Annotated in this window: 419 protein-coding genes, 1 other RNA gene, 3 pseudogenes and 1 riboswitch (2 of these 424 cut by a window edge); of the genes and pseudogenes, 210 read left to right on the top strand and 213 right to left on the bottom strand. The window is 66.6% G+C overall.

The genetic code is table 11. The features are described from left to right. The 6 genes in view from L3V85_RS06305 to L3V85_RS06330 are tightly spaced (at most 53 nt apart) and all read right to left on the bottom strand, a layout consistent with a single transcriptional unit that may run on beyond the window. A protein-coding gene (locus L3V85_RS06305; protein ID WP_237678530.1) for a glutathione S-transferase crosses the window boundary here: on the bottom strand, positions 1–282 show its start. 360 nt of this gene lie to the left of the window's left edge; 282 of the gene's 642 nt are visible here — the first part of the coding sequence; the start codon lies at positions 280–282; its stop codon lies off the left edge, out of view. A gap of 50 nt (positions 283–332) precedes the next feature. Then, on the bottom strand, positions 333–1,169 hold the full coding sequence (locus L3V85_RS06310; protein ID WP_237678531.1) for a PhzF family phenazine biosynthesis protein: 837 nt from the start codon (positions 1,167–1,169) through the stop codon (positions 333–335). A gap of 10 nt (positions 1,170–1,179) precedes the next feature. After that, on the bottom strand, positions 1,180–1,818 hold the full coding sequence (locus tag L3V85_RS06315) for a LysE family translocator (RefSeq protein ID WP_237678532.1): 639 nt from the start codon (positions 1,816–1,818) through the stop codon (positions 1,180–1,182). Between the two features lie 34 nt (positions 1,819–1,852). Continuing rightward, positions 1,853–3,055 (bottom strand): PLP-dependent aminotransferase family protein, encoded by a 1,203-nt coding sequence (locus L3V85_RS06320; protein WP_237678533.1) that lies wholly within the window; start codon positions 3,053–3,055, stop codon positions 1,853–1,855. A gap of 53 nt (positions 3,056–3,108) precedes the next feature. Then, positions 3,109–4,092 carry a DMT family transporter gene (locus tag L3V85_RS06325; RefSeq protein ID WP_237678534.1) on the bottom strand — a complete coding sequence of 328 codons (984 nt, stop codon included), beginning with the start codon at positions 4,090–4,092 and terminating at the stop codon, positions 3,109–3,111. Beyond that, entirely contained in the window at positions 4,089–4,688 is a 600-nt protein-coding gene (locus L3V85_RS06330; RefSeq protein ID WP_237678535.1) for a LysE family translocator, read from the bottom strand. Before L3V85_RS06330 ends, L3V85_RS06325 begins: the two co-directional genes overlap by 4 nt. A gap of 122 nt (positions 4,689–4,810) precedes the next feature. Here L3V85_RS06330 and L3V85_RS06335 point away from each other — a divergent pair, with 122 nt between their 5' ends. From L3V85_RS06335 to L3V85_RS06345, 3 genes are all read left to right on the top strand, one after another. Next, complete coding sequence (locus L3V85_RS06335; RefSeq protein ID WP_237678536.1) at positions 4,811–6,256, top strand: PLP-dependent aminotransferase family protein; 1,446 nt, start codon at positions 4,811–4,813, stop codon at positions 6,254–6,256. Positions 6,257–6,347: 91 nt separating this feature from the next. Further along, positions 6,348–7,100 carry a PhaM family polyhydroxyalkanoate granule multifunctional regulatory protein gene (locus L3V85_RS06340; protein WP_237678537.1) on the top strand — a complete coding sequence of 251 codons (753 nt, stop codon included), beginning with the start codon at positions 6,348–6,350 and terminating at the stop codon, positions 7,098–7,100. 45 nt (positions 7,101–7,145) lie between these two features. Further along, positions 7,146–8,426 carry an FIST signal transduction protein gene (locus tag L3V85_RS06345; RefSeq protein ID WP_237678538.1) on the top strand — a complete coding sequence of 427 codons (1,281 nt, stop codon included), beginning with the start codon at positions 7,146–7,148 and terminating at the stop codon, positions 8,424–8,426. An 18-nt stretch (positions 8,427–8,444) separates the two neighbouring features. Here L3V85_RS06345 and L3V85_RS06350 read toward each other — a convergent pair whose 3' ends face one another. Continuing rightward, on the bottom strand, positions 8,445–9,746 hold the full coding sequence (locus tag L3V85_RS06350; RefSeq protein WP_237678539.1) for a D-amino acid dehydrogenase: 1,302 nt from the start codon (positions 9,744–9,746) through the stop codon (positions 8,445–8,447). A gap of 93 nt (positions 9,747–9,839) precedes the next feature. Further along, positions 9,840–9,947, bottom strand: a riboswitch (glycine riboswitch). Positions 9,948–10,222: 275 nt separating this feature from the next. On the opposite strand from L3V85_RS06350, the gene rfbB reads away from it, so the two are divergent. The 16 genes from rfbB (at position 10,223) to L3V85_RS06430 (ending at position 25,652) form a co-directional block, all read left to right on the top strand. Further along, complete coding sequence (gene rfbB, locus L3V85_RS06355; RefSeq protein ID WP_237678540.1) at positions 10,223–11,293, top strand: dTDP-glucose 4,6-dehydratase; 1,071 nt, start codon at positions 10,223–10,225, stop codon at positions 11,291–11,293. Then, entirely contained in the window at positions 11,290–12,180 is an 891-nt protein-coding gene (gene rfbD / locus L3V85_RS06360) for a dTDP-4-dehydrorhamnose reductase (protein WP_237678541.1), read from the top strand. The genes rfbB and rfbD overlap by 4 nt, the downstream gene beginning before the upstream one ends. A 20-nt stretch (positions 12,181–12,200) precedes the next feature. Beyond that, on the top strand, positions 12,201–13,088 hold the full coding sequence (rfbA, locus tag L3V85_RS06365) for a glucose-1-phosphate thymidylyltransferase RfbA (protein ID WP_237678542.1): 888 nt from the start codon (positions 12,201–12,203) through the stop codon (positions 13,086–13,088). Beyond that, positions 13,085–13,633, top strand: a complete 549-nt coding sequence (rfbC, locus tag L3V85_RS06370; RefSeq protein ID WP_237678543.1) for a dTDP-4-dehydrorhamnose 3,5-epimerase — start codon at positions 13,085–13,087, stop codon at positions 13,631–13,633. The genes rfbA and rfbC overlap by 4 nt, the downstream gene beginning before the upstream one ends. Before the next feature lie 158 nt (positions 13,634–13,791). Further along, complete coding sequence (locus L3V85_RS06375; protein WP_237678544.1) at positions 13,792–15,441, top strand: glycosyltransferase family 61 protein; 1,650 nt, start codon at positions 13,792–13,794, stop codon at positions 15,439–15,441. 17 nt (positions 15,442–15,458) lie between these two features. Continuing rightward, positions 15,459–15,896: a sugar 3,4-ketoisomerase gene (locus tag L3V85_RS06380; RefSeq protein WP_237678545.1), complete on the top strand. Its 438-nt coding sequence runs from the start codon at positions 15,459–15,461 to the stop codon at positions 15,894–15,896. 4 nt (positions 15,897–15,900) lie between these two features. Beyond that, entirely contained in the window at positions 15,901–17,001 is a 1,101-nt protein-coding gene (locus tag L3V85_RS06385; RefSeq protein ID WP_237678546.1) for a DegT/DnrJ/EryC1/StrS family aminotransferase, read from the top strand. 14 nt (positions 17,002–17,015) lie between these two features. Further along, positions 17,016–17,960, top strand: coding sequence for a glycosyltransferase family 2 protein (locus tag L3V85_RS06390; protein ID WP_237678547.1), 945 nt, complete (start codon positions 17,016–17,018; stop codon positions 17,958–17,960). Positions 17,961–18,206: 246 nt separating this feature from the next. Further along, complete coding sequence (locus L3V85_RS06395; protein ID WP_237678548.1) at positions 18,207–19,979, top strand: glycosyltransferase family 61 protein; 1,773 nt, start codon at positions 18,207–18,209, stop codon at positions 19,977–19,979. A 22-nt stretch (positions 19,980–20,001) separates the two neighbouring features. Beyond that, entirely contained in the window at positions 20,002–21,108 is a 1,107-nt protein-coding gene (locus tag L3V85_RS06400; RefSeq protein ID WP_237678549.1) for a DegT/DnrJ/EryC1/StrS family aminotransferase, read from the top strand. A gap of 28 nt (positions 21,109–21,136) precedes the next feature. Beyond that, positions 21,137–21,835: a WbqC family protein gene (locus tag L3V85_RS06405; RefSeq protein WP_237678550.1), complete on the top strand. Its 699-nt coding sequence runs from the start codon at positions 21,137–21,139 to the stop codon at positions 21,833–21,835. A 2-nt stretch (positions 21,836–21,837) separates the two neighbouring features. After that, on the top strand, positions 21,838–22,800 hold the full coding sequence (locus L3V85_RS06410) for a hypothetical protein (RefSeq protein ID WP_237678551.1): 963 nt from the start codon (positions 21,838–21,840) through the stop codon (positions 22,798–22,800). A gap of 3 nt (positions 22,801–22,803) precedes the next feature. Beyond that, entirely contained in the window at positions 22,804–23,766 is a 963-nt protein-coding gene (locus L3V85_RS06415; RefSeq protein ID WP_237678552.1) for a hypothetical protein, read from the top strand. Continuing rightward, the gene (locus L3V85_RS06420; protein WP_237678553.1) at positions 23,763–24,233 is read left to right on the top strand and encodes a GNAT family N-acetyltransferase; all 471 of its coding nucleotides are present in this window, start codon (positions 23,763–23,765) and stop codon (positions 24,231–24,233) included. Before L3V85_RS06415 ends, L3V85_RS06420 begins: the two co-directional genes overlap by 4 nt. After that, a complete protein-coding gene (locus L3V85_RS06425; RefSeq protein ID WP_237678554.1) occupies positions 24,223–24,975 on the top strand; it encodes a class I SAM-dependent methyltransferase in 753 nt (250 codons plus the stop codon). The genes L3V85_RS06420 and L3V85_RS06425 overlap by 11 nt, the downstream gene beginning before the upstream one ends. Then, entirely contained in the window at positions 24,972–25,652 is a 681-nt protein-coding gene (locus L3V85_RS06430) for a glycosyltransferase family 2 protein (protein WP_237678555.1), read from the top strand. Before L3V85_RS06425 ends, L3V85_RS06430 begins: the two co-directional genes overlap by 4 nt. 52 nt (positions 25,653–25,704) lie before the next feature. Here the strand turns inward: L3V85_RS06430 and L3V85_RS06435 are convergent. After that, a protein-coding gene (locus L3V85_RS06435; protein WP_414080174.1) for an IS3 family transposase occupies positions 25,705–26,840 on the bottom strand; the annotation gives its coding sequence in 2 pieces (ribosomal slippage) (positions 25,705–26,585 and positions 26,585–26,840; 1,137 coding nt in all). A 96-nt stretch (positions 26,841–26,936) separates the two neighbouring features. On the opposite strand from L3V85_RS06435, the gene L3V85_RS06440 reads away from it, so the two are divergent. Genes L3V85_RS06440 through L3V85_RS06450 form a run of 3 tightly spaced genes read left to right on the top strand, consistent with a single transcriptional unit; the run spans position 26,937 to position 29,288 of the window. Then, entirely contained in the window at positions 26,937–27,152 is a 216-nt protein-coding gene (locus tag L3V85_RS06440; RefSeq protein ID WP_237678556.1) for a hypothetical protein, read from the top strand. Positions 27,153–27,165: 13 nt separating this feature from the next. Then, on the top strand, positions 27,166–27,576 hold the full coding sequence (locus L3V85_RS06445; protein ID WP_237678557.1) for a GtrA family protein: 411 nt from the start codon (positions 27,166–27,168) through the stop codon (positions 27,574–27,576). Further along, positions 27,573–29,288: a hypothetical protein gene (locus tag L3V85_RS06450; protein WP_237678558.1), complete on the top strand. Its 1,716-nt coding sequence runs from the start codon at positions 27,573–27,575 to the stop codon at positions 29,286–29,288. Before L3V85_RS06445 ends, L3V85_RS06450 begins: the two co-directional genes overlap by 4 nt. A 31-nt stretch (positions 29,289–29,319) precedes the next feature. Here L3V85_RS06450 and L3V85_RS06455 read toward each other — a convergent pair whose 3' ends face one another. Beyond that, positions 29,320–31,011 carry a glycosyltransferase family 61 protein gene (locus tag L3V85_RS06455; RefSeq protein ID WP_237678559.1) on the bottom strand — a complete coding sequence of 564 codons (1,692 nt, stop codon included), beginning with the start codon at positions 31,009–31,011 and terminating at the stop codon, positions 29,320–29,322. A 73-nt stretch (positions 31,012–31,084) separates the two neighbouring features. On the opposite strand from L3V85_RS06455, the gene L3V85_RS06460 reads away from it, so the two are divergent. The 9 genes from L3V85_RS06460 to L3V85_RS06505 all read left to right on the top strand — a co-directional run bounded on the left by L3V85_RS06460 (position 31,085) and on the right by L3V85_RS06505 (position 39,091). Further along, positions 31,085–31,570, top strand: a complete 486-nt coding sequence (locus L3V85_RS06460; protein ID WP_272934773.1) for an acyltransferase — start codon at positions 31,085–31,087, stop codon at positions 31,568–31,570. A gap of 245 nt (positions 31,571–31,815) precedes the next feature. After that, complete coding sequence (gene rfbF, locus L3V85_RS06470) at positions 31,816–32,589, top strand: glucose-1-phosphate cytidylyltransferase (protein WP_237678560.1); 774 nt, start codon at positions 31,816–31,818, stop codon at positions 32,587–32,589. Beyond that, a complete protein-coding gene (rfbG, locus tag L3V85_RS06475) occupies positions 32,571–33,668 on the top strand; it encodes a CDP-glucose 4,6-dehydratase (protein WP_237678561.1) in 1,098 nt (365 codons plus the stop codon). The genes rfbF and rfbG overlap by 19 nt, the downstream gene beginning before the upstream one ends. Continuing rightward, positions 33,661–34,992 carry a lipopolysaccharide biosynthesis protein RfbH gene (gene rfbH / locus L3V85_RS06480; protein WP_237678562.1) on the top strand — a complete coding sequence of 444 codons (1,332 nt, stop codon included), beginning with the start codon at positions 33,661–33,663 and terminating at the stop codon, positions 34,990–34,992. Before rfbG ends, rfbH begins: the two co-directional genes overlap by 8 nt. After that, on the top strand, positions 34,985–36,028 hold the full coding sequence (locus L3V85_RS06485; RefSeq protein ID WP_237678563.1) for an NAD-dependent epimerase/dehydratase family protein: 1,044 nt from the start codon (positions 34,985–34,987) through the stop codon (positions 36,026–36,028). Before rfbH ends, L3V85_RS06485 begins: the two co-directional genes overlap by 8 nt. Positions 36,029–36,053: 25 nt before the next feature. Continuing rightward, positions 36,054–36,866, top strand: coding sequence for a transketolase (locus tag L3V85_RS06490; RefSeq protein ID WP_237678564.1), 813 nt, complete (start codon positions 36,054–36,056; stop codon positions 36,864–36,866). Continuing rightward, a complete protein-coding gene (locus tag L3V85_RS06495; protein WP_237678565.1) occupies positions 36,863–37,780 on the top strand; it encodes a transketolase family protein in 918 nt (305 codons plus the stop codon). Before L3V85_RS06490 ends, L3V85_RS06495 begins: the two co-directional genes overlap by 4 nt. Before the next feature lie 4 nt (positions 37,781–37,784). After that, a complete protein-coding gene (locus tag L3V85_RS06500; protein ID WP_237678566.1) occupies positions 37,785–38,147 on the top strand; it encodes a GtrA family protein in 363 nt (120 codons plus the stop codon). After that, on the top strand, positions 38,144–39,091 hold the full coding sequence (locus L3V85_RS06505; RefSeq protein ID WP_237678567.1) for a glycosyltransferase family 2 protein: 948 nt from the start codon (positions 38,144–38,146) through the stop codon (positions 39,089–39,091). The genes L3V85_RS06500 and L3V85_RS06505 overlap by 4 nt, the downstream gene beginning before the upstream one ends. A gap of 3 nt (positions 39,092–39,094) precedes the next feature. On the opposite strand, the gene L3V85_RS06510 is transcribed toward L3V85_RS06505, so the two are convergent. Together L3V85_RS06510 and L3V85_RS06515 are read right to left on the bottom strand one after the other, a co-directional pair. After that, on the bottom strand, positions 39,095–39,796 hold the full coding sequence (locus L3V85_RS06510; RefSeq protein ID WP_237678568.1) for an ABC transporter ATP-binding protein: 702 nt from the start codon (positions 39,794–39,796) through the stop codon (positions 39,095–39,097). Positions 39,797–39,799: 3 nt separating this feature from the next. After that, positions 39,800–40,603, bottom strand: a complete 804-nt coding sequence (locus tag L3V85_RS06515) for an ABC transporter permease (RefSeq protein WP_237678569.1) — start codon at positions 40,601–40,603, stop codon at positions 39,800–39,802. 461 nt (positions 40,604–41,064) lie between these two features. On the opposite strand from L3V85_RS06515, the gene L3V85_RS06520 reads away from it, so the two are divergent. Together L3V85_RS06520 and L3V85_RS06525 are read left to right on the top strand one after the other, a co-directional pair. Beyond that, entirely contained in the window at positions 41,065–42,816 is a 1,752-nt protein-coding gene (locus L3V85_RS06520; RefSeq protein WP_237678570.1) for a glycosyltransferase family 2 protein, read from the top strand. Continuing rightward, entirely contained in the window at positions 42,816–43,799 is a 984-nt protein-coding gene (locus L3V85_RS06525; protein ID WP_237678571.1) for a glycosyltransferase family 2 protein, read from the top strand. Before L3V85_RS06520 ends, L3V85_RS06525 begins: the two co-directional genes overlap by 1 nt. Here the strand turns inward: L3V85_RS06525 and L3V85_RS06530 are convergent, their stop codons facing one another. Further along, a complete protein-coding gene (locus L3V85_RS06530) occupies positions 43,800–44,561 on the bottom strand; it encodes a glycosyltransferase family 2 protein (protein WP_237678572.1) in 762 nt (253 codons plus the stop codon). 45 nt (positions 44,562–44,606) lie between these two features. Between L3V85_RS06530 and L3V85_RS06535 the strand changes: the two genes are divergently transcribed. The 4 genes from L3V85_RS06535 (at position 44,607) to L3V85_RS06550 (ending at position 48,506) form a co-directional block, all read left to right on the top strand. Then, entirely contained in the window at positions 44,607–45,704 is a 1,098-nt protein-coding gene (locus L3V85_RS06535) for a glycosyltransferase family 4 protein (RefSeq protein WP_237678573.1), read from the top strand. A gap of 107 nt (positions 45,705–45,811) precedes the next feature. Beyond that, positions 45,812–46,705 carry an acetylglutamate kinase gene (argB, locus tag L3V85_RS06540; RefSeq protein WP_081268359.1) on the top strand — a complete coding sequence of 298 codons (894 nt, stop codon included), beginning with the start codon at positions 45,812–45,814 and terminating at the stop codon, positions 46,703–46,705. Between the two features lie 77 nt (positions 46,706–46,782). Further along, entirely contained in the window at positions 46,783–47,433 is a 651-nt protein-coding gene (slmA, locus tag L3V85_RS06545; RefSeq protein ID WP_237678574.1) for a nucleoid occlusion factor SlmA, read from the top strand. 242 nt (positions 47,434–47,675) lie between these two features. After that, positions 47,676–48,506: a DMT family transporter gene (locus tag L3V85_RS06550; RefSeq protein ID WP_237678575.1), complete on the top strand. Its 831-nt coding sequence runs from the start codon at positions 47,676–47,678 to the stop codon at positions 48,504–48,506. 17 nt (positions 48,507–48,523) lie between these two features. Here the strand turns inward: L3V85_RS06550 and L3V85_RS06555 are convergent, their stop codons facing one another. From L3V85_RS06555 to L3V85_RS06570, 4 genes are read right to left on the bottom strand one after another with little or no spacing between them, the layout of a single operon-like run. Beyond that, positions 48,524–49,579: a malate/lactate/ureidoglycolate dehydrogenase gene (locus L3V85_RS06555; RefSeq protein ID WP_237678576.1), complete on the bottom strand. Its 1,056-nt coding sequence runs from the start codon at positions 49,577–49,579 to the stop codon at positions 48,524–48,526. Between the two features lie 3 nt (positions 49,580–49,582). Further along, the gene (locus L3V85_RS06560; protein ID WP_237678577.1) at positions 49,583–50,515 is read right to left on the bottom strand and encodes an SMP-30/gluconolactonase/LRE family protein; all 933 of its coding nucleotides are present in this window, start codon (positions 50,513–50,515) and stop codon (positions 49,583–49,585) included. Between the two features lie 26 nt (positions 50,516–50,541). Beyond that, positions 50,542–52,080, bottom strand: a complete 1,539-nt coding sequence (locus L3V85_RS06565; RefSeq protein ID WP_237678578.1) for a UxaA family hydrolase — start codon at positions 52,078–52,080, stop codon at positions 50,542–50,544. A 34-nt stretch (positions 52,081–52,114) separates the two neighbouring features. Beyond that, the gene (locus L3V85_RS06570) at positions 52,115–52,822 is read right to left on the bottom strand and encodes a FadR/GntR family transcriptional regulator (protein WP_237678579.1); all 708 of its coding nucleotides are present in this window, start codon (positions 52,820–52,822) and stop codon (positions 52,115–52,117) included. 110 nt (positions 52,823–52,932) lie between these two features. On the opposite strand from L3V85_RS06570, the gene L3V85_RS06575 reads away from it, so the two are divergent. From L3V85_RS06575 to L3V85_RS06590, 4 genes are read left to right on the top strand one after another with little or no spacing between them, the layout of a single operon-like run. Then, positions 52,933–53,667 (top strand): SDR family oxidoreductase, encoded by a 735-nt coding sequence (locus tag L3V85_RS06575; RefSeq protein ID WP_237678580.1) that lies wholly within the window; start codon positions 52,933–52,935, stop codon positions 53,665–53,667. Then, a complete protein-coding gene (locus tag L3V85_RS06580; RefSeq protein ID WP_237678581.1) occupies positions 53,664–54,410 on the top strand; it encodes an SDR family NAD(P)-dependent oxidoreductase in 747 nt (248 codons plus the stop codon). Before L3V85_RS06575 ends, L3V85_RS06580 begins: the two co-directional genes overlap by 4 nt. A gap of 26 nt (positions 54,411–54,436) precedes the next feature. Next, on the top strand, positions 54,437–55,285 hold the full coding sequence (locus L3V85_RS06585) for a fumarylacetoacetate hydrolase family protein (protein WP_237678582.1): 849 nt from the start codon (positions 54,437–54,439) through the stop codon (positions 55,283–55,285). A gap of 27 nt (positions 55,286–55,312) precedes the next feature. Then, entirely contained in the window at positions 55,313–56,164 is an 852-nt protein-coding gene (locus L3V85_RS06590; protein WP_237678583.1) for an AraC family transcriptional regulator, read from the top strand. A 9-nt stretch (positions 56,165–56,173) separates the two neighbouring features. Here L3V85_RS06590 and L3V85_RS06595 read toward each other — a convergent pair whose 3' ends face one another. Further along, a complete protein-coding gene (locus L3V85_RS06595; protein ID WP_237678584.1) occupies positions 56,174–57,061 on the bottom strand; it encodes a LysR family transcriptional regulator in 888 nt (295 codons plus the stop codon). A 116-nt stretch (positions 57,062–57,177) separates the two neighbouring features. Here L3V85_RS06595 and L3V85_RS06600 point away from each other — a divergent pair, with 116 nt between their 5' ends. The 13 genes from L3V85_RS06600 (at position 57,178) to L3V85_RS06660 (ending at position 70,534) form a co-directional block, all read left to right on the top strand. Further along, the gene (locus L3V85_RS06600) at positions 57,178–57,936 is read left to right on the top strand and encodes an SDR family oxidoreductase (protein WP_237678585.1); all 759 of its coding nucleotides are present in this window, start codon (positions 57,178–57,180) and stop codon (positions 57,934–57,936) included. A 140-nt stretch (positions 57,937–58,076) separates the two neighbouring features. After that, positions 58,077–58,775, top strand: a complete 699-nt coding sequence (locus L3V85_RS06605) for a TetR/AcrR family transcriptional regulator (RefSeq protein ID WP_237678586.1) — start codon at positions 58,077–58,079, stop codon at positions 58,773–58,775. A 70-nt stretch (positions 58,776–58,845) separates the two neighbouring features. Beyond that, positions 58,846–60,642: an acyl-CoA dehydrogenase C-terminal domain-containing protein gene (locus tag L3V85_RS06610; RefSeq protein WP_237678587.1), complete on the top strand. Its 1,797-nt coding sequence runs from the start codon at positions 58,846–58,848 to the stop codon at positions 60,640–60,642. Positions 60,643–60,689: 47 nt separating this feature from the next. Next, on the top strand, positions 60,690–61,124 hold the full coding sequence (locus L3V85_RS06615; RefSeq protein ID WP_237678588.1) for a DUF2147 domain-containing protein: 435 nt from the start codon (positions 60,690–60,692) through the stop codon (positions 61,122–61,124). Between the two features lie 39 nt (positions 61,125–61,163). Further along, positions 61,164–63,563, top strand: a complete 2,400-nt coding sequence (locus L3V85_RS06620) for a 3-hydroxyacyl-CoA dehydrogenase/enoyl-CoA hydratase family protein (RefSeq protein WP_237678589.1) — start codon at positions 61,164–61,166, stop codon at positions 63,561–63,563. Between the two features lie 62 nt (positions 63,564–63,625). After that, positions 63,626–64,042, top strand: coding sequence for an endonuclease domain-containing protein (locus L3V85_RS06625; protein ID WP_237678590.1), 417 nt, complete (start codon positions 63,626–63,628; stop codon positions 64,040–64,042). Further along, positions 64,039–65,235 (top strand): acetyl-CoA C-acyltransferase, encoded by a 1,197-nt coding sequence (locus L3V85_RS06630; RefSeq protein ID WP_237678591.1) that lies wholly within the window; start codon positions 64,039–64,041, stop codon positions 65,233–65,235. The genes L3V85_RS06625 and L3V85_RS06630 overlap by 4 nt, the downstream gene beginning before the upstream one ends. A gap of 55 nt (positions 65,236–65,290) precedes the next feature. Then, positions 65,291–66,196 (top strand): alpha/beta fold hydrolase, encoded by a 906-nt coding sequence (locus L3V85_RS06635; RefSeq protein ID WP_237678592.1) that lies wholly within the window; start codon positions 65,291–65,293, stop codon positions 66,194–66,196. 29 nt (positions 66,197–66,225) lie between these two features. Then, on the top strand, positions 66,226–67,062 hold the full coding sequence (locus L3V85_RS06640) for an acyl-CoA thioesterase (protein WP_237678593.1): 837 nt from the start codon (positions 66,226–66,228) through the stop codon (positions 67,060–67,062). Between the two features lie 2 nt (positions 67,063–67,064). After that, positions 67,065–67,814 (top strand): SDR family oxidoreductase, encoded by a 750-nt coding sequence (locus L3V85_RS06645; RefSeq protein ID WP_237678594.1) that lies wholly within the window; start codon positions 67,065–67,067, stop codon positions 67,812–67,814. Positions 67,815–67,840: 26 nt separating this feature from the next. Then, entirely contained in the window at positions 67,841–68,437 is a 597-nt protein-coding gene (locus L3V85_RS06650) for a 2-hydroxychromene-2-carboxylate isomerase (protein WP_237678595.1), read from the top strand. Positions 68,438–68,473: 36 nt separating this feature from the next. Further along, positions 68,474–69,238, top strand: coding sequence for an enoyl-CoA hydratase (locus L3V85_RS06655; RefSeq protein WP_237678596.1), 765 nt, complete (start codon positions 68,474–68,476; stop codon positions 69,236–69,238). A gap of 189 nt (positions 69,239–69,427) precedes the next feature. Next, positions 69,428–70,534 carry an ABC transporter substrate-binding protein gene (locus L3V85_RS06660; protein WP_237680506.1) on the top strand — a complete coding sequence of 369 codons (1,107 nt, stop codon included), beginning with the start codon at positions 69,428–69,430 and terminating at the stop codon, positions 70,532–70,534. Positions 70,535–70,544: 10 nt separating this feature from the next. Here the strand turns inward: L3V85_RS06660 and L3V85_RS06665 are convergent, their stop codons facing one another. Beyond that, positions 70,545–70,970, bottom strand: coding sequence for an acyl-CoA thioesterase (locus L3V85_RS06665; RefSeq protein WP_081268377.1), 426 nt, complete (start codon positions 70,968–70,970; stop codon positions 70,545–70,547). Between the two features lie 41 nt (positions 70,971–71,011). Here L3V85_RS06665 and L3V85_RS06670 point away from each other — a divergent pair, with 41 nt between their 5' ends. Next, entirely contained in the window at positions 71,012–72,844 is a 1,833-nt protein-coding gene (locus tag L3V85_RS06670) for an ABCB family ABC transporter ATP-binding protein/permease (RefSeq protein WP_237680507.1), read from the top strand. A 42-nt stretch (positions 72,845–72,886) separates the two neighbouring features. Continuing rightward, positions 72,887–73,825 carry a 2-hydroxyacid dehydrogenase gene (locus L3V85_RS06675; protein ID WP_237678597.1) on the top strand — a complete coding sequence of 313 codons (939 nt, stop codon included), beginning with the start codon at positions 72,887–72,889 and terminating at the stop codon, positions 73,823–73,825. A 110-nt stretch (positions 73,826–73,935) separates the two neighbouring features. Here L3V85_RS06675 and L3V85_RS06680 read toward each other — a convergent pair whose 3' ends face one another. Then, the gene (locus L3V85_RS06680) at positions 73,936–75,378 is read right to left on the bottom strand and encodes an amidase (protein ID WP_237678598.1); all 1,443 of its coding nucleotides are present in this window, start codon (positions 75,376–75,378) and stop codon (positions 73,936–73,938) included. Positions 75,379–75,439: 61 nt separating this feature from the next. Here L3V85_RS06680 and L3V85_RS06685 point away from each other — a divergent pair, with 61 nt between their 5' ends. The 6 genes from L3V85_RS06685 to L3V85_RS06710 all read left to right on the top strand — a co-directional run bounded on the left by L3V85_RS06685 (position 75,440) and on the right by L3V85_RS06710 (position 81,428). Continuing rightward, a complete protein-coding gene (locus L3V85_RS06685; RefSeq protein ID WP_237678599.1) occupies positions 75,440–76,426 on the top strand; it encodes a LysR substrate-binding domain-containing protein in 987 nt (328 codons plus the stop codon). Between the two features lie 175 nt (positions 76,427–76,601). Beyond that, positions 76,602–78,074: an aspartate ammonia-lyase gene (locus L3V85_RS06690; RefSeq protein WP_237678600.1), complete on the top strand. Its 1,473-nt coding sequence runs from the start codon at positions 76,602–76,604 to the stop codon at positions 78,072–78,074. A gap of 153 nt (positions 78,075–78,227) precedes the next feature. After that, the gene (locus L3V85_RS06695) at positions 78,228–79,124 is read left to right on the top strand and encodes a transporter substrate-binding domain-containing protein (RefSeq protein WP_237678601.1); all 897 of its coding nucleotides are present in this window, start codon (positions 78,228–78,230) and stop codon (positions 79,122–79,124) included. A gap of 98 nt (positions 79,125–79,222) precedes the next feature. Next, positions 79,223–79,981, top strand: coding sequence for an amino acid ABC transporter permease (locus L3V85_RS06700; protein ID WP_414080190.1), 759 nt, complete (start codon positions 79,223–79,225; stop codon positions 79,979–79,981). Position 79,982: 1 nt separating this feature from the next. Then, the gene (locus L3V85_RS06705; RefSeq protein ID WP_237678602.1) at positions 79,983–80,651 is read left to right on the top strand and encodes an amino acid ABC transporter permease; all 669 of its coding nucleotides are present in this window, start codon (positions 79,983–79,985) and stop codon (positions 80,649–80,651) included. Positions 80,652–80,690: 39 nt separating this feature from the next. Continuing rightward, positions 80,691–81,428, top strand: a complete 738-nt coding sequence (locus L3V85_RS06710; RefSeq protein ID WP_237680509.1) for an amino acid ABC transporter ATP-binding protein — start codon at positions 80,691–80,693, stop codon at positions 81,426–81,428. A gap of 53 nt (positions 81,429–81,481) precedes the next feature. On the opposite strand, the gene L3V85_RS06715 is transcribed toward L3V85_RS06710, so the two are convergent. From L3V85_RS06715 to L3V85_RS06730, 4 genes are all read right to left on the bottom strand, one after another. After that, entirely contained in the window at positions 81,482–82,537 is a 1,056-nt protein-coding gene (locus L3V85_RS06715; RefSeq protein ID WP_237678603.1) for an alpha/beta hydrolase family protein, read from the bottom strand. Positions 82,538–82,642: 105 nt separating this feature from the next. Then, positions 82,643–83,620: a nucleoside hydrolase gene (locus L3V85_RS06720; protein WP_237678604.1), complete on the bottom strand. Its 978-nt coding sequence runs from the start codon at positions 83,618–83,620 to the stop codon at positions 82,643–82,645. 69 nt (positions 83,621–83,689) lie between these two features. Then, the gene (locus L3V85_RS06725) at positions 83,690–84,517 is read right to left on the bottom strand and encodes a dienelactone hydrolase family protein (protein WP_237678605.1); all 828 of its coding nucleotides are present in this window, start codon (positions 84,515–84,517) and stop codon (positions 83,690–83,692) included. A 19-nt stretch (positions 84,518–84,536) separates the two neighbouring features. Beyond that, positions 84,537–84,998, bottom strand: a complete 462-nt coding sequence (locus tag L3V85_RS06730) for a tautomerase family protein (protein WP_237678606.1) — start codon at positions 84,996–84,998, stop codon at positions 84,537–84,539. 80 nt (positions 84,999–85,078) lie between these two features. On the opposite strand from L3V85_RS06730, the gene L3V85_RS06735 reads away from it, so the two are divergent. Beyond that, positions 85,079–86,044 carry a GlxA family transcriptional regulator gene (locus tag L3V85_RS06735; RefSeq protein WP_237678607.1) on the top strand — a complete coding sequence of 322 codons (966 nt, stop codon included), beginning with the start codon at positions 85,079–85,081 and terminating at the stop codon, positions 86,042–86,044. Between the two features lie 30 nt (positions 86,045–86,074). Here the strand turns inward: L3V85_RS06735 and L3V85_RS06740 are convergent, their stop codons facing one another. From L3V85_RS06740 to L3V85_RS06820, 18 genes are all read right to left on the bottom strand, one after another. Then, a complete protein-coding gene (locus tag L3V85_RS06740; RefSeq protein ID WP_237678608.1) occupies positions 86,075–87,112 on the bottom strand; it encodes a DctP family TRAP transporter solute-binding subunit in 1,038 nt (345 codons plus the stop codon). A 94-nt stretch (positions 87,113–87,206) separates the two neighbouring features. Beyond that, a complete protein-coding gene (locus L3V85_RS06745; protein ID WP_237678609.1) occupies positions 87,207–88,505 on the bottom strand; it encodes a TRAP transporter large permease in 1,299 nt (432 codons plus the stop codon). Beyond that, positions 88,502–89,101 (bottom strand): TRAP transporter small permease, encoded by a 600-nt coding sequence (locus L3V85_RS06750; protein ID WP_237678610.1) that lies wholly within the window; start codon positions 89,099–89,101, stop codon positions 88,502–88,504. The genes L3V85_RS06745 and L3V85_RS06750 overlap by 4 nt, the downstream gene beginning before the upstream one ends. 352 nt (positions 89,102–89,453) lie before the next feature. Further along, entirely contained in the window at positions 89,454–89,708 is a 255-nt protein-coding gene (locus L3V85_RS06755; RefSeq protein WP_237678611.1) for a hypothetical protein, read from the bottom strand. A 16-nt stretch (positions 89,709–89,724) separates the two neighbouring features. Next, positions 89,725–91,752: a hypothetical protein gene (locus L3V85_RS06760; RefSeq protein ID WP_237678612.1), complete on the bottom strand. Its 2,028-nt coding sequence runs from the start codon at positions 91,750–91,752 to the stop codon at positions 89,725–89,727. Positions 91,753–92,118: 366 nt separating this feature from the next. After that, the gene (locus L3V85_RS37525; protein ID WP_295174051.1) at positions 92,119–92,244 is read right to left on the bottom strand and encodes a YHYH domain-containing protein; all 126 of its coding nucleotides are present in this window, start codon (positions 92,242–92,244) and stop codon (positions 92,119–92,121) included. Positions 92,245–93,323: 1,079 nt separating this feature from the next. Next, positions 93,324–94,295, bottom strand: coding sequence for an NAD(P)H-dependent flavin oxidoreductase (locus tag L3V85_RS06765; RefSeq protein ID WP_237678613.1), 972 nt, complete (start codon positions 94,293–94,295; stop codon positions 93,324–93,326). A gap of 14 nt (positions 94,296–94,309) precedes the next feature. Next, positions 94,310–95,242 carry an electron transfer flavoprotein subunit alpha/FixB family protein gene (locus L3V85_RS06770; RefSeq protein ID WP_237678614.1) on the bottom strand — a complete coding sequence of 311 codons (933 nt, stop codon included), beginning with the start codon at positions 95,240–95,242 and terminating at the stop codon, positions 94,310–94,312. A 147-nt stretch (positions 95,243–95,389) separates the two neighbouring features. Next, entirely contained in the window at positions 95,390–96,139 is a 750-nt protein-coding gene (locus L3V85_RS06775) for an electron transfer flavoprotein subunit beta/FixA family protein (RefSeq protein ID WP_237678615.1), read from the bottom strand. Positions 96,140–96,177: 38 nt separating this feature from the next. Beyond that, positions 96,178–97,179, bottom strand: coding sequence for a Bug family tripartite tricarboxylate transporter substrate binding protein (locus tag L3V85_RS06780; protein ID WP_237678616.1), 1,002 nt, complete (start codon positions 97,177–97,179; stop codon positions 96,178–96,180). A gap of 35 nt (positions 97,180–97,214) precedes the next feature. Next, positions 97,215–99,167 (bottom strand): acyl-CoA synthetase, encoded by a 1,953-nt coding sequence (locus L3V85_RS06785; protein ID WP_237678617.1) that lies wholly within the window; start codon positions 99,165–99,167, stop codon positions 97,215–97,217. 55 nt (positions 99,168–99,222) lie between these two features. After that, positions 99,223–100,215 carry a Bug family tripartite tricarboxylate transporter substrate binding protein gene (locus L3V85_RS06790; protein ID WP_237678618.1) on the bottom strand — a complete coding sequence of 331 codons (993 nt, stop codon included), beginning with the start codon at positions 100,213–100,215 and terminating at the stop codon, positions 99,223–99,225. Positions 100,216–100,255: 40 nt separating this feature from the next. Continuing rightward, positions 100,256–101,464 carry a CaiB/BaiF CoA transferase family protein gene (locus L3V85_RS06795; protein WP_237678619.1) on the bottom strand — a complete coding sequence of 403 codons (1,209 nt, stop codon included), beginning with the start codon at positions 101,462–101,464 and terminating at the stop codon, positions 100,256–100,258. A 61-nt stretch (positions 101,465–101,525) separates the two neighbouring features. Further along, complete coding sequence (locus L3V85_RS06800; RefSeq protein WP_237678620.1) at positions 101,526–102,353, bottom strand: oxepin-CoA hydrolase, alternative type; 828 nt, start codon at positions 102,351–102,353, stop codon at positions 101,526–101,528. After that, entirely contained in the window at positions 102,350–103,492 is a 1,143-nt protein-coding gene (locus L3V85_RS06805) for an acyl-CoA dehydrogenase family protein (RefSeq protein WP_237678621.1), read from the bottom strand. The genes L3V85_RS06800 and L3V85_RS06805 overlap by 4 nt, the downstream gene beginning before the upstream one ends. A 12-nt stretch (positions 103,493–103,504) precedes the next feature. After that, on the bottom strand, positions 103,505–104,713 hold the full coding sequence (locus tag L3V85_RS06810; protein ID WP_237678622.1) for an acyl-CoA dehydrogenase family protein: 1,209 nt from the start codon (positions 104,711–104,713) through the stop codon (positions 103,505–103,507). 10 nt (positions 104,714–104,723) lie between these two features. Next, the gene (locus tag L3V85_RS06815) at positions 104,724–105,914 is read right to left on the bottom strand and encodes an acetyl-CoA C-acyltransferase (protein WP_237678623.1); all 1,191 of its coding nucleotides are present in this window, start codon (positions 105,912–105,914) and stop codon (positions 104,724–104,726) included. Positions 105,915–105,945: 31 nt separating this feature from the next. Next, on the bottom strand, positions 105,946–108,081 hold the full coding sequence (locus L3V85_RS06820) for a 3-hydroxyacyl-CoA dehydrogenase NAD-binding domain-containing protein (protein ID WP_237678624.1): 2,136 nt from the start codon (positions 108,079–108,081) through the stop codon (positions 105,946–105,948). Positions 108,082–108,220: 139 nt separating this feature from the next. Between L3V85_RS06820 and L3V85_RS06825 the strand changes: the two genes are divergently transcribed. Further along, on the top strand, positions 108,221–109,114 hold the full coding sequence (locus L3V85_RS06825) for a LysR family transcriptional regulator (RefSeq protein WP_237678625.1): 894 nt from the start codon (positions 108,221–108,223) through the stop codon (positions 109,112–109,114). 28 nt (positions 109,115–109,142) lie between these two features. Here L3V85_RS06825 and L3V85_RS06830 read toward each other — a convergent pair whose 3' ends face one another. The 4 genes from L3V85_RS06830 to L3V85_RS06845 all read right to left on the bottom strand — a co-directional run bounded on the left by L3V85_RS06830 (position 109,143) and on the right by L3V85_RS06845 (position 113,344). After that, positions 109,143–110,492, bottom strand: a complete 1,350-nt coding sequence (locus tag L3V85_RS06830; RefSeq protein WP_237678626.1) for a hypothetical protein — start codon at positions 110,490–110,492, stop codon at positions 109,143–109,145. A gap of 280 nt (positions 110,493–110,772) precedes the next feature. Further along, positions 110,773–112,260 (bottom strand): sensor domain-containing diguanylate cyclase, encoded by a 1,488-nt coding sequence (locus L3V85_RS06835; protein ID WP_237678627.1) that lies wholly within the window; start codon positions 112,258–112,260, stop codon positions 110,773–110,775. Positions 112,261–112,349: 89 nt separating this feature from the next. After that, positions 112,350–112,952, bottom strand: coding sequence for a YbhB/YbcL family Raf kinase inhibitor-like protein (locus tag L3V85_RS06840; RefSeq protein ID WP_237678628.1), 603 nt, complete (start codon positions 112,950–112,952; stop codon positions 112,350–112,352). A 32-nt stretch (positions 112,953–112,984) separates the two neighbouring features. Beyond that, on the bottom strand, positions 112,985–113,344 hold the full coding sequence (locus L3V85_RS06845) for a Rieske (2Fe-2S) protein (protein WP_237678629.1): 360 nt from the start codon (positions 113,342–113,344) through the stop codon (positions 112,985–112,987). Positions 113,345–113,473: 129 nt separating this feature from the next. Here L3V85_RS06845 and L3V85_RS06850 point away from each other — a divergent pair, with 129 nt between their 5' ends. The 9 genes from L3V85_RS06850 to htpX all read left to right on the top strand — a co-directional run bounded on the left by L3V85_RS06850 (position 113,474) and on the right by htpX (position 121,505). Further along, positions 113,474–114,727 (top strand): putative DNA modification/repair radical SAM protein, encoded by a 1,254-nt coding sequence (locus tag L3V85_RS06850; RefSeq protein ID WP_237678630.1) that lies wholly within the window; start codon positions 113,474–113,476, stop codon positions 114,725–114,727. Between the two features lie 5 nt (positions 114,728–114,732). Then, positions 114,733–116,256, top strand: a complete 1,524-nt coding sequence (locus L3V85_RS06855; RefSeq protein ID WP_237678631.1) for a UdgX family uracil-DNA binding protein — start codon at positions 114,733–114,735, stop codon at positions 116,254–116,256. Between the two features lie 108 nt (positions 116,257–116,364). Then, a complete protein-coding gene (locus tag L3V85_RS06860) occupies positions 116,365–117,096 on the top strand; it encodes a peptidoglycan-binding protein (RefSeq protein WP_237678632.1) in 732 nt (243 codons plus the stop codon). A 97-nt stretch (positions 117,097–117,193) separates the two neighbouring features. Further along, positions 117,194–117,403: a YgaP family membrane protein gene (locus L3V85_RS06865; protein WP_237678633.1), complete on the top strand. Its 210-nt coding sequence runs from the start codon at positions 117,194–117,196 to the stop codon at positions 117,401–117,403. 3 nt (positions 117,404–117,406) lie between these two features. Continuing rightward, on the top strand, positions 117,407–117,949 hold the full coding sequence (locus L3V85_RS06870; RefSeq protein WP_237678634.1) for an RNA polymerase sigma factor: 543 nt from the start codon (positions 117,407–117,409) through the stop codon (positions 117,947–117,949). Further along, on the top strand, positions 117,946–118,977 hold the full coding sequence (gene pyrC / locus L3V85_RS06875) for a dihydroorotase (RefSeq protein ID WP_237678635.1): 1,032 nt from the start codon (positions 117,946–117,948) through the stop codon (positions 118,975–118,977). Before L3V85_RS06870 ends, pyrC begins: the two co-directional genes overlap by 4 nt. After that, the gene (locus L3V85_RS06880; RefSeq protein WP_237678636.1) at positions 118,974–119,774 is read left to right on the top strand and encodes an NYN domain-containing protein; all 801 of its coding nucleotides are present in this window, start codon (positions 118,974–118,976) and stop codon (positions 119,772–119,774) included. The genes pyrC and L3V85_RS06880 overlap by 4 nt, the downstream gene beginning before the upstream one ends. Next, on the top strand, positions 119,771–120,526 hold the full coding sequence (locus L3V85_RS06885; protein WP_237678637.1) for a DUF3025 domain-containing protein: 756 nt from the start codon (positions 119,771–119,773) through the stop codon (positions 120,524–120,526). Before L3V85_RS06880 ends, L3V85_RS06885 begins: the two co-directional genes overlap by 4 nt. 103 nt (positions 120,527–120,629) lie before the next feature. Continuing rightward, complete coding sequence (htpX, locus tag L3V85_RS06890) at positions 120,630–121,505, top strand: protease HtpX (protein WP_081271393.1); 876 nt, start codon at positions 120,630–120,632, stop codon at positions 121,503–121,505. A 62-nt stretch (positions 121,506–121,567) separates the two neighbouring features. Here htpX and L3V85_RS06895 read toward each other — a convergent pair whose 3' ends face one another. From L3V85_RS06895 to msrB, 6 genes are all read right to left on the bottom strand, one after another. Continuing rightward, positions 121,568–122,557: a ProQ/FinO family protein gene (locus L3V85_RS06895; protein WP_237678638.1), complete on the bottom strand. Its 990-nt coding sequence runs from the start codon at positions 122,555–122,557 to the stop codon at positions 121,568–121,570. A 51-nt stretch (positions 122,558–122,608) separates the two neighbouring features. Continuing rightward, entirely contained in the window at positions 122,609–123,238 is a 630-nt protein-coding gene (locus tag L3V85_RS06900) for a flavin reductase family protein (RefSeq protein WP_237678639.1), read from the bottom strand. Positions 123,239–123,246: 8 nt separating this feature from the next. Next, positions 123,247–123,816, bottom strand: coding sequence for a VUT family protein (locus tag L3V85_RS06905; protein WP_414080191.1), 570 nt, complete (start codon positions 123,814–123,816; stop codon positions 123,247–123,249). Continuing rightward, positions 123,816–125,462 (bottom strand): NAD(P)/FAD-dependent oxidoreductase, encoded by a 1,647-nt coding sequence (locus tag L3V85_RS06910; RefSeq protein ID WP_237678640.1) that lies wholly within the window; start codon positions 125,460–125,462, stop codon positions 123,816–123,818. Before L3V85_RS06910 ends, L3V85_RS06905 begins: the two co-directional genes overlap by 1 nt. A 75-nt stretch (positions 125,463–125,537) precedes the next feature. Then, entirely contained in the window at positions 125,538–126,458 is a 921-nt protein-coding gene (gene cysK / locus L3V85_RS06915) for a cysteine synthase A (protein ID WP_237678641.1), read from the bottom strand. A gap of 71 nt (positions 126,459–126,529) precedes the next feature. Continuing rightward, the gene (msrB, locus tag L3V85_RS06920) at positions 126,530–126,973 is read right to left on the bottom strand and encodes a peptide-methionine (R)-S-oxide reductase MsrB (RefSeq protein ID WP_237680511.1); all 444 of its coding nucleotides are present in this window, start codon (positions 126,971–126,973) and stop codon (positions 126,530–126,532) included. A 292-nt stretch (positions 126,974–127,265) separates the two neighbouring features. On the opposite strand from msrB, the gene L3V85_RS06925 reads away from it, so the two are divergent. Further along, positions 127,266–128,306 carry a molybdopterin-binding oxidoreductase gene (locus L3V85_RS06925; protein WP_237678642.1) on the top strand — a complete coding sequence of 347 codons (1,041 nt, stop codon included), beginning with the start codon at positions 127,266–127,268 and terminating at the stop codon, positions 128,304–128,306. Between the two features lie 18 nt (positions 128,307–128,324). Here the strand turns inward: L3V85_RS06925 and L3V85_RS06930 are convergent, their stop codons facing one another. After that, positions 128,325–129,221: a DMT family transporter gene (locus L3V85_RS06930; protein WP_237678643.1), complete on the bottom strand. Its 897-nt coding sequence runs from the start codon at positions 129,219–129,221 to the stop codon at positions 128,325–128,327. A 127-nt stretch (positions 129,222–129,348) separates the two neighbouring features. Here L3V85_RS06930 and L3V85_RS06935 point away from each other — a divergent pair, with 127 nt between their 5' ends. The 13 genes from L3V85_RS06935 to L3V85_RS06995 all read left to right on the top strand — a co-directional run bounded on the left by L3V85_RS06935 (position 129,349) and on the right by L3V85_RS06995 (position 141,377). Continuing rightward, positions 129,349–130,146, top strand: a complete 798-nt coding sequence (locus L3V85_RS06935) for an AraC family transcriptional regulator (RefSeq protein WP_237678644.1) — start codon at positions 129,349–129,351, stop codon at positions 130,144–130,146. Between the two features lie 137 nt (positions 130,147–130,283). Further along, entirely contained in the window at positions 130,284–130,808 is a 525-nt protein-coding gene (locus L3V85_RS06940; protein WP_414080192.1) for an RNA polymerase sigma factor, read from the top strand. Further along, on the top strand, positions 130,805–131,239 hold the full coding sequence (locus L3V85_RS06945) for a hypothetical protein (protein ID WP_237678645.1): 435 nt from the start codon (positions 130,805–130,807) through the stop codon (positions 131,237–131,239). Before L3V85_RS06940 ends, L3V85_RS06945 begins: the two co-directional genes overlap by 4 nt. After that, positions 131,236–131,730, top strand: a complete 495-nt coding sequence (locus tag L3V85_RS06950; RefSeq protein WP_237678646.1) for a periplasmic heavy metal sensor — start codon at positions 131,236–131,238, stop codon at positions 131,728–131,730. The genes L3V85_RS06945 and L3V85_RS06950 overlap by 4 nt, the downstream gene beginning before the upstream one ends. A gap of 97 nt (positions 131,731–131,827) precedes the next feature. Beyond that, positions 131,828–133,207 (top strand): DUF1800 domain-containing protein, encoded by a 1,380-nt coding sequence (locus tag L3V85_RS06955; protein ID WP_237678647.1) that lies wholly within the window; start codon positions 131,828–131,830, stop codon positions 133,205–133,207. A 4-nt stretch (positions 133,208–133,211) separates the two neighbouring features. Further along, a complete protein-coding gene (locus L3V85_RS06960) occupies positions 133,212–134,393 on the top strand; it encodes a DUF1501 domain-containing protein (RefSeq protein WP_414080193.1) in 1,182 nt (393 codons plus the stop codon). Positions 134,394–134,411: 18 nt separating this feature from the next. Further along, an RNA gene (gene rnpB, locus L3V85_RS06965) (RNase P RNA component class A) lies at positions 134,412–134,740 on the top strand. A 175-nt stretch (positions 134,741–134,915) separates the two neighbouring features. Further along, on the top strand, positions 134,916–135,383 hold the full coding sequence (locus L3V85_RS06970; RefSeq protein WP_237680514.1) for a MarR family winged helix-turn-helix transcriptional regulator: 468 nt from the start codon (positions 134,916–134,918) through the stop codon (positions 135,381–135,383). Next, a complete protein-coding gene (locus L3V85_RS06975; RefSeq protein ID WP_237678648.1) occupies positions 135,384–137,516 on the top strand; it encodes an FUSC family protein in 2,133 nt (710 codons plus the stop codon). Beyond that, positions 137,513–137,719, top strand: a complete 207-nt coding sequence (locus L3V85_RS06980) for a DUF1656 domain-containing protein (protein ID WP_237678649.1) — start codon at positions 137,513–137,515, stop codon at positions 137,717–137,719. The genes L3V85_RS06975 and L3V85_RS06980 overlap by 4 nt, the downstream gene beginning before the upstream one ends. Before the next feature lie 18 nt (positions 137,720–137,737). Continuing rightward, positions 137,738–138,676, top strand: a complete 939-nt coding sequence (locus L3V85_RS06985; RefSeq protein WP_237678650.1) for an efflux RND transporter periplasmic adaptor subunit — start codon at positions 137,738–137,740, stop codon at positions 138,674–138,676. Then, positions 138,673–140,151 carry an efflux transporter outer membrane subunit gene (locus L3V85_RS06990; RefSeq protein WP_237678651.1) on the top strand — a complete coding sequence of 493 codons (1,479 nt, stop codon included), beginning with the start codon at positions 138,673–138,675 and terminating at the stop codon, positions 140,149–140,151. Before L3V85_RS06985 ends, L3V85_RS06990 begins: the two co-directional genes overlap by 4 nt. Further along, positions 140,148–141,377, top strand: a complete 1,230-nt coding sequence (locus tag L3V85_RS06995) for a multidrug effflux MFS transporter (protein ID WP_237678652.1) — start codon at positions 140,148–140,150, stop codon at positions 141,375–141,377. The genes L3V85_RS06990 and L3V85_RS06995 overlap by 4 nt, the downstream gene beginning before the upstream one ends. Here L3V85_RS06995 and L3V85_RS07000 read toward each other — a convergent pair. The 6 genes from L3V85_RS07000 to L3V85_RS07025 all read right to left on the bottom strand — a co-directional run bounded on the left by L3V85_RS07000 (position 141,367) and on the right by L3V85_RS07025 (position 147,305). After that, on the bottom strand, positions 141,367–141,912 hold the full coding sequence (locus L3V85_RS07000; protein WP_237678653.1) for a hypothetical protein: 546 nt from the start codon (positions 141,910–141,912) through the stop codon (positions 141,367–141,369). The two genes, L3V85_RS06995 and L3V85_RS07000, sit on opposite strands and share 11 nt — an antisense overlap. A gap of 140 nt (positions 141,913–142,052) precedes the next feature. Continuing rightward, positions 142,053–142,778 carry an RNA pseudouridine synthase gene (locus L3V85_RS07005; RefSeq protein ID WP_237678654.1) on the bottom strand — a complete coding sequence of 242 codons (726 nt, stop codon included), beginning with the start codon at positions 142,776–142,778 and terminating at the stop codon, positions 142,053–142,055. Further along, entirely contained in the window at positions 142,775–144,451 is a 1,677-nt protein-coding gene (locus L3V85_RS07010) for an MBL fold metallo-hydrolase (protein ID WP_237678655.1), read from the bottom strand. The genes L3V85_RS07005 and L3V85_RS07010 overlap by 4 nt, the downstream gene beginning before the upstream one ends. Positions 144,452–144,621: 170 nt before the next feature. Further along, positions 144,622–145,452, bottom strand: a complete 831-nt coding sequence (locus L3V85_RS07015; protein WP_237678656.1) for a TorF family putative porin — start codon at positions 145,450–145,452, stop codon at positions 144,622–144,624. Positions 145,453–145,501: 49 nt separating this feature from the next. Continuing rightward, a complete protein-coding gene (locus tag L3V85_RS07020; RefSeq protein ID WP_237678657.1) occupies positions 145,502–146,455 on the bottom strand; it encodes a DMT family transporter in 954 nt (317 codons plus the stop codon). 67 nt (positions 146,456–146,522) lie between these two features. After that, the gene (locus L3V85_RS07025) at positions 146,523–147,305 is read right to left on the bottom strand and encodes a GntR family transcriptional regulator (RefSeq protein ID WP_237678658.1); all 783 of its coding nucleotides are present in this window, start codon (positions 147,303–147,305) and stop codon (positions 146,523–146,525) included. 175 nt (positions 147,306–147,480) lie between these two features. On the opposite strand from L3V85_RS07025, the gene L3V85_RS07030 reads away from it, so the two are divergent. The 7 genes from L3V85_RS07030 (at position 147,481) to L3V85_RS07060 (ending at position 153,012) form a co-directional block, all read left to right on the top strand. Continuing rightward, positions 147,481–147,696: a DUF3311 domain-containing protein gene (locus L3V85_RS07030; protein ID WP_237678659.1), complete on the top strand. Its 216-nt coding sequence runs from the start codon at positions 147,481–147,483 to the stop codon at positions 147,694–147,696. Next, positions 147,693–149,168: a sodium:solute symporter family protein gene (locus L3V85_RS07035; protein ID WP_237678660.1), complete on the top strand. Its 1,476-nt coding sequence runs from the start codon at positions 147,693–147,695 to the stop codon at positions 149,166–149,168. The genes L3V85_RS07030 and L3V85_RS07035 overlap by 4 nt, the downstream gene beginning before the upstream one ends. Positions 149,169–149,191: 23 nt before the next feature. Next, the gene (locus tag L3V85_RS07040) at positions 149,192–150,406 is read left to right on the top strand and encodes an amidohydrolase family protein (protein ID WP_237678661.1); all 1,215 of its coding nucleotides are present in this window, start codon (positions 149,192–149,194) and stop codon (positions 150,404–150,406) included. Beyond that, positions 150,403–151,677: a cyanate transporter gene (locus tag L3V85_RS07045; protein ID WP_237678662.1), complete on the top strand. Its 1,275-nt coding sequence runs from the start codon at positions 150,403–150,405 to the stop codon at positions 151,675–151,677. Before L3V85_RS07040 ends, L3V85_RS07045 begins: the two co-directional genes overlap by 4 nt. Before the next feature lie 8 nt (positions 151,678–151,685). Continuing rightward, positions 151,686–152,180 carry a nucleoside deaminase gene (locus L3V85_RS07050; protein WP_237678663.1) on the top strand — a complete coding sequence of 165 codons (495 nt, stop codon included), beginning with the start codon at positions 151,686–151,688 and terminating at the stop codon, positions 152,178–152,180. An 82-nt stretch (positions 152,181–152,262) separates the two neighbouring features. Continuing rightward, positions 152,263–152,631: a hypothetical protein gene (locus L3V85_RS07055; protein WP_237678664.1), complete on the top strand. Its 369-nt coding sequence runs from the start codon at positions 152,263–152,265 to the stop codon at positions 152,629–152,631. A gap of 39 nt (positions 152,632–152,670) precedes the next feature. Beyond that, on the top strand, positions 152,671–153,012 hold the full coding sequence (locus tag L3V85_RS07060) for a hypothetical protein (RefSeq protein ID WP_237678665.1): 342 nt from the start codon (positions 152,671–152,673) through the stop codon (positions 153,010–153,012). A 22-nt stretch (positions 153,013–153,034) separates the two neighbouring features. On the opposite strand, the gene dkgB is transcribed toward L3V85_RS07060, so the two are convergent. The 4 genes from dkgB to L3V85_RS07080 form a co-directional block, all read right to left on the bottom strand. Next, positions 153,035–153,859, bottom strand: a complete 825-nt coding sequence (gene dkgB, locus L3V85_RS07065) for a 2,5-didehydrogluconate reductase DkgB (protein ID WP_237678666.1) — start codon at positions 153,857–153,859, stop codon at positions 153,035–153,037. Positions 153,860–153,916: 57 nt separating this feature from the next. After that, positions 153,917–155,119, bottom strand: coding sequence for an MFS transporter (locus L3V85_RS07070; RefSeq protein WP_237678667.1), 1,203 nt, complete (start codon positions 155,117–155,119; stop codon positions 153,917–153,919). 124 nt (positions 155,120–155,243) lie between these two features. Further along, a complete protein-coding gene (locus L3V85_RS07075; RefSeq protein ID WP_237678668.1) occupies positions 155,244–156,320 on the bottom strand; it encodes a hypothetical protein in 1,077 nt (358 codons plus the stop codon). After that, positions 156,317–156,865, bottom strand: a complete 549-nt coding sequence (locus L3V85_RS07080) for a hypothetical protein (protein ID WP_237678669.1) — start codon at positions 156,863–156,865, stop codon at positions 156,317–156,319. Before L3V85_RS07080 ends, L3V85_RS07075 begins: the two co-directional genes overlap by 4 nt. 423 nt (positions 156,866–157,288) lie before the next feature. Here L3V85_RS07080 and L3V85_RS07085 point away from each other — a divergent pair, with 423 nt between their 5' ends. Beyond that, positions 157,289–157,600: a hypothetical protein gene (locus tag L3V85_RS07085; protein ID WP_237678670.1), complete on the top strand. Its 312-nt coding sequence runs from the start codon at positions 157,289–157,291 to the stop codon at positions 157,598–157,600. Positions 157,601–157,656: 56 nt separating this feature from the next. On the opposite strand, the gene L3V85_RS07090 is transcribed toward L3V85_RS07085, so the two are convergent. The 3 genes from L3V85_RS07090 to L3V85_RS07100 form a co-directional block, all read right to left on the bottom strand. Next, positions 157,657–157,962 (bottom strand): hypothetical protein, encoded by a 306-nt coding sequence (locus L3V85_RS07090; RefSeq protein WP_237678671.1) that lies wholly within the window; start codon positions 157,960–157,962, stop codon positions 157,657–157,659. Then, entirely contained in the window at positions 157,959–158,507 is a 549-nt protein-coding gene (locus L3V85_RS07095) for a hypothetical protein (RefSeq protein WP_237678672.1), read from the bottom strand. The genes L3V85_RS07090 and L3V85_RS07095 overlap by 4 nt, the downstream gene beginning before the upstream one ends. A 113-nt stretch (positions 158,508–158,620) precedes the next feature. After that, positions 158,621–159,592, bottom strand: coding sequence for a LysR substrate-binding domain-containing protein (locus L3V85_RS07100; RefSeq protein ID WP_237678673.1), 972 nt, complete (start codon positions 159,590–159,592; stop codon positions 158,621–158,623). A gap of 130 nt (positions 159,593–159,722) precedes the next feature. On the opposite strand from L3V85_RS07100, the gene L3V85_RS07105 reads away from it, so the two are divergent. After that, positions 159,723–161,162 (top strand): MFS transporter, encoded by a 1,440-nt coding sequence (locus tag L3V85_RS07105; protein WP_237678674.1) that lies wholly within the window; start codon positions 159,723–159,725, stop codon positions 161,160–161,162. Between the two features lie 39 nt (positions 161,163–161,201). Here the strand turns inward: L3V85_RS07105 and L3V85_RS07110 are convergent, their stop codons facing one another. The 6 genes from L3V85_RS07110 to L3V85_RS07135 are packed head-to-tail and all read right to left on the bottom strand — an operon-like array spanning position 161,202 to position 164,382. Next, entirely contained in the window at positions 161,202–161,552 is a 351-nt protein-coding gene (locus L3V85_RS07110; protein ID WP_237678675.1) for a hypothetical protein, read from the bottom strand. Beyond that, entirely contained in the window at positions 161,549–162,034 is a 486-nt protein-coding gene (locus L3V85_RS07115) for a hypothetical protein (protein WP_237678676.1), read from the bottom strand. Before L3V85_RS07115 ends, L3V85_RS07110 begins: the two co-directional genes overlap by 4 nt. An 18-nt stretch (positions 162,035–162,052) precedes the next feature. After that, on the bottom strand, positions 162,053–162,502 hold the full coding sequence (locus L3V85_RS07120) for a hypothetical protein (RefSeq protein ID WP_237678677.1): 450 nt from the start codon (positions 162,500–162,502) through the stop codon (positions 162,053–162,055). A gap of 7 nt (positions 162,503–162,509) precedes the next feature. Then, positions 162,510–162,971, bottom strand: coding sequence for a hypothetical protein (locus tag L3V85_RS07125; RefSeq protein WP_237678678.1), 462 nt, complete (start codon positions 162,969–162,971; stop codon positions 162,510–162,512). Beyond that, positions 162,968–163,456: a hypothetical protein gene (locus tag L3V85_RS07130; RefSeq protein WP_237678679.1), complete on the bottom strand. Its 489-nt coding sequence runs from the start codon at positions 163,454–163,456 to the stop codon at positions 162,968–162,970. Before L3V85_RS07130 ends, L3V85_RS07125 begins: the two co-directional genes overlap by 4 nt. Then, positions 163,453–164,382: a hypothetical protein gene (locus tag L3V85_RS07135; RefSeq protein WP_237678680.1), complete on the bottom strand. Its 930-nt coding sequence runs from the start codon at positions 164,380–164,382 to the stop codon at positions 163,453–163,455. Before L3V85_RS07135 ends, L3V85_RS07130 begins: the two co-directional genes overlap by 4 nt. 303 nt (positions 164,383–164,685) lie before the next feature. On the opposite strand from L3V85_RS07135, the gene L3V85_RS07140 reads away from it, so the two are divergent. The 3 genes from L3V85_RS07140 (at position 164,686) to L3V85_RS07150 (ending at position 166,614) form a co-directional block, all read left to right on the top strand. After that, on the top strand, positions 164,686–165,255 hold the full coding sequence (locus L3V85_RS07140) for a DUF3455 domain-containing protein (protein WP_237678681.1): 570 nt from the start codon (positions 164,686–164,688) through the stop codon (positions 165,253–165,255). Positions 165,256–165,352: 97 nt separating this feature from the next. Next, on the top strand, positions 165,353–165,877 hold the full coding sequence (locus L3V85_RS07145; RefSeq protein ID WP_237680515.1) for a sigma-70 family RNA polymerase sigma factor: 525 nt from the start codon (positions 165,353–165,355) through the stop codon (positions 165,875–165,877). Then, entirely contained in the window at positions 165,874–166,614 is a 741-nt protein-coding gene (locus tag L3V85_RS07150; RefSeq protein WP_237678682.1) for an anti-sigma factor, read from the top strand. Before L3V85_RS07145 ends, L3V85_RS07150 begins: the two co-directional genes overlap by 4 nt. Positions 166,615–166,643: 29 nt before the next feature. Here the strand turns inward: L3V85_RS07150 and L3V85_RS07155 are convergent, their stop codons facing one another. Continuing rightward, entirely contained in the window at positions 166,644–167,555 is a 912-nt protein-coding gene (locus L3V85_RS07155) for a LysR family transcriptional regulator (protein WP_237678683.1), read from the bottom strand. 172 nt (positions 167,556–167,727) lie between these two features. Here L3V85_RS07155 and L3V85_RS07160 point away from each other — a divergent pair, with 172 nt between their 5' ends. From L3V85_RS07160 to L3V85_RS07220, 13 genes are all read left to right on the top strand, one after another. Next, entirely contained in the window at positions 167,728–168,381 is a 654-nt protein-coding gene (locus L3V85_RS07160; RefSeq protein WP_237678684.1) for a hydrolase, read from the top strand. Between the two features lie 17 nt (positions 168,382–168,398). Beyond that, entirely contained in the window at positions 168,399–168,692 is a 294-nt protein-coding gene (locus tag L3V85_RS07165; RefSeq protein ID WP_237678685.1) for a DUF1427 family protein, read from the top strand. 95 nt (positions 168,693–168,787) lie between these two features. Next, positions 168,788–170,683, top strand: coding sequence for an amidohydrolase (locus tag L3V85_RS07170; protein ID WP_237680516.1), 1,896 nt, complete (start codon positions 168,788–168,790; stop codon positions 170,681–170,683). Positions 170,684–170,691: 8 nt separating this feature from the next. After that, complete coding sequence (locus L3V85_RS07175) at positions 170,692–171,090, top strand: DoxX family protein (RefSeq protein WP_237678686.1); 399 nt, start codon at positions 170,692–170,694, stop codon at positions 171,088–171,090. Next, positions 171,083–172,660 (top strand): MFS transporter, encoded by a 1,578-nt coding sequence (locus L3V85_RS07180; RefSeq protein ID WP_237678687.1) that lies wholly within the window; start codon positions 171,083–171,085, stop codon positions 172,658–172,660. Before L3V85_RS07175 ends, L3V85_RS07180 begins: the two co-directional genes overlap by 8 nt. Before the next feature lie 46 nt (positions 172,661–172,706). Further along, on the top strand, positions 172,707–173,528 hold the full coding sequence (locus L3V85_RS07185) for an alpha/beta fold hydrolase (RefSeq protein WP_237678688.1): 822 nt from the start codon (positions 172,707–172,709) through the stop codon (positions 173,526–173,528). Between the two features lie 14 nt (positions 173,529–173,542). Then, positions 173,543–173,857, top strand: a complete 315-nt coding sequence (locus L3V85_RS07190; RefSeq protein WP_237678689.1) for a GNAT family N-acetyltransferase — start codon at positions 173,543–173,545, stop codon at positions 173,855–173,857. An 80-nt stretch (positions 173,858–173,937) separates the two neighbouring features. Further along, positions 173,938–174,822, top strand: a complete 885-nt coding sequence (gene dapF, locus L3V85_RS07195) for a diaminopimelate epimerase (protein ID WP_237678690.1) — start codon at positions 173,938–173,940, stop codon at positions 174,820–174,822. Beyond that, positions 174,819–175,523, top strand: a complete 705-nt coding sequence (locus tag L3V85_RS07200) for a DUF484 family protein (protein WP_237678691.1) — start codon at positions 174,819–174,821, stop codon at positions 175,521–175,523. Before dapF ends, L3V85_RS07200 begins: the two co-directional genes overlap by 4 nt. Beyond that, positions 175,520–176,155: a YdcF family protein gene (locus tag L3V85_RS07205; protein WP_237678692.1), complete on the top strand. Its 636-nt coding sequence runs from the start codon at positions 175,520–175,522 to the stop codon at positions 176,153–176,155. The genes L3V85_RS07200 and L3V85_RS07205 overlap by 4 nt, the downstream gene beginning before the upstream one ends. Next, entirely contained in the window at positions 176,130–177,146 is a 1,017-nt protein-coding gene (locus tag L3V85_RS07210; protein WP_414080194.1) for a tyrosine recombinase XerC, read from the top strand. Before L3V85_RS07205 ends, L3V85_RS07210 begins: the two co-directional genes overlap by 26 nt. A gap of 19 nt (positions 177,147–177,165) precedes the next feature. Continuing rightward, positions 177,166–178,380 carry a class I SAM-dependent rRNA methyltransferase gene (locus tag L3V85_RS07215; protein WP_237678694.1) on the top strand — a complete coding sequence of 405 codons (1,215 nt, stop codon included), beginning with the start codon at positions 177,166–177,168 and terminating at the stop codon, positions 178,378–178,380. A 98-nt stretch (positions 178,381–178,478) separates the two neighbouring features. Next, positions 178,479–179,534: a CobW family GTP-binding protein gene (locus tag L3V85_RS07220; RefSeq protein WP_081271346.1), complete on the top strand. Its 1,056-nt coding sequence runs from the start codon at positions 178,479–178,481 to the stop codon at positions 179,532–179,534. 134 nt (positions 179,535–179,668) lie between these two features. Here L3V85_RS07220 and L3V85_RS07225 read toward each other — a convergent pair whose 3' ends face one another. Continuing rightward, on the bottom strand, positions 179,669–180,631 hold the full coding sequence (locus L3V85_RS07225; RefSeq protein ID WP_272934808.1) for a DUF945 family protein: 963 nt from the start codon (positions 180,629–180,631) through the stop codon (positions 179,669–179,671). Positions 180,632–180,774: 143 nt separating this feature from the next. On the opposite strand from L3V85_RS07225, the pseudogene L3V85_RS07230 reads away from it, so the two are divergent. Beyond that, positions 180,775–182,501, top strand: a pseudogene (locus tag L3V85_RS07230) (IS1634 family transposase). Between the two features lie 29 nt (positions 182,502–182,530). On the opposite strand, the gene L3V85_RS07235 reads toward L3V85_RS07230, so the two are convergent. Then, positions 182,531–183,121 (bottom strand): DUF945 family protein, encoded by a 591-nt coding sequence (locus L3V85_RS07235; protein ID WP_237678696.1) that lies wholly within the window; start codon positions 183,119–183,121, stop codon positions 182,531–182,533. A 434-nt stretch (positions 183,122–183,555) separates the two neighbouring features. On the opposite strand from L3V85_RS07235, the gene dksA reads away from it, so the two are divergent. The 21 genes from dksA to L3V85_RS07340 all read left to right on the top strand — a co-directional run bounded on the left by dksA (position 183,556) and on the right by L3V85_RS07340 (position 207,872). Continuing rightward, the gene (gene dksA, locus L3V85_RS07240; RefSeq protein ID WP_414080225.1) at positions 183,556–184,473 is read left to right on the top strand and encodes an RNA polymerase-binding protein DksA; all 918 of its coding nucleotides are present in this window, start codon (positions 183,556–183,558) and stop codon (positions 184,471–184,473) included. Positions 184,474–184,518: 45 nt separating this feature from the next. Then, positions 184,519–186,183 (top strand): STAS domain-containing protein, encoded by a 1,665-nt coding sequence (locus L3V85_RS07245; RefSeq protein ID WP_237678697.1) that lies wholly within the window; start codon positions 184,519–184,521, stop codon positions 186,181–186,183. A 58-nt stretch (positions 186,184–186,241) separates the two neighbouring features. Further along, positions 186,242–186,787, top strand: a complete 546-nt coding sequence (hslV, locus tag L3V85_RS07250) for an ATP-dependent protease subunit HslV (protein ID WP_237678698.1) — start codon at positions 186,242–186,244, stop codon at positions 186,785–186,787. Between the two features lie 2 nt (positions 186,788–186,789). Further along, positions 186,790–188,118: an ATP-dependent protease ATPase subunit HslU gene (gene hslU, locus L3V85_RS07255; RefSeq protein ID WP_237678699.1), complete on the top strand. Its 1,329-nt coding sequence runs from the start codon at positions 186,790–186,792 to the stop codon at positions 188,116–188,118. A gap of 274 nt (positions 188,119–188,392) precedes the next feature. Next, a complete protein-coding gene (mraZ, locus tag L3V85_RS07260; RefSeq protein WP_237680518.1) occupies positions 188,393–188,821 on the top strand; it encodes a division/cell wall cluster transcriptional repressor MraZ in 429 nt (142 codons plus the stop codon). A gap of 8 nt (positions 188,822–188,829) precedes the next feature. Continuing rightward, positions 188,830–189,753 (top strand): 16S rRNA (cytosine(1402)-N(4))-methyltransferase RsmH, encoded by a 924-nt coding sequence (gene rsmH / locus L3V85_RS07265; RefSeq protein WP_237678700.1) that lies wholly within the window; start codon positions 188,830–188,832, stop codon positions 189,751–189,753. 2 nt (positions 189,754–189,755) lie between these two features. Next, positions 189,756–190,127 carry a cell division protein FtsL gene (gene ftsL, locus L3V85_RS07270; RefSeq protein WP_237678701.1) on the top strand — a complete coding sequence of 124 codons (372 nt, stop codon included), beginning with the start codon at positions 189,756–189,758 and terminating at the stop codon, positions 190,125–190,127. Continuing rightward, positions 190,124–191,878 (top strand): peptidoglycan D,D-transpeptidase FtsI family protein, encoded by a 1,755-nt coding sequence (locus tag L3V85_RS07275; protein WP_237678702.1) that lies wholly within the window; start codon positions 190,124–190,126, stop codon positions 191,876–191,878. The genes ftsL and L3V85_RS07275 overlap by 4 nt, the downstream gene beginning before the upstream one ends. A 2-nt stretch (positions 191,879–191,880) precedes the next feature. Beyond that, a complete protein-coding gene (locus tag L3V85_RS07280; RefSeq protein ID WP_237678703.1) occupies positions 191,881–193,437 on the top strand; it encodes a UDP-N-acetylmuramoyl-L-alanyl-D-glutamate--2,6-diaminopimelate ligase in 1,557 nt (518 codons plus the stop codon). Beyond that, on the top strand, positions 193,434–194,882 hold the full coding sequence (locus L3V85_RS07285) for a UDP-N-acetylmuramoyl-tripeptide--D-alanyl-D-alanine ligase (protein ID WP_237678704.1): 1,449 nt from the start codon (positions 193,434–193,436) through the stop codon (positions 194,880–194,882). Before L3V85_RS07280 ends, L3V85_RS07285 begins: the two co-directional genes overlap by 4 nt. Positions 194,883–194,897: 15 nt before the next feature. After that, positions 194,898–196,076, top strand: a complete 1,179-nt coding sequence (mraY, locus tag L3V85_RS07290; RefSeq protein WP_237678705.1) for a phospho-N-acetylmuramoyl-pentapeptide-transferase — start codon at positions 194,898–194,900, stop codon at positions 196,074–196,076. A 7-nt stretch (positions 196,077–196,083) separates the two neighbouring features. Then, positions 196,084–198,204 carry a UDP-N-acetylmuramoyl-L-alanine--D-glutamate ligase gene (gene murD, locus L3V85_RS07295; protein ID WP_237678706.1) on the top strand — a complete coding sequence of 707 codons (2,121 nt, stop codon included), beginning with the start codon at positions 196,084–196,086 and terminating at the stop codon, positions 198,202–198,204. Further along, on the top strand, positions 198,201–199,499 hold the full coding sequence (gene ftsW / locus L3V85_RS07300; RefSeq protein ID WP_237678707.1) for a putative lipid II flippase FtsW: 1,299 nt from the start codon (positions 198,201–198,203) through the stop codon (positions 199,497–199,499). Before murD ends, ftsW begins: the two co-directional genes overlap by 4 nt. Beyond that, positions 199,496–200,560 carry an undecaprenyldiphospho-muramoylpentapeptide beta-N-acetylglucosaminyltransferase gene (murG, locus tag L3V85_RS07305; RefSeq protein WP_237678708.1) on the top strand — a complete coding sequence of 355 codons (1,065 nt, stop codon included), beginning with the start codon at positions 199,496–199,498 and terminating at the stop codon, positions 200,558–200,560. The genes ftsW and murG overlap by 4 nt, the downstream gene beginning before the upstream one ends. Continuing rightward, the gene (murC, locus tag L3V85_RS07310; protein WP_237678709.1) at positions 200,557–202,026 is read left to right on the top strand and encodes a UDP-N-acetylmuramate--L-alanine ligase; all 1,470 of its coding nucleotides are present in this window, start codon (positions 200,557–200,559) and stop codon (positions 202,024–202,026) included. Before murG ends, murC begins: the two co-directional genes overlap by 4 nt. After that, positions 202,023–202,994 carry a D-alanine--D-alanine ligase gene (locus L3V85_RS07315; protein ID WP_237678710.1) on the top strand — a complete coding sequence of 324 codons (972 nt, stop codon included), beginning with the start codon at positions 202,023–202,025 and terminating at the stop codon, positions 202,992–202,994. Before murC ends, L3V85_RS07315 begins: the two co-directional genes overlap by 4 nt. Positions 202,995–202,996: 2 nt before the next feature. Next, positions 202,997–203,785, top strand: a complete 789-nt coding sequence (locus tag L3V85_RS07320) for a cell division protein FtsQ/DivIB (RefSeq protein ID WP_237678711.1) — start codon at positions 202,997–202,999, stop codon at positions 203,783–203,785. 28 nt (positions 203,786–203,813) lie between these two features. Beyond that, positions 203,814–205,043, top strand: a complete 1,230-nt coding sequence (ftsA, locus tag L3V85_RS07325; protein ID WP_093196937.1) for a cell division protein FtsA — start codon at positions 203,814–203,816, stop codon at positions 205,041–205,043. Between the two features lie 170 nt (positions 205,044–205,213). Further along, positions 205,214–206,428, top strand: coding sequence for a cell division protein FtsZ (gene ftsZ, locus L3V85_RS07330; protein WP_237678712.1), 1,215 nt, complete (start codon positions 205,214–205,216; stop codon positions 206,426–206,428). Positions 206,429–206,744: 316 nt separating this feature from the next. Next, on the top strand, positions 206,745–207,668 hold the full coding sequence (gene lpxC, locus L3V85_RS07335) for a UDP-3-O-acyl-N-acetylglucosamine deacetylase (protein ID WP_237678713.1): 924 nt from the start codon (positions 206,745–206,747) through the stop codon (positions 207,666–207,668). Between the two features lie 27 nt (positions 207,669–207,695). Further along, a complete protein-coding gene (locus L3V85_RS07340; RefSeq protein WP_237678714.1) occupies positions 207,696–207,872 on the top strand; it encodes a hypothetical protein in 177 nt (58 codons plus the stop codon). A 15-nt stretch (positions 207,873–207,887) separates the two neighbouring features. Here the strand turns inward: L3V85_RS07340 and L3V85_RS07345 are convergent, their stop codons facing one another. Then, entirely contained in the window at positions 207,888–208,844 is a 957-nt protein-coding gene (locus L3V85_RS07345; protein WP_237678715.1) for a LysR family transcriptional regulator, read from the bottom strand. A gap of 120 nt (positions 208,845–208,964) precedes the next feature. On the opposite strand from L3V85_RS07345, the gene glyA reads away from it, so the two are divergent. Further along, complete coding sequence (gene glyA, locus L3V85_RS07350) at positions 208,965–210,287, top strand: serine hydroxymethyltransferase (RefSeq protein WP_237678716.1); 1,323 nt, start codon at positions 208,965–208,967, stop codon at positions 210,285–210,287. A 1-nt stretch (position 210,288) separates the two neighbouring features. Here the strand turns inward: glyA and ruvC are convergent, their stop codons facing one another. Continuing rightward, a complete protein-coding gene (gene ruvC / locus L3V85_RS07355) occupies positions 210,289–210,837 on the bottom strand; it encodes a crossover junction endodeoxyribonuclease RuvC (RefSeq protein WP_237678717.1) in 549 nt (182 codons plus the stop codon). A gap of 144 nt (positions 210,838–210,981) precedes the next feature. Between ruvC and L3V85_RS07360 the strand changes: the two genes are divergently transcribed. Beyond that, positions 210,982–213,066 (top strand): tetratricopeptide repeat protein, encoded by a 2,085-nt coding sequence (locus L3V85_RS07360; RefSeq protein WP_237678718.1) that lies wholly within the window; start codon positions 210,982–210,984, stop codon positions 213,064–213,066. 16 nt (positions 213,067–213,082) lie between these two features. On the opposite strand, the gene L3V85_RS07365 is transcribed toward L3V85_RS07360, so the two are convergent. Beyond that, positions 213,083–214,072 (bottom strand): phosphatidate cytidylyltransferase, encoded by a 990-nt coding sequence (locus L3V85_RS07365; RefSeq protein ID WP_237678719.1) that lies wholly within the window; start codon positions 214,070–214,072, stop codon positions 213,083–213,085. A 15-nt stretch (positions 214,073–214,087) separates the two neighbouring features. Then, positions 214,088–214,951: a lysophospholipid acyltransferase family protein gene (locus L3V85_RS07370; protein ID WP_237678720.1), complete on the bottom strand. Its 864-nt coding sequence runs from the start codon at positions 214,949–214,951 to the stop codon at positions 214,088–214,090. 9 nt (positions 214,952–214,960) lie between these two features. On the opposite strand from L3V85_RS07370, the gene L3V85_RS07375 reads away from it, so the two are divergent. Beyond that, positions 214,961–215,377 carry a DUF2809 domain-containing protein gene (locus tag L3V85_RS07375; RefSeq protein ID WP_237680519.1) on the top strand — a complete coding sequence of 139 codons (417 nt, stop codon included), beginning with the start codon at positions 214,961–214,963 and terminating at the stop codon, positions 215,375–215,377. Here L3V85_RS07375 and mtgA read toward each other — a convergent pair. The 5 genes from mtgA to L3V85_RS07400 all read right to left on the bottom strand — a co-directional run bounded on the left by mtgA (position 215,343) and on the right by L3V85_RS07400 (position 220,608). Next, positions 215,343–216,086, bottom strand: a complete 744-nt coding sequence (gene mtgA, locus L3V85_RS07380) for a monofunctional biosynthetic peptidoglycan transglycosylase (RefSeq protein WP_237678721.1) — start codon at positions 216,084–216,086, stop codon at positions 215,343–215,345. The genes L3V85_RS07375 and mtgA overlap by 35 nt on opposite strands. Then, positions 216,083–216,955 (bottom strand): shikimate dehydrogenase, encoded by an 873-nt coding sequence (gene aroE / locus L3V85_RS07385; protein WP_237678722.1) that lies wholly within the window; start codon positions 216,953–216,955, stop codon positions 216,083–216,085. Before aroE ends, mtgA begins: the two co-directional genes overlap by 4 nt. Before the next feature lie 16 nt (positions 216,956–216,971). Further along, entirely contained in the window at positions 216,972–217,826 is an 855-nt protein-coding gene (locus tag L3V85_RS07390) for an energy transducer TonB (RefSeq protein ID WP_237678723.1), read from the bottom strand. A 44-nt stretch (positions 217,827–217,870) separates the two neighbouring features. Beyond that, positions 217,871–219,928 (bottom strand): ribonuclease catalytic domain-containing protein, encoded by a 2,058-nt coding sequence (locus tag L3V85_RS07395; RefSeq protein ID WP_237678724.1) that lies wholly within the window; start codon positions 219,926–219,928, stop codon positions 217,871–217,873. Positions 219,929–220,011: 83 nt separating this feature from the next. Beyond that, positions 220,012–220,608 carry a YqiA/YcfP family alpha/beta fold hydrolase gene (locus tag L3V85_RS07400; protein WP_237678725.1) on the bottom strand — a complete coding sequence of 199 codons (597 nt, stop codon included), beginning with the start codon at positions 220,606–220,608 and terminating at the stop codon, positions 220,012–220,014. Positions 220,609–221,015: 407 nt separating this feature from the next. Here L3V85_RS07400 and L3V85_RS07405 point away from each other — a divergent pair, with 407 nt between their 5' ends. The 6 genes from L3V85_RS07405 (at position 221,016) to L3V85_RS07430 (ending at position 228,276) form a co-directional block, all read left to right on the top strand. Continuing rightward, positions 221,016–221,774 carry a response regulator transcription factor gene (locus tag L3V85_RS07405; protein WP_237678726.1) on the top strand — a complete coding sequence of 253 codons (759 nt, stop codon included), beginning with the start codon at positions 221,016–221,018 and terminating at the stop codon, positions 221,772–221,774. 6 nt (positions 221,775–221,780) lie between these two features. Next, the gene (locus tag L3V85_RS07410; protein ID WP_237678727.1) at positions 221,781–223,622 is read left to right on the top strand and encodes a sensor histidine kinase; all 1,842 of its coding nucleotides are present in this window, start codon (positions 221,781–221,783) and stop codon (positions 223,620–223,622) included. A gap of 32 nt (positions 223,623–223,654) precedes the next feature. Beyond that, positions 223,655–224,809, top strand: a complete 1,155-nt coding sequence (gene rodA / locus L3V85_RS07415; RefSeq protein WP_237678728.1) for a rod shape-determining protein RodA — start codon at positions 223,655–223,657, stop codon at positions 224,807–224,809. Positions 224,810–224,865: 56 nt separating this feature from the next. Next, complete coding sequence (tldD, locus tag L3V85_RS07420; protein WP_237678729.1) at positions 224,866–226,326, top strand: metalloprotease TldD; 1,461 nt, start codon at positions 224,866–224,868, stop codon at positions 226,324–226,326. Positions 226,327–226,408: 82 nt separating this feature from the next. Then, positions 226,409–226,939: a hypothetical protein gene (locus L3V85_RS07425; protein WP_237678730.1), complete on the top strand. Its 531-nt coding sequence runs from the start codon at positions 226,409–226,411 to the stop codon at positions 226,937–226,939. A gap of 218 nt (positions 226,940–227,157) precedes the next feature. Continuing rightward, positions 227,158–228,276 carry a 3-deoxy-7-phosphoheptulonate synthase gene (locus L3V85_RS07430; protein WP_237678731.1) on the top strand — a complete coding sequence of 373 codons (1,119 nt, stop codon included), beginning with the start codon at positions 227,158–227,160 and terminating at the stop codon, positions 228,274–228,276. A 6-nt stretch (positions 228,277–228,282) separates the two neighbouring features. Here the strand turns inward: L3V85_RS07430 and L3V85_RS07435 are convergent, their stop codons facing one another. Then, the gene (locus L3V85_RS07435; protein WP_237678732.1) at positions 228,283–228,804 is read right to left on the bottom strand and encodes a cupin domain-containing protein; all 522 of its coding nucleotides are present in this window, start codon (positions 228,802–228,804) and stop codon (positions 228,283–228,285) included. A 4-nt stretch (positions 228,805–228,808) separates the two neighbouring features. Further along, positions 228,809–230,212, bottom strand: coding sequence for a UDP-N-acetylmuramate:L-alanyl-gamma-D-glutamyl-meso-diaminopimelate ligase (mpl, locus tag L3V85_RS07440; protein WP_237678733.1), 1,404 nt, complete (start codon positions 230,210–230,212; stop codon positions 228,809–228,811). 111 nt (positions 230,213–230,323) lie between these two features. Here mpl and L3V85_RS07445 point away from each other — a divergent pair, with 111 nt between their 5' ends. The 7 genes from L3V85_RS07445 to L3V85_RS07475 all read left to right on the top strand — a co-directional run bounded on the left by L3V85_RS07445 (position 230,324) and on the right by L3V85_RS07475 (position 236,711). Further along, positions 230,324–230,920 carry a hypothetical protein gene (locus L3V85_RS07445; protein WP_081270205.1) on the top strand — a complete coding sequence of 199 codons (597 nt, stop codon included), beginning with the start codon at positions 230,324–230,326 and terminating at the stop codon, positions 230,918–230,920. After that, positions 230,921–231,475, top strand: a complete 555-nt coding sequence (locus tag L3V85_RS07450) for a TlpA family protein disulfide reductase (RefSeq protein WP_237678734.1) — start codon at positions 230,921–230,923, stop codon at positions 231,473–231,475. Between the two features lie 100 nt (positions 231,476–231,575). After that, positions 231,576–232,043, top strand: a complete 468-nt coding sequence (gene accB, locus L3V85_RS07455) for an acetyl-CoA carboxylase biotin carboxyl carrier protein (RefSeq protein ID WP_237678735.1) — start codon at positions 231,576–231,578, stop codon at positions 232,041–232,043. A gap of 2 nt (positions 232,044–232,045) precedes the next feature. After that, positions 232,046–233,395, top strand: coding sequence for an acetyl-CoA carboxylase biotin carboxylase subunit (gene accC / locus L3V85_RS07460; RefSeq protein WP_108135768.1), 1,350 nt, complete (start codon positions 232,046–232,048; stop codon positions 233,393–233,395). A 15-nt stretch (positions 233,396–233,410) separates the two neighbouring features. Beyond that, the gene (gene prmA / locus L3V85_RS07465; protein WP_237678736.1) at positions 233,411–234,298 is read left to right on the top strand and encodes a 50S ribosomal protein L11 methyltransferase; all 888 of its coding nucleotides are present in this window, start codon (positions 233,411–233,413) and stop codon (positions 234,296–234,298) included. A gap of 55 nt (positions 234,299–234,353) precedes the next feature. Continuing rightward, on the top strand, positions 234,354–235,751 hold the full coding sequence (locus L3V85_RS07470) for a zinc-ribbon and DUF3426 domain-containing protein (protein ID WP_237678737.1): 1,398 nt from the start codon (positions 234,354–234,356) through the stop codon (positions 235,749–235,751). A gap of 57 nt (positions 235,752–235,808) precedes the next feature. Beyond that, a complete protein-coding gene (locus tag L3V85_RS07475) occupies positions 235,809–236,711 on the top strand; it encodes a carbohydrate kinase family protein (protein ID WP_237678738.1) in 903 nt (300 codons plus the stop codon). An 84-nt stretch (positions 236,712–236,795) separates the two neighbouring features. Here L3V85_RS07475 and L3V85_RS07480 read toward each other — a convergent pair whose 3' ends face one another. From L3V85_RS07480 to L3V85_RS07515, 8 genes are all read right to left on the bottom strand, one after another. Next, positions 236,796–237,341: a histone H1-like DNA-binding protein gene (locus tag L3V85_RS07480; protein ID WP_081270249.1), complete on the bottom strand. Its 546-nt coding sequence runs from the start codon at positions 237,339–237,341 to the stop codon at positions 236,796–236,798. A 196-nt stretch (positions 237,342–237,537) separates the two neighbouring features. After that, positions 237,538–238,719, bottom strand: coding sequence for a ribonucleotide-diphosphate reductase subunit beta (locus L3V85_RS07485; protein ID WP_237678739.1), 1,182 nt, complete (start codon positions 238,717–238,719; stop codon positions 237,538–237,540). Positions 238,720–238,922: 203 nt separating this feature from the next. Further along, the gene (locus L3V85_RS07490) at positions 238,923–241,838 is read right to left on the bottom strand and encodes a ribonucleoside-diphosphate reductase subunit alpha (protein ID WP_237678740.1); all 2,916 of its coding nucleotides are present in this window, start codon (positions 241,836–241,838) and stop codon (positions 238,923–238,925) included. A 350-nt stretch (positions 241,839–242,188) separates the two neighbouring features. Beyond that, positions 242,189–242,800, bottom strand: a complete 612-nt coding sequence (ampD, locus tag L3V85_RS07495; protein ID WP_237678741.1) for a 1,6-anhydro-N-acetylmuramyl-L-alanine amidase AmpD — start codon at positions 242,798–242,800, stop codon at positions 242,189–242,191. Then, the gene (locus tag L3V85_RS07500) at positions 242,787–244,337 is read right to left on the bottom strand and encodes a sigma-54-dependent transcriptional regulator (protein ID WP_237678742.1); all 1,551 of its coding nucleotides are present in this window, start codon (positions 244,335–244,337) and stop codon (positions 242,787–242,789) included. The genes ampD and L3V85_RS07500 overlap by 14 nt, the downstream gene beginning before the upstream one ends. Before the next feature lie 4 nt (positions 244,338–244,341). Further along, positions 244,342–246,039, bottom strand: coding sequence for a two-component system sensor histidine kinase NtrB (locus L3V85_RS07505; RefSeq protein WP_237678743.1), 1,698 nt, complete (start codon positions 246,037–246,039; stop codon positions 244,342–244,344). Between the two features lie 21 nt (positions 246,040–246,060). Beyond that, positions 246,061–246,324 (bottom strand): PP0621 family protein, encoded by a 264-nt coding sequence (locus L3V85_RS07510; RefSeq protein ID WP_237678744.1) that lies wholly within the window; start codon positions 246,322–246,324, stop codon positions 246,061–246,063. Continuing rightward, entirely contained in the window at positions 246,321–247,136 is an 816-nt protein-coding gene (locus L3V85_RS07515; RefSeq protein ID WP_237678745.1) for a cytochrome C assembly family protein, read from the bottom strand. The genes L3V85_RS07510 and L3V85_RS07515 overlap by 4 nt, the downstream gene beginning before the upstream one ends. Before the next feature lie 117 nt (positions 247,137–247,253). On the opposite strand from L3V85_RS07515, the gene ffh reads away from it, so the two are divergent. Continuing rightward, positions 247,254–248,642: a signal recognition particle protein gene (gene ffh, locus L3V85_RS07520; RefSeq protein WP_237678746.1), complete on the top strand. Its 1,389-nt coding sequence runs from the start codon at positions 247,254–247,256 to the stop codon at positions 248,640–248,642. Positions 248,643–248,723: 81 nt separating this feature from the next. On the opposite strand, the gene L3V85_RS07525 is transcribed toward ffh, so the two are convergent. The 22 genes from L3V85_RS07525 to L3V85_RS07630 form a co-directional block, all read right to left on the bottom strand. Then, a complete protein-coding gene (locus L3V85_RS07525) occupies positions 248,724–249,863 on the bottom strand; it encodes an AAA family ATPase (protein ID WP_237678747.1) in 1,140 nt (379 codons plus the stop codon). Further along, a complete protein-coding gene (locus L3V85_RS07530; protein WP_237678748.1) occupies positions 249,860–250,756 on the bottom strand; it encodes an RNA ligase family protein in 897 nt (298 codons plus the stop codon). The genes L3V85_RS07525 and L3V85_RS07530 overlap by 4 nt, the downstream gene beginning before the upstream one ends. A 279-nt stretch (positions 250,757–251,035) precedes the next feature. Beyond that, on the bottom strand, positions 251,036–253,432 hold the full coding sequence (locus L3V85_RS07535) for a glucose/quinate/shikimate family membrane-bound PQQ-dependent dehydrogenase (RefSeq protein ID WP_237678749.1): 2,397 nt from the start codon (positions 253,430–253,432) through the stop codon (positions 251,036–251,038). Positions 253,433–253,744: 312 nt separating this feature from the next. Next, positions 253,745–253,990, bottom strand: a complete 246-nt coding sequence (locus L3V85_RS07540; RefSeq protein WP_100441186.1) for a DUF2274 domain-containing protein — start codon at positions 253,988–253,990, stop codon at positions 253,745–253,747. Beyond that, on the bottom strand, positions 253,987–255,255 hold the full coding sequence (locus L3V85_RS07545; protein ID WP_100441185.1) for a TrbI/VirB10 family protein: 1,269 nt from the start codon (positions 255,253–255,255) through the stop codon (positions 253,987–253,989). The genes L3V85_RS07540 and L3V85_RS07545 overlap by 4 nt, the downstream gene beginning before the upstream one ends. 2 nt (positions 255,256–255,257) lie before the next feature. After that, on the bottom strand, positions 255,258–256,256 hold the full coding sequence (gene trbG / locus L3V85_RS07550) for a P-type conjugative transfer protein TrbG (RefSeq protein WP_100441184.1): 999 nt from the start codon (positions 256,254–256,256) through the stop codon (positions 255,258–255,260). Next, positions 256,253–256,957, bottom strand: coding sequence for a conjugal transfer protein TrbF (gene trbF, locus L3V85_RS07555; protein WP_094098095.1), 705 nt, complete (start codon positions 256,955–256,957; stop codon positions 256,253–256,255). Before trbF ends, trbG begins: the two co-directional genes overlap by 4 nt. Positions 256,958–256,969: 12 nt before the next feature. Next, positions 256,970–258,349 (bottom strand): P-type conjugative transfer protein TrbL, encoded by a 1,380-nt coding sequence (trbL, locus tag L3V85_RS07560; protein WP_124148771.1) that lies wholly within the window; start codon positions 258,347–258,349, stop codon positions 256,970–256,972. Further along, complete coding sequence (locus L3V85_RS07565) at positions 258,346–258,630, bottom strand: hypothetical protein (protein ID WP_124148772.1); 285 nt, start codon at positions 258,628–258,630, stop codon at positions 258,346–258,348. Before L3V85_RS07565 ends, trbL begins: the two co-directional genes overlap by 4 nt. A 12-nt stretch (positions 258,631–258,642) precedes the next feature. Beyond that, on the bottom strand, positions 258,643–259,398 hold the full coding sequence (gene trbJ / locus L3V85_RS07570) for a P-type conjugative transfer protein TrbJ (protein WP_100441180.1): 756 nt from the start codon (positions 259,396–259,398) through the stop codon (positions 258,643–258,645). After that, entirely contained in the window at positions 259,395–261,869 is a 2,475-nt protein-coding gene (trbE, locus tag L3V85_RS07575) for a conjugal transfer protein TrbE (protein WP_124148773.1), read from the bottom strand. Before trbE ends, trbJ begins: the two co-directional genes overlap by 4 nt. A 12-nt stretch (positions 261,870–261,881) precedes the next feature. Then, positions 261,882–262,154, bottom strand: a complete 273-nt coding sequence (locus L3V85_RS07580; RefSeq protein ID WP_100441178.1) for a VirB3 family type IV secretion system protein — start codon at positions 262,152–262,154, stop codon at positions 261,882–261,884. After that, positions 262,151–262,537, bottom strand: a complete 387-nt coding sequence (locus tag L3V85_RS07585; protein WP_100441363.1) for a TrbC/VirB2 family protein — start codon at positions 262,535–262,537, stop codon at positions 262,151–262,153. Before L3V85_RS07585 ends, L3V85_RS07580 begins: the two co-directional genes overlap by 4 nt. After that, the gene (gene trbB, locus L3V85_RS07590) at positions 262,537–263,601 is read right to left on the bottom strand and encodes a P-type conjugative transfer ATPase TrbB (RefSeq protein WP_100441177.1); all 1,065 of its coding nucleotides are present in this window, start codon (positions 263,599–263,601) and stop codon (positions 262,537–262,539) included. Before trbB ends, L3V85_RS07585 begins: the two co-directional genes overlap by 1 nt. Then, positions 263,598–264,074 (bottom strand): CopG family transcriptional regulator, encoded by a 477-nt coding sequence (locus L3V85_RS07595; RefSeq protein ID WP_100441176.1) that lies wholly within the window; start codon positions 264,072–264,074, stop codon positions 263,598–263,600. Before L3V85_RS07595 ends, trbB begins: the two co-directional genes overlap by 4 nt. Then, positions 264,071–266,104, bottom strand: coding sequence for a conjugal transfer protein TraG (locus tag L3V85_RS07600; protein WP_100441175.1), 2,034 nt, complete (start codon positions 266,102–266,104; stop codon positions 264,071–264,073). The genes L3V85_RS07595 and L3V85_RS07600 overlap by 4 nt, the downstream gene beginning before the upstream one ends. Positions 266,105–266,338: 234 nt before the next feature. Beyond that, a complete protein-coding gene (locus L3V85_RS07605; RefSeq protein WP_057055113.1) occupies positions 266,339–266,617 on the bottom strand; it encodes an EexN family lipoprotein in 279 nt (92 codons plus the stop codon). After that, a complete protein-coding gene (locus tag L3V85_RS07610; protein ID WP_024100072.1) occupies positions 266,614–267,558 on the bottom strand; it encodes a LysR family transcriptional regulator in 945 nt (314 codons plus the stop codon). The genes L3V85_RS07605 and L3V85_RS07610 overlap by 4 nt, the downstream gene beginning before the upstream one ends. Positions 267,559–268,239: 681 nt before the next feature. After that, the gene (locus tag L3V85_RS07615) at positions 268,240–269,979 is read right to left on the bottom strand and encodes an aldehyde dehydrogenase family protein (RefSeq protein ID WP_124148774.1); all 1,740 of its coding nucleotides are present in this window, start codon (positions 269,977–269,979) and stop codon (positions 268,240–268,242) included. Further along, positions 269,976–271,616 carry a long-chain fatty acid--CoA ligase gene (locus L3V85_RS07620; protein ID WP_057055114.1) on the bottom strand — a complete coding sequence of 547 codons (1,641 nt, stop codon included), beginning with the start codon at positions 271,614–271,616 and terminating at the stop codon, positions 269,976–269,978. The genes L3V85_RS07615 and L3V85_RS07620 overlap by 4 nt, the downstream gene beginning before the upstream one ends. Before the next feature lie 159 nt (positions 271,617–271,775). Further along, a complete protein-coding gene (locus L3V85_RS07625) occupies positions 271,776–273,452 on the bottom strand; it encodes a GMC family oxidoreductase (RefSeq protein ID WP_100441174.1) in 1,677 nt (558 codons plus the stop codon). Between the two features lie 67 nt (positions 273,453–273,519). Next, complete coding sequence (locus L3V85_RS07630) at positions 273,520–275,781, bottom strand: fatty acid desaturase (RefSeq protein WP_100441173.1); 2,262 nt, start codon at positions 275,779–275,781, stop codon at positions 273,520–273,522. Between the two features lie 221 nt (positions 275,782–276,002). Between L3V85_RS07630 and L3V85_RS07635 the strand changes: the two genes are divergently transcribed. Continuing rightward, entirely contained in the window at positions 276,003–277,025 is a 1,023-nt protein-coding gene (locus L3V85_RS07635) for an AraC family transcriptional regulator (RefSeq protein WP_100441172.1), read from the top strand. 286 nt (positions 277,026–277,311) lie between these two features. Here L3V85_RS07635 and tnpC read toward each other — a convergent pair whose 3' ends face one another. The 7 genes from tnpC to L3V85_RS07670 form a co-directional block, all read right to left on the bottom strand. Further along, positions 277,312–278,844 carry an IS66 family transposase gene (tnpC, locus tag L3V85_RS07640; protein ID WP_100441171.1) on the bottom strand — a complete coding sequence of 511 codons (1,533 nt, stop codon included), beginning with the start codon at positions 278,842–278,844 and terminating at the stop codon, positions 277,312–277,314. Positions 278,845–278,924: 80 nt separating this feature from the next. Continuing rightward, positions 278,925–279,257 carry an IS66 family insertion sequence element accessory protein TnpB gene (gene tnpB, locus L3V85_RS07645; protein WP_133458439.1) on the bottom strand — a complete coding sequence of 111 codons (333 nt, stop codon included), beginning with the start codon at positions 279,255–279,257 and terminating at the stop codon, positions 278,925–278,927. After that, positions 279,254–279,592 (bottom strand): IS66-like element accessory protein TnpA, encoded by a 339-nt coding sequence (gene tnpA, locus L3V85_RS07650; RefSeq protein WP_100441170.1) that lies wholly within the window; start codon positions 279,590–279,592, stop codon positions 279,254–279,256. Before tnpA ends, tnpB begins: the two co-directional genes overlap by 4 nt. A gap of 85 nt (positions 279,593–279,677) precedes the next feature. Next, complete coding sequence (locus tag L3V85_RS07655; protein ID WP_201267880.1) at positions 279,678–279,980, bottom strand: hypothetical protein; 303 nt, start codon at positions 279,978–279,980, stop codon at positions 279,678–279,680. After that, positions 279,967–280,386: a hypothetical protein gene (locus tag L3V85_RS07660; protein WP_201267881.1), complete on the bottom strand. Its 420-nt coding sequence runs from the start codon at positions 280,384–280,386 to the stop codon at positions 279,967–279,969. The genes L3V85_RS07655 and L3V85_RS07660 overlap by 14 nt, the downstream gene beginning before the upstream one ends. Before the next feature lie 48 nt (positions 280,387–280,434). Next, positions 280,435–281,043: a hypothetical protein gene (locus tag L3V85_RS07665; protein ID WP_124148775.1), complete on the bottom strand. Its 609-nt coding sequence runs from the start codon at positions 281,041–281,043 to the stop codon at positions 280,435–280,437. 37 nt (positions 281,044–281,080) lie between these two features. Further along, entirely contained in the window at positions 281,081–281,818 is a 738-nt protein-coding gene (locus L3V85_RS07670; RefSeq protein WP_237678750.1) for a CerR family C-terminal domain-containing protein, read from the bottom strand. A gap of 86 nt (positions 281,819–281,904) precedes the next feature. Here L3V85_RS07670 and L3V85_RS37530 point away from each other — a divergent pair. Then, positions 281,905–282,003: pseudogene (locus tag L3V85_RS37530) on the top strand (hypothetical protein); the annotation flags it as partial. Between the two features lie 1,560 nt (positions 282,004–283,563). On the opposite strand, the pseudogene L3V85_RS37535 reads toward L3V85_RS37530, so the two are convergent. Next, positions 283,564–284,628: pseudogene (locus L3V85_RS37535) on the bottom strand (MGDG synthase family glycosyltransferase); the annotation flags it as partial. Between the two features lie 179 nt (positions 284,629–284,807). Here L3V85_RS37535 and L3V85_RS07680 point away from each other — a divergent pair. After that, complete coding sequence (locus tag L3V85_RS07680) at positions 284,808–285,761, top strand: IS1595 family transposase (RefSeq protein WP_124148776.1); 954 nt, start codon at positions 284,808–284,810, stop codon at positions 285,759–285,761. Here L3V85_RS07680 and L3V85_RS07685 read toward each other — a convergent pair. From L3V85_RS07685 to L3V85_RS07755, 15 genes are all read right to left on the bottom strand, one after another. Beyond that, positions 285,758–286,561: a polyprenyl synthetase family protein gene (locus tag L3V85_RS07685; RefSeq protein WP_124148777.1), complete on the bottom strand. Its 804-nt coding sequence runs from the start codon at positions 286,559–286,561 to the stop codon at positions 285,758–285,760. The two genes, L3V85_RS07680 and L3V85_RS07685, sit on opposite strands and share 4 nt — an antisense overlap. Continuing rightward, positions 286,554–287,528 (bottom strand): patatin-like phospholipase family protein, encoded by a 975-nt coding sequence (locus L3V85_RS07690; RefSeq protein ID WP_124148778.1) that lies wholly within the window; start codon positions 287,526–287,528, stop codon positions 286,554–286,556. The genes L3V85_RS07685 and L3V85_RS07690 overlap by 8 nt, the downstream gene beginning before the upstream one ends. Continuing rightward, a complete protein-coding gene (locus tag L3V85_RS07695; RefSeq protein WP_124148779.1) occupies positions 287,525–289,273 on the bottom strand; it encodes an ABC1 kinase family protein in 1,749 nt (582 codons plus the stop codon). Before L3V85_RS07695 ends, L3V85_RS07690 begins: the two co-directional genes overlap by 4 nt. A 9-nt stretch (positions 289,274–289,282) precedes the next feature. Continuing rightward, positions 289,283–290,767: an efflux transporter outer membrane subunit gene (locus L3V85_RS07700; protein WP_124148780.1), complete on the bottom strand. Its 1,485-nt coding sequence runs from the start codon at positions 290,765–290,767 to the stop codon at positions 289,283–289,285. Continuing rightward, positions 290,760–294,083, bottom strand: coding sequence for an efflux RND transporter permease subunit (locus L3V85_RS07705; protein ID WP_124148781.1), 3,324 nt, complete (start codon positions 294,081–294,083; stop codon positions 290,760–290,762). The genes L3V85_RS07700 and L3V85_RS07705 overlap by 8 nt, the downstream gene beginning before the upstream one ends. Further along, a complete protein-coding gene (locus tag L3V85_RS07710) occupies positions 294,080–295,240 on the bottom strand; it encodes an efflux RND transporter periplasmic adaptor subunit (protein WP_100441161.1) in 1,161 nt (386 codons plus the stop codon). The genes L3V85_RS07705 and L3V85_RS07710 overlap by 4 nt, the downstream gene beginning before the upstream one ends. A 184-nt stretch (positions 295,241–295,424) precedes the next feature. Further along, entirely contained in the window at positions 295,425–297,419 is a 1,995-nt protein-coding gene (locus tag L3V85_RS07715; RefSeq protein ID WP_124148782.1) for a relaxase/mobilization nuclease domain-containing protein, read from the bottom strand. A 436-nt stretch (positions 297,420–297,855) separates the two neighbouring features. Next, positions 297,856–298,455 (bottom strand): S26 family signal peptidase, encoded by a 600-nt coding sequence (locus L3V85_RS07720; protein ID WP_124148784.1) that lies wholly within the window; start codon positions 298,453–298,455, stop codon positions 297,856–297,858. Beyond that, positions 298,452–298,997: a DUF2840 domain-containing protein gene (locus L3V85_RS07725; RefSeq protein ID WP_124148785.1), complete on the bottom strand. Its 546-nt coding sequence runs from the start codon at positions 298,995–298,997 to the stop codon at positions 298,452–298,454. Before L3V85_RS07725 ends, L3V85_RS07720 begins: the two co-directional genes overlap by 4 nt. Continuing rightward, positions 298,994–299,278, bottom strand: a complete 285-nt coding sequence (locus tag L3V85_RS07730) for a chromosome partitioning protein ParB (protein WP_124148786.1) — start codon at positions 299,276–299,278, stop codon at positions 298,994–298,996. Before L3V85_RS07730 ends, L3V85_RS07725 begins: the two co-directional genes overlap by 4 nt. Then, the gene (parA, locus tag L3V85_RS07735; protein ID WP_124148787.1) at positions 299,275–299,913 is read right to left on the bottom strand and encodes a ParA family partition ATPase; all 639 of its coding nucleotides are present in this window, start codon (positions 299,911–299,913) and stop codon (positions 299,275–299,277) included. Before parA ends, L3V85_RS07730 begins: the two co-directional genes overlap by 4 nt. 265 nt (positions 299,914–300,178) lie before the next feature. Further along, positions 300,179–301,024: a replication initiator protein A gene (locus L3V85_RS07740; RefSeq protein WP_124148812.1), complete on the bottom strand. Its 846-nt coding sequence runs from the start codon at positions 301,022–301,024 to the stop codon at positions 300,179–300,181. A gap of 26 nt (positions 301,025–301,050) precedes the next feature. Further along, the gene (locus L3V85_RS07745) at positions 301,051–301,335 is read right to left on the bottom strand and encodes a helix-turn-helix transcriptional regulator (protein ID WP_023115183.1); all 285 of its coding nucleotides are present in this window, start codon (positions 301,333–301,335) and stop codon (positions 301,051–301,053) included. A gap of 112 nt (positions 301,336–301,447) precedes the next feature. Next, a complete protein-coding gene (locus L3V85_RS07750) occupies positions 301,448–302,218 on the bottom strand; it encodes a DUF2285 domain-containing protein (protein WP_124148789.1) in 771 nt (256 codons plus the stop codon). Between the two features lie 344 nt (positions 302,219–302,562). Next, entirely contained in the window at positions 302,563–302,913 is a 351-nt protein-coding gene (locus L3V85_RS07755) for a DUF2958 domain-containing protein (RefSeq protein WP_201267883.1), read from the bottom strand. A 317-nt stretch (positions 302,914–303,230) separates the two neighbouring features. Here L3V85_RS07755 and L3V85_RS07760 point away from each other — a divergent pair, with 317 nt between their 5' ends. Further along, positions 303,231–303,527, top strand: a complete 297-nt coding sequence (locus L3V85_RS07760) for a helix-turn-helix domain-containing protein (RefSeq protein WP_124148792.1) — start codon at positions 303,231–303,233, stop codon at positions 303,525–303,527. Positions 303,528–303,597: 70 nt separating this feature from the next. Here the strand turns inward: L3V85_RS07760 and L3V85_RS07765 are convergent, their stop codons facing one another. The 4 genes from L3V85_RS07765 to L3V85_RS07780 form a co-directional block, all read right to left on the bottom strand. Then, entirely contained in the window at positions 303,598–303,912 is a 315-nt protein-coding gene (locus L3V85_RS07765; protein ID WP_124148793.1) for a DUF736 domain-containing protein, read from the bottom strand. 752 nt (positions 303,913–304,664) lie between these two features. Next, entirely contained in the window at positions 304,665–304,877 is a 213-nt protein-coding gene (locus L3V85_RS07770; RefSeq protein ID WP_124148794.1) for a hypothetical protein, read from the bottom strand. A 65-nt stretch (positions 304,878–304,942) separates the two neighbouring features. Then, positions 304,943–306,994: a ParB/RepB/Spo0J family partition protein gene (locus L3V85_RS07775; RefSeq protein WP_124148795.1), complete on the bottom strand. Its 2,052-nt coding sequence runs from the start codon at positions 306,992–306,994 to the stop codon at positions 304,943–304,945. Between the two features lie 80 nt (positions 306,995–307,074). Then, positions 307,075–307,905, bottom strand: a complete 831-nt coding sequence (locus tag L3V85_RS07780; protein WP_124148796.1) for a DUF932 domain-containing protein — start codon at positions 307,903–307,905, stop codon at positions 307,075–307,077. Between the two features lie 632 nt (positions 307,906–308,537). Between L3V85_RS07780 and L3V85_RS07785 the strand changes: the two genes are divergently transcribed. Beyond that, complete coding sequence (locus tag L3V85_RS07785; RefSeq protein WP_201267888.1) at positions 308,538–309,329, top strand: hypothetical protein; 792 nt, start codon at positions 308,538–308,540, stop codon at positions 309,327–309,329. Between the two features lie 37 nt (positions 309,330–309,366). Here the strand turns inward: L3V85_RS07785 and radC are convergent, their stop codons facing one another. Further along, positions 309,367–309,876: a RadC family protein gene (radC, locus tag L3V85_RS07790; protein ID WP_124148798.1), complete on the bottom strand. Its 510-nt coding sequence runs from the start codon at positions 309,874–309,876 to the stop codon at positions 309,367–309,369. A 472-nt stretch (positions 309,877–310,348) separates the two neighbouring features. On the opposite strand from radC, the gene L3V85_RS07795 reads away from it, so the two are divergent. Next, positions 310,349–312,487 carry an ATP-dependent nuclease gene (locus L3V85_RS07795; RefSeq protein WP_124148799.1) on the top strand — a complete coding sequence of 713 codons (2,139 nt, stop codon included), beginning with the start codon at positions 310,349–310,351 and terminating at the stop codon, positions 312,485–312,487. 2 nt (positions 312,488–312,489) lie between these two features. Continuing rightward, a complete protein-coding gene (locus L3V85_RS07800) occupies positions 312,490–314,289 on the top strand; it encodes a UvrD-helicase domain-containing protein (protein ID WP_124148800.1) in 1,800 nt (599 codons plus the stop codon). Between the two features lie 29 nt (positions 314,290–314,318). Here the strand turns inward: L3V85_RS07800 and L3V85_RS07805 are convergent, their stop codons facing one another. The 9 genes from L3V85_RS07805 to L3V85_RS07845 form a co-directional block, all read right to left on the bottom strand. After that, entirely contained in the window at positions 314,319–315,470 is a 1,152-nt protein-coding gene (locus tag L3V85_RS07805; protein WP_124148801.1) for a PDDEXK nuclease domain-containing protein, read from the bottom strand. Then, complete coding sequence (locus L3V85_RS07810) at positions 315,467–316,666, bottom strand: tyrosine-type recombinase/integrase (protein WP_124148802.1); 1,200 nt, start codon at positions 316,664–316,666, stop codon at positions 315,467–315,469. Before L3V85_RS07810 ends, L3V85_RS07805 begins: the two co-directional genes overlap by 4 nt. Before the next feature lie 232 nt (positions 316,667–316,898). Beyond that, complete coding sequence (gene mdoH, locus L3V85_RS07815; protein ID WP_237678752.1) at positions 316,899–318,905, bottom strand: glucans biosynthesis glucosyltransferase MdoH; 2,007 nt, start codon at positions 318,903–318,905, stop codon at positions 316,899–316,901. A gap of 5 nt (positions 318,906–318,910) precedes the next feature. Next, entirely contained in the window at positions 318,911–319,114 is a 204-nt protein-coding gene (locus L3V85_RS07820; protein ID WP_237678753.1) for a hypothetical protein, read from the bottom strand. Positions 319,115–319,307: 193 nt separating this feature from the next. Continuing rightward, positions 319,308–320,696, bottom strand: coding sequence for a sigma 54-interacting transcriptional regulator (locus L3V85_RS07825; RefSeq protein ID WP_237678754.1), 1,389 nt, complete (start codon positions 320,694–320,696; stop codon positions 319,308–319,310). Beyond that, positions 320,693–321,346, bottom strand: coding sequence for a hypothetical protein (locus L3V85_RS07830; RefSeq protein ID WP_237678755.1), 654 nt, complete (start codon positions 321,344–321,346; stop codon positions 320,693–320,695). The genes L3V85_RS07825 and L3V85_RS07830 overlap by 4 nt, the downstream gene beginning before the upstream one ends. A 56-nt stretch (positions 321,347–321,402) precedes the next feature. Then, on the bottom strand, positions 321,403–322,830 hold the full coding sequence (locus tag L3V85_RS07835) for a sensor histidine kinase (protein WP_237678756.1): 1,428 nt from the start codon (positions 322,828–322,830) through the stop codon (positions 321,403–321,405). Continuing rightward, the gene (gene miaB / locus L3V85_RS07840; protein WP_237678757.1) at positions 322,830–324,176 is read right to left on the bottom strand and encodes a tRNA (N6-isopentenyl adenosine(37)-C2)-methylthiotransferase MiaB; all 1,347 of its coding nucleotides are present in this window, start codon (positions 324,174–324,176) and stop codon (positions 322,830–322,832) included. Before miaB ends, L3V85_RS07835 begins: the two co-directional genes overlap by 1 nt. An 85-nt stretch (positions 324,177–324,261) precedes the next feature. Further along, the gene (locus L3V85_RS07845; protein ID WP_237678758.1) at positions 324,262–324,720 is read right to left on the bottom strand and encodes a hypothetical protein; all 459 of its coding nucleotides are present in this window, start codon (positions 324,718–324,720) and stop codon (positions 324,262–324,264) included. A 253-nt stretch (positions 324,721–324,973) separates the two neighbouring features. Here L3V85_RS07845 and L3V85_RS07850 point away from each other — a divergent pair, with 253 nt between their 5' ends. Next, positions 324,974–326,161, top strand: a complete 1,188-nt coding sequence (locus L3V85_RS07850) for an efflux RND transporter periplasmic adaptor subunit (protein ID WP_237680521.1) — start codon at positions 324,974–324,976, stop codon at positions 326,159–326,161. Beyond that, on the top strand, positions 326,158–329,310 hold the full coding sequence (locus tag L3V85_RS07855; RefSeq protein WP_237678759.1) for an efflux RND transporter permease subunit: 3,153 nt from the start codon (positions 326,158–326,160) through the stop codon (positions 329,308–329,310). Before L3V85_RS07850 ends, L3V85_RS07855 begins: the two co-directional genes overlap by 4 nt. Positions 329,311–329,326: 16 nt before the next feature. On the opposite strand, the gene L3V85_RS07860 is transcribed toward L3V85_RS07855, so the two are convergent. The 8 genes from L3V85_RS07860 to L3V85_RS07895 all read right to left on the bottom strand — a co-directional run bounded on the left by L3V85_RS07860 (position 329,327) and on the right by L3V85_RS07895 (position 335,190). Beyond that, positions 329,327–329,602, bottom strand: coding sequence for a hypothetical protein (locus L3V85_RS07860; RefSeq protein ID WP_237678760.1), 276 nt, complete (start codon positions 329,600–329,602; stop codon positions 329,327–329,329). Beyond that, on the bottom strand, positions 329,599–330,306 hold the full coding sequence (locus tag L3V85_RS07865) for an AzlC family ABC transporter permease (RefSeq protein ID WP_237678761.1): 708 nt from the start codon (positions 330,304–330,306) through the stop codon (positions 329,599–329,601). The genes L3V85_RS07860 and L3V85_RS07865 overlap by 4 nt, the downstream gene beginning before the upstream one ends. 8 nt (positions 330,307–330,314) lie before the next feature. Beyond that, positions 330,315–331,064 (bottom strand): 2OG-Fe(II) oxygenase, encoded by a 750-nt coding sequence (locus L3V85_RS07870; RefSeq protein WP_237678762.1) that lies wholly within the window; start codon positions 331,062–331,064, stop codon positions 330,315–330,317. 70 nt (positions 331,065–331,134) lie between these two features. Beyond that, positions 331,135–331,845: a Crp/Fnr family transcriptional regulator gene (locus tag L3V85_RS07875; protein WP_237678763.1), complete on the bottom strand. Its 711-nt coding sequence runs from the start codon at positions 331,843–331,845 to the stop codon at positions 331,135–331,137. Positions 331,846–331,911: 66 nt separating this feature from the next. After that, positions 331,912–332,556, bottom strand: a complete 645-nt coding sequence (locus L3V85_RS07880; protein WP_237678764.1) for a histidine phosphatase family protein — start codon at positions 332,554–332,556, stop codon at positions 331,912–331,914. 20 nt (positions 332,557–332,576) lie between these two features. Continuing rightward, positions 332,577–333,197, bottom strand: a complete 621-nt coding sequence (locus L3V85_RS07885; RefSeq protein ID WP_237678765.1) for a DUF4136 domain-containing protein — start codon at positions 333,195–333,197, stop codon at positions 332,577–332,579. Positions 333,198–333,244: 47 nt separating this feature from the next. Continuing rightward, positions 333,245–334,177, bottom strand: coding sequence for a tRNA 2-thiocytidine(32) synthetase TtcA (ttcA, locus tag L3V85_RS07890; RefSeq protein WP_237678766.1), 933 nt, complete (start codon positions 334,175–334,177; stop codon positions 333,245–333,247). 62 nt (positions 334,178–334,239) lie between these two features. After that, the gene (locus L3V85_RS07895; protein WP_237678767.1) at positions 334,240–335,190 is read right to left on the bottom strand and encodes a LysR family transcriptional regulator; all 951 of its coding nucleotides are present in this window, start codon (positions 335,188–335,190) and stop codon (positions 334,240–334,242) included. Between the two features lie 99 nt (positions 335,191–335,289). Here L3V85_RS07895 and L3V85_RS07900 point away from each other — a divergent pair, with 99 nt between their 5' ends. Continuing rightward, positions 335,290–336,513 (top strand): MFS transporter, encoded by a 1,224-nt coding sequence (locus L3V85_RS07900; protein ID WP_237678768.1) that lies wholly within the window; start codon positions 335,290–335,292, stop codon positions 336,511–336,513. 15 nt (positions 336,514–336,528) lie between these two features. Here L3V85_RS07900 and L3V85_RS07905 read toward each other — a convergent pair whose 3' ends face one another. After that, positions 336,529–336,927 carry a dihydroneopterin aldolase gene (locus tag L3V85_RS07905; protein ID WP_237678769.1) on the bottom strand — a complete coding sequence of 133 codons (399 nt, stop codon included), beginning with the start codon at positions 336,925–336,927 and terminating at the stop codon, positions 336,529–336,531. An 11-nt stretch (positions 336,928–336,938) separates the two neighbouring features. Continuing rightward, the gene (locus L3V85_RS07910) at positions 336,939–337,715 is read right to left on the bottom strand and encodes an SDR family oxidoreductase (protein ID WP_237678770.1); all 777 of its coding nucleotides are present in this window, start codon (positions 337,713–337,715) and stop codon (positions 336,939–336,941) included. Positions 337,716–337,738: 23 nt separating this feature from the next. Here L3V85_RS07910 and L3V85_RS07915 point away from each other — a divergent pair, with 23 nt between their 5' ends. The 8 genes from L3V85_RS07915 to L3V85_RS07950 all read left to right on the top strand — a co-directional run bounded on the left by L3V85_RS07915 (position 337,739) and on the right by L3V85_RS07950 (position 345,403). Next, a complete protein-coding gene (locus L3V85_RS07915) occupies positions 337,739–338,851 on the top strand; it encodes a class I SAM-dependent methyltransferase (protein WP_237678771.1) in 1,113 nt (370 codons plus the stop codon). 662 nt (positions 338,852–339,513) lie between these two features. Further along, positions 339,514–340,410 carry a TauD/TfdA dioxygenase family protein gene (locus L3V85_RS07920; protein WP_237678772.1) on the top strand — a complete coding sequence of 299 codons (897 nt, stop codon included), beginning with the start codon at positions 339,514–339,516 and terminating at the stop codon, positions 340,408–340,410. A gap of 25 nt (positions 340,411–340,435) precedes the next feature. Further along, positions 340,436–341,446 (top strand): ABC transporter substrate-binding protein, encoded by a 1,011-nt coding sequence (locus L3V85_RS07925; protein WP_237678773.1) that lies wholly within the window; start codon positions 340,436–340,438, stop codon positions 341,444–341,446. 59 nt (positions 341,447–341,505) lie between these two features. Then, entirely contained in the window at positions 341,506–342,369 is an 864-nt protein-coding gene (locus L3V85_RS07930; RefSeq protein WP_237678774.1) for an ABC transporter ATP-binding protein, read from the top strand. A 121-nt stretch (positions 342,370–342,490) separates the two neighbouring features. After that, the gene (locus L3V85_RS07935; RefSeq protein WP_237678775.1) at positions 342,491–343,360 is read left to right on the top strand and encodes an ABC transporter permease; all 870 of its coding nucleotides are present in this window, start codon (positions 342,491–342,493) and stop codon (positions 343,358–343,360) included. Positions 343,361–343,460: 100 nt separating this feature from the next. Next, on the top strand, positions 343,461–344,237 hold the full coding sequence (gene hisN, locus L3V85_RS07940; RefSeq protein ID WP_237678776.1) for a histidinol-phosphatase: 777 nt from the start codon (positions 343,461–343,463) through the stop codon (positions 344,235–344,237). A 10-nt stretch (positions 344,238–344,247) separates the two neighbouring features. After that, positions 344,248–344,442, top strand: a complete 195-nt coding sequence (locus tag L3V85_RS07945) for a DUF2905 domain-containing protein (RefSeq protein ID WP_056509065.1) — start codon at positions 344,248–344,250, stop codon at positions 344,440–344,442. Positions 344,443–344,476: 34 nt separating this feature from the next. Then, a complete protein-coding gene (locus L3V85_RS07950) occupies positions 344,477–345,403 on the top strand; it encodes an ROK family protein (protein ID WP_237678777.1) in 927 nt (308 codons plus the stop codon). Here L3V85_RS07950 and L3V85_RS07955 read toward each other — a convergent pair. Then, positions 345,376–346,890, bottom strand: coding sequence for a PLP-dependent aminotransferase family protein (locus L3V85_RS07955; protein WP_237678778.1), 1,515 nt, complete (start codon positions 346,888–346,890; stop codon positions 345,376–345,378). The two genes, L3V85_RS07950 and L3V85_RS07955, sit on opposite strands and share 28 nt — an antisense overlap. 182 nt (positions 346,891–347,072) lie before the next feature. On the opposite strand from L3V85_RS07955, the gene L3V85_RS07960 reads away from it, so the two are divergent. Continuing rightward, positions 347,073–347,411, top strand: a complete 339-nt coding sequence (locus L3V85_RS07960; protein ID WP_237678779.1) for a hypothetical protein — start codon at positions 347,073–347,075, stop codon at positions 347,409–347,411. A 25-nt stretch (positions 347,412–347,436) separates the two neighbouring features. On the opposite strand, the gene otsA is transcribed toward L3V85_RS07960, so the two are convergent. The 4 genes from otsA to L3V85_RS07980 form a co-directional block, all read right to left on the bottom strand. Beyond that, a complete protein-coding gene (gene otsA, locus L3V85_RS07965) occupies positions 347,437–348,822 on the bottom strand; it encodes an alpha,alpha-trehalose-phosphate synthase (UDP-forming) (RefSeq protein WP_237678780.1) in 1,386 nt (461 codons plus the stop codon). Beyond that, positions 348,819–350,687, bottom strand: coding sequence for a glycoside hydrolase family 15 protein (locus L3V85_RS07970; RefSeq protein WP_237678781.1), 1,869 nt, complete (start codon positions 350,685–350,687; stop codon positions 348,819–348,821). The genes otsA and L3V85_RS07970 overlap by 4 nt, the downstream gene beginning before the upstream one ends. Beyond that, positions 350,684–351,484: a trehalose-phosphatase gene (gene otsB / locus L3V85_RS07975; RefSeq protein WP_237678782.1), complete on the bottom strand. Its 801-nt coding sequence runs from the start codon at positions 351,482–351,484 to the stop codon at positions 350,684–350,686. The genes L3V85_RS07970 and otsB overlap by 4 nt, the downstream gene beginning before the upstream one ends. 76 nt (positions 351,485–351,560) lie before the next feature. After that, positions 351,561–352,820, bottom strand: coding sequence for a multifunctional CCA addition/repair protein (locus L3V85_RS07980; protein WP_237678783.1), 1,260 nt, complete (start codon positions 352,818–352,820; stop codon positions 351,561–351,563). Between the two features lie 164 nt (positions 352,821–352,984). On the opposite strand from L3V85_RS07980, the gene L3V85_RS07985 reads away from it, so the two are divergent. Beyond that, the gene (locus L3V85_RS07985; protein WP_237678784.1) at positions 352,985–353,710 is read left to right on the top strand and encodes an OmpW/AlkL family protein; all 726 of its coding nucleotides are present in this window, start codon (positions 352,985–352,987) and stop codon (positions 353,708–353,710) included. Positions 353,711–353,731: 21 nt separating this feature from the next. Here L3V85_RS07985 and L3V85_RS07990 read toward each other — a convergent pair whose 3' ends face one another. The 3 genes from L3V85_RS07990 to L3V85_RS08000 all read right to left on the bottom strand — a co-directional run bounded on the left by L3V85_RS07990 (position 353,732) and on the right by L3V85_RS08000 (position 357,130). After that, a complete protein-coding gene (locus tag L3V85_RS07990) occupies positions 353,732–354,415 on the bottom strand; it encodes a glutathione S-transferase family protein (protein WP_237678785.1) in 684 nt (227 codons plus the stop codon). A 104-nt stretch (positions 354,416–354,519) separates the two neighbouring features. Next, the gene (locus L3V85_RS07995) at positions 354,520–355,089 is read right to left on the bottom strand and encodes an MgtC/SapB family protein (protein ID WP_237678786.1); all 570 of its coding nucleotides are present in this window, start codon (positions 355,087–355,089) and stop codon (positions 354,520–354,522) included. 10 nt (positions 355,090–355,099) lie between these two features. Then, on the bottom strand, positions 355,100–357,130 hold the full coding sequence (locus L3V85_RS08000; protein ID WP_237678787.1) for a lytic transglycosylase domain-containing protein: 2,031 nt from the start codon (positions 357,128–357,130) through the stop codon (positions 355,100–355,102). 9 nt (positions 357,131–357,139) lie between these two features. Between L3V85_RS08000 and L3V85_RS08005 the strand changes: the two genes are divergently transcribed. Then, entirely contained in the window at positions 357,140–357,757 is a 618-nt protein-coding gene (locus tag L3V85_RS08005; RefSeq protein ID WP_237678788.1) for a 5-formyltetrahydrofolate cyclo-ligase, read from the top strand. A gap of 9 nt (positions 357,758–357,766) precedes the next feature. Here the strand turns inward: L3V85_RS08005 and L3V85_RS08010 are convergent, their stop codons facing one another. Continuing rightward, positions 357,767–358,750: a LysR substrate-binding domain-containing protein gene (locus L3V85_RS08010; protein ID WP_237678789.1), complete on the bottom strand. Its 984-nt coding sequence runs from the start codon at positions 358,748–358,750 to the stop codon at positions 357,767–357,769. Between the two features lie 174 nt (positions 358,751–358,924). On the opposite strand from L3V85_RS08010, the gene L3V85_RS08015 reads away from it, so the two are divergent. After that, positions 358,925–359,248, top strand: coding sequence for a DUF2917 domain-containing protein (locus L3V85_RS08015; RefSeq protein ID WP_237678790.1), 324 nt, complete (start codon positions 358,925–358,927; stop codon positions 359,246–359,248). 66 nt (positions 359,249–359,314) lie between these two features. On the opposite strand, the gene L3V85_RS08020 is transcribed toward L3V85_RS08015, so the two are convergent. Then, positions 359,315–359,719, bottom strand: a complete 405-nt coding sequence (locus tag L3V85_RS08020; RefSeq protein WP_237678791.1) for a BLUF domain-containing protein — start codon at positions 359,717–359,719, stop codon at positions 359,315–359,317. A gap of 92 nt (positions 359,720–359,811) precedes the next feature. On the opposite strand from L3V85_RS08020, the gene L3V85_RS08025 reads away from it, so the two are divergent. Further along, entirely contained in the window at positions 359,812–360,582 is a 771-nt protein-coding gene (locus L3V85_RS08025; RefSeq protein ID WP_237678792.1) for a Crp/Fnr family transcriptional regulator, read from the top strand. 15 nt (positions 360,583–360,597) lie between these two features. Here the strand turns inward: L3V85_RS08025 and L3V85_RS08030 are convergent, their stop codons facing one another. Further along, complete coding sequence (locus L3V85_RS08030) at positions 360,598–361,452, bottom strand: DUF6279 family lipoprotein (RefSeq protein ID WP_237678793.1); 855 nt, start codon at positions 361,450–361,452, stop codon at positions 360,598–360,600. Between the two features lie 31 nt (positions 361,453–361,483). Here L3V85_RS08030 and glmU point away from each other — a divergent pair, with 31 nt between their 5' ends. After that, a complete protein-coding gene (gene glmU, locus L3V85_RS08035; RefSeq protein ID WP_237678794.1) occupies positions 361,484–362,911 on the top strand; it encodes a bifunctional UDP-N-acetylglucosamine diphosphorylase/glucosamine-1-phosphate N-acetyltransferase GlmU in 1,428 nt (475 codons plus the stop codon). Positions 362,912–362,919: 8 nt separating this feature from the next. Here glmU and L3V85_RS08040 read toward each other — a convergent pair whose 3' ends face one another. After that, on the bottom strand, positions 362,920–363,411 hold the full coding sequence (locus L3V85_RS08040; RefSeq protein ID WP_237678795.1) for an Lrp/AsnC family transcriptional regulator: 492 nt from the start codon (positions 363,409–363,411) through the stop codon (positions 362,920–362,922). A gap of 138 nt (positions 363,412–363,549) precedes the next feature. On the opposite strand from L3V85_RS08040, the gene glmS reads away from it, so the two are divergent. From glmS to L3V85_RS08055, 3 genes are read left to right on the top strand one after another with little or no spacing between them, the layout of a single operon-like run. Then, complete coding sequence (gene glmS, locus L3V85_RS08045) at positions 363,550–365,430, top strand: glutamine--fructose-6-phosphate transaminase (isomerizing) (RefSeq protein WP_237678796.1); 1,881 nt, start codon at positions 363,550–363,552, stop codon at positions 365,428–365,430. Between the two features lie 16 nt (positions 365,431–365,446). Beyond that, the gene (locus L3V85_RS08050) at positions 365,447–365,863 is read left to right on the top strand and encodes a YbaN family protein (protein WP_237678797.1); all 417 of its coding nucleotides are present in this window, start codon (positions 365,447–365,449) and stop codon (positions 365,861–365,863) included. A 49-nt stretch (positions 365,864–365,912) separates the two neighbouring features. Continuing rightward, the gene (locus L3V85_RS08055) at positions 365,913–366,305 is read left to right on the top strand and encodes a carboxymuconolactone decarboxylase family protein (protein WP_237678798.1); all 393 of its coding nucleotides are present in this window, start codon (positions 365,913–365,915) and stop codon (positions 366,303–366,305) included. Positions 366,306–366,314: 9 nt separating this feature from the next. Here L3V85_RS08055 and putA read toward each other — a convergent pair whose 3' ends face one another. Next, entirely contained in the window at positions 366,315–370,049 is a 3,735-nt protein-coding gene (gene putA, locus L3V85_RS08060; protein WP_237678799.1) for a trifunctional transcriptional regulator/proline dehydrogenase/L-glutamate gamma-semialdehyde dehydrogenase, read from the bottom strand. 157 nt (positions 370,050–370,206) lie between these two features. Between putA and L3V85_RS08065 the strand changes: the two genes are divergently transcribed. The 3 genes from L3V85_RS08065 to L3V85_RS08075 are packed head-to-tail and all read left to right on the top strand — an operon-like array spanning position 370,207 to position 372,539. Continuing rightward, complete coding sequence (locus tag L3V85_RS08065; RefSeq protein ID WP_237678800.1) at positions 370,207–371,322, top strand: hypothetical protein; 1,116 nt, start codon at positions 370,207–370,209, stop codon at positions 371,320–371,322. Positions 371,323–371,382: 60 nt separating this feature from the next. Further along, positions 371,383–371,979 (top strand): helix-turn-helix domain-containing protein, encoded by a 597-nt coding sequence (locus tag L3V85_RS08070; RefSeq protein ID WP_237678801.1) that lies wholly within the window; start codon positions 371,383–371,385, stop codon positions 371,977–371,979. Next, positions 371,976–372,539, top strand: a complete 564-nt coding sequence (locus L3V85_RS08075; protein WP_237678802.1) for a GNAT family N-acetyltransferase — start codon at positions 371,976–371,978, stop codon at positions 372,537–372,539. The genes L3V85_RS08070 and L3V85_RS08075 overlap by 4 nt, the downstream gene beginning before the upstream one ends. Here L3V85_RS08075 and L3V85_RS08080 read toward each other — a convergent pair. From L3V85_RS08080 to L3V85_RS08095, 5 genes are all read right to left on the bottom strand, one after another. Beyond that, positions 372,536–373,669, bottom strand: a complete 1,134-nt coding sequence (locus L3V85_RS08080) for an NADH:flavin oxidoreductase/NADH oxidase (protein WP_237678803.1) — start codon at positions 373,667–373,669, stop codon at positions 372,536–372,538. The two genes, L3V85_RS08075 and L3V85_RS08080, sit on opposite strands and share 4 nt — an antisense overlap. A 951-nt stretch (positions 373,670–374,620) precedes the next feature. Continuing rightward, a complete protein-coding gene (locus L3V85_RS08085) occupies positions 374,621–375,673 on the bottom strand; it encodes a hypothetical protein (RefSeq protein ID WP_237678804.1) in 1,053 nt (350 codons plus the stop codon). Between the two features lie 568 nt (positions 375,674–376,241). Next, positions 376,242–376,547: a hypothetical protein gene (locus L3V85_RS08090; protein ID WP_237678805.1), complete on the bottom strand. Its 306-nt coding sequence runs from the start codon at positions 376,545–376,547 to the stop codon at positions 376,242–376,244. Between the two features lie 67 nt (positions 376,548–376,614). Next, the gene (gene yidD / locus L3V85_RS37540; protein ID WP_366492424.1) at positions 376,615–376,941 is read right to left on the bottom strand and encodes a membrane protein insertion efficiency factor YidD; all 327 of its coding nucleotides are present in this window, start codon (positions 376,939–376,941) and stop codon (positions 376,615–376,617) included. Between the two features lie 42 nt (positions 376,942–376,983). Continuing rightward, positions 376,984–377,298: a toxin-antitoxin system YwqK family antitoxin gene (locus tag L3V85_RS08095; protein WP_237678806.1), complete on the bottom strand. Its 315-nt coding sequence runs from the start codon at positions 377,296–377,298 to the stop codon at positions 376,984–376,986. A gap of 385 nt (positions 377,299–377,683) precedes the next feature. Between L3V85_RS08095 and L3V85_RS08100 the strand changes: the two genes are divergently transcribed. Genes L3V85_RS08100 through L3V85_RS08110 form a run of 3 tightly spaced genes read left to right on the top strand, consistent with a single transcriptional unit; the run spans position 377,684 to position 384,489 of the window. Continuing rightward, positions 377,684–382,444, top strand: coding sequence for a CapA family protein (locus tag L3V85_RS08100; RefSeq protein WP_237678807.1), 4,761 nt, complete (start codon positions 377,684–377,686; stop codon positions 382,442–382,444). Continuing rightward, entirely contained in the window at positions 382,441–383,382 is a 942-nt protein-coding gene (locus L3V85_RS08105) for an alpha/beta hydrolase family protein (RefSeq protein WP_237678808.1), read from the top strand. Before L3V85_RS08100 ends, L3V85_RS08105 begins: the two co-directional genes overlap by 4 nt. Positions 383,383–383,409: 27 nt before the next feature. Further along, positions 383,410–384,489, top strand: coding sequence for an aldose epimerase family protein (locus L3V85_RS08110; RefSeq protein WP_237678809.1), 1,080 nt, complete (start codon positions 383,410–383,412; stop codon positions 384,487–384,489). On the opposite strand, the gene L3V85_RS08115 is transcribed toward L3V85_RS08110, so the two are convergent. From L3V85_RS08115 to L3V85_RS08125, 3 genes are all read right to left on the bottom strand, one after another. Beyond that, entirely contained in the window at positions 384,424–385,161 is a 738-nt protein-coding gene (locus tag L3V85_RS08115; RefSeq protein WP_237678810.1) for a Crp/Fnr family transcriptional regulator, read from the bottom strand. The genes L3V85_RS08110 and L3V85_RS08115 overlap by 66 nt on opposite strands. Before the next feature lie 106 nt (positions 385,162–385,267). Further along, the gene (locus L3V85_RS08120; protein ID WP_237678811.1) at positions 385,268–386,230 is read right to left on the bottom strand and encodes a helix-turn-helix transcriptional regulator; all 963 of its coding nucleotides are present in this window, start codon (positions 386,228–386,230) and stop codon (positions 385,268–385,270) included. Positions 386,231–386,315: 85 nt separating this feature from the next. Then, complete coding sequence (locus L3V85_RS08125; protein WP_237678812.1) at positions 386,316–387,269, bottom strand: SMP-30/gluconolactonase/LRE family protein; 954 nt, start codon at positions 387,267–387,269, stop codon at positions 386,316–386,318. Between the two features lie 140 nt (positions 387,270–387,409). Here L3V85_RS08125 and L3V85_RS08130 point away from each other — a divergent pair, with 140 nt between their 5' ends. Then, positions 387,410–388,183, top strand: a complete 774-nt coding sequence (locus L3V85_RS08130) for an SDR family NAD(P)-dependent oxidoreductase (RefSeq protein WP_237678813.1) — start codon at positions 387,410–387,412, stop codon at positions 388,181–388,183. A 114-nt stretch (positions 388,184–388,297) separates the two neighbouring features. Here the strand turns inward: L3V85_RS08130 and L3V85_RS08135 are convergent, their stop codons facing one another. Next, positions 388,298–389,257 (bottom strand): LysR family transcriptional regulator, encoded by a 960-nt coding sequence (locus tag L3V85_RS08135; protein ID WP_237678814.1) that lies wholly within the window; start codon positions 389,255–389,257, stop codon positions 388,298–388,300. A gap of 144 nt (positions 389,258–389,401) precedes the next feature. Here L3V85_RS08135 and L3V85_RS08140 point away from each other — a divergent pair, with 144 nt between their 5' ends. The 10 genes from L3V85_RS08140 to L3V85_RS08185 all read left to right on the top strand — a co-directional run bounded on the left by L3V85_RS08140 (position 389,402) and on the right by L3V85_RS08185 (position 402,135). Then, positions 389,402–390,868, top strand: a complete 1,467-nt coding sequence (locus tag L3V85_RS08140; protein ID WP_237678815.1) for an aldehyde dehydrogenase family protein — start codon at positions 389,402–389,404, stop codon at positions 390,866–390,868. A 41-nt stretch (positions 390,869–390,909) separates the two neighbouring features. Beyond that, the gene (locus L3V85_RS08145) at positions 390,910–391,875 is read left to right on the top strand and encodes an ABC transporter substrate-binding protein (RefSeq protein WP_272934776.1); all 966 of its coding nucleotides are present in this window, start codon (positions 390,910–390,912) and stop codon (positions 391,873–391,875) included. A 12-nt stretch (positions 391,876–391,887) separates the two neighbouring features. After that, positions 391,888–392,958 carry a multiple monosaccharide ABC transporter substrate-binding protein gene (chvE, locus tag L3V85_RS08150; protein ID WP_237678816.1) on the top strand — a complete coding sequence of 357 codons (1,071 nt, stop codon included), beginning with the start codon at positions 391,888–391,890 and terminating at the stop codon, positions 392,956–392,958. A gap of 41 nt (positions 392,959–392,999) precedes the next feature. Beyond that, positions 393,000–394,526: a multiple monosaccharide ABC transporter ATP-binding protein gene (mmsA, locus tag L3V85_RS08155; RefSeq protein ID WP_237680523.1), complete on the top strand. Its 1,527-nt coding sequence runs from the start codon at positions 393,000–393,002 to the stop codon at positions 394,524–394,526. Beyond that, on the top strand, positions 394,513–395,727 hold the full coding sequence (gene mmsB, locus L3V85_RS08160; RefSeq protein WP_272934777.1) for a multiple monosaccharide ABC transporter permease: 1,215 nt from the start codon (positions 394,513–394,515) through the stop codon (positions 395,725–395,727). The genes mmsA and mmsB overlap by 14 nt, the downstream gene beginning before the upstream one ends. 7 nt (positions 395,728–395,734) lie before the next feature. Then, positions 395,735–397,255, top strand: coding sequence for a sugar ABC transporter ATP-binding protein (locus tag L3V85_RS08165; RefSeq protein WP_237678817.1), 1,521 nt, complete (start codon positions 395,735–395,737; stop codon positions 397,253–397,255). A 139-nt stretch (positions 397,256–397,394) separates the two neighbouring features. Continuing rightward, a complete protein-coding gene (locus L3V85_RS08170) occupies positions 397,395–398,429 on the top strand; it encodes an ABC transporter permease (RefSeq protein WP_237678818.1) in 1,035 nt (344 codons plus the stop codon). Continuing rightward, a complete protein-coding gene (gene yjfF, locus L3V85_RS08175) occupies positions 398,426–399,463 on the top strand; it encodes a galactofuranose ABC transporter, permease protein YjfF (protein WP_237678819.1) in 1,038 nt (345 codons plus the stop codon). The genes L3V85_RS08170 and yjfF overlap by 4 nt, the downstream gene beginning before the upstream one ends. 8 nt (positions 399,464–399,471) lie before the next feature. Beyond that, positions 399,472–401,208 carry an IlvD/Edd family dehydratase gene (locus L3V85_RS08180; protein ID WP_237678820.1) on the top strand — a complete coding sequence of 579 codons (1,737 nt, stop codon included), beginning with the start codon at positions 399,472–399,474 and terminating at the stop codon, positions 401,206–401,208. A 9-nt stretch (positions 401,209–401,217) separates the two neighbouring features. Further along, entirely contained in the window at positions 401,218–402,135 is a 918-nt protein-coding gene (locus tag L3V85_RS08185) for a dihydrodipicolinate synthase family protein (protein ID WP_237678821.1), read from the top strand. Positions 402,136–402,187: 52 nt separating this feature from the next. On the opposite strand, the gene L3V85_RS08190 is transcribed toward L3V85_RS08185, so the two are convergent. The 5 genes from L3V85_RS08190 to cphA (L3V85_RS08210) form a co-directional block, all read right to left on the bottom strand. Next, entirely contained in the window at positions 402,188–402,466 is a 279-nt protein-coding gene (locus L3V85_RS08190) for a hypothetical protein (RefSeq protein WP_237678822.1), read from the bottom strand. Between the two features lie 165 nt (positions 402,467–402,631). Then, positions 402,632–403,063: a hypothetical protein gene (locus tag L3V85_RS08195; RefSeq protein WP_237678823.1), complete on the bottom strand. Its 432-nt coding sequence runs from the start codon at positions 403,061–403,063 to the stop codon at positions 402,632–402,634. A gap of 66 nt (positions 403,064–403,129) precedes the next feature. Beyond that, complete coding sequence (locus L3V85_RS08200) at positions 403,130–403,534, bottom strand: hypothetical protein (RefSeq protein WP_237678824.1); 405 nt, start codon at positions 403,532–403,534, stop codon at positions 403,130–403,132. 158 nt (positions 403,535–403,692) lie between these two features. After that, positions 403,693–406,260, bottom strand: coding sequence for a cyanophycin synthetase (cphA, locus tag L3V85_RS08205; RefSeq protein ID WP_237678825.1), 2,568 nt, complete (start codon positions 406,258–406,260; stop codon positions 403,693–403,695). A 37-nt stretch (positions 406,261–406,297) separates the two neighbouring features. Continuing rightward, complete coding sequence (gene cphA / locus L3V85_RS08210) at positions 406,298–408,535, bottom strand: cyanophycin synthetase (protein ID WP_414080196.1); 2,238 nt, start codon at positions 408,533–408,535, stop codon at positions 406,298–406,300. Between the two features lie 139 nt (positions 408,536–408,674). Here cphA (L3V85_RS08210) and L3V85_RS08215 point away from each other — a divergent pair, with 139 nt between their 5' ends. Both L3V85_RS08215 and L3V85_RS08220 read left to right on the top strand, forming a co-directional pair. After that, complete coding sequence (locus L3V85_RS08215; RefSeq protein ID WP_237678827.1) at positions 408,675–410,966, top strand: ABC transporter ATP-binding protein; 2,292 nt, start codon at positions 408,675–408,677, stop codon at positions 410,964–410,966. Continuing rightward, on the top strand, positions 410,963–411,445 hold the full coding sequence (locus L3V85_RS08220; RefSeq protein WP_237678828.1) for a DUF1854 domain-containing protein: 483 nt from the start codon (positions 410,963–410,965) through the stop codon (positions 411,443–411,445). Before L3V85_RS08215 ends, L3V85_RS08220 begins: the two co-directional genes overlap by 4 nt. 80 nt (positions 411,446–411,525) lie before the next feature. Here the strand turns inward: L3V85_RS08220 and L3V85_RS08225 are convergent, their stop codons facing one another. The 4 genes from L3V85_RS08225 to L3V85_RS08240 all read right to left on the bottom strand — a co-directional run bounded on the left by L3V85_RS08225 (position 411,526) and on the right by L3V85_RS08240 (position 415,871). After that, a complete protein-coding gene (locus tag L3V85_RS08225) occupies positions 411,526–412,236 on the bottom strand; it encodes a hypothetical protein (RefSeq protein ID WP_237678829.1) in 711 nt (236 codons plus the stop codon). Further along, complete coding sequence (locus L3V85_RS08230) at positions 412,233–413,771, bottom strand: alkaline phosphatase (RefSeq protein WP_414080197.1); 1,539 nt, start codon at positions 413,769–413,771, stop codon at positions 412,233–412,235. The genes L3V85_RS08225 and L3V85_RS08230 overlap by 4 nt, the downstream gene beginning before the upstream one ends. A 32-nt stretch (positions 413,772–413,803) precedes the next feature. Beyond that, positions 413,804–415,267 carry an alkaline phosphatase gene (locus tag L3V85_RS08235; RefSeq protein WP_237678831.1) on the bottom strand — a complete coding sequence of 488 codons (1,464 nt, stop codon included), beginning with the start codon at positions 415,265–415,267 and terminating at the stop codon, positions 413,804–413,806. 193 nt (positions 415,268–415,460) lie between these two features. Next, positions 415,461–415,871, bottom strand: a complete 411-nt coding sequence (locus L3V85_RS08240) for a DUF2177 family protein (protein ID WP_237678832.1) — start codon at positions 415,869–415,871, stop codon at positions 415,461–415,463. 79 nt (positions 415,872–415,950) lie between these two features. Here L3V85_RS08240 and queC point away from each other — a divergent pair, with 79 nt between their 5' ends. Beyond that, entirely contained in the window at positions 415,951–416,655 is a 705-nt protein-coding gene (queC, locus tag L3V85_RS08245; RefSeq protein WP_237680525.1) for a 7-cyano-7-deazaguanine synthase QueC, read from the top strand. Here queC and L3V85_RS08250 read toward each other — a convergent pair. Further along, on the bottom strand, positions 416,637–418,439 hold the full coding sequence (locus L3V85_RS08250) for an ABC transporter ATP-binding protein/permease (protein ID WP_237678833.1): 1,803 nt from the start codon (positions 418,437–418,439) through the stop codon (positions 416,637–416,639). The two genes, queC and L3V85_RS08250, sit on opposite strands and share 19 nt — an antisense overlap. A 97-nt stretch (positions 418,440–418,536) precedes the next feature. After that, entirely contained in the window at positions 418,537–419,097 is a 561-nt protein-coding gene (locus L3V85_RS08255; RefSeq protein ID WP_237678834.1) for a phosphonate degradation HD-domain oxygenase, read from the bottom strand. A gap of 249 nt (positions 419,098–419,346) precedes the next feature. Between L3V85_RS08255 and L3V85_RS08260 the strand changes: the two genes are divergently transcribed. The 6 genes from L3V85_RS08260 (at position 419,347) to L3V85_RS37315 (ending at position 425,424) form a co-directional block, all read left to right on the top strand. Beyond that, positions 419,347–420,381 carry a putative 2-aminoethylphosphonate ABC transporter substrate-binding protein gene (locus L3V85_RS08260; RefSeq protein WP_237678835.1) on the top strand — a complete coding sequence of 345 codons (1,035 nt, stop codon included), beginning with the start codon at positions 419,347–419,349 and terminating at the stop codon, positions 420,379–420,381. Between the two features lie 25 nt (positions 420,382–420,406). Then, positions 420,407–421,486, top strand: coding sequence for an ABC transporter ATP-binding protein (locus L3V85_RS08265; RefSeq protein WP_237678836.1), 1,080 nt, complete (start codon positions 420,407–420,409; stop codon positions 421,484–421,486). 2 nt (positions 421,487–421,488) lie between these two features. Beyond that, positions 421,489–423,204 carry a putative 2-aminoethylphosphonate ABC transporter permease subunit gene (locus tag L3V85_RS08270; protein ID WP_237678837.1) on the top strand — a complete coding sequence of 572 codons (1,716 nt, stop codon included), beginning with the start codon at positions 421,489–421,491 and terminating at the stop codon, positions 423,202–423,204. After that, positions 423,204–424,343: a TIGR03364 family FAD-dependent oxidoreductase gene (locus L3V85_RS08275; protein ID WP_237678838.1), complete on the top strand. Its 1,140-nt coding sequence runs from the start codon at positions 423,204–423,206 to the stop codon at positions 424,341–424,343. Before L3V85_RS08270 ends, L3V85_RS08275 begins: the two co-directional genes overlap by 1 nt. 49 nt (positions 424,344–424,392) lie before the next feature. After that, entirely contained in the window at positions 424,393–425,217 is an 825-nt protein-coding gene (gene phnX / locus L3V85_RS08280; RefSeq protein WP_237678839.1) for a phosphonoacetaldehyde hydrolase, read from the top strand. A gap of 72 nt (positions 425,218–425,289) precedes the next feature. Further along, a complete protein-coding gene (locus tag L3V85_RS37315) occupies positions 425,290–425,424 on the top strand; it encodes a hypothetical protein (protein WP_272934778.1) in 135 nt (44 codons plus the stop codon). Between the two features lie 15 nt (positions 425,425–425,439). Here L3V85_RS37315 and L3V85_RS08285 read toward each other — a convergent pair whose 3' ends face one another. After that, positions 425,440–426,339, bottom strand: a complete 900-nt coding sequence (locus tag L3V85_RS08285) for a DapH/DapD/GlmU-related protein (RefSeq protein WP_272934779.1) — start codon at positions 426,337–426,339, stop codon at positions 425,440–425,442. Between the two features lie 122 nt (positions 426,340–426,461). On the opposite strand from L3V85_RS08285, the gene L3V85_RS08290 reads away from it, so the two are divergent. From L3V85_RS08290 to L3V85_RS08305, 4 genes are all read left to right on the top strand, one after another. Then, positions 426,462–427,733 (top strand): MFS transporter, encoded by a 1,272-nt coding sequence (locus tag L3V85_RS08290; RefSeq protein ID WP_237678840.1) that lies wholly within the window; start codon positions 426,462–426,464, stop codon positions 427,731–427,733. Positions 427,734–427,839: 106 nt separating this feature from the next. After that, positions 427,840–428,028 carry a DUF2970 domain-containing protein gene (locus tag L3V85_RS08295; RefSeq protein ID WP_237678841.1) on the top strand — a complete coding sequence of 63 codons (189 nt, stop codon included), beginning with the start codon at positions 427,840–427,842 and terminating at the stop codon, positions 428,026–428,028. After that, the gene (locus tag L3V85_RS08300) at positions 428,025–428,741 is read left to right on the top strand and encodes a c-type cytochrome (RefSeq protein ID WP_237678842.1); all 717 of its coding nucleotides are present in this window, start codon (positions 428,025–428,027) and stop codon (positions 428,739–428,741) included. Before L3V85_RS08295 ends, L3V85_RS08300 begins: the two co-directional genes overlap by 4 nt. Positions 428,742–428,755: 14 nt before the next feature. After that, a complete protein-coding gene (locus L3V85_RS08305; protein WP_237678843.1) occupies positions 428,756–430,042 on the top strand; it encodes a c-type cytochrome in 1,287 nt (428 codons plus the stop codon). 12 nt (positions 430,043–430,054) lie between these two features. Here the strand turns inward: L3V85_RS08305 and L3V85_RS08310 are convergent, their stop codons facing one another. The 16 genes from L3V85_RS08310 to gspG all read right to left on the bottom strand — a co-directional run bounded on the left by L3V85_RS08310 (position 430,055) and on the right by gspG (position 447,724). Beyond that, positions 430,055–432,064, bottom strand: coding sequence for a lipoxygenase family protein (locus L3V85_RS08310; protein WP_237678844.1), 2,010 nt, complete (start codon positions 432,062–432,064; stop codon positions 430,055–430,057). A 176-nt stretch (positions 432,065–432,240) separates the two neighbouring features. Beyond that, on the bottom strand, positions 432,241–433,665 hold the full coding sequence (locus L3V85_RS08315) for an 8-oxoguanine deaminase (RefSeq protein ID WP_237678845.1): 1,425 nt from the start codon (positions 433,663–433,665) through the stop codon (positions 432,241–432,243). 4 nt (positions 433,666–433,669) lie between these two features. After that, positions 433,670–435,085, bottom strand: a complete 1,416-nt coding sequence (locus tag L3V85_RS08320) for a nucleobase:cation symporter-2 family protein (RefSeq protein WP_237678846.1) — start codon at positions 435,083–435,085, stop codon at positions 433,670–433,672. 121 nt (positions 435,086–435,206) lie between these two features. After that, entirely contained in the window at positions 435,207–436,109 is a 903-nt protein-coding gene (locus L3V85_RS08325; protein WP_237678847.1) for a LysR substrate-binding domain-containing protein, read from the bottom strand. A 21-nt stretch (positions 436,110–436,130) separates the two neighbouring features. Further along, the gene (locus L3V85_RS08330; protein WP_237678848.1) at positions 436,131–437,030 is read right to left on the bottom strand and encodes a 5'-nucleotidase; all 900 of its coding nucleotides are present in this window, start codon (positions 437,028–437,030) and stop codon (positions 436,131–436,133) included. Between the two features lie 25 nt (positions 437,031–437,055). After that, the gene (gspF, locus tag L3V85_RS08335) at positions 437,056–438,294 is read right to left on the bottom strand and encodes a type II secretion system inner membrane protein GspF (RefSeq protein WP_237678849.1); all 1,239 of its coding nucleotides are present in this window, start codon (positions 438,292–438,294) and stop codon (positions 437,056–437,058) included. A 15-nt stretch (positions 438,295–438,309) separates the two neighbouring features. Continuing rightward, positions 438,310–439,701, bottom strand: a complete 1,392-nt coding sequence (locus L3V85_RS08340) for a GspE/PulE family protein (protein ID WP_237678850.1) — start codon at positions 439,699–439,701, stop codon at positions 438,310–438,312. Positions 439,702–439,759: 58 nt separating this feature from the next. After that, positions 439,760–442,051, bottom strand: a complete 2,292-nt coding sequence (gspD, locus tag L3V85_RS08345) for a type II secretion system secretin GspD (protein WP_237678851.1) — start codon at positions 442,049–442,051, stop codon at positions 439,760–439,762. 5 nt (positions 442,052–442,056) lie between these two features. Continuing rightward, positions 442,057–442,857 (bottom strand): type II secretion system protein N, encoded by an 801-nt coding sequence (gene gspN / locus L3V85_RS08350; RefSeq protein ID WP_237678852.1) that lies wholly within the window; start codon positions 442,855–442,857, stop codon positions 442,057–442,059. 10 nt (positions 442,858–442,867) lie between these two features. Then, positions 442,868–443,410, bottom strand: coding sequence for a type II secretion system protein GspM (gene gspM / locus L3V85_RS08355; RefSeq protein WP_237678853.1), 543 nt, complete (start codon positions 443,408–443,410; stop codon positions 442,868–442,870). Continuing rightward, positions 443,407–444,618 carry a type II secretion system protein GspL gene (gene gspL, locus L3V85_RS08360; protein WP_237678854.1) on the bottom strand — a complete coding sequence of 404 codons (1,212 nt, stop codon included), beginning with the start codon at positions 444,616–444,618 and terminating at the stop codon, positions 443,407–443,409. Before gspL ends, gspM begins: the two co-directional genes overlap by 4 nt. Positions 444,619–444,744: 126 nt before the next feature. Then, positions 444,745–445,716, bottom strand: a complete 972-nt coding sequence (gspK, locus tag L3V85_RS08365) for a type II secretion system minor pseudopilin GspK (RefSeq protein WP_237678855.1) — start codon at positions 445,714–445,716, stop codon at positions 444,745–444,747. Next, complete coding sequence (locus L3V85_RS08370; RefSeq protein WP_237678856.1) at positions 445,713–446,411, bottom strand: PulJ/GspJ family protein; 699 nt, start codon at positions 446,409–446,411, stop codon at positions 445,713–445,715. The genes gspK and L3V85_RS08370 overlap by 4 nt, the downstream gene beginning before the upstream one ends. Beyond that, a complete protein-coding gene (gene gspI / locus L3V85_RS08375) occupies positions 446,411–446,806 on the bottom strand; it encodes a type II secretion system minor pseudopilin GspI (protein WP_237678857.1) in 396 nt (131 codons plus the stop codon). The genes L3V85_RS08370 and gspI overlap by 1 nt, the downstream gene beginning before the upstream one ends. Continuing rightward, entirely contained in the window at positions 446,803–447,309 is a 507-nt protein-coding gene (locus tag L3V85_RS08380) for a prepilin-type N-terminal cleavage/methylation domain-containing protein (protein ID WP_237678858.1), read from the bottom strand. Before L3V85_RS08380 ends, gspI begins: the two co-directional genes overlap by 4 nt. After that, a complete protein-coding gene (gspG, locus tag L3V85_RS08385; RefSeq protein WP_130425381.1) occupies positions 447,284–447,724 on the bottom strand; it encodes a type II secretion system major pseudopilin GspG in 441 nt (146 codons plus the stop codon). Before gspG ends, L3V85_RS08380 begins: the two co-directional genes overlap by 26 nt. A gap of 49 nt (positions 447,725–447,773) precedes the next feature. Between gspG and L3V85_RS08390 the strand changes: the two genes are divergently transcribed. Then, on the top strand, positions 447,774–448,391 hold the full coding sequence (locus L3V85_RS08390) for a type II secretion system protein N (protein WP_237678859.1): 618 nt from the start codon (positions 447,774–447,776) through the stop codon (positions 448,389–448,391). A 67-nt stretch (positions 448,392–448,458) separates the two neighbouring features. Here L3V85_RS08390 and ilvA read toward each other — a convergent pair whose 3' ends face one another. Further along, a complete protein-coding gene (gene ilvA, locus L3V85_RS08395) occupies positions 448,459–450,063 on the bottom strand; it encodes a threonine ammonia-lyase, biosynthetic (protein ID WP_237680526.1) in 1,605 nt (534 codons plus the stop codon). A 50-nt stretch (positions 450,064–450,113) separates the two neighbouring features. Here ilvA and L3V85_RS08400 point away from each other — a divergent pair, with 50 nt between their 5' ends. Further along, positions 450,114–450,631, top strand: partial view of a hypothetical protein gene (locus tag L3V85_RS08400; protein ID WP_237678860.1) — the beginning only. The gene runs 613 nt beyond the window's last position; only the first 518 of its 1,131 coding nucleotides appear in the window; the start codon lies at positions 450,114–450,116; the stop codon falls past the right edge of the window.

Below are 450,631 nucleotides of genomic sequence, written 5' to 3' on the forward strand. Positions count from 1 at the left end.
GCGCGCTGGCAGTTCGCTCGGGTAGAACTTGCCGTGCGAATGCCTGGCGCAGAGGTAGCGCACGATCACGTTCGACTCCCACAGCGTCACGCGCTCGGCGCCTTCGCCGTCGTCGATGGCGGGCACCATGGCGTTCGGGTTGAGCGCCAGGTACTCGGGCGTCTGCACCACGCCGAACTTGCCGCCGGCCTCGGTGCGCTGGAAGTCGAGCCCGAGTTCCTGCGCGCACCACACCACCTTGCGGACATTGATCGAACTGATGCGGCCCCAGATGTTGAGCATGGTCGGGTTTTCTTTCTTCTCTTGAAGGTTCGGTTGATCGATTGAAGGCTTCAGGCCTGCATGAGGCGCGCGGTGCCCGACACGCGGATCGAGCTGCCCGGCGCGGGCGGAATCGCGGCCCGCAGGCGCGACAGCATGCCCATGTCCTCGCCCTGCACCACGTCGATGGCGCCGCCGTGCGGCCAGGCGATGTCGCGCAGGTAGCCGGCCAGCGCGGCCGTGGCGGCGCCGGTGGCGGGGTCTTCGTAGACGCCGCCGGAAGCAAAGGGGTTGCGCGTGTGCAGCAACCGGGGAGTTTCGGCGAAGACCAGCACGATGGTCGTGAGGCCGGCACCGGCCATCAGCGCGCGGCCGGCCTCCAGCTCGTAGTGCATGGCCGACAGCGCGGCGCGGCTCTTCAGCGCCAGCACCAGGTGGTCGGCGCCCGCATGGGCGATGGCCGGCGGGATGCGCGCATCGAGGTCTTGCGCCGTGTAGCCGAAGAGCGCCAACGCCTCGGACAGCAGCGCCTGCGATGCGGGCGCGCTGCGCGTGGGCGGAGACTGCAGCGCGGCGGAAAACAGGGCGCCGTCGCGCCGGCCTTCCACGGTGATCCGCGCCTGGTTGAGGGTGAGCGGGAACACGCCGTCGCCTTGCTGCATCGCCAGTGCGGCGCCCAGCGCGATGGTCGCGTGGCCGCAGAACGGCACTTCGGACTGCGGCGCGAAATAGCGCACGCGCCAGCTGCCGTCGTCGGCACGGGCGGCGAACGCGGTTTCGGAGAAACCGACTTCCGCGGCGGTGGCCTGCATCCGGTCCGCGGCGGGCAGCGTGTCCGCGATGACGACGCCGGCGGGGTTGCCGCCGGTCTCTCCATCCGAGAAGGCCGCGATCTTCAGAACGTTCATGGGCGCCTTTTCAGCGAGGGGAAGGACGATCGAGGAAGAGCAGGCGCACGGCCAGCCCCAGCATCACTGCGGCCAGCAGGCCGCTCTGGAAACGCGCCGCGCCGGGCCGGTTGTGCAGCCAGCGCCCGACCTGCCCGCTGCATGCGCCCAGCAGGGTGTTGAAGGCCAGCGCGGCCATCGACAGCACCACGCCCAGTTGCACCAGCTGCAGCGGCACGCTGCCGCGCGCGGGGTCGACGAACTGCGGCAGGAACACCATGAAGAACAGCAGCGCCTTCGGATTCACCAGGTTGTTCAGCAGCGCCATGCGCACGATGCGGCCGAAGCCTGCCGGCTGCGCCTTCGCGCCGATGCGAAGGCCGCCGCCGTCACGCAGGGCCTGCATCGCCAGCCACGCCAGGTACAGCGCGCCGGCATAGCGCAGCAAGTCGAACGAAGGCGGCCATGCAGCAACCAGCGCGGTGACGCCGGTGGCCGCGAACAGCGTGTGGACCAGGTCCGCCGCCGAGATGCCGAGCGCCGCCGCGAACCCACCGCGCGGTCCGTGCGCCACGCCGTGCGACAGCACGAACGCCATGTTCGGGCCCGGCGACAGGAACAGCGCCAGCACCGCCAGCAGGAACAGCGAGAGGGTCGCGAGGCCGATCATGGGCGCATCCTGTGCTGGCGGGCTGCCTCGGGCCTCAGATCTGCGCGGCGGCCAGCTTCGTGTCGCCGAGCAGCGCCAGCTCTTCGCGCAGCGTCTGGGCCAGCGCGGCGATGGCGGTGTCGATCTCTTCCACGCTGGCGGTCACGAACGACAGCCGCAGCGTGCGCGGATCGCCCTGGCCCGCGTAGAACGGCGCGCCGGGCACGAAGGCCACGTTGCGCTCCACGGCCTTGGGCAGCAGCGTGACGGTGTCGACGCCCTCGGGCAGGCGCGCCCACAGGAACATGCCGCCCTTGGGCGCATTGAACTTCACGTCCAGGCCCGCCATCTCGCGCTTGAGCGCGGCGATCATCGCGTCGCGCTGGCGCTTGTACAGCGCGCGGATGGTGGGCACGTGGCGGTCGAGGAACTTGTCCTTCATCACGGCCGAGACCATGCGCTGCGTGAAGATCGGCGTGTGCAGGTCGACGGCCTGCTTGGCCTGCAGCAGTTTCGGGTAGATCGACTTGGGCGCCACCAGGAAGCCCAGGCGCAGGCCGGGCGCCAGCACCTTCGAGAACGAGCCCAGGTAGATCACGCCCTCGGGGTTGCGCGCGGCTAGCGGCAGCGGCGGGGCTTCGTCGAACCAGAGTTCGCCGTAGGGGTTGTCCTCGACGATCGGCAGGTTGGCGGCAGCGGCGGCGGCCGACACGGCGGCGCGGCGCTCCTCGGTCATGGTGCGGCCCGTGGGGTTCTGGAAGTTGGGCAGCAGGTAGACGAAGCGCGCGTCCTTGGCCTTGGCCACGAGGTCGTCGACGACCACGCCTTCGTCGTCGCTCGCCACGCCCACGGGGTTCGGCTCCATCGGGCCGAAGGCCTGCAGCGCGCCGAGGTAGGTGGGCGTTTCGACCAGCACCTTGCTGCCCGGATCGATCAGCACCTTGGCCACAAGGTCGAGGCCCTGCTGCGAGCCGGTGGTGATGAGCACCTGCGAGGCGTCGACGTCCCACGGCAGCATGTCGGCCACGGCCTGGCGCAGCGGCGCGTAGCCTTCGCTGGCGGCGTACTGCAGCGCGGCCTGGCCGTCGTTGTGCAGTACTTCGGCGCAGGCGTCGGCGAACGCCTGGATCGGGAAGGTCTTGGGCGAGGGCAGGCCGCCGGCCAGGCTGATGATGCCGGGGCGTTCGGTGACCTTCAGGATTTCACGCAGCACCGAGGGGTTCATCTTTGCGGCGCGTGCGGCGAGTTTCCAGTTCATGGCTTTCTTCTTTCAGGCGGTGAGGTGAGATTCGAATGAGACGGTAAGGCGGATCAGCGTCCGCGCGGGCCGGCCTTGCCGGCGGCTGCAGCCGCCATTTTCGGCGCTGCGGCCTTTGTTGGGGGCGCGGGGCTTGCCGGCTGGGACAGCCGCTTGCCGACGACCACGGTGGCCACCACCGCGATCGCGAAGCCCAGCGTCACCACGTCCAGCGGTTCGCCCAGCAGCGGGATCGACGCGAGGATCGACAGGAATGGTTGCAGCAGTTGCGTCTGGCTCACACGCAGCGCGCCGCCCAGCGCCAGGCCGCGATACCAGGCGAAGAAACCGATCCACATCGAGAACATTCCGACATAGACGAAGCCGAGCCAGGCCGAAGTGGCGACGGGCTGCCGAGGCCACAGCGCCAGCGTAGCCGGCAGCGTGACGGGCAGCGCCATCACGCAGACCCAGCAGATCACGCGTTCGGCGCCCAGCGACGGCGTGACCTGCGCGCCGTAGATGTAGCCGAACGATGCCGCGATGACCGCGCCGACCAGCAGCAGGTCGGCCCATTCGAAGCCGAAGCCGTGCCCCGTCTGGCTCGCGCGCAGCACCGAGAAAGCGACCACCAGCAGGCTGCCCGCGACCGCGCAGAGCCAGAAGCCCAGCCGCGCGCGCTGGTGCAGCACCCAGGCCGCGACGGCGGCCGTGACCAGCGGCAGCAGCGCCGTCACCACCGCCGCATGGCTGGCCGTGACCACGCGCAGCGCGTAGGCCAGCAGCAGCGGAAAGCCGATCGCGTTGCCCAGCACCGCCACGCCCAGCGGCTTCCACTGGTGCGCGGCCGGTCGCGGCGAGCGCGTGACCAGCAGGAAGATGGCCGACAGCACGCCGGCCAGCGCCGCGCGCCCGAGGGTGACGAACCACGGCGACAGCTGCGGCGACTCCTGCGAGCCGATGGCAAGGCGCGTCATCGGCAGCGTGATGGCGAACATGGCCACGCCGACGACGCCCAGCCACATGCCCAGCGTTTCGTCCTTGATGCCCGGCTTCATACGCTCACCATCCACCACGCGGTGAGCACGAGCACCAGGCCCATCGCGCGGTTGAACCACAGCAGCCGCGCGCCCTTGGACAACCAGTCGCGCAGCAGGGCGCCGACCAGCGCATAGGCGAAGTTGCTGGCGAAGGCGAAGACCAGCATCACCGGCGCCACGATGGCGAAGCGGCCCAGCGCGTCGGGCTGCCCGGCGATCCAGCCGGCCACCAGCGTGAGCGCCAGCAGCCAGGCCTTGATGTTGACGAACTGCAGCATCACGCCCTGGCCGAAGCCGACCGAGAGGCTGGCGCTGTCGGCCTTGCCGAGCGTGGCGCTGCCGCTGAGCTTGTATGCCAGCCACAGCAGGTAGCCGATGCCCAAGGCCTTGATGGCCACCCGCAGCGGCGGCACCGCCACCACCAGCGCGCCGATGCCGGCGGCGCACAGCACCAGCAGCAAGGTCCAGCCGACCGGCACCGCGACCACGAAGCGCATCGCGCGCGGCAGGCCGCCGTTGGCCGCCAGGGCGGTCGAGAGCGTGGTGTTGGGCCCGGGCGAAAAACTCATCGCCGTGGCCAGCACCAGCAGCGCGGTGAATTCTTGCCAGTTCATGACACACACTCTAAACTTGTGACCATTACAGTTCCAGTACAGATGATCGAACAAACACCGAAACTGTATTGGTCATTCCTTCGGCACAGAGCCCACAAGGCTCTTCAGGGATACGGGAACGCATGCTGACAAGAACCTCCACGCAGTCGCTCACGGGACAGCTGGCCGACCGGCTGGCCGAACGCATCCGAACCCGGCTCTTGCCGCCCGGTGCGCGGCTGCCCTCGGTGCGCGAATGCGCGCGGCAGCAGGGGGTGAGCCCGTACACGGTCGTCGCCGCCTACGACCAGTTGCTGGCGCAGGGGCTGGTCGAGGCCCGCCGGCAGCGCGGTTTCTACGTGCGCGACGCCGCGCCGGTACAGGACGGCCGCCCGGCCAACGGCGCGGACGCCGCCGGCGTGATCGGCATGCCCGCCGCCATTGCCGTGCAGATGATGGCCTCGCGCGTGCCCGCCGATGCCAGTTCGCTGATCCGCAGCATGTTCCACCGCCCGAGCGACAAGCCGCAGCCGGGCATGGGCGTTTTCCCGCCCGACTGGATGTCTTCGACCTTCATGCCCACGGCCGTGCGGCGCATGACCAATACAGCCGCGCTGCAGGAGCTGTCGCTCCAGTACGGCGAGCCGGCCGGCGACATGAGCCTGCGGCGCAGCCTGTCGCAGAAGCTGGTGGGCATCAACGTGCCGGCTTCGCCCGACCAGATCGTGACCACCATCGGCGCCACGCACGCGCTGGACATCGTGAGCCGCACGCTGCTGCGCGCGGGCGACCCGGTGATGGTCGAGGAGCCCGGATGGGCGCTCGAATTCGCGCGGCTCGAGGCGCTGGGCATGCGCATCCTGCCGGTGCCGCGCCGCGCCGACGGGCCCGACCTGGAAGTGATGGCGCAGTACTGCAAGCTGCACAGCCCCAAGCTGTTCGTGAGCGTGAGCGTGCTGCACAACCCCACCGGCTACAGCCTCACGCCGGGCAGCGCGCACCGCGTGCTCAAGCTGGCGAACGAATACGACTTCCACATCGTCGAGGACGACACCTACAGCCACCTCGCGCCCGAACACGCCACCCGTCTCAGCGCGCTCGACGGGCTGCAGCGCACCATCTACGTGAGCGGCTTCGCCAAGATCCTGGCGCCCAACTGGCGCATCGGCTTCTTCGCCGCGCCGCCCGCGCTGAAAGAGCGGCTGCTGGAGACCAAGCTGCTGGCCACGCTGACCTCGCCCACGCTGTTCGAGCGGGCGCTGTCGTGGTGCATCGACCAGGGGCAGCTTCGCCGGCATTCGGAGCGGGTGCGCATCCGCCTGGACGGCGCGCGGGGCCGGGCGGTGAAGCTGGCGATGTCGCACGGCTGCACCTTCGCGTCGGAGCCGGCGGGGCTGTTCGGCTGGGTCGACACGGGCGTGGACACCGACGCGCTCACGCAGCGCATGCTCGACCAGGGCTACCTGCTGGCGCCGGGCTCGCTCTTTCATGCGCGCCGCCCGCCGAGCACCATGATGCGCATCAACTTCGCGACCTCGCAGGATGCGACGTTCTGGAAGGTTTTCAGCAAGGTCCGCGACGAACTCTGACGGCAGGTAAATCCGCGCGCCGGCCGGGCCGGACGGCAAGGGCTTGGAGTAAGCTGGGAACACAAGAAAACCCTCCCAGGAGACCCTCCGCATGAGCAACGCCAGCAAGCCCTTCGACTTCAGCCAGTTCGTCCCCGGATTCGACTTCCTGAAGAACCTCGCCGGCGGTTCGGGCGCTGGCGCCGTGCCCGGCATTCCGAGCCTCGCGAGCTGGGTCGCGCCCACGCTGAGCGTGGAAGAGGTCGACAAGCGCATCCAGGAGCTCAAGACGGTCCAGTACTGGCTCGAGCAGAACGGCCACGCGCTCAAGGCCACCATCCAGGCGCTCGAAGTGCAGAAGATGACGCTGTCGACGCTGCGCGGCATGAACGTTCGCATGGAAGACATCGCGAGCGCGTTCACCAAGCAGGCTGCGGCCATGGCCCCGGCGCCCGTGGCGGCAGCGCCCGCCGCCGCGCCCGAGCCGGAACCCGAAGAGGTCGAGGAAGAAGACGAGCTTCCCGAGGAAGAGGCAACCCCGGCGCCGAAGAAATCGCGCGCGCGGCCGGCCGCCGCCAAGTCGAAGGCCGCCGACGGCGCCGGCGTGGTCGACCCCATGCAGTGGTGGGGCTCGCTCACCGAGCAGTTCCAGCAGATCGCCAGCTCGGCGCTGCAGGACGCCGCGCAACTGAAAGTGCCGGCCATGGCCCAGCCGCTGGCCGACGCGGTCGGCAAGGCGATGGGCGGCAAGCCGGCGGCAACGGCGGCCCGCAAGCCTGTCGCCGCGGCAAAGAAAGCGGCGGCTCCGGCCGCCAGGAAGAAGACGTCGACCGCCGCGCGCAAGCGAACCTCCAGCCGGCGCTGACGTCATACCCATATATTTTTGGAAAAGAACGGGTTGGCACGCATCATGAAACTGTTTCCTTCCGGCCATGCCACCCATCCGCAATGGCGCATGGCGGCCGGCCTCGTGCTGGCCCAATTGCGCGCACAGATGGCATTGCCCGACTACGCGTCGTCGCCGACGCTCGGGCTGCTCTACATCACCGACCACTACGCCGCCGAGGCGCAGGACATCCTCGATCACCTGAGCGCCGAGTTGCCCGAGGTCACCGACTGGTCGGGCACCGTCGGCGTCGGCGTGGCGGCCAACAACGCCGAGTACTTCGACGAGCCCGGCATGACGCTGATGCTCTGCGCGCTGCCCAGCGACCAGTACCGTGTGTTTTCGGGCGTGGCGCCGCTGGGCAACTCCGAAATGAGCGGCTTCGAGGCCCATACCGCGCTGGTGCACGCCGACCCGGCCACGCCTGACCTGACCGAGCTGATCGCCGAGATGGCGGGCCGCACCGACACCGGCTACCTGTTCGGCGGACTCTCGTCGGGCCGGGGTGGCGCGCTGCAATTCGCGATCGGCGGCAACGGCAACATTCGCGGCCACGGGGCGGCGGGCGGGGTGTTTTCAGGCGGCCTGTCGGGCGTGGTGTTCGGCGACGGCGTGCGGCTGGTGTCGCGCGTCACGCAGGGCTGCCAGCCGCTGCGCTCGGGCGCGGTGCGTGAACGCGAGATCACCGAGGCCGAAGGCAACCTGCTGCTCAAGCTCGACGGCGAGCCCGCGCTCGACGTGCTGCTGGCCGACCTGCAGGTGTCGCTGGAGCGGCCGCAAGAGGCCATCGACGCCGTGCGCAACACGCTGGTCGGGCTGGCCGATGCGGGCAGCGACGGCATCCGCCGTACCGGCGACCTGGGCGCCGACGTGCTGGTGCGCCACATCATCGGGCTCGACCCGACGCGGCGCGGCATCGCCATTGCCGACACGGCCGAAGCCGGCATGCGGCTGACCTTCTGCCGCCGCAACGCGCAGGCCGCGCGGGCCGACCTGATGCGCATCTGCGCCGAAATCCGCGAAGAGCTGGAGCCCGAGGAGCAGACGCTGGCCACCGCGCGCGCCGTGGCGGCGGGCGAGGCCGAGGCGGCGCCGCATCCGGCGCGGCGCATTGCGGGGGCGGTGTACGTGAGCTGCTCCGGACGCGGAGGGCCTCATTTCGGCGCGCCGGGCGCGGAACTGCAGATCGTGCGGCACGCGCTGGGCGACGTGCCGCTGGTCGGATTTTTTGCCGCAGGGGAGATCGCGCGGCACCACCTATATGGCTATACGGGGGTGCTGACGGTGTTCACTGCCGACGACTGAACGCGGCCCGGCCGCCGATCAGGCCGGCTGCAGCACGCGCGGCTGCGGCGCCGGCATTCCCGTGAACGCGAAATCCACCTCCGGCGCCAGCCCGCTCACGATGCGCGCGATCGACTTGCCCGAGCCGCAGGCGTGCGTCCAGCCGAGCGTGCCGTGGCCGGTGTTCAGGAACAGGTTCGCGAGCTTCGTCTTGCCGATCAGCGGCACGTTGCTTGGGGTGGCGGGGCGCAGGCCGGTCCAGAACTGGGCCCGCGTAGTGTCGCCGGCGCCGGGGAACAGCTCTTCGACACGGCGCACGATGGCTTCGCAGCGCACGCGGTTCAGGTCGCGGTCGTAGCCGTTGAGCTCGGCGGTGCCCGCGATGCGCAGGCGGTCACCCGACTCCGAGGTGTAGCGCGAGAACACCAGTTTGAATTCGTCGTCGGTCAGCGAGACCTGATGCGCCTTGGAGGCGTCCTTGACGGGCAGCGTGACCGAGTAGCCCTTGGCCGGGTAGATCGGCAGGCGGATGCCCAGCGGCGCCGCCAGCAGCGGGCTCAGCGAGCCCATCGCCATCACGAAGGCATCGCCGCGGATGCGCTGGAAGCGGCCTTCGGCGTCGGTGACTTCGACGTGGTCGATGCCGCCGCCGGCCTCGCGCAGGGCGGTGACGGTGTGGCTCATTAGGAATTTCACGCCGGCTTCAGCCGCGAGGCGCGACAGCTCGCGCGCGAAGCGGTTGGCGTCGCCGGACTCGTCCTCGGCTGTGTAGGTCGCGCCCGCCAGCTTGGGGCGGATGTGGGCGAGGGCGGGTTCGATCTTCACAGCCTCGTCGGCCGAGATCACTTGGCGCTCGCAGCCGAGGGCGCGCATCTGCTCGGCGGGCGCGAGGGCGCCGTCGAACTCCTTCTGCGTCGTGTAGAAGTGGAGGATGCCCTGGGTGCGCTGGTCGTAGTCCAGACTGGTGTCGCGGCGCAATTGCTGCAACATCTCGCGGCTATATGTGCCAAGACGCACGATCTGCTCGATGTTGTGGCGTGTGCGCGCCGGCGTGCATTCGCGCAGGAACTGCAGGCCCCAGAGCCACTGGCGCATGTCGGCGCGGATGCGGAACAGCAGCGGAGCGTCTTCCTTGCCAAGCCACTGAAGCACCTTGAGTGGCGCGCTGGGGTTGGCCCAGGGTTCGGCATGGCTGACGGAAATTTGCCCGCCGTTGGCGAAGCTGGTTTCGGCGGCCGGCGTGGCCTGCCGGTCGATCACGGTCACTTCGTGGCCGAGTTGCTGGAGGTAGTAAGCCGAGGTCACGCCGAGCAGGCCGGCGCCAAGAACGATCACGCGCATTTCAAGTACCTTTGAGGTGCTGCGCTTGAATGGCGGGCGTGGATGTGTACTATTGAATTAATAGCAAGCAACCGGACGACCGCTGTCCAAGTTGCCGCTCCCCCTGTCCTCGGTACCTGAGAGATTCATCCGTTGCGCCATTGCAACGAATTTGCTCCTTCGGTGCGCCACATGACGTGGCGGCTCTCCAGACGGCGTTTCAGTTGATGCAGTACTGACCCCTTGCCGAAATTCCAAGATTTCGTCGGGCCGACCTGAGCGTTTATGGGAGTTTGCGCCTTCGGTAGGGCCACCGGGGTGGCTCGCTCTCCTGCAGTTGAGGAATTGTAGGCGGGGCCTGTGCGGGCGCCAAGCCTTTCACAACCGCGTCATCAAGCCACGCTGAGTGACGCGTCTTGAAACACATCGCCGATGGGATAATGCCCGGAAGACTGTCATAAGGCGGTCAATAGACAAGTCTTTTCGCGGGAGACCCCATGATTCTGGTAACCGGCGGCGCCGGTTTTATTGGCGCCAATTTTGTACTCGACTGGATCGTTCGGAACGACGAGCCGGTCGTCAATCTCGACAAGCTCACCTATGCCGGCAACCTGGAGACCCTTGCGTCCCTGAAGGGCAATCCGAAGCATATCTTCGTGCAAGGCGATATAGGTGACAGCGCACTGATCGACCGCCTGCTGGCCGAACACAAGCCGCGTGCGGTGGTGAACTTTGCAGCGGAGTCGCACGTCGACCGCTCGATTCATGGCCCTGAAGATTTCGTGCAGACCAACGTGCTCGGCACCTTTCGCCTGCTCGAATCGGTGCGGGGCTTCTGGAGCGCGCTGCCGGCCGACCAGAAAGCCGCCTTCCGTTTCCTGCACGTGTCGACAGACGAGGTCTACGGCTCGCTGTCAAAGACCGACCCGGCCTTCACCGAGGAAAACAAGTACGAGCCAAACAGCCCGTACTCGGCCAGCAAGGCTGCCAGCGATCATCTGGTGCGCGCTTGGCATCACACCTACGGCCTGCCGGTGCTGACGACCAATTGCTCGAACAACTACGGTCCGTTCCATTTTCCCGAGAAGCTGATCCCCCTGATGATCGTCAACGCGCTGGCCGGCAAGAGCCTGCCCGTATATGGCGACGGTATGCAGGTGCGTGACTGGCTTTATGTGAAGGACCACTGCAGCGCCATTCGCCGCGTGCTTGAGGCCGGCCGCTTGGGCGAGACCTACAACGTGGGCGGCTGGAACGAGAAGCCGAACATCGAGATCGTGAACACGGTTTGCGCGCTGCTGGACGAGTTGCGTCCCCGCGCCGACGGCAAGCCATACAAGGAGCAGATCACCTACGTCACCGACCGCCCGGGCCATGATCGCCGCTACGCGATCGACGCGCGCAAGCTGGAGCGGGAGCTGCGCTGGAAGCCGGCCGAGACTTTTGACACCGGCATCCGCAAGACCGTGGAGTGGTATTTGGCGAACGGCGACTGGGTGAGCAACGTGCAAAGCGGCGCGTATCGCGAGTGGGTGGAGAAGCAGTACGACGCGAAGGCTTCCGCATGAAGTTGCTGTTGCTTGGCAAAGACGGGCAGGTTGGTTGGGAACTGCAGCGCAGCTTGGCTTCGCTGGGTGAGCTGATCGCGCTCGGCTCTGCCAGCACCGACTTTCATGCCGATTTCAGCAGCCCTGAGCAGTTGGCGGACACCGTAATGAAAGTGCGGCCTGACGTCATCGTCAATGCCGCGGCTCACACTGCTGTCGACAAGGCCGAAAGCGAGCCTGACTTCGCTCGAAAGCTCAATGCCACGGCGCCCGGTGTGCTTGCGGATGCCGCGCAGCGCGTAGGTGCGCTGATCGTGCACTACTCCACCGACTATGTGTTCGATGGAAGCGGGAGCGCTCCCTGGAAGGAGTCCGATGCCACCGGCCCCCTTAGCGCCTACGGCCGTACCAAGCTCGAAGGCGAGCAACTGGTAGCCGGCAACTGCGCCAGGCACCTTATTTTTCGAACGAGCTGGGTGTATGCGGCGCGGGGCGGAAATTTCGCAAAGACCATGCTGCGGCTTGCCAAAGAGCGTGACCGACTCACCGTAATCAACGACCAGTTTGGTGCGCCGACGGGGGCCGAATTGCTTGCCGATATCACGGCGCATGCCATTCGGGCTACTTTGAAGGATGTCGCGAAGACCGGCATTTACCACGCGGTGGCGAGTGGGGAGACCTCTTGGCACGGCTATGCACGCTTCGTTCTTGAGCAGGCCCGGCAGGCCGGCGTAGAGCTCAAGGCGCCGCCGGAAGCCGTGGAGGCTGTTCCGACCAGCGCATTTCCAACACCTGCGACGCGGCCGCACAACTCGCGTCTCGACACCACGAAGCTGCAAGCCACTTTCGATCTGACCATGCCTCCTTGGCAAAACGGTGTGGCACGCATGCTGCGCGAAACGCTCTGACTCACTCGCAAAGAACAAATATGACGCAACGCAAAGGCATCATCCTCGCAGGCGGCTCGGGCACCCGGCTGCATCCCGCGACGCTCGCCATGAGCAAGCAACTGCTCCCGGTGTACGACAAGCCGATGATCTACTACCCGCTGAGCACGTTGATGCTCGGCGGCATGCGCGACATCCTGATCATCAGCACGCCACAGGACACCCCCCGCTTTCAGCAACTGCTGGGCGACGGTAGCCAGTGGGGCATCAATCTCCAGTACGCCGTTCAGCCGAGCCCCGACGGTCTGGCGCAGGCTTTCATCATCGGTGACAAGTTCGTCGGCAATGCCCCCAGCGCCCTCGTGCTTGGCGACAACATTTTCTATGGGCACGACTTCGCACAATTGCTCGGCGATGCCGACGAGCAGAAGGCCGGGGCAACCGTGTTTGCTTATCACGTCCATGACCCGGAGCGCTATGGCGTGGTGGCTTTCGATGCGCAGGGCAAGGCCAGCAGCATCGAGGAAAAACCGTTGAAGCCCAAAAGCAACTACGCCGTGACGGGGCTTTATTTCTACGACAACCAGGTCATCGATATTGCGAAAGCGGTGAAGCCGAGCGCCCGTGGTGAACTCGAAATTACCGCAGTCAATCAAGCCTACCTCGATCTTGGTCAATTGAATGTCCAGATCATGCAGCGCGGCTACGCCTGGCTAGACACCGGCACGCACGAGAGCTTGCTCGAGGCGGGGCAGTTCATTGCAACGCTGGAGCATCGGCAGGGGCTCAAGATCGCCTGTCCGGAAGAAATTGCGTGGCGCCACGGCTTCATCGATAGCGAGCAGCTTGCCAGGCTTGCCGCACCGCTTCAGAAAAACGGCTACGGCAAATACCTCAACCACCTGCTGGCCGAGGGAGTGCGTTCATGAAGGTCACGCGGACGGCCATTGCAGATGTGCTGCTGATCGAGCCCACTGTTTTTGGCGATGCCCGGGGTTTTTTCTTCGAAAGCTTCAACCAGAAGGCGTTCGATGAGGCGGTCGGCGCGCATGTCGAGTTTGTCCAGGACAATCATTCGCGCTCGACCAAAGGGGTGTTGCGCGGGTTGCACTATCAGCTGCAGCAGCCGCAAGGCAAGCTTGTGCGCGTGGTGCGCGGTGCGGTTTTCGATGTTGCCGTGGACATCCGCAAGTCATCGCCCACCTTCGGCCAATGGGTCGGAAGTGAACTGTCCGAAGAGAACCACACGCAATTGTGGGTTCCTCCGGGGCTGGCCCACGGATTCCTGGTGCTCAGCGACTCCGCCGACTTTCTCTACAAGACGACGGACTACTATGCGCCGAAGCATGAACGGTGCATTGCATGGAACGACGAGACGTTGTCGATTGCCTGGCCGGATATCGGTGTGGCACCCAAGCTGTCAGCAAAGGATGCTGCGGCACCGACCTTTGCCTTGGCCGAGCTGGGCGAATAGGTCGCCATCCGACAACGGTCCGAATTCCTGATGCTTGAGCGGGCATCAGTGCTTGCCCACTTTTGAGAATCTTCAAGAAATGACGAAACGCCTTGACTCTGCTGCACCCATCGGGCGCAAGTGCCTCTGCGGTTCGCTGTTTCTCAGGAGTCTCACCAGTGTCTGAAGGCGGCGAGGTCGTGAGTAGTTTGCCAATCAAGGAGAAGGCCAGGCGCCTCTACAGGGCTGCCAAGGGAGCATTCCGCAAGCGAGTGCCAAGAAAGGTGCCCTCCCTCGCGCTGCTTTTTGACGCGGGCTGGTATGCAAAGGGGCTTGGGAAAAAGGCAGTTCTCGAGAACCCGCTCGACCATTATCTGAAGGTCGGGTTCATGACAGGGGATCCCAACCCCATGTTCGATACGGCGTGGTACGTGGCGCGGCACCCTGAGTTGCGTTCAGGCCGGAAAAATCCGTTCGTTCATTATTTCGAAATAGGTGAGCGTGCCGGTGATCCGCCGAGCCCTCGATTCGATCCAAAGTGGTATTTGGAGAAATATCCGGATGTTGCCGCGACGAGGGCGAGCCCTCTGGCGCATTTCTTGAGATTTGGTGCTGCCGAAGGGCGGCTTCCCAAGCGGCCCGCGCACTTTGATTCTTGGGCGGCACTCTCTGGTTATTTGGCCGAATTGCCGCCAACGTTGGCGGCCGTGCCTTGCTCGATCGAGCTACCCGTGCGTGCCATGGGTTCCTTGGAAACCCTGCAGGAAGGTGGCAATGCCCGAGATATTTTCCGGGTGGCCGGTGGATTCTGCGAAGGGTTGAATGGTGCGCCGGATTACCCGCCGAGTGCATATGTTGCGCGGATAGAAAAATCGATGCTGCTTGCCGGCACACGCTACCTTGTTGCTCCTTCCGGATTTTTGCTGCATGACGAAAATGCGCATTTCCTTGCGCAGCCGGATGTCGCCGTCAAATACAAAAAGGCAACGCGCTCTGCAACTTCTGGCCAACTGAACTTGGAAGCAATGCTGCGCCAGGGCGCATGGGTCGAGTCCGGCTTGAATGTCATGCATGAGTATGAAAATAATTATTTTCATTTCATTGCAGAAACATTGCCACGGATGATTCTGGCGGAAGAAGCCGGAGTTCCGCCTACAGTGCCATTTCTCGTGACGGGCGACCTTCATCCCAATATCGAAAAGCTTTTCGACATTTCCAATACTGCGCGCAGACCCGTCATCGCCTTGGAGAAGGGGACACTGTATCGAGTGGAGGAGATGTACTATCCCTCCGATCTCACATCGGTCATTGATGCATACGAGGGTGGCCGCGCAGCTCGGCAAACCGGTCTTGATGTAGGTCGTATTCGCATGGCCATTGATCGTTGCAAACAGCGCTTCCCGGTTGGCGCAATCGCTGGGAAGCGAAGGATTTTTGCCAGTCGCAACGGAAGTTACCGAAATTTATTGAATCAAAAGCAGATTGAAAATCGCCTGCTGAAAATTGGTTTTGAAATCGTATGCGCCGATGAGTTGGATCTCGAGGAGCAAATTCGAATATTTCAGGATGCCGAGATGGTAGTGGGCTCGACGGGAGCGCAGATGAGCAATATGGTTTGGTGTCGACCGGGCACTCGCGTGCTTGTGCTGGCATCCGACCACCCAAGTCACCAACTCTACTTCTGGGAGCTTCTGGGGCGGGTGTCCGGTGCGGCGGTGACGATTTTGCAAGGGCCACGTGCAAACGCGCGAGACGATATTTACAGCTTACACGATGATTATTATGTCGACGAAGGTGCCGTGGTCGCGGCAATCTCGCGCATAAAATAATGAGCAAGGGAACGACGATGAAAGAGACTAGAAAATTCGGGACATCCCTGTCTGATGCGGTTGAATTGATCGACTTGGAGCGCTTGAGCGATCCAAGAGGAAATTTGACCTTCATCGAGGGCGGTCGGCACATTCCCTTTGATGTCCAGCGTGTGTACTATTTGTACGATGTTCCGGCGGGGGAAGCCCGCGGAGGGCATGCACATCACAATCTCCAGCAATTGATCATTGCAGTAGCCGGCAGTTTTGATGTCATTCTGGACAATGGCTTCGAGAGAAAAACCGTGACCTGCAATCGTCCCTTCCAGGGGATTTTAATGAAATCCCTGGTTTGGCGAGAATTGAATAATTTTTCTTCGGGTGCTGTCTGCCTGGTGCTGGCATCCATGAAATACGAAGAGTCCGATTACATCCGAAATTACGAAGATTTCATTTCTGTTGCGCGAAAAGGATAATCCCATGATTCCGTTTTTTGATATTCACGCCGGCCACGCCGAAATGGCCGATGACTTCACGCAGGCCTTTTCGAAGGTCATGAAGAGCGGCCATGTGATCATGGGTGGTGAACTCGTTGCCTTCGAAAATGAATTCGCTGCCTATTGCGGCGCGAAGCACTGCATTGGCGTGGGCAACGGTCTCGACGCGCTCGCGCTGACGTTGCGCGCGCGCGGCATCAAGGCCGGAGACGAGGTGCTTGTGCCCTCGCAGACCTTCATTGCAACCTGGCTGGGTGTCTCGATGGTTGGGGCAACGCCCGTTCCGGTCGAGATCGATCCGGCAACGTACCTTCTCGATCCCGCGCGCATCAAGGAGAAGTTGACCAGCCGTACCAAGGCGATCATTCCAGTGCACCTGTACGGGCTGCCCGCAGCGATGGACGCGATCAACGAGATCGCCCGCCCGCTCGGCATCTTCGTGTTCGAGGATGCGGCGCAAGCCCACGGTGCCACGCACAACGGCAAGCGGACTGGCGTCCTTGGCGATGCAGCCGCCTTCAGCTTTTACCCGACCAAAAATCTGGGTGCCATGGGCGACGCCGGTGCCGTGGTCACCAACGACGATGCGCTTGCTGGCGAACTGCGCATGTTGCGAAACTATGGCTCCAGCCAGAAGTATGTGCATGAAGTTGCCGGTGTGAATTCCCGGCTCGACGAATTGCAGGCTGCGCTCTTGCGCACGAAGCTTGGCCGGCTCGATGCCTGGAACGAGCAGCGCCGTGCGCTGGCGGCGCGCTATTCCGAGGGACTGCGCGGAGTGGGCGACATTCGCATTCCGCATGTGCCTAGCGACAGCACGCACGTCTATCACCTCTACGTGATCAGCACCGGCCGCCGTGCGGAACTGTCGGCGCACCTGACGGCGCAAGGCATCCAGACATTGGTCCACTATCCCATTCCGCCGCACGTGCAAGGGGCCTATGCCGAGCTCGGCTTGCCCGCGGACAGCCTTCCCCTGGCAACCGCGGCAGCCAACGAAACCTTGTCTCTGCCGATCTGGCCGCAAATGCAGCCTGAGCAGGTTGACGCGGTGGTGGCTCAGATCCGCAAGTTCTTTGCATAGGTCAAGCAACGTCAATGCCCTTGCCGCTGGTCAGTGTCGTCATCCCCATCTTCAACCAAGCCAAGTTTGTTGTTGAGACAGTGGGCAGCGCCGTTCGGCAGACCTATCGGAACCTGCAGGTCATCGTCGTGGACGATGGGTCTACCGACAACGGGCCGGAGCTGCTCGAGGCTGAGTTCGGCGAGCAGATCGTTCTGCTGAGACAGAAGAATGCGGGGCCTTCGGCCGCGATCAACACTGGTCTGGCCGCGGCTACCGGCTCGTTCATCGCGCTGCTGGGGGGGGATGATCTTTGCGTTGAGGACCGGATTGACGTGCAATTGGAAATCATGCGGACGACGCCGCATGACATTGTCTTTTCCAAGCCTTTCCTGATCGACGAAGGCGGGAAACCAATGGACGATGCGAGTTTTCCGGTGTTCTTCAACAGTTCGCCAATCCCGTCGATGTTGCGGGCGTTGGTTCTGCAAGGCAATTTTCTGTGCGCACCTACGGCGTTCATGCGCCGAGAAGCCGTGCAGAGCTTGGGGGTCTTCCGGCCCGGGCTGGTGCAACTGCAGGACTACGACTACTGGTTGAGAGCCGCGGCAGCGGGTATGAGCCTTGCCGAATTGGGTCCTCGCGTGGTCCGTTACCGTCGCCACTCTGGCAACCTGTCCTTGCAGGGGGGGAGCGTGGCTTCGGCCGCGGAGACGGTTCCGGTCATTAAGACCGTGCTCGAAACTGGTATGCCGGAAGAGCTTCGACGCGCCTTTCCCTATTTCTTTGAGCCCGTGGCAGACAGTTCAGTGCCACTGACCTCGTTCGACAAGGCCAGTCTGCTGTTGTCGCACCCCCGGGACGAACTGCGCATGGCGGGCCTCGAGTACGCCATTGCGCTGGCAGAGGATCCGTCGTTCATCGCAAAGGCAAGTCGACTGGGCCTGAATCTCAACCGATTAGCTCAGAAATCTTTGTGACAATCGTAAAATTTGCCCGATTCTCGTGAATGCGGATGCACTCTGCGAGAGCATGAATCCGTCTGATTGAAAGCTCCACGGCGTGCGTTCCCGGTGCTCAAGAGGAGCCATCGGTTCAGCGGGGAAATCCTGCTTCATTTGCAGAAATCAAATCTCTGCAGACCTTGAGTCGCTTTTCTGCATTCGCGCAGCGCCAGTATCGACGCCGCACCGGACCTCTCCCAACTCAGGAATAAATCCTTTCCGATGCTGTCCAGAATAATTCAAACCGTTGCGCGCAAGCTTAGAGGTGCAGAGGCTGTGCCTGGAAGAGCCGTTGCAGAGCCGGCTCCGATTGCGCCGGCCAACGAGGCGGTGGCTGTATCGCCCCCGATCGACATCTATGCCGAGCATGCCAAGTGGATGGCGCTTGCAGGCCAGCGTGATTTCGACGGTGCCATCGAGCTTTGCCTTTCGACCATCAAGGCTCCGGATACAAGCTTCGTGGCATCGCTGTTTCTGGGCTACGCTTATTTCCAGAGCGGAAGGCCCTCTGAAGCGCAACGGCATCTCATTCCGGCTGTGGCCTTGAATGCAGGTGACTTCTACGCAAATCTGCTGCTCGCGCACGTCGAGAAGGCCTTGGGTGCGCCTCGAGAGGCCCTCGCCAGGTACATGACCTGCTGCACCCTGGATGCGGCATCGGTCGTCGAACCCTTCGAGGCGGCCATGGATATTGCGCTGCCGATGCGTGAGGCGGAGGAGGGGGAGGCGCTCTCGACGCTTTTCGACAAGCTCCATGCCGCGGACAAGCTCCCGGATCCGTTGGTGTTGAAGTTCCTGTTCTTCTGGCGGCGAGATGCCGACCTCGTCGGCTTGCTGGTCCGGGCTGAAGAGGCGGGGAAGCCGAAAGCATCGTTCCGTCACGTCCGTACCGTGCAGGACTGGGCGTTGGCACATGGCGAGAACTATGTGAGCCTGGGCGAGCCGGTTTCTATTCGGCTGGTTACGCCAACGGAGACGTACCGCGACGCTCCCAAGGAGAAGCATGTGCTGGGCAGCGCTCCATACATTGCCGAAGTGCGTAATGCAAGCATCGTGGGTAACTCGAGCCTCATCTACGCCGGGGATGCGGACGTGTTGTCGGACGTGTTGGCGCATCCGCTTTACGGTGAACAAGTCAGTCTCGCCTACGACAAGACCGTGATTGCGCAACGGTCCGATGCCCTGTTGCTCGCGCAGCAGGGTGCCAGTGAAAGACTTGACGAAGGAATCATGCTCTCGGGACTTGCGAGCAATGCCTATGGCCACTGGTTTGCCGAATTTCTTCCGAAGCTGCGCTACTTTGAAAGAAACCCGCGGTTCGAACAGTTGCCGATCATTGTCGACGCAGGCATGCCGCAATCGCATTTCGACTTTCTGGCGGCACTTGTTGGAAACCCGTTGCATCGAATCGAAAGTGGCCAAGTGCTGGAAGTGGGGTGCCTCCATGTTGCGCCGACCACCACATTCTTTCCCGTGGAATTGTTCAGGGATCATGGTGTTCCGCCCGAACATCAGGCCTCGTGGAGCGCCGAGTCCATGCAATACATCAAGGACAGGATCGCCAAAGGTCGGAAGCTTCCTGGCCAGCGCTCGCGCCGCTTGTTTCTTTCGCGAAAAAACAGCAGCTGGCGGCTGCTGCGCAACGAGAGCGAACTCATCGAAGACCTGCAGTCGATGGGGTTCGAGACGGTCTTCATGGAAGAACTCGACTTCGAGCATCAAGTGCGGACCTTCGGCGAAGCGGAATTCGTCGTGGCGCCGAACGGTTCCGCGCTGAACAGCCTCATCTTCGCTGCGCCAGAGGTCAAGGCCTTGATCCTGGGGCAGCAGAACAGCTTCAATTGGGGCGGCTGGCTGGGGCCGATGCTCGATCTCGGGTTCAATCCCGAATTCCTTGAAGGCGAGGCTGTGGAGAGCACGGACTTCAAGCATTCCGACTACGTTGTTTCCGTCGCAAAAGTGCACGCTAAAGTGCACGAGATGCTGCATTCTTGACGCTCAGAAATCAAAAGACCCCATGAACAAGCCTCTCTACGTCACTCAGCCGTATCTGCCGCCGCTGGACGAATTCCTGCCTTACCTGCAGCAGATCTGGGACAACAAGATTCTGACGAATGGCGGTCCGTTTCATCAGGAACTGGAAAAGGCGCTTTGCGAGTACCTGGGTGTCGAACACATAGCGCTCTTCACCAACGGCACCATCGCATTGGTCACGGCGCTTCAGTCGCTGCGGATCACTGGCGAGGTGATCACCACGCCGTACTCGTTCGTTGCCACATCGCACTCTCTTCTTTGGAACGGCATCAAGCCCGTCTTTGCCGACGTTGACCCGCATACGCTGAATCTGGACCCTAAGCGGATCGAAGCGCTCATTACCCCGCAGACGACGGCGATCATGCCGGTTCATTGCTACGGGCATCCCTGCGACACCCGTGCGATCCAGGCGATTGCGGACAACTACAACCTGCGCGTGATCTACGACGCGGCGCATGCATTCGGCGTGCAAGACGAGAGCGGCAGCATTCTCAATCACGGAGACATGTCGGTATTGAGCTTTCACGCCACGAAGGTCTTCAATACGTTCGAGGGCGGTGCAATCATCTGCAAGGACGCGACCACCAAGACCCGCATCGATCAACTGAAGAATTTCGGTCACGTCGGAGAGGTGACGGTCGTTGCGCCGGGCATCAATGGGAAGATGAGCGAGTTCAATGCGGCGCTCGGACTGCTGCAGCTGAAGCACTTGCACAAGGCGCTGGACCTGAGGCGCGCCATTGACGCCGCGTATCGACGATTGCTGGAAGATGTGCCGGGCATCGTGTGCCTGGCGGACGCGGGTGAGACTGTGGCCAACTACGCCTATTTCCCGATTCTCGTGGGACCGGAGTTCCGCCTTTCTCGCGACGGGCTCTACGAGCATCTCAAGGCGAACGGCATCCATCCTCGCCGGTATTTCTACCCGCTCATTTCCGAGTTCCCGATGTACAGGGGGCTGCCGACGGCAAGCCGCGATCACCTGCCGAACGCCAGCCGCGCAGCGGAGCGCATTCTTTGCCTGCCGATCTATCCGGACCTCGAGATGTCGCAGGTCGAGCGAATCGTCAGTCTGATCGCGGCGGCATGAGCACGGTGTTGAACTGGATGGAGCGACGATGAAAGTCGGGATCATGCAGCCCTACTTTCTGCCGTACATCGGGTACTTCCAGCTGATCGCTGCGGTGGACCTCTTCGTGGTTTACGACAACATCAAGTACACGAAGAAGGGCTGGATCAACCGCAACCGGCTGCTGCAGAACGGCACGGACGCGGTGTTTTCGCTGCCACTGAAAAAAGATTCCGATGCGCTGGACGTCCGGGAGCGCGAGTTGGCCGCAGATTTCAACAGGCAGAAGCTGCTGAACCAGTTCATTGGCTCTTATCGCGCAGCGCCGTATTTCGAGCAGGGCATTGAACTGGCCCGCGATCTGGTGATGAGCGAGGAGACGAACCTGTTTCGTTATCTCCATGCGTCGATAGTGGCAACCTGCAAATACCTCGGTATTGAAACGCGCATCGAAATCTCGTCGCGAGTACCCGCCGACCACGAACTGAAGGGCGAAGATCGCGTGCTGTCGATCTGCGCAGCCTGCAACGCCGATACCTACATCAACACCATCGGCGGCCTCGAGCTCTATTCGCGCGAGCGCTTCGCGAGCCAAAACATTGTGTTGCAGTTCATTCGCTCGAAGCCGTTCGAATACAGGCAGTTCGGCGCGCCATTCGTGCCTTGGTTGTCGATGATCGACGTCATCATGTTCAACCCCGTCGACGAGATCAAGGACTCGTTGCTAACCAAATTCGAATTGATTTGAAGATGTTCACTTGGAAAAAATGGGGCAAGATTTTCAGCCCGGGCGAACAGCATGGTCGTGAATGGATGAATGAATTCGCGCAGGCACCCGCGACGCTTTTGTTCGATGATTTCGTGCGGGTGTACTTCTCGTGCCGTCCGAAGGCGGACGCAAAGGGGCAATACGTCAGCTACTCGGCGTTTCTCGATCTGGATCGCCGCGATCTGCGAAAGGTCGTGAATATCAGCCAGAACCCGATCCTCCCGCTGGGCCCATTGGGTGCGTTCGACGAGTTCGGTATCTATCCCGTGTCGGTCGCAAGGGATGGAGATGAGGTTCGTGCCTATTACGCAGGATGGACGCGCTGCGAGTCGGTGCCTTTCAACGTGGCCATCGGTTGCGCCGTCAGCCGCGACAACGGCGAAACATTCACCAAATTGGGCGCGGGACCCGTGATCGGCTACTCGCCCAACGAGCCTTTCGTGATGAGCGGGCCCAAGATCCGGCGCTTCAACGGCAAGTGGTACCTCTGGTACATCGCCGGACGCAAGTGGAAGATGGTCGATGGCCGGGCCGAGCCCGTCTACAAGATCCGCATGGCCACCTCGGACGACGGGACGACGTGGCGAAAGGAAGACCGCGACCTGATCGAAAGCCGCATCGAGGAGGATGAGGCACAGGCCAGTCCCGACGTGTTTCATGCCAACGGGAAGTACCACATGTTCTTCTGCTACCGCTATAGCGCGGGCTATCGCGGAAAGACCTTCGGCTATCGGATCGGCTACGCCTACAGCGAAGACCTGCTTCACTGGGTGCGCGACGACAGCAAAGCGGGAATCGATGTCTCGGACACAGGCTGGGATTCCGAGATGGTGAGCTATCCGCATGTCTTCGAGGTCGACGGGAACACCTACATGGCTTACCTGGGCAATGGTGTGGGGCGTGAGGGTTTCGGTCTGGCCCTGCTGGACGGAAGGCTGGAGTAAGACATGGCGAAGCAATGGAAAAGACTTGGAAAGATCTTCGACCCGACGGCGCATGCGCTTCCCAACGGCTGTGTGCAGTTCGCCCAATCGCCGCAGACGCTGGTCTTCGATGACTTCGTGCGCATCTATTTCTCTACGCGTGCCGTCGATCCCAAGAACGGCAAGTTCCTGAGCCATGTGGCTTTCGTCGACATGGCTGCCGACCTGCGCACGGTCATTCGCGTCTCCGAGAAGCCGGTGATTCCGCTCGGCGAACTCGGCTGCTTCGATGAGCACGGCATATTTCCGATCAACATCGTGCGCGACGGTGGCGATATCTTCGCCTTCACTTGCGGTTGGAACCGCCGGGTGTCGGTCTCGGTCGACACGGCCGTCGGATTGGCGCAAAGCAGCGACAACGGTCTGACTTTCTCCAAGCTTGGCCACGGACCGGTCATGGGCGCGTCTTTGCACGAGCCGTGCCTGGTGGGCGATGCGTTCGTCCTGCCGATCGATGGTGTGTTTCACATGTGGTACATCTTCGGTACCGGCTGGAAGCAGTATCAGGACGGCGCGGCCCCTGACCGCACCTACAAGATCGGCCACGCCACATCGACGGACCGCGTCAACTGGACGAAGGAAGAGGCGAATCAGATCATTTCGGATCGCCTGGGCGTTGACGAGAGCCAGGCGTTGCCGACAGTGGTCAAGGTAGGCAGCCGGTTCCACATGTTCTTCTGCTACCGCCAGTCTTTCGATTTTCGCCAGACCAAGGGGCGGGGCTATGCAATCGGCCACGCCTATTCGGACGATCTTCAGAGTTGGGTCCGGAATGACGATGAGCCTGGCCTCGAGGTACCGGAAGGCGAATGGGATTCCGACATGCAGTGTTATCCGCACGCCTTCACGTTCCGGGACAAGACCTACCTTCTTTACAATGGCAACGAGTTCGGGCGCTACGGCTTCGGGCTCGCAGTGCTCGAATGACATCGGGGCAATTCGAACTCTCGGTCAATCGTGCCTCGGCTGCCGAAATCGTCCGGCATCTGCTGGAGTGCAGCGACAGTTTCAAGCCGCCCCTGGCTGCCCGCGTCGACATCGAGGCGTACAGCGCCAAGATTGCCGAAAACGCGGTTCGTTTCGAGGCCTGGGGCCTCGATGGCCGTCTCGTCGGGCTTGTCGCCGTGTACGAAAATGCGGGGCCGGACCTGTTTGTGACCAATGTCAGCGTAGCACCGGTATGCCGTGGCGCGGGTTTGGCACAGCGATTGTTTCAGCTTTGTTTTGCCCGTTTGGACGCACGGGGGCTCAAGCGCTTCAGGCTCGAAGTCAACGGTAATAGCGAGGCGGCTGTCCGCCTGTACGCCAGGATGGGCTTCGAGTCCGAATCCCGGACAGGCGACCTGATACACATGCAACGACCCGCGGTGAGCGGAGGAACAGATGAACACTGAACGCAACTACGACGCAGAAATCGCTGATACGGCGGACCATCAATACGCCTATGGCTTCGACTTCGACGTGATGCATCCCTACATGCTGCGGTCCTTCGAGCCGTTCATGAACCGGGCGGGCAGCGTGCTGGAACTGGGAAGTTTCAAGGGCGATTTCACGCGGCGGCTGACGAGCTACTTCGACGACATCACCTGCGTGGAAGCGTCGGATGTCGCCCTGACGGAAGCGAAGCGCAAGCTGGGCGACAAGATCGAGTTCATCCATTCGCGCTTCGAAACGGCCAAGCTGCCGCGTCGGTACAACAACATCGTGCTGACCCATGTGCTGGAGCATCTCGACGACCCCGTCGGCCTGCTCAAGCGCATCAACGATGAATGGCTGGCGGATGGCGGACGCTTCTTCCTGGTCTGTCCGAATGCCAACGCGCCTTCGCGGCAGATCGCCGTGAAGATGGGACTCATCACGCACAACGCGGCGGTCACGCCGGCGGAAGATCAGCACGGCCACCGCTGCACCTATTCGCTCGATACGCTGGAGCGTGACGCCGTGGCCGCCGGCCTGCGCGTCGTTCATCGCAGCGGCATCTTCTTCAAGGCGCTCGCGAACTTCCAGTGGGACCGCCTGCTGGCGACCGACATCATCTCGAAGGAGTACCTCGAGGGCTGCTATCAACTCGGGCAGGTCTATCCCGATCTTTGCTCCAGCATCTTCCTGATGTGCGAACGGGGACCGAGCAAATGAAGGTTTCGTTCGTCGTCGCCGTCTATCAGAACGAAGGCGCGATCTCCAAGACCTACGAGAAGATCAAGGGCGTGTTCGCTGATCAGTTGGCGGCGCATGCCTACGAGGTCATCTTCGTGGACGACGGCTCGACCGATGGGTCTCTCGCGGAGATACGTCAGCTTTGCGCGGCTGATCCGAACGTGAAGGGACTGACCTTCACGCGCAACTTCGGACAGATGGCCGCCATGCTGGCTGGCTTCAAGGAGGCCTCGGGCGACGCTGTCATCAACATCTCGGCCGATCTTCAGGACCCCGTGACGCTGATCCCCCAGATGGTCGATCAGTGGCTGGCCGGCTCGGAAATCGTCATTTGCCACCGCATCGAGCGTGAAGACAGCTGGCTCGCCAAAACCTATTCCCGCATGGCCTATGGAATGCTCCGCATGGCCATTCCGCAGATGCCTGCCGGCGGCTTCGATTTTGTGCTGATGGATCGACGGGTGATGGACGAATTCAACGCCATTGACGTGCGGCACCGATTCTTCCAGGGCGACCTGCTGTGGACAGGGTACCGAACGAGCTTCATTCCTTATGAGCGGCAGAAGCGAACCATCGGGAAGTCGCAGTACAACTTTGCCAAGAAGCTCAAGAATTTTCTGGATGCGATGCTCGATGCATCGTATTTGCCGATTTGACCTGCCCCCTTCCGCCGTGCCATTCATAACGAGGAAGTCCGGGGTTTCAAGATTAATTGATCTCGATGGTGGTTGAGCTGGTTCGAGCAGCATCGCCAGCGCGCTGGCGATGCTGCTCGGCGAACTTTGCCGGTGGCATTCGCCCACAGCTGCTGTGCGGTCTGACCTCGTTGTAGTCTTGGCGCCAGGCGGTGATGGCCGACCTGGCCTGCATCAGCGTCTCGAACCACTGCTCGTTGAGGCACTCGTCCCTGAACTTTCCATTGAAGCTCTCGATGTAGCCGTTCTGCATGGGTCGCCCAGGCTCGATCAGGATGTGGCGGATGCCGTGGGTCTGCGCCCAACCCATGAACGCCCTGCTGGTGAACTCCGGGCCGTTGTCCGTGCGCACGGCCAGCGGGTAGCCCCTGAAGACCGCCGCCTGGTCCAGCAGCCGCGTCACGTACTGCCCCGAGATGCCCCAGTCCACCGAGATGCTCACGCACTCGTGGCTGAAGTCGTCGGCCACCGTCAGGCACTTGATGCGCCGCCCGGTGCTCAGGCTGTCGCTGACGAAGTCCATGCTCCAGACCTCATTGACCGTCCTGGCCAGCTGCAGCGGCACGCGCTCGCTGACGGGCCGCTTGGCCTTCCTGCGCTTGCGCACGGCCAGGTTGGCCGCGCTGTAGAGCCGGTAGACCTTCTTGTGGTTCACCCCGGGGAAGTGCGGGCGCAGCATGTCGTGGATGCGCCGATAGCCAAAGCGCCGGCGCACGTGCGCGATCTCCACGATCTTGCTGCTGAGCTCCTGGGTCATGGCATCGATCTCGGGTGGGTTGCGCCAGCTGTCGCGTGAGAGCCCCACAAGCCTGCATGCCCGCCGCTCGCTCAGACCGCATTGCTCGATCATGGTGGCGATGGCGGCACGCTTGGCCTGTGGGGCTAACGCTTTACCCCGAAGGCGGTGTTCAGCGCGTGGATGTCCAGGTGGGCTTCGGCCAACAGCTTCTTGAGCTTGTTGTTCTCCGCCTCCAGCTCACGCAGGCGCCTCGCATCGGGCACCTCCATGCCACCGTACTTGGCACGCCACTTGTAGAAGGTGGCGTCGCTGAAGCCGCCCTTGCGGCACAGCTCCTTGATGGGCAAGCCGGCCTCGGCCTGCTTGATGAAACCGATGATCTGCTCCTCGGTATATCTGCTCTTTCTCATGTCCGTCATTCTCCAAGTTGACGGACTTCACTGCCATTACGCTGGTACGGCTGGAAGGGGGCAGGTCAGATTCGCTTCATTTCGCTCGTCGGTCTCGTGACATCCGCACTCGGCGTGTTGTACAGCCTCAGCATCGTATTTGCATGGATGCGGGGCGACACGCCTTTCAATGGCTGGGCACCCATCATGATTGCCATCCTGCTGGTGGGCGGGTTGATCATGGTGATGCTTGGGGTGGTGGGCGAGTATGTCTGGCGCATCAACGAGGAAGTGCGCAAGCGGCCAAACTACGTGATCAGGGACAGGCTTTGAGCCCGGCCTTGCGGTGAGCCTTCCGGCCCTCACGAAGCAGTTTTCGAAGTTCACCGTCATCGGGGCGCTGAACTTTGTTTTCACGCTTGTTCTCTTTTACCTGGCCGTCGTCGTACTGCAGGTCAACCATCTGATTGCGTTGGTCATCGTCGCGCTTGTCGGGATGTGCCTTACATACACCCTCAATTATTTCTGGGTGTTCAAGCCAAGCGAACGAATCACGTTCGGTGCGCGTTTCGCGAAGTACATTGCCGCGGGGCTCGTCTCCGTGGGTTTGAATGTCGTGCTTCTGCATCTGCTGACTTCAAAAACCCGTATTCCGCCTTTCTACGGTCAGATGCTGTTGATTCCGGTGATCGTGGTTTTCAATTTTCTGTCGGCGAAGCTGTGGTCGTTGCGGACTGAACGAGAGGCGGGCCGGTGAGCCGCGACGCAGTGCGCGAGCCGACGCTGCGTGCAGTGGCCCTGACGGATCGCGGTGTCGCCGTGTTAGCGTTGTTAGCGCTGGCTGCGGTGCTGGCTTACTGCGGATGGGCGCTAGATCGAGGCTTCGAGATTACCGACGAGGCCTACTATTTGCTGCTGGCCATGCATCCCGATGCAACGCAGCTCTACATCAGTGCGCAGCAATGGGCTACGAGCCTGCTCTGGGACATCACAGGTAGCCTGACGACTTTCAGGGCTTCAGGGTTCGTGGTGCTGGTCGGGAGTTCGGTCGTGCTGGGGCTGGGGATTCTTCGGGTGGCTGCTGATCGCGGCTCGTGGCCCCAACGCCTGTCGGTCTTGAGCGTTTCCATCATTTGTGGCTTGCTGTACGCGATCACCATCAATGTCTCGCCCAGCTACAACCTGTTGGCATCTGCAGGCGCGTACGCGGCCTTTGGATGGATGCTGCTTGCATGCGGGCAGCCGTCAGGCGCATTGCGCTTCGCGTCGTTGATCGCCGCGGGAGCGGCTGTCGGTGTGGAGTTCGTATGCAAGCCGTCCGCGGGTGTGGCCACCTGGCTGCTCGTTGCCATCTGCGCTCTGGTGCTCGATGGCACTGCGCGCCCGCGCTGGTCGGCGGTGATCTTCCTTGGGGCAGGGGCTGTGGCTTGCGTGGCTGCTCTACTCCTGCTTCAGACGACCCCGGGCGCCGCGCTGGGGGCTTTCATGGGAGGAATGGATTTGTTTCGCATGGTCCAGGGCGAATCGATCCTGACACGTCTCTGGCGTTACGCCGTCGAGTTTTCCATCCACACTGCCACGGCGCTGAAGGTTCACGCATTCCTCATCGCGGCGGTGATCCTCCACGCCTTCTGGCGTCGTTGGGCGTCATTGGTTCTGGTTATTGCCGCGCTCGGACACGTGATTGTCAGCGCGGACTATTTCGCCTATGGCGCTGACCAATACATCAAGTACATGCAGCATGCCCTGATTCTGCTTGCGCTGTTGGTGCTGAGCGGCTGGGCATTGTTTTCAACGCGCGAGCGTTGGCTGGCGGCGGGCCTTGTTCTCCTGCCGTACAGCGTTGCGATGGGCACGGGCAATGCGCTCTTCAGTCAGGTCATCGTTTCGCTGGCTCCTTGGGGCGGTCTTGCTGCGCTGGCTGGCTATGCCAGGAAAAATACCTTCCAGGGAGGAGCCGTCTCTCGTGCCGTTCTTGCGGGTTTTGTGCTCATGACGAGCGTGCAGATCCTGGTTTACCAGTCGAAGCTGCCCTACAACATGAGTTCGAGCATGCGAGAGCAGGATTTGCCGGTTTCCGTCGGCGCACTGGGGCTTGTTCGCGTCGACGCGCCGACGAGGCAATTCGTCCAAGAGATGGACGCTGCCGTGGCAAGCTGCGGCATCACCCCTGAAACCCCGTTCCTGGGGCTCTACAACATCCCTGGTGCGGCATTGGCATTGAACGCTGTGCCGGTCATCACTCCCTGGCTCAACAATGTTGCGCAAGCGGAAGCGGTGCTGGCGCGTGCACCCTCTGTCGTCAGCGAGGCGGCTATCGCGGTCAAGATGAACGCAGACGGAAGCTTGCCCGCGTTCCCCTCGCAAATGACCGACTTCCCATCTGCTTTCCGCTATTGCGGTGAAGCGACTTATCCGTATGGCGAACAGCGGATCCGCATCTGGAAAGGGCGGATTCCGGCTTCTTGAGTCAATGGGGGAGGGTCATCACCGCATGACCTCAGTTCGCCCGGGGTTCGATGTCTGCCAAGGCAATGGCGAGCTTTGTCGCATCGATAGCGTAGCTGTCGAGAAACAGGCTGGGATCGGACACCGTATGTTCATCGCCCGGGTTGAATAGCGGATGTTCGCCTGTCAGGATCCGGTACTCGCAACCGGCAAACAGCGCCATGTTGGACTGTGAGCAAAAGAGTTGCGTATAGGGTGAAGACAGCGCCAGCACCTGCGTTCCGGGGCGACAGAAAATCAGGTTGGTGAATGCCGCTCCCATGGCCCCGACGATCGCGGATGCCTCGGAGAACAGGCGCACTTGCTGTTCGAACGACAGCAGTCCCGTGTCGATGATCTCGTAGCCGAACGAGGCCAATACCTCCTCCAGCTCAATGGTATTTGTAATGTTCCTTCCGCTTCTGCGTGCCAGAAAGATTTTCCGATGGCCTTTCTGTGCAGGGTCGATTTCAAATTTCCTGAAGACTGTGGCCTGCATGTGAGCCAGCGTACGAAAGCAAATGGCGGAGCATTTCCACATGGGTTCTCGCAAGTTGTCGGCGAGATTGGTGCATGTCGACGGTATATGGAGTTTCTTGACCTTCAGTAGCGTCGAGTTGTCCATGCGATATATGGGCCAGTCCGGAAGCATGGTCCGCAGTGAGTCGAACTCCTGAGGAAACATGCCGTCGTCGACGATCAGCGGAATTTTCCGAAGCGCCTCTTTTTTTTCCAGGATGTAGCATCTTCCCAGATATTCGACCAGCCAGTGGTAATAATTCGGACTGCAACGACCACTCAAGAGAATTGCAGACGGAAGGGAGACTTCCTTTTTATAGCGAAACCACAGGAGGATTTCGCTCTTTTGATTGAGGGAAACGATGTACTGCCAGATGCCTGCAACAAAGCCTCGATGCGGATTGGCTGCCGGTTCGTAGATAACCAGCCGATTGCTCGCCAATACTTGAAATCCGCCGACTACGGTCGCGTTGTCGATGGTGGCAATCCATTTCTGGGGTACGTCGACGGTCCTGAGAGGGCGCTCCTGTGCCGATCCGATGACTTCCGGCTCATGAAATGCCATTGGAAAGGACGCCTCTATTTCTTCGAGCGACTGACCGATTTTGTGCAGCTCGGAGAAATCGATGGTCGAGAATTTTCTCAGAAGAATATTCTCCCCTGAGTCTCGGGCGTTGAGTTGCCTGGAAATTGCCTTTGCCTTAATTTTTGCCACGCGTCCCTGTCGGGCTGCCTCAAAAATCATGTATTTGTAGTTTTCGAGCGCCGACTCTTCAATAGATTTTCCCCCGGTCCGAAGTTTGATTTCCAGTTTGAGAAAAAACAAAAGGTCATCGATGCTCGCGGCCAATTGGTTGAGATTTCTCTTTTCCCTCCGACCCTTCAGTGCGTAGTGCTCTGCCGCGGACAATCTCTCACTTTTAACGTCTTGATATGAACTAAGATAAAAGTTCTCATCCAAAAAGAGCCTGATCAGCCATCTGGTGGTGGTATTCCAGCGCCAGATTGAGAATTTTTCGAATGTGAGGTTTGGATGCCTTCCTTCGACTATTCCATATCTGAAATAATGATAATTGCAATCGAGTCCCGACGTCGCGACATCGCGGTATTTTTGTTTATAATATTTATCATCCACGACGCCGGTCAAAGAGAGGGCGCGCAGTATCAGAGTGCGAATTTTCTTCATGGCATGGCTCTGTGTGTTGCAGTCTGATTCGAATGATTTGGTTTCCGCGACGAAATAACGAGATTTTTACAAAATGACTTTAAATAATACGGCTTTCGTTCACCCTCTGGCTGATGTTCAGGCTACGGATATCGGTCCGGAAACCAAGATATGGCAATTCAATGTGGTGCTCGCTGGTGCGCGCATTGGAGGAAATTGCAATATATCCGCGCATTGTTTCATAGAGAGTGATGTGGTCGTTGGGAATAATGTGACCCTGAAGTCAGGGGTTTATTTGTGGGACGGAATTACCCTCGAGGACAATGTTTTTGTGGGACCTGGTGTCAGGTTCACCAACGACATGTATCCGAGGTCAAAGGTTTATCCGGCTGCCTTCCTGCGCACTACCGTTTGTCAAGGTGCATCGATCGGTGCAGGGGCTGTTTTGACACCCGGCCTGACCATTGGGCGAGGTGCCATGATAGCCGCAGGCGCCGTCGTCACCCGCGATGTAGAGCCGTTCTCGCTGGTGGTCGGGTCGCCTGCGCGCCACGTGAAGTTCTTGAACCCTGAAAATTGATGTTGTAGCCGAGTGTCCGTGGCAGAGCAAGGCACGCGTCTTGCGAATCGCTTTGCAGCAGGAAATCATTGAATTTAAGAGAAGATCGGAAGCAATTCCTGGATTGGTTGATGGCGCTTCCGATGAGGGAGTCGATTTTGGTCATTTCAAATAAACAGTCTCGACCGTTTTATGCGGCGTGATTTCGAGCAGCGAAGGTCGATTGATCACGGTGCGATTGAAGTTTAAATGCGCAAGGAGGGCGAATGAAAGCGGTTATTCTGGCAGGAGGCTTGGGAACGAGAATTTCCGAGGAGACCGGTGTGAAGCCGAAGCCAATGATCGAGGTCGGCGGAAAACCGATTCTTTGGCATATCATGAAAATCTATGCAGCCCACGGTGTGAATGATTTCGTGATTTGCTGTGGATACAAGGGTTATGTAATAAAAGAGTATTTTGCTAATTACTTCCTCCATATGTCCGATGTCACTTTCGACATGCTTGGGAATTCGATGGAAGTTCATCAGCGAAATGCGGAACCTTGGCGGGTAACGCTCATTGATACAGGCGAGAACACCATGACCGGGGGGCGCCTCAAGCGTGTCGCGCCGTATGTGCAGGATGAGGAGCACTTCTGCTTCACCTACGGCGACGGTGTGGCAGACGTCGACATCACCGCACTCATCGCGTTCCACAAGGCCCAGAAAGTCGCTGCCACGCTTACCGCTGCGCTGCCGCCAGGCCGGTTCGGCGCGCTTGATTTCGATGGACACAAAGTCCGCAGCTTCAAGGAGAAGCCCAAGGGCGATGGCGCCATGATCAACGGCGGATTTTTTGTCCTTTCTCCCGCCGTGCTTGACTACATCAAGGACGACACCACCGTATGGGAGCACGAACCTCTCGAGCGACTGGCGGCTCAGGGGCAGCTCGCAGCCTTCAAGCATGGCGGCTTCTGGCAGCCTATGGACACCTTGCGCGACAAGACGCATCTCGAGGAGCTTTGGGCGGGAGGCAAGGCACCATGGAAAGTCTGGAAATGACCGTGTCTTTTTGGCACGGCAAGCGGGTGTTTCTAACGGGGCACACCGGCTTCAAAGGTGGCTGGCTTGCGCTTTGGCTTGAAAAGCTCGGTGCGGTTGTCACCGGCTATGCGTTGGACCCGTCCACGCACCCCAGCCTGCATGCGTTGGCATCCGGCCGTTCGACCTCCAACTCCGTGATTGCCGATATTCGTGACCTTCCCCGGCTGCGGTCTGCCCTGAAGGAGTGCCGCCCGGATGTCGTTTTTCATCTGGCGGCCCAACCCCTTGTGCGGCACTCCTATGCGGACCCGGTGGAAACCTATTCCACCAACGTGATGGGCACCGTCAATCTGCTGGAGGCCACACGTGCCTGCGACAGTGTCAGGGCGGTCGTGGTCGTGACCAGTGACAAGTGCTACGAGAACCGCGAGTGGCCATGGGGCTACCGCGAGAACGAGCCGATGGGTGGATATGACCCCTACAGCAACAGCAAAGGGTGTGCCGAGCTCGTGGTGGCATCCTATCGCTCTTCCTTTTTCAACGAGGCGCACCACAGCGACCACGGTGTCGCTCTGGCAACTGCCCGAGCGGGTAACGTGATTGGCGGCGGCGACTGGTCTGCCGACCGATTGGTGCCGGATTTGTTGCGGGCTTTTGGCGAGGGACGCACGGCGGACATTCGGAACCCTCATGCGGTACGTCCATGGCAGCATGTACTGGAACCGTTGCATGGCTACATGATGTTGGCGGAGCGCTTGTTCACGGAGGGGCCTTCATGGGCGCAGCCTTGGAACTTTGGCCCAGCCGATACCGACGCGCGTCCCGTGTCCTGGATCGCCGACCAGTTGGTCGCGCTTTGGGGCGGCGGTGCGCATTGGCACACTGACGCCCAAGCTGGGCAGCCGCACGAGGCGAGTTGGCTCAAGCTCGATTGCTCCAAGGCACGTCAGACCTTGGGCTGGCTCCCTCGCTGGAACCTTCGCCAGAGTCTCGGCGAGATCGTCGACTGGCAGCGCGGTTGGCTCGACGGTCGTGACATGACCGAACTCACACTCGCACAAATCGAAAAATACGAAAGCACCCCGATCGATGACTGAAATCTCTTTCCAAAAAAATGAACTGCGCAAGAAGATCCTTGCGCTGGTGGCCGAATACGGCGAATTGGCCAGTGCTCCCGCTTCCTTTGTTCCGGGCGAGACCCTGATTCCGCCGTCGGGCAAGGTCGTCGGTACACCGGAAATGCAGTTGATGGTCGATGCCTCGCTCGACGCATGGCTGACGACCGGGCGTTTCAACACGCTGTTCGAAAGTCGGTTGGCCGCCTATCTGGGCGTCAAGCACCTTATGACCGTGAACTCCGGATCGTCGGCAAATCTGGTGGCGTTCTCCGCGCTGACTTCCCCCAAGCTGGGCGACCGGGCGATCCGGCCCGGCGATGAAGTGATCGGCGTGGCGGCGGGATTCCCCACCACAGTGAATCCGATCCTGCAGTGCGGCGCCGTGCCGGTGTTCGTGGATGTGCATATTCCCACCTACAACATCGATGCGGATCAATTGGAGGCGGCGATCGGTCCGCGGACCAAGGCGATCATGCTCGCGCATACCCTGGGCAATCCGTACAACCTGAAAGTCGTCAAGGCCGCCTGCGAAAAGCATGGGCTCTGGCTGGTGGAAGACTGCTGCGATGCACTCGGTGCCCGTTACGAAGGGCAGATGGTCGGTACCTTCGGCGACATCGGGACATTGAGCTTCTACCCCGCCCATCACATCACCATGGGCGAAGGCGGCGCGGTGTTCACCAATAACGATGAGCTGCGGCTGATTGCCGAATCCATCCGGGACTGGGGCCGCGATTGCTATTGCCCGCCTGGCAAAGACAACACCTGCGGCAAACGTTTTTGCTGGAAGCTCGGCGATCTGCCCGAAGGCTACGACCACAAGTACACGTACTCCCATCTGGGCTACAACCTCAAGATCACCGATATGCAGGCGGCATGCGCGCTGGCGCAACTCGACCGGCTCGATGGTTTCGTGGCGGCGCGCAAAAAGAATTTTGCTTACCTCAAGGACCGTCTGAGCAGCTGTGAAGAGTTCCTGGAATTGCCCGAGCCCACGCCCGGCTCCGAGCCGTCATGGTTCGGTTTCCCGATCACGCTGCGTGAAGCTGCCAACACCCGGCGCGTCGATCTGCTGACCTATCTCGACCAGCAGAAAGTCGGTACGCGGCTCTTGTTTGCAGGCAACCTGCTGCGTCAGCCTTACATGATCGGCCGCAACTACAGGGTGGTCGGCGAACTGAAGAACACGGATCGGATCATGAACGATACGTTCTGGATCGGCGTTTACCCCGGCCTGACCGAGGCCATGCTCGACCATTCCGTCGCCAGCATCGAGACCTATCTCGGCTTGCGTTTTGACTGACCTGGTCCGCCCTGTTCCGGTTGCGGAACTCGATGAAGTCTTGCAGCTGACCGCGCCACAGGTGTGGGCGGGGCTTCGCAATCAATCGGTGTTCCTGACCGGTGGCACCGGCTTCGTCGGGAAATGGCTGCTCGAATGCCTGCTGCATGCCGAGCATGTGCTGAAGCTGGGGCTGACACTGACCGTGCTGACCCGCGACCCCGACCGTTTCACCCAGGGCAGCCCGCGCCTGGCAAAGGCCGCGGCCGTGGAATTGCTGAAGGGTGACATTGCCGACTTCGCGCTTCCTCGCCGGCCGTTCTCCTCTGTCATTCATGCGGCGCTTCCTGTCGCGCCTTCGCAATCGACCGCTGGAGATCTCGAGAAACTGGCTGTAGCAGGGGCGCGCCGGGCCTGCGCGCTTGCCGCCGCGAGCGGGGCGCACAGGTTCTTGCACATCAGTTCGGGCGCGGTGTACGGCAGCACCACAGGAGCCCAGGCATTCGGCGAAGACCAACCGTGGAGCGAAGCGGACGACACCAACGCGTACACCCGCGCCAAGCGGGGGGCTGAAAGCGTTGTCTCCGAAGTGTGGCCCTTTGACGTCGTCATCGCGCGCTGCTTCGCTTTTCTCGGCCCCTATCTGCAGGGAACGAGCGGTGCCGCTCTAGCTCAGTTCGTGGAACAGGCCGTGCATGGCAAAGGCATCGTCGTGCAGGGAACGGGTGAGGCCGTCCGTTCCTACCAATACGCGAGCGACATGGCCCGCTGGCTCCTGAGCTGCCTGGTTCTGGGCGCATCGGGACGCGCTTACAACGTGGGTGGCGATGCTGCAGTGACAATCGCACAGCTGGCCGATGAGGTGACGCGTGTCGCCGGCACGGGCATCCCCGTGCATGTCGCCGGGCAGCCGGCGCGGGGACTTGCGGGGCCGCGCTACGTGCCTTCGCTACGGCGCGCCACGGAAGAGCTCGGCCTTGTCAATGCAGTCGGTCTTGAAGAGGGCATCCGCAGAACGCTGTCGTGGCACGCACCGCTTGAGTCCGCTCTCGATTGATGCCATTCATCTTTCTTCTTTCAGCATGAAATCTCAATTCGATCCTTCCTCCCTGCGCAAGACGGTGGTCGAGATGGCCTATGCAGGCAACGCCGTTCACCTGGGGTGTGCCTTCTCGATCATCGAGTTGCTCTCGTGCCTGTACGGGCGCCACATGCGCTACGACAAGCTCGTCCCCACCGATCCCATGCGTGACTACCTCGTTCTGAGCAAGGGGCATGGCGTGATGGCGCAATACGCATGCCTGTACGAACTCGGGTGGCTCGACCGCTCGGACATCGACAACTACTTCCATGACGGTTCCCGGCTCAAAGGACTGTCGGATGCGCATTTGCCTGGCTGCGAGGTCACGTCTGGTACCTTGGGCCATGGGCTCTCGGTTGGCGTAGGCTTGGCGTTGGCCGCTTCGCGCCGCAAGACGGGGCAAAAATGCTATGCCGTGATCGGTGACGGCGAAATCAACGAGGGGCCGATCTGGGAAGCGATGCTGTTCGCTGCGCACGCGAAGCTCGACAACCTCATGATCATCGTGGACGCAAACGGTTTTCAGGCCATGGGTACCACCGACGAGGTCATGCAGCTGGGGAATCTCAACGCCAAGTTCTCGGCCTTCGGTTTCGACGTGCTCGCGGTCGATGGCCATGACATGAGCGCGATCTCTTCGGCCATCGACGAATTGGAGGCTGGCCGAAATGGTCGGCCCAAGGCACTGGTCGCAAAGACGATCAAGGGCAAGGGGGTGTCCTACATGGAGAATGTCAACGCTTGGCACTATTCGCGCATGAACGCCGATCTTTACGCGCAGGCGTTGCGGGAACTCGACGGAGCCGTGGCATGAGAGCGGCGTTTTCCGCCGCCCTTGTCGAGGCCGCGACCCGTGACGAGCGTGTGGTGCTCCTGACGGGAGATCACGGTTACGCACTGTTCGACGAATTCCGCAAGCGCTGCCCCGGGCAATACATCAATGCGGGGATTGCCGAGCAGAACATGGTCGGCGTGGCCGCAGGGCTGGCGAAGGCCGGCTTCAGGCCTATCGTCTACGGGCTGAGCGCGTTTGTTCCTGTGCGGGTGGTCGAGCAGATCAAGATCGATGTCTGCTACGAGAAGCTGCCCGTCATCTTCACCGGCGATGGCGCCGGACTCGTCTACAGCACGCTGGGCACGAGCCATCAGAGCTTCGAGGATATTTCGTGCCTTCGCGCCGTACCGTATATCGACATCATGTCGCCTTGCGATGCGCACGAACTCACCGCTTGCATGTCGACCGCGTTGCAGCAAGAAAGCCCTGTGTACCTGCGCATGGGCAAGGCGGACCTGGGCGCCGTTCATGAGGCCTTGCCGGATCTGCGCCGAGGTGCGCTGATTCCGGTTCGCACCGGCCATCATCCAGTGAGCCTGATTGCCACGGGGTCGATGCTCAAAGCCGCCTGCACGCTCGGCGAAGAGCTCGACGTGTCCGTCTGGAGCGCGCCATGGATCAAGCCGCTCGACACCGCGCAATTGAGCGCACTGGCCTCGCGGAGCAGGGCCTTCGTGACGCTGGAGGAGCATTCGGTTGCAGGCGGCCTCGGCGCGGCCGTGCTGGAGAGCATTTCCGAGACTTGCCCATTGCCGCTGTTGCGCATCGGTGTGGGTGAGCGCTTTTCCGAGACTTGCGGATCCTATGCGCATGCCTTGCGCGAACATGGACTCGATCTGGCATCGGTTCGCGAACGCGTTGCACCATTTGTCGCGAAATGGAAGGCGTCTTGAGGTGTTGAGTTCGCAGCTGCTGCGCTTTCTGCTGGTCGGCGGGCTGAACACCGCGGTCGGCTATGCGCTGTTTGCAGGCTTCGTATGGGCTGGTTTGCCATACCCGGGGGCCATCGCGCTGGCCACGGTTCTCGGCGTCGCCTTCAACTTCCAGAGTACGGGGCGGCTGGTTTTTGGCGGTGCTCCCCTGTCCCAGCTTGGCCGTTTCGTAGCCGTGTACGGTGTCGTTTACCTGATCAATGTCGGGTCGGTGGCGCTTCTCTTGCGCCTTGGCTTCAACGTGTACCTGGCGAACGCGACCGTCCTTCTTCCCTTGGCGTTGGTGGCTTTCGTGCTGCAGCGCCGCTTTGTCTTTGCCTCTCCATGAAACACATCACCGTCGTCACCCCCTGCTACAACGAGGAAGAGAACGTCGAGGAGATTCACAGGCAGGCGCGTGAGGTTCTCGAGACGATCGAAGGGGTGACGTACGAGCATCTGTTCATCGACAATTTCTCGTCCGACCGCACTCCCGAGTTGCTGCGTGCCATGGCCTCGGCCGATCCCAAGGTGAAGGTGATCTTCAATGCCCGGAACTTCGGGCACATCCGTTCTCCGTACCATGGCTTGTTGCAGGCACGAGGCGATGCCGCGATTTTGCTGGTCGCCGACCTTCAAGACCCGCCCGAGCTGATGAAAGCCTTCATCGAGCACTGGCGCAATGGCGCCAAGCTGGTGGTGGGCGTCAAGCCCACGGCTGACGAGTCGGGGCTGATGTTTGCAATTCGCCGTGCCTACTACCGCACTGTGACGCGCATTGCCGACGTGAAGCTCATCCAGAATTTCACGGGATTCGGCCTCTACGACAGAAAGGTGCTGGAGGAGCTCCGCCGCATCGACGATCCGTATCCGTACCTTCGTGGGCTGGTGTCGGAGGTGGGCTTCGAAGCGGTGCAGGTGCCCTACAACCAGCCGCGCCGCAAGCGCGGGATCACCAAGAACAACTTCTATACCCTCTACGACATCGCCATGCTGGGCATCACCTCGCATTCGCGTGTGCCGTTGCGGATTGCAACGATGGTGGGCTTTGCGCTATCGGGGTTGAGCCTTGTCGTTTCGCTGCTCTACTTGTTCCTGAAGATTTTCTTCTGGAGCGAGTTCTCGGCCGGTACCGCGCCCATCCTTATCGGCATGTTCTTCTTTGCGTCGGTTCAGCTTTTCTTCATTGGCCTTCTCGGCGAGTACGTGGGAGCGATCCTGACGCATGTCATGAAGCGCCCCCTGGTCGTCGAGCGCGAGCGGCTGAACTTCGACAATTCGCCAGCCGATTGACAATCAGCTTTCGACGATCCGCCCGTGCTCGAGGTGGATCACCCGGTTGCACTCCTTGGCAATCAGCTCCGGCGAGTGCGACGCCAGCACCAGAATGCCGGACTTCGACACCACGTCGCGCATCCGCTTCTCGGCCTTCTCGGTGAAGGCCGCGTCGCCCACCGACAGCCATTCGTCCATCAGCAGGATGTCTGCTTCGACGCTGGTCGAGATCGAGAACGCAAGGCGCATCATCATGCCGGTCGAATAGGTGCGAACGGGCATGTTGACGTATTCACCCAGTCCGCTGAACTCGCAGATTTCGGGCGTGAGCCTGTCGACTTCCTTCTTGCTCATGCCCATCACGAGGCCGCGCAGCATGATGTTCTCGACGCCGGTGGCGTCCATTTCGATGCCGAGTGCGGGATCGATCAGGCTGGCCACCGAACCCTGGCGCGTGAATTCGCCCGAGGACGGCTCATAGACACCCGCGAGCGTGCGCAGCAGCGTGGACTTGCCCGCGCCGTTGTGGCCGATCAGGCCCAGCCGATCGCCGCTCCTGAGCTCGAGGTTGAGGCCGCTGAGCGCCTGTACCACGGTGACGCCGGTTTCCTTGCCGAAGCGCCCGCCGGTGACAGAAGCCGCCAGGGTCTTCTTGAGGGAGGCCGAGCCAGCGCCATAGATGGGGAAGCTGACCGAAACGTTCTTGAGTGAAATGGATGCCATGGATCAGAGCCAGTAGACGACGCGACGGCGGTATTTGACGAACAGCACGCTCGCGAGCGTCAGGCACAACACGGTCCACACGCCGATGCCGATCCAGCTGTGGATGTGGGCGACGCCACCCATCAGTGGCGTGCGCAGCAGGTCGAGCATTTGCGCGAAGGGGTTCCACAGCACGTACTTGGCACGGCCCGGAAGATTCTCGGGAAGCCAGAAGACGGGCGTGAGGAACATCAACATCTGCATGATGCTGGTGACGATTTGGGTCACGTCGCGATAACGGGTGCAAACGAGGCCCAGCAGGAGCCCGAGCGCATGTGCATTGACGATGAGGATCAGGAAGGCGGGAATGATCAGCAAAGCCGACCATGAAAGCGAAACGCCGGCCCAGAGGGCGACGGGGATGTACAGCACGATCTGATGGGCGAACTGGATCAGGTTGCGCGCCAGGCCTCGCCAGACGAACAGGCTGATCGGAAAGTAACCCTGCTTCAGGTAGTTGGACGATCCTACGAAGGCGTTGCAAGCGTCGGAGACCACAGTGGAGAAGAGGCCCCAGAAGATCACGCCGAGCGCCAGGTGCGGGAAAAACTTGTCCAGATGGGTGCCGAAGAGCGAGGCATACAGCGGCCCCATGCCGCCGATCATGACGCCCATGCTCAGCGTGAGCCACAGCGGCCCCAGCATCGAGCGTCGATAGCGCAGGACGATGTCGAACCATGCAAGGGTCCACCAGATGTCCGTGCGGCGTGTACCTCCCCACCAGTCGGCCAGCGCGCTGCGGTGAAGGTTGGAGTGAACTTGGCTCATGTGCGTCGATACGAGTCTGCGGGGCGGGAGACGGTAGCGTCTTTGCCCGGAGAGCCTCCGGACTCTGCCTTGACGGGCGCGAATGCCTCGTCAACGGCGCCGGAGGCGCGGCCTCATTTTTTATCCTTTGTGTGAACCGGGCGATTTTACCGGGCGGGCAGGCGAGAGGGCCCGCGCATGGTTTTGGGGAGGCGTTCTGTATATCCCGATCCGAAGGCGTGAGCCAACCGAAGATAATTGCCGCTTTGGCGAGCCACCACTTCGGCGCCTCCCATTTGCAGCAGCCCATTCGGCGTGCAACCCACGAAAAAGTTCCCCGCCCGTCCCCCGCCGACGGCTCGTCTATGAAATCTGTATCTCGGCTCCTCGACTTCTATTGGACTGTGCTTTGGAAAAGCCCTGGCGTGGCGGGCCGTGTCCAGCGCGCCTGGCGGGTTTTCCGCAAGGCGGGCTGGCGCGGCATGAGGTGGGAACTGGGCCGGCGCATTGCCGGGCACAACGATTACGTGCGCTGGGTCCGCGACTACGACACGCCCACTCCCGAGGCCAGGAACAGGATTTCCCAGCGCGTAGCCGCGATGCAGACCCGTCCGCTGATCTCGGTGGTCATGCCGGCCTACAACCCCAACCCGTCCTGGCTGCGCGAGGCCATCGAGTCGGTGCGCGCGCAGATCTATCCGAACTGGGAACTCTGCATTGCCGACGACGCTTCGCCTTCGCCCGAGGTGCGTGCGGTCCTGCAGTCGTACGCCGAATCCGACCCCCGCATCAAGGTGGTGTTCCGTCCGAAAAACGGCCATATCTCGGCGGCTTCGAACAGCGCCCTGGAAGTCGCATCCGGCACCTGGATCGCACTCATGGACCACGACGACCTGCTGCCGGCGGACGCGCTCTTCTGGGTCGCCGACTGCATCGCCGCGCATCCCGATGTGCGACTGATCTATTCCGACGAGGACAAGGTCGACGAGGCCGGCAATCGCTCGGGGCCCTACTTCAAGTCCGACTGGAACATCGACCTCTTCCGCTCGCAGAACATGTTCAGCCACCTGGGCGTGTTGTCCATGGACCTCGTGCGTGCCGTCGGCGGCTTCCGCCAGGGGCTGGAGGGTTCGCAGGACTGGGACCTGGTGCTGCGTTGCATGGAGCATGTCGAGGCTCGCCAGATACGCCACATACCGCGGGTGCTCTATCACTGGCGCGTGCATGCGGAAAGCACGGCCAAGTCGATGAACGCCAAGCCTTATGCCGCGCTGGCCGGTGAGCGGGCGCTCAACGAGCATTTCGAACGCACGCACGTTCGCGCGACGGCGGAGTACCTCGGCTTCGGCTACCGGGCGCGCTACGCACTGCCTGAGTCCCTCCCATTGGTGTCGCTGGTCATTTCGACGCGCAACGCGGCGGCATCGCTGCGCCGCTGCGTGAATTCGATCGTCGGGAACACCACCTACGCCCGTTTCGAGATCGTCATCGCCGACAACGCGTCGGACGACACCTCCACGCGTGACTATTACCAGTCGGTAGCGCAGATGCAGAACATCCGCGTGCTGCGGCACGAAGAGGTGCTGGACGACGGCGCGCTGAAGAACAGCGCAGTCGAGGCCGCGCAGGGCGAAGTGATCGCGCTGCTCGACGACTCGCTCGAAGTCATCACGCCCGAATGGCTCTCCGAAATGGTGAGCCTTGCGCTGCAGCCTGGTGTCGGTGCGGTTGGCACGAGGCTGTGGCACCGCAGCAGGACCCTGCAGCACGCCGGCATCATCCTGGGCTTGGGGCCGGACGGCGTGGCGGGCTTCTCGCATCAGGGCATGCCCGGCGGCCGCGAAGGCTATGCAGGGCGGGCCGCGCTGATCCAGTCGCTCTCGGCTGTGACGGGCGCGTGCCTGGTGATTCGAAAGGTGCACTACCAGCAGGCGGGCGGCTTCGATGCCGATCACCTGAAACAAGCATTCGCCGATGTTGATTTCTGCCTGCGCCTGGGCGAGCTCGGCCTGCGCACGGTGTGGACGCCCTATGCGGAACTGGTCCACCACGTACCCGCGGGCAGCACGGCAAAACGCGGTGCGCAAGCGAGCGGGGCCTATCTCCAGGACGTGGCCTATATGAAGCAGCGCTGGGGCACTTTGTTGCAAAACGACCCGGCCTACAACCCGAATCTCATGCTGACTCCGGAAGACTTCAGCTACGCCTGGCCCCCGCGCCTGGACCCGGTCTGATGACCCTCGGCATCTCCGTCGCCCTCTGCACCCGCAACGGCGCGCGCTATCTCCCCGAGCAGATCAACAGCATCTGCTCGCAGATGCCCTTTCCGCGCGAGATCATCGTGTCCGACGACGGCTCGACCGACGACACGCTGTCCGTCGTTCGCGACACGATCGCTCAATTTGGCGTGGCGGACCAGATCGACCTGCGCGTGTTCAGCAATACGCCGCCGCTGGGCGTGACGCGCAATTTCGAGCAGGCCGTGCGCGCCTGCAGCCACGAACTCATCGTGCTGTGCGACCAGGACGATGTCTGGCACCCCGGCCGCCTCGCGCGCATGGCGGCGCAATTCGAGGCTCGTCCCGACTTGCTGCTGCTCCACACCGACGCGCGCCTCGTCGACGGCGAGTTGAGGCCCTTGGGCTCCACGCTCTTCCACGCGCTCGAAGTTCAGCCCGCGGAACTGTCCGCCATTTCCAGCGGCCACGCGTTCGGCGTCCTGCTGCGGCGCAACCTCGTCACTGGCGCGACCACGATGTTCCGCAAGACCCTGCTCGACGCGGCGCTCCCGTTTGCCCCCGAGTGGGTGCATGACGAATGGCTGGCCGCCATTGCCGCGGCCATCGGCCGCATGGACGTGCTGCCCGAGCCCACCATCGACTATCGCCAGCACGGCAACAACCAGATCGGCGCCCGGCGGCTCACGCTCTCCGAAAAGATTGCTAAGGCTTTTGCCGAGCGCGGCGACAAGCACGTGGCGCGGCTGTACCGTGCCGACGCGCTGTTGAAGCGCCTGCTGCAGCTGGGTGACCGCGTGCCGGCCGCCTATCTGGACGAACAACGCGCCAAAGTAGCCCACCAGCGCTTCAGGGCCGAGCTGCCGAAGGCGCGCCCGCTGCGGTTGGTTCCGATCCTGATCGAGGCGGCACGCGGGCGCTATGCCCGTTTTGGCCGCGGCGGCCACGCCATCGCGCAGGACCTGCTCGAGCGCGGCTGATCAGCGAGCCTGCGTCTTCGTTCCAAGCCGCCGGTAGCGCCAGAACGACCCCGACAGCCACACCTTCAGCAGGCTGGTCACGTGCCAGTACAGGTATTTCTTGCTCCGGTGGCTTTCGCGCTGCGCGTCGTGCCGGGCCACCAGGTCTTCGCCGACCTGCAGTTTCCAGCCCTCCAGCCGGGTGCGCGCGCAGATGTCGAAGTCTTCCCCGTACATGAAGAAGCGTTCGTCGAAGCCGCCGACCTTGCGGTACGCCTCGCTCCGAAACAGCATGAAAAGGCCGGGAATCCACGCCGGCACCCGCGGCCGCACGTAGCCGGGCTTCTTGCGCCCGACGATCTCGAAGGGCGTGAGCAGCGCCCGGTGGGGCTCCGGCGTGTTCTTGCCCGGCTCCAGGATGCGCGGCGTCAGCAGGCCGGCGTCGGGCGCGGCCTGGGCGAGCAGGGGCGCCAGCACGTCGCTGTCGAAGCGGATGTCCGGGTTGAGCACCAGGAACCAAGGCGTGGCGCAGCGCTCGAAGGCCTGGTTGTGATTGGAACCGAAGCCCTTGGGGCTCGCGTTCTCGATCATTTCCACCTCGAAGCCCCAGGTTCGGCCCGCGAGCATGTCGGGCTCCGGAATGTTCAGCGTGAGGACCACCTTGGCGGTCGATGCGCGGCTGTGACGGTCCAACTGGTCGAGCAGCGGCAGCACCAGCGCGAGCTGGCCGTGGCTCACGATTGAAATGGTGATCGGGGGGCGGGGGGAGGGGGGTGTTGGCATGGTCTAATTTCGCTCGGGAATTCTAGGGTTCCCCAACCCCCACACATGATTGCTCTGATCGTCATCAGTTTCTTCGTCGCCGCCTTCTCGGTTCAGGTGTTCATGCGCCGCGCGCGCAGGCATGCCCGGATCTACGGCGCCGACATGCCTCAACGCTTCCACAAGGGCCACGTGCCGCGCCTGGGCGGTGCGGGCATCCTGCTGGGCATGGGCGTGGCCTGGCTGGCCGCCGGCGTCACCGGCACCGACCCGTTCAACGTCTCCTGGCCGGTCACGACCTCGATGCTCACGCTGCTGTGCATTGCGCCGGCCGTGCTCGGCGGCATCGTGGAAGACGTCACCCAGCGCGTGAAGGTGCGCTACCGGCTCGGGCTGACCATCGGCTCGGCGCTGCTGGTGTGCTGGCTGCTGGGGCTGGGCGTGGCGCGCACGGGCTTCGAGACGGTCGACGGCTGGCTGGCGATGATTCCCTTCGCCACGGTGCTGTTCGCGGCGCTCGCCATCGGCGGTCTGCCGCATGCCTTCAACATCATCGACGGCTACAACGGGCTCGCGGGCACGGTGGCGGTGCTGGTCTGCCTGGCCATCTCGCATGTGGCGCTGCAGGTCGGCGACCGCCAGCTGGCCGCCATGGTGGTGTGCCTGGTTGGCGCCACCTTCGGCTTCCTGGTGTGGAACTACCCGCGCGGCAAGATCTTCGCCGGCGACGGCGGCGCCTACGTCTGGGGCATGGTCATCGCCGTGGCCTGCGTGACACTGGTGCAGCGGCACCGCGTGGTGTCGCCGTGGTTCCCGATGCTGCTGCTGATCTACCCGGTGTGGGAGACGCTGTTCTCCATCTACCGCAAGCTGGCGCGCGGGCAGTCGCCCGGCACGGCCGACGCGCTGCACTTCCATCAGCTGATCTTCCGGCGCATCGTGCGCGTGGCCTTCGCGGACGACGAGGCCCGGCAGCTGCTGGCGCGCAACAACCGCACCTCGCCTTACCTCTGGATGTTCGCCGCCATGTCGGTGGTGCCGGCGGTGCTGTTCTGGAACAACACCTACGTGCTGATCTTCTTCTGCCTGCTGTTCATCACCACCTACGTGGGCGCCTACCTGATGATCGTGCGCTTCAAGGTGCCGCGCTGGCTGCGCCCGTGAACAGGCACACCCCCAGGCTCCGCGCAGCCGGTCAGTTGGCTGCCGCCAGGATTGCGCGAGAATTTGAGCTTTCCCCTATCGTCCACCGCTTCGGAGCCTGACCGCCCATGACCGACCCCGTCCTCAACATTCCCCCGCGCGACAAGGCCGAGATCCTGGCCCAGGCGCTGCCGTACATCCGCAAGTTCCACGGCAAGACCATCGTCATCAAGTACGGCGGCAACGCCATGACCGACCCGGCCCTGCAGGCCGACTTCGCGGAAGACGTGGTGCTGCTCAAGCTGGTCGGCATGAACCCGGTGGTGGTGCACGGCGGCGGCCCGCAGATCGAGGCGGCGCTCAACAAGCTCGGCAAGAAGGGCAGCTTCATCCAGGGCATGCGCGTGACCGACGCCGAGACCATGGAAGTCGTCGAGTGGGTGCTCGCGGGCGAGGTGCAGCAGGACATCGTGGGCCTGATCAACCAGGCCGGCGGCAAGGCCGTGGGCCTGACCGGTCGCGACGGCGGCCTGATCCGCGCTCAGAAGCTCAAGCTGGCCGACCGCGCCGACCCGAACCTGCAGCACGACGTGGGCCAGGTGGGCGACATCGTCTCCATCGACCCCAGCGTGGTCAAGGCGCTGCAGGACGACGCCTTCATTCCCGTGGTCAGCCCGATCGGCTTCGGCGAGGACAACGAGAGCTACAACATCAACGCCGACGTCGTCGCCGGCAAGCTGGCCACCGTGCTCAAGGCCGAGAAGCTCATGCTGCTGACCAACACGCCCGGCGTGCTCGACAAGGACGGCAAGCTGCTCACCAACCTGAGCGCGCGCGAAATCGACGACCTGTTCGCCGACGGCACCATCTCCGGCGGCATGCTGCCCAAGATCGAAGGTGCCCTGGACGCGGCCAAGAGCGGCGTGAACGCGGTGCACATCATCGACGGCCGCGTACCGCACGCGATGCTGCTCGAGATCCTGACCGACCAGGCCTACGGGACGATGATCCGCGCCCGCTGAGGCCCGAATGCGCGGGGTGGGCGCGTGCTCACTGCGCTGTGCGAGAATCAATTGATTACATCTTTGCACGCGCTCCCATGCAGAACGAAGAGACGACAGGTGCTTCCGGCGTAGAGACGCCGACGGAAACGTCCACCCCCCTGGTGCGCAAGCGCCCGAAGCCGGGAGAGCGGCGCGTGCAGATCCTGCAGGCGCTGGCCGCCATGCTCGAGCAGCCCGGCGCCGAGCGGGTGACCACCGCCGCCCTGGCGGCCCGGCTCGAGGTGAGCGAGGCCGCGCTGTACCGCCATTTCGCGAGCAAGGCCCAGATGTTCGAGGGCCTGATCGATTTCATCGAGCAGAGCGTCTTCACGCTGGTCAACCAGATCCTCGAGCGCGAAGGCGCCACCGGCGCCCAGCAGGCCGCCCGCATTCTCACGCTGCTCGTGCAGTTCGCCGAGCGCAACCCCGGCATGACGCGCGTCATGGTGGGCGATGCGCTGGTGTTCGAGAACGAACGCCTGCAGCAGCGCATGAACCAGTTCTTCGACAAGATCGAAGCCACGCTGCGCCAGGTGCTGCGCGGCGCCGCCAGCGCCGATGGTTCGGCCACGCCCAGCGTCGACGCGCAGGTGCGCGCAGCGGCGCTCACGGCCTTCGTGGTGGGGCAGTTGCAGCGCTTTGCGCGCTCGGGCTTCCGGCGCGCGCCGTCGGAGCATCTGGAAGCGACGATCGCGCTGATCGTCTGACGGTACCCCGCAGGGGCATCGGCCAGCTCGCCTCGCGTCTTCGAGCGGAGTAGCATCATCCTGCCCCTTGCCGCCAGCCCTGGCGGCAAGCCGATGTTTACGCGGTTTCCTCCACGGAGGGCGCATGAGCCATGGCACGGTCGGTCTGCTGGAGCCCCGCTTGTCGCGGGTGGCTGCGCATGATGTTCGCTGACGGAACACGCGGCAATCGGCGGCCCGTGCTGCGAACAGTCCTCCTCACTATGTTGGCGATGCTCGCGTTCGCGGCCAATTCGCTGCTGTGCCGACTTGCGCTGCAGCACAAGGGCATCGACGCGGCGAGCTTCGGCAGCATCAGGCTCGTGGCGGGCGCGCTCATGCTGGGGCTCATCGTGCGGCTCAGGGCGCGGCCGCTGGCGTCACCCGCTCGTGCCGACTGGCTGGCCGCCGTCATGCTGTTCGGCTATGTCGCGTTCTTCTCCTTCGCCTACCTCAGCCTGTCGGCGGGCACTGGCGCGCTGATCCTGTTCGGCGCGGTCCAGCTGACGATGTTCGGCGTCGGCTTGCGGTCCGGTGGCGAGCGCTTCGGGTTGCTCGCATGGCTCGGTTTCGTCCTGGCCGTGGGCGGCCTCGTCTATCTCGTGTCCCCGGGGATCGCCGCGCCGCCGCTCCTGGGCGCGGTATCGATGGCCGTCGCCGGCGTGGCCTGGGGCGTCTATTCCTTGCGTGGGCGCGGCGTGGCCGACCCGTTGGCCGCCACGGCGCGCAATTTCGTGCGTGCCGTGCCGCTTGCATTGGGGCTGAGCCTGATATTTGCCGCCAGCGCCCGCGTGGACGCGACCGGCCTCGTGCTTGCCGTGGTGTCCGGCGCGCTGACCTCGGGTCTTGGCTATGCGGTCTGGTACGCGGCTCTGGGCGGCCTGACCGCGATGCGCGCGGCCACCGTGCAGTTGTCGGTTCCGCTCCTGGCCGCGTTCGGCGGCGTGCTGTTCCTGTCGGAGTCGATCACGCCCCGGCTGGCCGCGGCTTCCGTGGCGATCCTGGGAGGCATCGCGCTCGTGCTGAGCCAGAAGTCGCGAAGCAGCCGGCCTTAGCTCGCGCTGGCGCCCCGCTAGACCTGCACCCCCACCTTCGCCCCCGCCGCGACGATCTCCCCCCAGGTGGCGTCGTCCACCCAGATCCCATCCTTGCGCCGCGCCGCGCGCGCCTTGCGCTCCGGCTCGCCCGCCAGCTGCACGCCGTCGAAGCCCTGCCCCGGCGGGCTGCGCCGCAGCCATTCGACGAATTCCCGCGCTTCTTCGTCGAAGAACTTCTGCGTGCCCAGCCGCTCGGGGTCGATAAGCACCGTCAGCATGCCGTTGAGCACGGTGCGCGCCGTGTCCGCCGGCCGGTGCCAGGTACCGCCGCCCGTGAGCGCGCCGCCCAGCAGCTCGCAGGCCACGGCCATGCCGTAGCCCTTGTGTTCGCCGAAGGTCATGAGCGCGCCGAAGAGGCCGTTGCCCTGCGGCACCACCACCACGCCGGGGTCGTTGGTCGGCGCGCCGTTCTCGTCGATCAGGTAGCCGTCGGGTACGCGCTCGCCCTTGTTGTGGGCCACGCGCATCTTGCCCTGTGCCACGCGGCTGGTGGCGTAGTCGAGCACGAAGGGCTCGGCGCCCGCCAGCGGCACGCCGATGCAGCACGGGTTGGTGCCGAAGCGTCCGTCGCCGCCACCCCAGGGCGCGACCACCGGGCGCGACAGCACGTTGACGAAGTGCATCGACACCAGCCCCTGCGCCGTCGCCATTTCCGCGAAGTGCCCGATGCGCCCCAGGTGGTGCGCATGCGAGAGCGTGAAGATGCAGCTGCCGTGCTGCTTCGCCCGCGCTATGCCCAGCTCCATCGCCTGCACGCCGACGACCTGGCCGTAGCCGTGCTGGCCGTCCAGGCCCATCAGCGTGCCGATGTCGAGGTTGACCTTCACGGCCGTGTTCGGCTTCAGGCCGCCCTCGGCCACCGCGTCGATATAGCGCGGCAGCATGCCCACGCCGTGCGAGTCGTGGCCGCTCAGGTTGGCGAGCACGAGGTTGGCGGCCACCTGCTGCGCCTCCGCGGGCGTGCTGCCCGCCGCCTGCAGGATGCTGGCGACGGTGGTCTGCAGCTCGTCGGCCGGCAGTGTTCTTGACATGGATCAGGCTCCTTTCGCGTTCAGCGTGATGGCATAGAGAGAAGTGGTGGCGCAGATGAACAGCCGGTTGCGCTTCGGGCCGCCGAAGCACACGTTGGCCACGCGCTCGGGCACGAGGATCTTGCCCAGCAGCGTGCCGTCGGGGTCGTAGGCGTGCACGCCGTCGGCGGCGCTGGTCCAGATGCGGCCTTCGGTGTCGAGCCGGAAACCGTCGAACAGGCCGTTGGTGCATTCGGCGAACACCTCGCCGCCGCTCAGGCTGCGGCCGTCCGCGCCCACCTTGAACCGGCGGATGTGACGCGGTCCGTCCGCCGCATGGCTCGCGCCGGTGTCGGCGATGTACAGCAGCGATTCGTCGGGCGAGAACGCCAGTCCGTTGGGTTTGACGAAGTCGTCGGCCATGCGCTGTACCTCGCCGCTGGCGGGGTCGATGCGGTAGACGTGGCAGGCGCCGATCTCGCTGTCGGCCTTCAGTCCCTCGTAGTCGGAGAGGATGCCGTAGCTCGGGTCGGTGAACCACACGCCGCCGTCCGAATGCACCACCACGTCGTTCGGCGAGTTGAGCCGCTTGCCCTGCCAGTGGGAGGCCAGCACGGTGATGGAGCCGTCGTGCTCGGTGCGCGTCACGCGGCGCGTGAGGTGCTCGCAGCTCACGAGCCGGCCCTGGCGGTCGACGGTATGGCCGTTGGTGTTGTCGGCGGGCTCGCGGAACACGCCCACGGTGCCGGTCATTTCGTCGTAGCGCAGCATGCGGTTGTTCGGAATGTCCGACCACACCAGCGTGCGGTGCGCGGCGAACCAGGCAGGGCCTTCGCACCAGCGCGCGCCGGTCCAAAGCCGCTGCAGGCGCTCGGGGCCGGGAATGCGCGGCTTGAAGCGCGGGTCCAGATGCTCGAAGCCGGTGCCCTCGAGAAAGCCGAAGGGAAGGGTGGCCATGCTGCTCCTTGTGCTCGTGGGTGGGCCTACATCACCGCGCCGACCTGCCACGGCACGAACTCGTTCTGTCCGTAGCCGTGCTGTTCGCTCTTGGAGTGCGCGCCCGAGGCGGTGGCCAGCACCAGCTCGAAGATGCGCTGGCCCATCTCCTGGATGGACGCTGTGCCGTCGACGATCTCGCCGCAGTTGATGTCCATGTCTTCCTCCTGCCGCTGCCACAGCGCCGAGTTGGTCGCCAGCTTGAGCGAGGGGGAGGGCGCGCAGCCGTAGGCCGAGCCGCGCCCCGTGGTGAAGCAGATGAGGTTGGCGCCGCCGGCCACCTGGCCCGTGGCGCTCACCGGGTCGTAGCCTGGCGTGTCCATGTAGACGAAGCCGTGCGCGGTGACCGGCTCCGCGTATTCGTACACCGCCTCGAGGTTGCTGGTGCCGCCCTTGGCCACCGCGCCCAGCGACTTCTCGAGGATGGTGGTGAGCCCGCCCGCCTTGTTGCCCGGCGAGGGGTTGTTGTTCATCTCGCCCTGGTTGATCTCGGTGTAGTGCTCCCACCACTTGATGCGGTCCACCAGCTTCTGGCCGACCTCGCGCTTCACCGCGCGGCGCGTGAGCAGGTGCTCGGCGCCGTACACCTCGGGCGTCTCACTGAGGATGGCCGTGCCGCCGTGCGCCACCAGCAGGTCGACCGCCGCGCCCAGCGCCGGGTTGGCGCTGATGCCCGAGTAGCCGTCCGAGCCGCCGCACTGCAGCCCGATGGTGATGTGCGCCGCGCTGCAGGGCTCGCGCTTCACCGCGTTGGCGCGCGGCAGCATCTCCTCGATGAGCGCCACGCCTTTCTCGACCGTCTTGCGCGTGCCGCCCGTGTCCTGGATGTTGAAGGTGCGGAAGTTCTCGCCCTCGGCCAGGTGGCCGGTCGCGAGCCAGGCGTTGATCTGGTTGGCCTCGCAGCCCAGGCCGACCACCAGCACGCCCGCGAAGTTCGGATGCGTGGCGTAGCCCGTCAGCGTGCGCTCCAGGATCTGCATGCCCATGCCCTGCGTGTCCATGCCGCAGCCGGTGCCGTGCGTGAGCGCGATCACGCCGTCGACGTTCGGGAACGCGGCCAGCGCCTGCGGGTTGGTCTTGCGCGAGAAGTGGTCGGCAATGGCGCGCGCGGCCGTGGCCGAGCAGTTCACGCTGGTCAGCACGCCGATGTAGTTGCGCGTGGCCACGCGGCCGTCCGCACGCTTGATGCCCATGAAGGTGGCTTCGCGCCTGGCGGGCGCGGGCTTCACGTCGGCGCCGAAGGCGTAGTCGCGCTCGAAGTCTCCGGTACTGGCGCCCTTGTCCGGGCCCATGTTCAGGTTCTGCGTGTGCACATGCTCGCCGGCGGCGATGGGCCGGCTCGCGAACCCGATGATCTGGTTGTAGCGGCGCACCGGCTCGCCCTGCGCGATGTCGCGCATCGCGATCTTGTGGCCCGGCGGGATCAGGCCGCGCACGGCCACGTTCTCCACGGTGGTGCCGCCGAGCAGCTGGGAGCGCGCGATGACGACGTCGTCGGCGGGATGGAGTCTGATGTAGGGAGTCATGGTGGGGTGTTCTGCCGGCGCTTCTTGTTTGCTGTCAGGTGGCCTTCGCGCGGCGCCAGCTCGCGCTGAATCTCTGGTGGAACTTGTCCATGTGCTGGTGCATCGCGTCGCGCGCGGCAGCCGCGTCGCGCGCCGCGATGGCGTCGAGGATGGCCTCGTGCTCGCCGATGGCGGCCTGCCACGATTCCATGGTCTCGAAGTAATCGATCATCCGGGCGAAGATCGGCCCGTGCCGCGACTCCCAGAAGCCTTGCACCGTCTCGGTCAGCACCACGTTGCCGCAGGCGTTGACGATGGCCAGGTGGAATGCGCGGTCGCCTTCATGCGGCACCTCGTTGCGCGCGGCGGTCTCGCGCATCGTGCGGATCGCGCGGCGCATGGCGTCCACGTCCTTGCGCTTGCCGTGCTGCGCGGCGGTGGCCGCGGTCTCGCCCTCGACCATGCGGCGCGCGCGAATGATCTCGAGCGGGCCCCATTCGGTACCGGTCGTGGGCGCCTGGGTGCGGTGCGAGCGGTCCAGCACGTACACGCCGGAGCCGGTTCTTATCTCGACCCAGCCTTCCACCTCCAGCGCGATCAGCGCCTCTCGCACCGAGGGGCGGCTCACGCCCAGCTGCTTGGCGAGGTCGCGCTCGGCGGGAATGCGCGCGCCGACGTCGAACTCGCCCTTGGCGATCAGCCCTCGGAGCTGGTCTGCGATCTGGCGGTAGAGGCGCTGGGGTTCGAGAGTCTGGAGCGGCACGAGGTCGGCAAGGGGGTTAAGGGTTGTCCTGAATTGGCCAAGTGGTAAGGCCAATTCAGAATACGATAGACCGCCCGCGACACCATCGGGCCAAACCCGGGGAATCGACGATGAGACTGAAGGGAAAGACCGCGCTGGTCACCGCAGCCGGCCAGGGCATCGGCCACGCGAGCGTTCTGGCCATGGCCGCCGAGGGCGCGCAGGTCTGGGCCACCGACGTCAACGAGAAGCTGCTGGCGCGCTACGCCGGCGTCCCCAACGTCACCGCGCTGAAGCTCGACGTGCTCGACAAGGCCGCCATCGGCGCGCTGGTGGGCAAGCTGCCCGCGCTCGACATCCTCTTCAACTGCGCGGGCGTGGTGCACAACGGCACCATCGAGCAGGCCAGCGACGACGACCTGCTTTTCGCCTTCAGCCTCAACGTGCGCGCGCAGATGTGGACCATCCAGGCCGTGCTGCCCGGCATGCTCGCGGCCGGGCGCGGCAGCATCATCAACATGGCCAGCGTGTGCTCCAGCATGAAGGGGCTGCCCAGCCGCTTCGTCTACGGCACCACCAAGGCTGCGGTGCTGGGCCTCACCAAGAGCGTGGCGGCCGACTACGTGAGCCGCGGCATCCGTTGCAACGCGGTGTGCCCCGGCACGGTCGATACGCCCTCGCTGGGCGAACGCATCAACGCCAACGCCGACCCCGACGCGGCACGCAAGGCCTTCATCGCACGCCAGCCCATGGGCCGGCTCGCGCAGGCCGAGGAGATCGCGCCGGTGGTGGTGTTCCTGGCCAGCGACGAATCGATCTTCGCCACCGGGCAGGCCTTCACCGTCGACGGCGGCATCACGATATGAACCAGCTCGACTTCACCGGCCGCCATGCGGTCGTCACCGGCGGCGCAACGGGCCTGGGCTTCGGCATCGCGCGGCGGCTGCTGGCGTCGGGCGGCAGCGTCACGCTGTGGGACCGCGACGAGGAAGCGGCGCGCAAGGCGGCCGAGTCGCTCGGAGACAGGGCCTTCGCGCTGAAGGTCGACGTGTCGCAGCAGCCTTCGGTGGCCAAGGCCGTCGCGGCCACGCTGGCGCGGGTGCCGCGCATCGACGCGCTGGTCAACAGCGCCGGCATCACGGGCCCGAACAGCAAGCTGTGGGACTACCCGGTGGACGACTGGCGCCAGGTGATGGACGTCAACATCAACGGCGTGTTCCTGTGCTGCCGCGAGGTGGTCGCGCAGATGCGAAAGCAAGGCTATGGCCGCATCGTCAACATCGCCTCGGTGGCAGGCAAGGACGGCAACCCCAACGCCAGCGCCTACAGCGCGAGCAAGGCGGCCGTCATCGGCATGACCAAGTCGCTCGGCAAGGAGCTGGCCGACACCGGCATCCGCGTGAACTGCGTGACGCCCGCGGCGGTGAAGACGGCCATCTTCGAGCAGATGACGCCCGAGCACATCGCCTTCATGCTCTCGAAGATTCCCATGGGCCGCTTCGGCACGGTGGAAGAAGTGGCCGCGATGGTCGGCTGGCTCTGCACCGAAGACTGTTCGTTCTCCACCGGCGCGGTCTTCGACCTCTCCGGCGGCCGCTCCACGTACTGATCAATTCAATGCACTGAAAGGAAAGCATGAAACTCGTCCGCTATGGCAACCCCGGCAAGGAAAAGCCCGGCCTCATCGACGCCGACGGCAAGCTGCGCGACCTGAGCGCCATCGTCAAGGACATCGGTCCCGAGCAACTGGGCGATGCCGCCATTGCCAAGCTGCGCAAGCAGAAGGTCGACAAGCTGCCGCTGGTCAAGGGCAAGCCGCGCTTCGGCAGCCCCGTGGCCAACGTCGGCAAGTTCATCGCCATCGGCCTGAACTATGCGGACCACGCGGCCGAATCCGGCCTGCCGGTACCCAAGGAACCCGTGGTGTTCACCAAGGCCAACAGCTGCATCCAGGGCCCGAACGACCCGGTGATGCTGCCCAAGGGCTCGGTCAAGACCGACTGGGAAGTCGAGCTGGGCGTGGTCATCGGCACGCGCGCGCGCTACGTGTCGCAAAAGAGCGCGCTCGATTACGTGGCCGGCTACTGCACCATCAACGACATCAGCGAACGCGAGTTCCAGATCGAGCGCGGCGGCACCTGGGACAAGGGCAAGGGCTGCGACACCTTCGGCCCCATCGGCCCCTGGCTGGTGACGCGCGACGAGATCGAGAACCCGCAGAAGCTCGCGATGTGGCTCGACCTGAACGGCCAGCGCGTGCAGACCGGCAACACCAAGACCATGATCTTCAGCGTGGCCAAGATCGTCAGCTACGTGAGCCAGTTCATGACGCTGATGCCCGGCGACGTCATCACCACCGGCACGCCGCCCGGCGTGGGCATGGGCATGAAGCCGCCGCTGTTCCTGAAGAAGGGCGACGTGATGACGCTGGGTATCGAAGGCCTGGGCGAGCAGCGCCAGGAAGTGATTCCCTTCAAGCTCTGAGCGCGGTTCTCTGAGATCATCCGGCGGATGACGAGAACGCCGCCGGACCATCGCTCGCAAGTCTTCGGCACGCCCTGGGAGGGCGTGCACGGCACAGCGATGGACAGTGCCCGCCACTATGGCCGGCACTGGCACGCGACCTACGGCGTCGGTTTGCTCGACCACGGCGCGCAAAGCTCGGCCAGCGGCCGAGGCAAGGTCGACGCCTATGCCGGCGACCTGATCACCACCAACCCCGGGGAAGTGCATGACGGCCGTCCGCTGGGCGGCCCGTCGCGGCGTTGGCGCATGGTGTATTTCGATGCGGCCGTGATGGCGGGCATGCGCGGCGATGACACCGGCGGCCATGACGTCGAGCTCACGCGCCCGGTGCTGCGGGACTCGCGCTTGAGCGGGGCGCTGCGCAGCCTGTTCGTGCGGCTCGATGAATGGCAGGCCCTGCATGCGAGCCGCGCCGCCACAGCCGAAGCGCTGGCCTGCGAAGAGTCCTTGGCCGAGGTCTGCGGCCTGCTGCTCGAGGCCCACTCCACCGCGCTGTCGCTGCGCGAGACCGGCGGCGATGTGCGCCGGCTGCGCGAGCGTCTTGCCGACGACCTGCTCGATGCTCCTTCGCTCGAACAGCTTGCCGCGATGGCCGGCCTCAGCAAGTTCCAGGTGCTGCGCCGTTTCGAGAAAGCCTACGGCGTGCCGCCGCATGCCTGGCTGCTGCTGCAGCGCGGCGAGCGTGCGCGCGCCCTGATCCGCCGCGGCGAGAGCCTCGCCGGCGCGGCGGCCGCCAGCGGCTTCGCGGACCAGAGCCACATGACGCGCGTCTTCACACGCCACTTCGGCTTCACGCCCGGGGCCTGGCAGCGGGCACGCGTTCTGTCCTCGCAGTAGCAGCGGCGCTCAGCGCAGCACGCGGATCAACTCGTCGTACACCAGCCGCACGCGCGCCGGTACCGGTGCACGCTGCGCGCGGTACACGTAGATCGGCCAGGGCTCCGGCGCGTCGGCCTCGAGCACCGGCACCAGCGCGCCCGACGCGAGCCCTGGCTCGGCCAGCGAGCCAATCAACTGCGCGAAGCCCAGGCCCGCGAGCACGGCGGCGCCCTCGGCGTCGAAGTCGTCGGTGACGAAGGCGGGCGATGTCACCGCCAGTTGCCGGCCCTTGCTGAAGATCATCGGCCACGGCCGCCCCGACATGCGGTCGATCAGTGCGGTGAGCGGCATGCCCGCGAGCGCGTCGATGTTCTTCGGCAGGCCGGTGCGCGCGATGAGCGACGGCGCGGCCACCACATGCAGCGCCATCTTGCCCACCGGTCGCGCCACGAAGCGCGCGTCGCGCAGCGGCCCGACGCGCACGCCGATGTCGATCTGCTGGTCGACCATGTCGGCATGCTCCTCCGACACGCGCAAATCGAGCAACAGGCCCGGGTGCGCGGCGAGCATCGGTGCCAGCGCCTGCGGAATCAACCGGCGGCCGAAGATGCCCGGCGCCGTGACCCGCACCGTGCCTTCGTGCTGCGAAAGCGCGCGCCGGTCGGTGCGGTGGAACAGCTCGTCCACGCCGCCCACCGCCACGCGCGCACGCTCGGCGAGCTGCCGGCCGAAGTCGGTGAGCTGCACGCCGCGCGTGCTTCGGTGAAAGAGCGGCTCGCCCAGTTCGTCTTCGAGTTCGCGCACCGCGCGCGTCACCACCTGCGGCGACACCGACAGGCGCACGGCCGCGTCGCGGAAATTGGCGGCGTCGGCGGCGGCGCAGAAAACGCGCAGGGCTTCGAGGCGGTTGGACATGGGAAGTTGGGTATTCCTGTTTCAGGAATTCTGAAGTCGCCAGAGTTTCATTTACGGGAACAGTTGGATTTTCCACACTCGGTGCATCTCTTCAACACCCAGCAAGGAAAACCGCCATGACATCCGTTCAAGACAACATCAAAGGCAAGGTCGCCATCGTCACCGGCGCGAGCAGCGGGCTCGGCGAATCGACCGCGCGCCACCTGGCCGCGCGCGGCGCCAGGGTCGTGCTCGCGGCCCGCCGCACCGAGCGGCTCGAGAAGCTTGTCGCCGAAATCCGCGAAGCCGGCGGCGAGGCCATCGCCGTGGCCACCGACGTGGCCAAACGCGCCGATCTCGAAAAGCTCGCAGTCGCCACGGTGGAAGCCTTCGGCCGCATCGACGTGCTGGTCAACAACGCGGGCGTGATGCCGCTGTCGCCCATCGAGAAGCTCAAGGTCGACGAGTGGGACCGCACCATCGACGTCAACATCAAGGGCGTGCTGTACGGCATCGCCGCCGTGCTGCCGCGCATGCAGGCGCAGGGCAGCGGGCACATCGTCAACATCGCGTCGATCGCCGGGCTGAAGGTGTTCACGCCCATCGGCACCGTCTACAGCGCGACCAAGTACGCGGTGCGCGCCATCTCCGAAGGGCTGCGCGTCGAAATGGGCAACAGCGGCGTGCGCGTGACCGTCGTGTCGCCCGGCGCGGTGGAGTCGGAACTGAAGTTCGGCAGCACCGACGCCGAGAGCGCAGCCGGCGTGAAGGCGTTCTACGAAGCCAACCAGATCCCGGCGGATTCGGTGGCGCGCGCCGTCGTCTACGCGGTGGAGCAGCCGGCGGACGTGGACATCAACGAAGTGGTGCTGCGGCCGGTGTCGCAGGAGTTCTGAGCCGGCAGGCGAGGGGAGGGCCCGATTGCGGCTCTTCCGTGCATCCCATTAACCTTCTCTCGCTGAAGGTCTTTGGCAGCCAAAAGTGCGAAGTCCCTGCAAAATAGAACGACCGTTCGTTTTTGTTTGGGAGTTCCACGATGTCCGCCACTGCCGTCCCCGCCAAGCCCGCCCGTGCTGCCCAGAAGGGCCAGCAGACCAAGGCAGTCATCGTCGACGCCGCGCTGGCGCTGGCCGCGCAAATCGGGCTCGAGGGCCTGTCGATCGGCGCCGTGGCTGAAATCACCAAGATGAGCAAGTCGGGCGTTTTCGCCCACTTCGGCTCGCGCGAGGAACTGCAGATCTCGGTGGTGCGCGAGTATCACGCCCGCTTCGAGCAGGAAGTGTTCTTCCCCGCGCTGAATGCGCCGCGCGGCCTGCCACGCTTGCGCGCCATGTTCGCCAACTGGATGAAGCGCACGTCGACCGAGATCGACTCGGGCTGCATCTACATCAGCGGCGCGTCCGAATTCGACGACCGACCGGGCCCGGTGCGCGACGCGCTGGTCGAGTCGGTCAGCATCTGGCAGGCGGCCGTGCTGCGCGCCATCGTGCAGTCGCAGAGCGAAGGCCATCTGCGCGCCGACGCCGACGAGCGCCAGGTGGCATTCGAGATCCACGGCCTGATCCTCGCGCTGCACTACGAGGCGCGCTTTCTTCAGGTGCCCGGCTCCATCGGCCGCGCCAACACCGGCTTCGACAACATCCTCGCGCGCAGCGCCACGCCCAGTGCGCCGCAGCCCGATTCGGCAGCCGCCGCTGCCGCGCCCACCGCCCGCCGTCTCAAGACCGTGCGCTGAGAAAAGCGCGCGCTCCCGTTTTCGTCTTCCCTTTTCTTTTTCTATCTAGCTTCGACCAGGAGAGTTCCGGATGCCTACCTACAACCCGCCCGTGCGTGACATGCAGTTCGTGCTGCACGAAGTGCTCAACGTCACCGAGGAACTCAAGGCGCTTCCGGCCCATGCCGAGACCGATGCCGACACCATCAACGCGGTGATCGAAGAGGCCGGCAAGTTCGCCGCCGAAGTGACCTTCCCGCTGAACATCAGCGGCGACGAAGAGGGCTGCACGCTCGACAAGGCCACGCACGAAGTCAAGACGCCCAAGGGCTTCAAGGATGCCTACGCCAAGTACGTCGAAGGCGGCTGGCCCGCGCTGTCGTGCGACCCGGCCTTCGGCGGCCAGGGCCTGCCCTTCGTGGTCAACCAGTGCCTGTTCGAGATGCTCAACAGCGCCAACCAGGCCTGGACCATGTACCCCGGCCTCTCGCACGGCGCCTACGAGGCGCTGGCCGCGCACGGCACCGAAGAGCAGAAGAAGACCTACCTGCCCAAGCTCACCAGCGGCGAGTGGACCGGCACCATGTGCCTGACCGAACCTCATTGCGGCACCGACCTCGGCCTGCTGCGCACCAAGGCCGAGCCGCAGGCCGACGGCACCTACCGCATCACCGGCAGCAAGATCTTCATCTCGGCCGGCGAGCACGACATGACGGACAACATCATTCACCTGGTGCTGGCCCGCCTGCCTGATGCGCCGAAGGGGAGCAAGGGCATCAGCCTGTTCGTGGTGCCGAAGTTCAAGGTCAAGGCCGACGGCTCGCTGGGCGAACGCAACCCGATCTTCTGCGCCGGCCTGGAGCACAAGATGGGCATCCACGGTAACGCCACCGCGCAGATCGTGATCGAAGGCGCCACCGGCACGCTGGTGGGCGAGCCCAACAAGGGCCTGGCCGCGATGTTCGTGATGATGAACGCCGCCCGCCTGGGCGTGGGCAACCAGTCGCTGGGCCTGACCGAAGTGGCCTACCAGAACGCGCTGGCCTACGCCAAGGACCGTATCCAGATGCGCTCGCTGTCGGGCGTGAAGGCCAAGGACAAGGAAGCCGACCCCATCATCGTGCACCCCGACGTGCGCAAGATGCTGCTCACCGCCAAGGCCTACGCCGAAGGCGGCCGCGCGCTGCAGATCTTCTGCACGCTGCTGCTCGACAAGGAACACAACCATCCCGACGAGAAGGTGCGCAAGGACTCGGGCGAACTGGTCGCGCTGCTGACCCCCATCGTCAAGGCCTTCATCACCGACAACGGCCACATCTCGACCAACGCCTGCATGCAGGTGTTCGGCGGCCACGGCTTCATCAAGGAATGGGGCATGGAGCAGTTCGTGCGGGACAACCGCATCAACATGATCTATGAAGGCACCAACACCATCCAGTCGCTGGACCTGCTGGGCCGCAAGGTGCTGGGCAACAACGGCGCCTCGCTCAAGAAGTTCGGCAAGCTCGTGGGCAAGCTGGTGGAGGAAGAAGGCGTGAACGAGAAGATGGCCGAGTTCATCAATCCGATCGCCGGCCTGGGCGACCAGCTCACCAAGTTCACCACCGAGATCGGCTTCAAGGGCTTCCAGAACCCCGACGAAGTGGGCGCTGCCGCGGTGGACTACCTGCGCGTGGCCGGTCACTTCGTGTTCGGCTACCTGTTCGCCCGCATGGCGCAGGTGGCCCTGCGCGAAATCGCCGCCGGCAACAACGACCCGTTCTACGTCGCCAAGCTGCAGACCGCGCGCTTCTACTTCGCCAAGCTGTTCCCCGAGACCGCGACGCTGATGCGCACCGCGCGCGCCGGCAGCAAGGTGCTGATGGACACCGACGCGGCACTGGCCTGAGTGGTAGTACTGTCTCGTCTTCCCTCAACTTCCCGGAACCGCCGATCATGAAGACAACACTTGCCGCCCTCCTGTTCGCCGCCACCGCCGCTTCGGCCATGGCCCAGACCACGCCGGTGGGGCTGTGGCGCAACGTGGACGACAAGACGGGCGAGGTCAAGGCCGAGATCAGCATCGCCGAGACCGGCGGCGGCCTGTCCGGGCGCATCGAGAAGGCGCTGGGCAAGGACGCCAAGCCCGGCGCCGTCTGCAGCGAATGCAGCGACGACCGCAAGGACAAGCCCATGGTCGGCCTCGACATCATCCGCGGCGGCAAGAAGGCCGAGGGCAAGGACGTCTGGGAAGGCGGAAAGATCCTCGACCCCGAGAACGGCAAGGAATACCGCGCCAGCTTCACGCCCGTCGACGGCGGCAAGAAGCTCGAAGTGCGCGGCTACCTGGGCCCCTTCTGGCGCACCCAAACCTGGAACCGTGTGCAGTAAGTAGCGGCGCACGGTTTCCCACAACACATACCAAGCAACATGTCCCGATTTCAAGTGAAGAAGGTCGCCGTGCTCGGCGCCGGCGTGATGGGCGCGCAGATTGCGGCCCATCTCGTCAACGTGCGCGTGCCCGTTGTCCTGTTCGATCTGGCCGCAAAGGAAGGCCCGAAGAACGGCATCGTCACCCGCGCCATCGACAACCTCAAGAAGCTCAAGCCCGCGCCGCTGGGCGACGTGGCCGACGCCGTGCTGATCGAGCAGGCCAACTACGAAGACGACCTTGCCAGGCTCGGCGAGTGCGACCTCGTCATCGAGGCCATTGCCGAGCGCATGGACTGGAAGCTCGACCTCTACAAGAAGATCGCGCCTCACGTCGCCAAGCATTCGATCCTGGCCTCGAACACCTCGGGCCTGTCGATCACCAAGCTCAGCGAGGCGCTGCCCGAAGCCCTGAAGCCGCGCTTCTGCGGCATTCACTTCTTCAACCCGCCGCGCTACATGTTCCTGGTGGAGCTGATCAACACGCCCACCACCCAGCCGCAGGTGCTCGACGACCTCGAGGCCTTCGTCACCAGCACGCTCGGCAAGGGCGTGGTGCGCGCGCACGACACGCCCAACTTCATCGCCAACCGTGTCGGCATTGCCGGCATGCTGGCCACGCTGAAGGAAGTCGAGAAGTTCGGTTTGACGCCCGACGTGGTGGACGACCTCACCGGCAAGAAGCTGGGCCGCGCGAGCTCGGGCACCTTCCGCACCGCCGACGTGGTGGGCCTGGACACCATGGCCCACGTCGTGAAGACGCTGCAGGACAACCTCAACGCAGAGACCGATCCGTTCTACGCCAACTTCGCGACGCCGCCGGTGCTCGCCAAGCTGCTCGAACTGGGCAACCTGGGCCAGAAGACCAAGGCCGGCTTCTTCAAGAAGGTCGGCCGCGACATCCTGCGCTTCGACCTGAAGAGCGGCGAGTACGTGCCCGCCGGCGCCAAGGCCGACGAGGTGTACGGCCGCATGCTCAAGAAGCCTGCTGGCGAGCGCCTGAAGCTGCTGCGCGAGAGCGAAGGACCGCAGGGCCAGTTCCTCTGGGCCATCCTGCGCGACGGCTTCCACTACGCCGCCGTGCACCTGGGCGACATCGCCGAGAGCGCGCGCGACATCGACTTCGCCATGCGCTGGGGCTTCGGCATGAAGCAGGGCCCGTTCGAGCTGTGGCAGGAAGCCGGCTGGGCGCAGGTCGCCAAGTGGATCCAGGAAGACATCGACGCCGGCAAGGCGCTGAGCACCGCGCCGCTGCCCAAGTGGGTGTTCGAAGGCCCCGTGGCCGAAGCCGGCGGCGTGCACACGCCAGAAGGCTCCTGGAGCGCATCGCAGAATAAGTTCGTGCCGCAGCGCCGTCTGCCCGTGCATGACCGCCAGCTGTTCCCCGAGAGCGTGCTCGGCGCGAACGCCGCCGACGCCAACACGGCCGGCACCACCATCAGCGACGAAGGCGACGTGCGCGTGTGGACGCTGGACGGTGAAGTGCTCATCGCCAGCATCCATTCGAAGATGCACGCCATCAGCCCCGACGTGGCCGAGGCGCTGGGCGCCGCGGTCGACCTGGCCGAAGCCGAATACAAGGGCCTGGTGATCTGGTCGCCCGACGAGATGTTCTCGGTCGGCGCCGACCTGCAGGCGATGCTGCCGGCCTTCGTGGTCGCGGGCATCGGCGCGGTCGAAGGCGCGGAAGAAGAGCTGCAGAACGTGATGCTCAAGATCCGCTATGCCAACGTGCCGGTGATCTCCGCCGTGCGCGGCCTGGCACTGGGCGGCGGTTGCGAGCTGGCCGTGTACTCGGCCAAGCGCGTCGCCGCGATGGAAAGCTACATCGGCCTGGTCGAAGTGGGCGTGGGCCTGATCCCGGGCGCCGGCGGCCTGACCTACATCGCGCGCCGCGCGGCCGAGAATGCATCGGCCTCGACGGGCACCGACCTGCTGCCTTTCCTGACCGAAGGTTTCACCGCCGCCGCGATGGCGAAGGTGGGCACCGGCGCGCTCGACTCGAAGAAGCTGGGCTACCTGCTCGACAGCGACGTGATCGTGCCGAACAAGGACGAGCTGCTGTACGTGGCGCTGCAACAGGCCAAGGCCATGGCCGACGCCGGCTACCGCCCGCCGCTTCGCCGCACCTTCCGCGTGGCGGGCCGCAGCGGCGCCGCCACCATCAAGGGCCAGCTCGTGAACATGCGCGACGGCGGCTTCATCAGCGCGCACGACTTCCACATCGCCAGCCTGATCGCCAATGTGGTGACTGGCGGCGACGTGGATGCGGGTTCGCTCGTGACGGAGGAATATCTGATGACGCTGGAACGCAAGGCGTTCTGCTCGCTCATCGTGCATCCGAAGACGCAGGAGCGGATCATGGGGATGCTGAGCACGGGCAAGCCGGTGCGGAACTGAAGCGGGTATCCCTCTTTCTCCTTCCCCCTCTGGGGGAAGGCAGGGATGGGGGCAAGCAGCCTATGCAAAACCAATCCACTCCCAACGCGCAGCAGAACGCCCGTACGCTGCGACGCGAAATGACCGACTCCGAGCGCAAGCTCTGGAGCGGGCTGCGCAGCGAGCAGTTGGGAGTGAAGTTTCGCAGGCAGCATCCGCTTGGCAACTACATCGCCGATTTCGCGTGCCTCGAGCCGAAGCTGATCGTCGAACTCGACGGATCTCAACACCAGGCACAGGCCGGCTACGACGCCCGACGTGACGCCTTCCTGCGTGCGCAGGGATTCGAAGTACTTCGCTTCGGCTCGAACGATCCGTTTGTCAATCTTGAAGGGGTGCTGCAGGCCATCGTCAATCGACTGGATGAATTGACGGCCGTCTGCCCCCATCCCAGCCTTCCCCCAGAGGGGGAAGGAGCCCAATCCAGGAGCCATCCATGAAACAAGTCCAAGACGCCTACATCGTCTCCGCCACCCGCACCCCCATCGGCAAGTCGCACCGCGGCTACTTCCGCAACTACCGCCCCGACGACCTGCTGGCCACCACGCTGCGCGCCGCGCTGGCTGCCGTGCCCAGCCTCGATCCAAAGGCCATCGAAGACATCATCTGCGGCTGCGCGATTCCCGAATCGCAGCAGGGCCTGAACGTCGCGCGCATCGGCGCGGTGCTGGCCGGCCTGCCGACCAGCGTCGGCGGCATCACCGTCAACCGCTTCTGCGCATCGGGCCTGTCGGCCGTGCAGATGGCCGCCGACCGCATCCGCGTCGGCGAGGCCGACGTGATGATCGCTGCCGGCGTCGAGAGCATGAGCATGGTGCCGATGATGGGCAACTCGCCCTCGCTGTCGCCCTCGATCTTCGAGCGCGAAGGTGATGTGGGCATCGCCTACGGCATGGGCCTCACCGCCGAGAAGGTCGCGCAGCAGTGGAAGGTGAGCCGCGAGGCGCAGGACGAGTTCGCGCTCGCCTCGCACCAGAAGGCGCTGGCCGCGCAGAAGGCCGGCAAGTTCGCCGACGAGATCACGCCCATCGAAGTGACCGACCGCACGCCGAACCTCGAGACCGGCGAATCGATCGCCAAGACCCGCACCGTCAACCTCGACGAAGGCGCGCGCCCCGACACCAGCCTCGAAGGCCTGGCCAAGCTGCGCACCGTGTTCGCCGCGCGCGGCACGGTGACGGCCGGCAACAGCTCGCAGACCTCGGACGGCGCCGGCGCGCTGATCCTGGCCAGCGAGAAGGCGGTGAAGCAATACGGCCTCACGCCGCTCGCGCGCTTCGTGAGCTTCGCGAGCAAGGGCGTGCCGCCGCACATCATGGGCATCGGCCCGATCGAGGCGATTCCGGCCGCGCTGCGCTATGCGGGCCTGAAGCACGAGGACATCGACTGGTTCGAACTGAACGAAGCCTTCGCCGCGCAGTCGCTCGCCGTCATCAACACGCTGGGCCTCGATCCGTCGAAGGTCAACCCGATGGGCGGCGCCATCGCGCTGGGCCATCCGCTGGGTGCCACGGGCGCCATCCGCTCGGCCACCGTGGTGCACGCGCTGCGTCGCGAGAACCTGAAGTACGGCATGGTCACGATGTGCGTGGGCATGGGGCAGGGCGCAGCCGGTATTTTCGAAAGGGTCTGACCCGCAGCGCGCAAGACACCGCTACGAGTGTCGGCACAACGAAGGAGACAACTTCATGCAGACGCAGCAGCAGCTTCCGGTCGACGGCGGCGCGCAGCAACTGGCGGTGCGCCGCTACGAGCCCGTCGGCGCGCCGCGCGCCAGCATCGTCATCGGCGGTGCGATGGGCGTGCGCCAGTCCTTCTACGAACCCTTCGCGCAGTGGCTTGCCGAGCAGCAGGGCCTGCGCGTCTGGACCTTCGACTACCGGGGCTCGGGCGACTCGCGCGGCAACGAGCCGTTGCGCGAAGTGAAGGCCGACCTGTTCGACTGGGCCCGCGACTACGAAGCAGTGATCGATGCCGCCAAGACCGCGCTGCCCGATGAGCCGCTCTACCTGCTGGGCCACAGCCTCGGCGCGCAGCTGCCGGGCTTCCTGCAGCGGCCCGAGCAGGTCGACGGCCTCGTCAGCATCGCGGCGGGCAGCGGCTACTGGCGCGAGAACGCGCCGAAGCTCAAGCGCGGCATCCTCTACTTCTGGTTCGTGCTGGTGCCGCTGGTCACGCGGCTGTTCGGCTACTTCCCTGGCCGCAAGCTGAGGAAGGTGGGCGACCTGCCGCGCGGCGTGATCCTGCAGTGGCGGCGCTGGTGCCTCAATCCGCGCTACAGCGTGGGCGCCGAAGGCAAGCTCGCGTCGCAGAGCTACAACCGCGTGCGCTTTCCGGTGCTCGCGCTGTCGATGACCGACGACGAACTCATGACGCTCGCGGGCACGCAAAGCCTCGTGAGCTTCTATGCCGGCGCGCCGAGCGCGGTCGAGCGCATCGCGCCGGCCGACGTGCAGGCGCGGCGCATCGGCCACTTCGGTTTCTTCCGCGAGCAGTTCAGCCAGAGCCTGTGGCCGAGCACGGCCGACAAGCTGCACAGGCTGGCTTCGCTTACCGCAGTGCAGCACGCCGGCGTCCCGCACACGACTGCGTGAGCGCACCCACCGGAGGCACACTGCCGATCATGACGACGAGCACGCACCCCTTCGACAAAGCCCTGACGATCCACCACAGCGACCTTCGCGTGGGGCACTTCACCGGCACCACCAGCCCCGACTACTGGAACATGGTCGGGCCCTTCGGCGGCACCACCGCGGCCCTCGTGCTGCAGTCGGTGATGCAGCACCCCGATGTGCTCGGCACGCCCATCGCGCTCACCGTCAACTACGCCGCCGCGCTCGAAGCCGGCGCGTTCGACATCCAGGCCACGGCCGTGCGCACCAACCGCTCGACACAACACTGGACGGTGCAGATCACCCAGCCCGGTACCGGCGGCGCGCCCAACATGACGACCACCGCCACCGTGGTGACGGCCGCGCGCCGCGACACCTGGGGCGAGAGCGACATGCCGATGCCCGAGTCGCCGAGGCCCGAGGCGGTCGAGCGCATGACCATCGGCCCCTCCGGCGTGGCCTGGATCAACCAGTACGAGATGCGCCCCTTCAGCGGTGGCATTCCCTCGAAGTGGGACGCCAGCCTGCACCACAGCGAGACGCGCATCTGGCTGCGCGACGCGCAACCGCGGCCCCTGGACTTCGCCTCGCTCGCCGCGATGAGCGACATGTTCTATCCGCGCGTGTGGCTGCGCCGCGCGAAGCACGTGCCGGCGGGCACGGTGTCGATCACCACCTACTTCCACGCCGGGCCGGAGCAACTGGCCGAGGTCGGCACGGGCTATCTGCTGGGCCGCGCGGCGGGGCAGCAGTTCTTCAACGGTTTCTTCGACCAGTCGGCGCATCTGTGGAGCGAGAAGGGCGTGCTGCTGGCCACCTCGAACCAGATCGTCTACTACAAGGAATGAACATGGCTACTCTGCAAAAGGCCGCACTCATCGTCGGCGCCGGCGACGCCACCGGCGGTGCCATTGCCCGCCGTTTCGCGCGCGAGGGCTTCGCCACCTGCGTCACGCGGCGCAGCCTCGACAAGCTGCAGCCGCTGGTCGCGCAGATCGAGGCCGACGGTGGCCGCGCGCATGCCTTTGCCTGCGACGCGCGCAAGGAAGAAGAAGTGGTCGCGCTCGTCGAGCAGATCGAATCGACCATCGGGCCGATCGAGGTGATGGTGTTCAACATCGGCGCCAACGTGCCCGAGAGCATCCTGAACGAGACCGCGCGCAAGTACTTCAAGGTGTGGGAGATGGCCTGCTTCTCGGGCTTTCTCAACGGCCGCGAAGTGGCGAAGCGGATGGTGGCGCGCGAGATTCCCCAGGGAGGCCATCGCGGCACGATCATCTTCACCGGCGCCACGGCATCGCTGCGCGGCGCGGCCAACTTCGGCGCCTTCTCGGGTGCCAAGATGGCGTTGCGCGCGCTGGCCCAGTCGATGGCGCGCGAGCTTGGACCGCAGGGCATTCATGTGGCGCACGTGGTGGTCGACGGCGCCATCGACACCGAATTCATCCGCAGCAACTTCCCCGAGCGCTATGCGCTGAAGGAAAACGACGGCATCCTGAACCCCGACCACATCGCCGACAGCTACTGGATGCTCCATGCCCAGCCGCGCGACGCATGGACGCACGAACTCGACCTGCGGCCCTGGTCCGAGAAGTTCTGAAGAATTCCGCGAAGGAGACAACGCCAATGACCAAATCCGTCGACTTCTATTTCGACTTCGGCAGCCCCGCCGCCTACCTGGCCGCGACGCAGCTGCCGCATGTCTGCGCCGACACCGGCGCCGAGCTGGTGTGGAAGCCCATGCTGCTCGGCGGCGTGTTCCAGGCGACGGGCAACCACTCGCCCGCCGAGATCAAGCCCAAGGGGCCCTACATGACGGCAGACCTGAAGCGCTTCGCCAGGCGCTACGGCGTGCCCTTCGCGCACAACCCGCACTTTCCGATCAACACGCTGCTGCTGATGCGCGGGGCCACCGGCATCCAGATGAAGGAGCCGGAGCGCTTCGGCGCATACGTCGATGCGGTCTACCACGCGATGTGGGTCGAACCCCGGAACCTCAACGACTCCGCCACCGTCGGCGCCGTCTTGCAAAATGCAGGCTTCGACGCCGCGGGGCTGCTCGCGCTGGCCGGCGCGCAGGAAACCAAAGACCGGCTCAAGGCCGTCACGCAGGAAGCAGTGGATCGCGGCGTGTTCGGCGCGCCCACCATGTTCGTCGGCGACGAAATGTTCTGGGGCCAGGACCGGCTCGAATTCGTACGCGAAGCACTTGCCGCCGCCTGAGGGCGGCACACCACCCGTTCTATCCAAGGATTTTTTATGAGCGACATCCTCGTCCACACCGAAGCTGGTGTGATGACCATCACCTTCAATCGCGTCGACAAGAAGAACTCGATCACCAGCAGCATGTACGCCGAACTGGCTGCAGCGCTGGCCACGGCCGAAAGCGAAGCGGCCGTGCGCTGCGTGCTGATCCAGGGCGACCCGACGATCTTCAGCGCGGGCAACGACATCGGCGACTTCCTCAACGGCCCGCCGTCGACCGAAGAATCGCCGGTGTTCCGCTTCCTGCGCGGCATCGCGACCTTCCCCAAGCCCATCGTCGCCTCGGTGTGCGGCCCGGCCGTGGGCATCGGCACCACGATGCTGTTCCACTGCGACCTGGTCTATGCGGGCGACAACGCGGCCTTCTCGATGCCTTTCGTGAACCTGGGCCTGTGCCCCGAGGCGGCCTCGAGCCTGCTGGTGCCGCAGATGCTGGGCTATCACCGCGCGGCCGAGGCGCTGCTGCTGGGCGAGCCTTTCATGGCCGAGGCCGCGCTCGAAGTGGGCCTGGTCAACCGCGTGGTGCCGCCGACCGAAGCCAACGGCATCGCGCAGATGCAGGCCCGCAAGCTCGCCGCCAAGCCGCTGAGCGCGCTGATCGAGACCAAGCGCCTGCTGAAGAAGGCGCAGATGCCCGCCGTGCTCGAGCGCATGGGCGAGGAGGGCGCGAGCTTCGGCCGCATGCTGCGCGAACCGGCGGCGCGCGAGGCCTTCGGTGCGTTCATGGAGAAGCGCAAGCCTGATTTCTCGAAGGTCTGATCGAGGTGTTTCCGCACTTGCGCGCGTACACTGTCCCGCGTGCAAGTTTCAGGGATCAGAACTCTCGCAACGCCCGACCAGCGGGCGAATGATGCTACTGAAAAAGTAGCATGCCAGCCGGTGCGCCGGCGTACTTTGGGCTTGCTTGCGGGCGCGTTGGTCGCCGCGCCCGCACTGGTTTTCGCGCGGGTGCGGCCGCTGCGCATCGGCGTCATCGGCTCGTGGTCCGGGCCCTATGCGGGCGGCGGTCGCCAGTTCGATGCGGGCATGGCGGTCTGGCTGGCCGCGCACAACCACCACATCGCGGGCCGGCCGGTCGAACTGCTGCGGCGCGACGTGCCCGGCAGCGCGCCCGACCAGGCACGGCGCCACGCGCAGGACCTCGTGGAAAGCGAAAAGGTCGACCTGCTCAGCGGGCTCGACTTCAGCTCCAACGCCTATGCCGTGGGCGCCGTCGCGGCGCAGGCCCGGATGCCCCTCATCGTGATGAACGCCGCTTCATCGGGCATCACGGCGCGCTGCCCGTTCGCGGTGCGGGTTTCTTTCACCATTGCGCAGGTCACGCTGCCGCTGGCGCGCTGGGCGCTCCAGCAGGGGCTGCGCGACGTCTGCACGGTGGTGGCCGACTACGCCTCGGGCGTCGATGCCGAGAGCGCCTTCGTCTCGGGCATCACCGCGGGCGGCGGGCGGGTCGGCGCGATGCTGCGGGTGCCGCTGGCCACGCTCGACTACTCGGCCTACATGCTGCGGCTGCGCGAGCTCAAGCCGCAGGCGGTGTTCTTCTTCCTGCCCTCGGGGCAGATGCCGGCCGGCTTCCTCAAGTTCTGGCGCGACCGCGGCATGGCCGACACCGGTATCCGACTGCTCTCGACCGGCGACGCCACCGACGACAACTACCTCCAGGGCATCGGCGAGCTGGCCGACGGCCTGGTCACCAGCCATCACTATTCGTTTGCGCACGAATCCACGGCCAACCGGCGCTTCACGGGCGTCTTCGAGACCGAATACGGCAGCCACCTGCGGCCGGGCTACTTCGCGGTCGCTGCGCACGATGCGCTCGCGGCCATCGACGCGGCAATGAGCTCGCCCGCCGCGCGCGGCAACGCGGGCGGGGAGCGGCTGGTGGATGCGTTCCGGGGCCTGAAGCTCGACAGCCCGCGCGGCCCGCTCGAGATCGACGCCCACACGCGCGACGTGGTGCAGACCGTCTACATCCGCCGCGTGGAGCGCCAGGGCGGGCGCTGGATCAACCGCGAGTTCGAGCGCTTCGAGCGGGTGCGCGACCCCGGCGTCTGAGCCTGCCCGATCAGGGCTGCTGTTCGATCGGGCGCGGGCGGCCGTTGTCGTCTATTGCAACGTAGGTGAAGGTGGCCTGCGTCACCTTGATGTATTCGCCCTGCGCGCGGAAGCGTTCGGCGAACACCTCGACCGTTACCGTGACCGAGGTGCGCCCGATGCGCACCAGCTTCGAATAGAACGAGAGGATGTCGCCCAGCCGCACCGGCTGCTTGAAGATGAACTCGTTCACGGCCACCGTGGCCTGGCGGCCCTTGGCGTAGCGCGCCGGGATCACCGAGCCGGCCAGGTCGCACTGCGCCATGACCCAGCCGCCGAAGATGTCGCCGTTGGCATTGCAGTCCGCCGGCATCGGAATGACCTTGAGCACCAGCTCCATGTCGGTGGGCAGGCTCTTGAGGGTGGCAGCGGCGGCGGCACTGGAAGTATCTGACATGGGCACAATCTGGAACAAACAAGCAACCACGATTGTCCTCCATGCGCCGCGGCGGCGAAGCCCTCACCCCCTCCCACACCGTGTCCGGCCATCCGCCGGAGCGCGGCGACCGTTCCGACTGGGCGACGCTGCGGCGCCTGTTTCCCTACCTCTGGCAGTACAAGTGGCGGGTGATCGCCGCGCTCACGTTCATGGTGGGCGCCAAGGTGGCCAACGTGGGCGTGCCGGTGCTGCTGAAGAACCTGGTCGACACCATGACGCCCAAGCCGGACATGGCCCAGGCGCTGCTCATCGTGCCCATCGGCCTGCTGCTGGCCTACGGCCTGCTGCGCTTTTCCACGGCGCTCTTCGGCGAGCTGCGCGAGCTGATCTTCGCCAAGGCCACCGAGGGCACGGCGCGGCAGATCGCGCTGGAAGTGTTCGGCCACCTTCATTCGCTGAGCCTGCGCTTTCATTTGGAGCGCCAGACCGGCGGCATGACGCGCGACATCGAGCGCGGCACGCGCGGCGTGCACTCGCTCATCTCGATGTCGCTCTACAGCATCGTGCCGACCATCATCGAACTGGTGCTGGTGCTCTGCATCCTGGGCGTGAAGTTCGATTCGCTGTTCGTGTGGATCACTTTGGCGGCGCTGGTGCTGTACATCACCTTCACGGTCACGGTGACGGAATGGCGCACGCAGTTCCGCAAGACCATGAACGAGCTCGACTCCATGGCCCAGAGCCGTGCGGTCGATTCGCTGCTGAACTACGAGACCGTCAAGTACTTCAACAACGAGGAGTTCGAGGCAAAGCGCTACGACGCCAGCCTCGACCGCTACCGCAAGGCCGCCATCAAGAGCCAGCGCACGCTGAGCATGCTCAACACCGGGCAGCAGGCGCTGATTGCCATCAGCCTGGTGCTGATGCTGTGGCGCGCCACCTCGGGCGTGGTCGATGGGCGCATGACGCTGGGCGACCTGGTGATGGTCAACGCCTTCATGATCCAGCTCTACATTCCGCTCAACTTCCTGGGCGTGATCTACCGCGAGATCAAGCAGAGCCTGACCGACCTCGACAAGATGTTCGTGCTGATGGAAAAAGAGCGCGAGGTGCGCGACGCGCCCGAGGCGCAGCCGCTGGCCGGCACCGATTCGACGGTGCGCTTCGAGGACGTGAGCTTCGCCTACGAGCCCGCGCGGCCGATTCTCAAGCATGTGAGCTTCGAGATCCCGGCCGGCAAGACGGTGGCGGTGGTCGGGCCTTCGGGCTCGGGCAAGTCCACGCTGGCGCGCCTGCTGTACCGCTTCTACGACGTGCAGCACGGACACATCACCATCGGTGGCGAAGACATCCGCGACGTGACCCAGTCGAGCGTGCGCCGCGCCATCGGCATCGTGCCGCAGGACACGGTGCTGTTCAACGACACGGTCGAATACAACATCGCCTACGGCCGCCCCGGCGCCACGCGCGAAGAGGTGGAGGCCGCCGCGCGTGCCGCGCGCATCCACGACTTCATCTCGGCCACGCCCAAGGGCTACGAAACGACCGTGGGCGAGCGCGGGCTGAAGCTCTCGGGCGGCGAGAAGCAGCGCGTGGCCATCGCGCGCACGCTGCTGAAGAACCCGCCCATCGTGATCTTCGACGAGGCCACCTCGGCGCTCGATTCGGCCAACGAGCGCGCCATCCAGTCGGAACTCAAGAGCGCCGCGCAGGACAAGACCACGCTGGTCATCGCGCACCGCCTGTCGACGGTGGTCGACGCGCACGAGATCCTGGTGCTGGAGTCGGGCGTGATCGTCGAGCGCGGCACGCATGCCGAGCTGCTCGCGAAGCAGGGCCGCTACGCGCAGATGTGGGCTTTGCAGAAGAGCGAAGCAACACCGCTGATGTAGCGCGATCATCCATTTCTTTTTATCGATCCCAGGAGTTCAGACGTGTCGACCAAGATTCCCCTGCTGGTGCTCAGCAGCCTCTCGAGCGCCCACCAGGCCCAGATCGGCGAGGTCTACGACATGACCTACGCCTTCGGCGCGGCCCAGCGAGCGGCCGCCATCGCCGAGCACGGCAAGAAGTTCCGCGCGGTGCTGACCATCGGCGTCATCGGCATCACGCCCGAGGAGATCGCGGCCATGCCCGCGGTGGAACTGATCTGCTGCATGGGCGCGGGCTACGAAGGCGTGCCGCTCGAAGTCACGCGCGCGCGCGGCATCGTGACGGCCAACGGCGCGGGCACCAACGACGACTGCGTGGCCGACCACGCCTTCGGCCTGCTGATCGGCATCGTGCGCGAGTTCCGCAAGCTCGACCGTCTGTGCCGAGAGGGCGTCTGGCGCGAAGCCATTCCGCAGCCGCCGAACGTGTCGGGCAAGAAGCTGGGCATCCTGGGGATGGGCACCATCGGGCAGAAGATCGCCAAGCGCGCCGCGGCCTTCGACATGGAGGTCGGCTATCACAACCGCAAGCCGAAGGAAGGCGTGGCGCAGCGCTACTTCGGCGACCTGAAGTCGCTGGCCGCGTGGGCCGACTTCCTCGTGCTGGCCGCGCCGGGCGGACCGGCGACGAAGCACCTGGTCAACGCCGAAGTGCTCGATGCGCTGGGGCCGCAGGGCTACCTGGTGAGCATCGGGCGCGGCAGCGTGGTCGACACCGATGCACTGGCTGCCGCGCTGCGCGAGAACCGCATCGCCGCTGCGGGGCTCGACGTGTACGAGAGCGAGCCGAAGCGGCCGGAGCAATTGATTGGCCTGGACAACGTGCTGCTCACGCCGCACATGGCGGGATGGTCGCCGGAGGCGACGCAGAAGTCGGTCGATCATTTCCTGGCGAATGCCGAAGGGCACTTCGCGGGGCGAGGCGTGCTGACCCCGATCTGATGTCTTTGCTCCTTCCCCCTTCTGGGGGAAGGTCGGGATGGGGGCGGGCAGGGCGCCTGCAATGAGCGCCGCTTGCCCCCACCCCAGCCCTCCCCCGGAAGGGGAGGGAGTCAGGCCAATACCGAGGGGCGGTGCGCGGCCCAGCCGCAGGCCAGGTCATACGCATGCCCCAGCCGCAGCACATCGAAGTCCGAATGAATCGGCCCCGCGAGCTGCACCCCCATCGGCAAGCCGCCTTCCCCGAACCCCGCGCGCACATTCAGCGTCGGCAGCCCCGCCAGCGTGAACGGCGTGACGATCTCCATCCAGCGGTGGTACGTGTCGCTCTTCACGCCGGCTACCTCGGCCGGCCAGTGCAGTTCGGCATCGAAGGGGAACACCTGTGCCGTCGGCGCCAGCACGAAGTCGAAGCGCTCGAACAGCTTGAGAAACGCGCGGTACACGTTGGAGCGGTAGTGCGATGCCTGGTAGAGCGAAGCGGCGTCGAGGTGCCGGCTCTGCTCGATTTCCCATTGCGCCTCGGGCTTGAGCTGCGCAAAGAGCTTCGGGTCGCTCAGGTAGGCGCCCAGCTTGCCGCCCACCAGCAGTTGCCGCAGCCGCAGCCAGGCGCTCCAGTTGTGTTCGCGCGGCACATCCAGCGTGCAGGGCTCCACCTCGCAGCCGATGTCGCGGAAGGTGCCGAGCGCCTTTTCGCCGAGTTCGCGCACGCCGGGCGCCAGCGGCAGGTCGGGCCAGATGCTGCCGAGCCAGCCGATGCGCAGGCCCTTGCCGTCGCCATCGAGCCGCAGTTCGTCGGGCGAGGGCAGGGCGTGCGGCGACGACAGCGGCACGCGGGTGTCGAAGCCCGACTGCACCGCCAGCAGGCGCGCCGCGTCTTCCACGGTGCGCGCCATCGGGCCTTCGCTGCCCAGCTGCTGGAAGAACAGCTCCTGCTCGGGGTCGCCGGGCACGCGTCCGCGCGAGGGCCGCATGCCGATCACGTTGTTGAAGGCGGCCGGGTTGCGCAGCGAGCCCATCATGTCGCTGCCGTCGGCCACGGGCACCATGCCCAGGGCCAGTGCTACGGCCGCGCCGCCGCTGCTGCCGCCCGCGCTGCGCTCGGGCGCGTAGGCGTTGCGCGTGATGCCGAACACCGGGTTGTAGGTGTGCGAGCCGAGCCCGAATTCAGGCGTGTTGGTCTTGCCGATGACGATGGCGCCGGCGGCCCTGGCGCGGGCCACGTGCAGGCTGTCGGTGCGCGCCGACGAGCGCGGCGACAGCGGCGAGCCCATCGAGGTCGGCAACCCGGCGGCATGGCTCAGGTCCTTCACCGCGAGCGGAAAGCCGTGCATCCAGCCGCGCCGTTCGCCGCGTGCCAGCTCGGCGTCGCGCTCGTCGGCTTCGGCCAGCAGCTGCACCGGATCGCGCGGCGAGACGATGGCGTTGAACCGAGGATTCAGCGCCTCGATGCGCGCCAGCGAGGCGGCCATCACTTCGCGGCAGGACACATCGCGCGCGGCGATGCGGCGGGAGAGTTCGGTGGCGCTGAGGTCGAGCAGTTCGGTCGAAGGCATGACGGGTGCGGGAAAAGGAGGGGGCGCCCAGTATGGCGCGGCGCTCGCATAATCGCCGCGTATGGAAACTAAGTGGCTAGAAGACTTCATCAGCCTTGCGGAAACGCGCAGCTTCAGCCGCTCGGCCCAGTTGAGGCATGTAACCCAGCCGGCGTTCTCGCGCCGCATCCAGGCGCTCGAAGGCTGGGCCGGCACCGACCTGGTGGACCGCAGTTCATACCCGACGCGCCTCACGCCCGCCGGCCAGACGCTCTACAGCCAGGCCATCGAAATGCTGCAGTCGCTGCAGAGCACGCGCGCCATGCTGCGCGGCCACTCGGCCGCGGGGCAGGACGTGATCGAGTTCGCGGTGCCGCACACGCTGGCCTTCACCTTCTTCCCGGCCTGGGTCACGACGCTGCGCGAGCACTTCGGCCCCATGAAGAGCCGGCTGATCGCGCTCAACGTGCATGACGCCGTGCTGCGGCTGGTCGAAGGCAGCTGCGACCTGCTGATCGCCTATCACCACCCCTCGCAGCCGCTGCAGCTCGATGCCAACAAGTACGAGATGGTCAGCCTCGGCGAAGAAACCGTCGCCCCCTGGGTCAAGGCCGACGCCGACGGCGCGCCGCGCTACCGGCTGCCGGGCCGCCCGGGCCAGCCGCTGCCTTACCTGGGCTATGCGCCGGGCGCCTACCTGGGCCGGGTGGTCGACCAGCTGCTGAAGGAGTCGGGCACCGCCATCCACCTCGACCGCGTCTATGAAACCGACATGGCCGAGGGCCTGAAGGTGATGGCGCTCGAGGGCCACGGCATCGCCTTCCTGCCGCAGAGCGCGGTGCGCAAGGAGATCAAGGCGCGCAAGCTGGTGAGCGCGCTGCCGCCCGAGATCGACAGCCTGGAGGCGACGATGGAAATCCGCGCCTACCGCGAGCGGCCGACCGCGCCCGCGCCGGTCAAGGGCGCTTCCGGCCGCGCCGCCAAGGCGCCGTCTCCCGACAGCCTGCAGCCCAAGGGCACGGCCGACGCGCTGTGGTCGTACCTGGTCGGCACCCAGCCGCCGCGCTGACAGCGTTTTTGTGCACCGCACAATCTATAAATGACGCGCATGACCCTCCCCGCAAACGGCATTGGCACGGCAGGGCGGGGGCCACTACAGTCGCGGCAGTTTTTTAACGCCGCTGTCACAAGCAACCTTCCCGGCACGCGCCAAACGCGTGCTTTTTTTTAGCCGAGGAACCTGTATGAGCGCCAATTTCAGGACCGAACACGACTTCCTCGGCGAAAAGCAGATCCCGGCCGCCGCCTACTGGGGCGTGCACACGGCGCGGGCCGTCGAGAACTTCGCCATCTCCGGCACCCGCATCTCGGCCATGCCCGACCTGGTTCGCGCGCTGGCCTACGTGAAGAAGGCCGCCACCCGCGCCAATGCCGACCTCGGCGCCATCGACCGCGACCGCGCCGCCGCCATCATCCTGGCCTGCGAAGACCTCATCGACGGCAAGCTGCTCGACGAGTTCGTGGTCGACGTCATCCAGGGCGGCGCCGGCACCTCGACCAACATGAACGCCAACGAGGTCATCTGCAACCTCGCGCTGGAAAAGCTGGGCCACGAGAAGGCGCGCTACGACGTGCTGCACCCGAACGACCACGTCAACGCCTCGCAGAGCACCAACGACGTGTATCCCACGGCGGTGCGCCTGGCGCTGTGGTTCGCCATTGCCCGGCTGCTCGAGGCCATGGCCTCGCTGCGCCGCGCCTTCGAGGCCAAGGCGCTCGAATTCAAGGACATCCTCAAGATCGGCCGCACCCAGTTGCAGGACGCGGTGCCCATGACGCTGGGCCAGGAGTTCCTGACCTACGCCATCATGATCGGGGAAGACGAGGAGCGGCTGGGCGAGGCGCGCGCCCTCATCGAGGAAATCAACCTCGGCGCCACCGCCATCGGCACCGGCATCAACGCGCCGCACGGCTATGCCAACCTGGCGTGCCAGTACCTGGCCGAGCAGACCGGCGTGCCGCTCAAGCAGGCCGCCAACCTCATCGAGGCCACGCAGGACACGGGCGCCTTCGTGCAGCTGTCGGGCGTGCTCAAGCGCGTGGCCACCAAGCTCAGCAAGACCTGCAACGACCTGCGCCTGCTCTCCAGCGGCCCGCAGGCCGGCTTCGGCGAGATCCGGCTGCCGGCGCGGCAGGCGGGCTCGTCGATCATGCCGGGCAAGGTCAACCCGGTGATCCCGGAAGTCATGAACCAGGTGGCGTTCGAGGTCATCGGCAACGACATCACCGTGACCATGGCCTCGGAAGCCGGCCAGCTGCAGCTCAACGCCTTCGAGCCGATCATGGGCTGGAGCCTGTTCAAGAGCATCCAGCACCTGAGCCGCGCCTGCAACACCTTGCAGAAGAACTGCGTCGAGGGCATCGAGGCCAACCGCGAGTTCCTTGCCAAGCGGGTGCGCGAGTCGGTGACGCTGGTCACGGCGCTCAATCCGCTCATCGGCTACGAGAAAGCCGCCCTCATCGCCAAGACCGCGCTGGCCACCGGCGGGCCGATCGACCTGGTGGCCGAATCGCTCGGCATCATGACCCGCGCCGAAATGGAAGCGCTGCTCGTGCCGGAACATCTGACACAACCTGTAAGATTGTCTACCCCCGTTTCCCCCGCGGCCGTGCCGGCAGGCATGGAGGCTGCTAATCAATTGCCTTCGGCGCCATGACGGGTTCCATGCACCAAACGGGCGCCCGCTCCTGCGCGAAACTGCAAAGTTCAGTGCGCCGTGCACCGGGGTGGTTACCGATGCGCCCGACAACAGTGTGTGTCTAGAATTTCGATGTATTTCTTTCTGTTCAATTTCCCAAGGAGTTTTTCGATGAAGAAGCAATTGCTCGCGCTGGCAGTGACGGCGTTCGTGGCGACCGGCGCGTTCGCGCAGGCCACCGATACCCTGGCCAAGATCAAGGAGCGCGGTGCCGTCAATCTGGGCGTGCGCGATTCCTCCGGCCTGGCCTACACGCTGGGCGGTGGCAAGTACGTCGGCTTCCACACCGAAATGGCTGAGCGCATCATCGATGACCTGAGCAAGGACGTCGGCAAGCCGCTGAAGATCGACTACCAGGTCATCACCTCGCAAAACCGCGTGCCGCTGGTGCAGAACGGCACCATCGACTTCGAGTGCGGTTCCACCACCAACAACACGGCCCGCCAGAAGGACGTCGACTTCGCCTACACCACCTACGTGGAAGAAGTCCGCATCCTCACCAAGGCCAATTCCGGCATCAACGGCATCGCCGACCTGAAGGGCAAGGTCGTGGCGACCACCACCGGCACCACGTCGGTCCAGACGCTGCGCAAGAACAAGCGCGCCGAAGGCCTGGATTTCAAGGAAGTCATGGGCAAGGACCACGCAGACAGCTTCCTGCTGCTCGAGTCCGGCCGCGCCGACGCCTTCGTGATGGACGGTTCCATCCTGGCTGCCAACGCCGCCAAGTCGAAGAACCCCAAGGACTTCAAGATGGTCGGCGAAGTGCTGTCGGTCGAGCCCATCGCCTGCATGCTGCCCAAGGGCGACGCCAAGCTGAAGAAGGCCATCGACGACAGCATCGTGCGCCAGATCAAGGACGGTTCGCTGGCCAAGCTGTACGACAAGTGGTTCACCCAGCCGATCCCCCCGAACAACGTCAACCTGAACATGCCGGTGTCGGAAGGTACCAAGGCCGCCTGGGCCAACCCGAACGACAAGCCCATGGAAGCCTACGCGCCCAAGTAAAGCGGCGTCAGACTTGAAGAGCCAAGCCCGCGCGGCACCTTGCCGACGCGGGCTTTTCGATGTAATGGGCGCGGGCCCTGACCCGCGAAGGAGGATGGATGCTGAACCTGGACATGTCGGTCTTTTGCCAGGACACGCTCACCAATGAGGTGGTCGCCAGTTGCTTCGCGCACGGGGCGGACCAAACCTATCTGCAATGGATGCTGAATGCCTGGGGCTGGACCGTGAGCGTGGCGCTCACGGCCCTGCTCGTGGCGCTGGTCGTGGGCTCGATCATCGGTACGTTGCGCACGCTGCCGGACAGTCCCTGGCTGGTGCGGTTCGGCAACGCGTGGGTGGAGCTGTTCCGCAACGTCCCCTTGCTGGTCCAGGTGTTCATCTGGTACTTCGTGTTGCCCAAGATGATCCCGGCGATGCGCGATCTGCCGCCGTTCGTGCTGGTGGTCTGCGCGCTGGGCTTCTTCACCTCGGCGCGGATCGCCGAGCAGTTGCGCTCGGGCATTCAGGCGCTGCCGCGCGGCCAGCGCTACGCGGGCATGGCCGTGGGCTTCACGACGCCGCAGTACTACCGCTTCGTGCTCCTGCCCATGGCGTACCGGATCATCATGCCGCCGCTGACCAGCGAGTCGATGAACATCTTCAAGAACTCGTCGGTGGCCTTCGCGGTGTCGATCCCCGAACTCACGCAGTTCTACCTGCAAGCCGGTGAAGAGACCTCGGCCCAGATCCCGATCTACATCGGCGTCGTCATCCTCTATGTCATCAGTGCCATGCTGATCAACCGCATCATGACCTTCATCGAGCGCAAGGTGCGCGTGCCGGGCTTCGTCGCTGCCGGCGGCACGGGAGGCCACTGAGATGATGAATCTCGACTTTTCCTTCTACAACTGGAGCCTGGTCAGCACGTATGTGCTGAAGGGCTTCTATTTCAGCGTCATCCTGACGGTCGTGGCCACCCTGGGCGGCATCTTCTTCGGCACCTTGCTGGCGCTCATGCGCCTGTCGGGCAAGAAGTGGCTGGACTTTCCCGCCGCGGCCTACGTCAACGGCATGCGCTCCGTGCCGCTGGTGATGGTGATCCTGGGCTTTTTCCTGCTGGTGCCCTTCGTGATCGGCCATCCCATCGGGGCGGAAACCTCGGCCGTCATCACCTTCATCTGCTTCGAGGCGGCCTACTTCTCCGAGATCATGCGCGCCGGCATCCAGTCGATCCCGCGCGGGCAGGTCTTCGCCGGCCAGGCCGTGGGCATGACCTACAGCCAGAACATGAAGCTGGTCATCCTGCCCCAGGCCTTCCGGAACATGCTGCCGGTTCTGCTCACGCAGACCATCATCCTGTTCCAGGACACCTCGCTGGTCTACGCCATCGGCGCCTACGACATGCTCAAGGGCTTCGAGACCGCTGGCAAGAACTTCGGCCGTCCGGAAGAGGCCTACCTGCTGGCCGCCGTCGTCTATTTCGTCTTGTGTTACGCCCTTTCCTGGCTGGTGAAGCGCCTGCACAAGAAAATCGCCATCATTCGCTGACCGAGTGGCTGAACCGGAGAGAAAGAAATGTCCGAAAAAATGATCGAAATCAAGAACGTATCCAAGTGGTACGGCCCGGTGCAGGTGCTCAACGACTGCTCCGTCAACATCTCCAAGGGCGACGTGGTCGTGGTCTGCGGTCCCTCGGGTTCCGGCAAGTCCACGCTCATCAAGACCGTGAACGCGCTGGAGCCTTTCCAGAAGGGCGAGATCACCGTCAACGGCATTCCGCTGCACGACCCCAAGACCAACCTGCCCAAGCTGCGCTCCAAGGTCGGCATGGTGTTCCAGCACTTCGAGCTGTTCCCGCACCTGTCGGTGACCGAGAACCTCACGATCGCGCAGATCAAGGTGCTGGGCCGCTCGGCCGACGAAGCCAAGACCCGCGGCCTGAAGATGCTCGACCGCGTGGGCCTGATGGCGCACAAGGACAAGTTCCCGGGCCAGCTGTCGGGCGGCCAGCAGCAGCGCGTGGCGATTGCCCGCGCGCTGTCGATGGACCCGATCGTCATGCTGTTCGACGAACCCACCTCGGCGCTCGACCCCGAAATGGTGGGCGAAGTGCTCGACGTGATGGTGAGCCTGGCCAAGGAAGGCATGACCATGATGGTGGTCACGCACGAAATGGCCTTCGCCCGCAAGGTTGCCAGCCGCGTGATCTTCATCGACGTGGGCGGCCGCATCCTGGAAGACTGCCCGAAGGACGAATTCTTCGGCCATCCCGAAAACCGCCAGCCGCGCACCAAGGACTTCCTCAACAAGATCCTGCAGCACTGATCGCCGGTGCAGGCAGGCAAAAGGGCCACGCTGCATGCAGCGCGGCCCTTTTTTCATGGGCCGGGCGCGGCCAGTGCCTTGTCGAAGAACGCCGGAATCTCCTGCCCCAGCCGTACCAGCAGCGCCTTGCGGTCGAAGCCCGGCGGATCGTCCCGGATGTCGCCGTCGTCGCTCGGGATCGAGGTGGCCGGCGTGTCCATGAACGCGAAGTGCCAGGCGTTGGGAATGCGCTCGAGTTCCGCCGTGGGCATGTTCTGCGCCACCCATTCGGCATGGAAGCGCGGAACGAGGAAGCGGTCCTGCTGCGCTTCGTAGATGCGCGTGGGCACGCGGATCGCGGCAAGCGACGCCGCGGTGAAGGGCTGGCCCGCCGGCGCCATCGCCACGACCGCGCGCACGCGCGGGTCGCGCAGCGAAGGCAGCAGCGATGCGGCCGGCGCCGATGCAGGGGCTGCCGCGGTGCTGCCCGTTGATCGCGCATTGCGGCCGGCGTTGCAGAAGATCGGGTCGGCCGCGCCTTCGCTCTCGCAGTGCCTGCCGATGCGCGACAAGTCGGCCTGAGCGCCCGCCACCGCCAGCACCGTGTAGCCGCCGGCCGAGTGGCCGACCGCGCCCACGCGGAAGCCTTCCGCGTCGCGGGCGATCCGGTCCTTCCACTGCGGGTCTTGCAGCAACGCGTCGATCACGCGCGAAATCTGCCGGGGCCGTTCGGTGAAATAAGCCTTGGCGCCCTGCTGCATCAACGAGTGCTCCTGCCAGTTGTCGCCGGGGTGGCGCAACGCCGCGACCAGGTAGCCGCCCCGCGCGAGCGCCTCGGCGATGCTGGTGTGGCCCAGCTCGGTGCCGCCGATGCCGTGGCTCAGCACGATCAGCCCCTTGAACTTGTCATCCGGCGGCGCCTGGATGGCGGCCCGCACGGTGAAGGGGCCCATCGGAATACTGCGTGCCGGCGCCTGCGTCGGGTAGTAGAGCGCGACGACAGTGGGCGGGGCGTCCGGCGTGGCGCCCGGAATGTTCAGCTGCCGCCAGCCGGCGTCCGCGGCCATGATCTGGAACGACAGCAGCAAGCCCGAGGCAAGCAGCAGGGTCTGGCGGAAAGCGGTGCGCATCGCGAATCTCCTCGGCGGGTTTGTGTGGAGCGCGCATGGTTGCCGCGTTGCGGCGCCGCTTCCACGGGATTGCGATGAAGTGCGCGAAACGCGGCGCCAGGCGACTCAGGGCAGCCGTGCGATGTGCTCCGTCAGCAAGTCGAAGAACCCCTGCGCATCCCCGTCGACGATCCAGTTCACGTTGGCCGGCCGGTGCAGGCTGCCGTACCAGTCGGCCGCCGTCTGCCCGAAGCCCATGCCCTCGCGGCTGTCGATCTCGACGTGGATGTGCCGGCCCCTGAAAAGCGAAGGCTGCAGCAGGTAGGCCGTGACGGTAGCGTCGTGCACCGGGCCGCCGGGCATGTCGTAGTGCTTCATTTCCTGTGGCGCATAGGCGTCGAGGATGTCCGCGACGATCGCGCCGGCACGGTTGCCGAGGTTGCGCAGCCGTGCGATGCGCTCGTCGCTCGTGAGGATCTTGTGCGTCACGTCCAGCGGCAGCATGGTGATCGGCACGCCGCTCGCGAGCACCGCCTCGGCCGCGTGCGGATCGGCGAACACGTTGAACTCCGCCGTCGGCGTGATGTTGCCGCCGTTGAAATGCGCGCCCGCCATCAGCACCAGTTCGCGCAGGCCGCGCACGATGTCGGGCGCCTGCTCGAGCGCCAGCGCAAGATTGGTCTGCGGTCCGAGCATGGCGAGCGTCACGCTCTTCTCCGGCGCGCCGCGCAGGGTGCGCACGAGGTAGTCGACCGCATGGCCTTCCGCCAGCGGCGCAGCGGGCTCGTACACATCGACGCCCGTGAGGCCTTCGCGCCCGTGGATGTTGGCCGCGTAGATCGGCGTGCGCTTCAGGGGCCGCTGCGCACCCGCGTAGACCGGAATCTCGGGTCGCCCGGCCCACTCGCACGCCAGCCGCGCATTGCGCGAAGTCTTGGCCAGCGGCACGTTGCCGGCCACGGTGGTCAGCGCCTGGATGTTCAGCCGCTCGGGCGCGGCCATCGCGAAGAGCAGCGCGATCACGTCGTCCGCGCCGGGGTCCGTGTCGATGATGAGCGTGTGAAGGTCGCTGTCTGCGGTGTCTGCTGGATTCGGCGGTGGCATGAGAAAGGCTCCTGGCGGGCGCGAACGGCGCGCCCCTGCGGCGCCAGTCTGCCAGAGCGCCGGCGCCGCTCAGCCGCGCAGCAGCCGCTTGGCGAAGAACGCCAGGATCTCGTCGCGCGCGGCCAGTGTCGGCTGGCCCGCCTCGTCGATCAGGTGCGCAGTCACCACGCTGTGCGGGCTCGCCACCACCTGCGCGAAGAAGGGTGGGGTGTTCTTGTTGGCCGCGCTGTCCGGCAGCACGCGGGCCACGAAGCGTTCGCCCAGCGCTTCGGAAAAGGCGGCGAAGCGTTGCGCCCTGCAATGCTTGTCGCCCTCGAAGCGGTAGGCCATGACCGTCAGGTCTTCGCGCTCCAGCCGCTCGCGCACGGCGGTCAGTTCGTCGGGCGCCATGTTCATCGCGGCGGGGTTGTCCATCGGCAGCGAAGGCTGGCACACCACCGGCGCGAGCATCGCGGGTTCCAGCATCATCGAAAGCGCGAAGTTGCCGGTGAAGCACATGCCGATCGCGCCCACGCCGGGGCCGCCGCACTCGTCATGCGCGAGCCGTGCGAGCGCGCGAAGCCACTGCGTGACCGGGCTCGATTCGTTGGCCGCGAAGGCGCGGAACTCGGCGCTCACGCAGGCGCGCTTGAACACGGCCACGCCTTCCTCCGCGCCGGGCACGGCGCCGTCGCGCCCGAACAGCGAGGGCATGTAGACGGTGAAGCCCGCGTCACGCACCCAGCGTGCGAAGCGCGCCACGTGCGGGCTGATGCCAGGCATCTCGGTCATCACGATCACGGCCGGGCCTTCGCCGAGCACGTAGACCTTCTTCTCGATGCCGTCGAGCGTGATCTGGCGCGCGGTGAAGTCGTCGAGCGGGTCGTCTTCGGTCAGGGGGCGGGTCGTTGTCGTCATGCGTGTCTCCTTGTGTCGTTCATGCGGGGCTGCGCGCCAGGTGCTGCAGATGGGCATAGCCCGCGCTGCGCGCGAAGTCGGGCAGCGTCCATATCTCGCCGCTCACGCCCCATGCGCCATCGGGCACTTCGTCGAGCACCACCGAGGTCATGAGGCGCCGCCGGTCGTTCGCCGGCATGGCTTCGGCAAAGGCGGCATGCATGCGCGCGGCATAGAGGCTGCGCGATGCATCGTCGAGCACGCCGGCCGGCAGCAGCACCCGCGCCATGCAGGGCAGGTACTGCGCGGTGGCGTCGGCGCCGCCGCAGGTCCAGCCGCCGGCCATGACCTCGTCGACCAGCACCCAGCACATGAAAAGCGCACGGGGCTCGTCCGGCATCTGCTCGACGGCCGCGGCCGCTTCGTTGATCTTGCGAACCAGCGTGGCGCGGCTCTCGCCGGGAAAGGCGCCTTGGGGAATCTTCACGAGGATGTTGGGCATGCTTGTATTGGGCCCGTCGCGCCGCCAGAATGGCAGTGTCCAATTTGACTGTTTAGAGGCTGAATCAGACAGCCACTGAAATGCACGACTTCACGATCCTGGTGCTGCCCGGCGCCTTCAACTCCAGCGTCGCGGTCACGCTCGACATCCTCGGCGCCGCGCAGGCATTGGCTCCGCGTGCCGGCGTGGCGCCGCCGCGCTGGCGGCTGTGCTCGGTGCAGGGTGGCCCGGTGCCGTTGCAAGCCGGCATGACCATCGACACCGCGCGCCTGCCCATACGGCCGCGCGACGACCGCTCGACATGGGTGGTGCCGGGGCTCGGCCTCAACACACCGGGCGACATCCGCCGCTGCCTCGAAAGCGACGACGCGGCCAAGGCAGTCGCTGGCCTGGTGCGGCACGCAAAGGCTGGCGGGCAGGTCGCGGCCTCGTGCTCCGCCGTGTTCCTGCTGAACGCGGCCGGGCTGCTTCAGGACAGGCGCGCGACCACCTCGTGGTGGTATGCGCCGCTGCTCGCCCGCATGGCGCCCGGCTGCACCGTCGATGCCGACCGCATGGTGTGCGCCGACGGCCCGGTGGTCACGGCAGGCGCCGCGTTCGCGCAGACCGACTTGATGCTGCACCTGCTGCGCGAGCGTTGCGGCAGTGCGCTCACCGACCTGGTCTCGCGCATGCTGCTGATCGACGGGCGCCAGGCACAGGCGCCGTTCGTGGTGCCGGAGCTGCTGGCCAACGGCAACGACCTGGTGGCGAAGCTGGCCGCGCGCGTCGAGTCGGCATTGCCCGACGCGCCTGCCGTCAGCGTGCTGGCGCGCGAGTTCTGCATGTCGGAGCGCACGCTGTCACGCCACATCCACAAGGCCACCGGCAAGAGCACGCAGGCGCTGGTGCAGAGCGTGCGCCTGCGCCGCGCCCGCGCGCTGCTCGAAACCAGCCGCATGACCGTCGAGCAGGTGGCCGGCGCGGTGGGCTACCAGGACGCCACGGCGCTGCGGCGTCTGATGAAGAAGGTGGCGGGGGCGAATCCGAGCCGCTATCGCGGTTGATGGCGATGCGGGACCGGCGCGCCCTGGCGCTTACTTCTTGCGCGCAGCAATCGCCTGCTCGGCCTTTGCCACCAGGTCGGTGCCCACGGTCGACTTCCACTTGTCGTACACAGGCCGCGTCGCCTTCACGAACTCTTCACGCTCCGCCGGCGTGAGGCTGGTCACGGTCACGCCCATGCCGGCGATGTCTTTCAGCACGGGCTTGTCGGTTTCCACCAGACCCTTGCGCGCGAGAACGATCTCTTCCTTGCCGGCGTCGATGGCGGCCTGCCGCACGATGGCCTGGTCGGCCGGGGTCCACGAGGCCCAGATTTCCTTGTTCACCACGAACACCAGCGGGTCGGCCACGTAGCCCCAGGTGGTCACGAACTTCTGGCCCACGGTCTGCATCTTGAGCACCGTGAACAGGAAGAGGGGGTTCTCCTGGCCGTCGACCGCGCCGCTGGCCAGGGCCGGCTGTGCGTCGGCCCAGCTCATCTGCGTGGGGTTGGCGCCGAGCGCGGTGAACATGTCGGAGTAGATGGGCGAGCCGACCACGCGGATCTTCATGCCCTTGATGTCGGCCGGCGACTTGATGGGCTTCTTGGAGTTGGTGATTTCGCGAAAGCCGTTCTCGCCCCATGCGAGCGGCACCACGCCGGCCTTTTCAAGCGTCTTGAACATCTCCTTGCCCACTTCGCCCTGCGTCAGCGCGTCGATGGCGGCGTAGTCGGGCATCAGGAAGGGCATGGAGAACAGGTTGAGCTGCTTGACCTGCGGCGACCAGTTGATGGTGGAGCCGACGGCCATGTCGATGACGCCCTGGCGCAGCGCGCTGAACTCGCGCGTCTGGTCGCCCTGGATGAGCGAGACGCCGGGGTAGAGCTTGATGTTGATGCGGCCCTGGGTGCGCTCCTTGACCATGTCGGCCCAGATCTTCCCGGCCTGGCCCCAGGGCGTGGGCGGGCCGAGCACAAGGGACATCTTGTATTCGGGCTTGTAGGCGGCCTGCGCCATCGCGCCGGTCGAGAACATGCCGAGGGCGGTGGCTGCTGCGGCAAGTCCGAGCAGGGTGCGGCGGAATTTCATGAGAGCTCTCCTTATTGTTCGAAACACTTACTGGGACCGAAAACTCTTTGTTCAGGGCGCGTGCACAGGCCGCCGGGTACTCCCCCTTCGCGAATCAGTACCCCAGCTTGCGAGGCAACCACAAGGCCAGTTCCGGGAAGATGATGACCAGCACCATCACCACGAACATCGAGAACAGCATCCAGCCCACCCAGCGCACCGTCTCTTCCATGCGCACCTTCGCGATGCGGCACGACACCATCAAATTGACCGCGAGCGGCGGCGTGAACTGGCCCAGCGCCACCTTCAGCGTGAGGATCACGCCGAACCACACCGGGTCCCACTTGTAGTACTGCACGATCGGCAACAGCAGCGGCACGAAGATCAGGAAAATCGACACGCCGTCCAGGAACATGCCCACGGTGATCAGCAGCAGGATCAGCAGCGCCAGGATGCCGTACTCGCCCAGGCCCGAATTCACGATGGCGCGCGTCACCGGGTCGATCACGCCCAGCGTCGACAGCGAGTACGCGAAGATGCCCGCGAGCGACACCACCAGCAGAATCACCGCCGACAGCTCGCCCGACTCGCGCAAGATCACGAACAGGTCGCGCACCTTGATGGTCCGGTGAACGAACATGCCCACGAACAGGCCGTAGAACACCGCCACCACCGCCGCTTCGGTCGGCGTGAACCAGCCCGCGCGCATGCCGCCCAAGATGAGCACCGGCGCCGCCAGCCCCCAGGTCGCTTCGCGAAAGCTCTTCCAGAAAGGCGGGCGCGGCAGCGTCGCCTCGAGCGCGCCCATCTTGTGCTTGCGGGCCAGCAGCACCGCCGGAATCATCAGCGCCAGGCCGGCCAGCACGCCCGGCACCATGCCCGCCGCGAACAGCGCCGGCACCGATGCGCCGGGCACCAGCACCGAGTAAACGATGAACGCGACCGAGGGCGGAATCAGGATGTCTGTGGCTGCCGCCGCGCCCACCACGCTGGCCGAGAATGCCGCCGGGTAGCCCGCGCGCGACATGGCCGCGATCATCACCGCGCCCACGGCCGCCGCGTTGGCCGGGCCCGAGCCCGAGATGCCGCCGAGGAACATGGCCACGGCAATGGCTACCAGCGGCAGCATGCCGGGGCCGCGCCCCACGATGGCAATCGCAAAGTTCACCAGCCGCAGCGCCACGCCGGAGCGGTCGAAGATGGAGCCCACCAGCACGAACATCGGAATGGCCAGCAGCGGATATTTGCCCAGGCCCGCATAGAAGTTCTGCGGCACGGCCAGCAGGCCGAACCATTGGGCGTCGCTGTTGGCCAGCGCGATGCAGGCGGCGCCCGCAAGGCCCAGCGCGGCGCCGATGGGCACGCCCACCAGCATCATCACGACGAAGGCGAGGAAGAGCAGGGTGGCGATCACGAAGCGTCGCCCTTGCTCTTTTTCTTCGTCTTCCTTTCGGAGCCGTCGGTGCCGTAGTTGGTCTTGCGCCCGCGCCTGACCATGAGGCCTATGGCACGCAGCGCGATGGCGAAGGACACGATCGGCAGCCAGATCGAATACCACCACGCCGGCAGTCCGATGCCCGGCGTGGTCTCTTCGAAGCGATAGTCGTCCCACACCATGCGGATGCTGAGCGCGCCGATCAGCGTGAACAGAATGGCGATGGTCAGCGCGCCGAACTGCGCGAGCCGCTTGCGCCGGGCCATGGAGCCGCTTTCGGAGAAGTACTCGATGCGGATGTGCCGGTCGCGCGCCACGGCGGCCGAGCCGGCCACCAGCGCCAGCATGATCATGAGGAACACCGAGAACTCTTCGGTCCACGCGAAGGACGAGTCGGTGAAGTAGCGCACCAGCACGTTGGCAAAGGTGATGAGCGCCAGCGCGCCCATGATGATGACGGTGAGCCAGTCCTCGATGGCTAATGGCACCTTGGTGGGTTCGTCGGCTGCTTCGATGTCGGGGGGGATGGGGCTGGCGGCGTCCAGCGTGGGGCCGGACTCGGGTGGAGTTGTCATCGCAGGAAGGTCAGTGAGGCCAAAAGCCATGTCACCGGGCGGACGCCAGGACGCGTTCCGTACACCTCGACAGGGAAACAGCCGCCCATGCTAGGTGGTCGATGACCACTCATGTATCGGGGGTTTCCTTAGCTGCTGGGGCTTGTGGAGCGGCTTTCAGGGCGTGTGCACAGGCCGCCGGGTACTCCCCTCCGCGAATGTCCCCCGCCCTTCGGGCTCCTCCTTTATTTCGCTGCGGGGAGCACCCGACGCCCTGCGCACGATGAGCGCGGCTGTGAGGTTGGCGGTTCGACCGCTGCGGCGGATTGCCAGCGAAACCCGAAGAAGATCCGCAATCTGCGCGCGGCGATGGTCAAGTGCGATAGCTCTCGTACTCTTCCAAGAAGAGCCGAGCGGCTTCATCGATGAATTGCGTGCGGCGCTTGCGCAAATCTGCGAGCTTCATGGCGACGCTCTTATAGATCACCTTGTGCGCTTGGTTCTTGATCGCTTCGCCGTCGAATTCATCCAACTCGGCAGCCTCTTCGTCGATGACAGAACCCACCAATCTCAGAAGGTCCTCTTTTGTGATCCGATCGACGGCGACGTACGAACCGTCCGCGGCCAAGAAATACCCATGGTTGTCAGCGATCCTTAATAGCTTCATACGCCTCCATTCGCTTCTCGTAAGTTTGCACACCAGCCTCAAGCGAGTCCAACAGCGTTTCATAGCTTGCAATGGCTTGTCCGTCCATCGACCTCATGGTCTTGTCCGTTGGATGGCCTGAGAAGATTTGGTATCGAGCTTCACCGTTCTCAATGATCTTGGTCGTAAATAGCAGGTAGTCAGCGCCGATCGATGCACCGACAGTGCTGTTGTGAGTGACAACTACCACTGGCATCGTCTCGGAGATGCTCTTCAGGATTTGGTTGACTTCACTTTTAAGAAAGAGGTTGTCAAACGAAGACTCGGGCTCGTCGATCAACAGCAAGTCGTAGTTGCGGGCATCAGAGATCTCGTGCAGGAGTCTGAACTCCGAGCGTTCTCCTCCTGAAACCGCGTACCCATCCTTGTTGAGGATGCGACAACTCACCTTAGCGAAAAGTTTGTAGTAATCCGCAGGAGCGACATCTTCGTTTACCTTGAGTTCGCCAAGGTAAGCATAGGGACTCTTGTATTTTTTGAAGGCGTCGCCGAACGCTGCTCGGGTTCGGTTGACCGTTTTTATTTCCCCAGCCCCCGAGAAGGGCTCGCACCGGACTTCGATCTTGAAGCCCTGTAGGGTGTCTTCAGATACGACCTTGTTCTTGCGGATCGATTCGACGATTTCGGTGAATCGCGCCACCTTCCTTTTGTCCAGCGATACGCTGTACAGATCTACATCCAGCACTTGAGGGGCAGATGTATGGAAGCTGAGTCCTTGCTTGATGTCCCTGACGAGTTCGTTAACTAATTTCTTCCGAGTTTCTCCTGTGCTTTGCGCGCGAAAAAGTTCGATCAATTCGCGCGCTAGACTTTTGAGGGCCGCTCGCTCCACGTGCTTCTCAATGATCGGTCGGTGCTCGATGTTTTCGATGAGATGCTGAATGGAGCGGATCAGCTTTTCAAGGTTCTCAGGATTTTCGACGGAGAACTCCACCTCATCGAACAACGTGGCATTGGAAAACGCATCGCGCTTGTCCGTCTCCTCCGCGGCCCGTAAGAGCGTCGTGACGTATTCGGAGACGCGACGGTCATTTGCCTCCAAATCAATCGTGACAACACCGTCAAGGACTCGCTTCAGACCCGCGAGATACTGGTCCAGCACGATGCTGCGTCTTCGCTCGACGCTGGTTGTGAATTCGCGTTCATCGTTGTCCGAATCGTGCTGAACAAGTTGAAACTGCTTGATGTACTTAATGTTCCGAACCTCGTTCGAGATGCGATCGAGCGTATAGCTCTTCCCTGTGGACCGGGCACCGATCACCACGTTCAGACCAGTAGAGAGTTGCTGGCCGTCGTCGAATACCTGCCAGAGCTTGTTTCCGTAGCGCTCTGACAGCGCGACTTTCGCCTTATCCTTCAGGCAAGCCTTCAGTGCCTCAAGCGTCACGTCACCGCAGTCAACAAAGGTTTGCCGCGTCGGCAGTGATGTGAAGTCAGCAGCCATGCGTGAGTCGCTGAAGAGAACTGGGGTCGGCTTAGCTGGATCTTTGACATTGCGGACGAACTTCTTCGCGCTATCTACCTCCCCAGCGCTGATATAGGGCCTCAGCTTATCCAGCGTTTCGCCAGTAATCGCAGGTCGCTTGTCGTAGTGAGGGATGATGAGGTAGTTGGCTAAGTCTCCGAAGATGGCGATCAGTTCATCGACAGAGATGCTGTCCCCCAGCTTGGTGATGTGGCCAGACACCTCAGCAGTCTTCGTCTTAAAGTCGTCGATATCCGTCGGCCTCGCGATCACGAGGACATGTGCGGCGTCGACGTTGATTTCGATGCCAGGGAAAACGACGATAGGCACAGCATCTTTGATGAGCTGGAACTGCTCTGCGTCGAAGATGTCATGGTTGGTGACTGCCACCGCATCGAGCTTCGCGTCAGCAACGTACCTCTTGAAGGTATCGATGCTGAACTCGAAACTCCGATCACTGATCGTCTTGACGGTATGAATGTGCAGATCGATTTTCTTCAAGGCACGGCCCTATTGTGGGGAGGCAGACGAAGTGTGCGGCAATGATCCCAGCAAACAGAGTGGCTGAGAGTGATCAGGACATAGGAGTACGCCGACACCATACGAAGTGGCCAGCCCCCATCTCTTGTTCGGCGGCCGCGGAATCACACTACCGCAAGGTCCAAACCCAACTACTGCGATCCCTGTTGTCGCGACGGTCCTCCTGCTGGGAGCCTTCTCAATCCGCGACGTGTCCGTACACGATCACGCATCAGACATTCGCAGATAAATCTGACAGACCGCTCTTTGCGAAGCAGGTGAGGGCTGGCAAAGTCAGGTCGCTGATCGAGTGTTGCGACGAACTGGCTTGGAGTTATTTGGGGCTCGCTAGTGGCAATGAGAGCCCCCATTTTTGTGGTCACGATGACAGCCGTTCTTGTCAGTACCTCCCGAGTGCGCAAGTGCTCCACAGCTAAAGCAAAGCGCAGCGATCAGTATTGCAACCTTCTTCATGATGTCTCCTCGTTCCAACGAGCGCTGTAGTGTGTACCTCCACTTCTTTTGCCGGGCAGGGGTTTACGAGCGTTCTCCCATGAACATGGGATAAGCGCGAGGCCTCGTGCATCGAATGTGACGATGAGTGGTTGCTAGGGCCGTGAATTGAAAGTCCAATTCAGACCGGTTGCCGACGCTCAGTGCGTCTAGGCGAATTGGCACTGCCGCTGCAAAGCGGATGCTGGCATCGTCTGCCGATGATCAGCATGGAGCGCGTAGCTGACGCCGAGGCCCCCCAACGAGCAACTCAACCAAACTGAATTTCCTCCATCACGAAGACTTCAGCTATCGCCAGAAGACCTGTTCTCCAGGCGGCCCGCGAAACCCGCAGACCAGCCGTTAGCTGCTGGTCTCAGGCGCTCCGCGCCGCGTCTTCTCGCTCATCTGAAACAGTTGCCCCGCCTTGCGAGCAAGTTCAGCCGCAAGCCAAAGCAGGTTGTCCAATCGTCGAGGCCCATCCCCGCTGCACCAATCGATGTCTTCCCCGTGGCAAACCCACAGTAGAGCTTCGAGCTGAGAGAGGGTGTTTTCGAGAAGATCCGCTGGGTCTTGGGCGTTGTCTTCGGAAGCTACCGGCGTGCGAGGCCGGGCTATAGTCGTGGTAGCCATTTTTGTGCGGTCCTTTAGAGGTGTTGCACGAACTTGGTTAGACGGTCGGGGTGCTGAGAACACCTCGGCCGTCGCCTTTTGATACCTCGCATCCGCATCGCTGCTTTCGCACCGACGACCTGCCGCGAGGCAAGCAGCCTTCAAACATCTGAGTAGTGGTGGGGGTGTCGCGCCTTTCTTCTCCCCTTGGTGGGGTGTTGAGTGACAGGGGCATTCACTCTAGAGAAGAACCCGGCGAAGTAGCCGGCTCATGCGGCACGAAGTCTTGATAACCGCCAACAAATGCCGCTTCCACAGCGGCACTGAACGCTCACGCTGGCGGGGTGCCTTGCGCAGCGAAATAAAGGGGGAGCCCGAAGGGCGGAGGACATTCGCGGAGCAAGGTACCCCGTCGGCGTGAGCGCCCCCCGGACGCAATCCAAAAAGCGTCAGTCCATCCAGGCCCGCGCCCGATCCAGATGCTCCCGGCACTCGCGCACCATGCGCTCCAGCAGCTCGGCGCAGGTAGGAATGTCATCGATCAGCCCGATGCACTGCCCCGCCGACACCACCCCATTCTGCACCTCGCCAGACTCCAGCGCCGCGCGTCCGCGCGCACCGGCCACCAGCGGCCGCACTTCCTCGAACTCGCAGCCGCCGGGCCGGTTCTCGGTGGCCACCACCTCTTCGGAGATCGCGTTGCGGAACACGCGCGCGGTGTTGCGCATGGTGCGGAACATCAGCTTCGTGTCGCGCTCGGTCGCATCGACCAGCGCCTGCTTGATGTTGTCGTGAATCGGCGCTTCCTTGGTCACGCAGAAGCGCGTGCCCATGTTGATGCCCTCGGCGCCCAGCGCCAGCGCCGCGGCCATGCCGCGCCCGTCGGCGATGCCGCCCGACGCGATGATCGGAATGCGCAGCTTGCGCGCCGCGATGGGCAGCAGCACCAGGCCGGGCACGTCGTCTTCGCCGGGATGGCCCGCGCACTCGAAGCCGTCGACCGACACCGCGTCGACGCCATTGCGCTCCGCCGACAGCGCATGGCGCACCGAGGTGCACTTGTGCACGATCTTCACGTCGTGGCGCTTCAGCGCCTCGATGAAGTCCTTGGGGCTGTTGCCGGCGGTCTCCACGATCTTCACGCCGCTGTCGATGATGGCCTGCACGTACTCGGCATACGGCGGCGGCTTCACCGCGGGCAGGATCGTGAGGTTCACGCCGAAGGGCTTGTCGGTGAGCGTGCGCGTGCGCGCGATCTCGTTGCGCAGGTCGTCGGGCGTGGGCTGCGTGAGCGCGGTCACGATGCCCAGGCCGCCGGCGTTCGACACGGCCGCGGCCAGCTCGGCGCGGCCCACCCATTGCATGCCGCCCTGGATGATGGGGTAGCGGATGCCGAGCAGTTCGGTGATGCGGGTCTTCATCTTGCGGCGGCCTCTTACAGCGCCTTCACCAGTTCCGGCACGGCCGTGAACAGGTCGGCCACCAGGCCGTAGTCGGCCACCGAGAAGATCGGCGCCTCTTCGTCCTTGTTGATCGCGACGATGACCTTCGAGTCCTTCATGCCGGCCAAGTGCTGAATGGCGCCCGAGATACCCGCGGCGATGTACAGCTGCGGCGCGACGATCTTGCCCGTCTGGCCCACTTGCCAGTCGTTGGGGGCGTAGCCTGCGTCGACGGCTGCGCGGCTGGCGCCCAGGCCGGCGTTCAGCTTGTCGGCCAGCGGCGTCATCACTTCGGTGAACTTCTCGGCGCTGCCCAGAGCACGGCCACCGGAGACGATGATCTTGGCGGCGGTCAGCTCGGGGCGGTCGCTCTTGGTGACTTCACGGCCCACGAAACTGCTCTTGCCGCTGTCGGCCACGCCTTCGGCGCTCTCGATGGCTGCGCTGCCACCGGTGGCGGCCGCGGCGTCGAAGCCGGTCGTGCGCACGGTGATCACCTTGGTGGCGTCGCTGCTCTGCACGGTGGCAATCGCGTTGCCGGCATAGATCGGGCGCTCGAACGTATCCGGGCTGTCCACCTTGGTGATGTCGCTGATCTGGGCCACGTCGAGCTTGGCGGCCACGCGGGGCGCCACGTTCTTGCCGTTGGCGGTCGAGGGGAACAGGATGTGGCTGTAGTTGCCGGCAATCGCCAGCACTTGCGCTGCGACGTTCTCGGCGAGGTTCTCCGCCAAGCTGGCGCTGTCGGCGGCGATGACCTTGGTCACGCCGGCGATCTGGGCTGCGGCCTTGGCCGCTTCTGCTGCATTGGCGCCTGCCACCAGCACGTGCACTTCACCACCGCAAGCCAGCGCGGCGGTCACGGTGTTCAGGGTTGCCGGCTTGATGCTGGCGTGGTCGTGTTCGGCAATAACAAGTGCGGTCATTTCATTTCTCCTGTGCGGCAACTTGCGGCACGCGATTCAACGAGACTTTTCGGGGAACACCGCGGAACCGGCTTTGCCGGGCCGCTGGTGTTGCCCCCGGTAGGGGGGTGGCGTAGCGACACGAAGTGCGCGAAGCCTGGGGGTGAGTCAAATGACCTTCGCTTCGTTCTTCAGTTTGTCCACCAGCGTTGCAACGTCGGGCACCTTGATGCCGGCGCCGCGCTTCGGAGGTTCGGCGACCTTCAGGGTCTTCAGGCGGGGCTTGACGTCCACGCCCAGGTCTTCGGGCTTGACCGTGTCCAGCTGCTTCTTCTTGGCCTTCATGATGTTGGGCAACGTCACGTAGCGCGGCTCGTTCAGGCGCAGGTCGGTCGTGATGACGGCCGGCAGCGTGAGCGCGACGGTTTCCAGGCCGCCGTCGACTTCACGCGTCACGGTGGCCTTGTCGCCGGCAACTTCGACCTTGGAGGCGAAGGTGGCTTGCGGCAGGTCGGCCAGCGCGGCCAGCATCTGGCCGGTCTGGTTGGCGTCGTCGTCGATGGCCTGCTTGCCCAGGATGATCAGCTGGGGCTGTTCCTTGTCGACCAGCGCCTTCAGCAACTTGGCCACGGCCAGGGGCTGCAGTTCTTCGGTGGTCTCCACCAGGATGCCGCGGTCGGCGCCGATGGCCATCGCGGTGCGCAGGGTTTCCTGGCACTTGGCGTCACCGCACGAGACGGCGATCACTTCCGTGACCACGCCCTTTTCTTTCAGGCGCACGGCTTCTTCGACAGCGATCTCGTCGAAGGGGTTCATGCTCATCTTGACGTTGGCAATGTCCACCCCGGTGCCGTCGCTCTTCACGCGCACCTTCACGTTGTAATCGACGACCCGTTTGACAGGTACCAGAACCTTCATGGCTGTTCCTTTGAATGACTGAAGAATGAGTTGGATGCTTACTCGAGCTTGGCGCCCGACTGCTTGATGAGGCGCTCCCAAACCGGGCGCTCGGCCTTGTAGGCGGTGGCGAAGAGCTCGGGCGAGCTGTCCTTGATCTCGAAGCCCATGGCCGCCACGCGCTGCTGCACGTCGGGCTGCTGCGTGGCCTTGCGCACTTCCTGCGCGATGCGGTCCACGATGGGCTTGGGCGTCTTGGCGGGCACCGCGATGGCGAGCCAGCCGGTCACGCGGTAGGCCTCGTCCTTCAGGCCTTGCTCGGCCAGGGTGGGCACGTCGGGCAGGGTGCTCATGCGGCGCTCGCCGCTCACGCCGATGGCGCGGATCTTTCCGGAGTCGATGTGCGGCTTGGCCACCAGCGCGCTGGCGTAGGCCATCTGGATCTGGCCGCCGATCAGGTCCTGCATCATCGGCGCCTCGCCCTTGTAGGCGACGTGGTTCATGTCGGACTGCGTGGCAAGGCTCATGTGCGCGCCGGCCAGGTGCGGGTACGCGCCCACGCCGTACGAACCGTAGGCCACCTTGCCCTTGTTGGCGACGACGTACTTCAGCAGCTCCGGGCCGGTCTTCGCGGGCACGCCGGGGTGCACCACCAGCACCAGCGGCGCCATCGCGATCTGGTAGATCAGCGTGAGGTCGCGCTGCGTGTCGTAGGGCAGCTTCTCGTAGAGGAACTCGTTGGTCATGAGCGAGTTGCTCAGGCCCAGCACGATGGTGTAGCCGTCGGCCGGCGACTTGACGACCGCGTCGGTGCCGATGATGCCGGCCGCGCCGGGCTTGTTGTCGATGATCACGGGCTGGCCCATGCCGGCCGACATCTTCTGGCCGATCACGCGCGCCAGCACGTCGGTGGCGCCGCCCGCGGCGAAGGGCACGACCATGCGGATCGGCTTGTTCGGGTAGGTGCCCTGTGCCTGCGCATGGGGCAGCGCGCACAGCGTGGCAACGGAAGCGGCGGCGCACAGCAGGGCACGGCGGGTCGGAAGGCGGAAGCTCGTCACTTGTCTCTATCTCTCGGTCTTGGTTTTGAAAAGGGTCATTGCGACGCGATGCGCGTCTTGAAGGGCAACGGCTCCAGCGCCGCCTGCAGCCGCTCGCGCAGCGGCGCGGCAAGCGCGCCGGCGGCGGCTTCGTCGACGAGCACGCGCACCAGGCTCTCGCCTTCGGCCTTCACGGCGGGGCGCGCGGCCTCGGGCACACCGAGCGCGGCGCAGGCCTCGGCCACCGCAGCGGCCACCACGCGCTGCGCGGCCATCGCGCGCAGCTCGGGCTTGTAGATTTTTCCGACGTTGGTCATCGGCATGGTCTCGATGACCGACACCCACTTGGGCCGAGCGGGCGCCTCGTCCACGCGCGCGGCGGTGAAGGCCAGCAGTTCTTCTTCCGTTGCCGATGCGCCGGGCACCAACGTCGCGAAGATCACCGGCAGCTCGCCCGCATAGGCATCGGGCGCGCCCACGGCGGCGCACAGTTGCACGGCGGGGTGGGCGCCCAGCGCGTCCTCGATGGTCTTGGGGTCGATGTTGTGGCCGCTGCGGATGATCAGGTCCTTCGAGCGGCCGGTGAGGTTGAGCCGCTCTTCGCTGTCTATCCAGCCCAGGTCGCCGGTCGCGAGCCAGCCGTCGGCGGTGAAGGCCTTGGCGTTGTCGGCCGGGTCCACGAAGCCGGAGAACACGTTGGGCGACTTGAACAGCACCATGCCCTGTTCGCCGGGCGGCATTTCGCGGTCGCTGGCATTGCCGTTCTCGTCGAGCGCCACCACGCGCATCTGCATGTAGGGCAGCCGAAAGCCCACGCAGCCCGCGGGCCCGTTCACGCCCGGCGGGGTGATGGTCGAGATGCCGGCCATCTCGGTCATGCCCAGGCTTTCGTGCACATGCAGGCCGAAGAGCCGCTCGAAGCGCGCGGCCAGCTCGGGCGCGAGCACGGCGGCGCCGGTGCGGCAGTAGGTGATGGACGAAATGTCCGCGCCGTCCAGCGGCACGTTGGCTAGCGCCGCGAGCACCGTGGGCACGGCCGACAGCGAGGTGGGGCGGTAGCGGGCCACCAGCTTCCAGTAGTTGGCCAGCACCTCCTTGTTGCGCAGCAGCGAGGTGGTGGGAATGATCACCTCCACGCCCGCCGACAGCGAAGAGAGCGAAGCCGGCAGCACGCCCGCCACGTGGAAGAGCGGATAGCCGTTGATGGAGATGCCCTGATCGTTCATGCCCGCGACCTGCACGCTGGCCCAGGCGGTGAACACCTGCGCGCCGTGACTGTGGCGCGCGAGCTTGGGAGCGCCGGTGGTGCCGCCGGTGTGGAAGTAGGCGGCGATGTCCGAAGGCGCGATGTCGCGGCCGCTCACGAGGCGGTCGTCGGGTTGCGCGGCGCGCAGCACGTCGAATTCGGCGACGCCTTCAGGCAGTTGGCCGGCCGCGCCGGGCGCCTCGTCATGCGGCGCCACGCGCAGCACGGTGGTGAGCGTGGGCACCTGGCCGCGCAGGCGCATCGCCTTGGACCACATGCCCGATTCGCTGTCCGAGCCGTAGGCGATCAGCACCTTGGCGCGCGCAGCCGTCATCAGCGCCACCAGCTTCTCGTCGGTGAGCAGGGGGTTCAGCGGCTGCACGATGCCGGCCGCCTCGCCGCCCCACAGCGCCAGGTGGTATTCCAGGCAGCCGGGCAGCAGCACGGCCACGGCGTCCTGCGGCCCCACGCCCAGCGTGTGCAGCATGTTCGCCGTCTGGTGCAGGCGCGCGAGCAGTTCGGCATACGACCAGCGGATGGGCTCGTCGGCCGGGTTGCCGGTGCGCAGGAAGGTCAGCGCCGTCTTGTCGCCGAAGGCATGGCCGGCGTTGCGGAAGATCTCGTAGGTGCTGCGCACCGTGAGCGCCTGCGCGAGTGGCGTTTCTTCGAGCTTGCGGATGTCCGCGAGGCTGCGGACGGGAAAGGCGGGGCGGAACGGCGCGCCGACCGGGGTGCTGTAGTTGTTTTCGTGCTTGCCTGTCATGTCTTTTGTCTCCTTGGTGCGGCCGCGGTGCCGGGCCCTGCCGGCCCGAATCGTTTTACTGGTTCGTGATGTGGTTGTCGCGAATCACCTTGCCCCAGCGCTCGAAGTCCTCGTGCATGCGCACGCCGGTCTGCTCCGGGGTGCGGTAGGCCGCGAAGGAGCCTACGCTTTCCAGCTTTTCCTGCACCTGCTTGTCGGCCAGCGCGGTCTTCAGCGCGGCGCTCATGCGGTCGATCACGTCCTTGGGCGTGCCGGCCGGAGCCAGCAGGCCGCCCCACGAGGTGGCGTCGAAGCCGGGGAAGCCCTGCTCGGCCACCGTCTTCACGTCGGGCAGCAGGCTCACGCGCTTGCCCGAGCCCACGGCAATGGCGCGCAGCTTGCCGGCCTTGATGTGCGGCAGCACGCCCACCAGGTCCGAGAACATCGCGGGCACCTGGCCGCCGATCAGGTCGGTCACGGCCGGCGCGCTGCCGCGGTAGGGCACGTGCTGCATGTCGAACTTGCCGATGGTCTTGAGCTGCTCGGTCGTCAGGTGGCCGAAGCTGCCGGCGCCGGCGGTGGTGTAGTTGAGCTTGCCGCCCTCGGCCTTGGCCTTGGCGATCAAGTCCTGCACGCCGTTCACGTCGGGCAGCGACTTGGGGTTCACCACCAGCACGATCGGCAGGTCGTACACCGAGCCCACGGGCGTGAAGTTCTTGAAGATGTCGTAGCCGGTGGGGCCGTACAGGTGCGAGGCCAGCAGGGTGGGCGTGGCCAGCATCACGAAGGTGTAGCCGTCGGCCGGCGCGCGCGCCGCGGTGGCGGCGCCCACGGTGCCGGATGCGCCGCTGCGGTTGTCGATCACGATGCTCTGCTTGAGCGCGACCGACATCTTCTGCGCCACGATGCGCGAGGCCACGTCGGTCGGGCCGCCGGGCGGGAAGGGCACGATCAGCGTGATCGGCTTGGCGGGCCAGGCCTGTGCGAAGGCGGCACCGGCCACCAGGGGCAGGGCGAGCGCGAGAAGGGCGCGGCGAACGGGATTGCGAAGGGAAGAAAGGGATGCCATTGGGTCTTGTCTACTCAGGAAATGCGGGCGCCTGTCTTGTTCAGACGACGCCGCTCGTTTTCAGCGCCGCCAGCTTTTCGTCCGACAGGCCAAGAAGGGACTGCAGCACGTCGTGCGTGCCTTCGCCCAGGGTAGGCGGCGCGCTGCGCACCGGCAGGCGCTCGCCGTCGAAGCGGTAGGGCGGCGCCAGCACGTTGACCGTGCCGGCCACCGGATGCGGCTGCGTGGTGACCAGGCCGGCGTCGCTCGCGCGCTTGGATTGCAGCGCCTCCAGCAGGCCCAGCACCTCGCCGCAGGGAATGCCGGCGGCGGTGAGCTTCTCCAGCAGGTCGGCGCGCTGGCGCTTGGCCAGTTCGGCGTGCAGCTCGGGCAGCAGCACCGCGCGGTTGGCCGAGCGCAGGATGTTGGTCTTGAAGCGCTCGTCTGCCGCGAGGTCGGGCCGGCCGATCACCTCGGTGCAGAAGCGTGCGAACTGCGCGTTGTTGCCCACGGTGATGACCAGCGGGCCGTCGGCCGCGTCGAACACGCCGTAGGGCACGATCGACGGATGCGAGTTGCCGTAGCGCGGCGGGTCTTCGCCCATCAGCAGCGCCTCGAGGCCGTAGTAGGCGGTGATCATCAGGCCGCAGTCGAACAGGGCCATCTCCACGTGCCGGCCTTGGCCGGTTTTCTCGCGCTGGTACAGCGCTGCCAGGATGGCCTGCGCCGAGTACATGCCGGTGAACAGGTCCACCGCGGCCACGCCGAACTTCAGCGGCGGCTGGTCGGCCTCGCCGTTCAGCGCCATCAGGCCGGCCTCGCCCTGCACCACGAGGTCGTAGCCGGGGCGCGCGGCCTCGGGGCCGGTGCGGTCGTAGCCCGAGATCGAGCAGTAGATGAGGCGCGGGTTCTCCTTGCGCAGCTGTTCGTAGCCCAGGCCCAGCTTGTCGATGCCGCCGAACTTGAAGTTCTGGATCACCACGTCGCATTGCTTGGCAAGGTCGCGCGCGAGCTGCTGGCCTTCGGGCGTCTGCAGGTCGAGCGTGACCGAGCGCTTGTTGCGGTTCACGCTGTTGAAATAGGCGGTCTCGGTCTTGCCCACGCGCAGGCCCCAGTCGCGGGTGTCGTCGCCGCGGCCCGGGTGCTCCACCTTGATGACCTCGGCGCCCATGTCGGCCAGCACCATGCCGCACCAGGGGCCCGCGAGGATGCGGGACAGATCGAGGACGCGCACGCCTGCAAGCGGCAGCGAGGAATTCAGCGAAGACATGACAACTCCAGGAAAAACGAAAAGCCCCGTGCGCGTGCGCAGGGGGCGGGCAGGGCAAGTGTCAGGACGCGTCCGCCTTGCCGCCGGCGCGGCGCAGTGCCACGAAGTCGGCCTTGCGCTTGCCCAGGAAGGCGCCGATGCCTTCGGCCGCTTCGGCGTCGCCCTGCGACTCGACCATGAACACGGCCTCGGCGTCGAGCTGCTCTTCCAGCGTGGCGTGGTGCGCCTGGCGGCACAGCGTCTTGATGCGCGCGCTGGCGCGCTGCGGGCCGCTGGCCACCTTGGCCGCGAGCGCGATGGCTTCGGCCAGCGCGGCGCCCTTGTCGGTCAGGCGGTTGACGGCGCCCAGCGCATGCAGGCGCTCGGCCGGCATGCGGTCGCCGGTCAGGCACAGCTCGGTCAGCACCTGACGCGAGACGAACTCCGCCAGGAAGGCCGTGGCGCCGCCGTCCGGCGTGAGGCCGACCTTGACGTAGGCCACGGTGTAGAAGGCGTCGCGCGCCGACACCAGCATGTCGCAGGCCAGCGCCATCGACAGGCCCGCGCCGGCGGCGCCGCCTTCGACGGCAGCGATCACCGGCTTGCCGCAATCGCGCAGCGCGCGGATCAGGTTGTTCAGGCCCTCGAGGATCTGGCGGCGCTCGGCCATTGGCAGCTCGCGGCGCTTGGCCAGCAGGTTCAGGTCGCCGCCGGAGCAGAAGAAGTCGCCCGCGCCGGTGAAGACGATGGCGCCCACCTCGGGGTCTTTTTCCGCGTCGGCCAGCGCCGCGCTCAGCTCGGCATACAGCGTGGGCGTGATCGCGTTGCGCGCGGCGGGGTTGCTGTTGGTCAGGATGCGCACGGCGCCTTCCTGCGAGATCAGCACTGTCCTGTTCGTCGTGTCGCTCATGCCGCCACCTCCTTGCCCAGGGCGATGTAGCGCTGCAGGTGGTGGTCTTCGTCGCCCAGCTGGTGGTCGATCATCACCAGGCGCTTGGCGTAGTGGGGCAGGGGCAGTTCCCAGGTCATGCCGATGCCGCCGTGCATCTGGATGCTCTCTTGCGCCACCAGCGCGCCGATGCGGCCGATGCTGAACTTTGCGGCCGACAGCGCGCGCTCGCGCGCCAGGCGCTCGCCGGTGTCGATGGCGGCTGCCGCGTTGATGACGGCCGAGCGGGCCTGTTCGATCTCCAGCAGCAGGTCGGCCATGCGGTGCTGCAGGGCCTGGAAGCTGCCGATCAGCGTGCCGAACTGCTTGCGCGTGCGCAGGTATTCCAGCGTCGCGGTCTTGGCGGCTTCCATGGCGCCAAGCGCTTCGGCGCACAGCGCGAGCACGCCGCGGCCGATGGCGCGCTCCAGCGTGGCGTGGCCCTGGCCTTCGGTGCCCAGCAGCGCGTCGGCGCCCAGCTTCACGCCGTCGAACGAGAGCTCGGCCACGCGGCCGCCGTCGATGGCGGGGCAGCCGCGCACCGTGAGGCCCGCGGTCTTGGCGGGCACGAGGAACAGCGAGATGCCGGCTTCGTCGTCGACATTGCCCGAGGTGCGGGCCGAGACCAGGAACAGGTCGGCCTGCTCGCCCTGCGGTACCACGGCCTTGGCGCCGTGCAGCACCCAGCCGTCGCCATTGCGTTCTGCCCTGGTTGCCACGCGCGTGCGTTCGTAGTGCGTGTCGGCCTCGTCGTGCGCGAAGGCCGCTACGGTCACGCCGTTGATGATGTCTGCGAGCTTTTCTTTCTGCGCATCGGTGCCGGCGGCGCTGATCGCCTCGCCGACCATCACCGCGCCCAGCAGCGGCTCGACCACGAGGCCGCGGCCCAGTGCCTCGAAGACCACCGCGATGTCGAAGCCGCCGCCGCCGAAGCCGCCATCGGCTTCGCTGAAGAGGGCGCCGATCACGCCCAGTTCGGCGAACTGCTGGAAGATTTCCTTGCTGAAGCCGTGCTCCGACTTCGCGATGCGGTCGCGCGCGTCGAAGGCGTACTGCTCGCTGATGAAGCGGTTCAGGCTGTCGGCGAGCATGCGCCGGTCTTCGGTGTGTTCGAAGTTCATGGCATGTCTCCTTTACAGCCCGAGGATCATCTTGGAGATGATGTTCTTCTGGATTTCGTTGGAGCCGCCGAAGATCGACAGCTTGCGGTTGTTGAAGTAGCGCGAGGCGGCGGCCGATGCGTAGTCGGGGCCGAAGGTCTCGCCGGTGTAGCCATCCTTCAGCGCCTCTGCAACGAAGGGGCGTCCATACACGCCCATCGCGCGGCGGGCCAGCGACGAGATCTCCTGGCGGATCTCGGTGCCGCGGATCTTCAGCATCGAGCTTTCCGCGCCCGGCACGCCGCCGCCGGCCACCGCCGCGATCACACGCAGGTTGGTGGTCTTCATGTTCTCCAGGTCGATCTCGACGCGCGCCATGCGCGCCGCGAAGGCCGGGTCTTCCGCCAGCGGCTTGCCGTTCTTGGTCTGCGTGGCCGCGATGCCCTTCAACTGTTCGAGCGCGGCCACCGAGAAGCCCACGCCCGCGATGTTGGTGCGCTCGTAGGTCAGCAGGTACTTGGCGCAGGTCCAGCCCTTGTTCTCCTCGCCCACGAGGTTCTCGGCGGGCACGCGCACGTCGGAGAAGAACACCTCGTTGACTTCATGCTCGCCGTCGAGCGTAATGATCGGGCGCACTTCCACGCCGGGCGAGTTCATGTCGATCAGCAGGAAGCTGATGCCTTCCTGCTTCTTCGCCTCGCGGTTGGTGCGCACCAGGCAGAAGATCATGTTGGCGTGCTGGCCCAGCGTGGTCCAGGTCTTCTGGCCGTTCACGATGTAGTGGTCGCCCTGCGCGTCGATGCCGCGCACGGCCGAAGTCTTCACCGCAGCCAGGTCGGAACCCGCGCCGGGTTCCGAATAGCCCTGGCACCACCAGTCGGCGCCGTTCAGGATGCGAGGCAGCCAATGGCTCTTCTGCGCCTCGTTGCCGTACTTGATGAGCACCGGGCCGAGCATGTTCACGCCGAAGGGCACGATGCGCGGTGCGAAGGCCAGCGCGCATTCATTCTCGAAGATGAACTTCTCCACCGCCGTCCAGCCCGGTCCGCCGTACTGCTCCGGCCAGTGGTTGGCGAGCCAGCCGCGCTCGTTGAGGATGGCGTGCCATTCCTGCATGTCGGCCTTCTCGAGGATCTTGCCGCTGCGCACTTTCTCGGACAGCCGCACCGGCAGCTTGGCGGCCAGGAAGGCGCGCACTTCGCTGCGGAAGGCTTCTTCTTCGGTGGTGAAGTTCAGGTCCATCGCAGGCTCCTCAATAGATTTCGAACAGGCCGGCAGCGCCCATGCCGCCAGCGATGCACATCGTGACCACGGCGTACTTCGCGCCGCGGCGCTTGCCTTCGATGAGCACGTGGCCGGCCAGGCGCGCGCCGGTCATGCCGAAGGGGTGGCCGATGGAGATCGCGCCGCCGTTCACGTTGAGCAGTTCCGACGGAATGCCCAGCTTGTCCTGGCAGTAGATCGACTGCGAGGCGAAGGCTTCGTTGAGTTCCCACAGGCCGATGTCCTGCACCTTCAGGTCGTGGCGCGCGAGCAGCTTGGGCACCGCGAACACCGGGCCGATGCCCATCTCGTCGGGCTCGCAGCCGGCCACCGCGAGGCCGCGGAAGGCGCCCAGTGCCTTGACGTTGGCGCGCTCGGCGTCCTTGGCTTCCATCAGCACGCAGGCCGATGCGCCGTCCGACAGCTGCGAGGCGTTGCCGGCGGTGACGAACTTGTCTTCGCCCATCACGGGCTTGAGCTTGGCCAGCGCCTCGTAGGTGGTGCCGCGGCGGTTGCAGTTGTCTTCGGTGGCCGTCACTTCGCGGTAGGTGACTTCCTTGGTTTCCTTGTCGGTCACGGCCATGGTGGTGGTGCAGGCGACGATCTCGTCCTTGTAGCGGCCGGCGATCTGCGCTTCTTCGGTGCGGCGCTGGCTCTCGGCCGAGAAGCGGTCCTGCGCTTCGCGGCTGATGTTGTAGCGCTTGGCCACGATGTCGGCCGTTTCGATCATCGCCATGTACAGCTCGGGCTTGTGCTCGACGATCCACGGGTCCATGCCGCTGTCGCCGCTGTCGGTGGCGCTGCGCGAGCGGATCTGCGAGATGCTTTCCACGCCGCCCGCGATCATGGCCGGCGCGCCGTCCACCACGATGCGGCCTGCCGCCATCGCGATCGCCTGCAGGCCCGAGGCGCAGAAGCGGTTCACCGTGGTGCCGGCGATGCCGATCGGCAGGCCGGCGCGGATGATGGCCTGGCGCGCGATGTTGCGGCCGGTGGTGCCTTCGGGGTAGCCGCAGCCGAGGATCGCATCCTCGATCAGCGCGGGGTCGAGCCCCGAGCGCTCGACGGCCGCCTTCACGGCGAAGGCTGCCAGCGTGGGGCCGGGGGTGATGTTGAATTCGCCGCGGTGCGCCTTGGTGAGCGGGGTGCGGGCGGTGGAAACGATGACGGCTTCACGCATGGGGATGTCTCCTGGACGGCTGGCTCTGTGATTACTCGGATTGATTGAGGCTGGCGAAATCGGCGCCGCGCTCGACCAGCTGCACCAGCAGTGGCGAGGGCTTCCAGAAGATCGGGTCTTCCTTCGCGAATTCCTGGATGTCGGCCAGCACCTTGGGCAGGCCCACGGTGTCGGCGTACTTCATCGGGCCGCCGCGGTGGCGCGGGAAGCCGTAGCCGTAGAGGAAGGTCACGTCCACGTCGAGCGGGCGCAGCGCGATGCGCTGGAGCACGACGTTGGCGCCTTCGTTGATCATCGCGGCCATGTAGCGGCGCATGATTTCTTCCTCGGTGAAGGCGCGCGGCTTGATGCCGGCGCGCTCGCGCTCGGCGTCGATGATGGCCAGCACCTCGGGGTCGGGCACGCCGGTGCGCGCGCCTTCGGGGTACAGGTAGTAGCCGCGCTGCGTCTTCTGGCCGAACCAGCCGCGTTCGCAGATGCGGTCGGCCACCTGCACGTAGCGCGCCTCGGGGTCGCGCGTGGCGGCCTTGCGCTTGCGCGTGGCCCAGCCGATGTCGCCGCCGGCCAGGTCGGACACCTGGAACGGGCCCATCGGGTAGCCGAAGTTGCGCACCGCCTCGTCGATCTGGTAGGGCGAGGCGCCGTCTTCCATCATGTGGTCGGCGGCCTGGCGGTACACGGCCAGGATGCGGTTGCCGATGAAGCCGTCGCACACGCCGGCGCGCACCGGCACCTTCTTGAGCTTTTTCGCCAGCTCGAAGCCGGTGGCGACCACGTCGGCGCTCACCTTGGCGGGCACCACGATCTCCAGCAGCTTCATGATGTTGGCGGGCGAGAAGAAGTGCAGGCCCACCACGTCCTGCGGACGCGAGATGCTGGCGGCGATCTCGTCGATGTCCAGGTACGAGGTGTTGGTGGCCAGCACCGCGCCGCGCTTGCACACGCGGTCGAGTTCGGCGAACACGGCCTTCTTGACGCCCATTTCCTCGAACACGGCTTCGACCACGATGTCGACGCTGGCGAGTGCGTCGTAGCTGGTCGAGCCCGAGAAGCGCGCCATGACGGCCGCCTTGGCCTCGGGCGTCAGGCGGCCCTTCTTGATGAGGCCGTCGTACACCTTCTCGACGTTGGCGCGGCCGCGCGCGAGTTGCGTGTCGTCGCGCTCGATCATGGTCACGGGCATGCCGGCGTCGAGCATGGCCACGGCGATGCCCGCGCCCATGGTGCCGCCGCCGACGATGCCGGCCGACTCCAGCGGGCGCGGCTTGGCCGAACGGGTCTCGGGCGCCTTGAGCACTTCGCGCTCGGCGAAGAAGGCGTGGATCAGGCCGGCGCGCTGCGGGCTGTCGATGCACTGCAGGAACAGCTTGCGCTCCAGCGCCATGCCTTCGTCGAAGGGCAGCGTGAGCGCGCCTTCGACGGCCTCGATGATCTTCATCGGCGAGAACAGGCCGCGGCTCTTCTTGGCGGTGTCGGCGCGCGCGGCTTCGAGGGCGGCGCGGCTGGCTTCCTTGTCGGCCAGCGCGCCGGCGTCGCGGGTGCGGCGCACCGGCGCCTTGGCGGCGACCAGTTCATTCGCATAGGCGAGGCCTTCGGCCAGCGCGTCGGCGTCGTTGCCCAGGCGGTCGACGAGGCCCAGCGACAGCGCTTCCTTGGCGCCCGCATGGCGGCCGCTGAGCATCAGCTCGAGCGCGGGCTTCACGCCGATGAGGCGCGGCGCGCGCTGCGTGCCGCCCGAGCCGGGCAAGAGGCCCAGCGCCACTTCGGGCAGGCCTAGCTTGGCGGTGGGCGAGGCGAGGCGGTAGTGGGCCGACAGCGCCACCTCCAGCCCGCCGCCGAGCGCGGCGCCGTGAATGGCGGCGACCACCGGCTTGGTGCAGTTCTCGATCTTCAGGCAGGCCTCGGGCAGCGAGGGCGGCTGCGGCGTCTTGCCGAATTCGCGGATGTCGGCGCCCGCGATGAAGTTGCGGCCCGCGCCGACGATCAGCACCGCCTTGGCGGCGCCGTCGGCCTCGGCCGCGTCGATGGCGGCCACGAGACCGCGGCGCACGTCCACGCCCAGGGCGTTGACGGGCGGGTTGTCGATGGTCACCACGAAGACGTCGCCTCGACGCTCGAAGGTGACGGGACCGGTGGACGTGGAAGGGCTGGGAGTGGTGGTGGCCATGTGCTTGCTTGTCTCTTGCGTTGCGAACCGGCGGGTTCGAGGCTCTGGGGTGAACCCGGCATTCTTGGCCGCTATTGCGGCTTTGACAATTGCATAGGCGGTTGACAGACTGTCAAAGGATTTTTGACACAATCGGTGCATGGACCTGCAATCGCTCACCCTGCTGGTGGAAATCCTCGATGCCGGCAACCTGAGCGCGGCCGCCCGCCGGCTCAAGATGACCCGCGCCAACGTCAGCTACCACCTGAACCAGCTGGAGCGCTCGGTGGGCGCGCAACTGGTGCGGCGCACCACCCGGCGCGCCGAGCCGACCGAAATCGGCCTGCGGCTCTACCAGCACGGCGTGGCGATCCAGGGCGAGCTGCTGGCGGCGCGCGAATCTGTCACCACGCTGGGCCAGGGCCTGCAGGGCCGCGTGCGGCTGAGCGTGCCCAGCGGCTACGGGCAACTGGTCATGGCCGACTGGCTGATCGACTTCAAGCGCCAGTACCCCGGCATCGTGCTCGACGTGGTGTTCGAGAACCGCATCGAAGACCTGCTGCGCGACGAGGTCGACATCGCCATCCGCGTGATCCCCGAGCCGCCGCAGAACCTGGTGGCGCGCGAGATGGGCCCGGTGCGCTACGTGGCCTGCGCGTCGGCCGACTACGCGGCGCGGCACCCGTTGCCGGTGCAGCTCGACGCGCTGCAGGGCGCGCCGGTGGTGACGGCGGCCGTCATCGGCCGGCAGCTGCGCGTGTCGGCCTACCAGGGCGAGACCCGGCGCGAGGTGATCCTGGAGCCGACGCTGATTTCAGAGAACTTTCTGTTCCTGCGCCAGGCCATCCTCGCCGGCCTGGGCATCGGCCTCGTGCCCGACTACGTGGTGCAGGAGGACGTGCGCAAGGGCGACGTCGCGACCACGCTCGACGACTGGCGCCTGTCGATCTTCGGCACGCAGATGTTCATGCTCTACATGCCGAACCGCCAGCACACGCGGGCGATCCGGACGTTCATCGACTTCGTGCTGGAGCGGGTGCGGGTGCCACAGTAAAGCCGTGACACTGGCACCTGCCCTGGGCTCAGGGAACTGTGCGGTAGGTGGTGCGCTGCGACGTGCCCTGGCCTGTGGTGATGACCAGGCGGCCGTTGATGGCGGCCATGCCGGGAGCGTCGGGGGTCGTGAAAGAGCGGGTGCGCTCCTGCTGCCAGTTGGCCAAGTCCGTGGTCGACACGACGTTCTGCTCCGGGCTGCTGACACTCGAGTTGGACGTTGGGCTGATGAACAACCGGCCATCGAGCACCGCGCAGTGCAGGCTGCCCTTGGGGAAGGTCGCAGGGAGTCCGCCAGCGATGGCGAAGGTGGCGCCGTCGGTGGAGGTGGCTACCTTGTCGCCCACCAGCAGCAGCGAACCCTTCCAGTTCAGCGCGCAGGTCGGCTTGCCGAGTTCCGCGGGCAGGCTGGGGGACACCTGCGTCCAGTTGACGCCGTCGTTGTCGGATCTCCACACGTTCCGCATGATGCCGGCCATGGTGCGGCCGGCCACGACATAGAGGGCATTGCCGACTTTGGCCATCACATGGTCCGCGACGCCAGGGAATTCGGCGGCGGCCGTTTTTTGTGACCAGTCGGTGCCGTCGAATTTCCAGACGTGGTTCTGGTAGGCGCTGCTGCCGCCTGCCTGTCCGCCGCTCAGGTAGATCGCGTTGTCATCGTTGGCGAGCGCGAAATTCCGCGTCAGCGGCGGTACCTGTGCGGTGGTCATCTTGGTCCAGGTGCTGCCGATGTCGCTGGAGGTCCAGGTCTCCATCACGTTGGTGTAGAAGCCCGCCGTCACCACATACGGAACGCCGCCGCGGGAACTCAGAGCGAAGTCACTGAGAAAGCCGGGCGTCGTCTGCGCCGGCTCCCAGCGGGAGTAATGCAGCGAAGCGGGGTCGATCACCGTGATCTTGTAAGGCAGTTGCCACGGAGAGCCCTCCACGGGCTGTGAGCAGACCAACGGGTTGGCGTCGTAGCAGGCGCGAATCTCGAAGTTGCCCGTATGGACGCCGGGCGCCAGCGCCGCATTCGTGTTCAGCAGGGCCACGTACTTGAGCCCGCTGCTCGAGATCTTGATGTCGGTGTTGATCACGCCCTTGGGCTCGATGATGCCCACGTTCACCGGAGCCGAGATAACCTTGGTCGACGTCGCGATGACGCTGAAGCTCTTGGACGTGTTGGGAAGTACCGTGAGTTCGACCGTCGAGGGATCGAAGGTCAGCCAGGCTCCGGCAGGGTTTCCGGCCGGCGGTGCGGTGCCGCCTGCCGGGGGCAGTGCCAGCCCGGGGAATCCTCCGCCTCCGCCACCTCCGCCACCACCACCGCCGCATGAAGCGATGAGACAGGACAGGACGAGCACGCCCAACGAGGCGGCATGGCGCTTCTTCATTTGCATTTACCTTTGCGAGATTGATCGAAACCGGGACGCCGGTCACAGACCAACCTCCTCCCTCGCCGCAACGGCATGCTCGCACTCTCCACCTCTGCGGGGGAACTGGCGTATCCCGTGCACCCCCTCAGATGCCCGGGACTGGCGGCTCGTCTGTCAGACAGACATTGGCCGCGCTACATGTCGATACAGCGCGGGCATCGTAATCAGCCGATCCGGGAAAGACAAGAGCGAAAGCCCGCCGAGTGCCGCGCAGAGCGAGAAGGGCTGGAGATGCGGGCTACGCCCGCCGCCGATCCCCCGGCGTGCCTTCGTAGTGCCGCGCCTTGTCGACATACATCGCGCGGTCCGCGCGCTGCAGCGCCGATTCGAGCGATTCGCCCGCGTGGCAGGTCGCCAGCCCGATGGCCAGGCTCAGGGCGTGGCCGCTCTGCCCGGCGTGGAACTGGTTGTTCATTTCCAGCAGCGTGAGGATGCGCTCGCGCATGGCCTCGGCGCCGCGCTCGTCGGTCATGGGCAGCAGCACTGCGAACTCGTCGCCGCCGATGCGCGCGGGCCAGGCCGGCGGGTCGACGGCCTTGTCGAGCACTTCGCCCATGCGGCGCAGCAGCGAGTCGCCGGCGGCGTGGCCTTCCTGGTCGTTGAGCTGCTTCAGGCCGTTCAGGTCGATGGCCACGATCGACACCGGCCACGGGCCCTTGCGCGCGAGGCGGGTGAGCTCCTCGGTGAAGTAGGTGCGGTTGCACAGCTGCGTGAGCACGTCGTGCTTGCCCAGGTATTCGAGGTAGGCCTCGGCCTTCTTGCGCGCGGTGATGTCGACCAGCGACACCAGCACCAGGTCCCAGGTGTCGAGCCGGTCGTCCTGCACCGCGAACTGCATGTGGATGTTCAGCACCTCGCCCGACAGCGAGTAGTTGAGCACCTCGCGGTGCTGCACCGTCTTGCCGTTCCACAGGTCCTGCAGCTGCTCGGCGAAGGACTCGCGCATCTCGTCGCGGAAGATGCGCGAGAGGCTGCCCAGCAGGGTCTGCAGGTCGGGCGCGCCGAACATGCGCAGCGTCTCGCGGTTGACGTCGATGACGCGGATCTCCTGCATGCAGCGCGTCACGAACTCCGGGTGCACCTTGATGAAGGTGGCGAAGTCGGTGATGCCGCGCGCGCGGATGCTCTCGAGCAGCGTGCGCACGGCGCTGAAGTCTTCCACCCACAGCGACACCGGCGAGCGCTCGAACAGGCTGCGCGCATAGGTGGCGCTCTCGTCGCGCAGGCGCTGGGCGGCCACGCGCTCGGTCACGTCGTCGAGCGAGACCAGCACGCGCTCCCAGGTGCCTTCGTGGCCGGGCAGCACGCGGGCGCGCACGCGCACGTCGAGCCGCCGGCCGTCCAGGGCGTAGTTGACGGTCTCGCTCTCGAAGGTGAGCTGGCCGCGCCAGAGCTGGTCGAGCTCGTGCACCACGGTGGCCGACATGTCGCCTCGGAACACGCGGTCCAGCGAGTCGAGCAGGGTCTGCTGGCTGTCGGCGGCAAAGAGCTTCAGGGTGTGCTGGTTGACCCGCAGCACCTTCAGCAGCGCCATGCACTCGCTCACGCGGCGCGGGTCTTCGGACAGGTAGGCGACCAGGTCGGTGACGCCCTCGGCGCGCCAGCCGTCGAGCTTGCGCTTGAGGCCGCTGTAGTCTTCGATCCAGAGGGAGACGGGCGCCAGGTCGAACATGGCGTCGAGGTCGGATGACGGGGAAATGTCGGACGCGGCGGCGGTCAGGGCCATCGATGGGCTTTCGGAAAAGCAGCTGCAGCCGAGGCTGGCGGGCTGCCGTCAGATTGGGGACTTAATTATTACCCGGCAGGGCGAAGGGTTTAGCGGCTGTAGAGGCCCACCACGCTCTGTCCGCCCAGCGCATGGCCCTTGAGCGCGGCCAGCAGGGCGTCGCGTGCCAGGCCGGTCGGCAGGGCACCCGGCGCGAGGTCGGAAGCGATGACGGTCAGGACATAGTGGTGCGGCCGGTCGCCCACCGGCGGGCACATGCCGCGGTAGACCGGCGCGCCGGCCACGTTCGGGCCCATGGTGAAGTTGAAGTTCGTGCCCGCCTGGCCTTCGCCCGTCTTCAGCTCGCCGCGCTCGGCCGCGATGTTGTAGGCCACCCAGTGCGACACGCCCAGGCCGGCCGCGCCGTCCGGGTCGAACACCAGCACCGCGACCGACCGGGTCTTGGGCGGCAGGTTGCTCCAGGCCACCGGCGGCGAGATGTTCTTGCCGCCGCATTCGCCCGCGCCGGCGTGCTCGGCCGGGATGGTGCCGTTGTCGGCGAAGGCGCTGGAGCCGACGCGCATGCCGGTGTAGGCCTTGCCGCCGGTGCCCGAACCGCCCGACATGCCGGCGCAGCCCGCCAGCAGGCCCGCGAGGGCGAGCGCCGCCGCCGGCAATGCGAGGGAACGAGGGAGCTTGTTGTTGTCGCGCATGGTTTTCTCCTGTCTGAAGAATGTTGCTGTGTTCACCCGGCCTGGCCCGGCCAGATGCTGCCGTCGGCCTTTTCGTGCACCGTCAGCGGCGTGAGTCGCGCGCCGCGGCACGGGCCGCCGACGCACTTGCCGGTGTCGGGCTCGAAGATCGCGCCGTGCCGCGCGCACATCAGGAAGCGGCCCGAGCTTTCGATGATCTGCCCTTCGAAGTCGAGCGGTCCACCGGCATGGGGGCACTGGTTGATGTAGGCGTACACCGCGCCGTGCCAGCGCACCGCGAAGGCGGGGGCGCCGTTGGGTGCGGAGAACTTGACCGCGATGCGGTCCTCGGCAAGCGTGGTGGAAATCGGCGCGGGGGCCAGTGTTGTCGTTGTCGTGGGGTCGTCGGTCATCTGGCAGCGAGGGTAGCCAAGGTTCGAAGGGGGCGCAACGGCGTCGCGGCGCGGGAGGGGCGCTTACAAATCGCAGCCTGACAGGACGGCCGATGACTGTATATTCATACAGTAATTCCGAGGCCTCCCGTGGACATCCAACGCAAACTCGCCATCCTGGCCGACGCCGCCAAGTACGACGCCTCGTGCGCATCGAGCGGCTCGCAGCCGCGCGACTCGGTGGGCGGCCGGGGCATCGGCTCCACCGAGGGCGCGGGCATCTGCCACAGCTACGCGCCGGACGGCCGCTGCATCTCGCTGCTGAAGGTGCTGCTGACCAACCACTGCCAGTACGACTGCCTGTATTGCGTCAACCGCGCGTCGAGCAACGTGCCGCGTGCGCGCTTTCGCGTCGAAGAGGTGGTGCAGCTCACGCTCGACTTCTACCGGCGCAACTGCATCGAAGGCCTGTTCCTCTCGAGCGGCATCGTCAAGTCGCCCGACCACACCATGGAGCAGGTGGTCGAGGTGGCGCGCGTGCTGCGCGAGGAGCACGACTTTCGCGGCTACATCCACCTGAAGACCATTCCCGACGCCAGCGACGAGCTGCTGGCGCGCGCCGGCCGTTATGCCGACCGGCTCAGCATCAATGTCGAGCTGCCCACCACCGAGGGCCTGCGGGCGCTGGCGCCCGAGAAGAACGAAAGCGCCATCCGCCGTTCCATGGCGCGGCTGCGCCTGCGCATCGACGACACGCGCGAGGAAGCGCGCCGCGTGGTGCCCATCCGCGCGCTGCCCGGCGCGGCGCCCGTTGCGGCCAGACCGCCGCCCTTCGCGCCGGCCGGCCAGAGCACGCAGATGATCGTGGGCGCCGACGCCACCGACGACCGCCACATCCTCGCGTCGAGCGCCACGCTGTACGGCGCCTACAAGCTCAAGCGGGTGTACTACTCGGCCTTCAGCCCCATCCCCGATGCGGCCCGCGCGCTGCCGCTGGTGGCGCCGCCGCTGATGCGCGAGCACCGGCTCTACCAGGCCGACTGGCTCATGCGCTTCTACGGCTTCGAGCACCAGGAGATCGTGGCCGCGCCCGACGGCCTGCTGCGGCTGGACGTCGATCCCAAACTGGCCTGGGCGCTGGCGCATGCCGAGCGTTTTCCCGTCGACCTGAACCATGCCCCGCGCGAAATGCTGCTGCGCGTGCCGGGCCTGGGCGTGAAGGCGGTCGAGCGCCTCCTGCAGGCGCGCCGCGTGCGCAGGGTGCGCGCCGACGATCTGCGCCGGCTGCATGTGCCTTCGCGCAAGGTGTTGCCCTTCGTGGTGGCCGACGGGCACCGGCCGGCGGCCGGCGCCATGGCCGCCGCCGTTCCCGTGGCAACGCCGGCGCAGGCTGCGCTGTTCTGAGCCCCATGCGCGTGCGGCTCGACAACCCGGTCGACTTCGACGCCTTTCGCCGCGAGGCGCGCCGGTTGCTGGCGAACGGCGTGCCGCCCGACCATGTCGAATGGAGCGATGGCGCGCAGGGCGAGGGCGGCGCCGGCCTGTTCGCGGACACGCCCGCCGGCGAAGGCTTGCCTGCGACCGAGCCCGCCAGCGCCGCGCGCCAGCCGGTACCCGCGTCGTTCCTCGCGCTGTGCGCTGATGTGATCCTGCATCGCGAGCCGCAGCGCCTGGCGCTCATGTACCGGCTGCTCTGGCGCCTTGCGCACGAGCCGGCCCTACGGCACGACCCGCTCGACGCCGACATGCTGCAGGCCCGGCAGATGGCCAAGGCTGTGCACCGCGACATCCACAAGATGCGCGCCTTCGTGCGCTTCACCCGCGTGGAAGGCGAGCAGGGCGAGCGCCACGTGGCATGGTTCGAGCCCGACCACCGCATCGTGGAGGCCAATGCGCCGTTCTTCGCGCGCCGCTTCGCGCAGATGCGCTGGGCCATCCTCACGCCCGAACGCTGCGTGGCATGGGACGGGCAGGCGCTGACTTTCCGCGAGGGCGCCGACCGGCGCGAGAAGCCGCCGCCGGATGCGGGCGAGCAGCTGTGGCTGGTCTATTACGAGCACATCTTCAACCCTGCGCGCCTGAAGCTCGCGATGATGCGCCGCGAGATGCCGGCTCGCTACTGGCACAACCTGCCCGAGGCCGCGCTGATCGGGCCGCTGGCCGAAGCGGCGCAGGCGCGCAGCCAGTCGATGATCGACGCGCCGGCCACACCCGCGCGCCGCATACGCGCGCCGGTGCCGCTGCACCCGCTGCCGGCCGACCGCGCGGCGCCCGCCAGCCTCGATGAACTGCGCGCCGCCGCGCATGCATGCCGCGATTGCCCGCTCGGCGCGCTCGCCACCCAGGCGGTGTGCGGCGAAGGCCCGCCGGGCGCGGCGCGCATGCTGGTCGGCGAGCAGCCCGGCGACCAGGAAGACCTGGCCGGGCGGCCCTTCGTCGGGCCGGCCGGCCAGTTGCTCGACCGCGCGATGGCGCAACTGGGCCAGCCGCGCGGCTCGGTGTACCTGGCCAACGCCGTGAAGCACTTCAAGTATGAGCTGCGCGGCAAGCGCCGCATCCACAAGACGGCGGGCCAGCGCGAAGCCGAAGCCTGCGCGCACTGGCTGGACAGCGAAATCGCGCTCGTGCGCCCGCAGGCGCTGGTGGCGCTCGGCGCGACCGCCGCGCGCGCCCTGCTGGGCCGGCCGGTGGCGGTGCAGGCGGAGCGCGGCGCGTGGCTGCACGAGCGCGCGGACGGCCGGCCCGTGTTCGTCACGCTGCATCCATCCGCGCTGCTGCGGCTGCCCGATGCCGAGCGCCCCGCCGCCTACGACCGCTGGCTGGCCGACCTGTCGGACGCATTCGCGAGTCCCCAAGGCGACAGCCGCGACATCCATTCGGCGGCTGCGCATGTACTCGCACCATGGACAGGCGTCATAGCCCGGGGCCGCTGACTACGCCATTCGGCGTGTAGACGCTCGCAGCCCCGGTTTTGACAATTCGGACGCCCGTATTCCAAAGTCCGCGATTCCAGCAAGGGGTAGAGGAAGGAAAGCATGCCGATGACCACGCTCAAACAGGGTTGGCGCGGAGCCGACGTCCGGCGTCTGCAGGAAGCGCTCAACCGCAAGCTGCAGCCCAGCCCCGCGCTCGTCACCGACGGCGACTACGGCCCGCGCACCCGCGCCGCCGTGCTGCGCCTGCAGGCCGTGCACTGGCTGGTGGAAGACGGCGAGGCCGGCCCCTGCACCCAGAACGTCGCCTTCGACGGCGAGGGCGACGCGCCCATCCTGCATCCGGTCGCGCTGATTCCGCCGCCGGCCGCGCCGCTGTGCTGGGCCGCGGGCGTCGCGATGATGACGCGCTCCAACGTGCGGGAAGTGGTCGCGCGCACCCCGGCGGAGCTGGTCGCGGCCGACGGCGGGCTGCAGGACTTCGTCGACACGCACGACGCGGGCATGGAGGGCGGCCGGCGCTTCGCGGCCGCGCACGGGCTCGAAGTGCGCCCGCCGCCGCCGTGGTCGCTGAAGGCGCTGCGTGCCGCGCTGCGGGAAGGCCCGCTCATGTTCGACATGCTCTGGGGCACCCGCGGCGGCTATGCGGATGGCGCCGGCCGGCCGGGCCACATGGTCGTCATCGCCGGCATTCGCGGCGACGCCGACCCGAGCGGGCGCGGCACCACGCTGCGCATCCTCGATTCCTGGCCGCCGAACAAGGGCGCGCGCAGCTCGGTCAACTTCTTCAAGTGGTTGCAGGGCGCCAGCTCGCGCACCTGCCGGGTGTTCAACAAATAGCAAGAGAATTCGCGATTCCCGCGAACCGTTCGGCGGGTTCGCCGCCTCCTTGTGTCCGAGGGTCTTCCTCGCACAACCAAGGATCGAAGGAATCGCCATGTTCTACGTCAAGAATGTCCCCGGCTGGGAGCGCGCGCTGCGCATCGTCATGGGGCTCGCCAGCCTCGCTTTTGCCTTCATGAATTGGGGCACGGCCTCCGTGGCGGTGGCGGCCGGCCTGATGGGCGCGGTGCTGGCCCTGACCGGCCTGTTCGGCTTCTGCCCGATGTGCGCGATGGTCGGGCGCAAGCCCGGCAAGGGGCGCTGAGCCGTGGCCGCCGGGATCGATCGCACCGATTTGATCTGCGCCGCGCAGACCGGCGACCCCGCGGCCATCGCCGGGCTGCTGGCGGTCTGCCAGGCCGACGCGCGCCGCTATGCCCGCAGGCACTGCCAGGCCAGCGACATCGACGATGCCGTGCAGGAATCGTTGATGGTGATCGTGCGCAAGGTCCGGGGCCTGAAGGCGGCCGCGGCTTTTTCGTCGTGGCTGTTCACGGTCATCAAGCGCGAATGCCTGCGGCTGCAGCGCGCGATGTTCCGGCACGACCCGCTGGACGACGAAGTGGCCGAGCGGCAGCTTGCCAGCCGCACCGACGACGCGCTGCGGCTGGACCTGACGCACGCGCTGGAGTCATTGCCCGCGCACTACCTCGAAGTGGTGCTGCTGCGCGATTTCGAGGAGCTGACCATCGCGGAGATCGCCCAGCGGCTCGGCGAGCCCGCGGGTGCCGTCAAGAGCAGGCTGCACCGCGCGCGGATGCTGGTGCGCGAATACCTGCTGGAGGGCGATGCGACAATCGTCCGGCCATGACAGACACCCTCACGATCACCCGCCCCGACGACTGGCACCTGCACGTGCGCGACGGCGCCGCCCTCGAAGCCGTCGTTCCCCACAGCGCCCGCCAGTTCGGCCGCGCGCTGATCATGCCGAACCTCCGCCCCCCCGTGACCACCGCCGCGCAGGCCGTGGCGTACCGCGACCGCATCCGCGCCGCCGTGCCCGAAGGCGTGGCCTTCGAGCCCGTGATGTCGCTCTACCTGACCGACAAGCTGCCGCCCGAGGAAATCGCACTGGCAGCCGAAGCCGGCGTGCGCGCGCTCAAGCTGTACCCGGCCGGCGCCACCACCAACAGCGATGCCGGCGTGACCGACATCCGCCACACCTACAAGACGCTCGAGGCCATGCAGAAGCACGGCCTGCTGCTGCTGGTGCACGGCGAAGTGACCGACCCCGCCATCGACCTGTTCGACCGCGAGGCCGTGTTCGTCGACCGCGTGATGATTCCGCTGCGCCGCGACTTCCCCGAACTCAAGGTGGTTTTCGAGCACCTGACCACCAAGGAAGGCGCCCACTACGTGCGCGATGCCGACCGCTTCACCGCCGCGACCATCACGGCGCACCACCTGCTCTACAACCGCAACGCCATCTTCACCGGCGGCATCCGCCCGCACTACTACTGCCTGCCCGTGCTCAAGCGCGAGACGCACCGCGTGGCGCTGGTCGAGGCCGCCACCAGCGGCAGCGACCGCTTCTTCCTGGGCACCGACAGCGCGCCGCACCCCGCGCACCTGAAGGAACACGCACTCGGCTGCGCCGGCTGCTACACCGCGCTCACCGCCATCGAGCTCTACGCAGAGGCCTTCGACAACGCGGGCGCGCTCGACAAGCTCGAAGCCTTCGCGAGCTTCAACGGCCCCGACTTCTACGACCTGCCGCGCCATGCCGACACCGTCACGCTCAAGCGCGAAAGCTGGACCGTGCCGGAGACCGTGCCCTACGGCGACGCCACGCTCAAGCCGCTGCGCGGCGGCGAAACCATCCACTGGAAGCTGGCATGACCCCCACACCGCGCGTGATGCTGCTGATCGACGCCGACAACGTGTCGGCCGACGTGATTGAGCAGGCCGTGCAGCGCACGATGGACGAGTACGGCGCCATCCACGTGCGCCGGGCTTATTGCAACGCCGAGATGGCGGTGAACCGGCAGGCCATGTTCAAGCGGCTGTCGGTGCGGCCGATGGTCAACCTCTCGACCGGCAAGAACAGCACCGACATCGCGCTCGCGGTCGACGCCATCGACCTCGTGATCGACGAGCGTCCCGACGTGGTGGTGCTGGTGTCTTCCGACTCCGACTTCGCACCGCTGGTGATCCGGTTGCGCGAAAAGGGCTGCCGCGTCTGCGGCATCGGCCAGCAGGGCAAGACGGGCGAGGAAACGGTCGGCATCTACGATTCGTTCATGGACCTGGAGCACCACGCCAGCAGCGTGAAGCCCGCGGCCCGCACCGCCGCCGCCAAGAAGACGGCCGCTGCCAAGACCGCGCCCGCCGCCAAGAAAACGGCCGCCAAGAAGGCCGCCACCAAGACGGCGGCCCGCAAGAGCACCAAGGCAGCCAAGCCCGCGCCGCCGCCGGAGCCGCAGACCTCCGAGGCGGCCGAGTTCATCCTGCAGGCCGTGCCCGCGCTTCGCAGCGGCAAGGACGTGCCGCTCAACGACGTGGCGCAGGCGCTGCGCGCAGCGGGCCTGCTGGGCAAGCACGGCAGTTCGCTCAAGCTGTTCGACAAGCTCACGGCGGAATTCGCGGTGATGCAGCACCCCGACCGCATCCGCTGGACGGACGCGCCGGCGTCTTGACCCTGCCGACGGTCGACTGGGCGCGGCCCTGGCTCGCGCCCTACCGTGCCCACGGCGAAGCGGCGGCGCAGGCCGCCTCGATGCACGGCTCGGTTGCCGCGGCGCTGCAGGGCGCCAGGCCTGCCCATGTACCCGACTTCGTGCGGCAGGAAGCGCTGCCTGCCGGCCAGGCCTACGAGGCCCACATCTTCCAGACCCGCACGGTGCCGACGCGCGACAACCTGCACGACTTCTTCAACGGACTCGTCTGGCTCGCGTTCCCGCAGGCCAAGCGCCGCCTCAACGAGCTGCAGGCGGGCGAGATCGCGCGCGACGGCGTTGCGGCTGTGCGCGGCCCCTTGCGCGACGCGCTCACGCTGTTCGACGAGAACGGCGCCGTGCTCGATGCACCGCCCGCGCTGTGGCAGGCGCTGGTTGCGCGCGACTGGCACACGTTGTTCGTCGCGCGGCGCGAGCTGTGGGCGCAGGCGCGGCTGCTGGTGTTCGGCCATGCGCTGCTCGAAAAGCTGGTCACGCCGCGCAAGCCGATCACCGCGCACGTGCTGCTGACGAGCGAAGCGGTGGGCAATGCGGCCTTCGACGACGCGCGCATGGCGCAGGCGCTGGAGCCTGCGCGACTCGCGTGCAAGCCCTTCGTGCCGCTGCCGATGCTCGGCGTGCCGGGCTGGTGGCCGGACAACGAGGCCGCGTCGTTCTATGACGATCCGCAGGTTTTCAGGCCTTTGCCGGGTCGGGGAATACACGGGCGTTAGAACTTTTACTCCTATCATGGTCCCCACCTCCATGCAGCGAACGGGTTGAAGTGAGTCCACCGGCCCTTATCTGCATGGAAGCGTTCCCCACGGAGAATTCAACTTGAAACGTATCCTTCTGTTCGTCCTGACCAATGTGATGGTCGTCGCGGTGCTCGGCGTGGTCGCCAGCCTGCTCGGCGTCAATCGCTTCCTCACGGCCAACGGGCTCAACCTCACGGCGCTGCTCGGCTTTGCGCTGGTGATGGGTTTCGGCGGCGCGATCATCTCGCTGCTCATCAGCAAGCCCATGGCCAAGTGGACCAGCGGCCTGCACATGATCGACAACCCCCAGACGCCCGACGAGGCCTGGATCGTCGGCACGGTGCGCAAGTTCGCCGACAAGGCCGGCATCGGCATGCCCGAGGTCGGCATCTTCGAAGGCGAGCCCAATGCCTTCGCCACCGGTGCCTTCAAGAACTCGTCGCTCGTGGCGGTGTCCACCGGCCTGCTGCAGAACATGACGCGCGAAGAGGTCGAGGCCGTCATCGGCCACGAGGTGGCGCACATCGCCAACGGCGACATGGTCACCATGACGCTGATCCAGGGCGTGATGAACACCTTCGTCGTGTTCCTGTCGCGCGTGATCGGCTATGCGGTCGACAGCTTCCTGCGCCGCGGCGACGACCGCAGCTCGGGCCCCGGCATCGGCTACTACGTGAGCACCATCGTGCTCGACATCGTTCTCGGCTTTGCCGCCGCGATGGTGGTGGCCTGGTTCTCGCGCCACCGCGAGTTCCGCGCAGACGCCGGCGCCGCCGCGCTCATGGGCCAGAAGCAGCCGATGATCAACGCGCTCGCGCGCCTGGGCGGCCTGCCGGCCGGCGAGCTGCCCAAGGCGGTGGAAGCCATGGGCATCACCGGCAGCATGGGCAAGCTGTTTGCCACCCACCCGCCGATCGAAGAGCGCATTGCCGCGCTGCAGAACGCGCAGCGCTGAAACCCGCTATCACTGCTTTGTAGCGCCACCTCCGGGTGGCGTTTTTTTTGGGCGCCCGGTCGTCAGTCGCTGGCGGGAGCCGGGGCTGCGGCAGGCTCCTCTGCGGCGGGTTCCGCGGGTGTCGCGGCCGCCGCTGCAGCAGCAGCTTCCGCAACCGCCTGAGCCGCCTGAGCCGCCTGAGCCGCCTTCTGGTCGTTGCGCACGCGTTGCAGCGTGCGCGTCACCTCGCCGTGCTTCATGCCGTACATGTCGGCGAACTCCTGCTCGGTGCGGCCGCTGGCTTCGAAGGCGCGCAGCAGCGCCTCGCGCTTGGCGGCCTGCTGGGCGAGTTCGGCCAGGGCTTCGTCGACCACGGCGTTGTTGTTCTGGTCGCGCGAGCGCACCAGCACCGCATAGGCCTCGCGGTCGAGGCCCGAGGCTTCCACGGCCTTGGCGATGCGCGCCACCAGTTGCGGGCGCAGGTCTTCGTTGCCGGGGTTGCGCTGCAGGCGGCGGCGGTGCAGTTCGAGGATGGCGTGGTGCACATGCTCGGGCGCGACCGGGTCGAGCGCGTTGCCGTCGAGGTCATGGCGGGCCAGGCCGGCGGCCACGGATTCGAGATAGCGGGTGGAGCGCGCATGCTGGCCCATCGCGATCTTCAGGTCTTCGGCCTTGAAGTCCTCGGGGTGGCGTGCCAGCAGTTCCTCGTACACGCCGAGCTTCAGCGGCACGAAGCGCGCGCCGAAGAGCTGCGGGTACAGCTCGAACAGGCGCTCCAGCACTGGGCTGACCTTGCGCGGTGCGCGCTGCGGCTGCGGCTGCTGTTGCTGCTCCTGGCGCGGCTGTTGCGGGCGGCGCTGGTTGTTGTTGCGGCCGCCGCCGTTCTTCTGCCGGGGCGGGCGCGCGTCCTGGCGCGGCTGCTGTTGCTGTTTCTGCTGCGCGGGCGCCTCGTCGGTGCCCGTGTCCGCGTCCGAACCGGCCTTCAGCTGCTTCAGCTGTTCGGCCATGTCCAGTTGCTGGCGCCGGGGCGGGCGTGCGTTCGTCTTCGGGGTGGCGGTGGAAGCGTCGGTCATGCGGGGGGCGCGGTGGAATGAATTGGAAAAAAGAAAGCCGGCAGCGCGCATTCAGCGCGGCCGGAACATCCTGAAGAGATTGTCGGGGCTGACTTCGAAGTAGTCGGCCGGGCCGCCGCCGCGCAGGATGGGCTGCGCAGCGGCGGTGTCGTAGATGCCGTCCTTCAGCAGGCGGCGCGCGATGTGCACGCCCACCACTTCGCCGAGGACCAGCCATGTCTGCACCGGCACGCCGTCCACGCCTTCGAGCTGCAGGATCTGCGTGAGCCGGCATTCGAAGGACACGGGGCTTTCGGCCACGCGCGGCACGGCGATGGTCCGCGAGGCGGCGGTCCGCAGGCCGGCCAGCTCGAACTCGTCGACCTCGGGCGGCACGGCGGCGCAGGAGCGGTTCATCTGCTCGGCCAGCGGGCGCGTTGCCAGGTTCCAGCCGAACTCCCGCGTCTGGCGGATGTTGTGCAGGCTGTCCTTGGCGCCGATGCTGGCGAAGCCGACGATGGGCGGCGTGTAGTTGAAGGCGTTGAAGAAACTGTAGGGCGCGAGGTTGAGCACGCCGTTTTCGTCCTGCGACGAGATCCATCCGATGGGCCGCGGCCCGACCATCGCGTTGAACGGGTCGTGCGGCAGGCCGTGGCCCTTGGCGGGCTCGTAGAAGTGGAAGTCGTCGTTGCTGCTGGACATGGCGGCTCTCAGTGGCTCAGGGCCGACGGCGACGCCTGCGCGGCCTGCCGGCCGATCAGCAGCCGGAACGGCAGCAGCATCAACACGCCGACGGCGAGCTTCACGCCCAGGTCGCCCAGCGCCCAGGTGAGCCAGGGGCCGTCGGTGCCCGCGAAGGCGATGCCCCAGAACACGATGCTGTCGAGCACGGCGGCAACCACGGTTGCCACCAGCGGCGCGCGCCACCACAGGCCCCGGCGAAGCCGGTCGAAGACGCCGATGTCCAGCAGCTGCGAGGCGATGAAGGCCAGGCCCGAGGCCGCCGCGATGCGCACCGGCGCCAGCAGCAGCGACACGCCCACGGCCACGGCGAAGCCCACCCACGCCACGCGCCGCGCCATGCCGGGACCGAAGCGCCGGTTGACCAGATCGCTCACGAGGTAGGCCACCGGATAGGTGAAGGCGCCCCAGGTCAGCCAGTCGTTGATGGCGAACTGCACCAGGATGTTGGAGGCCAGCACCACGGCTGCCATCGCCATCGTGCCGGCGATCAGGTGGCCCAGCGTGGGCCGCTCGAAGAAGGTGGCGGGCTGCTGCATCAGACGTTCGCCGTGCGTTCGCGTTCCGATTCGGCGAGCACGCTGTGCGCCACGGCCTCGGCCACCTTGATGCCGTCCACGCCGGCCGACAGGATGCCGCCCGCGTAGCTCGCGCCTTCGCCGGCGGGGTAGAGGCCGCGCACGTTCAGGCTCTGGAAGTCGTCGCCGCGCGTGATCTTGATGGGCGAGGAGGTGCGCGTTTCCACGCCGGTGAGCACCGCGTCGTGCGTGTCGAAGCCCTTGATCTTGCGGCCGAAGGCCGGGAAGGCCTCGCGCATCGCCTCGATGGCGTAGGCCGGCAGGGCCTTGTGCAGGTCGGTCGGCGTGACGCCGGGCTTGTACGACGGCGTCACGCTGCCCAGCGCGGTGGAGGGCTTGCCGGCGATGAAGTCGCCCACCAGCTGGCCGGGGGCGCGGTAGTCGCCGCCGCCGAGCACGAAGGCATTGCTCTCGAGTTCGCGCTGCAGCGCGATGCCGGCGAGCGCGTCGCCCGGGTAGTCGCGCGGGTCGATGCCCACCACGATGCCCGCGTTGGCATTGCGCTCGTTGCGCGAATACTGGCTCATGCCGTTGGTGACCACGCGGCCCGGCTCGCTGGTGGCCGCGACCACGGTGCCGCCCGGGCACATGCAGAAGCTGTAGACCGAGCGGCCGTTGCTCGCGTGGTGCACCAGCTTGTAGTCGGCCGCGCCCAGCAGCGGATGGCCGGCATGGCGGCCCCAGCGCGCGCGGTCGATCAGGCCCTGCGGATGCTCCACGCGGAAGCCGATGGAAAACGGCTTGGCCTCGATGTGCACGCCGCGCGCGTGCAGCATCTCGAAGGTGTCGCGCGAGCTGTGGCCCAGCGCCATCACGACGTGGTCGGCGCGCAGCTCGTGGCTCTGGCCGGTCGTCTGGTCGAGCACGGTGAGGCCGCGGAGGTGGCCGTTTTCGATATGCACGTCGGTCACGCGCTGCTCGAAGCGGATCTCGCCGCCCAGCGCCACGATCTGCTCGCGGATGTTCTCGACCACCTTCACCAGCTTGAAGGTGCCGATGTGCGGATGCGCGACGTAGAGGATCTCGGGCGGCGCGCCGGCCTTCACGAACTCTTCCATCACCTTGCGGCCGAGGAAGCGCGGGTCCTTGATCTGGCTGTAGAGCTTGCCGTCGGAGAAAGTGCCGGCGCCGCCTTCGCCGAACTGCACGTTCGACTCGGGGTTGAGCACGCTCTTGCGCCACAGGCCCCAGGTGTCGCGGGTGCGCTGGCGCACGGTCTTGCCGCGCTCGAGCACGATGGGCCTGAAGCCCATCTTCGCGAGCATCAGCGCCGCGAAGATGCCGCAGGGGCCGAAGCCGATGACCACCGGCCGCGCCGTGCCCTCGGGGGCATTGGCCGGCGGCGTGTAGCGCATGTCGGGCGCTTTCTGGATGTGCGGATGGCCCGTGTGCTTGGCGAGCAGCGCGGCTTCGAGCTTCGCGTCGGCCAGCTGCACGTCGCAGATGTAGACCGTGAGCAGCTCGACCTTGCGCGCGTCGAAGCTGCGCTTGTAGACATTGTGGGAAGCGATCGCGTCGAGCGGGACGTCGAGCGTCCTGGCGATCAGGGCTGCCAGCGCGTCGGGCGCGTGGTCGAGCGGAAGTTTGAGTTCGGAGATTCTCAGCATGGCGGCGTAGGGCTTGTAGTTATCAAGCAGGCCGCGCATTTTAAGCGCCCGGGGCGCTATGAAAGGGATAGCGGGTCAGGCGGGCAGGAAGCCCTCGACCGACAAGTAGCGCTCGCCCGTGTCGTAGTTGAAGCCCAGCACCACCGCATCGGGTGCCAGCGAGGGCAGCTTCTGCGCGATGGCCGCGAGCGTGGCGCCCGACGAGATGCCGACCAGAATGCCTTCCTCCTGCGCGCAGCGGCGGGCCATTTCGCGCGCCGGCTCGGCGTCGACCTGCAGCACGCCGTCGAGCAGCGAGGTGTCGAGGTTCTTCGGGATGAAGCCCGCGCCGATGCCCTGGATCGGGTGCGGCGCCGGCGCGCCGCCGGAGATGACGGGCGAGGCCACCGGCTCCACCGCGAACACCTGCAGCTTCGGCCACTTCTTCTTGAGCACCTTCGCCACGCCGGTGATGTGGCCGCCCGTGCCCACGCCGGTGATGATCACGTCGATGCCGTCGGGAAAGTCGGCCGCGATTTCCTCCGCCGTGGTGCGCACGTGCACGTCGACGTTGGCGGGGTTGTTGAACTGCTGCGGCATCCACGCGCCGGGCGTGCCGGCCACGATTTCCTCGGCGCGGGCGATGGAGCCCTTCATGCCGTTGGCGCGCGGCGTCAGGTCGAAGGTGGCGCCGTAGGCCAGCATCAGGCGGCGGCGCTCGATGGACATGCTGTCGGGCATCACCAGGATCAGCTTGTAGCCCTTGACGGCCGCCACCATGGCCAGTCCGATGCCGGTGTTGCCCGAGGTCGGCTCGACGATGGTGCCGCCCGGCTTGAGCGCGCCGCTCTTCTCGGCGTCTTCGACCATCGCGAGCGCGATGCGGTCCTTGATGGAGCCGCCGGGGTTGGCGCGCTCGGACTTGATCCAGACCTGCTGCTTCGCATTGCCGAACAGCCGGTTGATGCGGATGTGCGGCGTGTTGCCGATGGTCTGGAGGATGTTCTGGGCCTTCATGGAATCTCCTTGAGTCAATGCGTTTGTCGGACGGACATCGCGCATTGTGAGACCAGCCCGCCGTCCCCGGCTCAGCCCTGCGCCGACCCGGCCGTGAACTTCATCGCCACGCCGTTCATGCAGTAGCGCAGCCCGGTGGGCCTGGGCCCGTCGTCGAACACATGGCCCAGGTGCCCGCCGCAGCGGCTGCAGTGCACCTCGGTGCGCGTCATGCCGAAGGAGCGGTCGGTGTGCTCGCCCACGGCCTTGTCCAGCGGCTTCCAGAAGCTGGGCCAGCCGGTGTGGCTGTCGAACTTGGTCTTCGACGAGAACAGGTCGAGCGCGCAGCCCGCGCAGCTGAAGGTGCCCGCGCGGTGCTCGTCGTTGAGCGGGCTGGTGTAGGGCCGCTCGGTGCCTTCCTGGCGCAGCACCGCGAACTGGTTGGCGTCGAGCAGCTTGCGCCATTCGGCCTCGGTGCGCGTGACCTCGAACTTCTCGTTTTCCGCCGCCTGGGCGGGCCGCGAGAACCAGCCCATGGCCTGGGCAATGGCCAGCCCCAGGGTCGAGGTGCCGGCGGCAATGGCGAAGCGGCGTCCGGTGTTGTGCGTCATGACAGGCCTTTCGTGGATGGTGGGCGGGATATCGTTTTCGATATGTTCATTCAGATACAACGATGTACATTCGCCCGTTGGCTGCGAGAGGGCAGCCAGGAGCCCGACGGCAACGTTGCTTCCCCTAGTTCGAACCGGCGGCCCGCCGGGTTACAGCGAACGGAATAGAGCGCATTCGCCATGTCGGATTGAATACATCGAGGATGGAGGCTGGGGTATGGATTGGTCCAGGGGCTTGGTTTCGGGCGTCGCCGCGCTGGTGCTGGCGGGATGCGGCGGAGGCGGCGACAACAACGCCGGTGTGTTCATTCCGGTGGTGCCGGCGCCCGCGCCGGCCCCGGCACCTGCCCCGCCGCCGCCCGCGCCGCCACCGGCCGCGGCGCCGTCCTTCCAGCTCGGCGGCGCCGTCGACCGCCCGGTGCTCGTCACCGAGGCCGACCTCGCGGCGCGCACGCCCGTCACCCAGACCGTCAATTTCTCCAGCGGCAGCGGGCCGCAGACGCATACCTACACCGGCGCCGGCCTCTGGCCGCTGCTGAGCGACGCGGGCATCCAGCTCGACGCCGCGCGCAAGAACGACCTGCTCGGCCGCTACCTGCTGGCCACCGGCGCCGACGGCTACAAGGTGGTGTTCGCGCTGGGCGAGCTGAGCCCCGACTTCGGCAACAAGCCCAGCGTCGTCGCCTATGCCGAGACCACGGCCGGCGTCTCCGCGCCGCTGGGCACCACGGACGGCCCGTTCCGCGTGACGGCGCCGGGCGACGTGAAGGGCGGGCGCTATGTGTCGAACCTCACGCGGCTCGACGTGGTGGCCGCGCCCGCGACCGCGGTGGGCGTGGGTGGCGGTACTTCGGCTTCATTCGCCGTTTCGGGCAAGGTCGGCACGCCGATGAGCTTCGACGCCACCGCGCTCAAGGGACTGGTGCCCGCGCCCGACCTGACCATCGGCGCCAACGTGTACAAGGGCGTCAGCCTCTGGACGCTGCTGAACGGACTGGGACTGCCGACCACGCCGAAGAACGCCACGCTCGGCATGTACGCGGTGGTCACCGGCAGCGACGGCTACCGGGCGGCGCTGTCGCTGGGCGAGATCGATCCGAACTTCGGCGGCAAGGCCGCGATGATCGCCTACGAGGTGAACGGCGTCGACCTCGGCGCGAACGGCTTCGCGCGCCTCGTGGTGCCGGGCGAGGTGAAGCAGGGGCGCTCGGTGTCGAACGTGATCGCGATCGAGGTGTTCTCCACCCTGAGCCCCTGATCGCGTTGCCGTGTCCGCTCAGGCGGCCACGGCGCGGCTGCGCCGCAGCGGGGCCTTCCACAGCTCCGCCAGCAGCACGCCCGCCACCGTCAGCACGCCGCCGATCGCGTGGTACGCCGCCAGCGATTCGCCGATGACCACTGCAGCGATCAGCGCGGTGAACAGCGGAATCAGGTTGAAGAACATGCTCGCGCGGCTCGGGCCGATGTGCGCCACCGTGTGCATCCACACCAGCGGCGCGAGCATCGAGGCGCCCAGGCCCGCGAAGCCGATCAGCGGCAGGTTGGCGGCCGACAGCCCCATCCTCGGCGTGAGCAGGTACAGCGGCAGCAGCGCGATGACGGCGAACACGATCTGCAGGTAGAGCAGCTGCAGCGCGGGCACGCCCTTCATGCCCCAGCGCTTGAGCAGGATCACGTAGATGGCATAGGCCAGCATGGCCAGCAGCATCAGGCCGTCGCCCATGTTGGCGCCGCTTTTCAGCAGCGTGCCCAGGTCGCCCGACGACACCACCACCAGCACGCCCATGATCGACACCAGCGAGCCCGCCACCGCGCCGGCCGTGAGCCGCTGGCCCAGCAGCACGATCGACAGCGCCAGCACCATCATCGGCGTGAGCGAGCCGATGATGCCCATGTGCGTGGCCGTGGTCAGGTAGGCCGCGTAGTACGCCAGGCTCTGATAGACCACCATGCCCAGCAGCCCGAGCACCGCGATGCGGCCCAGTTGCGGCCGAATGGCCCGCCAGTTGCGCAGCACCGGCCGCAGCGCCAGCGGCGTGAAGAGCAGGGCGGCCAGCAGCCAGCGGTAGAAGCTGATCTCGGCCGGCGCGATGGTGCCGGCCGCCATCTTGCTGACGACGGTGTTGCCCGACCAGATGACCACGGCGAGCAGGGGAAAGGCGTATTGCCACATGACAGGGAGCTTTCTTCAGAGTGCGGGGCTATCATCGGCCCGTCTGTCCTGAGGCATATAGCTTGATCAGGACATTCCGTCCGCCGATCCGGACGCTTTTGTTTTTCTTGCCGAAGGAGCCGACGACATGGCCGACAGGCTGCGCCTCCTGGCCATCCAGGACGTGGAGGGCATGGAAGGCCCGTTCTACTTCCGCTACGACGACATCGGCGCCGACACGCACGCCGCCTCGCACAGCCACACCTGGGGCCACCTGAACTACGCCGCCCACGGCACCATGCAGATGGACACCGAGGGCCTGCGCTTCCTGTCGCCGCCGCAGTACGCGGTGTGGATTCCGCCGAAGGTGGTGCACAGCTGCACGCTGCGGCACGCCATCGTCTACCGCTCGATCTACATCGCGCCCGGCCTGTGCGGGCGCCTGCCGGCCGAACCCTGCACCGTGCGAATCAGCCCGATCATCAAGAGCGTGCTGGCCGACTTCGCCGCGCGCGACCTGCACGTGCCTCGAACCGAGGCCGACCTGCGCCTGGCGCACGTGGTGGTCGACCAGCTCGCGCTGGCCGAGGTGCAGCGCTGCTACCTGCCGGCCGCCGCCTCGCCCGCGCTCGTCGGCGTGCTCGAGGCGCTGCAGGCCGCGCCCGGCGACCACCGCCCGCTGGCCCAGTGGGCCGACAGCGTCCACATGACCGAACGCACGCTGGCGCGCCAGTGCCAGCGCGAGCTGGGCATGTCCTTCGGCGAATGGCGCCAGCGGCTGCGCTTCTTGCGCGCCATCGACGCGCTGGAGGCCGGGCGCACGGTGCAGGAAATCGCCTTCGACCTGGGCTACAGCACCGCGTCGGCCTTCATCGCCATGTTCCAGCGCGAGGCCGGCACCACGCCCGAGCAGTACCGCCGCGAGTTCTGCGGCATCGCCGGCTGACGGGGCGCGCACGGCGCGCGACGGATTTCCGCGCCACCGCCGTTTAATGCCAAGGAACCCCTTCCGGGGCATGACAGCAGCAGCAATGGTGGCCATTGACGACAGACCCTGAATCCGATGAAGCGCTACTCGTCCGCGTGGGACGCGGTGAGCCGCAGGCGATGCGGGAGATGGTCGCGCGCAAGCTGCCGCGGGTGCTGGCGCTGGCCGTGCGCTTTCTCGGCCGGCGCGGCGAGGCGGAAGAAGTGGCGCAGGAAGTCTTCCTGCGCGTGTGGAAGCACGCGGCCGGCTGGCGCCACGGGCAGGCCCGCTTCGACACCTGGCTGCATCGGGTGGCGATGAACCTCTGCTACGACCGGCTGCGAACCCGGCGCGACGAGGCCGCGGACGACGACGAACTCGAAGAGGCGCCCGACCCCGGGCCGGCGCCCGACGAAGCACTGCAGGCCGCGCAGCGGGGCCGCAGGCTTGCCGCCGCCCTGAAGGCGCTGCCGGTGCGCCAGCGCGAGGCGCTGGTGCTGCAGTACTACCAGGAACTGTCCAACCAGGAGGCCGCGACGGTGATGGGCCTCAGTGTCGAAGCCCTCGAAAGCCTGCTCTCGCGGGCGCGCCGGACCCTGCGCGCCGAACTGGGCGGCGACTTAAGGAATGAAAAGCCATGACACCTGAGCGATTCAACGAACTGCTCGACATCTACGGCAGCGACCCGCGCCGCTGGCCCGAGGCCGAGCGCCAGGCCGCGCTGGCGGTGGCCGAAGGCGGCCCAGCGCTGGACGCCTCCATCGAACTCGACAGCTGGCTCGACGCCCATGCCGTGCCGCCGCCGGGCGACGCGCTGGCCGCGCGCATCCTCGCCGCGGCACCCGCGCCGGCGCATGGGTCCGCCCTGGGCCGTGCCTGGCGGCGGCTGCACACGCGCTGGCATTCGCTTTGGCCGGTGGCCGGCCTGGCCAGCGTGGGGCTCGCGGGCTCGCTGGCCGGCGCGTTCGCCGTCTCGATCGCGCTGAAGAACCTCGCCCCGCCGGACGCGGGCGAGTGGCCCGAGCGCGGCTCGGCCTTCACCGAACTTTATTCAGACTGGAGCCAGGAATGAACGAACGAGCAACGCCCAGGCGCTGGCTGCTGGCATCGCTGGCGCTGAACCTGTTCCTGGTCTGCGCCATCGCGGGCGGCGGATGGCGCTGGTGGTCGAGCGAGCGCGCCGCGGCCGTGGCCGCCGCCGCGCACCAGCCGCGCGGCCTGCGCTTCGCGGCCGACGGCCTGAGCCCCGAACAGCGGCGCGCCTTCCTGGCCGGCCTGCGCAGCGCGCGGCGCGAAGTCGCGCCTTCCATCCAGGCCGCGCAGGAGGGCCGCAAGGAAGTGCTGCGACAGATTGCAGCGCCCACGCTCGACCGCGACGCGCTGGCCGCAGCGCTCGCCGCCACCCGCAGCGCCGACATCGCGGTGCGCGCGCGCGTGGAGGCCAGCGTGGTCGACTTCGCGGCCGGCCTGTCGCCCGAAGACCGCGAGACGCTGGCCAGCGGCCTGACCCGGCGCAGCGGCCTGGCGCCATCCAACCCCACGCCCAAGCCGAAAAAACAGTAGGCGGCTGAAAAACCCGCGACGGGTTTTACGGCCGGCGCCGTTCAACGCAAGGACAGGAGCGCCGACGCGCTTCGCCTCTCACAACGGAGAAGACTGCATGGCCGCATCAGAGATGTCCCAGGTTGCCGTCGCGGTGAATCGCTTCGGCCTCGGCGCACGACCCGACGAGCCGCTGCCGACGGGCGATCCGCGCCGCTGGCTGCTCGACCAGTTCGCGCGCTACGAACCCGCGCCGCCCGCCTGGGCCGCGCTGCCGCCCAGCGCCACGCTGATCGACAACTACGTCGATGCCCAGAAGGAACTGCGCCAGGCCGACGCGGGCAACGCACAAGACCTGCGCAAGAAGCTGCGCACCCAGGTGCAGGACACCTACCGCGCGGCGGTGAACGCCCGCGTGCAGGCCGCGCTGACCACGCCCGCGCCGATGGCCGAACGGCTGGTGCATTTCTGGTCGAACCACTTCGCCGTGTCGGTCGACAAGACGCCGCTCGCGGCCCTTGCTGGCGCCTATGAAGCCGAGGCGATCCGGCCACACGTCTTCGGCCGCTTCGAGGACATGCTGCTCGCGGTGGAGCGCCATCCGGCGATGCTGCTGTTCCTCGACCAGGCGCGCTCCATGGGGGCCGACAGCCCCGCCGCGATGCGCGCCGCACGGCCGCGCGGCCTCAACGAAAACCTCGCGCGCGAGATCATGGAACTGCACACGCTGGGCGTGCGCACCGGCTACGACCAGCAGGACGTGACCGAATTCGCGCGCGCGCTCACCGGCTGGAGCGTCTCGGGCGTGCCCGGCGTTCCGCGCGGCGGTGGCGGCGCGGCCGGCGCCTTCCAGTACCGGCCGGCCATGCACGAGCCCGGCGCGCGCCAGGTGCTGGGGCAGCGCTACGAGCAGGCGGGCGAGGCGCAGGCCGCCGCGGTGCTGCACCACCTGGCGGTGCAGCCCGCCACCGCGCACCACATCGCGCAGAAGCTGGCCCGGCACTTCGTCGGCGACAACCCGCCCGAAGCCGTGGTGACGCGGCTGTCGAACGCCTTCCAGCGCAGCGGCGGCGACCTGCCGACCGTGTACCGCGCGCTCATCGAATCCAGCGAAGCCTGGAACGCGCCGCCACCCAAGTTCAAGACACCGTGGGAATGGGCTGTGTCGTCGTTGCGCGGCTTGGGCTGGCGCGATCTGGGCGGCGAGCAGATGGCGCCCTTGCTCACGCAGAGCGGCCAGCAGGTCTGGCGGCCGGGCTCGCCGGCGGGCTTCGACGATGTTGCGGAAAGCTGGCTTGCGCCCGACGCGCTGATGCGCCGCGTCGAGATGGCGCAGCGCCTGGCCGCCAAGGCGGGGCCGGTCGACGCGCGCGCCCTCGGGCCTCGGCTCTTGCCCGGCGGGCTGGGCGACGCCACGGCCACCGCCGTCGCGCGCGCCGAGAGTCCCGAAGCCGCGCTGTCCCTGTTGCTGGCTTCGCCCGAATTCCTCAGGAGATGAACCGATGACTTCTTCTTCACGCATAGCCCACGGGCAGTCGCGCCGCGGTTTCCTGCAGGCCGGCGCGCTGGCCACCGCGGGGCTGCTGTTCGTGCCGCGCATGGTGCTTGCCAATGCGGCCACCGACCGCCGCTTCGTCTTCATCATCCAGCGCGGCGCGGCCGACGGCCTCGAAACCCTGGTGCCGTACGCCGACCCCGGCTATGCGCGGCTGCGCGGCGCGCTGGCGGTCGATGCCTCGGCCGCGTCGAAGCTCGACGGCACTTTCGCACTGCATCCTTCGCTGGTGCAGACGGCCGGGCTCTACGGCGCGAAGGAGGCGCTGTTCGTGCATGCCGTCGCGTCGCCGTACCGCGACCGTTCGCACTTCGACGGGCAGAACGTGCTGGAGTCGGGCGGCACGTCGCCCTACCAGCTGAAGGACGGCTGGCTCAACCGACTGGTGGCGCTGCTGCCCCGGCGCGGCCCCGAGGCCATCGCCATCAGCACCACCGTGCCGCTGGCGCTGCGCGGTCCGGCGGAGGTGAGCTCGTACGCGCCCGCCGCGCCGGCGCGCACGTCCGACGACATGCTGCAGCGCTTCCAGCAGCTCTACGCGCAGGACCCGAAGCTCGAGGCCATGTGGTCGGCGGCGATGGAGGCGCGCGGCATGGCCGGGCCGGCCACGCGGCAGAGCCCGGCGGAACTGGGGCGGCTCGCGGCGCGCTTTCTCGCGCAGCCGACGGGCCCGCGCATCGCGATGCTCGAGACCAGCGGCTGGGACACCCACAGCGCGCAGGCGCCGCGCATGAACAACCAGCTCAAGTCGCTCGACGCGCTGCTGGCCGCGCTGAAGGAAGGCATGGGCGACAACTGGTCGCAGACCGTGGTGCTGGTGGCCACCGAGTTCGGCCGCACCGCCGCCGCCAACGGCACCGGCGGCACCGACCACGGCACCGGCTCGGTCGCCATGCTGCTGGGCGGCGCGGTGCAGGGCGGCCGCGTGCTGGGCGACTGGCCGGGTCTCGCGGCCAACGCGCTGTACGAAGGGCGCGACCTGCGGCCTACCACCAGTCTGCCGGCCGTCATTTCCGCGGCGGCGGGGGAGTGCTTCGGCGTGGAGCCGGCGCGGGTCGCCAGGGCGCTGTTCCCGACGGTGCCCGGCGGCGCGTCGCCGCATGCGCTGCCGACCCTGCTGCGCGCATGAGGCGATAATCCACCCCGTGAAGCTCGCCAGACCGCCGCTGGTGCAAGTGCCGAAAGGCCGCACTGGAGGAACGTCCGGACTGCACAGGACAGCGCAGGAGTTAACGACTCTCCACCGTGAGGTGAGGATCAGAGCAACAGAGACGAGCCGATTGAGTTCGGGTGAAACGGGCAATCTCTGCGCGCAGCAACACCAAGTAGGCCAGTATTGAGGTGGTTCCGCTGAGCTGGCGGGTAGGTGGCATCGAGCCGTTTGGTGACAAACGGCCCAGAGTAATGGCGGTCACGCCGCGGGTTCCGCAAGGAGCCCGCGGTGCACAGAATCCGGCTTATCGGCGAGCTTCACACTTTTCTTTCTTCCCCCTTTTTCGTGCTTTCACGCCTTCGGCCCTGCCCAAGGCGCGCGCAAGCCTTGCCGCCAGCAGGGATTGGTAGTTACCCGTACAATCGATAGCATGCTAATTAATAGCCGGCTATCGTGAACGACCCCACCACCCCCCAACCGACGCGCGAACAGGCGCTCATGCGCCTGGGCACGTCGCTCGCGGTGCTGCAGCGCGGCTACCGCGCCGCGGCCGACAAGGCGGTGGCGCATGTCGGCGTGTCGCAGACGCTGGCCTACCCGATCGTGATGCTCGGGCGCATGAACGGCGAAGTGCGCCAGGGCGTGCTGGCCGAGGCGCTGGGCATCGAAGGGCCGTCGCTGGTGCGCTCGGTCGACCAGCTGGTGGAAGCCGGCCTCGTCGAACGCCGCGAAGACCCGGCCGACCGCCGCGCCAAGACGCTGCACCTCACCGAAGCCGGCCAGGCCGTTTGCGCGCCCATCGAGGCGGCGCTGACGCTGATGCGGGTGTCGCTGTTCGACGGCGTGTCCGACGATGACGTCGCCGCCTGCCTGCGCGTGTTCTCGGTGCTCGAGGAGCGCATGGGCGTTCGCGCCGTGCAGAACCCGCCGCCCCCGCCCGCGCCACCACAGGAAGGGCGCAAGTAAGTGGCTTCCTTCTCTCTTCCGCGCTTCAGTCGCGCGGAGCTTCTCTTTTCCGGCAAGAGCTTCGTCGCCGCCATGCTGGCGATGTACCTTGCCAGCCGCGCCGGCCTGCCGCGCCCGTTCTGGGCGCTCATGACCACCTATGTGGTGGCCCATCCGCTGGCCGGCGCGGTGCGCTCCAAGGCGGTGTACCGCTTCTGCGGCACGCTCATCGGCAGCACCGCCACCGTGCTGCTGGTGCCCGCGCTGTCCAACGCGCCCGAGCTGCTCACGCTGGTGCTCGCGCTGTGGGTCGGGCTGTGCCTTTGCATTTCGCTGTTCGACCGCACGCCGCGCTCGTACGTGTTCATGCTCGCGGGCTACACGGCGGCGCTGATCGGCTTTCCGTCGGTGCAGACGCCGCTCGCGCTGTTCGACACCGCCGTGGCGCGCGTGGAAGAAATCGGCCTGGGCATCTTCTGCGCCACGCTGATCCACAGCCTGGTGCTGCCCGCTGGCCTCGCGCCGACCGTGCTGGGCCTGCTCGACCGCACGCTGCTCGATGCGCGCAAGTGGCTGGGCGACCTGCTGCAGCCCGCCGCCCACGGCGGCGGCAATGGCGCTAATGGTGGCGAGCCCAAGCGCCTGGACGACGACCGCCGCCGCCTCGCCGGCGACATCACGCAGCTGCGCCTGCTCTCCACCCACGTGCCTTTCGACACCACGCACCTGCGCTGGACCGCCGGCGCCATCCGCGCGATGCAGGACCGCGTTGCCGCGCTCACGCCCGCGCTGTCCGCCGTCGAAGACCGGCTGCAGGCGCTGGCGCAAGCCGAAGGCCGGCTCGCCCCCGACGTGACCGCCGTGCTCGCGCAAGCCGCCCAATGGCTGCGCGAAGAAGCAGAACCCGGCGCCGATGCAGCAACCCGCGCCGAACGCCTGCAAACCCTGCGCCGCGCCATCGATGCGCTGAGTGCCACGCCCGCGAACGCGCAGCCGCAGCACACGGCCTGGGGCCGCGCCCTGCGCATCGGCCTTGCCGGTCGTCTTGAAGAACTCGTCGACGGCTGGACCGCCTGCGCCCAACTGCGCCAGGACATCGACGAAGGTCTGAAGGGCGCCGCGCCGCTGCGCCGCACGGCGGCGCTGGGCAGCCGCGTGCTGCACCGCGACTACGGCATGGCGCTGCTGTCGGCGCTGGCGGCCGTCATCGCCATCTGCCTGTGCGGTGCGTTCTGGATCCTCACCGGCTGGCCCATGGGCTCGGCCGCGACCATGATGGCCGCCGTCTTCTGCTGCTTCTTCGCCACCATGGACGACCCCGTGCCGGCCATCCACGGCTTCCTGAAGTGGACGCTGTGGTCTATCCCGATCTCGGCGCTCTACGTGCTGGTGCTCATGCCCATGGTGCAGGACTTCGGCATGCTGGTGCTCATCTGCGCGCCGCTCTTGCTGCTGCTGGGCCTGTACCTGCCGCGCCCGACGCATTTCATGGCCGCGATGGCGCTGATCTTCGGCGTGTGCGGCACGCTCGCGCTGCACGACACCGCCAGCTCCGACCTGGTGAGCTTCATCAACAGCATGATCGGCCAGGTCGTGGGCGTGGTGGTCGCGGCGCGCGTCACCCGGCTGGTGCGCTCTGTGGGCGCCGACTGGAGCGCGCGGCGCATCCAGCGCGCCACCTGGCGCGAGCTGGGCGACATGGCCGCGTCCTCGCAGCCGCAGTACGCGCAGAGCGACGCCTATGCCGTTCGCATGCTCGACCGCATCGGCCTGCTGGCGCCGCGCATCGCGCAGGCTGGCGGCACCGTCGAAGGCGTGGCCGCGAACGACGCGCTGCGCGACCTGCGCATGGGCGCCGACATCGCGGTGCTGCAGCGGGTGCGCGGGCAGTTGCCGACGAGCACGTCGGCCGCATTGCTGGGCGGCATCGCGCGCTTTTTCCGCCAGCGCGGCGAAGGCCGCATGAACCCGCGTCCGGCCGACCTGCTGCCGCAGATCGACGAGGCGCTCAACGCGGTGCTCGGCGCGCCGGCATCCGCTGCGCCCGCCGCATCGCGCTCGGCCGTCACCGCGCTGGTCGGCCTGCGCCGCAACCTCTTTCCCGACGCGCCGCCCATGCTGGCCGGCGCACCCGTTCAAGGAGCTTCCGCATGATCGGCGAAGCAAGTTTCTACGGCCTGTACCTGCCCTGGATCATGGTGCTGGCCCTCGGCGCGCTGCTGGCGCTGTGGGCGGTGCGCCGCCTGCTGGCCGCCACCGGCGCCTACCGCTGGGTGTGGCATCCGGCGCTGTTCGACATGGCGCTGTACCTGCTGCTGCTCTACGCGCTGAGCCGCGTCTCCTCCTACTTCCAATAAATAAATAACGAGATTCCAATGAAAGCCGCCCGTCCTTCATCCGACAACCCCTGGGTCCAACGCCTGGGGCGCGTTCTCTTCACCGTGCTCGTGGTGGCCGCCGCCGTGTGGGCCGGCCTGCGCCTGTGGGACCACTACGAACTCGCGCCCTGGACGCGCGACGGCCGCGTGCGCGCCAACGTCGTGCAGATCGCGCCCGACGTGTCCGGCCTCGTCACCGCCGTGCCGATCCGCGACAACCAGCCGGTGGCCGCCGGCACGCTGCTGTTCGAGGTGGACCGCGCGCGCTACGACCTCGCGGTGCGCCAGGCGCAGGCCGCGCTTTCCGCGCAGCGCGCCATGAGCGCGCAGGTGCAGCGCGAGAACGCGCGCAACGCCGGCCTGGACGACCTGGTCTCGAAGGAGTCGCGCGAGCAGACCCGCTCGCGCGTCGAGCAGATGCAGGCCGCCGTCGCGCAGGCCGAGGTGGCGCTCGATTCGGCCAAGCTCAACCTGCAGCGCGCCGAAGTGCGCGCGCCCACCAGCGGCCTCGTCACCAACCTCGACCTGCGCCAGGGCAGCTACGCCGCGGCGGGCCGGCCGGTGCTCGCGCTGGTCGATGCGCAGTCGTTCTACGTCGAAGGCTATTTCGAGGAAACCAAGCTGCCGCGCATCCATCTCGGCGACCGCGTGCGCGTCACGCCCATGGGCGGCGGCGCGGTGCTCGAAGGCGCGGTCGACAGCGTGGCCGCCGGCATTGCCGACCATGACCGCTCCACCAGCGCCAACCTGCTGCCCAGCGTGAACCCGACCTTCAACTGGGTGCGGCTCGCGCAGCGCATTCCGGTGCGCATCAAGCTCGATCCGCTGCCGCAGGGCGCGCGCCTCGTCGCGGGCCAGACGGTCACGGTGCAGGTGCTGGAGAACAAGCCGGCGCAGAAAACCGCGGCAACGGCCACGACGCCGCGGAAGGGATGAACGACATGACCAGCTTCGCATTCCGTCTCGCATCGCTGGCCGCAGCCGCCGCGCTCGCGGCCTGCGCGGCGGTCGGCCCCGACTACCGCCAGCCGCCCGAGGCGCTGGCCAGCCAGAGCGCCGCCGGCAAGCCCTTCGCCGAGGCGCCGGCCAACGCCGCGCCGCTGCCGCCGCACTGGTGGCGCCTGTACCACGACCCGCTGCTCGACAAGCTCGTCGAGCAGGCCCTGGCGCACAACACCGACCTGCGCCAGGCCGTGGCCAACCTCGAGCGCGAACGCGCCATCGAAGACGAAGTGGCCGGCGCCAAGTACCCCAGCATCGGCGTGAACGGCGGGCCTTCGTACGGCCACGTGTCGGGCCTGTCGCTGCTGCAGAAGGGCTACGAGCCGCCGAACACCTTCAACTACAGCGCGGGCGCATCCTTGTCCTACCAGGTCGACCTGTTCGGCCAGATCCGCCGCGCCATCGAGGCCTCGCAGGCCAGCACGCAGGCCGCCGAAGCCGCGCTCGACCTGGTGCGCGTGAACGTCGCGGCCGGCACCGCGCGCGCCTATGCCGAAGCCTGCTCGACCGGCCTGCGCCTGCGGATCGCGCAGAAGTCGGTGTCGCTGCAGCAGGACGCGGTGAACGTCACCGATCGCCTGCAGCGTGCCGGCCGCGCCGGCGCCATCGACGCGGGCCGCGCGCGCGCGCAGCTTCAGCAGCTCAATGCCGCGCTGCCGCCGCTGAAGGCCGAGCGCCAGGGCGCGCTCTACCGCCTTGCCACGCTGACCGGCGCGCTGCCGCAAGACTTCCCGCGCGAAGTGGCCGACTGCAGCGAGCCGCCGCGCGTGGCCGGCACGCTGCCGGTGGGCGACGGCGCCGCGCTGCTGCGCCGGCGCCCCGACATCCGCCAGGCCGAGCGCAGCCTCGCCGCATCCACTGCGCGCATCGGCGTGGCCACGGCCGACCTCTATCCGAAGATCACGCTGGGGCTCTCGGGCTCCTCCGTCGGCCATGCCGACGGCTTCGGCCGCAAGGACACCTTCGCCTGGAGCCTGGGCCCGCTGATCTCGTGGACGGTGCCCAACACCGGCGTCGTGCAGTCGCACATCGCGCAGGCCGAGGCCGGCACGCGCGCCGCGCTCGCCAAGTTCGACGGCACCGTGCTCACCGCGCTGCGCGAGACCGAGACCGCGCTGGCCACCTATGCCCGCGAGCTCGATCGCCGCGCCGCGCTGCAGGCCTCGCGCGACGAGAGCGCCAAGGTCGCCGCGCAGGCGCGCCAGCTCTACCAGAACGGCCGCACCGGCTACCTCGATTCGCTCGACGCCGAGCGCTCGCTGGCCGCCAGCGAAGCCGCGCTCGCGGCCAGCGAGGCACAGCTTTCCGACGACCAGATCGTGCTGTTCATGGCGCTGGGCGGCGGCTGGGAGCCGGCCGACACCAACCTGGCGCAGGGCGCCGCCGCAGCCACCACCGTGAAGCAATGAGCGGCGCCGCCACCCCCGAGCCGCAGCGCCGCCCGCACGCGCCGCTGTGGCTGCTCGCGCTGGTGACCTTCAGCGGCACGCTGGCCATGCACATCTTCGTGCCCGCGCTGCCGATTGCCGCCGCCAACCTCGGCGCCGGCATCGGCGCCATGCAGATGACGGTGAGCCTCTACATCTTCGGCCTCGCGGTAGGGCAGCTGGTGTACGGCCCGCTGGCCGACCGCTTCGGCAGGCGGCCCGTGCTGCTGTGCGGGCTCGCCATCTACTGCGTGGCGGGGCTTGCCGCGGCACTCGCGCCCGAGGTGCATGCGCTCATCACCGCGCGGCTGTTCCAGGCGATCGGCGGCTGCGCCGGCCTCGTGCTGGGCCGCAGCATCGTGCGCGACACGGCCGAGCCGCAGGAGGCCACACGCCGCCTCGCGCTGATGAACCTCATGGTCACCATCGGCCCCAGCCTCGCGCCGCTGATCGGCGGCGCGCTGGCCACCGCGCTGGGCTGGCGCTCGATCTTCTATGCGCTCTTCGGTCTGGGCGTGGTGGGCTTTCTCTTCACCTGGCGCATGCTGCCCGAGACCGGCGCGCCCGGCGCCGCGGTGAATGCGCGCGACCTCGCGCGCAACTACGGCAAGCTGCTGCGTTCGCCGGCGTTCCTGGGCTTTTCGGTGGGCGGCGGCTGCGCCACCACGTCGATGTACGCCTTCATCGCCTCGGCGCCCTTCATCTTCGTGGACCAGTTGCACCGGCCCGCGCACGAGGCGGGCATCTACCTCGCCATCCTGGTGTCGGGCGTGTGGCTCGGCAGCTTTCTCACCAGCCACCTGATCTCGCGCGTGCGGGTCGACCGGCTGATGATCCGCTCGAACGCGCTGAGCGTGGCCGCGGCCTTCGTGCTGCTCGGCGCGGCGCTCGGCGACCATCTGTCGGTGCCGCTCATCGTGGCCTGCATGTTCCTCTTCACGGTCGGCGCCGGCATGGCTTCGCCGGCCGCGCTCACGCAGGCGATCAGCGTCAATCCGCAGGTCATCGGCTCGGCCTCGGGCCTCTACGGCTTCACGCAGATGGCCGTGGGCGCGCTGTGCACCGCGCTCGCGGGCATGGGCCACCGCAACCCCGCGCTGGCATCGGCCATCGTGCTGGCGGGAGCGGGCATCGTGGCGCAGCTGTCGTTCGCGGTGGCGCTGCGCACGCAGCGGCGCACCGCGGCCGCCGCGACGCTCAGCGCGTGAAGAGCCAGCCGCCCTTGGGCTGGCGCATCAGCTCGTGCCGCTTCACGGTGTGCTCCTCGCCGTCGTCGCCCACGTAGACCACCTCGAAGCGCAGCAGCTTCGGCGAGACCATCTTCCAGTTCTGGATGCGCTTGACCGTCACGCAGGAGGTCTTGTCGTGGAACTGCATCTGCGTCATCGGGCCGCCCTGGAAGCCGTTGCCCTCGAACAGGCGGCCCGGCGCGGCGAAGGGGTTGAGCACCGCGCCGTTGTGGGCGGTGATGCAGCCCTCGGTCCGCACGAAGGACTCGATGGTCGGCGAGGCGCTGCGCACCACCTTGTCGACGGCGGGGCTCGGCGCCTTGCCGCCGATGGCCTCGCGGATGCGCTCGACCTGTTCCTCCGTGATGGGCGCCAGGCCGTCCTTCGAGATGATTGGCGGCGGTGGCGGGGCCGCCGGCGCGGGCGGCGGGGCGGGCGAGAAGTAACTGCAGCCCGTCACCAGTGCCAGCGGCAAGGTGAGGGCAAGGGCGGCGCTCGGTGATCCGAACTTCATGGCTGAGTCTCCTGTCGGCGGCGCTGTTAGGCCGCAGGCTGAAAATTGCAGGCCGCGAACATGCGGTGCATCGTCGGGGGTCGTCCTCTTTCGGTCGATCGTGTGTGTCTCGTGGTTGTGGTTTTTGTCGTCGTCGCCGTTCAGAAGCGTTCGTGGGGGGCAAGGTAGCGCCACTGGCCGGGCTGCAGCCCCGCCAGCGGCACGCGTCCGATGCGGATTCGCCGCATCGCCAGAATCCGCAGGCCCACGTTGTCGCAGATGTGGGCAATCTGCCCCGGCCGCGCACCCTTGAGCGCGAAGCGCAGGCCGGTCTGTTCGTCGCTCTGGCGGCCGATGCTCACGCGTGCGGGCGAGCGCTCCAGCCGCGCCAGCACCTCGGGGCTCACCGGGCCGGCCACGTCGACCATCACCTCGTGCTCGAGGATGCCGGCGTCTTCATGCAGCTTGCGTTCGATGCGGAACTCCTGCGTGTACGCGACCAACCCGCTGGCACCGGTCTCCAGCGGCGTCATGCATTGCTGCCCCTTCGCATGCGCCGGCAGGAAGCGCTGCCCGGCGCGCTCGGGCTCGTGGTGGTTGGCGGCCACCAGCAGGCTGTGCGCCCTGTCGGTCGGCATGCCCGCGGGCTTGTAGAGCAGCAGCGTGACGGGAAGGATGGGCTCCGGCTTGGCACCGGCCGCGATCTCGACCTGCTGCTGCGGCAGCACGCGCGACTGCGGCAGCATCTGCTGCACGCCGTCGACGCGCACGGCGCCGTTCTCTATCAGCAGCTCGGCTTCGCGGCGCGACACGCCGGCCATTGCCGCCACGCGCTTGGCCAGGCGGATGCCTTCGCCGTCGTCTTTTTCGGAGTGTCTTGTATTCATCGGGCCTCGGCCAGTTGCCGGATGCGCGCCACATGCGCGGCCAGCGAGCGTGCCGCCACCGGCCACATGCGTTCGGGCACGTCGTCATAGGCGATGGGCAGCCATTGCTCGGGCGTGCCGTCGGGCAGCTTGCGCATGGCGGCGGCGATCTTGGCCTCGCGCTTGAGGCGGTGCGCCTTCAGCATCGCGATGGCGGTGCGCGCGAAGCCGATCACGTAGCCGTGCGCGGGCAGGATGAATTCCACGCCGCCGGCCTCGCAGGCCGCATCGAGCTTGTCGAGCGAATCGAGGTAGGCCGTCATGTCGCCGTCGGGCGGATCGACCACCGTGGTGCTGCCGTTCAGGATGTGGTCGCCGGACAGCAGCAGGCCGTCTTCCTCGAGCAGCAGGCACAGGTGGTTGGCCGCGTGGCCGGGCGTGTGGATCACGCGCAGCGTGTGGCTGATGGCGGTGCCTTCTGGCGTGGTGCCCGAGAGCACGAGGCGCTCGCCGTCGGCCAGCTCGCGCTCGGGCGTGAAGCGCGCCGTGGCGCGCGCGGTCGGCTGCGAGGCCAGGCCGAGGATCGGCGGCCTCTTGTCCTTGCACAGCGCCTGCAGCGGCGCGGCGCCCGGCGAATGGTCGGCATGCGAATGCGTGCAGACGATCATGCGGATGTCGCCATGCGTGGCGCGCCACAGGCGGCCGATGTGGTCGAAGTCGTTCGGGCCCGGGTCGACGACGATGTAGCCGGTGGCCGCGTCGCCCACGATGTAGCTGTTGGTGCCGGGGCCGGTCATGGCGCTCGGGTTGGGCGCCGTGAGGCGCATCACGTTCTTCAGCAGCGCAACCGGGTGCTCGCTCTGCCAGTCGAGCGCATGCGCGATCTGGCCGTCGGGGCACACCAGCGCGAGTTCGCCGAAGGGCGATTCGTGCTCCATATAGCGCGCGTCCTCGCCCTTGAGCAGGCCGGCGCGCGGGCAGCTGGTCCACAGCGGGGCTTCGCCGGCGCCGAGCGGCGCGCAGGCCGCGAGCACCGCGTCGACGCTGGCGTAGGCAGCCAGGCGCTGCAGCGTGCGCACGGTCGGGAAGATCATGAAGAAGCTGCCGGCCTCGTGGCGCGCGAGCGCATCGGCGGGGCGCACCCAGCAGGGCTCGAACTGCTCGCTCTCGTCGGCCGTGGGCGTCTGGCCTTCGGGCATGCGCGCCACCAGGAAGGGCACGTCGAAGCGCTTGGGCAGGTCGCGGTCGGTGATCCAGTGCGCGAAGGTGAACACGCGGTCGGAATCGAGCACCAGGCCGCGCGCGGCGCACTGGTCGGCGAAGGCGGTGCCGGCCGTGTCGGCGCGGTCCATCGCTGCTATGTCGGCGGCGCTCACGGGGCGGCCGTCGGCATGGTGCGCGAGCAGGATGCCAAGCTCTTCGAAGGCCTCGCGGATTGCCGCGATGGCTTGCGTGCGCTGCACCCGGCTCTGCGTCGGGCGGCGGGTGGCGATTCGCTTGGCGGCTTCGTCGGCCGCGTCGATGTGGCCGCCGGGGAACACATAGGCGCCGGGCGCGAAGCTGGCGGTGGCCGAGCGGCGCGTCATCAGCACTTCGATGCCGGCGGCGGTGTCGCGCAGCAGCAGCACGGTGGCTGCCGCGCGAACGGGCGCGGGCTCGCGTGCGGGGTGGATTTGTTGGGAGGAGCGGACCATGGAGGGATTATCGGGAGCAGGCGCCGCGCGCGTGTGTCGCGCGCAAGATGGCCCATTCTCTCTTGTCACGCGGCGCACTGTTGCTGGTGGTGGCCGCTGCCTTCTTTGGTACGTGCACAGGGCACGCTGCCGGGTTGCAGCCGATCGATCAGCTCCCCGAGCAACGCTGCTTACAAAGTCTTGGTCAGAGTAACGATAAAGCGTGCCTTGTTCGGCGAATAGGTCTGCTTGCCGAACGCACCGAAGCCCAAGTCGACACCGGGATTGCTCACGGAGAGATAAGAGCTCTGCCTGTTGGCGCCTTGCACCGAACCGGCCAGCGACAGGCCGTTGCCGAAGTCGTAGCTCGCGCCCACGTTGTAGTCCACATAGCTCTTGTAGCCCAGGCGGCGGATGTCGCTGGACATGTTGGTGTAGCCCACCGCAGCCTTCAGCGTGACCTTGGGGAAGACTTCCTTGCTGTAGGCCAGGTTCAGGTAACCGGTGTTGGTGCCCTTCAGGCCCGAGCCGGCCTTGTTGCCGGCGTAGCCGAAGTAGTCCTTCGACACCGTGTGCGAATACTTCAGTGTGAACGAACCGATGGTCTCGTCGGTGTAGCCGGCGCTGCCGTAAACCTCTGTCGTATTGCCCGACGAGTTGCCCGGATAGATGTACGTGAGCGCGCCCACGTCCATGTCGAACACGCCGGCCTTGAACTTGTAGCCGCCGTAGATGTCGCTTTCGATGCTGTTGCCCTTGAGCCAGTTGACGCTCGAGTTCCAGTTGCCCACATAGAAGCCGCTGTCGCCGAAGGCGTAGTCGAAGCCGCCCTGTATGGCGGGCTTGAAGGCCTTGGTCTTGGCGTAGTCGTTCTTGCCCAGCATGTCCTGGTCTTGCCCGCGGAACTTGTAGTCGGTGGTGAATGCCACGTTGCCCGAGAGCTGCGCGTTCGCGAGCATCGGAAGGGCGGCCAGGGTGGGAAGAACGAGCACCGGCAGGGCGATGCGGATCAGATGTTTCATTGTCAAAAAAGCCAACTTATGAAGGAGCCGGCAGCGTAGAAGCCGGCATCTAAAGGCCGCGTAAAAAATGAAGGCCGCGGCGCAAAAGTTTTGCCTCCGGCATCGTCATCGCGACCACGCCGGCCACCACGCAACCCAGGCCGATCCATGCCGTGGGCGCGAGCGTTTCGCCGAGAAAGAGCACGCCTATCGCCACGCCGATGGGCACGCGCAGGTAGGCCTGCGCGGAAGTCGACATCGGCCCCAGCGTCCTGATGAGGCGGAAGTAGATCGTGAAGGCCAGCGCCGTCGACAGCACCGCCAGCGCGAGCACCGCCCCCACCGAAGCGGCCGAAGGCGCGAGCGTCCAGGGCCGGTCGATGAAAAGGCTCGCGGGCAGCAGCATCGCGGTGCCGCTCAGCATCGAGCCGGCGGCGGGCACCATCGGGTCCAGCCCCTTGAACACGCGGCCGAACATCGCGGCGCAGCCGTAGCACACGGCCGCCGCCACCAGCGCGAGTTGCGCGAGCAGCGAATGCCCGAGCCCGTTCAGCGCCTCCAGGCCGACGATCAGGCAGATGCCCGCCAGCCCCGCGCCCACGCCGAAGAAGCGCTGCAGCGTGGGCCTGCCGGCGCTGCCCATGCCCAGCCCGAGCAGGAAGATGAAGATCGGCGAGGTCGAATTGAGGATGGTCGCCAGGCCCGCGTCCACGCTGCGCTCGGCCCAGGCGATCAGCGTGAACGGCAGCACGCTGTTCAGGCAGGCCTGCACCGCGAAGCGGCCCCACATTGCAGGTTCCTTCGGCAGCCTCACGCCGCGCATGCGCAGCACAGCCAGGAGCAGCGCGCCGGCAATCAGCGTGCGCGCCGCGATCAGCGTGACCGGCGGGATCGTCGCCACGCCGATCTTGATGAAGGTGTACGAGGCGCCCCAGCAGGTGGCGAGCACCGCGAGCAGCGCCCATTCGAAGGCGGGGTTGATTGCGGGCTGGCCGGCGGAAGAGGGCGTCGATGCTTCTTGCATGGTGCGCCGATCATCCCGGCGGCGGCGCACCGGCACTTCGCCCGCGGGCGAAGCGTGGATGTCTCTCTCAGTGCGGGTGGTCGTGCGGCTTGCTGTTGCCGCTGTTGTTGCCGCCGCCGTTCAGCAGCGTCGCCAGGTCGACTTCCTGCTCGGCCGCCGCGCCGGCGATCACGCGCTGCTCCAGCTCGTCGAGATGCTCCATCGCCACGGCCAATGCCTTGTCGAGCGACTTGCCGGTGGCCAGCGCCTCGATGATCTGCTCATGCTCGCGGGGCGCGCAGCTCGCGGCCTCGGCGGAGTCGTAGAGCGCCTTGTACAGCTCGGTGTTCGAAATCAGCCGCTGGATGTATGAGAGCAGCTCCTCGCTGCCCGCCATCTGCGCCAGCAGCAGGTGGAAGTCGCCGGCCAGCCGTATCGAGTCTTCGCGGCGGCCTTCCTTGAACGCCTTCTGCTCCGCCTGCACGTGCTTGCGCAGCGCGGCCACCTGCTCGCGCGCGAGGTTGCCGAACAGCGTGGTGATCAGCCCCGCCTCCACGATGCGGCGCGCGCGGTAGATGCCGCGCATGTCGTCGATCGAGGGGTTGGGCACGAAGGCGCCGCGGTTGTGCTCCAGCACCAGCCGCTTTTCGGAGCCCAGCCGCGCCAGCACCTTGCGCACCGCGCCGCGCGTGCAGCCCAGGGCCTCGGCCAGCGCGCGTTCGCGCAATGGCGTGCCGGGGCGCAGCTTGCCGCTGAGCAGCGCCTTCGACACGGCGGCGTAGACGCGCTCGTCCACGTTCGCGTCGTCGTCGGCTTCCGTGAGTTCGGGGGAGGGGGCGGTCGCTGGGGTCTTGCGTGCGGCGGAGGGCATAGGCAGCCGGATTATTGCTTGCGCAATGCCGCCTCAGGGAAAGCCCCCGGATTGACTCGCGGGGGTGCGCTCCGTACCATTCGCGCCCATCCGTGCTGAATGGTTAACCAAAATAAATTGTATGGTTAACCAAAATCCAAGAAAATCCCAACCAGAGACAGAAACGAGGCTCTCCATGAAATCCGCCAAATGGCTTGCCGCACTGCCGGTCGCCGCCTTCTTCAGCGGGGGATGGTTGTCGTCCGTCGCGCCCACCTTCGTGCTCGGCATGCCCTTCTTGATGGTGTGGAACGTCAGCTGGCTGGTGCTGACCTCGCTGATCATGGTGGTCATCGACCGCGCCGAAGGCGACATCGACGCGCCCGCCACGGCTCCCGGAGGTTCGAAGTGAACGCCGCGCTGGCCGTCATCGCGCTCTTCGTGGTCGGCGCGCTGGGCCTGGCGGTGCTCGCGCGGCGCGGGCGCACCATGAGCCTGGAGCAATGGGCGCTCGGCGGGCGCGGGCTGGGCGCGATCATGGTGTTCCTGCTGATGGCGGGCGAGTCTTTCTCGACCTTCACCTTCCTGGGCGCGAGCGGCTGGTCTTACAGCAAGGGCACGCCGGCCTTCTACATCCTGGCCTACGGCGGGCTGGCCTACCTCATGGCCTTCTGGATGCTGCCCGCTGTGTGGCGCTACGCGACCACGCACAAGCTGGTGTCGTTCTCCGACTTCTTCGCGCACAAGTACGACAGCCGTCCGCTCGGCGTGCTGGTGTCCATCGTCGCGCTCATGGGCATGGTGGCGCTGCTGACCATCCAGCTGCGCGGCCTGGGCATCATCGTGTCGGAAGCCTCGTACGGCTCCATCGCGCCGCAGGTGGCGATCTGGATCGGCACGCTGGTCATGGTGAGCTACATCCTGTTCTCTGGCATCCACGGCTCGGCCAGCATCGCCATCGTGAAGGACGTGCTGATCCTCGCGCTCGCGGTGTTCCTCGGCATCTACCTGCCGTGGCACTACTACGGCGGCGTCACGCCCATGTTCACCGCCATCCACGCGGCCAACCCCGGCTTCTTCGAATTCCCTAAAGAGGGCCTGAACCTCACCTGGTACAACTCGACCATCCTGCTGACGGCGCTGGGCTACTACCTGTACCCGTTCAACCTCACCTCGGTGTACGCGGCCAAGAGCGCGAGCGCTGTGCGGCGCAACACCATCCTGATGCCGCTGTACCAGGTGGTCATCGCCTTCCTGTTCCTGGTCGGCTTCGCGGCCATCCTGCAGGTGCCGGGGCTCAAGGGCTCGGAGGTCGACCTGGCGCTGTTCGGCCTGGTGAAGCACACCTTCGACCCGTGGTTCGTCGGCGTGATCGGCGGCACGGGCGTGCTCACCGCGCTGGTGCCGGGCTCGATGATTCTGCTCACGGCTTCCACCGTGATCGGCAAGAACGTCTACAAGGAAGGCTTCGCGCCCCATGCCACCGACAAGCAGGTGTCGCGCGTGGCGCGCGGCGTGCTGCCGGTGTTCGCGCTGGTGGCGGTGTACTTCGTGCTGCGCGGCGGCACCACCATCGTGGCGATTGCCATCTTCGCGTCGAGCCTGCTCACGCAGCTGCTGCCCTCGCTGCTGTTCAGCCTCATGAAGAAGCCCTTCGGCAACAAGCACGCGGCCTTCGCGGGCATCCTGGCGGGCGGCGCGGTGCTGGGCTTCATGATGACCACGGGCTCCAACCTGGGTACGCTGTTCCCCGCGGCGCCGGTCGTCTTCAAGTCGCTCAACACAGGCCTCGTGGCGCTGGCGACGAATGCGCTCGTGTTCGTGCTGGTGGCGCTGTTCACGCCGCGCATCGTGCCGCGTGGCGCCGCGCCGCAGCCCGCCTGACGATTTTCAAGGAACGGACCCCCATGTCTTCGCTGCTGATTCGCAACGTGCGCCCCATGGGCGCTTCCCCGGTCGACGTGCTGGTGCAGGAAGGGCGCGTCGCGGCGCTCGGCACCGCGCTGGCGGCGCCCGCCGACACTCCCGTTGAAGAGGGCGGCGGCGCCTTGCTGCTGCCCGGCCTCGTCGAAGGCCACACCCACCTCGACAAGACCATGTGGGGCATGGACTGGTACCGCAACGAGGTCGGCACCAACCTCACCGACAAGATCGAGAACGAGCGCGCCTTCCGCCACGCGAGCGGGCACGACGCAGCCGCGCAGTCGATGGTGCTGGCCAAGGCCTTTCTCGCGCTCGGCACCACGCGGCTGCGCACGCATGTCGATGTCGACACGCAGGCCGGCCTGCGCCACCTCGAAGGCACCCTGCGCACGCGCGATGCGCTGCGCGAGGTGCAGCAGATCCAGGTCGTCGCCTTTCCGCAGTCGGGCCTGCTGGGCCGGCCGGGCACGGCGGAGTTGCTCGACCAGTCGCTGGCGCTGGGCGCCGACGTGCTGGGCGGGCTCGACCCCTGCGCCATCGACGGCGATCCGGTGAAGTCGCTCGACGTGCTGTTCGGCATAGCGCACAAGCACCAGCGCCCCGTCGACATCCACCTGCACGAGCCGGGCGCGATGGGCGCCTTTTCGCTCGACCTGATCCTGCAGCGCACCGAGGCGCTGGGCATGCAGGGCAAGGTGGCCATCAGCCACGGTTTCTGCCTCGGTGATGTAGGTGCGGGGGTGACCGAACGCGAGCGCGACGCGCTGCTCGCGCGCATGGCGAAGCTGGGCGTGGTGCTGGTCACCAGCGCGCCGCCTTCGCGCACCGTGCCGCCGCTCATGGCCTGCAGGCAGGCCGGCGTGACGGTGGTCGGCGGCAACGACGGCATACGCGACACCTGGTCGCCCTACGGCAACCCCGACATGCTGGAGCGCGCCATGATCATCGGCCTGCGCTACAACCTGCGCCGCGACGACGAGATCGAAGTGGCGCTGGACACCGTCACGCACGCCGGCGCGCGCGGCTGCGGCTTCGAGGCCTATGGCCTCGTGCCGGGCAACCGCGCCGACCTGGTGCTGGTCGATGCGCAGACGCCCGCGCATGCCGTGGTGTCGCGGCCGGTGCGCAAGCTCGTGGTTTCGGGCGGCCGCATCGTGGCGCGCAACGGCGTGCTGCAGGCCGACGTGGCCGCCTTGTGACGCAGCAGGCACGCGGCCGTGACGGAGGCGCTGCCTTCGCGTTCGTGATCGTGCTGGTCGCGCTGAACCTGCGCGCCTTTCTCACTTCCAGCAGCCCGCTGCTGGAGCCCATCCGCCTGGCCACGGGCATCGGCTTTCATGCGGTGGCGTTGCTCACCGTGCTGCCGATGTTCGCGATGGGGGCGATGTCGCTCTTTGGCGCGGCAGTGGGCCAGCGCATCGGCGCGCGGGGCGGCATCGCGCTCGGGCTGGCCGCCATCGCGCTGGCCTGTGCGAGCCGCTACGTGGCGGGCGGCGCGGCCGCGCTGCTGTGGAGCGCCGCGCTCGCGGGCGCCGGCGTGGGGCTGGTGCAGGCGCTGATGCCGGGCGTGGTCAAGCAGAGCTACCCGGCGCGCATCGGCGTGATGACGGGGCTCTACTCCGCCGCCATCATGGGCGGCGGCGGGCTCGGCGCAATGGCCAGCCCATGGGTCGCGCACGCGGCCGGCTGGCATGCGGGCCTTGCGATGTGGGCCGTGCTGGCGGCTGCCGCGCTGCTGTCGTGGCTGGCCATGCGGCCGGCGAGCCCGGTGGCGGCCGCGCCGCGACAGGATCTTTCATGGCTGCGCTGCTTCGGCAGCCGGCGCGCATGGCTGCTGGCCGTGTGCTTCGGCCTCATCAACGGCGGCTACACCAGCCTTGTCGCGTGGCTGCCGCACTTCTATGCACAGCAGGGCTGGAGCGCGCAGCAGGGCGGATCGGTGCTCGCGCTGATGACCGCCGCGCAGGTGCTCGCCGCGCTCGCCATGCCCGCGCTGGCACGCAGCCGCGGGCGCGACCTGCGGCCCTGGCTGATGCTCACGCTGGCCGCGCAGCTTGCCGGCTTCTGCGCGCTGCTGTTCGCGCTGCCCGTGCCGGCAGTCGCCATCGCGGTGGTGCTGGGCTTCGGCCTGGGCGGCGCTTTCTCGCTGTGCATGGTGCTCGCGCTCGACCACCTGCCAGACCCCGCGCAGGCCGGCGCGCTCGCCGCCTTCATGCAAGGCGTCGGCTTCATGATCGCGGCGCTCGCGCCCTTCGTTACCGGCTGGGTGCGCGAGCACACCGGCGGCTTCACGATGGCATGGGCCTACCTGGCCGCCGTGGTCGTCGCGCTGCTGCCGCTGATGCTGCGCTTCGACCCCCATCGCTATGCGGCGGCCACGGCCGGGCTGTTCGGCGCGCGCGCGCCGCGGCAACATGGCGATGCCCCTTCATTCCCCGCGCTCGACAGCGCCAGAACAGGAAAGCCCTGAACACCACCATGTACCAACACGAATTCATGCAACGGGCACTGGCCCTGTCGGCACTGGCATTGACCGAACCCGGCACCGAGCCCTTCGGCGCCGTCGTCGTGAAAGACGGCGCCATCGTCGGCGAAGGCCTCAACCACTCCGTCGCGCACTGGGACCCGACCTCGCACGGCGAAGTCGAAGCCATCCGCGATGCCTGCCGCAGGCTGGGCACCGTCGACCTCTCGGGCTGCGAGCTCTACACCTCGTGCGAGCCCTGCGCCATGTGCGCGGCGGCCATGCACATCGCGGGCATCGCCAAGCTGTACTACGCGGCGTCGCTCGCGCAGTCCGGCGATGCTTTCGCTGGCGTGACGGTGGAAGCCCGCCACCCCATCGACGTGGATGCGCTGCGCGCCGAGGCCGGTGCACCGCTGCAGCAGCGCCGGCTGCCCGCCGAGCAGAAGCAGGACGCCGAGGCGGTGAAAATTCTTTCGGAATGGGCCGCCACGCGCAAGGCCAAATAGCGCGAAGGTGCTCGGCAGGCCCCGGCCGATGCGTACCTCCTGTCTCCTGGAGCGGCCCCACGCATCGCACTACACTGCGGCCATGCAAGGAAAGAAGGAAGCTCAGCGCCGGCTCCAGCCCGTGGTGGAACTCCGCAAGGACGGCGCTTCCTACGCCTACTCGGTTCGAGCGCCGCGCTCCAAGGGCGTGATACCGCCCAGCTCATACAGCAACAGCGGCTTCTCGACACTGGCCGATTGCCTGCTCGACGTGGCACGGGCACTCGGCGGCGACTTCAAGCGCATCTACGTGCGGCTCGACACCTACTGCGTCGGCGAGCGCGACATTGCCGAGCTGAAGGCGGCGCCCGAAGAAGTCGCGGCCGAGCTGAAAACCGATTCCCTCGCGGCGCGCGCCGCCGAGGAAGCCAGCGCCCTCGTGCTGGAAACCGAACGCTTCAACGGCCGCTGAAGCCGCGTGCCCGCCTGCCGGTCGGCGCAGGTAGAGGAAATGTCCTACCCCGGCTTTGCGTGTTCAGCGGCATCCCGCGCCGGCGCGGCGCCCATAAACAGCATCATGGCTACCTATGAGTCAGTCCTGCAGGAGACCGGCCGCTTCGATGTGGTGGATGCGCGCGAACGCTCTTACACAGTCATCGAAAGCACCGAGTGCCTGCACCGCGTGAGCGTCTCCAAGTGCTACCCCGTCATCAAGGGTGCGGTCAGCTACAGGCTGCTCGACGGAACGCCCGTGCGCCGCTCCAGGCGCGGCTTCTTCGACACCATGGACGGCATGAACCGGTTCTTCGTCGTGCACGCGGTCGAGACGCCGGAAGAATCGGTTTGCCGGTGAGCCGCTTGGGCTGCTCCTAGTGTCAGTCCCATGCCGGCGACAGGCCGGCCGGGTCGGTTAGCCGCTCGCCACGCTCGAGCGCCGCGATCTGCGCCATCTCCGCGTCCGTCAGCTTCAGCTGCTGCGCACGCAGATTGCCTTCGAGGTTCGCGCGCTTGGTGGACGACGGAATCACCGCGTAGCCCAGCTGCATCGCCCAGGCCAGCACCACCTGCGCCGTGGTCGCGCCGTGCGCCTTGGCAATCGCCTCGATCACCGGGTCGTTCAGCACCTTGCCGTAGGCCAGCGTCATGTAAGACGTGATGTGGATGCCCTGGCTCTTCGCGAACTCCGCCACCTTGCGGTTCTGCAGGTAGGGGTGCAGCTCGATCTGGTTGGTGGCGATGTTCTCCGCGCCCACGGCCGCGATGGCTTCCTTCATTAGCGCGATGTTGAAGTTCGACACGCCGATGTGCTTCGTGAGCCCCTGCGCCTTGGCCTCGGCCAGCGCGCCCATGAACTCGGCCACCGGCACCGCGTTGCCGGGCGAGGGCCAGTGGATCAGCGTCAGGTCCACTTGGGTTGTGCGCAGCTTCGCGAGGCTGTCCTTCAGGCTGGGCACCAGCTTGCTCCTGGCGTAGTTGTCGGTCCAGATCTTGGTGGTGATGAAGAGGCTTTCGCGCGCCATGCCGCTTTCTGCAATGGCCTGGCCCACCTCGGCTTCATTGCCGTAGATCTGCGCCGTGTCGATGGTGCGGTAGCCCACGTCGAGGCCGTTCTTCACCGAGTCGATGACCACCTGGCCTTTCAGGCGGAAGGTGCCGAGGCCGAAGGCGGGAATGGGGTTGCTGCTGTTGTTGTTGCTCATGATGTTTTCCTTGTGCGTTGAAAAGAGAAGAAGAGGAAAGAAAAGAAAAGCAGAAATTCAGTGACCGACCGGCACCGGCCCCGAAGCGCGAACCGGAATGCCGGCACGCCGATCGAGCGAGCCGCTCCATTGCGTGAGGGCCAGCGACACCAGCACGACGAGTGCGCCAATCCACGGCGTGTGCATCAGCCCCAGGTGCGTCACGATCAGCCCACCGGCCCAGGCCGCGCCGGCAATGCCCAGGTTGAAGGCCGCGATGTTCAGGCCCGAGGCCACGTCCACCGCCTGCGGCGTGAAGCGCTCGGCCTGCTTCACCACATACACCTGCAGCCCCGGCACGTTGCCGAACGCCACCGCGCCCCACATCAGCACCGCCAGCAGCGCCAGCCACTTGTGCGGCGCCGCGAAGTTGAAGAGCAGCAGCACTGCGGCCAGCAGCGCGAAGATGATCTTCAGCGCTGGAATCGGGCCCCTGCGGTCGGCCAGCTTGCCGCCCCAGATGTTGCCCACCGCCACCGACACGCCGTACACCAGCATCACCCAGCCCACCGCGCCCGCGCTGAAGCCAGACACCTCCGTGAGGATCGGCGCCAGGAACGTGAACGGAATGAACGAGCCGCCATAGCCGATGGCCGTCTTCGCATACACCAGCAACAGGCGCGGCTCGGCCAGCACCTTGGCCTGCTGCGCCAGCGAGGCCGGCGGCGTGTGGCGGATGTTGGAGGGCACGAAGACCCAACTGCCGATGAACGCGACAACGCCCAGCGCCGACACGGCCAGGAAAGTCTCGCGCCAGCCGAAGTGCTGCCCGATGAACGTGCCCAGCGGCACGCCCGTGACCAGCGCGACCGTGAGGCCCGTGAACATGATCGCGATGGCGCTCGCCGCCTTTTCCTTCGGCACCAGGCCGGTGGCGATCGTCGAGCCGATGGAGAAGAACACCCCGTGCGCCAGCCCCGTGAGCACGCGGGCGGCAATCAGCGACTCATAGCTCGGCGCCTGCCACGCCAGCAGATTGCCGACCGTGAACAGCGCCATCAGGCTGAGCAGCAGCGCCTTGCGCGGCAGCTTGCCCGTGAGCGCGGTGAGCACCGGCGCGCCGATGGCGACGCCCAATGCATAGAGGCTGACCAGCAGGCCGGCGGAGGGGAGGCCGATGTGGAGGTCGGCTGCGACTGTGGGGATGAGGCCAACGATGACGAACTCTGTCGTTCCGATGGCGAAGGCGCTGAGGGTTAGCGCCAGTAGGGCGATGGGCATGAGGGCACTCCTTCTTGGATGGGAGGAGTGTCTCGCGGCTATCTTTGCGGATAAACGGGTCTCAGGGCAGAAGATAGTTGTATTGCAGTCAACAGTTTTTGGTAAGTCGACTAATTTTTGAAATTCACCGACTCGGTTCTCTTGCTAAATCGAGCATACCCTTGGTTTGGTAATCGGAAATTCTTTTTAATTGTTTGAGTAGCGCAAGAACGACTTTTGCTGTTACTACAGAATTTGGCGAGGCTTGTTTTACTAGATTGATTTCCTTTGATAGATTCATCAAGATGGAAATCTCTTCAATTTGATTTTTGATTGTATTAAGGTGATTTTCGGCAATGAAAAGACCTGAATCACTCATGCGAGATAGATCCTCTTTTCGAACTCTTGCAGCACCAAGAGCGTTGTCGATAAGTTTTACTGAATGCTCAACATTGTTTGATTGCGAGATATAGCGTAAAACAAGATTGTTCACGTCCTCTCCAACGGAATCTAGTGCCTCAATTTTGATTTCACCTGGAGAGTTGTAGCGATAGCCCGCAACTCGCATGTCATGAATTGAGGGAATTTGGCGATGAAGGGCATCAAAGAAATTGACGCGACTGTAGCCTCCCTTCCAAGGGGATTTGAGATAGCGCTTTACTTTTTCAGCTAAGTTTGTGACGAAGCGAGGTTGTGTGCAATAGAGGAATGAATATATCCGTGTATAGCTTTTGGAAAATCCGGTGATGTCTTGTAAGAACCAGTTTCCGCCAATGGGAATTTCAAAGACTGCTGGGGCAATTTCCCGAGCCGTGGCTATGTCGGGGGTCAAAGATTCATCGAAAAATGAATCCTCATCTGGCCAATACTCTTCCAATTGACCAGCGGAGACCTGGATGATTTGGCGATATGTAGTAGGCTTTGTTTGGTTCTGCTCGATGACTACTCTCTTGTCTAGCGAGTAAATTGGTGTTGCGTCAATTAGTAATTCGCGTAGAGAAAGATGTTTTTTAAGATAGGCTAGTAGGTTTCCGCGCGTTATTTGAAATATCAACCAGCGATCTGTATTTTTTCCATCCGTATCGCTCCAGAGGTAAAGCCAATCACTGTGCTCATCTTTGTATAAAGACAAGAAAGGACCTTCAAAATTAATTAGATCGCAAATATATGAATGTCGATCAAATTTTGATGAAGATATTTTGTCTCCGGTGAGCTTTATCATGGCGCAATCTCTGTGTGCTCTATGATAGCGTTAATCGCGTTGAAGGTTGCGTATTCAAAGAAATCGAAGTGGCCATCATCGTTTAGAGAAGCACATCTTCCGCAGTTTTTGGTGAGGGCGAGCTTTGCATAGTGACCTCCCTTTTTTTCTTTGAACTTCTTAATTCGCTTTGCAAGTTTTGTTCGTTTTTCGAGAAGTGTTTCTAGGCTAATAAACATCGATAAAGCGTATCCTGAGCAGCAAGGGGCAGGTGCGCTGCCATCTGTTCTAGATAAATCCAAAATTGACGTTGGAAGAAAATTGCGTCGATCAGATTTGCTCTCGAAGCAGAACCTATATCCAACTTCTTGGTGGCCCGAGGATGGCGGAGGACAGTCTGTGAATTTGCTGATTTCCACGTGATACCGAAGCGCATTTCCAACAATGATGGGAGCGCCGGCCTGACCATTGCCATTGGCCTGTGGCAGCTGCGCGGTCATAGGCAGATGCGCCACTGATTGAGCCGCTGTCGATGGACTGCTGTTGGGAGTGTTGCTGGTTGTCAAGAATGTTTGTCTCCGGGCCTCATCGCTCAGGTAAGTGGCGATATCGTCCGTGATCCTAATGGGAGTGTTACCTAATGTCACGATGGAAAGCCGCATGGGACAGGCTTTCCATCGTAGTTTTGTGGGCGACGCCTCGGGCTGCGGGGGAGGCTAATGACGATGCTCTAGGTATACTCCCGCTGTCGCGCAGAAGCGCGATCAGGTTTGGAAGCCTGTAGAAACTCTGCGACGAAAGCCGCAGGCACCGCACATGGTCTGCGGCTTTTTCGTTCGCGCGTCAATTTTTGGCGGCTCGAAAGGGAGGGCGTGAGCCCTGCCGGTTTCTTGCAAGAGTTTCCCGGTCTTCCAACCCGTTCGAGCTGCCGCCCTCGTTTGGAAGCGGGTGCGGCGGTTGTAGCAAACCGAAATTCTTGGAGGCCTCTCATGGCTCAAGCTGCTCCCGCACCTGCGCAACCCCGCGCTTGCCCCGCATCCCCCAACCTCGACGACCTCGCCCTGCAAGCCTGCGACGACGCCGAAAACCTCAACGACGTGATGCGCGCCTACGCCGCGCTCAGGAAGCTCGTCGACACCAGCGCCCTGAACGACAGCGAGGTGCTCACTCCCAGCCGCACCGAACTGAGCGCCTTGCTCGGTGTGCTCAACGACGCGATGACGGTGCGCATCGACGCCATCAGCCTCGCAGCCGGCGCGGTGCGCGAGGCGCTGCAAGGACGCAAGCCGGGCCCCGCGTGAGGTAGCGGCAAAGAGTCGGTCAATCGGGCAGTCGGCTCGCCCGGTTGCCCTGTGCGCTAAGCACCGTGGATTGCCATCATGACCCAGAAGGTAATCCACATCGCGGCTATTCCTAGCAGGCACATCGTCGCCAGAAAAGCGGCCAGATAGCCGAGTCGCCGCCAGATCAGGGGTGTGCTCGGAACAAAGCGCCAGTAGATCCAGACCGCCGACGCAAAGAGGATCACCGCAGTGATTGGAGCGATGTTCTCGGTGATCGATGGAAACCTGCGCCGGTCCAATGCTCCGGCCGCCACGAACAATGCCGGCATCGCAAGAAACCATGCCAGTACGCTCAACAGCAGACGCCCGCCAACTTTCATCGAATTGCCTCACCCTTGAAAAAGTGCCCTGGCATCGGCGTTTCCCAGCCTGGAACCTGATATCGAGGAATCGAGAGCAGGGGCACGTGGCCCATGACGCTCTTCAGGAGCCCCGCGAGATACGAGCTGCTGTTGTACTCGCCCGGACGCATCTGCGATCCCCTGATATTTCTGGGAAGCGAGTATGGCGCGACGTAGCTTGAAAAATTTCGAGAGCGCTCGATCAGCCTCCGTGCAAACTCCTGCCGACTCATGCCCTCTGGAGGCTGCAGTGGTATTCGCACGACCACATTTGACGGCAGTGCATTGATATAGCTATTGGTCTTGATCAAGCCGAGATTCCTTAAGCCTGCCTCGAGCATGGTCGGCTGTCCGTCGATCACGGTGATGCCGCTGTACGCATCAGTGATGACCAGCGAGAAATGGAGGTCGGGTGGATCGGGCCAACTGACCTTTCCAGCTCCGCCTGCGGCGATGCGCCCGTACAAGGTGAAGTTCGGCTCCGAGTGCTGCGCGCGTCCCACGGAGTTTGTTTCTGTTGCCATCTGTACTCCCTTTTTCGAATCGGTATCTTTTTTTGCCGCCAGCCTAGCAGGCGTTTATTTCGAACATGGGCTGGCGCGTTAACCGAATCGAAATTTCGAGTCAGCCAGGATCGTCAGGCGGCTGAGCTGCCTAGCGGCTCTGCAACATGACCGCTTATCTCCCCCAGCATCCACTCCCTGAACGCCACAACCCGCGCGTCCTCCCCGTACCCCTGCGGATACACCAGGTGATACGCATACGTCGGCGCCATGCTCACGCCCACGTCGAACAGCCTCACCAGCCGCCCCTGCTTCAGGTCGGCCTCGATCATGTCCAGGTCGGCCAGCCCCACCGCGCCGCCTTCGAGCACGGCCTGCACCACGTAGCCCGAATCGGAAAACGCCACGCACCGGCTGTCGTCGAAGTCGTCATCCACGCCGGCCGCGGCCATCCACATGCGCCAGTTGGGCCAGGTCATGGTGTCGGTCTTCCAGTCGACATAGCAGAGCGTGTGGTTGTGGCGCACAAGGTCGCGCGGCTCGTTCAGCGGCGGCCCGGTCTCGATGAGCCGGGGGCTGCACACGGGCACGATGTCCAGCTCGAAGAGCCGGTCGGCGCGCGCGCCCTCGTACCGCCCGGTGCCGAAGCGGATGGCAACGTCGATGTCGTCGGCCTCGAAGTCGCGCAGCTCGTCGCTGATGTCGAAGCTCAGCTCCAGCCCCGGGTTGGCGGCCCTGAACTTCGGCAGCCTCGGCAGCAGCCAGTTGGTGGCAAAGCGCGCGCTCAATGACACGCGCAGGTGCGCCGCGTTGCGCGTGAGCCTGCGCGCGCGGCCGGCGGCGCGGTGCAGGGTGTCGAGTGCGTCGGCGGTGGCCTCGAACATCACGGCGCCGGCGGGCGTGAGCTGGATGCTGCGGCTGGTGCGCGTGAAGAGCACCACGCCCAGCTGGTCTTCCAGTTCCTTGATCTGGTAGCTCACGGCCGCGGGCGTGAGCCCCACCTCGTCGGCCGCGCGCGTGAAGTTCAGGTGCCGCGCGGCGGCCTCGAAGGTGCGCAGGGCGCGCGTGCCGGGGAGCATGCGGTTGGTGGTGTTGTTGTTCGTCATTGGCGTCGTGGATGCCATCGATCTTCAAGTTCCATTTGATGGTTCGTTGAGAACTACTGGTTTCCCAACGCGAGTGCGGCGCGGGACGATCGAGCCAATCAAGAAACCACGGATCGATTGGAGCAATTGAATGTCTTCTGCCAGCTTGGACCCCTGCAACCCGCACCGGGGCGGTAATGACGACGAGGGCCCTGCCGCCACGCAGGGCACCGACCCCCTGCACTGGCCCGCGCGCATGTGGATCGCGCTGCTGATCTTCAGCGGCGTGATTCTGCTCGATGGGCTCGACATCTCGATGATCGTGGTGGCAATCCCGCAGATACAGCAGGAGTTCGGCATGGGCGCGGCCACGGCGCAGTGGCTGGTCAGCGCGTACATCCTGGCATTCGGCGGCTTTCTGCTGCTGGGTGGGCGATGCGCCGACTTGTTCGGCCGCAGGCGCGTGCTGGTGGCGGGGCTGGCGGTGTTTGCGCTGGTGTCGGTGGGCGGCGCGTTTGCCACCGACGCGGGGCTGCTGATCGTTTCGCGTTTTGTCAAAGGCATGGCCGCGGGCTTCACCGGGCCGGCCGCGATGTCGCTGCTGACCACCACCTTTGCCGAAGGGCCGGCGCGCAACAAGGCCTTTGGCATCTTCAATCTGTTCGAGGCATCGGGCTACTCGTCGGGCCTGCTCATCGGCGGGCTGTTGGCGGCGCTGGACTGGCGCTACATCTTCGTGCTGCCGATTCCGGTGGCGGTGCTGCTGTTGCTGGCCGCGCTGCGCTACCTACCGCCCGACGCGCCGCGCGCCGAGCGAACGCGCCTGGATGTGGGCGGCGCCGTCACGCTGCTGGCCGGCATGCTGCTGCTGGTGTTCACCGTGGTGTCGGCGGAGGAGGCAGGCTGGGCATCGCTGCGCACGGTGGGCGGGTTCGTGGTGGCGGTGGCGTTGCTGGCGGGCTTCGTGGCCATCGAGCGCAGCGTGAAAGAGCCGCTGGTGCGCCTGGGCATCTTCCGCAACCGGGGGCTGGTGGCGGCCAACATCAGCGCGGCGCTGCTGTATGGCGGCGCGGCGGGCTTTCAGTTCTTGATTGCGCTGTACCTGCAGAACATCCAGGGATGGAAGCCGTGGCAGATGGCGCTGGTGCTGCTGCCGGCGGGGCTGATGGTGGTGGTCGTCGGCCCGAAGATCGGCGCGCTGATCAGCCGCTTCGGCGTGAGGCGCGTTCTGCTGGCCGGGCTGGCGGCCTTCGTGCCCTGCTATCTGCTGATGTTCGGCATCGGGCCCGAGCCCGACCTGTGGGGCGTGCTGCTGCCGGCTTCGGTGCTGTGGGGCGTGGGGTTTGCGCTGAGCATCTCGGCGCTGATGGTGGCCGGCACGAGCGGCGTGGCCGACGAAGAGCAGGGGCTGGCGGCGGGGCTGCTGAACAGTTCGCTGCAGGTGGGCGGGGCTTGTGGGTTGGCGGTGCTGACTGCGGCGATCGGGCCTGGGACGGAGTTGGGGATGCTCTACGCGGGGGTGGGGGTGATGTTGGGGTTTGCTGTGCTGGCGTTGGTGGTGCAGGTGCGTAGTCGCGCGGCTCGCCGGTGATGTCGAAGCTCAGTGATCGACCAGGCGCACCAGCCGTGTTCACAGTCCGTAAACCGCGACGATGGCCCAGAAAGTCAGCCAAAGGCCCAGGGCGCCCAGCAGAGTCATCATGGTGAAGAAGGCCACGAAATATCCAATGCGACGTGAGAGACCGGACGCAGCTGGAACGCACTTCACATACATGAAGACCGCCCAGAGCAGCAACGCGATCGCCCCAGTCGCCACGACTGCGCCGGACATTGTCAGGATTCGCTGCTGATCCAAGTAGCGCAGACCAAGGCTGAGCAAGGGCATCGTCAAGGTCCAGACCAACATGTTCAGCGGTAGCCACCAGCGAGACATGCCGGAACAAGAGTTGCATGCGAGGGCAATGAATTGGCGGGCTTTCATTGCGCTGGAGCCTTCGGTTCGGAGGGAGTGGGGCTCGACCCACAGGAGCATTCATGAGGGCAGGCAGGAAGAAACTCGAGTTGCACGGCCCTAACGCCCTGGCTTTTTTCCAACTGCCTGAGGTACGCGGACGCGGGCTTTTTCACATAGCCCTGGGCCGGCAGATAAATCTTCGCTCCATCGAAGCGCAGGTCTTCCCGAAGAACCCGCGCAACGTTGCGCGCCCGTTCCATCGTCAGGCTTTGGGGAGAGTGCTCGCCAGGTTCGGCGGAGGCACTGATGTCGATGGACTCGTGGTTCGGATATTTCGCGCGCAGGTCGGCCATCCAATCGGCCAGCCTCGACATTTGTGTCGCGGAGTCGCGGTCGAAGTACACGCCGATCACTTTGGCGGGCCCGCAGGCTAGCACTGCCTGTGGGCTCGACATCGCGACAGACGCCAGCAGGCCTCCGAGCACAACGTACGGCTTCTGGTTCTTCATCATGTATTGCAGATCGCGTTAAGGCTTCGAGCCAGAAATCGGAACCGGATTGCAATCAGGCAACTTCAGTCCCTCGACGTCTGGATAGAGCTGGAGCGAAGCGAAGTCATTGCTGTCGCCGAGGCCGTTAACGGGCAACCGATATCCACGAGCGACAGTCGTGATCGGAAGGTCGGTTTGCAACAACATGCGCAGCGCTCGCGCTGTGTTGGCTGCACGCTTTTTCGCTAGTGCCTTCGTCTTGCTGGTTACGGCACCAGAAGCGCCGGTTTCCACTGATGCGCCCTTGTACTGTGGAAAGGCTATGTAGGAACGGCTCAGCCATTCGGAGAGTTTGAAGATCTGCGGCCGACTCAGATCAGCCGAGTCGCGATCAAAGCCAAGCTGAGTTTGCACGATATAGCTGCATGCCGTTGCCTCTCCCGCAGCGAAGGCTGTCGCTAGAGCCCAGATGATTTGCCAGTTCATCGGCTTTCTACTCCTTGGGTTGTGCTACGAGACCGTCAATCCACTTGCAACATGAGAGCGTCTTGGCGCAGGCGGGTTGAACAGTTGCATTCAGGACATCCAGGCGCTCTGGGTGCTGTATGTCCTTGCTTTCGAACTCATCGATGTGCCCCTGCACTTCAAGCGAGGCAGTGTTGCTCGAGGCTCTCAACAGATTGACGATCTCGGCGAGCCGTAGATTCGCCTTCTCCAACGAAACGGGATCGTCCTTGATGGCTCTGGCAAAGATGTCTGCGCGGTAGATGCCGCCGGTCGCCCTTTTCGGGTTCTGCTGCTCGACAAACCAATTCCTCAGCGGCAGGACCTGCTTCGAGTCGAGATGCATGCTTGCTGCGGTGAACTGCACGTCGTGTTCGAGGCCGGCAAACGAACATGCGAATGCCCATGCGGGCGTGATGGCCCAAGTGAGGGCTAGGAGCCGGCCCTTCATTGCTTGGGAGCCCTCGGTTCGTAGAGAGGGTCACCCATCTGGCAAGGGCATTCATGCGGGCAAGCCGGTAAAAAACTGAGATCCACTCTGACGCCTTGACTCTTCTCCAGCTGTTTCAGATACGCGGAGACAGGCGCTTCGACGTAGCTTCGTTCCGGGAGCTCGATCTTTGCTGGCGCGATCTGCAGATTTTTCTGAAGGACGCGAGCAATATTGTGTGCACGATCCAATCCCAGGTGATTGGGAGCTTGCTCGCCGGGCTCGGTGGAAGCACTGACATAGAAGGCTTGATGGTTCGGATACCGGTGGCGAAGATCGATCACCCAGTTCGCCAGCCTGGAAACTTGTGATGCGGGAACTACTGAAGAGTCACGCTCGAAATACACCCCTATGACCTTGATCGGGGAGCATGCATCGGAAGACGGAGCTGCCAGCATCGCGAGGATTGCGATCAAGGCGGACAGGGTTGGTTTGTTGCTTTTCATGCGATTCCAAGGATGTAGGCGGTGATGCTGTCCGCATTTGCCAGAAGAGCAGCGTGGTTCTCGCTTCTCACATTTCGTTTTGAATCAACTACTCCGTACCAGTTGTCGTTCGCGCTGAAGGTGTCGTCGAAGTGCGTGACTTCGTGGATCAAGACGATGAGCCGCGAGGGGCCGTTGGTGGATTCGCCGGTGTCGAAGTTGAACTTGTGATCCCTGTAGCCGCAGAAGGGGAGAGCGATTGCGATGGTGTGCGTGGCGATGTCCGATTTGCAGGCTGCGCCATCGGTGCCCAGTGCGCTCCCCATGACGCAGGTCGCCAGCTTTCCACCTTCAATGAAACGGACAAAGTTCTTTGGCTCCAGACCCCTGAGAACGCGAACGCATGCGGCCAACCCTTTCTGCAGATATTCACGCGTATCTTGGTCGGCAATGGCGAACCATGCCTCCACACGTGCTTGCGCCTTTTTGTCCCAGCGCTCAAGTTCGGGCAGCCGTTTTTTCGTGATGTAGTCGATCGCCATGTCGCGCAGTTTCATTGCCAGGACGGCGAACTCCTTGTTCGTCATGTTTGGGCAAATGTTCTCGGTTTGTTCGGCCTCGGGTGGATGTGTGACGTTCTCGTCCACCGTTTTCTTGAAGGCCGCCATCTCGGGACTCGAGATCATGTTCGTTGTCGAAGCCAGCGGGTACACGCCAGTTGCATGCGCGGCGTCATCGTCGCAAACTGCTGATTGCTGCAGCACTGACAGCAATGGCTGCGGCATCGGGCAGTGACACACCACCACGTCTCCCTCCAGCGCTATCTCCGATATGAACTGCGGGCGCCGTGGTCCTCCTGTCTTGGCGATGATGCCAACGCTGTTGCATCCCTCGCAATAGGCCCTGCCGCCGATCAATGCGGCGCGATGACCAAAGAAGTCGAACATGGGGCCCTCGTATGGCAGTACCCGTCCGCCAGCGGCCGGCGGGTCGCCGACCACAAGAATCTTTCGATCCATTCAATACACCCAGAGTTGATGACCCGAGGGGTGTACGTGGCCGAAAGAGAAAACACTGTTGTCCATTGTCAAACGCCCGTTCGTATTTCACGAACCGGCGCGCATTCGTTGCAATGCCCGCTACCCCCTCTCAAAAAAATTTCACACCTACTGCATCCAAACCCGCCCCTGGCGTGTAGACCCCTCAGCAGCGAGGAGCTGCTGACCTTCTACAACCCCAGGAGAATTTCCATGCACACCTCCCGTCCCGCCCGTTCGCTCGCCGTTCTCGGCGCCGTCAGTGCCGCTGCTGCGGTGCTCACCGCCTGCGGCTCGATGTCGATGACCCCCGCCTTCAATCAGTCCAGCCTGCCGCCCACCATCCAGGTGCCGGCCGGCCACAAGGTCGCGATGGAAACCGTGGGCAAGGGCGACATCACTTATGAATGCCGCGACAAGGCCAATGCCCCGGGCCAGACCGAGTGGGTGTTCATCGGCCCCGACGCCAAGCTGTGGGACCGCGGCGGCAAGCAGGTCGGCAAGTACTACGGCCCGCCGGCCACCTGGGAATCGAACGACGGCTCCAAGCTCACGGCCACGCAGCTGGCGGTCGCGCCCTCGGGCCCGACCAGCCTGCCGTTCCAACTCGTGAAGGCCAACCCGGCCACGGGCAGCGGCGCGATGACGGGCGTGACGTACATCCAGCGCGTGGCGCTGCAAGGCGGCGTGGCGCCGGCCACCGTGCCTTGCACTTCGGCCACCAAGGGCCAGAAGCAGGTGGTGCAGTACCAGGCCGACTACATCTTCTGGAAGGCGTCCTGATCGGGGGGCGATTCGGCGGCGGGGCCGCCGGCTCCACTACCATCGGGCCGTGCAGAACCCGCCACCCACCTCGCCCTTCGACTACGACGCCGCCCTCATGGCCTGCGCACGCGGCGACCGTCAGGCCCTGCAACAGCTCTACCAGCGCGAAAGCCGCTACCTGATGGGCGTGGCGCTGCGCATCGTGCGCCAGCGCCAGCAGGCCGAAGACGTGCTGCACGACGCCTTCATCAGCATCTGGCAGCGCGCGGAAACCTTCAATCCGGCGCGCGGCGAAGGCCGCGGCTGGATCTACAGCGTGGTGCGCAATGCCGCGCTGAACATGGTGCGCAGCGGCGCGCGCCAGGTCGACGTGAGCGAAGACGCGGCCGAGGCCATCGACGACCAGGCCGCGCTCGCGGCGTATGCCTCCGCCGCCGACCCGTTCGAGCTGCGCGCCGACCTCGGCAGGCTCGAAGGCTGCCTGGGCGGCCTGGAGCCGGCGCGGCGCGACTGCATCCTCTATGCGTATGTGGAAGGCTGCTCGCATGGCGAGATCGCCGAGCGGCTGCAGACGCCGCTGGGCACGGTCAAGGCCTGGATCCAGCGCGGCATGCGCGCGCTGCGGGAGTGCATGGCATGAGCGGCGGCGCGGCTTCTTCCAGTTTCGAAGACATCGACGCGCTGGCCGGCGAGTACGTGCTGGGCACGCTGTCGGCCGATGCACGCGCGGCTGTGGAGGCCCGCATGCGCGACGAGCCCGCGCTGCGCGATGCGGTGCAGGCATGGGAGGCGCGGCTGCTGCCGCTGGCTTCGCTCGCGGCGCCAGCCGATCCATCGCCCGCGCTGTGGTCGCGCATCGAGCGTACGCTGGGCAGTGCTGCTGCTGCCTCACCGAATGCCAGGAAGGCCGAGCCGGCGCGCGCATCGGGCTTCGCGAACTGGTGGAACAACCTGCAGCTCTGGCGCGGCCTGGCTGCCGGCGGCTTTGCAGCCGCGGCGCTGATGGTGGCGGTGCTCGTCACCCGGCCGCCGCCCACGCCGCAGTACATGGTGGTGCTGGTCGCTCCGCAGGACAAATCGCCGGGCTGGGTGATCCAGACCACGTCGTCCCGCCAGCTGAGCCTGGTGCCGCTGGGCACGATCGAGGTGCCGCCGCAGAAGACGCTGCAGTTCTGGACCAAGGCCGATCAGTGGCGCGGCCCGGTGTCGCTGGGGCTGGTCAAGCAGGGCCAGACGCTGCGCATTCCCATCGACAAGCTGCCGCCGCTGGAGCCGAACCAGCTGTTCGAGCTCACGCTGGAGCCCGAGAACGGCTCGCCCATCGACCGGCCGACCGGGCCGATCCAGTTCATCGGCCGCGCGGTCAAGGTGCTGTAGCGGCCCAGGGCTGACGCTCCTGCTCGCTGTCAGCCGGCCGAGCGCGGCAGCAGCGCCGGCACCAGCGTGCGGTTCATGCGCTCGCGCCACCAGCGCAGCGCCTGCCCCTGCGCGCCGGTTTTCCAGGCGAGCCAGAAGGCCTCGGGCGGGCGCGGTTCCTCGGTGGGCAGCTCGACCAGCGTGCCGCGCTTCAGCTCGCCCAGGATGCAGGCGCGCGGCAGGAAGCCGTGGCCCAGGCCCGCCACCTGGCAGGCGATCTTCGCGGGCATCGACGGCACGGTGATGCGCGGCTGGCCGGCCAGCAGGCCGACGGTGCGCTCCGACAGCGTGCGCGCGCTGTCGCCCACCACGATGGCGTTGCATTCCAGCAAGTCGCCGCGCTGCAGCGGCCGGCCCAGCCGCGTGAGCGGGTGCGAGGGCGCCACGCAGAACGCGAAGTCGAGGCTGCCCACGGTCACGGCTTGGTAACCGCCGCCGGCCGGGCCGTCGCCGGCGGCGATGACGATGTCGGCACGCCCTTCGCGCAGCGCCTCCCAGCTGCCGGTGAGCGCCTCGCAGCCGATGCGCAGCCGTGTGCCGCAGCGCAGGTCTTCGAAGGCGCGGATGTCGTCGATGAGCGCCTGCGTGGGAATGAGCGAGTCGTGCACCAGGCGCAGTTCCGATTCATATCCGGTGGCGATCTGCCGCATGCGCGATTCGAGGTCGCTCGCGGCGCCGAGCAGCCAGCGGCCTTCCTTGAGCATTTCTTCCCCGGCGGGCGTGAGCGTGACGCGCGGCCCGTTGCGCTCGAACAGCAGCATGCCGAGCTGTTCCTCGAGCTTGCCCACGGCATACGAGATGGTGGAGGGCACCTTGTTCAGGCGCGTGGCGGCGGCGGCGAAGGAGCCGTGGCGCGCGATGGCGTCGACGACCTCGATGGCTTCCAGGCTGAGTTTGAGCACGCGTCGGTCCTTGTCGAAAAATGAATGATCGAAAAATTCGATGATTGAGGGTGAAAAGTTTCGTCGATGACGGTGGGAGAGAACCCGATGATTCAGTCCGTGCCAAGGAGATTCCCTCCGAACGCAATTGTGAATTCAATCGAACGTCAACTCAACCCCAGGAGCTTTTCTCATGTCCATCAAAGCCACCCCCACCGCCGGCGCCAAGCTGCTCACGCCCACCGACCACACGCTGGTGATGATCGACTTCCAGTCGCAGATGGCCTTTGCCACGCACTCCATCGACGCCGTGAACCTGCGCAACAACGCCGCGCTGGTGGCGCAGGCGGCGGCCGGTTTCGGCGTGTCGACCATCCTCACGACGGTGGCTGAAAAAAGCTTCTCGGGCCCGATGTTCAGCGAGATCACCGACGCCTTTCCGGGCCAGAAAATGCTCGATCGCACCTCGATGAACACCTGGGAAGACGCCGCCGTGATCGATCGCGTGAACCAGATCGGCAAGCCGCGCATCGTGCTGGCTGGCTTGTGGACCAGCGTGTGCATCGTCGGCCCGGCGCTGTCGGCCCTGGACCAGGGCTTCGAGGTGTACGTGATCGCCGACGCCTGCGGTGACGTCTCGGCCGAGGCGCACAACCGCGCGATGGAGCGCATGGTGCAGGCCGGCGCGCAGCCGATGACCTCGCTGCAATACCTGCTCGAGCTGCAGCGCGACTGGGCCCGCGGCGAAACCTACGAGCTGACCACCGGCATCGCGAAGAAGGTGGGCGGCGCCTACGGCCTGGGCGTGACCTACGCCAAGACCATGTTCGGCGCGCACGAAGGCTGAAAGCCGGGGTGAACCAGATGAAGCCCTATGTCCTGTCGCTCGCGCTCGGCCTCCTGGTCGGCGTGATCTACGCACTCTTCCAGGTGCGCTCGCCGGCGCCGCCGGTCATCGCCCTGGTGGGGCTTCTGGGGATCCTGCTCGGCGAGCAGATCCCGCCGCTCATCAAGAGCGTGATCAAGCCCGACGCGGTGGCCACCTCGTGGCTGCACCACCAGGTGAAGCCGCATGTGTTCGGCGAGCTGCCGAAGTGCGCGCAGCCCACGCCGGCGAACACCGCCGAAGCCCCGTCTTCCGGCAGGCGCGACGCATGAACCCGTCCGCAGACTCCAGCCGCCGGCGCCTCCTCGGAGCGCTCGGCGCCACCCTCGCAGCCCCCGGCCTCGCGGTCGCCTCTTTCTCCGACACCATGACCACCAACACCGCAACCCCAGACCTGATCCTGCACAACGGTCGCTTCACCACGCTGGACCGCGCCAACCCGGTGGCCGACGCCGTGGCCATCAAGGACGGCCGCTTCACCCGCGTGGGCCGCGCCGAAGACGTGCTGCCGCTGGCCGGCGGCGCCACCCGCGTGATCGACCTGCAGGGCAAGCGCGTGCTGCCGGGGCTGATCGACAACCACCTGCACATCATCCGCGGCGGGCTCAACTTCAACCTGGAGCTGCGCTGGGACGGCGTGCGCAGCCTGGCCGACGCCATGGGCATGCTCAAGCGGCAGGTGGCCATCACTCCCGCGCCGCAGTGGGTGCGCGTGGTGGGCGGCTTCACCGAGCACCAGTTCGCGGAAAAGCGCCTGCCGACCATCGAGGAACTGAACGCGGTGGCGCCCGACACGCCGGTGTTCATCCTGCACCTGTACGACCGCGCGCTGCTCAACGGCGCCGCGCTGCGCGCCGTGGGCTACACCAAGGACACGCCCGCGCCTCCCGGCGGCGAGATCGTGCGCGACAGCGCCGGCAACCCCACGGGCCTGCTGCTGGCCAAGCCCAACGCAGCCATCCTCTACGCCACGCTGGCCAAGGGCCCGAAGCTGCCCTTCGACTACCAGCTCAATTCCACGCGCCACTTCATGCGCGAGCTCAACCGCCTGGGCGTGACCGGCGCCATCGACGCGGGCGGCGGCAACCAGAACTACCCCGACGACTACGAAGTGATCCAGAAGCTCGCCGACGACGGCCAGCTCACCATCCGCCTGGCCTACAACCTGTTCACGCAGAAGCCCAAGCAGGAAAAGGAAGACTTCCTCAACTGGACCGCCAACTCCAAGTACAAGCAGGGCGACGACTACTTCCGCCACAACGGCGCCGGCGAGATGCTGGTGTTTTCCGCCGCCGACTTCGAGGACTTCCGCCAGCCGCGCCCCGAGATGGCGCCCGAGATGGAAGGCGACCTGGAGGGCGTGGTGCGCATCCTGGCGCAGAACCGCTGGCCCTGGCGCATGCATGCCACCTACGACGAGACCATCAGCCGTTCGCTCGACGTGTTCGAGAAGGTCAACAAAGATACGCCGCTGGCCGGCCTGAACTGGTTCTTCGACCATGCCGAGACCATTACCGAGAAGTCGATGGACCGCATCGCCGCGCTGGGCGGCGGCGTGGCCGTGCAGCACCGCATGGCCTACCAGGGCGAATACTTCGTGGAGCGCTACGGCGCCGCCGCGGCCGAGGCCACGCCGCCGGTCAAGCGCATGCTGGAGCACGGCCTGAAGGTCTCGGCCGGCACCGACGCGACGCGGGTGGCCTCGTACAACCCATGGGTGTCGCTGTCGTGGCTGGTCACGGGCAAGACGGTGGGCGGCCTGCAGATCACGCCGCAGCGCAACCTGCTCGACCGCGAACAGGCGCTGCGCATGTGGACCGAGAACGTCACCTGGTTCTCGAACGAGGAGGGCAAGAAGGGCCGCATCCAGGCCGGCCAGCTCGCCGACCTCGTGGTGCCCGACCGCGACTTCTTCGCCTGCCCCGAATCGGACATTGCCGACACCACGGCGCTGCTCACGATGGTGGGCGGCAAGGTGGTCTACGGCGCCGGCGCCTTCGCCTCGCACGACGAGGGCTCGGTGCCTCCTGCCATGCCCGACTGGTCGCCCGCGCGCACCTTCGGCGGCTATGCCGGCTGGGCCGACAAGAAGGAAGGCGCGCCGCTGCAGAAGGTGATGCGCAACGCTGCTGCGTCCTGCGGCTGCGCCAACAACTGCAACGTGCACGGTCACAGCCACGCCACGGCCTGGAGCAGCAAGCTGCCCGTTGGCGACCTGAAGAGCTTCTGGGGCGCCCTCGGCTGCGCCTGCTGGGCGGTGTGAGGATGACGATGCGCTGGACAACCACACCCGCACTGCGCTGGATCGCCTTGCTGCTGCTGTGCGCGGCCTACCTGCAGGGCGGCCTGAACAAGGCGATGGACTTCGACGCGGCCCTGGCCGAGATGAACCACTTCGGCATGTCGCCGGCCGGCCCGCTGGCCGTGGCGGTCATCGTGCTGGAGCTGGGCGCCTCGGCGCTGATCCTCACGGGCCGGCTGCGCTGGCTCGGCGCGCTGGCGCTCGCCGGCTTCACGCTGATGGCGACCTTCGTGGCGCTGCGCTTCTGGCAGATGCCCGTCGGGCAGGAGCGCTTCATGGCGGCCAACTCCTTCTTCGAGCACCTGGGGCTGGTCGGCGGTTTCCTGCTGGTCGCCTGGCATGACCTGAAGGAGCGCGCCCATGTCTGAACAATCCACGCGCGGTGCCTTCGCGCCGCTGCGCCAGCCGGTGTTCGCGGTGCTCTGGGCCGCCACCGTGCTGGGCAATGTCGGCAGCTTCATGCGCGACGTGGCCAGCTCCTGGCTGGTGACCGACCTGTCGGCCAGCCCGACGGCGGTGGCGCTGATCCAGACGGCGGCCACGCTGCCGGTGTTCCTGCTCGCCATTCCGGCGGGCGTGCTGTCGGACATCCTCGACCGGCGGCGCTTCCTCATCTTCGTGCAACTGGTGCTGGCGGCGGTGAGCGGCACGCTGCTGGTGCTCTCGCACACCGGTGCGCTCACGGTCGAATACCTGATCGCGCTGACTTTCGTGGGCGGCATCGGCGCGGCGCTGATGGGGCCGACCTGGCAGTCCATCGTGCCGGAGCTGGTGCCGCGTGCCGACCTGAAGGGCGCGGTGGCGCTGAACTCGCTGGGCATCAACATTGCGCGTTCCATCGGGCCGGCGGCGGGCGGGCTGATCCTTGCGAGCTTCGGCGCGGCGGCCACCTACGGCGTCGACGTGCTGAGCTATGTGTTCGTGATCGCGGCGCTGCTGTGGTGGAAGCGCCCGGCGCCGGCGGACAGCGGGCTGTCGGAAAACTTCCTCGGTGCCTTCCGCGCCGGCCTGCGCTACACGCGTGCCAGCAAGGAGCTGCATGTGGTGCTGCTGCGCGCGGCGGTGTTCTTCCTGTTCGCCAGTTCGGTGTGGGCGCTGCTGCCGCTGGTGGCGCGCCAGATGCTGGGCGGCAGCGCGGGCTTCTACGGCGTGCTGCTCGGCGCGGTGGGTGCGGGCGCCATCGGCGGCGCGCTGGTGATGCCGCGCCTGCGCGCCCGGCTCGACGCCGACGGCATGCTGCTGCTGGCCGCGTTGCTCACGGCCGCCGTCATGGGCAGCCTGGTCTTCGCGCCGCCGAAGTGGCTGGCGGTGCTGCTGCTGTTGGTGCTGGGCCTGGGCTGGATCATTGCGCTGACCACGCTCAACGGCGTAGCCCAGTCGATCCTGCCGAACTGGGTGCGCGGACGCGGGCTGGCGGTGTACCTCACGGTGTTCAACGGCGCGATGGCGGCCGGCAGCCTGGGCTGGGGCCTGGTGGCGCAGCAGATCGGCGTGCCGGCCACGCTGGTGGCGGGAGCCGTGGGGCTTGTTGTGGTCGGGCTGGTGTTTCACCGGGTGCGGCTGCCGGCCGGCGAGGCCGACCTGCAGGCATCGAACCACTGGCCCGAGCCGCTGCTCGCCGAACCGGTGGCGCACGACCGCGGGCCGGTGATGATCCAGATCGAGTACCGCATCCGCAAGGACGACCGCCCGGCCTTCCTGCAGGCGATGAAGCGCCTGTCTCTTGAACGCCGCCGCGACGGCGCCTACGCTTGGGGCCTGCACGAGCACACGGTCGACGGGGAGCGGGTGATCGAGTGGTTCCTCGTCGAATCGTGGGCGGAGCATCTGCGCCAGCACCACCGGGTGTCGCAGGCCGACGCCGACCTGCAGGGCGAAGCGCTGCGCTTTCACATCGGGCCGGGCAAGCCCGAGGTGCATCACTTTCTTGCGATCTGATTTCCCTTCGTTCCTTCCTTCGTTCATTCACTCCACTGGAAAAACCATGACCACACTCACACTGCGCGACGGCACCGAGCTCTATTACAAGGACTGGGGCTCGGGTCAGCCCATTCTCTTCAGCCACGGTTGGCCGCTCAGCGCCGACATGTGGGACGCCCAGATGCTGTTCTTCGCCGAGCGCGGCTACCGCACCATCGCATTCGACCGCCGCGGCTTCGGCCGTTCGAGCCAGCCGTGGACAGGCTACGACTACGACACCTTCGCCGACGACATTTCCGAGCTGATCGAGAAGCTCGACCTCAAGGACGTGATCCTTGCGGGCTTCTCGATGGGCGGCGGCGACGTGACGCGCTACATCGCGCGCAAGGGCAGTGCGCGCGTGGCCAGGCTGGCGCTCATCAGCGCCGTGACGCCGCTGTTCATGAAGACGGCCGACCACCCCGTGGGCCCCGACGCCTCGCTGTTCGCAGGCATCCGCGCCGGGCTGGCGGCCGATCGTCCGCAGTTTCTCGACGACTTCAGCACGGTCTTCTACGGCACCAACCGCCCCGGTGCCAAGGTGTCGCAGGGCGTCTTCAAGCAGACGCTGCAGATTGCGCTGCAGGCCTCGATCAAGGCCACCATCGACTGCGTGACCGCGTTCTCGGAAACCGACTTCCGCCCCGACATGGCGAAGATCGACGTGCCCACGCTCGTGATCCACGGCGACGACGACCAGGTCGTGCCCTTCGAGGCCACCGGCAAGCTCGCGGCAGAAATGATCAAGGGCAGCCAGCTCAAGGTCTATGCCGGTGCGCCGCACGCCACCTGCAACACCCACGCCGATCAGGTCAATGCCGACCTGCTGGCGTTCATCCAGGCCTGATCGCTCCAATCTTCATGACCACGCTTCCTTCCTCCGGCGTCCAGGACAATCCGTCGAAGCACCGTTTCGAGTTCGCATCGCAAGGCGAACGCGCGGTCGCGATCTACACCCTGGCGGGCGATGTCATCACTTTCGTCCACACCCTGGTGCCCGAGGCGCTGCAAGGGCAGGGCGTCGCCAGGCAACTCGTGCTCGCGGGCCTGGCCTCGGCGCGCGAGCGGGGCCTGCGCGTCGTTCCCCAGTGCCCCGTGTTCGCCGCCTACATGCGCGCGCACCCCGAGACGCACGACCTGCTGGCCGACGAAGGCCGCGCGCTGCTGGGCCTCTGAGGCTGCCGGCACATCGCCCCTGGCGACCGGCGGATGGGCCCGCGGTCGTCAGGGGCGGTGCCGGTGGCGATAATCCTGCAATGCGAATCCGCTTTACCAAGATGCAGGGAGCCGGCAACGATTTCGTCGTGCTGGACGAAACGCGCGGCACGCTGGGCCTCAGCGCCGCGCAATACCGCTTTCTGGCCGACCGCCATTTCGGCGTCGGCGCCGACCAGATCCTCACCGTGCGGCCTTCGCCGGCCGAGGGGGTCGATTTCCAATACGTGATCCACAACGCCGACGGCGGCGAAGTGGAGCAGTGCGGCAACGGCGCGCGCTGCTTCATGCGCTTTGTCAGCGAACACAAGCTGACCGACAAGACCGAAGTGCGCGTGCAGACGCTGGCCGGCGTGATCGCGCCGCGCATGGGCGCCGACGGCCGCGTGACCGTCGACATGGGCGCCCCGGTCTTCGAGACCGAGCGCGTGCCCTTCGACACCGCCGGGCTCGATCCGCAGCCCGAGGGGGCGTGGCAGAAATGGCACCTCGCGCTCGGCACGCGCGCCGGCAGCGCTATCGTTTCGGTAGCGGTGCTGTCGATGGGCAACCCGCACGCGGTGCAGGTGGTCGACAACGTCGATACCGCCCCCGTGGCCGAGCAGGGCCCGCAGATCGAGCACCACCCGCGTTTTCCGCAGCGGGTGAACGCGGGCTTCATGCAGGTTGTCGACCGCACGCACATCAAGCTGCGCGTGTTCGAGCGCGGCGCCGGCGAAACGCTGGCCTGCGGCACCGGCGCCTGCGCGGCGGTGGTGGCGGGCATTCGCCTGGGGCTGCTGGAGCGCCGGGTCGACGTGCAGACGCACGGCGGCGTCCTCACGATCGAATGGCAGGGCGAGGGCCAGCCGGTGCTGATGACCGGGCCGGCCACCACGGTGTTCGAGGGCGACATCGAAGTACCCGACACGGTGGATCTGCCATGACCGCTTTCACGAACAACAACGACGCCAACAACGCCATGAACCCGATCACCGAAGACGACATCGCCAACTACCTGGCGAACACGCCCGACTTCTTCGAGCGCCATGCCCAGCTGCTGGCGCAGGTGCAGCTCACCAGCCCGCACGGCAGCCGCGCCGTGAGCCTGCAGGAGCGCCAGGCCGAGATGCTGCGCGAAAAAATCAAGGCGCTGGAGCATCGCCTGATGGACATGGTGCGCCACGGCACCGAGAACGTCGTCATCGCAGACCGCCTGCAGCGCTGGACCAGCGGCCTTTTGACCACGCGCGACCCGCGCAGCCTGCCGTACCGCATCGCGGTCGACCTGCAGTCGCTGTTCCTGGTGCCGCAGACGGCCATCAAGGTGTGGGACTGCAGCAGCGAATACCTCAACGAGGCCTATGCCCAGTGGGTGAGCGACGACGTGAAGGCGCTGGCCACCTCGCTGACCTCGCCGTACTGCGGCCTGAACTCGGGCTTCGAGGCGGCGAGCTGGCTGCCGGAGCCGCAGTCGGCCATGTCGATCGCGCTGATTCCGCTGCGCCCCGACGCCGAGTCGCCGGCCTTCGGCATGCTGGTGCTGGCGTCGCCCGACGCGCAGCGCTTCAACGCCGAGATGGGCACCGACTTCCTCGAGCGCATCGCCGAGCTGGCGTCGGGCGGGCTGTCGCGGCTGCGTCCTTGAGCCGCCCGCGCTGGCTGCGGCGGCCCTGGCAGGTCCTGCTGTTCGGTGGGCTGCTGGCCGGTGTGCTGGCCTACGCGGCCATCGGCGCATTCATCTGGCGGCATGCCGAAGCGTTGCTGGCGAACCCGCCGCAGCATGCGGCCGATGCCGCCCTGGTGCTCGGCAGCCGCGCCTATCTGGACGGCAAGCCGCACCCCTGCCTGTCGGGGCGGGTCGACACGGCGGTGGCAATGGCCAAAACCGGCCTCGTGAAGCAGCTCGCCTTCTCGGGCGGCGTGGATTCCGAAGACGGCCGCACCGAAGCCATCGCGATGCGCGAGCGCGCCCAGGCCGATGGCTACGCCGGGCCGATGCTGCTGGAGCAGGCTTCCACTTCCACCCGGCTGAATCTTTCGCTGTCGCGCCCGCTGCTGGAAGCGGCCGGCGTGCGCAGCGTGGTCATCGTGTCGGAGCCGTTCCACATGTGGCGCATCGAGCGCCTGGTGAAGATGAGCGGCTTCGACCGCCGCTTCGACGTGCAGTACGCGGCGGCGCCCACCTCCTGCTGGAACGCGCTGGGGCCGTTTTCGAAGGGCGCGTTGCGCGAGCCGGCGGCCATCGTGAACAATGTCTTCCGTGGCTTCCTCTTCTGAGCCTTCCGGGCCCGCGACGCCGGCCGTTTCCGCAGCCTCCGGCTGGGTCGAAAAATACCTCGAGCATGTGCGCGTCGAGCGCCGGCTCGCGGCGCGCACGGTCGAGCTTTACGCTTTTCACCTGAAGTCGCTGACCGACCATGCCGCCGAGGCGAAGCTGTCGCTGGACCATGTGCAGACCGCCCACATCCGCCGCTGGATGGCGCAGCTGCACGCCGCCGGGCGCGAGCCGCGCGGCATTGCGCTGGTGCTGTCGTGCTGGCGCAGCTTCTATCGCTGGCTGGGCCATGAAGGGCTGGTCGGCTTCAACCCGGTGCAGGACGTGCATGCGCCCAAGGCCGGCAAGCCCTTGCCCAAGGCGCTGGGCGTGGACGACGCGGTGCGCCTGGCCGAGCTCTACGACCCCGAGGCCGACCCCTGGACCGAGGCGCGCGACAGCGCCATCGTCGAAATGCTCTACGGCTGCGGCCTGCGCGTGAGCGAGCTCACGGGGCTCGACGCCCAGGCGAGCAGCAGCGCGCGGGGCTGGGTCGACCTCGACGCGGGCGACGCCAACGTGCTCGGCAAGGGCAGCAAGCGCCGCATCGTGCCGATGGGCAGCAAGGCGTCCGAGGCGGTGCGCGACTGGCTCGCGGTGCGCGGCGACTGCGCCGCGCTGGCCACCTCGCACCTGCGCGACCCGCGGGCGGCGGCCGCGCTCTTCATCAGCGCCAAGGGCGTGCGGATGTCGTCGCAGGCGGTGTGGAAGCTGCTGCGCGAGCGCAGCCTCAAGGCCGGCCTCGCGGCGCCGGTGCATCCGCACATGCTGCGGCACTCCTTCGCGAGCCATGTGCTGCAGTCCAGCAGCGACCTGCGCGCGGTGCAGGAGCTGCTGGGCCACGCCAGCATCTCGACCACGCAGGTCTATACGCGGCTGGATTTCCAGCACCTGGCCAAGGTGTACGACGCGGCGCATCCGCGTGCGAAGGCCAAGCCAGAGAACGACAAATAAGTAAAGCAAGCAACCAACAATGAAAACCCTTCGCCTCAAACCCGGCAAAGAGCGCTCGATGCAGCGCCGCCACCCCTGGGTCTTCGAATCCGCCATCGCGCGCGGCGGTGCCGACTCCGGCGAAACGGTGCGCGTCGAGTCGCACGACGGGGCTTTCCTGGCATGGGCCGCCTTCAGCCCGGCCTCGAAGATCCGGGCACGGGCCTGGAGTTTTGTCGAAACGCAGCGCATCGATGCTGCGTTCCTCGCATCGGTGTGCGCCCGCGCGGTGGCCGCGCGCGGCCTGTTCGACCTGCAGAGCGACGGCGTGCGAGTGGTGCACGGCGAGGCCGACGGCCTGCCGGGGCTGATCGTCGACCGCTATGGCGACACGCTGGTGGCGCAGTTTCTTTCGGCCGGTGTCGAGCGCTGGAAAGACGTGCTGGCCGACGCGCTGCTCAAGGCCACGGGCCTCGCCAAGCTCTACGAGCGCTCCGACGCGAGCGGCCGCGAGCGCGAGGGCCTGAAGCCCGTCACCGGCTGGCTGCGTGGCGACGGGCCGACCGAAATCGTCATTCGCGAGCACGGCTGGAAGCTGTCGCTCGACATCGCGACCGGTCACAAGACCGGCTTCTACCTCGACCAACGCGACAGCCGCCAGCGCTTTGCCGAGCTGGCGCAGCACCGGCGCTTCCGGCGCGTGCTGAATTGCTTCTGCTACACGGGCGGCTTCACGGTCGCGGCGCTCGCGGGTCTGAAGGCCGCCAACGCGCTGCAGGGCGCGCAACTGGTGTCGGTCGATTCGTCGCTGCCGGCGCTGGAGCGCGCGCGCGGCCACCTGGCGCTGAACGGCTTCGAGGGGCAGGGCATAGAGGCCGAATTCCTCGACGCCAACGTGAACACGGTGCTGCGCGAGTTCATCGACCAGGGGCGCACCTTCGACGCCATCGTGCTCGATCCGCCCAAGTTCGCGCCCACGGCGGCGCATGCCGAGCGCGCGGCGCGGGCCTACAAGGACATCAACCGCCTCGCGCTCAAGCTGCTGGAGCCGGGCGGGGTGCTGCTCACTTTCTCGTGCTCGGGCGGCATCAGCGCCGACCTGTTCCACAAGATCGTGGCCTCGGCCGGGATCGACGCCGGCGTGGACGGCTACATCGCCGAGCGGCTGGGCGCGGCGCCCGACCACCCGATGACCATCGAGTTCCCGGAAGGGGAGTACCTGAAGGGCCTGGTGGTGGTCCGGAAACCGGCTTGACCCTGCCGGCAACGCAACTCAGTGGCATTGGCTAAACTGCCGGCCAAGTCTTTTTTCGCCCCTTTTTTCCTGTTTTCCGCTTCCGGAGCACTCCCCACATGGCCCTCATTCCCGCGACCATCCTCACCGGCTTTCTCGGCTCGGGCAAAACCACGCTGCTCAAGCGCATCCTGACCGAGGCCCACGGCCAGAAGATCGCGGTCATCGAGAACGAGTTCGGCGAGGAGAACATCGACAGCGACATCCTTGTCACGGAGTCGAAGGAGCAGATCGTGCAGATGAGCAACGGCTGCGTCTGCTGCACCATCCGCGAAGACCTGCGCGAGGCGCTGCAACTGCTGGCCGCCAAGAAGCGCCAGGGCCTGCTGGACTTCGACCGCGTGGTGATCGAGACCACGGGTCTTGCCGACCCGGGCCCGGTGGCGCAGACCTTCTTCATGGACGACGAGATCGCAGAGAGCTACCTGCTCGACTCGATCCTCACGCTGGTGGACGCCAAGCACGCGCCGCAGCAGCTCAACGACCGCCAGGAAGCGCGCCGCCAGGTGGGCTTTGCCGACCAGATCTTCATCAGCAAGAGCGAGCTGGTGTCGGCCGAGGAGACCGAGGCGCTGATTCACCGCCTGAAGCACATGAACCCGCGCGCGCCGCAGCAGAAGGCGCATTTCGGCGACGTGCCGCTGAAAGACATCTTCGACCTGCGCGGCTTCAACCTGAACGCCAAGCTGGACATCGACCCCGACTTCCTCAAGGAAGACGACCACGACCATCACGACCATGACCACGCGCATGGCGAGCACTGCGACCACCCCTCGCACAAGCACGAAGGCGGCCACGGCCACCATCACCACACGGACGACGACGTCAAGAGCTTCGTCTACAAGGCCGACCGCGCCTTCGACCCGGCCAAGCTGGAAGACTTCCTGGGCGCGATCGTCAACATCTACGGCCCGCGCATGCTGCGCTACAAGGGCGTGCTGAACATGAAGGGCACCGAGCGCAAGGTGATCTTCCAGGGCGTGCACCAGCTCATGGGCAGCGACCTGGGCCCGGAATGGGGCAAGGACGAAGCGCGCCAGAGCCGCATGGTGTTCATCGGCATCGAGCTGCCGCGCGAAATTCTGGAGCAGGGCCTGGAGCAGTGCCTGGTCTGAGTCCCTGACTTGCTCTTTCCCCCGCTGGGGGAAGGTCGGGATGGGGGCAGGCCTGCGAACAGGCGCCATGCTTTTCGGGAGGCCGTCGTGCCCCCACCCCGCCCTCCCCCAGCGGGGGAGGGAGACATACCCTGCTACTTGCCCAGCCCGCCCAGCGGCTTGCCGTTGACCTTCAGGTTGCCGTCGCTGAACTCGACCTGAGCGGTCACGTCGTCGCCGTCGCGCTTCACGAAGCCGCTCTGCTCGCCTTGGGTGACCAGCAGCGCCACCGTTTCGGGCGGGGGCGTCTGGCCGCTCTCGGCGCCGGTTTCGGCCAGTTTCTCGAGCCATTGCATCGGCAGGCGTGCATTGGCCTTGAGCACGCCGCGCTTGAGCAGCAGCGCGGTGCCGGGCGACTGCAGGTCTTCGTCGGTCACGCCGGCCATGCTGACCGAGTAGCTGAGTTCGGCGCGCTTGCCGTCGATCTCGACCAGCATCTTGTCGATGCCGGCTTCGGGGCCGTACTTGGCCATGGCCTTGAGGTCCGGCGCGAGCTGGTCGGCCAGGGCGCTCATGGCGGCCTGGGAGGCCTTGCTGCCGCCCTTGCCGCAGCCGTTGGCGGCGCTGGACTGGATCCAGGCGTCGGCCAGCTTCTTGTAGCCGGCGGCATGGATGCGGCGGGCGCCGCTGGTCAGCTCGAACTTGTCGATCTTGGTGGCGCCGATCTTGCCGGCGCCCTTGAGGGTGCCTTCGGACGCGTAGAGGCCGTCCTTGATGCTGGCACCGCCCACCAGGTCGATGCCCTGCAGCAGCACGGTCGGCAGCGGCTTGCGCGGCGTGTCGTCGTCGCCCGCGCTCGCGCCCAGGCCCTTGGGGGCGGCGAATTCCAGCGTGTCGAGGCGGCCTTCGGTCTTGCCAGTGGCCAGGAACCAGCCGGCGCTGCTGTCCATGTCGGCCTTGGCCGTGAGCTTGCCCATCTTCATGGTCAGGCCGGTGCGGGTGTCGTTGAGGTCGAAGCCGGGCATCGTCAGGTCGTAGCGCACCTGGGTGCGCGCGGCGTTCACGTCCATGCGCAGCTGCGCGCCCTGCCATGTCATCTGGCCCCCCGAGTTCGACACCAAACCGCCGTTTTCCGATGTTTTCGCGGACCGGTGCCATATGAATCAAGCACTTAGCTGAGGCGTTTTGATTTTTATGTAGTGGCAATGTTTTATTGCTGATGTGTTGGCAATTGCCCGTATTTTTTTGCTACACTTCTTCTATGTTCATCAAGCTCACCCGCTCAGGCGGCCACACCTACGCCCAGTTGGTGGAGTCCTTCCGAGACGAACACGGCAAACCCCGCCAGCGCACGCTGGCCACCATCGGGCGGGTGGACGAAACAGATGGACAAGTCGACTCACTGCTGGGCGGTCTGCTTCGCGCCAAGGGTCGCTCACTGAGTGAGACATCCGTTCCCCAGGTGCGTTTTGAATCCGCACTGGCCCTGGGCGATGTCTGGGCGCTGGATCAACTCTGGCACGAGTTGGGTTTCGATGGCTTGGCTGCTGTCTTTCGCCGCGCACGCTTTACCAACCCCATCGAGCATGCCCTGCGGGTGATGGTCTTTAACCGGCTGTGCGACCCCGACTCCAAGCTCGGGTGCTGCGCTGGCTGCAAACCGTCAGCATGCCGGGTATCGATGCAGAGGCACTCACCCACCAGCAACTGCTGCGCAGCATGGATGCGCTCATGGACCACCAGGACGCGGTGGATGAATGCGTGGCGGGCCTTTTGCGCCCGCTGATTGATGAGGATCTGTCGGTGGTGTTCTACGACCTGACCACCATCCGCGCCCAAGGACTGAGCCAGCAAGAGGGTGACGTGCGCCGCTATGGGATGTCCAAGGAAGGCATGGTGGTGCGCCAATTCATGCTCGGCGTGGTGCAAACAGCCGACGGCATGCCTATCTATCACGAGGTGTTTGCGGGCAACACAGCCGAGGCACCGACGTTGGAGCCGACCTTGAAGAAGGTGATGGCGCGTTACCCGCACATCCGCCGCCTGGTGGTGGTGGCTGACCGTGGGCTGCTTTCGCTGGACAACATAGAGGCCTTGTCCGAGTTGCGCTTGTCGGGTGGGGCCAGCGGATCAACCGATCAAGCGCTGGAGTTCATCCTGGCAGTGCCGGGGCGGCGCTATGGCGAGTTCGCAGACATACTGGAGCCGATCAACGCCCGAGCCCGAGCCCGCGCATCAGAGCAAGAAACGACAGAAGAGACTATCGATGAGGCGCAATGGCAGGGTCTTCGTCTGGTGGCGGCCCATAACCCGCAGCAGGCGGCCGAGCAGACTGCCAGTCGTCAGGCGCGCATTGACCAATTGCGCCAGCGCGCCGACCAGCTGGTGGGCAAGCTCGATTCGCAAGATGCAGGCAAGGCACACCGGGGTAGAAAGCTGTCTGATGCGGGTGTGACGGCACGCTTCTTCCATGAGGTGAGCGAGGCGCACCTCAAGCGCATCATCAAGGTCGATTTGCATGCCGATCTGTTCACGTATGACATCGACCAGGCAGCTCTGGCCCGCGCCCAGGCGATGGATGGCAAGCTGCTGCTGGTGACCAACGTGGCGGACTTGACACCCAAAGAGGTGGTGCAGCGCTACAAGGCACTGGCAGACATCGAACGGGGATTTCGGGTGCTGAAGTCGGAGATCGAGATTGCGCCGGTGTTCCACCGCCTGCCCGAGCGCATCAAGGCGCATGCGAGCATTTGCATGCTGGCCCTGATCCTGTACCGCGTGATGCGCCAGCGCCTGAAGATGAGTGGCAGCGATTTGTCACCGGAGGCTGCCCTGGCGGACTTGCGGCGAATTCAGCGCCACCGTGTGAGCATCAACAATGCCGCGCCCATTGCGGGCGTCTCTTCCATCGTCCAACGCCAGACCGATGTGCTGGCCGCACTGAAGATCAAAAAACCCCAGCAAGACACCCAATTGAGCCTGCTGTAGTGGCAGCCGAGAGTCTTGGCCCATACAAATCAAGCACTTAGCGCGGTTGGTGTCGAACTCGGGTGGCCCTTGCCTTCTTCGGCGAGCTTGGCGGGCGCCACCGTCAGGTCGCTGGTGAAGGCGCCGCTGAAGGCGACCTTGGTGTGGGCGGAGAGCGGCTTGGCCTCGCCGAACAGCTTCTTCGCATCGGCCTGGGTCTTGGCGTCGAGCACCAGTTCGCTGTCGATGGTGGCCGCTGCCAGGGTACCGCCGGCCAGCGGGCCGTGGTGGATGGTGTCGCGGATGGTGAAGCGCAGCGGCTTGGCGGGCGCGGCGTCGGCTTCTTCTTCCGGCTCTTCATCCGCGTCCTTGTCGGCTTCCTCCCCGGCCGCGGGTTTCTGCGCGGCGGCGGTGGCGTCGGGCGCGCAGCCGATCTCGAGCGTCACCGTGCTCACGGCGCCGAGGAAGCCGCGGTCGTAGTTGCGCTCGACCACGCGCACCAGCGCGGTCTGCTTCGGAAGTTCGTCGAATGCGGTGTCGTAACGCGACTTGACCTGCGACCCGGCCCACCAGGTGCTGCCCCCGTAGGCCACCGCGATGGCTGCGGCCAGGACGCCCAATACTGCTGCTTTCTTGCTCAAGGCTTGCTTTCTTTTGTCGAATGATCGGATGGCCCGCACCGCCAAAAGGGCAATGGCGGGCTTGCGTCACCCTCTCCAGTGACGCCGCGCGATGCTAATGGACGCGGCCGGCACCCGGACACATCGCCCGCGCTTTCGAGTTCTCTATACAATCGCGCGCCTGTTCCGGCAGCCATACCCCGTCCAAGCGGACAGGATGTGACTTCCGGCACGGGGCGCCGCACGTTTCTGGTGGGCTTTCGGGGGTATAACCCCGGGGTTCGCCGTTGGCGAGCACCCCGACAACGTGGAGCCCGCGCGGCCTGAAAGCCGCAACCGGCTCCCATGGGAGGAGACACCCAGTGAAAGCGCGTTCCAGTTCGATCAAGGAGCCAGTCACCGTGAAGAAACCCGCCGCCAAGGCCACGCCAGCAACCAAGCCCGCCGCAAAGAAGGTGGCGGCTGCGAAGCAGGCTGCACCTGCGGCAAAAAAGGTTTCCGCCGCAGTGCCGGGCCCCACGGCGAAAGAGAAAAGCGCGCCGCCCAAAAAGACCGCGGCAGCACCGGCCAAGGCCGAGACCGCTGCCAAGAAATCCGCCAAGCCTGCAACTGCCGCAACCAAGAACGCAGGCGCGGGTCCATCGTCATCCAAACCCGTCGGCCGCCCTGCTGCCGTTCCTTCTGCTTCCCCGATCCCCATGAAAAAAACGGCTGCCGCCTCCACTTCCGCCCCGGCGACACCCTCGATTCCCGCTCAAACCGCCACGCCCGCACCCGCAGCGCGTGGTGGCCGCGTGTCCCGGCTGTCGCAACTGACCGTTCCCTCGATGCCGCAATCGGTGGCATCGACCGCTGCCAAGTCCAGCTTCTCGCAGGCACCCTCCAATGCGCTGGTGCCGCCGCCGCCCCTGGCCGTGAAGAAGGACCCGAAGCTGGTCAACAACTGGAAGACCAAGACCGCCAACGAGCTGAGCGATGCCGAAGTCATCGCCATGCCCGACGACGAGTACATGAACGAAAAGCAGATGGCGTTCTTCCGCCTGAAGCTCGAAGAACTCAAGCGCGGCATCCTCGAGAACGCCGGCGAGACCACCGAGCACCTGCGTGAAGACACCGTGGTCGTGCCCGACCCGGCCGACCGCGCCACCATCGAGGAAGAACACGCCCTCGAGCTGCGCACCCGCGACCGCGAGCGCAAGCTGCTCAAGAAGATCGAGCAGTCGATCCAGCGCATCGACGCCGGCGACTACGGCTACTGCGACGAAACCGGCGAACCCATCGGCGTGGGCCGCCTGCTCGCCCGCCCGACGGCCACGCTGTCGCTCGAAGCGCAGCAGCGCCGGGAACTCAAGCAGAAGATGTTCGGGGATTGATCGGGAAGAAGGTCGCAAGAACCCCCGTCTGCAAGCTTTCGTCGAATGGCAAAGGAAGAGTCGGGCCGCCTTTTTTCCAAGGTGGCCAAGTTTGTCCGCAATCCGCTGAAGGATTGGTCGGAGCTGGATGAGCCCGCCCCGTCGGACTCCTCGCTGCCCGAGCAGGCCTACAACCGGGAAATGCTCAAGGAGATGATCGAGCGGCGCCAGCGCAACGACTTCGTGCGCCGCCGCGAGTTCGACATGCTTCGCAAGCTGCGCCAGCGCGAGGCCGCCGCCCACGCCTTCGACCCGACCGTCACGCCCTCGTCGTTCAACCTCAACAGCTCTTCGGAAAAGCTCGAAGGCCGCGCGCTCACGCTCAAGAAGATCGACGAGATCGAGCAGCAGATGTCGCAGCAGTGGTGGAAGGGGCGCGGCCCGAACGGCGAAGCGCTGGTCAATCCGCCGCCCGACGCCGGCGCCGAGACCCTGCCGCCCGTCGGTTCCGACGCGCCCGATACGCAGACCGACCGGCCTCACAGCGTGAGCCCGCCCGCCGCCGCGGCTGCCGCGGCCGGGGAAGCACCGATGGCCGCTGGCGCGACTCCGATGCCCGTGTCGCGACTGGCGCACGACGGCGCGCTCGAAGAAGCCGTCATCCGTTTCGCGCATGGCGACGACACCGGCGCCGAAGCCATCCTGCTGCAGGCCCTGGCCTCCGAGAGCGCCGCCGCGACCGAAGCCGAAGGCAGCCCCGCCGCCGAGCGCGACGACAGCCGCTGGCGTGCCCTGTTCGACCTGTATCGCGCGACCGGCGATGCCGCCAAGTTCGCGGCCGCGCGCATGCGCTATGCGCAGCGCATGCGGCGCATGGGGCCCGACTGGGTCTCGCTCGAAGAGCTGGCCCGCAGCGTCAAGGCCGTAACCGCCAGCGAGGAGGCCGGCGCGGCCTCCGAAGGCCCGTCTCAGGCCGATTGGGTCTCGCCCGCGCACCTGGCGCGCGAAGGCCTGGTGGAACTCACGCGTGCGCTGTCGAAGGCCGGCTCGGTCTGGACGCTCGACTGGCGTGCCCTGGCAGCCATCGGTGCCGACGCGGCCGCCCCGCTGCGGGTGCTGTTCACCCACTGGTCCGATTCGCCGGTGCAGCTGCGCTTCATGGGTTCGGCCCAGTTGCTGGCCGTGCTGTCCGAGGCCGCGCCCAACAACGACCGCAGCACCGAAGACGTCTGGTGGCAGCTGCACCTGGCGGCGCTGCGCATGATGCACCTGCCCGACGACTTCGAGCTGGTGGCGCTCAACTACTGCATCACCTACGAGGTGTCGCCGCCCTCGTGGCAAGACCCGCGCGGGGAGTGCACCTCGCTGGCCGCGCCGCCGGCGAGCCGTCCCAGCTCGGTGTGGTCGCTGCTGTCGGTCGGCGGCGATTCCGAGAGCTTTCCGTCCACCGACAGCGGTTTTGCCGCGCTGGCGGGCGACCTGCGGGGCGAATCCCTGTCGAGCTGGCAGCGGCTGGACAACGACCTGCGCCACACCACGGCGCCGGTCATTTCGTGCGCCGCGCTGCTGCGCATGGACCTGGCCGCCGCCGGCACGCTGCTGAGCTGGGTGCGCACGCGGGACGCCAACGGCGAGCGGGTGCAGTTCGTCGATGCGCACCGGCTGATCGGCGCGCTGTTCACGCTGGTAGGTATTACCGATCACGCCACGGTCGCGCTTAGGAAAAACTAAGGCGCCGGGCGGCCTTGCCGCGGGTTGCATTGCCCCGGGCCATCCCCAGATGGCTTCGATGGAACAGTTTCACGGCACCACCATCGTGAGCGTGCGCCGCAAGACCCCCCAAGGCGATCAGGTCGCCATCGGCGGGGACGGGCAGGTCACTCTCGGCAATATCGTCATCAAGGGCACGGCGCGCAAAGTGCGCCGGCTCTATCACGGCAAGGTGCTGGCAGGTTTTGCCGGCGCCACCGCCGACGCCTTCACGCTCTTCGAGCGCTTCGAGGCCAAGCTCGAAAAGCACCAGGGGCACCTGACCCGCGCGGCCGTCGAGCTCACCAAGGACTGGCGCACCGACCGCGTGCTGCGCAAGCTCGAGGCCATGCTGGCCGTGGCCGACGCCACCACCTCGCTCATCATCACCGGCAACGGTGACGTGCTGGAGCCCGAGGACGGCGTGATCGCCATCGGTTCCGGCGGCGCCTATGCCCAGTCGGCCGCCAAGGCGCTGATCGAGAACACCGAGCTTTCGGCCGAGCAGATCGTGCGCAAATCGCTGTCGATCGCCGGAGAAATCTGCATTTACACGAACATGAACCACACCGTGGAAGCGCTCTGACCATGTCCATGACCCCCCAGGAAATCGTCTCCGAGCTGGACAACCACATCGTCGGCCAGCCCGCCGCCAAGCGCGCCGTGGCCATTGCCCTGCGCAACCGCTGGCGCCGCCAGCAGGTCGACGACAAGCTGCGCCACGAGATCACGCCCAAGAACATCCTCATGATCGGCCCCACGGGCGTGGGCAAGACCGAGATCGCGCGCCGCCTCGCGCGGCTGGCCGACGCGCCCTTCATCAAGGTCGAGGCCACCAAGTTCACTGAGGTGGGCTACGTGGGCAAGGACGTCGATTCGATCATTCGCGACCTCGCCGAGATCGCCGTCAAGCAGACGCGCGAATCCGAAAGCGCCAAGGTGCGCGCGCGTGCCGAGGATGCCGCCGAAGAGCGAATCCTCGACGTGCTGCTGCCCCCGGCGCGCGGTGCCGACGGCGCACCTCCGGCGCTCGACGCGCCCAATCCCACGCGCCAGGCCTTCCGCAAGAAGCTGCGCGAGCATCAGCTCGACGACAAGGAAATCGAGCTCGACCTCGCCGAGACGCGCACGCCGCTGGAAATCATGGGCCCGGCCGGCATGGAGGAAATGACCGAGCAGCTGCGCGGCATGTTCGGCCAGATGGGGCAGGGCAAGCGCAAGACCCGCAAGCTCAAGATCGGCGAGGCCATGCGCCTGCTGGTCGACGAAGAGGCCGCCAAGCTGGTCAACGAGGACGAGATCCGCGCCCAGGCCATCACCAACGCCGAGCAGAACGGCATCGTCTTCATCGACGAGATCGACAAGGTCGCCACGCGCAGCGAAGCGCAGGGCTCCGACGTGTCGCGCCAGGGCGTTCAGCGCGACCTGCTGCCGCTGGTGGAAGGCACGGCCGTCACCACCAAGTACGGCGTGGTGCGCACCGACCACATGCTTTTCATCGCGAGCGGCGCGTTCCACCTGAGCAAGCCGAGCGACCTGATTCCCGAGCTGCAGGGGCGCTTTCCGATTCGCGTCGAGCTGCAGTCGCTGTCGGTGTCGGACTTCGAGAGCATCCTCACGCAGACCCGCGCGTCGCTCGTGAAGCAGTACCAGGCGCTGCTGGCCACCGAGGGCGTGACGCTCGACTTCACGCCCGAAGGCGTGAACCGGCTGGCGACCATTGCCTTCGAGGTGAACGAGCGCACCGAGAACATCGGCGCGCGCCGCCTGTCGACCGTGATGGAGCGTCTGCTGGATGAGGTAAGCTTCGACGCGACCCGCCTTGAAGGCCAATCGATCCGCATCGATGCCGCCTACGTCGACCAGCGCCTCGCGGCACTAAGTCACGACGAAGATCTTTCGCGCTTCATCCTCTGAAGCTGCCCTTTGGTTCCCCCTGTAACGGGGGAATCCTTCACGCATCACTTTCACTGCGTGAGCTAAGTACTTCATTCTCAACGAAATTCGCCGATTCCACGGATTTGGAATCGGCGCTAAGTCGTTGATTCCATTACAAAAAATACCCCGAACGGCCAGTTGCGCCCCAAGTGTTTCCTGCTACAGTGCAAAAAAGTGCAGTTAAGTGGGAAAAAGTGCGGGTAGTGCCCCCTTCGGGTGCCGCAGCACCTCCCAACACAGGGGTTTCGTGGTCGTGTTTCAAGGCGCTTCATCGCTCAGTCTGGATGCCAAGGGGCGGCTCTCCGTGCCGACCCGGCATCGCGACGTCCTGAGCGCCACGGCAGGCGGCCAGCTCACGATCACCAAGCATCCGCACGGATGCCTGATGGTGTTCCCCCGTCCCGAATGGGAAAAATTCCGCGATCGCATCGCCGAGCTGCCGATGTCGGCGCAGTGGTGGAAGCGCATCTTCCTGGGCAACGCCATGGACGTCGAGATGGACGGCACCGGCCGCATCCTGGTGTCGCCCGAACTGCGCGCGGCCACCGGCATCACGCGCGAGACGCTGCTGCTGGGCATGGGCAACCACTTCGAACTCTGGGACAAGGCCACTTACGAGGCCAAGGAGGCCGAGGCCGCCCAGGGCGAGATGCCGGATGTGTTTCAGGACTTCGCGTTCTGAGGATTCACGTGACTACCCCATGGACTCATACGACCGTCTTGCTGAACGAAGCGGTGGAAGCCCTTCTTTCCGGCAGCACGGCGGCAACCGGCACCTACGTGGACGCCACCTTCGGGCGGGGAGGGCATGCGCGTGCCATCCTCTCCAGGCTGGCGCCGGAAGGCAGGCTGATCGCATTCGACAAGGATGCGGAAGCAGTGGCCGAAGCAGCGCGCATCTCCGATGCGCGTTTTTCTATCCGCCACCAGGGATTCCGCTCGCTGGGCGAACTGCCCGACGCGAGCATCGACGGCTTGCTGATGGATCTGGGCGTGAGCTCGCCCCAGATCGACAACCCGGTGCGCGGTTTCAGTTTTCGTTTCGACGGCCCGCTCGACATGCGCATGGACACCACGCGCGGCGAGAGCGTGGCCGAGTGGCTGGCAACGGCCGAACTCCAGCAGATTGCAGAGGTGATCCGTGACTATGGCGAAGAACGGTTTGCTGTTCAGATTGCAAAGGCGATTGTTGCTCGCCGACAAGAACGGGGCCCAATTTCAACCACCACCGAACTGGCCGAGCTCGTGGCTGGCACGGTCAAAACCCGCGAGCAGGGCCAGAACCCTGCAACGCGCACATTTCAGGCTTTTCGGATTTTCATCAACGCCGAGCTTGAAGAGCTGCAACAGGCGCTAGAAGCGAGCCTTTCCGTGCTGAAGCCCGGCGGACGTCTTGCGGTGATCAGCTTCCACTCGCTGGAAGACCGCATCGTCAAGCAGTTCATCGCCAAGCACTCGAAGGAGGTCTACGACCGCCGCGCGCCCTTTGCCGCCCCCAAGGTGATGAAGCTGAACGCGCTTGAGCGCATCAAGCCATCCCAGGCCGAGGTGAGCGGCAACCCGCGCTCGCGCAGCGCCATCTTGCGCGTCGCCGAACGCACCGAGGCCAACTGACCATGGCCCGGCTTAACCTGTTGCTGCTGCTGGCTGTGATTGCCACGGCGCTGTACCTCGTTCATACGCAGTACCAATCGCGTCAGCTCTACACCGAGCTCGACCGCGTGCAGCAGGAAGCCCGCCGCCTGGAACTGGACCGCGACCGCCTGCAGGTCGAGAAGCGCGCCCAGGCCACGCCGCTGCGCGTCGAGAAGCTCGCCAAGGAGCAGCTGCAAATGCGCACCACCTCGCCGGCCATCACGCAGTACGTGCGGCCCGACGGTTCGGTGATTCCGGCCGTGGCGCCGCTGCCGCCGGCCACGCCCGCGGGCGCCAAGCCGGCCGCGAAGCCCGCGGCCAAACCCGCCACCGCAGCGAGGTCCGCACGATGACCCGCGGCAACCGCAGCGTGCGCTACACCACCAGCCCCTTGCTCGCGAGCAAGACGCCGGTGTGGCGCAGCAAGTTCATCGTCGCCGGCATCGCGCTCGGCTTCGTCATGCTGGCGGGCCGGGCTGCGTACGTGCAGGTGCTCAACAACAGCTTCTTCCAGCGGCAGGGCGAAGTGCGCTTCGCGCGCACGCTCGAAATGCCGGCCAACCGCGGCCGCATCCTCGACCGCAACGGACTCATCCTCGCCTCCAGCGTGGTGGCGCCCAGCATCTGGGCCATTCCCGAGGACATCGAGCGCGACGACCCCGAGGTGCGCGCCAAGCTCAAGCAGGTGGCCAAGCTGCTCGAGATGCCGCAGAAGGACTTCGACAAGAAGCTGGAAGACGAGGACAAGACCTTCGTCTGGATCAAGCGCCAGGTCGACGAGCCCATCGCCAAGCAGATCGCGGCCATGAACCTCAAAGGCATCTACCAGCGCAAGGAATACAAGCGCCAGTACCCCGAGGGCGAGGCCGCCGCGCACGTGGTGGGCTTCACCAACGTGGAAGACAGCGGCCAGGAAGGCATCGAGCTCGCGTTCAACAAGGAACTGGCGGGCAAGACCGGCTCGCGCCGCGTCATCAAGGACCGGCTGGGCCGCGTGGTCGAGGGCGTGGGCGAACTGGTGCCGCCGCTGGACGGCCAGGACATCCAGCTCAGCGTCGACAGCAAGGTGCAGTTCTTCGCCTACCAGAAGCTGCGCGACGCGGTGATCGCCCGCAAGGCCAAGGCCGGCAGCGTGGTGGTCCTCGACTCCACCACCGGCGAAGTGCTGGCGCTGGCCAACTACCCGAGCTACGTGCCCGACAAGCGCCAGAACCTCACCGGCGAGCAACTGCGCAACCGCGCGCTCACCGACACCTTCGAGCCCGGCTCGACCATGAAGCCCATCACGGTCGGCATGGCGCTGGAAGCCGGCCGCGTGAAGCCGTCGACGGTGATCGACACCGCGCCCGGCCGCTACCAGATCGGCGGCTTCACCATCAGCGACACCCACAACTACGGTTCGCTGACGGTCGAGGGCGTGATCCAGAAGTCGAGCAACGTGGGCGCGCTCAAGATCGCCCAGAAGATGACCCCGCACGAGATGTGGGACACCTACACCGCGCTCGGCTACGGTCAGAAGCCGCAGATCCAGTTCCCCGGCGCCGTGACCGGCCGGCTGCGTCCGTGGAAGACCTGGAAGCCGGTCGAACAGGCCACCATGGCCTACGGCTACGGCCTGTCGGCATCGCTGTTCCAAATGGCGCATTCGTACACCTCGTTCGCGCACGACGGCTCGCTCATCCCGGTCACCATTCTCAAGAACTCCGAGCCGCCGACCGGCGTGCGGGTGTTCTCGCCGTCGAACGCGCTGGCTGTTCGCAAGATGCTGCAGATGGCCGCCGGCCCCGGCGGCACCGGCACGCGCGCTCAGACCGTGGGCTACTCGGTCGGCGGCAAGTCGGGCACGGCCCACAAGCAGGTTGGCAAGGGTTACGCGAGTAACAAATATCGTGCGTGGTTCACCGGCATGGCGCCGATCGAGAAGCCGCGCATCATCGTCGCCGTGATGATCGACGAGCCCACCGACGGCCAGTACTTCGGCGGCCTGGCAGCGGCTCCCGTGTTCAGCGAAGTCGTGCAGCAGACCCTGCGCATGATGAACGTACCGCCCGATCTGGCGGTCAAACCGCTTGTGATGACGCAAGGCGTCGACGAGAGCTTCTGAACATGCTGACCTTCACTTCCCCCCAACTGGTGGCCGCCTGGCTCAAGGAGCGCGCGCCGCAGGCCGCCATGCATGCCGACAGCCGTGCCGTGGGCGCGGGCGACATCTTCGTCGCCTGGCCGGGCGCGGCCACCGACGGCCGCAAGCATGTGGCGTCCGCGCTGGCGCAGGGCGCCGCGGTCTGCCTGGTCGAGCACGAAGGCGTCGAGCCCTTCGGCTTCGACGGTGACGAGCGCATCGTGAGCTACCCCGGCCTCAAGGCCGCCACCGGGCCGATCGCCTCGGCCTTCTACGACAACCCCTCGGCGCTGCTCGACGTGCTGGCCGTGACCGGCACCAACGGCAAGACCTCCACCGCCTGGTGGCTGGCCGAATCGCTCTCCACGCTGCGCGCGGCTGGCGGCGTGCGCGTGATGAAGCCCGACGGCACCATGCAGCGCGACGCGCCGTCGCCCTGCGCAGTGATGGGCACGCTCGGCGTCGGCGTGCCGCCCGAGCTGACCTACACCGGCCTGACCACGCCCGACCCCGTGATGATGCAGCGCGAGCTGCGCTCGCTGGTCGAGCGCGGCTTCGGTGCCTGCGCCATCGAGGCTTCGTCCATCGGCATCGCCGAGCGCCGGCTCGACGGCGCGCAGATCGCGGTGGCCGTGTTCACCAACTTCACGCAGGACCACCTCGACTACCACGGCAGCATGGACGCCTACTGGCAGGCCAAGGCCGAGCTGTTCCGCTGGCCCGGCCTGCGCGCGGCGGTGATCAACATCGACGACACGCACGGCGCCAGCCTGTGCGCGAACCTGATCGACGCCGGCATCGGCGCGCTCGACGTCTGGACCGTCTCGGCCGGCGGCAAGCCGGCACGCCTCGTGGCACGCGACATCGGCTACGACGCGCAGGGCCTGCAGTTCTCGGTGGCCGAACACGGCACCGCGGCCGTGGAGCGCCTGTCGACCGGCCTGATCGGCCAGTACAACGTGGCCAACCTGCTGGGCGTGCTCGGCACCCTGCGCGCGCTGGGCCTCACGCTGGCCCAGGCCGCGGCCGCCTGCGCCAATCTCACCAGCGTGCCGGGCCGCATGGACCGCGCCGGCACCGGCGACGGTGCGCCGCTGGCCGTGGTCGACTACGCCCACACGCCCGACGCCCTCGACAAGGCCCTGATCGGCCTGCGTCCGCTCGCCCAGCAGCGCGGCGGCGCGCTCTGGTGCCTGTTCGGCTGCGGCGGCGACCGCGACCCCATCAAGCGCCCGATGATGGCCGCGGTGGCGGAGCGCCAGGCCGACCGCGTGATCGTCACCAGCGACAACCCGCGCAGCGAAAAGCCCGACGCCATCATCAGCCAGGTGCTGCTCGGCTTCTCGCGCCCTGAAGTCGCACAGGTGCAGCCTGACCGCGCCCTCGCCATCGCCGACGCCATCGCGCAGGCAGCCCCGCAGGACGTGGTGCTCATCGCCGGCAAGGGCCACGAGGCCTGGCAGGAAATCGCCGGCCAGCGCATCGAGTTCTCCGACAAGACCCATGCGCTGCAGGCGCTGGCAAAGCGAGGTGGCGCATGACCGACAGCACGCCGCTCGGCATCACGCTGGCACAGGCGCAGCAATGGATTCCCGGTTCGCGCCTGGTGGGTGACGCCTCGACCGTCATCGCCCGCGTGCACACCGACACGCGCACGCTCGCTGCCGGCGACCTGTTCGTCGCGCTCAAGGGCGAGCGCTTCGACGCCAACGAATTCCTCGCCGAGGCGAAGAAGCAGGGCGCAGTGGCCGCCATCGCACACCACGGCCTCGAAGCCGCCGGCCTGGCCGGCCTGGAGGTGCCCGATTCGCTTCTGGCGCTGGGTGCGCTCGGCGCCGGCTGGCGCGCGCAGTTCACGCTGCCATTGATTGCCGTCACCGGCAGCAACGGCAAGACCACGGTCACGCAGATGATCGCGGCGGTGCTGTTCGCCGCGCGCGCCGACCGCGGCGAAAGCGCCCTGGCCACGGCCGGCAACTTCAACAACGAGATCGGCGTGCCGCTCACGCTGCTGCGCCTGCGCGCGCAGCACCAGCGCGCCGTGCTCGAACTGGGCATGAACCATCCGGGCGAGATCGCGCGGCTGGCCGCCATGTCGCGCCCGACCATCGCGCTGGTCAACAACGCCCAGCGCGAGCACCAGGAGTTCATGGCCACCGTCGAGGCGGTGGCCGTCGAGAACGCCGCCGTGTTCGCGGTGCTGCCCGACGACGGCACGGCCGTGTTCCCCTACGGCGATGCCTTCACCTCGCTGTGGACCGACATGGCTCACGCCGGTGGCTCGCGCCGCTGCATGACCTTCGGCGAGCACCAGGACGCCGACATCTCGCTGGACGGCGCCGAATGGAAGCAGGGCGCCTGGGCCGTGCGCATCCGCACGCCCATCGGCAGCTTCGACGCGCGCCTGCACATCGCGGGCCGCCACAACGTCGTCAACGCGCTCGCGGCCACGGCCTGCGCGCTCGCGGCCGGCGTGTCGACCGACATCATCGCCGCGGGCCTGAGCGCCTTCGAGCCGGTCAAGGGCCGTTCGCGCGCCAGCGAGATCGTGCTGGCCGACGGCCGCGCCGTCACGCTGGTCGACGACAGCTACAACGCCAACCCCGATTCCGTGATCGCCGCCATCGACGTGCTCGCCGCCCTGCCGGGCCCGCGCTTGCTGGTGCTGGGCGACATGGGCGAGGTGGGCGAACGCTCGCCCGAGTTCCACGCCGAAGTCGGCGACTGGGCTCGCCAGCGCGGCATCGAGGCCGTCTACACCTTCGGCAACGCGACGGCCCACACCGTCGCCGCGTTCCGGGGCGATGCGGACGGTCGTCATTTCAATGAGTTCGACGCGCTCGGCGCCGCCGTGCTCGCGCGCCTGCCGCATGTCGGCAGCGTGCTCGTCAAGGGATCGCGCTCCATGAAGATGGAACGCATGGTGCAGGCCATCGCGGCCCAGGCACGACCACAACAACAAAAGGAGGCCGGTCATGACGCATGAGCCGCGCGACACCACATGCTGATGACCCTGGCCCAATGGCTGCAGACGCTCTCGCCCGAATTCGGGTTCCTGCGCGTTTTTCAATACCTCACTTTCCGCGCGCTGATGGCCGCGCTGACCGCGCTGGTGGTCGGTCTTGTCGCGGGCCCCTACGTCATCCGCCGCCTGGCCGCGCTCAAGATCGGCCAGCCGATCCGCGGCTACGGCATGGAAACGCATCTGACCAAGAGCGGCACGCCGACCATGGGCGGTGTGCTCGTGCTGTTCTCCATCGCGCTGTCCACGCTGCTGTGGTTCGACGTGTCGAACCGCTTCGTGTGGATCGTGCTGTGGGTCACGATGGGCTTCGGCGCCATCGGCTGGGTCGACGACTGGCGCAAGGTGGTGCGCAAGGACCCGGAAGGCATGCGCTCGCGCGAGAAGTACTTCTGGCAGTCGGTGGTCGGCCTGCTCGCCGGTTTCTACCTGCTGTTCAGCATTTCGGAAAGCTCCAACTGGCGCGTGCTGCAGCTGTTCTTCGCATGGGTGCAGTCGGGCTTCGACCTGAGCTTCCCGCCCAAGATCAACCTGCTGGTGCCTTTCTTCAAGGAAGTGAGCTACCCGCTCGGCGGCATCGGCTTCGTGGTTCTCACCTACCTGGTGATCGTGGGCGCGAGCAACGCGGTGAACCTGACCGACGGCCTGGACGGCCTGGCCATCATGCCGGTGGTGATGGTGGGCTCGGCGCTGGGCGTGTTCGCCTACGTCACGGGTAGCGCGGTGTATTCCAAGTACCTGCTGTTCCCCAACATCCCGGGCTCCGGCGAACTGCTGGTGTTCTGCTCCGCCATGGCGGGCGCGGGGCTCGCGTTCCTGTGGTTCAACACGCATCCGGCGCAGGTCTTCATGGGCGACGTGGGCGCGCTGGCGCTGGGCGGCGCGCTGGGCACCATCGCGGTCATCGTGCGCCAGGAAATCGTGTTCTTCATCATGGGCGGCATCTTCGTGGTCGAGGCGATCTCGGTGATGGCCCAGGTGATGTACTTCAAGTACACCAAGAAGCGCTACGGCGAAGGCCGTCGCGTGCTGAAGATGGCGCCGCTGCACCATCACTTCGAGAAGAGCGGCTGGCGCGAGACGCAGGTCGTGGTGCGCTTCTGGATCATCACGATGCTGCTGTGCCTCGTGGGCCTTTCGACGCTGAAGCTGCGGTAACGGAACCATGCGGCACCTGAAAGACCTCCACGTTCTCATCCTCGGCCTCGGCGCGTCCGGGCTGGCGATGGCGCGCTGGTGCGCGCGCCACGGCGCCGTCGTGACCGTGGCCGACACGCGCGAGGCGCCCGCCTCGCTGGCCACGCTGAAGGCCGAGTGGCCCGAGGTCGCGTTCGTCGGCGGCCCGTTCACGGCCGCGCTGGTCGAAGGCACGCCGATCCGCGCGGTGTACCGCTCGCCGGGCCTGTCTCCCGCGACCATCGCGCCGGTGGCCGATGCGGCACGTGCCATGGGCCTGCCTGTCGGCGGCGAGCTCGACCTGTTCGCGCGCGCGCTGCTGGACCTGCGCACGGTCGAAGTACCGGTGGTCGAAGCCGAGCCGGAGCCTGAAGAAGCCATTCCCGAAGCGCCGGTGGTGGAAGCCGCCGAGCCTGAAGCCCAGGCCGAGCTGCCGCTGGAAGCCCCGGTGCCCGCCGAGCAGGCCGAAGTCGAAGTCGTGGCCGAGCCGGTGCCGCAGCCCGAGCCCGTCGCTGAAACCCAAGCGCTCGAAACTGTTGTTGCCGAAGCTGCGCCTGAGCCGACCGTTCCCGCGCAGGCAGAGGCCATGCCGCGCGATCCGTCGATGAGCGTTGCCGTGCCGCAGCCCCCGGAGACCGACGCGCCTGTCGAGGCTGCGCCCGAAGCTGTCGAGCCCGTCGCGGAAACGCCGGAAGCGCCCGAGGCCGTCGAGCCGCCGGCTGCGACCCCGGCACCCGCACCCGCCACCGTTTCCCGCCTGCCGGCCACCGGCAAGCCCTACGTTCCCACGGCCGCCAAGGATGCCGCGGAGTTCGTCGCCAAGATCGCCGAGCTTTCCGCCACCAACCCGGCCTCGGCCGCCGTCGAGGAAGAATCGCCCCAGCTCGAACTGGCCCCGCCGGTCGAGCCCGAAGCGCCCAAGGGCTACACGCCCTCGGTGCTCGCCATTACCGGCACCAACGGCAAGACCACCGTCACCTCGCTCACCGGCCAGCTGGTCGAGCGCGGAGGCAAGACCGTGGCCGTGGCCGGCAACATCGGCCCGACGCTGCTCGACACGCTCTGGGCGCACATCGATGCCGACACGCTGCCCGACGTGTGGGTGCTCGAACTCTCGAGCTTCCAGCTCGACGGCGTGCAGGACTTCGAGCCGACCGCCGCCACCGTGCTCAACCTCACGCAGGACCATCTGGACTGGCACGGCGACATGTCGGCCTACGCCGCGGCCAAGGCGCGCATCTTCGGCGCGCGCGGGCTGATGATCCTCAACCGCGACGACGCCGGCGTGATGGCGATGCTGCCCGCGCCCGTCAAGGTCAAGCTGCAGCGTCCGCAGATCCGCACGCACGTCACCTTCGGCGCCGCGATGCCGCTGCGTCCGGGCGACTACGGCATCGAGCGCGTCAACGGCATGGCCTGGCTGGTGCGCGCGCTGGAAGCCGACGAAACCCAGAAGCGCAAGCGCGGCGCCGTGGTGGAAGAAGAAATCTTCCTGCAACGCCTGATGCCCGCCGACGCGCTGCGCATCCGCGGCCGCCACAACGCCATGAACGCACTGGCGGCCCTCGCGCTCGCGAGCGCCGCTGGTTGCCCGCTCGGCCCCATGCTCTACGGCCTGCGCGAATATCACGGCGAGCCGCACCGCGTGGAGCCCATCGCCATCGTCGACGAGGTCGAGTATTTCGACGACAGCAAGGGCACCAACGTCGGCGCCACCGTCGCCGCGCTGGCCGGCCTGGGCGAAGAGCGCCGCGTGGTCGTGATCCTGGGCGGCGAGGGCAAGGGACAAGACTTCGAGCCGCTCGCCGCGCCCGTGCGCCAGTACGCGCGCGCCGTGGTGCTCATCGGCCGCGACGCGTCGATCATCGAAGCCGCGCTGGCCTCCACCGGCGTCTCGCTGATGCACGCGGGCTCGATGGAAGAAGCGGTGCAGGCCGCCGCCGCCCGCGCCAACCCCGGCGACGCCGTGCTGCTGTCACCGGCCTGTGCGAGCTTCGACATGTTCAGGGACTACGAGCACCGCGCCGACGTGTTCCGCGAGGCCGTGCAGTCCTGGGCGGACAGCCCGCGCGGCCTGGGCGATTCTTCGACGACGGAGGAGCAGCTTTGAACTCTGCCGCATCGGGCGCCACGCCCAACGCACGCACCAGCCGCTTCGGTGGCTGGTTCAAGCGTGCCCGCAGCGGCATCGACGCGCTGCCGGTGCACCTGCCCGTGCGGCTGGGCGGCGCCGGCATCGCGCAGACCAAGGCCACGCCGATGCGCGTGCTGGGCTTCGACCAGGCGCTGGTCTGGGTCACGGTCGCGCTGCTGACCTGGGGCCTGATCATGGTGTATTCGGCCTCCATCGCGCTGCCCGACAACCCGCGCTTCGCGCGCGCCGGCTACAGCGCCTCCTACTTCCTCACGCGGCACGCGGCCTCGGTGGTGTTCGCGTTCGTCGCCGCGCTGCTGACTTTCCAGATTCCCATGAAGACCTGGGAGCGCGCCGCGCCCTGGCTCTTCGTCGCGTCGCTGCTGCTGCTGGTGGCGGTGCTCATTCCGCACATCGGCATCAACGTGAACGGCGCGCGCCGCTGGCTGCCGATGGGCTTCATGCGCTTCCAGCCCTCGGAGCTGGCCAAGCTCGCGATGGTGCTCTATGCCGCCAGCTACATGGTGCGCAAGATGGAGATCAAGGAGCGCTTCTTTCGCGCCGTGCTGCCGATGGGCATCGCGGTGGTGGTGGTCGGCATGCTGGTGATGGCCGAGCCCGACATGGGCGCGTTCATGGTGATCGCGGTGATCGCCATGGGCATCCTGTTCCTGGGCGGCGTGAACGCGCGCATGTTCTTCGTCATTGCCGCGCTGGTGGTGGTGGCCTTCGGCACCATCGTCGCGACCAGCCCGTGGCGCCGCGAGCGGATCTTCGCGTACCTCGACCCGTGGAGCGAGGAGCATGCGCTCGGCAAGGGCTACCAGCTGTCGCACTCGCTGATCGCCATCGGCCGCGGCGAGATCTTCGGCGTGGGCCTGGGCGGCAGCGTCGAGAAGCTGCACTGGCTGCCCGAAGCGCACACCGACTTCCTGCTCGCCGTGATCGGAGAGGAATTCGGCCTGATCGGGGTGCTGCTGATCATCGGCATGTTCCTCTGGCTCACGCGCCGCATCATGCACATCGGCCGCCAGGCCATCGCGCTCGACCGCGTGTTCTCCGGCCTCGTGGCGCAGGGCGTGGGCGTTTGGATCGGCTTCCAGGCCTTCATCAACATGGGCGTGAACCTCGGCGCGCTGCCGACCAAGGGCCTGACCCTGCCGCTGATGAGCTTCGGCGGCTCGGCCATTTTGATGAACCTGGTGGCGCTGGCCGTGGTGCTGCGCATCGACTACGAGAACCGCGTGCTCATGAGAGGGGGCCGCGTATGACCGGCCGTACCGCACTCGTCATGGCTGGCGGCACCGGCGGCCACATCTTCCCCGGACTCGCGGTGGCCGAGGCCTTGCGCGAGCGCGGCTGGCAGGTGCACTGGCTGGGCGCCCCCGGCAGCATGGAAGAAAAGCTGGTGCCGCCGCGCGGCTTCGCCTTCGAGCCGGTGCAGTTCGGCGGCGTGCGCGGCAAGGGTCCGCTCACGCTGTTCCTGTTGCCGATGAAGCTGCTGCGCGCTTTCTGGCAAAGCCTGGGCGTGGTGCGCCGCGTGAGGCCCGACGTGCTGGTGGGCCTGGGCGGCTACATCACCTTTCCGGGCGGAATGATGGGCGTGCTGATGGGCAAGCCGCTGGTGCTGCACGAGCAGAACTCGGTCGCGGGCCTGGCCAACAAGGTGCTGGCGGGCGTGGCCGACCGCGTGTTCACCGCCTTCCCGAATGTGCTGAAGAAGGCGCAGTGGGTGGGCAACCCGCTGCGCGAAGCATTCACCTCCAAGGCCGATCCGGCCACGCGTTTCGCTGGCCGCACCGGCCCGCTGAAGCTGCTGGTGGTGGGCGGCAGCCTGGGCGCTCGCGGCCTCAACACCGTGGTGCCGAAGGCGCTGGCCCGCATCGCGCCGGCCATGCGCCCGCAAGTGCTGCACCAGAGCGGCGCCAAGCAGATCGACGAACTGCGCGCCAACTACTCGGCGGCCGGTGTCGACGGCGAACTCACGCCCTTCATCGAAGACACTGCTCAGGCCTATGCGGACGCCGACATCATCGTCGCGCGCGCGGGTGCCAGCACCGTCACTGAAATCGCGGCCGTCGGCGCAGCAGCGCTGTTCGTGCCTTTCCCCTCGGCGGTCGACGACCACCAGACCACCAACGCACGCTTCCTCGTGGATGCCGGCGGCGGATGGCTGGTGCAACAGGCCGACCTCACTCCTGAATTGCTGGCCGACTTGCTACAGAACACCGAGCGCACCGCGCTGATCGACAAGGCCGCCAAGGCCAAGACCATGCAGAAGACAGAGGCTGTGGAAGCCGTCGTCCGCGCCTGCGAGGAGCTTGCCAAATGAAGCACGCGATTCGTCACATCCATTTCGTCGGCATCGGCGGCTCTGGCATGAGCGGCATCGCCGAAGTGCTGCTGAACCTGGGCTACAAGATCTCCGGCTCCGACCTGGCCGACAGCGCCACGCTGCGCCGCCTCGCGGGCCTGGGCATCGGCACCTTCGTGGGCCATGCCGCCGCGCACATCGAAGGCGCGGACGCGGTCGTCACGTCCACCGCCGTGCAGCCGGACAACCCCGAAGTGCTGGCCGCGCGCGAGAAGCGCATTCCGGTGGTGCCGCGCGCGCTGATGCTGGCCGAGCTGATGCGCCTGAAGCAGGGCATCGCCATTGCCGGCACGCACGGCAAGACCACCACCACCAGCCTGGTGGCGAGCGTGCTCGCCGCCGCCGGGCTCGACCCGACCTTCGTGATCGGCGGCCGCCTGAACAGCGCGGGCGCCAACGCGCAGCTCGGCAGCGGCGACTACATCGTGGTCGAGGCCGACGAGTCGGACGCCTCGTTCCTGAACCTGCTGCCGGTGATGGCGGTGGTCACGAACATCGATGCCGACCACATGGAGACCTACGGGCACGACTTCGCGAAGCTCAAGAAAGCCTTCGTCGACTTCCTGCACCGCATGCCGTTCTACGGCGTGGCCATCCTGTGCACCGACGATCCGGCGGTGCGCGAGATCGTCTCCAGCGTGACCTGCCCGGTGACCAGCTACGGCTTCGGCGAAGACGCCCAGGTGCGCGCGCTCGACGTGCGCGCCGTCGGCGGCCAGATGCATTTCACCGCGCAGCGCCGCAACGGCGTGACGCTGCCCGACCTGCCCATCGTGCTGAACCTGCCCGGCGAGCACAACGTGCGCAATGCGCTGTCGGTGATCGCGGTGGCGGTGGAGCTCGGCATTCCCGACGAGGCCGTGCAGCGCGGGCTCGCGGGCTTCAAGGGCGTGGGCCGCCGCTTCCAGAGCTACGGCGACGTGGCGGTGCAAGGTGGCGATGCCGGCACCTTCACCGTCATCGACGACTACGGCCACCACCCCGTGGAAATGGCGGCCACCATCGCGGCCGCGCGCGGCGCGTTCCCGGACCGCCGGCTGGTGCTGGCCTTCCAGCCGCACCGCTACACCCGCACGCGCGACTGCTTCGAAGACTTCGTCAAGGTCATCGGCACGGCCGACGCGGTGCTGCTGGGCGAGGTCTATGCCGCCGGCGAGGCGCCCATCGTTGCCGCCGACGGCCGCACGCTGGCGCGCGCGCTGCGCGTGGCGGGCAAGGTGGAGCCGGTGTTCGTCGACGACATCGCCGCCATGCCGCAAGCCATTCTCGACAACGCCCGCCCGGGCGACGTGGTGCTCTCGATGGGTGCCGGGTCGATCGGCGCGGTGCCGGCCAAGGTGGTCGAACTCGGCGCGGCGGCTGTTGCCGCCGGCGCCACGTCCTCAACATCGGAGCGCGGCTCGCGCAAAGGGAGGGCCGCATGAGCCTTCAGGATCCCAAACTCTTCGGCAAGGTCGCCGTGCTGTTCGGCGGCAGTTCCGCCGAACGCGAAATCTCGCTGATGTCGGGCACCGGCGTGCTCGAGGCGCTGCGCTCGCGCGGCGTGGACGCGCATGCCTTCGACCCGTCGCAGCGCGAGCTGGCCGACCTCAAGCGCGAAGGCTTCGCGCGCTGCTTCGTCGCGCTGCACGGCCGCCACGGCGAGGACGGCACGGTGCAGGGCGCGCTCGAGCTGCTGGGCATTCCCTACACCGGCTCCGGCGTGATGGCTTCCAGCGTGGCCATGGACAAGGTCATGACCAAGCGCATCTGGCAGGCCGACGGCCTGCCCACGCCCAAGTACGTGCGCCTGGCCTTCGACCAGCAAAGCCGCGAGCAGATCATGGCCGTACCCGACGTGCTGGGCCTGCCGCTGATCGTGAAGCCGCCGCGCGAGGGCTCGTCCATCGGCGTGACCAAGGTCGAGGGCTATTCGCAGATGCAGGATGCGATCACGCTGTCCGCGAAGTACGACGCCGACGTGCTGTGCGAGGAGTTCATCGAAGGCGAGGAAGTGACCTGCGCCGTGCTCGGCCACGGGCTCGACGCGCGCGCGCTGCCGGTGGTGCGCATCGCCGCGCCCGAGGGCGCCTACGACTACCAGAACAAGTACTTCACCGACGATGTGAAGTACCAGTGCCCGAGCGGCCTGCCCGACGCGGAAGAGCACGAGATCCAGCGCATTGCGCTGGCGGCCTACCGCACCCTCGGCTGCCGCGGCTGGGGCCGCGCCGACGTGATGATCCGCGCCAGCGACCGCAAGCCCTTCCTGCTCGAGATGAACACTTCGCCCGGCATGACCAGCCACTCGCTGGTGCCGATGTCGGCACGCGCCGCGGGCATCGCCTACGAAGAACTCTGCGTGCGGGTGCTGGCCTCGGCCACGCTCGACGCCACGGGAGGCTCGTTATAGCCATGGCCGACAGCATCCCCGCGCCCTTCGACGTCAAGCTCATGAACATCGTCGCGAACATTGCCTTCGCGATGGTGGCGCTCATGCTGCTTGCGGCGGGCGCATGGTGGGTGCTGCGCCAGCCTTTCTTCCCGATCGTCGGCATCAAGGTGGACGGCGAGGTCACGCACAACAACGCGGTCACGCTGCGCGCCAACGTGGCGCCGCAGCTCAAGGGCAACTTCTTCACCATCGACCTGCTGCGCGCGCGCACCGCCTTCGAGTCGGTGCCGTGGGTGCGCAGCGCGGTGGTGCGGCGCGAGTTCCCGAACAAGCTGCGCGTGACGCTGACCGAGCAGGTGCCGGTGGCCATCTGGGGCGACGAGGCGGGCTCGAAGCTGATCAACGGCTTCGGCGACGTGTTCGAGGCCAACGTGGCCGAGGTGGACGACAACCTGCCGCGCCTGGACGGCCCGATCGAGCAGGCCGGCCAGGTGCTGGGCATGTACCGCGTGCTGCAGCCGCAGTTCCAGCCCTACGACTTCAGCATCGACGAGCTCACGCTGTCGAGCCGGGGCAGCTGGAAGGTGGTGCTGGACACCGGCGCCGAGATCGAGCTGGGCCGCGGCCAGGGCGAGGAAGTGACGGCTCGCCTGCAGCGCTTCCTGAAGACCGTGACCCAGGTCGCGGGCCAGTACCACCGCACGGTGGCTGATGTCGAAGGCGCCGATCTGCGCCACAACGACGCGTATGCATTGCGGCTGCGCGGCGTCACCACGGTCTCGCCAGAGGCCCCAAGAAGAATCAAGTAGCGAATACCGAGGAATCGAGGACATATCAATGCCCAAAGAATACAAAGACCTGGTCGTAGGACTCGACATCGGCACCGCCAAAGTGATGGTGGTGGTGGCCGAAGTGCTGCCCGGCGGCGAGCTCAAGCTGGCCGGGCTCGGCATCGCGCCGAGCAACGGGCTCAAGCGCGGCGTGGTGGTGAACATCGACGCCACGGTGCAGAGCATCCAGCAGGCGCTGAAAGAAGCCGAGCTGATGGCCGACTGCAAGATCAGCCGCGTCTACACCGGCATCACCGGCAGCCACATCCGCGGCATCAATTCGAGCGGCATGGTGGCGGTGAAGGACAAGGAAGTCACGCCCGCCGACGTGGCCCGCGTGGTGGAGACGGCGCGCGCCATCAACATCTCCAGCGACCAGCGCCTGCTGCTGGTGGAGCCCCAGGAGTTCGTGATCGACGGCCAGGACGTGAAGGAGCCGATCGGCATGAGCGGCATGCGCCTGGAAGCCAAGGTGCACATCGTGACCGGCGCGCAGAGCGCGGCCGAGAACATCATCAAGTGCGTGCGCCGCTGCGGCCTCGAAGTGGACCAGCTCATGCTGAACCCGCTGGCCTCCAGCCAGGCGGTGCTGACCGAGGACGAGCGCGAGCTGGGCGTGGTGCTGGTCGACATCGGCGCGGGCACCACCGACGTGGCCATCTTCACCAACGGCGCGATCCGCCACACGGCCGTGATTCCGATCGCGGGCGACCTCATCACGAGCGACATCGCGATGGCGCTGCGCACGCCGACCAAGGACGCGGAAGACATCAAGGTCGAGAACGGTTTCGCCAAGCAGCTGCTGGCCGACCCCGAGACGCAGGTCGAGGTGCCGGGCCTGGGCGACCGCGGCCCGCGCATGCTGAGCAAGCAGGCGCTGGCCGGCGTGATCGAGCCGCGCATCGAGGAAATCTTCTCGCTCGTGCAGCAGGTGGTGCGCGAGTCGGGCTATGAAGAAGTGCTGTCGTCGGGCGTGGTGCTCACGGGCGGCAGCGCGGTGATGCCCGGCATGGTCGAACTCGGCGAAGACATCTTCCTGAAGCCGGTGCGACGCGGCATTCCGAAGTACTCCAGCGCGTTGTCCGACATGGTTGCACAGCCTCGCGCCGCTACAGTCATGGGCCTTCTCGAAGAGGCACGCTTCGCGCGCATGCGCGGCTTCAAGGTCGCGCAGAAGAATGGATCGGTAAAAACCGCATTCGGACGCTTCAAGGACTTCATAGTGGGGAATTTCTGACGATGATCAAGTCTCCACTCTGGCTCGCGCGCGGCAGCCCTCCCTTGCACTTCAACGAGCGATGGCGACGCACAGGTCCACCGCCATGACGAGCGCATCGTTGTTCTCGTCGCGGCACAAGAAATATTCATAGACACATAACGGCAACTGCAAGATTCAAGGAGTTAAAAATGACCATCGAAATGATCGAAGTCGAAGAGTTCAATCAGGGCACGCAGATCAAGGTGATCGGTGTCGGCGGTGGCGGCGGCAATGCGGTCGCCCACATGATGGAGCGTGGCGTGCAGGGCGTTCAGTTCGTCTGCGCGAACACCGACGCACAGGCGCTGCAGCGCAGCACCGCGCACAAGATCATCCAGCTCGGCACCAGCGGCCTGGGCGCCGGCAGCAAGCCCGAGAAGGGCCGTGACGCGGCCGAAGCGGCGGTGGACGACATCCGCGCCGCCATCGACGGCGCGCACATGCTGTTCATCACCGCCGGCATGGGCGGCGGCACCGGCACCGGCGCGGCACCCGTGATCGCGCGCGTCGCGAAGGAAATGGGCATCCTGACCGTGGGCGTGGTGACCAAGCCCTTCGACTGGGAAGGCGGCCGCCGCATGACCAACGCCGACGCCGGCCTGACCGAACTCGAAGCCAACGTCGACTCGCTGATCGTGGTGCTCAACGAGAAGCTGCTCGACGTGCTGGGCGAAGACGTCACGCAGGACGAAGCCTTCGCGCAAGCCAACGACGTGCTGAAGAACGCCGTGGGCGGCATCTCGGAAATCATCAACGAGTACGGCGGCGTGAACGTCGACTTCGAAGACGTGCGCACCGTGATGGGCGAACCCGGCAAGGCCATGATGGGCACCGCTGCCGCCGCTGGCCCCGACCGCGCGCGCATCGCCGCCGAACAGGCCGTGGCCTGCCCGCTGCTCGAAGGCATCGACCTCTCGGGTGCCAAGGGCGTGCTGGTGCTGGTGACGGCATCGAAGGGCTCGCTGAAGCTGAACGAGTCGAAGCTGGCGATGAACACCATCCGCGCCTACGCTTCGCCGGACGCGCACGTGATCTACGGCGCCGCCTACGACGACAGCCTGGGCGACGAGATGCGCGTGACCGTGGTGGCCACCGGCCTGTCGCGTGCCGACGCCCGCCGCCAGGCGCCGACGCTGGAAGTGATCCGCACCGGCACCGACAACATCGGCTTCACCGTGCCCACCCTCGGCGGCACCGGCCATGCGCACAGCAGCGGCGGCAGCCAGCCGAACTACGACGGCATGGCCGTGCCCAGCGTGTGGCGCACCAACCGCACGATGGCCGCAGCCAAGGTGGACGCGCTGTCGTCGGGCGGCATGGACGACTTCGAGATCCCGGCCTTCCTGCGCCGCCAGGCCGACTGAATTCGGCTCGCCCCCAGGCTGCGCGCACTTCGTGTCGCTTCGCCAACCCCCTGCCGGGGCAACACCTGAGGCCCGGCGGAGCCGGTTCCTCGGTGTTCCGCGAAGCGACTCAGCGAGACGCAGAGGGCACGAGGGTTCGCAAGGGGTACGGGGACGACCTGAAAGGGACGTCTGCCGGCTCTAGGCGCTGCGCTCACCTCGTGCCCTTTGCGTCCATTTCGGGCCAGTCTGCGGGGATTGCATAGAACCCATGTCTATCGGTGCCATAGCGAGGGGCATAGGCCGCCACGCACGTCGCGCGCCTAAAATGCCCGCCGTGCTGCAACAACGAACCCTCAAGTCGATCAGCCGCGCCGTGGGCGTGGGGCTCCATAGCGGCCAACGCGTGGAACTGACCCTGCGACCGGCTCCGGCCGACACGGGCATCGTGTTCCGCCGCGTCGACCTGCCCGAGCCGGTCGAGATCCGCATGACCGCCGAGGCGGTCACCGACACGCGCCTGGCGTCCACGGTCTCCACCGGCGGCGCCAAGGTGCAGACCGTCGAACACATCATGTCGGCCTGCGCGGGCCTGGGCATCGACAACCTCTACATCGACATCACGGCCGACGAAGTGCCGATCCTCGACGGATCGGCTTCCTCGTTCGTGTTCCTGCTGCAGAGCGCGGGCATCGCGCTGCAGAAGGCGCCGCGCCGCTTCATCCGCGTGACCCGCAAGGTCGAGGTGCGCGAAGGCGAGGGCGCCAACGAGAAGTGGGCGAGCCTGGAGCCGTACCACGGCTTCAAGCTGAGCTTCGAGATCGACTTCGACCATCGCGTCGTCAACTCCACCGGCCAGCGCGTGGAGTTCGACCTGGGCGCGGACTCGTACAGCCGCGACATCGCGCGCGCGCGCACCTTCGGCTTCACCAAGGAGGTCGAGTACATGCGCAGCAAGGGTCTCGCGCTCGGCGGCGGGCTGGACAACGCCATCGTGATGGACGACACCAAGGTGCTGAACGAAGGCGGCCTGCGCTACGACGACGAGTTCGTGAAGCACAAGATCCTCGACGCCATGGGCGACCTGTACATCATCGGCAAGCCGCTGCTGGCCGCGTACACCGCGTTCCGCTCGGGCCATGCACTCAACAACAAGCTGCTGCGCGAACTGCTCTCGCACAGCGACGCCTACGAAGTCGTGACCTTCGAAGACGAAAAGCGCGCCCCGCGCGGTTTCGGCGAAGTCGCCCGCGCCTGGTAGAGCCAGCGCAGGCCGCGTTCCCACCACATGCTTCTTTTCCGCTGGGCCATCCTGCTGCTTCTGCTGGTGGCGGGCGCGTCCTTCGCGTTCTATGCGGGCACCGGGCAGGTCAAGTACCGGCGCTTCGGCTGGATCGTGCTGAAGTGGACGTTGTTGGCGGCGTTCGGGTTCTTCGCCGTGCTCATCGCCGAGCGCCTGGCCTAGTCAAGACTCCCGCACTCAGTCGGCCAGCGCCTGCAGTGCCTGCACCTGCCGCGCGAGCAGCGGCCCCTTGCGATGGGCCGGCACCAGCAGCATGACCGAATCTCCCAATGCTTTCGGCCGCCCCCACGGCGCATGCAGCCTGCCCTGTGCAAGCAGCGGTGCGACGAGCCGTTCGCGCCCCATCAGCACGCCTTCGCCGTCGACCGCTGCCTGCAGCGCGAGGCTGTAGAGCGAGAAGTCCGGCCCTGCGGCCAGCGCATCCGCTTCCGCTGACGTGGTGCCGGGGCGCACGGCCTGAAGCCAGCGTTGCCAGTCGTCGCGCCAGACGGTGTCGTGCAGGCCGCCGCTGCGCGCCAGCAATTCCATCAAATCGTCGATGCTGCGCGGCCGGCCACTGGGCAAGGGCTGCTGCAGGCGCGGGCTGCAGACCGGAAGCAGCCGGTCGCGCGCGAGCGCAATCGCCTGCGCGCCGACCGCCGCCTCGATGTGCTCACCGGTCCGCGCGTAGAACAACCCCAGGTCGAAAGGCTCGCGGCGAAAGTTCGGCGGTTGCTCGAGCGCTGTGACCGACACCTGCACGCCGGGCAGCGCAGCCTTCAATCGCGAGAGCCGCGGCGACAGCCACAGCTGCGCCACGGCGGGCAGGGCGGCCACCTGCAGCGTGCTTCGGCGAGCGGCCGTCTGGGTCTCGTGGCGCAGCGCCTGCACCGCAAGGCCGAGCTGGTCGACCGCCGCACTCAGCGCAGGCAAGGCCCGCCGCCCATGCGCGCTCAGGCGTATGCCTTGGCTGTGCCGTTCGAACAGCGCGCCGCCGGCCCAGGTCTCCAATGCCTTGATCTGCTGCGCGACGGCGGCCGGCGTGACGAACAGCTCTTCCGCTGCTCGCGCAAAGCTGCCGTGGCGCGCGGCTGCTTCGAAGGCACGCACGGCGGTGTGCGGGGGCAGGCGGGGGCGGGGCGGTGCGAGCGGCATGGTGTGAGAGGCGAGTCAGGCCAAGTTTTTCTAAGGCTCGGGCACAGATTATCCGGTTTGCCCGTCGCGGTGCGACGGGCGACGATGCGGCCACACACCACTTCCAGCGAGATACGCCGCATGCCCGCCGCCCTGCAACGCCGCCCCTGGGTTCCCGCCGCCAGCGAAGACCACATGCTTTCCATCGCCGCCGATGCCTCCGCGCGAGACGCGGCGGGCGTCGCCGCCGAGATCGAACGGCTGGTGGCTGACAACCACCGCATCCATGATGTCGACGGCCTGAACCTCAACCCGGCGACCAACGTCATGAACCCTGCCGCCGAGGCGCTGCTGTCGCGCGGGCTCGGCTCGCGCCCTTCGCTCGGCTATCCAGGCGACAAGTACGAGATGGGCCTCGAAGCCATCGAGCGCATCGAAGTCGTTGCCGCGGAACTGGCGGCCGAAGTGTTCGGCGCGAAGTTCGCCGAGGTGCGCGTGAGCTCCGGCGCGCTGTCGAATCTCTATGTGTTCATGGCCACTTGCCAGCCCGGCGACACCATCATCGCGCCGCCCGCCACCATCGGCGGCCACGTCACGCATCACGCGGCGGGCGCGGCCGGGCTCTACGGCCTGAAGACCGTGCCGGCGCCGGTCGATGCCGACGGCTACACCGTGGATGTGTCCGCGCTCGCCCGGCTGGCGCGCGAGGTGAAACCGAAGCTCATCACCATCGGCGGCAGCCTCAATCTCTTTCCGCACCCCGTGCCCGCCATCCGCGAGATTGCCGACAGCGTGGGCGCGAAGCTGCTGTTCGATGCCGCGCACCTGTCGGGCATGGTGGCCGGCAAGGCTTGGCCGCAGCCGCTCGAAGACGGCGCGCACGCGATCACCATGAGCACCTACAAGAGCCTTGGCGGACCTGCGGGCGGGCTGATCGTGTCGAACGACGCGGCGCTGATGGAGCGCATCGACGCCATCGCCTATCCCGGCCTCACGGCCAATTCGGACGCGGGCCGCACCGCCGCGCTGGCCCGCGGGCTGCTCGACTGGAAGGTGCACGGCAAGGCCTATGCGGCGGCGATGCGCGAGACAGCGCAGGCACTGGCACGCGCGCTCGATGCCGAAGGGCTGCCCGTGTTCGCGAAGGCGCGCGGCTTCACGCAGTCGCACCAGCTGGCGGTCGAGGCCGCGCGCTGGGGTGGCGGGCAGCGCGCCGCGAAGCTGCTCGCGCAAGGCGGCTTGCTGGCGTGCGGCATCGGGCTGCCCATTGCGCCGGTCGATGGCGACATCAACGGCCTGCGGCTCGGCGTGCCGGAGATCGTGCGCCTCGGCTTCACGGCCGACGACATGCCGCAACTGGCGTCGTGGATCGCGCGCGCGCTGCGGGGCGACGGCGCCCTGGTGGCGGCCGAGGTGCGCGAGCGCCGCAAGCGCCTGGGCGAGCTGCGCTACATCGTGCGCTGAATCAGCGCGAGCGCCCTTGCCGGTAGGTGCCGGCATGCGTCTTCGAAAGCTCGGCCGCCTCCGCGAGCCGCGCCATCGAACGTCCCACCTGCGCGTGCGTGATGGCAATGCCCAGTGCGTCGGCCGCGTCGGCGCCAGGCAGGCCCGGCAGGTCGAGCAGGCGCTTGACCATTTCCTGCACCTGCGCCTTGGCGGCCTGCCCGTGCCCGGCGACCGCCTTCTTCATCTGCAGCGCCGTGTACTCGGCCACCGAGAGATTGCTGTTGACCAGCGAGGTCACGCAGGCGCCGCGCGCCTGCCCCAGCAGCAGCGTCGACTGCGGGTTGACGTTGACGAAGATGATTTCCACCGCCGACGCATCGGGCTGGTAGCGCGCCGCGATTTCCGCGATGCCGTCGAACAGCACCTTGAGCCGTGCCGGGAGATTGCCTGTGCCCAGGTGCCGGGTGCTGATGGTGCCGCTGGCCACGTAGCGCAGCGCATGGCCGTCCGCGTCGACCACGCCGAAGCCGGTGGTCTGCAAGCCGGGGTCGATGCCAAGAATGCGCATGAATAAGAAAGGTAACGAAAAGGCGCGAGCCGGAAAAAAGGACGTTGAGCGGAACGGGAAAGCCGCGTGATCGCGGTCAGAATCCGTGCCGATTCGTACAGTCCGCCCCGCATCGCGCGGGGCGCGCCACACAAGGAAGCGAATGTGAATGTAGTCGAGTCCTCCGCGCAGCAGCAACTGGATGAGGTGCAGGCCCTGATGGCGCGCCCGCGCCAGCCGGCCGAACGCGCCGCCGCGGGCTTTCGCCGCGCTGAACTGCTCGATGGCACGGGGCGGCGCGACGAGGCGCTGGCCGCCTGCGGGCAGTTGCTTGCGGCCTGCGAAGGCCTGCACGATGCGGGCGTCGTCGTTCCCTGCTGCCAGGCACTGCGGTTGCAGGCGCATCTGCTGCGGCAGCTGTCGCGCCCGGCCGATGCGCTCGCGGCGCTCGACCGCTTGGTGGCGGCCTATGGCGGACATGCCGAAGCCGAGATTCGCGCGCATGTCGCGCACGCGCTGTTCCAGCGCACCTGGTGGATCGACGAGCCCGCCGCCCGCTGCGAGGCCTGCGATTTCATGATCGAGCTGCTCGACGCCCAGCCCGACGCGGCCCTCGATGCATGGCGCGTCGACGCCCGGCTGCTCAAGGCCGAGGTCGAGCACCACCGCGGTCTGCCGCAGAACGCCCTGGCCACGCTGGAGGCGCTGATCGAGCGCTTCGGCGGCGCGGTCGGCCCCGGCATCGTGCTGCGCGTGGCGCGCGCGCGGCTGGCCAGCGTGGTCAATCTGCGCGAGCTGGCGCAGCACACGCAGGCGCAGGTGCTGTGCCTGTCGGTGGCCGACGAGATCGAAGCCGCGCTGGCCGATGCCACGCCGGAGTTGCGCATCGAAGGCGTGCGCGCGCTGGCGCTGTTCTTCGACGGGCTCGGCCCCGAGGAGCATGCGCGCCGCGCGGAGCTGGTCGGCTGGCTGCTCGAACGCTATGGCCGCGATGCGTCGGCCCAGGTGCGCCGCATGGCCGCGCTGCGCGCCTACGACTGGGCCGCGGGCCTGCGCGATCACGATGACGCCGGCGCTGCGCTGGCTGCCTGCGAGCGCCTGCTCGGCACCTTCGCGGGCGACGCGGATGCCGTGGTGCAGCGGAGCTTGGCGAGCGCGCGGCTCAACCAGGGCTACGTGCTGCTGGAGCGGCTTGGCCGGGCGGACGATGCGCTCGCGGTGTACGAACACCTCATCGCGCGCTTCCAGGACGCGGCAGCGGCGGAGCTGCGCGACATCCATGCCAAGGCGACGGCCGGGCGCCTTGCCTGTTTGAAGCGCCTGCGCAAGACGATTGCGGTCGATGCGGGTGGCCCGGTGCCGGCGCTGTCGAAGGAGTTGCGCGACGAGGTGCGTGAGAAGGTCAGGCAGGGACGCAAGCACGGCGACGCAGGTGAAGCAAGCGAGGCCATCGCCCTGTTCGACGAGGTGCTCGCGGCGCACGCAGCCTCATCGCACCCAGAGTTGCGCCGCCAATGCGCACGGGCGCTGGTGCACAAGGCTTTCTGCCTGATTGCGCTGGAGCGCTTCGAAGAAGCGATAGCGGCCGCCGACGCAATGGACGCGCGCCACGGCGCCGATCCCTCGACCGAGACGCAGGAGCAGGTCGCGCTGTGCCTGCAATACAAGAGCACCGCGCTCGACCGGCTCGGCCGCCGCGACGACGAGTTGCGCGTGCATGACCAGATCGTCGCGCGCTGGGGCGACAGCGACCTGCCCGAGCTGCGCGGGCGCGTGGCCGGCGCACTGTTCCGCAAGGGCATGGCGCTGCGGCAGGCGAGCCGGCTCGAGTCGGCCATCGCCTGCTACGACGAGGCGATCGCGCGCACGGCCGTTGCCCGCGAAAGCGCGCTGCAGTTGTGGGCCGCGAAGTCGATGATCAACAAGGCCAAGGTGCTGGAGAAACTCGGCGACCCGGCGGGGCAGGCCAAGGCGTATCGCGTGCTGATCGCGCGGTTCGGCGATTCGGGCGACGCGGCGTTGAGAGAGCGCGCCGCCAACGCCGGCGAATGGCTGGCCGAGGCCGAAGGCCGGCAGGGCCGCACCGAGGCGCAGCGCGCGGCGCTCGAGGACACGCTGGCCCGCTTCGGCACCGCCATGTCGTCCGAACAGCGCACGCGCATGACGCGCGAGCTTCAGGCGTTGAAGGCCAGGGCCTTCGGAAAGATGGCGAAGCAGGCCTTCGGCCGCGTGGTGCGCCGCAAGGCCTGAGAGGGCTTTCGGCTCTTCAGGCGTTGAAGTACCAGCGGATCGAGTGGAAGAAGATCGGCGCCGCGAAGCACAGCGCGTCGACCCGATCGAGCAGCCCGTTGGCGCCGGTCACGCCCACGCCCTTCTTGCCCCAGTTGGGAATGCCGCGGTCGCGCTTGAGCGCTTTCATCACCAGGTGGCCCATGGAGCCGGCGATGCACGCGATGACCGATACCGCGAGCGCCTGTCCGAACTTGAAGGGCGTGATGAACGAGAACAGCGCTCCCACCAGGCTCGCCACCACGATGCCGATGCCCCAGCTGGTCCAGTTGAAGCTGCGGCTCACGTTGGGCGCGAAGGGCGCGCGCTGGGTGCGGCGCGAGATCAGGTGCTGCACCAGCACCGAGGTCTGCACCACGAACACCAGGAAGAACACGAGGAACGCGCTCTTGCCTTCGTAGCCGGGAAAGCTCAGCAGCAGCAGCGCCGGCACATGGCTCATGCCGTAGACGCAGACCATGATGCCCCACTGGAGCTTGGCGTTGCGTTCGAGGAACTGGCTGGGGTCGTTGGCCAGCGCGCTCGTCACCGGAATGGCGAGGAAGACGTAGACCGGGATGAACACGGTGAAAAGGTCGAAGCGCGCGGTGGCCACGAGCCAGAACTGGATCGGCAGGACCACGAAGAAGGCGAGGATCAGGCTGCGGTGGTCGCCGCGCCGCGTGGGCGAGAGGGTGATGAACTCGCGCAGCGCGAAGAACGAGATCAGCGCGAACAGCACGGTGGCGACGGTTTCGCCCAGGGCCCAGCCGATCCAGAAGATCACCACCATGAACCAGGTGGTGCCGAGCAGCGCACGGAAGTGGGCCAGCTCGGCCTGCCAGGCGGCGTCGTGCACGGGGTTGCGGCGTTCCCTGAAGGTGAGGAAGAACGCGGTGGCGCTCACGATGGCGAGCAGGCCGAAGACGATGAGAAAGAGTGCCGCGACCTGCTGGGTCGGGGTCAGGTTGCGCAAGAACTGGTTCATTGTCTGGTGCGCGCTTCAAACATCACGCAGGGCGATCACGGCGGCGCGTGCACGGTCCAGGAAGGGACGGCGCTCTTCGCCTTCCTCGACGCGGATCGGCGCGCCGAAGGTGACGGAGCAGAGGATGGGCACGGGCACGATCTCGCCCTTGGGCATGACGCGCTGCACGTTGTCGATCCAGGCCGGCACCAACACTACCTCGGGGAACATGGTGGCGAGCGCGTAGAGGCCCGACTTGAACTTCTGCGGCTCGCCCGTGTGGCCGCGCGTGCCCTCGGGGAAGATGATGATCGAGTCGCCGCTGCGCAAGGCTTCGATGAGCGGGGCCAGCGGATCGGCCGCGGGTGGGGCTGGTGTGGGCTCCGGCTGCGCTGCTGCTGGCGATGGCTCGGGAGCAGAAGGCTGTGGCGGCGGGGCCGGAGGAGGAAGATCCAGTTGGCCCTGCACCTCGTTCATGACTTCGACCGACGTGTCGGCGAAGGGCAGCGACATCGGCAGCAGCGGTTCCATCGAGGGCTCGATGCGCTCGGCGTGGGGTGCCGGTTCCACAGCCGAGGGCTGTGGAACCTCCACGGATGGCGCGGGGGCTGGAGGCGTCGTCGCCGCGCGCTCCACGTACACCGCGTTGAACACTTCCGTCGTGATCCAGCGCTTGACCGGCGTGTTGGCCCAGTAGTCGCGCGCCGCGATCGGCCGGGTGATGCTGCGCAGCTCCTCGGGCAGCGCGGCCCAGATCATCACGAGGTCGGCGTGGCTCTGGTGGTTGGCGAAATAGATGCGCTGCTCGGCCTTCGGCGGACAGCCATACCAGCGCGCCTGCGCGCCCGTGAGCAACCGGACGATTCCCAACAACAACCAACCCGTGAGCTTTGCCAGCATATGGGCGCGATGATACGGGCCATGCGATGGCGTTTCGATCCTCTTTCTCTGGCGTGGGCGGTGGCCCTGTTTCTCATCCTCGTGCTGCTGGCCACCGTCGGCGCGCGCTGGGGCTGGGTGCGCAGTTTCTTCGGCGACGTGCTGGCCGTGGTGTGGGTCTACTTTGTGTTCAAGACGGCCATCGGCGCGCGCGTGCTGCCGCTGGCGCTTGCCGCGCTGGCGGTGGGCTGCGCGGTGGAGCTGGGCCAGTACCTCGCGTCGGCGTGGCACCTGCGCATTTCGAACCGGGCGCTGCGCATCGTGCTGGGCAGCACGGCCGACTGGTGGGACGTGGTGGCTTACGTGCTGGGCTTCTTCGGCGTGCTCGTCATCGAGCGCCTGCGAGGCATCTTCAGGGCAGCTCGGCCGCCGGCATCCGCGCCATGACGGTCGAGGCCCGGCCGCTCAGGTAGGGCGAGCCGAGGCGGCGTTCGAAGAACTTAGGGCTCGGCAGCATCACGGCCAGGCGCGCGGCCTCGTTGGCGCTCAGGCGCGAGGCCGGCTTGCGAAAGTAGTACTGCGACGCGGCCTCGGCGCCGAACACGCCTTCGCCCCATTCGACGTTGTTGAGGTAGATCTCCAGGATGCGCTGCTTGTCGAGCACCAGCTCCAGCAGCGTGGCGAGCACCAGCTCCTGGCCCTTGCGCAGCATGGTGCGCTCCCCGGACAGCAGCAGGTTCTTGGCGAGCTGCTGCGTGATGGTCGAGCCGCCGCGCAGCCGCACGGGCTGCACCGGCTTGCCGCGCGCCACCGCGCGGGCGGCGCGCTTGGCGGCCAGCTCTTCGGCCTTGGCGTTGCGCTGGCGCGCGCGTTCGATGGCTTCCCACTCCACGCCGTTGTGGTCGACGAAGCCCGCGTCCTCGCTCGCGATGACGGCACGCTTGAGCGTGTCGTTGATCTGCGCATACGGCACCCACTCGTGCCGCCAGCCGCCGTTGCTGCCCTGGTGCAGGGCGATCTGGAAGGCTTCGGAGCGCTGGAACGCCGTGCTCTCGGGGTTGATCACGGCCATGGCCGCGATGCGCGCCACGAAGAACAGCTCGAGTGCCACGCCCGCCACCACGAGGCAGGCGATCAGGCGCAGCACGGCTTTCATGCTTTTGCGGTGGCAGCAGCAGCGGCGAGCGAGCTTCGCAGTTCGGCCAGCACCTGGGCCGAGGGCGGGCGCACGCCGCGCCAGATCTCGAACGATTCCGCCGCCTGTTCGACCAGCATGCCCAGTCCGTCGCGCGCGACCGCGCCGTGCGCCTCGGCCCAGGCCATGAAGCCGGCGGCGGCGGGGCCGTACATCATGTCGACCGCCAGGCCGCCGGGGCGCAGCACGTCGGCGCTCACCGGCACCGCGTCGCCCGCGAGGCTGGAGGCCGTGGCGTTGACCACCACGTCGAAGGCGCCCGGCACCTTGTCGAGCGCCCAGGCTTCGAGCGAGGCGCCGTGGCGCAGCGCCACCGCCGCATGGCGGCGCACCAATTCGATGGCCTTGTCGACGGTGCGGTTGGCCACCACGACGCGCGCGGCGCCCGCGTCGAGCAGTGGGCCCAGCACGCCGGCCGCCGCGCCGCCCGCGCCGATCAGCAGCAGCGCCTTGCCCTGCAGCGGCACGCCCGCGTTGCGCACGATGTCGTTGACCAGGCCGATGCCGTCGGTGTTGTCCGCATGGATGCCGCCGTCGGCCTCGAAGCGCAGCGTGTTCACCGCCTGCGCGAGCGTGGCGCGTTCGCTGGTGTGCTGCGCCAGCGCGGCGGCCTCGAACTTGAAGGGCACGGTGATGTTGCAGCCGCGCGCGGTGTCGCCGCGTTCGGCCGCCTCGGCGCGAAAGGCCGCGATGCCTTCGGCGAAGGCGCCGATGGGAACGAGGCGGCGGCCGTAGTCCATCTGCTGGCCGCAGAGTTCGGCGAAGCGCGCGTGGATGCGCGGCGAGCGGCTGTGTTCGACGGGGTTGCCGATGACGCAGTACAGGTCCATGGAGGGTGTTCCTGGGCTATTGGGAGGTGATTTCCATCGTGCCGTCGCGCGCGAAGCGGAACAGGCCCTGGATCACCATCTGGTCGGCCTGTTCGCGGCGCATGGCGTCGGTGAACTTGCCGAAGCTGCCGACGCTGCGAACGATGGCCTGCGCCCGGCGGTCGAGCGCGATGTTGCCGGAGCTCTGGTCGACGTCGACGGCGAGCACCTTGCCGTCGAAGTTGACGGTCATGGTCATCTTGAGATCGCCGTACAGCTTCTGGCCGGCGATCTGGGGGAAGTTCTCGGCGGCGCGCGCCTCGATGCGGCGAAGCATCTTGTCGACGTAGACGGCGAAGGCGGCCTCGCGCGTGGTCGGGCTGATGTAGCGCTTCTTGGGACGCGCGTTCTCTTCGTTCACGCGGCGCTCGATCTGGGCGAGGATCTCGACCATCTGGCGGCGCTTTTCTTCTTGCGCGGCGGCTTCGGTCGGATCGCCCGGATTGCGCGGGTCCGGCACCGGCATGGCGGCCAGCTCGCGCTTGATCTGCGCGAGCATCTGCATCTGCTGGGCCTGCATGGCCTCGACCTGGCGCCGGGAGTCCTCGAAGGAATCGCCCACCGAGGTGAAGCTGGACGGCGGCAGCGGGCTGGTCGCGCGGCCCTGCTCGAGGTCGCCGCCGCCCGCGAGCGAGGTCTGCGCCATGACCTTGGCCTTCGGGTCGGGCTTGTCCTGCGTCTTGCTGTTGACCAGGATCACTTCGAGCGGCGTCTCGCTGAAGACCTTGTTGAACGACTCGGGGTCGACGAAGCGCACCGCGAGCAGCGCGGCATGCGCGATGACCGACACGCCCAGAGCGATCTGCAGCGTGCTGAGGTCCTTGAAGTTCATTCTCTAAACTCCTCCAGAGGGGCGCATTCGAACGGCCCGATGGCTCATGCCGGTGTGTTCTCGGGCGCGGCCTCGCTGTCCGTCAGGTCGACCGCGATGGCGATCGGGCCCGCAACCACTTCTTCTTCGTCGCTCTCCTCGTCGACGGCCGCATCGGCCTTCGGTGTGTCGAGGCGCTCGAGCACGGTGCCGCTCACGTCGAGCGCGATCTCGTCGATCTCGCCGAGCTTCACGCGCAGGCGCGCGCCGCGCTCCTGCTGGCCGGCCACGGGGAACACCAGCGGCAGCGTCTCGGCGCGCACCAGCGCGCCGTTGGGCAGGTCCTTGATGACGGTGGCCTCGAGCTCGGAGATGCCCTGCTGCTGCAGGTACTTCAGCGTCCAGAAGCGCTCCATGCCGCCCTGGTAGGCGTTGTACGTGGCATAGGCTGCGTCGAAGCCCGAAAGAATCGAGAACAGGTCGGCGTCCTTCGGCTTGAAGGGCGCGGCCAGCGCGGCGGTCTTGCCGTGGCGCGCGGCGGCGATGATCTGCCACTGGTTCACCAGGTCGGTATAGCGGCGCAGCGGCGAGGTGCTCCAGGCATAGCTCTTCACGCCCAGGCCCGCATGCGGCAGCGCGCGCGTGCCCATGCGCACCTTGATGCCGGGCGCCAGGCTCGCTTGGCTGCGGTAGAGGCCGGGCACGCCGAGTTCGCCGAGCCAGCCGCCCCAGCTGCTGTTGGCCAGGATCATGGCCTCGGACACGATCAGGTCGAGCGGCGCGCCGCGCTGGCGCGTGCTGATCTGCACCTGCTCGTTGCCGGTGGGCTCGTTGCCCTCGTTGCCGACGAGGCGGAAGTTGTAGTCGGGCCGGTTGAAGTTCTCGGGCTTGCCGCGCACCACTTCGCGCTGTGCCTTCAGCTGCTTCGCGAGGCGGAACAGGAAGGAGAGCGGGGCGCGCAGCTGGGCCGCGGCTTCGGGCGTGCCTTCGCTCTGGAACGAGGCGTCTTCGAGCCAGGGCTGCGTGACGAAGGTGTCGAGCTGGTCGTGGCGCAGGTTGGCGACGATGGGCACGCGCTCCAGTTTGGTCTCGGTGCCTTGCAGTTCCAGCGTGGCTTCGTCGAAGCGCGCGTAGAGCGACACCGCGGGCCGGTCGCCGCCTTCGAGCAGCGTGTAGGTGTTGACCACGTCGTCGGGCAGCATCGTGATCTTGTAGCCCGGCATGTACACCGTGGACATGCGCGCGCGTGCCACGTTGTCGATGGCGCTGCCCGGCGTCAGTGCCAGGGCCGGTGCCGCGATGTGGATGCCGACGGTGACGGTGCCGCTGCCCAGGCCCTGCACCGAGAGCGCGTCGTCGATTTCGGTGGTCTGCGAATCGTCGATCGAGAAGGCCTGCACGCCGGAGGCCACGGGCAGGTCGTCCACGATGGCGGGCGCTGCGAGCGCGGGAAAGCCGGTGCCCTTGGGGAAGTTCTCGAACAGGAAGCGCCGCCAGTGGAACTGGTAGGGCGAGTCGATGGCGCCGGCGCGCTCCAGCAGGTCGAGCGGCGGGCGCTGCGTGGCGCGCGCGGCGTCGACCACGGCCTTGTATTCGGGCGCGTTCTTGTCGGGCTTGAACAGGATCTTGTAGAGCTGTTCGCGCACCGGCGCGGGGCACACGCCCTCGGCCAGTTGCCCGGCCCACTCGGTGATCTGCGCCTGGATGGCTTTTTTCTTCTCGATGGCGGCCAGCGCCTGCTGCACGATTTCGGCGGGGGCTTTCTTGAAGCGGCCCTTGCCGGCGCGGCGGAAGTAGTGCGGTGCCTCGAACAATGCGAACAGCGCCGCGGCTTGCTGCGCGAGCGAGGGCTTGTCGGTGAAATAGTCGGCTGCGAGTTCGGCAAAGCCGAATTCGCCTTCGGCCGCGAATTCCCAGGCGAGGTCGAGGTCGATGGTGGCGGCGAGCGTGCGCGCCTCGGCGATCAGCTCGGCGGGGGCGGGCTTCTCGAAACGCAGCACGATGTTGGCGCCCTTGACCTTGACGCGCTTGCCGGTGTCGAGCTCGACCTGTGCCGACGCTTCGGCCTCCGACAGCACGCGGCCGCCGAGGTACTTGCCGGCTTCTTCAAACAATACAAACATAGTCCCCGATTCTCCCACGCTGGACTGGCCCGGCCGCGGCGGCCGTGTGTCTCTGGTGAAGCGGGAGAGCTGGGAATGGGGCTCTAGACGACGGGATTGATGAAAGCCATCACGTCGTCGAGATGCGCCTTGTCGAAATCCGAGAGGGCGTGGTCGCCGCCTTCGAGCAGCTTGATGTTGCTGTCCGGATAGCGCGCGGACATCTCGTGCCAGTCGAGGGCTTCGTCGCCCTTGGCGATGATCGCGAACACGCGCTCGGGCCGCGTGAGCTGGCCGACTTCCATGGCGCGCAGCTCGTGGATGTATTCGGGGCGGAAGTAGAAATACTCGGCCGGGTCGTGCCAGACGGTCTGGTCGCCGATGTAGCGGGTGAGGTCGCGCGCGGGGTGCACCGCCGGGTTCAGCAGCACCGCGCGGCAGCGCGTCATGCCGGCCACGTAGGTGGCATAGAAGCCGCCGAGCGAGGAGCCCACCACCGCCATCGACTTGCGCGGCCAGTGGGCGATGCCCTTCATCACGAGGTCGATCGCATCGTGCGGCGAAGGCGGCAATTGCGGGCACCACCATTGCAGGTTCGGGTGGCGCCGCGCCACGCGGTCCGCCATGATCCGGGCCTTGGTCGATTGAGGCGAGGAGCGGAAGCCGTGCAGGTACAACAGGTGAGTGGTTTGCGGATCCATGCGATGAAGATACGGGAGGGGCGTGCGTCGCGCCGCGCTTGCCGGGACCGGGTAATTTTGCATGAGGTCTGTTCTCGCGAGGCCGCTTCCAACGTACAAAAACCCTGTGAGCGGGGTTCTGCGACAGGGGCGATGGCCTATCGGGCTCGGGGGTGCGCAAACCTCTTGGCGGCCCCGGTCCAAAAGGGTTTGCGCGAATCGAGACTTAAAGTATTCATGTTGTTCTTTGCCCTGATGCAGATGGTCTACGTTCGGATTACTTCGAGGCGTGGCGCCTTCGAAAAACACCGTTTGGACATGCGCACGGCATACGGCAAAAAAGCGGCGCAAGTGTCATGGGGTGCTTGTGCGGACGCATCCCATGAACTGGGTAGGCGTGGCCGAATTCACAATTTGCGCCGAGCCTTATGCTCGTGCCCATGAATATCGAGGCTCAAGATGACGGGACATTGCGCCGGTGGGGCGTGCTCGTCGTCGAAGACGACAGTCGCGCGCGCGCTTTTTTCGAGGCCAGCGTGCAGCGCAGCCCGCGCCTTTTCTGGCTCGGCAGCGCAGGCAGCGTGCAGGAGGCGCGTGCCTGGCTGGCGCGCACCGCAACCATTCCCGACGTGCTGCTGGTCGACCTCGGCATGCCCGACGGCACCGGGCTCGACGTGATCCGCGACGCGGTCGCGCGCTTTCCCGGCTGCGAGCCGCTGGTGGTGTCGGTCTTCGGCGACGAGGAGAACGTGCTCGCCAGCATCGAGGCCGGCGCGGTGGGCTACATCCACAAGGACGCCGCGCCCGAGGACATCGCGCAGACCATCGTCGAGATGAAGGCCGGCGCGTCGCCGATTTCGCCCATGATCGCGCGGCGCGTGCTGGCCAAGTACCGCAGCCTGCAGTCGTCGGCTGCGAGCGCGGTCGGCGGTGCCGAGGTGGCGGGCGGCGCACCCGAAGCGCCCGCCGAGGAGTCCGACCGCGGATTGCTGTCGGGCCGCGAACACGAGGTGCTGACGCTCATTGCGCGCGGCTTTTCTTACGCTGAAATCGCGCGGCTCAAGGGGCTGAGCGTCCACACGGTGCAGACTCACATCAAGAATCTCTACGGAAAGCTCGCGGTGCATTCCAAGAGCGAGGCCGTCTTCGAAGCGACGCGCCTCGGCCTGCTGTCTCATCCGGGCTGAGCACGGATGGTGTCGAAGCTGGTGTCGCTGCTTTCGTTGTTGCTGGCGCTGCTCCTGTCGGGCATCGCCACGACGGCCGCTGCGAGCGTGCCGGAACAGTCGATCGAACTGACGCAGGGCTCTGTGACGACCTCGGTCGACGGCGTCCGGCGCACCGAGCCGGTGGATCTGTCGTATCACTGGGACCGGCAGCACGAAGGCCGTCCGGGCTTCGCGACCTTCGACCTGCCGTTCACGCTCGAGGCCACCCCGGAAACGCCGTGGGGCATCTTCATTCCGCGCGTGGGCAACGTGTTCGAGGTGCAGCTCAACGACGCTTTGCTGCAGGTCTATGGCAACCTGGAGCGCGGCAACGAGGCCGACTACGCGAAGGCGCCGATCTACATACCCGTGCCGGGGCGCCTGCTGAAGCAGGGCGAGAACCATCTGCAGATCCGCCTGCGCGCCGACAGCGGGCGGCGTGCAGGCCTCTCGCACGTGACCATCGGCCCGGCTGCGCAGGTGCGGTCGGAAATGTTCGAGAGCGCCTATGCCTGGCGCTTCACGGGTTCGGTGCTGCTGGCGGCGTTCAGCCTGATCGTGGGCGGCATCGCCCTGGCGCTGTGGCTGACGCAGGTCGAGACGACCGCCAATGGCCGGCCGCGCCGGGAGGGCCTCTATTTCTGGGCCGCGCTGGCCGAGTTCTGCTGGGCCGTGCGGGTGGCCGACGGCGTCATCGCCGAGCCGCCGCTGAGCTGGGGCGTGTGGGGCGTGCTGATGGCCATCTGCTACGCGGGCTGGGTGGTCTCGGTGATGATGTTCGGCTGCCACATCGCCGGCTGGGGCAACGACCGCCGCTTCCGCTGGGTGCGCTGGCCGATGGCCGCCATCGTGGCCGGCACGGCGGTGTTCACCACGGTGGCCCTGCAGCGCGAGGAGCCGCTGTGGCTCACCGGCTGGCTCGCGGTGGAAATCGTGCTGGTCGTCGCGCTGGTGGGCGCCTTCGCGATCGCGACCGTTCGCAAGCCGAACACGGAGCAGCTGCTGGTGGCCGGCGCCGCGCTGGTGACGGTGGCCTTCGCCGCGCGCGACTGGCTGGTGATCCGCCTCAGTGACGCCTACGGCGAAACCACCTGGGTGCGCTATTCGTCGGTGTTCTTCGGCGTGGCCCTTTTGCTGATCGTGCTGCGGCGCTTTCACGCGGCGACGGTGCAGGCGCGCGGATCGGTGGCGGCGCTGGCCGAGCAGGTGGCCCAACGCGAACGCGAACTGGCCGCCACCTATGCCGAGCTGGAGGCCGCCGCGCGCGACCAGGCGCGCACCCATGAGCGCGAGCGCATCCTGCGCGACATGCATGACGGCGTGGGCTCGCACATCAGCTCGGCGATCCGGCAGCTGCAGTCGGGCCAGACCAGCCCGGGCGACCTGCTGCGCACGCTGCGCGATTCGCTGGACCAGCTCAAGCTGTCGATCGATTCCATCCACCTGCCGCCGGGCGACGTCGGCGCCTTGCTCGCGGCGCTGCGCTACCGGCTGGAGCCCCGGCTGGCGGCGGCCGGCATCGAATTCGAATGGGCGGTGGACGAGGTGGACACGGTGGCGCGGCTCGACGCCCAGACCATGCGGCAACTGCAGTTCCTGCTATTCGAGGCCATATCGAACGTGCTGCAGCACGCTCATGCCACCGTGCTGCGCCTGGAGGCCGACATGCGCGGCAAGACGGTGCAGGTGCGGGTGATCGACAACGGCCAGGGCTACGACGCCACGCAGGTGCCAAGGGCGCTGGCGGAGCGCGCCGGGGCCATCGGCGCCCGCCTGGCGGTCGAAAGCCGACCTGGCCGCACGGTCGTTCAGTTGGCTTTCGATTGAGGCGGGCGGCGGGGCGGGGATAATCCGCCCCCATGTCTGCCGTGTTCAATCAGCCCTCCCTGGCGCGTCGCATCGCGCCCATCTTCCAGGGCTTCGACGGCTTTCTGGCCTTTGCCGTGCTGCTGCTCGCATTCGCCGGATTGCTGACCATGTATTCGTCCGGTTACGACCATGGCACCCGTTTCGTCGACCACGGCCGCAACATGCTGCTGGCCGGCTTCATCATGTTCGTGGTGGCGCAGGTGCCGCCGCAGAAGCTCATGCTCGCGGCCGTGCCGCTCTATGCGATGGGGGTGGCGCTGCTGGTGGCGGTGGCGCTCTTCGGCATCACCAAGAAGGGCGCCCAGCGCTGGATCAACCTGGGCATGGTGATCCAGCCCAGCGAAATTTTGAAGATCGCGATGCCGCTGATGCTCGCGTGGTGGTTCCAGCGGCGCGAAGGCCAGTTGCGGCCGCTCGATTTCGTGGTGGCGACGGTGCTGCTGGCGGTGCCGGTCGGCCTCATCATGAAGCAGCCCGACCTGGGCACCTCGCTGCTGGTGCTGGCGGCGGGGCTGGCGGTGATCTTCTTCGCGGGGCTGCCCTGGAAGCTGATCGTGCCGCCGGTGGTGATCGGCGCGGTGGCCATCACGCTGATCGTGAGCTTCGAGTCGCGGCTGTGCGCCGACGGCGTCGACTGGCGCGTGCTGCACGACTACCAGAAGCAGCGCGTGTGCACGCTGCTCGACCCCAGCAAGGACCCGCTGGGCAAGGGTTTCCACATCATCCAGGGCATGATCGCCATCGGCTCGGGCGGCGTGGGCGGCAAGGGCTTCATGCAGGGCACGCAGACGCACCTCGAATTCATTCCCGAGCGCACCACCGACTTCATCTTCGCGGCCTATTCCGAGGAATTCGGCCTCATGGGCAACCTGATGCTGATTTCGGCCTTCATCCTGCTGATCTTCCGCGGGCTGGCCATCGCGACCAACGCCACCACGCTGTTCTCGCGCCTGCTGGCGGGGGCGGTGACGATGATCTTCTTCACCTACGCCTTCGTGAACATGGGCATGGTGAGCGGCATCCTGCCGGTGGTGGGCGTGCCGCTGCCCTTCATCAGCTATGGCGGCACGGCCATGGTGACGCTGGGGCTGGGGCTGGGGATCCTGATGTCGATCGCCCGGGCAAGGAAGCTGGCGCAGAACTAGCGCCGCAGTGCCCTTGAGGGCGGCGCGGAAGAGGGCTGCTGCCTAGAATGGCGGTCATGATCTCTCGCGAACCCACCATCGAGCGCCTCGCCACGGCGCAACAGCTCCTTCTCACGCCGTTCGGACTCGACGAATCGCACCTGAGCAAGGCCTTGGCCGAGATCACCGCGCACCGGGTGGACGACGCCGACCTGTACTTCCAGTACACCCGCAGCGAGGGCTGGAGCCTCGAAGAGGGCATCGTCAAGACCGGCAGCTTCAGCATCGACCAGGGCGTCGGCGTGCGCGCGGTCAGCGGCGAGAAAACCGCCTTTGCCTATTCCGACGACATTTCCGAAGCCTCGCTGCTCGACGCGGCGCGCACCGTGCGTTCGATTTCCTCCGCGGGCCGCACCGGCCGCGTGAAGACGGCGACCCGCAAGATCGCCTCCAGCCGCTCGCTCTACCAAGGCATCGATCCCATTTCCACGCTCGACAGCACCGCCAAGGTCAAGCTGCTCGAGAAGGTCGAGAAGCTGGCGCGTTCGCGCGACCCGCGCGTGGCGCAGGTCATGGCCGGCCTGGCCAGCGAATACGACGTGGTGCTGGTGGCACGCGCCGACGGCACGCTGGCCGCCGACGTGCGTCCGCTGGTGCGGCTCTCGGTCACGGTGATCGCCGAGCAGAACGGCCGCCGCGAAATCGGCTCCGGCGGCGGCGGCGGGCGCTTCGGCCTGGCTTACTTCTCCGACGAGCAGATCGCCGAGTACGTCGACCACGCCGTGAAGGCGGCCCTGACCAACCTCGACGCGCGCCCGGCCCCGGCCGGCGAGATGACCGTGGTGCTCGGCTCGGGCTGGCCCGGCATCCTGCTGCACGAAGCCATCGGCCACGGGCTGGAAGGCGACTTCAACCGCAAGGGGTCGAGCGCGTTCTCGGGCCGCATCGGCCAGCGCGTGGCGGCCAAGGGCGTGACGGTGCTCGACGACGGCACCATCGCCGACCGCCGCGGCTCGCTCAACGTGGACGACGAGGGCAACGCCAGCCAGCGCAACGTGCTGATCGAGGACGGCATCCTCAAGGGCTACATCCAGGACTCGATGAACGCGCGCCTCATGAAGGTCAAGCCCACCGGCAACGGCCGCCGCGAGAGCTATGCCCACGTGCCGATGCCGCGCATGACCAACACCTACATGCTCGGCGGCGACAAGGACCCGAAGGAAATCGTCGCGAGTATCAAGAAGGGCCTTTACGCCACCAACTTCGGCGGCGGGCAGGTCGACATCACGAGCGGCAAGTTCGTGTTCTCGGCCAGCGAAGCCTATTGGGTCGAGAACGGCAAGATCCAGTATCCGGTGAAGGGCGCGACCATCGTGGGCAACGGCCCGGACGCGCTCACCCGCGTGACCATGATCGGCAACGACATGGCGCTCGACTCCGGCGTGGGCACCTGCGGCAAGGAAGGCCAGAGCGTTCCCGTGGGCGTGGGCCAGCCGACCCTGCGCATCGACGGCCTGACAGTAGGTGGAACGGCTTAGGCCTTTTGTCACTTGCGGATTGTTTCCTTCGGTTGCTAAGCTGCGTTCCTTTTGCGAACGACAGAATTCAAGGAGCAACTCGATGGGGAGCAGGATCAATTCGCCCGCTGTGCTGTGGGCCGTGACCGCCTTGGTGGCGTTGGCTTCTGCCGGTTGCGCATCGCGCGGCGGTTCGGGCAGCCAGCCCGAGGCAGCGCCAGCAGCCGCAGCGGCGCCCGCCGCCCGCGGTGGTGCCAAGGCCGGCATGGACGCCCAGGGCAACGTGGTCGACTCGTCGAAGGTCGAGGCCGGCAGCGGCAAGACGGTCAAGGGCCTGAACGGCTACGAAGGCGAGATCACAGGCAACCCGGCGCGCAACAGCAAGTTCGCGCGGCTGCAGATCGGCATGAGCGCCAGGCAGGTCACCGACCTGGCCGGCCAGCCGACCGACCAGGGCGCCTACGTCACCGGCAAGGCTTTCATTCCGTTCTATTTCGGCAGTGACCGCCACCGCTTCGAAATGACTTACAAGGGCCAGGGCCGGCTGATTTTCGCGGGCGGCGGCATGGGCGATTTCTCCAGCGGCAACCTGATCTGGATCATCCACAACCCCAACGAATCGGGCTACCGGTAAGCCAAGCCGCTTGACCCGGTCTTTGCTTTCCGTGCTACATTTCGCCCACATGTCCGCCCTCCGCGCTTACTTTTTTGCCTACTTTTGGTTCCCGGTTTCCGGCGGACGAGAGGCGAGCGCGTAAAGCAAACGAACACCCTCCCAAAACCGCCGGTGGCTTCAAGCCCCCGGCGGTTTTTTTATGGCCTGACGAAACCCACTCCAACAAGGAAGCACCCATGAGCACGAACACTGCCCCCGCCAGCGACAGCTGGTATGCGAGCGTCGAAAAAACCAGCAAGACCGACGACGAACGCATCAAGGACATCAACGTGCTGCCCCCTCCCGAACATCTGATCCGCTTTTTCCCGATCCGCGGCACGCCTGTCGAAACGCTGATCGAAGGCACCCGCCGCAGCATCCACAACATCATGGCGGGCAAGGACGATCGGCTGCTGGTGATCATGGGGCCGTGCTCCATCCACGACCCGGCCGCGGCGCTCGAATACGCCCGCCGCCTGAAGGTCGAGCGCGAAAAGTACGCCGGCACGCTGGAAATCGTGATGCGCGTGTACTTCGAGAAGCCGCGCACCACCGTCGGCTGGAAGGGCCTGATCAACGACCCGTACCTCGACGAGAGCTTTCGCATCGACGAAGGCCTGCGCATCGCGCGCCAGTTGCTGATCGACATCAACCGCCTCGGCCTGCCGGCGGGCAGCGAGTTCCTCGACGTGATCTCGCCCCAGTACATCGGCGACCTGATCGCCTGGGGCGCCATCGGCGCGCGCACCACCGAAAGCCAGGTGCACCGCGAACTGGCCTCGGGCCTGTCGGCGCCGATCGGCTTCAAGAACGGCACCGACGGCAACATCCGCATCGCCACCGACGCCATCCAGGCGGCTGCGCGCGGCCATCACTTCCTGTCGGTACACAAGAATGGCCAGGTCGCCATCGTGCAGACCAACGGCAACCCCGACTGCCACGTGATCCTGCGCGGCGGCAAGGCGCCCAACTACGACGCCGAAAGCGTCGAGGCTGCCTGCAAGGACCTGCAGGCCGCGAAGCTGCCGCCCACGCTGATGGTCGACTGCAGCCACGCCAACAGCTCGAAGCAGCACCAGAAGCAGATCGACGTGGCGAAGGATGTCGCCGCGCAGATCGCCGGTGGTTCGAACCGCGTGTTCGGCGTGATGGTCGAAAGCCACCTGCAGGCTGGCGCCCAGAAGTTCACGCCGGGCAAGGACGAACTGTCGGGCCTGGAATACGGCAAGAGCATCACCGACGCCTGCCTGGGCTGGGACGACTCGGTGCAGGTGCTCGACACGCTGTCGCAGGCGGTCAAGCGCCGCCGGGGCTGAGCCGGGTCAGAGCATGTCGGCCAGGTCGGGCCAGTGGTGCCGCATCGACGCAGCTTCGTCGCTGTCGGGCGGCACCAGCGAGAAGTCGGCGAAATCGAAGCCCGGCCCGACCATGCAGGCGACCAGCGTGTAGTCGCCCGCCGCGTGCCCCCGAATCGGGCGCGCGGCCTGCCACTGGCCGGCGGGCACCACGTGCTGGGGCCGCGTGCCGTGGGCATCGACCGGGCCCAGCTTCACATGGGCCGGCGCGGTTCGCATTGCGGCGTCGCAGGTCCAGAGCGCCAGCGGCACGCCTTCCAGATGCACCCAGGCCTCGTCCGACAGCACCCGGTGCCAGCGCGACTGCTGGTCGGCTTCCAGAAGAAAGTAGATGCTGGTCAGCGCATTGCGGGTTGCGCGGCCATCGGTGGGGGAGACGGTCGCCACCGAGCGGAACACTTCCTTGTACCAGCCGCCTTCGGGGTGCGGCTGTAGCTTCAGGGTCTCAATCAGTTCTTGCGCACGGGACAGAGGAGGGATAAGGGGCATGCGCTCATGATGCCGCCGCGGCCTTCAGCGCGGCAAGCAGTTTGTCGTGCACGCCGCCGAAGCCGCCGTTGCTCATGCAGACGATGTGATCGCCGGGCCGTGCGGCGGCCACGATCTGATTCACCAGCGGTTCGATGGCCCCGGCCAGTTGGGCGCGCTCGCCCATCGGCGCCAGCGCTGCGGCCACGTCCCAGTCGAGCCCGGCCGTGTGGCAGAACGACAGGTCGGCCGCTTCCAGGCTCCACGGCAGCTGCGCCGCCATGACACCCAGCTTCATCGTGTTGCTGCGCGGCTCGAAGGCCGCGAGGATGCGCTCGCTTTTCTTGCCTGCCGCGTCGAGCTTGTTGCGAAGGCCGTCGAGCGTGGTGCGAATGGCCGTGGGGTGGTGGGCGAAGTCGTCGTAGACGGTGATGCTGCCGCCGCTGCGTTCCACGGTGCCCCGCAGCTCCATGCGCCGGCGCACGTTGCGGAAGCTGCCGAGCGCGCGGGCGGCTTCGGCGGGCGGCACGCCCACATGGTCGGCCGCGGCAATGGCGGCCAGCGCATTCATCTGGTTGTGCAGGCCGGAGAGTTCCCATTCGACCCGGCCGATCACTTCGCCCTGGCGCAACACGTCGAAGGCGTCGTGCGAGCCGCGAGCCTGCCACTCGCCGCCGGCGCCGAAGCGCGCGAGCTCGCTCCAGCAGCCCTGGCTCAGCACATGCCGCAGGCTTTCTTCGGTGGCGTTCACCACCAGCCGGCCGGTGCTGGGCACGGTGCGCACGAGATGATGGAATTGCCGTTCGATGGCGGCGAGATCATCGAAGATGTCCGCGTGATCGAATTCCAGGTTGTTCAGCACCGCGGTGCGCGGCCGGTAGTGCACGAACTTGCTGCGCTTGTCGAAGAAGGCCGTGTCGTACTCATCGGCTTCGATCACGAAAGCCGTGCCGTCGCCCAACCGGGCCGACACGCCAAAGTCCAGCGGTACGCCGCCCACCAGGAAGCCCGGCGCCTTGCCGCCTTTTTCGAGCACCCAGGCCAGCATTGACGTGGTCGTGGTCTTGCCATGGGTTCCGGCCACGGCCAGGACATGGCGGCCTTGCAGCACGTGTTCGGCCAGCCATTGCGGGCCGCTCGTGTAGGGCTTGCCAGCGTCGAGGATTGCTTCCATCAGCGGGAACTTGGGGCTCCCGTCGGGCAGCCGCGCGCGGGAGACCACGTTGCCGATCACGAACATGTCGGGCGAAAGTTTCAACTGCTCGGCGCCGAAGCCTTCGATCAGATCGATGCCGAGCGAGCGCAGCTGGTCGCTCATGGGCGGGTACACGCCGGCGTCGCAACCCGTGACCCGATGGCCTGCCTCGCGCGCCAGGGCGGCGAGTCCGCCCATGAACGTGCCGCAGATACCCAGAATATGAATGTGCATCGGTCGATTCTAGGGAAGCGACATGCGGCGCCCACCCGGCCGCCAGGCCTTTGACCTGTGCTTCGTACTGATGTTCGTGTGAGGGACGTCCACTGCGGGCAAAATGCCCGAATGGACACGTCCAAGCGTGAAATCGCCGCTTCCGCAGCCCGTCTCGTCGTCGAGGAAGGGCTGGAGTACGGCCCGGCCAAGCGTCGCGCACTGCGCGACCTCGGTCTGTCGGCGCGCACGCCGCTGCCGAACAACGACGAAGTCGAGGCCGAGGTGCGCGAATACATCGAGCTGTTCTGCGCCGATACCCAGCCGCAGGAACTGCACGCGCTGCGCCTTCTGGCGCTCGAATGGATGGAGCGCATGGCCGCCTTCCGCCCGCATGTCGGCGGCGCCGTATGGCACGGAACGGCCACCCGGCTGTCAGACATTTATATTCAATTGTTCTGCGATGATTCCAAGTCGGCCGAAATCGCCCTGATCGATCACCACGTGGACTACGAGCCCCGCATGGTGACCGGCTTTCATGGCGAACAGGTCGAGGCCTTGAGCGTGCATGCGCCGAGCCGGGCGCTCGGCGAGGAAATCGGCGTGCATCTGCTGGTCTATGACCTCGACGACCTGCGCGGAGCCCTGAAGCCCGACGCCCAGGGGCGCACGCCGCGCGGCGATCTGCCCGCATTGCGCCGACTGATTGAACGAGAAAAGGACAAGTGAATGACTTCTTCGCCCACCCGACGCGGCATGCTCTATGCCGGCGTGGCGGCTGCCGCGGCAGCCGCCGGGCTCGGTGGCGCCTGGTGGAAGGAGCGCGGCAGCAGCAGTTCGGCAGGCGGCGGCGAGCAGCTGGACGCCGCGTTCTGGGGCCAGAGCTTCGAGCGCCCGGAGGGCGGTGACCTCGTTCTGTCGAGCTTGCGCGGCAAGCCGCTGCTGCTGAACTTCTGGGCTACATGGTGCCCTCCCTGCGTCGAAGAAATGCCCATGATCGACGCCTTTTTCCGCGAACATGGCGCCAACGGATGGCAAGTGGTGGGTTTGGCCATCGATCAGCCCAGCGCCGTGCGCAAATTCCTGCAACGCACGCCCGTCACCTACCCCACCGGCCTGGCCGGCCTGCAGGGCACGGAACTGGTCAAGAACCTGGGCAATACGGGCGGCGGGCTGCCCTTCACCCTGGTACTGAATGCGAACGGTTCTGTGGCCGCTCGTAAAATGGGCAAGCTGGAAACCACCGATCTGGACACTTGGCGGCGCGAACTGGTTCGTGGTTAGAATCCCGCCCTCCCGCTGGCATTAGCCGCCAAACGCCGAAAATCACCGATTTTCGGACAAGTTATATCCCAAAGACCGGCAAAGCCGGCACTGGAGTCTCATGGATCTGCGCAAACTCAAGACACTGATCGATCTGGTGTCCGAATCGAATATTTCCGAACTGGAAATCACCGAGACCGAAGGCAAGGTTCGCATCGTCAAGGGCGGCGGCGCTGCCCCGGTGCAGTATGTGCAAACCCTGGCTGCGCCAGCAGCGGCAGCCGCCGCGCCGGCCGCAGCCGGTGCGGCCCCCGCCGTGGCCAGCGCGCCGGTTGCCGCGGAGGCGGCTCGCGCCGGCCACGCAGTGAAGTCGCCGATGGTCGGCACCTTCTACCGTTCGTCCAGCCCCGGCGCACCGGCTTTTGTCGAAGTCGGCAGCAAGGTGAACGAGGGTGACACGGTCTGCATCATCGAAGCGATGAAGATCCTCAACGAAATCGAAGCCGACAAGTCCGGCACGATCACCCAGATCCTCGGCGAAAACGGGCAGGCGGTCGAATACGGCCAGCCGCTGTTCATCATCGAGTGACCATGTTCAAGAAGATCCTGGTTGCAAACCGGGGGGAAATCGCCCTCCGGATCCAGCGCGCCTGCAGCGAGCTCGGCATCAAGGCCGTGATGGTGTATTCGGAGGCCGATCGCGACGCCAAGTACATCAAGCTCGCTGAAGAGGCGGTGTGCATCGGCCCGGCCCCGTCGGCGCAGAGCTATCTCAACATGCCGGCGATCATTTCGGCCGCCGAAGTGACCGACGCCGAAGCCATCCACCCCGGCTACGGCTTCCTGAGCGAGAACGCCAACTTCGCGGAACGCGTGGAGCAGAGCGGGTTCCAGTTCATCGGCCCGACGCCGGACAACATCCGCACGATGGGCGACAAGGTCTCGGCCAAGCAGGCCATGATCAAGGCCGGCGTGCCTTGCGTGCCCGGTTCCGAAGGCGAACTGTCGGACGACGCCGCCACCAACAAGCGCATTGCCCGCGCGATCGGCTACCCGGTCATCATCAAGGCGGCGGGCGGCGGCGGTGGCCGCGGCATGCGCGTGGTGCACACCGAGGCGGCGCTGGTCAATGCGATCCAGATGACCAAGGCGGAAGCCGGCGCGGCCTTCAACAATGCGGCCGTGTACATGGAGAAGTTTCTCCAGAACCCGCGCCACATCGAGATCCAGATCCTCGCTGACAAGCACAAGAACGCCGTCTACCTGGGCGAGCGCGACTGCTCCATGCAGCGCCGCCACCAGAAGGTGATCGAGGAATCGCCCGCGCCGGGCATTCCGCGCAAGCTGATCGAAAAGATCGGCGAGCGTTGCGCAGCCGCCTGCAAGAAGATCGGCTACCGCGGTGCCGGCACCTTCGAGTTCCTCTATGAGAACGGCGAGTTCTACTTCATCGAGATGAACACGCGCGTCCAGGTGGAGCATCCGGTGACGGAGTTCACCACGGGCATCGACATCGTCAAGACGCAGATCATGGTCGCGGCCGGCGAGAAGCTGCCGTTCACGCAGCGCCAGATCCAGATGCACGGCCACGCCATCGAAGTGCGCATCAACGCCGAAGACGCCTGGAAGTTCACGCCGTCGCCGGGCCGCATCACCATGTGGCACCCGCCGGGCGGCCCTGGCGTGCGCGTCGACTCGCATGCGTACACCAACTACTTCGTGCCGCCGAACTACGACTCGATGATCGGCAAGATCATCGTCTACGGCGACACGCGCGAGCAGGCCATGGCCCGCATGCGCACGGCGCTCAACGAGACGGTGATCGAAGGCATCCAGACCAACATCCCGCTGCACCGCGAGCTGATGGTCGATTCCAAGTTCATGACCGGCGGCACCAACATCCACTACCTCGAAGAGTGGCTGGCTGCACACAAGCGCTGACCTGGAAAGACTGCGATGTTTGAACTCCGCCTGATGGCGCCGGAAGACCGGGTCGAAACGCTCAGCGACGCGCTCGATGCACTCGATGCACTGAGCGTGTCGGTGGAAGACGCCGACGCGCAGACCGACGCCGAGCAGGCGCTGTTCGGCGAGCCCGGCATGCCGCCGCCCAAGGATGGCTGGCAGCGTTCGCGCGTGATCGCGCTGTTCCCGGACGAGGCCGCCGCGAAAGAGGCTGCCTCGGTGCTTGCACTGCAGGACTTCTTCGAAGGCTGCGAAGTGCTCGGCATCGGCACCGTGCCCGAGCAGGACTGGGTGCGGCTCACGCAATCGCAGTTCGCGCCGGTCGAGATCACGCCCGAGTTCTGGATCGTGCCCACGTGGCACGAGCCGCCGGAGCAGGCCCGTCAGGTGATTCGCCTGGACCCGGGGCTCGCCTTCGGCACCGGCACGCATCCCACCACCCGCATGTGCCTGCGCTGGATCGCCACCCGGCAAGGCGGCCTGGGCGGCCAGCGCGTGCTCGACTACGGTTGCGGCTCCGGCATCCTCGCCATCGGCGCGGCGAAGTTCGGTGCGAGCGACATCGACGCCGTCGACATCGACGAAGCCGCGGTCTCGTCGACCCGGCTCAATGCCGAGGCCAACGGCGTCCAGCTGAAGGCAGGCCTGCCCGAGGCGGCCAAGGGCCATTACGACACCGTGCTCGCGAACATCCTGGCCACGCCGCTCAAGGTGCTCGCGCCTCTGCTGCGCGGCCACGTGAAGGCCGGCGGGTCGCTGGTGCTGGCCGGCATCCTCGAGCGCCAGGCCGATGAATTGAAAGAGGCCTACGCACCGTACGCCGCGCTCGAAGTCAGCGACACCGAGGACGGCTGGATCCTCATGACCGCGCGCTGCTGAGCCGCTGCTTCGCGCCCCTCACGCGGCGAGGGCCCGACCCTACAATCGCCCCGTCATGAGCCTCGTCACGCGCTGTCCCGCCTGCACCACCACCTTCAAGGTGGTGCGCGACCAGCTTCGCATCTCGGACGGCTGGGTGCGCTGCGGGCGCTGCAGCCATGTGTTCGATGCCACGCTCGACCTGCATGAAGCGCCCGATGGCGCATCGGCGAGTGCGTCGCCTGCAATGCAGGGCGGCTACATGCCCGGGCTGGTCGAATCGCCGCCCGAGCCGAAGGCAGCCCCATCGCCTGCGCCCGTGCCGCCACCACCGGCCGTCGAGGCGCCTGCCCAGCCGGCAGCGGAAGATGCCGACTTCTTCGACGACGAGCCCGAGCACCACCAGTCTCGGCAGGATCCTCTGCCTGAGGCGTCCGGGCCATCGCTGCCGCCGGCGGTCATGCCGCCGCTGCCGTCGCCGCTCGATTTCTCCCTGGCCTTGCCCGAGCACGGCATCGCCGCGGACGAGCCCTGGTCCGACCTCGACGCCACCGAGCCCGCGTGGAAGCCGCCGCAGCGCACGCTGCCGCCGTTTCCGAGCATCGACCTCAACCTGGCGTCTGCGCCGCCTTCGCCGCCCCCGCCGGTGCCACCGCTGCCCGCCAAGTCGCAGGCCAGGATGCGCACGCTGGTCGAACGCGCCAGCGACGACGGGGAGGGCGAGCGCGAGCAGGAAGAAAAAGACCACGACCAGGTGCAGATGCAGAAAGCACTGCGCCGCGCCCGCATCAAGTCGGCCAAGATCGCGAGCGCCAAGGCCCGCGAGGAGCGCGCCGCAGCGAAGGCCGCGAGTTCGGCTTCGGCGGTGCAGGCCGTGCAGACCGAAAGCGAGCCCGACTTCTCCCTGTCGTCGACCTTCGAGCCGCCGCCGGGCCATCCGCTCTCCGAAGAAGACGATCCTGCCGAAACATTGCCGGGCTTCTGGCAGCGCAAGAGCGTGCGCGTCTTGCTCGTGCTGCTGGCGGTGCTTGCCGTGCTGCTGCTCGTCGTGCAGGTCATTCGACATGAGCGCGATGGCATCGCGGCGCGCCAGCCCAATTTGCGTCCCGCACTGGCGATGCTGTGCCAATACACCGGCTGCGAACTTGCGGCCCTGCGCCAGATCGGCGACATCGTGATCGAAGGCGCTGCCTTCGCGCGCGAGAAGAGCGGCAGCAACGACTACCGGCTGAGCTTCACCTTGCGCAATGGCGCGACCGTGCCGCTCGCGATGCCGGCCGTCGAGCTGTCGCTGCTCGACACGCAGGAGCGTGCCGTGGTGCGCCGCGTGCTCATGCCGGCCGACTACGGCGCTCCGGCCGTGCTGGCTGCGCGGGCGGATCGCGCGGCTTCGCTGCCGTTGACGCTGTCCGCCTCGGAAGCCGCGGCGCTGCCGCCCATCGCGGGATACCGCGTCGAGGCCTTCTATCCCTGAACGCGGCGCTCGCAGGCGTCTCTTTCTTTCTTCAATTCTTCAACCAACGGCTCACCCATGGCAGCAGTAATTTGCGGTTCCCTCGCGTTCGACACGATCATGACTTTCGAGGGGCGGTTCGCCGACCAGATTCTTCCGGACCAGCTGCACATCCTGAATGTGTCGTTCCTGGTGCCGACCCTGCGGCGTGACTTCGGCGGTTGCGCCGGCAACATCGCCTACAGCCTCAATGCGCTCGGCGGCACGGCCCTGCCGATGGCCACGCTGGGCAGCGACGGCGCCTCGTACCTCGAGCGCATGCGCTCGCTGGGCATCAGCACGGAGTTCGTGCGCCAGCTCGACGACACCTTCACCGCCCAGGCGATGATCATGAGCGACGTCGACAACAACCAGATCACGGCGTTTCACCCCGGCGCGATGCAGCAGGCGCACGTCACCAAGGTTGCTGCGCGCGAAGACATCAAGCTCGGCATCATCGCGCCCGACGGCCGCGATGCGATGCTGCAGCACGCGGAGCAATTTGCCGCCGCCGGCATTCCTTTCGTGTTCGATCCGGGCCAGGGCCTGCCGATGTTCGACGGCGAGGCGCTGCGCCATTTCGTCGAGCTCGCGAGCTGGGTGGTGGTGAACGACTACGAAGGAAAGATGCTGTCGCAACGCACCGGCTGGAGCCTGGCCGAGATCTCGCAGCGCGTGCGCGGCCTGGTGGTCACGCTGGCGGCCGACGGCTGCGAAGTGTGGACCGACGGCGTGCGCGAGCATGTGCCGGGCGTGGTGCCGACCGAGGTTGTCGAGCCCACCGGCTGCGGCGACGCATGGCGCGGCGCGCTGCTGTTCGGTCTGGAAAAGGAATGGCCGCTGGCGCAGTGCGCGGCACTGGGCAACCGCATCGGCGCGCTCAAGATCGCGCAGCGCGGCCCGCAGAACTACCAGGTCGATCGCAAGGCCCTGGGGCTCTGATCGTCGCGGTCCCCGAGCCGCAAATAAAAAAGCCCGACACCGCGAGGTGTCGGGCTTTTGCGCTTTCAGAGCCGCTGAAAAGACTCAGGGCTTGCTGGCCGTGGGGAACGGCCAGGCAGCTTGAGGATTCAGCGTCGTTTGCGCAGCAGGAGCGGCAGCAGGTGCTACGGCAGCCTTGGCGGGCGCCGCTGCCTTGGCAGCCTTCTTCGCAGCAGGCTTCTTGGCAGCAGCGGCAGGCTTGGCAGCGGGCTTTTTCGCGGCTTTCTTGGCCGCAGCCTTTTTGGCAGGCGCCTTCTTGGCAGCAGCCTTCTTCGCAGGCGCCTTCTTGGCGGCGGCCTTCTTGGCAGGAGCCTTCTTGGCGGCGGCCTTCTTGGCCGGGGCCTTCTTCGCTACGGCCTTCTTGGCAGGAGCCTTCTTGGCGGCGGCCTTCTTGGCCGGTGCTGCCTTCTTGGCCGCTACCTTCTTCGCCGGCGCCTTCTTGGCGGCTACCTTCTTGGCAGCGACCTTCTTGGCCGGAGCCTTCTTGGCGGCTACCTTCTTTGCCGGAGCCTTCTTAGCAGCCACGACCTTCTTTGCCGGAGCCTTCTTTGCAGCGGCTTTCTTAGCCGGCGCTTTCTTTGCAGTTGCCATTTCTATTTCTCCTTGATCAAGTTGAAAAAATCAACCTATTGAAGCACTCCACGCACGTTGGGTAGCGTGAAGCGATTCATGGCGTTGGAATCTGAGCCCCAGCACCATGAACACCTGAGCCCTCGTCCATGCCGCGCTCTCTGGCGCGATCGGTGGCAAGGGCAATTCTTGAATTCATTAATTCTTGTCGAAAGATTCAATCCCAGGAGAGCGCACCACCCGACTGGTACTCGATCACGCGGGTTTCGAAAAAGTTGCGCTCTTTCTTCAGGTCAATCATTTCGCTCATCCAGGGGAACGGGTTTTCCTCGTTCGGGAAGAGCGTTTCGAGGCCGATCTGCTGTGCACGCCGGTTGGCGATGTAGCGCAGGTAGCCCTTGAACATGGAGGCATTCATACCGAGCACGCCGCGAGGCATCGTGTCTTCGGCGTACTTGTATTCGAGCTCGACGGCCTTCATGAAGAGAGCCTTGATCTCCGCCTTGAACTCTGCCGTCCAGAGGCCGGGGTTCTCGAGCTTGAGCTGGTTGATCAGGTCGATGCCGAAGTTGCAGTGCATCGACTCGTCGCGCAGGATGTACTGGTACTGCTCGGCGGCACCGGTCATCTTGTTCTGGCGGCCCAGCGCGAGGATCTGCGTGAAGCCGACGTAGAAGAAGAGCCCTTCCATCAGGCAGGCGAACACGATGAGCGACTTGAGCAGCGTCTGGTCGGTCTCGTGGGTGCCGGTCTTGAAGTTGGGGTCGCTGATGGCGTCGATGAACGGGATCAGGAACTGGTCCTTCTCGCGGATCGACGGCACTTCGTTGTAGGCGTTGAAGATCTCGCTCTCGTCCAGGCCGAGCGACTCGACGATGTACTGGTACGCGTGCGTGTGGATCGCTTCCTCGAAGGCCTGGCGCAGCAGGAACTGGCGGCATTCAGGGGCAGTGATGTGGCGGTAGGTGCCCAGCACGATGTTGTTGGCGGCCAGCGAGTCGGCGGTCACGAAGAAGCCGAGGTTGCGCTTGACGATGCGGCGCTCGTCTTCGGTCAGGCCGTTGGGGTCCTTCCAGAGCGCGATGTCGCGCGTCATGTTCACTTCCTGCGGCATCCAGTGGTTGGCGCAGGTGGCGAGGTACTTTTCCCACGCCCACTTGTACTTGAAGGGCACCAGCTGGTTGACGTCGGTCTGACCATTGATGATGCGCTTGTCGGAAGCCTTGACACGCTGGGTGGCCGCAGGCGTTGTTGCTGCTGCGGGCTGTGCAATCGACGAAGTCGGAGCATCCACCGAACGGCCTGCGGAAAAACCGCCGGTCGATGCGTGGTGCTGCTGCAATCCTTGTTGCATATCCTTTGGTAAGGAGGGCTTGACTTCTTCGTCCCAGGTCAACATAGAAAAATCCAATGCTCAAATTATCGGAGTAACGATGTGAGTTGCAAAGTGCTCGTTCACATCGCACGCCATTTATGTGGTTGTTATGTTGCTCGCATGCATCGTGCGATGTCAGTCAATGGCTTCATCGAGTGACCGTCGCACGACTTTCGCATGCACCTCGCTGATTCAACGAAGCGCCGGTGCGCGCTTCGATTCACTCATCACTGGCAGGCTTCGCAGGTCGGATCGTCCACGCCGCAGAACGCGATGTCGGTGGCGGGAATCGCGTTCATCTGTGCCTTTGCCGCAGCTGCAGCGGCTTCGAGCGCGCTCATGCCCGACGGTGCATCGCCACCCGACGACACTGCGTTGAGGCGGCCCGACTGCACCGTCGACTTCTCGGCGTGCGTCGCGCTCTGCGTGCGCAGGTAGTAGGTCGTCTTCAGGCCGCGCAGCCATGCGAGCTTGTATGTGTCGTCGAGCTTCTTGCCCGATGCGCCGGCCATGTAGATGTTCAGCGACTGCGCCTGGTCGATCCACTTCTGGCGACGCGCGGCGGCTTCCACCAGCCACGTGGTTTCCACTTCGAACGCGGTGGCGTAGAGCGCCTTCACGTCTTGCGGCACGCGGTCGATCGGACGCAGCGAACCGTCGAAGTGCTTCAGGTCCATGACCATCACGTCGTCCCACAGGCCCAGGCGCTTCAGGTCGCGCACCAGGTAGTGGTTGATCACAGTGAATTCGCCCGACAGGTTCGACTTGACCGACAGGTTGCCGAAGCAGGGTTCGATCGATGCGTCGACGCCGATGATGTTCGAGATGGTCGCGGTCGGGGCGATGGCCACGCAGTTCGAATTGCGCATGCCGTCGGCCTTGATCTTCTGGCGCAGCACGTCCCAGTCGAGCGTGGCCGAACGGTCGACCTCGACGTAGCCGCCGCGTGCCTTCTCGAGCAGGTCGAGCGAGTCGATCGGCAGGATGCCCTTGTCCCACAGCGAGCCCTTGTAGCTCGAGTACTTGCCGCGTTCCTTGGCCAACTCGGTCGAGGCCCAGTAGGCGTGGTAGCAGATGGCTTCCATCGACTCGTCGGCGAACTGCACGGCTTCCTGCGAGGCGTAGGGAATGCGCAGTTCGTACAGCGCGTCCTGGAAGCCCATCAGGCCCAGGCCGACCGGACGGTGGCGCAGGTTCGAGTCGCGCGCCTTCTTCACGGCGTAGTAGTTGATGTCGATCACGTTGTCGAGCATGCGCATCGCCGTGGAGATCGTCTTCTTGAGCTTTTCCTGGTCGACCTTGCCGTCCTTCAGATGCTGCAGCAGGTTCACGGAACCCAGGTTGCACACGGCGGTTTCGGTGTCGCTGGTGTTCAGCGTGATTTCGGTGCACAGGTTCGACGAGTGCACGACACCGGCGTGCTGCTGCGGCGAGCGCACGTTGCAGGCGTCCTTGAACGTGATCCAGGGATGGCCGGTCTCGAACAGCATCGTGAGCATCTTGCGCCACAGGTCGGTCGCCTGGATGGTGCGCGCGGGCTTGATGTCGCCGCGGGCAGCCTTTTCTTCGTAGGCGACGTAGGCCTTCTCGAATTCGGCGCCGAACAGGTCGTGCAGGTCAGGCACGTTCGAAGGCGAGAACAGCGTCCAGGTGCCCTTTTCCATCACGCGGCGCATGAACAGGTCGGGGATCCAGTTGGCGGTGTTCATGTCGTGCGTGCGGCGGCGGTCGTCGCCGGTGTTCTTGCGCAGCTCCAGGAACTCCTCGATGTCGAGGTGCCAGGTTTCCAGGTAGGTGCAGACGGCGCCCTTGCGCTTGCCGCCCTGGTTCACGGCTACGGCCGTGTCGTTCACCACCTTCAGGAACGGCACCACGCCCTGCGATTCGCCGTTGGTGCCCTTGATGTGGCTGCCCAACGCGCGAACGCGGGTCCAGTCGTTGCCCAGGCCGCCAGCGAACTTCGACAGCAGCGCGTTTTCCTTGATCGACTCGTAGATGCCGTCCAGGTCGTCGGGCACGGTGGTCAGGTAGCAGCTCGACAGCTGCGAGCGCAGCGTGCCGGCGTTGAACAGCGTGGGCGTGCTCGACATGAAGTCGAACGACGACAGCACTTCATAGAACTCGATGGCGCGGGCTTCGCGGTCGATTTCGTTCAGCGACAGGCCCATGGCCACGCGCATGAAGAAAGCCTGCGGCAGCTCGATGCGGGTCTTGCGCACGTGCAGGAAGTAGCGGTCGTACAGGGTTTGCAGGCCGAGGTAGTCGAACTGGTTGTCGCGTTCGGCCTTCAGCGCCGCGCCCAGGCGGGGCAGGTCGTACTGCAGCAGCTTTTCGTCGAGCAGGTCGTTGTCCACGCCCTTCTTGATGAATTGCGGGAAGTAGTCGGCGTAGGCGGTGGCACGGTCGACCGGCATCACTTCGCGGCCGATGATCTCCTTGAAGATCGTGTGCAGCAGCAGGCGCGCGGTGGCGAAGGTGTAGTCGGGGTCTTTCTCGATCAGCGTGCGGGCGGCCAGGATCGAAGCCTTGTAGACCTCGTCGAGCGGCACGCCGTCGTACAGGTTGCGCATCGTCTCGGCGACGATCGGCGCGGCGGTGATGCTCTCGCCCAGGTTCTCGCAGGCGGACTCGATCAGGCCCTTGAGCTCGTTGATGTCGAGCGCGACCAGCTCGCCGTTGTCCAGCACGTGCAGCGCGGGCGTGGCCGGCGCTTCCTGTTCGCCCTGCTTCGAACGTTCCTGCGTGCGGCGTTCGCGGTACAGCACGTAGGCGCGAGCGATTTCATGGTGGCCGCCGCGCATCAGGCCGAGTTCGACCTGGTCTTGCACGTCTTCGATGTGGAAGGTGCCGCCGCCCGGACGCGAGCGCACCAGCGCGCGGATCACACCTTGCGTGAGCACGTCGACCGTCTCGCGAACACTGGCCGAAGCCGCGCCCTGCGTGCCGTGCACGGCGAGGAAGGCCTTCATCATCGCGATGGCGATCTTGTTCGGCTCGAAGGGCACCACGGCGCCGTTGCGGCGGATGATCTGGTAGTGGGCCAGGTTCTGGCCGGCGGGGGAGCCAGCAGTGTCTCGCTGCTGCTGCGGTGGCGTCGAGGGAACGGCACGCGGGGTCGATTGGGGGTTCAGGGCAGTTTGCATTCGCTTCCTCTCGGTTGGCAATTCTTGTTGGATGGCGACGCCTGGGCCGGGCGCCGCGCCGGTGCTGATGACCGGACGTTGGACACTATATCTAGGGTGCGGGGGGTGTACAACCCACTAGATGTAGCGTTTTCTTCTCGATACAAGCCTTGCCGGCATTTCTTTCGGCGTAGGACAACGCCAGAGATACCGCGTGAATACTGGCCTATGGTCTCGCAAGCCGCATGGGGCGTGGCTTGCGAGCCGATTTGGGCCTGCAAGGCGCATGGTTGCTTGATCGAGCGGCCGATATTTTCGCATTGCTGCGCCGCATGATCAGCGCATCACGGGTGGCCGCGCGATTGAAAAAATTAGCGCTGCACCACCTGTGCAGGAAACATCTGTGGACTCCAGCCCAGTTGCTCGCGCAACAGGCGCCAGTCGAAACCGGCGCCGGGGTCCTGCTTGCGGCCCGGCGCGATGTGCTCGTGGCCGGCGATGTGGGCGATGGGATAGTGCTGCGCGATCGCCGCGCAGAGGCTCGCGAGCGTCTCGTATTGCGGCTCGTCGAAGGGCTGGCCCTCGAGGCCTTCGAGCTCGATGCCGACCGAGTCGTCGTTGCAGTTGCCCCGGCCGCGCCATGACGACACGCCGGCATGCCAGGCGCGGTCGTCGCAGCTCACGAACTGCCACAGCTCGCCGTTGCGGCGCACGTAGAAATGCGAGGACACCTCGAGCCCGCGGATCGACTGGAAGTAGGGGTGCGCGTCCCAGTCGAGCCGGTTGGTGAAGAGCCGTTGCACCGCGTCGCCGCCGTACTCGCCGGGCGGCAGGCTGATCGAATGGATCACGACGAGGTCGGTCTGCGCGCCCGCTGGGCGGGGGCCGAAATTCGGCGAGGGCAGCGCCTTCGCGAAGCGGTACCAGCCGGCCTGCCAGAGCGCGCCGTCGTCGCCGCTCGTGGCTGCTTCAGTCGTCGGCATGGCTGCTCGCGCCATCGTCGCCGTTGGGCGTGGTGATGCCCAGGCGCGCGATGCGGTAGCGGATCTGGCGCAGGCTCATGCCGAGCCGCGCGGCGGCCGCCGTGCGGTTGAAGCCGCTGTCGTGCAGCGCGCGCACGAGGATCTCGCGCTCCTGCTGGTCGAGGTAGGCCTGCAGGTCGGACGGCAGCGGCGGCGGCGCGGGCTTGGGCGGCGCGACTGGCGCGGGAGCCGGCATGAGCATGGCGGGCGTCGTGATCTCCGGCATCAGCGGCGCCGGCGCGGACGCAGCGGCTTCGGCGGAGGGCGTGAAGCCGCCCATCAGGTCGAGGTGCAACTCGTCGCCGTCGTTCAGCGCGACCGCGCGGTGCAGCAGGTTCTCGAGTTCGCGCACATTGCCGTCGAGCGGATGCATGCCGAGGCGGCGCAGCAGGTCGTCCGACAGGTGCGGCACCGGCATGCCGGCGTCGTGGGCGATGCGCGAGAGCAGCGCGGCGCACAGCGCGGGCAGGTCTTCGCGGCGGTCGCGCAGCGCGGGCACCGCGATCTCGATCACGTTGAGCCGGTAGAACAGGTCTTGCCGGAAGCGGCCGGCCTGCACTTCGGAATGAAGGTCCTTGTGGGTGGCGCTCACGATGCGCACGTCGACCGTGTCTTCCTGCGTGGAGCCGATCGAGCGCACGCTGCGCTCCTGGATGGCACGCAGCAGCTTCGACTGCATGGCCAGCGGCAGGTCGCCGATTTCGTCGAGGAACAGCGTGCCACCGCGCGCGGCCTGGAAGTAGCCGTCGCGGTCTTGCGCCGAGCCGGTGTAGGAACCTTTGCGGGCGCCGAAGAATTCGGCCTCGAGCAGGTTCTCGGGAATCGCGCCGCAATTGACCGCCACGAACGGGCCGTCGCTGCGCTGGCTGCAGGCGTGCACCGCGCGCGCCACCAGCTCCTTGCCGGTGCCGGACTCGCCGCGCACCAGCACCGGCGCCATGCCGCGCGCCACCTTCGCGATGCGCGACTTGACCAGCCGCATGGGCTCCGAATCGCCGACGAGGCGATCGAGCGCGGCGACGCCGCTGTCCGACGTGACCAGCGGCGCGTCGTTGTTGCCCGCGGCCACCACCGGCACCGACTTGGCCGGCTGCTGCGCCGCATTGCGCGCCTGCACGGCGGAGGCGACCACGGCGCGGAACTGCTTGAGGTCGACCGGCTTCGTGAGGTAGTCGAAGGCGCCGGCCTTCAGCGCCTCGACCGCGTTCTCGGCCGAGCCATACGCCGTCATCACCACGCAGCGCTCGCTGCGCTGGTCTTTCTGGATGCGATGGATGATTTCCATGCCCTGGCCGTCGGGCAGGCGCATGTCGGTGATCACCGCGTCGAAGCGGCCGGCCTCCAGGTGCTGCCACGCCTCGGACACGCTGCCCGCGGCCTCGACGCGATAGCCCTCGCGAAGCAGCGTCAGCTCGTACAGCGTTCGCAGGTCGGGTTCGTCGTCGATGACCAGAATCTGCGCCGGCCGCTGGGAGGAAGAAGAGGGGGGAATGCTCACGGCGCTATTGTGTCAGCCGGTTTTCGCTGGCGGCGAAGCTCACGAAGAATTCGTTGCCCTCCGGGCCGCCCTGAACCAGCGCGCGCCGCTCGTAGCCGATGGTGGCGCCGTGGCGCCGGCACAGCTCGCGGCACAGGAAGAGACCCAGCCCGCTCGATCGGCTTTCCGAAGAGAAGAATGGTTCGAACAGGTGTCGCTGCACGGCTGGTTCCAGCGGCGCCCCGTCGCTCCACACCATCAGGGCGGGGCGGCCCGAGGTGCCGCGCTGAAGGCTGGTCAGCACCTGGATGGAGCCTTCGCGCTTGCCGGCGTAGCGCGCCGCGTTGTCGAGCAGGTTCACCAGCAGCCGGCGCAAATGCTCGGCGTCGAAGCGCACGTCGCTGCCGGCGGCATCGAGCGACACCTGCACGCCCTTGCGTTGCGTCTGGCGGATCCATTCCTCGGCCAGTACCTGCACCGCGGGGTCGAGCACGACCTGCTCGCCCAGCGACAGCACGCGCTGCTGGCGCGCCCGGGAAACATCGAGCACGTCGTCCACGATGCGCGCGAGCCGCTGCGCGTTGTGCTGCACCATGCTCGTGAGCTTGCGGTGCGCGGGGTCGGTCAGGTCTTCGTTGAGGAGCGCGCTGGCCTGGGTGATGGCGGCCAACGGATTGCGGATTTCATGCGCGACGGCGGCCGACATGCGGCCCATTGCTGCCAGTTTCTCGGTGCGGATGCGGGCTTCGAGTTCGCGCAGGTCCTGCAGGAACATCACGCACAGGCTGTCGAGCCGCCTGTCGCCGGCGGGCGTGAGCCGGGTGCGCACGCGCACCTCGCGCGCCGCGCCGCGTGCCTGCGCCACCGGGATTTCTTCCGACTGGGGCGCCCGGCGAGCGAAGGTCTGACGCGCCAGCGCGGCCAGCGCATGCCAGGCGGGCTGGGCGTGCAGCGGGAACGGCAGCGTCAGCTTCGCCAGCCCCTGGCCCAAGATGGCGTCGGCCGCCGGATTGGCCGCGTGCACCAACCCTTCGGCGTCGATCACCAGAACGCCTTCGCTCAGCGTCTCGATCACCAGGTCGTTGACCTGCGCCTGCATCTGCGCGCTGCTGCGGTTGCGCTGTGCCACCGCTTCCTCGCGCGCGAGCCGGCGGGCCAGCTCGTGCGCCAGCAGGGCCACCACGAACAGCCCGGTGCCCGTAAGCGCCGCCTGCACGAAGCGGCCGGACGAGTCGACGGGCTGCTGCAGCCAGTGCCAGCCCGCGTCCGCCAGCAGCAGCAGCGTGACGGTGGACGTGGTGCCCAGGCTCACGACCACCGTGCCGAGCACCGCGCTCATGAGCACCGGCAGCGCGAACAGCGGCGTGTAGTTGACGTTGCCGCCCTGCATGACCTGCAGCGTGGTGAAGGCGGCCAGGTCGATGCCGACTGTCAGCAGCCACGGGGCGGTGAAACCGCGGATCGGCGGCTGCAGGCGCGTGTAGCGCATGGTCAGCCAGGCAGTGACCAGGTAGACGGCGGAAATGCCGATGGCCAACGGCTGCATCGTCTGCCCGAGCGCGAAGGCCACGCCCTGCAGCATCACCAGCACCAGCGCGACGAAGCAGCGCGCGGCCATGAAGCCGCGCCACAGGCGGATGAGGGCGGTGCTTTCGCTGCCGCCCAGTTCGAGCACGTCCCAGTCGGTGACAGGCTCGCCGCGCGACCAGAGAGGGGAACTCATTGGCGAAGGCGCCGGGCGGGCTCAGCGACTCGCCGTGGCGGCGTCGCGGTGCGCTGTGCTGCAGTAGACGGTGCCGCCGGGGCCGGCGATGGCGTCGGTGGCGGGCAGGTGCAGGCCGCAGTGGGCGCAGCGCGCCATGGCCTGCGGCGGCCCGACCGGGGTGGGCGAGCGCTGCTGCGCCTTGGCGGCACGCTCGCGCATCGCATCGCGCATTTCTTCGCGCCGGTTCTTGCGCCACAGCCAGATCGCGACCCAGAGCACCGCGAGGACGAGGAGGTATTTCATACAGGGGGACGAGCCAGCACCACTTCGAGCACGAAGCGCGAGCCCACGTAGGCCAGCAGCAGAAGTGCCGAGCCGGCGTACAGCACGCGGCGCGCGGTGCGCCCGCGCCAGCCGAAGCGGGCACGGCCGATCAGCAGGACCGCGAAAGTGAGCCAGGCGAGCACCGAGAAGGTGGTCTTGTGGTCCCACTTCCAGAAGCGGCCGGCGGTGCCGTAGAGCTGTTCGCTGAACAGCAGGCCGGCCAGCAGCGTGGCCGAAAGCAGCACGAAACCGGCGGTGACGAAACGGAAGGTAAGCCGCTCGAGCGTGAGCAGCGGCACGCCGCCCTGATGAGGCTCGGCGGTGGCCAGGCGGATCTGCTTTTCGGCGCGGGTGATCAGCCAGGCATGCACTACGGCGGCGCCGAACAGGCCGTAAGAAGCGATGCCGAGCGCGAGGTGCAGCGGCAGCCAGGGCGAGGCCGAGACGTGCAGCGGCGAGCCCGCGAACAGAATGGCCAGCAGCACGGCGGCCGCGCCCAGCCAGGCGAGCGCGCGCCGTACCTTGAGCTGCGGATACATGCGGCTTTCGACCGCATAGACGGTGAGCACCAGCCACGCCGTGACCGACAGCGCCGGCGCGAAGCCGAAGCGCGGCTCGCTGCCGATGAGGCCGTGGGCCAGTGCCAAGGCATGCAAAAGCCATGCAATACCGAGGGCCCATTGGGTCGCCTGGCGGCTCATCCGGGCCCCGGCAGCGGCGACGAATCCGTAGGCCACGGCGGTGGCGATGCCCAGCGCCACGCCGAGTGGGGAGGGGATCGCTAAAATCATCGATCGGAGTTTAGCGTCTCGCCCTTGCGTTCCCAGCGCCCGACTTCAAGTTCCTTCCTCGTCTTCCAGACTTTCCATCCGACCCGCGCCGCAGCGGGCAGCAAGGCATTCCCGCTCATGGCCACCGCCCTCACAGAAAAGTTCTCCCGCCTCGTCAAGACGATGAGCGGCCAGGCGCGCATCACCGAAAGCAACGTGCAGGACATGCTGCGCGAAGTGCGCATGGCGCTGCTGGAAGCCGACGTGGCGCTGCCCGTGGTGCGCGACTTCGTCGCCCGCGTGAAGGAAAAGGCGCTCGGCCAGGAAGTGCTGGGCTCGCTCAAGCCGGGCCAGGCGCTGGTCGGCATCGTCAACCGCGAACTCGCCGCCACCATGGGCGAGGGCGTCTCGGACATCAACCTCGCGGCCCAGCCGCCGGCGGTGATCCTCATGGCCGGCCTGCAGGGCGCCGGCAAGACCACCACCACCGCCAAGCTGGCCAAGCACCTGATCGAGAAGCGCAAGAAGAAGGTGCTGACCGTGTCGGGCGACGTGTACCGTCCGGCCGCCATCGAGCAGCTCAAGACCGTGACCAAGCAGGCCGGCGCCGAGTGGTTCCCCAGCTCGCCCGACCAGAAGCCGCTGGACATCGCGCGCGCCGCGCTCGACCACGCCAAGCGCCACTATTTCGACGTGCTGCTGGTCGACACGGCCGGCCGCCTGGCCATCGACGAAGTGCTGATGGCCGAAATCAAGCAGTTGCACGCGGCGCTCGACCCGGTCGAAACCCTGTTCGTGGTCGACGCCATGCAGGGCCAGGACGCTATCAACACCGCCAAGGCCTTCAAGGAAGCGCTGCCGCTCACCGGCATCATCCTGACCAAGACCGACGGCGATTCGCGCGGCGGCGCGGCGCTGTCGGTGCGCCAGGTGACGGGCGTGCCGATCAAGTTCGCCGGCGTGAGCGAGAAGATCGACGGCCTCGAAGTGTTCGACGCCGAGCGCCATGCGGGCCGCATCCTGGGCATGGGCGACATCGTCGCGCTGGTCGAGCAGGTCACGGCCGGCGTCGACGTGGCGGCGGCGCAGAAGCTGGCCGCCAAGGTCAAGAGCGGCGCGGGCTTCGACCTGAACGACTTCCTCGGCCAGCTGCAGCAGATGAAGCAGATGGGCGGCCTTTCCAGCCTGATGGACAAGCTGCCGCAACAAATGGCCGCCAAGGCCACCGAGGCCGACATGACTCGTGCCGAGCGCGACATCCGCCGCAAGGAAGGCATCATCCAGAGCATGACGCCGCTGGAGCGCCGCAAGCCCGAATTGCTCAAGGCCACGCGCAAGCGCCGCATCGCGGCCGGCGCCGGCGTGCAGGTTCAGGAAGTGAACCGCCTGCTCAACGAGTTCGAGCAGATGCAGGGCATGATGAAGAAGATGAAGGGCGGCGGCCTCATGAAGATGATGAAGAAGATGGGCGGCATGAAGGGCATGGGTGGAATGGGCGGCCCCGGTGGCCCGAAGTTGCCGTTCTGAGCAGCGCACACCACGCACGCATATATATAGGAAGGCCCGCCGGTGCGAACCGGCGGGCCTTCTGTCTTTCAGGTCTGCATTTCAGGTGAGTACTTCGTAGACCGTTTCGTGCGCTTCCACCGGCGCCGGCAGTTCCCAGCGGTGCAGCATGCGCTCGATGCCCGCGTTCGACAGCGTCGTGTCGCGCTCGCGGTTGCGGCGCATCAGCTCCGCGTGCGGCACCTCCAGGTAAACCAGCTCGATCTGCGCGTGGTACGCCCACAGCAGATCGAGCGTCTTGGTGCGCATCTGCTGGCTCAGGTGCGTGGCGTTCCAGACGAAGCGCTCCTGCCTGCGCAGCATCGCCTTGGCCTGGTCGACCGCATGGTGCGCCGCCATGCCGTCGTTCTCGCCATGCCTGAGGCCCAGTTCGGCCCGCGCATCGTCGAAGGAAACGACCGGCCAGCCCTTGCGCTGCTGCGCCACCCAGTGGTTCTTGCCGCTGGCCGGCAGGCCGCACATCACCGTCACCCGTGAGCCCGGGTTCTGGAACAGCGGGTAGTCGGGGCTGGTGTCGGCGCCGCGGAAGTAGGCCAGGCGCGTGTGGGCGTCGGCCATCCTGCGGGGGGCTTCCCAGCAGCCTTCTTCCTGCGCGAGCTGCTCGAAAAGCGCGATGTCGGCCATGCTGTCGGCGCGCTTTTCGTAGTGGCGCCCCAGCATGTCGCAGCGGGCCACGCAGCACAGGTCGGGCAGGTTCAGCTCCCAGGAGAGCTTGTGCACCAGCCACTCCGGCCGCACGCCCTTGCGCGAGGCGAAGGCATGGAACGGCAGCTGGTGCACCGCGATGATCCGGCACACGGCTTCGCGCAACGCGAACGGTACCCGGGCCTTCCACATCAGCACGCGCACGTCGACCGCACCCCGGCGCGAGTGGCCGGGCTGGCCGATGCGGCCGCTGGCTTCGTCGATCACCGTGGTGTCGGGCTTGGCGATGTCGTGCAGCAGGCAGGCCATGAACAGCACGAAGCGGCCGTCGGCATCGGCGCTCTGGTAATGCGCGTCTTGCAACAGCGCGTCGATCACCATGCGCGTGTGGATGCCGACATTGCCTTCGGCGTGGTAGTACGGGTCTTGCGGCGTCTCCTCGAGCCGCAGCAGGGCCGGCAGCAGGCTGCAGCATTGCGCCCAGTCGGCGCCGTTGCCGGGGGCGGGCACCAGGGCGCGCAGATCGTCGTAGGTCATCCCGTCCTCCTTGCGGTTGCGAGTTCGGTGGGGTCGCGCAAGGTGCGCAGCCCCAGGTCTTGCCATGTCACCTGCGGTGTCGGTGCATGGAGGTCGACGCCCGGCGCCAACCGGTTCGGCAGTACCGGCCGGCGGCTGTGGTGCGAGCCAGAGTCGAGGATGGTCTGAACGAAGTCCGGACGCACCCACTTGTAGCGGCCCGTCACCTTGCCGTCCGACTCGGTCTTGAGGTACAGGCCCTCCGCCAGGTCGGACAGGTCGGTCTGCTGGCGCACCAGATCGAGCGGCTGGCCTTCATGCGCCACGGCCTGCTCGAAGGCGGTTTTCCAGTCGGCGCTGCGCGCCAGCGAAGGCCGCACGAGCGCTTGCAGTGCCTTTGCATGGCGCGGCATCTCGCCTTCGTAGAGCACGGGCACCGGCAGCACCGGACTGCCATCGAGCAGCGAATGCCGCGCCGGCGTCGACAGAAAGCATTGCGCCTGCCGGTCGTAGAGGTCGAACTCCAGGAAAAACGCCGGCAACCGGTCGTACCAGCAGCTGTGCTTGGCGAAGCACCACTCGCCGTACATCACGTAGCGGTCTTCGAGCCGCTCGAGCAGCGCCGCTTCATGGGTGGCGGCCCAATGCTTGAACAGGTTGAACTGCCGTTCGCCGGCACCGCCCGCGAGGTAATGGCCGCGTGATTGCAGCAGCAGCTCGCCCGCCGGGGTGAACGACACGGCGGCATTGGCGCCGTCGAGTTTTTCCTCGATGACGACGTGCATGCCGTGCAGTTCGGACAGCGGCGTCTGGCCGTCGTCGGTGTCGCCTGTTTGCAGGCGGGAGCCTTCCAGGTGCGCAGTACGCGGGTACTTGAGCAGCGGGATCGATGAAAGGGAAGAAAGAGGAAACACGTTGGTTCTCCAGATGCGAATCAGGAAGGACCGACAACGTGCGGGAGCGAAGCTGGAAGAGACCGGGAGATCGGGAGCGACTTCCACGGCGGTGAAGATGCCGTGTCTGGTCAGAGGGTACGCAGCTTGGCGCCCGACATGACCAGCAATGAAGTGGTGTTGTCGGCGTCAGAGGGTGATGACGGCGAATCGGGGCACTTGGCGCTCCAGTAAAGGCTGAGATTGAAAGAGGCGCGGATTCTACAAGCACATCGCGCCGTTGGTGAAGGGCCGTGTTGTTTACTTGCCCTTGCTTTTCTTCTCGGGCAGCGCGTAGGCGATGACGTAGTCGCCGCGGTCCGGCGACTGCCGCGCGCCGCCCGCGCTCACCACGACATACTGCCGCCCGGTCTTCGGCGACAAATAGGTCATCGGGCCCGACTGGCTGCCCACCGGCAGCCGTGCTTTCCAGATTTCCTGGCCGGTCGCGGAGTCGAATGCGCGCAGGTAGAAGTCTTGCGTGCCCGCGAAGAACAGCAGGCCCGACTGCGTGGCCAGAGACGCGCCCAGCGTCGGCATGCCGATCGGAATCGGCAGATGCATGCGGATGCCGAGCGGGCCGGTGTCGCGCACCGTGCCCACCGGCACCTGCCACACGAGCTTGCGCGTCTTCAGGTCGATGGCCGACATCGTGCCGAAGGGCGGTGCCTGGCACGGTATGCCGAGCTGCGACAGGAAGCGTTCGCGCATCGCGCCGAAGGGCGTGCCTTCCTGCGGCACCACGCCCATCTCGATGCCGCTGGCGCCGGCCGGGATCTGCGCGCGCGGGATCAGGTAGTTGGCGAGGCCCAGCCGCATGTCGTTCACGAACATGTAGCTGCTGGTCGGGTCGACCGACACGCTGCCCCAGTTCATGCCGCCCAGCGAGCCGGGGAATTGCAGCGCGTGGTCCAGGCCCGGCGGCGTGTAGATGCCCTCGTGGCGCATGCCCTTGAAGGCGATGCGGCACAGCAGCTGGTCGAAGGGCGTGGCACCCCACATGTCGGATTCGGCGAGCGTCTTGTTGCCGATCGAGGGCATGCCCACCGAGTAGGGCTGCGTCGGCGAATAGCGCTCGCCGGGCACGTTGCCCTGCGGCACGGGGCGCTCCTGCACTTCGGCGATGGGCTTTCCGGTCTCGCGGTCGAGCAGGAAGATTTCGCCTTGCTTGGTGACCTGCGCGAGCGCGGGCTGCGTGCCGCCCTTGCCGTCGGGAATGTCGTAGAGCAGCGGCTGCGCGGGCAGGTCGAAGTCCCAGAGGTCGTGGTGCGTGGTCTGGAAGCTCCAGCGCAGCTTGCCGCTCTTCGCGTCGAGCGCGACCACCGACGAGCTGTACTTGTCGTCCAGCGGCGTGCGCTCGCCGGCCCAGAAGTCGGGCGTGGCGTTGCCGGTGGGCAGGTAGATCAGCCCGAGCTTCGGGTCGTACGACATGGCCGACCACACGTTGGGCGTGCCGCGCGTGTAGGTCTGGCCCGGCGGCGGCAGGCGCGTGACCGCCGGGTTGCCCGGGTCCCAGGCCCAGGCGAGTTCGCCGGTGACGGCGTTGTAGGTCCGCACCACGCCGGGCGGTTCGTCGGTCGAGAAGTTGTCGGCCACGCGGCCGCCCACCACCACGAGGTCGCCCGCGATCAGCGGCGTCGAGGTCTGCTGGTAGTAGCCGTCCTTCACCTCGCCCATGCCGGCCTTGAGGTCGACGACACCCTGCTTGCCGAAATCGGTGCAGGGCTTGCCGGTAGCGGCATCGACTGCGATCAGGCGGGCGTCGATGGTGGGCAGCAGCAGGCGCTGGCGGCAAGCACCGGGCGTGCTGCCTGGCGTGGGTGTCGCGCCGGGCGCGAGTCCGTCCTGGTCGTGATAGCCGAGTCCGCGGCAGCGCTGCCAGTTCGGCGCCGTGGCCTTGGGGTCGTAGCGCCACAGCTCGGCGCCGGTGTCGGCATCGAGCGCGACGATCCTGCTGTAGGCCGTGCACACGTACACGGTGGTGCCGATCTGCAGGGGCGTGTTCTGGTCTTCCGCGCCCGAACCGTTGCTCTGCGGCACGTCGCCGGTGTGGGCGGTCCATGCGACCTGCAGCTGATCGACGTTGTCCTTCGTGATCTGGTCGAGCGCCGCGAAGCGGTCGCCCGCCGTGGTGTTGCCCCAGTGGCGCCAATCCTTCTGGGCAGCCTGGGGCTTGACCGGCACGACGGCAGGCACGGGCCCTTGAGCCACGACGACCGCGGTCGGTACGAAGGCATAGCCGCCAACGAGCACCAAGGCCACGGCCAGCAGCGCCGCGACCATGCGCGCCCCGCGCGCCACCATCGCGCTCGGCGCGCGAACCAGCGCCGGGTAGGCCAGTGCGACCAGCACGGCCAGCACGCCGAATGCCACCAGCCGCGACACCAGAGGCCAGAAATGCCAGCCTGCGTCCCGCACGGCCCACATCGCCGTGCCAGCGAGCATCAGCGCGAAGAGCCAGGCCCCGGTCGGCCGATGCCTTGCGATGAGCAGGCCCGACACCAGCAGCGCGAGCCCGGCCAGCAAGAAGTACCAGCTGCCGCCAAGCGCCGCGAGGTAGGCGCCGCCCACGGCAAGGAAGGCGCCCATCAGCATCGCGAGCGCGCCGAGCGCGATCAGCCCGATCGAGACGGCGAGAGGCCTTCGTTTTTGTTCCATGGACCCGAACCCCTTGTGCTGGCCAGACGCGCCAGTCTGCGCCATGAAAAATGTCCGCTGTCAAGTCCTTTGTGAAGGCAGACAGCGACACGAAAGGTCATACGGGGCAATAGGTTAGGCTATTTTTCGGTCGCCGCGCGATCTTGCCTCGCTTCGAGCTAGGTGTCGCATAGGCGCATCGCCGTGGAAAGCCAGAGAGCACCGCAGAGGGCACGGTGAGGTCGTCACCACAGCGTCACCTTATCCGACCGTCCTCCAAAGCAAAAGCGCAGCCCATCGGCTGCGCTTTTGCTTGCGGCCTGTCACGCGCCGCTAGGCGGGCTTCTGCGGGCCGGCCTTGGTGCCTGGGCCTCCCTTCTTGAACCCACGATCCCCCGCCATGAACGCCTCTAGCATGTGCGGGATCAACGTCGCCGCATCGACCACTTCGCCATAGGTCTGCGCGTGCAGCGCGGCGTAGCGGTCGAGGTCGGCTTTCAGGCTGGCCGGACACGCAAAGGTCAGCTTGACGCTGGTGGTGGACGGCAACGGCCCAAGGCGTAGTTTTCGTGCGCTCATCGCTGGCCTCCGCGCTGGTAGAACGAGGGCTGGTACGGTCGCAGAACCAAATCGCGGTTGACGATGATCCGCACCGGCAGGCCCGGTCGCTCGGTCAAGGTCGGCTGGATGTTCATGTTGCGCCGGGTCATCTCCTGGCCGACTTGATTGATGCTGTCCTGGGCGCTGTCGCGCCCTGCGATGACGATGCGGTTGCCGTCCTGCCGGTTCTCTGGCGCGGCCAGCTCGGCGCCGACGCCCAGCAGCGTCGTCAGTGCCGCCCCGGCGAAGATGCGGCCCCAGTGGTAGTCCACACTATCTTCCTGCCCGGCATAGCCGGCCGGGTCGGTGCCGACCAGGTTGTCGAGCGTGAGCGAGGACGTGTCCGGCAGGATGATGCGGTTCCACACCACCTGCACGCGGCTCTGTCCGTAGCTGACCTGGCTGTTGTAGCGCCCGAGGATGCGCGAACCCTGCGGGATCAGCAGGAACTTGCCCGTGGCCGTGTCATAGACCGGCTCCGTCACGGTGGCGATCACATCGCCCGGCAAGTCCGACTTGATGCCCGTCACCAGCGCCCCGGCAATGACCGTGCTCGCCATGACCTGATACGGCGACGCGGGCAGCGCCAGATGGCCGGAATTGCGGGTTCCCGTAGAACCACCTTTCAGGAACGCCTCTTTCTGGTCTTGCCGGTTCTGGATGGCGGTCGGATCGGCAGGCTGGGCCGCCATCGAGGCCGGGCCGGTCGCCAGCGGGTCGAAGCCCGCCAAGGCGCTACCCGGCGCAGCCGCAGCGACCTGGACTGCGGCCGGCGCTGTGCCCTTGCCCTGGCCCGAGCGGAAGAACACCGCCGAGGCTGCCGCCGCTTCGGCCTCTTTACGCAAAGCGTCCGCCGGGTCATGCCCAGGCGGCGCATAGGTCGGCGTCACTGGCTGCTGCGAAGCCACGATGGCCGGGCCAAGATCGCCCGGCAGCGGCGGCCCCAACTCGGGCGTCTTCGGCGGCAGCTTGGAGTAGTCGGTCGGCAGGCCGTCCAGCCCTTCGGACTTCGAGACGCGATCGACGTTGTAAAGCTCGGTCTGCTCGCCCGCGCCGCGCTGCTGCGGTTGCAGCGACCAGATCGTGGCCCCGAGCACGGCGACCGAGAGGCCGCCCACGAGCATCGCCAGCGTGCGCCGGTTCAGGCGGGTGACCGGGCGCGGCTGGGCGCGCAGCGCCACCGCTTCGGGCGCGACCTTGCCCGCCTGCGGCGTGGCGAGGTCGGGAGTGTCGTCCTGGCTCATGGTCAGTTCCTCCGTGCCACGCCATCCGTGCGCTCGATCCGCACCACGTCGCCCTTGTCACCTCCCAGGCGCAGCTCGGCCGCGCCAAAGAGGCGATCCACGATGTAGTAAGGCGAGCGGAAGCGATAGTTCACCAGTTGGCCGTCGCCTTCGGCCCCGATCACGAACAGCGGCGGCAGATCGCCCTGCGCAATGCCGGCGGGGAACTGGATATAGACCTTCGCGCCATCGTCGAAGGCGCGCAGCGGCTTCCACGGCGTATTGCTGCCGCTGATCGCGTAGCGAAAGCGCAGGCTCTCCAGCGACAGGCCGCTATCGACCGGCGCGGCGGCACTGGCCGCCTGCGCCTGGCGCTGCAAGGCCAGCATCCGGTCGCGCGGGTACTCCCACGAGACTGACGCCATCCACGTCTTGTCCGTGGAAGTCAGCTCCAGCAAGTACGTCCTGCGGCTGGTGGTGATGACCAGATTGGTTTTCAGGCCCGAGCGGATGGGCTTCACCAGCACGTTCACGCGCAGGTCGGCACCGTTGCCGCTGGACGTGTCACCCACGATCCAGCGCACCGTATCCCCGGCGGCCACCGTCACCAGTTCTTCGCCGGGCTGGAGCGACACCACGGTCACGCGGCCCACGGCCGCATAGACCTGATAGAGCGCGCCATCGGTGAAGGGCCACACCTGAATCGCATTGACGTAGCCCTCGCGCGTGGGCGCGACGCGGGCCTCGGCATTGGCGCGCAAGACGCGCACCTTCTCGTCTGCTGGTTCGGGCGCGGGCTTGGCGTCCTCGGGAACCGGCATCAACTGCGCCGGCATCGGCAGTACCTCTGGCACGGCCACCACCTCCACCGGCGCGGGCGGCTCGGGTAGCGGCTGGGCCTGCACCGGCTCATCGAGCAAGATGGTCGGCGGTGGCTTGCCCTGCGTGGCGCAGCCCGAGAACAGGACAGCCAAGGCAAGCAGGGTCAACGGCAATGCGGTTTTACGGAAAACATCATTCATGGCTTTGCTCCTTCAGAAGAATCCAGTTCTCGGCTCCACGACAGGCCGTTGACGTAGATGCCCAGGGGGTTCTTGCGCAGGCGTTCTTCGGTGCGCGGCGGCTGGACCACGATGGACACCACGGCCGTCCACCGCTCCAGGCCTGTCGCGGCACCGTTGACGTAGCGGCGTTCTGTCCAGCGCACGTTGAAAGACGTGTCGCTGGCGCGCACGACGCTGCTGATCTGCACCGTCACCGACTCCTTGCCGATGCGCGCGAACGGGTCGTTGACCCGCGCGTAGTCGTTGAGCACGGCCGCACCCTTGTCGGTCGTGTAGTCGTAGGCGTCCAGCCAGTTCTGGCGGACGACGATCGGGTCGATGGACAGCGAGCGCACCAGCGTCACGAAGCGCGCGATGTGGTGCGCGGTCTGCGCATCGCCCGGCCGGTACGGCGCGGCGGCTTCGCCCACGGCGCGCACCTGGCCCGCGCTGTCCACCTCCACCACGTAGGGAGTCACGATGGACTGCGCCGAGCGCCACACCAGGCCGCCGGCCATCAGCAGCGCGAGCGTCAGGCAGCCGAAGGCCATCAAGCGCCAGTTCTTCGCCTGCACGCGGGACGAACCAATGCGCTCGTCCCATACTTGGCCGGCAGCTTGGTACGGCGTGGCAGGCTGCGGCGTGTCGGCGTAGCGCACCTGCGGTCGTTTGAATTGCATGGTCAGTTCTCCTTATGAATCGGAATCACGCAGGCTCGGCCCCTGGCCGGAGCCGCCGCCATCGCCACCGCGCAGCGTGTGGGCGGTGGTGGTCGCGGCATGGGTGAGTTGTTGGCGGCGGTTCAGCCGCTTGGCCCAAGCGGGTTGCTCGGGCGGCTGCGCAGCGGCGGCACCGGCGGCACCGGCGGGGGCGGCACCTGTGGCGGCCTGGCCGGCCGACGCGCCAGCGTCACCATTCCAGCCCTCGCGGAACGGCGCGGCCATGCGCTGCCCGGCAGCGGAAGCGCGGGATGCGGCAGCGCGTCCGGCAGACTGCGCGCCGGTCTTGGCGACGTTGCCCAGGCCCGCCATCGCACCCTTGGCGCCGCCGCCAGCGGCGGTGGAACCGGCCTGGAACGCCGACTTCGCGCTGCCAGCCGCCGACGTGGCGGCACGCGCGCCGCTGCCGGCCAGCTTGGCGGCGGCCGGGGCCATGCGGGCACCAGCGGCCACCGCACCGCCCACGCCCGTCGCGGCAGCACCGACGGCCACCGCCGTTCCGGCTGCGCCGACGGCGGCGCCGGCCATCGCGCCCGCGCCGAGCTGGGGCGCACCGGACACGAGGCCCGTGGCGATGCCGGGGCCGAAGATCCCCAGCGCCAGCAAGGTGAGCGAGGCCAGCATGATGACCAGCGCGTGGTCGATGGACGGCTCGGCGGGATGGACTTGGAACTGCGCGAACAGGCCCGAGCCTATGCCGACGATCACGGCCAGCACCAGCACCTTGACGCCGGCGGACACCACGTTGCCCAGCACTTTCTCGGCGAGGAATGAGGTCTTGTTCCACAGCGCGAACGGCACCAGCACGAACCCGGCGAGCGTGGTCAGTTTGAACTCGATCAGCGTGATGAAAAGCTGGATCGCCAGCACGAAGAAGCACAGCAGGACGATCAGCCAGGCGAGGAACATCACCACGATGGGGTCGAGGTTCACGAACACCTCGGGGAAGCCGGCCATCTCGCCGATCTGTTCCAGAATCGGTGCCCCGGCGTCTATGCCGGTCTTGGCGAGCCGGCCCGGCTGCAAGAAGTTCTCCATCGTGATGGCCGAGCCGGTGGCGGTGATGCCCAGCCCCGCGAACGAGCGGAACACGATGCTGGCCAGCCAGTTGAAGTTGTTGAGGATGTAGGCGAAGGCACCGACGTAGAGCACCTTGCGCAGCAGCTTGGCGATCACGTCATCGCCCTGGCCGGTGGCGTGGCTCATGGCCCAATACAGGCCGGCGATCGTCATGTCGATCACGATCAGCGTGGCCGAGAGGAATGCCACTTCGCCGCGCAGCAGACCGAAACCCGAGTCGATGTAGGTAGCGAAGGTGTTGAGGAACTGGTCAATGATGGTCACGTCATTCATGGCGCGCCCTCCGGTTCCTCGAAGCTGGGCGGGATCGGCGGCAGGTCGGCCAGCGTCCGGTATTCATCCGGCCCGGCCTCGCCGGAAAAGAAGCGCCGCCGGAAGGCTTCGGCGGCGGCGCGGCAAGCGTCCTCGCCCGTGGCCAGCCGGTCGGCCGCGCATTGCACGCGCAATGCCTTGAGCCGCGCGGGATCGGCGGCCAGGGCATTGGCGAGGTTGTCGGCCGGCTGCTCGCCGCAGGCGGCCAGCAGCACGGCACCAAGGACGAGGACGCATCGCATGTCGGCCTCCCGTCAGTCGCGGTAGAAGTTGACGGACTGCGGCGTGTACGGCGTGCCTTCCCCGAGAAAGCGCCGCCGCACTTCGCGGGAGCGCTCGGCCGCCGCCGCCTGCCGCGCCAGCTCCAGCGAGGCCGCGCGGTCTTGCGTGATCTGTAGCCGCTGCGACTGGATCGACTGCTTGGCCTGTAAGGCGAGCAACTGGTTCATGGCCTGCATTGCCTGCAACGCGCCCTCGGCCGACTGGCTCTTGCCCACGAGGTCGGCCAGCACGCTTTCGTCGTCGCTCAGGTTCTGCGACGCCTGGGCTTGCATCTGCATGGTGGTCTGCAAGCCGTTGAGCGTGTTCTTCCAACGCTCCTGCGCATCGAGGTACATCTGATTGCCGCTCACCGTGGCGGCGTACTTCTCGGGATACAGGCGGGCGAACTCGCGGTCGATGCTCGTCACGTCGTAGGCCAAGCCCTTGGCTTGCGCGATCAGCCGCTGGGTGGTCGCCAGGTTCGCGCGCAACTGGCCCACCACGCTGGACGGCAGGCTGGCCAGGTTGCGCGCCTGGTTGATGAGCATCTGCACTTCGTTCTGGAGCTGGCGGATCTGGTTGTTGATCTGCTCCAGCGTGCGAACGGCGGTCAGCGTGTTCTGCACCAGATTGGTCGGGTCGAGCACGATGTCGCCGACGCCGAACAGCGCGTGCGCGGGCTGCGCGATGCCGAAGGCGAGCAAGCAAACGACGGTCAGTGCGGCGAGCTTTGGGGTATGCAGTTTCATGGCTGGTTCTCCTGTGGGTGGTTGGCGGTACGGAGGGAGCCCGGCGCGAGGCCGGGGAACGAGGGCAACAGATCGGCCGCCCAATCGAGGCCGCGATGGCGCAGCCAAGCGGCTGCGAACGGGGAAGACGCTGCGGAGCTGGCATCGACTACGGCGAGCACCGCATCCATGTCGCGCTGGTCTTGCGGCGTGGATGCGCCCGCGAAGGCCAGCGTCGCCGGCCCCAGGTCGAGGTCGAACAGGCGGTTGCCGAGGCGGGATTGGTAGTAGTAGTCGCGCTTGGGCTGCGCGGTGGCGACGATTTCGATCTGGCGGCTGTTGAGGCCGAAGCCCTGGTAGATCGTGCGAATCTGCGGCTCGGTCGCCTGCGGGTTCGGCAGGAAGATGCGGCTCGCGCAGCTTTCGATGATCGCGGGCGCGATGCTCGAATCCTTGATGTCGGCCAGCGACTGCGTGGCGAAGATGACGCTGACGTTCTTCTTGCGCAGCGTCTTGAGCCACTGGCGGATGCGCGCGGCAAACACCGGGTCATCGAGGAACAGCCAGGCTTCATCGAGGATCAGTAGCATGGGCGCACCGTCAAAGCGTTCATCGAAACGCGCAAAGAGGTAATGCAGCACGGCCATGACGGCGGCCTTGCTGTGCATCAGTTCCTCCATCTCGAAGCACTGCACGTCGGCCATGCCCAGCCGGTCGTGGTCGGCGTCCAGCAGCTTGCCGTGAGCACCGCCGAGCACATAGGGCGCGAGCGCCTGGCGCAACGCGTTGGACTGCAAGAGGACGGACAGCCCGGTCATCGTGCGCTGCTCCACCGGCGCACCGGCGAGGCTGCCGAGTGCCGACCAGATGGCGGCCTTCTCGTCGGGGCCAACTGCTACGCCTTCGTGTAGTAAGCGGCCTTCGATCCATTCGGCCGCCCAGGTGCGGTAGCCTTCGCGGTCGATACGGGCAAGCGGCTGGAAGGCGATTTCGCCATCCGTGCCCAGGTCGTAGTGCTCGCCTCCCAGCCCGAGGATCGTGGCGCGCATCGAGCGCCCCATGTCGAAGGCGAAGATGCGCGAGCCGCGATAGCGGCGGAACTGCATCGCCAGCGTGGCAAGCAACACCGACTTGCCCATGCCGGTCGGGCCGGCGACCAGCGTGTGGCCCACGTCGCCGATGTGCGTCACCAGCCGGAACGGCGTCGCGCCATCGGTGCGCGTGACGATCAGCGGCGGGCCTTCGAGGTGGTCGTTCTTCTCCGGCCCGGCCCATACCGCCGACACCGGCATCAGGTGCGCCAGGTTCAGCGTCGAGACGATGGGCTGGCGAACATTGGCGTAGGCGTTGCCCGGAATGGACGACAGCCACGCATCCACGGCATTGAGCGTTTCGGGGATCGTGACGAAGCCGCGCCCTTGGATGACACGCTCCACCATGCGCAGCTTCTCGTCGGCTGCGCCGGCGTCCGCGTCCATGACGGTGACGGTCGCCGTCAGATAGCCGAAGGCGACTTGATCGCTGCCCAGCTCTTGCAAGGCCGCATCCGCGTCGGCAGCCTTGTTGCTGGCGTCGGTATCGACCAGCGGGCTTTCTTGTTGAAAGATCGTTTCGCGTAGCAGCGCGATGACGTTTTTGCGCTTGGCAAACCACTGGCGGCGCAGGCGAGCGAGTTCTTTTTCCGCCTCGGATTTGTCCAGGCACAGGAAGCGCGTACTCCAGCGATACGCAAATCCCAGGCGGTTGAGGTCGTCCAGAATCCCCGGCCAGGTCGAGGTCGGGAAGCCCCGCACCGTCGCCACGCGCAGGTGCTGGTCGCCCAGCATCGGGGCCAGCCCGCCAACAAGGGCAGAATCCGCCAGCAGTGCGTCGATGTGGAACGGCACCTCGGGCACGGCCACGCGATAGCGCCGCGTCGAAATGGTCGAATGCAGATAGGTCAGTGTCTGGCTGTCATCCAGCCAGGCGATCTCCGGCATCACGCCATCGAGCAGGTCTAAGACCCGTTCGGTCTCCGCCATGAAGGCGGTCAGGCGCTCGCGCCAGTCCACGCCTTCGGTGGGACGGTTCTCATACAACATGCCCGCCGCGCGGGCGCGGGATTCCTCGGGCGGCTGGTACACCAGCGTCAGATGGTAGCCGCTCTCGAAATGGTTGCCCGATTCCTCGAACGCTGCACGGCGTTCCTCGTTCACCAGCCACGACAGCGCCTCGGGAAACTCGGAGTGCGGGTAGTCGGCGGCGGCGCGGCGCTCGGCTTCGATGAACAGCGCCCAGCCCGAACCCAGCCGGCGCAGTGCGTTGTTCAAGCGTGCCGACGTGGCGATCAGCTCGCCTTGCGTGGCGCTGTCGAGGTCAGGCCCGCGAAACCGCACCGTGCGCTGGAAACTGCCGTCCTTGTTCAAGACGACACCCGACGCGACCAGCCCGGCCCAGGGCAGCCAGTCGGCCAGCAGCGCGGGCCGCTGGCGGTATTCGGCAAGGTTCAGCATGGCGGCGTCCCCTCACACGTCCAGCAGTGGGCGGTGCTTGATGTGCCGGGCGAACACGGCCATGAACTGCGGATCGACACGCGCACCCCATACCGCCAGCGAATGGCCGACGATCCAGAGCGCGAAGCCAGGAATCCACAGTTGCAGGCCCAGCCCGACGGCGGCGGCCAGCGTGCCGTTGGTAATCGCCACGGTGCGCGGTGCGCCGCCCAGCAGGATCGGCTCCGTGAGCGAGCGATGCAGCGGAACCTCGAACCCAGCCGCGAAGGTATCGGGCGCGTTCATACGACCGCCCCGCCCGAGAAGCTGAAGAACGACAGGAAGAACGAGGACGCGGCGAATGCGATGCTCAAGCCGAACACGATCTGGATCAGCTTGCGGAAGCCGCCCGACGTGTCACCGAACGCGAGCGCAAGGCCCGTGGCGATGATGATGATGACTGCGACGATGCGCGCCACCGGCCCCTGGATGGATTCGAGGATGGATTGCAGGGGGCCTTCCCACGGCATCGAGGAACCGGCGGCCTGAGCGGTTCCGGCCAGGAACAACAGCAGTGCGGCCAGCAGCAGTCCTTGCGCCGTAGGGCGGGCCAAGCTGCGCAGCCGCGCGAGGCCGGACAGGTTGAAATGCGGATTTACGGAAACACGGAAAGCATGGGCGTGCGTCATCATGGAAGTTCTCCAGAAAGGTCGAGGGATAGGGATGGCGCCGCAGCGGGTGCGGCATCGGGAAGTGGCGGCAGCTCGGGAAACGGCGTCTCCAGCGCGTCCGCCCCCCAATCCACCAGTCGGTAGCCCACGCCATCGAAGCCGACGACGCGGGCGATGCTCTCGATGCGGCGCTTGCGTCCGCGTCCGGCAATGTGGATCACCACATTGACCGCCTCGGCGATCAGCGCACGCGGCGGGTTCACCGCCACTTCGAGAATCAGTTGCTCCATGCGCAGCAGCGCGCCCAGCGCGGAACCCGCGTGGATCGTGGCGATGCCGCCGGGATGGCCGGTGCCCCACACCTTGATGAGATCCAGCGCCTCGGCGCCGCGCACCTCGCCGACGACGACGCGATCAGGCCGCAGGCGCATGGACGAACGCACCAGCTGGGTCATGGACACCACGCCGGAGCGCGTGCGCAACGGCACGTGGTCGCGGGCCGCACATTGCAGCTCGATCGTGTCTTCGAGCACCAGCACGCGGTCGCCCGTGGCGGCTATCTCGGCCAGCAGCGCGTTCGCCAAGGTCGTCTTGCCGCTGCTCGTCGCCCCGGCGATCAGCACGTTCTGGCGCTCGCGCACGGCCCGCACCAGAAAGCCCGCCTGGGCGGCGGTCATCATTCCCTCCACGACGTACCGCTCCAGCGGAATCACGCCGATGGCACGCTTGCGCAGCGCAAAGGCCGGCCCCGGTGCAGCGGGCGGCAAGATGCCCTCGAAGCGTTCGCCGGTTTCGGGCAGCTCGGCGGACAGCAGCGGCTGGCCGCGATGCACCTCCGCGCCGACATGGGCAGCGACCAGGCGAATGATTCGCTCGCCATCCGCTTCGGGCATTTCCACGCCCATCGGCGCGCGGCCCGAGGACAGGCGATCCACCCAAAGGGTGCGATCCGGGTTGAGCATGATTTCCACCACGTCGGGGTCTTCGAGCGCGGTGGCGATCAGCGGCCCCATTGCCGTGCGCAGCATCTGGATGCGCCGGTCGAGCGACGTGGCGCTCATGGATTGGGGAACTGCGCTCATGACGCACGCTCCTGCGCTTCTGTGGCTGCCGCCGCGTCCTCCATCCGTACCGGATCAGGATGCAGTTCTTCCACTACGTCACGCACGAGGCTTCGCCCGCGCAGCAGGTGGCGACCAAGCTGCTCCACGAACTGCTCGAAGCGCGCTTTGCCCTGGGCGCGCGCTGCCTCTTGGTGCGCCTCGGGAACCGGCGTGCTGACCGTGAGGTAGTAGCGGATGAACAGCGCCAGCGTTTCGATGGCGATGTTCTGGTCGCGCTCCATACGCTCGGCCTGGCGCGACAGGCGATCCAGCCGCTTGGCGATGGCCGCCTCGCGCTGGTCGGCGGCATCGGGCGACAGCCAGGACGCCAAGGCGGCAGCGACGATGCTGGATTTGGACACGCCTTTCTTGGCGGCCAGTTCGTCGAGCCGCTGGGCGTGCTCGGGCTGGATAAAGAGATTCAGGCGATAACTTGAACGATGTGGGCTCATAGTTCGATTCCATCGTTGGGGTCGAGGGATGCCAGCCGGGCCGTGCGCTGCATGGCCGTATCGAGCTGGCGAGGAAGGGGAAGCGGCAGGTCGTCGTCGTCATCGAGCAGCCCGAGGTCGGCCGCGGGTGCGGCTTGCTCGGGGTCGTAGGCGACTGCCTCAGTTAGCTCGGGCTGGCGGCGCGGGCCGCCGTCGTCGGCCGTTCCCAGGTGCTCCAGGCCATCGGCGGATGCCGTGGCCGGTGCGGCAGGCGTCGGCGGAATCGCCAGGCCACTCCAGTCGTCAGCGCGTACCGGAGGAACATCGGCATAGCGCCCTGGACTGGACGCTGTGGCGAGCGCAGGCGGCGACAGAACGCGCCGCTTGAAGTTGGCGTCGGCGTAGTAGCGCAGCTTCTTGGCCCTGATCGGCGCCACGCTCGACACCATCACCACGGCTTCGTCGGGTGGTAGCTGCATGACTTCGCCCGGCGTGAGCAGCGGGCGGGCCGTTTCCTGCCGCGACACCATGAGGTGCCCCAGCCACGGCGCGAGGCGATGGCCCGCGTAGTTGCGCTGCGCGCGCAGCTCGGTCGCGGTGCCCAGCGTCTCGGAAATGCGCTTGGCCGTGCGTTCGTCGTTGGTGGCGAACGTCACGCGCACATGGCAGTTGTCGAGGATCGAATGGTTCTGCCCATACGCCTTGTCGATCTGGTTGAGCGACTGCGCGATGAGGAAGCTGCGGATGCCGTAGCCCGCCATGAAGGCCAAGGCCGTCTCGAAGAAGTCCAGGCGCCCGAGCGCCGGAAACTCATCGAGCATCAGCAGCAGCTTGTGGCGGCGCTCGATGCCATCGCTGCCGTCGAGTGATTCGGTGAGCCGCCGCCCGATCTGGTTGAGGATCAAGCGGATCAGCGGCTTCGTGCGCGAAATGTCCGAAGGCGGCACTACGAGGTACAGCGATACCGGGTGCTCGGCGGAAATGAGGTCTGCAATGCGCCAGTCGCAGCGCGACGTGACTTCGGCCACCGTAGGGTCTCGGTACAGGCCGAGGAACGACATGGCGGTGGACAGCACGCCCGAGCGCTCGTTGTCGCTCTTGTTGAGCACTTCGCGCGCCGCAGAGGCCACCACCGGATGCGGGCTTCCACCGTTCCCGTTCATCAGGTGGGGCGTGGTCATCATCCGGTGCAGGGTCAGCTCGAAGGGACTGGCCGGATCGGAGAGGAAGTTGGCGACGCCGCGCAGCGTCTTGTCTTCGCCCGCATACAGAACATGCAGGATGGCGCCCACCAGCAGCGCGTGCGAAGTCTTCTCCCAATGGTTGCGCTTCTCCAGCGCGCCTTCGGGATCGACCAGAATGTCCGCGATGTTCTGCACGTCGCGCACCTCATGCGCGCCGCGCCGCACCTCCAGCAGCGGGTTGTAGGCCGCCGACTTCGCATCCGTGGGGTTGAACAGCAGGCAATGCGAGAAGCGCGAGCGCCAGCCGGCGGTGATCTGCCAGTTCTCGCCCTTGATGTCATGGACGACGGCGGACGCGGGCCAGGAAAGCAGCGTTGGCACCACCAGGCCGACACCCTTGCCGCTGCGCGTCGGCGCGAAGGTCAGGACGTGTTCCGGGCCTTCGTGGCGCAGGTACTGGCGGTCGTGCTGGCCGAGGAACACGCCGGCCGGCTGCGTGAGGCCCGCCTTGCGAATGTCCTCCGCGTTGGCCCAGCGGGCCGAGCCGTAGGTGGTGACGAGGCGTGATTGGCGCGAGCGCCAGATCGACATGCCGATGGCGACCAGCACAGCGACAAGGCCGCTGCCGCCGGCAAACGCACCGCCGATGTCGAAAACACGGGGCGCGTAGGCGTCGAAGAAGAACCACCACTCGAACAACCGCCACGGGTGGTAGATCGGCGTACCCAGGAAATCAAACCAGGGCGAGCCAAGGCGTAGCTGATAGCCCAGAGCGGCGGCTGTCCATTGCGTGGCGCTCCAGACGCCAGCGATCACGATGCCGAATACCACGGCGATCTGACCGAACAGTACGTTCGTCCCTTGCATGACCTTGCCTCCGATTTCTCCTGCGCTGATTCCTCATGGGAAAAGCGGCACAAGGGCGTGCCGCAACCGTCAGGATCGGTGTCAGGTCAGTGCCGGTCAAAGACCGTTTCAGGCAGAAAGATCGAGCAAAAGGAAAGAATTCGTGAAGCGGCGAGTCAAAGAAAAACGCCACAAGCACTGGCGCATTGCAGCGTGTTGAGAAAATAATGAGGTGATGCGGCTAACCGCCAACAGTCAGAACTTCGGCGATTCTTTCGGTGGCGCGTACGGGGTTTCGCCGTCGCCATAGAACCGCTTGCGCGTGGCTTCGGCGACCCGGTTGCACAGAAGGTCACCCAACTTGGGGCGGCCGGCTTTGCATTGCCGCCGCAGCTCCTTGAGCCGTTCGGGGTTGGCTGCCAGTTCTTTCACCGTTGGAATGCTGACCTCTGAGACGGCGGCCTTTTGAGGCGTCTCGGACTGGCCGCAGGCTGTCAGGGCTGCCACGAACAGGAAGGGGATGATCTTCTTCACGGCCTCGGTTCCTCCGGTGGATCGGGATGGAGGTCCGGTATGGGCCCGGGCGACTCCGGTGACTCGACGGCCTGCACGCGCTCAATGAACCGCGCCAGCACATCGGACGAGTTGCCTTCGAGACGCAGCAGGTAAGTTGTCAAAGGCGGCACGCGCGATGCCAACGGCCGGGCCACGACGCCAGGCTCGCGATTGGCAGCAATGCGTGCGGCACCGACCAGTCCCAGCGCGAAGCCGGCTGATACCAGGGCCATCATCAGGTCAGTGGATGCCACCCGCTCTGCAATCAGTGGCTCCATATCCGCGCGGCGTAGCACCCGCTCAACGTGCTTGGCATGGCCTTCACATGCCTGTGGATCGCACAAGACCAACGGATAGCGCAAAAGTTCGTCTAAAGGAATGCGCTTATGTGCCAGTAGGGGGTGCCGAGCGGGCACTGCCACTATCAGCGCATCGCTCCAAGCGGGCACGGAAACGATGCCATTGCCAACTTCGTTGGACTGGGCGAACCCTACGTCATAGAGATCGTCATGCAGCCCTTTGATCTGCTGCGACAGCGGCACCTCGAAGAGGCGAATCTCGACCTCAGGTTCTTCTTGGCGACAAAGTACAAGCAAAGCGGATAGGCGCGACAGCGTGATACCGTCGGACAGAGCCACGCGCAGTTGCCTGTGAAAGCCATTGGCTGCCGCTTTCACGCTGTCACGCGCTTGTTCCAAGGCAGCAAACACGCGACGCACGTGCTCAAGGAACAGATTCCCGGCTCGGGTTAGCCGCGTGCTGCGTGTGGTACGAGCAAACAAAATCACGCCTAGTTCTTCTTCCAGTTCCTTGATGGCGCGCGATAGCGGCGACTGCTCGATATACAATCGCTCGGCGGCGCGGGCGAAGTGGAGTTCTTCGGCCACAGCCAGAAAGCAGCGCAAATGACGAAGTTCCATATCCCGTTCCTCACTAGGTGACTGGCAAAGCCCTGTGGTGATGCATGGCCGAGTGACCTGCCCCAACGCGTGCATTGCCTTCGATAAGTTCTACTTCGTTGCCCACGTCACAAGCGATGTTGACTAGACGCCTCACCTTGGACAGAAGATCCAACCGGATCTCGAGGGCTCATGCTGGGCGTTGATCAGAGACCGCATCCGCCTGTCCGCCTTCCTACGGGCCGATCTGAGCAGCCTCATCACCCAAGTTGCGACCAAGCGCACGGCGCGCGAGCCTTTACCGAAAGCGGCTGCACGAGTTCCCCGTTCGGAAGCAGACCATCGTCGCGTGCGAGATGCGCACCCAGTGGTACACGACCTTCATGCGCTCCGGGGTTGAGCCGAGGAGGGGCGCTTGTCTGATCCGCAAACATTTCGAGGACATCGTTGCCTAGACGCAAGTCCGTCAGACCAACGGCTTCTTCCATGCGGCTAAGCGCAAGGCGCGCGTCTACCCGCTTCGCCACCAGGTGAACCGTATTCTTCCTGAGCACAGGCAAGCCCAACTTCGTTCAGATAGGCCCGCAACTGCTTAACCCACGCAAAGTCGGAAAGAGTCTGTAGCGAAAGAGCCCTTGATTCACCTCCAGACTTGCTTGGGTAAACTGAAAATCCTTTCAAATTGGTATGAATTTCTCGCCGTCACCCACGCAGGGCGTTGACGAAAATCCTCGGCAGCTTGGTCCAGCTGGGTTTGAACTGGAAGTCGGTCAAGAGACGGCCAATCACATCTTGCCGCCGGTTCGTGATGAACCAAGGTGGCCGAGGAAGGAGCGTTGGATGCAGTGAGAGCAGACTGCGAGGGAATGGTCGCCATGGGGCGGATATGACGGTACGCTCCGTTCCTTCAAGCATGAACGAGTTATGTACCGTCCCAATACCAGATTGCGGATCGCGCGACGACCCTCCGGGAAATCCTCCCCAGGGGCAGGGTGCAAGCAGAAATCCCAATCCGGTCCAAGCATTAACGGCGATGGTGCCGTAGCGCAGCTTTTGAAGCAGTTCTTCGAAGCGTTGACGACCGATCTCTCGCACAGTCTTGGGGTGAATCAGAATATTTGCCCCCAGACTGCCGTACAAGCGGTCATTAGCGTACACAACGGCTGATTCAAGGTATGACCCCGCATCTTCATATTCGAAGGATTTCATTGCTAACGCCGTGCCGAAGATTTCGTGCTGCGCCAGCCAGGACTCATCGCCCCGATCCATGTTCGCAAGAACGCACGCGGGTGCACGAAGCCCACGGTCGATCGCATCCGAACCCCCAGCGTGGGCAGCAAATTCCTCAATGCGCTGCTGGTTGCCAGGGTAGTAGGCCTCCCGCTGGCCGTAGCGCGACATGACATTGGATATAGCAGACAAAAGTTTGTCCGTATGTTGCCAGCCACGAGGTACTATTAGGGTTTGGCATGCCACGCAGTTAAAGCCGGAGTTGTGCAACTTGTGAGTTGCTATCTGTTCGGCTTGAAAGCGGATGTCGGCGGTCGACCACGGCCCGGGCACCACAATGGTGGGGCAAACTGCGCCTAGTTCGGACGTGATCTTTCGGTGGTTCTTCGGTGTATTCGCGGCCTTATTGCGTGCGCCTTCTTCTCCGATGCCCCAAACGATGGCATCGTGGGTGGCCTTGGCGCCGGTGATGTGAATTTCCTCCACCAGCGGATGCTCGCACAAGTAGGCCCCCACAGCGCCATCGCCGCGAACGATGCGTAGTGCGTTGCATTCGATCAGGGGCCGCAGGGCTGCATTGAGATAGTCGGTCAGGTAGTCGTTGACCGGATTCATCTTCAGCAGAACCACCTGGTTTTCGATAAACAGCTTCTGAAATGCATCGAGAGGCGAGATGGCCGCGATGTTTCCTGCCCCCAAGACTAGGGCCACCTTACCGCGCCGCTGTTCGGGAACGATGTCATAGGCGACCGCAGCATGTTGAGCGAGACTGGCCTCGGAGATTCCCTTTTGCATCCAGACTTCAGCTGAGACCCCGGATAGGAGCAACCGATCCCAGATCGAATGGGGCAGAACTCTAACCGCCAATAGCCCATTCTTGAGGTGGCGCAAGGGCAGGTGATTGAGGTATTCCTTTCTATCAATGGCACCGAGTGTCTGCATCAACCCGTTGCAGGCGCCCATGAGGGCGTAGGGGCCGGAGAGCCATTCCTCCCCGGCCAGCGGCGATGCATGCGGAATGCGCTTCTTCCGGGCAGCTGTCTCCGCCCACCCCTGCGCAACCTGCATCAGCGCCGGCTTGATGCGGCCGAGGATAGCAATCCGATCCGCGACCGAGGTTTTTGCCCAGTGGTGCTTGGCCCCATCCAGTGCCTGCAAGTCCTGATCCAACAGGGCCTGAATATCGAAATTTGGGAGAGCGGTACCCGTCACTGCGTGCTCTCCCTGGTACTTCCGGCCAGGAGGCCGCCATAGGCTTCGCGGAGCCTGTTCTTGAACACCTTCCCAGTGCCACTGAGTGGCAACGCGTCAATGAAGACGGCTTTGTCGGGGATCTGCCAGTCCGGCAAACGTCCTTTGAAGAAGGCCAGAAGGTCCGCTTCGGACACATTCGCGCCTTCCTTTTTCACGGCGACCAGAACCGGTCGTTCGTCCCACTTCGGGTGGGGCACGCCGATTGCCGCCGCATTGGCGATGGCAGGATGTCCGATAGCGATGTTCTCGATATCGACCGATGAAATCCACTCTCCACCAGACTTGATGATGTCCTTGGCGCGGTCGCGGATGACCATATAGCCGTTGGCATCAAGCGTTGCTATATCACCGGTGTCGAACCAGCCATCACTGGTCAGCGCACTGGATTCGGCGCCGAAGTAGCTGCTGACGATCCAGTGCCCCCTGATCTGTAGTTTGCCCGGGGATTTGCCGTCGTTCGGCAAGACTGCGCCGCCGTCATCGACCACGCGCAGCTGAACGCCGTAGGGTGGTCGTCCCTGCCCCAGTCGCACTTCGCTCTGCCGCTGAGGATCAAGATGAATGTGGCGAGCCAGTGGTTGATTCAGGGTGCCCAGCGGGCTCGTTTCGGTCATGCCCCAGGCATGGATCAGTTCGACACCGAACTCGTCCCGGAACGCGGCGAACATCGACGGCGGCAGTGCCGCGCCGCCAACGATGGTGCGTTTCAAGCTTTTGGGCTTGGTGCCGCGCGCCCTCAACGCCGCCAGCAGTCCCATCCAGATCGTGGGAACGCCAAGTGCCAGACCGACTTCCTCGTCGTCGATCAGGGTGGCGAGACTTGGGCCGTCAAGGTTCGGGCCAGGCAATACCAGTTTCGCTCCCTGCGCCGCCGCAATGTAGGGCACTCCCCAGGCGTTGACGTGAAACATGGGAACAACCGGCATGACAGCATCGCGGGCCGAAACGCCAATGCCGTCCGGGCTGTTGCCCGCCAACGCATGCAGCACCGTGGAGCGGTGGCTGTAAAGCACACCCTTCGGATGTCCCGTAGTGCCGGAGGTGTAACACAACGACGAAGGTAGATCCTCGTCAATGCTCGGCCACGGGTAGTCGGCGTCGCCCGATGCGACCACCTCGTCGTAGAACCGCAAGCCATCCAACATGCCCGATGCCTCCTCATCGCGTGGCCCCATGAGAATGACATGTTTGACGGTGCTCAATGCCGACCGAAGCTTGGCCACAATGGGCAGAAAGGTCCGGTCGATGAACAGCACCTGATCATCGGCGTGGTTGACGATGTAGATCAGGGTTTCGGCGGACAGGCGCGGATTGACCGTGTGGCACACCATGCCCGCGCCGGAAACGCCATAGTAAATTTCCAAATGTCGCCGATTGTTCCATGCAATGGTCGCGCAGCGCTCGCCCGATTGCACGCCCAGCTTGGCCAGCGCTGACGACAGGCGTCGCGCATTGATCTCGACTTGACCCCAAGTCGTGTGTTCGATCCCGCCCGTGGTGTTGACGGAAACGACTGGCGTATCGGCATGGTAACGCGCAGCATGGGCGATGAGACTGGAGACGAGCAAAGGCTCGCGCATCATTTTTCCGAGCATTTTTCTACTTTCTTTCAGAATTGGTGTTTGAGGCCGACGTCGACAACAAGAGGATTGAGGCGAATGGAGACTGAAGTAGACGGTCCACCAAGCGCAGGCAACGTGCCAGCGGCCTTTAAGAGGTTTTTCTATTGGTATGCAAGAAGTAATACACCAGATTTACCTGAGGAGTGCGCTCTCGTATGCTTGGCGTTCGTTCTTTCGGGAAGTCTGGGCTGGGTGTCCATGTGCTCGTTTAATGAGGTCCGCAGTCCTCTCGGCGATCATGATGGTTGGCGCGTTGGTGTTGCCGCTGATCAAAGTCGGCATGATGGAGGCATCGACGACGCGCAGCCCTTGAATACCATGTACCTTCAGCTCCGCATCGACCACGGCCATTGGGTCCACGCCCATCTTGCAGGTGCCGACCGGGTGGTAAATGGTGTCGGAGCGGTCTCGAATGAGCTGGGCCCATTGCGCATCACTCATGCCATCGGTAACGCCGAACAATTCGCGCCCACGGTACTTGGCCAAGGGGGATGCCAGCATGATCTCTCGCATGGCCTTGGCCCCTTGGACCAGGAGCTTCACGTCACGCTCGTCAGACAGGAAGCGTGGATCGATTCCAGGGTCGTCCAGCGGGTTGGGTGATTGCAAGAATACCTCGCCACGCGAGTAAGGGCGCAGATTGCAGACGTGGCACGAGTAACCATACCCGATATGCAGTTTGCGCGCGTGGTCGTCCACGATCGAGATCACGAAGTGCAGTTGCAAATCCGGCCGATCCACGTCAGGGGCGCTCTTGAAGAATGCGCCACCCTCGGCAAATGGGGTGGCAAGCATGCCGCTGCCATCCTTGCGCCAACTTGCAATGTGGCCCAGCATGTCCACTGACCCTTTGAGTCCGATGCCGAAGTTGTCAGTGTCCTGGGAGGTGTAGGCCAGAATGAAATCCAGGTGATCCTGCAAGTTCTGGCCCACACCGGGCAACTCATGCACCATGCGGATGCCGTGATGGGTGATGTCTTCCGGGCGCCCGACGCCGGACAGTTGAAGAATCTGCGGTGAACCAAAGGCGCCGGCAGCCAGAATGACCTCCCGCCCGGCTCTGACCTCGTGTTCGGCACCGCTGGCATGGTAGGCCACGCCCACGGCGCGCTTGCCCTCGAAGAGGATCCGGCTGGCGCGGGTATTTGTCTTGATCGTGAGATTCGGCCGTTGCCCCCGCAGAGGATGCAAGTATGCGGCTGCCGCGGAGCAACGCTCGCCTCGGCGGGCGGCATCGTGGAATTGCGTGACCTGATACAAGCCAACGCCTTCGTTGTCCCCATCATTGAAATCGGCACGAAACGGAATGCCGCGCTGCTTGGCTGCCTCAATGAACGCAAGCGTGATCGGCCTGGGGCTACGTTGCTCGGACACTTGCAAAGGTCCGCTCCCGCCATGGAGTTTGCTCGCTCCACGCTCGTTGTTCTCTGCCTTCAGGAAATACGGCAGCACCGAGTCCCAGTCCCACCCATCACACCCCAGATCGGCCCATTGATCGTAGTCCTGGCGCTGGCCCCGGACGTAGAGCATGGCGTTGATGGCCGAAGATCCGCCAAGGGCGCGGCCCCGCGGTTGATAGCCCAGCCGACCATTGAGGTGCGGCTGAGGTACCGTGTTCAATGCCCAGTTATTGATCTTGCCCTTGCCAGGCATCATGGCCGCCGTTCCTGCCGGCATGCGGACGACCAATGAGTCGCCTTGTCCGCCCGCTTCAAGCAGGCAAACACTGATGCTGGAATCTTCACTCAGCCGCGAGGCCAGGGTGGCGCCGGCAGAGCCGCCGCCTACGATGATGTAATCGAAATTCATAAAATCCCACTGCGGAGCCGAGGTGGCTCCGCATAGAAAGAAGGGGGTGGAGGGGTAGCGGCCGTGTTCAGTCAGCCGCCAATTCCTTGTTCCATTGGCGTGGGTCGTAGCGCCGCAATGCCTTCAGGCCGCTTTTCTGGTTTGCACGCAGCGCCAACACCCTCTCCTCTGGCGTGGCGTAATGCCGATCCCACTCCACGATCTTGGGGACCATGATTCGCTGCCAAAGCGGCGGGAGCAGCGTCAGCAGTATCGTGCTGAGGTAGCCAGCGACCATCGTCGGGGCCTCCGGCAACGGCATCAAGTTCTGGTAAGGCACCTCGCCTTGGGCATGGTGGTGCGAATGCCGACTGAGATTGAACATGGCCCAGGAACTCATTCTGGCATTGGTATTCCATGAGTGCCGTAGTTGTACAGCCTGATCGGGAGCGCGCACCATGCCGTAATGCTCCATGTAGTTCACGATTTCCAGCAGCGATTTTCCGAACAGCGCACTGCCGGTAAATCCAAGCACGCCGATCCATCCCGCCATCCAGTAGGCGATGGCCACGAGCACCGCACTCATGAGCAAGCCGCGGATATAGGCGTTGTGGATGGAGATCACCGGAAGATGCTTGCGCTTGAGGCGTTCAGCTTCGATGCGCCAGGCGCTGACGTTGCCGCGAATGGTGGACATCACGATGTGTAGATACACATTGCGGCCTCGCGGGGCCGTGGCCGGGTCATGCTCGGTGGATACATAGCGGTGATGCCCGTAGACATGCTCGATGGCGAATCCCACGTCGTAGCTGAAAGACAACAACCAACGACCAATGAACATCGAGACCGGTTCCCAAGTGCGATGCGTCAACTCGTGCGCCGTGATCGTTCCCAGGACACCGATCATGAAGCCGGTAAATACGCCGCCGGCGAGGTGGTGCCAAAAGCCCGTTGCCTCCCGGGCGGCCAGTATGTCGTATTGGGTGAGATGGGTCACCCACGCGCCGAATCCCAATGGATCACCGGAAGAAAGCGTCCAGACGTAGGCGAATACGATCAGCGCCACCAGGGGCAGGATGAACCACAGTTGCACCGTCAGAATCCACGGTGATTTGTATTTGGGCGTTCGGGTGTCGTGGCCCAACAGCGCATCGCCGCCAATGTAGAAGATGAGAAAGCCGAGCAGCCCCAAACTGGTGTAGACGCCGCCCGCCAGAATGGACGCCACAGCACCGATCCCCACCCCATGCAAAAGAAAGAACTTCAGATAGTCCAAGATATTGGCTGGCACACGCTCAACAGTGGGCAAGCCGACAGCGCCGTAGAACCCGGTGTGGAGCTTGGGGGCCTGATCGACGAAGCGGTCCGCGTGCAAATTCGTGTCTGCAATACCACGCTGGCGCAGGGCGGCGATGGCCGAGTCGATCATGGCTGGTGGGCCACACAGATAGGCCGACGTGGCACCCCCAAGCAGTTCTGGAATGTGCTCCGTCACCAAGCCAGTGCGCCCGTCCCAGGGCGACGAAGGGTCAGCCGCGGACAGCACCGGCACGAACCGGAAGTTCGGCCAAGCTTTTTCGTAGGCTGCCATCTCGTCGAGCGCGTACAAATCCTTCTGGCTCCGAGCGCCAAACAGTACCGTCACCGGCCGCATGTCGCCCGAGCGCTTCATGTCTTGAAGCATCGCGAGGATGGGTGCCAAGCCGCTGCCACCGGCCACCATAAGGACTGGCTCCCGGCCCGGGCGCATGTAGAAGTGACCGCCGGGACCGCGCACGGTGACCGACTCGCCCACCTGCGCCTGGTCCACGAGATGCCCGGACACCCGCCCCCCCGGCACACGGCGCACCGTGAAACTCACTTGGCGATCATTGCCAGGCGCGGTCGAGAACGAATAGCTGCGAGGGGCATCCGCCATCGAGGACAGCGTGACCTCTGCAAACTGGCCGGCGCGATAGCGGATTGGCGTGTCTAGTCGAAGGTCGATTCTCGCGATGTCGTGAGTCAGCATTTGCTTGCCGACGATCACGCCCTTGACCGGAGGGCCATCGATCGCGCCCTCCCGATCCAGCTCGATTTTCACATCGCTGCGCAGGCGGCTCTGGCAGGCCAGTATGAACCCGTCGGAGATTTCCTTCTCCGTCAGCAGGTACGCCGTCTCGGTCAGTTCGTCAACCTTGCCGCTCTTGAGCTTGCACTTGCAAGTCCCGCAGCCGCCGACGCGACAGATGGAGGGAATGTTGATGTTCTGGCGTTGCGCTGCCTCCAGCAAAGTCTCATCGGGCTCGACGGTGATGGTCTGCCCGTTTATCTCCGCCTGGTGCAAGCTTCTTCCGTGAAGAAAATTCATCGCAGTTGTCTCCTAATGAATGTTTTTTTGCTTTTTTATTAGACTTCGCCACCACTTTCTGTCGCAAGCGCATAAACTGACAAACATGGTGCATTTCTTGCCAAGCACCTGCCGCTACGTGTAGGATCGTTTTGATAGTCATCAGAGGAAGAAGGCTGAGGAGCCTGTCGGACTCCTCAGGGTGGCCACCGGCCGGCACAAGAACATGGAGCGAGACAACCGTGAACCCAAAAACTGTTCGAGTCACCTACCTGCGGCAAATTGCAGATCAAGCGGCTGAACTGGGCGTGGATACCGTGGCGTGGCTGGCCATTTCCGACCTCAAGCAAGATGATCTTGCCGATGCGTCGGCGGTAGTTGCCGTCGAAAAGTTTGGAGAGCTGATCACCCGCGCCGTCAGTCTGTCGCGTGAGACGGGCTTCGGGGTATTGGCTGGGCGTCGTTTGCTTACAGCAACCCATGGTGTCCTCGGCATGGCGGCTGCGGCAAGCCGCAGCATCCGTGAAGCCATGCAAATCGTCGAGCGTTTTGTCTGCATCCGAACGGAGGCTATCAGTATTCATACCCGCGAGGTAAATGGAAGTCTGGAGGTCTGGTTTGAACCGGCGATCGGTCTGGGTTCTGCAAGCAACACGGTGACGGAAATCGCGATGGTTGCAGTCAAAAATATCGCCGACGACATATTTCTGAGTCGCAGTGCCTGCAATATGGTTTACTTTCAATTTCCTGAGCCGCCTCATGCGGCACTGGCACGCGGCGTTTACGGCTGCGCAGTTCGATACAATCAGAAATGGTCAGGTTTATCTTTTGATATTTCTGCTGCCGAAGAAGTCACCCAGAAATACGATCCATTGGTTCTAACAGAGGCAGTACGCTTCTGCGTCGAAGAGTTAAATGAAACTGGAGATAACAGGAGCGCAGGCTCGAAATTGGAGAAAATTGTTCTAGAACGGCTTCCGCCAATTCCTCATCTCACCGTATGTGCACGGCTGCTGAGCACGACGCCTCGGACACTTCATCGGCGCTTGATCGAAGAAGGAACCTCTTACCGTGAAATAGTGGAATCAATTAGGCATCGCATGGCGTTGAAACTGCTCAGAAAAGGGTCTTCCATCAAAGAAGTGACCTATTTCTTGGGCTATGCGGACATCGCCAGTTTCAGGCGCGCATTCCGGCGCTGGGAAGGTATGGCGCCGTCGGATTGGACTACAAGAGTGCAAGAGCCGGCGGGTGAGTCCAGGTAATCGAGGGCTCCTAGAATGCGAATGCGCAGGGGACATTCGTCTGTGTCTCCGGCGTTGGGGATGGCCTGCATAACTCCCTGCGGCCCGTGATGGCGCGGCCTCGGGCGGTCCACTGCCTTTCCTTTCTTGCCAATAGCCGAGCTATTGGCCGCAAAAAGACGCTTTGTGGCCCATCCCGGTCCGCACTACCACCGACTCGCGAGGATTATGCAGGCCATCCTTGGGGAAATTACTGTAAGCGTCCGGCGAACCCATGTTGACCGCTGCAGTCGCTCGTGTCTGACGATCAGAGGCCAGTGGGTTGCCAGCGATGGGGCAAGAGCTCGTCGATTCGGCTGGCCTTGTGCGTGGGCAGCCGCGTGAGTACATCCTTGAGGTAGGCATACGGGTCGTGCTCGTTCATGCGCGCCGACTGGATCAGGCTCATGACAGCGGCCGCCCGCTGCCCCGCGCGCAGGCTACCGGCAAACAGCCAGTTGTTTCGGCCAATGGCAATGGGCCGGATCTGGTTCTCGATCCAGTTGTTGTCCACTGGCAGCTGCCCGTCATCTGCAAACCGGGTCAGTGCATCCCAGCGCCGCAGGCTGTAGTCCAGCGCTTTGGCGGTTGCTGATCCGTCGGGCACCTGGCGCCGTTGCAGCGTCATCCACTCGTGCAGGGCATCCAGGATCGGCCGTGTCTGCTGCTGCCGAACGGCTTGCCGCTGCTCGGACCCCAGTTCTTTGACTTCGCGCTCGATCTCATAGACCCGGGCGAACTGTTGGAGGGCAAACTCGGCGATCTGGCTCTGGTTGGCCGCATGCAGATCGAAGAACTTGCGCCGCGCATGGGCCAGACACCCCACCTCGGTCACGCCGCTGGCGATCAGGGCCTTGTAGCCACTGAAGTCGTCGCAGGTCAGGCTGCCCTTCCAGGCCTTGTCGGTGCCGTGGCCCAGGAAGTGCCGGGCGTGCTCGCCCGAGCGAGACTCGCAGAAGTCGTAGACCACGGCTTTGATGCTCTCGAAGGCCCCGGGCGCGTAGGCCCAGAGGTAGGCGCGGTGCGTCTTGCCATCGCCGGGCTTGAGCATGGCCACCGGTGTCTCATCGGCATGCAGCACCCGGTGGCCCAGGATCTCGGTCTTGAGCGCATCGACCAGCGGTTGCAGCCGCACCCCGCAGGTGCCTACCCACTGCGCCAGGGTCGAGCGCGGGATGGCCAGGCCGGCGCGTCCGAAGATCGCTTCCTGCCGGTACAAGGGCAGGTGATCGGCGTACTTGCCCACCAGCACCTGGGCCAGCAGGCCGGTGGTGGGGATGCCTTTGTCGATGACGTGCGCCTCAACCGGCGCCTGAGTGATGCTCTCGCACCGGGCGCAGGCCCACTTGCCGCGGATATGGCGCTCGACGCTGAAGACGCCGGGCATGTAGTCCAGCTTCTCGGCCACGTCCTCACCCACGCGTTTCATCTGGCAGCCACAGGCGCAGGTGGTGGACGCAGGTTCGTGGCGAACCTCGCGGCGCGGCAGGTGCGCCGGCAGCGGTAGCCGTTTGGCTTGTTTCTTATCGGGGGTGGCAGGTGCTTGTGTCTGCGTCAGCGCATCGATCTCGCTGGCCACAGCCGCCAGGTCCGCTTCGATCTCGTCTTCAAGCAGGCTCTTCTGCTCAGGGTTGAAGCGCTCGGACTGGGCTGCGAACTTCATGCGCTTGAGCAGTGCGTTCTCGTGGGTGAGTTTCTCCAGCAGCGCACTCTGGTGGCGAACCTGAACCATCAGCCGAGCGGTCAGCTCGCGCAGTTGTTCTGCACTCAGACTGTCCAGCGATTGAGGTTCCACCACCATGGGCGTGACTGTGCCAGCGCGGGCAACGCTGCGCCATTGGCGCATGCACCGATGGGCAAGCACCAGAACATCGGTCAGATTCAGAGCACGGTGATGACACCACCATCGCCCAGGCGTTGCCAAGGCAGGCCCAGCACCAGGGCATCGAACTGTGGGCGACTGAGCGTGATGGTCGATACCCCCTCACGCGGCCAGACGAATTTGCCGCTGTTCAGGCGCCGCGCAGCCAGCCACACCCCGATGCCGTCGTGCACCAGCACCTTCATGCGGTTGGCTCTGCGGTTGGCAAACAGGTACGCGTGGTGCGGTCGTGCGGCGCCGAAGACGGCCACCACGCGGGCCAGCGCCGACTCCGTGCCGGCGCGCATGTCCAGTGGCTCGGTGGCCAGCCACAGGGCGTCGATGCGGATCACTTGAGCAAGTCTCCCATCCAGGCTGCACAGTGCTCAGCCGCCGAGACTGGCCAGGTCAGCGTCACGCTGGTGGCGCCACGGCGCAACTCGATGCGGATGTCTGGGGCCGGTACGCAGTTGGGTGCAGGCAGCGCCACCGGCACGAAGGTCGGGACTTGCACATCTGTGCTGGGGGCATGTGCCAAGCGGCGCCAGTTGTGCACGACGTTGGCATTGATGCCATGCGAGAGCGCTACGCTGGCCACCGAGGCGCCGGGCCTGGCGCACTCGGCCAGGATCTGCTGCTTGAGCTGGGCGCTGTGCCGCCGACGGGTCTTGGTCTTGGCTTCGGTCATGGTGTCCACCTATCTCGTTGGGTGGACACCATCGTTGCCGCTTACGCCGTCGCCCTCAAGGGTGGGATGGCCGGACGCTTACAAATTACTTTTTGGCCTCGTCGATGGACTGGCGGATAGACGCATAGGTCTCGGAGAAAAGCCGTTGGGCTTCCCCATAGCTCTTTTTCGTGGTCTCCCATACCTCGGCCGAGGCTTTTGAGACCCGGGCCTTGGTTTCCTCCACATTTGCATTCAGTGCGGCAATACGCCCTTCAATGGCTGTGCGCTGATCCCCCGCGAGCTTGGCCGCGTCGGCACGCAATCCAGCGAGCGCTTTCTGCTGCGCATTCAGTTCAGCCTCCAGTACGGCACGCTGCGTAGCGATACTGGCCTTAGCTTTCTTCAAGGTACTTGTCTCGGGCGGCCTGGAAGGCGGCCCAATCATTGTCGAGTGCCTGACGTACTTCGGCGACTTGGGCATCGCTCCAGTTCTTTGCGTTGGCTGCGGCATCTTGAGCCCGGCGGCGATAGGCGTCCCGCTGCTTGCGCAGGTCCGCCAACGCCGCATCAGCCTTGGTGCGCGCCTCGCCCCGAAGCTTGCTGGCATCTTTTTCCAGGGCAGTGATGTTGGCATCAAGCTGGGCCAGCCGGTCCTGCGACCACGCCAGTGCTTGGTGAACCTTTGAGGGCTCCTTCTGTGGAGCGGCTGAATCGGCCTGTGCTTCTGCATTCTGTGCCAGGGCGGGAGGAGCCGACAGCAACGCTGTCTGAGCAAGCAGCGCCAAGGCGATTGTGGAAAAGCGAAGTTTCATGGTGATTTCTCCTGATGAGTCAAAACAAAAGCAACGTGGCGCCTAGGTTCAGCGAACCTTGAAAAAGGCATCCTTGATCTTCTGGACCGTGACGGCGTGAGCGGCCTTGGCATCGGCAAACCCCTGCTTGACGGCACGCCAGGATTCATCGCCAGCATCCTTGACCTCACCGATACGCGCCTGGAACTTCTCGGCCTCGATGGAGAGGCGATCGAACGCGGCATCGAGTTCGCCGCGGGCCTTCTCGACGGCATCGGCCGCCTGGTCACCCAAATCCTTCAGGGAGTTTTGCCACGCTTGCCGCTGTGCGCGCGCACGGACGATGACGATGTTGCGCACGGTTTTCACCTCGTCGCCGGTCGTGCTGACAAACTGCTGGAGGGCGGACTCGACCTCGATCCATTCGGCTTCGAGCTTGTCCTGAATCTCGCTCGCTTCCTGCTTTGCGGTGTCCGCCTGAGCGCGCAGATCATCGTAGTACTGCTGCAGCTTCGCGCGGGATGCCGCGAGGCGTGCGCGAGCTGCATCGGCTTGCTTGCGGGCATCCTCCTTGATATCGGCGGCCGATTTCTCGACCTGGGAGAGAATGGCATCGGTCTCATCGAGACGGTGCTTCGCCCATGCGATGGTCTGGTGTACGTAGGATTGGAGCGTCATGGTGCATTTCCTTTCAATGGGAGAGGGGTTGATGGAATCAAGCGGGGCCTGTTTTTCGGTCAGCGCCATCATCAGGCGACCGAACGGCAAGAAAGCCGCTTCGGCAGAGATCGCGGACCATGTCCGTGATTTGCCTGATGGCTTCGTTCTGAATGCTTTTCCAGTCCATGCCACGGAGCATCACGCCGCGCAGAAACCTGAAACTGAAAACTGCCGTCACAATTGCGATGACGCGCAGCCGCAGCGCCTCGTCATCGGAAGACCGGCCGCTAAACTGGCTGGCGGCATGTACCAGACGCTTTTGCAGCGGAGCGATCGCGCGTTCATGAATCAGGGCGAAGGCGTCGTCGTTGTCGTAAGCGCAGCGGGCCACGAATGCCGTCCAGGCGTGCGGCTCGGCTTCCTCCAGCATGGTGTGGAGCAGTTGGATCAGTGTGCGTTCGAAGCGAACGGAAAGCTCGACGTCCGAGGTATCGTCAAGCAAAGTTGCGGCCTCCGCGAAGCGATGGGCCGCATACTCGGCGATCATGTCCGCTGCAGCCAGATAGAGCTCCTTCTTGCTGCCGAAATGGTAGGGAATGGCCGACAGCGTGGTTTTGGCCGCCTGGGCCAGAGCGCGCGTGGTTGCCCCCTCGTAGCCAACGGCGGCGACAACGTCAACCGTCGCTTCAATCAACTGCGATCGGGTCTTGGCACTGCGCGCCTCGTGGCCGCTGGTTGATTCGGCATGACTTGACATACATCCTCCGATTGTTCCGATAAGAACATAGTTCATACGAACGAGCTTTTCAATGGCAATGAAACTGCGAAAAATCAGGAGCCCCGTGATCGGTGGCAACGGTCATAGGGGTCATCAAGCCGATGAGGAACTTCGCCTGGCTGATCCGAAACTCCTTCGATGGCATCGTCGCCTGGACCCAGACCCACCGGGCTGGCGGCCTCGTGGAAGCCCTGAACGGGCTCTTCCAGGTCACCAAGCGTCAAGCGCGTGGCCGGTTCTGCTTCGAGACCATGCGCGTCTTGCTCTTGCGCATCGCCGCTGGGCTCGACTTCGCCCGGATCAACCCGCATGCCGCTGAACCCACTTGTCTCCCTGCTGCGAGGGTGCGACCGCGCACTGGGGCGAGCAAGCGCCGCCATTCTGTGCCACCAGACATGCAGCAGCGCCGACGAAGTGCCCGGGGGCACGTCACGCCCCAGCGCCGACTCGAACGCCCAAAGCCGCGCAAGGTAGGCCTGCACATGGCGTGCCTCCAAGCGCTGCGGGTTGATCCGCCCGTAGGCTTCCACGAGCTGGGTGAACAGCGCACGCAGGCGATAGGTGCGAGGGCGCGGATCATCCTCGGCATGCTCGGTGGCGAGTCGGGCAAGTTCGATCCCGCGATCGACGAGGCGGTAGAACGCCGCTGCGGCGGGAAGGTTCCCCAGGCGTTCGATCCGCGTGAGCGGCAGCTTCACGTAGGCCGCGAGCAGGCGCCGCAGATCGGCGAGGATGGCCCGTTCCAGCGCCAAGTGGGGACGGCCCGCGGCGGGCGAAGCGGGCCAGCATGCCCGCAGGTCCTCCACGTAGAGCTGCCGGTCGCCGAAGTAACTGGTGACCTGCCGGGCCACCGCCTGTTCGAGCGCGTCTGGCTGCGCATCGCCCAGGACGCGCGCCATCGAGCGCAGCGGCTGTCCCATCGACAGCGGGAAACGGGAGAAACGGTAGCTTGCCTGCGTTCCAGGCAGCAATCGGTAGGCGACCAGTTCTTTCCGCAAAGCAGGGTCTTCCTCGAAGCGTGCCCGCATGCGCTCGAACAGGTCCAGCGGCATGCTCGGCAAGCCCGCCCGGTCGTACAGGGAACGGTCGTCGTAGCCGCCGGCAGCGAGAATTCGCGCAACCACGTCGGCGCAATTGAGATCGCTCCTGCTCCAGCGCAGGCTGGCGTCGCGGAATCCGGTTTCGATGCGGTGCGCCTCGGCCACCATCGCCGCACGACACCCGGCGGGAATGCCCTGGACCCGCAACCCGAGCGTCTCACGGCCATAAGCCATGCCGTAGGTGTTGGTGTGGACTTGCGAACGGGACGGGCGATCGATGCCGTACAGGTAATCCGGCAGGCTCACGTGCTGCAGGAAGTTCGGATCGACGGACGGGTCCGCGATGTAGTTCGCGCTGTAGACGATGCCGCTGATGCGGATGGCCAGATGCCCGAACGGGTTTTCGAGCACGACCCGTTGCGGCGTTTGCGAGGTGGCGTAGGACAGCAGCAGTTCGACCTCTGCCGGTGCTTCGGCATCCAGTTGCGCCAGCGCCTGATCGATGCCCTGGACGGGCGCGCCGTTCTCGATGCCATAGTCGGGCAGTGGGTAAGCCGGCCTGAAACCATCGTCGAGCGCAAACCGGACGATGCTCGCGATGTCGATGCTCTGCCGGAACTCCCGTTGGGCGCGCAGCATCGCCTCGCGCTGGGCGGGGTCGCACAGCAGTTCCATCGCGAACTTCCCCGCATCGTCGGCGCTGGCCGCAAACCTGGCCAGGCCCTGGCGCTGGAACAGGGCTGCATTCTCGCGCTCGTGGCCGCTGATCACGTCGAGCAGCACGGTCGGCACCCCGAGTGCAAAAGCCTCTGCCGGCGTCATCCCGCCGGCCTTGGTGACCAGGATGTCGGCGGCGGCCATGCAGGACGCCATGTCACTGCGCGACAGCAGCCCCAGAAGCTTCAGTGTCGCCCTCTCCGGCAGCTTTCCCTGCAGATCGGCGAGCACTTCGTGCTGCCCCGAATTCGTGCCGCACACCGCGATGATCTGCAAACGACCCGGGCCGTGGCGAACGACACTGCCGATGACCCCGGGATAGTCGCCCACCCCTTCCTTGCCGCCGGTCAGCAGCAGTGTCGGCACGTCCGCCGACAGCCCAAGGCCCTGGAGCGTGGCGCGGCGGGCGTCGGCGGATGTCGCAGGAATCCGCACCGGCATGCCGCTGGTAACGACCTTGTCGGCCGGAACGCCTGCTGCCAGCCAGCGCGTTTCCAACTCCGGGTGGGCAAGAAAGGTACGGTCGATCCGCTTGGAGATGCGCGGGAAATAGCCCTCGAAAAAATCCGTGTGCAGCCAGCCGATTCTCGTGTCGGACAGCAGCCCTTTCTCCCGCAAGGTTCCCAACACCTGGGCGGCCCCGTAATGGGTGGCGAGAACTGCATCCGGCCGCTGTGCGGTCAAGTAGGCCAATACGCTTTCTTCCGGATAATCGTTGGGCAGCATCGACAGCGAGGGCGCACGGCTGCCGCGCGTCTGCATCGCACGGAACAGGCTCTCGAAGCACTCCGGCAGATGGTTGGCGACGAACCAGTACAGGCGCTCATCGACCCGTCGCCACACAGGATGCATGAAGGCGCGGATATCCTGCAGCAGTACCGGGGTCGCCGGAGATTGCCGCATTATCTCGTCCCGAATGGATTGTGCGGCACAGATGTGTCCGTATCCGATAGAGGAATAGAAGATGACGACCTTCCCGGTGGTGCTCATCGCCCTCTCCCGCTGCGCAGAATGAAAAGCAGAAGTCATATGCTGCCGATCATGTAGCCCGTGAGCAGATAAGGACATGGACAGCACCGGCGGTGCCAAGCATGTGAATGGGATCTTTTCTCATGAAATGGGACTCTCTTGTTTCACTTGGTATTGGTCAGGATGCCGGCACCTGATTCGTCACGAACCTCAGCCTGGCGCATAGCCTGAGCCTGTGGCCCGATACGCTGACTCACTCCAACCCTGGAGAGCCAGCCATGCCGATGAACCGAATCCAGTTCCAGCCTGGGGTCTCGTTGCCCGAGTTCTTCGCCCGCTACGGGACCGAGGAGCAATGCACAGCGGCGCTGGCTGCGCTGCGTTGGCCTGAGGGCTTTCGCTGTCCGCGCTGCGCATCGGCGGCGCATTACGTGGTCGGCCACGGTGCGCGCAAGTTGTTCCAGTGCCAAGCTTGCCGGCACCAGACCTCCCTGACGGCCAGCACGTTGATGGACAGCACCAAGCTGCCGCTGCGCACCTGGTTCCTGGCCATCTTCCTGATCAGCCAGAACAAGACGGGCTTGTCGTCGTTGGCCCTCATGCGCCAGCTGGGCACGAGCTACCGCACGGCCTGGCTGATCCACCACAAGCTCATGACCGCCATGGCCGAGCACGACCGCCGGCAACCTCTGAGCGGCGATGTACAACTCGACGACGCCTACCTGGGCGGCGAACGACCCGGCGTCGGCGGCCGAGGCTCGCCCAACAAGGTGCCCATCGTCGCGGCGGTCAGCACCAACGATGCCGGTCATCCGTTGCGGGTCAAGGTCTCCCCGGTGGCGGCCTTCACCACCGAAGCCATCAAACGCTGGGCCCAAGTCAACTTGCTGCCGGGCTGCGATGTGCGCAGCGATGGCCTGAATTGCTTCGCTGGCGTCATCGATGCCGGATGCGCGCACTCCTACATCGTCGTGGGCTCGCGCAAGCCGCGCGACATGCCTCAGTTCAGCTGGGTCAACACCGTGCTGGGCAACCTCAAGACCATGATCGGTGGCGCCCACAAGGCCTTCAAGTTCCGCAAGTACGCAACCCAGTACCTTGGTGCCTTCGCCTACCGGTTCAACGCCCGCTTCAACCTCAACAACCTCCTGCTGGGCTTGCTCGGCCACGCCGCCACGGCTTCGCCTACCCGGGAACGCCAGATTCGTGGTACGGCTGAGGTTCATGACTAATCAGGTGCCGGCATGTGGTTCCCGGGGGGGTGCCCCGTCGCATTGATTCTTGCCGCGATCAGTTCAGCGAGTTCGAGTGGATGGCCGTTCCCTGTGGCCGTCGCGATGGTCCGTGCTCCCTGCATTGCTTGGCGGCACAGGTCGAGTGCTGAACGTTGGACGGTCGTGCGCGCCACGAAGTCGTCCATGACATCGGCTTCCTGCAACAACACGCAACTTGCAACGAGGGTTTCTCCGTAGCGCCGCGCTACTTTGGCTAGAGAATCAGAGTAGCCTGCGAGAGTGGCCCCTGTGGCGCCAGCCGCCTCACCCAGCGGCACGGCCAATCTTTGACGAGTCCGCAACCATTGTGCTGGATCGTCGCCTGTGATCTGCACATGCTTCAGGTTGGTGGCCTCCAACTCAGCCGCCCGGTTGACCGCATCGGCAACCAGGGCCAGGACTTGAAGGTCATCGCAACGCACCAGCAAGCGGAAGGCACCTGTGGTCAGGTAATCCCCCGCCAGCACGGTGGCCGCATTGCCGAGCAGCGCAGATGAGCCGCGCGCCGCATCGACGTGGGCATGCAATTGCTGCAAGCTGATGTAGATCAGGTCCAGCGCGGTACCGGCGTTGATGCCCTGCTGCCCGGAATGGATGCTGCAAGTCACCAGTGCCCGGATCGGTATCTGCTGGTCCGACAGCAACAGGCGCACGGCAAGCTGCACGGGCGCAGCCTCACAGGTCAGGGTACCCGTCACGGCGGCGCGGACGCCGGTCATTACAGTCTCGGTAAAGCTCATGAGATGCGAGTCAGCCATGGGTTGACGTTTCTGCCCAGCGAGCCAACTGCTCGGCTGCGCAGCGATAGCCGATCTCGACGATTTCCTCGGCGCGGGCGAATTGGAGGAAGCGGATGTGACCCAGGGGCGGCTGGATGAGGATGTCGGGTTTTTCCAGTTCGAGGCGGGCCTGCGTGATGCGGGTCTCCATCACATTGATCGACGCGAGCAGCACTTCGAAGATGTTGGGGGCCGGCTCTTCGACCGAAGCCCAGCGGGCCAATTGGGCAGAACCCGGAATTTCATGAGCAAGCATGCGCTCCTTGATCCACTGAATTGCCTGCCGATAACCCTCAACCCAGTCGCCCCTTTCCGTCAGTCGGCCTGGCGGCAATACGGGCTTGAAGTTCTTCCCGGAAACGATCTCATGGTTGAGATCAACCGCGATGACAACGTCGGCTCCCATAGCGCGCGCCACGCTAACCGGCACCGGGTTGACAAGGCCTCCATCAACCAAGATCCGGCCGTTACTTCGTATTGGTGTGAAGACACCGGGTACGGAAATGCTGGCACGCACGGCATCAATGACATCGCCGCTGGCTATGGTGAGTTCCTCGCCGCTAACAATGTCGGTGGCCACGGCGGCAAACCGTTTTGGCAGCTCCTCTATGCGCGCGGATTGCACGTACTCACGCACCAGATCGCTGACCTCGGCACCGTCCAGCAGCCCGGACTTGGGCAGCACAACATCGAAAAAGGCAACGGTTTTCTTCCAGTCGAAGGACTGAAATACCGCTTCGAGTTCATCCAGCTTGCCAGCGGCGTAAACAGCGCCAACCAGCGCGCCCATGCTGGTGCCGGCGATGAAGTCGATCTCGATGCCGGCTTCCTCGACGGCCCGCAGCACGCCGATGTGCGCGAGCCCCCGCGCGGAGCCGCTGCCCAGCGCCAAACCAATTTTTGGCACGAACCCCTTTGAATCTTTGCCATCAGCGAACTGCATCATGTTCCGCCCTTGCCACCACGCCAGATGGAGACCAGCACCCAGATGCCACCAATGACGGCAGCGATGAAACCGAGCAGTCCGAAAGAGGGCAGGCCCGGCAGGGAGGGTTCGCGCTCGACGGTCATGACGATGGCCGAGCCGACGATCAGAGCGGCGGTGACGATGCTTATCGCCAGGCGGCTGACGGCGCGATCTAGCTGATCGCCGACCCGCCTCAGATGGGTGACGTCGATGTGCACTTCCAGCCGGCCACGGCGGGCGGCTCGCAGCAGCCGGGAGAGGTCCTGGGGCAAGCCTGCCAGCAACGAGAAGATGTCACCGGCCGCCCGCCGCCCCCGTCTGAGCAGCGCTGCGGGGGAGTAGCGCGCGTACATGGCACGCTCCAGCAGCGGCAGTGCATGGTTGGCCATGTCAAAGCCGGGATCGAGTTCACGACCCAAGCCTTCCAGTGTGACGAAGGCTTTGATCAGCAGGGACAGATCGTTGGGCAGGACGAGGTGATGCTGGCGCGGGATCGCCACGAGGTCGGACAACATGGCGCTCAAGCGCAGTTGCTTCAGCGGCACGCCGTGGTAGCGATCGATGAAAGACCGGACTTCCAACAACAGATCCTGCTCATTTGCCACGCCGTCGCTCGTCCATTCGAGCATGACGTCGGCGACGCCGCCGGCGTCGTTCCTCACCAGCCCCAGCAGCAGGCGGATCAACTGGTCGCGGCGTTCCTCCGCCAGCCGGCCGACCATGCCGAAGTCGATGAAGGCGATACGGTTGCCCGGCAAATAGAACACGTTGCCCGGATGGGGATCGGCGTGAAACAGCCCGTCCTCGACGATCATCTTCAATACCGCACTGGCACCACGCCGTGCGAGCACCTTGCGGTCCAGGCCGGCCTGGTCAACGGCCTGAAGCCTGCGCCCGGAAATACCACCGATGAATTCCTGTACGCAGACCCGCTCGCCGGTCCACTGCCAATACACGCGGGGAATGACGATGATGGGAGGTGCGCCATCCGCGTCCGGTTTTTCCTTGCCCGGGACGACAGGGGGAGCATCCTGATCGGCATAGCCGGTGAAGTTCCCGGCGATGCGTTCGGCGTTGCGGCATTCGTCAGCGAAATCGAGTTCGTTGCGCAGCGACTGTGCGAACTGGCGCACCATCTCGCGCGGATGCAGGACGCGCCATTCCGCGCTCTCCGTCTCGGCGAGTTCGGCCAGGCGTGCAAGCCAGCGCAGATCGGCTTCCAGAATGTGCCGAATGCCGGGCCTGCGCACCTTGACCACGACTTCGCCGCCGTCGTCGAGACGCGCCCGATGCACCTGCGCAATGGAAGCGGCCGCCAAGGGCTCGGGATCAAAGGCCGCGAAGATTTCCTCGGGGGGCGCGCCGAGGTCTTCGCTAAGCTGCTGGTATACGGCTGCCCAGGGGGCGGGCGGCGCACTGTCCTGCAATTTCCCGAATTCGGCGGTCCACTCGGGTTCGAGCAGATCGACCCGGGTAGCGAGCACCTGGCCGAGTTTGACGAAAGTCGGCCCCATCTCCTCCAGTGCCCGCCGCACTCGTTCGGGGGGCGTCATGTGGGCGAAGTCTGCCGCTTCGCTCCAGTGCAGTGCCGTCCCCGCCCGCTCCAGGGCTTTGGACAGCCCTATCCGGCGCACCATGTCGCCAAAGCCGTAACGGACCAGGATCGAGGCGATTTCGTGCAAACGCCGTAGATCACGCATCGCGCTCAGTGCCTGCCAGAACATGGCGCCTCCTCATCTTTTCGGGGCTTGCTTGGTGCCGCCGCCCAGCGCCGCGTACAGCCCGATTTGGCTTGACAAGGCCGCCTTGCGGACCTGCACCAGCTGCTGCGCGACGGCAAGCAGGTCGCGCTCGGCGTCCAGTACCTCCAGGTGCGCCGCCGAACCGGCATCGAACAGCATCCGCGCCAGTTTCAAACGCTCGGTCTGCGCGGCGTGGGCCTGGCGCGCCACGGCGAGTTGCTCGGCGAGCTTCTGCCTTGCGGCCAGGGCGTCGGAAACGTCGCGAAACGCTGCCTGGATGGCGCGCTCGTATTCGGCAATGGCGATGTCGCGCCGCACGACGCTGACGTCGAGATTGGCCTGTCGCATGCCGGCATCGAAGATCGGCAGTTCGATCGTCGGCTGGAACAACCATGCCCGGGTGCCCGACGAGAACAGGTCGCTCAGGCTGGTGCTGACCGTGCCGGCGCCGCCGGTCAGTGCGATGCGTGGGAAGAACGCGGCGCGCGCCGCACCGATGTTGGCCTGGCGCGCCCGCAGTGCATGCTCGGCGGCCAGGATGTCCGGGCGGTTGAGCAGCAGGTCCGACGGCAGCCCGTGCACCAGTTCGGGCATGACCAGGGCTTCATCCATCGGGGCCGATGGCGGCGGCAATTGGGGTTCGCTGCCGAGCAGCAGCGCCAGGGCATTGCGCTGCTGCTCGCGCTGCAATTCGAGCTGCACCTGCAGGGCTTTGCCCTGGCTGAGCAGGGTGCGCACCTGGGTCAGCTCCAGCCGGGAGCCATGGCCCAGCTCGAAGCGTTTCTGGAAGATTTGCGCCAGCGACTGCTGGTTTTCCACCGTGCGCCTTGCCAGCGCGATGCGCTCGTCGAGTTCGCGCAGGCCCAGGTAGGCATCGGCGACCTGGGCGATCAGCGCCAATTCCACGGCGCGGTGGCCCTGACCGGTGGCCAGCCATTGCTCGAATGCGGCGGTTTTCATGCTGCGTACGCGGCCCCACAGGTCCAGCTCCCAGCTGCTGATGCCCACGGAGGCTGCGTTGACCTCCAGGACCGAGCGGCCCGCCAGCGGCTGTAGCCCATCGGGCAGGCCGGCGCGTATCTGCTGCACCCCCACGCCAACCATTGGCGCCTGCTGCGCACGCTGGATGCGGAAGGCGGCGCTCGCCTCCTCGGTGCGCAGCAGCGCCACGCGCAGATCGCGGTTGTTTTCCAGCGCGGTCTCGATCAGCGCCTGCAAGGCCGGGTCGGTGAAGTACGCGCGCCACGCCAGGTCGGCCGCTGCCGCAACGCCCGGCGTGTCGGGCTGCGTCCGCCAGTTCGATGCGACGGGGAGCGCGATGGGATCGAGCGCGGGCGCCAGCGAGGCGCAGCCGCTCAGCACCGCCAGCACCACCAGCGTGCCGACGAGCCGATGGCGGGCCGATGGGCCGGTCTCATGGCCTGCGCGGGCTTGGCGGCGGCGGGGGGACGATGTGCCGCGGTCATTCTCATGCATGGTCTCCTCCTGTGGCCGCCGGGGCTGTATGGCGCTTCGCATGCAGCTCATAGAGCAGCGGCACGACGAACACGGTCAGCGCGGTCGAGACCAGCGTGCCGAAGATCAGCGAGACGGCCAGCCCCCCGAAGACCGGGTCGGTCACCATGACGGCCGAGCCGAAGATGATCGCCAGCATGGTCAGCAGGATCGGCCGCAGACGCACCGCGCCGGCCTCGCGCACGGCCTCCCTCAGCGGCATGCCGCGTCGGATGTTGTCCTGGATGAAGTCGATGATCAGCAGCGAGTTGCGGATCACCACGCCTGCCAGCGCGATGATGCCGACCATGGATGTGGCGGAGAAATCCACGCCGACCAGCCAATGCCCCGGAAAAATGCCGATGATGCCGAGCGGCACGGCCGACATGGCCACCAGCGGAACGATGAACGAGCGGTAGTAGGCGACCAGCGCGAAATAGATGATGAGCAAGGCGCCGCCGAGGGAGAGGGAGAGATCCCGGTACACATCCAGCGTCATGCGCATCTCGCCGCCCCAAAGCAACTGGTAGCCGTCGATGGTGTCGGGCACGTCCTCCTTGAAGCGCAGGTTGCCGGTGCGCAGCGGGCGTCCGTCCGGCGCGGTGATGCCATGCAGGCGCCGCTGCAGGTCGAGCACTGCGTACAGCGGCACCGAGTCCGACAGCTCCGCGCCGACGAAGGTAACCTTCTCGTTGTCGCGGTGCAGGATGGGGCGATCGACCGATGCGGGGACCACTTTGACCAACTCCGCCAGCGGCACGGGTCGGCCGGCGGCGTTGTCCACGAACACCCGGTCGAGCCGGGCGGGATCGACCTCGAAGCGGCGCGGCACGAAGGCCCTGACCGATACCGGCAGTTTCTCGTCCGGTACGTGGGCGCGGCCGAGCGTGGTGCCGCCATAGACCAGCGCCAGCGCCTCGGCAATCTGCGCAGTCGAGACGCCGGAGAGCGCGGCCTTGTCCTTGTCCGGCACGATGCGGTGTTCCCGCACCTCTTCCGGTTCGGTGTCGGTGATGTCGACGGTGTCGTAGGTTTGTGCGAAGGCCTCGCGCACCTGGGCCGACAACGTGCGCAGCCCCTCGGCGTCGGGGCCGTAGACTTCCGCCAAAACGGTCGAGCGCAGCGGCGGACCCGGCGGCTGCTCCACCAGCGCGACCTCGGCACCGGGCCAAGCAGCGCGGACCGCTTCCACTCGAGGGCGCAGTTCGCGCACGACGTCGATGGAGCTTTCCTTGCGGTGACGCTTGTCGGTGAGGTTGACGCGGATTTCCGCGACGTGGCTGCCGGCACGCGCGGCGGTACCCTTGAACAGACCGCTGAAGTCGGCCACACCTGCCTGGCCGACCCAAGTCTGGTAGTTGAGCACGTGTGGTTCCCGCGCCAGCACCGCGGTCACTTGGCGCACCAGGCGATCGGTGTCTTCCACCGGTGTGGTTTCCGGCATCGAAACCACCACGTTGAAGGTGTTCTGGTCATCCTTGGGCAGAAAGCCGATCGGCACGCCCAGCGCGGACACTGCCCCGCCCACGCCCGCCGGGCGGACGAACTGCCAGCCGCCTTGCATCAGCGAAACCGCCATCAGCAGCAGAACCGCCAGAGCGAAGCCGATGCGCACGTTTCTGCGCTGCTGCAGAGGGCCGAACAGGCGCAGGTAGAGGCGCTCGATCCGTCCCGGCGTGCCGTGACCATGGACAAGCTGTCCGTGTTCGGTTTCCGGCCATGATGATTCTTCCCGCAGGACTTCGTGGCGATGAAGCCAGCGATTGGACGCCCACGGCACGACGATGTAGGCCACCACGATGGAGGCGGCCATGGCGACAGGCACGGTGACCGCTATCGGGAAAAAATACTGGCGCGGCATGCCGGTCAGGGCCAGCAGCAGGGTGATGAAGACCAGCATCACCGCAAAGGTGGCCAGATTGGTGGCGTTGCCGATCTCGTTGGTCGCCAGCACGGTTTCCGCCTGCTTGTCTGCCTTCGGTTTGCGGCTGGCGTAGTGGCGGTGGATGTTCTCGATGACCACGATGGCGGCGTCCACCAGCAGCCCCAGTGCCAGGATCAGGGCGAACAGCGTGACGCGGTTGATGGTGACGCCGCCGAGCAGGTTGGCCGTCAGCGTGATGCCCATGATCAACGGCACCGTGATCATCACGATCAAGGCCTCGCGCCAGCCCAGGAAGAGGATCAGCACCAGGCCCACGGTGACGAGGGCGATCGCCAGGTGTTCCAGCAGCAGGTTGACCGCGTCGTCGGCCTTCTGGCCGTCGTTGCGCGTCACCACGACCTGGATGTCCTGGGGCACGAAGCTGGCCTGCATGCGCTGCATGCGGTCGATCACTGCGTTGGCGACCAGCACGGCATTGGTGCCCTTCTTTTTGGCCACAGCGATGGTGACGGCGGGCAGGTCTGTGGCATCGGCCGTGCCAAAGCGTGGATCGCCGGGGCCGAAAGAGAGGCGGCTGGCCGTGGCCGGCTCCGACGGCGGGCCGTCGGTAACGGTGGCCACGTCGCGCACGTAAACCGGCCGCTTGTCGCGCACGGCGACGAGCTGGTTGCGCACATCCTCGGCTGAAGTGTAGGCCGCAACCAGCTTGATGGCTTGTACCTGACCGTCACGTACGGTGGGCTGCAGTGGCAAGGTCAGGTTGCTGGCTGGGAAGGCCGCTCGGGCTTGGCCCAGGGTCACGCCGTAAGCCTGCAGGCGATCGGGGTCCAGTTCGATGGTGATTTCGCGGTGCTGCCCGCCGCGCAAGGAAACCACCGAGACATTTTCGGTACTGCGCAGGCGCTCGGCCATGCGTTCGGCCATGCGGTTGAGCGCGTAGTCATCGTATTTCGACGAAGCCAGCGTGAAAGTGACGATCGGCACGTCGTCCGCGTCGATGCTTTGCACCAGTGGCGTCGTGGCGTCGGCAGGCAGCCAGGCGCGGCTGGCCATCACGCGGTCATAAAGCTTGACCAGTGACTGCTCCTTCGATTCGCCGACCTTGAATTGCACCTGAACGATTCCCTGCGAGTTGCGGGAAGTGCTCTCGATGTGATCGACGCCGGACAGTTCGCTCAGAACGCCTTCGAGGGGCGTGACCACCAGCGCCTCGACCTCACTGGCAGAGGCGCCCGGCAGGCCGACCATCACGGCGGCAGCGGGCACGATGATCTGCGGGTTTTCCTCGCGCGGGGTCTGCAGCACCGCCACGACGCCCATCAGCGCCACGGCGATGATGAAAACCAGCGTGAGCTTGGAGGTGATGAAGTGCTTCGCGAGAAAACCCGCGAAGTTCAGGCGCTGCTGCGTCATCGCGCGCCCCCGGCGGCCTGGACCGGCATGCCGTCATGGACGGTGTCGGCGACGCTGGCGAGAATGGTTTCTCCGTCCGACAGGCCGGCGCTCACCTCCACCACATCGCCCAGGCGCTGGCCGGTGCGCAGCCAGCGAAAACGCGCCACACCGTCCTGCAGCACGAACACGCCGTCCAAGCCACCGCGCCGAACGAGGGCCGCACGCGGCACCGTGACGGCCCGTTTCTCGTCCAGTAGGATTTCGAGGCGGCCGAACATTCCCGGCAGCAGGCGCGCGTCCCGCGGCAGCACGATGTCCACCTCGTAGCGGCGGGTCACGCCATCACCCGACGGCACAACACCCCGGACCCGTCCCTTGAGCCGCTCATCGCCCAGCGCGTCGATGCGCACGGGAATCGAGTCGCCGGCCTTGACTGCCGCCAGGCTGCGCTCGGGCACGAACGCCTTGAACAGCAAGACCTCACGCGACTCCACCGTCATCAGCGGCGCGCCGGGAGCGGCCATCTCGCCGCTGCGCCGGGCCACCGAGACGACCACGCCATCCACCGGACTGGTGATGGTCACGTAGTTGCGTTGCGCCTGTGCCGCCGCCAACGCCGACTGCGCTTGTTCCAGCGCCGCGCGGGTGGTTTCCTCCCGCACCCTGGACTTGCGCAGCGCATCGGCCGAGATCGCGCCAGCCGGCACCAGTTGCGCGTTCTGGTTCACGTCGTGCTGCGCATCCCGCCAAGCCTCCTGGGCGGCCTGCACGCCGGCGCGTGCCTGCGCGATGGCCGCGTCGATGTCAGAGGCGTCGATGCGCAACAGCAGGTCGCCGCGCCTGACCGCCTGGCCCTCGCGAACATCGAGTTGGCGAATGAATCCGGTCACGCGCGAAGCCACGTCGATGCGTCCATCAGAGACGACGCTGCCAGTCACATCGTTGGTAACAGGCCATCGTGCCTGCCGTACCACGACAACATCCGCAGGCATCGGCTTGGATGCGGATCGAGGCGAGCTTGAGCCATCCGTGCAGGCAGCGAGCAGAAATATGCAGCTAGACAGCACAGCCACCCTGCACGCCTGCGTGCCCCTGCCTGTGCTCTGCGTGCCAGCCTCCCAGACCGACGGCACATGGCCATGGCGGCCGAGCGCATAGGTAGTCAAGCGATTCATGGGTGCCTCGAAGTCTTGGTCATGTCAGATTCTAAACATGTTCGTACGATCGAACTATATTTAATCGAATAATTTAGTCAAGTGCAGAACGAGCGGATGACCTCCGTGCGCGCTCGATGCTTTCTTGAGCGGAACGTGTGCAAGCCTTCCGTATCGTGTTGCGAAAAGCGTTTTGTTCACCGCCTCAACTGACCGCAGGCCCGCGCGTACGCCCCATCTCCCAAGACGCCCCGCCGCCGCGCACCGTGGCCGCGAGCTGCTGCCCCAGCCGCTGCTCGATCACCGGCTTCCACGGCACCAGAGCGAAGCCCATGCCGTCATCGAGCATCGCGTAGCGCCCGCTGGTGAGCATGACGGAGCGCCGATAGATGCCGGCCACGCGCTGCCCGTCAGCCACCGGGCGATGCCCCAGGCCCGTTTCGGCGGCTATGTCCTTCGCGGCCTGCACCAGCTCCCGGTTGCGCAGCGTGCCCAGCAGGTTGCGCGCAAGTATCACGCGCTGCCCGCGCCGCTCGGCCAGCCCCTGCTCGGCCAGAAAGTCTGCGCGCTGCTGCATCGCCTGCTTGGCTTCCGCACCAAAGCCCAGGTCGCCCAGGCCCGAGCCACCGCCGATCAACTGCTGGTCGAGCCAGGTGGCCCCGATCACGCGGGCCTGCCGCTCGATGGGCAAATGCGATTTCAGTTCCACAGCCACGCCGCCCAGGCGCTGTGCATCGTACTGGCGGCCACGCTCGGCCAGGTCGTCCGGCACTTTCCATAGTCCTTCCGCCACGCGCTCCACAATGCCGGCCCGGCGCAGGGCTTCCAGCCGGCGGACGTGGGCGGCGACGACTTCCTGCGGGTCGCGTCCAGGCTTGGCCCGGCCCCGCTCGATCGCCAGGTGATGGTCGGTGCGGTACAGGCCATCGCTCGCCAGCTCGGCGATGTTCTTGTCGGCTGCGCGCACGTCGGCCGAGCCTTTCACCTCCACGACGGCGCCGGTCGGGTAGTTCGCCAGCTCGTCGCGGGCGTTGAGCGCGACGTAGTGGGCCTTGCCGTCCGCGCCGTCGATGACCAGATAGCCCCGGTCGCGCAGCTCGTCGGCCAGTCCCTTCGCGGCCACGCGGCCGAGGATGGTTCGGCCATCGTCGCCCGGCTCGAACACGGCCAGCTCGCGCGGCTTGCCGCGCATGGCCCGCCGCATGGTGCGGATGATGTCGCCACGCTCGCCCAGGGTGCACAGGGTCTTTTCCGCATCGGCATGAACGGCCCAGATGCCAGGCTTTGCCTCCTCGACTAGGCCCAGGCGCTGCAGGCGTTGCAGGCGGCCGATCAGCAGCAGGCGTTGGCGTTGCAGTCGGGGTTCGTTGAGCCGTTCGACGTGTAACAGGCCATCGCCGCCGGTCTCGCTCATTTCACGTTTGAGGGTGCGATCCAGGCTCGTCCACCGCTCTTGCTCCACCTCGCGCTGCAAGGTCTGCCGGATCTCCAGTTCGGTGCGTGGCCCCAGCCATTCGGTCGCCAGTTCGGCGGCGCGGTGGCGAAAGCCGTCGGCGATGTAGTCGCCCGCGATGATGAGGTCTTTGCCGGTGTCATCGCGCCCGCGCACGACGATGTGCGTGTGCGGGTTGTCGGTGTTCCAGTGGTTGACGGCCACCCAATCGAGGCCGGTGCCTAGGTCGGCCTCCATGCGGCCCATCAGGTGCCGTGTGTAGGTGCGCAGGTCTTCCAGTTCCGCGCCATCCTCGGGCGAGAGGATGAAGCGGAAATGGTGCCGGTCGTCGGCGCAGCGTTCCTTGAAGGCGTCGAGGTCGGCCATGTCTGTCTGCGGCCCATAGGCTTGGCCCGGCTCGCCGTCGCGACCCACGCCATCGCGCTCGATGTAGCGCAGGTGCTTGGCAAGCGACTGCGGGCTGGCCCGCTGGTGATTCACCAGCAGCGTCTTGATGGTCACGCGCCGGGACATCGGCGTCAGCTTCGCGCCCGCAAAGCGCGCCGCCGTATGGCCGCGCCCCAGGCGCGATCCGGGCCGTTGGCCGGTGCCGCCCGCCGAGCCAGGACGGCGCACTGTGGACTTGCCGCTGCTGGCCTTGCCCGTCTGCTTGAGCACCTTGGAAACGAAGCTCTGCCCTTGGCCCTTGCCCCGGTTCTTCGGGGCGCTGGGGCGCACGCGAAAATCGTCATCGCGGCGGTCGCTCATGGCTGTGCTCCCTGCAAGCTCTGGCGTGTCCTGTCGTGCGAAGCACGCGGACATGCCTGCATTGGCGCGGGCCTCGCGCCATACGCGGCACGGCGGCGAAGCCGCTCCGTGCCGCACCAACCCCACGTGCAGACTGGCTTTCGACGCGGCCTGGTGCCGCGTCCTTTTGTCTTGCCTTCCGCCTTTGCCTTCCGCTGACGCTCCAGGCACCGGCGGCCCGGCGGCGCTGCTGCGTGAGCAGCCAGCGCGCCGGCGAACGCGGCGACGGCCATAGGCCGGGTGCGTTCGAGGCAAGACGCCTGCACATGGGAAGGCAGCGCGAAGTGCGGCGCCCGATACGCAGAATCGGCGCTCGCACTGCACGCGCGACGACACGCGGAACGCCATCGGATCGACACGCCTGATAGCACGATGATGCGCAGCGAATCGGCGGCGATCATGGCCGCTTCTCCAGCCAGACCGGGTGCGCGACGCCGATCACGGCGGACGCGCGCACCGGCCCGAAATACCGGCTGTCGAACGATGCCGGATTGGTCACGCTCAACAGGAACAGTTCGCCCGGTTCAAGGCGGCGGCAGAGCTGCAAGGATGGCAGCGCCCGGCCCAGCCGGTCGGTAGGCAGCACGGCGGCCGAAGGCACGCCGTCGATGCGTACCTGACCGGCGACGATGCAGACGTGTTGCGGCGCGACCGCGCCCACACGTTTGAGTAGCGGAACGCGCGTCGGCAGGTAGCCGCGATGCGCAGCGAGCGCGGCGGCCGTGGCCGGCAACGGCACCAGCACGATGCTGTCCACGGACAAGGGACGTGGCAGCGAGGCGGTGCGCGGGTCGAACGAGTCGATGCGATACCAGCCGACCGCCACGCTGTCGGACGGGTTGTAGGTCAGGCGCGGCAGCGGCGACACGAAAGCCGCCCAGGCCAGCGAAGCGAAGCCGATGGCGGCCAGTGTCGCCACGACGATGCGAGCGCGCAGGCGTGAGCGAGGACGCGGCGCCACGTCGAGCGCCTTGGGTGTGGTGGTCGGGGTGGTCATGGCAGCACCTTCCCGGCCAGCCAAGCAGCGTGCCGCTCGGTGGTGTATTCGGGCAGCGCAAGGCGAGCCGCAAGACGGTTGCCCAGCGTGCGCCAGTACGCGGGCGACACGTCGATGACGGCGATGCCCAGCGCCTCGATGCCGTCGATGCGCTCCAGCACGGCGCGCACGTTGACATCGCCTTCGGTGTGCAGCAGCAGGCGCGCGCCCGGCTGCACGCCGGGGATGCGCTGTGCCGCGTCCAGCGGTGTGCAAGCCTGCATCACCATGAGCTGCCAGCGGATCGTGCCGTAATCGTTGGCCTGCCAGCGGATGCGGCAGAACATCGCGCCCGGCAGGAACACCGCGCAGCGCCGCCAGTCGTCCAGGCGCAGCGTGCGCGCCGGTTCACCAAAGCGCAGGTAGAGCTTGAAGCGATGTTCGAGGTGGGCCAGCGAAACGCGCGTCAGCGGAACGTCTCCGGCCTGGCCGGCGAGTACCGCGGGATGTAGCGACGGTGCAGCCGTGGCCGCGCCAGCGGCGGGCGAAGCGGATGCGGTCATGGTGTGTTCTCCCTGCGGTGTTCTGGAAACTCTCGCTCCAGCAGACCGCGCAGCAGATCGGCCAGGGTCACGCCTTGCGTGAAGGCCGACACCTTGATGCGCGCCCGCATGGCGGGCGTGATGTCGAGCGTGAGGCGGGCCGTGTAGAGATCGCCTTTGCCAAGCGCATCGGCGTCGCCCTGGCGAATCCACGCCTCGGCGTGCGGATTCGCGGGCGGACGTGCACCGATGCCGACGCGCTTACCCGTGCGTTTGTTGTTGGGTGGCTGCTTTGCTGTCATGTCGGCCACCGCAGCAGTTCGTCCACCAGGGCGGTGATTTCGCGGGCGGCGGCGCTGTCAGGCGCTGTTTCGCGTGCGAGCCGGCCAGCGGCCACGCTGTCGGCGAACACGATGCGCTGATGCACTTCCGAGCGCAGCGCGGGCAGCGGCTGTTCTGCCAGCGATTGCCGCGCCTCGCGGCCGATGATGGTGGTACTGACGCGCCGGTTGATGACGAAGGCCGCGCGGAGCAGCGGCCGGAACACCTGCGCTTCGCGGATCAGCGCCACCATTTCGGCGCTGGCCCACACGTCGTAGGGGCTAGGCTGCACCGGGATCAGCACACGCTCGGCCGCCAGCAGCGCAGAGCGCGCCAAGGCGGCGATGCGCGGCGGCCCGTCGATGACGACGTGATGGGCCCGCCTGGCGAGTTCTGGCGCTTCCTGATGCAGCGTTTCGCGTGCAAGGCCCACAGCGCTGAACAGCCGTGGCAAGCCTTGCTGGCTTCTGCGCTGCGTCCAGTCCAGCGAGGAACCCTGCGGGTCGGCATCGAGCAGCACGACATGCTGCCCGCGCAGCGCCAGTTCGCCGGCGATGTGGGTGGCGAGCGTGGTCTTGCCGACGCCGCCTTTCTGGTTGAGCAGCGCGACGATCATGGCGTGGCCCTCCACACTGGAAAGCCAGGCTTTGCCTGCGGTGCAAAACGCTGTTCGCCGTGCCGTTTCTCGGTTGTCCACCGAAACGGCGCGCTTCTACTAAAAGTTATGTATTTCTTGTTAGGGAAGTTAGAGGGGACGCAAACCCGCGCCGTTATTGGCTTTCCGACGTTTTCGTACTCCTGATAGCACGATAGGCGTACTCCCGATAGCACGATACCCGGTACTCCTGATAGCACGAGGCCGTCCACACCTTTTCCCGCAGTTATCCCCGTGCCGTGTGCAGCACGGGCCGGAAGGTCAGCAGTTCTTGTCCGTCGTCCGGCATCCGCTCGATGCCCAGGACGTAGCCGGGCAGCGACTGCCGCGCCACCAGGGCGCGCAGGTCGTAGGCGAAGTCGGAGAAGCGCGCGGCGCTGCCCGACTTGCGGTGCAGGTGCTTGAAGTCGAATTGCCAGCCGTGTTCCTGCCGCCCGCCGTGCTTGCGCACCAGGCGGTACAGCCAGCGTTCGATGCCGCCCTTCAAGCGGAAATAGGCCGGGTCGATGGTCAGCACCAGCGCGGCATCGAGCACGCCGGCATAGAACCAGTCCGGCAGGATCAGTTCGATGCCCAGCGGCGTGCCGCTGGCGTCGGCCAGCTCGCGCCATTCGTTGATCCACGAGAAGCGGTGCAGCCGCCGGCCGGTCGTCTCGCGGATGGACGTGGCAATGCTGGTCGATTGCAGCCGGTCGAGCGCCGCTTTCAGCCGCTGGTAGTCGTTGAGCGACGTGCTGCGCCCGATGAAGCGCAGGATCTCGTAGGGCGTGGCGCGTATCCAGCGCGACGGGCGGATGCCCGCGTCGCGCGCCTCCACGATCTGCGAGGCCGCCCAAATCAAAACGTCGGCGTCCCATATCGTGGCGATGCCATGCTCGGCCGTGCCTTCCACGCGGATGGTGATGTTCCCGCTGCGGAAGTCGATCGGCGCCGTGCGCCGCGACTTCGCCAGCGAGAAGAACGGAAAGGCCATCAAGTCCTGGCTGTCGCGGGGTGCCATGTCGCCCGGCAGCGCGCGGAACAGGTCGAGCTGTTCGCGCTGCGGCAAGGCTTGCCCTGGCGGGCTGGACATGGCGACGGCCACCCACGCGCCAGCGATCAGCGGCCGTCACGGTAGTCGCCTGCATGGCGTTCGGCATATTCCGGGTCGGAAGTCGCCTCGTAGCTGCGCTGGTCGGCCCAGGCGTCGAGGTCGGACACGGCGTACATGACGCGGCGGCCGAACTTGCGGAACTTCGGGCCGCCGCCGACCACGCGCTGTTTCTCCAGCGTGCGGGGACTGAGGCGCAGGTACTCGGCGGCTTCGTCGTTGGTCAGGTAGCGTTGGGGCTGCGAGGGCGCAGCGACAGCAGCGGCGGCAGGCCGCAAGGGAGCAGGTCGCATGGGATGAACCTCCATCAAGCCCGGCCGCACCACGCGGCCGGATAGAGGCACTTTCAAGAAAGCGCGGCACCCCGCGAAGGGACGATCTGCGGGGGACGCGAAACGTCCCCCCCTACTGCAACCGCAGCGGCGGAAGCTGTGCCAAGCGGCGATAGCCGCCGCGCATCAGCGCCTCGCCACGGCGCACCAGCCTGCGCACGCGGGCGCGCAAGGCGCTGTCGGTGTGCCAGTCGGCGGCGACGGCATCGGCACCGAACAGACCTTCGGCCATTTCGCGCAAGGACGCGCCCGCCAGGGTCGCGTCGAGCGCCTGGAGCGTATGCAGTTCCAGCAGCGCGGCCGGCGTGGGCCGGGAACGGGCCGCCGCCGCAGGTGCGGCGACCGTGGCCACGGCCAGGGCGTCCAGCCCGGCCGCGAGCGTGCGATAGCGCGCGCACGGCGTGGCGCAGGCCCGAGTGGCGTAGAGGTAGGCCATGCCGTCCTCCAGGCCCGGCCCGAGCGCGAGCCGCAGGCAGCAGCCGGGCCAGTGCGACACCAGTACCAGGCGCTTGCCGTCGTGGATCAGTTGCTTGCGGCCAGGAACGCGCCAGAACTCGAAGGCATGGGCTTCGGGTGGCGGGTCGTCATCCGGGTAGAGCTGCACCACGGCATCGTGATCGGGGAACCAGGCTGGATGCGCGTCGCGCGCATCCAGCGCCGGGTCTTCCAGCAGGCGCAGGCCCCACGCCTGCGCCGCGTCCGGCCAGCGGCGACGGTGCAGCCAGTCGCGGCGGTAGCCGGGATTTCGGCGCAGGTATTCCCAGGCCAGCGCGGGGCCGTCGAGGTGCAGGACGTAGAGATAGGCCGCTGTCGGATACCAGTGTTCGGCGCTGCGATCAGTCATGGCAAAACCTCCCTGTGCTCGGGATGCGTCGCCACGGATTCCGCCGTGCGGGAGCTATCGAATCGCCATCAGGTCGTCATCAAGATCGGGTTAAGCTGTAACTGTCGGTGTCAAGACCGTTTGGCTCCGGCGTGTTGCGGAAATCGTCTGAATGCGACGGCCGCACAACCCGCAAATGGTGCGCGGCATCGGATACCGTGTCGCAGTCCTTGCCAAAGATCATGACTGTTTGCATCAGGCTGGCACCGCTTCGGTGCATCAATGCCGATCCAGACCTGTCCGGTCTTGAGTAAGACTGAAATAGTCACAATGCGCCCCGGCTGTCCGGGCTGCGCTGGCGTTCATCAGTCCGTGATCGAGCCGTTCTCCTGGGCCAGCCGGACATACTCCGACAGCGGGCGCACCGCCTGGAAATACCGATCCCGCCGCACCGGCAGCTTGCGCGGCCCGACGATGCCGGCCAGGTCGGACAGCTTGACCGTCCCGAGCGCGGGCATCCCGATACCGAGATCGATCAGGCCGTAGGCCGTGTCGCCATCGGCGGGATCGAGCGATACCAGCAGCCAGGTCGCGTGCGCGTCCGGTGTGAACAGCCGCACCACGGGCATTGGGTCGATGCCTTGGTCGGCGGCGCGCGCCGCGCCGTTGGCGAGCAGTTGCGCGCGTTCATCTGCGGTGGTCAACGGCTGGGTCACGGTCAGAAATCCCGCAAAGCCAAGGTTGCACGAACACGCTTTTGCGCCGAAGCACGGAACCGCGAAGCCGGACGCGTGCTTTCGTGAGCAAGTACGGATGCGCAAGCCATCGAATCCGTACAAGCACAAGAACGCAGAAACGGAATTGTGAAGGTCAGGAAAGGCACGGATACGGTTCCCTGATTCTGTAGAAATCCGCCGATGCGGATTTCCGTAAAAGCACGAATACGGAAATCAACATTGCAAAATGCACACTATAGATTGTAGCCCTATAGGACGCAATCGACTGTCATCTTGGTTTTTACGGGGAAACCAAGTTGACGACGGCGAGGCACTCATTGGCAGCGGCGATACGGACGATCAGGAAGGCGCGCGGCTTGAGCCAGGAAGCGTTCTCCGACGTGTCCAGCCGTACCTATATGAGTTCGCTGGAGCGCGACCTGAAAAGCCCGACCATGCACAAGCTGACCGAGCTGTGCGAGGTCATGGAAGTACATCCGCTGACGTTGTTGACGCTGGCCTACGCGGGCGACAACCCGCGCAAGTCCGAACAGCTTCTGGCGCAGGTGCGCCAGGAGCTTGAGGCGGTGTTGAAGGAGCGCGACGCGCCGTAGGCGCGTGCGTGACGTGCTGCGCCAGCAGCACGGTGCCCCGCCGCAATGGGCGGGGCGCGGTGGGCGGCCGTCAGGCTGCCTTGGGCTTGTTGCGCGACCAGATCAGGTCGTGCGTACCGTCCTCGTTCTCGATCAGGCGGGCATAGACCGTTGCCGGGAACGAAGGATCGTCGAGGGTCACGGACACGTAAGACCGTCCGGCCTCGCTGGTCTTCTTCCACGCCGCGCCGATGTCGTGGCCTGCCGCCTGCACGCGGAAGTCGGGGGCGTTCTCGCTGTCGCCCTTGTCGTTGGGAACCAGCTTGACCTTGACGTTGAGCGTCAGGGTGCGGAGCGTGCCGGTGAAGCCGTCTTTCTCTGCGGTGAAGGTGCCGATGTTAGCCATGATGTTTCTCCTTTCGGGTTGAACAAGGTCGCGCCCATCGCGTCCTTGTTGTGAACCGGCCGGCGGGGGATGGGCTGGTGGCACCGCGCAGCGGGCGCAACACCGTGGAGCACCTGAAAGCGAAAAGAATTTGTCCCGCGAGGAATGCGCGTAGCGCAGGGGAAATTGTTTTCGCTGGAAGGTTGCCGCCATGAAGCCCAAGGCGCAGCCGTGCCCTCGCCAGGATTCACGACAAGCCAAGGACGCAGGGGCCGCCCGCTCCCGAAAGGAGACATGGCCGACCTCGGCATCCCCGCATGACGGCTGCACCGGCTTGTGCCCTGACGCGGGCAAGGCCAACCCCAATGACAAAGCGAGAACGCCCCTTGCCGCCGCTGGCAGCAACGTGCTTGAGGGGTGGCGTGGAAGCTCCATAAGGCAAGGCCGGGCGGCGTGTCGGTGAACCGTCCTTCGTGACGTACAGGCGAACCGCCAGCGTCGAGGACGGCACGCTTTCGCACAACCTGCCGCAGCAAGCCGGGGCGTAGCCCCACAAGCCCCGCCCATTGCGGCGGGGCGCCATCGAGATCCTGCCCGCGCCAGCGGGCGCCGATTGCCGTGCCGCGTGCAAGACACTTGCACGCCCGCCCCGTCGCCACCTGGTCAAAGGCGGCGACGGGGCGGTCTTGCTGTGGACATTGAAACCGGGCGCGGCCACCGCCGCGCCCGGATTTTGAGAACGGCCCCGGCGCATCGCGCCGGGGCCGCTGCGGTTATTCCTTGGTTTCGATGATCCACCACACCGAACGCGACAAGGCGCTGCCGGTGATGGGGTGAATGTCGGTCAGGTCGGCGCAGGCCGTCCAGCCCTGCGGCGGACGGTAGCCGCGCACGTCGCCATCGCCATGCCAGCGGCGGGCGCGCACTGTGCCGGGGGAATAGACCGCTGCCATGCGCGGGCGGGCGGTCGGGTTCTGGCGATTCATGGGAAAGGCTCCGGGCTTGCCGAAGCGCCCCGGCCGAAAACCGGGGCGCTCGGTAGTGGTGAGGGTCATGCGGCCAGCGCCTGCACCTCGTCGTCGGCTTCGAGGGCTTCCGGCGCGTCATCGGCCACGGCCTGCGGCTCGTCCTGCGCCGTGGTGTCGTCCGCGCCCTCGGCCTTGAACACCGCAGGCATCCAGCCGGTGCCGTCCGCCAGCCGTTCGGCTTCGCTGGCAATGTCGCCCTTCTTGAGTTTCGCCAACCGGGTGACGTGCGCCGGGGCGTACTCGGTCACGGCTTCCAGAATCACGGCTTTGGAAACGTGCTTGAAGTAGCCTTCGGCGGTCGGCTTCCACCATGCGGCCATGTCCAGCCCCACGGCCTGCGCCAGTTCCGCGCCGGGCTGGTGCTGCGAAGCGCGGGGCGTCACCACGTCCACCGTTGCGGCCACGCATACCGCAAGCAGCCGCACCAGTTCGTCCTGCGACTTTTCCAGCAGCGCCGCGAACAGTTCGGCGCCGTCCTCCGGCAACGCTTCGCCCGCGACTTCCTGCAAGGTGCGCAGCGCCACGGCGGCGGGCGATTCCGGCATGTCCGGGGCCATGCCTTCCAGCCGGTCTTGCACTTTCAGGTTCACGCCCAGCGGCAGGTCGTTGCCGTAGTGGCGGCCCTGCAAGACGGCCTGCACCATGCCATGCACCAGCGCGGCCAGCGCGACGTGTGGGTGCCGCGCCACTTCGATTTGCAGCGCCGCCGTGCGGTGGGCGCTCAACCGCTGCGCCAGCCGATCGGACAGGCTCGCGGTCTTGGGCGCTTCGTCGGTGTCGTCGCCTTCCTCGTCGTTCGCACTGTCGCCCGCGCTGAAACCCTGCCGCAGCTTTGCCAACGTCCGCAACGCCTTCGCCTCGGCTTCGCGCAGCAGGCCGCGATGAATCACGGCCTCGCCTTCGCGGTCGAGGGTGACGACGGCACCGGCCACGGCGCGCACGTCCGGGGCGTAGCCCTGCAAGGCATCCTCCACGGCTTGCAGTTCCCCGGCCACCTGTTCGCGGCGCGGTTCCAGCGCCTCGGTCTTGTCCTCGTCCTCGGCGTCGTAGGCTTCTTCCAGTTCGGCGTCGATCTTGTCGAGACGGGTTTGCAGCGAAGCGATGCGGCGGGCTTCGCGGGCGGTCGGTTCGCGGCGCTGGCGCGGGGCACTCTGGAACGCCTGCCGGTCGGCATGGCTCATGTGCGGCACGGATTCCACCCATGCCCATCCCTCGGCGCGCACGTCCTCGGCCTGCGCGTCCAGCTTCCCGCGCACCAGCGTTTCCAGCAGCGCAGCATCGGTCAAGTAGGTTCCGGCATCGCCTTCGGCGAACAGGTCGCGGCGGATGCCACCGCCTGCCGCCGTGTAGGCGTTCAGCCCGACGAAGCGCACCAGCGGATGCGTGGCGGTGACTTCGCGCTCGGTCAGGCGGTCGCGCAACGCGGATGCGCCGCGCTGCCATTCCGGCGCACCGTAGAACGCGGCTTCCTGCGCGGCGTGGTCGTCGGTGATGGTCAAGGCCATCAACTGTTCCAGCGTCACGCTACTGGCGCGGTAATCCGTCATCAGGCGCGGCGACACGTTCGCCAGCTTCAAGCGGCGCTGCACCACCAGCGGGGACACGCCGAAGTCGGCGGCAATGTCCTCGATGGGGCGGCCTTCCTTGACCAGCGCGGCGAAGGCCGCGAACTGGTCGGCGGGGTGCATGGCCTCGCGCTGCACGTTCTCGGCGAGGCTCACGGTACGGGCGGACGCATCGGCCACCAGCAGGCACGGCACTTCGTAGTCGGCGGCGATGCGCTTCTTCTTCGCCAGCAGCTTTAACGCGGTCAGGCGGCGGTCGCCGGCAACGACTTCGTACTGTTCGTCATCGGCGGACAGGATGACGATGAGGTTTTGCAGCAGGCCGACGCGGGCGATGCTCGCGGCCAGTTCGGGGATGGACTGGCGCGGGGTCGTGCGGACGTTGCGCTTGGAACGGCGCGGCAACAACTGCGACAGCGGAACTAAGATCAGGTTCTTGGTCGGGTCGGCCACTTCCAGCGGCGCGGCGGTTTCGATGGCATGGATTTCGGTCTTGGTAACGGCGTTCATGGTGATAACTCCTATCGGTTCAGGGATGCAGCAGCGAAAGAAACGACAAGGGCTGCTGCCTGCCCCTGCCGCGTGGGGAATCAGGCTTTCAACTGGCGCAGGCCATCGGCCAGCATCCAGAGGGCGCGATTGAGGCGCACATCGGAATCAATGCCCTGTACCGGGCGGGTTTGCTGGCGGCGTCCGTTGGCACTGCGGCCATGCAATCCGCCTTTGGTCAGGTTTTCTTGGGTGCGGTTGAACACGCTCCACAAGTCCGGTCGGCGGTCATCGAACCGGCGCGGCATCAGGATTTGTGATTCGGTGATGGGCGCGGGCTTGTTGTCGGCGGGGTCGTACTTCAAGGCCAGCGCGGAACGGGCGAACACTTCGGCTTCGCCTTCGTCCAGCGTGATCGCGCGCATGGCATCGCGGGAATCCTTCACCCGGTCGAAACCGCGCAAGACTTCATAAGCGCCTTCGATGACATGCCCGGAAACGTCGCCCTTGTGGGGCACGCGCACATCGGCCACGGTGTCGCCGCACACAAGGCCATTGCTGCAAACGAACCGGAACATGCCCGCGAGCATTTGATAGCTGCTCGTGCCATCGTGCGAGTTCAGCAGCACGATTTCGTTAGCCTCCGCGCCGTTGATCTGGCTGGCGTGGCGCAGGCGCAGCATGTGTTTCGTATGCTCGCGCTTGCCTTCGTCGCGCACGCGGGTTTGCGTCACCATGAAGGGTTGGAAACCTTCTTTGCGAAGCTCGGTCAGCACGGCGGCGGTGGGGATATAGGCGTACCGCTGCGAACGGCTTTCATGCGGCGCGTCCGCGAAGATGGACGGCGCTACGCGGTGAATCTGGTCATCGGTCAGCGGGTAATCGCTGCGCAGCGAGGGGGAACGGGAAGCGAAACGGGAAGCGAGTTGCATGGTCTTTCTCCTGACGAAAAGGGTTTGCTGTTCAAACCGCACACCGGATTCCTAGATTCGGAGCCCAGCCTTTCGGCTGTTCTGTGCGGTTGGCACGAGGAACCCGGTTGGCCCTGTTGCCACCGTCTTTCCTGAGTTCATCGCCCGCGGCCAAAGGAGCGCGCGGACGGGGGCCGTCAAGGAAACAAGCGCAGGGTTGGTGCGGCCCGCAGCGCAGCGAGGACACGGCCCTGCGCGCCTTGACGGCACACGGGAGCGGGCTACGGTCGCGGAGAAGGTGATGAAGTCAGGGGAGACGGCTGGACATGGCAACGGCCGTCCCTGTGTGCCGAACCGCACGCAAGCGAAGCGCGCAGGCCCGGATCGAGGAATCCGGGCCGAAGGCGTCAGCCGAGCGGAGCGAGGGAACGATGGAAGCCCGCCAGGGGCGAAACCCCGCAGGGGGTTCGATGCGTAGCACGACAGCGCGACCGGCCATCTCCCACGGGGCCGGGGACGCCCGGGTTGCATTGGCGTGGGTACCTCAGAGCCGGTTCATCGACAGTCGCTCGGGTACCGACAAATCCGGCAAGGTTCAATACGCTGTGAAGCGTCTAAAACATCAAGGACAGACTGTGAGTTCGTCTCAAGCCATGAATCCGCAGCAAGTCTGCGAAAACCTCCTCCTGGAGGGGAAGCGGTACAACATCGAGCACCACATCCTGCGCAGCGAGAACGCGGTCGCGGATCGACTGCTGGCGCGTGGCGTCGAATTGAAAGACGCCTACGATGAATTGCACGGAAAGCTCCATGCCCACCCGCCAGCGCTCCAAGTTTTTCTTGGCCTCGTGTTGAGCACCGCTGCTTTCTGGAATCCACAGAAGATGCAGAAGGCACGCACCGCGCGTAATGATCTCGCCAACGTCAATCAGCAAATCGCGCGGAAGGCGGCCGAGTTGGCGGAGCTTCTGGATCATCGCTCCGATCTGCACAACACCTCGGGTTTCAGCAGCGAAACCCACTATCACGTTGGAGACGTGATTGAGGCGGCATCCCGGAACAACTACCTGTTCCAGTCATACGTACAGGAGAAGCTGGATGCCCTCCGGGGCCAGTTCGATCTGAAGTATTGGCCCTCGTTGGGCGACTTCATGCGCGAACTGGCATCGGATGCCGAAAAGGCGGAGATGGCGGCCACAGACCCGCTGACGGCCGCCGCCACTGCGGCGACACGTCCCTCCAAGGCCGACGTCTTCAAGGCACTGTTCGCCTCCATCGAGGAAAACAGCGCGGAGAACTACGGCCAACTGCCGAGGGCGTTCAAGCTCACCGACCGGACACTGGCCTCATTGGCGAACTGTGCCTTGGATCTCGGCCCTGACGAGCTAGTGGACGAAGCCTACGTGAAGCGCCTCCGTCAGCGTGAGCGCAACGGAACCGAGTAACACGGCGCAGCAAAAAGGGGGCCGAAGCCCCCTTGGGCTAGATCAGGCCACGTTCGGCAAACGATGTGGTGTCGGTGCCCGCGACGATGACGTGATCCAGCATGCGCACGTCCACCAGCCCCAGTGCCTCCTTGAGCCGCTGGGTCAGTGCCCTGTCGGCCCCGCTCGGCTCGGGATTGCCGCTCGGGTGGTTGTGCGAAACGATGACCGCCGCCGCATTGAGCCGCAGCGCCTCCTTGACCAGCTCGCGCGGATACACCGATGCACCGTCGATGGTGCCTCGGAACATCTCGGCGTACTCGATCAGCCGATGTTGCGTGTCCATGAACAACACCGCGAACACCTCATGCTCGAAGCCGGCCAGCTTGGCGCGCAGGTACTCCTTTACCGCTGCCGGCGACGTGAACGACGTACCGCGTTGCATCTTGCGCTCGATGGCCTGGCGCGCGGCCTCCAGAATCTGCTCGGCCGTCGCCAGCAGGTAGCGGCCCTGCGCGTCACGCACCATCAACGAGGAATCGAACGAGGAAAAGGACAGTTGCGACATGATCGTGCTCCGGTTGCTCGGGCGGAATTGCCCGGAACCGTGGCGAGCACGGCGCAGCGCAAGCAGTCAGGGGTCAAGGACGGCCACGGGCCGCAAGCGTGCAAGCACGCGCAGCCCTTGACGGCGAGAACGCCGTGATACGGTGAAGGGAACAGCAAGACCGCCTACACCCCGCCTACACCCCGCCTACACCCCGCCTACACCCCGCCTACTGCACGCCCTCGCGCTTTTGGGGCAAGCGGAGCGCGCAGGCCCACAAGGGCTGAAGGTGTCAGGGATCAAAGCCGCATGGCCGCGACTCGGGACGAGGCGCGGGGCGCAGCCCGCGAGTCCGACGGCGGAACGCCGGGACGTTACCCAGTTCCGGCATGCTGCCAAACGTCTGCCCAGCGGAACACACCTTGTAACATGCATGTACTTTGCGGTGGGCCGGCATTCGTGCGGCGCTCCTAGAAATAAGACGAGGGCCTTTATGCACATCTCCAAGCTCAGCCTGGTCAACTACAGAAACTTTGCCAACACCAAGCTCCTGTTTCAAAAGGGCATCAACACCATCATTGGCGAAAACGGATCAGGTAAAACGAATCTGTTCCGAGCAATCAGGCTGCTGCTCGATGACAACATGATCCGATCCGCCTACCGATTGGAATCAACAGACTTTCATAGAGGTCTAGGAAGGTGGCAAGGGCATTGGATCATCATCAGCCTTGAGTTCGAGGAGATCTCGGCTGATGAAGCAGTCCAGGCCTTGTTCAGGCATGGGACGGGCGGCATCGACGATGAGGCAATCGGCAAAGCCACCTACAACCTCATCTTTCGCCCAAAGAAAGAGATCAGGCTTCGCCTCTCTCAATTGGACGATGGCGATCACGCTGGTCTCGCTGCGATCCTGAACGCTGTCACGCTGGACGACTACGAAACCATCTTCACGGGCCGAAGCGACGCTGACTTCAACGACGAGGCCATCTACAAGGAGGTGGTCGGTGACTTCGAGAAGGCCAGGTTCAACGAAGAAATTGAGTTTCCCGCTATCGGTGCCAAGATTCCGAGTGTGCTGTCCGTGTCCAAGGAGATTTCCTTCACCTTCGTTCAGGCACTTCGAGACGTTGTATCGGAGTTTCACAACAACAGGACCAATCCACTTTTGTCGCTGCTCAAGGGAAAGAGCGGCGATATAGATCCAGTGGCATTCCAGCTCATCACCGATGGGGTGAAGGCTTTGAATGATTCGATCGAGGCGTTGCCGGACGTGCAGGTCGTCCGGACCGACATCAGGGACACCATCAAGGATGCGGCGGGCGAGGCGTACTCCCCCTCATCCCTGTCGATCAAGTCCGATCTGCCTGACGAAGCTGACAAACTGTTCCAGTCGCTCAAGCTCTTTGTCGGCGAGTCGGGAGAAGGCCACGAGGGGCCGATCCATGAGTTGAGCCTGGGTGGCGCGAACCTAATCTTCCTCACCTTGAAACTGCTGGAATTCAAGTATCAGAAAGCCAAGCAGTCGATCGCCAACTTCTTGTTGATCGAAGAGCCAGAGGCCCACATCCATACACACATTCAAAAGACGCTGTTCGACCGGCTTCAGTACGACGACACCCAGATCATCTACTCGACCCATTCGACGCATATCTCAGAGGTCAGCAACGTTCAGAACGTAAATATTCTTGGCCGGGAGCGTGATCGATGCGAGGCCTACCAACCGTCCTCGGGCCTGGGACCAGAAGAGATCGGCAACATCCAACGCTACCTGGATGCAGTTCGCAGCAACCTGTTGTTTGCCAAGAGTGTCGTTCTGGTAGAGGGCGATGCCGAAGAAATCCTGATCCCGATTCTGGTCAAGAAGGTGCTGGGCATCAGTCTGGATGAACTCGGAATCAGTTTGATCAACATCCGAAGCACTGGCTTCCAGAACGTAGCCGTTCTTTTCCACGATGACCGAATCCGAAAGCGATGCAGCATCGTCACCGATCTCGACAAGTCCATCATTGACACAACGCCCGTAGCGGGCGACCCCGAGGGGGTGCTTCGGCGCAAGAAAAAGTACCGAGCCTCTCAGGAAAGTGGAATCGCCAGGAAAGTGCTTCTGGATGAGTCGTTCAAAGACAATCCATGGGTTTCGCCATTCTTTGCACCGCACACCTTCGAGGTTGATTTCGTTGCTGCTGGAAATGCGAACAAAGTGGTTGGCATCCTCCCTGATATCTACAAAGACGCGCCAACCATCGCAACCGCCAAAGCAGAGCTTGAGTCACCGGACATCGCCCTGTACGGCCAGCGCGTGCTGACCATGGCAGGCAACCACGGTAAAGGGTGGTTCGCCATCTTGCTGGGGAAGAAGATCGATCCGCAAACAGCCATCCCGTCGTACATCCTTGATGCCATCGCCTTCGCGCACCCAGTAGTCACAAAGGAGGTCTGGTTCAATGTGCTGAGCTATCGCGTCAACTACATCGATGCGGAGAATCTCTTCATTGCATCGGCGGTATTTGATGGATTCAGGGCTAAATTGCTGGCCTTCAGAAAGGGAGACATCGATTTCGTTGGCATCAGGAACGAAATGCTGGCCACCTTCCCCGACGATCGCATCAACGACGTCCTCAAGGTCTTCTAGCCATGTTCACGTGGGACAAGGATGATCTGAATCCGGAGCAGGAAGCTGCCATTCTGGAGCCTGGAAGTGTTTTCCTCATCGCATGCCCTGGCAGCGGAAAGACCCGCACGCTTACCTACAAGATCGCCTATGAGTTGTCCAGACTGAAATCGAACAAGCAGTTCGTTGTTGCGATCACGTATACGCACCGTGCGGCCGACGAAATCCATGAGCGTATTGAGGGCCTTGGGGTGGACACATCCCGACTATGGATAGGCACGATTCACTCATTCTGTCTTGAATGGATACTGAAGCCCTACGGCATCTATCACGAGGCATTGGAGCGGGGCTACCGCGTGATCGATCAGCATGAGCGCGAGAAGATTTTGGAGACTCTGTGCAAGCCTTACCAGAAGCCAAAGATAACTTTCTGGGATTGCGAGTTTTATTTTACCGAAACTGGCTATGTGCTTTCCTGTCCACAAGCGTGGAAACACACCGGCCTGCACGCCATATTGGGACAGTATTTCGAGAAGCTGCAGGAAAGCCGGCAGATAGACTTCGAACTCATTCTCTACTATGCGTATCAACTGATCGTCAGCCGTCCTGCGATCAGCGTCCTTCTAGGGCAGCTATTCTCTTTCGTGCTGATCGACGAGTATCAGGACACCAAGCGAATTCAGTACTCGATTGTCACGGCCATCTTGAAAGCTGGTCAAGGTGCCACAAAAGCCTTCATCGTCGGTGATCCGAATCAGGCAATTTACCAGTCGCTCGGGGGATACCCGATTGCCTTCGAGGATTTCAGGGCGATGGCTGGCATTGACCTGAAGAAGCTCGAACTGTCGAAGAACTACCGTTCCTCTGAGCGCATCATCGACTACTTCGGAAACTACAACGTCCACGACACGTGCATTGAAGCTGCATCCGACGAAAAATCTTATCCGAGTCTTGTTTCGTTCGATGCCACGGTGAACAAGACAGGCTTGGAAGCCGAGTTGATCCGGCTCATCCGTTTCAACATCGAGACTGTCGGTATCGCGCCTCACGAGGTGTGCGTACTTGCACCTCAGTGGACGCACCTTGCCAGCATGACACGCCGTCTGTGCGCGAGCATGCCCGAGTATTCGTTCGATGGCCCGGGGATGGTTCCGTTTGCGCGTGACACTGAGAATTTTTGGTACAGGCTTTCCAAGATCGCACTTACCCAGGCATCGCCGGGAATGTATGTGCGCAGACTTCGTTGGGCCGGTGAAATCCTTACTGACCTGGAGGCGGCTGGCGTCAGCGTATCCAAGCTCACTCGGAAGTCGTTGTTGAGAGAATGCAATGCGATCAAGATTGATGAGACGGATGGGCTCACCTACCTCAGCACATTCTTCGAGAGGCTGTTTTCAAGTTTGGCCATCGATTTTCGACTCTTCACCACCCTTCGGGAGCATCACACTGCGTTCTTCGACAGTTCGCAAGCGCGGGTTGCCCGATTGAAAAGTGAGGGAAGCGAATTCATCGGAGACATCGGAACCTTCAGGAAGGTTTTTCAGAGCCGGACGGGCATCACTATCTCAACGATCCACGGCGTGAAGGGGGCAGAGTTCGATGTGGTGATCGCCTATGCCTTGCTGGAGGACATGGTGCCGCACTTCAATGATCCGAACGGTCAGGAAAGTGCCATGAAACTCCTTTATGTCATTGGCTCGCGAGCGAGGAAGAACTTGCACCTGATCTCGGAACGGGGTCGTATTCGCCAGTATTCTGGCGACGAGTACCAAGTGACGCGAAAGCTCGCCGCATGTAGTTTTGGTTACGATCAAGTTCCATAGAACTTAGGATCGATGCTGCAGACGCCCGGTTACTGCGGGGGTTTCTTGAGCTGCTTCGAGGTGCGCGATTCCAGCAAGCGCCGCGTAGCCTCCAGTTCCTTCTGCAACAGTTCGGCATCCGGCAGCACGGTACGGTAGTTCGCCGCCATCACCTTCGACGGCAAGCCTTCCAAGGCGTACCGCGCTAGGGCGTGGCCCTTGTCGGCGCACAGGATCAACCCCACCGGCGGGTTTTCATCGGAATAGGCCCAATGCTCCTTGGCATAGTTGCAGTACATGAGCATCTGGCCTACGTCCGCATGGGACAGGCTGCCCAGCTTCAAGTCGATGATGACCAGGCAGCGCAGCCGCCGGTGGAAAAACAGAAGATCCACTCGATACCACGTCTGGTCGATGCGCAAGCGACGTTGCCGGCCGACGAAGGTGAATCCTTCGCCCAGCTCAAGCAAGAAATCCTCTAACCGCTGGATCAGCGCGGCCTCCAGATCGGATTCCGAGTACTCGTCTTTGAGGTTCAGGAACTCCAGTACATAAGGGTCTTTGATTGCATCGTCAGGCCTGACGGCATCCTCGGGCGTCGGCGCAGCCCCTTTGACCAGCATCGCCGCCTTGTCCTTGGACAAGGCCGTGCGCTCGTAGAACTGGCTACTGATCTGCCGGTCAAGCTGGCGCACGCTCCAGCCGCCGCGCAGCGCCTCGGCCTCGTAGAAGCTGCGGGCGTGGTCGTCCTTGATCGCCAGCAGCCGCACGTAGGCCGACCATGGCAATGGGAACACCTGGGCTAGTTCGTCCAACAGTGAAGGCCACCCCTGCATCAGCAGGGAGCGCCCTGGTGACGGCGCGGCAGAAGATTCGCTAGACACTGTCTGGCGAATTGGCCAGGTCAGGAAAAACGACCGCATCTGCTGCAAGTTCGGGCGGCTGAACCCGCGCCCGAACTGGGCGGTTAGGTCGGCCGACAGCCGCTCGATCAACTGCTCGCCGTACCCCGCACGGCGCTTGCCTTGCTGCTCGGCTTCCACGATGCGCCGGCCAATCTCCCAATAGCTGGCTGTCATCAGCGCATTGACGCTGCGCGCGGTCGCACGGCGGGCAGCATCGAGCACTTCCACGATCCCGCCGTGGATGCCGGCATAGCCGGCTGGGGATTTCCCCGCCACCGTCAGCGTTTTATTGGTCATGCCGTGGCCTCCGCAGGGCGGGATGCGCCGGTGATCGTCTTGCGCCGGTTCGCCACCAGTTCGGCCGCCTTGCGCACCGGGTCATCCTCGGTGTGGACGTAGCGCATGAACATCGCCACGGTCTTGTGCGCGGTCAGCGCCATGCCGACCTTGACCGGGATGCCCGAGTTGGCAATGTCGGTGGCCGAGCGGTGACGGATGCCGTGCGTGCCTACATGCGCCGCGCCCGCTGCCTTGAGCGCACGGCTCCAGCCGTTGTAATACTCGCCCGTGGTCAGGTGCTGGCCGGGATGGTTCGGGGATGGCAGCACATACGGGCAATCGTCCCGGCGCGGTGCTGCCGAAAGCAGCCGATAGGCTTCCTCGCTCATGGGCTTGGACATGCCGCCGGTCTTGCTGTCGGGCCAGACGACGCGCCGGTTCTCGAAGTCCACCCAATCCCATTGGAGCGTGACGATTTCGCCGCGACGGCCGGCGAACTCGAATTGGAGCCGGATCGCCAGCGGGATGACGTAGCTCTCCAGTCCCTCGGCCTCCAGATGCTCAAGATGACGGAACAGCTTGCCCATGTCCTCGTCGCTGATGAGGTGGGTGGCCTTGCCGTTGGGGAACATCGGGACATGCCGGCACGGATTGGTGCCGTCGGGCCGGTAGCCCCACACCTCGGCCAGATTGAACATCCGGCGCATGACGCTGAACGTGCGGTTCGCGTCGGCCGGCTTGTGGGTCATCTTCTTCATCATCCCGGCCACGTCCGGGCGCTTCACGTCCTGAACCTTCATCCGGCCGATCATCGGGACGATGTTGCGGTCGATGACGCTCTGATAGCCTTCCTGGGTGCTGGGCTTGTTGCGCAGCTTGGAGTAGTCCTCCATGAACTTCGTGCAAAGCTCTTTGACCGTGGGCGCTTTGCGCGCCTGCGCCTTGTCTGCGGCCGGGTCGCCGCCCCGGCGCACCTGGGCCAGCCATTCCTGAGCCAGCGAGCGGGCCTGTTCGACGGTCAGTTCCCCGTACTGACCCAAGGCGGGCTTGCGGCGCTCGCCGGCGTTCGTCCGGTACTGGAGCATGAACACCTTGCGGCCCGATGGGGTAATCTTGCATAAGAAGCCGGGCACCAGGGTATCCCTGAGTTCGACAGCCTGCGCCTGGGGTTGTGCCGCATCGACTGCGGACTTGGTGAGCTTGATCTTTGCCATGATGACTCCTCGGAAAGACCCGATTCCCAAGAGCCTCATAGGGGCCACCAGCAGGGAAGTTGGGTCAGGTTTCGGAAAGCACCGGCATATGTTGAACTCGCCTAAGTTATTGATAAACCTGCTGTATCGAGCTTTGGCGTAGTCCAGCGAAGTTCGGTGCTGGAGTCATCGTGAAATGAAAAAAGCCGGCGCAATGGCCGGCTTCTTCGGGGGGGCGGGATGCCTCAGCGCATCAGGCGGTCGCCAGTGCGGCCGGGCGGGCCAGGCGCACCGCATGCATCCAGGCGCGGCGCAGTACGGCCGGCGAACGCGATTCCTCGGGAATCAGCAGGAAGCCGCGATCGCGCAGCGTGGTGCCCAGCGCGATCTGGCTGGTCAGCACGGTCAGCGGAATCGCCAGCAGCAGCGGCAGGCCGACGGGCATGAGCCAGATCAGCGCGCTCGGGTCGATCATGGCGACGCCGACGGCCAGCATGGCGATCACCAGCGTCATGGGAGCCAGCTGCGTGGCCGCGATCTTCCACGGCACGGCGGCGGCTTCACGCGGGGGCGACTTCCAGTCGAGCTTGATGCCGGTGAGGGCCACGACCACGAACAGCGAGTGCGCCAGCATGCGGACGGGCGCCTGCACGATGGCCAGGCCGCTTTCGAGCACCGAGCTCTTCACCAGGCCCCACACGCCGCCGTATTGGCGCTGCTCGCCGCGCATCAGCACGGCGGCGATGCCCAGCACGCGCGGCAGGAACAGCAGGCACAGGGTCCAGACCCACAGGCCGGCCAGTTCGGCGGGCAGCACGCTCCAGCTCGAGACCAGGCTCGAACCGCTGAGCCACAGGGCGGTGCCCAGCGTCAGGAACGCGAGCCACAGCGGAGCCGACACATAAGCCATGGTGCCGGTCACGAACATCGCGCGGTGCACGGAGTGGATGCCGGGCTCGGCCATCAGGCGGGCGTTCTGCAGGTTGCCCTGGCACCAGCGGCGGTCGCGCTGCAGTTCGGCCAGCAGGTCCGGCGGTTGCTGCTCGTAGCTGCCGACCAGGTCGGACACCAGCCACACGTTGTAGCCGGCACGGCGCATCAGCGCGGCTTCGACGAAGTCGTGCGACATGATGCCGCCCGACATGCCGCCGGTGCCCTTGATCGGGGCCAGCGCGCAATGCTTCATGAAGGGCTCGACGCGGATGATGGCGTTGTGGCCCCAGTAGTGCGATTCGCCCAGTTGCCAGAACTGCATGCCCAGCGTGAACAGGCGGCCCGTCACGCGGGAAGCGAATTGCTGTGCGCGGGCATGCAGCGTGACGTGGCCGATGGCCTGCGTCGCGGTCTGGATGATGCCGGCGGTCGGGTTGGCTTCCATCAGCTTGACCATCGAGGTCAGGCAGTCGCCGCTCATGACCGAGTCGGCGTCGAGCACGACCATGTAGCGGTAGTCCTTGCCCCAGCGGCGGCAGAAGTCGGCCACGTTGCCGGCCTTGCGGTGCGTGCGGCGGGTGCGCAGGCGGTAGTACACCTCGACCTGCGGCTGGTTTGGGCTTTCGGCCAGCGCGGCGCGCAGGTCTTCCCAGGCGGCGCGCTCGGCGGCGGCGGTCTCGGGGTTGTAGCTGTCCGAGAGCACGAACACGTCGAACTGCTTGGCGTGGCCGGTGGCCGCGACCGATTCGCAGGTGGCGCGCAGGCCGGCGAACACGGTGGCCACGTCCTCGTTGCAGATCGGCATGATGATCGCCGTGCGTGCCTCGGGGTTCATCGGGTGGTTGACCACCTGCTTGGCCGAAAGCGCGTGCTTGTCACCGCGCACCGAGACGTAGAAACCCATGAGGGCGGTCACGAAGCCGGTCACGACCCAACCGGAGAGCAGGCCGTACAGGCCGATCTGGCCGTATTCGAGCCAGACGTTGTCGTAGTCGGGTTGCACGCTGGCGAACAGCGACGACGCGATCACGGTGCTCAGCAGGGTGAGCATCATGAAGGCGAGGCGGCGGCGGGCCGCGGCGCGCTGCCAGGGTTGCTTGACTTCGGTGGCGGCCTTGGCTTCGGTGTCACGGCCGGCGCCCAGCTTCACGAGCGCGGCGGTGCCGAGGCTGTTCCAGAAACCGCGCCAGGGGCGGGGCGTCATGGAGCCGCGGTTGATGGGAGGAGCGGTGACGGCGTTGGGATGGCGTTCCTCGCGCACCGGGCTGCGGTGTGCGAAGTCGGTCTCCGCCAGAACATTCAGTTGCGAAAAGTCGTTTGGCTTCATGTGATTTACCAACGTTGCTTGTCGAGGGAGGGGGTGTCGCCAATGGCCGGAAGGCGCTTGAAGACGCAATCGGTGGCGGCGCCGCCTGCGCTGGCGAGCGCGGCTGGCGAATAGCCCGCGGCGCGGGGCCGCGAGGGGGAAAACTGCTTTTGACGCAGGCCGTCGCGCTGCTGGCGCAGTGCGAAAGATGGGCTGGTGAGTGCTGTCATGCCTGTACAGGGGCAAACCCTGTGCCAGGCTGGAAAAACGCTTTCAGATCAACGACTTGGGCCGATCCGAGTGTCGTTTTAAGGGGGGAGGCCGGCTGGAGGCTCCCAAAACCCCCGATTTTGTCGCCGAATCCCGACAAGCCTGCGGGGCTCGTTGGGTTTGGCTATAAAAATCAACGACTTAGAGGCGTCGCTACTCGGCGACAGGGTCGCTGCCGCCAGCGACAGCGTCGGCTTTGAAGTGCCCCGGAGTGAGTTCGTGCTTCTGCAACAGGCGGTAGAACTCCGTGCGATTCCGGTCGGCCAGGCGGGCCGCGTCAGCCACGTTGCCGTCTGTCAGCTTGAGCAGGCCGACGAGGTAGTCGCGCTCGAAACGCTGCTTGGCCTCGGCATAGGTCTGGACTTCGACGCTCGGCACGCGCAGCGCGCGCTGCACCAGTGCCAGCGGGATCAGCGGCGAGCTCGAAAGCGCGCACACCTGTTCCACCACGTTGAAAAGCTGTCGCACGTTGCCCGGCCATGCGGCCGTGGTCAGCGCCTTCAGCGCCTCGGGCGCGAAGCCCGACAGCCGCTTGCCGTACTTGGTAGACAGGCGTTGCAGGAAGTGGTTGGCCAGCAGCGGAATGTCCTCGCGCCGCGCCGACAGCGGCGGCAGCGTGAGCGTCACCACGTTCAGGCGGTAATACAAGTCTTCGCGGAACTGCCCTGCTTCCATCGCCGCGTCGAGGTCGCGGTGAGTGGCCGAGACGATGCGCACGTCGACCTGGATCGACTGGCTCGCGCCCAGCGGGCGCACCGCGCGCTCCTGCAGCACGCGCAGCAGCTTGACCTGCAGCGCCGGCGGCATGTCCCCGATTTCGTCGAGCAGCAGCGTGCCGCCGTCGGCCTGCTGGAACAGGCCTTTGTGGTTGGCATGGGCGTCGGTGAAGGCGCCCTTCATGTGGCCGAAGAGTTCGGACTCGAGCAGCGCCTCCGGAATGGCGCCGCAGTTGACGGCCACGAAGGGTTTGTCGGCGCGCGCGCTGGCCTTGTGGATGGCGCGCGCCAGCAGTTCCTTGCCGGCGCCCGAGTCGCCGCGCAGCAGCACCGAGGCGTCCGACTTGGCCACCATGCGCGCTTCGGCCAGCAGTTCGGCCATGCGGTTGCTGCGGCTCACGATCTCGGAGCGCCAGCTGTCGTCGCCGGCCTTGCTTGGCGTGGTGGCGGGCGCGCCCAGGGCCAGCGCCTGGGCGATCTTGTCGAGCAGCTCGCGGCCGTCGTAGGGCTTGGTGAGGTAGGTGAACACGCCGCGCGCCGTGGCCTCGACCGCGTCGGGAATGGTGCCGTGCGCGGTCAGCAGGATGACCGGCAGCGACGGATGGCGCTTGCGGATCTCGTCGAACAGCTGCAGGCCGTCGCGCCCGGGCAGGCGCACGTCGCTCAGCACCAGTTGCGGATGCTCGATCTCGAGCTGGGTGAGCGCGGTTTCGGCAGAGGTCACGGCCGTGACCTGGTAACCCGCCGAGCTCAGCCGCATCGAGAGCAGCCGCAGCATGTCCGGGTCGTCGTCGACCACGAGGAGGCGGGCGCCGGTAGTGCTCATTGATTGGATCTGCTTCCGTTGGGAGGTGGTGTGGCCGGCAGGGTGTTGGGCCGGGCGAAGCTGCGTTCGATGGCGCGCAGCGCCTCGATGCGGTCGTTCAGCTGGTCGATGCGGCGCTGGGCGTCGCGCAGCTGCTGCACCTGCTTGTCGCGATCATCCTCGACGCGGCGCTGCTCCACGTAGCGCGCGGCCAGGGCGCGCGACAGCGGCTGCAGGGCCTGCGCCTCGGGCGCGGGGTTGGAATTCACGCGCTGCAGCAGGCCCAGGGCGCGCGCCAGGTCGGCCGGCGTGCGGGTCTGCGAAAGCAGCAGCGCCAGCTGCATCTGGGTGGTGGGCGAATCGCCGGGGTCGCCGATGCGCGCGATCTCGGCGCTCAGGTCGGCGCCGTTCAGCGGGCGCACCTTGTCGGCATACGACAGCATGGCCGCCACCGGCCCCTGCGTCATCAGCGTGAAGAGCGAGGCCGGCTGCGTGGCGGGCGCCTTGGGTTCGGCCTCGACCGGCATCACGCGCGGCAGCACGACAGGCGGCGGCAGCGCATCGGCTTCCGCGGGCGGCTTGGGTTGCGTGGAGCAGGCGGTCAGCAGCAGGGCGAATGGCACGGCCATGGCCCCGGCGGAGATGGAACTGCGGACGAACGAAAAAGACATGGGTCGAAAAAGAGGACGCGGGGCGGTCAGGCAGTGTTGGAGTGGGGCCCGCGGTGTCAAGCCGTGCGCGGCAGTTCGATGCGAAAGCGAGCACCGGGACCGCCGGGCTGCAGGGTGATGCGGCCCCCGTGGGCTGCAATGTACTCCTGCACGATGGAAAGTCCGATGCCGGTGCCTTTCACCGTGTGCTCCGGCTGGCGTTCGCCGCGGAAGAAGGGTTCGAAGATCCGGTCGCGGTCGCCCTCGGCGATGCCCGGGCCGGCGTCGTTCACGTCGATGTGCACCGCCTCCGGCGTTCCCGACACCGCCAGCGTGATCACGCCGCCGGGCAGCGAGAAGCGGATGGCGTTGGACAGCAGGTTGGCAATGGCCGTGCCGAGCTTGGTTCGATCCACCGTGATGGCGATCGGGTCGCCCTCGGCGCGCACGCGCAGGCCGTGCGACTGCCATTGCAGCCGCTGCGCCTCGATCTGCTCCTCGATCAGCGGCAGCAGCTCGGTGCGCTCGCGGCGCAGTTCGCGCGCCTCGAAGGCGGCGGCGTTGAAGCGCAGCAGCGCCTCGATCTGCCCCTGCAGCGCCACCGTGTTCTGCTGCAGGATCTGCGCGACCTCGAGCTGTGCCGGGTTCAGCGGCCCGGGCACGCCGTCTTCCAGCAGCGAAACGCCTTCGCGCAGCGCCGCCAGCGGCGTCTTCAGCTCATGCGACACATGGCGCAGGAATCGCGCCTTGTCGGCGTCCAGTTCGGTCAGGCGCAGCCGCAGCCATTCGAGCTGCTGCGACACGCGCCGCACGTCGGCCGGGCCGCGGATGTCGATGGGTTCGTCGAGCCGGTTCTGGCCGAGGCCGACGATGGCGTGCTCCAGCCGCTTGAACGGCCGCGCCAGCCAGATGCCGAAGGCCAGCGCCAGCGACACCGCCAGCACGCTGGCGGCCACCACTTCGCGCATCAGCCGGCGGCGCGCGTTCTCGATGCGCTGGGCCAGCGCGTCGTTCTGCGTTTCGATCAGGAACTGCGCCTGCTGGGCGAGGTTGGTGTTCAGCGCGTCGAGTTCGCGGAACTGCATGGCCATCGTGCTTTCGCGCTGGAGGGCGCTGTCGGCGCTGCCGCTCATCAGGCCCTCGATCACGCCGAGCTGGGTGCGCCACATCTCGATGCCGGCGGGCGGCAGGCCGTTCTTCTCGAGCCGCTCCAACACTTGGTGCGCCTCGCGCGCGGCGTCGTCGAAGCGGCGGCGCAGCACCGCGTCGTTCAGTACCAGCGACTGGCGCCCGGCGCGCTCCATGGCCGCGCTGCGCTCCGCCAGCGACTGCGACGCGCCCGACAGGCGCAGCGCGCGCGCGGCCGCGTCGCGGCTTTGCGTCATCAGCGCGTCGTACTGCAGCACCGAGCGCAACGCCACGCCGACCAGCAGCGCGGTGATCAGCAGGAACGCGAACAGCAGGAGCTGCTGGAACGAACCCCGGATGGATGGCCGCTTCGCCATCAGTGGGCGAGCGCCATCGGCGATTCGTTCGTCACGACCTCGCCGCGCAGCGTGTAGGCCAGCGAGCGGGTGATGCGCAGGTCGGTCATCTGGCCGACCAGGCGCGCGTCGCCTTCGAAGTTGACGACGCGGTTGCAGGCGGTGCGGCCCATGAGTTCGTTGGCGTCCTTGCGCGAGGCGCCTTCCACCAGCACGCGCTGCGTGGTGCCGACCAGCGCCTGGCCGAAGCGCTTGACGTTGGCGTCGATCACGGCCTGCAGCGTGTGCAGGCGAGCGAGCTTCACTTCGTGCGGCGTGTCGTCGTGCAGCGCGGCGGCCGGCGTGCCGGGGCGCGGGCTGAAGATGAAGCTGAAGCTGGCGTCGAACTGGCAGTCGTCGATCAGCTTCATCATCTTGTTGAAGTCGTCGTCGGTCTCGCCGGGGAAGCCGACGATGAAGTCGCTGCTCAATGCGAGTTCAGGACGGATGGCGCGCAGCTTGCGCACCGTGCTCTTGTATTCCATGGCGGTGTAGCCGCGCTTCATCGCCATCAGGATGCGGTCGCTGCCGTGCTGCACCGGCAGGTGCAGGTGGCTCACGAGCTGCGGCACCTTGGCGTAGGCCTCGATCAGGCGCGGCGTGAATTCGTTCGGATGGCTGGTGGTGTAGCGGATGCGCTCGATGCCGGGGATCTCGGCGACGTATTCGATCAGCAGCGCGAAGTCGGCGATCTCGGCGGTGTCGCCCATCTTGCCGCGATAGGCATTCACGTTCTGGCCCAGCAGCGTGATCTCGCGCACGCCCTGGTCGGCCAGGCCGGCGATCTCGACCAGCACGTCGTCCAGCGGGCGGTTCACTTCCTCGCCGCGGGTGTAGGGCACCACGCAGTAGCTGCAGTACTTGGAGCAGCCTTCCATGATCGACACGAAGGCGGTGGCGCCTTCGACGCGCGCGGGCGGCAGGTGGTCGAACTTCTCGATCTCGGGAAAGCTGATGTCGACCTGCGGGCGGTCCAGGCGCTCGCGGTCGTTCAGCATCTCGGGCAGGCGGTGCAGGGTCTGCGGGCCGAACACGATGTCGACGTAGGGAGCGCGCGCGATGATGGCCTGGCCCTCCTGGCTCGCCACGCAGCCGCCCACGCCGATCTTCACGCCCTTGGCCTTCAGGTGCTTGACGCGGCCGAGATCGGAGAACACCTTCTCCTGGGCCTTCTCGCGCACCGAGCAGGTGTTGAACAGGATGAGGTCGGCCTCGTCCACGTTCTGCGTGGGTTCGTAGCCCTGGGCTGCATTGAGCACGTCGGCCATCTTGTCCGAGTCGTACTCGTTCATCTGGCAGCCGAAGGTCTTGATGAATACTTTTTTCATGGGGAAATCTCTCGTGGCCCCGTGCGCTTCATGCGCAAGGGCGGGGCGATGCTGGCGCGCGAAGGAGGCGTCGCGCCGCCTGGGCTTATTGCGTGTTGACGGTGTCGTTCGAGGTGAACGGCCAGATGTTCAGGAAGGGCTTGTTCAGCGACTCGCGGCTGGCGGAGGCTTCGTCGGGCGTGAGGATCCAGACCTCGCGCAGCAGCCCGGCGGCGTCGCGCGTGTAGTTGACCAGGTACTTCTGGCCAATGATGGCGCCGGGCATGACCAGCATGTTCTGCGCGCTGCGGATGCGCGCGCCGGCGCCCAGGCGGTCGGCCCTGCCGTCGAGTTCGACGTCGGGTGCATTGGTGACCATGAACTTGCCGCGCAGCGTGCCGATGGGGAAGTTGCGGCCGCCGACCAGCGATTCGTTCTGCGTCTGCGGCCGGGGGACTTCGTCCTGGGCACTGGCTGCGAGGGGGAAAACGCCGGCAGCGCCTGCGACGAGCGCGCAAAGCGCTATGAAAGTAAGAGCATTCGTGGGTTTCTTGCAGCGGTTCATGGGGTTTATCCAGAGGCTGTGGACCGGCGATTTTAACGAGGGGGTGTTCCTCGGGCCGGCGGGCAGCAGGTTGGTGTTCGGGCTTTGGGTTGACTTGCTTTACATTTCTTTACGGTGCCCGTGACCACCGCGGCACGACCGCTGATCCAATAGCCGCTGTCAGCCCAAAGTGCACAAGAACCCCATGAAAAAAAATGTCGCTGTCGCCCTTGCGGGCGTGTTGATCGTAGCCGTCGCAGGCGGCTGGTGGAGCATGTCCGCAGACAAGCCGGCCGCAAAGACTGCCAAGGCTCCCGGTGCCGGCGGTGGTGCGCCCGGCGCAAGCGGCGCGCCTGCGCTCGTGACGCTGGCCACCGCGCAGAAGCAGGACGTGCCGGTGACCGTGCAGGTCAACGGCAGCGTGGTGTCCCTCAACAGCGTCGACCTGCGCCCGCAGGTGACCAACACGGTGAGCGCGGTGCATGTGAAGGAAGGCCAGTTCGTCAAGGCCGGCCAGTTGCTCTTCACGCTCGACGACCGCAACGACCAGGCCAATCTGGCGCGTGCCAAGGCCCAGCAGCAGAAGGACGAGGCCACGCTGGCCGACCTCGAGCGCCAGTACAAGCGCAGCCAGGACCTGGTGGCGCAGAACTTCATCGCCAAGAGCGCCGCCGACGCCACGCTGTCGCAGCTCGAGGCGCAGCGTGCCGCCGTGGCCGCCGACCGCGCCGCCGTGCAGTCGGCCCAGGTGGCGCTGGGCTACGCCACCCTGCGCGCGCCCATTGCCGGGCGCATCGGCGCCGTCAACATCTATCCGGGCACGCTGGTGCAGCCGACGCTGTCGCTGGTGACGGTCACGCAGCTCGACCCGATCGCGGTGAGCTTCCCGGTGCCCGAGGGCAACCTGCAGGATCTGCTGGAGGCCTCGCGTTCGCGCTCGAAGGTCGAGGCGGTCGTCACCGGCCGCAAGGAGCCGCTGGCCGGCACGCTCGATTTCGTCGACAACACGGTCGATCCGCAGATCGGCACGGTGCGCGCCAAGGCGGTGTTCGCCAATGCCGACCAGGGCCTTTGGCCGGGGCAGTTCGTCGGCACGCGCATCACGGTGCGTACGCTGGAGGGCGCCACGGTGGTGCCGGCCGCGGCACTGATGATGCTGTCCGACGGCCCGTCGCTGTACGTGGTCGATGAGGGCAAGACCGCCACCCGCCGCAAGGTGAAGGCGCTGCACACCTTCGGCACCAAGGTAGCCGTCAGCGGCGTGGAGCCCGGCGAGCAGGTGGTGATCGAGGGCAGCCAGAACGTGCGCCCGGGCGGCAAGGTCCGCGTCGATGCGAAGGCGCCGGCCGCGGCGCCTGGCGCGCCAGAGTCCCCGGCCAAGGGCACCACGGGCGTCACGCCCGGCAGCGCCGCGTCTTCGGACGGCACCGACGTCAAGCCGCCGCGGCAGGAACGCGCATGAACATTTCAGAGCTCTGCATCCGTCGTCCCGCGATGACGGTGCTGCTGTCCGCCGCCGTGGTGGTCATCGGCATCTTTGCCTACTTCAGCATTCCCGTCGCCGCGCTGCCCAGCTACAACACGCCGGTCATCAACGTCAACGCGCAGCTGCCGGGCGCGAGTCCGGACACCATGGCGTCGTCCGTGGCGCTGCCGCTCGAAAAGCAGTTCTCGACGATTCCCGGGCTGCAGACCATCAGCTCGGTGAACACGCAGGGCGTGACCTCGCTCACGCTCGAATTCGTCAGCAGCCGCGACATCGACGCCGCCGCCGTCGACGTGCAGGCCGCGCTGCTGCGCGCCCAGCGCCAGCTGCCGCAGGAACTGACGCAGCTGCCCTCGTACCGCAAGGTCAACCCGGCCGACGCGCCGGTGCTGTTCATCGCGCTGATCTCGCCGTCGATGAACCCGTCGGAGCTCAACGACTACGCCGAGAACCTGATCTCGCCCACGCTGTCGACCATCGACGGCGTGGCGCAGGTGGGCGTGTACGGGCGCAAGGCCTTCGCGGTGCGCATCAAGGCCAATGCCGACCTGCTCAATGCGCGCGGCATCACGCTCGACGAACTGGCCAAGGCCGTGAACTCCGCCAACGCCAACACGCCGGTCGGCACGCTCGACGGCCCGCGCCAGACGCTCACCATCCAGGCCAACCGCCAGCTCATGAAGGCGGCCGACTTCGCCAAGCTCATCGTCGGCCAGCGCAACGGCTCGCCGGTGCGGCTGGACGAGGTGGCGACCATCGAGGACAGCTTCGAGTCGGTGAAAACCGCCAGCAGCTTCAACGGGCAGGACTCGATTTCGCTGGCCGTGCAGCGCCAGCCCAACGCCAACACCGTGCAGGTGGTGGACGCTGTGCGCGCGCTCATCCCGCGCTTCAAGGCCGAGCTGCCGCAGTCGGTCGAGATCCAGATGGTGAACGACCGCTCGCTGTCGATCCGCGAAGCCGTGCACGACGTGCAGCTCACGCTGCTGGGCACCATCGCGCTGGTGGTGCTGGTGATCTTCCTGTTCCTGCACCGGCTGGTGGCCACGCTGATTCCGGCCGCGACCATTCCCATCTCGCTGATCGGCGCGGTGGCGCTGCTCTACGCCTTCGGCTACAGCCTGGACAACATCTCGCTGCTGGGCATCACGCTGGCGGTGGGCCTGGTGGTGGACGACGCCATCGTGGTGCTCGAGAACATCATGCGCTACGTCGAAAAGGGCATGGACCCGTTCGCGGCGGCGCTGCGCGGCGCGCGCGAGGTTGGCTTCACCATCGTGTCGATCTCCATCTCGCTGGTGGCGGTGTTCATCCCGATCTTCTTCATGCCGGGCGTGATCGGCCTGCTGTTCCACGAGTTCGCGGTGGTGGTGGCGCTGGCGGTGCTGGTGTCGGCGGTGGTGTCGCTCACGCTGGTGCCGATGCTCGCGAGCCGGCTGCTCAAGCAGGTGCCGCGCAAGGAAGGCGCGATCGACCACGAGGAAGAGCACCCCGAGCCCGGCACCGCCATCGGCCGTGCCTTCGAGCGCGGCTACCGCGCGGTGCACGGCAGCTACATGCGCTCGCTCGACTGGACGCTGGGCCACCGCAACGTGATGCTGCTGATGGCGGGGCTGACCTTCGTCGTCACCGGCTGGCTGTTCGCGACCATCCCGAAGGGCTTCTTCCCGGAAGAAGACATCGGCCAGATCCAGATCACCACCGAGGCGGCCGAGGACATTTCGTTCACCGCCATGAAAGCGCTGCAGGATCGCGTGGCCGATGCGCTGCAGGCCGACCCGAGCGTCGACTACGTCAGCTCCTTCGTCGGCGTGGGCGGACCCACGGCCACGCAGAACTCCGGCCGCCTGTTCGCGGTGCTCAAGGCGCGCGGCGAGCGTCCGGCCATGGGCAAGGTGCTCGAGTCGCTGCGCCAGCGCTTCCGCGAGATCCCGGGCATTGCCGTCTACATGCAGCCGGTGCAGAACCTGCGCCTGGGCGGCCGCCAGAGCAAGGCGCGCTTCCAGTACACGCTGCAGAGCGTGAACGCCGGCGAGATGGTGCCCTGGGCCACCAAGCTCATGGAGCGCATGCGCGCCGACCCTGCCTTCCGCGACGTCACCAGCGACTCGCAGAACCGCGGCCTGCAGGCCACGCTGGACATCGACCGCGACAAGGCCGGCGTGCTCGGCGTGGCGGTGGGCGACCTGCGCACCGCGCTCTACAACGCGTATGGCGACCGCCAGATCGGCAGCATCTACGGCGCGAGCAACACCTACCAGGTGATTCTTTCGGCCGCCGACAACGATCGCCAGTTCGAGGAAGACGTGGCGCGCCTTTCGGTGCGCAGCAACACCGGCAAACTGGTGCCGCTGTCGGCCTTCTCGACGGTCAAGCGCACCGTGGGGCCGACCTCGGTCAACCACCAGGGGCAGCTGCAGGCGGTGACGGTGTCGTTCAACCTCGGCCCCGACGTGCCGCTGGGCAACGCGACCGCGAAGATCGACCAGTTCAAGGACGAGCTGAAGATGCCGCAGTCGATCATCACCACCTACGGCGGCGACGCGGCGGTTTTCCAGAGCTCGCAGTCGAGCCAGGCGGTGCTGCTGGTGCTGGCGGTGCTGGTCATCTACGTGCTGCTGGGCGTGCTGTACGAAAGCTACATCCACCCGATCACCATCCTGGCGGGGCTGCCCTCGGCGGCGGTGGGCGCGCTGATCTCGCTGAAGATCTTCGGCTTCGACCTGACGCTGATTGCCACCATCGGCATCCTGCTCTTGATCGGCATCGTGAAGAAGAACGCCATCATGCTGATCGACTTCGCGCTCGACGCGCAGCGCACCGAAGGCCTGAGCCCCGTGGATGCGATCCGCGAGGCCTGCCGGCTGCGCTTCCGCCCGATCCTGATGACCACGCTGGCCGCGCTGATGGGCGCGCTGCCGCTCGCGCTGGGCCTGGGCGCCGGCGCCGAGCTGCGTCAGCCGCTGGGCGTGGCGGTGGTGGGCGGGCTGATCTTCTCGCAGGTGATCACGCTGTACATCACGCCGGCCATCTACCTCGCCCTGGACCGCTACAGCGGCACCGGGCCGATGGTCGACCTGCCGGGCGAAGCGAAGAAGCCCGAGGCCGCGGCGGCGCACGCCTGAACCGCAATAGCGTTCTTCAAAGATGGCGCGCAGCCATGAGCGCCAGCCAGCCTGCCAGAAAGGCGATCTGCAGCCCGCCGAAGCGCCACGCCACGGCCATGGTGACGACCACGGGCAAGAGCAGGGTCGGCGCGATGCAGATCTGAATCAGCAGATAGGCCCCCATCAGGCTGGGGCCGGCGTTCGACAGGGCAACCTCGGCCGCCGGCCAGCGCGACAGCCATCGCGCGGCGCCCAGCCCCGACAGGCGGATCGCGATCGTGACCAGCGCCATCACGACGATGGCGTTCATGCCCGCTTTCTCCTATTGATCCACAGCGTCGCCGCCATGCCGACGAGGCCGGCCAACAGCACCGCCGCGGCCTGCTGATCGGTTCGCCACCAGCAAGCCAGCCCGGCCACGGCGCCGATTGCAACCGGCGCCAGGTGGTGCGGGTTTTTTCGCAGACCGATGGGCAGCAGCAGGGCCATCGAAAGCGGGACCAGCGCGTCCATTCCAAAGCGATACAGCATTTGCGGCGTGAAAATGGCGCCAAATTGAAATCCGGCAATGCATCCGGCCGTCCAGGCCAAGGTCAATGCGGATGAATTGCCCAGAATGAAGTTGGCGTTGATCGGGCCGCGCTGGGCGGCAATATGGCATGCGGTCCAGCTGCTGTCGGTGACCATTGCCGCTGCCAATGCTGCGCGCCATTTGCCAGAATTCTTTAGATAAGGCCAGAGCGAGGCCGTGAAAAGAAGGTGCTTCGCGTTGAGCCCGACGGTCAACGCAATCAGGGCGCCTATATGAAAGGAATTGTTGAATTCCAGCGCGGCCAATTGGGCGGTGGCCGCGTTGACGCTCAATGCCGCAAAAATCAATTCACCCAATGACCAATCGGCATTCTTGCTGGCAACGCCCACGATAAGACCGAATACCAGCACCTTGGGAATGAAAGGCAATGCCGCGATCCAGCCATGGGAAATTCCCATGGGTGCGGACAGGGATTTCTCCATCGAGGCGCTCACACCCAGAACAGGAGTTTTTCAGGGGTGATTCCGAAAAAACCGGACAAGGTCAGGCGTTCTCCATCGCTCGGCAATACCGAATGGGCCTGGGTGGACCGGAAGATGATCAAATCTCCGACACGGGGCGCGACATCGACATATTCGCCTCCCCTGGCGGCCTGAGCGGTATCCTGCTCCTTGTAGATGCGTGTCTGTCCCCCGGACCTAGGCGTCTTCAGGTAAATGTTCCAGGCAAACTGATCGCTGAGGCGCGACGCGAAGGAAAGCCCGCAGTTTTCGCCCGGCATCCAGTCCCGATGAATGGGCGCCTCCGGCAAGGCGCGTACCGTGAAGTTCATCATGCGCCGCTCGTTATGCTCGGCGACGGCGGGAGGCAAGGAAAACGTTTTCGACGCCACTTCCTGGACACGGGGGAAGAAATTGACCAGCGTGAGAATGCGCTCCTCGAATACCTTCTCGAAGATGCGCGCTCGGCGAAAGTATTCGCTGTGATCCGATTTGAAGCGAAAGAAATTGGGCCCGAGCTTGCCTTTGCGAACGACGCCTCCGGCTTTGTCGTCACCGTCGTAATACTCGATGCCGATCTTTGAAATGGCATGCAATATCAGGTCGACCTGATATTCCTGCAGAAAATTCTCGAACCGAAGGCCCGCGCGGTCTCCGGTGGAGAATTTCTTTATCGCCGCGAGGTTGGGCGTCGTGCGGTTGATATCTTCAACCGCCCATTTTCTTACCTCTACCATCATTTCCCCTAGGATTGTGAGGAAGATAATGGCGCCAAGTCTGGTTTTTCGTGGTATCCAGAGATACAGGAAGCTAACTATTTTTGTAATGCAAACGACGTAATGCCGAAGCGTCGTGGATGATGACCCGTTTGGCCCGTGTTTCAATCACCCCTTCGTGCGCCAGCGAGTTCAGGGTTCTTGTCACGGTGACCCGGCTCAGCGCCGTCATGGCGGCAATTTTCTCGTGCGTTAGATCGACCTGAAAATTCGTCGATTCCTGCGTCAATTGGGAATCGCCATTCGATTGCAATCGTGCAATACGCAAAAGCAAATCCACCACCCGCTCCTTGGGCGCCGCCGATGCAACGCCGGCAAGTTTTTCAACAATCATGTGATTCTTGAAGCCGAGCATTTGAATGAGCGAATTCGCCAACTCCGGCATGGCGGCGAATTTCCTGGTGATATCGCCGGGGAGATAGCGGCTCAGGGTGGCGGGCGCGACCACGCGTGTGGTGGTCGGGCGAGGCAGGTCGGCAAATGCCGGGCCTTCGCCAAAGATGGCGCCCGGCCCGAATATCTCGAGCAGGAATTCCGCGCCATTGCTGCGCTGGATGGTCGAGTGAACGAATCCGGATCGCAGCAGATAAAAGTAGCTGTGCCGCTCCCCCTCGCGGGCCAGCACTTCCCCGGCGGGCAGGCTGATGACGCTGCCCAGATGGGTGGCTTCGACCCAGGGGGTCGAGAGGGCCAGGGAGGCGTCCCAGCTGGCATAGGCCGAGGGCTTGGAATTTATTCTTTTCATTCAGAAGATCGCTTCTGTCCCGGTTGCGCCTTGTTGCGCACGGGAAGGTCGCGGTGCGAAGGCCCGCTAGGTCGTCGTTTCGTCGAGCGTGCTGCCGGCAACCAGGTGCGCGGTGTCGCTCCAGCCCACAAGGCTGAAGCCCTCCGGCGTCCACAGCATGCGGTTGATGGCGGCATTGCCCAGTTGCCAGGTGCGCGGCGCCTGCAGTTCCTGGCGGGTGGCGGCGCGGTAGAGCACGTCCATCACGCCGCCGTGTGCCACCAGCACCACCAGCTCGCCCGGATGGCGCGCCGCCAGTTCGGCGGCCACGCCGGTCACGCGGTCGCGGAACGTCAGCAGGCTTTCGCCGCCTTCGGGCTCGAACTCGGGGTCGCGCTCGCGCCAGCGCTTGGCCTGCACGGGCAGCGTGGCCTCGATCTCGGCGAAGCTCATGCCTTCCATGTTCCCGAAGGCCCGCTCGCGCAGGCGCGGCTCGGGTTGCACGGCCAGGCCGTGGGGCTCGGCGATGGCCTGGGCGGTCTGCCAGGCGCGCGACAGGTCGCTGGCGTAGACCACGCCGATGGGCTCGTCGGCGAGCGCCGCGCCTGCGCGCTGCGCCTGCCAGAGGCCGGTGGCGTTGAGCCCGATGTCGATGTGGCCCTGGATGCGGGTGTCGACGTTCCAGGCGGTTTCGCCGTGACGAACGGCGATCAGACGGGTGGCTTCTTCCATCCGCGGGATTCTAGAAGGCGCTACTTTCGAGCCGTCGGCAGCTCGATGTTCACCCGGCGCTCGCCCTGCGGCGGGTTCGGGAAGCCCTGCAGCGCGGCCTGGAACATCACCGGCAGCACGGCGGCGCTCGAGGTGTAGGGGCCGTCGTTGCGCGCCCGGGTCTCGTAGACCACGCGGTTGGAGCCGGCCTCGCGCAGCACGATGCTCACCTCGCGTTCGTACCAGGGGTTTGCCGGCGGCGCGAACGCCGGGCCGCCATACCAGCCGCCGCCGTACCAGCGGCGCCCGTAGTAGCCGTAGCCGCCGCCCCAGCCGTAGCCCCAGGGGCCGTCGTAGAGCCACGGGTCGGCCCAGGGCGAGAGACCGGCCGTCACGCGGGCGCCGATCTGCGCGTTGTACTGGGGATGGGCGTCGTCGCGGCGCAGGCCGACCTTGTCGAGCGCGGCGGCTGCCATCGCCTCGAGCGAGTCCTGCCTTGCGCCGTCGGCCTGCTGCGAGGGCAGGCGGTCGAAACGGTAGGTGGCGCCGGGCGGCACCGCGGCCAGGGAGGAGAAGCTCTTCACATCGCTGTCGACCACCCAGGAGGTGGCGCAGCCGGTCAGGCTTGCCGTGAGAAGAAGAGCTGAGAGCGCACGTTTCATGAGGGTCTCCGGGCAAGGGCTGCCCAAAATTCCCCTGGGTTGCCCGGTCAGCCCTGGACGATGCGCAGTGCTGAGGGTGCCTGGGAGAGCAAGTCGAAAGAAGGCGTGTCGAAGGCCTTGTCGCCGTCGTCATCCGCCACGCCGGTCGCCTTGAGACCCTTGAAATCGTGCCGCGTTCCGTCGAGCAGGTGCGAAGGCACCACGTTCTGCAGCGCGGTGAACATGTTCTCGACGCGGCCGGGGTACTTCTTGTCCCACTCGCGCAGCATCTCTCCGACCTGCTTGCGCTGCAGGTTCTCCTGGCTGCCGCACAGGGTGCACGGAATGATCGGGAACTCGCGGTGCTGGGCCCAGCGCACGGTGTCTTTCTCGGCCACGTAGGCCAGCGGGCGGATCACGATGTGCTTGCCGTCGTCGCTCACCAGCTTGGGCGGCATGCTCTTGAGCTTGCCGGCGAAGAACATGTTGAGGAAGAAGGTCTGCAGCATGTCGTCGCGGTGGTGGCCCAGCGCGACCTTGGTGGCGCCCAGCTCGTCGGCCACGCGGTACAGGATGCCGCGGCGCAGCCGGCTGCACAGGCCGCAGGTGGTCTTGCCCTCGGGAATGACGCGCTTGACGATGCTGTAGGTGTCCTGGTTCTCGATGTGGAAGTCCACGCCCAGATCGCTCAGGTACTTGGGCAGCACTTCTTCGGGAAAGCCGGGCTGCTTCTGGTCGAGGTTGACCGCGACGATGTCGAAGTGGATGGGCGCGCGGGCCTTGAGCTTGAGCAGGATGTCGAGCAGCGCGTAGCTGTCTTTTCCGCCCGAGACGCACACCATGACCTTGTCGCCCTCTTCGATCATGTTGTAGTCGACGATGGCCTGCCCGACCTGGCGGCACAGGCGCTTTTCGAGCTTGTGCGTCTCGCGTTCGATCTTGAGGGAATTGGCAGTGGCGTCGGCGGCGGCGGGCGCCTCGTCGATCCAGACGGCGTTCATGGGCAGGGTACTTCGGGGAGTCGGGGGAAGGGGGTGATTGTCCCCGATCCCCATTCCGCCCGCTACGCGGCGGGAAAGGCGGTGCGCATCGCCTCCACGAAGAGCCGCAGTTTCGCCGGGTAGAAGCGCGCGTACGGGTACACCATGTACACCGGCGCATGGGCTGCCTGCCACTGCGGCGCCAGGTGCACCAGCCGGCCGGCGGCGAGTTCCTCGGCCAGCATCCAGGTCGACAGCACGCCGACGCCCACGCCCAGCACCGCCGCGCTGCACAGGGCGTTGAGGCTGTCGGTGATCATGCGCGGGCGGATCTGCACCCGGTACACCTCGCCCGTGGTCTCGTGGGTCAGCACGACCTCGGTGCGGTAGAAGTTGCGCGCGGCCAGCCAGGGCAGGGCCTCCAGGTCGCCGGCATGCACCGGCGGCGGGCCGCTGCCCAGGAGCGAGGGCGCGCCGATCGCGATGCGCGGCACCTCGGACAGCCTGATCGCCACCACCGACGGGTCGGTCACCTCGCCGACGCGAATGGCGCAGTCCACGCCCTCGGCGATGAAGTCGGGCGTGCGGTCCTGCGGGCCGTCGTGCAGCAGCCATTCGACCGTCGTCTGCGGGTAGCGGTGCAGATACGCGGCCAGCGGCCCGACCAGCAGCTTCTGCCCGAACACATGCGGCGCCACCACGCGCAGCCGTCCCTCGGGCTGGTCGCCGGCGCCGCGCACTTCGGCCTCGAAGGCGTTCCAGCTCACGATCAGCTCCCGGGCGCGGTCGAAACAGCGCTCGCCGTCTTCGGTGAGCTTCATCGCGTGGGTGGAGCGCTGCAGCAGCCGCACGCCCAGCGAGCGCTCCAGCGTCTGCAGGCGTCGGCTCACGGTGGGCTGGGTGGTGCCCATCTGCGCGGCCGCGGCGGACAGCGAGCCGGCCTCGACGATGCGCACGAAGGTCTGCATCAGTTCGATGCGGTCGGCGGAGGCGGCGGAGGCGGCGGTGGAAGGGCTGGAAGGTGGCTTTGCCATACGCGCAGCGTATATCAATTGTTCGTGGCGAGGTACTACCTTCGAGGAGGGCCGCCGCGCACACTCCAGCCCTGCTTTTCAAATCCAAGGGTTAATACCATGTCTTCCATTCAAAGAACGCATGAGGGGCCGTCGAATCCGCTGATCTTCCTGCTCGCCGCCAGCGCGGGGCTGGCCGTGGCGGCGCTCTACTACAGCCAGCCCATGCTGGGCGTGCTCGGTCCCGACATCGGCGCCTCGGCGCGCGCCGTGGGCTTCGTGCCCACGCTCACCCAGCTGGGCTATGCGCTGGGCATCCTGCTGCTGGCGCCGCTGGGCGACCGCTTCGACCGGCGCCGCATCATCCTCGTCAAGGCCTCGGTACTGGTGCTGGCGCTGCTCGGCGCGGCCTTCTCGCCCTCTGTCGGGCTGCTGCTGGTGGCGAGCCTGGCCATCGGCCTGTCGGCCACGATGGCGCAGGACGTGGTGCCCGCCGCAGCCATGCTGGCACCCGAGGCGCACCGCGGCCGGATCGTCGGCACGGTGATGACCGGGCTGCTGCTCGGCATTCTGCTGTCGCGTGTGCTCAGCGGTTTCGTGGCCGAGCACTTCGGCTGGCGCGCGATGTTCTTCGTGGCGGCGGCCAGCATCGCGCTCATCGGCGCAGCCGCCGCGCGCGGCCTGCCGCACCTGCGCCCGACCACGCAGCTGGGCTACGGCGCGCTGCTGGGTTCGCTGGCCAAGCTCTGGAAGCGCCACGGCGCATTGCGCCGCGCCACCTTCGCGCAGGCCCTGCTGTCGGTCGGCTTCAGCGCCTTCTGGTCGACCCTGGCGGTCATGCTGCACGGCGCGCCGTTCCACCTGGGCAGCGCCGCCGCCGGCGCCTTCGGGCTGGCCGGCGCGGCGGGCGCGCTGGCGGCGCCGATTGCCGGGCGCCTTGCCGACCGCCGCGGACCCGAGCTGGTGATCCGTCTGGGCGCGGCGCTGGTGGTGGTGTCTTTCGCGGCGATGCTGTTCGCGCCGCTGATGGCGCCCGCCGCGCGGCTGTGGCTGATCGTGGCCAGCGCCATCGGATTCGATTTCGGCCTGCAGGCTGCGCTGATCGCGCACCAGACCATCGTCTACGGCATCGACCCCGCTGCGCGCAGCCGGCTCAATGCGGTGTTCTTCACCGGCGTGTTCGTCGGCATGGCGGCAGGGTCGGCGCTCGGCGCCCTGGTGCTGGCGCAGTGGGGCTGGCCCGGCGTGGCGCTGATGGCCGCGCTGTCGGCGCTCGGCGCGCTGGCCGTGCGCATGTGGCCGGCGGCCGGTGTCAAGCCCGCGGTGGCCTGCCCGGCGGCCTGAGCCTGCCTGTTCCTGCTACCACTCGCCGGCTTCCATGCGGATCGCCACCTCGCAGTCGTCGAAGATTTCGAGCTTGGCGATCTTCACGCGCACGCCCACCACGCCGGGCAGCTGCAGCAGCCGCTGCACCAGCTTGCCGATCAGGCTCTCGAGCAGGTTGACGTGCTCGGCGGTGCACTCGTCGATGATGATGCGGCGCACCTTGCGGTAGTCGAGCACGTGGAAGATGTCGTCGTCCTGCGGCAGCAGCGGTTGCGGGCCGAGGCTGAGTTCGGCGTCGACCAGGATCGGCTGCGGCGCGGTCTTCTCGTGGTCGAGGATGCCCAGGTTGGCGTCGAAGCGCAGGCCCTGGAGGGTGAGTGTCTGGCGGCCCTGCGTGGGCGTGGCCACGGGGCTGGAAGAAGGGGTGGACATGGTGGTGGTGCTCACATGAGCGAGAAATCGCGCTCGAATTTCATCAGGTGCTGGCCGCCGTCCACCAGCAGCGTGGTGCCGGTGATCGAGCTGTTCTCAAGCGCGAACTTCACCGTGGCGCTCACGTCGGCCGGGGTCGAGGAGCGGCCCAGCGGCGACAGCTTGTGCAGCTGCGCGAACTTGTCGTCGTCGAGCATGTGGCTCGCCAGCGTGAGGCCCGGCGCCACGCCCACCACCCGCACGCGCGGGGCCAGCGCCAGCGCCAGCATCGGCGTGGCGGCTTCGAGCGCGGCCTTCGAGAGCGTGTAGCTCAGGAAGTCGGGGTTCGGGTTCCAGAGCTTCTGGTCGAGCAGGTGTACCACCGCGCCTTGCGCATCGCGCGCGGTCACGTGTTCGTTCAGCGCCTGCGCCAGCAGGATGGCCGCGCCGGTATTGCTGCGCGCATGGCGCTCCATGAGCGCATAGCTGAAGGTGGCGGCTTCGTCGTGCTCGAACAGCGCGGCGCTGTGCACCACCGCGTCGACGCCGCGAAAGCGCGCGACCACGCGGGGCAGCAGGGCGCGCGTGGCGGCTTCGTCTTCCAGGTCGGCGCAGAAGAGGGCCGAGTCGCCGGAGAGCGCGGCGCATTCGGCCACCGTTTTCTCGGCGTCGGCGAGCGAGCTGCGGTAGTGCACCGCCACCTGCCAGCCACCGGCTGCAAGGGCCAGTGCGATGTCGCGTCCCAGCCTGCGGCCGGCGCCCGTGACGAGAACGGTTCGGCGGGCGGGGGAGGAAAAAGCGGCGCTCATGCTGGGGGAGGGAGAATCGGGGGGTGACGACACAGACCCCGAACAGTTTACCCACCGCCCTCGACCACCTGATCGCCCGCGCCGCAGAGCGCGCCGGCGGGTGGATCGGGTTCGACCGCTTCATGGCGCTGGCCCTGTACGCGCCCGGCCTCGGCTACTACGCCAACAGCTCCGCCAAGTTCGGCCACATGCCGTCTTCGGGCAGCGACTTCGTGACCGCGCCCGAACTCACGCCGATGTTCGGCCAGACGCTGGCCGCCCAGGTGGCCGAGGCGCTGGAGAAGACCGGCACCTCCACGGTATGGGAATTCGGCGCGGGCTCCGGCGCGCTGGCCGTGCAGCTGCTGCATGCGCTCGACGAGATGGGGTGCACCGACGTGCGCTACCGCATCGTCGACCTGTCGGGCACGCTGCGCGAGCGGCAGCAGCAGGCGCTGGTGCGCTATGCGGACCGGGTCGAATGGCTCAACGAACTGCCGGAGGCCATGGAAGGCGTGGTCGTCGGCAACGAAGTGCTCGACGCCATGCCGGTGCAGTTGCTGGCGCGCGTAGGCGGCCAGTGGTTCGAGCGAGGCGTGGTGCGCAATCCGCAGGGCGACGGCTGGGCCTGGGCCGACCGGCCGACCGAACTGCGCCCGCCGGTCGAGGTGCCCGGCGAGCACGACTACCTCACCGAGATCCATCCGCAGGCCAAGGCCTTCATCGCCACGCTGGCGGACCGGCTGAAGAAGGGCGCGGCCTTCCTCATCGACTACGGCTTTCCCGAGGCCGAGTACTACCACCCGCAACGGCACATGGGAACGGTGATGTGCCACCGCGCGCACCAGGCGGACGGCGATCCGCTGTCCGACGTGGGCTACAAGGACATCACTGCGCATGTGGACTTCACGGGGATTGCGCTTGCGGGGCAGGATGCGGGGCTTGCTGTGCTGGGCTATACGAGCCAGGCGCGGTTTCTGCTGAACTGCGGGTTGCTGGGGAGGATGGAACTCGGTAGCACTGCCGAGCGGGCCATGGCGGCGCGGCTGATCCATGAGCATGAGATGGGGGAGCTGTTCAAGGTCGTCGGGTTTGCTGTTGGCGAGGGGTGGGATGCGATGGGGTTTGTTGAGGGGGATCGCAGTCATACGCTTTGATTGCTTGTGATTGCGTTGCTGCCCGGGGCCGGGTCTCGCCCCGGCGGGCGACTCACTTTCTTTTGCTTCGCCAAAAGAAAGTAAGCAAAGAAAAGGCGACCCCACTGTCTGCGACCCTCCGCTTCGCTACGGGCAACCTGCGGTGCTCGCGTTTCGCGGGGTCTCGCCCAAACTCGCTTCGCTCAAACAAGGGCGAGCCCTGATCCGCGAAACGCTGCGCTCCTCGGCGCAGCCAGAGGGGGTGAAGACAACACGGGCCATCGCTGCGCTTGGCCCCCACGCGGCACAGCCGCTGCGCGGTTGTGCCGTTCGCGCCGAGCGAAGCGATGGCGTGTTCGGTTTCCAAGCCCTTCTGGCTGCGCCGAGGAGCGCAGACGTAGGCGGGATCAGGGCCGCAGCTGTTTGAGCGAAGCGAGTTCTGCGGACCCCCGCCGTAGTCAAGCACCGCAGGTTGCCCGCAGCGAAGCGGAGGGACGCAGACAGCAGGGTCGCCTTTTCTTTGGCTACTTTCTTTTGGCGAAGCAAAAGAAAGTAGCTCGGCCGCCGGGCCGAGACCCGGCCCCGGGAAACAAACAAACCCATCACCACCAAAATTACAAAGTCATAAGCTAGCAACGAAGAGTTCGTTGGCGAACAGCTCCTCGCGACCTACATTGCCCGCCATGACTGCCGTTCCTACCAGCAGCGTGGCCGAAACCGCCGCCGCACAGCATTTCGAAGTACGCCCCTTCGCCGCCCCCGTAGGCGCCGAGATCATCGGCCTAGACATCGCAAAGCCGATCAACGCCGAAGACTTCGCCCGCATCCACCGCGCGCACCTCGACCACCACGTCCTGGTATTCCGCGACCAGCAGATCACCCCGCAGCAACACATCGATTTCAGCCGCCGCTTCGGCCCGCTCGAAATCCACGTGCTGCACCAGTTCCAGCTGAACAACCACCCAGAGATCCTGATCGTCTCCAACATCAAGGAGAACGGCGAGCCCATCGGCCTGGGCGACGCGGGCGTGTACTGGCATTCGGACATCTCGTACAAGCCCAATCCCAGCCTCGGTTCGCTGCTGCACGCGCAGGAGCTGCCCAGCGAAGGCGGCGACACGCTGTTCGCCGACCAGCATCTCGCATGGGAATCGCTGAGCCCCGAGCTGCAGCAGCGCATCCTGCCGCTGACGGCCGAGCACAGCTATCTCGCCAAGTACGAAGAGCTGCGCGCAAAGAACCCGTGGCGGCCCAAGCTCTCGCAAGCGCAGATCGACCAGGTCGCTCCCGCCGTTCAGCCGGTGGTGCGCACGCATCCGGAGACGGGCCGCAAGGCGTTGTTCGTCAGCGAGCATTTCACGACGCGCATCGTCGGCCTGCCGCAGGCTGAAAGCGATGCGCTGCTGGCCGAGCTGTTCGCGCACAGCGTGAAGCCGGGGTTCGTGTACCGCCACCAATGGGCGCCGCACGACCTCGTGTTCTGGGACAACCGCTCGCTGATGCACCTGGCGGCGGGCACGCCGGACCACCTGCGCAGGCGCCTCAACCGCACCACCATCGTCGGCGACACGCCTTTCTGACCGCTCTTTTTCCAGACCCATTGCAATGAACCGCTTCACCCGCAAAGCCGCCGCGCTCGCCGCCGGCCTCAGTCTTTTGGCCGGCAGCCTGGCCGCGCACGCCGAGGGCCAGATCCGCATTGCCGAGCAGTTCGGCATCGTCTACCTGCTGCTCAATGTGGCGCAGGAGCAGAAGCTCATCGAGAAGCATGCGAAGGCCGCGGGCGTGGATGCCAAGGTCGAATGGGTCAAGCTCTCGGGCGGCTCGGCGGTGAACGACGCGCTGCTGTCCGGCAACATCGAGATCGCCGGCGCCGGCGTGGGGCCGCTGCTCACGCTGTGGGACCGCACCAAGGGCAGGCAGAACGTGAAGGGCGTGGCCTCGCTGGGCAACTTCCCGTATTACCTGGTGACCAACAACCCGAATGTGAAGTCGATCGCCGACTTCACCGACAAGGACCGCATCGCGCTGCCCGCCGTGGGCGTGTCGGTGCAGTCGCGGGTGCTGCAGTTCGCCTCGGCCAAGCTGTGGGGCGACAAGGAGTTCAACAAACTCGACAAGATCAGCGTGGCGGTGCCGCACCCCGACGCAGCGGCGGCCATCATCAAGGGCGGCACCGAGATCACCGGCCACTTCGGCAATCCGCCGTTCCAGGAGCAGGAGCTGGCGGGCAACCCGAATGCGCGCATCGTGCTCAACTCGTACCAGGTGCTGGGCGGGCCGTCGTCGGCCACGGTGCTCTACGCGACCGAGAAATTCCGCAGCGAGAACCCGAAGACCTACAAGGCTTTCGTCGATGCGCTCGACGAGGCGGCGAAGTTCGTCACTGCCAATCCGGAGAAGGCGGCGGACATCTACCTGAAGGTGAGCAACGCCAAGCTCGACCGCGAACTGCTGCTGAAGATCATCAAGAACCCCGAGGTGCAGTTCAAGACCACGCCGCAGAACACCTATCCGCTGGCGGAGTTCATGCACCGGGTGGGCGCGATCAAGAACAAGCCGGCTTCGGTGAAGGACTATTTCTTCGACGATGCGCAGAATTCGTCGGGGAATTGATGAGCACGGCGAAGGTGCGTTCCGGGTTTGACTCCTTCCCCCTTTGGGGGAAGGTCGGGATGGGGGCAGGCGCAGCGGTGGCCAAGCAGGCGCCGTCCGCCCCCACCCCAGCCCTCCCCCAGCGGGGGAGGGAGCATGACGCCAACGCACCGCTGCTGCAAGTCGACAACGTCAGCCTCGAATACCGCACCCCCGAGCGCGTGGTCCGTGCCACGCACCGCGTGAGCTTCGACGTCCATGCCGCCGACCGCTTCGTGCTGCTCGGCCCTTCGGGCTGCGGCAAGTCCACGCTGCTGAAGGCCGTGGCCGGCTTCATCGCGCCGGTCGAAGGCGAGATCCGCCTCGAAGGCCGGCGCGTGACGCAGCCCGGCCCCGACCGCATCGTGGTGTTCCAGGAGTTCGACCAGCTGCCGCCGTGGAAGACGGTGAAGCAGAACGTGATGTTCCCGCTGCTCGCCTCGCGCACGCTCGGCAAGAAGGAAGCGGCAGAACGTGCGCTGCATTACCTCGACAAGGTGGGCCTGTCCAAATTCGCCGACGTGCATCCGCACCAGCTTTCGGGCGGCATGAAGCAGCGCGTGGCGATTGCCCGCGCGCTGGCGATGCAGCCGCGCGTGCTGCTGATGGACGAGCCCTTCGCCGCGCTCGACGCGCTCACCCGCCGCAGGATGCAGCAGGAGCTGCTCGAGCTGTGGGACGAGGTGCGCTTCACCCTGCTGTTCGTCACGCATTCGATCGAAGAGGCGCTGGTGGTGGGCAACCGCATCGCGCTGCTGTCGCCGCATCCGGGGCGCATGCGTGCGGAGATCAACAGCCACGGCTTTTCGCTCGACAGCCTGGGCGGCGCCGAATTCCAGGGCACGGCGCGGCGCATCCACGACATGCTGTTCGAGGAAGAGCAGCAAGCAGTGACTGCGCCATGAGCCCGGCCTTTCTCCCTCCCCTTCCGGGGGAGGGCAGGGGTGGGGGCAAGCGGCGCATCCATCGGGCGCTCCGCCTGCCCCCATCCCAACCTTCCCCCAGAGGGAGAAGGAGCAATACACCATGAGCACCCTCACGCCTCCCATCCGCCCCGAATACGAGCGCCAGCTCGAGCCCTTCACCGAGCTGCCGGTCGAACGCACGCTGCCGCTGGGCACGCGCATCTGGTCGCAAGCCTGGCTGCGCAAGGGCCTGATCCTCGTCGTCATTGCGGTGCTGTGGGAGCTGGCGGCCCGCTGGCAGGACAACGACCTGCTGCTGCCCACCTTCACCGCCACGGCGCGCGCGCTGGTCGAGGGGCTGGCCAGCGGCGAGCTGATCGAGAAGGTGCGCATCTCGCTGGCGGTGCTGCTGCAGGGCTATCTGGCCGGCGTGCTGCTGGCCTTCGCGCTCACCACGCTCGCCGTGTCCACGCAGATCGGCCGCGACCTGCTGGACACGCTCACCTCCATGTTCAACCCGCTGCCCGCCATCGCGCTGCTGCCGCTGGCGCTGCTGTGGTTCGGGCTGGGCCGGGGCAGCCTGGTGTTCGTGCTGATCCATTCGGTGCTGTGGCCGCTGGCGCTCAATACCTATGCGGGCTTCCAGGGCGTGCCCGAAACCCTGCGCATGGCCGGGCGCAACTACGGGCTCAAGGGCCTGCGCTACGTGCTGCAGGTCCTGGTGCCGGCCGCGCTGCCGTCGATCCTGTCGGGGCTGAAGATCGGCTGGGCTTTTGCCTGGCGCACGCTGATCGCGGCCGAACTGGTGTTCGGCGCCTCGTCGGGCAAGGGCGGGCTGGGCTGGTACATCTTCCAGAACCGCAACGAGCTGTACACCGACCGCGTGTTCGCCGGCCTGGCGATGGTGGTGCTGATCGGCCTGCTGGTCGAAAGCCTGGGCTTCAAGACGCTGGAGCGGCTTACGGTACGCCGTTGGGGCCAGCAGCGCTAGCCGCCACCGTCCCTGATATGGGCCTCGGTCGCCCCGGCGTGCCAAACCCGCTTCGGCTCGGGTCTAATCGCAGGTTTTGGCACGCGTTTCCTCCTTTCCCATGAGTTCTTCCTCTCCCGACCTCTCGCCGATCGCCGAGGCACTGGCCGATGCCGCCGCCGCCCAGTCGATGCATTACTTCCGCACGCCGCTGGACATCATCACCAAGGCCGACGAAAGCCCCGTCACGCTGGCCGACCGCGCCGCCGAGACGGCGATGCGCCAGATCCTCGGCGCCCGCGTGCCGGCCGACGGCATCTACGGCGAAGAGCACGGCCCCGAGCGGCTCGACGCCGGCCGCGTCTGGGTGCTCGACCCCATCGACGGCACCCGCAGCTTCATCACCGGCTCGCCGCTGTGGGGCACGCTGATCGGCGTGCTGGAAGGCAGCCGCGTGGTGCTCGGCATGGTCGACATGCCGGTGCTCAAGGAGCGCTGGATCGGCCAGGCCGGCAAGGGCGCCACGCGCGACGGCCAGCCGGTGCGCGTGAGCAACTGCACCGAGGTGGCCAAGGCCCGCATCGTCACCACCTCGCCCGACATCTTCGCGCCCGCCGACTGGGCCGCCTTCGACAAGCTCAGCCGCCAGTGCGCGATGCGCCGCTTCGGCGGCGATTGCTACGGTTACGCGCAGTTGGCCGGCGGCACCATCGACCTGGTGGTCGAGACGGGCCTGCAGCCCTACGACTACCTCGGCCCGGCCGGGCTGATCGAGGCGGCCGGCGGCGTCATCACCGACTGGCAGGGCCAGCCGCTGGGCCTGAAGTCCGACGGAAGGGTGATTGCCGCCGCAACGCCCGAACTTCACCGACAAGCCATGGCCCTGCTCTCGGCCTAGACTGTCGGGCATGTTCCGCTGGTTGATCGTCGTCGTCCTTGCCCTGGTGCTCATGAGCGGTCTGACCGCCTGGCTGCGCCGCTTCGGCTTCGGACGACTGCCCGGCGATTTCGAGTTTCGCGCCTTCGGCCGCGAGTGGCAGTTGCCGATCGCCAGCACCGTGGTGCTCAGCATGATCGCGGCGCTGGTCGCGCGGCTGCTGTAGCGGCGCCCCTGACCTGAGAGAGAAGACCCCCGCAATGAGAGCCTGCGTAGACATCGGTGGCACCAAGGTGGCCGTGAGCCTTTCCCCCTCGAGCGAGGCGCCGCTGGTCGGCCGCCGCAGCGAGCCGACCGCCAAGACGGGCGACAACGACGCGGTGGCGGTGCAGATCATTCGCATGATCGAAGAGGTTTGCGCGGAGCAGGGGGTCGATCCGGCCAGCATCGACCGCGTGGGCGTTTCTTCCACCGGGCCTTTCGAACTGCACGACGGGCTGGTCGAGCTGGCCACGCCCAACATCTGCGGCGGCATCGCCGGCCCCTCGCGCGGGCTGCCCAATTCCTGGATGACCGCCATCGTCGAAGCCCCTCTGGTCAAGCGCTTCGGCAGCGTGCGTGTCGAGAACGACGCTGTCGCCGCGCTGGAAGCCGAGCGCCACTGGGGTGCGCTGAAAGGCCTGGACAACTGCGCCTACGCCACCTGGAGCACGGGCGTTGGCGTTGGGCTGTGCGTCGACGGCCGGGCGCTTCGGGGCAAGAACGGCAATGCCGGCCATGCAGGCCACAGCTTCGTGGTCGACGACACCAGCGGGGCGCTCTGCGGCTGCGGCAACTACGGCGATGTAGAGGCGCTGGTGAGCGGCAGCTCCATCGAGCACCGCTTCGGCCAATCGGCGGCCGAACTTTTCAATGCGGCATCGGCCGGGGAACCGGAGGCGCTGGAAATCGCCGAGGCCCTGTGCCGTGTCGTGGGCCGCATGCTCTACAACATGGTCATCACGCTCGACCTGCAGCGCATCAGCCTGGGCGGCAGTGTCTTCTGGCACCACCGCGACTTCGTGCTGCCGCGCCTGCAGGCGCAGATCGACGGCAAGCTGCTGCCGCTGACCCGTGGCGTGCTGCTGGTACCCGCCGGCCTCGGCGACAAGGTCGGCGACTACGCCGCCCTGGCGCTGCTCGACTGAACTGAGGACGAAGTCGCCTTGCGCCGCTCGGCCGTGGCCGGTGGCGCCACGCCGCAGCCTTCGCTCACGATGGCGCCCAGCCGGCGCAGCCCGGCGTCGACCGCATCGGAATACGGCCAGCCGCAGTTGATGCGCAGGTAGTGGTCGAAGCGCGACGAGTTCGAGAACTGCGCGCCCGGCGCCACCAGCATGTGCTCGCGCAGTGCCGCGTCGAACACCGACACCGACGACAGCCGCTGCGGCAGCTCCACCCACAGCTGCAGCCCGCCGCGCGGCAGGTTCAGCCGCGTACCCTGCGGAAAATACCGGGCGATGGCGTCCGCCGTCTGGTCGCGCTGCACATGCAACCGCTCGCGCAGGCGGCGCAGGTGGCGGTCGTAGGCACCGCCCGCAATGAATTCGCCGGCCGCGATCTGTGCCAGCGCCTCGTTGTTGCGGGTCTGCGCGTACTTGAGCATTTCCACCTGCGCATGCCAGCGCCCGGCGGTGATCCAACCCAGCCGAAGCCCCGGCGCCAGCACCTTGTGCAGCGAGGCGCAATAGATCACGTTGCCGGTGCGGTCCCATGACTTCAGCGCGCGCAGCGGCGTGTCGCTCTCGACCAGGTCGCTGTAGGTGTCGTCCTCGACCAGCGCGATGCCGTGGCTCTCGCACAGGTGCACCAGCCGCTGCTTGTGGGCGTCGGGCATCACGCTGCCGATGGGGTTCTGCAGGTGCGGCACCACCACCACGGCCTTGATGTCGTCGTAGGTCTGGATGGCCAGCTCCAGCGCCTCGATGGAAATGCCGGTCTGCGGGCTGGTCGGTATCTCGAGCGCGCGCATGCCCAGGCTCTCGAGCACCTGCAGCAGGCCGTAGAAGGTGGGCGACTCCACGGCCACCGTGTCGCCGGGCTTGGCGATGGCGCGCAGCGCGAGATTCAGCGCCTCGATGCAGCCGTTGGTGACCAGCACCTCGTCGGGCGCCACCGTCATGCCGATGCGCAGGTTGCGCTGCGCCACCGCTTCGCGAAACTGCAGGTGGCCCTTCTGCGAGGAGGCGGTGGTCAGCAGTTCCGGGCGCTGGCGCAGCGCGCGCGTCATCGAGTTGCGCAGCGCTTCGGCCGGATACAGCTCGGGGGCCGCGCGGGCGATGGCGAAGTTGAGCTTGACGCCCGTGTGCCGCCCGCGCGCCATGAAGTTGGCCATGCGCTCGCGCATGCTGACGAACTGCGCCGGATCGGGCGGCACGTCGGCCACCGGCTCTTCCATGGGCGCGATGGCCATGCGCTGCGGCCGCCGCACGAAGTAGCCCGAGCGGTCGCGCGCTTCGACCCAACCGTCGCTTTCCATCGCGCGGCAGAGCTGCAGCGCGGTCGACAGGCTGATGTCGTGCAGCCGCATCAGGCTGCGCAGCGACGGCAGCTTGTCGCCCTGCTTGAGCGAGCCGGTGTGGATCGCATCCACGTAGTGCGCGGCGAGCTGGCGGTAGAGCGGTAGCGAGTCCATGAGGCCGATATTCCCGCGTTCGGGCATTCGAAAACAGATGCAGTTGCTTGGGAAAACCACCATAACAGATGCGCCTGCGCGGCGGCTGTTATGGCTGCAATAGCCTGTGCGTGTGCCTGTTTTCGAGGCAGCCGAATTTCTACGATCAGTGCCCGATCACCGCTTTTTTTCGAAGGCACGCCATGACCCTCACCATCGACCCCGCACCCGATACCGTCACCCTGGAGCCGGGCCAGTCCGTGCGCACCGCTGTCGACGCCGGCGCGTGGCTGCAGTTGGTCGAGGGGCGCGCGCGCATGCTGTCGCCGCCGAGCTGGTTCGGCGAGACGCTGTTCATGACCGAGACCATGCTGGCCGAAGGCGATGTCCACCGGCTGGAGCGCGGCGGCTGGATCGAGGTGTCGGCGCTGCACACGCCGGTGTCGTTGCGCATCCACGCGCCGTACCGGCCGCATGTGCCGGCACCGGCCGATCCCGAGCTGCGCCCCGTGATGCGGCTCATGCGCCTGCTGATGGGCTGAAACGCCCGGCAGGCGAGGCGGGCGGCTAGCGTTCGCTGTCCGCTTCGCGCAGTGCGTCGAGGAAGGTGCGGCGCCACCAGTGGATGTCTTGGTCGCGGATGCGCGACAGCAGCTTCTGGTGCCGCTCGCGCCGCTCTTCCAGTGGCATGTGCAGCGCCTGCTGCACGGTTTCCGCCGTGCCGTGCGTGTCGTACGGGTTCACCAGCAGCGCTTCTTTCAGCTGCTCGGCCGCGCCGGCGAAGCGCGACAGCACCAGCACCCCGGGGTCCGCCGGGTCCTGCGCCGCGATGTATTCCTTGGCCACCAGGTTCATGCCGTCGCGCAGCGGCGTCACCAGCCCCACGGCGGCGGCGCGGCACAGCCCGGGCACGCGCTTGCGCGCCACCATGCGGTGGATGTAGCGCACAGGCATCCAGTCGAGCTCGCCGTAGTCGCCGTTGATGGCGCCGCACAGCGACTCGAGTTCGCGCCGGATGTCGCCATAGGCGTCGACCGTCTCGCGCGTGGGCGACGCGATCTGGATCAGCGTGGCGCTGCGCCGGTTCTCCGGGTAGTGCGCCAGCAGCTCGCGGAATGCGCGCACCCGCTGCGGAATGCCCTTGGAGTAGTCCAGCCGGTCGATGCCCAGCAGCAGCCGGCGCTGCGAATACTCGCGCTTCATGGTCTCGTACATGTCGCGCGATTCCTTCGCATGCGTGAGCGCGGCGAATTCGTCCACGTCGATGCCGATGGGGAAGGCGCTGCAGCGCACCGTCTGCCCGTAGGCGCGGTACATGTCGTCGCCCAGGTACTGGCCGCGCGCCTCGTTGCGCACGTAGTGCTCGAAGTGCTGCACGTCCTGCTGGGCCTGGAAGCCGATCAGGTCGTAGGCGAACAGCGAGCGCATCAGCCACTCGTGCTGCGGAATGGCCGCGATGATGATCTGCGGCGGCAGCGGAATGTGCAGGAAAAAGCCGATGCGCTGCTTGCAGCCCATCGCGCGCAGTTCGGCCGCCAGCGGGATCAGGTGGTAGTCGTGCACCCAGATGATGTCGTCGTCCTGCAGCAGCGGCAGCAGCTTGCGCGCGAACAGCTGGTTCACGCGACGGTAGCCGCCGATGAAGCCGGCGTCGAAATGCGCCAGGTCGAGCCGGTCGTGGAACACCGGCCAGAGCACGTCGTTGCTGTAGCCGAGGTAGTAGCTGTCGTGGTCCTCGCGGCTCAGGTCGATGGTGGCGAGCGTGACCTTGCCGGCCTGCTGACGGTGCAGCTCGCCTTCGCCGGTCGGCCCGCCTTCGACGATCTGTCCGCTCCAGCCGAACCAGAGGCCGCCGCTTTGCTGCAGGCTCTCGCCCAGTGCCACGGCCAGGCCGCCGGCGGCGGGCTTGCGCGGATCGGCCACGCGGTTCGAGATGACGACGAGGCGGCTCATATGGCGGAGTCCCAGGGGGCGGACAGACGCACGGCCGCGTTGATGATGCCGACCATCGAATAGGTCTGCGGGAAGTTGCCCCACATCTCGCCGGTGACCGGGTGCGTGTCTTCCGACAGCAGGCCCAGCGGGTTGCGCGCGGCCAGCATGGTCTCGAAGATCTGGCGCGCCTCGGCCTTGCGGCCGATCTTGGCGAGCGCGTCGATGCGCCAGAAGGTGCAGATGTTGAAGGCCGTCTCGGGCTTGCCGAAGTCGTCGGCCGCCTCGTAGCGGCGCATGTACGGCCCGTCGCACAGCGACTTCTCCATGGCGTCGACGGTGGAGATGAAGCGCGGGTCGCGCGCGTCGATCAGCCCCACCTCGACCATCAGCAGGATGCTCGCATCGAGCTCGTGGCCGCCGAAACTCTCGGCGAAGGCCTGGCGCTCCTCGCACCACGACTTGGCGAGGATCTCTTCCTTCATGCGCGCGGCATGGCCGTGCCAGTAGGCGGCGCGTTCGGGCAGGTGCAGCGCGCGGGCGATCTTGGCCAGCCGGTCGCAGGCGGCCCAGCTCATCAGCGCCGAACTGGTGTGCACGCGGGCGCGCGTGCGCAACTCCCACATGCCTGCGTCGGGCGTGCCGTAGACGCGCACCGCCTGCTCGCCCACCGCCTCGAGGTGCGGGAACTCCGCCACGCCCGCGCGGCTCAGCAGCCGTTGGTCATGGAAGGACTGCGCCGCGCCGAGCACGATGTTGCCGTACACGTCGTGCTGGAAGTGCTCCTGCGCCTGGTTGCCCACGCGCACCGGGCCCATGCCGCGGTAGCCCGGCAGGCCGTCGACGAAGGACTCGGGCAGCTCGCGTTCCAGCCCGATGCCGTACAGCGGCTGGATGTGCTCTCCGTGCGAGCCGATCACCACGTTGCCCAGCCAGCGCAGGTAGTCTTCCATGGTGCCCACCTCGCTCAGCGAGTTGAGCGCGCGCACCACGAAGAAGGCGTCGCGCAGCCAGCAGTAGCGGTAGTCCCAGTTGCGCTGGCTGCCCGGCGCTTCCGGAATGCTGGTGGTCATGGCGGCGACGATGGCGCCGGTGTCCTCGTACAGCGAGAGCTTCAGCGTGATGGCCGCGCGGATCACCGCGTCCTGGTACTCGAAGGGAATCGCCAGGCGCTTGCTCCAGGTGCGCCAGTAGGAAATGGTCTCCTGTTCGAAGCGGCGCGCGGTGTCGGCGATGCCGTCGAGCAGCGTCTCGTCCACGCCGAACATGAAGTTGTATTCGCGCGAGATCACGAAGGGCTGGCGCGAGAGGATGTGCGAGATCGATGCGTCGGTGTTCAGCCGCAGCGTGAGGTCGGGACCCACGTAGCGGATGTGGTTGCTGCCGCGCGTGACCTCCACGGGCGCCGAGGCGCCCCACTGAAAGCGCGGGTCGAGCGACACGCGGATGCGCGGCGCGCCGGCGATGGGCCGCACGCGGCGCACCAGCATCAACGGGCGGAAGTAGCGCGAGCGGCTGTAGAAGCGCGGCGCGAAGTCGGTGATCTCGATGCCCTGGCCCGCGCTGTCGAAGAGCTGGGTGCGCAGCACGGCCGTGTTCGGCTCATACCACTGCTTGGCTTCGGCGAAGTCTTCGATGTCGATGCTCCAGGCGCCGGCGTCTTCGCCGGGGTGCAGCAGCGCATTGAACACCGGGTCGCCGTCGAAGCGCGGCAGGCAGCACCACACGGCGCGGCCGCGCGCGTCGATGAGCGCGCTGTAGGCGCAGTTGCCGATGACGCCGACGTCGAGCGAAGGCTCGGCCTGCGGCGCGAAGCCGCGCGGTGCCGGGGCTGCACCGACCTGCGCTTCGGCTTCGGGTGCGGTCGACAGTTGCTGTTCGCTCATCCGGGGTTCCTCGGGGATTCGGTGTCTGTTGTCTTGCTTGTCGCAGGCGCTGCCAGCAGGTCGCGTGCCTGCACCAGCCATTCGTAGACGGCGCGCGGCGATTCGAGGCGGTGCAGCGCCAGGCTGGGGCCCGAGCCGACCTTCACGGCAACGCCGCCGCGCGGCTGCACCACCGCGAAGCCGCTCTCGTCGGTGGTGTCGTCGCCGAGGAACACGGGCTTGCGCCCCTTGAACGGCGCCTCTTCCATGAAGGCATTGATGGCAATGCCCTTGTTGACGCCCGCGGGCTTCACTTCGAACACGAACTTGCCGTGCATGAGTTCGAGCTGCGGATCGTGCGCGATGGCGCGCGACATGGCGTCGCGGCACACCGCCTCGAGCTGCGGCGCGAGCCGGTAGTGCAGGGCGATGGCGGCGTGCTTGCGCTCGACCAGCAGGCCTTCGTGCACGCGCGCGAGCTCGTTGGCGATGTTGAGGATGGGCGTGAGCTCGGGCGGGCGCTGCTCCTGCATGTGGCCTTGGGAATCTCGGCGCTGCACGCCGTGCTCGCCGGCCGCGGGCAGGCGCAGCGGCGCCAGGAAGCGGTCGATGGAGTCGATCTGGCGGCCCGACACGACGGCGAGGGCGCCGCCGAGCTGGTCGCGCAGGTCGCTCAGGAGGGGAACGAGGGCAGGCGGGATCTCGATGGCTTCAGGCGTGGGCGCAAGCCCGACCAGCGTACCGTCGAAGTCGAGAAAGAGGGCTGCATCCCGGCCCAACGGAGGAGGCAACTGCAAGTTGCTGGAGGACTTTGGCATTGGGAAAAACCATAGCACGGGCGGCCATCCTCCCGTGTCGGCCAAAGCCGGCTGTGCAGCAGGGCCTTGGGCGCTTTCAGCCTGGCGACGCTGCCACAGCTTCCACCCGCGCCTGGTGGATCGCCTCGCCGATCTTCGGGCCGGTGGCGCCTGCCTGCTGGGCGGCGCGCGCCACCACGTCGGTGGGCACGGCGGCAGCGGTGGCCAATACCGCCAGCAGCCGGGGGCGCTGCGGATAGGCGGCGTCCTCGAAGCCGAGCCGGCCGCGTGCGTCGCACTCGCAGGCCAGCAATGCGTCGGCGAAGCGCGCGGGCTTGCGGAAGGCGTCGCAGCGCTCCAGCAGCCGCACCAGCCCCACCGCGTCGAGCGCGCCGCTGCCGTGGATGTGGCCGTGCTCGCGCGCCACCACCTCGGCCAACTCGCGGATGTCCACCGGCACGCGCCAGCGTTCGCACACCTGCTGCAGCAGTTCGACGCTGCGCTTCTCGTGGCCGGTGTGGCGCGGCAGCACCTCGGCCGGCGTCGTGCCCTTGCCCAGGTCGTGCATCAGGCAGGCGAAGCGCACCGGCAGCGAAGCCTGCAGCCGCGCGGCGGTGTCCAGCACCATCATCAGGTGCACGCCGGTGTCGACCTCGGGGTGGTGCTCGGCGCGCTGCGGCACGCCCCACAGCCGGTCGACTTCGGGCAGCAGCACGGCCAGCGCGCCGCACTCGCGCAGCACCTCGAACATGCGCGAGGGCCGCGCTTCGGCGAGGCCGCGCGACAGCTCCTGCCACACGCGCTCTGGCACCAGCGCATCGACCTCGCCGGCCGCGACCATCTCGCGCATCAGGGCCATGGTCTCGGGAGCGACGCTGAAATCGTGAAAGCGCGCGGCGAAGCGCGCCACGCGCAGGATGCGCACCGGGTCTTCGCGGAAGGCGTCGGTCACATGGCGCAGCACCTTGTCGCGCAGGTCGCGCTGGCCGTGGAAGGGGTCGGCCAGCGTATCGGACGTGGGGTCGAAGCCGCCGTCGGCATTTACCCGCTCGGCCGGCAGCGCGATGGCGTTGACTGTCAGGTCGCGGCGCGCGAGGTCCTGTTCCAGCGTGACGTCGGGGGCGGCATGCACCGTGAAGCCGCGGTAGCCCGGGGCGCTCTTGCGCTCGGTGCGGGCGAGCGCGTATTCCTCTCGCGTCTCGGGGTGCAGGAACACCGGAAAGTCGCGGCCCACGGGCAGGTAGCCGCCGGCCACCATGGCTTCGGGCGTGGCGCCGACCACCAGCCAGTCATGGTCGGACACCGGCCGGCCCAGCAGCCGGTCGCGCACAGCGCCGCCAACGAGAAAAATATTCATGGATGCAGTGTAGGGATACTCCGTACCTCAAAAATAGAACGGTCGTTCGATAATTTCCGGTGCAAAGCGGGCCACCATTCGTCCAGCGGGCAAATGTCAGCGGCGGCTACAAGCCGGGGTTGCGCTTCGCAGAGGGATTTCTCAATCAAAGGAGCTTTCACATCATGAAGAAAACAGTGTTTGCGTTGGCGGCTCTGGGCGCCCTGGCGTCCGGCAGCGCGATGGCGCAGCAGGCGGGCGACTGGGTCATCGGCACGGGCTGGTTCCACCTGTCGCCGCAGGACTCGAGCAAGCCGTTGACCGTGACCTCCCCGGTTCCGGCGGTGCTGCCCGGCTCGGGTGCCAGCGTGAGCGACTCCGACACCCTGGGTCTCAATGCCACCTACTTCCTGGACAGCAACTGGGCCGTGGAAGGCGTGTTCGGCGTGCCGCCGAAGTTCAAGCTCAACGGCACCGGCACGCTGGGCCGCGTCGGCCAATTGGGCGAGGCCCGCCAGTGGAGCCCGACCATCCTGGGCAAGTATTTCTTCAATGACGCCAACTCGGCGTTCCGTCCGTTCGTGGGCCTGGGCGCGACCTACGTCTGGTACAGCGACGTGAAGCTCACGTCGAACCTGCAGAGCGCGCTGGCTTCGCAGTTCGGTGTGTCGCCGTTCGGCGTCAACACCACGGCCAAGCTCGACAGCAAGTTCGCCCCCGTGCTGAACGCCGGCGTTGCCTACCAGTTCGACAAGCACTGGGGCGTCTCGTTCTCGGTGTCGTACATCCCGCTGAAGACCACGGCCAAGCTGACGACCACCTCGATCACCGGCCTGCCGGTGGCCACGAGCCAGGCCAGCCTGAAGCTGAACCCGATCGTCACCTACCTGGCGGCAACCTACCGCTTCTGACCGCCATCCTCGTCGAGAACCTTACCGCCCCGTGCGGTAAGGCTCCTCGAACTGCAGGAAATCCTTCTCCGCCAGTCCGCCATCGATCCAGGCCTTGATGCCCGGCAAGGCTTGCACGCGCCCGATGTAGGCCGTGATGTGCGGGGGCACCGGCAGCCCGTAAGTCGTGATGCGCGTACCCACGGGCGCGAAGTAAGCGTCGGCGATGCTGAATTCGCCGAACAGCAACGGGCCGCCGTGCGCCTCGAGCAGGCCGGTCCACATTTGCACGATGCGCGCCAGGTCGCTGGCGACTTCGGGCACTTCCTTCATGAGCCGTGCGCCCACCTCGGGCAGCGAGGCTTCGAGGTTCATCCCGCAATGGCCGCGCAGGCCGCTGAAGCCCGAGTGCATTTCGGCGCAGACGCTGCGGGCGCGCGCCCGGTCGGCCGCATCGCGGGGCCACAGCTGCTTTTCAGGGAAAGTCTCGGCCAGGTATTCGGCGATGGCCAGCGTGTCCCAGACCACGAGGTCGCCATCGACCAGCACGGGCACCTTGGCCACCGGGTTGATGGCGGCGATGACGTTCTTGAACTTCGAGTCGGCATCGAAGGAGTCGAAGCGCACCATCACCTCCTCGAAGGGGATGCCGGCCTGCTTCATCAGCACCCAGGGGCGCATGGACCAGGACGAGTAGTTCTTGTTGCCGATGTAGAGCTTGCGCATGAGGGCCTCCCGGGCGTTGAGTGCAAAGTTTTAAATGCTAGCCGCGCAGCGCGAGGCGATTGATGAGGAACGCGGCGCGAATTGATGCCGATGCGCCGGGGCCTTCAGCGCCTCGGTGCGCCGTTGTCGTCGCTGGAGGATGCGATCACGCGCGGCGCGGCGCCGTCCTTGACGCCCCTCGGCGGTCCGATCGCGCGTTCGATCAACCCCACGAGGCGCGGCACCAGCGAGAGCACGGCCAGCGCCAGCAGCGCGCTCAGCAACGCAGTGGCTTCGCGCCCGAGGCCGCAGGCCATGCCGATGGCGGCAGTCATCCAAAGCCCGGCGGCGGTGGTCAGGCCCTGCACGTGGCTCTCGTCCTTGCCCTGCTTGAGGATGGTGCCGGCGCACAGGAAGCCCACGCCCGCCACCAGCCCCTGGATCACCCGGCTCATGTCGGCCGGCACGATGCCGGTCTGCTGCGGTATCAGCACGAACATGGCCGAGCCGATGGCCACCAGCATGTGCGTGCGCACGCCGGCCGCCTTGCCGGCCTGCTCGCGCTCGAATCCGAGCACGAAGCCCAGTGCGGCGGCGAGCGTGAGGCGCAGCACGATGCGCGTGAGCTGCGCGACGTCGGTCACGTCCGAGAACTCGGACGCGATGGTGTTCAGGACCTCGTCGCGCCAGCTCATCGAGCCAGCCTCAAGGCAGGTCCTTGTTCGGTTCGGGCTCCGCGGCGTCGCGCGGGCCCACGCGGCCCAGGCGCTCCTTCAGCGACTGCGGCCGGCCGCTGATGATGGCGGCGTAGTTGGTGGTGTTGGCCAGCACCTTCTTCACGTAGTCGCGCGTCTCGCTGAAAGGCACGTTCTCGGCCCAGATGGCGGCGTCGATGACCGGGCCGTTGCGCCAATTGCGCGGGCGACCCGGGCCGGCGTTGTAGGCGGCGGCGGCCAGCGCCATGGAGCCGTCGAAGTCGTCGAGCGCCAGCTTCAGGTAGTTGGTGCCGATGGTGATGTTGGTCTCGCGGTCGTTGATCTGGTTGGGCGAGAAGTCGGTCAGGCCGATCTTGCGGGCCGTCCAGCGCGCGGTGGCGGGCATGACCTGCATCAGGCCCGAGGCGCCGACGCCCGAGCGCGCGTCCATGATGAAGCGGCTTTCCTGGCGGATCAGGCCGTAGACGTAGGCCGGGTCCAGGCCGATGTCCTGGCTCTTGCGCAGCACCGTGTCGTGGAAGGGCATGGGGAAGCGCTGATCGACGTCGACCACGCCCTTGGTGCGCTCGCTGGTGTTGATGCAGCGGTCCCACACCTCGCGCTGGCAGGCGAAGTCGGCCGCGGCGAGCAGTGCGCGGTCGTCCATGCCGCCCTTGTCGTGCAGGTTGGTGGCGTAGTTCCACTCGCGCGTGCCTTCGGGGCGCAGGCCGATCGCGATGGCGTAGAGGCCGCGCGCCAGCGACGGGTTGGCGCGCGCCGTGGCTTTTTCTTCGGGCGTGAGCGGGGCGGGGCGGGTGGGCACCACGGTGCGCTGGCCCAGTTCTTCCAGCGCCAGCATTTCGTAGAAGCCGCGCGAGCCGGCGATGCTCTGGTAGAGCTCGCGGGCCTGGGCGCGGCGCTCTTCGCTGCCGTTGTTGGCCAGCGCGCGGGCCTTCCAGTAGACCCAGGTCGGGTCGAGCTGGGCGCTTTCGCTCATGGCGTTGATGGCCGGCGCCACCTCTTTCCACTGACCGGCGCGCAGGGCGGCGCGCACGCGCCAGCCGAGCATGTCGTCCGACAGGTCGCTGTTCTTCGTGACGTTGGCGAAGTAGCCGCCGGCCTGCGGCGACAGCTTGCCCGCCGCCTGGCGGCCGATGGTGCCCCAGAGCCAGTTGCGCTCCTCGGCGGAAAGCATCGGGCCCCACTTGCTGTCGAGTTGCGAAGCGGCCAGGTCGGGGTCGGCGATGGCCACCTTGATGAGCGCGAGCACCACCAGCTCCTTGCGCGACTTGGCGGCGACGAAGGCGCGGCCGGTCAGGAACTTGGCGGAGCTGGCGTTCAGCTCCTCGAACAGCGGCAGCGCGTCGGGCGCCGCGATGGTGACGGCGCCGCGCGCGGCCTGCGGGCGGTTGGCCTCCATGGCCAGGCGCGCTTTCTTCCAGGCGTCGGCCGGCGTCATGAGGCGGGCGGCGACCATGCGGTCGGAGGCGGTGAGGCAGCCGTCGTCGGCGTCTTTCTGCGCGAACCAGTTGCGGCGCACCTCGTCGGCCTGCGCTTGCGTGGCGGTGCCGCTGCGCAGCGTGTCGACCAGCGTGGCGTAGCAGCGTACCTGCGCGTCGTCGCCCATGCGGAAGCCGGCGATGGAGGCGGAGAAGTTGTCCCAGTCGCGGCGCTGGCCCGTGAGCAGCAGCCAGTCGTTGCGCAGGCGGTCTTCCTGGTAGGTGCCGGCGTAGCGCGCGAAGAAGTCCTGCACTTCGTTGGGCGAGGCTTCCGACAATCGCGCCTTGAGTTCCCAATAGGCGGCCCAAGGTTCCAGTGCATGCCCGCGGGCCTGCGGCAGCAGGGCCGACAGGCGGGCCTTGTCGCCGCGCTGGAAGGCCTGCTTCATCTGGATGAGCACGTCGTCGTTGGTGTTGTTCTGGGCAGCGGCGGGTTGCTGCGAAAGCAACGCGGCGAGGGCCAGGACAGCGGAAAAAACGAGTGCGGGGGGTGCGCTGCGCGGGCGGCGGCGCTTGGATGCCAAAATGCTTGGGAACTGCATCGGGGGATTATGGACAAGTCAAAGGATGCCGACACCTCGGCGACCGCGAGTTTTCTTAAGGATCAGCTGCGAAAAGCACTGATCGAGCAGCGACTGGCAATGCCCGACCGCCTGGCGCGCGCCGATCTCCTGCAGCGCGTGATGCGGATCTGGCTGGTCGGCCGGCCCGACACCGTGATCGGCGCCTACTGGCCGATCAAGGGCGAATTCGATCCGCTGCCCGCTCTGCACCGCTGGAAGGAGGACGGCGAGCTCATGGAAGAGCCGCAGCGCCGCCGCATCGGACTGCCGGTGATCGACAAAGTTCACAAGACCCTGACCTTCCATGCCTGGTACCCGGGCTGCCAGATGGAAGAAGACGCCTACGGCATTCCCAAGCCCAAGGACACCGAACTCATCGTGCCGACCCTGCTGTTCGTGCCCTGCGTGGGCTACAGCGCCGGCGGCTACCGGCTGGGCTACGGCGGCGGCTTCTACGACCGCACGCTGGCGGCGCTGGAGCCGCGGCCGTTCACGGTCGGCCTGGGCTTCACCAACGGCTTCCTCGAAGACTTCGAGCCCGAATCGCACGACCTGCCGCTGGACGCCATCCTGAACGACAACGGCGTGGTCTGGCCGACCAGCTGAGCCCCGGGCTCAGTCGAGGTTGTCCACCGTGTCCGGGTCGGGCACCTCGCCGATGGTTTCGCGCGTGGTGATGGCCTGCACCTGCAGCCAGTCCCAGAAGGCCTTGATCTCGGGCCGCAGCGCGTTGCGCGGCCCCGCGATGAGCCAGTAGGCCATCGGCGAATCCATGCGGTGCTGCGGCAGCACCTCGACCAGGTCGCCGTTGGCCAGGCTTTCGGCGATCAGCGAACTGCGCGCCAGTGTCACGCCCTGCCCGGTAAGGGCGGCCTGCACCATCTGGTAGGCGTAATTGAAATAGAGCCAGCGCTTGGGCTGGGCGCGTTCCTGGCCGTTCACCTCGAACCAGCGGCGCCAGGTCAGCCATTCGAGGTGGGTGCGGTGGGCGTCGCCGGCCTCGATCAGCGTGAAGCGGGTGATGTCGGCCGGCGTCTTGATGGGCGGGCTGCTCTTGAGCAGCCAGGGGCTGGCCACCGGCGTCAGTGTTTCGCCGAACAGGCGCACCGCGCCGGCCGGCATGACCTCGCGCGGGCCGTAGCGCAGCGCAATGTCGACGTCGGCCACTTCGAGGTCGACCGCCACGTCGCTGGCGTCGATGCGGATGTCGATTTCGGGGTTGTCGCGCTGGAAGGCCTCCAGCCGGGGAATCAGCCACATCGACGCGAACGAGGCAAAAGTGGTCAGCGACACGCTCTTGCGCCCCGCGCTCTGCCGTATCTGGCGCACCGCCGTGTCGATGCGCGGCAGCGACTGCTGCACAGCCAGCAGCAGCTGCGCGCCGGCGCTGGTGAGCTCCACCGCCCGTGTGTGGCGCAGGAACAGCGCCACGCCCACTTCTTCTTCCAGCGACTGGATCTGCCGGCTCACGGCCGACTGGGTGAGCGCCATTTCCTCGGCGGCGGCGCGGAAATTCAGGTGGCGGGCGACGGCCTCGAAGGCGCGCAGGTGCCCGGCCGAGATCGGGCGGGAGCGCAGATGGGTTTGCGAATGTTGCATGGCGATGACTTCGAGCGGCTATCTGGCGGCCGAACGCATTGATGCGAAACGGGCATCAGTAGGCTACCTCCTTTTCATTGGACTGCCAACGGCCCAGGAGAGATCATTCATTCCCGAACTGCGCAATTGCCTTCTGTCTGTCATGCGCTTCGGCAAAGCCCAGGAGTCCTCAACATGTCCACCGCCATCTGCACCACCGAATCGCTCTCGTCCCTGTCCGTTCCCGCCCGCACCGCCACTGCCGCGGTGCCGCCAGCCGTCCGTCGTGGCGCCTGGCAGATCGCCCCCGGCGAGGCGATGAGCCTGAAGGCGCGTTCGACCAGCGTGCTGCGGGTCAAGCAGGGCCGTGTGTGGATCACGCCCGACGCCACGCTCGCCAATCCCAGCGAAGACCTGGTGCTCGCACCCGGGGAGTCGCTCACGGTGGCGGCGGGCCAGCGCATCGTCATGGAAGCGTGGGACGGCTACGGCGCGACCTACAGCTGGGACAACGCCTGACCCTCTGCCAACCCTGCGCGAAAAAAAGGCGGCTCCGGCCGCCTTTTTCTTTGGGCGCGGGGCGCCTCAGCCGTTGATGTCGAAGCTGGGTCGCAGCGCCAGGAAATGCAGCAGGGCGGTCTCGCCCTCCAGGGCGTGCACGCCCGACATCAGGTGCGGCCCCTCGCTTTCCGCCAGCCCCAGACCGAAGCCGGTGTAGCGACGGCTGCGCAGCGCACCCTCGTAGGCGATGCGGATGTCGACATGGCGCGGGTCGCGCACGATCCGCCCCATCAGCGCCTCGACCGCCTCGCGCGGCCCTTCCAGGTGCTGGCAGAACCGCATGCCGTCGAAGACCAGCAGGCCCGTGATGCCTTGCTCGGCGTTGCGGGCGCGCGCCTGGGTCACGATCGCGCCCACCGTGGGGGGCGCGAGGTCCGGCACGAGGGTGCTGCAGTAGAGAATTTCGTAGAGCGTCTGGTCTTGCGTCATGCGTCGTCAGGGGGAGAAACGGTGCGCAGTCTAGTGACGCGAAAGACGCTTCGAAATGTCAAAAGACACAGCCGGACGGCCTATAGTGAAGTGTGAAATTCGAGGACTACCCCGCCGCCGCGCCGCCCCCCCAGGGCATCAATCCGTGCGACCAGTGCGCGCTGCGCCAGCTCGCGGCCTTTCTTCCTGCGTCCGATGAAGAACTCAAGACCATCCAGTCGTTCCGCGTCGGCACCCGGCGCGTGGAAGCCGGGAACTCGGTCATCGAGGAGCACCGGCCCAGCTCGCAGCTCTTCACCCTCTATTCAGGCTGGGCCTTCCGCTACAAGACCCTGAGCGACGGCCGCCGTCAGATCCTGAGCTTCCTGCTGCCCGGCGACTTCGTCGGCCTGCAGGACGAGTTCGCCGACGGCCAGACGCACGGCGTCGAAGCCGTCACCGACGTCACGCTGTGCGCCTTCTCGCGCGACCGGCTCTGGGGCCTGTTCCATGCCCAGCCCAAGCTCGGCTACGACATCACCTGGCTCGCCGCGCGCGAGGAAAAAATGGTGGACGACAACCTCGTCACCGCCGGACGGCGCAATGCCGGCGAGCGCGTGGCGATGCTGCTGATGCACCTGTACCGCCGCGCGGAGCGCGTGGGCATGGTGCGCGACGGCTGGGTCGAGTTTCCGTTCAACCAGCAGCACATCGCCGACGCGCTGGGGCTGTCGCTGGTGCACACCAACAAGACGATGCGGCGGCTGCAGCGGCTCGGGTTCTACAAGATCGATACCGGCTGGCTGCGCATCATGGAGCCGCACGCGCTGGAAACACTGGGCGACTATTTCGAGCGCCCGATGCGGCCCACGCCGCTGATCTGAGCCGAGCCCGGCGCCTCAGCGCGCCGCCACCAACTGGCGCAGATCGTCCTGATAAGCCTGCAGCCGGCGCACGGCCTGGGCGCGCTGGCTGGCGCTCGTGCCGTTGTGCAGCGCGGCGGTGTTGCGGCAGCCTTCTTCCAGCAGCGCCTGCTGCTGGTCGCGCCAGGGGCCGGGCGGCGGCTCGGCGACGCGCTGGATATAGGCATGCAGCGCCGCGCGCGCCTCGGCCGGCGAGGGCTTGTCGGCCACGAAGCCGCGCAGCAGCACCAATGCCTCCTGCTGGCGCTGGCGGCGCTCGGCGTCCGCCAGCCGCGGGTCGAACACCGACTGCGCGACCTGCTGCTTCAGCAGGTCGCGCTGCTCGGTGCTCAGGCGGCCGTAGAAGTCTTCGGTGCGGTCCAGGAACTGGTCGTAGCGCTTTTCCTGCACCTGCGCCGGCGTGCGGTCGAGCCAGTTCTTGCGGTAGTCGGCGTTGTTCTTCGCGTACTTGCGTTCCAGTTGCTGCAGCTGGGCGTCGGTCAGGCTCAGCGCAAGCTGGGCGCCGGCGGTTTCCGCCCGGTCGGTCACGGCCAGCAGGCGCTCGCGGATGCGGTCGGCCATGGTGCAGACCTGTGCCGGCGTCACCTCGCCGGGCGCCAGCGCCTGCGCTTCCTGCAGCAGCGTGGCGATGCGCGGCAACTCGTTCTGGCGGTGCCAGGCCAGCAGCTGGGCGAGCTCGTCGCGCACCTTCGGCTTCTGTTCGCTGTCGAAATCCAGGTAGCCGTCGAGCCACCAGTAGCTCACGGTGGGCAGGTTGTTGTAGGCCAGCCGGACCGCGCTGCAGGCCGCGAGCGCGGCGGCCACAACCAGCACGCCGATAATCCGCGCCATTGCCGCGCAACGAAATCGGGAAGAAAAACGCATGAATCAGACTCCGCAACAGGACACGCCGGGACCGGTCGACATCGTCATCATGGCCGCCGGCAAGGGCACGCGCATGAAGAGCAGGCTGCCCAAAGTGTTGCATCGATTGGCCGGCCGCGCACTTCTGGCGCATGTGGCCGGCACCGCCGGGCGCATCGGCGCGCGCGACGTGGTGGTGGTCACCGGCCACGGCGCGGCCGAGGTCGAGGCGGCCATGGCCGGCGGCATTGCCGGCGCCACGCTGCGCTTCGCGCGCCAGGAGCCGCAGTTGGGCACCGGCCACGCGGTGCTGCAGGCGGCGCCGCTGCTGCCCGACGACGGCACGGTGGTCGTGCTCTCGGGCGACGTGCCGCTCATCGGCGAAGACACGCTGCGCGCGCTGGTCGCTGCCAGCGGCGGCCAGCGGCTGGCGCTGCTGACTATCGAATTCGACGACCCCACCGGCTACGGCCGCGTCATCCGCTCGGCCGCCGCCGGCGACGTGACCGCCGTTGTCGAGCACAAGGACGCCACCGAGGCCCAGCGCGCCGTGCGCGAGATCTACAGCGGCGTGATGGCCGTGCCGGCGCGGCTGCTCAAGGGCTGGCTCGCGCGGCTGGACAACCGCAACGCCCAGGGCGAGTACTACCTGACCGACGTGGTCAAGTTCGCTGCCGCCGATGGCGTGCCCGTGGTCGCGCACGTCACCACCGACGCATTGCAGGTGGCCGGCATCAACAGCCCGGCCCAGCTCGCGGCGCTGGAGCGCGCCTGGCAACTGCGCCAGGCAAATGCGCTGATGGAGCAGGGCGTGCGCCTGGCCGACCCCGCGCGCTTCGACCTGCGCGGCACGCTCGAGTGCGCCGCCGACGTGGAGATCGACGTCAACTGCGTCTTCGAAGGCGCGGTGTCGCTGGGCGAGGGCGTGCGCATCGGCGCGAACTGCGTCATTGCCAACGCGCGCATCGAAGCCGGCGCGGTGATCCACCCGTTCACCCACATCGAAGGCGAGAAGGCCGGCGTGACCGTGGGCGCGGGCGCGCTCATCGGCCCGTTCGCGCGGCTGCGGCCCGGCGCGCAACTGGGCGCCGAGGTGCACATCGGCAACTTCGTGGAGGTCAAGAACTCGACGCTGGCCGCCGGCGCCAAGGCCAACCACCTGGCCTACCTGGGCGACGCCACGGTGGGCGAGCGCGTGAACTACGGCGCGGGCTCCATCACGGCCAACTACGACGGCGCCAACAAGCACCGCACCGTGATCGGCGACGATGTGCATGTGGGCAGCAACTGCGTGCTGGTGGCGCCGGTCACCATCGGCGCGGGCGGCACCATCGGCGGCGGCTCGACCGTCAACAAGTCGACTGAGCCTGGGGCGCTGACCGTTTCGCGCGCGAAGCAGGTCAGCTTCCCCAACTGGAAGCGCCCGCAGAAGAAGCCGAAGGCCTGAGGACCTTCTCAGGTCCGGGACCCCAGCGGCAGCCGGGGCTCGAACTTCGCGCGCTTCAGGCTGAAGAAGGCCTTGACGTTGCGCACGTTCGCATCGGCCGTGAAGAGGCGCTGCGTGAGCGCGCCGTAATCCGGCATGTCGCGCGCAGCGACGATCAGCACGAAGTCCGGGCCGGGAGACACGCGCCAGCACTGCTGCACGGCGTCGTCGGCGATCACGCGCGCCTCGAAGGCGTCGAGCGAGGCGGCGTCCTGCCGGTCCAATGAAATCTCCACCACCGCCTGCAGGCCGTGGCCCAGCACCGTGGCCAGCCGGTCGGGTGACAGCAGCGCGACCTGGCGCTCGATGAGGCCTTCGTCGCGCAGCCGCTGCACGCGACGCAGGCAAGTGGGCGGGGAGATTCCGACGTCGGCGGCCAGCCGCTGGTTGGTCTGCGAGGCGTCGCGCTGGAGGGCGTCGAGCAGGCGCAGGTCGGTTGAATCTAGCGATATTGATTCCATATTCGGTTGAATTATGAAATAAATATCCAAACAACAGAATGCAAGAAATAAAAGTCCGAAATCGTTTGAATTTCGAATGCATATTTCTTTCATGCCTTTCTACCATCGAGCCTCTTCTTCATTCAAAGGCAGATCACCATGTGCGGCATCGTCGGGGCAGCGTCCCATCGCAACATCGTTCCGGTCCTCGTGCAGGGCCTCCAGCGGCTCGAGTACCGCGGCTATGACTCCTGCGGCGTGGCGGTGCATGCCGGCGGACTGACGCGGGCGCGCACCACCTCGCGCGTGGCCGACCTCGTGGCGCAGGTGCGCGACGACAAGGTCGAAGGCCTCACCGGCATCGCCCACACGCGCTGGGCCACGCATGGCGCGCCGGCAGTGCACAACGCGCATCCGCATTTCAGCCACGGCCCCGGCGCCGACGCGCAGGCCGCGCGCCCGGGCCGCATCGCGCTGGTGCACAACGGCATCATCGAGAACCACGAGACGCTGCGCGCCGCGCTCGAGGCCAAGGGCTACGTGTTCGAGAGCCAGACCGACACCGAAGTCATCGCCCACCTGGTCGACAGCCTCTACGACGGCGACCTGTTCGAAGCCGTCAAGGCCGCGGTGCTGCAACTGCACGGCGCCTACGCCATTGCCGTGATCTGCCGCGACGAGCCGCAGCGCGTGGTCGGCGCGCGCGCCGGTTCGCCGCTGATCCTGGGCGCCGGCAAGGACGGCACGGAGAACTTCCTCGCGAGCGACGCGATGGCCCTGGCCGGCGTGACCGACCAGATCGTGTACCTGGAAGAAGGCGACGTGGTCGACGTGCAGCCGGGCAAGTACTGGATCGTCGACAAGAACCACAAGCCGGTGGCCCGCCAGGTGCGCACCGTGCACGCGCACAGCGGCGCGGCCGAGCTGGGCCCGTACCGCCACTACATGCAGAAGGAAATCTTCGAGCAGCCGCGCGCCATCGGCGACACGCTCGAGGGCGTGGAAGGCATCGTGCCCGAGCTGTTCGACGGCATCGGGCAGGACGGCGCCACCGGAGCCAGCGCGCACCGCGTGTTCCAGGACATCGACAAGATCCTCATCCTGGCCTGCGGCACCAGCTACTACAGCGGTTGCACCGCCAAGTACTGGCTCGAGAGCATCGCGAAGATCTCCACGCAGGTCGAGATCGCCAGCGAATACCGCTACCGCGACTCCGTGCCCGACCCCAAGACGCTGGTCGTCACCATCAGCCAGTCGGGCGAAACCGCCGACACGCTGGCTGCTCTGAAGCATGCGCGCTCGCTGGGCATGGAGCAGACGCTGACCATCTGCAACGTCGCCACCAGCGCGATGGTGCGCGAGTGCAAGCTGGCGTACATCACGCGCGCCGGCGTGGAAATCGGCGTGGCGTCGACCAAGGCCTTCACCACGCAACTGGCGGGCCTCTTCCTGCTGACGCTCGCCATCGCGCAAAGCAAGGGCCGCCTGAGCGAAGCCGACGAAGCGCGCTACCTGAAGGAAATGCGCCACCTGCCCGTCGCGCTGCAGTCGGTGCTGGCGCTGGAGCCGCAGATCATCGGCTGGGCCGAAGACTTCGCGCGCAAGGAGAACGCGCTGTTCCTGGGCCGCGGGCTGCACTATCCGATCGCGCTCGAAGGCGCGCTCAAGCTCAAGGAAGTGACCTACATCCACGCCGAGGCCTATGCCGCCGGCGAACTCAAGCACGGCCCGCTCGCGCTGGTGACGAACGAGATGCCCGTGGTGGCCGTGGCGCCCAACGACGCACTGCTCGAAAAGCTCAAGAGCAACCTGCAGGAAGTGCGCGCGCGCGGCGGCGTGCTCTACGTGCTGGCCGACGGCGACACCAAGATCACCAGCAGCGAAGGCCTGCACGTGATCCGCATGCCCGAGCACTACGGCGCGCTCTCGCCGATCCTGCACGTGGTGCCGCTGCAGCTGCTGGCGTATCACACGGCGGGTGCGCGGGGGACCGATGTGGACAAGCCGCGCAACCTGGCGAAGAGCGTGACGGTGGAGTGAGCACAATCGACACCTGATGCCCGTCGAAGATCCGCCCCCGCCCGCAGCCGTGCCCCGCCCCTTGCCATTGGCCGCCCGCTGGCTGCTGCTGGCCTTTGCCGCGCTGTGCCTGGTGCTGGCCGTCATCGGCGTGATCGTGCCGGGCATGCCGACGACGGTGTTCGTGCTGATGGCCGCGTGGGCCGCGGCGCGCAGCTCGCCTCGCCTGCATCGCTGGCTGCTGGAGCACCGGCTCTTCGGCCCCATCCTGCGCAACTGGGAGAACGGCCGCACCGTGAGCCGCCGCGCCAAGTGGAGCGCCACCGCCGCGATGGCGTTCTGCGCGGTCGTCATCTCGCTCACCGCGCACAAGCCCTGGCTCGCGGGCGTCGGCATCGGCTCGATGGCCGTCGTGCTCGCATGGCTCTGGCGACGGCCGGAGCCGCGGGCCTGATTCCTGGCGGGCGCTCCACAATGCAGCCTTCCCCCCAGGAGATTGAAGAATGAAGCCCCAACCCATCGAGTACGCCGCCGCCGCCGACGCCGTCAAGGCCGTGTTCGACGACATCAAGACCTCGCGCAACGTGCCCGACGTCAACAACTTCTGGAAGTACCTTGCCAACGACCCCGCCACGCTCAAGCGCACCTGGGCGAGCCTGAAAGAGGTGATGGCGCCCGGCGCGCTCGATCCGGTGGTCAAGGAAATGGTCTACCTTGCCGTAAGCGTCACCAACAACTGCGGCTACTGCATCGCGAGCCACCATGCGGGCGCGGCCAAGGCCGGCATGACGCCGGAGATGTTCGCCGAGCTGATGGCCGTGGTCGGCATGGCCAACGAGACCAACCGGCTGGTCAACGGCTACCGCGTGCCGATCGATCCCGCGTTCGACAAATAGCAGAAGAGATCAGCCGATCGTCATCAGGCTCGCGTTGCCGCCGGCCGCGGCGGTGTTGACGCTGAGCGCGCGTTCCACCACCAGGCTTTCGAGCGGAATCTGCGCATCGCCCGGCGCGAAGGCCCGCACGCCGACGATGGGGCCGGACCGCGCTGCGATGCGGTGCATCACGTCGGCCAGGTCGCCTGCGTCGCCGTGGTGCAGCGCGGCGTCGAAGGCCACGGTCGGTGAATTCCAGTCGCTGGCGATGGCCACGCTTTGCTGCACTTCTGCCGGGAGCGATGCGCGCAGGCCCTGCGCCGCGGCATCTGCCGGCCAGATGGCCGTGCTGCCCACCGACAGCACCGCCGCCAGTTGCGTGAGCCGGTCGGCCGTGTCGCCGGCCAGGCAGAGCACCGCCTCGCGCGGCTGCAGCGTGTAGACATTGCGCTCGCCGGTCGGGCCGGCCAGCGTGCGCGAATCGCCGGCACGCGACAGCGACGCGAAGCGCGCGCACTGCGCGGCCAGCGCGTCGCACCCGTTTTTCTGTGCCCAGCGGGCCAGCGCCGACAGGCCCGCGTTCGATGCCGACGAGGCGGAAGCGCCGTCCATCGCCCGCGCCATCGCATCCTCGGGCCGCCTCGACAGCATGCGCAGCATGTACAGCGGCCCGCCGGCCTTCGGCCCGGTGCCCGACAGCCCTTCGCCGCCGAAGGGCTGCACGCCCACCACCGCGCCCACGATGTTGCGGTTGACGTACACGTTGCCCGCCTTCGCGTGCTGCACGATCTGCGCGATGGTCTCGTCGATGCGCGTGTGCACGCCCAGCGTCAGGCCGTAGCCCGTGCCGTTGATCTGCCCGACCAGCGCGCCGAGGTCGCGCCGGCGGTAGCGCACCAGGTGCAGCACCGGCCCGAACACCTCGCGCTGCAGTTCCGAGATGCTGTCCAGCTCGATCAGCGTGGGCATCACGAAGGTGCCGTGGCGCGCGTCCTGCCCGTGCTCGCGGCCCTGCCGGTAGATCTTGTGGCCGCGCGAGCGCATGGCGCCGATGTGGCGCTCGATGCCGTCGCGCGCCTCGGCGTCGATCACCGGGCCCACGTCCACCGACAGCCGCGCGGGGTTGCCGATGCAGGCCTCGGCCATCGCGCCCTTGAGCATCTCGACCAGCCGGTCGGCCGCTTCTTCCTGCACGCACAGCACGCGCAGCGCCGAGCAGCGCTGGCCGGCGCTGTCGAAGGCCGACGCCATCACGTCGGTGACGACCTGCTCCACCAGCGCGGACGAGTCCACGATCATCGCGTTCTGCCCGCCCGTCTCCGCGATCAGCGGCACCGGCGCGCCGTGGGCGCCCAGGCGCTGCGACAGCGTCTTCTGCAGGATGCGCGCGACCTCGGTCGAGCCGGTGAACATCACGCCCTGCACGCGCGCGTCGGCGACCAGGCTCGCGCCCACCGTCTCGCCCTGGCCCGGCAAGAGCTGCACCGCGGCGCGCGGCACGCCGGCCTGCCACAGCATGCGCACCGCCTCGGCGGCGACCAGCGGCGTCTGCTCGGCCGGCTTGGCGAGCACCGGGTTGCCGGCCGCGAGCGCGGCGGCCACCTGGCCGGTGAAGATCGCCAGCGGAAAGTTCCACGGGCTGATGCAGACCATCGGGCCGAGCGCGCGGTGCGTGTCGTTCGAGAAATCGTTCCTGGCCTGCGCTGCGTAGAAGCGCAGGAAGTCCACCGCCTCGCGCACTTCGGCGATGGCGTTGGCATAGGTCTTTCCGGCCTCGCGCGCCAGCAGGCCGAGCAGGCGCGGCATTTGTTCTTCGAGCAGCTCGGCGGCGCGCTCGAGCATGGTGGCGCGCTCGGCGGGCGGCGTGGCCGCCCATGCGGCGGCAATGCCTTCTGCTTGCGAGACGGCCGACTCGACATCGGCCGGCGTGGCCTCCCGCACCTGCCCGACCATATCGCGATGGTCGGCGGGGTTCAGCACGTCGGCCGGTTCGCCTTGCGCGCCGGTGGCCGCCGCCAGCATCGGCCCGGCATGCCAGTCTTCATGCGCGGTGGCCTGCAGGGCCTGGCCCAGCAGGCGCAGGCTGTCGTCGTTCGCAAGATCGAGCCCGCGCGAGTTGAGGCGCTGCGTGCCGTACAGCGCCGCCGGCAGCGCAATGGCGGGATGCGGCAGCCCCACGGCGCCTTCCTGCGCGCCCATGTGCTCCACCGTTGCCACCGGGTCTTCCACCAGCGCTTCGAGCGAGATCGTCGGGTCGGCGATGCGGTTCACGAACGAGGTGTTCGCGCCGTTCTCGAGCAGCCGGCGCACCAGGTAGGCCAGCAGCGTCTCGTGCGTGCCCACGGGCGCATAGATGCGGCACGGCCGCCCCAGCGGGCCGACCACCTGCTCGTACAGCGGCTCGCCCATGCCGTGCAGGCACTGGAATTCGTACTGCCCCGGTTGGTAGCGCGACGGATCCGCCATCGTGTAGATGGCGGCCAGCGTGTGCGCGTTGTGCGTGGCGAACTGCGGGTACACAGCTTCCGGCGCGTCGAGCAGCTTGCGCGCGCAGGCGAGGTAAGACACGTCGGTGTAGGCCTTGCGCGTGTAGACGGGGTAGCCGTCCTGGCCGTCGATCTGCGCGCGCTTGATCTCGCTGTCCCAGTAGGCGCCCTTCACCAGCCGCACCATCAGCCGGTGGCGGCTGCGGCGCGCGAGGTCGATCACATGGTCGATGACGAAGGGGCAGCGCTTCTGGTACGCCTGGATCACGAAGCCGATGCCGTTCCAGCCCGCGAGCGCCGGCTCGAAGCACAGGTGCTCCAGCAGGTCGAGCGACAGCTCCAGCCGGTCGGCTTCCTCCGCGTCGATGTTCAGGCCGATGTCGTAGTGCTGCGCCAGCAGCGCCAGTTCGCGCAGCACCGGGTAAAGCTCCGCCATCACGCGTGCGTGCTGCGCGCGGCTGTAGCGCGGGTGCAGCGCCGACAGCTTGATCGAGATGCCCGGGCCTTCGTACACGCCGCGCGCATTCGAGGCCTTGCCGATGGCGTGAATGGCTTCTTCATACGCAAGGCGGTAGCGCCTGGCGTCTTCCATGGTGAGCGCGGCTTCGCCGAGCATGTCGTACGAATAGCGAAAGCCCTGCGCCTCCAGTTCGCGCGCGTTGCCCAGTGCCTGCTGGATGGTTTCTCCGGTGACGAACTGCTCGCCCATCATGCGCATCGCCATGTCCACGCCCTTGCGGATCAGCGGCTCGCCGCCCTTGCCGATCAGGCGCGTGAGCACGGCCGACAGGCCGGTCTCGCTGTGCGTGGCCACCAGCTTGCCGGTCAGCAGCAGGCCCCAGGTGGCGGCGTTGACGAACACCGACGGGCTGCGGCCCGCATGCGTCTGCCACTGGCCGTGGGCGATCTTGTCGCGGATCAACGCGTTGCGCGTTTCGGCATCGGGAATGCGCAGCAGCGCCTCGGCCAGGCACATCAGCGCCACGCCTTCCTGCGACGAGAGCGCGTATTCCTGCAGCAGCCCCTGCACGAGGCCTGCGCGTCCGCTCGCGTTCTTGCGCGAGCGCAGCTGCTGCGCGATGCGATGCGCCAGCGCATGCGCCTCATCGGCCTGCGCGCGCGGCAGGCGGGCCTGGGCAAGAAGAGGCGGCAGCGCCTCGGGCTCGGCGCGGCGGGTGGCTGCGGTGATCTGCTCGCGCAGCGCGGAAGGGTGCGCGGCAAGGCCATCGGCGAAAGAGGCGAGGGGCGAGGGCAGGGGGGCGGCGCTGGTGGGGCTCATTTGGCGGGTCTGGCTGGTGATATGTTGGATGATCTTCTTGCGCCGGCCGAATTTGTGTTCGAAGAATCGGCTAACACCAGAATAAAAAACCAGGCCGGCCGGCGCGGGAGAATCCGCTTCTCGCCGCGCAAGCGGCAATGAAAGGCAGGCGCCGCACATGAGCAGATGGTTGTTCCTCCTGGCCGCGGGCATCGCGCACCTCTTGTCGGTGCCGGCACATGCCGCGCCCGATCTCTCGGGTTGCACGGCAGCCGCCGCGCCGGACTGCTACAGAAACTTCCAGCCGCCCGGCGCCGAGGGCACGCTGAACTACTACGCCTCTCTCGCACCCGGCGCACAGGGCACGGCCGGCCCGACCCGGGCGCTGGTCGCCATGCACGGCCACCCCCGCGACGCCGACAAGACCTTCAACGCGGCGCTGCTCGCGGTGCGCAACGCCGGCGCGCTCGACGACACGCTGGTCGTCGCGCCGCTGTTTCAGGTCGCGGCCGACAAGGCCCGCAAATGCAGCACGGCCGGCGTGCCGTCGGCGCAGTCCGGCGACCTGCTGTGGACCTGCGGCTCCTGGCTCGAAGGCGGCCGCGCGGAGAACGGCGCGCGCATCACCTCGTTCGCTGCCATGGACGCGCTGGTGGCCGAACTCGCGCAGCGCTGGCCCAGCCTGCGCACCGTCACCATCGCGGGCTTCTCCGCTGGCGCGCAGATGGTGCAGCACTACATCGGCTTTGCGCGGAAGGCGCCCGGGGCGGTGTCGGTGCGCTATGTCGTCTCCGACCCGGGCACCTGGCTCTACTTCGATCCGGTGCGACCGCAGCCCATGCGCAACGGCGCGCCCGTCGACTGGCAGGCCTGCGGCAGCGGCGCCGACACCTTGCGCAACTGCACCGTCACGCTCGCACCGGCCGACGCAGCCGCATGCCCCGCGGTCAACCGCTGGAAGTACGGCACGGATGGCCTGCCCGCGTTTTTGGGTCGCGGCGCCGCGCAGGCGCGCGAGCAGTACGCCCGCGCCGACATCAGCTACCTCGAAGGCGAACTCGACAGCAGCGAGGCCAAGGGCACCTACTACGGCATCCTCGACAAGTCGTGCGCGGCGGCGGCGCAAGGCCCCTACCGCATGCAGCGCGGGCTGGCCTATGCGCAGTACGACAGGACGGTGCTGGCGCCGGACAAGCGCCGCGAAGTCGTGGTGGTGCCGGGCTGCGCGCATGACGTCGCATGCGTCTTCCCTTCCGAAGCCGCGCGCGGCGCACTGCTCGGCATGCCGCGCTGAAGCTGCGGCGGTAAATCGCCGCTTGACCTTTCTTCCGTCATATTGGATATTTCATCCAATATGACGGAAGACACGCCCCCCAGCCTCAACGACCGCATCGCCCGGCGCGTGCGCGAGCTTCGCGCCGCGCGCGGCATGTCGCTCGACGCACTTGCCGCGCATTGCGGCGTCAGCCGCTCGATGATCTCGCTCATCGAACGCGGCGAGAGCAGCCCCACCGCCGTGCTGCTCGAGAAGCTCGCCACCGGCCTCGGCGTGGTCCTGGCCTCGCTGTTCGACGCGCCCGAGCCCGCGCCCAGCCCCGTGTCGCGCCTGGCCGACCAGGTGCAATGGCGCGACCCGCATTCGGGCTATATGCGGCGCAACGTGTCGCCCGGCGGCGGCGTGTCGCCAATCCAGATCGTCGAGGTGGAGTTTCCGCCCCAGGCGCGCGTGGCCTATGAAAGCGGCGCGCGCGAGCCGCTGGTGCACCAGCAGGTGTGGGTGCTCGACGGCACCATCGAAGTCACCGTGGGCGACAAGGCCCACCGCCTGTCCACCGGCGACTGCCTGGCGCACCCGCTCGATCGCCCCGTGAGCTACCACAACCCCTCGCGCAAGACCGCACGCTACGCCGTCGTCATCGCGAGCCAGCCCGCAGCATGGAGACCCGCATGACCACCACCACCAACACCACCAACACCACCCCAACGACCGAAACCCCGCGCATCCGCGCCCTCGACACCGTGACCGACGCGCAGGTGGCCGCCCTGGCCGATCTGCTGATCGACTGCGTGGACGGCGGCGCCTCGGTGAGCTTCATGCATCCGCTCACTGCCGAGCGCGCGCAGGCTTTCTGGCGCAACGTGGCCGCAGGCGTGGCGGCGGGCGAGCGCGTGCTGCTGGTCGCCGAAGATGCCGAAGGCATCGTCGGCACCGTGCAGGTGGTGCTGGCCCAGCCCGAGAACCAGCCGCACCGCGGCGAGGTCTCCAAGATGCTGGTGCACCGCCGGGCGCGGCGCCGGGGCATCGGCGAGCTGCTGATGCGCGCCGCCGAGCGGCAGGCGCGCGAGCGCGGCAAGACGCTGCTGGTGCTCGACACCTCCAGCCCCGAGGCCGAGCGCCTCTATGCCCGCACCGGGTGGACGCGGGTGGGCTCCGTTCCCGGCTTCGCGCTGCTGCCGCAGGGCGAGCCCTGCGCCACCACCTTCTTCTATCTGGAGCTCGCCGGGGCCTAGCGCGCGCCGAAGGCCGCGTTCTCGAACAGGTCCTTGAACTCGCGCGGCTGCGAGCGCCAGTACTGGTGCGGCGCCTTCACCTGCGCGCCCAGCTCGGCCGCCGCATGCCAGGGCCAGCGCGGGTCGTACAGCATCGCGCGGGCCAGCGACACCGCGTCGGCCTGCCCCTTGGCGACGATCGCCTCCGCATGGGCCGGCTCGGTGATGAGCCCGACGGCGATGGTCGGCAGCCCGACCTCGGCCTTGATGCGTTCCGCGAACGGCACCTGGTAGCCCGCGCCCAGCGTGATGGCCTGCTGCGGCGACACGCCCCCGCTCGACACATGAATGGCCGCGCAGCCGCGCGCCTTCAGCGCCTGCGAGAACGCGACCGTGCCGTCGAGGTCCCAGCCGCCGGGCACCCAGTCGCTGGCCGACACGCGCACCCACACCGGCCGCTCGGCAGGGAAGGCTTCGCGCACCGCGTCGAACACCTCGAGCGGAAAGCGCATGCGGTTCTCCAGGCTGCCGCCGTATTCGTCGTCGCGGTGGTTGGCGATGGGCGACAGGAACTGGTGCAGCAGATAGCCGTGCGCCGCATGGATCTCGATGCCTTCGATGCCCAGCCGCGCCGCGCGTCGCGCCGCCGCCACGAATGCATCGCGCACGCGCCGCAGGCCCGCGGCGTCGAGCGCGATGGGCGGGTCTTCGGTGGGCGCATGCGGCACGGGCGAGGGCGCATATGCCTTCCAGCCGCCGGGCTCGCCGGGGCGGATCTGCTTGCCGCCTTCCCACGGCGCGCGGCTCGACGCCTTGCGCCCCGCGTGGCCCAGTTGCATGGCGATCTTGATGGGCGAATGCGCGCGCGTTGCACGCAGCACGCGCGCCAGACCTTCTTCATTGGCGTCGGAATAAAGGCCCAGGTCGCCGGGCGAAATGCGCCCTTCGGCCTCCACCGCCGTCGCCTCGATGATCAGCAGACCCGCGCCCGAGAGCGCCAGGTGGCCGAGGTGGATCAGGTGCCAGTCGCCCGGCGTGCCCTCCGTGGCGGAGTACTGGCACATCGGCGCGATGACGATGCGGTTGTCTATCTCGAGCTGGCCGAGCTTCAGGGGCTCGAACAGGCGCGGCGGGAATGTTGTCTGGCTCATGATGACGATGCGGCTCCACAGGAGCGGCAATTCTGCGGCGCGGGCGCGATTCGCACGGCGGCTTGTGCAGAAGCCTTGCGGCCCGATGCGGTATCGAAGGCCCCGGTGTCGAATGCCTTCAGGGCGTGCTCACGCCGACGGGGTACCTTGCTCCGCGAATGTCCCCCGCCCTTCGGGCTCCTTCTTTATTTCGCTGCGCAAGGCACCCCGCCAGCGTGAGCGTTCAGCGCCGCTGTGGAAGCTGCATTTGTTGGCGCTCTGCGGGACTTCATGCCGCATCGAGCGGCTGTTTCGACGGGTTCTTCTCTAGAGTGGATGCCCCTGTCACTCGATGCCCCACCAAGGGGGGAAGGAAGGCCCGACACCCACCACTCAGATGTTTGAAGGCTGCTTGCCTCGCGGCAGGTCGTCGGTGCGAAAGCAGCGATGCGGATGCGAGGTATCAAAAGGCGACGGCCGGGGTGTAGCGAGCACTCCAGCCGTCTAACCAAGTTCGTGCAACAACCTTGGAAGGAACGCACAAAAATGGCTAGCAAGACTATAGCCCGGCCTCGCACGCCGGTAGCTTCCGAAGACAACGCCCACGACCCGGCGGATCTTCTCGAAAACACCCTCACTCAACTCGAAGCTCTTTTGTGGCTCTGCCACGGGGAGCACATCGACTGGTGTAGTGGTGACGGGCCTCGGCAACTGGATAACGTGCTTTGGCTTGCGGCTGATCTTGCTCGCAAGGCGGGGCAACTGTTTCAGATGAGCGAGAGGGCGCGACGCGGAGCGCCCAGCGAACAGTGCTCTTTGGAGCGAGACGGCTGATGCCTCTGTGATGGAGGAAGGTTGGCGCGGTTGAGGTCGCCTTCGAGTTGGCTTTGGCGGCAGCCATGCGATCCATGTTGATCACCGACAGACATGCGAGCATCTGCTTTGCAGCGCCAGCAGCAGTCCGAACCCACTTTAGTCGCCAGGGCCCATGCTTGGCGGGGCGTTCCGCTGCGTCCAGGCCAGCAGCAACCGGTCCAATACATCGTCCCCGCTTTCCGGCAACTTCAACTCGCGCAGCTTCACGGGGTATGCCCAAAGCGAGTCCGTCGGCGCGCCAAGGTGACGTGGCCCGATGTAGTGCGACGGGTCATTCATGAACAAGACGCCATGCAACAAGCTGTCTCGCAAATAACCCTCTGCATGAAGGTCGTGCACCGTCTGCTGAATCTCTGTGAGCCACCGCATGCGCTCTTCCTTTGTGCCGAAAGGCAAGTTCACGTCAACGAAGACGTACAGCGGGTACTCCGGCGCCTTACCAAGCGCATCCTCCAGGAGGCTCCGAATCTTGACCTTAGCCCCCGGGTCGCCCGCGTGGCCGCCCTTGAAGCCGAGAACTCCGTTTCGGCGCCGGCTCTTCGCCTCGACTGAGATGGAAATGCCAGCTTCCGTGTGGACGGCGACAAACTCGACGTGCCGCTTATTAGTGTCAGCCTCGTCCTCGAACTGAATCTCGAAGCCTGCTGTAACCGCAATTGAGCACGTCAGCAGTTCACATCGTGCACTTTGGAACTCGTCTGGATTTCGCAACTCGCGGCTCAACTTGGCGAGAAGCTTGGCGTTGTCTCGAACAGTGAAGAGGTCATATCCCAGGCGACCCCAAGCCACCGACGAACCGCTAGGCCTATAGACCCCTTCAGCCTCGTCCAAAGCATGCTGATCCACTGCCGTACTGAGCCATTGCAACGCATGGTGTCGTTCCTCAAATGGCCGATTCATCTCGGCCTGAATGCGGTCCTCACCAAAGAGGTCGAGCGCCGTGTCGTGATACACGTCCAGCAGGTTGTACGGCCCCTCACGAATTTGCTTGTTCAACGTTCCGCCGATGGCAATGACCATCTTGCCTTCCATGTGGGTGTACACGGGAAAGCGCGCATGACCGTGCAACCGCACGAACTCATCTTCGGAGGCTTGCTTAATCTTAAGCAGGGCGATGAGACTTGCGATCTGTTCAGGGGTCGGCTTCACCTAATTAACCTGCTTTGAGTCGAATGAGAGGTTCATGTTGAGCTTTCTCCCGTCTCGGTGCGAAACACATCCAAACACGAACGTGGCAACGTCTTCAAAGGTGGGTACGCGGCGCCCGAGTACCTTGGGCAGCATTGGCTCTCCTCGAATTGGCGCTCGCAAACCAGCGCAATGAACTCTCGTCGCCTATTGCACAAAGAACAACGGCCCTGGATTCAGCCCTGGACACCGACAGAGGTCTGTGCTGAAAACGAACTTGGGCACTGTAGCAATACTGCCGCTTTTGGTCCTTCAGAACTATTTGAGGAATCGGAACGAGTGTTCGCAACCAGTTCGAAGAGGGCATTCAACTGGTCATGCCCGCCGCAGCGGCCGAACTGCCAACCCCAAAGCCGCCCTCATCGTGCACAGGGCGCCGGGTGCTCCCTGCAGTGAAATAAAGGAGGAGGCCGCAGGACTGGGCGACTTGTGGCAATCGTGCACGACACGAGATGCTACTTCCGCTTCGGGCACGTAGGAGACATCCGCGATCCGCAACGGCGGTCGTTCAATAAATGCAGCTATCCAACTACGCTTCGTCGCAGCCAGTCAGTTGGGAACGCCAATAGAAGTCGTCTGGCGTATCAAGAAGGGCAAGAAACCCGTATCGCTCATCCTTGACCACCACGCCATTGGACATGATGTCATCAGGAACGCCGCTTTTGTCCGTATCGTCTGCGACGAAGGTGAAGCGTTTACCGACAGCTTCTTCCAGCTTGAGGCCTAGCTTGCTCAAGTCCCGGATTGAACCCATTCGTTCCAGTGAATACCCGCGGTCGCTCAACCTTGCATTGAAGTCGCAGTAAATCTCCGGGTAGGGGTGGGGCTCACGCATCGTCTATAGGTTCCTGCAACAAAGGGCAGTTGCTCAAGTGGATGACCGCTCCTGGCCGCATTCTGACTTAGCCGGGCCAGCATCCGCAGCACCCTGACAGCTTTCTCGCACCCCAGCGAGACCAAATCGGGCAAGCCTCTGCGGGAGCTTCCGGCGGCGCCGCAGCTGCGCGGGCGTCCGCGCTGGAGAGTATTCGCGCCGAAGCGGCGCATGCTTCAAATCGACGGATGGTGACCAGGGCGCCGGTTATCAACCCGAGGCGAGCAATCGCTCGCTTTGCGAATCGCGAACAGGAAGCTTCGCCCGTCCGCATTCGATGTGCGCAGCCGAAGCCCTTGTAAGGCGAAATGAACCGCTGGTATCCGTCAATGGCAGCTATCGCAAGGGTCTTCATGTGCCTCGCTGGAGGTTCGTGCTGAACGTCTTGTCCTGGCCGTCAGCTGAAAATAGTGCTCGGTTCCGCAGTGCCATCGGGACTCCAGAACTGCCACACACCGACCTCCTTGCCCTCGCGATAGCATCCCTCGGATGCAGGTCGACCGTTCGGGTGGAAGTCGCGCCATAGCCCGTCCTCTTTGCCATCAACGTACTGGCCTTCGGAAGCCACTGTGCCGTTCTCATGGTATTCAACGAAGAAACCGTGCCGAATCCATCGCGTCCGGTCTGGTGCCATCACCCTCGCATATCGGAACCTGATGGCTCCTGACTCGTAGGGAATCTCGGCGATGTTGAGGTCAACTTCGATGGTCATGATGTTGGCGTCGACGGGCGAATTGGCAGTCGGTAGGGAACGTCCGGTTGGTCGATAGTACCCATTAGTGAGAGCGCACCGAACGTCAAAAGCCAGCTTGAAGCGGGCATCGAACGCAGTCCTGCCAATCTCGACCATGCCCTGAGCCCGCCCGTCAAAACTCTGCCCGCCTAGCACCTGCATCTCGCAAAAGCTCGGCCGCGCACCCGCCCATATCCACCGGCAATCCGCTGCAGCGTCCAACTCCGCAAATCCACAGCCGCCCTCATCGTGCCCTGTGCACGCGCCCTGAACAAAGCCACTCCCGAGCAAACAACAACAAGAGCAATCCCATGGATTGACGGTATGGCAAGCCGCTCGACGCCCTGTCATCATTCGCCGCTGCATGACCATCGATCCGAACCCCCTCGTCGATTTGTTGACCCGAGCCAGGCAAGCCCTGGCGGACCCGGCGGGCATGCTGCCCGCAGCGAACCCCGCCACCCCGGAGGCCGGATGCGTGGTCTTCTTCGCCACGGGCGAAGACAGCAGCCGCGCCCGCGTGGCATCCGGCCGTGGCGCCAACATCGAAGCCGCATGGCAAGCCGCCGCCGAGGCCATCGCGGCGCAGGCCGCCCGCGGCGAAAACCCGCCGCAACGCCTGCGCGCCGAAGTCGTCGACAAAGTCACCCCCATGCGCTGGCGCGAGCTCAAGGCGAAGTTGGCGCAAACCAAGCGCAACTACTTCAACGAAGGCATCGCCTTCGACGCACGCTTCGAGATTGCCCTGCTCGCCCAGGAAATGCACGGCGGCGCGGTGCTCTATAACGGCGACGTCGACCACGCCGAGCCCAACCCCGGCAACCTGCACCTGCTCAGCAAACGCCGCTTCGGCCGCGAGATCGACTTTCCGTCGGACGACGAAGCGCCCGTCTGGTGCTTCACCACCCGCGCCGTGTACGTCGACGCCAACGGCGCGTGGCCCATCACAGCCGAAGGGCAGGCGGCAGGATTTCGCACGCTCTCCGACTGGAACGCGCCGCAGATCCGCACCCTCATCGAAGACGCCAGCACCTACCTCGCTGGCCAGGTCAAGCCCACGGGCGAGTTCGACTATGGCTGGTTTCCCTGCTTCGACCGCCTCATTCCAACCTACAACACGCTGCGCCACGCAAGCTCGACCTACGCCATGCTCGAGGCCTGGGAGCTCACGCGCAGCGACACGCTGAAGGCGTCCATCGACCGCTCGATCGGCTTCCTCGCGGGCACGCTCATCCGCCCGGCCGTGCTGCCCGACGGCACGCGCGCCGCCTACCTGCTGGACATCGGCAACGAGATCAAGCTCGGCGGCAGCGCCGTGTGCCTGCTCGCGCTGGTCAAGTACATGGAGCTCACGGGTGACAGGCAATTCCTGCCGCTGCTGGAGCAGCTCGCGCTCGGCATCCGCCACATGCAGGACGCGGAGACCGGCAGCTTCGTGCACGTGCTGACCGCGCCTTCGCTCGACGTGAAAGACAAGTTCCGCGTCATCTACTACGACGGCGAAGCCGCCTTCGGCCTGATGCGGCTGTACGGCCTCACGCGCGACGCACGGTGGCTCGCGGTGGTCGAGAAAGCCTTCGAGCATTTCATCGCGGCCGAGCACTGGCGCGCGCACGACCACTGGCTGAGCTACTGCGTCAACGAACTCACGCGCTACCGGCCAGAGACGCGCTACTACCAGTTCGGCCTGCGCAACGTGGCGGGCTACCTGGACTTCGTGCTCGAGCGCATCACCACCTTCCCCACGCTGCTGGAGCTGATGATGGCCGCGCGCGACATGGTGCTGCGGCTCGAAGCCGACCCCGCGCTGCGCCCGCTGCTGGCCGAACTCGACCGCGACAAGTTCGACCGCGCGCTGGCATACCGTGCGCGCTACCTCGCCAACGGCCACTTCTGGCCCGAGCTGGCGATGTTCTTCCGCAACCCCGCGCGCATCGCCGGCTCGTTCTTCATCAAGCACCACAGCTTCCGCGTGCGCATCGACGACGTGGAGCACTACCTGTCGGGCTACGTGGCCTACCACCGCATGCTGAAGGCGAGCGAGGGTCAGCAGCAAGGGCGGCGCGCCGGCACCGGCACGGTCGCGTGGGGCGGCGACGTGAACCTGGGGCGGCGCCAGCATTACCGGATGCACGAGCTGGGCGGCGCGCGCAGGATGCTCGGCGACATCGCCGCGCTGCGCGATGCCGACCTGCGCATCGTGAACCTCGAATGCGTGGTCGCGACCACCGGCGAACAAGGCATCGACAAGGGCGAGGCCGGGCCGTACTACTACCGCGCGCGGCCCGAGATGCTCGCGGTGCTGACCGAGGCCGGCATCGGCATGGTCGCCACCGCCAACAACCACAGCGGCGACTACGGCGCCGAGGCGCTGCTCGAACAGCAGACGCACCTCGATGCCGCCGGCATCGCCCACGCCGGCACCGGGCGCACGCTGGAGGCCGCATGGCGCCCCGCCTTCCGCCGCGCGGGCGGCGTGCGCGTGGCGCTGTTCTCGCTCGACGCCACGCAGCAGCGCTTTGCCGCCAGCGCCGAGCGCGCGGGCGCGGCCTGGCTGCCGCTGGACGACCCTGCCGCATGGACCGCCGAGCTCGCGCCGCGCATCGAGGCCGCGCGCCGCGAGGCCGACGTGGTGCTGGTGGCGGTGCACTGGGGCGCCAACCTGGAGACCGCGCCTTCGGCGGCAGAAGTCGCTGTCGGCCATGCCATCGTCGACGCGGGCGCGGATGCGGTGCTCGGCACCTCGGCGCACGTGCTGCAGGGCATCGAGGTCTATCGCGGCCGGCCGATCCTGCATGACGCGGGTGACCTGCTGTTCGACTCCATCCGCAACGACTTCGGCGACTCCGGCGTGTTCACGCTGGCGCTGGGCCTGCACGGCGTGGAGGCAGTGGTGTTCACGCCGGTCGGCGTCGGCTACGGTTTCTCGCGGCAGCTCGCGGGCGAGCAGGCCGAGGCGCTCAGCGCGCGCTTCGCCGAGCAGTGCCGCGCGCTCGGCACGCAGATGACGATGGTGCAGGGCGGGCGTTGCGCGCTGCGGCTGTCGCCGCCGGAGCGGCCCGCGTTCCAGGCCGATCCGGCTTCGGCCGTGGCGCCGGCCGTGCGTCCCGCGCCGGTCGTCGGCCCGGTGCGCGCGCCGCGTCCCGAATGGCTGGCCGACGCGGTGCCCGACGACGCGCGCATCACGCCGCTGCAGATCGGCCCGCTGCGCCTGCTGGGGCTGCGCATCGCGCCGCGGCAGATCGTCGGTCGGCGCATGCTGTGGGTCGAGTCTTTCTGGTGCATCGACGAGCCCGTGGCGGCCGACCTGCGGCTGCAGTTCCGCGCGCTGCCGATGCGCAGCAGCACGATGCCGCCGTGGGGCGAGGGCATGGACCACGACCCCTGCGACTGGATGTGGCCCACCAGCCGCTGGGAGCCAGGGCGCATCTACCGCGACCGCTACGGCCTGCGCCCGCCGCGCCCCGGCCTGCTCGAAAGCGACGTGCTGCAGCTCGAGCTGCGCCTGCGCGGCAACCTGCCCGAGCTGCCGCCAGAGCTCTCGAGTGCACGCCGCCTGCAGGTGTGGTGCGGCCTTCGCGTGCCGGATTTTCCGGTGCCGCTGCCCGAGCGCCCCGCGCCGGTGCTGGCTGTCGACCGCCTAGGCGAGGGCAACGCGCCCGCGCCGGTGTGGACCGCCGACGAGCTGCAGCAGATCACGGGCGGCCGTTGGATGGTGGAACCGCCGCCAGGCTGGTTCGTGAATTCGGTGGTGCGCGGGCCCCTCCACATGTCGATGCTGCCGGCGCCGTCGCTCTTCGTGGCTTCCGACTACCGCACGCTCGCCGTGCACGAAAGCTACAGCAAGCCGCGCGCCGACAACTGGGACCGCCACCTCGAACTGCCCGGGCTGCAGCATGCGCTGGCGGGCGCGGTGGTCGCGCACGAGGTCGAGGGGCTCGATGCGGCCTTCCCGCTGCTGCAGGTGCAAGATCCGATCGCCGCGATGCTCGCGTTGGGCGCCGCCGCGCGGGCCCGCTACAAGGGTTTGCTGGTGGGCGTGACCGGCACGGTCGGCAAGTCGTCCACCATCGCCATGCTGCGCGACCTGCTGCCCGAGCGCGCGCGCGTGCACACCACCATCGACAACTACAACTCGCGCGTCGGCGTGCCGGCCATGCTGGCCAACCTGGCGGCCGACACCGACGTGTGCATCCTCGAGATGGCGCAGAGCGGGCTGTGGATGGAGCGCGGGCCCATCTCGCTGAAGGCGCGGCCGCACGTGGCCGTCATCACCGAGATCGGGCTGTCGCAGACGCGGCAGGCCTCGACGCTGGAGCTCACGGCCGAGTACAAGTCGCGCATCTTCCTGGGGCTGGAGCCCGGCGGCGTGGCCATCGTGCCCGACCACATTCCCTGCCTGCAGCAGGTGGTGCAGGCGGCAGCGCGCACGGCCGGCGCGATCTGGGTGGTGGGCACGGGGCCCGAGGCCAACATCCGCATCGTCGACACGCAACCCGAGCCCGGCGGCGGCTGCCGCGTGCGCATTGCGATGGCGGGGCGCACGGTGGCGTATTCGTTCCCGCTGCACAGCGCCGGGCTGGTGCGCAACTCGGCGCTGGCCTTCGCGGCCCTGGTGGCCATGGGCTTCGACGCAGAGGACGCCTGCGCGCGCATGCCGCATGTGCGCCTGCCGGCATCGGTGATGCAGGTGCATCCGCTGCGCACGCAGGCCGGCGTGCAGGCCACGTTGATCGACGACAGCTGGAATGCCGAAGTCATGTCGATGCGCAACGCCATGGAGTTCGTGCGCGGCTTCCAGCGCGCGGCGCAGGGGCCTGTCGTGCGCAAGATCGGCGTGCTGGGCCGCATCGTCAACCTCGACAAGGACGCCGAGGCCATGCACCGCAGCCTGGCCGCGCCGCTGCTGCAATCGGGCATTGCGCACGTGGTGACGCACGGCGACGAAATGCGCTGGCTGCGCGAGGAAGTGCCGGCCGAACTGCTCGGCCCGCATTTCGACGACGCTTCGAAGCTCGCGGGGTACCTCGGCGGTTTCCTGCGCGACGGCGACCTGGTGCTGGTGAAGGGCGACCGCATCGGCTCCGACTTCGGCGAGGTGCCCGTGCTGCTGCGCAAGCTATGAGCATGCCCGGCTTCCTGCGGCGGCACGCGCGCTGCGCTCTCCTGCTGTGCGCGCTGGCGCAGGCGGCCTGCGCCCAGCGCACCGGCCCCGACGTGCCGCGCCCCTTTGCGGCCAGCAACGACGAGGTGCTGCACTGGAACCAGCCCGCCGACCGCGCGAGCTGCCCCGACCGCGCGGGCTACCTGTGGGTGCAGCCGGTGGAAGGGCCGGCCTGCATCCGCTACTTCGCGAGCGACGACATCGACGGCGCGCGCATCGCCGTCGTGCAGTTCTCGGGCGACCGCGACAGCGTGATGGACCAGGCGCCCACGCGCATTCCCGGCAACACGGAGCCGCTGCGCACGCTCGATGCGCAGCGCAGCCGAGACCGCGCCGGCGTGCCCTGGATCTTCATGGCGCGGCCGGGCACCTACGGCTCGTCGGGCGACCATCGCCAGCGCCGCCAGCTGGTGGAGTTCCATGCGCTGGACGCCGCGCTCGACGCGCTGATGCAGCGCCACAAGCTGCAGCGCATCGTCATCCTCGGCCACAGCGGCGGCGCCACCGCGGGCGCCGCGCTGCTCACGCTGGGGCGCACGCGCGTGGCCTGCGCGGTGCTGACATCGGGCGCCTACGGGCTGCTGGAGCGCGCGCAGCTTCTGGGCCGCTCGAACGGCGGGCGCACCGACACCACGGGAAGCGCGCAGTTCTACGACCCGCTCGACCATGTGGGCGGCATCGCGCGCGACCCCGCGCGGCGCATCGTGCTGATCGGCAACCGCGACGACCGCAACACGCCCTTCGCGCTGCAGCAGCGCTTTGCCGACGAGGTGGGCAAGGCGGGGCACCGCGTCGAGATCCGCACGCACGCGGCCGAGCCGCCCGAATACCACGACCTCACCGACCGCATCGGCCTGCGCACCGCCTCGCTGTGCGCGCGCGAGGCGCTGTTTCCCTAGCCGCCGCAGCCAGCGGAACGCATACCCATGAGCAGCTCCATCACCTCGCGCGCCTACGGCCGCATGCCTGACGGCCGCGCCGTGACCGAATACACGCTGGACAACGGCCGGGGCCTGAGCCTGAGCGCCATCAACCTGGGCGGCATCGTCACCGCGCTGCGCGTGCCCGACCGGCGCGGGCAGGCCGAAAACATCGTGCTGGGGCTGCCCTCGTTGGAGGCCTACCTGAAGCCGCATCCGCACTTCGGCACCATCGTCGGCCGCTTCGCGAACCGCATCGCGGCGGGGCGTTTTTCGCTCGACGGCGCGGCCCATCAGCTCGTGCTGAACGACGGCCCCAACTCGCTGCATGGCGGCGCGAAGGGCTTCGGCACCCGCTTCTGGGACATCGTGCCGCTGACGGCGCAGGAAGCCGGCGGCGACGTCGCCATCGAGCTGCGCTACACCAGCCCCGACGGCGAAGAGGGCTACCCCGGCGAGCTGCGCGCCACGGTGCGCTACACGTTGAGCGCCGCGGCCAACACCTGGCGCATCGACTACGCCGCGCAGGCCGACAGGCCCACGGTGCTGAACCTGAGTCACCACGACTACTTCAACCTCGCGGGCAATGCCGGTGGCTCCGTCATGGACCACCGGCTGACGCTGCCCGCGAGCCGCTATTGCCCGGTCGATGCCACGCTGATCCCCGCCGGCCTGGCCGACGTGGCCGGAACGCCGTTCGACTTTCGCAACGCTACCGTCATTGGCGAGCGCATCCGCCAGGGCCACGAGCAACTGCTGCTCGCGCACGGCTACGACCACAACTGGGTGCTCGACCGCAGCGATGCCCACCAGGGGCTGGCGCTGGCGGCGCGCCTGGAACACGAGGCATCGGGCCGCGTGATGGAGGTGCACACCAGCGAGCCCGGCGTGCAGTTCTATTCGGGCAATTTCCTCGACGGCAGCCTGCTGGGCAGCGGCGGCGCGAGCCTGCGCCAAGGCGACGGCTTGTGCCTGGAAACGCAGCACTTTCCCGATTCGCCGAACCGGCCCGGCTTTCCCTCAACAGTGCTGCGCCCGTGCGAGGTGTTCCGCAGCGCGACCGAGCACCGGTTCTCTGCCGGCTGAGGAATCCGGCGGCAGCGCGCCGAAGTCGGTCGCCGCGAATTCGGGCGACACATGCACGGCGTCTCCGTCGCGCCGCAGCAGGCCGCGGCTTTCCATGTCGCGCATGGTCTTGTTGACCACCTCGCGCGACAGGCCCGAGTACGAGGCGATCAGCGACTGCGAGATGCGCTTGTCGTAGCCGCCCGCGCTGGCCGGCGCCAGCTCGGTGAGCTGGTAGAGCACGCGGCGCACCAGGTCTTCGGAGGGCAGCGTCGTCACGCGCCGCATCTGGCCGCGCAGCATGCTCATGCGCTTCATGGCCAGGCCCAGCAGCGCCATCGCCACGCCGGGGTGCCGCACGCACAGCGCGCGCATGACGGCGATGGGCATCAGGTACACCGACGAAGGCAGCGTCGCCACCAGCGCCTGCGTCGAGCGGTAGCTGTCTTCCCGGATCGTGAGGTCGAAGAAGAAATCGTCCGGCCGGATGAACTCGCTGGTGAACTCCGCGTTGGCGTCGCGTCCGGGCGCGCTCACGCGCAGCAGGCCGGTGGCCACGCAGTAGATCCTGTCCGTGGTCTCGCCGATTTGCAGCACGGTCTCGTTGCGCTTGAAGTAGCGAAGCTGGCTGTGGCGGGCAAGCGATTCCCGCTCCGCCGCCGGCAAGCCGGCTGTCAGGGGATGCAGATACATAGCCGCGCATGATTCGCGAAGGCGCGCGGCCCGTCTTCTCAATCCGCGCACGCGGTCGGAATTTTTGGGTACTTCTGTTTTCGAAAATAGGGCGCTTGCGCCCGCCTCAGACGCCTTCAGCCATCGCGCGGGCGTCCCGGGGCGTCATGGCGTAGGCCGCGCGGAACACCCGATAGAAAGTGGCGATGCTGTCGAAGCCGCAGAGGTAGGCGATGTCGGTGACCGAACGCTCCGGCGCCGTGGCCAGCATCCGCGAGGCATCGGCCAGGCGCATGGCGGTCAGCGTGCGCGCGAAAGACAGCCCGGTGGGCTCGAACAGCACATGCACCTGCCGCAGCGAAATGCCCAGCTCGCGCGCGATGGTGGCCGGCGACAGGTCGGGCTGGCGCAGGTCGCGCGCCAGGATGTCGCGCGCCGCATGCAGCAGGCCCGAGCGCAGCGCTGCGCGGCTTTCCGGCAGGCCCGGCGCCAGCCGACCTCGCGCCAGCAGCGCGAGCCGGGCGGCGTGGGTGACCTCGGTCTCGGGGCTGGGGAGCTCGGCCGGGCGCCGCGTGAGCGCATGAAAGCTCGCCATCAGCGGGCGCAGGAAGGGCGTGGCCGAGCCCATGGGCTCGGCGAACAGGTCGTCGGCGCGCGCACCGAGCAGCAGTTCCTGCGTCAGCGGAATCCGCACCATGCGAAAGTCGAAGCCGTCGCTGCGCAGCGGCATGCCGGCGTAGGGCAGGTCGGAGTGATTGACGACGAGGTCGCCTTCGCGGATGTGCATGCCGGACTGCCGGCCGGTGCTCATCAGCCCCGGCCCGCGCACCTGCAGGCCGATGCACAGGCTCTGGCTGGCCACCCGCGCGATGTCGGCGCTGGTGCGGCTGATCTGGTAGGAGGAGGCGCGCATGTCCGAGACCGTGGCGCTGCCGACCGCCGCGGCGTGGAAGCGGCCCTGGAATTGCGGCCGGCGCTCGCGTTCCAGCTCGATCGTCACGCCGAACATGTGCCGCCCTCGCGCTTCGCACCAGTGGTCGAAGCGGTCCTGGGGGCGGAGGTCGTCGGTCGAGAAATTCAGCATGGCCATCGGCGTCGGAAAGTCCGAATGTCCGATAACTACGCTTGTTTGGCGAGCCGATGCCCGCTGCGGCCCCTGGCCGCGTCGGGAATTGCTAGCCCGCGAACAGCGCCGCTGGTACGCCAGGGCTGCCGATGCGCACCCTGAAGAGCCCGCCGGCCAGCGGCTCGGCTGCCTGCTGCTCGGGCGTGAGGCTGTTGCGGGCCGTGGTGATGTAGAGCGTGCGCAGGTCGGCGTCGCCGAAGGCGCAGTCGGTCACGTGGCTCGCGGGTATGTCGATGCGGCACAGCTCGGCGGCGCTCACCGGGTCGTGACAGGTGACGCAGGCGCCGCCCCAGTGCGCGATCCAGAGGCGCCCGGCGGCGTCGGTGGTCATGCCGTCCGGCAGGCCGTCGGGCTTGGGGAAGCGGTGCCACTCGCGGCGGTTCGACACCGTGCCGGCTTCCATGTCGAAGTCGTAGGCGTAGAGCTTGTTGAGCACCGTGTTGTTGAAGTACATGGTGCGGCCATCGCCCGACCAGGTCGGGCCGTTGGTCACCTCGAAGCCGTCGTCGTGGCGTGTGCAGCGGCCGCCGGCGTCGTAGCGGTAGAGCGCGCCGGTGGGTGCCTTGCAGTCGAAGTCCATGCTGCCGGCCCAGAAGCGGCCCCGCGCGTCGCACTTGCCGTCGTTGAAGCGGTTGCCGGTGCGTTCGGTCTCCGGCTGGTGCAGGTAGCGCGGCTTGGCCCCGTCGCCCGGCGCGGTGGTGTCGAACAGCGCGAAGCCGCGCCGCAGCGTGATGAAAAGGCCCGGCGCCGATGCGCGCTCGGCGATGGCGGTGATCTCCTCGTCGAAGGTCCAGGTGCGTTGCGCGCCGGTGGCGGGGTCGTAGCGGAAGAGGCGCGGCGTGAGGATGTCGATCCAGTACAGCGCCTGCTCGCGCTGCGACCACATCGTGCCTTCACCGAGGTTGGCGCCGGCGGGCCAGATGCATTCGGGCGCGCCTTCGACCACCGGCGCAGGCAATGAGGAAGAGGAAGAAGAGGGGGTGTTTGTCTCGTGCTTGTTCATTTGTTGTTCCGTTGCTCGGTGTCATGTCTTCTTGACGCGGCGGATCGTATCAAGGCATATTGATAATAGAAATTGAAAATACTGGCATCGATTGATATGCGTATTGCAATGTCATTTGCCGGGCTTCTGGAGACGCTTTCTTGAACTCGACCCAGCTTTCCATTCATCCGAGCCTGAAGGGCCGCACGGTGTTCGTCACCGGCGGCGGCAGCGGCATCGGCGCGGCCATCGTCGCCGCATTCGCGGCGCAGGGCGCGCGCGTGGCCTTCGTCGACATCGCCGAGGGCGCCAGCGCGCAGCTCGCGCGGCAGATCGTGGATGCCGGCCATGCGGCGCCCTGGTGGCGCGCATGCGACGTGCGCGACATCGCGGCGCTGCAGCAGGCCATCGCCGACGCGGCGCGCGAACTCGGCGACTTTGCGGTGCTGGTGAACAACGTGGCGAGCGACGACCGCCACACGCTCGAATCGGTCACGCCCGACTACTACGACAACCGCATGGCCATCAACGAGCGGCCCGCGCTGTTCGCGATCCAGTCGGTGGTGCCGGGCATGAAGCGGCTGGGCTTCGGCTCGGTGGTGAACCTGGGCTCCACCGGCTGGCAGACCAAGGGCTCGGGCTACCCCTGCTATGCGATTGCCAAGTCGTCGGTGAACGGGCTCACGCGCGGGCTCGCCGTGGAACTGGGCCGCGAGCGCATCCGCATCAACACCGTGTCGCCCGGCTGGGTGATGACCGAGCGGCAGGTGAAGCTGTGGCTCGACGAGGAAGGCGAGAAGGCCTTGCACCGCAACCAGTGCCTGCCCGACAAGCTGATGCCGGAAGACATCGCGCGCATGGTGCTGTTCCTCGCGTCGGACGACGCGAAGATGTGCACGGCTCAGGAATTCACCGTGGACGCTGGTTGGACGTAATCAGGTACTCCCCCAGGCTTCGCGCACTTCGTGTCGCTTCGCCAACCCCCTCGCCGGGGGCAATGCCTGCGGCCCGGCAAAGCCGGTTCCGCGGCATTCCTCGAATGAATCCGGTCAGTCGATCTCGAGTTTGCGGCCGTACACGCTGAGGCTCGCGGTCTTCAGCGCCTTCATCATCACCCGGGCCGCGGGCGACAGGAGCCTGTCGGTGCGCGTGATGATGCCGAAGGCGTCCATGTGGCAGGGCATGTCCAGCGGCAGCAGCGACACGATGCCGTGCGATGCGTAGTAGCGCGCCACGTCGGTCGCCAGCACCGCCACCATGTCGCTCTGCTGCAGCATGCGCGTGATGAAGAGCAGGGCCGAGCTCTCGATGGTGTTGGTCGGTGGCGCCAGGCCTTCTTCCTGGAACATCAGCTCGAAGCGGTGGCGCAGCACGCTGCCGGCCGGCGGCACGATCCAGCCGGCGCTCACCACGTCGCGCAGCGTGAGGCCGCTCACGCCCAGCAGCGGATGGCCCGGCCGCACCAGCGCGCACACGGGTTCCTCACTCAGCGCCTCGTAGCGCAGCTGCGACTTGTCGTGCTCGGCAAAGAGGCGCGCCACCAGGATGTCGAGCTTGCCCTGCTCGAGCCGCTCGATGAGCGCGGGGCTGGTCTCTATCTCGAGCGACACGCGCAGGTCGGGCTGCTCGCGCTTGACCATGGCCACGGCCGGCGGCAGCAGGGTGAGCCCCGGCGCGGTGATGGCGCCCACGCTGACCTGGCCGAAGCGCCCGGCCTTCAGCGCGGTGAGTTCGTCGTGCGCCTGGTTCAGGCTCGCGAGCGCGACGCGCGCATGGCGGATCATGGTCTCGCCGTACCAGGTCGGGCGCATGCCGCGCGGCAGGCGGTCGAACAGCGGCACCTCCAGCACGTCTTCCAGGTCCTTCAGCAGCTTGGAGGCCGCGGGCTGCGTCATGTTGAGCACCTGCGCCGCGCGGTGGATGTTGCCTTCCTCGGCCAGCGCCACGAGCAGCAGCAGCTGCCTTGTCTTGAGCCGGGCGCGGATGAACCAGTGGTTGTAGTTCGTCATTTTTCTTAAGACCAAGGACTGATCGGGTTTTCCAGAATCCGGCGATCGATATGCATTTCACGCAAAAAACGATTGGATCGATATCGATTCTGTTCCTAGACTGCCCGCAAGTTCAAGAACAACAGAGACAAGGTCGACGCCACGGTGATTCACGGCGAGATTCATCTGAACGTGCGCAACTACATCAACGGCCGCTGGGAAACCAGCGCGACCACCGGTGTGAGTGCCAATCCCTCGGACACCAGCGAAGTGGTGGCCGAGTACGCACGCGCCGACCGCCGCCAGGCCGAAGCCGCCATCCGCGCGGCCACTGAAGCCTTTCCGCACTGGAGCCACAGCACGCCGCAGCGGCGCGCCGACGTGCTAGACCGCATCGGCGCCGAGCTGCTGGCGCGCAAGGACGACCTGGGCCTGCTGCTGGCGCGCGAGGAAGGCAAGACGCTGCCGGAGGCCGTGGCCGAGGTGGCCCGCGCCGGCCAGATCTTCAAGTTCTTCGCGGGCGAGGCCATCCGCGGCGGTGCAGGCGGCGGCGGTGGCGAGAACGTGGCCTCGGTGCGCGCGGGCGTGCAGGTCGACGTCACGCGCGAGCCGGTGGGCGTGGTCGGGCTCATCACGCCGTGGAACTCGCCCTTCGTCATTCCTGCGTGGAAGATCGCGCCCGCGCTGGCCCACGGCAACAGCGTGGTGTTCAAGCCGGCCGAGCTGGTGCCGGCCTGCGGCTGGGTGCTGGCCGAGATCATCAGCCGCGCCGCATTGCCGGCCGGCGCCTTCAACCTGGTGATGGGCAGCGGCCGCGAAGTGGGGCAGGCGCTGGTCGACAGTGCGCTGGTCGACGCGCTGAGCTTCACGGGCTCGCCGGCCAACGGAGAGCGCATCCTGCAGGCGGCTGCCGCGCGCCGCGCCAAGGTGCAGCTGGAGACCGGCGGCAAGAACGCGCTGGTGGTGCTGGCCGATGCCGACCTCGACCGCGCCGTCGATTGCGCGGTGCAGGGTGCCTATTTTTCCGCTGGCCAGCGCTGTACCGCGTCGAGCCGGCTGATCGTCGAGGCGCCGGTGCACGACGCCTTCGTGGCGAAGCTGCGGCAGCGGCTCAAGGCGCTGAAGATCGGCCATGCGCTGGAGCGCGGCATCGACATCGGCCCGGTGGCCGACGAGGAGCGCCTGGCGCAGAACCTCGCATGGGTCGGCATCGCGCGCGAGGAAGGCGCCGAGCATGTCTGGGGCGGCGAGGCGCTGGAGCGCGCCACCCGTGGCCACTACATGAGCCCGGCGCTGTTCCTGGCGAAGCCTTCGCACCGCATCGCGCGCGAGGAAGTCTTCGGCCCGCTGGCCTGCGTGTTGCGCGCCGACGACTACGACGACGCGCTGGCACTGTGCAACGACACGCCCTTCGGCCTGTGCGCGGGCATCTGCACCAATTCGCTGAAGCACGCGATGCATTTCAGGCGCCATGCCGTGGTGGGCATGACGATGGTCAATCTGCCGACCGCGGGGGTGGACTTCCACGTGCCCTTCGGCGGCCGCAAGGGGTCGGGCTACGGGCCGCGCGAACAAGGGCGCCACGCCGCGGAGTTCTACACGACGGTGAAGACCGGCTACATGCTGGCCTGACCGGACGGGTTTTATTCATCACATCAAGAAGGAGACATCCCATGACCATGAACCGCCGCACCCTCAACACCGCGCTCGCCGCGGCAGCCCTTGGCAGCATGCTGCCCGTGTCCGTCTTCGCGCAGAAGAAGCTCGTGCTGGGCTTCGCGCAGGTGGGCGCCGAGAGCGAATGGCGCACCGCCAACACCGAGTCGATCAAGTCCTCCGCCAAGGACGCGGGCATCGAGCTGAAATTTTCCGACGCGCAGCAGAAGCAGGAGAACCAGATCAAGGCCATTCGCTCGTACATCGCGCAGAAGGTGGACGTGATCGCCTTCTCGCCCGTGGTCGAGTCGGGCTGGGAGACGGTGCTGCGCGAGGCCAAGGCCGCCAAGATCCCGGTGGTGCTGACCGACCGCTCGGTGAGCACCAAGGACGACTCGCTCTACGTGACCTTCATGGGCTCCGACTTCATCGAGGAAGGCCGCAAGGCCGGGCGCTGGCTGGTCGAGAAGATGAAGGACCAGAAGGGCGACGTGAACATCGTCGAGCTGCAGGGCACCGTGGGCTCGGCCCCGGCCATCGACCGCAAGAAGGGCTTCGAGGAAATCATCAAGGCCGACCCGAAGTTCAAGATCATCCGTTCGCAGACCGGCGACTTCACCCGCGCCAAGGGCAAGGAAGTGATGGAAGCCTTCCTGAAGGCCGACGGCAAGAAGATCAATGTGCTGTTCGCGCACAACGACGACATGGCCATCGGCGCCATCCAGGCGATTGAAGAAGCGGGCCTGAAGCCGGCGAAGGACATCGTCATCATTTCCATCGATGGGGTGAAGGGCGCCTTCGAGGCCATGATCGCCGGCAAGCTCAACGTGTCGGTCGAGTGCAGCCCACTGCTCGGGCCGCAGCTCATGCAGGCGGTCAAGGACATCAAGGACGGCAAGACGTTGCCCAAGCGCATCGTGACCGTGGAGAGCATCTTCCCGATGGAAGTCGCGGCCAAGGAATTTCCGAACCGCAAATACTGAGGACATCCCGACATGAAACGCAACTTCCTCAAGGCCACGCTCGCGGGCGTGGCGCTGGCCGTCGTCGGCTTCACGCCCTTGGTCCATGCGCAGGACAAGGGCCTGATCGCGATCTCGATGCCCACCAAGTCTTCTGCCCGCTGGATTGCCGACGGCGCCAACATGCAGAAGTACTTCAAGGACAAGGGCTACAAGACCGACCTGCAGTACGCCGACGACGACATCCCCAACCAGCTCGCGCAGATCGAGAACATGGTGACCAAGGGCTCGAAGGTGCTGGTCATCGCGGCCATCGACGGCACCACGCTGTCCGACGTGCTGCAGAAGGCCGCCGACAAGGGCGTGAAAGTCATCGCGTACGACCGGCTCATCAAGGGCTCGAAGAACGTCGACTACTACGCCACCTTCGACAACTTCCAGGTCGGCGTGCTGCAGGCGCAGTCGATCGAGGCGGCGCTGGGCCTGAAGAGCGGCAAGGGGCCGTTCAACATCGAGCTGTTCGGCGGGTCGCCCGACGACAACAACGCCTTCTTCTTCTACAACGGCGCGATGTCGGTGCTCGACCCCTACATCAAGAGCGGCAAGCTGGTGGTGCGCAGCAAGCAGATGGGCATGGACAAGGTCGGCACGCTGCGCTGGGACGGCGCGGTGGCGCAGGCGCGCATGGACAACCTGCTGTCGGCCTACTACACCAAGGACCGGGTGGATGCGGTGCTGTCGCCCTACGACGGCCTTTCCATCGGCATCCTGTCGTCGCTCAAGGGCGTGGGCTACGGCTCGGGCTCGCAGCCGATGCCGGTGGTGTCGGGGCAGGACGCCGAAGTGCCTTCGATCAAGTCGATCCTGCGCAAGGAGCAGACCTCGACCGTGTTCAAGGACACGCGCGAACTGGCCAAGGTGACGGTGAGCATGGTGGACGCGATGCTCTCGGGAAAGCAGCCCGAGGTGAACGACACCAAGACCTACAACAACGGCATCAAGGTCGTGCCCTCGTACCTGCTCAAGCCGGTGAGCGTGGACGCGTCGAACTGGAAGGTGGTGCTGATCGACAGCGGCTACTACAAGGAAAGCCAGATCAAGTGAGCACTGAAGGCAGCCTCGCCGATGCCGGCGTCATCCTCGAGATGCGCGGCATCACCAAGACTTTTCCCGGCGTGAAGGCGCTGAGCAACGTCAACCTCGGCGTGCGCGCCGGGGAGATCCACGCGGTGGTCGGCGAGAACGGCGCGGGCAAGTCGACGCTGATGAAGGTGCTCAGCGGCGTCTACCCGTGCGACTCCTACGAGGGCGAGATCCGCTTCGAGGGCGAGGTGCGGCGCTTCCGGGGCATCGCGGACAGCGAGAAGCTCGGCATCATCATCATCCACCAGGAGCTGGCGCTGGTGCCGCTGCTGTCGATTGCCGAGAACATCTTCCTGGGCAACGAGATCACGCGCGGCGGCGTGATCGACTGGTTCGCCGCCTATGCCCGCACGCGCGAGCTGCTCGCCAAGGTGGGCCTGAAGGAGCCGCCGACCACTCTGGTGACCGACCTGGGCGTGGGCAAGCAGCAGCTGGTGGAAATTGCCAAGGCGCTGGCCAAGGAGGTGAAGCTGCTCATCCTCGACGAGCCCACTGCCAGCCTCAACGAGAAGGACAGCGACGCGCTGCTGATGCTGCTGCTGGAACTCAAGCGCCAGGGCATTGCGTCGATCCTCATTTCGCACAAGCTCAACGAGATTGCCAAGGTGGCCGACTCGGTGACGGTGCTGCGCGACGGCGCCACGGTCGAGACCATGGACTGCCGCGCGCAGCCGATCAGCGAGGACCGCATCATCCGCGGCATGGTGGGGCGCGACATGGCGCACCGCTATCCGCAGCGCGCGCCGAAGATCGGCGAGACCGTGTTCGAGGTGCGCGACTGGCGCGTGCACCATGCGCTGCATGCCGACCGCGAGCAGATCAAAGGCGTGAGCCTGAACGTGCGCCAGGGCGAGATCGTCGGCATCGCTGGCCTCATGGGCGCGGGCCGCACCGAGCTGGCGATGAGCGTCTTCGGCCGCTCCTATGGCCAGCGCATCAGCGGCTCGGTGCTGATGCACGGCAAGCCGGTGGACGTGAGCACGGTGCGCAAGGCCATCGACCATGGCATCGCCTATGTCACCGAAGATCGCAAGGGGTTGGGGTTGGTGCTGGAGGAAGACATCCGCAGGAACATCAGCCTGGCCAACCTGGAAGCGGTGTCCGAGTCGGCGGTGATCGATACCGGCCGCGAATTCAAGGTGGCCAACGAATACCGCAAGGCGCTCAACATCCGGTGCTCGGGCGTGGAGCAGCTGGTGGTGAACCTGTCGGGCGGCAACCAGCAGAAGGTGGTGTTGAGCAAGTGGCTCTTCACGAAGCCCGAGCTGCTGATCCTGGACGAGCCCACGCGCGGCATCGACGTGGGCGCCAAGTACGAGATCTACACCATCATCGACCAGCTCGCGAGCGAGGGCAAAGGCATTCTCATGATCTCTTCGGAACTGCCGGAGCTGCTCGGCATGTGCGACCGCATCTACGTGATGAACGAGGGGCGCTTCGTGGCCGAGTTTCCGGTGGCCGAGGCTTCGCAGGAGCGCATCATGCATGCCATCGTGAGTTCGGGGAGTTCCGTTCATGTCCCAGCCTGAAGTCAACGCGATGAAGCCGGCGGTGCCGGTGCAGGAAGGGGCCGCCAGGCTGCATGCCGGCTTCCTGAAGAACAACCTGCGCGAGTACGGCATGCTGATCTCGCTGGTCGCGATCATGGTGCTGTTCCAGGTGCTGACCGACGGCACGCTGCTGCGGCCGCTGAACCTGACCAACCTGCTGCTGCAGAACAGCTACGTGGTCATCATGGCGCTGGGCATGCTGCTGGTGATCGTGGCGGGGCACATCGATCTTTCGGTGGGCTCGGTGTGCGGCTTCATCGGCGCGCTGGCGGCGGTGCTGATGGTGGAGTACGACTGGCACTTCGTGCCCACCGCCATCGTGAGCATCCTCGCGGGCGCGGTCATCGGCGCGGCGCAGGGCTGGTTCGTGGCGTTCCGCAAGATCCCTTCGTTCATCGTCACGCTGGCGGGCATGCTGGTGTTCAAGGGGCTCACGCTGGCGCTGCTGGCGGGGCAGTCGGTGGGGCCGTTCCCGGTGGAGTTCCAGCGGCTGAGCTCGGGCTTCATTCCCGATCCGCTGGGCGGCGACACGCTTCGCATCACGTCTCTCGCCGTCGGCGCGCTGGCCGCCGTGGCGCTGGTGTTCTTCAAGCTGCGCGGCCGCGCGAGGCTGGCGGCGCACGGCATGGAGACCGAGCCGTATGCCTTCTTCCTCGTGAAGAACCTGTTCTTCGCGGCCATCATCCTGTTCTTCAGCTACCTGCTGTCGACCTACAAGGGGCTGCCCAATGTGCTGGTCGTGATGGCGGTGCTGATCGTGGTGTACGACTTCGTCACCAACCGCACCACCATCGGCCGTCGCATCTATGCGCTGGGCGGCAACGAGAAGGCCGCGCGGCTGTCGGGCGTGAAGACGCAGCGGCTGGCGTTTCTCACCTTCGTGAACATGGGCGCGCTGGCGGCGCTGGCTGGCCTGGTGTTCGCCGCGCGGCTGAACACGGCAACGCCCAAGGCGGGGCTGGGCTTCGAGTTGGACGTGATCGCGGCCTGTTTCATCGGCGGCGCCTCGGCCTCGGGCGGCGTGGGCCGGGTGATGGGCGCGGTGATCGGCGCCTTCATCATGGGCGTAATGAACAACGGCATGTCGATCCTGGGCATCGGCATCGACTACCAGCAGGTCATCAAGGGGCTGGTGCTGCTGGCGGCGGTGTTCATCGATGTCTACAACAAGAACAAGTGAGCTGAGCATGCCCATGGCCGACGACCAGCCCGTGCTCGCGCTCAAGGGCATCCACAAGCAGTTCGGCGGCATACCCGTTCTGCGCGACGTGCAACTGCGCCTGTACGCGGGCGAGATCCATGCGCTGATGGGGCAGAACGGCGCGGGCAAGTCGACGCTCATCAAGGTGCTCACCGGCGTGCTGCCTTCCAGCGGCGGCGAGATGCTGCTGGACGGCCAACCCATTCGCCCGGCTTCGCCGCTGGAGGCGCAGAAGCTGGGCATCAGCACGGTCTACCAGGAAGTGAACCTGTGCCCCAACCTGTCGGTGGCCGAGAACGTGTTCGCGGGGCGCTATCCGCGCTGCGGTGTGGCGCAGGGTTTTCGCATCGACTGGGCCGGCGTCAACCGGCGTGCCGAAGAACTGCTGGCGCGCATCGGGCTCGACATCGACGTGACGCGGCTGCTGTCGAGCTATTCGGTGGCGGTGCAGCAGATGGTGGCCATCGCGCGCGCGCTGGGCGTGTCGTCGAAGGTGCTGATCCTGGACGAGCCGACTTCGAGCCTGGACGACGACGAGGTCGAGAAGCTTTTCGAGGTGCTTCGGCGTTTGCGCGGCGAAGGGCTGGCGATTGTTTTTGTCACACACTTTCTCAACCAGATGTATGCGGTGTCGGACCGCATCACGGTACTGAGAAATGGCGGGTGGATCGGGGAGTGGAAGGCGGCCGAACTGGGACCGCAGGCGTTGATTGCCGCGATGCTGGGGCGCGAGCTGGCGGCGCAGTCGGCAAGGCCTGCCGCGTTGCCGGCGTTCGATGAAGCGGCACCGGCGTTGCTGCAGGCCGAAGGCTTGGGGCAGGCCGGGCAATTGCAGGCGACGGACTTGCGTGTGCGCGCGGGCGAGGTCGTCGGCATTGCCGGCTTGCTGGGCGCGGGGCGCACGGAGCTTGCGCGGCTGTTGTTCGGGCTGGAGACGCCGGACCGCGGCGTGCTCAAGGTCGATGGGCGCAGCGTCAGTTTCTCGAACCCGGCGGATGCGATCCGTGAAGGGCTCGCGCTGTGTCCCGAGGAGCGAAAGACCGACGGCATCGTCTCGGAGCTGTCGGTGCGCGAGAACATCGCTCTGGCCTTGCAGGCGCGGCTGGGCACGAAACGCTTTCTCTCGCATGCGGAGCAGACGGAGATGGCGCAGCGTTTCGTCAAGTCGCTGGGCATCAAGACGGCGAGTGTCGAGACGCCCATCGGCTTGCTGTCGGGCGGCAACCAGCAGAAGGCCATGATCGCGCGCTGGCTCGCGACCGAGCCGCGCGTGCTGATCCTGGACGAGCCCACGCGCGGCATCGACGTGGCGGCCAAGCAGGAGATCATGGAAGAGATCCTGCGGCTTGCGAAGGCGGGCATGGCGGTGATCTTCATCTCGTCGGAGATGAGCGAGGTGGTGCGCGTGGCGCATCGCATCGTGGTGCTGCGGGACCGGAAGAAGGTGGGGGAGTTGCCGGGTGGGGCGACTGAGGATGAGGTGTACGAAATGATCGCGGCAACATGAAGCAGCTCCTTTCTTTCTCCCTCCCCTTCCGGGGGAGGGCAGGGGTGGGGGCACGCGGCCTTCACCATCGCGCGGCGTTCGAGGCCGCTCGCCCCCATCCCGGCCTTCCCCCAGCGGGGGAAGGAGAAAGGCAGGACATATGAAGCGCCTTTCGTCGTTCATGAGCCATCGCCTTGCCTGGCCACTCATCACGCTGCTGCTCCTGCTCGCGGTCAACACCGCCTTCAACGCCAGCTTCCTCCACCTCGAATGGCGCGACGGCCATCTCTACGGCAGCCTGATCGACATCCTGAACCGCGCGGCGCCGCTGGTGCTGGTGTCGCTCGGCATGACGCTGGTCATCGCCACGCGCGGCATCGACATCTCCGTCGGCGCGGTGGTAGCCATCGCGGCTTCGCTCGCGGCCTGGATGATCGGCGGCTCGGTGGCCAGCGACGTGAGCCGCTTTCCCATGTCGCTCGCCATCCTCGCGGCCATCGGCATCGCGCTGGTGTGCGGGCTGTGGAACGGGCTTCTGGTGGCCAAGGTCGGCATGCAGCCGATCATCGCGACGCTGATCCTCATGGTGGCCGGGCGTGGCATCGCGCAGCTCATTGCCGACGGGCAGATCATCACGATCTACTACAAGCCCTTCTTCTTCCTCGGCAGCGGCTACCTGCTGGGGCTGCCGTTCTCGCTGTTCCTCGTGGCGGCGGTGTTCGTGCTGCTGTACCTGGCGATCACGCGCACGGCGCTGGGCCTCTTCATCCAGGCGGTAGGCATCAACCCGACGGCGGCGCGGGTGGCGGGCGTGCAGGCGCGGCGGCTGATCGTCGGGGCCTATGCCTTCTGCGGTGCCTGCGCCGGCGTGGCGGGGCTGCTGATCAGCTCGAACGTGAAGAGCGCGGACGGCAACAACGCGGGCCAACTGATCGAACTCGACGCGATCCTGGCCGTCACGCTGGGCGGCACCGCGCTCACCGGCGGGCGCTTCAGCCTCGTGGGCAGCGTGATCGGCACGCTGATCATCCAGACGCTGACCTACGCGATCTATTCGCTGGGGGTGCCTCCGGAGATCAACCTGGTGGTGAAGGCGGCCGTGGTGTTCGCGGTGATGCTGCTCCAGTCGCCCGAGTTCAGGTCGGAAGTACGGTCGCTGGTGCAGCGGCCGGCGCATGAAGGGGAGCGGGCATGAGCGCGGTGATCGATGCTGCACCCTCGCCCCAGCCCTCTCCCGCGAGCGGGAGACGTGGGGCAGGGAGCAAGAGGGGGCTCAACCCGAAATACCTGCCGCTGGCGGCGACCATTTCGCTGTTCGTGCTGGTGGCAACGCTCGGCTCCGTTTTCTACGACGGCTTCTTCTCGGCGCAGGTGTTCCTCAACCTGCTGATCGACAACGCCTTCCTCATCGTCGTGGCCGTGGGCATGACCTTCGTGATCCTCTCGGGCGGCATCGACCTGTCGGTGGGCTCGGTGATCGCGCTGACCACCATGGTCTCTGCCTCGCTGGTGGAGAAGCACGGCTGGAGCCCTGGCGTGGTCATTCCACTGGTGCTGGTGATGGGCACCGCATTCGGCGCCTTCATGGGGCTGCTGATCGAGCGCTACCGGCTGCAGCCCTTCATCGTTACGCTGGCGGGCATGTTCCTGGCGCGCGGGCTGTGCTATCTCATCAGCATCGATTCGATCAGCATCACCAACGAGTTCTACTCGGAGGTCTCGCAGATCCGCATTCCGATATGGGGCGAGGCCTCGGTGTCGATCAGCGCGGTGATCGCGGTGGCGGTGCTGCTGGCGGCGGTGTTCATCGCGCATTGCACGCCCTTCGGCCGCGCGGTGTATGCGATTGGCGGCAGCGAGCATTCGGCCGTGCTGATGGGCCTGCCGGTGCGGCGCACGCTCATCGGCGTGTACACGCTCTCGGGCTTCTGCTCGGCGCTGGCGGGCGTGATCTTCACCTTCTACATGCTCTCGGGCTACGGCCTGCATGCGGTGGGGCTGGAGCTGGACGCCATCGCGGCGGTGGTGATCGGCGGCACGCTGCTCACGGGCGGCGTGGGCTATGTGGCGGGCACGCTGTTCGGCGTGCTGATGCTCGGGATCATCCAGACGCTCATTTCATTCGACGGCACGCTGAGCTCGTGGTGGACCCGCATCGTGGTCGGCGCGCTGCTGTTCGTCTTCTGTTTGCTGCAACGCTTTTTCACCTCGCGCGCGCCAAGGCGCTGACCTTACCCATGACAAAGAAACTGCGTTCGACCGAATGGTTCGGCTCGGCCGACAAGAACGGCTTCATGTACCGCAGCTGGATGAAGAACCAGGGCATTCCGGACCACGAGTTCGACGGCCGGCCGATCATCGGCATCTGCAACACCTGGTCGGAGCTCACGCCGTGCAACGCGCACTTCCGCAAGATCGCGGAGCATGTGAAGCGCGGCATTTCGGAGGCGGGCGGTTTTCCGGTGGAGTTTCCGGTCTTCTCCAACGGCGAGTCGAACCTGCGGCCCACCGCGATGCTCACGCGCAACCTCGCGAGCATGGACGTGGAAGAAGCGATTCGCGGCAATCCGGTCGATGCGGTGGTGCTGCTCACCGGCTGCGACAAGACCACGCCCGCGCTGCTGATGGGCGCTGCGAGCTGCGACATACCGGCCATCGTGGTCACCGGCGGGCCGATGCTCAACGGCAAGCTCGACGGCAAGAACATCGGCTCGGGCACGGCGGTGTGGCAGCTGCACGAATCGCTGAAGGCCGGCGAGATCAACCTGCACCAATTCCTTTCGGCCGAAGGCGGCATGTCGCGCTCGGCGGGCACCTGCAACACCATGGGCACGGCCTCGACCATGGCCTGCATGGCCGAGGCGCTGGGCACTTCGCTGCCGCACAACGCGGCCATTCCTGCGGTGGATGCGCGGCGCTATGTGCTCGCGCAGATGTCGGGAATGCGCGTGGTCGAGATGGCGAAGGAGGGGCTCACGCTGTCGAAGATCCTCACGCGCGAGGCCTTCGAGAACGCCATCCGCGTGAACGCGGCCATCGGCGGATCGACCAACGCGGTGATTCACCTGAAGGCGATCGCCGGGCGCATCGGCGTCGAACTGGAGCTGGAGGACTGGACGCGCATCGGCAGCCAGACGCCGACCATCGTCGACCTGATGCCCTCGGGGCGCTTCCTGATGGAGGAGTTCTATTACGCCGGCGGACTGCCCGCCGTGCTGCGCCGGCTCGGCGAAGCCGGACTGCTGCCGCACCCCGGCGCGCTCACCGTCAACGGCCAGTCGATCTGGGACAACGTGCGCGAGGCGCCGAGCCTCGATGACGAGGTGATCCGTCCGCTCGACAAGCCGCTGATCGCCGATGGCGGCATTCGCATCCTGCGTGGCAATCTCTCGCCGCGCGGCGCGGTGCTCAAGCCATCCGCAGCCACGCCCGAGCTGCTCAAGCACAGGGGCAGGGCGGTGGTGTTCGAGAACCTGGAGCACTACAAGGCGCGCATCGTCGACGAAGACCTCGACATCGATGCGAGTTCGGTGATGGTGCTGAAGAACTGCGGCCCCAAGGGCTACCCCGGCATGGCGGAGGTCGGCAACATGGGCCTGCCGCCGAAGCTGCTGCGCCAGGGCGTGAAAGACATGGTGCGCATCTCCGATGCACGCATGAGCGGCACGGCGTACGGTACGGTGGTGCTGCATGTGGCGCCGGAGGCTGCCGATGGCGGGCCGCTTGCGGCGGTGCGCGACGGCGACTGGATCGAGCTCGATTGCGACGCGGGCCGGCTGCACCTGGACATCAGCGACGAGGAGCTGGCATCGCGCCTTGCATCCTTGTCGGCGACTGACGCGCAGCTCATGAGCACGCGCGGCGGCGGCTACCAGAAGCTCTACGTCAACCATGTGCTGCAGGCCGACGAAGGCTGCGACTTCGATTTTCTCGTCGGCTGCCGCGGCGCGGCCGTTCCCCGCCACTCACACTGAATCACCCGCATGACACCCAGATACCGCGGCATCTTCCCGGTGGTGCCCACCACCTTCACCGAACAGGGCGCGCTCGACATCGAGAGCCAGAAACGTTGCGTCGACTTCATGATCGACGCAGGCTCGGACGGCCTGTGCATCCTCGCGAATTTCTCGGAGCAGTTCGTGCTGTCCGACGAGGAGCGCGAGGTGCTCACGCGCACCATCCTCGAACACGTGAAGGGCCGCGTGCCGGTCATCGTGACCACCACGCACTACAGCACCAAGGTGTGCGCCGAACGCAGCCGCCGCGCGCAGGACATGGGCGCGGCGATGCTGATGGTGATGCCGCCGTACCACGGCGCGACCTTCCGCGTGCCGGAGCCGCAGATCTTCGAGTTCTATGCGCGGCTGTCGGAAGCGGTGGGCATTCCGATCATGATCCAGGACGCGCCGGCCAGCGGCACGGTGCTGTCGGCGCCGTTCCTTGCGCGCATGGCGAAGGAGATCGAGCAGGTTGCGTACTTCAAGATAGAGACGGCCGGCGCGGCATCGAAGCTGCGCGAGTTGATCCGGCTGGGCGGCGACGCCATCGAAGGGCCGTGGGACGGCGAAGAAGCCATCACGTTGATGCCCGACCTCGACGCGGGAGCGACCGGATCGATGACCGGCGGCGGCTATCCGGACGGCATCAGGCCGATCATCGAGGCGCACCGTTCAGGCGACCGCGACAGGGCTTTCGCTCTCTACCAGCAGTGGCTGCCGCTGATCAACTACGAAAACCGCCAGGCGGGCTTGCTGGCCTGCAAGTCGCTGATGAAGGAGGGCGGCGTGATCGCTTGCGAAGCGCCGCGCCACCCGCTGCCACCCATGCACCCCGACACGCGCACCGGCCTGATCGAAACCGCGAGGCGGCTCGATCCGATGGTGCTGCGCTGGGGGAAATGAAGGAAGAAGCGGGGGAAAGAAGAAGCGCGAGAGGGCCGCAGGGCCCTTCAGTTCAGGCTTCGGGCGTGGGCGTGATGCTGGCTTTTTCGAGTTCGCTGACCTGCAGGGACAGGTCGAACAGCTTGGACTTGCTGGCGTAATAGCGGTCGAGCCGCCATTCCTTCAGGATGTCCATCGCAAGCTGGAAGCTCTTGTAGTCGAGGTTGTAGAGCGTGATCAGCTCGAAGCTGCGTTCGGACTCGAGCGCCAACACGAGTTGGGCCAGAATCTTGGCCGATTCGTTGGCCGGGTCCGTTTCTATGAATCGGCGAGCGACCTTGATGGCATTCATGGGAGATGGTTCCTCGGTAGGCAGGGACCGAGAACTATAGCTAGCACCTCTTTGCCTTTTATGACAGTCGTGTGACAACAGAGGGTATCCATTGGGGTTTCCCCTTGATTGCGTCAAGGCCGGTCCAGCGCGCCGGACCGGCCTTGGAAAGCTTCCGGGAACAGGTCAGCGCATGGGCCGCATCGGCATGGGCATCGGTTCCGGCGCCGGCACGACCGGCACCATGGTGGTGGTGACCGATTCGCGGATCACGCCGCCGCCCATCACGCTGCCATCGACCATGGAGCGCGTGTTGCCCATGCTGCCGAGCACGCGGGCCTCGCAGGCCGAGCGTTCGGTCGGCGGCTGCAGGCTGCAGCGGGCCAAAGCGTTGGCACGGTAGTCGGGCGCGCTGGTCAGGCCACCGCGGGCGGCTGCCTGGCGCGCCGCGCCCGCTTCGCGGATGCAGGCGGCACGGTCTTGCTGGTTGTGGCCGCAAACGGCCAGTTCCTGCTGGTAGGTGCTGGCGGATTCGCCTGCGGCCGAGGCGATCGTGGTGGCGGTCAGCCCGCCGACTGCGAGCAGGGCCAGGATCATCGAACGCGTATTGCTTTTCATGGACGGCTCCTTGAAATGAGCTAAAGAAAAACCGGGAAATGTTGGATAGGCGGAAATGCGCCGGGTTCAACGCGCGGGCTGTGCCGGCAGCGGCGTCACGGTCTCGCGGATCACGCCGCCGCCCATCACGCTGCCTTCGGTGGTGGTGCGCGCGCCGCCCTTGATGCGGGCTTCGCATTCGGGCTGGTCGGGGCCGGGCTGTTCGCTGCAGCGGGCGAGGGCGTTGACCTGTTCGCGCGGCGCGCTGGGCGTGGTCAGGCCATTGCGCTTGGCTTCCTGGCGGGCCGCGCCGGCTTCACGCAGGCAGGCGGCACGGTCTTGCTGCACGCCGTCGCAAGCGGCGCGTTCCTTCTGCATCCGGGCATCGGAGCCGGGTGCCTGTGCGCTGGCCGTCTGGGCGCCGAAAGCGAGAAAGCCACTGGCGGCGAACAGGGCCGTGGCGGAGAGAAGGGAACGAACTGTTTTTGTCATGCGGGCTCCTTGGTTGGGGCACGCCCTCCGCCAAGGGAGGTGCGTGACCGGAGCCACAGTGTGGTGTCGACGCGGGGTGCGGGTCTGTGGGACAGGCCGCACCCGATGGCCGGGCCGGACGCGCCCATCGGTGTGGGACGTGTCCGGCAAGCAGGGCTTCAGCCCGCTGCGATGCGCTGTGCCAGGTGAGCGAGCGCTTCCTCGACCTGGTCGACGAGGATCAGCGACAGGTCGCCGGGCTGCAGCCGGGCCAACGCGGCATCGATTGCGACGAACTCGCCGCGGATCTCGTCGATCTGGCGCGTGCGTGCCGCGCCCTGCAGGCCCTGGCGCAGCAGCGCCATGACTTCGCCGTCGGCACGGCCGCGCTGCGCCGCGTCCTGGTAGAGGATCACGTCGTCGAAGGCCTCGCCGAGGATGGCGGTCTGGTCGCGGATGTCGGAGTCGCGCCGGTCGCCGGCGCCGCTGATGACCACCGAGCGTTTCTTCGCGGGCATGGTGTCCACGGCCGACACCAGCGCGCGCATGGCGTCGGTGTTGTGGCCGTAGTCGGCGATGACGGTGGCGCCGCGGTAGTCCATGACGTTGAAGCGCCCGGGCACGCCGGCGGCGTCGTTCATGAAGCTGGCGAGGCCGCTGCGGATGGTGTCCCAGTCCAGGCCCACGGCCCACGCGGCGGCCACCGAGGCCATCACGTTGTCGACCTGGAAGCCGATGGTGCCGCCGCGGGTGATGGGCACGTCGCGCAGCGCGATGCGTTCGCGCCACGAGCCTTCGGCGGCCACCAGTGTGTCCTGGTCGACGTACACGGTGCGCTTGCCCTGCGCGCGGTGCGTGGCCATGACCGGGTGCATGCGGTCGGCGGTGAAGAAGATCACGTTGCCGGGGCAGCCCGTGGCCATGGCGGCGACATTGACGTCGGCCGCGTTGAGCACCGCGTAGCCGTCGGGCGACACGTTGCGCACGATCACGCGCTTGAGCACCGCGAGGTCTTCGACGGTGGTGATGTAGTTCAGGCCGAGGTGATCACCGCTGCCGATGTTGGTGACCACCGCCACCTGGCAGCGGTCGAAGCCCAGGCCCTCGCGCAGCACGCCGCCGCGGGCCACTTCGAACACGGCCGCGTCGACGTCGGGGTGCATCAGCACGTTGCGCGCGCTCTTGGGGCCGCTGCAGTCGCCGCTGTCGGTCTGGCGGCCGTCGACGTACACGCCGTCGGTGTTGGTCATGCCGGTGCGCAGGCCGCTGGACGCCAGCAGGTGGTTGATCAGGCGCGCGGTGGTGGTCTTGCCGTTGGTGCCGGTGACGGCGACCACGGGGATGCGGCCGTCGTCGCCGTGGGCGAACATGGTGTCCATCACCGCTTCGCCCACCGCGCGGCCACGGCCGAACGAGGGCGAGATGTGCATGCGCAGGCCTGGCGCGGCGTTCACTTCGACCACGCCGCCGTGCTGCTCCTCGAGCGGGCGCAGCACGTTTTCGCAGACCATGTCGACGCCGCAGATGTGCAGGCCGACCATCTGCGCCGCGTCGACGGCGCGCGCCGCGACTTCGGGGTGCACGGTGTCGGTCACGTCGGTGGCGGTGCCGCCGGTCGAGAGGTTGGCGTTGTTGCGCAGCACCACGCGCTGGCCGCGCGCGGGCACGCTGTCGGGCGTGAGGCCCTGCGATTCGAGCCGGCCGATGGCGATGTCGTCCAGGCGGATCTTGGTGAGCGAGGTGGCATGCCCCTCACCGCGGCGCGGGTCGAGGTTCACGGTGTCGATCAACTGGCGCACCGTGGCGCTGCCGTCGCCGATGACCTGCGGCGGGTCGCGCCGCGCGGCGGCCACGAGGCGGTCGCCCACCACCAGCAGGCGGAAGTCGAAGCCGGGAAGAAACTTCTCGACCATCACCTCGCCGTAGGCGGCGGCCGAGTCGTAGGCGGAGAACAGCTCTTCGCGCGTGTTGATGTTGACCGTGACGCCCTTGCCCTGGTTGCCGTCCTGCGGCTTCACCACCACGGGCAGGCCGATTTCGAGCGCGGCGGCCCAGCCGTCCTCCGCGTCGCGAACGGGGCGGCCCAGCGGCACCGGCACGCCGGCGGCGTTGAGCAGCTGCTTGGTCAGTTCCTTGTCCTGCGCGATCGACTCGGCCACGCCGCTGGTGCTGTCGACTTCGGCGGCCTGGATGCGGCGCTGCTTGGCGCCCCAGCCGAACTGCACCAGGCTGCCGCTGGTGAGGCGGCGATAGGGAATGCCGCGTGCCACGGCGGCGTCGACGATGGAACCGGTGCTCGGGCCCAGGCGCTCGGATTCGTCGAGGTCGCGCAGTTCGGTGATGGCGGCTTCTGCGTCGAAGGGCGTGTCGGCCAGGGCGGCGGCGATCAGCTGCTCGGCCAGTTCAGCGGCGCGGCGACCCACGGCCTCCTCGGTGTACTGGAACACGACCTGGTAGACGCCTTCTTCCGTCGTGGGCGAGGTGTGGCCGAAGTTGACGGCGCAGCCGGCCTGGGCCTGCAGCGCGACGGCGGCGTTCTCGAGCACATGGGCCAGCGCCAGCGGCTGGCCCAGCACCATCGGGTGCAGCTCGCCGATGGTGGGGAAGCGGGCGCGCAGGCGGTCCTCGAAGCCGGCGAGCCGGCTGACGGCGTTCTCGTCGCCGTGGCAGGCCACGACTGCCTCGATGGCGGTGTGGCGGCTCCAGAGGTTGGGCCCGCGGAGGGCTCGGATGCGGGTGACTTTCATGGGCGGCGTGCGGCTACTTGCGGGCTGGCGAGGCGATTCAGGCCAGCTGGGGTTGGAGGGGTTGGGTCTGCGACAGCTGCAGCGATGCGAGCGCTGCCTGCAGGTCGGCCTCGAAGGCCTCGACGCCGGCGCCGATCAGGTTCAGCGGAATGCCCATGGCCCAGGCCGCGGCCACGGCGGCCAGCAGGCTTTCGAGGCTCACCCCGGCATGGGTGGCGCGCCACACGGTCAGCCGGCCGAGGCCGGGCAGGAAAGACTCGCTGTTGCCGTTGGCCAGCACCACGCGGTCTTGCCGCACCAGCACGGCCTTGCCACCGGCGCCCTGATGCGCGGTGAGCGCGGCGGCCTGCGGGTCGGCCGCGTAGAGGATGACGGCGCCGTCGCACAGCGGCGCGAGGCCGGCCACGCGCGCGTCGGCCGCGTTCAGCACGGCGGTGCCTTCGGACAGCACCACGTCCACCTGCGTGCGCAGCACCTTGACCATCTGGTCGCTCTCGGTGATGTCGTAGTCGGCCAGGGCTTCACAGCCGTCGAGGTCGGTGACGATGCCGACTTCGCAGCGGTCGTAGGGGAGGCCGTCGCGCAGGATTGTTTCGGCGCCGTTCTCGATCACCACGGCCTGCACGGCGCGGTTCACGAGCAGGCGGTGGCCGGCGTCCCAGTTGGCGCTGTCGCGTGCGTCGACGCGGCGGCGCTCGAGGAACAGGCCGTCGCGGCAAGCGAGGCCGGTGTGGCGTCCGCCCAGGCCGACCAGCCACGCCACCAGGCGCGCCAGCACGGCGGTGTCGCGCGAGCCGGCCACGCCGACCACGGGAATGCGGCCCGGTGCGTCGTTGGGGAACAGGTGGTCGCAGATGGCGCGGCCCACCGGGCGCGGCGAACCGACGGCCGGCTTCAGGTGCATCAGCAGGCCGGGGCCGGCGTTGACTTCGACGATGGCGCCGCGCTGCGAGCCCAGCGGCTTGGAAATATCCAGCGCCACGAGGTCGATGCCGGCAATGTCGAGGCCCACCACGCGCGCGGCCAGCACGGCGGCGTGCGCGACTTCGGGGTGGACCTGGTCGGTGCAGTCGTTGGCCATGTTGCCGTTGCGCTGAATGGTGACCACGCGGCCGGCGGCCGGCACGGCGTCGGCGTCCAGGTCCTGGCGCTTGAGTTCGAGCTGCAGCTTGGCGTCGGTGTCGATGACGATCACGTCGAGCGGGAACTCTTCCTCGGCGCCGCGGCGCGGATCGCTGTTGAGCTGCTTCTCGATCAGTTCGCGCACCGAAGCCTGGCCGTCGCCGGTCACGGTGATGATCTCGCCGCGCGCGGCGGCCACCACTTCGCCGCCCACCACCAGCAGGCGGTGCTCGTGGCCGCGGATGAAGCGCTCGACCATCACGTCGCTGCCCTCGGGCTCGGCGACCGCGAAGGCGGCCATGACTTCTTCACGGGTCGTCAGTTCGAGCGACACGCCGCGGCCGTGGTTGGCGTCGGATGGCTTCACGACCACCGGCAGACCGATGTCCTCGGCGGCTTCCCAGGCTTCTTCGGCATCGGCGACCACCTGGCCTTCGGGCACGGGGACGCCGCAGCTCGCGAGCAGGGACTTGGTCAGTTCCTTGTCGCTGGCGATCGATTCGCCGATGGCGCTGGTGTAGTCGGTCTCGGCGGTCCAGATGCGTTGCTGGTTGGCGCCGTAGCCCAGTTGCACCAGGTTGCCGCTATTCAGGCGCATGTGGGGAATGCCGCGGTCGGTGGCGGCGGCCACGATGGCGGCGGTGCTCGGGCCGAGGTAGCAGTCTTCGACCTTGGCCTTGACCGCGTCGACGGCCTTCTGCACGTCGGCGGCGGTGAACGGGTCGTTGTTGATGGCGGCCATCAGCAGGCGGTGGCCTTCGGCCAGCGCCACGCGGGCGACCTGCTCGTCACGCGCGCGGAACACCATGCGGTACACGCCGTGTTCGGAGGTACTGCGGGTTTGCCCGAAGCCCGTGGGCATGCCGGCCAGGTTCAGCAGCTCGATGACGACGTGCTCGAGCACGTGGCCCGACCAGGTGCCTTCGGTGAGGCGCTGGATGAAGCCGCCGCGCTCGCCGACGCCGCAGTGGTGCTCGATGAGCGCCGGCAGCAGCCCGGTCAGACGGTCGGTGAAGCCGTCTATCTTGTTGGAGGGGTAGTCTTCCAGTTGGCCCAGATCGAGCCAGACTTCGAGCACCGGACGGTAGGTCCAGAGATTGGGACCGCGCAAATAATTGATGCGCAGCAATTGGATGTCGTCGAAACGGGTCATGCAAACGTTCGATGTGCTTTGGCCGAGCACCGCGGCGCCTTCAAGCGCGCCCATGGCAATCGGTCAGAATCGGCGCCCGACAAAGGGCGCCATGACGCGGTCCATGCGGCCCGCGACGGGCAAGAGTCAAAGAAACACAATGCAACATCACGATCCAGTCGGCACCCGGGAGGGCGAAACAGAGGCGGCTTCAGACGCGCTGAAAAACCGGCTCGCAGTCGCGGAAAACGTTCTGGTAATACTGTCGGTTGACCTCGACGACCAACTTCGCTTCGCTTCCGGCCTAGTCGCCCTCACTGACCGGCGGCTGATCGCCCTCGAGCCGGGTGGCGAATGGCATGAGTGGCCACTGACGGACGCCTCCCTGGCGCTTCGCTTGTCCGACCATTCCGGCGTCGGAACCCTTGATTTGACGGGCTCCGCGGGCCGTTTGGGCCGCTGGCGCTACACCCTGGCCCACCAGGTGGCGGCACTGCGCCTGCTCAAGCTTTTCGGCCAGCGCATGGCGGGTGTCTCCAAGGCGACACCCGAAGTCATCGAGGCGGCGGATGGCGACGACCTGGCCGGCGCCGACGCCGAACGCCAGTCCCCGCCCTCGACCTGGGTTTTGTTACGACTCGGCCGTTTCGCCAAGCCGTACCGCAAGCAGTTGATCCTGGGGTTTGTACTGACCCTGATCTCCACCGCCGCCACCTTGGTGCCGCCGTACCTGACCATCCCGCTGATGGACGACATACTGATCCCGTTCCAGAACGGACAGAAGATCGACACCATGCGCGTCGGCCTGTACCTCGGCGGCCTGCTGGTCGCGGCGCTGGTCGGCTGGGGGCTGGGCTGGGCGCGCACCTATTTGCTGGCGCTGGTGTCCGAACGCATCGGCGCCGACCTGCGCACCACCACATACGAGCATCTGCTGACCCTGCCGCTCGACTATTTCGGCGGCAAGCGCACCGGCGACCTGATGGCGCGCATCGGCTCGGAAACCGACCGCATCAATGTTTTCCTCTCGTTGCATGCGCTCGACTTCGCCAACGACGTGCTGATGATCGTGATGACTGCGGTCATCCTGATCTCCATCAACCCGTTGCTGGCGGTGGTCACGCTGGTGCCGTTGCCCTTCATTGCCTGGATGATTCACGTGGTGCGCGACCGCCTGCGCACCGGCTTCGAGAAGATCGACCGCGTCTGGTCCGAGGTGACCAACGTGCTGGCCGACACCATCCCCGGCATCCGCGTGGTCAAGGCCTTCGCGCAGGAGCGCCGCGAAGCCGAGCGCTTCCGTGTCGCCAATGCCTACAACCTGCAGGTCAATGACAAGCTCAACCGCACCTGGTCGCTGTTCACGCCGACCGTGTCGCTGCTCACCGAAATCGGCCTGCTCGTGGTCTGGGCTTTCGGCATCTGGCAGGTGGCGCGCGGCAGCATCACCGTGGGTGTGCTCACCGCCTTCATTGCCTACATCGGCCGCTTCTACACCCGGCTCGACTCGATGAGCCGCATCGTCTCGGTCACGCAGAAGGCGGCGGCCGGCGCCAAGCGCATCTTCGACATCCTCGACCACGTGAGCAACGTGCCCGAGCCGGCCAACCCGGTGAAGGTGGAGCGCGTGCAGGGCCGCATCGAGATGAGCGGGCTGGGCTTCCGCTACGGCTCGCGCGCCGTGATCCACGATCTCGACCTGGTGATCGAGCCAGGCGAGATGATCGGCCTGGTGGGCCACAGCGGCTCTGGCAAGAGCACGCTGGTCAACCTGATCTGCCGCTTCTACGACGTGACCGACGGCGCCATCAAGGTCGACGGCACCGACATCCGCCGCTTCGCCGTGGCCGACTACCGCCGCCACGTGGGGCTGGTGCTGCAGGAGCCGTTCCTGTTCTTCGGCACCATTGCGCAGAACATTGCCTACGGCAAGCCCGATGCCACGCGCGAAGAGATCGTGGCCGCCGCGCGCGCCGCGCATGCGCACGACTTCATCCTGCGGCTGCAGCACGGCTACGACTCGCTGGTGGGCGAACGCGGCCAGGGCCTGTCGGGCGGCGAGCGCCAGCGCATCAGCATCGCGCGCGCGCTGCTGATCGATCCGCGCATCCTGATCCTCGACGAGGCCACCTCGGCGGTGGACACCGAGACCGAGAAGGAAATCCAGAAGGCGCTGGACAACCTCGTGCAGGGCCGCACCACCATCGCCATTGCGCACCGGCTATCGACGCTGCGCAAGGCCGACCGGCTCGTGGTCATGGACCGCGGCGAAGTGGTCGAGGTCGGGCCACACGACGCCCTGATGGCGAAGCAGGGTGCCTACTGGCGGCTCTACCAGGCGCAACTGCGCCAGGGCGACGACGACGCGAGCGAAGGCGCGGCCGACGAACGTGCCAGCGCGCAGGCGCCTTTGCCCATTGCCCACGCAGCCCATCCGGCGGGGGACGCATGACCGAGAACAACACCACGCCATCTTTCGAACTCGAGCGCGATGCCTTGGGCCGTCTCGTGCTGACCGACGCGCAAGGCGAGCGCCATGTAGGCATCGTGCCCGTGCGGGCCTTTCCGCTGAGCGCCCCCGGCCACGGCGTGTCGCTTGTTGGCGGTGAAGGCCGCGAACTGGTCTGGATCGACAGCGTCGATCAACTGCCGCCGCAGGCCAAGGCACTGCTCCAGGAAGAACTCGCGGTGCGCGACTTCGCACCCACGCTGCTGCGCCTGCACGGTGTGTCGAGCTTCGGCGTGCCCAGCACCTGGACCATCAGCACCGACCGCGGCGACACCACTTTCGTGCTCAAGGCAGAAGAAGACATCCGCCGGCTCGAAGGCGGCGCGCTGCTCATTGCCAGCGCGCATGGCGTGCAGTTCCGTATTCCCGATGTGAAGACGCTGGACCGGGCTTCTCGCAAGTTGCTTGAGCGCTTTCTCTGAGCACCAAAGAAAAAGCCCCGCAGCCTTTTCAGGGGCTCGGGGCCATGCGGGGAATACCGCGCAAGCTGGATTGAACCCGGTCAGTCCAGCAGGTCCGAGTAGTCGCCGCGCTCGTAGGCCTCGGTGGCCTTCCACGGAAGCGTCTTCGGCGCCGGGATGACCGAGGCGGTCATCACGTTGATCGAAGTGCCGCGTGCATTGCGCTGCTCGATCTTGCGGGCATATCGGCCAGCCGTGTCCCAATCGATGCGCAGCGTGCCTTCGCCCTGCTGCAATTCGTAGCGTTGCACGCCCTTGCCGGCCGTGCCCAGGTCCTTCATGCGCGAGAAGCTCGCGGGATCGACCAGCCAGTACGAGTTGGCCCACGAACCGCTGTAGCCGACGTTGCCGTAGTTGGCGGCGTCGATGTCGATCAGCTTGCGCTGCTCGCGCAGCACCATGCCCACTTGCACCTTGCCCGCGGCATCGCGACGCACCCACAGCGGGGCGGCCGTGTTGTCCGCGTGCGCGTGGCCGATGTGCACCTTGCCTTCACGGGCTTCGTGGTCGTGGTCTTCACGCAGCGCGGGCGGCAGCTCGCGCTCGACCCAGATTGAGCCGGCACGGCGGAACATCAGGTCAGCATAGCGGCTCTCGCGTTGCACGCCGTCCTTGCCGATCGACATCATGTGATGCTGGATGCGCAGGTTCTGGTCCGGCGCCGCGGCATCGCCCGCGGCGCTGGCTGCCAGCGGCAAGGCCGCCAGGGCCGTTGCCGTCAGCAGCGTCTTGAGTGTCACGGATGCCGTCACAGGCCAGCCGCTTCCTTGACCTTGTTGAACACCTTGGTGTTTTCCATGGTGCCCTTGAAGATCTTCGAACCGGCGCCGCCGGCGAACAGCATCACGTCGCCGCCGCCGTGGGTTTCCGCGCCAGGCGAACCCAGGTTGATGCCGACTTCCTGCAGGAAGTTGTCGTCGGTGGTGTCCATGGCCGTCTGATCGTCGCGCTCAGCGCCCTTGGCGCGCGTGGGAGCGATCCACTTCTTGTTCCCGTCTTCCGCGTTGACGTCGCTGCCGGCGGTTGCATTGGGCCGTCCGCCGTTGCCGAACACCAGCGTGGTGTACGGCTTGCCATCCGCTGCCTTCGTGGGCTTGCCGTCGGCATAGCCATTGACCAGGCCGAGGATCGGGTTGCCGATCTTCGGATAGCCGTTGAAGGCGATCGCGTGGTCATGGTCGGCCGTGACCACCACCAGCGTGTTCTTCAGGCCCGGGTCCTTCTTGTTCATGTAGTCGAGCGCGGTCTGGATGGCCGCGTCGAATGCCAGCGTGTCTTCCAGCGCGCGCTTGGCATTGGTGCCGTGCAGCGCGTGGTCGATGCGGCCGCCTTCGACCATCAGGAAGAAACCCTTGTCGTTCTTGCTGAGCACGCCAAGCGCCTTCTCCGTCATGTCCGACAGGCTGGGCTGGTCGATGTTCTGCTTGACGCGGTCCAGTTCGTAGGCCATTTCGCTCTGCGAGAACAGGCCCAGCAACTTGCCCGTCGAGGCCGTGTCGACGGCCTTGAGCTTGGTGCCGGTGTCGACATAGGCGTAGCCCTTGGCCTGCATCGCGGCCACGAGGTCCACGCCGTCCGTGCGCTTGCTGCTCGCGTTTCCAGGCAGCGGCAGGTAGTTGCGCTGGCCGCCACCCATCAGCACGTCGATGCCGTCGAGCAGCTTGAGGTTGTAGTTGGCATGGCCCGGCACGCTTTGCTCCGCAATGGTGTTGTAGCCGTTGCGGTTGCAGATGTGCGCATAGGTGGTGGCCGGCGTGGCATGGCCGACGCGCGTGGTCGACACTGCGCCCACGGCACGGCCCTTGGCCTTGGCGAGTTCGAGCAGTGTGTCGGCGGCCTTGCCGTTGGTCGGCGGGCAGGTGGTGTTCTCGCCGCTGATGTATTGCTTGCCGGCGCTGTCGTAGGCAACGGTGTCGCTCGACATCGAGATCACTTCGTTGCGCATCTTGACGCCGGTCATGTAGGCGGCCATCGAAGGCGCGCTGTCCGTGGTCTGGCCGTCGAGCGAATAGGTCTTCACGCGCGCTGCGTAGGGCAGCGACTGCATGACGAGGTTGGCGCGCTCCGGGCTCACCAGCGAGCCGGGCTTGGCGGCCAGTTGCTTCTCGCCCTTGTAGATGCGAGCGGCGGTCACGGTGACCGGGCCCATGCCGTCGCCGAGGAAGAAGATGACGTTCTTGGCTTCGCCGGCGGCGTGCGCGTTGCCGGCCAGGGTGCCGGCGGCGGCGCAGAAGAGGGCGGCGGCCAGGCGGGTTTTGCGGGTGATGCGATTCATGGTCGTGTTCATGTTTGTGTTCGTCGATGAGCGCTGGTTGCCCCTCACAGGCCGACCGCCTTCTTGATCAGGCCGAACACGTCGGTGTTGGTGATGACGCCGGAGAAGTTGTCGGCGCCCAGGCCTTGCGCGCCGAGGAACACGTCGGCTCCGCCGTGGGTTTCGGAGTCGCTGCTGGGGTCCATGGGAACCACTGCTTCCTGCCTGTAGTCCTTGTTTTCCAGTGCGGTGCTGTCGATGGCGCCACGCGTGGGCAAACGAACCGGGCCGTTGCCGAAACCGATGATGGTGTACGGGTTGCCGTCGACGTCCTTGCTGGTCTTGCTGTTGTCGACGTAGTCCTTCACCAGGCCCAGCACGCCCGGCTTGCCCGGCTCGGTCTTGCCGGTGCGCGCGGCATAGCCGTTGAGCTGCAGCGTGTGGTCGTGGTCGGCCGTGACCACCACCAGCGTGTTCTTCAGGCCCGGGTCGATGGCTTGCATCTTGTCGAGCGCGAGCTTGATGGCGTCGTCGAAGGCTGCGGTGTCCTGCAGGGCACGGCGGGCGTTGGTGGCGTGCAGCGCATGGTCGATGCGGCCGCCTTCCACCATCAGGAAGAAGCCCTTCTTGCGCGCGGCCAGGGCGTCGATGGCCTTGCCGGTCATTTCGGCCAGGCTCGGCTCCTTGGTGGCGTCGCGGTCCAGGTCATAGGCCATGTGGCTCTTGGTGAAGAGGCCGGCGATCTTGGTGGTGCCGTCGACGGGCAGCTTGTCGAATTCGGTCTTGCTGGTGGCGTAGCTGTACTTGGCCGCCTTCAGCTCGGCCGTGAGGTCGCGCTTGTCGTTGCGCTTGCCGCCCGCTTCCTTGGAAAGGAAGTAGTCCGTGCCACCGCCGAAGAACACGTCGATGCCATCGCCCAGCTTGCCGTTGTAGCCCGCGCCGCCCGGCACCAGCGCCGCGGCGATGGTGTTCTCGGCGTCGCGGTGGCACACGTGCGAATACGTGGCGGCGGGCGTGGCGTGCGTGATGCGCGTGGTGGTCACCACGCCGGTCGCGTAGCCCTTGGCCTTGCTTTGCTCCAGCAGCGTCTCGACGGCCTGGCCGTTGCCCGAAGGGCAGGTGCTGTCGTAGTTGACGTGGTAGGCCTTGCCCGAGGCGTCGGTGGCCTTGGTCTCGGGGCTCATCGAGATGACTTCGTTGTTCATCTTGACGCCGGTCATGTAGGCCGACATCGACGGCGCGCTGTCGGTGACCTGGGCATCGTTCGAATAGGTGTGGACGAAGGCCGTCTCGGGCAGCGTGTCCATGGTCAGGTCGCCGTCTTCGCCGACCTTGTAGATGCGCGCGGCGGTCATGGTGGTGATGCCCATGCCGTCGCCCAGGAAGAACAGCACGTTCTTCTGGGGCTGTGCGGCGGGCTGTTGCGGCGGAAGAAACGGCAGCAGTTGGGGGCCGTGGTTGCTGCCGCCGCAGGCGGACAGCAATAGCGAAGCGCCCAGCAGCGCTGGGGCAATGAAGCGTTGGGTCATGCGACTCCCTCCGGAGGGGTTGTTTGAGTAATGCGCCTGGTGCGCAGATGTTCCGGAGGTGAAATCTAAAGATGTCAAATGACTCGGCGGTGACGATGCACATCCGCCGAGAAAGTTCAGCGCATTTCAAGAAAGAAACACGCCGGTAGACTTCGGCGTGTCATGCCCGCCTGCTAGCGGGTGTGGCTGTTGCTCAGTGCGCAGCCATCCACCGCCACGCCACCGCGCCCGCAGCCGCCGCCACCCCGCTCACCAGCGCCCCCCACACGATGTCGATGAACGACAGGGCCAGCGGCCAGTTGCGGATCACCGCCAGGTTGGTCAGGTCGTAGGTGCCGTAGCAGAACATGCCGAACAGCGCGCCCAGCACGGCGGCGCGCAGCACGCTCTGCGCTTCGACGCCGGGAACGATGGCAAAGAGCAGCAGGCCGATCGGGTAGATCAGATAGAACGCACCCGCGAAGGCCAGCCGCGGGTTCGGCGACATCAGGTCGCCCATGCCCTCCTGGTACATGCCCTTGGCGACGACGCCCAGCCAGATCATGTCGATCACCAGCAGCACCACGAAGGTGGCGGCCCATGCAACCAAGTGTTTAGTGCTCATTCGAGGCATCGTATCCGCGGGCGTGGCGCGGCCTGCGAAAATTGCGCTTTTGGACTACAACGGCCCGCCGTTGACCGACATGCCCCTGCACACCACCGCCCTCGTCCTGTTTTCCGGCGGCCAGGATTCGACCACCTGCCTCGCCGATGCGCTCTCCAAGTACCAGCGCGTCGAAACCCTGGGCTTCGACTACGGCCAGCGCCATCGTGTCGAACTCGACGTGCGCGGCACCATCCTCGCGAAGATGCGCGAGCGCTTTCCCGACTGGGCACCCCGCCTGGGTGAAGACCACGTGCTCACGCTCGCGGCGCTGGCGCAGCTCGGCGGCTCCTCGCTGACCGAGGAGGTCGCCTTCGCGATGCAGGCGGACGGCCTGCCCAACACCTTCGTGCCGGGGCGCAACCTGCTGTTCCTCACGCTGGCCGGCGCGCTGGCCTACCGGCGCGGGCTGCAGGTGATCGTTACCGGGGTCTGCGAGACCGACTTCTCGGGCTACCCCGACTGCCGCGACGACACCATGAAGGCCATGCAGCTCGCGCTGTCGCTCGGGCTGGAGCGCCGCCTCGTCATAGAGACGCCGCTCATGTGGATCGACAAGGCCGAAACCTGGCAGATGGCGCACCGCCTGGGCGGCGAGTCGCTGGTCGACCTGATCGTGGAGGAAACCCACACCTGCTACCTCGGCGACCGCACCCACCGCCAGGCCTGGGGCTACGGCTGCGGCGAATGCCCCGCCTGCGACCTGCGCAAGAAGGGCTGGGAGCGCTACGCCGCTGCCGGCTGAATGGCCGCCGTGTTGAGCCGGTAGCGCGGGCCGCCGCCGGTGGCCGCACCTTCCGCCTCGGGCACCATCGTCCAGCGCTGGTTGTGGAAGTCGCCCACGGCCGCGCGGTGCGCAATCGACACCATCGCGCCGCCGGCCGCCTGCACCGTGGCTGCCAGGCGCTTGTACAGCACGCTCTCGGCCTGCGCGTCCAGCGCGCTGGTGATCTCGTCGGCGAACAGCCACGCCGGTTTCTTCAGCAGCACGCGGGCGATGGCCAGCCGCTGCTGCTCGCCGCCCGACAGCTTCTGGCTCCAGGCGTCGCTCTCGTCGAGGCGGTTCACCAGGTCGGGCAGCAGGGCGTCGTTCAGGGCCTGGCGCAACTGGTCGTCGTTGAAGTTGGTGGCCGGATTGGGATAGGTCAGCGCATCGCGCAGCTTGCCGTCCGGCACGTAGGGGCGCTGCGGCATGAAGGCGACGTTGTCGGGCACCTGCAGCCGGCCCTTGGAGAACGGCCAGATGCCCGCGAACGAGCGGAACAGCGTCGACTTGCCGCTGCCCGAAGGGCCCTGCAGCAGCACGCTGTCGCCGGGCTTCACCGCCAGCGCGGCGCCGGCGAGCAGCGGCGTGCCGTCGGGCAGCGCGACGCCGAGGTCATCGCTGTGCAGCACCGCCGCAGGGGCGCGTTGCAGTGCGTCGTCCTGTGTGGCATGGGCGGTCATGCTGTCGTCGAAGCTGGTGAGACGGTCGGTGGTGGCGCGCCACACGGCCACGCTGTCGTAGTTGTCGACGAACCAGCTCAGCGATTCCTGCACCTTCCCGAAGGCCGAGCCGATCTGCATCAGGTGGCCCAGCTGGAACGCGCCGCCAAAATACTGCTGCCCCGCCACCAGGAACGGAAAGATCACGGCCGCCTGCCCGAAGAACGAAGTGAACGTGACCAGGTTCTTCTGCTGCTTGATCAGCTGCAGGTAGTTGCGCAGCACGTTGCTGAAGCGCAGGTCGAGCTGGTCGCGCTCGACCTTTTCGCCGTGGTCCAGCGCAATGGCCTCGCTGTATTCGCGCACCCGCACCAGGTGATGCCGGAAATCGGCCTCGAAGCGCTGCTGCCTGAAGTTCAGGCCGATCAGCGGGCGACCGACGAAATGCGTGATGACGGTGCCCAGCACGGAATAGCCCAGCGCCACCCAGACCATCGCGCCGACGATCTGGTGCGTGACGCCGTGGAAGGTGAACGAGAAATTGCCCGACAGCGCCCAGAGCAGCCCGATGAAGCTCATGAGCGTGACCACGGCGTTCAGCAGGCCCATCGAGAGCGACATCGTGGCGCTGGTGAAGATCTGCATGTCTTCCTGGATGCGCTGGTCCGGGTTGTCCGGCGTATGCCCGTCCTTGCCGGCGTAGCGCGCCAGTTCCAGGTGATAGAAGGTGCGGTTGGCCATCCAGCGCGACAGGTAGCTGCGCGTCATCCAGGTACGCCAGCGCAGCTGCAGCAGCTGGGTCACGTAGAACTTGAGCACCTGCACCGCGATGTTGGCGAAGGCGATCCAGCCGAACACGCCCACCTCGTGCCAGAAGACCACCGCGTTCTTGTTCTGCAGCGCGTCGTAGAAGCGGCCGTACCACTCGTTGCCGAGCACGGCCACGTACACGTAGAACAGGTTGAGCGCAACGATGGTCAGCAGCATCGCGCGAGCGCGCCACTTCTCTTCGGACTGGAAGTAGGGCGCCGCAAGCTTGAAGACCCGGCGCAGGACCTGGACGAACGAGCCTGCGCGCGCCGTGATGGATGGGGATGAAGACATTCGGTTTTCCTCTCAGGCGCCTGCGCGCCGCTCGTCATGAGGAAAACATAGGTTTCTTAGGCGGGACTGAATCCGCGCCCGGCGCCTCGAAAAGTACTCAGCGCAGCATCACCCGCGCGGCCGTCGCCAGGAAGTGCGCCAGCGGCGGCGTCTTCAGGCCCTCTGCCTTCGCTTCTTCGTCCCACAAGCGCAGGCGCACCGCGTCGTCGGACCAGCGATGCTCGGCAAAGCGCTGCGCCGCGTCGGCGTCCATGACGCCGCCCTGCAGCGCGAGGCTGCGCACCGAGTCGGGCGAGAGCTTCGAGAAATAGTCGGGCCGCGTCGCGCACAGGTAGCGCTTGGCGTCCACGTGCAGCCGGATGGGTTCGCGCACCTCGACATCGAAGGCGCCGCGCAGCAGGGGCAGGGCGATGTACTGGTGGCGGTCGTCGATGCCGAGTTCTGTAGGAGAGTGCGATAGCGTCTGGTGCTCGGCGATCAGCAGGTGGCCGAGGTCGTGCAGCAAGGCCGCCGTCACCAGGGAGTCGCTCGCGCCGGCCTGTTCCGCCAGCCAGGCGCATTGCAGCGCATGTTCGAGCTGCGTCACCGGCTCGCCCGCATAGGCGACCCCACCCCGTTCGGCGAACAGGCGAGCGATCTCGGCGAGGTCGAGTGTCATGAAAGTGAAACGGAGGGCGAGGCGAAGGCGCGGGTGACAGCGCGCGGAGTCTGCGGCAGCGTGGTGACACGCGGATGACGGCGCTATTTTGGGTATTTGTGTGTTTTTGAGGCGTCTGACAAATCCCTGTCATATGCCGCTGCCAGCATCGCCGCATTCGTCGCTGGACAGGATTTGCGTACTTTCAGTTTCCTGTCCATGCGTGTCCCGCATTGCGTCATTTCTTTTTCCACTTGGGGAATCTCCACCATGCTGCATCGTCAACTCCGCCGTGCCATCGTGCCGGCCGTCCTGTTCTCGCTGGCCTTTGCCGCATCGGCCCAGGGCCGCACCGAGCTGCTGGTCTACACCGCGCTCGAAGCCGACCAGGTGCAGGCCTACAAGGCCGCATTCGAAAAGGAGAACCCGAGCATCGAGCTGAAGTTCGTGCGCGACTCCACCGGCATCGTCACCGCCAAGCTGCTGGCCGAAAAGGCCAACCCGCAGGCCGACGTGGTGTGGGGCCTGGCCGCCACCTCGCTGATGCTGCTCGACAAGGAAGGCATGCTCCAGCCCTATGCGCCCAAGGGCCTGGACGCCATCAAGGCCAACATGCGTGACCCGGCCAACCCGCCCAAGTGGGTCGGCATGGACGTGTGGTCGTCGGCCATCTGCTTCAACACGGCCGAAGCCACCAAGAAGAACCTGCCCAAGCCCACCAGCTGGGCCGACCTGACCAACCCGGTCTACAAGGGCCAGATCACCATGCCCAACCCCGCCGCGTCGGGCACGGGCTACCTGATGGTCTCGGGCTGGATTCAGATGATGGGTGAAGAAAAGGCGTGGAAGTACATGGACGCGCTGCACCAGAACATCGGCATCTACAGCCAGTCGGGCAGCAAGCCCTGCCGCCAGGCCGGCGCCGGCGAGTTCGCGCTGGGCATGTCCTTCGAATACCGCGCCAACAAGACCAAGCGCGAAGGCGCGCCGATCGACATCGTGCTGCCGAAGGAAGGCCTCGGCTGGGACATGGAAGCCACCGGCATCATCAAGACCAGCAAGAAGCAGGAAGCCGCCAAGGCGCTCGCCGACTGGGCCGTCACCAAGCAGGCCAACGAGCTGTATGCCAAGAACTTCGCCGTGCTCGCGCTGCCGGGCGTGCAGGAAAAGCTCGAGTTCGTGCCGGGCGACGTCGAGAAGCTGCTCGCCAAGAACGACTTCACCTGGGCTGCCGCCAACCGCGACCGCATCCTGACGGAGTGGTCCAAGCGCTACGAGTCCAAGTCGGAAAAGAAACCCCTCTGATCCAACGCCCAAGCGGTATCCGGCCATGACGAGCAGCAGCTTTCTTTCCCTTCGCGGCATCGGCAAGTCCTTTGGCGCCACACGCGTGCTCGACGGCATCGATCTCGACATCGAGCCCGGCGAGTTCGTGTGCCTGCTCGGCCCTTCGGGCTGCGGCAAGACCACGCTGCTGCGCATCGTCTGCGGCATCGAGCGTGCCGACAGCGGCCAGATCCTGCTCGGCGGCCAGGACATCGCGGGCCTGCCGCCCGCGGCGCGCGGCTTCGGGGTGGTGTTCCAGTCGTATGCGCTGTTCCCCAATCTCACGGCCGCGCAGAACATTGCCTACGGCCTCCATCCCACCGGCGCGCTCGCCCGCGAAATGGCCAAGCGCTCGCGCGAAATGCTCGACCTCGTCGGGCTGGCCGCGCATGCCGACAAATACCCGGTGCAGCTCTCGGGCGGCCAGCAGCAGCGCGTCGCATTGGCGCGCGCACTGGCGCCCAACCCGCGCCTGCTGCTGCTCGACGAGCCGCTCTCCGCGCTCGACGCGCAGGTGCGCGCCAGCCTGCGCAGCGAGATCCGCGCGTTGCAGAAGCGCCTGGGCATCGTCACCATCATGGTCACGCACGACCAGGAAGAAGCCCTGTCGATGGCCGACCGCGTGGTGCTGATGCACAACGGCCGCATCGAGCAGGCCGGCACGCCCGACGAGCTGTACCGCCAGCCGCGCACCCGCTTCGTGGCCGGCTTCGTCGGCCGCATGAACATGCTGCCGGCCACGGTGCTGGCCGACGGCAAGGTGCGCGTGCGCGACAGCGAACTGTTCTGCGCGCCCGGCAACCTGAGCGTCGGTTCGCAGGCCACCGTGGGCATCCGCCCCGAGCATGTGGTCGTGAAGCGCTACGGCACCGAACTCGGCGCCAACAGCTTCGCCGCACGCCTGCTCGACACCGAATTCTTCGGCAACCGCACCTCGGCCCGCCTGGCCTGCGAGCCGCTGGGCATCGAGATCGAAGCCGAGCTGCCCGCCGACGCGCGCGGCGGTGGCGACGAGCCGCTGGTGCCCAGCAGCATGGTGCACATCCAGCTTCCCCTGAACGCGCTGTCCGTTCTGGCGCATTGAGCATGAGCAGTCTTCCGAGCGCCGTCGCCGTTCCGCCGGTGGCGATGGCGCGCAGCAGCGCGTTCGATCGCGAACGCTGGATCACCGGCGCGGCCGTTTTGCTGGTCGTGCTGCTGCTGGTCGTGATCGTCGCGCTGCCGGTCGGCGCGCTGGTCGGCCAGAGCTTCTTCGACCGCGCGGGGGCCTTCGTCGGCCTTGCCAACTTCGCGCGCTATCTCGACAACCCGGCGCTGGTGCAGTCGGCGTTCAACAGCCTGGGGCTCGCGGCCCTGAGCGCCGTGATCTGCACCGCCATCGCCTACGTGTACGCCTACGGCCTCACGCTGTCGTGCATGCCGGCCAAGGGCGTGCTGCGCGCGGTGGCGCTGGTGCCGCTCCTGGCGCCGTCGCTGCTGCCGGCCATCAGCCTGGTCTACCTGTTCGGCAACCAGGGCCTGTTCAAGGGGCTGATGGGCGATGTGTCGATCTACGGGCCGCTGGGCATCGTGCTGGGCTCGGTGTTCTGGACGCTGCCGCATGCGCTGCTGATCCTCACCACGGCCATGGCCACCTCCGACGGCCGGCTCTACGAAGCCGCGCAGACGCTGGGCGCCTCGCGCTGGCGCATCTTCCGCACGGTGACGCTGCCGTCCTCGCGCTACGGCCTCATCGTGGCCGCGATGGTGGTGTTCGTGCTGGTCATCACCGATTTCGGCGTGCCGAAGGTGGTGGGCGGCCAGACCGGCGTGCTCGCGACCGACATCTACAAGCAGGTGGTCGGGCAGCAGAATTTCCAGATGGGCGCGGTGGTCGGCCTGGTGCTGCTGATTCCGGCTGTGCTGTCCTTCCTGGTCGAGCGGCGCGTGCGCAGCAAGCAGGCAGCCGCGTTGTCGGCGCGCGCCACGCCCTACCAACCCGAGCCGGTGAAGTCGCGCGACCGTGCGCTGCTCGTGTTCTGCGCGCTCACGGCCGGGGCGATCCTCGTGATGATCGGCATGGCGGTGTTCGCATCGCTCGCCAGCTACTGGCCCTACAACCTGGCGCCGTCGTTCAAGAACTACGACTTCAGCAACATGGACGGCGGCGGCTGGGGCAGCTACTTCAATTCGCTGCGGCTGGCCGTGTGCGCCGCCGTGGCGGGCGCGTTCCTCACCTTCGTCTCGGCCTACCTGGTCGAGAAGCCGCGCCACTTCGGCCTGCTGCGCGAGCTGCTCAACCTGCTGGCCAACCTGCCGCTGGCGGTGCCCGGGCTGGTGCTGGGCGTGGGCTACATCTTCTTCTTCATCTCCCCGTCGAACCCGCTGCGCGCCATCTACGGCAGCATGACCATCCTGGTGGTGTGCACCGTGGCGCACTTCTTCTCGGTGGCGCACCTGACCTCGCTCACCGCGCTGCGCCAGCTCGACCGGGAGTACGAGCTGGTGTCGGAGTCGATGGGCGTGCCGTTCTGGCGCACGCTGTGGCGGGTGCACCTGCCGGTGGCGCTGCCCACGGTGCTCAACGTGGGCGGCTATTTCTTCGTCAATGCGATGACGACCGTGTCGGCCGTCGTGTTCCTCTATTCGCCGCAGACCTCGCTCGCGGCCGTCGCCGTGCTCAACATGGACGACGCCGGCGACGTCGCGCCCGCCGCGGCCATGGCCTCGCTGATCATGCTCACGGCCGCCATCGGCCGCGGGGTGTTCGCGCTGGCGGGGCACTGGACGCTCAAGCGCACCCAAAACTGGAGACACCGGTAATGACCGGCACCCAAGCTCATCACCCTGAACATTTCGATCTCATCGTGGTCGGCGCCGGCATCGTCGGCCTGGCTCATGCCTACACCGCCGCGCAGCGCGGCCTCAAGGTCTGCGTCGTGGAGCGCGACGCGGCCTGCATCGGCGCTTCGATCCGCAACTTCGGCTTCATCACCATCACCGGACAGGCGCCGGGCGACACCTGGCGCCGGGCAATGCACGCGCGCGACGTGTGGCAGCGCATCGCGCCCTATGCGGGCATCGACATCGTGCACCGCAATCTCTGGCTCGCGGCCTACCGGCCCGAGGCGCACGACGTGCTCGAAGCCTTCATGCGCACGCCCATGGGCGAAGCCTGCGAACTGCTCGACGCCGCGGACGCGCAGGCCAAGGCACCGGCGCTGAACCTGTCGGATGCACGCTCGGTGCTGTTCAGCCCGCACGAGCTGCGTGTCGAATCGCGCACCGCCATCGGCCTGCTCGCCAAGTGGCTGGCGGAAGCGCACGGCGTGGTCTTCCGCTTCGGCGAAGCCGTGCTCGAGGTCGAGACGCCGCGCGTGCGCACCTCGCGCGGCACGCTGCATGCCGAGCGCGTGGCGGTCTGCACCAACACCGATCTGCATGGCCTTTTTGCCGACCGCATCGCCGCGCACGAACTCACGCTGTGCCGCCTGCAGATGCTGCGCGTGAAGCCCGAAGCAGGCTTCCAGTTGCCGGGCTCGGTCATGATGGACCTGAGCCTGGTGCGCTACGAGGGCTACAGCACGCTGCCCGAGGCGGCCGCGTTGCGCGCCCGCCTGCAGCAGGAAGAAGCCGCCTCGCTCGAACACGGCATCCACCTGATCGTGGTGCAGAGCGCCGACGGCTCGCTGGTGGTCGGCGATTCGCATCACTATGGCGACGCCCCGGAGCCCTTCGCCATGGAAGAGGTCGACCAGCTCATCCTGCGCCACCTGCGAAGCACCCTCAACCTGGAGGCCGCGCAGGTCACCGAGCGCTGGACCGGCGTGTACCCGTCGTCCAAGACCACGCCCTGCGTGATCGACGCACCCGACGACGCCACGCGCGTGGTGATCGTCACCAGCGGCAGCGGCGCCAGCACCGGCTTCGGCATTGCGCACGACGTCTTCGAGAAGTGGTGATGCGCACTGCGCGCTCGCCTTCGTTCCCATTCTTTCTATTCTTGCAGCCATGAACGCCCACAACCACTCCCAGCTCCAAGCCGTCGTCTTCGATTGGGCCGGCACCATCCTAGACTTCGGTTCCTGCGCACCGATGGGCGCCTTCGTGAAGCTGTTCGAGCAGTTCGGCGTGGAAATCACCATCGCCGAGGCGCGCGGCCCGATGGGGGTGGCCAAGTGGGACCACATCAAGGCGCTCGGCACGCTGCCGCGCATCGCCGCCCAGTGGGAAGCCAAGCACGGCCATGCGTTCAGCGACGCCGATGCCGACAAGCTGTACGAGGTGTTCACGCCGATGAACGCGGCCAGCGTGCGCGACCATGCCGATTTCATTCCGGGTGCGCTCGAAGCCGTCGGGGTGCTGCGCCAGCGCGGCCTGAAGATCGGCTCCACCACCGGCTACAACCGCCCGATCATGGAAGTGGTCGTGCCCATCGCCGCCGCCGGCGGCTATTCGCCCGACAACCTGGTGTGCGGCGGCGACCTCGCCGAAGGCCGCCCGTCGCCGCTCATGATGTACCGCTGCTTCGCCGACCTCGGCGTGTGGCCGCCGCATACGGTGGTGAAGGTCGACGACACCGGCGTCGGCCTGCAGGAGGGCCTGAACGCGGGCACCTGGGCCGTGGGCGTGGCCGTCAGCGGCAACGTCAACGGCCTCACGCTGGCCGAGTGGCAGGCGCTCGACGAAGCGCAGCAGCAGGAGCGCCGCGCGCGCGCCACCGCCGAACTCGAAGCCGCCGGTGCGCACTACGTGATCGACAGCGTGGCCGACCTGCCGAAGGTGCTCGAGGACATCGAACAGCGGCTGCAGCGCGGCGAACGCCCCACGGCCTGACGGAAGCGGCGCCGCCCCGGCACGAGGCGGCGTCCGACTTGACGCGCCGCAGCGCAGGCATAGCATGCCTGCATGCGAAGCACATCCTTTGTTCTTCTGTTCTGTCTGGGCCTGCTGGTCGGCGCCTGCGACGACAAGCCTAAGCCCGGTGTGCCGGTGCCGAAGGCTGCGGTGAGTCTTGCGGTGCCCGTGCTGGCCGAGGGCTGACTCTCGCGCGCGTCGTCAGTCGTTGCTGTGCAGCGTGGTGTTCAGCCCGCCCCAGCGCTGCGCGTTGGTCTCCAGCACCTCGACGGCGCCGCTCTGGCTGTTCCTGCGATAGAGCAGCCCTGACTTTCCCGACAGCGTGCGGGCGGACACAACGCTGCCGTCCGGCAGCTTGACCTTGGTTCCCGCGGTCACGTACAGGCCCGCCTCGACGATGCATTCGTCGCCCAGCGAAATGCCGATGCCTGCGTTGGCGCCCAGCAGGCTGCGCTCGCCGATGGCGTTCTTCGTCTTGCCACCGCCCGAGAGCGTGCCCATGATCGACGCGCCCGCGCCGATGTCGGAGTTCTTGCCGACCGTCACGCCTGGCGTGACGCGCCCCTCGACCATCGATTCGCCCAGCGTGCCCGCGTTGAAGTTCACGAAGCCCTCGTGCATGACGGTGGTGCCCGGCGAGAGATGTGCGCCCAGCCGCACGCGGTCGGCGTCGGCGATGCGCACGCCCGTCGGCACGACGTAGTCGCTCATGCGCGGAAACTTGTCGATCGAAGGCACCGTGAGGTGGTGGTACTCGGCCGCCACCAGATGCCGCAGTTCGTCGACCTTTGACGGCAGCACCGGGCCCGCCGAAGTCCATGCCACGTTCTGCAGCAGGCCGAAGAGGCCGTCGAGGTTGATCTCGTTCGGCCGCACCGCCAGTTCGGACAAAAGGTGCAGTCGCAGATAGGCATCCTCGGTGGACAGCGGCGGAGCGTCGAGCGACTCGATGCGCACCTCGACGGTGTCGCCAGCGATCAGGCCGACTTTCTCGGCAAGGCAGCGCCTGTTGTTGAAGGTGGCATGCCGGGGAAACCAGACGTCGAGAGTCTTGCCCGTCTCGACGTCGCGATAGCGGTGGCCGGTGCGCTGGATGGTCATGAGTGTTCTTCTTGGGTGATGAGTGTGGTGTGCCGCGAGGACAGCAGGCACCGCGTCGGCGGCTGTCTTCCGCGAGAATGCCATACGACATGCGCCGGCCCTTCCCGGCGCGGAGAAAAACAATGACGACGACACACGAGACAACCGCCCACCAGGCGGATTCGCGCTACGCCATGCTGCGTCTGGCCCTCACGCTGCTGATCATGACGGTCGGCAGCAGCGGCATGTACGTGGTGTCGGTGATGCTGCCGGCGGTGCAGGCCGAGTTCGGCATCGCGCGCGCCGATGCTTCGCTGCCCTACACCTTGCTGATGCTGGGCTTCGGCCTCGGCGGCGTGCTGATGGGCAAGCTGGCCGACCGCGTGGGCGTGATGTGGCCGCTGCTGTTCGGCTCGGCGTTCCTGGCCGCGGGGTACATCGCCACGGGCCTGTCGGGCGGCATCGTCTCGTTCACCATCGCGCAGGCGCTGCTGGTGGGGCTGCTCGGCAGCTCGGTGGCGTTCGCGCCGCTGGTGGCCGACACCTCGCTGTGGTTCGTCAAGCGGCGCGGCATCGCGGTGGCGGTGTGCGCGAGCGGCAACTACCTGGCGGGCGCGGTGTGGCCGCCGATCGCGCAGCACTTCGTCGAGCTGGTGGGCTGGCGCCAGACCTATATCGGCATGGGTGTCTTCTGCGGCGTGACGATGGCGCTGCTGGCCCTGTGCTTCCGTGCGCGGCCACCGGCCCTTGCGCAGGCACCAGCCAAGGCCGCCGCGTCGAGTGCCGCGCCCGCGCGCGACCTGACGCGGCCCTTCGGCCTGAGCATGGGCGCGGCGCAAGGCCTGCTGTGCGTGGCCGGCGTGGCCTGCTGCGTGGCAATGGCGATGCCGCAGGTGCACATCGTGGCCTACTGCGGCGACCTCGGCTACGGGCCGGCACAGGGCGCGATGATGCTGTCGCTGATGCTGGGCTTCGGCATCGTGAGCCGGCTGGTGTCGGGCGTCATCTGCGACCGCATCGGCGGGCTGCGCACCTTGCTGCTGGGCGGCGTGCTGCAGTGCGTGGCGCTGCTGCTGTTCCTGCCCTTCGACGGGCTGGTGCCGCTCTATGTGATCTCCGCGCTGTTCGGGCTGTTCCAGGGCGGCATCGTGCCTTCCTACGCGATCATCGTGCGCGAGCACTTTCCGCCGGCGGAAGCGGGCGCGCGCGTGGGCACGGTGCTGATGTTCACGCTGTTCGGCATGGCGCTGGGCGGCTGGATGTCGGGCAAGGTATTCGACCTCACGGGCAGCTACCACGCGGCATTCATCAACGGCATCGGCTGGAACCTGGTGAACGTGAGCATCGCTTCGTTCCTGCTGTTCAGGACGCTTCGGCGATCAGGCGGCCGAGTGTTCGCATTGCCCGCTCGCTGAGCGCATCCCACTTCTTTCGTTCATGCGGCAGCACTGTATCTGCACCGGTCATTTGAAGCGAATCTGCATCTGTTCTTTTTTGGCCGCCGGGGCCACACTCGGCCTCATGTCGAATCTGCTGGGCGCGGTGCGCGCCGTTCTCTGGAGTTTCATCGGGCTGGGCGGCCGTCGCGCCGATGCCGACAAGCGGACCGCGCAGATCGGCATCCTGCCGCTGATCGGCGTGGCGCTGGTCCTGGTGCTGCTGCTGATCGCCGGGCTGGTGGCCCTGGCGCACTTCGCAGCCAGCACATGAGGAGCCGCCTTCGGTTCGCCGCGACCGCGCTGCTGCTTCTGGTGTCCGGCCTGGCGGGCATTGCAGGCGCCGCAACGCCCGCCACCGTGCCCGACACCATCGAGCAGCGCGTGGCCGCATGCATCGCCTGCCACGGCCGCGAAGGCGCGACCACCAATGCCGGCTACTTTCCGCGTCTTGCGGGCAAGCCGGCCGGCTACCTGTTCAACCAGCTCGTGAGCTTTCGCGACGGGCGCCGCTCGAACAGCGACATGGCGTACATGGTGCAGCACATGTCCGACGCCTACCTGCGCGAGATCGCCGAGTACTTTGCCGGGCTCGATTTGCCTTATCCGCCGATCTCGCCGCTCAGCGACGCCAAGCCTGAAGTGCTCGAGCGCGGCCGTGTGCTCGCGCTGCAAGGCGACGCCGAGCGCCGGCTCCCGGCCTGCGTGCAGTGCCACGGCGCGGCCCTGACGGGCGTGCAGCCCGCCACCCCGGGCCTGCTGGGCCTGCCGCGGCTCTACGTGGCGTCGCAGCTCGGCGCGTGGCTCACCAACGAACGGCATGCCATCGCGCCCGACTGCATGGCCGAAGTCGGCCGCCGCATGTGGACCTCGGACGTCAATGCCGTGGCGAGCTGGCTGGCGACGCAGCCGATGCCGGCCGACACGAAGGCCGTGGCGTCGCTGCCGGCGCCCATGCCCATCGCCTGCGGCGGTACCTCGAAGTGACGAAAGAAGCACCCATGAGCCTGCTGCGACGCACCGGATGGGTGGCGCTGGTGCTGGTCGTGCTGGTGGCGCTGGCCTCGGGCGTGCTGGTGGCGATGAACCTGCGCGGCGAAGATGCGCTGCCCGAGCGGGCCGAGAGCTTCAACGCCACGCCCCAACTGGTCGAGCGCGGCCGCTACCTTGCATTGGCCGGCAATTGCGCGGGCTGCCACACCACGCGCGGCGGCCGGCCCTATGCGGGCGGCCTGCCCATCGAGACCCCCTTCGGCACCATCTATTCGAGCAACCTGACGCCCGATGCACAGACGGGTATCGGCAGCTGGAGCAGCGCGCATTTCTGGCGCGCGATGCACAACGGCCGCAGCAAGGACGGGCGCCTGCTGTACCCGGCCTTTCCGTATCCGAACTTCACCAAGGTGACGCGCGAGGATTCGGATGCGATCTACGCCTACCTGCGCAGCGTGGAGCCCGCGTCGGAGCAGAACCGTGCGCACCGGCTGCGCTTTCCCTACGACACGCAGGCCGCGCTGGCCGTGTGGCGTGCGCTCTCGTTCAAGCCCGAAGCCTTTGTCGCCAATGCGGGCAAACCGGCCGAGTGGAATCGCGGCGCCTACCTCGTCGACGGGCTGGGCCATTGCATCGCCTGCCACGGCAGCCGCAATTCGCTGGGCGCCACGGACACCAGGCTGGGTCTGTCGGGCGGGCTGATCGCGGTCGAGAACTGGTATGCCCCGTCGCTCACCGATCCGCATGAAGCCGGCCTGGCCGACTGGCCGAGCGCTGATGTCGTCGCGCTGCTCAAGACCGGTGTCGCGCCGCGCGGCTCCGTCATGGGTCCGATGGCCGACGTGGTGTTCCGCAGCACGCAGTACCTGAGCGATTCGGACCTGACGGCGATGGCGAGCTACCTGAAGGACCTGCCCGACGTGCCGAAGACCGAGGAGCCCGCCGGCACCAAGGCACCCATCCGCCGCGATGCCGGCACGATGGCGCGCGGCGCGAAGATCTACGACCAGCGCTGCGCCTACTGCCACGGCGACCAGGGCCAGGGCGCCGTCGGCGCCTACCCGCCGCTCGCGGGCAACCGCGCCGTCAACATGGCCCGGCCGACCAACCTGGTGCAGGTCATCGCGCACGGCGGCTTCCTGCCCACCACGGCGGGCAATCCGCGTCCCTACGGCATGCCGCCGTTCGGCCAGACGCTCGACGCGGCCGACGTGGCGGCGGTGCTCACCTACATCCGCGGCTCGTGGGGCAACGACAGCGCGCCCGTCACGCAGCTCGACACAATGCGGCGCTGAGCGCCGCGCGGCTCAGATGTTGGTGCTCGACGGAATGCGGCTCGGCAGCAGGTGCTCGTAGGGCCGCGAGCGCGCGGTGTTGCGCTGGCGGATGGTGTTCTCGATGCCCGCGAGCGCATTGCGAAAGCGCTCCAGCGGGCCGCCCTGCCCGGAGATGGCGGGGTCCAGCAGCACCGGCAGGTGGGGAAACACGTTGTCCTTGTATTCGCCCAGCGGCCGGTAATACACGCCGCCCAGGATGTGGAACAGCAGGATCTGCTCCTGCGCGCCCAGCCGCGACGGCAGCATCTGTGACCAGCTCGCCTCGCTCTGCCCGGCGTTCGAGGTCGGGGCCGGCGTGCCGCCGGCGCCCGCGCTGAAGGGTGCATAGGTCATCACCGAGTACTGCGGGAAGTTCACCGCCGCATGCTGCGCGCTGGCGTTGAAGATGATGGCCGTGAGCACGTCGACCAGTTGCGCGCGCGTGGTGACAGGACGAAAGCCGTGCACCTTGCCGCTGGTCGCGAGTTCGGTGGCCCAGGCCTGCAGCTCGTAGTCGCCGGTCACGTCGCCGTCGCCCAGGTAGTAGGCGGCCACGTAGTCGCCAACCCATTGCGCAATCGTGTTCCACACCAGCAGTGCGTCGTCGCGGTAGGGGTAGTCCGGCAGCGCCGCCGTGTCGTCCACGCCGCGCGTGCGCAGGTCGTTGGGCAGCATCATGCGGTCGTAGAAGTCGTAGGCCAGTCGGTCGCGGCCGCACTGCTGCTGCAGCGTCTCGATAGGCGCGGTGAGGATCACGTCGCCCGTGGTCAGCGGCGCCATGATGATCAGCGTGGCCGCCTCGTTGATGAACATCGCGCCTTCCAGGTGAGGCGACAGTAGCCGGCTCAGCGGATGCGCGGTCGCGAACTGGCGCTGCGTGGCCATCGCGAAGGCTTCCGACATCAGGTGCGTGCGGCCCAGGTGCACGAACATCTCGTGGTAGTTGAAGTCGGCCACCTGCACCGCGGTCTTGGCCGACTGCCAGGCCCAGTAGGCCTCGGCATTGGCGGTGTCGTCCACGCGCAGGAAGATGGGGTTCAACGCCGGGTCCTGCCCGCACTGGATCGCCACCGGCACCAGCGAACGGCCGGTCTTGGGGCGCGCGAACAGCGCCACCGGCGCATAGACATAGCCCGTGCCCGTGAGTGGCTTGCTCACCGGGCCCGTGGGCGCCATGTCGCCCAAGCCTTCGTAGTCGAGCAGGTAGAGCCGGCCCGATGCCGCCGCGTCGGCGAGGCTGTCGTCGGCGCCCATCACCTGGCGGTACTGCGCGTCGCCGAGCGGAAACTTGGCGGGCAGCGCGGTGGCCCGCTTTATCAGCATCGGGTTGGGGCCGCCCACGCGCATGTAGGCGAAGAGGTCGTTGTCGTGCAGCAGCTGCGCGACGGCGGGCTTATCGATGGTGACGAACAGCGCGTCGTACTGCGCCACCGTCTTCGGTCCGTTCAACGCGCCCAGCGGGCCTTGCGACAGCAGGTCGTGGTGGATCTGCTTGAGCTGCGTGGCGATGTCGCCCGCCGTGCCGGTGAGCGTGCCCAGCAGGCTCAGCGCCGCCGCGGGCAGCGTGAGCAGGCCGCCGTTCGCGGCCAGCAGCTGGTCGAAGCTGGCTTGCAGTGCGGCCAGCCGCGTGCGCAGGTTGTCGAGCGACTGCAAGCTGCCCGACGCCAGCGCGCTGGTGGCGAAGGACGCGGCGAAGTTGGTCACGGCCTCGACGGCCTTCGCGATCGTCTTGAGCTGGTGTTCCAGCGCCGGCAGCTCGGTGGCGGGCACCACCGCGCCCATCGGCACGCCGGCCAGGTTGATGTGCGATTCGGTCCACAGGTAGGTGGCCTGCCGTCCCACCAGCTCCAGCCGCCGCAGCGTGGCGCTGATCGGGTCGATCTTCTGCGGCAGCGTGGGCTTGAGCACCGGCAGTGCCGCCGAGGCGGTCGAAGGCTTGGCCGCCAGCAGGCTCAGGCCGCCCGCCGAGGCGGACCATTTGAGGATGTCTCTGCGCTTCATCGGGGAGTTCCCTGTTGTTGTGGATCTCGGGAAGGCCGACGGGGTTGTCCGGCCACTGAATAGAACGGTCGTTCTATTTGGTGGGCGGATTCTGCGGAGGGGCTCCGGCGTTGGCAATGAGGGTTGGTGCCTAGCGCGAAGGTGCTCATCCGGCGCTGTCGGCAGCGCCGGACTGCTCAGGCGGTGTGCGGGTGCCGCGCGGCCTCGTACAGCGTGCGCGCGAGGTCGCGGTGCCTTGCCAGCAGCGGTGCCAGTTCCAGCCCGGTGAATTCGCCGCCGCGGACGCGGACCGTGCCGCCGATCACGCTCAGCGACACCGATGCCGGCGTGCAGAACACCAGCGCCGCCACCGGGTCGTGACCGGCGCCCGCGTGCGCCGCGCCGCGCATGTCGAAGGCCACGATGTCCGCCGACATGCCCGGCGCGAGCGCGCCGATGTCGTCGCGCCCCAGCACGCGTGCGCCGCCCAGCGTGGCGATTTCCAGCGCCTCGCGCGCAGTCATCGCGGCCGGGCCGTAACCCACGCGCTGCAGCAGCATGGCCTGCCGCGCCTCTCCCAGCATGTGCGCGCCGTCGTTCGACGCGCTGCCGTCCACGCCCAGGCCCACCGGCACGCCAGCGCGCCGCATCGCACCGATGGGCGCGATGCCCGATGCCAGCCGCATGTTGGAGCAGGGGCAGTGCGCCACGCCGGTGCCGGTGCGGCCGAAGAGCGCGATGCCGGCTTCGTCGAGCTTCACGCAGTGCGCATGCCACACGTCGCGGCCGACCCAGCCCAGGTCTTCGGCGTATTCGGCCGGCGTCATGCCGAACTTCTCGCGCGAATAGGCCACGTCGTTGTCGTTCTCGGCCAGGTGCGTGTGCAGCGACACGCCGCGTTCGCGCGCGAGTTCGGCCGACAGGCGCATCAGGTCGCGCGACACCGAGAACGGCGAGCACGGCGCGAGCACGATGCGGCGCATCGAATGGCACGAGGCGTCGTGCCAGCGGCCGATGAGCCGCTCGCTGTCGCGCAGGATCGCTTCCTCGGTTTCCACCACCTCGTCGGGCGGAAGGCCGCCTGCGCTGCGGCCCACGCTCATGCTGCCGCGCGCGGCGTGGAAGCGCATGCCCATGGCGTCGGCGGCCTCGATCGAATCGTCGAGCCGCGAGCCGTTGGGAAACAGATAGAGATGGTCGCTGGTGGTGGTGCAGCCCGAGAGCATCAGCTCGGCCATCGCGGTCTGCGTCGACACGCGAATCATCTCCGGCGTGAGGCGCGCCCACAGCAGATACAGGTTGGTGAGCCAGCCGAACAGTTCGGCGTCTTGCGCCTCAGGCACGGCGCGCGTGAGGCTCTGGTACATGTGGTGGTGCGTGTTGACCAGGCCGGGCATGACCACGTGGCCGTGCATGTCGATGGCCTCGGCGTTGCCATTGCGCAAGGCGTCGAGGTACGCCGCCGGCAGCTCCGCCGTCGCGCCCACCCAGGCGATCGCGGGCCCCTGTATCACCACCGCGCCATCGCGGATCTCGCGTCGCGCCGCGTCCATGGTGACCAGCACGTCGGCGTGCCGGACGATGCGCAGCGGAGAGGGCGTGGTGGCGGTGGATGTGTTCATGATGTCATTCGGTCCCATGCGAGGTGCGCGCCGCCAGTGTGAAGGATCGCTCCTTGGACAGCACGCCGTTGTAGAAAAGATTGAGCAGCACCGCGGCGAAGGTGCCCAGCACGATGCCGCTGTGCGTCAGCGGATGCGTCCATGCCGGAAAGTGCTGGAAGAAGTTCGGCGACAGCGTGGGGATCAGCCCCAGCCCGATGGAGATCGCGATCACGTACAGCGCATGGCGGTTCCGCGAATGGTCGATCTCGCCGAGGATGCGCACGCCGGTGGCCGCGACCATGCCGAACATCACGATGCCCGCGCCGCCCAGCACGAACTGCGGCACCGAGGCCACGATGTGCGCGATCTTCGGGAACAGCGCGAGCGCGATGAGCAGCAGGCCGCCGCCGGCCGCCACGTAGCGCGAGCGCACGCCCGTCACCGTCACCAGCCCCACGTTCTGCGAGAACGAGGTGTACGGAAAGGTGTTGAACACGCCGCCGATCACCGTGCCCAGGCCGTCGGCGCGCAGGCCGCGCGTGAGCGCGTCGGTGCCCACCTTGCGGCCGGTGATCTCGCCGAGCGCGAGGAACATGCCCGTGGACTCGACCAGCGTGATCAGCATCACGATGCACATCGAGGCGATGGCCGTGAGCTCGAAGCGCGGCATGCCGAAGTGAAAGGGCGTGGTCACCGCGACCCAGCTGGCCTCGGCCAGCCCGTCGAAGTGCATGCGCCCGAGCGCCAGCGACAGTCCGACGCCGAAGACGATGCCCAGCAGCACCGCGATGTTGGCGACCAGGCCCTTGCCGAAGCGCGTGATCGCGATGATCACCAGCAGCACCGCCGCCGCGATCGCCAGGTTCACCGGCTCGCCGTAGGCGGGGTTGGCCACCGCGTGCGCCACGCCGTCGAGCATGCGGGTCGTGGTGGGCTGTCCGCCCGCGGCCCAGTTGATGGCCACGCCCATGAGCGACACGCCGATCAGCGTGATGACCGTGCCCGTCACCAGGGGAGGAAAAACGCCCAGCACGCGCCCCATCAACGGCGCGACCAGCATGCCGAACACGCCCGCCACGATGGTGGCGCCGTAGATCGCGGGCAGGCCCAGCGAGGGGTCGATGCCGATGGCGATCATCGGTCCGACCGCCGCGAAGGTCACGCCCATCATCACCGGCATGCGAATGCCGAAGCGCCAGAAGCCGACGGCCTGCACCAGCGTGGCGATGCCGGCCGCCAGCAAGTCGGCGTTGATGAGAAAGGCAATGTCGGCCTTCGAGAGGCCGAGCGCGCCGCCCACGATGAGCGGCACCGCCACCGTGCCCGCGTACATCACGAGCACGTGCTGCAGGCTGAGTGCGCCGCAGCGCCCGAGGGGAAGCTTCTGATCGACCCCTTCGCCGTCTCCTGCGGGGGGCTTTTTATCGTTCGAAAGCATGTGGACCTTTCTTTCCTGCCGATGAACCGGCGCGGCAGTCTAGGAGCGATGCGTTCGCACGTGCAAAGTCAATAAATGACCTGCCCTGTGCACAAAAAGTGGACGGGTGAAGAAGGCGAAATCAGGGCGCCAGCAGCGCGTCGAGGCTGGTCACCAGGTGGTTGGCGAACAGTTCGGCCGCGGGGCTCGGCGGCTGCGCGGCGCGGGCTTCCAGCGTGAGTGTCTGGGCGCGCAGTGCGGCGTCGCGCAGCGGAACGAAGACCAGCGAGCCTTCCTGGCGCTCCTCGTCGACATCGAGCCGGTTGAGCAGCGTGATGCCGCCGCCCTGGCGCACCAGCCGGCGCATGAGCGCGGTGGAGGTGGTCTCGATCACCGGCGAGGCGCTGATGCCCGAAAGCCCGAAGGCCGCGTCGAGGATGGGCCGGATCGACAGCGAAGGCGCCGGAAGGATCAGCGGATAGCCGACGCACTCTGCCAGCACCGCCGTCGCATGGGCGGTCAGCGGATGGCCGGGCGGCACCACCGCGCCGATCGGCCACTCGCTGGAAAACAGCGTGCGAAAGCCCGCGGTGCCGGGTACGTCGTAGGCCAGCGCCAGATCGGCGTCGCCCTCGCTCACGCTGCGCAGCACCGCCGCGATCGGCAGGCCCAGCAGCTTGAGCTGGATGCCGGGGTGCGCCTCGCGAAAACGCTGCACCACGGCCGGCAGGAAGGCGTCGGCCAGGCCGGCGGTGGTGGCGAGCGTGACCTCGCCCTGGCGCAGGCCGCGCACGGCCTCGATGCGCTGGCGCACGAGGTCGAACTCCTGCAGCGTGCCGCGCGCGTGGGCCAGCACGATCTCGCCCACGGGCGTGAGCTTCAGCGTGTTGTGGATGCGCTCGAACAGGGGCGCGCCCAGTTCTTCCTCCAGGTTCAGGATCTGCCGGTTGACCGCCGTGGGCACCACGTGCAACTGCTCGGCCGCCTTGCGGATCGAGCCCGCGCGAACCACCTCGACGAAATAGCGGATGACCTTGGCGTGCATGCGCGACCGCCTCCAGGTATGTCAGCCTTCGTTGCTGATGCCGCTGCTCACGTGCCCCGCGGGCACATGCCGCGAGGCCGCATCGACGTGGCCGGTCTGGTCGTCGAAGAAGAAGTCGGGCTCGAACTCGCGAAGGAACTCGCCCTTGGGCAGGCCGCCGAGGAACATGGCCTCGTCGACGCGGATGTTCCACTTCATGAGCGTGCGGATGGCGCGCTCGTGGGCCGGCGCGCTGCGCGCCGTGACCAGCGCGGTACGGATGCGCATCTGCGAATTGCCGGCCATCTGCAGGCGATGGAGCGCCATCAGCAGCGGCTTGAACGGGCCTTCGGGCAGGGGCAGGTCGGCCTTGCTGAGTTCGTGCGCCTGGAAGGCGTCCAGGCCCTCGGCCTGGAACACGCGCTCGGCTTCGTCGGAGAACAGCACCGCGTCGCCGTCGAAGGCGATGCGCACTTCGTTCGGCCATGCGTCGCTGGCCTTCACCGATTCGACCAGCACGCGCGCGGCCGGGAAGCCGGCGTTGAGCGCCTCGCGCACGTCCTGCGCGTTGACCGACAGGAACAGGTGCGCGCGCAACGGGCGCAGGTAGCCGAAGGGCGGGCGGCCCTGCGTGAACACGCCGCGCTGCAGCTTGATGTCGGCGGCCGCGCTCGACTTGAAGATGCGCATGCCCGAGACCGGGTCGTTGCGCGAGAGGATCACCACCTCGACGCGCTGCACGCCGTCGTCGTTGAAGCGCAGCAGCTTGCGGATCAGCGAATACGCAATGCCGGGCGCGGCCGGCACGTCGATGCGGTCGAGCTGCAGCTTCATGTAGCCCTCGTTGTCGCCGGCCTCGAAGATGCGGTTTTCTTCTTCGAGGTTGAACAGGGCGCGCGAGGAGATCGCGACCACGAGCTTGTCTTCGAGGGTTACGGGCATGGTGCGTCCTGCTTGACGGCGGCCGTCACTTCACGAACTGGTTCAGCTGGATGATCGGCAGCATCACCGCCAGCACGATGAGCATCACCACCCCGCCCATCGCCACGATCAGCAGCGGCTCGAGGATGGTGGCCAGGTGCATCGCGCGGCGCTGCACTTCGGCGCCGAGCTGGTTGGCCGCGCGCTGCAGCATCAGCGGCAGGGTGCCGGTCTGCTCGCCCAGGCGCGCGAACATCGACACGAGGCCGGGAAAGCGCTTTTTTTGCGCCAGCGCGGAGGCCAGCGGCGCGCCTTCGCGCACCAGCACCAGCGCGTCGAGCGCATCGGCGCGCATCGCGCGGTTGCCCAGCGTTTCCGAGGCGGCCTGCAGCGCGCGAAGAATGGGCACGCCGGCCGTGGCCAGCATGGCGAGCGTGCTCGCGAAGCGCGCCGCGTTGTAGCCGCGCGCGAGCTTGCCCACCAGCGGCAGCTTGAGCCAGGCCGCGTCGAACTTGAGGCGGAAGGCTTCCTGCGCCAAGGCCAGCCGTGCGCCGATGGCGCCGAGCACCACGGCGCCGAGCATCCACCAGCCGTAGTTGCGCACGCCCGCGCTCAGCGACAGCATCACCGTGGTGAGGAAGGGCAGCGAGCGCTTGGTGCCCGCGAACACCTGCGCCACCTGCGGCACCACGTAGCTCACGAGGAAGATCACGATGACGATCGCCACCAGCGTGACGATGGCCGGGTACAGCGCGGCACCGATCAGCTTCTGCTGCAGCGCCTGGCGTTCCTCGAGGTCGTCGGCCAGGCGGTCGAGCACCAGGCCGAGGTTGCCGCTTTGCTCGCCGGCGCCGATCACGGCCGTGTAGATGGGCGAGAACTCGCGCGAGTGCGCCGACAGCGCGCGCGCAAAGGGCGAGCCTGCGTTGACCTCCGCGCGCAGCGACGCGACCAGGTTGCGCTGCGGCTCCGATTCGGCTTCGTCGGTGAGCGCGGTGAGCGCGCGTTCCAGCGGCAGGCCCGACGACACGAGGCCCGCGAGCTGCCGTGTCCAGACGGCCAGGCCCGTGGAATTGAAGACGCGCTTGCCGCCGCCAAGCCAGCGGCCGAGGCCGCTGCGTTGGCCGGTGCCGTTGACGTGGTCGCTGCCGACCGGCTTGACCGACAGCGGAATGAGCGCCTGCGCCCGCAGCAGGCTGCGCGCGCTGCGGGCGGTGTCGGCTTCCAGCACGCCTTCGCGCGACTGGCCGCTGGCATCGATGGCTTCGAAGGAATAGGCGGGCATGGGGAGGCCGGGACGCTAGTCGCGCGTGACGCGCAGCAGTTCGGCGCGCGAGGTGATGCCGGCCTGCACCAGCCGTTCGCCGTCTTCGCGCATCAGGCGCAGGCCGCCGCGCGCGCCGGCCTGCAGCAGTTCGCTCTCGGCCGCCTTGCTGTGGATCAGGCCCTGCACGGTTTCGTCGGCAACCAGCAGTTCGAAGATGCCGGTGCGGCCCTGGTAGCCGGTCTGGCCGCAGACCTCGCAGCCCGCGCCGGCGCATGCCGTGCAGACCTTGCGCACCAGCCGCTGCGCGAGCACGCCCAGCAGCGACGAACTCAGGAGGAAGGGCTCCACGCCCATGTCGGTAAGCCGGGTGACGGCGCTGACCGAGTCGTTGGTGTGCAGCGTGGCCAGCACCAGGTGACCGGTGAGCGAGGCCTGGATGGCGATCTGCGCGGTTTCGAAGTCGCGGATTTCGCCGATCATGATCACGTCGGGGTCCTGCCGCAGGATGGCGCGCAGGGCCTTGGCGAAGGTGAGTTCGATCTTGGCGTTGATCTGGGTCTGGCCCACGCCCGGCAGCTCGTATTCGATGGGGTCTTCCACCGTCATGATGTTGCTGCGGCTCGCGTCGAGCCGGGCCAGCGCGGCGTACAGCGTGGTGGTCTTGCCCGAGCCCGTGGGGCCGGTCACCAGGATGATGCCGTGCGGCTGCGAGATGAGCTTTTCGAAGCGATCCAGCGTGTCGCCCTGCATGCCCACCGACTCGAGCGTGAGCTTCGATTCGCTCTTGTCCAGCAGGCGCAGCACCGCGCGTTCGCCGTGCGCGCTGGGCAGCGTCGACACCCGCACGTCGACCGCGCGCGTGCCGATGCGCAGGCTGATGCGCCCGTCCTGCGGCAGCCGCTTCTCGGAGATGTCGAGGTCGGCCATGATCTTCAGGCGCGAGATCAGCGCGGCGTGCAGCGCGCGATTGGGCTGCACCACTTCGCGCAGCGTGCCGTCGATGCGAAAGCGCACGGACGAGGTGCGCTCGTAGGGCTCGATGTGGATGTCGCTGGCGCCGTCGCGCGCGGCCTGCGTGAGCAGCGCGTTCAGCATGCGGATGATGGGCGCGTCGCCCGCGCTGGCCAGCAGGTCTTCGACCGCCGGCAGCTCCTGCATCATGCGCGAGAGGTCGGCGTCGTTCTGCACCTCGCTCACCACCGCCGCCGCGCTCGATTCGCCTTGCGCATAGGCCGCGCTGATGCGCTGCGCCAGCGGGCCATCGGCCAGCACCTCGAAGGTCTGCACGCCGTACTTGCGCGACACCTCGCCGACCGCGCTGCGAGCCGGATGGCTCGACATCCACAGCGTGTAGCGGCCGTCGTCGGTCTCCTCGAGCAGGAGTTGCTGGCTGCGTGCGAACGCGTAGGGCAGGGGATAGCGCATGGGCGGGGTCAGCGGGGCGGGTGCGTGTGTGGCGTGGTGAAGAGGAATGGTAGATGCATCAGGGCATTTCGCGCGCGCTGGCCGGGTCGTCCGTGGGCGGCAGCGTGCCGCGCAGGGGGCTCGGGGCCAGCTTGCGGTTGTCCGCGGCGGCGCGCGGCGGCGGGATCAGCTGCGTGCCGCCGATGCGCTCGCTGCCGGGGGCGTTGGGGGCTGCGCGAACCAGCGGTACTTCCGGCAGCACCGGCGCGGAATCGACGCCGCGCAGCATGATGTTGTCGGTGCTGGGCTGGGTGCGCTGCTGCATGCCGCGGATTTCGTCGTAGCGGTCGTAGGCGAAGGCCTGGGTCGAGGCGCCGTCGCGCATCACCGCGGGGCGCAGGAACATCATGAGGTTGCTCTTGTTGCGCGTGCGGACCTCGTTCTTGAACAGGTTGCCGAGCACGGGGATGTCGCCTGCCACCGGCACCTTCTCGACCGTGTTGCCGTAGTCGTCCGACAGCAGGCCGCCGAGCATGACCAGGCCGCCGTCCTCGACCAGCACGCTGGATTCGATGGAGCGCTTGTTGGTGGTCGGGCCGTTCGGGTCCTTGGCGGTGTTCTGGTCGACGGTCGAGGTCTCCTGGAAGATGGTCATCTTCACGGTGCCGTTCTCGTTGATGGTCGGGCGCACGCGCAGCGTCAGGCCGACGTCCTTGCGCTCGACGGTGGTGAACGGGTTGATGCCCACCGAACCCGAGGTGCTGGCGTACTGGCCGGTGACGAAAGGCACGTTCTGGCCGATCACGATCTTGGCTTCTTCGTTGTCCAGCGTCAGCAGGTTGGGCGTGGAGAGCACGTTGGCGTCGCCGTCGCTGTTGAAGAAGTTGGCGATGGCGCCCAGGATGTACTGGCCGCCGATCTTGCCGGCAATGCCCAGGTTCAGGCCCGGCGACGGCGTGATGCCGGCCACGTTCTTGGTGGCCAGCGCCTGCGTCAGCGCCAGGATGTTGGCGCTGGCCAGGCTGGAGTTGGTGCCGATGACCGCGTTGTTGCCCAGCGCGCTTTGCCACTGCACGCCGAAGTTGGCGGCCTTCTTGGCGCTGACCTCGACGATCAGCGCCTCGATCATGACCTGCGCGCGGCGGCCGTCGAGCTTGTCGATCACGGCGCGCATCTGGCGGTATTGCGGCTCGGGCGCCGTGATGATGAGCGAGTTGGTGGTCGGGTCGGCCTGGATCTGGCCGCCGGTCGAGGGCTGGTTGGCGTTGTTGAGCGGGGCGCTGGCCGCGGCCGAGCCGCCGTTCTGGCCGCCGCTGAGATTCACCTGCATGGCCTGCGGCGCGCTTTGCTGCGGCACCGGGCTGCTGCCCGCGGCGCCCGGCTGGCCCGAGGCGCTCGTCTGCTGGTTGGCGGCCATGGCGGCGCGCAGCGTGGCCGCGAGGCGCACCGCGTCAGCGTTCTTCAGGTAGACCACGTAGATGTTGCCGGCCGCGCCGTTGCTGCCTTCGGCGGGCTGGCGGTCGAGCTTTTCGACCAGCGTGCGCACCAGCTGCACGCGCGCCGGGTTGGCCGCGCGCAGGATCAGCGAGTTGCTGCGCGGGTCGGCCAGCAGCGTGGTGCGGAACGACGCATCGGTGGCGCCCGGCGCCGCGGCGGTGCCCGGCGCGCCCGAGCCGCTGCCCTCGATCAGCCGCGAGATGAGCGGCACCATGTCGGAGGCGATGGAATGCTTGAGCTGGATGACTTCGACGTCGGACGCGTTCGGCACGTCGAGCGACGCGATGATGCGGGCCAGCCGGCGCATGTTGTCGGCGTAGTCGGTGATCACGAGCGAGTTGTTGCCCGGGTTCACGTTGATGGTGTTGTTCGGCGGGATCAGCGGGCGCAGCACCGGCAGCAGGCTGTTCGGCGATTCGTAGTTGAGCCGGAAGATCTGCGTGACGATCTGGTTGCTGCCGCTGGACGAGACGGCGCCGATGGAGGTGTTGACGGCGCTGCTCTGCAGCTTGGCGTCAGCCTCGGGCACCACCTTGTAGAGGCCGTCGGCCTCCACCACCGCGAAGCCCTGCAGGCGCAGCGCCGAGGCGAACTGGTTGAACGCGGCCGCCGGCTGGATGGCGCGGTCGGTGACGAGGTTCATGGTGCCCTTCACGCGCGGATCGACCACCACGTCGCGCCCAGTGACCACGGCCATGGTACGGGCCACGGCCTCGATGTCGGCGTTGGCGAAGTTGAGCGTGATCGGCTCGCCGCGGCGCGGTGCGTCGCTGGTCTGCGCGAAGGCCGCGGGCGCGGCCTGCAGGAACGTGGCCGCGATCAGCACGCGCACGGCGAGTGCGACGGTGCCAGTCGAAAACAGTGGCTTCATCATGAGGATCAACCCAGGGTGATGATCGAACGCGCGTTGTCGCGCCGTCCGATGATGTTCAACAAATTGGAAAGTGCGTCTTCGCGGCCGGGCGCGGCATTGGCTTCGCCGTTGAAGCGGAAGGTGGTGCCGTTCCAGCTGCCGCTGCCGTTCAGCTCGAGGCTGCCTTCGCGCGTGCTGAGCAGCAGCGTGGGGCGGTTGCCGCCTTCGAGCGTGAGCCGGTAGCTGCCCATCGGACGCAAGGTCGACAGGCTGGAGGAAACGTCGGTGGCGTCGAGCGAGGCCTGGCCCGCGATGCGCAGCGCGGGGCCGTCCCATTGCATCGCGAAGGCCTTGGTGGTGAGGTCGAGCGCGCCGTCGAGCTTGAGCGTGTTCCAGGGCGCGCCCAGGCCGGTGAGCATGCTGGCGGGCCAGCGCGAGCGGCTGTCCTGCCATTCGAGCTGCATGCCGCCGGCGCGCGGGCTGGCGCGCAGCTGCAGCGGCTGGGCCGCGCAGCAGGGCAGGTCGAGGCTGGCCGAGATGCCGCCCCAGCCCGGACGCATGCGCCAGTGCAGCAGGCCGGGCAGCGACACTGCTTCGGCGCCGCCGGCACCGCTGGCGAACACCACGGCGGCCGTGCCGTTCCAGATGGTGCCGCGCGGATTGGCCAGCACCAGCCGGCCCTGGCTCCAGCCCGACAGCGCCGCCGACAGCCAGCGCGCCGGCGCGAACAGCAGCACCGCCAGCACCGCGCCGATCGTGATGCCGAGCAGCGCCCAGCGCCAGCCGCGGCGTGGCGCGGGGCCGGAGGAGGGAGGTCGAGTCACCATGCGGGATGGCTCATCGAGCGGCGGGCAGCGCCATGACGACGGTGCCGTCCCAGCGGACCTGCGGCGTCGACGAGGCGTCCTTGTGGCCGGCAGCAGGCGTGGCGGCGGCGGGCGCCCGGGTCAGGTGCGCCTCGCGCGGAACGGCGTGGGCGTTGCCGCGCGCCTGGGCGAGCCACTGGGCGACCGTGCCCGCGGGCACCGAACGCAGCGTGACGGTGGCGGCGCCGTCGCCGCCGGTCGTCATGAGTTGGGCGTTGCCGTTGCCGAGGCCGTCGCGCACCGAGGTTTCGAGGGCGCGCATCGCGTCGTCGCGATTCAGCCGCGGCTGCGACTGCAGTGCCTTGGCGCGGTTCTGCAGGGTGGCCATCTGCTGCAGCTGCGCATCGAGCTGCGCGTGTTCGGCCGGTGCCGCGGCAAGCGTGCGCAGGGCGGGCGCAAGCGCGATCCACCAGAGCAGGGCCAGCGCCACGAGCGCTGCTGCGGCGGCGACCATGCGGCGCTCGCGCGCTTCCAGGGTGGCCCAGCGGGCCTTGAGCTGTTCGCTGAAGTTCATCGGGTGGCCTCGGCCTGGACCAGCAGGAGATCGCCTTCGGTGCGCACGTTGTAGCCGCGCGGCGTGAGTGCGTTGGTGATCTGCGAGACCTCGGAAGGCTGCAGGCCGAGTCCGCGCAGGCGCAACTGGCCGGCGCTGTAGTCGACGGCGGTCGGGGTCTTGCCGGGCGGGAGGTTGGTGGCGAGCGCGCCGACCATGGGTTCGAAGTCGCTGCCGACCACGTCGCCCACGGCCTGCTGCAGCGCAGCCACCTCGCGCTGCATCTGCAGCGGGGCGTCGACCACGATCTTCACCGAGGGGAAGGTCTGGGTCAGCATGGCCCGGGCGGCCTGGCGCTTGGAATCGAGCGCGTTGCGCTCCTTCCAGGCCCAGGCGTTCAGGCCGATCAGTTGCGTGAGCAGCAGCACGGCCACGCCCCAGCGCGCGGCGCGCCATTCAGGGGCGTAGCGCAGCGTTTGCAGCACCGACGCGAATTTCTTGCCGGCGCGTGCGCGGCCGGTGACGGCGAGGTCGAACTGCGCGAGCTCCCAGGGCGTGCGCGCCGCCTGCAGCCAGCGCTGCGGCGTCTGCACGATCGGCACACGGCGCTCCAGCAGGTGCTCGGCGGCCTCGGCCACGGCCGGTTCGGTGGTGATGACGGCGGTGTCCAGCGGCAGGCCGCCCGACAGGGCCAGCCCCGCGCCGGCCAGCGGCAGCGAGACCACGCCGTCGGCGTCGCACACCGTGAGCTGGGGCGCTTCGGGCTCGCCCGTGACCTGCAGCAGCGGCGGGCCGTCGGCCGGCTGCGGCGCGAATTCGGGGACGATGCGCACCACGCGCCGCCCGGCCGCTTCGAGCCCTTGCACGATGCTGCGCAGCCAGATGCGGTTGCAGGCCGCGACCCATACGGGGGCGCCGGCCTTGGCGTCGGGTTCGAGCGCGAAATGCAGGGCTTCGGGCTCGTCGAGCAGATGCTCTTCGAGCAGGCCGTCGAGCACGGCGCGCAGCTTCGAGGCGCTGCCCATGCTGCCCTTGGGCAGCGTGATGCGGTGCCACGACAGCGCCGCGGAAGGAATGCCGAGCATGACTTCAGTGCTCGATGGCAGGAGCGCCAGCAGCGCGCGGCCTTGGTTGCGCAATGCAATGCCGTCGTCGCCTGCCTGGGCCCAGTCGTACTCGCCCGCGGCGTCGGCCGGAGGGAGGGGGGCAATGAGCAGCAGCGGAGTCATGTCGATCTTGGAAAAGCCGGTGATTGTAGGTGGGCGTCTTACAGGCTGACGCTCTGATTTCGATAGCGTAACGCGTTGATGTGACGGGCATTGGAAGGCCTTTTGGTGGGAAAAATGCCTTCGAAATCAGGGTTTGACCGGAGAGTTCGTTGCGCCGGCGCCGCGCGTGCGCCAGACCGTCGTTACCGTGACACCGTTGCGTTGTAGAAGCGAGTGCTCCTCGACCCAGGTGCGGTCGAGTCTCAGCTTGCCGTAGACCTCGAAGAACTGCGTTCCCACGCCGTGCTGCGCGGCGTTGAAGGGCGTGCCGCCGCTGGGCAGCGCAGCGTTGGCGGCCGCCAGGTCCTTGAAAAATGCACGGGTGCGGCGCTCGACGAGCTGGCGCGCGTTGGCGATGCTGAGGGACTCCATGCTCGCGCTGATGGCTTCGGCGCTTGCCGTGTTGATGTTGAGCGTGGTGCGCACCGGCAGGATCGTCACGTAGGGCTCGAGCGTCGCGGCGGTCGAGGGCGAGAGACCGAGCCACACCAGTTGCGAGACCTCCTGCGGCATCAGCGGAGCGCCGCTGCCGTCGGCGTCGCCGTCGCTGGACAGCGCACCCACGAGCCCGGCGGTCATGCGGTTGAGCTCCGACAGCGGCAGTCCCAGCAGGTTGAACAGGCGGGTGAAGGTGGCGACGCTGGCCGGCACCGGCTTGCCGCCGTCGACCAGCGACAGCACGTTGAGCTTGGATTGCGCGTCGACGATGCGGCCCGACAGGAATGCATCGGGCAGCCCCTCGAGGTTGTCGCTCGCCACGTTCTTTTCGGCCGACAGGAAACTGGTGAGGCGGGCTTCCTCGAGCGGCACGGCCCATGGTTCGCCCAGGTGATCGGGTCCGCCGGCGCGGCCGTCCTCGGAGAGGATCAGGCGCGACCAGTCGAGCGCGCCGATCAGCACCCAGGCCGCCTGCACGCGCGAGCGTTCGGCGCCTTCGACCTCGGAGGCGCGCCATTGCTGCCACAGCGCGGCGGCCGCGAAGGTGGCGACCAGCATGACGGTGAGCATCGCGGCCAGCAGCGCCGCACCCGACTGGTTGCGTTGGGGCGTCGTGGTCATGATTTGGGCGATCCCACGGTCGGCCGGACCCAGTCGCGCGTGAGCGTGCCGGAGAGCCCGTCGCCCGGCGGCAGGCTGAGCACCAGGCGCACGCCGTCGGGCATCGCGATGACGGGGCCGGCGGGGTTGTTGGGGTTGGGCGCGACGCTGGGCAACTGGCTGGCGGGCACCCAGCTGTTGTCGCGGAAATAAAAGAGCTGCCAGCTTTCGACGGGCATCAGCGCGGTGTCGGAGGCGCCGCCGGTCTGCGTGCCGCCGTCCTGCGACCAGGCGGCGGCGAGGTTCCAGGCCTGCTGCCATTCGCCGCGCGTGGTGAAGGGCAGGGACTGCCAGCGCCGCCAGCGCAGGCCGTCCGGGCCGGGCCGCAGCGTCCAGGCCACCACCAGCATCGACGGCGCCGTGGTGTCGCTGCCGCGGCGGGTGAGCCGAAGCACGCGGCCGTCCCAGTCGATCGGGCGGGTCTGCGCCAGCGTGGCCACGGCGTCGAGGTCGGAGCCCCACTGCGCGAGCGTGGCCTGCAGGGTCAGGACGGCGTCGGCGCGCTGCTGGTTCTGCGTGGTGGCGCGCGACATGCTGTCGAGCCCGCGCCAGCTTACCAGCGAAAGCAGTGCCATCACCGCGATGGCCACGAGCAGCTCGATCAGCGTGAAGCCGCGTGCGGAAGTGCCCGAACGGGCTTGGCGGGCGTCGTGCATCAGTAGCGTCCGACGACGGTCGAGATGCGCAGGATCGGCGCGTTGCCCTCGTCGCGCACTTGCACGTCGACGCGGCGGAAATTCGGGTTGAGCGTGGGCACGGTCGTCGTGGTCACGTTGAACGACAGGCCGGCCTGCGCGCAGATCGAGCCCGAGTCGCCCACGGCCGGCATCTGGCGCGCCAGGCGGGCCTTGGCGAGTTCGTTTTCGGCGCACAGGTCGGCCAGCACCAGGTCGGACTGGCGCTGCGCGTTGCGCGTGAGCGACATCGTGGCCTGCGAACCGGCCGCCAGCGCGAGCGCGACGATGCCGAGCGCGATCAGCACTTCGATCAACGTGAAGCCGCGGCTGCGCGCATTGCGAGAGGTGCGGCGATGAAAAAGCCTGCGGCTCATGGCGCGTCGGCGAAAACGGTGAACGGGCGCAGCCCGTCGGTGGCGATGCGCAGCGAGCGCGCGGGCGGTCCGGCGGAATAGAGCGTGACCTGCTGCGCGGGAATGATCGGGTCAGGCCCGAGCTGCAACACGGGCACCAGCGTGCCGTTGGCGAGCGCGGGCTGGGCCGTGATGCCTTCGGCGGCCCAGCCGCCGGGCAGCGCATCGGCCGGCAGGCCGTCGAACACGAAGCTGCCTTCGACCGGACGCCAGCGCACCGCGACGCCGCTGGCACGCGACTGGGCACGGGCCGATTCGAGCAGGGCGGCGAGCCGGTCGGCCTCGCGGTCGAGCTTGGCGGCGTTGGTGTCGCGCATCGCGAAGCTCACGGCGGCGGTCGCGACCGCAATGATCGCGATCACGACGATCAGCTCCAGCAGCGTGAAGCCGGAGGACGGATGGCGAGGAGGCTGGTTGCGGCGCGGCGCGCCCGTGCCGCTACTGCCAGCTGCCGATGTCGGCATTCTTGCCTTCGCCGCCGCTCTGGCCGTCGGCGCCGAACGAAAGCACATCGATCTCACCCTTGATGCCCGGGTTCATGTACTGGTAGGGATGGCCCCACGGGTCGTTGGGCAGCTTCTCCACGTAGGGCTTCCAGTTGGGTGCTGCGGGGCCGGTGGTCGGGCGCGTGAGCAGCGCCTGCAGGCCCTGCTCGGCAGTGGGGTAGCGCTGGTTGTCCAGGCGGTAGAGCTTGAGCGCCTGCATGAGGTTGTTGATGTCGGTGCGCGCGGCGGTCACGCGGGCGTCGTCGGCGCGCTCGATCACGTTCGGCACGATCAGCGCGGCCAGCACGCCGATGATGACCAGCACCACCATCAGTTCGATCAGCGTGAAGCCGCGTTGGACGGTACGGGTGGCGGCACGAAGGAATTTATTCATAGGTTGGACGACATGATTCGGAAAGCGCGCTGCATGATAATCCGCGGCCATGACAAGTCCTTATTCCGCAGCCCGCTGGCATGCCCCACTTGCAACAACAGGGCTTTGGGCGCTGGCCGCCGGCGCCGCGGTGTTCTGGGCGCTTCGGCTGGCTTCGCCGACCGATGCCGTGGCTGCCGCGGCATCGATGCCGCGACCGTCTCCGGCGGCCGATGCCGACGCGGTGGCGCGGCTGCTGGGCGTGCTGCCCACGTCCAGCACGGCACCGGTGGCACCGGAAGCCGCGAGCCGCTTCGCGCTGTCGGGCGTGGTGGCGGACCCTTCGAAGCAAGGGGCTGCGCTGATCGCCATCGACGGCAAGCCACCGCGTCCGTTCCGCGTCGGCTCGAGGGTTGGCGACAACTATGTGCTGCAGTCGGTTGGCTTGCGTTCGGCAACGCTCGGCGCGCAGGTTGACGGGCCGGCGGCGTTCACCCTGCAATTGCCGGTGCGCGCGCCGATCAGCGTGAGCGCGCCTTCATTGCTGCCGACCGTGACTTCGCCCACGCCGGCGGCCGTGACACCGGTCGGACTGCCGCAGGCCGCGACGCCAGCGGTGATGGCGCCTCCGCCGATGCCTCAACAGCAGCAGCCTGGGATGCCGCCGCAGCCCGCGCAGGCGCAGTAACGCGCACCGCGCGAAAGACGAATCGAGCCGGCCTTGCGCCGGCTTTTGTTTTTCTGCTGTCTTCCGGTCAGGCCTGCAGGAAGAGCCGGTAGGCCGGATTCGCCGTTTCCTCGACGTAGGGATAGCCCAGCGTTTCGAGGAAGGCCGCGAACTCCGTGGACTCGCCGGCAGGCACCTGCAGTCCGACCAGGATGCGGCCGTAGTCGGCGCCCTGGTTGCGGTAGTGGAACAGGCTGATGTTCCAGTTTGGCCGCATCAGGCTCAGGAACTTGAGCAGCGCGCCGGGCCTCTCGGGGAACACGAAACGCAGCAGGCGCTCGTCATGCGCGAGGCCCGTGCGTCCGCCGACCAGGTGCCGCAGATGCTCTTTCGCGAGTTCGTCGTGCGTGAGGTCGAGCGAATCGAAGCCGTGGTCGTTGAAAGTTCGTGCGATGGTGGCCGACTCGCCGCGCGCGGAGGTGGTGAGGCCGACGAACACATGGGCCTTGGCGGCATCGCTGATGCGGTAGTTGAACTCCGTCACGTTGCGCGGTGCGCCGCCGCCTTCGGCATCGCTGGCTGGTATCTCGCTGATCAGCTCGCAGAAGCGGCGGAAGCTGCCGCGCTCTTCAGGGATCGTGACGGCGAACAGCGCCTCGCGTTCTTCGCCGACCTCGGCGCGCTCGGCCACGAAGCGCAGCCGGTCGAAGTTCATGTTGGCGCCGCAGAGGATGGCCGCGTAGGTTTCGCCCTGGCGGCCGTGCCTGGCTGCGTATTCCTTGATCGCGGCCACGGCGAGCGCGCCGGCGGGTTCGACGATGCTGCGCGTGTCGACGAAGATGTCCTTGATGGCTGCGCACACGGCGTCGGTGTCGACGGCGATGTAGTCGTCGACCAGTTCGTTGGCGATGCGGAAAGTTTCTTCGCCCACGAGCTTCACTGCGGTGCCGTCGGAGAACAGGCCGACGTCCGGCAAGTTCACGCGCTGGTGCGCCGCGACCGATTGCATCATGGCGTCGGAGTCGTTCATCTGCACGCCTATCACCTTGATCTCGGGGCGCACGGCCTTGATGTAGTTGGCTACGCCGGAGATCAATCCGCCGCCGCCGATCGCAACGAACACCGCATCGAGCGGGCCCTGGTGCTGGCGCAGGATTTCCATCGCGATGGTGCCCTGGCCTGCAATGACATCGGGGTCGTCGAAGGGATGAACGAAGGTGAGGTTTTGTTGGGCCTGCAGTTCGAGTGCGTGCAGATACGCATCTGAATAGCTGTCGCCATGCAGCACGATTTCGCCGCCGAAACCGCGCACCGCATCGATCTTCAATTTGGGTGTCGTCACCGGCATGACGATGACGGCGCGCGTGCCGAGCTTGCGCGCACCCAATGCAACACCTTGCGCGTGATTTCCGGCCGATGCGCAAATCACGCCGCTCGCCAATTGCGCCGCGCTCAGATGCGCCATCTTGTTATAGGCGCCGCGCAGCTTGAAGCTGAAGACCGGTTGCTGGTCTTCGCGCTTGAGCAGAACAGTGTTGCCGAGCCGCTCGCTGAGCGCGCGTGCCTTCTCGAGCGCGGACTCGACTGCAACGTCGTAGACCCGGGCGTTGAGTATTTTTCTGAGATAGTCGGCGGGCGTCAGCGCCGGAGTAACAGGTGCATTGCGCACGATTTTTTCCAAGGGAGTTTTCAGTTGTTAACTGTCGATGATAAGAGGCATCGGGATTGCATGCGGAATATGACATGGACACAAATGTCATAAACCTCTTCAGCAAAGCCCCAGCCGCAAATGATTCCGGATTTTTTGGACGCACCTATCCCGCGATTCATAACACCGCCAATCAATTTACGATTGAGCAAAATCTGTTATCAATTTCTGTCAGTGATCTTTCGAAAGGGCTGATGCAGGCGGAAGCCGCGCGTGTTCAGCGAAAAGAAATTGGGCGCGCCACATGGCAGGTGATGGGCAACAGATTGCGTGCGCACATCGTTCCGCTGTTGGGTGATGTGCCGGCGCAGTCGTTTGCAACTGCGGATGCGCAACGCTTGATCGATCACCTCGGAGAGCAGGGCTTTACCAGCACGACGATTGCCCAGTACCTCGTGTTGCTGCGCAAGGTGGTCATGCATGGCGTGCACATCGGAGTGCTTCGCGATGCGCCCCCTTTTCCGAAGGTCAAGGTGCGCAGTCAGCCACGTGGAAGCTTCAGCGTGGCGGAGTACCGCACGATCATCGAGACTGCGCGCAGCTTGCGCGGGCA

It is taken from the genome of Variovorax paradoxus (assembly GCF_022009635.1).
Taxonomy (GTDB): Bacteria; Pseudomonadota; Gammaproteobacteria; order Burkholderiales; family Burkholderiaceae_C; genus Variovorax.

Excerpts from the sequence above, each read along its gene's own strand:
- L3V85_RS07955 (WP_237678778.1), bottom strand. The coding sequence starts at position 346,890 with ATGGACTCGCTACCGCTCTACCGCCAGCTCGCCGCGCACTACGTGGAT.
- L3V85_RS06690 (WP_237678600.1), top strand. The coding sequence starts at position 76,602 with ATGAGCGCCAATTTCAGGACCGAACACGACTTCCTCGGCGAAAAGCAG.
- L3V85_RS06645 (WP_237678594.1), top strand. The coding sequence starts at position 67,065 with ATGGCTACTCTGCAAAAGGCCGCACTCATCGTCGGCGCCGGCGACGCC.
- L3V85_RS06340 (WP_237678537.1), top strand. The coding sequence starts at position 6,348 with ATGAGCAACGCCAGCAAGCCCTTCGACTTCAGCCAGTTCGTCCCCGGA.
- L3V85_RS06430 (WP_237678555.1), top strand. The coding sequence starts at position 24,972 with ATGAAGGTTTCGTTCGTCGTCGCCGTCTATCAGAACGAAGGCGCGATC.
- L3V85_RS07820 (WP_237678753.1), bottom strand. The coding sequence starts at position 319,114 with ATGACAGCACTCACCAGCCCATCTTTCGCACTGCGCCAGCAGCGCGAC.
- L3V85_RS06525 (WP_237678571.1), top strand. The coding sequence starts at position 42,816 with ATGACCCTCGGCATCTCCGTCGCCCTCTGCACCCGCAACGGCGCGCGC.
- phnX (WP_237678839.1), top strand. The coding sequence starts at position 424,393 with ATGAACGCCCACAACCACTCCCAGCTCCAAGCCGTCGTCTTCGATTGG.
- gspK (WP_237678855.1), bottom strand. The coding sequence starts at position 445,716 with ATGACCACGACGCCCCAACGCAACCAGTCGGGTGCGGCGCTGCTGGCC.
- L3V85_RS06695 (WP_237678601.1), top strand. The coding sequence starts at position 78,228 with ATGAAGAAGCAATTGCTCGCGCTGGCAGTGACGGCGTTCGTGGCGACC.
- L3V85_RS07695 (WP_124148779.1), bottom strand. The coding sequence starts at position 289,273 with ATGTTCTGGCAGGCACTGAGCGCGATGCGTGATCTACGGCGTTTGCAC.
- L3V85_RS07670 (WP_237678750.1), bottom strand. The coding sequence starts at position 281,818 with ATGAACTATGTTCTTATCGGAACAATCGGAGGATGTATGTCAAGTCAT.
- L3V85_RS06910 (WP_237678640.1), bottom strand. The coding sequence starts at position 125,462 with ATGCTGAGAATCTCCGAACTCAAACTTCCGCTCGACCACGCGCCCGAC.
- radC (WP_124148798.1), bottom strand. The coding sequence starts at position 309,876 with ATGTCGCAACTGTCCTTTTCCTCGTTCGATTCCTCGTTGATGGTGCGT.
- gspF (WP_237678849.1), bottom strand. The coding sequence starts at position 438,294 with ATGCCCGCCTATTCCTTCGAAGCCATCGATGCCAGCGGCCAGTCGCGC.
- L3V85_RS07180 (WP_237678687.1), top strand. The coding sequence starts at position 171,083 with ATGTCTGAACAATCCACGCGCGGTGCCTTCGCGCCGCTGCGCCAGCCG.
- L3V85_RS06325 (WP_237678534.1), bottom strand. The coding sequence starts at position 4,092 with ATGAAGCCGGGCATCAAGGACGAAACGCTGGGCATGTGGCTGGGCGTC.
- L3V85_RS08125 (WP_237678812.1), bottom strand. The coding sequence starts at position 387,269 with ATGAACAAGCACGAGACAAACACCCCCTCTTCTTCCTCTTCCTCATTG.
- L3V85_RS07995 (WP_237678786.1), bottom strand. The coding sequence starts at position 355,089 with ATGAGCTGGCGCGACGAGGTCCTGAACACCATCGCGTCCGAGTTCTCG.
- L3V85_RS08340 (WP_237678850.1), bottom strand. The coding sequence starts at position 439,701 with ATGCGCTATCCCCTGCCCTACGCGTTCGCACGCAGCCAGCAACTCCTG.
- L3V85_RS07445 (WP_081270205.1), top strand. The coding sequence starts at position 230,324 with ATGGACACGTCCAAGCGTGAAATCGCCGCTTCCGCAGCCCGTCTCGTC.
- L3V85_RS07875 (WP_237678763.1), bottom strand. The coding sequence starts at position 331,845 with ATGAAAAGAATAAATTCCAAGCCCTCGGCCTATGCCAGCTGGGACGCC.
- mtgA (WP_237678721.1), bottom strand. The coding sequence starts at position 216,086 with ATGAAAGCCGTGCTGCGCCTGATCGCCTGCCTCGTGGTGGCGGGCGTG.
- glmS (WP_237678796.1), top strand. The coding sequence starts at position 363,550 with ATGTGCGGCATCGTCGGGGCAGCGTCCCATCGCAACATCGTTCCGGTC.
- L3V85_RS08235 (WP_237678831.1), bottom strand. The coding sequence starts at position 415,267 with ATGACCCAACGCTTCATTGCCCCAGCGCTGCTGGGCGCTTCGCTATTG.
- L3V85_RS07055 (WP_237678664.1), top strand. The coding sequence starts at position 152,263 with ATGCAAGGAAAGAAGGAAGCTCAGCGCCGGCTCCAGCCCGTGGTGGAA.
- L3V85_RS07210 (WP_414080194.1), top strand. The coding sequence starts at position 176,130 with ATGTCTTCCGTGGCTTCCTCTTCTGAGCCTTCCGGGCCCGCGACGCCG.
- L3V85_RS07885 (WP_237678765.1), bottom strand. The coding sequence starts at position 333,197 with ATGAAACGTGCGCTCTCAGCTCTTCTTCTCACGGCAAGCCTGACCGGC.
- putA (WP_237678799.1), bottom strand. The coding sequence starts at position 370,049 with ATGAGCCCCACCAGCGCCGCCCCCCTGCCCTCGCCCCTCGCCTCTTTC.
- L3V85_RS06315 (WP_237678532.1), bottom strand. The coding sequence starts at position 1,818 with ATGATCGGCCTCGCGACCCTCTCGCTGTTCCTGCTGGCGGTGCTGGCG.
- L3V85_RS06840 (WP_237678628.1), bottom strand. The coding sequence starts at position 112,952 with ATGCGCGACAACAACAAGCTCCCTCGTTCCCTCGCATTGCCGGCGGCG.
- L3V85_RS08065 (WP_237678800.1), top strand. The coding sequence starts at position 370,207 with ATGAGCAGATGGTTGTTCCTCCTGGCCGCGGGCATCGCGCACCTCTTG.
- dkgB (WP_237678666.1), bottom strand. The coding sequence starts at position 153,859 with ATGAGCAACAACAACAGCAGCAACCCCATTCCCGCCTTCGGCCTCGGC.
- L3V85_RS06555 (WP_237678576.1), bottom strand. The coding sequence starts at position 49,579 with ATGTCAAGAACACTGCCGGCCGACGAGCTGCAGACCACCGTCGCCAGC.
- mpl (WP_237678733.1), bottom strand. The coding sequence starts at position 230,212 with ATGCACATTCATATTCTGGGTATCTGCGGCACGTTCATGGGCGGACTC.
- L3V85_RS07690 (WP_124148778.1), bottom strand. The coding sequence starts at position 287,528 with ATGATGCAGTTCGCTGATGGCAAAGATTCAAAGGGGTTCGTGCCAAAA.
- L3V85_RS06600 (WP_237678585.1), top strand. The coding sequence starts at position 57,178 with ATGACATCCGTTCAAGACAACATCAAAGGCAAGGTCGCCATCGTCACC.
- L3V85_RS06410 (WP_237678551.1), top strand. The coding sequence starts at position 21,838 with ATGTTCACTTGGAAAAAATGGGGCAAGATTTTCAGCCCGGGCGAACAG.
- L3V85_RS06550 (WP_237678575.1), top strand. The coding sequence starts at position 47,676 with ATGTTGGCGATGCTCGCGTTCGCGGCCAATTCGCTGCTGTGCCGACTT.
- L3V85_RS06520 (WP_237678570.1), top strand. The coding sequence starts at position 41,065 with ATGAGGTGGGAACTGGGCCGGCGCATTGCCGGGCACAACGATTACGTG.
- L3V85_RS07580 (WP_100441178.1), bottom strand. The coding sequence starts at position 262,154 with ATGAACGCGCCCGATACCTTCGCGGCTGGGTTCGAGGTTCCGCTGCAT.
- L3V85_RS07175 (WP_237678686.1), top strand. The coding sequence starts at position 170,692 with ATGCGCTGGACAACCACACCCGCACTGCGCTGGATCGCCTTGCTGCTG.
- L3V85_RS06715 (WP_237678603.1), bottom strand. The coding sequence starts at position 82,537 with ATGCGCACCGCTTTCCGCCAGACCCTGCTGCTTGCCTCGGGCTTGCTG.
- trbL (WP_124148771.1), bottom strand. The coding sequence starts at position 258,349 with ATGAATGACGTGACCATCATTGACCAGTTCCTCAACACCTTCGCTACC.
- argB (WP_081268359.1), top strand. The coding sequence starts at position 45,812 with ATGACCGACCCCGTCCTCAACATTCCCCCGCGCGACAAGGCCGAGATC.
- chvE (WP_237678816.1), top strand. The coding sequence starts at position 391,888 with ATGAAACGCAACTTCCTCAAGGCCACGCTCGCGGGCGTGGCGCTGGCC.
- L3V85_RS07720 (WP_124148784.1), bottom strand. The coding sequence starts at position 298,455 with ATGACCACCCCGACCACCACACCCAAGGCGCTCGACGTGGCGCCGCGT.
- L3V85_RS08265 (WP_237678836.1), top strand. The coding sequence starts at position 420,407 with ATGACGAGCAGCAGCTTTCTTTCCCTTCGCGGCATCGGCAAGTCCTTT.
- L3V85_RS07505 (WP_237678743.1), bottom strand. The coding sequence starts at position 246,039 with ATGAGTTCCCCTCTCTGGTCGCGCGGCGAGCCTGTCACCGACTGGGAC.
- mraY (WP_237678705.1), top strand. The coding sequence starts at position 194,898 with ATGCTGATGACCCTGGCCCAATGGCTGCAGACGCTCTCGCCCGAATTC.
- L3V85_RS06460 (WP_272934773.1), top strand. The coding sequence starts at position 31,085 with ATGACTTTAAATAATACGGCTTTCGTTCACCCTCTGGCTGATGTTCAG.
- L3V85_RS07150 (WP_237678682.1), top strand. The coding sequence starts at position 165,874 with ATGAGCGGCGGCGCGGCTTCTTCCAGTTTCGAAGACATCGACGCGCTG.
- L3V85_RS06860 (WP_237678632.1), top strand. The coding sequence starts at position 116,365 with ATGACCACGCTCAAACAGGGTTGGCGCGGAGCCGACGTCCGGCGTCTG.
- L3V85_RS07450 (WP_237678734.1), top strand. The coding sequence starts at position 230,921 with ATGACTTCTTCGCCCACCCGACGCGGCATGCTCTATGCCGGCGTGGCG.
- L3V85_RS07170 (WP_237680516.1), top strand. The coding sequence starts at position 168,788 with ATGACCACCAACACCGCAACCCCAGACCTGATCCTGCACAACGGTCGC.
- L3V85_RS08145 (WP_272934776.1), top strand. The coding sequence starts at position 390,910 with ATGACCATGAACCGCCGCACCCTCAACACCGCGCTCGCCGCGGCAGCC.
- L3V85_RS07630 (WP_100441173.1), bottom strand. The coding sequence starts at position 275,781 with ATGAATTTTCTTCACGGAAGAAGCTTGCACCAGGCGGAGATAAACGGG.
- L3V85_RS07970 (WP_237678781.1), bottom strand. The coding sequence starts at position 350,687 with ATGAGCGAACAGCAACTGTCGACCGCACCCGAAGCCGAAGCGCAGGTC.
- L3V85_RS06700 (WP_414080190.1), top strand. The coding sequence starts at position 79,223 with ATGCTGAACCTGGACATGTCGGTCTTTTGCCAGGACACGCTCACCAAT.
- L3V85_RS06895 (WP_237678638.1), bottom strand. The coding sequence starts at position 122,557 with ATGACCGACGCTTCCACCGCCACCCCGAAGACGAACGCACGCCCGCCC.
- L3V85_RS07040 (WP_237678661.1), top strand. The coding sequence starts at position 149,192 with ATGTCTTCGCTGCTGATTCGCAACGTGCGCCCCATGGGCGCTTCCCCG.
- rfbA (WP_237678542.1), top strand. The coding sequence starts at position 12,201 with ATGACGCAACGCAAAGGCATCATCCTCGCAGGCGGCTCGGGCACCCGG.
- L3V85_RS06680 (WP_237678598.1), bottom strand. The coding sequence starts at position 75,378 with ATGCCTTCGACCGAACTGCTCGACCTCAGCGCCACCGAACTCTCCCGC.
- L3V85_RS06955 (WP_237678647.1), top strand. The coding sequence starts at position 131,828 with ATGGCCGCATCAGAGATGTCCCAGGTTGCCGTCGCGGTGAATCGCTTC.
- L3V85_RS06880 (WP_237678636.1), top strand. The coding sequence starts at position 118,974 with ATGACCCCCACACCGCGCGTGATGCTGCTGATCGACGCCGACAACGTG.
- ftsA (WP_093196937.1), top strand. The coding sequence starts at position 203,814 with ATGCCCAAAGAATACAAAGACCTGGTCGTAGGACTCGACATCGGCACC.
- L3V85_RS08185 (WP_237678821.1), top strand. The coding sequence starts at position 401,218 with ATGACACCCAGATACCGCGGCATCTTCCCGGTGGTGCCCACCACCTTC.
- L3V85_RS06935 (WP_237678644.1), top strand. The coding sequence starts at position 129,349 with ATGGCCGACAGGCTGCGCCTCCTGGCCATCCAGGACGTGGAGGGCATG.
- L3V85_RS07115 (WP_237678676.1), bottom strand. The coding sequence starts at position 162,034 with ATGAAGAACCAGAAGCCGTACGTTGTGCTCGGAGGCCTGCTGGCGTCT.
- L3V85_RS06765 (WP_237678613.1), bottom strand. The coding sequence starts at position 94,295 with ATGAAGACCCGCATCACCGAACTGCTCGGCATCCGCTACCCCATCATC.
- L3V85_RS06650 (WP_237678595.1), top strand. The coding sequence starts at position 67,841 with ATGACCAAATCCGTCGACTTCTATTTCGACTTCGGCAGCCCCGCCGCC.
- L3V85_RS07950 (WP_237678777.1), top strand. The coding sequence starts at position 344,477 with ATGAGAGCCTGCGTAGACATCGGTGGCACCAAGGTGGCCGTGAGCCTT.
- L3V85_RS07775 (WP_124148795.1), bottom strand. The coding sequence starts at position 306,994 with ATGAACGCCGTTACCAAGACCGAAATCCATGCCATCGAAACCGCCGCG.
- L3V85_RS07625 (WP_100441174.1), bottom strand. The coding sequence starts at position 273,452 with ATGAATTTCGATTACATCATCGTAGGCGGCGGCTCTGCCGGCGCCACC.
- L3V85_RS07190 (WP_237678689.1), top strand. The coding sequence starts at position 173,543 with ATGACCACGCTTCCTTCCTCCGGCGTCCAGGACAATCCGTCGAAGCAC.
- gspM (WP_237678853.1), bottom strand. The coding sequence starts at position 443,410 with ATGAACTTCAGCGAACAGCTCAAGGCCCGCTGGGCCACCCTGGAAGCG.
- L3V85_RS07280 (WP_237678703.1), top strand. The coding sequence starts at position 191,881 with ATGCTGACCTTCACTTCCCCCCAACTGGTGGCCGCCTGGCTCAAGGAG.
- ampD (WP_237678741.1), bottom strand. The coding sequence starts at position 242,800 with ATGCCGACGACTGAAGCAGCCACGAGCGGCGACGACGGCGCGCTCTGG.
- L3V85_RS06950 (WP_237678646.1), top strand. The coding sequence starts at position 131,236 with ATGAACGAACGAGCAACGCCCAGGCGCTGGCTGCTGGCATCGCTGGCG.
- L3V85_RS07745 (WP_023115183.1), bottom strand. The coding sequence starts at position 301,335 with ATGCGACCTGCTCCCTTGCGGCCTGCCGCCGCTGCTGTCGCTGCGCCC.
- L3V85_RS06800 (WP_237678620.1), bottom strand. The coding sequence starts at position 102,353 with ATGAGCGACACGACGAACAGGACAGTGCTGATCTCGCAGGAAGGCGCC.
- L3V85_RS07060 (WP_237678665.1), top strand. The coding sequence starts at position 152,671 with ATGTCCTACCCCGGCTTTGCGTGTTCAGCGGCATCCCGCGCCGGCGCG.
- L3V85_RS07920 (WP_237678772.1), top strand. The coding sequence starts at position 339,514 with ATGACTGCCGTTCCTACCAGCAGCGTGGCCGAAACCGCCGCCGCACAG.
- L3V85_RS07595 (WP_100441176.1), bottom strand. The coding sequence starts at position 264,074 with ATGAGCCCACATCGTTCAAGTTATCGCCTGAATCTCTTTATCCAGCCC.
- L3V85_RS07700 (WP_124148780.1), bottom strand. The coding sequence starts at position 290,767 with ATGCATGAGAATGACCGCGGCACATCGTCCCCCCGCCGCCGCCAAGCC.
- trbE (WP_124148773.1), bottom strand. The coding sequence starts at position 261,869 with ATGCTGAACCTTGCCGAATACCGCCAGCGGCCCGCGCTGCTGGCCGAC.
- L3V85_RS06980 (WP_237678649.1), top strand. The coding sequence starts at position 137,513 with ATGATCGGCGAAGCAAGTTTCTACGGCCTGTACCTGCCCTGGATCATG.
- cysK (WP_237678641.1), bottom strand. The coding sequence starts at position 126,458 with ATGAAGGCCCAGAACATCCTCCAGACCATCGGCAACACGCCGCACATC.
- mmsB (WP_272934777.1), top strand. The coding sequence starts at position 394,513 with ATGTCCCAGCCTGAAGTCAACGCGATGAAGCCGGCGGTGCCGGTGCAG.
- L3V85_RS07985 (WP_237678784.1), top strand. The coding sequence starts at position 352,985 with ATGAAGAAAACAGTGTTTGCGTTGGCGGCTCTGGGCGCCCTGGCGTCC.
- L3V85_RS06505 (WP_237678567.1), top strand. The coding sequence starts at position 38,144 with ATGAAACACATCACCGTCGTCACCCCCTGCTACAACGAGGAAGAGAAC.
- L3V85_RS08255 (WP_237678834.1), bottom strand. The coding sequence starts at position 419,097 with ATGACACTCGACCTCGCCGAGATCGCTCGCCTGTTCGCCGAACGGGGT.
- L3V85_RS07130 (WP_237678679.1), bottom strand. The coding sequence starts at position 163,456 with ATGAAAAGCAACAAACCAACCCTGTCCGCCTTGATCGCAATCCTCGCG.
- L3V85_RS08000 (WP_237678787.1), bottom strand. The coding sequence starts at position 357,130 with ATGCAGTTCCCAAGCATTTTGGCATCCAAGCGCCGCCGCCCGCGCAGC.
- L3V85_RS07785 (WP_201267888.1), top strand. The coding sequence starts at position 308,538 with ATGAATCCGCAGCAAGTCTGCGAAAACCTCCTCCTGGAGGGGAAGCGG.
- parA (WP_124148787.1), bottom strand. The coding sequence starts at position 299,913 with ATGATCGTCGCGCTGCTCAACCAGAAAGGCGGCGTCGGCAAGACCACG.
- L3V85_RS07855 (WP_237678759.1), top strand. The coding sequence starts at position 326,158 with ATGAACATTTCAGAGCTCTGCATCCGTCGTCCCGCGATGACGGTGCTG.
- L3V85_RS08285 (WP_272934779.1), bottom strand. The coding sequence starts at position 426,339 with ATGACCATCCAGCGCACCGGCCACCGCTATCGCGACGTCGAGACGGGC.
- L3V85_RS08055 (WP_237678798.1), top strand. The coding sequence starts at position 365,913 with ATGAAGCCCCAACCCATCGAGTACGCCGCCGCCGCCGACGCCGTCAAG.
- L3V85_RS08010 (WP_237678789.1), bottom strand. The coding sequence starts at position 358,750 with ATGCAACATTCGCAAACCCATCTGCGCTCCCGCCCGATCTCGGCCGGG.
- tnpA (WP_100441170.1), bottom strand. The coding sequence starts at position 279,592 with ATGACCGAAGCCAAGACCAAGACCCGTCGGCGGCACAGCGCCCAGCTC.
- L3V85_RS07765 (WP_124148793.1), bottom strand. The coding sequence starts at position 303,912 with ATGGCTAACATCGGCACCTTCACCGCAGAGAAAGACGGCTTCACCGGC.
- ruvC (WP_237678717.1), bottom strand. The coding sequence starts at position 210,837 with ATGCGCATTCTTGGCATCGACCCCGGCTTGCAGACCACCGGCTTCGGC.
- L3V85_RS07435 (WP_237678732.1), bottom strand. The coding sequence starts at position 228,804 with ATGCCCCTTATCCCTCCTCTGTCCCGTGCGCAAGAACTGATTGAGACC.
- L3V85_RS06665 (WP_081268377.1), bottom strand. The coding sequence starts at position 70,970 with ATGTCAGATACTTCCAGTGCCGCCGCCGCTGCCACCCTCAAGAGCCTG.
- L3V85_RS07315 (WP_237678710.1), top strand. The coding sequence starts at position 202,023 with ATGAGCCTTCAGGATCCCAAACTCTTCGGCAAGGTCGCCGTGCTGTTC.
- L3V85_RS06725 (WP_237678605.1), bottom strand. The coding sequence starts at position 84,517 with ATGACGACAACGACCCGCCCCCTGACCGAAGACGACCCGCTCGACGAC.
- L3V85_RS07005 (WP_237678654.1), bottom strand. The coding sequence starts at position 142,778 with ATGAATACAAGACACTCCGAAAAAGACGACGGCGAAGGCATCCGCCTG.
- L3V85_RS37525 (WP_295174051.1), bottom strand. The coding sequence starts at position 92,244 with ATGAAGAAGGTTGCAATACTGATCGCTGCGCTTTGCTTTAGCTGTGGA.
- L3V85_RS06930 (WP_237678643.1), bottom strand. The coding sequence starts at position 129,221 with ATGTGGCAATACGCCTTTCCCCTGCTCGCCGTGGTCATCTGGTCGGGC.
- gspD (WP_237678851.1), bottom strand. The coding sequence starts at position 442,051 with ATGATGAAGCCACTGTTTTCGACTGGCACCGTCGCACTCGCCGTGCGC.
- L3V85_RS07620 (WP_057055114.1), bottom strand. The coding sequence starts at position 271,616 with ATGCTCGGAAAAATGATGCGCGAGCCTTTGCTCGTCTCCAGTCTCATC.
- ftsL (WP_237678701.1), top strand. The coding sequence starts at position 189,756 with ATGGCCCGGCTTAACCTGTTGCTGCTGCTGGCTGTGATTGCCACGGCG.
- L3V85_RS06510 (WP_237678568.1), bottom strand. The coding sequence starts at position 39,796 with ATGGCATCCATTTCACTCAAGAACGTTTCGGTCAGCTTCCCCATCTAT.
- L3V85_RS07475 (WP_237678738.1), top strand. The coding sequence starts at position 235,809 with ATGGCAGCAGTAATTTGCGGTTCCCTCGCGTTCGACACGATCATGACT.
- L3V85_RS07585 (WP_100441363.1), bottom strand. The coding sequence starts at position 262,537 with ATGACGCACGCCCATGCTTTCCGTGTTTCCGTAAATCCGCATTTCAAC.
- L3V85_RS06565 (WP_237678578.1), bottom strand. The coding sequence starts at position 52,080 with ATGACTCCCTACATCAGACTCCATCCCGCCGACGACGTCGTCATCGCG.
- L3V85_RS06705 (WP_237678602.1), top strand. The coding sequence starts at position 79,983 with ATGATGAATCTCGACTTTTCCTTCTACAACTGGAGCCTGGTCAGCACG.
- L3V85_RS08105 (WP_237678808.1), top strand. The coding sequence starts at position 382,441 with ATGAGCATGCCCGGCTTCCTGCGGCGGCACGCGCGCTGCGCTCTCCTG.
- L3V85_RS07730 (WP_124148786.1), bottom strand. The coding sequence starts at position 299,278 with ATGACAGCAAAGCAGCCACCCAACAACAAACGCACGGGTAAGCGCGTC.
- hslV (WP_237678698.1), top strand. The coding sequence starts at position 186,242 with ATGGAACAGTTTCACGGCACCACCATCGTGAGCGTGCGCCGCAAGACC.
- L3V85_RS07565 (WP_124148772.1), bottom strand. The coding sequence starts at position 258,630 with ATGCGATGCGTCCTCGTCCTTGGTGCCGTGCTGCTGGCCGCCTGCGGC.
- L3V85_RS06985 (WP_237678650.1), top strand. The coding sequence starts at position 137,738 with ATGAAAGCCGCCCGTCCTTCATCCGACAACCCCTGGGTCCAACGCCTG.
- L3V85_RS06310 (WP_237678531.1), bottom strand. The coding sequence starts at position 1,169 with ATGAACGTTCTGAAGATCGCGGCCTTCTCGGATGGAGAGACCGGCGGC.
- L3V85_RS07795 (WP_124148799.1), top strand. The coding sequence starts at position 310,349 with ATGCACATCTCCAAGCTCAGCCTGGTCAACTACAGAAACTTTGCCAAC.
- glyA (WP_237678716.1), top strand. The coding sequence starts at position 208,965 with ATGCCCGCCGCCCTGCAACGCCGCCCCTGGGTTCCCGCCGCCAGCGAA.
- L3V85_RS08075 (WP_237678802.1), top strand. The coding sequence starts at position 371,976 with ATGACCACCACCACCAACACCACCAACACCACCCCAACGACCGAAACC.
- L3V85_RS07425 (WP_237678730.1), top strand. The coding sequence starts at position 226,409 with ATGGGGAGCAGGATCAATTCGCCCGCTGTGCTGTGGGCCGTGACCGCC.
- queC (WP_237680525.1), top strand. The coding sequence starts at position 415,951 with ATGCCCCTGCACACCACCGCCCTCGTCCTGTTTTCCGGCGGCCAGGAT.
- otsB (WP_237678782.1), bottom strand. The coding sequence starts at position 351,484 with ATGCCAAAGTCCTCCAGCAACTTGCAGTTGCCTCCTCCGTTGGGCCGG.
- L3V85_RS06785 (WP_237678617.1), bottom strand. The coding sequence starts at position 99,167 with ATGACAGGCAAGCACGAAAACAACTACAGCACCCCGGTCGGCGCGCCG.
- L3V85_RS07220 (WP_081271346.1), top strand. The coding sequence starts at position 178,479 with ATGGCCCTCATTCCCGCGACCATCCTCACCGGCTTTCTCGGCTCGGGC.
- L3V85_RS06770 (WP_237678614.1), bottom strand. The coding sequence starts at position 95,242 with ATGACCGCACTTGTTATTGCCGAACACGACCACGCCAGCATCAAGCCG.
- rfbD (WP_237678541.1), top strand. The coding sequence starts at position 11,290 with ATGAAGTTGCTGTTGCTTGGCAAAGACGGGCAGGTTGGTTGGGAACTG.
- yjfF (WP_237678819.1), top strand. The coding sequence starts at position 398,426 with ATGAGCGCGGTGATCGATGCTGCACCCTCGCCCCAGCCCTCTCCCGCG.
- L3V85_RS07810 (WP_124148802.1), bottom strand. The coding sequence starts at position 316,666 with ATGGCAAAGATCAAGCTCACCAAGTCCGCAGTCGATGCGGCACAACCC.
- L3V85_RS07105 (WP_237678674.1), top strand. The coding sequence starts at position 159,723 with ATGTCTTCTGCCAGCTTGGACCCCTGCAACCCGCACCGGGGCGGTAAT.
- L3V85_RS07660 (WP_201267881.1), bottom strand. The coding sequence starts at position 280,386 with ATGAAACTTCGCTTTTCCACAATCGCCTTGGCGCTGCTTGCTCAGACA.
- rfbC (WP_237678543.1), top strand. The coding sequence starts at position 13,085 with ATGAAGGTCACGCGGACGGCCATTGCAGATGTGCTGCTGATCGAGCCC.
- L3V85_RS08305 (WP_237678843.1), top strand. The coding sequence starts at position 428,756 with ATGAGCCTGCTGCGACGCACCGGATGGGTGGCGCTGGTGCTGGTCGTG.
- L3V85_RS07490 (WP_237678740.1), bottom strand. The coding sequence starts at position 241,838 with ATGCAAACTGCCCTGAACCCCCAATCGACCCCGCGTGCCGTTCCCTCG.
- L3V85_RS06495 (WP_237678565.1), top strand. The coding sequence starts at position 36,863 with ATGAGAGCGGCGTTTTCCGCCGCCCTTGTCGAGGCCGCGACCCGTGAC.
- L3V85_RS07020 (WP_237678657.1), bottom strand. The coding sequence starts at position 146,455 with ATGCAAGAAGCATCGACGCCCTCTTCCGCCGGCCAGCCCGCAATCAAC.
- murG (WP_237678708.1), top strand. The coding sequence starts at position 199,496 with ATGACCGGCCGTACCGCACTCGTCATGGCTGGCGGCACCGGCGGCCAC.
- gspI (WP_237678857.1), bottom strand. The coding sequence starts at position 446,806 with ATGAGCCGCAGGCTTTTTCATCGCCGCACCTCTCGCAATGCGCGCAGC.
- L3V85_RS08100 (WP_237678807.1), top strand. The coding sequence starts at position 377,684 with ATGACCATCGATCCGAACCCCCTCGTCGATTTGTTGACCCGAGCCAGG.
- L3V85_RS07075 (WP_237678668.1), bottom strand. The coding sequence starts at position 156,320 with ATGATAAAGCTCACCGGAGACAAAATATCTTCATCAAAATTTGATCGA.
- L3V85_RS07145 (WP_237680515.1), top strand. The coding sequence starts at position 165,353 with ATGGCCTGCGCACGCGGCGACCGTCAGGCCCTGCAACAGCTCTACCAG.
- L3V85_RS06335 (WP_237678536.1), top strand. The coding sequence starts at position 4,811 with ATGCTGACAAGAACCTCCACGCAGTCGCTCACGGGACAGCTGGCCGAC.
- glmU (WP_237678794.1), top strand. The coding sequence starts at position 361,484 with ATGAATCAGACTCCGCAACAGGACACGCCGGGACCGGTCGACATCGTC.
- L3V85_RS06635 (WP_237678592.1), top strand. The coding sequence starts at position 65,291 with ATGCAGACGCAGCAGCAGCTTCCGGTCGACGGCGGCGCGCAGCAACTG.
- L3V85_RS08370 (WP_237678856.1), bottom strand. The coding sequence starts at position 446,411 with ATGCACGACGCCCGCCAAGCCCGTTCGGGCACTTCCGCACGCGGCTTC.
- L3V85_RS07540 (WP_100441186.1), bottom strand. The coding sequence starts at position 253,990 with ATGAGCGCACGAAAACTACGCCTTGGGCCGTTGCCGTCCACCACCAGC.
- pyrC (WP_237678635.1), top strand. The coding sequence starts at position 117,946 with ATGACAGACACCCTCACGATCACCCGCCCCGACGACTGGCACCTGCAC.
- prmA (WP_237678736.1), top strand. The coding sequence starts at position 233,411 with ATGTTTGAACTCCGCCTGATGGCGCCGGAAGACCGGGTCGAAACGCTC.
- L3V85_RS08170 (WP_237678818.1), top strand. The coding sequence starts at position 397,395 with ATGAAGCGCCTTTCGTCGTTCATGAGCCATCGCCTTGCCTGGCCACTC.
- L3V85_RS07320 (WP_237678711.1), top strand. The coding sequence starts at position 202,997 with ATGGCCGACAGCATCCCCGCGCCCTTCGACGTCAAGCTCATGAACATC.
- L3V85_RS08050 (WP_237678797.1), top strand. The coding sequence starts at position 365,447 with ATGCCCGTCGAAGATCCGCCCCCGCCCGCAGCCGTGCCCCGCCCCTTG.
- L3V85_RS07510 (WP_237678744.1), bottom strand. The coding sequence starts at position 246,324 with ATGAAATACCTCCTCGTCCTCGCGGTGCTCTGGGTCGCGATCTGGCTG.
- L3V85_RS08115 (WP_237678810.1), bottom strand. The coding sequence starts at position 385,161 with ATGTATCTGCATCCCCTGACAGCCGGCTTGCCGGCGGCGGAGCGGGAA.
- L3V85_RS07845 (WP_237678758.1), bottom strand. The coding sequence starts at position 324,720 with ATGAACCGCTGCAAGAAACCCACGAATGCTCTTACTTTCATAGCGCTT.
- L3V85_RS08260 (WP_237678835.1), top strand. The coding sequence starts at position 419,347 with ATGCTGCATCGTCAACTCCGCCGTGCCATCGTGCCGGCCGTCCTGTTC.
- slmA (WP_237678574.1), top strand. The coding sequence starts at position 46,783 with ATGCAGAACGAAGAGACGACAGGTGCTTCCGGCGTAGAGACGCCGACG.
- L3V85_RS06825 (WP_237678625.1), top strand. The coding sequence starts at position 108,221 with ATGGACCTGCAATCGCTCACCCTGCTGGTGGAAATCCTCGATGCCGGC.
- L3V85_RS07925 (WP_237678773.1), top strand. The coding sequence starts at position 340,436 with ATGAACCGCTTCACCCGCAAAGCCGCCGCGCTCGCCGCCGGCCTCAGT.
- L3V85_RS07030 (WP_237678659.1), top strand. The coding sequence starts at position 147,481 with ATGAAATCCGCCAAATGGCTTGCCGCACTGCCGGTCGCCGCCTTCTTC.
- L3V85_RS06620 (WP_237678589.1), top strand. The coding sequence starts at position 61,164 with ATGTCCCGATTTCAAGTGAAGAAGGTCGCCGTGCTCGGCGCCGGCGTG.
- miaB (WP_237678757.1), bottom strand. The coding sequence starts at position 324,176 with ATGAAAAAAGTATTCATCAAGACCTTCGGCTGCCAGATGAACGAGTAC.
- L3V85_RS06380 (WP_237678545.1), top strand. The coding sequence starts at position 15,459 with ATGAAAGAGACTAGAAAATTCGGGACATCCCTGTCTGATGCGGTTGAA.
- L3V85_RS08030 (WP_237678793.1), bottom strand. The coding sequence starts at position 361,452 with ATGGCGCGGATTATCGGCGTGCTGGTTGTGGCCGCCGCGCTCGCGGCC.
- L3V85_RS06630 (WP_237678591.1), top strand. The coding sequence starts at position 64,039 with ATGAAACAAGTCCAAGACGCCTACATCGTCTCCGCCACCCGCACCCCC.
- L3V85_RS07910 (WP_237678770.1), bottom strand. The coding sequence starts at position 337,715 with ATGAGCGCCGCTTTTTCCTCCCCCGCCCGCCGAACCGTTCTCGTCACG.
- L3V85_RS06735 (WP_237678607.1), top strand. The coding sequence starts at position 85,079 with ATGCACGACTTCACGATCCTGGTGCTGCCCGGCGCCTTCAACTCCAGC.
- L3V85_RS06615 (WP_237678588.1), top strand. The coding sequence starts at position 60,690 with ATGAAGACAACACTTGCCGCCCTCCTGTTCGCCGCCACCGCCGCTTCG.
- L3V85_RS07780 (WP_124148796.1), bottom strand. The coding sequence starts at position 307,905 with ATGCAACTCGCTTCCCGTTTCGCTTCCCGTTCCCCCTCGCTGCGCAGC.
- L3V85_RS06320 (WP_237678533.1), bottom strand. The coding sequence starts at position 3,055 with ATGAACTGGAAACTCGCCGCACGCGCCGCAAAGATGAACCCCTCGGTG.
- L3V85_RS06710 (WP_237680509.1), top strand. The coding sequence starts at position 80,691 with ATGATCGAAATCAAGAACGTATCCAAGTGGTACGGCCCGGTGCAGGTG.
- rfbF (WP_237678560.1), top strand. The coding sequence starts at position 31,816 with ATGAAAGCGGTTATTCTGGCAGGAGGCTTGGGAACGAGAATTTCCGAG.
- L3V85_RS08215 (WP_237678827.1), top strand. The coding sequence starts at position 408,675 with ATGCAACATCACGATCCAGTCGGCACCCGGGAGGGCGAAACAGAGGCG.
- L3V85_RS07880 (WP_237678764.1), bottom strand. The coding sequence starts at position 332,556 with ATGGAAGAAGCCACCCGTCTGATCGCCGTTCGTCACGGCGAAACCGCC.
- L3V85_RS08390 (WP_237678859.1), top strand. The coding sequence starts at position 447,774 with ATGACAAGTCCTTATTCCGCAGCCCGCTGGCATGCCCCACTTGCAACA.
- L3V85_RS07010 (WP_237678655.1), bottom strand. The coding sequence starts at position 144,451 with ATGGTCCGCTCCTCCCAACAAATCCACCCCGCACGCGAGCCCGCGCCC.
- msrB (WP_237680511.1), bottom strand. The coding sequence starts at position 126,973 with ATGGGCTGGTTCTCGCGGCCCGCCCAGGCGGCGGAAAACGAGAAGTTC.
- L3V85_RS08220 (WP_237678828.1), top strand. The coding sequence starts at position 410,963 with ATGACCGAGAACAACACCACGCCATCTTTCGAACTCGAGCGCGATGCC.
- L3V85_RS07515 (WP_237678745.1), bottom strand. The coding sequence starts at position 247,136 with ATGATTTTAGCGATCCCCTCCCCACTCGGCGTGGCGCTGGGCATCGCC.
- tldD (WP_237678729.1), top strand. The coding sequence starts at position 224,866 with ATGATCTCTCGCGAACCCACCATCGAGCGCCTCGCCACGGCGCAACAG.
- L3V85_RS07850 (WP_237680521.1), top strand. The coding sequence starts at position 324,974 with ATGTCCGCAGACAAGCCGGCCGCAAAGACTGCCAAGGCTCCCGGTGCC.
- L3V85_RS07865 (WP_237678761.1), bottom strand. The coding sequence starts at position 330,306 with ATGGAGAAATCCCTGTCCGCACCCATGGGAATTTCCCATGGCTGGATC.
- L3V85_RS08295 (WP_237678841.1), top strand. The coding sequence starts at position 427,840 with ATGTCGAATCTGCTGGGCGCGGTGCGCGCCGTTCTCTGGAGTTTCATC.
- L3V85_RS07370 (WP_237678720.1), bottom strand. The coding sequence starts at position 214,951 with ATGCTGGCAAAGCTCACGGGTTGGTTGTTGTTGGGAATCGTCCGGTTG.
- L3V85_RS08070 (WP_237678801.1), top strand. The coding sequence starts at position 371,383 with ATGACGGAAGACACGCCCCCCAGCCTCAACGACCGCATCGCCCGGCGC.
- L3V85_RS07895 (WP_237678767.1), bottom strand. The coding sequence starts at position 335,190 with ATGGCAAAGCCACCTTCCAGCCCTTCCACCGCCGCCTCCGCCGCCTCC.
- L3V85_RS08250 (WP_237678833.1), bottom strand. The coding sequence starts at position 418,439 with ATGTCTTCATCCCCATCCATCACGGCGCGCGCAGGCTCGTTCGTCCAG.
- L3V85_RS06585 (WP_237678582.1), top strand. The coding sequence starts at position 54,437 with ATGAAACTCGTCCGCTATGGCAACCCCGGCAAGGAAAAGCCCGGCCTC.
- L3V85_RS07410 (WP_237678727.1), top strand. The coding sequence starts at position 221,781 with ATGGTGTCGAAGCTGGTGTCGCTGCTTTCGTTGTTGCTGGCGCTGCTC.
- gspL (WP_237678854.1), bottom strand. The coding sequence starts at position 444,618 with ATGACTCCGCTGCTGCTCATTGCCCCCCTCCCTCCGGCCGACGCCGCG.
- L3V85_RS07090 (WP_237678671.1), bottom strand. The coding sequence starts at position 157,962 with ATGAAAGTTGGCGGGCGTCTGCTGTTGAGCGTACTGGCATGGTTTCTT.
- L3V85_RS07600 (WP_100441175.1), bottom strand. The coding sequence starts at position 266,104 with ATGCAAGGGACGAACGTACTGTTCGGTCAGATCGCCGTGGTATTCGGC.
- L3V85_RS08290 (WP_237678840.1), top strand. The coding sequence starts at position 426,462 with ATGACGACGACACACGAGACAACCGCCCACCAGGCGGATTCGCGCTAC.
- L3V85_RS07900 (WP_237678768.1), top strand. The coding sequence starts at position 335,290 with ATGTCTTCCATTCAAAGAACGCATGAGGGGCCGTCGAATCCGCTGATC.
- ttcA (WP_237678766.1), bottom strand. The coding sequence starts at position 334,177 with ATGAACGCCGTCTGGATCGACGAGGCGCCCGCCGCCGCCGACGCCACT.
- L3V85_RS06790 (WP_237678618.1), bottom strand. The coding sequence starts at position 100,215 with ATGGCATCCCTTTCTTCCCTTCGCAATCCCGTTCGCCGCGCCCTTCTC.
- L3V85_RS06415 (WP_237678552.1), top strand. The coding sequence starts at position 22,804 with ATGGCGAAGCAATGGAAAAGACTTGGAAAGATCTTCGACCCGACGGCG.
- L3V85_RS07140 (WP_237678681.1), top strand. The coding sequence starts at position 164,686 with ATGCACACCTCCCGTCCCGCCCGTTCGCTCGCCGTTCTCGGCGCCGTC.
- L3V85_RS06990 (WP_237678651.1), top strand. The coding sequence starts at position 138,673 with ATGAACGACATGACCAGCTTCGCATTCCGTCTCGCATCGCTGGCCGCA.
- L3V85_RS06535 (WP_237678573.1), top strand. The coding sequence starts at position 44,607 with ATGATTGCTCTGATCGTCATCAGTTTCTTCGTCGCCGCCTTCTCGGTT.
- L3V85_RS06420 (WP_237678553.1), top strand. The coding sequence starts at position 23,763 with ATGACATCGGGGCAATTCGAACTCTCGGTCAATCGTGCCTCGGCTGCC.
- L3V85_RS06830 (WP_237678626.1), bottom strand. The coding sequence starts at position 110,492 with ATGAAGAAGCGCCATGCCGCCTCGTTGGGCGTGCTCGTCCTGTCCTGT.
- L3V85_RS06455 (WP_237678559.1), bottom strand. The coding sequence starts at position 31,011 with ATGAAGAAAATTCGCACTCTGATACTGCGCGCCCTCTCTTTGACCGGC.
- L3V85_RS07825 (WP_237678754.1), bottom strand. The coding sequence starts at position 320,696 with ATGAGCACTACCGGCGCCCGCCTCCTCGTGGTCGACGACGACCCGGAC.
- L3V85_RS07025 (WP_237678658.1), bottom strand. The coding sequence starts at position 147,305 with ATGCCCTCCGCCGCACGCAAGACCCCAGCGACCGCCCCCTCCCCCGAA.
- L3V85_RS08190 (WP_237678822.1), bottom strand. The coding sequence starts at position 402,466 with ATGAATGCCATCAAGGTCGCTCGCCGATTCATAGAAACGGACCCGGCC.
- L3V85_RS06670 (WP_237680507.1), top strand. The coding sequence starts at position 71,012 with ATGCGCCGCGGCGGCGAAGCCCTCACCCCCTCCCACACCGTGTCCGGC.
- L3V85_RS07340 (WP_237678714.1), top strand. The coding sequence starts at position 207,696 with ATGCTTCTTTTCCGCTGGGCCATCCTGCTGCTTCTGCTGGTGGCGGGC.
- rfbG (WP_237678561.1), top strand. The coding sequence starts at position 32,571 with ATGGAAAGTCTGGAAATGACCGTGTCTTTTTGGCACGGCAAGCGGGTG.
- L3V85_RS06900 (WP_237678639.1), bottom strand. The coding sequence starts at position 123,238 with ATGTCCAGCAGCAACGACGACTTCCACTTCTACGAGCCCGCCAAGGGC.
- L3V85_RS07835 (WP_237678756.1), bottom strand. The coding sequence starts at position 322,830 with ATGGCGAAGCGGCCATCCATCCGGGGTTCGTTCCAGCAGCTCCTGCTG.
- L3V85_RS06925 (WP_237678642.1), top strand. The coding sequence starts at position 127,266 with ATGGATTGGTCCAGGGGCTTGGTTTCGGGCGTCGCCGCGCTGGTGCTG.
- gspN (WP_237678852.1), bottom strand. The coding sequence starts at position 442,857 with ATGGTGACTCGACCTCCCTCCTCCGGCCCCGCGCCACGCCGCGGCTGG.
- L3V85_RS06970 (WP_237680514.1), top strand. The coding sequence starts at position 134,916 with ATGCGCCTGGGCACGTCGCTCGCGGTGCTGCAGCGCGGCTACCGCGCC.
- L3V85_RS06805 (WP_237678621.1), bottom strand. The coding sequence starts at position 103,492 with ATGAACTTCGAACACACCGAAGACCGGCGCATGCTCGCCGACAGCCTG.
- L3V85_RS06750 (WP_237678610.1), bottom strand. The coding sequence starts at position 89,101 with ATGACAACTCCACCCGAGTCCGGCCCCACGCTGGACGCCGCCAGCCCC.
- L3V85_RS06350 (WP_237678539.1), bottom strand. The coding sequence starts at position 9,746 with ATGCGCGTGATCGTTCTTGGCGCCGGCCTGCTCGGCGTGACCTCGGCT.
- L3V85_RS06740 (WP_237678608.1), bottom strand. The coding sequence starts at position 87,112 with ATGAAATTCCGCCGCACCCTGCTCGGACTTGCCGCAGCAGCCACCGCC.
- trbB (WP_100441177.1), bottom strand. The coding sequence starts at position 263,601 with ATGAGCGCAGTTCCCCAATCCATGAGCGCCACGTCGCTCGACCGGCGC.
- L3V85_RS07980 (WP_237678783.1), bottom strand. The coding sequence starts at position 352,820 with ATGAATATTTTTCTCGTTGGCGGCGCTGTGCGCGACCGGCTGCTGGGC.
- L3V85_RS07805 (WP_124148801.1), bottom strand. The coding sequence starts at position 315,470 with ATGACCAATAAAACGCTGACGGTGGCGGGGAAATCCCCAGCCGGCTAT.
- ffh (WP_237678746.1), top strand. The coding sequence starts at position 247,254 with ATGGCCACCGCCCTCACAGAAAAGTTCTCCCGCCTCGTCAAGACGATG.
- L3V85_RS06345 (WP_237678538.1), top strand. The coding sequence starts at position 7,146 with ATGAAACTGTTTCCTTCCGGCCATGCCACCCATCCGCAATGGCGCATG.
- L3V85_RS06820 (WP_237678624.1), bottom strand. The coding sequence starts at position 108,081 with ATGGCCACCACCACTCCCAGCCCTTCCACGTCCACCGGTCCCGTCACC.
- mdoH (WP_237678752.1), bottom strand. The coding sequence starts at position 318,905 with ATGAAGCCAAACGACTTTTCGCAACTGAATGTTCTGGCGGAGACCGAC.
- L3V85_RS07870 (WP_237678762.1), bottom strand. The coding sequence starts at position 331,064 with ATGATGGTAGAGGTAAGAAAATGGGCGGTTGAAGATATCAACCGCACG.
- tnpC (WP_100441171.1), bottom strand. The coding sequence starts at position 278,844 with ATGGTGGTGGAACCTCAATCGCTGGACAGTCTGAGTGCAGAACAACTG.
- rfbB (WP_237678540.1), top strand. The coding sequence starts at position 10,223 with ATGATTCTGGTAACCGGCGGCGCCGGTTTTATTGGCGCCAATTTTGTA.
- L3V85_RS07110 (WP_237678675.1), bottom strand. The coding sequence starts at position 161,552 with ATGAAAGCCCGCCAATTCATTGCCCTCGCATGCAACTCTTGTTCCGGC.
- L3V85_RS06590 (WP_237678583.1), top strand. The coding sequence starts at position 55,313 with ATGACGAGAACGCCGCCGGACCATCGCTCGCAAGTCTTCGGCACGCCC.
- L3V85_RS06625 (WP_237678590.1), top strand. The coding sequence starts at position 63,626 with ATGCAAAACCAATCCACTCCCAACGCGCAGCAGAACGCCCGTACGCTG.
- L3V85_RS07390 (WP_237678723.1), bottom strand. The coding sequence starts at position 217,826 with ATGAACTTCAAGGACCTCAGCACGCTGCAGATCGCTCTGGGCGTGTCG.
- L3V85_RS06390 (WP_237678547.1), top strand. The coding sequence starts at position 17,016 with ATGCCCTTGCCGCTGGTCAGTGTCGTCATCCCCATCTTCAACCAAGCC.
- L3V85_RS07120 (WP_237678677.1), bottom strand. The coding sequence starts at position 162,502 with ATGAACTGGCAAATCATCTGGGCTCTAGCGACAGCCTTCGCTGCGGGA.
- L3V85_RS07725 (WP_124148785.1), bottom strand. The coding sequence starts at position 298,997 with ATGACCGCATCCGCTTCGCCCGCCGCTGGCGCGGCCACGGCTGCACCG.
- L3V85_RS07770 (WP_124148794.1), bottom strand. The coding sequence starts at position 304,877 with ATGAATCGCCAGAACCCGACCGCCCGCCCGCGCATGGCAGCGGTCTAT.
- hslU (WP_237678699.1), top strand. The coding sequence starts at position 186,790 with ATGTCCATGACCCCCCAGGAAATCGTCTCCGAGCTGGACAACCACATC.
- L3V85_RS08135 (WP_237678814.1), bottom strand. The coding sequence starts at position 389,257 with ATGACGAACTACAACCACTGGTTCATCCGCGCCCGGCTCAAGACAAGG.
- L3V85_RS08330 (WP_237678848.1), bottom strand. The coding sequence starts at position 437,030 with ATGCCCGTAACCCTCGAAGACAAGCTCGTGGTCGCGATCTCCTCGCGC.
- L3V85_RS07345 (WP_237678715.1), bottom strand. The coding sequence starts at position 208,844 with ATGCCGCTCGCACCGCCCCGCCCCCGCCTGCCCCCGCACACCGCCGTG.
- L3V85_RS06810 (WP_237678622.1), bottom strand. The coding sequence starts at position 104,713 with ATGGACCTGAACTTCACCACCGAAGAAGAAGCCTTCCGCAGCGAAGTG.
- L3V85_RS06905 (WP_414080191.1), bottom strand. The coding sequence starts at position 123,816 with ATGCAGCAGCCCGCCACCTTCTTCGAGCGGCCCACGCTGGGCCACCTG.
- L3V85_RS07960 (WP_237678779.1), top strand. The coding sequence starts at position 347,073 with ATGACCCTCACCATCGACCCCGCACCCGATACCGTCACCCTGGAGCCG.
- L3V85_RS08020 (WP_237678791.1), bottom strand. The coding sequence starts at position 359,719 with ATGACGCAAGACCAGACGCTCTACGAAATTCTCTACTGCAGCACCCTC.
- L3V85_RS08325 (WP_237678847.1), bottom strand. The coding sequence starts at position 436,109 with ATGCACGCCAAGGTCATCCGCTATTTCGTCGAGGTGGTTCGCGCGGGC.
- hisN (WP_237678776.1), top strand. The coding sequence starts at position 343,461 with ATGAGTTCTTCCTCTCCCGACCTCTCGCCGATCGCCGAGGCACTGGCC.
- murC (WP_237678709.1), top strand. The coding sequence starts at position 200,557 with ATGAAGCACGCGATTCGTCACATCCATTTCGTCGGCATCGGCGGCTCT.
- rodA (WP_237678728.1), top strand. The coding sequence starts at position 223,655 with ATGTCTGCCGTGTTCAATCAGCCCTCCCTGGCGCGTCGCATCGCGCCC.
- L3V85_RS06385 (WP_237678546.1), top strand. The coding sequence starts at position 15,901 with ATGATTCCGTTTTTTGATATTCACGCCGGCCACGCCGAAATGGCCGAT.
- L3V85_RS07545 (WP_100441185.1), bottom strand. The coding sequence starts at position 255,255 with ATGAGCCAGGACGACACTCCCGACCTCGCCACGCCGCAGGCGGGCAAG.
- L3V85_RS06720 (WP_237678604.1), bottom strand. The coding sequence starts at position 83,620 with ATGCCACCGCCGAATCCAGCAGACACCGCAGACAGCGACCTTCACACG.
- gspG (WP_130425381.1), bottom strand. The coding sequence starts at position 447,724 with ATGAATAAATTCCTTCGTGCCGCCACCCGTACCGTCCAACGCGGCTTC.
- accC (WP_108135768.1), top strand. The coding sequence starts at position 232,046 with ATGTTCAAGAAGATCCTGGTTGCAAACCGGGGGGAAATCGCCCTCCGG.
- L3V85_RS08120 (WP_237678811.1), bottom strand. The coding sequence starts at position 386,230 with ATGGCCATGCTGAATTTCTCGACCGACGACCTCCGCCCCCAGGACCGC.
- L3V85_RS08380 (WP_237678858.1), bottom strand. The coding sequence starts at position 447,309 with ATGCCGACATCGGCAGCTGGCAGTAGCGGCACGGGCGCGCCGCGCCGC.
- accB (WP_237678735.1), top strand. The coding sequence starts at position 231,576 with ATGGATCTGCGCAAACTCAAGACACTGATCGATCTGGTGTCCGAATCG.
- L3V85_RS08005 (WP_237678788.1), top strand. The coding sequence starts at position 357,140 with ATGGACAAGTCAAAGGATGCCGACACCTCGGCGACCGCGAGTTTTCTT.
- L3V85_RS07015 (WP_237678656.1), bottom strand. The coding sequence starts at position 145,452 with ATGAAACATCTGATCCGCATCGCCCTGCCGGTGCTCGTTCTTCCCACC.
- L3V85_RS06560 (WP_237678577.1), bottom strand. The coding sequence starts at position 50,515 with ATGGCCACCCTTCCCTTCGGCTTTCTCGAGGGCACCGGCTTCGAGCAT.
- L3V85_RS06405 (WP_237678550.1), top strand. The coding sequence starts at position 21,137 with ATGAAAGTCGGGATCATGCAGCCCTACTTTCTGCCGTACATCGGGTAC.
- L3V85_RS08230 (WP_414080197.1), bottom strand. The coding sequence starts at position 413,771 with ATGAACACGACCATGAATCGCATCACCCGCAAAACCCGCCTGGCCGCC.
- L3V85_RS07830 (WP_237678755.1), bottom strand. The coding sequence starts at position 321,346 with ATGTCTTTTTCGTTCGTCCGCAGTTCCATCTCCGCCGGGGCCATGGCC.
- rfbH (WP_237678562.1), top strand. The coding sequence starts at position 33,661 with ATGACTGAAATCTCTTTCCAAAAAAATGAACTGCGCAAGAAGATCCTT.
- L3V85_RS07400 (WP_237678725.1), bottom strand. The coding sequence starts at position 220,608 with ATGGATCCGCAAACCACTCACCTGTTGTACCTGCACGGCTTCCGCTCC.
- L3V85_RS07685 (WP_124148777.1), bottom strand. The coding sequence starts at position 286,561 with ATGGCTGACTCGCATCTCATGAGCTTTACCGAGACTGTAATGACCGGC.
- L3V85_RS07905 (WP_237678769.1), bottom strand. The coding sequence starts at position 336,927 with ATGTCCACCCCTTCTTCCAGCCCCGTGGCCACGCCCACGCAGGGCCGC.
- cphA (WP_237678825.1), bottom strand. The coding sequence starts at position 406,260 with ATGAAAGTCACCCGCATCCGAGCCCTCCGCGGGCCCAACCTCTGGAGC.
- L3V85_RS06995 (WP_237678652.1), top strand. The coding sequence starts at position 140,148 with ATGAGCGGCGCCGCCACCCCCGAGCCGCAGCGCCGCCCGCACGCGCCG.
- L3V85_RS08095 (WP_237678806.1), bottom strand. The coding sequence starts at position 377,298 with ATGACCATCGAAGTTGACCTCAACATCGCCGAGATTCCCTACGAGTCA.
- L3V85_RS07740 (WP_124148812.1), bottom strand. The coding sequence starts at position 301,024 with ATGTCCAGCCCGCCAGGGCAAGCCTTGCCGCAGCGCGAACAGCTCGAC.
- trbF (WP_094098095.1), bottom strand. The coding sequence starts at position 256,957 with ATGCAATTCAAACGACCGCAGGTGCGCTACGCCGACACGCCGCAGCCT.
- L3V85_RS06730 (WP_237678606.1), bottom strand. The coding sequence starts at position 84,998 with ATGCCCAACATCCTCGTGAAGATTCCCCAAGGCGCCTTTCCCGGCGAG.
- L3V85_RS07375 (WP_237680519.1), top strand. The coding sequence starts at position 214,961 with ATGATACGGGCCATGCGATGGCGTTTCGATCCTCTTTCTCTGGCGTGG.
- L3V85_RS08195 (WP_237678823.1), bottom strand. The coding sequence starts at position 403,063 with ATGAAAAGCAATACGCGTTCGATGATCCTGGCCCTGCTCGCAGTCGGC.
- L3V85_RS06330 (WP_237678535.1), bottom strand. The coding sequence starts at position 4,688 with ATGAACTGGCAAGAATTCACCGCGCTGCTGGTGCTGGCCACGGCGATG.
- cphA (WP_414080196.1), bottom strand. The coding sequence starts at position 408,535 with ATGACCCGTTTCGACGACATCCAATTGCTGCGCATCAATTATTTGCGC.
- L3V85_RS07135 (WP_237678680.1), bottom strand. The coding sequence starts at position 164,382 with ATGTTCGACTTCTTTGGTCATCGCGCCGCATTGATCGGCGGCAGGGCC.
- L3V85_RS08300 (WP_237678842.1), top strand. The coding sequence starts at position 428,025 with ATGAGGAGCCGCCTTCGGTTCGCCGCGACCGCGCTGCTGCTTCTGGTG.
- mmsA (WP_237680523.1), top strand. The coding sequence starts at position 393,000 with ATGCGCGGCATCACCAAGACTTTTCCCGGCGTGAAGGCGCTGAGCAAC.
- L3V85_RS07945 (WP_056509065.1), top strand. The coding sequence starts at position 344,248 with ATGTTCCGCTGGTTGATCGTCGTCGTCCTTGCCCTGGTGCTCATGAGC.
- L3V85_RS06775 (WP_237678615.1), bottom strand. The coding sequence starts at position 96,139 with ATGAAGGTTCTGGTACCTGTCAAACGGGTCGTCGATTACAACGTGAAG.
- L3V85_RS07085 (WP_237678670.1), top strand. The coding sequence starts at position 157,289 with ATGGCTCAAGCTGCTCCCGCACCTGCGCAACCCCGCGCTTGCCCCGCA.
- L3V85_RS07160 (WP_237678684.1), top strand. The coding sequence starts at position 167,728 with ATGTCCATCAAAGCCACCCCCACCGCCGGCGCCAAGCTGCTCACGCCC.
- L3V85_RS08165 (WP_237678817.1), top strand. The coding sequence starts at position 395,735 with ATGCCCATGGCCGACGACCAGCCCGTGCTCGCGCTCAAGGGCATCCAC.
- trbG (WP_100441184.1), bottom strand. The coding sequence starts at position 256,256 with ATGAATGATGTTTTCCGTAAAACCGCATTGCCGTTGACCCTGCTTGCC.
- L3V85_RS07525 (WP_237678747.1), bottom strand. The coding sequence starts at position 249,863 with ATGACCTACGACGATCTGCGCGCCCTGGTGCCCGCCCCCGGCAACGGC.
- L3V85_RS06400 (WP_237678549.1), top strand. The coding sequence starts at position 20,002 with ATGAACAAGCCTCTCTACGTCACTCAGCCGTATCTGCCGCCGCTGGAC.
- L3V85_RS06605 (WP_237678586.1), top strand. The coding sequence starts at position 58,077 with ATGTCCGCCACTGCCGTCCCCGCCAAGCCCGCCCGTGCTGCCCAGAAG.
- otsA (WP_237678780.1), bottom strand. The coding sequence starts at position 348,822 with ATGAGCCGCCTCGTCGTCATCTCGAACCGCGTGGCCGATCCGCGCAAG.
- L3V85_RS06580 (WP_237678581.1), top strand. The coding sequence starts at position 53,664 with ATGAACCAGCTCGACTTCACCGGCCGCCATGCGGTCGTCACCGGCGGC.
- L3V85_RS06490 (WP_237678564.1), top strand. The coding sequence starts at position 36,054 with ATGAAATCTCAATTCGATCCTTCCTCCCTGCGCAAGACGGTGGTCGAG.
- yidD (WP_366492424.1), bottom strand. The coding sequence starts at position 376,941 with ATGAAGACCCTTGCGATAGCTGCCATTGACGGATACCAGCGGTTCATT.
- L3V85_RS08110 (WP_237678809.1), top strand. The coding sequence starts at position 383,410 with ATGAGCAGCTCCATCACCTCGCGCGCCTACGGCCGCATGCCTGACGGC.
- L3V85_RS08015 (WP_237678790.1), top strand. The coding sequence starts at position 358,925 with ATGTCCACCGCCATCTGCACCACCGAATCGCTCTCGTCCCTGTCCGTT.
- L3V85_RS07000 (WP_237678653.1), bottom strand. The coding sequence starts at position 141,912 with ATGAAGTTCGGATCACCGAGCGCCGCCCTTGCCCTCACCTTGCCGCTG.
- L3V85_RS07665 (WP_124148775.1), bottom strand. The coding sequence starts at position 281,043 with ATGACGCTCCAATCCTACGTACACCAGACCATCGCATGGGCGAAGCAC.
- L3V85_RS37315 (WP_272934778.1), top strand. The coding sequence starts at position 425,290 with ATGCGAAGCACATCCTTTGTTCTTCTGTTCTGTCTGGGCCTGCTGGTC.
- L3V85_RS07930 (WP_237678774.1), top strand. The coding sequence starts at position 341,506 with ATGGGGGCAGGCGCAGCGGTGGCCAAGCAGGCGCCGTCCGCCCCCACC.
- L3V85_RS06595 (WP_237678584.1), bottom strand. The coding sequence starts at position 57,061 with ATGTCCAACCGCCTCGAAGCCCTGCGCGTTTTCTGCGCCGCCGCCGAC.
- L3V85_RS06960 (WP_414080193.1), top strand. The coding sequence starts at position 133,212 with ATGACTTCTTCTTCACGCATAGCCCACGGGCAGTCGCGCCGCGGTTTC.
- L3V85_RS06855 (WP_237678631.1), top strand. The coding sequence starts at position 114,733 with ATGCGCGTGCGGCTCGACAACCCGGTCGACTTCGACGCCTTTCGCCGC.
- trbJ (WP_100441180.1), bottom strand. The coding sequence starts at position 259,398 with ATGAAACTGCATACCCCAAAGCTCGCCGCACTGACCGTCGTTTGCTTG.
- L3V85_RS07200 (WP_237678691.1), top strand. The coding sequence starts at position 174,819 with ATGACCGCTTTCACGAACAACAACGACGCCAACAACGCCATGAACCCG.
- L3V85_RS07715 (WP_124148782.1), bottom strand. The coding sequence starts at position 297,419 with ATGAGCGACCGCCGCGATGACGATTTTCGCGTGCGCCCCAGCGCCCCG.
- L3V85_RS06640 (WP_237678593.1), top strand. The coding sequence starts at position 66,226 with ATGACGACGAGCACGCACCCCTTCGACAAAGCCCTGACGATCCACCAC.
- L3V85_RS07215 (WP_237678694.1), top strand. The coding sequence starts at position 177,166 with ATGAAAACCCTTCGCCTCAAACCCGGCAAAGAGCGCTCGATGCAGCGC.
- L3V85_RS07430 (WP_237678731.1), top strand. The coding sequence starts at position 227,158 with ATGAGCACGAACACTGCCCCCGCCAGCGACAGCTGGTATGCGAGCGTC.
- L3V85_RS06515 (WP_237678569.1), bottom strand. The coding sequence starts at position 40,603 with ATGAGCCAAGTTCACTCCAACCTTCACCGCAGCGCGCTGGCCGACTGG.
- dapF (WP_237678690.1), top strand. The coding sequence starts at position 173,938 with ATGCGAATCCGCTTTACCAAGATGCAGGGAGCCGGCAACGATTTCGTC.
- L3V85_RS07990 (WP_237678785.1), bottom strand. The coding sequence starts at position 354,415 with ATGCGCAAGCTCTACATCGGCAACAAGAACTACTCGTCCTGGTCCATG.
- L3V85_RS06865 (WP_237678633.1), top strand. The coding sequence starts at position 117,194 with ATGTTCTACGTCAAGAATGTCCCCGGCTGGGAGCGCGCGCTGCGCATC.
- L3V85_RS07750 (WP_124148789.1), bottom strand. The coding sequence starts at position 302,218 with ATGACTGATCGCAGCGCCGAACACTGGTATCCGACAGCGGCCTATCTC.
- L3V85_RS07050 (WP_237678663.1), top strand. The coding sequence starts at position 151,686 with ATGTACCAACACGAATTCATGCAACGGGCACTGGCCCTGTCGGCACTG.
- L3V85_RS07710 (WP_100441161.1), bottom strand. The coding sequence starts at position 295,240 with ATGAATCGCTTGACTACCTATGCGCTCGGCCGCCATGGCCATGTGCCG.
- L3V85_RS08200 (WP_237678824.1), bottom strand. The coding sequence starts at position 403,534 with ATGACAAAAACAGTTCGTTCCCTTCTCTCCGCCACGGCCCTGTTCGCC.
- L3V85_RS06655 (WP_237678596.1), top strand. The coding sequence starts at position 68,474 with ATGAGCGACATCCTCGTCCACACCGAAGCTGGTGTGATGACCATCACC.
- L3V85_RS07680 (WP_124148776.1), top strand. The coding sequence starts at position 284,808 with ATGCCGATGAACCGAATCCAGTTCCAGCCTGGGGTCTCGTTGCCCGAG.
- L3V85_RS07610 (WP_024100072.1), bottom strand. The coding sequence starts at position 267,558 with ATGGAACTTCGTCATTTGCGCTGCTTTCTGGCTGTGGCCGAAGAACTC.
- L3V85_RS08180 (WP_237678820.1), top strand. The coding sequence starts at position 399,472 with ATGACAAAGAAACTGCGTTCGACCGAATGGTTCGGCTCGGCCGACAAG.
- L3V85_RS08240 (WP_237678832.1), bottom strand. The coding sequence starts at position 415,871 with ATGAGCACTAAACACTTGGTTGCATGGGCCGCCACCTTCGTGGTGCTG.
- L3V85_RS07070 (WP_237678667.1), bottom strand. The coding sequence starts at position 155,119 with ATGCCCATCGCCCTACTGGCGCTAACCCTCAGCGCCTTCGCCATCGGA.
- L3V85_RS07535 (WP_237678749.1), bottom strand. The coding sequence starts at position 253,432 with ATGGAACAAAAACGAAGGCCTCTCGCCGTCTCGATCGGGCTGATCGCG.
- L3V85_RS07485 (WP_237678739.1), bottom strand. The coding sequence starts at position 238,719 with ATGTTGACCTGGGACGAAGAAGTCAAGCCCTCCTTACCAAAGGATATG.
- L3V85_RS08080 (WP_237678803.1), bottom strand. The coding sequence starts at position 373,669 with ATGAGCCAGACAACATTCCCGCCGCGCCTGTTCGAGCCCCTGAAGCTC.
- L3V85_RS06685 (WP_237678599.1), top strand. The coding sequence starts at position 75,440 with ATGGAAACTAAGTGGCTAGAAGACTTCATCAGCCTTGCGGAAACGCGC.
- L3V85_RS08310 (WP_237678844.1), bottom strand. The coding sequence starts at position 432,064 with ATGAAGCGCAGAGACATCCTCAAATGGTCCGCCTCGGCGGGCGGCCTG.
- L3V85_RS06945 (WP_237678645.1), top strand. The coding sequence starts at position 130,805 with ATGACACCTGAGCGATTCAACGAACTGCTCGACATCTACGGCAGCGAC.
- L3V85_RS08090 (WP_237678805.1), bottom strand. The coding sequence starts at position 376,547 with ATGCGTGAGCCCCACCCCTACCCGGAGATTTACTGCGACTTCAATGCA.
- L3V85_RS07705 (WP_124148781.1), bottom strand. The coding sequence starts at position 294,083 with ATGACGCAGCAGCGCCTGAACTTCGCGGGTTTTCTCGCGAAGCACTTC.
- L3V85_RS06835 (WP_237678627.1), bottom strand. The coding sequence starts at position 112,260 with ATGGCCCTGACCGCCGCCGCGTCCGACATTTCCCCGTCATCCGACCTC.
- L3V85_RS08270 (WP_237678837.1), top strand. The coding sequence starts at position 421,489 with ATGAGCAGTCTTCCGAGCGCCGTCGCCGTTCCGCCGGTGGCGATGGCG.
- L3V85_RS06610 (WP_237678587.1), top strand. The coding sequence starts at position 58,846 with ATGCCTACCTACAACCCGCCCGTGCGTGACATGCAGTTCGTGCTGCAC.
- L3V85_RS07125 (WP_237678678.1), bottom strand. The coding sequence starts at position 162,971 with ATGAAGGGCCGGCTCCTAGCCCTCACTTGGGCCATCACGCCCGCATGG.
- L3V85_RS07285 (WP_237678704.1), top strand. The coding sequence starts at position 193,434 with ATGACCGACAGCACGCCGCTCGGCATCACGCTGGCACAGGCGCAGCAA.
- L3V85_RS07275 (WP_237678702.1), top strand. The coding sequence starts at position 190,124 with ATGACCCGCGGCAACCGCAGCGTGCGCTACACCACCAGCCCCTTGCTC.
- L3V85_RS07480 (WP_081270249.1), bottom strand. The coding sequence starts at position 237,341 with ATGGCAACTGCAAAGAAAGCGCCGGCTAAGAAAGCCGCTGCAAAGAAG.
- L3V85_RS07860 (WP_237678760.1), bottom strand. The coding sequence starts at position 329,602 with ATGAACGCCATCGTCGTGATGGCGCTGGTCACGATCGCGATCCGCCTG.
- L3V85_RS06575 (WP_237678580.1), top strand. The coding sequence starts at position 52,933 with ATGAGACTGAAGGGAAAGACCGCGCTGGTCACCGCAGCCGGCCAGGGC.
- L3V85_RS07935 (WP_237678775.1), top strand. The coding sequence starts at position 342,491 with ATGAGCACCCTCACGCCTCCCATCCGCCCCGAATACGAGCGCCAGCTC.
- L3V85_RS07245 (WP_237678697.1), top strand. The coding sequence starts at position 184,519 with ATGGCAAAGGAAGAGTCGGGCCGCCTTTTTTCCAAGGTGGCCAAGTTT.
- murD (WP_237678706.1), top strand. The coding sequence starts at position 196,084 with ATGCGGCACCTGAAAGACCTCCACGTTCTCATCCTCGGCCTCGGCGCG.
- aroE (WP_237678722.1), bottom strand. The coding sequence starts at position 216,955 with ATGGACCTGTACTGCGTCATCGGCAACCCCGTCGAACACAGCCGCTCG.
- L3V85_RS06795 (WP_237678619.1), bottom strand. The coding sequence starts at position 101,464 with ATGTCTTCGCTGAATTCCTCGCTGCCGCTTGCAGGCGTGCGCGTCCTC.
- L3V85_RS07095 (WP_237678672.1), bottom strand. The coding sequence starts at position 158,507 with ATGGCAACAGAAACAAACTCCGTGGGACGCGCGCAGCACTCGGAGCCG.
- ftsZ (WP_237678712.1), top strand. The coding sequence starts at position 205,214 with ATGACCATCGAAATGATCGAAGTCGAAGAGTTCAATCAGGGCACGCAG.
- L3V85_RS07395 (WP_237678724.1), bottom strand. The coding sequence starts at position 219,928 with ATGTTTGTATTGTTTGAAGAAGCCGGCAAGTACCTCGGCGGCCGCGTG.
- L3V85_RS06530 (WP_237678572.1), bottom strand. The coding sequence starts at position 44,561 with ATGCCAACACCCCCCTCCCCCCGCCCCCCGATCACCATTTCAATCGTG.
- L3V85_RS08320 (WP_237678846.1), bottom strand. The coding sequence starts at position 435,085 with ATGCTTTCGAACGATAAAAAGCCCCCCGCAGGAGACGGCGAAGGGGTC.
- L3V85_RS08315 (WP_237678845.1), bottom strand. The coding sequence starts at position 433,665 with ATGAACACATCCACCGCCACCACGCCCTCTCCGCTGCGCATCGTCCGG.
- L3V85_RS06425 (WP_237678554.1), top strand. The coding sequence starts at position 24,223 with ATGAACACTGAACGCAACTACGACGCAGAAATCGCTGATACGGCGGAC.
- L3V85_RS07470 (WP_237678737.1), top strand. The coding sequence starts at position 234,354 with ATGAGCCTCGTCACGCGCTGTCCCGCCTGCACCACCACCTTCAAGGTG.
- L3V85_RS06815 (WP_237678623.1), bottom strand. The coding sequence starts at position 105,914 with ATGCGTGAAGCCGTCATCGTTTCCACCGCCCGCACCCCGCTCACCAAG.
- L3V85_RS07185 (WP_237678688.1), top strand. The coding sequence starts at position 172,707 with ATGACCACACTCACACTGCGCGACGGCACCGAGCTCTATTACAAGGAC.
- L3V85_RS07100 (WP_237678673.1), bottom strand. The coding sequence starts at position 159,592 with ATGACGAACAACAACACCACCAACCGCATGCTCCCCGGCACGCGCGCC.
- L3V85_RS07365 (WP_237678719.1), bottom strand. The coding sequence starts at position 214,072 with ATGAACCAGTTCTTGCGCAACCTGACCCCGACCCAGCAGGTCGCGGCA.
- L3V85_RS07165 (WP_237678685.1), top strand. The coding sequence starts at position 168,399 with ATGAAGCCCTATGTCCTGTCGCTCGCGCTCGGCCTCCTGGTCGGCGTG.
- L3V85_RS08275 (WP_237678838.1), top strand. The coding sequence starts at position 423,204 with ATGACCGGCACCCAAGCTCATCACCCTGAACATTTCGATCTCATCGTG.
- L3V85_RS07405 (WP_237678726.1), top strand. The coding sequence starts at position 221,016 with ATGCTCGTGCCCATGAATATCGAGGCTCAAGATGACGGGACATTGCGC.
- L3V85_RS06395 (WP_237678548.1), top strand. The coding sequence starts at position 18,207 with ATGCTGTCCAGAATAATTCAAACCGTTGCGCGCAAGCTTAGAGGTGCA.
- L3V85_RS08040 (WP_237678795.1), bottom strand. The coding sequence starts at position 363,411 with ATGGAATCAATATCGCTAGATTCAACCGACCTGCGCCTGCTCGACGCC.
- L3V85_RS06845 (WP_237678629.1), bottom strand. The coding sequence starts at position 113,344 with ATGACCGACGACCCCACGACAACGACAACACTGGCCCCCGCGCCGATT.
- L3V85_RS07800 (WP_124148800.1), top strand. The coding sequence starts at position 312,490 with ATGTTCACGTGGGACAAGGATGATCTGAATCCGGAGCAGGAAGCTGCC.